Consider the following 461,373-nt stretch of genomic DNA (forward strand, 5'->3'; position numbering starts at 1 on the left):
GGCCTGGTGGATCCCCAGCAGTTCCACCTGGCAGAGGCCCTGGCAGCCTATGGCCACACCGTGGAGGAAATTCTCGCCTGTGCCCGGGATTTTTCAGATGTACTGTGTTATCTGGAAACCCATGTGGAGCAGGGCGGCGTGCTGGAACAACAGGGGATTCCTATTGGAGTGGTCAGCGGCATTGCCGGCATTGGCCGCTACCAGGTAACAGCCCTGGGCCAGAGCAACCACGGGGGCACCACCCCCATGCGCCTGCGCCGGGACGCCATGGTGGCCATGGCTATGCTGATTGTGTATGCCGATGCCCAGTGCCGGGAAATTGACCCCGCCCTGGTCTTCACCCCGGGAAAAGTGACGGTGTATCCGGGCGCGGCCAATGTGGTGCCGGGAAAAGTGGTGGCGTCCTTTGAAATGCGCCATGTGGAGAAAGCCAGGACCGATGAACTGCTGCGCCGCATTGAGGCAAAAGCCAAAGAGATTCCAGATGCTGACTTTACCATTGAAAAAGTCATCTACAAGAGCAGCGCCCACTGTGCTCCAGCCTTGCAGGACATGATCCGGCAGGCAGCGGCCGAGGCAGGCGCTGCAGCCATGACCCTGCCCAGCGGAGCCGGCCACGATGCGGATTCCCTGGACCACCGGGTGCCCATTGGGATGATTTTTGTGCCCAGCCATTTGGGCATCAGCCACAGCGGAGATGAATGGACGGAGCCCCAGGCTGTGGAGCAGGGCGGGGATATCCTGTATCGGACCCTGCTGAAGGTGGACGCAGCTGGTCTGGCGGAATAAAATCTTCATAATTTCTTGATATTTTGTGCCCCAGTTCTGCATATTCCTTTCGTATACTACAGGCAACAAATGGAGTGAAGCTGGCAGTGAATTTTGGAAGCTGCTGGCAGCGAAAGGAGAATGCATGATGGTAATGACAAATTATATGGATCTTTTGGCTATGCACCAGCCCTGGAATCTGATCCTCTTTATGGTGCTGCCGGTGGTGCTGGCAGAATCCCTGGTGGCCACAGAATTTTATGTGACCTACTACCGGAAGGAAGGGGCGGGGAACTGGAAAAAATGGAACCACCGGCTGGGCATTGCTGCCGGGGGCTATTTCCTCCTGGTTTTCCTCTACCTGATGACCAATGTGGTACCGGGACTCAGCTGGAAGGGCTGGACGGATGAACTGGCCATTTGGGCCTACCTGCTGGGGATTGTTCCCCTGGGGGCCATTGCCCTGATGGAACTGGGGATTATCGGCAAACACGCTACGGAACACCAGCGGACCATGCGGCATTTTGGCCTTCTGATTGGCTTTTTGGTGGTCAGCCACGTGGCCATGGTCTTTGGCATGGTGGACCCGACCCTGAGCGGCTGGCGGCCCGCAGGAGCGCCTATGCAAAAAGGCATGGACCACAGCGCCATGCCGGGCATGCAGCAGTCGGCAGTTCCCCAAAAAGGAAACCGGGTTTTGGCCGCTGCCTACAGCGCCCAGGGCAAAACCGCCTACGCTGCCCAGAACCTGGATAACAGCGGTGCCAATAACAACAATGGCAATTGGCAGGGTGGTCCCTGCTGGGGCTACAACCAGAACGGCCGGGGAAATGCCAATCCCGGAAACGGCCAAAACTGGACGCCTCCCTGCTGGGGCGGCAATGGCAATGCCAATCAGGACAACCGGAGCGTGACGGCTTCCGGCTACAACTTCTAATACGAAAAAGGGACTGTGAAAAAATGGCTTGCGAATTCAAACTAGTTCGCAAGCTATTTTTAACGTTCGTTATAGCCGTATCTGCACCTCAAAACTTCCTCAGTCAGCCCTACGTGCTGACAGCCCCTTCACGCTTGAAGGGGCCGGTCTTAGGCCCATACTGGTCATGTGCAAAACGGGTTTTGAGATAAAATTTAGGTACGTAAATACCTGCACCACCCTTCTTTGTCACTTGACCAGTAGAGGCCTGGTACGCTTCCTGCAAGCGTGTAGGAAGTGTCGCCGAAGGCGACGATAGAAGTTTCATTTTTTCACAGTCCCTTTTTGTACAGGGAGCCTGACGCTTTTTGGCAAAACAAGGTATAATAAAAAACAAAAGGAGGTGGCCGGATGGACACCTATACGGTACTTGCCGTGGATGATGATGCCAAGCTTCTGGAACTGGTGACCAATTATCTGCGGAAGGAAAATTTTGTGGTTGTTACGGCTAGAGACGGGGAGGCGGCCCTGCAGGTTTTCCGGGAAAAGCAGCCCCAGCTGGTGCTTTTGGACCTGATGCTGCCCAAATTGGATGGCCGGGATGTGTGCCGGCAGATCCGGCAGGAAAGCACGGTGCCTATTATTATGCTTACCGCCCGGGATGCGGAATTTGACCGGCTGATGGGCTTGGAACTGGGGGCTGACGACTATATCACCAAACCGTTCAGCCTCCGGGAACTGACGGCCCGGGTCCGGGCCCTGCTGCGGCGCACCTACGGCGCCTATGTGGAGAAAAAAGCCCAGGAGCCTGAGGTGCTGGAAGCCGGTGGGCTGAAACTGGACCTGAAGGAGCATCTGCTCTGGCGGCAAAAGGAGGGCAGCCCCCAGACAGCGCCGGAGTGGGAAGAAATCGAGCTGACGCCCATTGAATTCAGCCTGTTGGAGGTGTTTTTAAAGAATCCCCGGCAAGTCTTCAACCGGCTGCAGCTGCTGGAGAATACCCACGGCTTTGCCTTTGAAGGCTACGAGCGGACCATTGATGCCCACATCCGGAACCTGCGCCGGAAAATCGAGCCGGATACCCGGCATCCCCGGTATATCCTTACGGTGTACGGCATTGGCTATAAATTTGGAGGGGACTCCCATGCCTAAATTTCACAGCATTCGGGATAAGCTCATGGTCAGTACCTTTCTGCTGATCCTGCTCTGCGGCCTGGTGGTCATCTACCTGTGCGGCCGGCAGATGGAAGACCTGTTCCTGCGCTATTTGAGCATGCCCGGCACGATGCACGGCGGCACGATGCACGGCGGTATGATGCACGGCGGCATGATGGGCGGCGGTATGGGGATGATGGGCCCTTCGGAACTGGCCTTTATGGAATCCTACCACCAGTCCCTTTGGTGGGTGGGGCTGTTTTTTGCTTTTCTGGGCCTGGTGGTCAGCTATTTTCTGGCTGGCTCCATTACCAGGCCCCTGCGGCAGCTCTGCCAGGCTACGGAAAAAATCCGCCAGGGCAAGCTGAAGCAGGAAGTGCCGGTGACCACCTGTGATGAGGTGGGGCAGCTGACCACCCTGTTCAACAAAATGTCCGAGGAACTGGCGGAGAACGAACAAAACCGGCGGGAATTTTTGGCCAACATTGCCCATGAGCTGCGGACGCCTTTGGCCGTACTCCAGGGGCAGCTGGAAAGTCTGCTGGACGGCGTGGAACCGCCGGCCCCGGAAAAACTCTTTTCCATGGAGGAAGAAGTCATGCGGCTGACCCGGCTGGTGGCGGACCTCAGGGACTTGTCCCTGGCGGAGGTGCACCAGCTGGAGCTGCACAAAAAGCCGGTGGATCTCAACGGCCTGCTTCAGCGGGCTGCAGCCATGCTGACGCCCCTTTTGGAGGAAAAGCATCTCCAGTTCCAGGTGGACCTGGCAGAGCAGCTGCCCCTTTTGGAACTGGACCCGGACCGGCTGAACCAGGTGGTGTACAATCTGGTGGTGAACGCCATCCGTTATACGGACCCGGGAACGGTGATTACCCTGACCAGCCGGGTGCAAAACGGGCAGGTGCAGCTTTTGGTGGCGGACCAAGGACCGGGCATTGCTCCGGAAGACCTGCCCCATATTTTTGAGCATTTTTACCGGGGGGACAAATCCCGGAACCGGGGGACCGGAGGCAGCGGCATAGGCCTGTCCCTGGCCAAAAGTTTCGTGGAAAATCAGGGAGGCACCTTGACTGTAGCTAACACCCAGCCCAAAGGTGCTGTTTTTCAGGTGACTTTCCCTATAGAGAAGCAGAAAAAATAGGAGGCGCAGTATGGAACTAGAACAATTGCTTTTGGCCCGGCGGAGCGTCCGGCATTTTACAGCAGAACCGGTGGACCCTGCTGACCTGAAAAAAATTTTGGCGGCAGGGCTGTCGGTGCCCAGCAGCAAAAACCTCCACAGCAGCGAGCTGGTGGTGGTTACGGACCCGGAGCAGGTCCACGCCCTAGCGGACTGTAAGCCCCAGTTTGGCCAAATGCTCCGGGAAGCGGCCTGTGCGGTGGTGGTACTGGGCGCCACTTCTTCCCATGCCTGGGTGGAGGATGCCTCCCTGACCCTTTTGGCCATGCTGCTCCAGGCAACAGAGTTGGGCCTGGGCAGCTGCTGGGTTCAGGTGCGCCATATGCACGCAGCAGCCCTGGGAGCGGACGGGAAACCTCTCACGTCTTCGGATTACCTCAGAGAAAAACTGGGCATTCCGGAAGGGTATGAAGTGGAAGCCATTTTGGCCCTGGGCCATGCTGCCCATCCCCTGCGGCCCCATACGTTGCAGGAATTGGACTGGAAAAAGGTCCATCAGGAGCGGTTCTAAAGCAAAATCCCGTCCTTCCCAGTAAGGGAAAGACGGGATTTTTCAATTGGCGCTTTTAGAAGGTTCCCTGCATATAGGTTTCCCCCCAGTGGCAGATGGCCATAATCACCGGCCGCAGGGTTTCTCCCCGTTCCGTCAGGGAGTACTCGGTTTTGGGAGGAACCACCGGGTAGACTTCCCGGTGCAGCAGGCCGTCCGCCTCCAGTTCCCGGAGCTGCTGGGTCAGCATTTTGGCCGTAGCCTGGGGAATGTAGGCCTGGAGCTGGTGGAAACGGAGTACGGAATCCGTCATGATATGGTAAAGGATGATGGCCTTGTATTTGCCCCCAATTTGGCTAAGGGCAGCTTCCACTGGGCAGTGGAAGGGCTTTTCCTGGGGATCGTGTGGTTTCATAATGCCTCCTTGGTTTCTGAAAGGTAGCAAATACCTTTTTGGGCAGTATTTGCAGAATAAAAGACCTATGGTAATATTACCATAAGATGTCAATGGGTTCCCAGAGCGCCGGGAGAGGCTCTGGACCAGGGGAGGGGAAAGTTATGGAAAAAAACAGCGGGGGTTGGGGAAACTATTTGCTGCCCATTGTGGCCGCCTGTCTGCTTTACGCCCTGAGCGGCGGTATCCGGGCGGTGTATGGGATTATGATCCGTCCGCTGACGGTATTGTCCGGAATTTCTTATGCGGACGCAGCTTTTGCTTTTGGCATTGCCCAGCTGCTGTACGGGCTGACCCAGCCCCTGTGGGGCGCCCTGGCCCTGCGCCGGGGGAGCCGGCCGGTGCTTTTGGCAGGGGCGGTGCTGATGGCCGCCGGCTTATTTTTGACGCCGCTGGCCCGGAGCACCGGGGAGCTGACCCTGTATTTGGGGATTATCCTGGCTTCCGGGACGGGCGCCCTGTGCTTTGGCCTGATTATGGGCACCCTGTCGCCCCTTTTGGGACCCCAGCGGGCCTCCGCCGTGTCCGGCATCCTGAATGCCGCTTCCGGCATTGGCAGCGCCTTTTTGTCCCCGGCCCTTCAGGGCATGAATGCGGCCTGGGGAATTGGCACCAGCCTCAGGGTGCTGGGCGGGGCCCTGGCCTGTATGGTGCTGGTAATCCTGTGGCTGTGCAGCCTGAAGCAAGCGGGAAAGCCCAGCAGCCAGGCTGCTGAAGAAGCGTCCCAGGAGGCCATCGGCAGTGTTCTTCGCCGGGCCTGGGGCACCTGGGCCTATAAGGCCCTCCTGATTGGGTTCAGCACCTGCGGGTTCCATATGGTCATTATCCAGACCCACCTGGTGCCCCAAATGGAATCCCTGGGGGTGCCGGGCAGTACGGCAGCCATGCTGTACACCGGCTTTGGGCTCACCACCCTTCTGGGGTCCATTCTGTCCGGCTTTTTCTGCCTGCGCTTTCCCCAACCCCGGGTGTTGGGGACTTTGTACGGGCTCCGGGTGGTGACGGTGGTGCTGTTCATGTTCCTGCTGCCCCAAAATACCCTGTGCCTGGGTCTGTTCACCCTGCTTTTGGGTTTTACCGGAGATGCTACGGTGACCCCTACCTCGGAAATCATCAGCCGGCGGTTTGGCCCGGCTTCCATGGGTTTCCTTTTTGGGCTGACCTTTGTGTGTCACCAGATTGGGGGTTTTGTCAGTTCCTGGCTGGGGGGTATCCTGTTTACCCAGACCGGCAGCTACCAGACCATCTGGCTGGCGGATGCGGTGCTGTGCGCCATCGCTTCCCTGGCCAGCTATTCCATTTCCCGGAGGGTTCCTGCTTTAGAAAAATAAAACAGAAAGCCATGACGTTCCCTTTTGGGAGTGCCATGGCTTTTCTTACGTTTGGGGCAGGGCCTTGTCCGCTTTTTGGCCCGTTTGTTCCGGCCGGCCCTGGATGGCTTCCACCAGAAGGGGCACCAGGGAACGCAGGGGACTGTTTTCCTCATAGGCCAGGCCGATGGAACGATGGTTGTACCGGCTGCGGAAAGAGAAAAAGCGGACGTGGTTGGTTTTGGGGTTGTAGTTTTGGGCCAGAACCCCGGGCAGGAAGCCCACCCCGTAATTATGGTTTACCAGGGAATACACCGTATCCAGGTTTTCCGAGGAATAGACGGATTGGGGCATGAAGCCAAAGTGCCGGCAGATTTTCAGGGCAGCCTTGTGCATCTTGAGCCCTTCCTTGGGCAGCACAAAAGGAAAATGCTGGTAGGCCAACAGGTCGATTTTCCCGTCCTTCAGGGCGGTGGGAAGCAGGTCCAGGGCTTCCTTGTTTTCTTCGCTGAAGGCAAAGAGAATTTCTTCTTCTCCCAGGCTCACAAAGGAAACTTCCTTGTGGGTTACAGGAGCCGGGAAAATCCCAAAGTCCAGTTTGCCCTGGAGCATCTGGCTTTCCAGAAAATGGGATTCCCCGTCCACAATCTGGATGTGGTAGGCGGGCAGGCATTTCCGGATGCTTTGGAGGAAGGGGGTCAGGAACCACTTCCCGTAGAACTGGGATACGCCGATGCTGAGCTGCTTCTTTTCATCGTTGCACCAGTGGCGCATGGCCTGCTCCAGCCCCTGCATCTGCTTTAGGATTTCCTGGCCCTGCTGGATATAATACTGGCCGGCAGGGGTCAGTTCCACGTGGGTCCGGGTCCGGTAGAACAGGGCCACGTTCAGGCTTTTTTCCAGCCTTTTGATATATTGGCTCAGGGCCGGCTGGCTGATGAACAGCAGCTGGGCAGCCTGGGAAAAGCTTTTGGTTTTGGCCACGGCGGCCACGTACTCCAAATCACGGCTATCCATAGGTACCTCCTCTTTGGCTTATAACTTTGTATTATAGACTGATTATAATATAGTATTATACAACCCTTGGGGAAAATAGTAAAGTGTAGGCAAGAAAAGTGAGAATTGCGTGATAGTTTGCATAACGCAATGGGGGTAAAGGAGAGAGTATCATGGCTTTAAATTTGACGCAAAAATTATTGCAGGCCCATCTGGCCAAACCGGCGGAACTGGTGCCGGGTAATGAAATCGAACTGACGGTGGATCAGACCCTGACCCACGATATCAATGCGGTCATGTCCTACCTGGCCTTTGAGGCCCTGGACCTGGACCGGATCCGCACCAAGCTGTCCGTCAGCTACATTGACCACAATCTGCTGCAGATCGACAACAAGACCCCGGACGACCATATCTACCTGCAATCCATCGCCCAGCGTTACGGCCTGGTGCTGTCCAAGGCCGGCAACGGCATCTGCCATACCCTGCAATACAGCCGTTTTGGCAAGCCGGGAGCCATGCTCCTGGGAGGCGACAGCCATACGCCCAGCTGCGGCGCCCTGGGTATGCTGGCCATTGGGGTAGGGGGCATGGATATTGCTGTAGCCCTGGCAGGTTTCCCCTACGTGCTGAAAATGCCGAAAATCGTCAAGGTGAACCTGAAGGGTCATCTCCAACCCGGTTCTGCGGCCAAGGATATCATTCTGGAAATGCTGCGCCGCTGCACCGTGAAGGGCGGGGTTGGCAAAATTTATGAATACGTAGGAGAAGGGGCCAAAACCCTGTCCATTCCGGAACGGGTGACCATCACCAATATGGGGGCCGAACTGGGTGCTACCACTTCCGTCTTCCCGGCGGATGAACAGGTGCACCGCTTCCTGAAGGCCCAGGGCCGGGAACAGGATTACACCCCTTGGGAACCGGATGAAGGCTGTTCCTACGATGAAGAAATGGAAATCGACCTGGATACCCTGGAACCCCTGGTGGCTTGTCCCCATATGCCGGACAATGTGATGAAAGTGGCGGACGTGCCCAAGGTGCCGGTACAGCAGGTGTTCATCGGCAGCTGCACCAACGGTTCCTACAGCGACTTCAAGAAAGTGGCGCTGGTACTCAAGGACCACAAAATCTGCCCCACGGTGAGCCTGGTGCTGGGCATCAGCTCCCGGCAGATCTACCTGCGGCTGATGCAGGACGGCGTCCTGGCAGAGCTGCTCAATGCCGGCTGCCGGCTGACGGAACTGGCCTGCGGACCCTGCTGCGGCATCGGCATTGCGCCCCCCAGCAAAGGCATTGCAGTCCGGACCTCCAACCGGAACTTCAAGGGCCGGAGCAGCACGGCGGATGCCAGCCTGTACCTGGTAAGCCCTGAAGTGGCTGCAGCTACGGCCATTAAAGGGGAACTGGCCCTGCCCCAGGACGTGATGGACGATGTATCCGTACTGGCCCAGGTTCAGGAACCGGACAGCTATCCCATCAACGACAACCTGTTCCTGCTGCCGCCGGAAGATGGCAGCAAGGTGGAAATCGTCCGGGGCCCCAACATCAAACCCCTGCCGGTAGCCGAACCGCCGGAAGAAACCCTGGAAGCCAAGGTCAGCCTGAAAGCCCGGGACAATGTGTCCACCGACGATATTACCCCGGCCAGCGCCCAATTTTCTTCCATGCGGTCCAATATGCCGGCCATGGCCCAATATGCGTTCTGCCGCTACGACCCTGACTTTTCCAAACGGGCCCAGGCAGACGGCAAGAGCTTTATTGTAGGCGGGGAAAACTACGGCCAAGGTTCCTCCCGGGAACACGCCGCCATTACCCCCATGTACCTGGGCGTCAAAATGGTGATTGCCAAGAGCTTTGCCCGGATCCATAAGCAGAACCTGATCAACCATGGGGTTACCCCGGTGGTCTTTGTGGACCCGGCGGCCTACGACGGCATTGACCTGGACGACACCTTCCATATCGACAACCTGCGGGAGCAGATGAAACAGAAATTGATTACCGTAAAAAATATCACCAATGGCACCCAATTCCAGGTTCGTCTGGAAGTGTCCGACCAGGAAGTAGAAATCCTGCTGGCCGGCGGCAAACTGCGCTTCTACAAAGCCAAGCTCCACGGCCACGCCTAAGCTAAAGGGGAAGAAATCATGGAAAATAAAAAAGTAACTTACGCCTATATTGGCTGCCGCACTACGGAAAAGAGAAATGCCCGGGGTAAGGGCATCTCCTGTTATACCATTGACGAACGGGGAGTCTGGAAGCTTAAAAATATTACCAAAACCATGGATAACCCGTCCTATCTGGCCTTTGACCGGACGGAACAGTTCCTGTACACCGTCCACGGGGATTTTCACGAAGTCAGCGCTTTCCGCATTGAGGAAAACGGCAATCTGACCTTCCTCCAGACCCTGCACGGCATCGGCCAGAACCCGGTGCATCTGGTGCCCTCCCTGGACAACCGGTTCCTGTTTGTAGCCTCCCTCCAGGGCGGCTGCGTGGCTTCCCTGCCCCGGCGGGAAGACGGTACCCTGGGTGACCCGGTTTGGGTGGAACACCTGGAAGGCTGCGTGGAAGGGGGCGTTTCCCACGCCCACCAGTGCCTTCTGGACCATACGGGGAACTTCCTCTTGGTGCCCACCCAGGGCCGGAAAGTGGGCTACGAACGGGTTTGGGTGCTGAAGGTGGACCAGGCTACGGGAAAACTGTCCCGGGCCAGCTGGGTGGAAGCCCGGACCTACGCAGAACCCCGGCATATTGCCCTGACTGAGGACAACAAGCGGGCCTATCTGGTCAACGAAAAGGGCAACGCCGTTACCTTCTACGACTTTGACGATGCAGCCGGCGTCCTGACGCCTCGGCAGATCAAAACCACTCTGCCGGATACGTATACCGGCCAGGGCCAGGCCAGCGCTGTGCTGGTGTACCCGGAAGGCCCCTTTGTGTACGCCTCCAACCGGATCCACGAAAGCCTGGCTTCCTACCGGGTGGATGAAGCTACGGGCTATCTGCACCCTACGGGCTTTGTGTCTTGTCAGGGCCTGACGCCCCGCTTTATGACCTTCAGCCCGGATAACCGGCAGCTGGTGGTGGCCAATGAAGACAGCGATACGCTGAAATTCTTCGCCATCGACCCGGATACGGGACTATTGGACTATACCGGGGTTACCGTACCCACGGAAAGCCCCACCTGTGTCATTTTCTGTTCCCGGTAAGGAGGATGCAGCATGGATTTAGGTATCTTATCCCTGGTTTTGCTGGTAGTGGCCATTGTTATCGGTTTTTTCCGGAAGGTCAATGTGGGCCTGGTTTCTCTGACCCTGGCCATGCTTTTGGGGCGTTTTGCCGGCCTGAAGGACAGCGTGATCCTAAACGGCTTTAAGCCTAATCTGTTTATTACCCTGATGGGGGTTACCCTGCTGTTCAGCATCCTGAACAACAATGGCACCATCGAGCTGCTGGCCAAGAAGATTGTGGCCCTGGCCGGCAAGAACAATTTCCTGATTCCCATTGCCATTTTCCTGATTGGCTTTGGCCTGACCACCATTGGCCCGGGGTCCATTCCCATTCTGGCCATTATGCCGGCCTTTGCCATTCCCATTGCCAAGGTGCACGGGTACAACCCGCTGATGCTGGCCATGATTGGCTGCTTCGGCTGTTTTGGGGGCCGGATGTCCCCCATTACCCCGGAAGGTATCCTGACCTATGATTTTCTGACTGCGGGGGGCCTGGATGCGGCGGCTGCTGTACAGCCCATCTATACGGCCCAGACCATTACCGGCGTGATTATGGCCATTGCCGCCTTTGTGTACTACAAGGGCTATAAGACCAATCCGCCGGCAGAAGGGGAAGCTGCCCTGAAGGAAAGCTTTACCCCCGGCCAGTGGCTGTCCCTTTTGGGCCTGATTGTCATGGCGGTGCTGGTTATTGCCTTCAAGTTCAATGTGGGCCTTACCTGTTTTGCCATCAGCGGTTTCCTGCTGGTGTGCCATGTGGCCAACGAAAAGCAGTGCCTCCGGGCCATTCCCTGGGGCGTGCTGATTATGGTTTCCGGGGTTAGTGCCCTGATGAACATCGTTATCCTGACCGGCGGCATTACCACCCTGACCAAGGCCCTGTCCCAGCTGATGAATCCCCACATTGCCCCGGCTGTGATGGCGGCAACGGCGGGCATTATGAGCCTGTTTTCCTCCGGCCTGGGCGTGGTGTTCCCCACCCTTTTGCCTACGGTGGTGGGCATTGGCCAGACCGTTGGGGTAAACCCTCTGGAGCTGGCTTCCATGGTGGTTATTGGCGGTACCATTACCGGCATCAGCCCCATTTCTACCACCGGCGGCCTGATTATGGCCACCCTGATGGCGGAAGACAGCAGTGACAAGCGGGACGAAGAAATGAAGCTGTTTATGGAACTGACCTTCTGGGCCCTGGGCATCCTGGTGGTGCTGACGGTGGTATCCGGCATCGGTTTCTACAACCTGATTTTCTAACCTATAAGAAAAAAGGGGCTGTGAAATAATACTTACCCCCGAAAGAAAAAACGGCTTGCGAGCTCAAAAGAGTTCGCAAACCGTTTTTTTGTTCGTTATGCCGTATCCAAACCTCAAAACTTCCTCAGTCAGTCCTGCGGACTGACAGCCCCTCCACGCTTGGATGGGCCAGTCTTAGGCCTATACTGGTCGTGTGCTAAACGGATTTTGAGATGAAGTCACGGTATGTAAATACTAGTACTACCCCTTTTGTGTCACTTGACCAGTAGAGGTCTGGAATGCTTCCTTCAAGCGTGAAGGAAGTGGCGCCGCAGGCGACGATAGAAGTTTCATTATTTCACACCCCTTTTTTTGTGTTTTTAAAACTTAGGCAGGGCTCTCCAGCCGGTCCAGGAAAAGCTTTACCTGGGGGAGCAGGGCGTAGTCTTCCTGGTAGTACACGGTGGTGGTCCGGGTAAAGGGGGTACCGTCGTTAAACTGGAGGGGCATTTTCCAGAGCCCGTCTTCCCGGGACAGGCAGATCTCCGGCAGGATGGACCAGCCAATCCCCGCCGCAATCATGGCCAGGCAGGCGGAGATGTCGTTGACCTGGATGGAATAGGCGTCCTCCTGGATATGCTGTTCCGTTTTCCAGCGCTGGATCCGGGCGGTAAAGGGCTTGTCCGAGGTCCGGTGGATGTAGGGCAGGTGGGAGAAGTCCCTGCCCTCATTTTCCCTGCTGGTTACGGCGTAAACCTTTTCCCGGGTCAGCAGCCGGCTGGCCCCGGACCAGGCAAAGGTCCCCCGGAGCACGGCCAGGGACAATTGGCCGGCTTGCAGCTTTTGGAACAGCTCCAGGCTTTGGCCGGTGGTGACGGCAATCTGCACGTCCGGGTAGTAGGTCATGTACTGCTTGAGCAGGGGCGGCAGGGTGTACCGGGCAAAATTTACGGAGACCCCCACCTTCAGGTGCCCGGCAATATGGCCCTGGGCAAACTGGGACAGGCTTTTGATCCGCAGGAGGGAAGCGGAAAGTTTATCCATTTCCTGGGCAATGCTGTCGGCCGAGGCGGTGGGAATCAGCCCCTTCACCGTGCGGATAAAGAGGGGCGCCCCCAGTTCCTCCTCCAGCTTGTGCAGCCGTTTGGTTACGGCGGATTGGGTCATGTACAGGTCCTGGGCGGTTTTGGTGATGTTCTTGCTTTCCATCAGCTGCTGAAAAATCCGGATATCTCGTTCATCCATGGAAGCTGCCTCCTAAACATTCCAACTTAGAATATAAATTAAGGAAATTATATCATTTTTCATGATGGAAGAAAGCCCCTATAATGGGAATTGTAGAAAACGTGCTCGTAAGAACTGGATTTCAGGGGGGTATAAACGATGAATCAAGAACAAAGAAAGTTTCCCTGCGTATATATGCGGGGCGGTACCAGCAAGGCCGTATTTTTTCATAAGGAAGATCTGCCCCAGGAGGAACGGGAATGGCCGGAAATCTTTTTGAAGGTGATGGGTACGCCGGATGTGAAGCAGATTGACGGAATGGGCGGCACGGTGAGCTCCACTTCCAAGGTGGCCGTGATTGCTAAGTCCCAGCGCCCGGGCGTGGACGTGGATTACCACTTCTTCCAGGTGGATATTGTGATTCCCCGGGTGGACGATTCCGCCAACTGCGGGAATATTTCCTCGGCAGTAGGACCCTACGCCATTGATGAGGGCCTGGTGCCGGCTGTGGAACCCATTACTGTGGTCCGGGTGTACAACGAGAATACGAAAAAGGTCATCGAGGAACATGTCCGGGTCCAAAACGGCCATGCCTGCGTCAACGGGGATACGGTAATCCAAGGGGTGCCGGGCACCGGTTCCCGGGTGGACCTGTTTTTTGAAGATCCTGCCGGCGCCAAAACCGGCAAACTGTTCCCTACAGGGCAGAAAAAAGAAAGGCTGGACGTACCTGGCTACGGTTTCTGTGAAGTTACCCTGATTGACTGCTCCAACCCGGTAGTGTTCATCAAGGCCGAGGACCTGGGCATCAAAGGGACGGAACTGACGGAGCTCAACCAGAACAAGGACGTTATGGAACATATTGAGCGCATCCGGGGCCTGGCGGCAGTACGTATGGGCTTTATTACGGACTATATGAAAGCCCGCACCGAATCCACTTCTGCCCCCAAGGTAGCCATTATCAGTAGGCCCCAGGACTATAAGAACATGGACGGCCAGCTGGTGCCCAAGGAAACTATGGACCTGTGCGTCCGGGCCATTTCCGTGGGTATGCTCCACAAGGCCTATCCCATGACGGTGGCTGTAGCTACCGGTGCTGCGGCCAAGCTTCCCGGCACCATTGTGGCGGACTGCCTGGGAAATTTTGCAGGGTCCTGTATCCGGCTGGGGCACTCCAGCGGGGTTACGGAAGTAAACATGAAAATGGACGGAGAAAAGGTCCTCCAGGGCGGCGTAGTGAGAACGGCCCGCCGGATTATGGATGGCTGGGTTTATATCCGTTAACGCTGGAAAAATACGAGAAAAACCAAAGGAGAACATCATGATTCAATGTTTTGATAAAGCCTATTACGTAACGGACGGGGGCAAGGGCTATGTCCCGGCTGACCAGCATCCGGAATGGGATGCCCAGGCGGCCCATAAAAATACCATTACACATCAGATTATCAGTGCCCACAACACCAGCGGCAGTGAGGAAAACCTCCGCCTGCATTTTGACGCCATCGGCGTTTACGACAACACCTATGTGGGCATTATGCAGACCGCCTGTGCTTCCGGCTTGAAAAAATTTCCGGTGCCCACCGTTTTCACCAACTGCCACAACTGCCTGTGCGCCGTTGGCGGCACCATCAACTCGGACGTGCACAAATACGCCGAATCCATCTGCAAAAAATATGGCGGTATTTTCGTACCGCCCCATGAAGCCGTAATCCACCAGTATATGCGGGAAATGATTGTGAAAGGCGGCAGCATGGCCATTGTGTCCGACTCCCATACCCGTTACGGCACCCAGGGTTCCCTGTCCATTGGGGAAGGGGGCCCGGAAATTGCCAAAGCCATGCTGAATAGACCCTACGAACTGCGCTACCCCAAAGTGGTAGGGGTGTACCTGGACGGGGCGCCCAAGGCCTGGGTTGGCCCCATGGACGTAGCCCTGACCCTGATTGGGGCCGTGTTCAAAAACGGCTTTGTAAAAAATAAGGTGCTGGAATTTGTGGGCCCCGGGGTGGCTTCCCTGTCCATGGACTTCCGGAACGGCATCGATACCATGACCACGGAATCTGCCTGCCTGACCTCCGTCTGGGAAACCGATGACGTGGTCCGGGAAGATTTCAAGGTCCATGACCGGGAGCAGGACTACAAGAAACTGGCACCCCAGGACAAGGCCCTGTACGACAGCTTCATTTACCTGGACCTGTCCACGGTGGAACCCATGATTGCCATTCCCTACCATCCTTCCAATGCCTTCCCCTTGAAGGAAGTCATTGCCCAGCCGGAAAAATACATGAAAATGGTGGAAGAAAACGCCAAGTCCGTCTTTGAAAATACCCCGGATATCCACCCCGATATGGTGGGCAAAATCCAAAAGAACGGCCGGATCCTGGTGGACCAGGCAGCCATTGCCGGCTGCGCCGCAGGTTCCTTTGAAAATATCTTTGCGGTGGACCAGGTAGCCCGCTATACCCAAAAGGGCCTGGGCATGTTCCCCCTGAACATCTACCCGGCTTCCCAGCCCATTTTGACGGAACTGAACCGGACGGGTATTGCCAACGACCTAATGACCTACGGCGTGCGCCTGAAAACCGCTTTCTGCGGGCCCTGCTTTGGGGCTTCCGACTGCCCGGAAAACAACGCCTTTGTGCTGCGGCATTCTACCCGGAACTTCCCCAACCGGGAAGGCTCCAAGCCGAACATGGGGCAGGTGGCTTCTGCTGCCCTGATGGATTCCAAGTCCATTGCTGCTACGGTCTTTAACGGTGGGCAATTGACCTCTGCTGAAGAAATGAAAGACGCCTTTACTACGGGTACCCTGCCGGAATTCCACTTCAACAAGGCCATCTACGACCATGTGGTGTACAACGGCTTTGGCAAGGCCCAGCCGGAAACGGAAATCATCTACGGACCCTCCATCAAGGATTGGCCTAAGATGGAAGCCCTGACGGATAACCTGCTCCTGGAAGTGGCCTCGGTGATCCGGGACGAAGTGACCACCACGGACGAACTGATTCCCTCTGGGGAAACGGCTTCCTACCGGTCCAATCCCTATAAAATCTCCGAGTTCACCCTGCTGCGGAAGGATCCCAGCTATGTGGGCAAGGCCAAGGCCGTACAGCAGTACGAAAAGGCACGCCTCTCGGGAGATAAGGCCACTGCGGCAAAATTCTACGCCGTACTGGAAAAAGTGGGCGTACCGGTGGAACAGGAGCTGGACAGCCTGCTGAAGACCACTGGCATTGGCAGCGTGCTCTACGCCAAACGGCCTGGGGACGGTTCTGCCAGAGAATATGCAGCCTCCTGCCAGAAAGTCCTGGGAGGCCTGGCCAATATCTGCATCGAATATGCTACCAAACGGTACCGCAGCAACTGCGTGAACTGGGGTATGCTGCCCTTTACCAATCCGGACCAGGAAATCAACCTGACCCCCGGTGACGTGATCTGGCTGCCGGGCATCCGGAAAGTAGTGGCCGAAGGGGGAAATGCCCTTGACGCAACGGTGATTGCCCAGGACGGCAGCATCCGCCCCCTGCACCTGGACCTGAAGGACCTGACCGCCGGGGAACGGAAGACCCTTTTGGCAGGCTCCATGATTAACGTATTCAAAGAAGAAGCTGCCGGAAAGTGAGGCAGAATATGCAATATGCGCAAGCACCTTTAGGAAGGCTGGCCGCTTTTACGGCCGGCCTTTCTTGGGAAACTTTACCTCCAGAGGTTCAGGAAGCGGCAGCCTTTCGGGTGCTGGATCTGGTCAGCGTCAGTGTGGGCGCTTCTGGGGATCCGCTGGTGGAACAGATGAAGAAGGCCCTCCGGGAGCTGAATCCGGAGGTGCCCCAGCGGGGGGCTGCCCTGTTTGGAGAACCGGGGAGCCAGTGGAGTCCCGAAAATGCAGCCTTTTTGAACGCCATGCTGGCCCATACCCTGGAACTGGATGACGTGCATCCGGCTTCCAAAAATCATGCGTCCGCCTGCCTGATTCCCGCAGCCTGGAGCCTGGGGCAATTTTTGCAGGTGACCGGGCCCCAGCTGCTGACGGCGGTGGTGGCGGGCTACGAAACGGCCTTCCGCATTGGCATGGCTTTTGGGGTGGCAGCCCACCGGAAACGGGGCTGGCACGCGACGGCTACCTGCGGGATTTTTGGGGCAGCAGCGGCCTGTGCCCAGCTGCTCCGGCTGACCCCGGAACAGACGGCCAGCGCCCTGGGACTGGCCGGGTCCCAAAGCACCGGGGTTTGGGCCTTTTTGGGGGACGGCACCAATTCCAAGGTGCTGAATCCAGCCCATGCAGCGGCCTGCGGCCTGCGCAGCGCCTACCTGGCCAAATACGGTCTGACAGGGCCTGTCCACATCCTGGAAGCCCAGGACGGGGGCCTTTTGGGCGCCATGAGTGACGGCGGCCAGGTGGAAAAGGTTTGCGCCGGCTTGGGCGAGACCTGGGAAATCCTGCGTATGGACATGAAGCCCTATCCCTGCTGCCGGTCTGCCCACGGGGGCATTGACGGGGCCCTGCAGCTCCGTCAATGCCTGCTCACCGGCCGGGAACAGGGCCGGGACGCAGAAGCCCAGGCCGTTTTGGAACGGACGGAGTCCCTCACGGCGGCCACCTACAAAATTGGCTACCAGCAGTGCGCCGTCAGTGCAGGCTGCCTTCACCCCAAGACCCCGGGCGAAGCCAAGTTTTCCCTGCCCTATGCCCTTGCCCATAGCCTTTTGTACTGCCGGGTGGATGGCAGCAGCTTTACCCCGGAGGCGGTGCAGGATCCCCGGCTTCAGGCCCTGCTGCCCCGGATTACCGTCACGGAGGATCCGGAGCTTACCGCCGCCTATCCGGACCACTGGAGCTGCCGGACCACCCTGCGGCTGAAAAATGGCCAGGAAGTGACAGCCTGGGTGGAGGACCCTACCGGTTCCTACCGCCGGCCCCTTTCGCCCCAGGCTGCCCTGGACAAGGCAGAAAGCCTGCTGGCCCACAAGTATCCCCACGGGACCCGGGCCCTGGCCCAAAGCCTGCTGGACCTGGCCCAGGCCCAGCAGCTGCCCAGAATTTAGCGTAATCCTCCTTTTTTATACAAAACCAACAACCAACAACAAACCACAAAAAACAGCGAACCGCAGGAGAACGGTTCGCTGTTTTTTGTGTTAGTTTTAGGTTGGGGAAGCCGGGCTGCCCAGAACGTCCTGGATGACCTGATTCAGGGCCAAGGCTGCCCGGGAATGGTACCGGTCCGGGGACATGGCGGTGGCCAGCTCCATGGTAAAGCCGTCCTGCCCCAGGGACAGGAAAACAGCCGGCTGGAAATAGTGCCGGGAGCTGTAATAGGTAAAAGCCAGTCCCTGTCCAGAGGCTGCCAGGGAGGCAGCAAACATGGCGGACAGGTTTTCGTTGTAGGTTCTTGGCGTAAGCTTGGTGTTCTGGAAAATCCGCCGGGCTTCCCGGCCCAAAATGGTGTCGTAGCTGCTGAGCAGGAACTCAAACTGGGCCGCATCATGGATATCGATATAGCGGGGAATAGGGGATTTCCGGCCGGCGCTTTGGCCGGTTTTGGCCAGCTGGACCAGGGGATGCTGAGGGTGGGCAATCAGGCAGATTTCGTCTTCCATAAGGAATTGGGCCTTAATCCGGCTGTGCTTTTCCGGCATGGCCAGCAGTGCCACGTCAATCTCCCCGGTGAGCAGCATCTGCTCCAGGGCCAGGGAGTTCTGCTCCTCGATGCGCACGTGGATGTCCGGGTATTTGCTCCGGAATACCTTCAGTACCGGGGGCAGCAGGTAGGACCCCCGGAAGGAACTGATGCCCAGGATCACGTGGCCGCCCTTTAGGTTGGCAATATCCTGCATTTGGTCCTGGACCCGGTGGTAGGCTGCGGCCGACTGGTAGGCAAAGTCCAGCAGCAATTTCCCGGCTTCCGTAAGCCGTACCCCGCTGGCGGTACGAATGAACAGGGGGTAGCCCAGGTTGGCCTCATAGGAGCTGAGAAACTGGGACAGGCTGGACTGGGCCATGTACAGCCGGCCGGCGGCCTTGGAGATGCTTTTTTCTTCTGCAATGGCAATAAAATATTCCAAATCTCGTATTTCCATGGTGCTTCCTTTCTATACTACTATTTTCCGAGGATGTTTTGGCGAGAGAGCCCTGCGTCAATTGTATAGGCCTCTTATTTTTAGTTAATCCATCGGTTTTTCCGATATCAAGTATATCAAATTTTTGCATTCTTTCCCAATCGTTTTCATACTATTATGAACAAAGAACGAGAAATTCGGTAATTCAGAATTTTAGAAAAGGGGAGACAGAAATGAGCAGAGTATCCTTACAGGGCATTTGTGACATGCACGTCCACACCAATCCGGATCTGCGGCTGCGGGCCTACAACGATTTGCAGTTGGCGGACGCCGCCGTACGGGTGGGGGCCAGAGCCATTGTGATCAAATCCCATCTGGGCTTTACGGTAAACCGGGCGGCCATTGCCAACGCCTATGTAGAAAAGGTGTACGGCAAGAACACGGGCTTTACCATGTACGGCGGGGTGGTCATGAACAAGATCATCGGCGGGGTAAACCCGGAAGCCGTGGAAAAAGGCCTGAAACTGGGGGCCAAGGTGATTTGGCTGCCCACCCAGTCCGCCAAGCGCCATATGGAAAAGCTGGGGCAGGACCCTGCTTTGGGCATTGAGCTGGTCCGGGACGGCAAGGTGATTCCGGAACTGGAAACGGTGTTTGGCCTGGTCCGGGACTACAAGGCGGTGCTGGCCACGGCCCATGTATCCCCGGAAGAAGCCTTTGTGGTGGTGGAAGCTGCCCGGAAGGCCGGGGTGGAGAAAATCGTCATCACCCATCCGGAATGGTGGGTCTGCGACTACAGCCTGGAAGACCAGATCCGTTTGGTCAAGGATTACGATGTGATTTTGGAACGGTGCTACGCCCAAAATATGGGCAAGGGTAAAAAGTACCATTTGAACCTGAAAGAAAATGCGGAACTGATCCAAACCGTTGGCTATCAGCACGTGATGGTGGATACGGACGGGGGTCAGGTGGAAAACCCGGATTGGGAAACCGAAATCTACGAGTATATGCACTACCTTGTGGAATACGGGATTCCTGAAGAACAGATCTACTACATGACCAAGACCATCCCTTACCGCCTGCTGGGCATCACCGACGAACCGGTGGGAGCCGCCCAAGATTGATTTTCCCAAGCTTCAGGGAGCGGGGGCTTCTGAAGCAGACTAGCTGAAAAGGAGAAAAATCATCATGCTGAGTGCTTTTATTATCTTATCCATTGCTGTGGCCATTTACCTGGGGTACAAAACCCAGCTGAACACCGGTCTCTTTTGTATTGTCTTTGCCTATATCATTGGCTGTCTGGTTATGGGGCTGAAGCCGAAAAACGTCATCGCCTTCTGGCCCATCAGCACCATGTTCGTAATTCTGTCCGTATCCCTGTTTTATAACATTGCTGCCATTAATGGAACCCTGGAAAAAATGTCTGGGTCCCTGCTGTATGCCTGCCGGAAGTTCCCGGGAATGCTGCCGTTTGCCCTGTTTGCCGTAGCCGTTATCCTGTCCGTGATGGGCGCCACCTATTTCACGGTACTGGCTTTCCTGGCACCCATTACGCTGGTCATCTGCGATGAATCCCGGATGGACAAGCTGACCGGGGCTGTGGCCATCAACTGCGGCGCCCTGTGCGGCGGGGACTTTCCTACCTCCAACCTGGGGGTTATCTTCCGGGGCCTGGCGGATACGGCTTATGAAAACAGCCCGGGCCTGGTGGGTCCGGATTCCTTCAACCTGGAAATGCAGATTTTCCTGTTCTCCGTGGTCTTTTCCATTATCTTGATTGCCCTGTTCCGCTATGGCCTGAAAGCCAACCGGAATATCGGCCAAGGTGTGACATTTAAGAAGCCGGAACCCTTTACCGGCAAACAGAAATCCACCCTGACCTTAATGGTGGTCATGATGGTGGTGGTACTGATTTTCCCGCTGCTGAAGATTTTCCTGCCCACGGATCCTACCATCAAATACTTTGCCAACCTGGTTGACGTAGGTCTGGTGGCCATTATCTTTGCCGTCATCGGTCTCCTGATGGGCCTGGCTCCCCAGAAGGAAGCCATTGCCAAGATTCCCTGGAATACTATCATCATGATTGCCGGGGCAGGCATGCTCATTGCCGTTGCCGTACACGCAGGTACCATCAAGATGCTTAGCACCTGGGTGGGCAGCAATGTACCAAAACCGCTGATTCCCATTGCCTTCTCCATCATTGCCGCCATCATGAGCTTCTTCAGCTCCACCACGGGCGTGGTTACCCCGGCCCTGTTCCCGCTGATTCCGGAACTGGCCGATACGGCCAGCATTTCCGCACCGGTGCTGTTTGCCTGCACGGTGCTGGGGGCCCAGTCCAGTGCCATCAGCCCCTTTTCCTCCGGCGGTTCCCTGATTCTGGGTTCTGCTCCTAAGGAAGAAGAGCGGAATACCCTGTTCAGCCGGCTGCTGCTGGTGGCCGTGCCCGTCAGCATTGTAGTCTGCGCTGCCTACAACTTTGTGGTAGCCCTGATGCTGTAAGAATCGATTTTCCTGTAATTCCATAAAAAAACGGTATTTCTGTTGGATGCAGAAATACCGTTTTTTGTGTCTATTTTGTTTGGGGGCTTACTTGTCTTCCGCCAGGGGATAGGCCTGGGTAATAAAATCGATAAAGGCTTTCAGCCCGGAGAGTTTGGTGTAGTCCTTCCGGTAGTACAGCCAGGTTTCCCGGATCAGGGGATTGCCCTTGGAATCGGTGAGAATTTGGGCCTGGAGGCCCGGAGTATCCTGGCCGCAGCTTTGGGTCAGGAAGGTAAAGCCCAGGCCCTGCTGGACCATTTTCAGGCTGGTATCCATGGCATCGGTCTCGATGGTGGTCATCGGGGGCTGGGAAAAATGGGCGTACCACCAGTCGTCCAAAAGGTCCTGCATGGCTGGGTCCGTGGTGTAGTGGATGTAGGGGAAACTGGGCAGCTTTGTCAGGTCCAGGGGTCCCTTGCTGAAGGCACAGATGGGGTCCTGCCACAAAAAGCGTTTTTCTTCTTCCCAGTTCCGGTCCCCCCGGACGATGCACAGTTGGAATTTCCCTTCCCGAAAATCCCGGTACAGGTGCTGGCTGAAGCCGCTGCGCAGGTGAATTTCCACCTGGGGATAGACGGCCTTGAACTGGCTCAGCAGCTTGGGCATATGGTATTTGCTGAATACGTTGGAGCAGGCGATGGATATGGAGCCTGCCGGCCGGGACTGGAAGGAGGAAAGCTCCGCCCGGATGGCCTGGTAGTCCTTTTCCTGCTGGAGGCAGTAGGCGTAGAGCCGCTCGCCTTCCGGGGTGAAGGTAATGCCCCGGGGCTGGCGGAGCACCAGGGTGCAGTCAAATTCCTTTTCCAGGTTGCGCAGCCGGTGGCTCAGGGCCGGCTGGGAAATAAACAGGCGCTTGGCGGTATGGGTAATATTCTTTTCTTCATACAGTGTCTTGAACAGATCGATATCACTGCTGTTCATAGGAACATCTCCTTTGGCGAAAGGACAAACGGCAAGAAAAGTACAAATAGAAATAAATATATGTGATGGGAAGCGGAAAGAAAGATATATTTGTTCTATGATTATAAACAGGGTATCATAAAAGCAGTATAAAATGCAAGTCCCACAAAGGAGCGTGAAGCAAGTGGTACAGTTGATTTCGGAAGGCGTATATTGGCATGAAGGCAAGCTTTGGCAGGAAGGGGAAGCAGCCGCCCGGGGGTGGAAGCCCCAGGCTGCAGAAGGGCGGAAAAAGACCCTGGCCTATCAGGTACTGACCCAGCATAGTGACGGGCAGGACGGGGGGCTCCATATCCATTTTGATTCCCTGACTTCTCCGGACATTGGGTACATGGGCATTGTCCAAACGGCGGTAGCCAGCGGCCTGGACCATTTTCCCCTGCCTTATGTGATGACAAATTGTCATAATACTCTGGCGGCCGTAGGGGGCACGGTCAACGAGGACGACCATGTCTTTGGCCTGTCCGCTGCCAAAAAGTTTGGGGGCATCTACGTGCCGCCCCATATGGCGGTCATCCACCAATATATGCGGGAGCGCATGACGGGCGGCGGCCGGATGATTTTGGGCTCTGACAGCCACACCCGCTACGGAGCCTTTGGCACCATGGGCGTAGGGGAAGGGGGTCCGGAACTGGTAAAGCAGCTCCTGGGCCACACCTACGATATCCCGCTGCCCCAGGTGGTGGCCGTGTACCTAAAGGGAGCACCCCGGCACGGCATCGGTCCCCAGGACGTGGCCCTTGCCATTGAAAAAGCCGTTTACAAAAAAGGCTTTGTGAAAAACAAGGTACTGGAATTTGTGGGACCGGGGATTACCGGGCTTTCCATGGATTTTCGCAATGGCATCGACGTAATGACCACGGAAACCACCTGCCTGAGCACCATCTGGTGTACGGATGGGGTGGTGCGCCAGTACCTGACGGAGCATCAGCGGCCGGAAGCCTATAAGGAAATGAACCCTGGGGATATGGCCTATTACGATGGGGCCGTTGTGGTAGACCTGGGCCAGGTGGAGTCCATGATCGCCATGCCCTTCCATCCCAGCCATGTCTATACCCTCAAGGAATTAAACGCCGGAGGCCGGGAACTGCTCCAGGAAATTGAGCAGGAAGCCTTAAAGAGCCTGGAACGGAAGGATTTGTCCCTGCACCTGGCGGACCAGTACTACGACGGGAAAATGCACTGCGATACCGGGGTGATTGCCGGCTGCTCCGGCGGCCTGTATGAGAATATTATGGCGGCTGCCCGGATTCTCAAGGGCAAAAATATTGGACCGGAACGGTTTACCTTCTCCGTCTATCCCTCCAGCCAGCCTATTTACGTGGACCTGATGCGCAAGGGAGCCCTGCTGGATTTGATGGACGCAGGGACCATTGTCCGCTCCGCCTTCTGCGGACCCTGCTTTGGGGCCTGCGATACCCCCAACAACCACGGCTTCAGTATCCGGCACACCACCCGGAACTTCCCCACCCGGGAAGGCTCCAAGCCCGGCAGCGGCCAATTGGCTTCGGTGGCCCTCATGGACGCCCGGAGCATTGCGGCCACCGCTGCCCAGGGCGGCGCCCTGACCCCGGCTACGGAAGTGGAGTACGATGACCAGGTGCCGGCCTACCATTTTGATTCCCTGCCCTATGACCATAAGGTGGTGGACTGCTACCAAAAGGGCCAGCCGGAGGTTTCCCTGGTTTATGGCCCGGCCATTAAGCCCTGGCCGTCCATCCAGCCCCTGAACCAGAACCTGCTGGTGCAGGTGGCTGCCTACCTGGATGACCCGGTAACCTCTACGGACGATTTGATTCCCTCCGGCGGCGAAACGTCTTCCCACCGGTCGGACCCCTATGCCCTGGCGGAATTTGCCCTGAGCCAAAAAGCTCCGGAATATGTGGGCCGGGCCAAAGCCGTCCAGGCCCTGGAAAAGGCAAGACAAGCAGGCCAGCTGACCCCGGAACTGACGGCGGTGTATGCAGCCTTAAAGGAAACCCTGAAGCTGACAGAAAGTGTGGAAGCACTGGCCAAGGATACTTCCCTGGGCAGCGTCATCTACGCCAACAAGCCCGGGGACGGCTCTGCCCGGGAACAGGCGGCTTCCTGCCAGCGGGTGCTGGGGGGCGCTGCCAACCTGGCCCTGGAATACGCTACCAAGCGCTACCGGAGCAATGTGATGAACTGGGGGATGCTGCCCTTCCTTATGGACCCGGAGGAGAAGACCAAATTGGCCCTGGGAGCCTGGATCTACCTGCCCAAGGTCCGGGAAACCCTGCTGGGCGATACAGACGCCTATACCGCCTACGTGTTCCAGGACGGCAAGGCGGTGCCCCTTTCCCTGCACCTGGGGGACGTGGAACCGGCCCAGAAGCAGATCCTGGCAGCCGGCTGCCTGATCAACTACTACGCACAGCAAAGAAAATAATATAGCAGCAAAAAATTACCGAACACCGTCGGGTGTTCGGTAATTTTTTACCTTCTTGTTAGGGCGCATAAAAAAAGCCTGGCCAAAGGCAGAAACCTTTGGCCAGGCTTTTTTGCAGGGAGTTTTAGTAGGACAGGGGATAGAACAGGGCCACATACACCAGGGAAACAATGACACTGATAAAGGTCAGGGGCAGGCCCGGCTTTACGAAATCGATGAACCGGTAGCCCCCGGGTTCTACGGCCATGGAGTTGGCGGGCATGGCTACAGGGGTGGCAATGGCAATGGAAGCAGCGAACCGGACGGCCACCAGCATGGCTTTGGGGCCAATTCCCAGGGTGCTGGCAATAACCAGGGCGATGGGGGTGAACAGGATAATGGTGGCTGCGTTGGACATAAAGTTGGTAATGGGGGTAATGATCAGGAAAATGCAGAACAGGATGATCATGGGGCTGCTGATGCTGCCCAGGAAATTCAGGGTACCGTCGGCAATCATCTGGGCGGCGCCGGAATTCTTCATGGCAGCGGCCACAGGCACCATGGCGGCGTAAATGATGATGCCGCTGATGGGTACGGAACGGGAGGCCTCCTTCATGCTGATGCAGCGGAAGGCCACCACCAGAATGGCCCCAATCAGGCCGATAAAGTGCAGGGGAATACCTACTTCATCAGAGAAAATCATGCCCAGGAAAGCGCCTACCATCACGGCCAGGGCGAGAATCCGTTTCCAGGCGGGAACCTTGGAATAATCTACCGTCAGGGAGGCAGCAGAATAATCATCGTCCTGGTTTTGGGGTTCGTCCGGCAGCAGGTTATAGCCAATGGTGGCCATATAGAAAGCGGAAATCACTAAGAGCAGCAGGGACAGAGGGGCAAATTCGAAGAAGCCCATGGTTTGGCCAATGCCCAGGCCTTCCAGGGTTTCTTTCAGGAAGGGACCGGAGGTGGTGCCTACGATGGTGATGCCACCGCCAAAGCAGCAGCCTACGATAACCGGGTAAATCAATTTGGAACGCTTCATGCCGGTGGAATTGCTGACGCCTAAAATCAGGGCAATCAGCAGGGCGGCAGCACCGGTATTGGACAAAAAGCCGCTCATAATGCCGGAAAGCAGAACCGTGGCGAAAACCAACTGCCGTTCGCTTTTGGAAAAGCGGGTGAGTATATGACCGATTTTTTCTGCCCCGCCGGTTTTAAACACGGCTTCCCCAATAACGGCCATGGACGCAATGATCATGGTGGTGGGACTGGAAAAGGATTTCAGGGCGGTGTTGGCGTCAATGGCGCCAATGAGATAGAAGCCGACGGCAACGCTTATGGCCGTGGCGGCCAGGGGAATCAATTCCGTCATAAATAGGATAAAGGCAATCAGGATAATGCCAATAACCAATGTTGCAACGCTCAAACCAAACATAATGTTCTCCTCCGTGGCAGAAACTTCCTGGGGGTGCGCACCAGAATCCGGGGAAGCCGACTGCAATAATGTATTTCACTATGCCCATACAGTACATCAAATATTCTGAAAAAACCAATGGTATTAAGTTGTTGGAGAAATAACCTTTTGGTTAATGAATTTTTGGTTATTGATACAAGAACTATTTATCATTGGGCAAATCAAAACTCTGAAAATATAATAAACTCAATTCCAATTCAGCCGTCGGAGGTAAAAAAATGGATGAGTTAAAAAGAGTTTCTGAATTTGTAGCAGCTTTCTCTCTAGAAAAAGCAGATGAGAATGTAAAAGCAAGTGCCAAAAAGTGTATTTTAGATGTGGTGGGGCTGGCCATGGGGGCTTCTGATAACCCCATGTTCCAACAGATCAAAAAGGTGTATTTGCAGGCGGACAACCAACAGGCCTTGGTGCAGGAAGGCAGCAGCGCCCAGCTGGCATCCATTTGGGGCAGCCCGGAACGGACCAACCTGCGCACCGCCGTATTCTTTAACGCCATGCAGGGGCATACCCTGGAACTGGATGATGTGCATATCCGTTCCAAAACCCATATTGGCACAGTGGTAGTGCCTGCGGCCTGGGGCCTGGCAGAAGTGCTTCACAAGTCCGGGGATAAACTGCTGGAGGCAGTAATCTGCGGCTACGAGGTGATGAGCCGGATTGGCATGGGCTTTGGGGTTTCCAGCCACCGGAACAAGGGTTGGCATGTAACCAGCACGGCGGGCACCTTTGGGGCAGCTGCGGCCTGTGCCAAACTGTTGGACTTTACCCCGGAGCAGGTCCTGGCAGCCCTGGGCCTGGCAGGCACCCAATCCTGCGGCACCTGGGCATTCTTGTCGGACGGGGCCACCAATAAGGTACTGCATCCGGCCCGAGCAGCAGCCAGCGGCTTGGAGGCCTGCCTTTTGGTACTGGGCGGGATGCGCGGCTCCGCCCATATCCTGGATGCCAAGGATGGGGGCATTTTCCCCATGATGAGTGACGCCTATGACTATTCCCTGGTGGACAAGGATCTGGGCAAGGTATACGAAATTCTCCAGGTGGACAAGAAGCCCTACCCCTGCTGCCGGAGTACCCACTGCGTTATTGATGGGGTGCTGAACTTGCGCCGGCAGTACCAGCTCCAGGCAGAAGACGTGGTCTCCATTCAGGTGGGAACCTATCTGGTAGGGCTGAAGCAGTGCGGCCTGACGGATACCTGTAAGGTGCCCCAGCTGCCCACCCAGGCCAAATTTTCCACGCCCTATGTGGCAGCCTGTGCCCTGCTTCAGGGCCGTGTAGAGCTTCAGGATTTTGCCCCGGACCAGATTCTTCGGCCCCAGGTGCAGGCTTTGCTGCGGAAAGTAACCGTGGCGGAAGACCCGGAATTTACCGCCCGGTACCCGGAGCATTGGGGCTGCAAGGTCACCATCACCCTGCAAAACGGAACACAAGTGGAAACCGTGGTGAAGGATGCTTCCGGCAGCGTAGGTTCTCCTCTCACCGATGCCCAGCTTCAGGACAAAGTCCGGGCCTGCTGCCAAAAATACCAGGGCCCGTGGCTGGAACAGCTTATGGGAGACCTTTTGCAGTTGGAAACCTTGAGCAAGCTTCCCTCCCTGGTATATACTAAAGAGTAGGACCGCTTGCGGGGATTCTGAAGGGGCGGTCAGAAAGCAGGGATACACCATGACGGAAAACGACTTGACGAAAATTGTGACCATTGCCGAAGAAGGCAGTATGGCCAAAGCGGCCCAAAAATTGTTTATCACCCAGCCGGCCCTGAGCAAAAGCCTGGCCAAGGTGGAAGCAGAACTGGGGGAGGTCCTGTTTACCCGGAGCAGCAATGGGCTGATTCCTACGGAAGCGGGAAAATACCTGGTGACCAAGGCCTACCAGATTCTCAAGCTGTACGAGGATACCCGGGTGGAATTCTGCGAACTGAACCAGATGCAGAAGGGCCTGCTGAAACTGGGCTCTGCGGAACGGATTGGCGCCCTGCTGCTGCCCAATCTGCTGAAATCCTTCAGCGAGCGATATCCCAATATCAAAATCGACATTGTGGAAGAAAATAGCGTGCTGCTGGAGGAACAGGTGCTGATGGGGGCTTTGGATTTGGCCATTGTCTGCCTGCCTCTGCGCAATGAGAATCTCAGCTATAAGGTGTTCTACCGGGGACCGTTGTTCCTGGCCCTGCCTAAAAGCAGCCCGGCCAACCGGTTTGCCTATTACCAGGAAGGGGAAAAGATGCCCTATATCCACCTGGAGGACGTCCTGGACCAGGAATTTATCCTGACCAAGCCCTTCAAGAAAACCCGGGTGGCGGCGGACCGGATTCTGAAGCCCTTTGCCAAAGACGTGAAGATTTTTATGGAGTCGCAGAACATCGAAACGGTCATCCGGCTGGTGGCAGGGGGCATGGGGATTTCCCTGGTGCCTTCCATCTACACCAAAAGCTACGTGACCGGGGATAACATCAACTATTACCAAATTGAAGAAAAATATGAGCCCTATTGGGAATGGGCGGTCATCTACAACGGGGAGCTGGGGCATTTGACCCGGCCTTCCCGGGAACTGTACAAGCTGATCTGCCAGGAGGGGTGCACCTTCCCCAGCTATCTGGCCTAAAATAACGCAAAAAAACACCGGCTGCCAAGGCCGGTGTTTTTTGTTGACAAACTTGTTTTTGGAGGCTATCGTACAGATAGATAGGCATTTTGCAAAAATAGAGGGGGAAGCGTTATGGAATCCATTTCACTGGCCGCCTACGGGCTGCTAAAGGGCGGGTATGACCTCCATATTCATTCCCTGCCCTCCGCTTTGGATCGGCAACTGGACGATATCCAGGTGTTCAAGGAAGCGGACCGGGCGGAAATGGCCGGCATCTTGTTGAAGAACCACGGAGAGCCTACGGGCAGCCGGGCCTGGCTGCTGAACCGGTACCTGCCCCTGGCAAAGGTAAAGGCCTACGGGGCGGCGGTGCTGAACTGGTCCCTGGGGGGCCTCAATCCCCTGGCGGTGCAAACGGCTCTGGCCCTGGGGGCACGCATCATCTTTATGCCCACGGTGGATGCGGCCAATTTCCCCCTGCGCAATCTGCCCGGGGACGTACTGCCCCGGCCGGGCATCCGGATTACGGATCCTGACGGGAATCTGCGGCAGGAAGTTCGTGCCATTTTCCAGGTGGTGAAGGTTAAGGGGGCGCTTTTGGTCACCGGCCATATCAGCCCGGAAGAAGCCCTGCTCCTGTGCCGAGAAGGCAGAAAAGAAGGGGTAAGAATGGTCCTGACCCACCCGGAATGGGCCCATACCCGGATCCGGCCCCAGGACCAGGCCGAACTGGCCCAAAGCGGGGTCTACATTGAGAAATGCTGGTACAATGTGGCAGAAGGGGAATGCACTCCGGCGGAAATGGCGGAACATATCCGGCTCATAGGGCCGGAGCACTGCTTTTTGACCACGGACCGGGGGCAGAACGGCCGGGAAACCCCGGTGGAGGGGATGCTCCAATTTATCCAAAGTCTGCTGGATGAGGGGATTTCCCAAGCTGCCATCCGGACCATGGTGACCCAGGTGCCGGAGGAAATGCTGGGAATTGAATGAATGAACGGAAAAGGCCGCAGCCAGGGTATCTGGCTGCGGCCTTTTTGAGAGGTGCTGTACGCTATTTAGTTGTTGCCCTGGGGCGGGAAGTCGTTCCGATGCTGGCTCTGGGGGGCCGGCTGGTGCGCTCTGTTGTGGGCTCTTTGGGGTGCTCTTTTGGGCGGCTTCCGGTTTCTCCATTCCGGATGATCCTTCTGGTCATCCCAGTGGGACAGGGGTGCCGGGTGGGAATCCCCCAGCACCACCACAATCTGGCTGAGGGGCTCTTTGTGCTCTGCGGCCTGGGCCTTGGGGGTGCCTAGCAGGAGATTGTAGCCGCAGACCAGAAGGGCGGCCAGCAGGGGCACGGTCAGCTGTTTTTTCAGCCGCTGCCAGGCTGTTTTATAGGGGCTGGGGCAGGCCAGAGCGGCCGTACCTACAGCGTTTTTTTGCAGGATCTGTTTTTGCAAAGTCATGAGAAGGACCTCCCTTTTCTTGATGGTCTTAGTATAGGGCAGAAACATGAAAGAACTATGAAAATCCTGGGCAGAAAATAAGCAAATGGGCAAAGTGGGGAAGACGCAAAAAAGGAAGTGCCGGGGCACTTCCTTTTTTGTATTTTATTTCCGATACGTTCCTTCAGGAGCGGGAGTCTGGCGGTTTTGGAGTTCCGGGCGCTGTTTCTGCTCTTTTTGCTGCTGTTTTTGTTCCTTGGTAAATTTCTTTTGCTGCTTTTGGTCTTTTTTCAGCTGCTTCTTTTCTTGCTTTTGTTCCTTTTGCTGCTCTTTGGTGTTTTCTTTCCGGTCTTTTTGGGAGGTCTTGTCTTCTCTTTGTTCAGGCTTGTTCTTTTGGTCTTTCAGGGAAGCCTGGGACTGGAGGCCATTTTCTCCTCTCACCAGAATGTACTGGGAGCGGTTTCCTGCTTCCGGGGCAGCGGCGTGGGCCACATTGCCAGCAGCGGCACTGCTGAAGCCGCAGACCAGGGCAGCCGCTACCAAGAACCGACCGGCACTTTTCTTTATTTCTTTCCAGCTGCTGCTCTCCATTCGGCTGAGCAGGGCCGTTTCTGTATAGGATTTTTCACTTGCTTTTACTTGTGTCATAAAAATGACCTCCCTTGTTTTTCTGGCCCTATTCTACCTGCGGATTATGAAAAGAACATGAATGGAGCTTGACAACTTTGTGTTTTTTGCGTTAGTGCAGCAGGTCCAGCAGCGGGTTGGTCTTGTGGACCTGAGCCCGGATTACCTGGCCGTTTTGGGCGTTGACGATGAAGTGGTAATCCATGCCATCCTTTTCGCAGTCCGCCAGGTAGAACAGGGGCATTCCTTTGAAGGTCCCTTGGGGTCTTACGCCGCTGGGCATGCCCGGCTGAGGGGCTGCAGGAGCCTTTGCGGCAGGGGAAGCCGTCTGGTTTTGGGCTTGGGCGTCTGTGCTTTCAGGAAGCTGCTGCTGCTCAGTATTCGGCACCGGTGCCTGGGGTTGGGTGCCCGGCGCTTTTTCCGGGGCTTTGGGGCCTTGGGGTGCTTTCCCGGCGAAGGGCTGGCCTTCCTGGGGTCCCCGCTGGAATTTTTCTCCCTGCTGCTTTTCCTTCTGGTCCCGTTTGTCGTGCTTACTGTCCTTGGCTTGCTTCTTGTCTTTTTGGAAGCGGCCGTCCGGGTTGGGCAGCTTGTCTTCCAGCTGGACGCTTCGGAAGGTAACGGAAGAAGGATCCGTCCCCAGGGTGTTGGCAACGGCTTCTTTTACCTGATCCGTGCTGACCAAGGTGATATTCTTTTGGGCGGCCAGGCTTTGCAATAGGGTGGTCCGGGCTTCCCCTTCCTGGAGCCGGGCGTTGGCCCGTGCCTTATGGGCGGCGATTTTGCCTGCCCCGCACAGCACGGCCAGGGCCAGGACGCAGCCGGCACCTTTTTTCAGCCGGCGGGCAGTAAAGGTTTTTCTGCCCCAGGAAGCGGTTTTTTGCAGTACTTCTTTTGCTTGTTGTTCAGTTTTATTGGTGTCCATCATGGATTCCTCCCTTTGGGCAGTTCCTCAAGGGGTCTGCCTTTGTTGTATTGGCTACAGTGTAGGGCCGGAACATGAAAGGGAAATGAATGCCAATATTTTTTTAGAATTTCAGGGTAAACGTACTGCCCTTTCCCAGGGTACTGGTGACGCCGGCCTGGGCCTTTTGCAGTTTGGCGGCAGCTGCCACAAAGGACAGCCCCAGGCCCAGTCCCAGGTTCTGCTTCTTGTTCCGGGAGGGATCTGCCTGGTAGAGCCGGTTCCAGATCCGGGGCAGGTCTTCGGGGGGAATGCCCGGCCCGTCATCAGAAACGGCCAGCACCACCCGGCCCTTTTCCTGGCACAGGGAAACCTGGATGGTATGCTTGGCAAATTTCAGGGCGTTATCCAGGTAGTTGCCCAGAATCCGGGCAAGCAGCTGGTCGTTTCCGGTAACGGTAAGGTCCGGTTTTACCTGGAGCTTCCAGGCGAAGTTCTGGGCGGCCGGCAGCTTCTGGTAATCTTCCAGGGTTTCCGTGACCAGCTGGGACAGCTTGACCGGTCCCAGTACCAGGTCTTTCCGGCTGTCCAGCCGGGACAGCTCCAGCAGCTGGTTGATCAGGCGGCTCATGCGCCGGGACTGCTGAAAGATATGCTGAAATTCTTCCTTGGCCTCGGCCACGGTTTCCGTATAGTCCTTGCCGTATTCACTTTCAGCCATGATGACGGCCGTGGGGGTGCGCAGCTCATGGGAGACATCGGAAGTAAAATGCTTTTCCCGTTCCAGCTGTTCTTCCAGTTGGGCCAGCATCCAGTTGAAGGTATGGCCCATCTGGTGGATTTCGTCCTTGCCGTCCCCCAGGGGAATCCGCTGGGACAGGTCCCCGGTTTCCCCAATGGCCCGGGCTGCTTCACTGATGGCCTGGACGGGGGCAAAGCTGTGCCGGATAATCCGGTAGCCGCCCAGGGCAATGAGAAGGAGAAACAGGGGCAGGCTGATGAGCGCCGTAAGCAGGATTACCTGGTAGCGCCGGGCGTAGATTTCATCGGGAAGAATGCCCCGGATCCAGGGCAGGGGCTGTGGGGAGAGGACGGTTCCCGGCTGCCGGAGGGCAGGGCGGATGGGCTGATCCACGTAGTGGTAGCTTTGGCCGTCAATCACGATTTTCTGGGGCCCCCGGTTGAAACGGGGCGGCAGGGCGGGCATCCCTTCCGGTTCCATGCCGGAGAGCAGCTTTCCCTGGGGGTCCCGGAGGGACAGATAGACATTCTTGTCGTAGGGCCGGAAATGCTCCGGGTCCTGGGAGGCCTTATCCACGGCCTTGATCAGGTCCTTGCCGGCGTCCCGGCGCTCGTGGTCCTCGGCCATTTCCAGCACGGCCCCGGTAAAGACGGCCAGCACCAGTGCCAGAAATAGGGTGTACCACAGGGTTACCCGGATGGAAACCGGGAGCTTGGTGAAAAAATGCACCAGTTTATGCCAAAGTAAGGAAAGCCTATTCTTTAAGGACATAGCCGGTACCTCTCACGGTGTGGAGCAGCTTGGGCTCAAAATCCTTGTCGATTTTCTTCCGCAGGGTTTTGATGTACACGTCCACCATATTGGAGGCCCCTTCGTAGGAAAAATCCCAGGCGTGCTCCAGAATCTGCTCCCGGGACAGGACTGTGCCCTGGTTCCGCAGCAGGTAGTCCAAAATGGCAAATTCCTTGGGGGTCAGGCTGATTTCGGTGCCGCCCCGGGTGACCTGGTGGGTCCGGGTGTCCAGTACCAGATCCGCCAAAACCAGCTGGGGGCTGGCGGTCTGCTGGGGGTTGCTCCGGCGCAGCAGGGAACGGATCCGGGCCAGCAGTTCTTCAAACTCGAAGGGTTTTACCAGGTAGTCGTCCCCGCCGCAGTCCAGCCCGGACACCTTGTCCTGGAGACTGTCCCGGGCGGTAAGAAACAGCACCGGCACCTGACTGCCCCGGCTGCGCAGGGTTTTGACCAGGGTCAGCCCGTCCATTTCCGGCATCATGATGTCCACAATCAAAAGGTCATAGTCGGCGGCGTCCAGGTAGGCCAGGGCCTCCTTGCCGTTAAAGGCGGAGTCTACGGAGTAGGCTTCGATTTTCAGCCGTTTGGCGATTATTTTGTTCAGGGAAGGTTCGTCTTCCACAATGAGTATTTTCATGCTTTCCACCTCCGGATACTTCTTTCCTTATTGTACAGGATACTGCCAGAATGTGAAGCGAAAATGAAAACTTTAAGGTTAGCAAAGACTAATATGCCAAAAAATCTTAAAAAATCCCGTAAAGCCTGATATTAACTGGCTTTGCAGCAGAAATAGGGAAACAAAAAAACGACCTGCTGAAAAAAATATAAAATTTTTTCTAAAAGGGTATTGCCTAAATGCGGCTTGTATGCTAGAATCATTCCTGTAAGTAAAGACTAACCGCATTGTCTTTATTTTTTTCAGGTGAGGTTAGCGAAAACTAACCTCACCACTCCCCTTGTTTATTAGCCTTTAGTTTGACCGGCGGCGGGTTGTGTGCCCCTGCTGTGCCGGACAAGCTGCCAGGAGGCAGCTGGAAAGCAGATGCCCTTAGGGCACCAACACAATCTGCCTTCCTCGTGAGAACTGTGTACTGGCGAATGCTTATCATATGGAAACAGAACTCCTCCTGTTTCTCCCTAACCAATTGTTGTCAACCTTCAAACAAAAACAGCGGCAGAGAGCGCAACTCTGCCGCTGTTTTTGTATTTCCGGCTAACAGTTGCCGGTATAGACGTGGTGCAGGGATTTCCGGGCCAGTTCCGCCAGTTTCCTGACCTGTTCCGGGTCCGTGGCAGGAATGTTGCACTGCCAGCGGGGGAAGTACCGGGTCAGGTGGAGGGGAATTTCCGGAGAAAGGCTGGCCAGCCAGGCCACTTCCTGTTCCAGGACGTCTTCCTGGTCGTTTTTTCCCGGTATCAGCAGGGTGGTGATTTCCACGTGGCAGCCCAGGAGGTGGGCGGTGCGGATATTTTCCTTGACCACTTCCAGATCTCCGCCCAGCCAGGCGTAGTATTCTGGGGTAAAGCCCTTCAGGTCGATATTGGCTGCGTCAATCAGCGGCAGCAGGGCTTTCCAGGGACCGGGAGAAATATAGCCGTTAGTTACCAGGACCGTTTTCAGGTTCTTTTCTTTTAGCAATTTGGCACAGTCCCGGACGTATTCGTAGCCCACTAGGGGTTCGTTGTAGGTAAAGGCCACGCCAATATTGCCGGCCCGTTCCTGGTAGTCCAGGGCCATTTGGACCAGCTCTGCCGGGGACAGGGTCATTCGGGCGGCTTCTTCCCCGGCCTGGGAAATGGAGGCGTTCTGGCAGAAGGGGCAGCGCAGGTTGCAGCCAAAGGTGCCCACGGACAGGATTAAGGAACCAGGGTAGAACTGGGCCAGGGGTTTCTTTTCAATGGGATCCAGGGCAATGGACGTGAGCTTGCCGTAGCTTTTGGAAAGCAGGTGTCCATCCAGGTTGATCCGGGCCCGGCAGAAGCCGGTTACGTCCGGGGGCAGGGTGCAGCGCCGGGGGCACAGGGTACACAGGACGTTTCCAGGGTGGCGCTTCATAAATGTCTCACCACCTTGAAGCGCCAGAGCTTAATGGGCTCGCTGGCACCAATCTGTCCTTTTTGCCGGGCAATGGCTACCTGTTTTTCCGGGGTATCCACGCCGTCCAGATCCGGCAACAGCAGCCCTCGGCGTTCATCCAGGGCGCTGCCCACAATGACCCCGTAGGTGCTGGGGTCCAAATAGGACGTATCCGGGATGGGCTCTTTTTCCCCCAGGACGTCCACACTGTACTCCAGATCCGGCAGTTCCTCGGGCCGGACCGGGGTGAAACGGGGATCCCGGCTGGCGGCGGAAATGCCGTTGGAGAGGATTTCCCGGGCAATATTTTCCTGGACCGGGGAAATGGTGCCGATGCAGCCTCGGAGCTGATTGTCCTTGTGGAGGGTGACGAAGACCCCGGCCCGTTGGTTCAGCATTTCCGGAGGCAGTCCCTCCGGCAGGGAAGCCGGCTGGTGCTCCTTCACAAAGGTTTCTACGCTGCGCCGGGCCAGTTTCACGTAGGGGTCTTCCTGGGACTGGCGGAGCAGCCGGGCCGCCGCTTCTTCCTGGAGCAGCTGGGGTAGAAATTCCCGGCTTTTGTCCTTTCCCTGAGGGAAGAAGGAGGCTACCCCGTAGCCCACCCCAAAGGGACCCTCGTGGGACAGCAGCTGGCTTTTTACCGCCAGGCCGTCCAGGGCCCCGGCCATGATCCAGAAGGAACGGAGGCCGCATTCTGCTGCCCGCTCACAAAGGTGGTGGTCTAGGCTTAATAGGGTAAGGAAATCTCCCTTGCCCAGGGCTTCCGTACAGCTTTGGTCAAAAACGGGGCCTTCCTGGGCAAAGCCGTAGGGGCCTTCGGCCAAAAGCTTGTGGGACAGGTCGCCGCTGGCAATGTATACGGCCCGGCGGCCCAGGTGGTTGACGGCGGCTGCAATGGCCTGGCCCAGGGCATAGTGGGCCTTGGCTGGCAGACCGGACAGACCAATCCGGACAATTTTTACCTGGTCCAGGGAGCCGTGCTGGCGGTAAAAGTACAGGGGAATCAGGGTGCCGTGGTCCAGTTCCGCCTGACGGGCCCCCAGGGGTCCTGCGGGGACGCCCCGGGCTTCTGCCTGCCGGCCGATTTCCTTGGCAAGCTGCTGGTCATAGGTTACCTGCACCGTCACCTGCGGGGCCCGGAAGGCCGCAAAATTGCCGGAGCCTGTGGCGTCCGGGGTGATGTGGAAATAATCCAGGTAGAGCTCCGCATGGGGACTGGTGATAATCAGGGTGTCCGGCTGGAGCTGGGCAGCCTGGGCCATGACGGTTTCATAGGCATCAATGGTCTTTTGGATTTTCTTTTCTTCTCCCCGGCCCACTTCCGGCAGGATAATGGGCGGATGGGGTACTGCGAACGCAGCCAAGATGGGCATAAAAAACACCTCGCTTTACTGCCTCTATTGTACCATATGCCGGGGCAGAACGCAGAAACGGCCCGCCCAATTCTTGCGAAAGAACGGGCAGGCCGTAAACTAAAATTTGGAAAAGGTGCCGTAAGTCAAGGGCGGCAGGAAAAAATGCGGCAAGGGAGTGAAGCAGAGAGCAGCTCCTAACGAAAATGCCTTCAGCTGGCCTGATTTTGCCCTGTGAACCCTTAAAATAGCCAGGGGCTACACTGGGTAAGACTGCAATGCCCCGGGACTTGAGAAAGGCAATTTAGCGCTCCAAAAAGTGCTGGCCGCAAAAACGGCCTGCGCTATTTCTCAAAAGAGGAACAACACAGGCCGTACGCAAAGCGGTATCAGGAACGTTTGGTGAAAAGGGAAAACAGGTTTATGGGGCGCACGCTGCACAGGGGGTACTGGGGGTCCGCCTCCAGCGCCTTTGCCCGGGCGGCTTCCAAATCGTGGAACACATCCCATTTGGCGGCAATCTGGGCCTTTCCCGTAAGCCGGAGCAGGTAGGACGGATGGAAGGTGGCAATGCAGTCGATGCCTTGGGAGGTTCTAAAGAAGGTGCCCCTTTCCCGGGTAATTCTGGCCTGTGGTCCCTTAAAATAGCGCAGGGCTACACTGCCTAGGGCCACAATGACTCGGGGCTTGAGAAGGGAAATTTCGCGCTCTAGGAAACGTTTACCGCAGAAGCTGCCTTCTTCCGGGGTGGGGGTCCGGTTGCCTTTGGGCCGGCATTTGATGACGTTGGTGGTAAGCACGTGGTCCCGGGTGATTTTTACAGACCACAGGGCCTTGTCCAGCAGCTGGCCGCTGGGACCAATCAGGGGACAGCCGTACTCATCCTCCACGCCCCCAGGGCCTTCCCCTACCAGCAGCAGGGGGCTTTTCGGGTCGCCAAACCAGCCCACAGGGGCTTTGCAGTCCCCGCGCAGGGGGCAGGCGGAGCAGTCTTCCAGTTCATTTTCCAATTGGCGCCAGGCCGATTCTTCTTCCATGCTTTACGTTTCCTCCCTTACAGGTGCAGTTGTTTTTCCACCCGGTCCAGGAAAAAGCCGGCCAAAAAACCGGTAAAGAGACCGGTGGGAATGCCAATGGCAATCAGGACGGGCAGATAGGAAAACAGGGCCGTGGTCTGCATCAAGAGAACGGCCGCAAAAATCTGGCCGCAGTTGTGGCAAAAGGCCCCCAAAAGGCCCACCCCGACAGGGGAGAACCATTGTTTTTTTACGGCCAGGGCCATGCAGAGAAAGCTGAGTACGGCGCCTCCCAGCCCAATCATGAAGCCCGGGGTGAAAAGGCCGGTGAAAAGCAGCCCCGTTAAAAGCAGCCGGGTGGTGAGGAACAGGGCGCCTTTGGTGGTTCCGTACAGGTACAGCACAATCATGGTGACACTGTTGCCCAGGCCCAAATGGGCGCCGGGCAGGGGCAGCAGGTAGGCTACGCTGGTTTCCGCCAGGCGCAGGGCAATGGCGGCGGCCAAGAGGATACCCAGCTGGGTCAGGTCACGGGTGGTCAGTTTACCGGAGGATGGCGTCATGATCATTCTCCTTTGCAGCAGTGGTCAGGGTGACCAGTACCTTTTCCGGCACGCAGGCCACGGTCTGGCCGGATTGGGTGATTTTGCCCTGGTGGACGCAGACCTTGTCCGGGCAGGGGGACGAAATGACCCTTCCGCCGTCCTTGTCGTAGGCGATGACCATTTCACCGTCTTGGACCGGAACGATCAGTTTGGTTTCTGAAGTGACATTTTTCAGTTCGATCCGCTGGAGGACCTGCTGGTCCCGGCGCACCACCAAAACTTTATTCTGGGCGGAGGGATCCGCCCGAAACAGGAAGTAGCTGACTAGGCCGGCCAGGGCCAGCACCAAAATCAGCCAAAAATCATTTTTACGCATAACGTCTCCTTACTTTCCAGGGGTAAATATTTTGGCAAGGCCCGAGGATACATGAAGGGTACCTTCACTATCCACGTAGACCATTTCCAGTTCCGGATCCTTTTCTACCAGGTCCAGGGCCTGCTGCCAGGGCAGCCCAAAGAGCAGGGTGGAGTAGTAGTCCGCCCAGAAGGCGGAATGGGTAACCACCGTTACGGAGCGGCAGAAGCGGGAAGGCCAGCCGGTGCCCGGGTCCAGAATGTGGTGATAGCGGACCCCGTCCACTTCGTAGTAGCGCTGGTAGTCCCCGCTGGTGGCAATGGCTGTGCCGGCGGGCACCAGCAAGGTACCCAGCACCTTTTGGGCGTTCCGGGGATCCTGGATGCCGATTTTCCAAGGCTTTCCGTCGGGCTTATTGCCGATAATCTTGATGTTGCCCCCAGCGTTTACCAGGGCCGTTTGGATGCCTGGCTCCTTGGCCAGCTGGTTGGCGGTCTGCTCAACGGCGTAGCCTTTGGCTACCGCTCCCAGATCCAGCTGGGCACCATTTGCCAAAGTGATGGTACCGTTCTCCTGGGATACAGTATACTTGTCCGGACCGCATTTGGCCAGAGCCTGATGAATTTCTTCTGCGGTGGGCACGGTTTTGCTGTCCCGGTGCTGGTTCCAGACCTGGATGACGGGCCCCAGGGTTACGTCCAAAGGAGCGTTATGCAGAGGGGCAATCTGCTGGAGGATATCCAGCAGGTAGGGGGAAGCCTTTTGGGGTCCCTTGCCCGCTGCCTGGTTGATGGCGTACAGGTCCTGGGGCCCCTGGGCCGTGTAGGGGTCTGTTTCGTTGGCAATGGTTTGGAACAGGGTAAAGGCCCTGGCGGTAGCGTCCTGAAGCTGCGTTTTGCTGTCACCGGTGGTGGTAATGGTGACAATGGTATCCATCATAAACCGGGTATCCTCATGTTTTGCCGGTTGAAAAAAGCAGCCCGATAAAATCAGGCTGCTGAAAAACAAAGTTAACGCAAGAAGTTTTTTCATTTTCTGGCTTGGGCCTGAGCCTGAGCAGAAGGACAATTGGCGGCCATGGCGCAGCAGGCGCAGCCGGTAGGTTGTTCTTTGGCAGGGGCTTCAGGGGAGCCGGTAACCGGCGTAACGTAAACCAGGCACTTCCGGGGGCATTTTTCTACGCAGATGCCGCAGCCATCGCACTTGGTGTAGTCGATTACAGGAATGCTGCCGTTGACACCGTCTTCCATGGTGATGCAGTGCTGCGGGCAGTTCTTGGCGCACATGCCGCAGCTGATGCAGGATACCTTGCAGTCAGTCATGGCAGCTTTGCCTTTTTCACGATTGTTGCATTCCACCAGGACGTTCTTGGAAGCATCAATCATTTCAATCAGCAGCTGCGGGCAGGCTTTGGCGCAGGCTTCGCAGCCGACACATTTGTTGTAGTCGAATTCGGGCAGGCCGTTGGCACCGATTTTCAGGGCACCGAAGTTGCAGGCGTCCACGCAGGCGCCGTCTCCGAAGCAGCCGTAGTTGCATTGGCCGGGGCCGCCGGTCTGCTGGGCTCTCAGGTAGCAGTTGTGGACACCTTCGTAGTTGGAAATACGGGTCCGGTTGGCAGTGCAGCCGTTGCAGTGCAGGCGGGGAATGTAGCGGATGGCGTTCTCGTCATCGCCGGTGTCTTCCACACCCATCACAGCGCCGATGGCTTTTTTGCTGTCGGAGTTGGCTACAACGCATTTGTTGGCGTCAGCCTCTCCGGCTACAATGGCGTTGGCCAGGGCAGCGCAGCCTGCGTAGCCGCAGCCGCCGCAGTTGGCGCCGGGCAGCAGGTTGGTGACTTCGTTGATGCGCGGATCTTCTTCAACGGCAAACTTCTTGCCGGCAGTTGCCAGGACAAGACCGAAAATGCCGCCCAAGACCGCAACCAGAATTATAGCAGTTGTCATAATTGTTCAGCTCCTAACTTAATGGATGCCGCTCATTCCCATCATGGAAATGGACATACAGCTGGCAGTGATCAAAGCAATGGGCAGGCTCCGCAGGCATTTGGGCAGGGCATCTTCATCCAAACGTTCCCGAATGCAGGAGAACAGCAGGATGGCCATGGTGTAGCCCAGGGAGGTACCGATGGAGTTGGCTACGGAATCGATGAAGTCGTAGTTCTTCGTTACGTTGATCAAAGCAATACCCAGGATGGCGCAGTTGGTGGTGATCAGAGGCAGGTAGATACCCATGGCCTTGTGCAGGGCGGGCATAGCCTTTTTCATGAACATTTCAACCAGCTGTACCAGGGTGGCAATGGCCAGAATGAACACCAGGGTGTTCAGGTATTCCAGATGGTAGGGAACCAGCAGCAGGTAATAAATCCCGTAGGAAAGGATAGTGGCCAGCAGCATTACGAAGGATACGGCAGCACTCATACCTACAGAGTTGTTGAAGTTCTTGGATACCCCCAAGAAGGAGCACATGCCCAGGAACTGGGACAAAATGATGTTGGAAACGAAAATGGCACCAAAGATAATGCCGAATGTACTACCCATTATGAGCCACTCCTCTCTCTCTGAAGTAGTTTACAGCAGCAAAGACAAAGCCCATGGTCAGGAAGGCGCCGGCCGGCAGGATGAAGATCAGCACAGGCTGGTAAGCGGTTCCCAGCACCAGATGGCCAAACAGTTTGCCGGAACCGATCAGTTCACGGAAGGTGGCAATCAGGAACAGGGCGAAAGTGTAGCCAATGCCCATGCCGATGGCGTCCAGGGCGGAATCGATGATGCCGTGGTCGCAGGCAAAGGCTTCAGCACGGCCCAGTACGATGCAGTTTACTACGATCAGAGGAACGAATACGCCCAGGGATGCGTACAGGGCAGGTACATAAGCCTGCATCAGCATCTGCAGCAGGGTTACCAGGGAAGCGATAACGACGATGTAGCAGGGGATATGAATCTGATCAGGAATCAATTTCCGGATGGCGGAAATGATGATGTTGGAGAAAAACAAAACGAAGGTGAAGGCACAGCCCATACCGATGGCGTTGTCCAGGGAGTTACTGGTGGCCAGAGAAGGACAAACACCCAACAACTGGACGAACAAGGGGTTTTCCTTGATGATGCCTTTAGTCAGCTCATGCAGCATACGAATCAGTCCTTTCCGTTAGCATAATTTTTCATGTAGTGCTCCCGTGCTTCGTTGATCCCGGTGACTACCGCTCTGGAAGTGATGGTAGCTGCGGTGATGGCACGGATTTCATTGTCTTTGCTGGGAGTCTGTTTCGTAACAACCAGGGCGTCTTTCAGAGGTTTGCCCTTGAATTGCTGCTGCCATTCCGGTTCGGTGCTTCTGGCGCCCAGACCGGGGGTTTCGCTGTGGCTCAGGACTTTGATGCCGGTAATCTTGTTGTCCGGGGTGGAGAAGCCCACCATGAAGGTGACCTTGCCGCCGTACCCGGTGGGTTCTACGGTGTAGATGTAGCCGTTGACTTTGCCGTCCTTTTTGGACTGCTCAATATCGGCAATCAGGCCGCCAGGAGACTTTTCCTTGGTCAGGTCGCCCAGCTGGGGCAGAACGTCCCGATAGGCTGCTTTTACATCAGCTTCCTGTTTGGCAGCAATGATGCCCTTGGTAACTTCGTTGGCGCCCGCCACAAAGGCAACGGAAATGCCGCAGGTGAGAGCCAGGATTCCTGTAAATTTCACAAAGATGTTTTTCATTTCTTCAGGCCTCCTCCAAAGGATACGTTCCGGACGAAGCGGTCAATCATGGGAACTACCATGTTCATCATCAGGATGGAGTAGCAGACGCCTTCGGTGTAGCTGCCCCGCAGACGGATCAGGGAGGTCAGAAGCCCCAGGCCAATGGCGTAAATGATCCGGCCTTTTTTGGTGATAGGAGAAGTTACCCAGTCAGTGGCCATGAAGAAAGCACCGATCATCAGGCCGCCGGCAAACAGATGGTACAGGGGAAAAGCTGCAGGGTAGCCCATAACTGTGCCATAAATGCCGGTTACGATGGCTACGGTCAGCAGATAGAAAACGGGAATCCGCCAGTCAATCAGCTTCTTGTAGATCAGGTACAGGCCGCCCAGAACCAGGGCCGGTACACAGGTTTCACCCAGGGAACCGCCCACATTGCCGATGAACAGGTCGGACAGGGGAGGCAGCTGGGCTGCAGCAGCAGCGCCGCCAGCCTGCCAGATTTTTTCCGTGGCTCTCATGACAGCCAGGGGAGTGGCAGCGGTCATGGCATCAGCGGAAGCGGTAGCAGCGGTGGTAGCCATGGCTTTGGTGGCAGGAATGACCCAGGTGGTCATCTGCTGGGGGAAGGATGCCAAGAGGATGGCACGGCCGATATGGGCCGGGTTAAAGATGTTGCGGCCCAGACCGCCGAATACGGCTTTGCCTACAACAATGGCGAACATACCGCCCAGGACTGCCATGTAAGGCGGCAGGCTGGCGGGCAGGCACAGGGCCAACAAAAGACCGGTCAGGGCGGCGGAGCCGTCGCTGGTGGTGTTCTTCTTTCCCATCACCTTGTTGCTGAGCATTTCAAAAATGACGGCAGAAATCATGGTGCAGGCGATGACGATGACGGCATCCACGCGGAAATAATACACAGAAGCCAGTACGGCAGGCACCAGGGCCAGCATTACTTCCCTCATGGACTTGCTGATCGTCAGATCACAGTGCATATGGGGAGAAGAGGAAAGGAGAACCAAAGGCTTAGGTTCTTTAATAGGTTCCATAATCAATATCCAGTCCTTTCACGAGTTATTTATTTAATTTGTAGAAGGGGTTGTGGCCGCCGCTGCTGTTCCCTTTGATGAACTGCTTGCCCATACGGATGTATTGGACCAAAGGAATATAAGCGGGGCAGACGAAGGCACAGGAACCGCATTCGATGCAGGCGTGGCAGTAGAATTTTTCTGCTGCTTCCCAGTTCTGCCGTTTTACGGCTTGAACAATCTCGGTGGGTTCCAGCTTCATGGGGCATACATCGACGCAGCGGCCGCAATGTACGCAAGGACTGGGTTCAACATATTGGGCGAAAGGAGATTTGGAATTGAAGACCAGCACACCGGTGGACCCTTTGATAATGGGGTAATCCAGGGAGTTTACGGCAAAGCCCATCATCATACCGCCGGCTACGATCTTGCCGGGATCCCCTTCCAGGCCGCCGGCAGCTTTTACTGCATCGGTGAACAGGGTGCCCAGGCGCAGGATGTAGTTGCCCGGTTTCTTGACGCCGTCGCCGCTGACCGTAACCACTCTCTCGTACAGAGGAATGTTGTTTTTGATAGCCCGGCAGGCAGCTACTGCAGTGCCCACGTTATCCACGATAACGCCCACATCAGCAGGCAGACCCCGGTCAGGAACCGTACGGCCCGTGGTAGCGTAGATCAGATGCTTTTCAGAACCCTGGGGGTACTTTTCAGCGCAGACCTGAACCCGGATATTCGGTTCGGAAGCAACTTTCTTTTCCATCAGGGCAATGGCATCGGGTTTGTTGTCTTCAATGCCGATGATGCCTTGGGAGGCACCGGAAGCCATGAGGAAATACTTCAAACCTTGGATGATTTCATCGGAGCATTCCAGCAGGGTCCGATGGTCGGCCGTAATGAAGGGTTCGCATTCGATGCCGTTCAGGACGATGGTATCGATGGGACGGGCTCCTTCTTTGGGGGGAGCATACTTCACTGCGGTGGGGAACATGGCGCCGCCCATACCGGCGATGCCTTTATCACGCAGTACCTGACGGATCAGTTCCGGCGTGATCTCTTCTTCGCTGCGGGGTTTGATATCCTCGCAGAGGGTATCCTGCCCATCGTTTTTGATAACGATGCATTGGGCAAGCATCCCATGGACCATGTAGCGGCTTTCAATCTTGATGACGGTACCGCTGACGCTGGCATGGACATTTGTGCTTACAAAGCCTCCTGCTTCACCGATCACTTGTCCGATCGTGACTTTATCCCCTGGTTTAACCACCGGTTTTGCCGGAGCACCAATGTGCTGGGAAAGAGGAATGTACACCATGTCCGGGGCCGGGCATCTTTCGATGGCCAATTTGTCGGTCAAGGACTTGCTGGGGGGTACAGCGACACCACCCATGAAACTTGCTTCTTGTGCAGACATTCAGTTCACCTCTAACCTTTCATGTGTCAACTTCAACTAAAAATTATATATTGTCAAATGGCAAAAAACAAGGGGAGAGGAAAATGAGCTGAGAATGGGCAAAATAAAAACGAGGTTTTTATTTCTTTTCAAAAAGTTTACAAAAGATAATGTAAAAAACTGTAAAATAGTTTATAATAATTAACACGACAGGTGCAGTTGTGTATAATATGTGAATTTGTAGAATCTTATGAAAAAACTGTCTATATATAGGAAGAAAGAGTACTTACGGAGGCTGATGGGATGTTTGGTTTGTATTTTGATGATTATGAAACGCCGGTGTTCCGGCCCCCCAGTGAAGCGTTCAGCTTTATCCTGCGCGTAACCCGGGGCTGTGCCCACAATGCCTGTACGTTCTGCGCCATGTACAAGGAGGTGCAGTTCTGCGTCTGCAGCGATGAGGAGATTGCCAAGCAGATCGGCATGGCTGCCAAGTATGCCAAGGACCAGGTGAAGCGGATTTTCCTGGCGGACGGGGACGCTTTGGTGCTGCCCACCGCCAAGCTGATCAAAATTTTACATGTGCTGTATGAAACCTTCCCCAACCTGCAGCGGGTAACCTCCTATGCAGGGCCCCGGGACATCCTGCGCAAAAGCGACGAGGAAATGGCCCAGCTCCGGGAAGCGGGGCTCAAGATGCTGTATCTGGGCCTGGAAACCGGGGATACGGAGCTCCTCCGGCGGATCAAGAAGGGCGTTACGGCGGAAGAGGCCATTGCTGCCGGGCAAAAGGTCATCCGCAGCGGCATGAAGCTGTCCATGATGGTGATTGCAGGGCTGGGCGGCAAGGAGGGCAGTGAGCGGCACGCCATAGAAACAGGCAAAGCCATTTCGGCCATTGAGCCCAATATGCTCAGCGTACTGACCCTGCGGCTATATAAAGGAACTGAAATGCTGGAGCAGTTCCAGAACGGGGAATTTGAGCTGCTCTCCCCGGCGGGCCTGGCCCAGGAGGTGCACACCATGCTGGAGCACACCTTTATCAGTCCAGAGCGCCATACGCTGTTCCGCAGCAACCATATTTCCAATTACATTATGCTGAAGGGCACCCTGCCCCAGGATAAGGAGCGGCTGCTCCGGGAACTGGAAGAGTCCATGACGAAGCTTTCCAAATTGACGGATTGGGAAGTTTATACTAATATGGAGTATTAAGGTTGTATCATTTGAAATATAAGGAAAAGAGGCACCCATTATGAGACTGCATAAACTTCTTGCAGCATTGCTGCTTTCCATGCTGGTACTGCCCCTGCCTGCAGGTGCAGCTGCAAAAAAGGCCGCTCCCTTGACCGTAGGGGATAAGGGCTGGAAGGTCAAATCCGTTCAGATGAAACTCAATGCCATTGGGGTAAAGACGCCGGAAACCGGGAAATATACCAAGGACCTGGCAGAACAGGTACGGGATTTTCAGCGGAAAAACCGGCTGAAGGTCACCGGCCAGGTGGATGACAATACCTATTACCGGATTACCGAATCTGCCTTTGAGAAAGAGGGTATCCACGGGGTCAGCGGCCGGGACATTGTCCGTACCGCTTCCCGCTACAAGGGGGTTCCCTACAGCTTTGGGGGAACGACACCCCGGGCTTTTGACTGCTCCGGGTATGTCCAGTACGTCTTCCGGCAGCACAAGGCAGCGCTGCCCAGAACGGCGGATCTCCAGTATGAAAAGGGCATGTTTGTTACCCAGCGGCAGCTGCTGCCGGGGGACCTGGTTTTCTTTACCACCTATGAACCGGGGGCTTCCCATGTAGGCATTTATGCCGGCCAGGGAATGTTCTGGAGTGCCACGTCTTCCGGCGGGGTGCGTTTATGCAGTTTGCGTGAAAATTATTGGCGTACGCGGTATTATGGCGCCAAGCGAGTTCTGGTACCGGATTCCGGGCAGCGCTCGTACCGCTGATCAATCGGGGGGTTATGACTAGATGATTAGAGAAAGACGCAATAAAGATAAGCTGACCAGCTACTACAACAAATTTATCAACGAAGGGATTCTGGATCCCAACGTGCATCCCTGGGTGGCCGAATCCTGGCGCCGGTGCGAAGCCCGGAAACTGAACCATGAAACCATGCCGGTGGATGGGGTGCGCCTGTCTCCCAGCGAGCTGCAGCACCAGCTGGAGCTGCAGAAGGATGTAATCGAGTATGTGGACGGCTTGTTTGAACAGAACCAGCAATATTTCAACAGCCATAATCTGAGTATGCTGCTGGTGGATAAAGACGGCTACGTACTGAAAAACTACGCCATGCCTTTCTTCCAGAGAAGCATTGAAGATATCCAGGGCATGCGGGTGCTGGAGGAGGACGTGGGTACGTCCAGTATTTCTGTGGCCCGCAGCCATAATGCGCCGTTTTTGATGTTTGGGCCGGAAATGTGGATTCGGGAAAGCCATTCCGGGGACGCCTGCTCCACGCCTGTGATTGTAGCCGGGCAAAGCCGGTACATCATGGCCATTTTCTCCCTGGACCAGAACGACCTGCCCTACGATATTCTGCTGAGCCTTTTGATGACCATGCGGTATTCTTTGGAAAAATTCCTGGATATGCAGGAATTCTGGCAGGCTTGCGGGCTGATTTCGGAAGAAATCCCTGCTTCTGTATACTGGGTCAATAAGGACGGGTCCCTGCGTTTTGCCAACAGCAACGGGAGAAAGCGGCTGGAAGGGAAGGACCGCCTGGATCAGGTCTTCCTGAACTACGAGCATATTCCCATCCAGAAAGGTCTAGGGGGCAAGAGCACCATCCGCAAGGAAATTACCTGGATTACCCAGGACCGGACCTACGAAGATGTGACCAGCGTCCTGCCGGTGAAGCTTGCCGGCCGGGTGGAAAGTGTCATCATCATCTCCATGGCCATTGAAGATCTGAAAACCACCATTGCCCATGCTACCGGCTACAGCTCCCGCTACAGCCTGTACAGCATGGTGGGCAATTCCAACGAATTCCTGGCGCTGCAGCACAAGGCTGCCCGGGTTGCCCGGGGCGACAACAATCTGCTGCTCCAGGGGGAACCGGGTACGGGCAAACAGCGCCTGGCTCATGGTATTCATCAGGCCAGTCCCCGGGCGGCGGCACCGCTGATTACGGTACGGGGCCACGAAGGTCCGGAAAGCCAGCTGGAAGCCGAGTTCTTTGGCTCCGACGACGGGGCCGGCCATGTCAGCGCAGGCAGCCTGGAACTGGCCAACGGCGGCACGTTGTTCCTGGACGAGATTGAGAAATTCCCTGTCCGGCTGGAAGATGTGCTGGCCGATGCCCTGCGCAACGGGGTGCTGAACCGGGAAACCGGCACCCGCCGGAAATTCAATGTCCGGGTGATTGCCGCCTGCGATTCCAACCTGAAGCGGCTGACGGACAAGGGACTGTTTTCCAGAAGCCTGTACGAACTGGTGATTGGCACCGTCATCCGGGTTCCGCCCCTGCGGGAACGGGTGGAGGATGTGGAAGTTATTGCCAACCACATTCTGACGGAAATGGCTGCCCGGCACAATATGCCCAGCAAGACCCTCTCCAAGGAAGCCCTGCATATGCTTAACAGCTGTCAGTGGCCGGGGAATATCAAACAGCTCCAGGGCGTGATTGAGCAGGCTTTCTTCCATACGGCCGGCAGCGTCATTGAAGCGTCCCATATCAAGCTGCCGGGAGAACATCGGATTGAAAAGTCCTGGAAGCACGACAAGGATGCCTTTGTGGCAGCCTGGAAACAGGCCGGCGGCAATATCAGCAAGCTGGCTCTCATGCTGGATGTAAGCCGGGTAACGCTGTACCGGTATTTGAAGAAATATGATTTGGGGCCAAGCAAATAAGCCTGGGCCAAAACAATGACTCCTTTGGGAAAAATCCCGGAGAAATTGCATCAAGGGGTGGTGCATAGGTGCTGAAAACTTATCCATCACCCTGATTTTTTTTGTGGAGGTCGCAGAATGCGTTTACGAAAGAAACCTTGGATTGCCAGGGCCTTGGAAGACTATACGGGAAAAGAACTGCTGGAAGATCATTTGGAAGAATACCGGGGCAATTGGTCCAAGCTGCTGGGAGACCGGCCGGTCCATATGGAAATCGGCTGCGGCAAAGGAAAGTTCCTGGCAGAAATGAGTCAGCTGCATCCGGAAATCGGGTATTTGGGCATGGAAACCCAGCGGGACATCTGCTACCATGCCGTGAAGAAAATCCGGGAACTGGAGCTTCCCAACGAACGGATTCTCCGGGCCAATGCGGAGCACCTGCTGGATTGGTTTGCGCCGGGGGAAGTGGAGCAGCTGTATCTTAACTTCAGCGATCCCTGGCCCAAGGCCCGGCACGCCAAACGGCGGCTGACCTACCGGGGCTTTTTGGCCACCTACAAGACCATTCTGAAACCCGGGGGCCATCTCCGCTTCAAAACGGACAATGATGACCTGTTTGCCTTTTCCGTGGAAGAATTTCAGGCCTTTGGCCTGACCATCCTGGAACTGAGCCATGACCTGCACCATACGGATATTCTCAATGAGGCCCAGACCGAATATGAGGAAAAATTCAGCGGGAAAGGGAAAAACATCAATTTCTGTGAAGTGGTTTTCTAAAGGAGCAGGAGGGTTATGCAAAAACGGTTTTTGATTTGGGAAAATCCCAGGGACGCCATTGTTTCCCTGGTACTGTTTCTCATGCTGCTGGGCTGCGTCAATGTATTCAGTGCCAGCTTTGTGACAGCGGCCGATATGTTTGGCAACGGCTATCACTACCTGATCCGGTACGCTGCCTACGGGGCGGTGGGACTGGCCTTCATGTATTGGCTGGGCTGGAAAACCGACTATCATAATTTCTTTAACTACAATTCCCAGATCTATGCCATCTTTTTGGCCATTCTGATTGGGGTGGATGTTTTTGGGAAGACCACCAAGGGGGCCCAGCGCTGGGTCACTATGGGGTCCATTTCCTTCCAGCCTTCGGAATTTGTCAAGCTGGCGGTGATTATTATGGGAGCCGGCTATTTGGGCCATTTGATGGTCAAGGGGAAAAAGCCCCGTCTGATGGATTTGGGCAGCAACCTGGCTTTTTGGGCTACGGCGGTTTTGGCCGCTTTGGTGCTGCTGCAGCCGGATATGGGTACGGCGGCCATTATTATGGCCCTGATTACTGTTTTGTATATTGTGGCAGGGCTGGACCTGCGGGAAATCGGGATTTTGGGCGGCGCAGGACTGGTCGTATCCATTGCCGCCATTCTCCAGGCACCCTACCGGATGAACCGGGTGCGGCTCTGGATTGATCCCTATCTGGACCCCCAGGGCAACGGCTACCAGGCTGTACAGTCTTTTGTGGCCATTGGCAGCGGCCGGCTCATTGGCAGCCATTTTGGCATGGGCTTTGGCAAGTTCTTCTATCTGCCGGAAGCCCATACGGACTTTGCCTTTGCCATTTTCTGTCAGGAATGGGGCTTTTTGGGGGCACTGTTCCTGATTTTCAGCTTTATCCTGCTGGCGTTTGCCCTGTACCGGGTGGGCCAGCATACCCAGGACCGGGCCGGTTTTCTGCTGGTCACTGGGGTGAACTTCCTGGTGGTGGGCCAGGCCTTTGCCAATATGGCCATGGTCTGCGGCCTTTTGCCGGTTATTGGCGTTCCCCTGACCTTTATCAGCTACGGGGGCACCAGCCTGGTTGCCAGTCTGATGGGCATTGGTCTGGTGCTCAGTGTGTACCGGGCGGAAGTCCAGCGGGAGCGGGGAAAACTGGCTCCGGATATGCCCCGGAGTACCCAAAGACCCCGTTTTGGCACTCGGCCTGGGGCTAGGAGGTGGCGGCCATGAAGTTTCCTAAGATTCCCAAGCCTTCCCGCCGCAGTCAGCCGGAAGAGCGGAAAACCAGGTTCCCCATCCCTCCCCATAGGGAACGGGTGCTCCATCTGGATGCGGACAAGCAGAGCATCTTGAAGCAGGGCAAAACCCGGGCCGTGTGGATAGGCCGCCTGGTAGGCATTATGGTGGTATTGATTATCGTCCGGATTGGCTATCTGCAGCTGGTGGATGGGGCCCAAAATGCCCGGAACGCCATGGACCAGATTACCGGGGAACATACGGAAGTTACGCCCCGGGGCAGTATTGTGGACCGGAACGGGGAAGAGCTGGCGGTCAGCGTTATCAGCAAATCCCTGTACGTGAATCCCCAGGAAATGAAGGATGACCCGGCCCGGTGGCCGGCGGGAAAGATGCCCCAGCGGGATCCCCGCCGGGTGGCAGCGGACCAGCTGGCCCCTGTACTGGGACTCAATGCGGACGACCTGTACCAGGAGTTCTCCGATACCGATAAGCAGTTTATTTGGGTCAAACGGACCCTGGACCCCCATGTGACGGACAAGGTGGAAGCAATTCTCAAGGACCAGAAGCTGCCGGGTTTCCATTTCCAGGAAGAAAGCAAGCGCTTTTACACGAAAAACAAACTGGCAGCCCAGGTGCTGGGTTTTGTGGGCACCGATGATGTGGGCCTGGAGGGTATCGAAGCCTCCATGAACAAGGAGCTGAAAAGCGTGGATGAAAAGCGCAGCAGCTACTTTGACGCCCACGGCAACCGGGTGGCCCAGCAGGGTTCCCAGCTTCAGACCCAGGCCCGCCGGATGAATACGGTGGAGCTGACCATTGATGCCCAGATGCAGTTCATCTTGGAAAAAAGCCTGGACGAGGCCATTGCCAAAACCCATGCGGCCAGCGCTGCAGCCATTCTGATGGATCCCAATACCGGGGAAATCCTGGGTATGGCCAGCCGGCCCACCTTTGATCCCAACGTGTTCTACAAGGGCACCCAGCAAGAGTATATGAACCGGGGCGTGGGCATTGTGTACGAGCCCGGCTCTGTCTTTAAGCCCATTATCGGCTCTGCCGGTCTGATGGAAGGCATCATTACCCCCAATACGCCCTTTAACGACCAGGGTTCCATTGATGTAGGGGGCCGGCGGATCCGGAACTGGGACGGCAAGGGGATGGGGCACGTGACCTTTACGGACATCATCAAATTCTCCCTGAACACCGGCATGGCCGACCTGGGCCTGAAGCTGGGAGGCGAGAAGGAAACGGAATACGCCAAGCTCTTTGGCTTTGGTTCCGTAACCGGCAGTGATGTGCCCGGGGAAGAAGCGGGCATCCTGTACAATCCGGAAAACATGGTTCCCTCCGATGTGGCTACCATGGCCATCGGCCAGGGGATTGCGGTAACGCCCCTGCAGATGCTGCGGGGCATCTGCGCCATTGCCAACGGAGGTACGCTGCTGAAACCCTATATTGTGAAACGGGTCATTGCTCCCGACGGCAAGGTGCTGCGAGAGGGCAAGCGGGAAGTGGTACGCCAGGTAATTACCCCGGAAGTGGCTGAGGAAATGCGGGGCATGATGGAGAAAGTGGTTTCCGAAGGCGGCGGCAAGACGGCACAGATCAAGGGCTACAAGATTGCCGGCAAGACCGGTACTGCTGAAAAACTCTCCCCCAAGGGCGGCTACATTCCCGGGGTGTATATTGCTTCCTTCGTGGGCTTTGTGCCCAGTGACAAGCCCAAGTACGCCATGATCATCATGCTGGACTCTCCCAAGGGCGCCTTCTACGGCTCCCAGGTGTCCGCGCCTATTTTCCGGGATACCCTGCAGCAGATCCTGGTAGCCAAGGGCATTCAGCCCAGCGACTCCGAAGGTCTGCCTACGGTGGAATCCCTGATTTCCGGCGGCGGAGAGCAGAAGGAACTGGCCCCCCTGGTACCCCAGGAGGACGGCTCCGTGAAGCTCACCAATCTGGCGGGTTATTCCATGCGGGAAGTGGCTGCCGCCCTGGAAGGGGGCAATCTGTCCCTGATTCCCATTGGCAGCGGCACCAGCTGGAAGCAGGATCCGGCTCCGGGAACGGTACTTCAGCCGGGAAATACCGTAACAGTCTATTTTCACTAAAAGAATGATTTGTCACAAGGCCTGGCATGGTGTAAAATAGCTTTATCATGCCAGTACCGCCTTGGGGCGGTATTGCTGGAAGTTCCAGATTAAGGCAGCCTGCGCTGACGCTTGCCGTCAGGATAGGTCGCCGAACGGGGCTTTCCGGTCTTGCAGCAAAACAGAGGGCGTGTAACCAGTACACGCCCTCTTTCTATGGAATAAGGAGAAATTTGTATGAGTGAACCTATCATCATGGCCGGCCAGCCAGTGGCTGCCAAAATCCGCCGGGAACTCCAGGAAAAGTTCCAGGGCCGGAAGGTGACCCTGGCCACCTTTCTGGTGGGCAATGATGCGGCGGCCCAGGTTTATAAGCGCAGCCTGCTGAAAACCGCCGCCAGCCTGGGCATCCAAACCCGGGAGGTGGTGCTTCCCCAGGAAACCACCCAGGAAGAGGCCAACCGGGCCATGGACCAGCTGAGTGCGGACCCTTCCGTTACGGGAATCCTGCTGCTGGTTCCTCTGCCCCATCAGATTGACCGGATTGCCCTTTTGGCCCATATGGATCCGGATAAGGATATGGACTGCATCCATCCGCTGAACAGCGGCAATTTTTATGTGGGCACCAGTCCTTGGGCTCCTTGTACGCCCCGAGCCTGCATGGCCATTTTGGACTATTACCAGGTGCCCCTGGTAGGGAAAAATGTGGTTATGGTGGGCTACGGCAGTGTAGTGGGCCGGCCGCTTACCCTGATGCTTTTGGGAGAGCGGGCTACGGTAACCGTCTGCCGCTCCACTACCAAAAATCTGCCGGCCATTACCCGGCAGGCAGACGTGATTCTCTGCGCCGTGGGCAAACCCAACCTGATCACCGAAGACATGGTCAAGGACGGCGCTGTGATTGTGGACATCGGCATCAATTCCCTGGAGGGGAAACTGGTGGGAGATGTGCCGGAAGACGTAAAAAAGGCCAAGGCTTCCGCCTACACGCCGGTCCCCGGAGGGGTGGGCGTGGTCAGCAACCTGATGGTAATGGAAACCTTGACCCGCAATTTGTAAGTTTTTATTTTTGATCCTTGGCGGCCAGTTTGCCCAGGAATTTTTCCTTGTTGACCAGGAAGCGTTCGTGGGTGCCTTGGCCGATGGTGCCGTAATCATCGGAGACCGTAATCTTGAAGGTCAGCTTGCGGCCATCTACGCCCACCAGAACGGCTTTGGCGTTGACGGTTTTGCCTACCAGGGTAGCGGCATCGTGGGACAGGTTCACGCTGATGCCCACGCTGGTGGTAGCGTCGTCCAGGCAGGGATTGACGATTTCACAGGCGGCTTTTTCCATCAGGGCCAGCATGGCCGGGGTGGCATAAACATCCAGGGACCCGCTGCCCATGGCTTTAGCCGTGTTGGTGTGAAGAACGGTTTCGGAGGCTTCGCCTACAGAACCAATGCGAAATTCTTTCATACTCTCACTTCTTTCTGGAATTATTGTTGAACGAATTCATCTTACTCGCTTTCTGCCGGAAAGGCAAGGGCAGAAGGCAGACTGTTATATTTGCAATTGGAGGAGGACGCATGTTTTATTATCAGTTGATTGCCAGCCATCCTGCGGATCGGCCGGCTTTGCTTGACCAGGACCGGGTCATTACCTATGGTGAGCTGCGGGAGCAGGTGGACCGGTGGGCCGCCTTTTTACAGGAAGCCGGACTGAAAAAGGGGGAACGGGTGGGCCTGTTTTCCCGGAACTGTGCGGAATACGTAGCGGCCTATATGGCGGTAATCCGGGCTGGGGGCGTGATTGTTCCCATTAATTTCCAGCTGGTGCCCCGGGAAGTGGCCTACATGATCAAGGATGCGGAGATTCATCTGTTCCTGACCCAGGCCAAATTGGAACTGGACGGGCCGCTGGCAGAGCTGGGCTGCGCCCCGGTGCGGCAGCTGACCTTTGGGGAACTGGACGCTCCGGTAAGCGGCAGTTTGCAGGAGGTCCCCCGGACGGAGGACGACAACTGCACCATCATTTATACCTCCGGAACTACGGGCCGGCCCAAAGGGGCTATGCTCAGCCATAAGAATCTGGTAGCCAACGCCTGGGATTTCCAGGACGCCATCCATGCCCGGCCGGAAGATGTTATCCTCTGCCTGCTGCCCATGTACCACTGCTACGCCTGGAGCGTCTGCGTCAGCCTGAGCTTGCTTTTGGGGGCCCAGCTGGTGATCCAGGCCAACTACAATTTCAAGACTGCCATCCGGCTGGTACAGCGCCATGGGGTTACCCTGTTTACCGGGGTGCCTGCGGTGATGGAGCTGCTGCTGGAAGGGGCCGAGCCCTCCGAGCTTTCCACGGTACGGGAATTTATTTGCGGCGGAGCTTCCCTGGGCAAGGTATTGGGGCAGAAGTTTGCGGATAAGTTTGGCCATCCGGTGCTGGAAGGCTACGGCCTGTCCGAAGCGGCGCCTGTGGTGTCCGTAAACCGGCCGGGGAACGTGAAGTTTGGCTCCATTGGCCTGCCCCTGGTGGAAGAAGAAGTCCGCATCTTGAATCCCCAGGGCCGGGAAGTGCCCCAGGGCGAAGCCGGCGAAGTGGTGGTCCGGGGTCCCAACGTGATGCTGGGGTACCTGAACCGGCTGGAAGCCACCAAGGAAACCCTGGCGGGAGGCTGGCTCCACACAGGAGATGTGGGCTATGCCGATGAAGACGGGTTTATTTTCCTGGTGGACCGCCTAAAGGATATGATTATTTCTAGCGGGGAAAATGTCTACCCCCGGGAAGTGGAAGAAGCCATTACCCAATATCCCGGTATTCGGGAAGCCTCCGTGGTAGGCGTAGCCGACCGGCTTCGGGGCCAGGCCATTACGGCCTTTTTGGTGCTCCAGGAAGGGGCCCAGTGCAATCCCAAGGAGCTGCGCCGGTACCTGTTGGGGCGGATTGCCCCCTATAAGGTGCCCCGGGAATACTTTATCATCCAGGAATTGCCCAAAACCAGTTTGGGCAAAGTGCGGAAAAATATTCTGCGCCAGCAGGCAGAAGAAATTCTTCAGCAGCGGCGCATGTCCGGGAGGTCTTTATGAGAAAAATCCTGATTGGGCTCTGCATTCTGCTGACCTTTCTGCTGGGGGGCTGTGCCAAGGGTCATATTACCCTCCAGGTAACCCGGCTGGGAGCCGCAGATCTGACCTGCAAGCTGACGGCAGTGCCCATGCTGAAACCCACCGTGGATTCCTTCCAGGAGGATTTCCAAAAGGACGGCTATCATATTGAAACGGTCAAGGAAGGGGACTACAGCGGGTTCACGGCCCAAAAGCACTATAACCAGCTGAAGGACATCAAGGACTCCAAGGTACTGAAGACCTTTGACTTCAAGACCTGGGAAAACGCGGCCCAAACGGCGGTGGACCAAAATGGCCAAAAGCCCGACGCCCAAAAACAGGCTGGCAGCACGCCGGCTGCCCCGGCAGCCCCGGCACCGGACAAAGCGGAGAAAAAGCCCATTGTGACCTTGAAGGGCGGACTGCTGTTTGATACCATCAGCGTCCACACCGGCGTAAACATGGGCACCAATGAAAAACTGAAAAACAAGGACGCTCAGGCGGTACTGGAAAATGTCATGAAGCAGATTGACCTCCAGTTTACCCTGATTCTGCCCACCGGCGTGGACAGCACCAACGCACCCCAGGTCAGCGACGACAAACGGGTGCTTACCTGGAAGCTTCCTTTGGGGGAAGAAGTGCCCCTGGATGCTTCTGTTACCTACCTGAACCCGGTGAAGGCTGCGGGCTGGGTTATGGTGATTATTGTGTTAGGCGGCGTAGCCTTAGCCTACGTGCGGAAAATCCGCCGGCAGAAGGCCATGCGGGAATGGACGGCCCGGCAGGAAGCCAGCGCCAGGATCATCCCCCTGCCGGAAGATCAGGTTCAGACCTCCGCTCCTGACAAGAAGCTGGAACAGGAACTGAAGGCCAAGGCGGTGCCTGAAGAAGAAACCCCAGAGACGTCCCCAACGGAGGACAAGCCGGAGCATCCGGAGAAATCCTAAAGAAAATTTCCGTTTCCCTTTTGGGAAACGGTTTTTTCTCCAGGCTTTTTGACCAATCAGTCAATTTTTTGTACTTCAAGCAAGTTTTACTATTACACCAAGCTTGAATTTATGTTACAATAAAAATAGAGCTAGAATGGGAGGGAATTGTATGGCAGACGATTTTTTGAGACTGACCAAATTGAACATCTATGTTGGCGAGGATTTCTTTTACAAAGACAGACCCTTTTATAAAGCAATATTTGATATAGCCAATCAATACAAAATTGCCGGCTGTACTGTGTACCCGGGAACCCAGGGCTACGGCAGCCGCATCCGGGGCAAGGAACGGCGGCTGTTTATCAGTGTTTCCGAAGCCATCAACCTGCCGGTGATCATTACCATGATTGATACCAAGGAACAAATTGAACGGCTCTTCCCGTTCCTGAAGGAAAACCTGACCCATGGTGTGGCAACGGTGGAAGAAGTGGATATGCTGATGACGGACTTTGTGAAGAACGAATACGAAAAGTCCATTGCCAAGCGGCCGAATCCCGCTCCCCAAGGGTAATACAGAAAAACAAAAGAAATTCGCCGGGCATAGCCGTTTGGGGCTATGCCCTTTGTTGTGGCAGAAAGGAAGCATACCATGGGGAGAGTATTTTGCAAGATGAAATTTGACCGGGGTATGGGAATTGAGCTCCCTCACAGCTGGAATTTTGCCAATGCCCTGTACGGGTTTGGTGAAATGGGCGCGGAAGTAATTCCGTATCATTCCTTGGATGAGGTGTATGACCAGGTGGAACGGGAGGATATTGTCTTGGATTATATTGAGCAATGCCAGGAAATCTTCCAGAAATTTGGGATTCACCCTTATTTACCGGATTATCCAGAGCCGCTGCAGCCTTTTCTGGGAAGGAAAATCTGGTCCGATACCCTGAACCATATTGCCAGTGACGAGAAGCTGTGGCAGGCCGGGTACTTTGTAAAACCTGTGAAGGACAAAGCTTTTACCGGGAAAATTATCCAATCCCTGGCGGATTTGGAAGGCTGCGGACAGGAAAACGAAGACCTGGCGGTGCTGGTCAGTGAACCACTGGAACTGAAACAGGAGTGGCGTTGTTTTATCATCTATGACCAGTTGGTGGATGTGCGGCCCTATCAAATGGGCGAGGGCTATTTGTACCACTATGATCCGCAGCAGCTGCTGAAAATGCTGGCGGCTTTCCGTACCTGGCAAGATCGGCCGTGGGCTTGCAGCATGGATATTGGCGTAACTGGGGACGGGCGGACAGTCTTGGTGGAATGCAATGATGCCTATGCACTGGGCTGTTATGGCCTAAGGGCTCTGCCCTATGCCAAATTGATTTCCGCCCGGTGGAGCCAGCTTCTTGGTGTACCGGACGCCTATCACTTTACCTGCTGAAATAAAAAATAGGGGCTGTGAAAAAAATGAAACTTCCTCCGAGGCCCTTCAGGTCCCACATCCTTAGCGGTTCGCCGTGCTCCAGTCGTCACCTTTCAGGCTTGACTCCTGGACGGCTATCGCGTGGGCCTTATTGACCAAACAGCCACTTGCATAATTTGTCGGGCTGTTTGGATGCGGCCGCAAAGTGTTGTAGGGGCTGGCAGCCTGCAAGGCTGACAGAGGAAGTTTGTTAGGATACGGTTATAAAGAACAATAAAAACGACTTGCGAAGTCTTTTAAGCTCGCAAGCCGTTTTTTCTTTCAGGAGTATTATTTCACAGCCTCTTTTTTATCAGGCGTTTTGCGTTTCTTCCTGGGGACCCTCGGCGGGCAGGCGCACGGTAATGGTGGTGCCTTCGTTCAGCCGGCTGACCAGGCTGATTTGGCCCTGGTGCTGCTCCACAATGTGCTTGACGATGCTGAGTCCCAGGCCGCTGCCGCCGCTTTGCTTGGAACGGCTTTCTTCTACCCGGTAGAAGCGTTCAAAGACCCGCTCCTGAACGGCGTCGGGAATGCCGATGCCCGTATCCCGGACGGTAAGCTGGACCCAGGCTCCGTCCCGCTTCATAGAAACGTACACGTGGCCGCCGGGACGGTTGTATTTTACCCCGTTGTCAATCAGATTCATGGCCATTTCCCTTAGCAGGCTGCCGCTGCCCCGGACCTTGTCCTGGGTCAGCTGGCAGTGGACGGTCACCTGCTTTTCCTTGCAGAAGGGGTCCATAAAATCCACCACGGTCCGGATCAGGTCACCCAGGGGCACCGCTTCTTTCAGGGTACCGGCAGGGACTTCCTCAATCCGGGACAGGAAGATGATGCTGTTAATCATTTCCAGGAGCCTTTTGGCTTCCTGGCGGATCAGCTGGCCAAAGTGGGCAATGTCTTCTTTTTTCTGGTACATTCCCGCAGCCATCAGTTCTGCAAAGCCGCTGATGGAGGTCAGGGGAGTTTTCAGCTCATGGGTAACGTTGGCGGTAAAGTCCCGGCGCAGCTGCTCCCGTTCCCGGGCCTCCGTAATATCCCGGATAATCAGCAGCTGGGAGGCCCGCTCCCGGGGCGTCTCCAGGGGCCGCAGCAGCAGCCGGTACTGGTGGGCCTGGTGTTTCATCAGCCAGGTATGGGGTTCCCCGTCCTGGAGAATTTCCGGTTTGATGCGGGCGTCCTGGGGAAGCAGGGCCATGAGAAACTTGTCCGTCAGCTGTTCCCGGCCCGCAGTGGCCGAAGGGTTTCCGGCCAAAAGCAGCCGGCTGCCCCAGGCATTGACCCACTGGATCCGCAGCTGGTCGTCCAGCAGAAAGACGCCTTCTGTCAGATTATCGGTAATCAACCGCATGGTGTTGCGTTCTTCCTGAAGCTGGCGCATGCTTTGGTCCAGCTGGGCCCCCTGCTGGCGAATGGTGTTCAGGAAGGGCTTCAGTTCATCATAGGAATTTTGAAACAAGGTGTCAGGAAGCTGTTCCTGGCTGTTGCCAATCCGGGACAGGTACAGGGTGGCCTGGTCCAGGGGCTTGATTAAATCCTTGGTAAAATGGCGCACGGTAAACAGGCAAATGAGCATCAGTACGCCCAGGGCCAGCAGCCACCAGGGCAGCAGCAGCGCCAGGGGCCGGAACAGATCCTTTTGGGTCCAGGCTACCCGGAGCACACTGCCATCGGTAAGCCTTAGGGCGGAGTACAGGTTCAGCTGCCCCAGGGTGCTGGACTCCCGGGCATCGGTACCCCGGCCCTTTAGCAGGGCCCGGAGGATTTCCGGCCGTTCCTTGTGGTTATCCATGTCCGACGCATTTTTCATGGAATCGTACAGGACCCGGCCGTCTTCCGCCACCCAGGTAATCCGTAAATCCGGACTGGCTTTGCTGGTATGGTCCAGAAATTCCAGGGGGTTTTCCTGCCGGGTCAATTCCGAACCCAGCACGGAGGCTGTCTGTTCCAGGTAGTAGCCGGTTTCCTGCTTGGAGGTCTGCCAATAGGCAAAGGCGCAGACCAGGGCGGTAAGCAAGATGCAGACCACGCCTACCAGCAGCAGGTGAAGATAAATTCTTTTTTTCATGGGCAGTCAGGGCTCCTTTTCCGCTAAATTCGGTAGCCCACGCCCCGGACCGTTTGGATCACCTTGCCGGCGTCTCCTAATTTTTGCCGCAGGCTGCGGATGTGCATGTCGATGGTCCGGCTTTCCCCGGCGTAGGAGAAGGACCAGACGGCTTCCATAATCTGATCCCGGCTCAGGACAATGCCCGCATTGGCCATGAGATAGTGGAGCAGGTCAAATTCCTTAACCGTCAGGACGCAGGGCTGGCCCTTTACCAGTACCTGGTGCTTTTTCAGGTCCATGAGAATGTCCCCGCACACCAGGGTATCCTGGTCCTGGGGCAGGGAGCCGCCCCGGCGTAGAACAGCCTTGACTCGGCTGATCAGCTCCATAATTCCGAAGGGTTTGGTCATATAGTCGTCGGCGCCAGTATCCAGTCCTTTGACAATGTCGTATTCCCCGGTCCGGGCGGTGAGCATAATGACGGGCAGGGATTGGGTGGCTGGTTTTTCCCGAAGCTTTTTCAGGATTTCCAGGCCGCTTTCTTCCGGCAGCATAATGTCCAGCAGTACCAGATTGGGAATCTGTTTTTCCAGGGCTTTCCAAAAGGCAGCACCATCGGGAAAAGCCTGGGCTTCAAAGTTTTGGCTGGCCAGGGCATAGCGCACCAGCTCGCGGATATTTTCGTCATCTTCTACACAATAGATTAGGGCCATGGTTACCTCCTTTAGGGTGTTCCCTTCTATAGGCTTATTATACGATGAAGGGAAAGTTTGCAACAGGGCTGACAGGAGAAAGAATACTGTCTTTACACAAATATTACAAAAGTGCAAAAAATAAGCGAACAAATTTTCGTTAGCATCTTGAAATAAAACCATAGCCATATTATAATACAGAAAACGAACAAAAGTTCGAAAGGAAGGATAAACGATGAAAACGATATTTGGGCTGTTTTTGGCGGGATTATTCCTTTTGTCAGGTTTAATGGTGCTGGATTTGGACCGGGAGCCTGTGGTTTATCATAAAAAGCAGGTATTGGTCTACAGCGGGGATACCCTGTGGGGCATTGCCAGCCAGGCGGCGGGACCGGAAGAAGACGTCCGGGCGGTACTGGACCGGATTACCCAGGCCAATCACCTGGATCTGCACCAAGCCCTCCAGCCGGGGCAGGTACTGGTAGTTCCGGTACGGGCCGAAGCGGGAGAAAAGGGCCAGCTGGCCAGCCGGCCCTAAGGCAACCCGAGCCGGGGAAGCGGCACAGTTGAACTTTTATTCCTTTCATCCTGTCAAATATGATATACTAAAAGAAAAATCTCCTCCGGCGTTTATGGCAGCTGGAGCAGGGTAGGAGGGATATTCATGCTGGAAGATGCTGATAAAAAAGAACAGGATCAAAAAGTAGAAGAAACCGTAGAAGAGGCGGAAACCCGTCCCATGGATGAAACGGAAAGCCAGGAAGCAAGGGATGAGGCCCTGGAGCCGGTGGACATTCAGGCAGAGTCGGAACGGATTATCCGCTGGGGTGCAGCCCGGGCCAGCGTTATTGTGATGACGCCGTTTTTGGGATCCCTGGCCCTTATGGCCAACGAAGTGTATATGATTACCCGGCTCAGCGATTTGCGGGGGATTGAACTGGAAACGGGGGCCATTGCCGGCCTGATTGGTTCTCTGGGGGCTTCCTTTGTGGGACAGACCCTGTTCACCATTATTCCCTTCCCGCCCCTGCAGGTTCCCGCTGCCGTAGGCATCACCTACGCCGTGGGCAAGGCTGCCAACGCCTGGCTGGAAGCTGGCCGGCCTAAGGACCTGGCTGAATTCAAGGAAATGTTTGAAGAAGCCCGGAAAGAAGGGTCCCGCCGGTTCAAGGAATTTACGGAAAACCCCAACAAGAACATTCCCTTGGGAGATGAAACCAAGAAAGTTATGGAAAAGGCAGCGCCCCTGTTTGATACCGTGAAGGAAAAAGCGGACGCAGCAGCGGACAAGCTGGGAGAAGTGGCCGGCAATATGAACGGCATGGCAGAAAATATCACGGAAATGGCTGCTCCCTTTAAGGAAGCGGCAGAACGCTGGATTACGGCCCAGACCTGGGAACAGCTGCGCCGGGGTGAAGTGGTGGTGCCCTATACGGATTTGTCCGCGGGCCTGGCAGAAGCCATGAAGGACAGCGAATTTACCTTCAAGGACTGCTGCTACCATGGGGACAATCTGCTGGACATTACCGTGGAACACGAAAAGTACGGTACGGTAACGGCCCAGGTGGAAATTGAAGCCATGACCCTGAACAACACGGCCTCCTTTGCCCGGTTCCGAATCCACGACTTTGCGGTGGCCGACAACAAGCTGGGCGAACTGCTGGTACGGCTCCTGGGAACCCGGATCATCATGTCCCTGGTAAATGCCCTGTTCAACATGACCGTGGTGAACCGGGAAGACCTGATCTGCACCTTTAGCGGCCAGTCCCTGACTGTGGACTTTACGGAAGTGGTGAACAAGAGCAAGCTGGCCCAAACCAAGATCAAGAACTTCAACCTGTTCGACCTGGTACGTCTGACGGGCCTGGTACCGGAAGCCGATGGGCTGCACATCAAAACCCATTGGGGCCTGCAAAAATAATTGTATTGCCAATAAGATATCATGTATACAATTTTAGGAGGATGCTTGCATCCTCCTAATTTAATTTACAAAAACATGCGAATTCACTAACGATTAAATGTCAAATTGTGGATTTTTAGTGTCAAAAGGGTTATAATACAGTCGACAATACAATGCGAATTAAGGGAGTTCGCAGAAGGAGGTTTCACCATGATAAGCTTCTTTGTATGTTTGGCGATTTTGATTGCCGGATATTTCATTTATGGCGGCTATGTGGAAAGCTGTTTTCGGCCTCCCATTGACGACAGAAAGACTCCGGCCTATCGGCTGCAGGATGGTGTTGACTATGTTCCCATGGGCAATGGACGGGTGTTCCTGATCCAATTGCTGAATATCGCTGGCCTGGGCCCGATTTTCGGTGCTCTGGCAGGTGCTATGTGGGGCCCTGCAGTATTTCTGTGGATTACCTTCGGTACGGTTTTTGCCGGCGGTGTCCATGACTTTATTTCCGGCCTGTTGTCCGAACGGAACGACGGTGCCAGCATTTCCGAAATCGTAGGGAAATACCTGGGCGACATGATGAGAAGCGTAATGCGCGGTTTCTCTGTTGTGCTGCTGATTCTGGTGGGCGTTGCCTTCACCACGGGCCCTGCTGGTCTGCTGATGAAAATCACTCCCATGAGCTTCAATTTCTGGCTTGCTGTATTACTGCTCTATTATTTCTGTGCTACATTCCTTCCCATTGATAAAATCATCGGCAAGCTGTATCCTATTTTTGGCTTCTGCCTGATTTTCATGGCTTTGGGTGTTGGTACCATGCTGTTTGTGAAGGGTTATGCCATTCCGGAAATTACCCTGACCAATATGCACCCCAAAGGAACCCCCATTTGGCCCATCATGTTCATTACCGTAGCCTGCGGTGCCATTTCCGGTTTCCATTCCACCCAGTCCCCGCTGATGGCTCGCTGCATCAAGAGTGAACGGGATTGCCACAAGATTTTCTACGGCGCTATGGTTTGCGAAGGCATCATCGCCCTGGTATGGGCTGCTGCCGGCTGCTCCTTCTACCATGGTACTTCCGGCCTGTCCGCTGCTTTTGTTACCTACAAAGGCGCCGGCGGCGTTGTGTACGACATCTGCTCCGGCCTGATGGGACCTGTGGGTACCATCATTGCCATGATCGGCGTAATTGCCTGCCCTGTATCCTCTGCTGATACGGCATTCCGCAGTGCTCGTTACACCATCTGCGACTGGTTCAAGATTGACCAGCACACCATTGCCAGCCGTCTGAAACTCAGTATCCCCATTATCCTGGTAGGCGGGATCCTGACTCAGGTTAACGTAACCATCCTGTGGAGATATTTCTCCTGGACCAACCAAACCCTGGCCATGTTCGTTCTGTGGTCCGGCGGTATGTACCTGTATGCCAATAAAGGCAACTACTGGATTGCCATTATCCCGGCAACCTTCATGAGTGCCGTAAGCTGCACCTACATCCTGGTAGCCCAAGAAGGTCTGCAGCTGAGCACGACTGTTGCTTATCCTGCCGGCATTATCTTCGCTATCTTGGCCTTCTGCCTGTTCTGGAAACGCGCCAACAAGATTAAGAATGGCACCCTGGATCTGGCAGATAAACCTGTGGAAGGCTAAGGCTTTCTTAGAATTTAAGATTTATTCCCTTAAAGAGAACCCGGAAGCGGCCGCTTCCGGGTTTTCTTTAACCATTGGACAAATTTGGACTTTTGTCCAATGGGAGAGGAAGAAAAAACTGTACAAGAAAATATTGCAAATGATAATTATGCAAAAATAAAGGGTAAAAATACTAAATTCGTTACAGTTATCCGGCAAAAAGTGCATATAAAGCGTGAATATAAAATTTTTATTAATAATTATACATAAAGCAGTCTTTACTTGTATACAAAATGTGGTATACTAGGAAACATACTCGTGAACGCAGAAAAAAAGCGGGAGCAAAAAACTAGAACAAAAAAGGAACAGAGGGAGAAAATTCATGACAAATATGTACAATCCAGTTACGCCGGAACTGGTTCAGGCCCTGCAGGAAGTAGTGGGGGATAAATACGTAAAGACCGACGAAGAATATCTGCAGCAGTATCAGACGGATGAAGAGGGGAATCCCCATTTCTTCAAGAAGCCGGAAGTGGTAGTATTTCCTGGCTCCACGGAAGAGGTGGCTGCCATTGTGAAACTGGCCAACCAGTATAAGGTGCCCATTACGCCCCGGTCCGCCGGCAGCAACGTGGCCTGCGGGGCCATTCCCATTTACCATGGCATGGTGGTGGAACTGGAACGGATGAACCAGATCCTGACCCTGGATGCGGATAACCTGTACGCAGTGGTGCAAACCGGCGTCATTACCGGTCAGCTCCAGGCAGAAGCCAAGAAACATGGTCTCTTGTACGCTGGAGATCCTTCCAGCGCCGACAGCAGCCAGATTGGCGGCAACGTAGCCAACAATGCCGGGGGCAACAAGGCCGTCCGCTACGGCACCACCCGGAACCAGATCTACGCCCTGAAGGTAGTTACGCCCCTGGGGGATATTGTGGAAGTGGGCGCCCGGCTGAAGAAGTGCTCCACGGGGCTGTGCCTGGAGCAGCTGTTTGCCGGCAGCGAAGGGACCCTGGGCATCATTACGGAAATTACCGTAAAGCTTTGGCCCCTGCCTCCCTATAACTTCAATATGGTCTGCGTTTTTGATGACGATGCCAAAGCCTTTGCCCTGCCCAACAAGATCTTGAAGGCCGGCATTGAGCCTACCAGCCTGGAATTCATGGACAATGAAGCCCTGGTCATGACCTGCAAATATCTGGACAATATGGAAATGCCCCATGTAAATGAAGGCTGCAGCTACGTGATTGTCACCGTGGAAAGCTTTGACCAGGAAGAAAGCGACCGGAAAATGGAGCGCCTCTGTGAACTGGCTGAAGCAAACGGTTCCTTGGACGAATTTGAAGCAGATGACCGGATTTGGAAGGTCCGGAAGGAATTTGCCGAAGCCGCCCGGGACGTGGACAGAATGTTCCAGACCGAAGATTTCGTAGTGCCCCTGGACAAGATTGCGGAAATGACCGCCCAGATTCCGGAACTGCGGGAAAAATACAACCTGTACTGCGTGACCTGCGCCCATATCGGCGATGGGAATATCCACGTGCTGCCCCTGAACAAGGAAGGGCTGCCGCCGGAAGAATGGTTCAAGAAAATCAAGGCCTTTCATGCGGACCTGTTTCCCCGGGTATATGCCCTGGGCGGGAAGATGTCCGGCGAACACGGCATCGGCTACAAAAAACTGGAAGAATTTGCCCGCTGCACCCCGGAAGGGGAAGTGAAACTGATCAAGGCCATCAAGCACGCCCTGGATCCCAACAATATCATGAACCCGGGGAAACTGGTGGATATGAACGGCGATTTTATTGCCTGAAACCTGTAAAAAAAGACGCGTAAACTGCGGTTTACGTGTCTTTTTTTACGCTCTGGGGCCGGATGCCTTCCGCCTTGCTAAAAAATCCTGCAAGCAAGGGGGAATTGCTTTATAATAAAAGAGACTATCAGGTACGGAGGGGAAGAACCATGAAAAAATGGCTGGGACTACTGGTAATAGGACTGCTGGCAGGAGCGGGGCTTAGCGGAGTTGAAGTACGCCCCGCAGAAGCGGAAACGGCGCCCCGACTTCTGGCAGAAAACGCCCAACCCCAAATAGCCCAGCGGGCGGCTGGAGCTAAGGCAAAGCCGGACGCCCTGGCCGCGGGAAAGGGGAAAGGGGTCCCGGCGCAGCAACAGGCCCTGCCAAGCCCCAAGACTGCGGCGAAGGAGGCAGTCCTGTCTGCCGTAAAGGAGGCAGCGCTCCCGGAAAAGGGGGAAGACTACCGGGATCCCCGGAATGGGGTCAGCTTTACCCTGCCTCCTGGGTTTATCAGCCAGGGCACCTATGCCAAGAAAAATGGCAAGGGGGACCTTATGATGCGGGCCCTGGACGGGGACCGGATTTTTGTGTACACGGCCAATGGGGCCATGCTGTCCCAGGCTGGGAAAAAGGAAAACCAGCCCTTCCATACCCGGGATTCCATGCTGAAGCTGTCCCTGAAAACCTACCTCCAGGAAGCGGCAGAAAAAAAGCTGCCGGTGCTGGCAGCCAAGCTGGGAACCTTTGGCACCCAGCCAGGCTTCCATATTCGTCAGGAAGAAGAGGGCAAGCTGGCGGACCGGTACTTTTTTGCGGACCGCAAAAACCTGTATACCCTGAGCTTTCTCACTACGGCGGAGGAGAATCAGGCGCTCCAGCCGGCCATTGCCCAAATGCTGGATACCCTGAAGATTCCCACGCCCTATGAGCGGGTGACCATTCCGGGCAGCTCCCTGTCCTACGAAATCCCCTACGGGGGTGTGGATGAGCTGCAACTGAAGGAACCGGGAGACCCCCATATCCAAATGCAGATGCACGTAGATGATAAGCTGCTGACTGGGGTGATTTACCATCCCTTGCAGGAGGATTTGACCTACGCTGTGCTGCCGGAACGCTACGAGAATCTGGGAGAAGTGGACCGGAAAAACCTGTGCCGGGTGCTGACCCAGGGCCGGCAGGACCAGTGGGAAAGCCTGCACCCCGGGGTTCCGTTGGAAGAAAACACCACCTATTTTTCCCAAGCCGCAGGGCGAACCTGCCTGGTGGAAAAGACCCGGGGCGGCGGCGAAACCAGCCTGGGGTACCTGTTCCTGCTGGACGGAAAACTGCTGTCCCTGGACTACGTTGCCTTGGAAAATACCGATAATCAGGCCATCATCGACCACTCGGTCAACAGTTTACGCCTGGAGGGGGAGAGCGGCCGTCTGCAATAGGGCAATCAGGTCCTGCATGGCCTTGGTCAGGTACAGGGCCGGCCGGTGCGCCAGATACAGGGTACGGGTCAGGGACTGGGGTGCAAAATCGTAGAAATAGGCCGGTTGTTCCCGGTCCAGGGAAGGCAGGGCAATCCCTGGTACGAAAGTGAAACCCGCATTGTGGAGCACCAGTTTGTGGGCCAGCTCAATACTGTCTGTTTCTAAAATGACTTTGGGAGTAACCTGCCATTTTTCACAAAGTGCGTCGGCCATTTTCCGCATTCCCCGGCCGGGCTTTAGGAGAATCATGGGGGCGCCCTCCAAAAATCGCAAATCGCTGAGTACACCGGGTACGGTTCCCCGGTGTTTTTTGTTGGTCGGAAAGGAAGGGGGCGCTTCCAGGTAAATTTTGTCTGTAAGGATTTTGGTGTAGGCCAGTTCCGGCACATCGGTGAAATAGGTCAGGGCCAGTTCGATTTCTCCCCGCAGCAGGGCTGCGTCCAGCTTGCGGACCTGGGTTTCCGTCAGCAGCAGCTCCACCTTGGGGTATTTGGCCCGGAAGGTTTCCAAAATTTGGGGCAGCAGGTACTGGCCGGAAATGGCGGACAGCCCCAGGCGAATCTGGCCTTTTTGGGAATCCCGCATATCCTGGATTTCCCGGAGGGCTTCCTGGTGCCGTTCCAGCATGGCTTGGCAGCAGGTCAGGTACACCTGTCCGGCCTGGGTCAGGGTAACCCCGCTTTGCCGCCGGATGAACAGCTCTGCCCCGGCTTCTGTTTCCAGGTCCCGGATGACCCGGCTCAGGGCGGGCTGGGAAATGAACAGCTGCCGGGCGGCCGTGGTGATATTCCCTGTCTGGGCGGTTTTTACAAAGTACTCCAGCTGTTTTTCGTTAAACATGGTTCCTCCTTCATAGGGCTTTGTTTTGCAAGAAACATAACATAAATACTATGGTAATATGATTATAATGGAATTTTACATTATTGTATAGGGGCGGTATACTAAAACCAGAAAGCAAGAGAAACAGGAGGAAAGAGCATGGCACATGTAAAGATTTTGGTTCCCTACGGAGCTGTTGGTTTGAACTGTTCGGACGAGGCTTTTGCCAATGGCCTGGCTCTGCAGCCGGATATTATCTGCTGCGACGCCGGGTCCACGGATTCTGGCCCCTACTACCTGGGGACGGGCAAGGGCAAGTATATGACGGCGGCGGTAAAGCGGGATTTGCGCCGGATGGTAAAAGGAGCCCATGCCCTGGGTGTGCCCATGGCCATTGGGTCAGCCGGAACCTGCGGCAGCAACGCCGGGGTGGATGAAGCGGTCCGCCTGATCCAGGAAATCTGCCAGGAAGAAAATATCCATGGCAAGAAAATCGTGAAAATCTACACGGAACAGGAGCCGGCCAAAATGGCAGCCTATTACAAGGCGGGCAAGGTCCAGGCCCTGGCCGGGGCTCCGGAAATTACCGCGGAGACCTTTGGGGAATGCGACCACATTGTGGCGCTCTCTGGAGCCGAACCCTTCCAAAAAGCCCTGGAAATGGGGGCGGACATCATTGTCTGCGGCCGCTCCACGGATACGGCCATTATGGCGTTCTATCCGCTGCTGAAGGGCTGCCACGAAGCCAGCTGCTGGCACGCCGCCAAAATTGCGGAATGCGGCGGCCTGTGCACTTCGGCCGGGCTGCAGGGCTGCGCCTTCCTGGAACTGGATGACAAGGGCTTCACCGTCCGGGCCATTGCTCCTGGAGCCACGGTAACGCCCTACTCCGTTTCCGCCCATTTGCTGTATGAGAATGCGGATCCCATCCATCTTACGGAACCAGGAATCCAGATTGATGCTTCCCATACCACCTACACTGCTGTGGATGAAAAGACCGTGCGGGTGGAAGGCACGGTACTGACCCACAAGCCCTATACCATGAAACTGGAAGGCTCCGGCGCCGTGGGCTATCAGACCATTTCCCTGGTGGGTATCCGGGACCGGGAAATCCTGAAGGATCCCCTGCGCTTTGTGGAAGCCATCCGCCAGGAAGGTACCTCTAAGCTGACCTCCATGGGGGTGGCAGCAGCGTCCTACCACATTAACCTGAAACCCTATGGCTATAACGCCGTATCCGGCCAGCCGGTAAAGGAAGGCTATGTGCCGGAAGAAATTGGCCTTTTGCTGACGGTAACGGCGGATACCCAGGAACTTGCCACCCAGGTGGCCAAGGCCTTTAACCCGCTCCTGCTCCACTACAACCTGTTCCCGGAGCGGCAGATGCCTTCCTTTGGCTTTGCCTTCTCCCCGGCAGAAATAGAGCGGGGCAAGATTTACGAATTTAAGCTGTACCACACGGTTTCCCTGGAGGACCCGCTGGAATTGGTCACCTTCCAGGAAACTGAGGCATAAAGGAGGATTCTATGGCTACTCTTGGAGAAACAGTAAGATATTTAAGAAGCAAAAATGCCGGCCCTTTCTGGCTGACCGTGGATGCCTTCTGCTGCAGCAAGGAGGATACGGACCGGGTGGCAGATTGCTTTACCCGGAATCGGGAAACCATTGCCAAGATGTTTGCGGTAACCCCGGACCTAATCAAAATTTTTGCCCTGCCGGAGATTCAGGTGGTGAAATTGAGTTTTCCCCGCCGGCCGGTGGAAGGTTCCCGGGATGAACGGGATATGCACGGCGGCCAGCAGTATGTAAGCCTATTGGATTTGGAAGTCTAAACAACTAGTGATAAAAAACGGGAGTTTCTATAAAAACTTCCGTTTTTTTGTGCCTTCAAAAAGAATTTTCCCATTGGCGAGGAATTGCCGTATAATGGAAATATGATATGCAAGCAAGGTATCTGAAAAATATGCTACGGGAGGCGCTGGTATGGAGCAGGAACAACTGCAAAAGAATATTGAAACGGCGGCGGATTGGGTGAGCCAATCCCATAACATTGTGTTTTTTGGAGGCGCCGGAGTTTCCACGGAAAGCGGTATTCCGGATTTCCGCAGTGTGGATGGACTGTACAACCAGAAATATGCCTATCCTCCAGAAACCATTTTGAGCCATACTTTTTTTCAGGAACATACAGAGGAATTTTATCGGTTTTACCAGGATAAGATGCTGGCCCTGGAGGCCAAACCCAATGCAGCCCACCTGAAGCTGGCCCAGTGGGAGAAAAACGGGCGGCTCAAGGCTGTGATTACCCAAAATATCGATGGTCTGCACCAGGCAGCGGGCAGCCAAAATGTGCTGGAACTTCACGGCAGTGTCCACCGGAACTACTGTACCAAATGCGGCAAATTCTTTGATGCCCACTATATGAAGGCGGCCCAGGGAGTGCCTTACTGTGATGCCTGCGGCGGGCTAATCAAGCCGGATGTGGTGCTCTACGAGGAAGGACTGGATATGGACGTGCTGGAAAAGGCTGTGGCCTATATTGCCCAGGCAGACGTCCTGATTGTAGGCGGTACCTCGCTGGTGGTGTATCCGGCAGCTGGGCTGATCCGCTATTACAAGGGGCATAAGCTGATCCTGATCAACAAAGGCAGTACGTCCTACGACAGTACGGCCAACCTGATTATTCCCGCCAGCATTGGGAAAGTCCTGTCCGCACTGCCGGAATAGGTGATTTTTCCTAGGCTTTTGTGCTATAATGGGAGAAATGACGCAATTATTTTGGGGGTATAACTATGCTAGATTTGAAATTTGTTCGGGAAAATACGGACAAAGTACTTCAAGCCATCAAAAATCGTCAATCGAAGATGGACTTGGACGAATTCAAACAATTGGATCAAGAGCGCAGAGACCTGCTGCAGGAAGTAGAAGCTGACAAGAGCCAGCGGAATACGGTCAGCGCCCAGATCAGCCAAATGAAGAAAAACGGAGAAGATGCTACGGAGAAAATCCTGGCCATGCGCGCTTTGGGTGACAAAATCTCCGAAGGCGATAAAAAGCTGAAGGATGTGGAATCCCGTCTGCACGCCATTATGCTGACCATTCCCAATATGCCTGCAGCAGATGTTCCGGTAGGCAAGGACGATAGTGAAAACCCCGAAGTGCGGAAATGGGGCGAACTGCCGAAATACGATTTTGAACCGAAAAACCACTGGGAAATTGGCGAAAACCTGGGCATCCTGGATGCTGAACGGGCTGCCAAGGTTTCCGGTGCCCGGTTCTATTACTATATGGGTGCCGGTGCCCATCTGGAACGTGCGGTCTACAACTTCATGCTGGACCAGCATACCCAGAAGGACGGCTATACGGAAGTGATTCCTCCGTACATTGTCAGCGCCGCTACCATGACGGGTACGGGCCAACTGCCGAAATTCAAGGAAGATATGTACAAGGTGGAAAACCAGGATATGTACCTGATTCCTACCGCCGAAGTACCTTTGACCAACTACTACCGGGACGAAATCATTGATGGGTCCAAGCTTCCCATCTACGTAACGGCACTGACCCCCTGCTTCCGGGCTGAAGCCGGTTCTGCCGGCCGGGATACCCGGGGCCTGATTCGTCAGCACCAGTTCCACAAGGTAGAAATGGTGAAATATACCACTCCGGAAAGCAGCTATGACGAGCTGGAAAAACTCACCAATGATGCTGAGCGGATCCTCCAAGCCCTGAAACTGCCGTACCATGTGGTTTGCCTGTGCACCGGCGATCTGGGCTTCTCCGCTGCCAAGACCTACGATATTGAAGTTTGGTTCCCTGCCCAGGGCAAATACCGGGAAATCTCTTCCTGCTCCAACACGGAAGACTTCCAGGCCAGACGAGCCAATATCCGCTTCCGTCGGGACAGCAAGTCCAAACCGGAATACGTACATACCCTGAACGGCTCCGGGCTGGCAGTAGGCCGTACCGTAGCTGCCATTTTGGAAAACTACCAGCAGGCCGATGGTTCTGTGGTGGTGCCGGAAGTGCTGCGTCCGTACATGGGCTGCGACGTCATTAAGGGTATCTGAGCAAAAATTTTCTAATTGGATAAATATACAGCGTCTGCCTTCCGGGGCAGGCGCTGTTTTTTCTTCTAGGGGAGGTAGGACGCCCTCGGAGTTCTTCTTATGCGCTATTTCGAGGAATTTACGCATTTAAGGGTATTAAGTGACTTAAAAATGAACTATGCATATTTTTCGTGAAACTCCTTTAAAGTCCTCAAAACTCCTTTGTTTTCCTCAATTTTCCTCTTGTACTTTCCCTGATTTGCTGTATAATGATAACGAAATTTGCACAGGCCCTGCTGGGCCAAAGGGGGATGTTACATGAACGAACAAAGTTTTTTCCAATTGTCCCAAGAAGCCGTAACCAGTCTGGCAGAACGTTTTGAGACTCCGCTGCTGGTGCTTTCCCTGGACCAGGTGGAGAAAAACTATGATCTGCTGCAGGCTCATATTCCGCAGCTAAAAATTCATTATGCCATGAAAGCCAATCCGGATCTGCGGATCCTGGAATTGCTGATCAATAAAGGCTCCAGTTTTGACGTAGCTAGTGACGGGGAAATCCGCACCCTTTCCCAATTGGGCGTGGCCGGGGACCGGATGATCTACGCCAACCCCATTAAGATTGATGCCGGTTTTAAGGCCTGTGCCGATGCCGGTGTAACCCATATGACCTTTGACAGTGAATCGGAAATCCAAAAGATTGCCCAGCATTGCCCGGGAGCCACGGTTCTCCTGCGGCTGCGCATCGATAACCCCAAGGCCCATGTGGACCTGAACAAGAAATTTGGCGCACCCCTGGAAAAGGCGCTGGACCTGATGCTGAAGGCCCAGGCTGCGGGCCTGGATATGGCCGGGGTGGCCTTCCATGTGGGCAGCCAGACGGTGGTGGCGGATCCCTATCTGCTGGCCCTGGATATTACCAAAAAACTCATGCAGCAGGCCCGGGCCAAGGGTCTTACCATGCGCATTTTGGATATTGGCGGAGGTATGCCCATTCCGGAAACCGGCGTCCACTACAACCTGTCCGCTCTGCTGGACCAGATAGCAGCCCGGCTAAATGAAGACTTCTCCGACCTGGAAATCTGGGCCGAACCGGGCCGGTACCTGTGCGGTACGGCCATGAACCTGATTACCCGGGTTATCGGCGTCAATGAACGCAATGGCCAGACCTGGTATTTCCTGGACGACGGCATTTACGGCACGTTTTCCGGGGTAATCTTTGACCAATGGGATTTCAAACTGATCAGCTTCAAAAACAGCGGAAAAAAGATTCCGGCTACTTTTGCCGGCCCCAGCTGTGACTCCCTGGATATTATGTTCCGGGGAAAGCTGACGGAACCCCTGGAAGTGGGGGATCTGCTGCTGGTGCCGGTATGCGGGGCGTATACTTCTGCTTCCGCCACCACCTTCAATGGCTTTAAGAAAGCCCGGATTGTGGTCTGGGAAGAAGTCCAGGCGGAGCTGGGCCTGGAAAAAATGCAGCTGGCGGTATAAGCTTTCCCCTAGAGCCCTTTTTGCCGAAGTATCCGGCAGAAAGGGCTTTTTGTTTTCGGGTTTCTTTTGAGGCTTTGCCATTCTTGTGTTACAATAGTAGCATCTGTATCGGAGATCAATCATAACAGATAGAAATAAGGAGAGATGATTCATGAGTTCTACCAATTTGGAAATGGGTATTGTAGGGTTGCCCAACGTAGGAAAAAGTACACTATTCAATGCCATTACCAAGGCAGGTGCTGAAGCAGCCAACTACCCGTTCTGTACCATAGAGCCCAACGTAGGGGTGGTGGACGTACCGGATGCGCGCCTGAAGGTGCTCAGCGAGATGTTCCATTCCAAGAAGATTGTGCCTGCCGGCATGCGTTTTGTGGATATTGCCGGGCTGGTGAAAGGTGCATCCAAGGGAGAAGGCCTGGGCAACAAGTTCCTGTCCCACATCCGGCAGACGGACGCCATTGCTGAAGTGGTGCGCTGCTTTGAAGACGGAAACATTACCCACGTGGAAGGTTCCATTGACCCGGTCCGGGACGTGGAAATCATCAATACGGAGCTGTGCCTGGCGGACCTGGATTCCGTGGACAAGCAATTGGTGAAGGTTCAGAAGCTGATGAAATCCGGGGACAAGAAAGCCGCTGCCCGGGCAGAAGTGCTGAAAAAGATTTCTGCCGGCCTGGGCGACGCCGTGCCTGCCCGCCGGATGGAACTCACCGAGGACGAAAAGGACGCGGTAAAGGAACTGGATCTTTTGACCCTGAAGCCCATTCTGTACGTAGCCAATGTGTCCGAGGAAGAAGCGGCTGATGCTTCCGGCAATCCCTATGTGAAAGCCCTGGAAGATTATGCGGCCCAGGAACATGCCCAGGTTATCGTGATTTCTGCCAAGGTGGAAGAAGAAATTGCCGAACTGCCGGAAGCGGAAGCCAAGGAATACCTGGAAATGGAAGGGCTGACGGAAGCAGGTCTGGACCGGCTGATCAAAGCCGGCTTTAAGCTGCTGGGCTTACAGACTTTCCTTACCGCCGGGGAAATGGAATCCCGGGCCTGGACCATTGTCCAGGGCTCTACCGCTCCCCAGGCTGCTGGTAAGATTCATTCCGATTTTGAAAAAGGGTTTATTCGGGCGGAAATCGTCTCCTACGAGGATCTGGTTAAATGCGGTTCCAAACAGGCTGCCAAGGAAAAAGGCCTGGTACGGCTGGAAGGCAAGGACTACATCATGCAGGATGGGGACGTGGTGGAATTCCGCTTTAACGTATAAGGGAGATGACAACCATGCTGTATGATACCCATACCCATGCCGACTATTCCTGTGATGCAGAGATGACCCTGCCCCAGGCCATCGAACGGGCCAAGGCGTTAAATATCGGGCTCATTCTGACGGAGCACTGGGACCGGTATTACCCCACCAATCCGGAAATGTTCCTGTTCGATATTGACGATTATTTCCGGAAGAATACCCCCTACCGGACGGAACAGATTTTGCTGGGCATCGAAGTGGGCCTTCAGCCCCAGGCCATTGAGGAAGACCGGAAAATGACCGCCGCCCATCCCTTTGACGAGGTGGTGGGGTCCATGCACTGCTTTTTGGGGAAGGATATGTACGAACCTTCCACCTATGAGGGAATGACCAAGGAGCAGGCCGTCCGGGATTATCTGGAAGACTCCGTGCGCTGCCTAGAGCTGCACCCGGATTTTGATTCCTACGGCCATTTGGACTATATCTGCCGGTATATGCCCTACCCGGATCCCAATCTGTATTACAAGGACAATCCGGAGCTGTGGGATAAGGTTTTCACCCTGCTGATTGAGCAGGACAAGGCCCTGGAAATCAACACCCGGCGTCTGGGCAACCCCCAGGTGATTCCGCCCTTGCAGGAGCTGTACAACCGGTTTGCCCAGCTGGGGGGCCGCTACGCTACCTTGGGCAGCGATGCCCATTATCCGGAGCACGTAGGCCGGGATTTGGCGGTGGGCAAGGCCATTGCCGATGCGGCAGGTTTGCAGCTGGTATACTACAAAGAACGGAAACGGCAGCTTTGCCAAGAATAAAAGCAGCAGGGGCCTTCGGGTCCCTGTTTTTTTCTGCCATTTTTGGCTGCTGCCATACAATTGTCACGGCTCCTTGCTTGTTTTACGGGGCCTAGCCTGATATAATACACTAGTATCATCCTGTTTAAAAGGTGGGGAAGTGTATGGGCCGTATGCGGCTGGGAATTTTTGGCGGGACCTTTGACCCGATCCATAAGGGACATCTGGCAATTGCTGAAGCCATGCAGCAGCAGCTGAAGCTGGACCGAATCCTGTTTATCCCGGATTACCTGCCGCCCCACAAATTGCAGCAGCAGTGTTCCCCTTCGCCGGATCGCCTGGCCATGACCCTATTAGGGATTCAGGGGCATCCGCTTTTTACGGTTTCGGACCGGGAGCTGCGCCGGCGGGGCGTTTCCTATACGGTGGACACCCTGCACCAGCTGTACCGCCGTTACCATAGGTATTATGACCTGTACTTTCTCATTGGGGCGGATTCCGCCGAACAGCTGCCTACCTGGCACCGGATTCGGGAGGCCATGCGCTGCAGCATTTTTGCGGCAGCGGCCCGGCCTGGTTTTGCCCCTTACAAGGAAAAGGTGACGAGAGCGCTGGCCCGGCAGGGCCTTACCCGGCTTGTGTGGGTGGATACGCCGGAAATCGATATTTCTTCAACCCAGATCCGCCAGCGGGTCCGGGCAGGACAAGCCATTGGGGACCTGGTTCCCCAGGCAGTAGCCGATTACATCAGACAAAGAGAGCTCTACCAGGGGTAGGGGTCTCTGTCTTTCTTTATAAGGAAGTGAGGGCAATATGGAACTGGAAGAAATGAAGCGGCGGCTGGCAAAAGAGCTGCCGGAAAAACGGTTTAAACATAGTGTGGCAGTTTGTGAAACCGCCATCCGCCTGGCCCGGATTCACGGGGTGGACGAAAAGAAGGCCGCCATTGCCGGCCTGATCCATGACAGCGGGCGGCAGATTCCCACCCGGGATTTTATCGCCAAGGCTGAAGAACTGGGCATTGACCTGGACGAAATTGAACGCTGTCAGCCCATCCTGATCCATTCCAAACTGGGCAAATACTACGCCCAGCACGAATTTGGGGTAACGGATCCGGATATTTTGAATGCCATCCGGTACCATACCACAGGCGCTGCCCATATGAGCCCCCTGTGCATGGTCATCTACCTGGCGGATTTATTGGAGCCGGCCCGGGATTTCCCCAAAGTGGAGGAAATGCGGAAAATGGCCAAAAAGAGCTTGGAAACTACCATGCTGGCGGCCTACGCCAATACCATGGAATACCTGCTGGGTTCCCAGCTGCTGATTCACCCGGACTGCCTGGCCGGCTACAACGAACTGGCCATCCAGCTGAAAAAACCAAAGAATAACAGGAGTTGACTATGACAGAAGAGAACAATGCTGGCAAGCCGCATTACAAGAAGCGGCTGCGTAAAGGGCGATTGTTTTTTTGCCTTGTTCTGATTCTGGCCCTTTTTGGCAGCTGTTTTGCTGCCGGCATGAGAATCTACAACCGCTTTTTTCGGACCGATCCAGTGGCGGTGCAGACAGAAAAGGAAGACCACCTGTCCGAGGAAGCCTTTTCTGAACGCATCAACCTGCTGCTTTTGGGTACGGATGATGGGGACAGCGAAGACTTTGACAAGAATGCCCCCAAGCGGACGGATGCCATGCTGCTGGTGAGCTTTGACCCGGCGAGGAACCGGGTGTCCGTGCTGAGCCTGCCCCGGGATACCCGGGTGCATATTCCCGGCCACAGCGGCTATGATAAAATCAACGCCGCCTATGCCTACGGCGGGGTGAAGCTGGCCAAGCAGACGGTTTCCAACCTGCTCCAGGTGCCCATCGATTTTTATATGCAGGTGGACTGGCAGGGCTTTATCAAAGTGGTGGATATGCTGGGCGGTGTGGACCTGGACGTGGAAAAGAATATGAACTACGAGGATCCCTATGCGGACCTGGAAATCCACCTGAACAAGGGCTTCCAGCACCTGGACGGGAAAAAGGCCGGGGAGTATGTGCGGTTCCGGCATGACGAAATGGGCGATATTGGCCGGGTGGAGCGGCAGCAGAAGTTCCTGAAGGCCCTGTCCAAGCAGGCCTTTACCATGGGCAACATGATGAAGATGCCCATGCTGATTTCCACGGCTACCCGCTACGTCCATACGGATATGGATTTCCTCAGCATGGTGAAGGCAGCCAACTGTCTGAGAATGTTTGGCGAAAACGGGGTCCAGTCTGCCAGTCTGGAAGGCGATTTTGCCACCATTGGCGGGGTGAGCTATTGGGTGACTACCCGGAGCAAGATTGGGGCAACCCTGGATGAACTGAAAATCCCTCATAAGCGGATTACTGAAGATTAATGTGATGATGGATGCGAGAAGTGAAGTAAGGAGTGATTGTATGACAGAAAAAGAATTGGCCAACAAGATTGCGGCAGCTGCTGCAGACAAAAAAGCACAGGATATCCTGCTGCTGAACATGACCGGAATTTCCCCGGTAACGGATTATTTCATGATCTGTTCCGCTTCCAGCACCACCCAGGTGCGGGCCATTGCGGACAATATTGAGGACAAGCTGGCCGAACAGGGCCGCCTGCCCATGCATAAGGAAGGCTATGCCGAAGGCAGCTGGATTCTGCTGGATTACGGCGACTGCGTAGCCCATATTTTCCGGGAAGCAGAACGGAATTTCTACAACCTGGAACAGCTGTGGGCAGATGCTCCCAGCGAAAGTTATACGGAGACAGAAGCATGATGAACAAGAAAGAACCCGTAACGGTCAAGACCGTTGGCCGCTACCGGGTAGGTGATGTATGCGAAATGAAGGCCGTGCGGATTGGCGAAGCCGGCGCATTTCTGGATGCAGGCACCGGCAATACCTCCGACGATATCCTGCTGCATAAGCACCAGCAGACGGCTCCGGTTAAGGCCGGAGATGTGGTAAAGGTGTATTTGTACCTGGATACCAAGGGGAGAATGACCGCCAGCATGAAGCTTCCCAAAATGCGGGAAGGCCAGCTGGGGTACGTGAAGGTCCTGTCCGTAACCCGGAAGGGCGGCTTTGTGGACATTGGGGCTGAACGGGGCATTTTCCTGCCCTACAGCGAAATGCGGGGCCATGTGTCTCCGGGGCAGCTGGTGTGGGTAAAACTGTACCGGGACAAAAGCGGCCGGCAGGCCGTTACCATGCGGGTGGAAGACGACATGATTCGGGCTTCCGTGCCTGCCAAGGACGTAAAAGTTGGGGACCAGCTCACCGGGACGGTGTACAACATCCTGCCGGAAGGGTTCTTCCTGTTGACGGAACGGCGGTACCTGGCCTTCATCCACCGGGATGAGGTGCCGGGGGGGCGGCTGGACTTTGGCCAAAAGGTTACCGGCCGGGTTACCTTCGTCCGGGAGGACGGACGGGTGGACATGTCACTGCGGGAAGTTAAGGAAAAGGCCATGGTAACGGACAGTGAACGGATCCTGGCCCTTTTGGAAAAACGCCAGGGAACCATGCCTTACACGGACGATACGCCGCCGGAAATTATCCAGGCTGCCTTCTCTATTTCCAAAGCTGCCTTCAAGCGGGCTCTGGGCCGGCTGATGAAGGAAGGCAAGGTAAAGCAGGAGAATGGCTGGACCACGCTGATTCAGCCAGATTCTAAAAAATAGGCTTGACAAAAAACGAAAGTGCATTGTATAATAAGCAAGTCGTTGGGGGCATAGCTCAGCTGGGAGAGCGCTTGCATGGCATGCAAGAGGTCAGGAGTTCGATCCTCCTTGTCTCCACCAATGAAAAAATCAGGGTGCTGTGAATGATCACAGCACCTTTTTTGTACCAGAAAAAGTCCGGGGCATCCCGGCATCTGTAAGGAAAGAAGGGATACCATGTGGAAGCGTATTGCTCTTTTGGCAGCGGCTCTTTTGGTGATTGCCGGCAGCCTGGCCTTTGCCGCTGAACGGACTAGCCGCAAACCCGTTGTGGTGGTGTTGTACCAGAACCATGCGGAAACCGATTACAATAAGGCTATCGACAAGAAGTTTATGAAAAACTTCAAGGCGGCCCTGCCAGCATCTACCTACGTGTGGGTGGATGGGAAAAACGTGATGAAAAAGCTTCAGGAACAGGGCATCGACGATATCTACACCGCTGAGCGCAGCGACATTATCCGGGCCCTGGGCAATGAACCGGTGGATTACGTGCTTTACGCGGAAGCCCAGCCCTTCATTCGGAAGGAAAAAAGCTCCTGGTTCAGCCACGGTATTGAAATGACCACCCAGGTTCCCTTTAAGATTGTAGACGTGGCCGGGGACAAGTACCTGTACAGCGGCCGGCTGTCCATCAAGGCGGACAGCACCACCTTTATTGGCGGCATAGGCAACCGGGGTGTGGTCATGGAAGCGGTGGACAAGGCCAATCAAAGAATCAGTGAGATTATCGCCCAGCGCATGCCCAAAACGGTTACCTCCGGAGAAAAAAGCCGCAGCCGGGCAGCAGCCCGTCAGGCAGCCCTCCAGGAGATGCCCCTGGAAGTCGTAGAATAACAATATAAGAAAAAGAGAGAATTCCTAGTAAACATTAGGCAATTCTCTCTTTTCTTTTGGAGAATTATATAGTAAGATTATAGGAAATAGCAAGGCTGTTTGGCAGCCTAAGGGAGGCATTATGAAAATTTCAACTAAAGGGCGGTATGCCCTGCGCCTGATGATTGACCTGGCGCTCAACGGCACAGATTCGTATGTCCCTATCAAAAGTGTCTCACAGCGGCAGGAAATCTCAGAAAAATATCTGGAACAGATTATCACCCAACTGTCCCGGGCAAAATTGGTAAAAAGCGCCCGGGGGGCCCAAGGCGGCTACCGCCTGGTGCGGGAACCCAAGGACTATACGGCAGGAGAAATCATCCGGGCGGTGGAAGGTTCCCTGGCGCCGGTGGCTTGTCTGGAACCGGGCCACGAAATTTGCAGCCGGGCAGAGCAATGTGTTACCCTGGACCTGTGGAAAGAGATTCAGGATGCAGTGGACACCATTGTGGACCATACCACGTTGGCAGACCTGGTAGAAAAACAGAAGCAGAAATTGCAGAAAATGGCAGCAGCCCAAGGCTAATCCCTTGCGCTGCTGTTTTTTTCGTATTATAATAGGGCTCATGGGGCATTAGCTCAGCTGGGAGAGCGCAAGGTTCGCAATCTTGAGGCCAGGAGTTCGATCCTCCTATGCTCCACCAATTTGGGTGGCAAGATCCGTTTCCGAGGGAAGCGGATTTTTTTATTTGGCCTAAAGCTGCTTGGAACTTCCTGGGGAAATTTTTAAAAATGTTGTAAAAACAACGTACTTTCCCCCTGGAGTCTGTTAAGCTACAGTCAAAAGGGCAGGGCGGCAGCCTCCACGGGGAAGCGGTCCTGCTGACCAGGAAAGAAACAGGGGAGTGTTATTATGAAATTTAAAGTCAATGAAAATTGTATCGGCTGCGGTCTTTGTGAAGGAACCTGTCCCGCCGTTTTCCATATGACGGATGCAGGTGTGGCTGAGGCCATTCCGGATGCCGTACCGGCAGATCAGGAAGGGGCTGCCCAGGATGCCATGAACGGCTGTCCTGCTGGGGCCATTGAACAAGTGGACTAAGGGGAAACCCAACCGCATACCCGGGCAGAAAGCAGTTTTCCGCCCCAGGGGCTTGGAGCTTTGCGCTCCCGGCCCCTTTTTCTTGTGCTGGAGGGCGGCATTAGGTATAATAAGAGAAACCAAGGTTGGTTAGCAAATAAGAGGAGAAAAGACACATGCTTACATTGGACGAATTATATAAGGAAATGCTGAAGCGGGCCGCCGAAGGCAAGGATCCCAAAAAGGTGGACAACGGGGATCCCCGGATGATTGCCTGCCTGGCCCATCCTGAAAATACCCCGGTGGTTTGGCGGACCAAGCCCTGCCTGTGCCCTCCGGAGGAGCAGGACAAATGTACGGACCGCTGCACCTGGGGCGCTTTGGAAAAGGGCCCGGACGGCGTTCAGGTCAACGATGACAAATGCGTGGGCTGTGAAGCCTGTGTGGACGCCTGCAAGCTGGAAGCCCTGAAAACCAAAAAGGACATCATTCCGGTGGTGGAAGCCCTGAAAAAGGCTACGACCCCCATTTATGCCCTGGTGGCACCGGCTTTTTCCGGCCAGTTTGGTCCGGACGTTTCCCCGGGCAAGCTGCGCACGGCCTTAAAGATCCTGGGCTTTTCCGGGATGCTGGAAGTGGCGGTATTTGCGGATATCCTGACGCTGAAGGAAGCCTTGGAATTTGACAAGAAAATCAAAAGTGAGGACGACTTCCAGCTGACCAGCTGCTGCTGCCCTATGTGGATTGCCATGATCAAGCGGCTGTACCACCAGCTGCTGCCCAATGTGCCCGGTTCTGTTTCTCCCATGATTGCCGGGGGCCGGACCATTAAGGTGCTCCATCCCGATGCCATTACGGTATTTATTGGACCCTGCATGGCCAAAAAAGCGGAAATGAAGGAACCCGACCTGAAGGGCGCCATTGACTACGTGCTTACCTACGAGGAACTCCGGGATCTGTTCTCCACTACGGAACTGGATCTGGCCAGCCTGCCGGAAGAAGATGTACCCCATGCTTCCCGGGCGGGCATCTGCTATGCCTTTGCCGGCGGGGTGGCGGAAGCGGTATCCCGTACGGTCCATCAGCTGAACCCCAACCGGAAAATCCAGATCAAGACCCGCCGGGCCGACAGTGTGCCGGAATGCCGGGCCATGATTGACGATATCTTGAAGGGCAACCGGGAAGGAAACTTCTTTGAAGGTATGGGCTGCAAGGGCGGCTGCGTAGGCGGCCCCAAGGCTCTTATCAGCAAGGAAGAAGGCAAGGCCAATGTGGAAGCCTATGGGCGCCAGGCCATGGCCAAGACTCCCGGGGATAATCCCTACGTGATTGAGCTTTTGAAAAAATTGGGTTTCCCCACAGTAGAGGAATTCCTGACCAAGAGCGATTTGTTTGACCGGAAAATGGACTAAGCAAAAGCACCTGCTGGCGAAAGCCGGCAGGTGCTTTTTTGGGCTGCGTCCGTGGGGACTACCTGGTTTTATTTGTGGGCGGCCTGGACCGTCCGGACCAGGCCTTTCAGCCAGTCCTGGTGACCGATGTTCATGGTGTCGGGTTCGGAGTTGTGGAGCTCTTTGGCGGGTTCGCCTTTTTGGGATTCCTGGGTCAGGATCCGCACCCGGTTTTGGGGCAGGTCTTCAATAAGCCAGGCGTGGATTACATCCAGGCGATGGGCGGCATCCCCTTCAGCCCAGCCATGCCAGGCCAGACGGCCGGGCTGCCCCTCACTGGGAGCAGCGAATTCGACGATTTCCGCCTCAATGGGGAACCCGAAGGTCTTAAAGGAGAAGCGGGTATGGGGGGACAGGAGAGGGCCGGCTTCATTGTAAAAGTGGACGTCGGAAGCGTTTTTGTAGTAGCTGTTCCACAGACTGGTATCCAACAGGGTGGAGAAGACTTCCGCAGCGGTAAGATTTTGGACGATGACCTCGTTGGAAGCAAAGTTGTCCGTGGTGCCGGGCAGGTAGTCCTGGGGCCATTGAATTTCATGCAGCATAATAATTTCCTCCTTATAGGGCAGCCCAGGGGGCTGTAGGTTTTCTGGAAGTATCATAGCGCAAAACTTTATAAAAATGAAGAATGCACTTTTTTGTATGATAGTACCTAAAAAGATACTATAGAAAAAGGAATAATTGACAACAACTATTTTTTTATGCTACAATTTTAACAATTTGAAAGGAACCGAAAGAGTCTTTTCAAAGCAATTTTTAGGACCACCTTCCTGGAAGGTTAAGGCCATACGGACAGCCGGGTCCACTGCCGATTTTGGCGGCAACTGGTTTGCAGCCTTATTGATTGAGTTGAAAGCTCAAATTTTATAAGTTGGTTACTTCATAACCGCAATGCGTCTGTGCGCAGACTTGTGAAACGGTCAATAAGAGTAGTAAAAGTTGAATTGCTATATAGACTCTGATCTCCGTCCTGAAACCGATTGAATTTGCAGGGACTCTGTCTTTCGTAAATTTTTTGCTGCAGGAAATTCACGCAAGCTGCCAAGGGGGCAGCTTGCTTTTTTGTTTTGAGGAAATACCAGGGGAGGGAAAACATGTTGGAAAAAAAGACTAAGTTGGATCAGAATCGGGCGCCCATTTACGAAGCCCTGGAACGCTTTCGAAAAATGCGGGTGGTTCCCTTTGATGTACCTGGCCACAAGCGGGGCCGGGGCAATCCGGAACTGACGGAATTTCTGGGAGAAAAGTGTGTTGGGGTGGATGTAAACAGTATGAAGCCCTTGGACAACCTGTGTCATCCGGTTTCCGTCATCCGGGAAGCGGAAAAGCTGGCTGCCGATGCCTTCGGAGCAGCCCAGGCTTTCCTGATGGTGGGCGGTACCACCAGCGCGGTGCAGTCCATGATTCTCTCCACCTGTAAACGGGGGGATAAGATTATCCTGCCCCGAAATGTCCATAAAAGTATGCTGAACGCCCTGGTGCTGTGCGGGGCTATTCCGGTGTACGTAAATCCAGATGTGGATGTGCGGCTGGGCATCAGCCTGGGCATGAAGCGGGAAGCGGTGGCCAAGGCCATCCAGGAAAATCCCGATGCAGTGGCCGTGGTGGTGAACAACCCCACCTATTACGGCATTTGCAGCGACCTGAGAGCCATTGTGGATATGGCCCACAAGGCGGGGATGCTGTGCCTGGTGGATGAAGCCCACGGCACCCACTTTTATTTTGGCAGCGGCCTGCCGGTGTCCGGCATGGCAGCCGGGGCCGATATGGCAGCCATTTCCATGCACAAAAGCGGCGGCAGCCTGACCCAGTCCAGCTTCCTTTTGACCGGGCCCAAGGTGCATGCCGGCTATGTGCGGCAGATCATCAACCTGACCCAGACCACCTCCGGCAGTTACCTGCTTATGTCCAGCCTGGATATCAGCCGTCGCCGGCTGGCCCTGAAGGGCAAGGAAATCTTCCACAAGGTGGTGGATATGGCGGAATACGCCCGGCAGGAAATCAACCAGATTGGCGGCTACTATGCTTTTGGCCGGGAATTGATGAACGGCAATTCGGTTTTTGACTTTGACAGCACCAAGCTGAGCATCCATACCCTGGATATTGGCCTGGCAGGCATCGAAGTGTACGATATTCTCCGGGACGAGTACGATATCCAGATAGAGTTTGGGGATATCGGCAACATCCTGGCCTACCTGTCCATGGGGGACCGAATCCAGGAATTGGAACGGCTGGTCAGCGCCCTGGCGGAAATCCGCCGCCGCTACCAGAAGGATCCTAACGGCATGCTGAGCCAGGAATATGTGGAGCCGGTGGTGGTGATGAGCCCCCAGGAAGCGTTCTACGCCCCCAAGGAAAGCCTGCCTTTGGAAAAATGCGAAGGGCGGGTGTGCAGCGAATTTGTGATGTGCTATCCTCCGGGCATTCCTCTCTTGGCCCCTGGAGAAAAAATTACAGGAGAAATCCTGCGGCATATTGAGTACGCCAAAGAGAAGGGCTGCAGCATGACCGGGTCTGAAGATCCGGAGCTGAAGCACCTGAATGTACTGGCCTAAGCCAGAAGGAGCGCAATTATGGAAATGTGGTTTAGCGAATTTCATACCCCGGACGTGAAGCACAGCATCCGGGTCAACCGTCACCTGTTTTCCAAGCAGAGTGATTTTCAGCGAATCGATATTTTTGAAACCCCGGAATTTGGCCGGGTACTGACCCTGGACGGAAACGTGATGCTCACCGAACGGGACGAATTTATTTACGATGAAATGATTACCCACGTGCCCATGGCGGTGCACAAGGGCATCAAGGATATCATGGTCATCGGCGCCGGGGACGGGGGCGTGGTCCGGGAACTGACCCGCTACGACCGGGTGCAGAAGATTGACCTGGTGGAAATGGATCCCATGGTGGTGGAAGCCTGCCGGAACTACCTGCCGGGCAACGCCTGCCGGATGGATGACCGCCGGGTGCATATCTATTTTGAAAATGCCCTGAAATTCATCCGCCACTGCGAAAATTCCTACGACCTGATTATTGTGGATTCCACGGACCCCTTTGGCCCGTCGGAAGGGCTGTTTACCCGGGAATTTTACGGCAGCTGCTACAACGCCCTTCGGGAGGACGGCATTATGGTCAACCAGCAGGGCAGTCCCTTCTACAAGGAAGATGCCATTGCCATGCAGCGGAGCCACCAGCGGATTGTCAGCACCTTCCCCATCAGCAAGGTGTACCAGGCCCATATCCCCACCTATGCAGCCGGCTACTGGACCTTTGGCTTTGCCAGCAAGAAGTACCATCCCATCAATGACCTGGATGCCCCGGCCTGGGAAGCCCTGAACATGCACACCCGGTACTATACCACCCGGCTGCACGTAGGCGCATTTTGGCTGCCGGCCTTCCTGGAGGAAATGCTGCAGGAGGTGGAGAATAAAGATGCTGAAGACTAATGTAGAAACCTTCCTGGCCTGTGATACGCCCTATGAAGAAGCCAGAATCGTCCTGTTTGGGGCACCCTTTGACTCTACCACCAGCTTTCGGCCCGGCGCCCGCTTTGGTTCTGCGGCTATCCGCCACGAAAGCTTTGGGCTGGAAACCTACAGCCCCTACCAGGACGCGGACCTGGAAGACTGCAAGGTCTTTGACAGCGGGGACCTGGAATTATGCTTTGGCAGTTCCGAAGCGGCGCTGAAAGATATTGAGGACCGGACTCGGACCATTGTCCAGGACGGGAAACTGCCCTTTATGCTGGGCGGGGAACATCTGGTGACGTTAGGAGCTTTCCGGGCCGTACAGGAAAAGTATCCGGAGCTGCATATCATTCATTTTGATGCCCATACGGACCTGCGGGAGGATTATCTGGGGGCAAAACTCAGCCATGCCTGTGTAATCCGCCGCTGTTATGATATGATAGGAGATGGAAGAATCCATCAGTTTGCCATTCGCAGCGGGGAACGCTCCGAGTGGGTTTTTGCCAGGGAACATACGGACCTGCATCCTTTCAGCTTCGGCGGTTTGGAAAAACTGGTCCGGGAACTGGAACAAAGCCAGGTGCCGGTGTATTTCACCATCGACCTGGACTGCCTGGATCCTTCGGTGTTCTGGGGAACCGGTACGCCGGAAGCCGGCGGGGTCAGCTTTATGCAGCTGCTGAATGCCCTGCGGCTGGTAAGCCGGACCCGGGTAGTAGGCTGTGATGTCAACGAATTGGCACCCATGCTGGATGCCAGCGGGGCTTCCACGGCAGTGGCCTGCAAAGTGGTGCGGGAACTGCTGCTGGCCCTGGAAAAAAAGAATCTGAAATAAGCAGGTTAGGACGAAAGGAGCTTGAACTATGAGTAGAGTACTGGTAATTGGCTGCGGGGGTGTGGCTTCGGTAGCCATTCAAAAATGCTGCCAGCTGGATGAGGTATTTACGGAACTGTGCATTGCCAGCCGGACCAAGGCCAAATGCGATGCTCTGGCTGCCAAACTGGCAGGCAAAACCAAGACGAAAGTGACCACCGCCCAGGTAGATGCGGACGATGTACAGCAGGTGATTGACCTGATCAACAGCTACAAGCCGGAGCTGGTCATGAACATTGCCCTGCCCTATCAGGATCTGACCATTATGGATGCCTGCCTGGCCTGCGGCGTGAACTATATGGATACGGCCAACTATGAGCCGGAAAATACCGATGACCCCAAATGGCGGGCCATTTACGAAAAACGCTGCAAGGAAGAAGGCTTCTCCGCCTACTTCGACTACAGCTGGCAGTGGGCCTACAAGGAAAAATTTGCCAAGGCTGGCCTGACGGCGCTTTTGGGCTGCGGCTTTGACCCGGGGGTTACCCAGGCTTACTGTGCCTATGCCAAAAAACATGAATTCGATACCATCGATACCATCGATATCCTGGACTGCAACGGCGGCGACCACGGCTATGCCTTCGCCACCAACTTCAACCCGGAAGTAAACCTGCGGGAAGTTTCTGCTCCTGGCAGCTACTGGGAAAATGGCCACTGGGTGGAAATCCCGGCCATGAGCATCAAACGGGAATATAATTTTGACCAGGTAGGGGAAAAGGATATGTACCTGCTCCACCACGAGGAAATCGAAAGCCTGGCGGTAAACATTCCGGAAGTGAAGCGGATTCGCTTCTTTATGACCTTCGGCCAGAGCTATCTGGACCATATGCGCTGTCTGGAAGACGTGGGCATGCTGTCCACCACCCCGGTGGAATTTGAAGGCCACGAAATTGTCCCCATCAAATTCCTGAAAGCCCTGCTGCCGGATCCTGCCAGCCTGGGTCCCCGTACCCACGGCAAGACCAACATCGGCTGCATTTTCACCGGCAAGAAAGACGGCAAGGAAAAAACCTACTACATCTACAATGTCTGTGACCATCAGGAATGCTACAAAGAAGTGGGCAGCCAGGCCATCAGCTACACCACCGGTGTACCGGCTATGTGCGGCGCTCTCATGATGCTCACCGGCAAATGGATCAAACCGGGCGTGCATACGGTTGAAGAAATGGATCCGGATCCGTTCCTGGCAGCCCTGGACCAATACGGCCTGCCCAAACAGGAAAACCACAATCCGGTACTGGTAAAATAATGGAACCAAAGGAAAAAGAAAATCGGCCAGCTTTCGCCGGCCTAAGGGGAAACTCCCCAGAAAAAATGTTTGGGAATCTGATAACTCCCTGTTATATCCTGGACGAGGCAGCTCTCCGCCATAATGGGGAGATTTTGGCCGGCTTGGCCCAACGTACGGGGGTCCGGGTGCTGCTGGCCCAGAAAGCGTTCTCCGACTATGCCCTGTACCCGGTGCTGGCCCCGTACCTGGCCGGCACGGAAGCCAGCGGTCTTTACGAGGCCCGGCTGGGGGCGGAAGAAATGCCGGGCAAGGAAGTCCATGTATTTTGCGGCGCTTACCGGGAGGACCAGCTGGAAGAAATGCTTCGCTATGCGGACCATCTGGTGTTCAATTCTCCCCGGCAGCTGGCAGCCTTTGGCCCTCGGGCCAAAGCTGCCGGCAAAAGTGTAGGGCTGCGGATCAATCCGGAATGTTCTACCCAGGAGGGCCATGCCATTTATGATCCCTGCGCTCCCGGCAGCCGGCTGGGCACCACCCTGGAACAGTGGCAGAAGTGGATGACCCCGGACCTGGTGGACCTTTTGGACGGGCTCCATTTCCATACCCTGTGCGAACAGGATGCCGATGACCTGGAAAAGACCCTGCAAGCGGTAGATGAGAAATTTGGCTTTGTGCTGCCCCGGCTGAAGTGGCTGAATATGGGCGGGGGCCATCATATTACCCGGCCCGGCTACCATGTGGAGCAGCTGGAAAAATGCATCCGCTATGCCCAGGACAAGTGGCAGGTCCAAGTGTATCTGGAACCGGGGGAAGCCTGTGCCCTGAACGCCGGCTACCTGGCCACTCGGGTGTTGGACGTACTGGAAAACAGTGGCGTGAAGCTGGCTATTTTGGATTCCAGTGCCGCCTGCCATATGCCGGATGTACTGGAAATGCCCTACCAGCCGCCTTTGTACGGGGCCGGCAAGGCAGGGGAAAAAGCGGAAACCTGGCGGCTGGGCAGTGCAACCTGCCTGTCCGGAGATGTGGTGGGGGACTATAGCTTTGACGGGCCTTTGCAGGTAGGCGACCTGCTGCTTTTTGGGGATATGGCCATCTACACCACCTGCAAGAACAATACCTTTAACGGCATGCCCCTGCCGGATATCAACGTGCTCCGGGAAAACGGGAGCGTGGAGAATCTGAAGCATTTTGGCTACGCCGATTTTAAGATGAGATTGTAATATTTATTGTGAGAAGCACCGTGCTGCGGCAGGTGCTTCTTTTTTTGCCCCAATCCAGGCAGTCTGCGGGTCTTGAATTTTTCCGGACGCAATTTGTTCAGATTTTACAATTCTTTACAATTCCTTGTCTTTAGTTTTTACATTGTCCTGATATCTTATAGGCATACCGAAATTGTTTATAAGAGTGAAAACTAGATATTCAAGGGAGCGATGAAAAGATGAATTTGAAAAGCAAATGGAAAAAATTGGCAGTAACCGCAATGGCATTGGGTATTGTGATTGGTGCAATGGGCTGCGGCTCCAGCAACAATGCTGCTACCGACAGCAAACCGGCTGCCGTAAAGGGGAACATTACGGGTTCTGGTTCTTCCGCCCTGCTGCCTCTGGTAAAAGATGCTGCAGAAGCCTTCAAGAAAAAGAATCCGGACGTAAGCATCAGCTTGAACGCAGGTGGTTCCGGTATGGGCCTGAAACAGGTTTCTGAAGGTTCCGTAGATATGGGGAACTCCGATGTGCCGGCTAACACCAAACTGACCAAGGAACAAGCTGACAAACTGGAAGACCATAAGATCTGCGTCATGACGGTAGCTACCATCGTGAACAAGGACATTGCTGCTACGGTAAAGAGCTTGACCAATCAGCAGCTGGCCGACATCTTCACGGCTAAAGTAACCAACTGGAAAGAAGTAGGCGGCCCGGATGAACCCATTACCCTGGTAACCCGTCCTAAGACCAGCGGTACCCGCGCTCTGTTTGCCAAATACGCTATCAACGGTGCTGAAGAAGCTTCCAACAAATCCCTGGAAACCGATAACTCCGGTCTGCTGCTGCAAAGCGTAGCCCAGAACAAAGGCGCCATCGGCTATGTAGCCCTGCCTTACCTGACCAAGAATGATACGGTTGGCACCATCGCCATCAACAACGTAGCTCCTACCCTGGAAAACACCTACAGCGGCAAGTACAATGTATGGGGTTATGAACACGTTTACACCAACAAGAGCCCGAAAGCAGCAGTGAAAGCTTTCATCGACTACATGCTGTCTGCTGACTACGGCAAGAGAATCGAGGAACTGGGTTATGGAGTCAGCAGCAAGATGCAAGTTAAAGACACAGCTCATGAATAATGAAAAAGCAGTACAAAGCAACAACTTAATACAGGTGCACCGTCAGGAAAAGATCTCCCAGGCCTTCATTGTGGCCTGTGGGATCGGGGCGGCTCTCCTGCCTTTCCTGATGGCCGCTTTCCTTCTTGTGAAGGGAAGCGGTACCTTTTGGGAATTTCACCATAGCGTGTTTGAATTCCTGTTTTCTCCTGTTTGGAGTCCCAGCGACAGCATGGAAGGGGGCGGACAGGTAGGGGCGGCCATGTTTATTGCCGGCTCCCTGGTGACCTGCCTCCTGTCCCTGGTGTTTGCCCTGCCGGTGAGCCTGACGGCGGCCATCTATATGTCGGAAATGGCAACGCCTGCCCAACAGCGCTTCCTGCGCCCCATTGTGGAACTGTTTACCGGTATTCCTTCCGTTATCTACGGCTGGATCGGCCTTACCGTACTAGTACCCTTCCTGCGGCAGATTTTCCCCATGCCCTTTGGCTTTTCCGTACTGGCGGCTTCTCTGGTACTGGCCGTCATGATTTTCCCGGTAATCACCACCATGGCCGCAGATGCCATGCTGGCAGTGCCTAAAACCTGGCGGGACGCTTCCTATGGCTTGGGGGCTACCCGGTGGGAAACCATTCGGCAGGTAATTCTGCCGGCGGCCCACAGAGGCATTTTTACCGGTATTGTACTGGGTATGGCCCGGGCTTTGGGTGAAGCTCTGGCAGTGGCCATGGTAATCGGCCAGATGAAGCGTTTCCCCACCTCCCTGTTTATGCCGGCCAGCACTATGACCACGGTGATTGCCAACGACATGGGCGGGGCCATGGAGGGCGGCGAATACAGTGCAGCCCTGTGGGCGCTGGCACTGCTCTTGTTCCTGCTGTCCTTCCTGTTAATCTTTATGATCCATAATATGCGGCTGGGTTCCAGCCCGGCAAAGGAGGCCTAAGCATGAACGGTTTAGCACGCAAGAAAATGATGAACCGGATTATGAGCGGCATCTTTACGGCCGGTGCGGTGGGAGCCTCCCTGCTGCTGTTTGCCTTTATCCTGTTTGTGGTAGGCCAGGGCGTTTCCTTTGTAAACCTGCGGATTCTCCACAGCATTCAGGATATGTTCTTCAACACCCTGTACCTGGTATTCCTGGCCCTGGTTTTCAGTGCCCTCTGGGGGATTCCCGCCGGGGTTTACCTGTCAGAATACGCCCAGGAAGGCCGTTTGACCAACTGGGTAAGAATGGCGGTGGAAACCCTGTCTTCCCTGCCTTCCATTGTGGTCGGTTTGTTCGGCTACCTGGTTTTTATTGTGATGACCGGTTCCCAGTGGAACCTGATGGCGGGCGCCCTGTCCGTATCCATCTTGACCCTGCCCCTGATGACTTCCGTAACAGAGAACGCTTTGCGGGATCTGCCACCGGAATATACTCTGGGCAGCTTGGGTTTAGGGGCTTCCAAATGGCAGACCATTTGGAACGTGCTGCTGCCAGCCTGTCTGCCCCGGATTATGACCGGGCTGATTCTGGCTGCTGGCCGTGGCTTCGGGGAAGCAGCCGCCCTGATGTTTACCGCAGGGATGTCTACGGATATTGATTGGAGCAACTGGGACCTGGCTTCCAGTACCTGCCCCTTGAACCCCTTCCGTCCTGGGGAAACCCTGGCCCTCCATGTGTGGGTTATGAGAACGGAAGCTTTAAGCCCGGATGCGGCTCAGATTGCCGGGGTAACTTCCGCCATTCTGATGACTGCAGTTGTTGTATTTAATGTTCTGGCCCGGTATGTCAGCTGGCGCCTGGAAAAGAAGATGGAGGGTGTCACCAATGACTGATAACCAGAAGCCAGCAGCTTCTGCTGCTGACCTGATTTTTGATATCCAGCACCTGGATTTGTACTACGGCGCTCACCAGGCTCTGAAAGATATCAATATGCAAGTAAAGAAAAATGAGATTACGGCCCTGATTGGGCCTTCCGGCTGCGGCAAATCCACCCTGCTGAAAACCCTGAATCGGATGAACGACTGGGTTTCCGGCTGCCGGGTGGAAGGTACCATCTTGTTTGAAGGCAAGGATATCTTTAAGGAAGTGGATCCCCTGGCCCTGCGTTACCGGGTGGGTATGGTATTCCAGCAGCCTTCCCCGTTCCCCAAAAGCATTTTTGACAACGTGGCCTACGGGCCTCGGGTGCAGGGTATCAACAACAAAGCCCAGCTGGCGGAGATTGTGGAACGCAGCCTGCGGCAGGCTGCCATTTGGGATGAACTGAAGGACCGCCTGGACAAAAGTGCCCTGGGTCTGTCCGGCGGGCAGCAGCAGAGATTGTGCATTGCCCGTACTTTGGCAGCCCAGCCGTCCGTAATCTTAATGGACGAACCAACTTCTGCCCTGGATCCTATTTCCACCCAGAAAATCGAAGATTTGGCCTTGGAGTTGAAAAAAGACTATACGATCGTTATTGTGACGCATAATATGCAGCAAGCCAGTCGTATTTCTGACAAAACCGGTTTCTTCTTCTTGGGAGAACTGGTGGAATTCAACGACACGGAAACGCTATTTACGAATCCCAGCGAACCCAGAACAGAGTCCTATATTACGGGCCGGTTCGGCTGAGAAAGGGGTCATGATGAGAGACGCATACGTACGGTCTTTAAACGAAATTATGGAAAGTGTCCGGGTGCTGATCGATGCTTTGGAAGAAGCTTTGAACAATACCCGCCGTGCCCTGTTTACCCAGGATATTGACCTGGCCCGGCAGGTACGGGATGGGGACGGAAAATTTGATGATATGATCCGCACCATTATGCGGCATGATTTGACCATCCAGGTGCTGCAATCCCCGGTGGCCAATGATTGGCGGAATTTGGTGGGTACTTTCCGGGTACTCAGCGAATTGGAGCGGATTGCGGACCACTGCTCCGATATTGCTACCTATACGGTGCGCATTTTGGAACGGAATCCCAAGGTAAAGCCACCCGAAGGCTTTGCCGAAATGTACGCCGACATGCAGTCCCTGCTGGAGGAAAGTTTCCGCTGCTATCTCCAGGGAGACGATGAAAAAGCCCAGTATATTGGGGACCAGGATGATGTGGTGGATGCGGACTTTGAACGTCTGTTGCCTGTGATGATGGACCTGATCCGGGAAAATCCCGATCTGGTGGCCTCCTATGTGGACTACGTGCTGATCCTCAAGTACATGGAACGGACTGCGGACCATGGCACCAATATTGGCAACTGGGTCGTATACCAGAAACGGAACCTGTTAAAAGGGGACCGTCCGGATAAGGATTAAGGAATCAATAAGAAACCGAGTGGGCATGGGCTCACCCGGTTTTTTGTTATGTGGCAAAAGATATGGAAAGCCTGTGAATACGATAAATTTGGTCAAATTTGACACAAATTATACATACTCTTGATTTTAATATGACAAAGTTTTTGTATGCTATTCCCGTAGAAAAAATCAAACAGAACGCTTACGCCCTTCCCTGGAAGGGCGCTCAAGTTCAGGAGGTATGGTTTATGAAGAACAAATGGCTGCAGCGGGCGATTCTCACCGTGATTGCAGGGGGCTCTCTCATGGGCTTCCAAATGCCGGCAGATGCGGCGCAGATCCGGATTCTGCCTGTGGACACTGCCAAGTTTTGGGCAGGTGCCAAATTTGATTTTGATGTGGAAGTATCCCAAGCGGATCAGCTGAAGAATGTGGCAGTTACGGTCAATGGCCAGCCTGCAGACAAGTTCTTTGGCAAGTCCCTGGAAAAGAAGGACCTGGGCAACGGTGTCACCTCTTACCGGGCCAATCAGGTTTCTTTCCCCAAAACTGGTACCTATGCCATTAAGGTAACGGCACAGGACAGCCTGGGCAACAGTGTTTCCTCCGCCGGTTATACCGTGGTGAACGAAAAGGCTCCCAAACGGGCCAAAAACGTTATCCTGTTCGTGGGTGATGGTATGTCCCTGCAAGCGCGGGAAATCGCCAGAATCCTGTCCAAGGGCATGACCAACGGCAAGTACAATGACCTGCTGGCCATGGAAAAACTGGACCACAATGCCATTATTACCACCAGCGGCTATGACTCCCTGGTAACCGACAGCGCCAACTCCGCTTCCGCTTATGCCACCGGCCATAAATCCGTAGTCAACGCTATGGGCGTTTACGAAGATTCCACCAAGGATCCCTTTGATGATCCCAAGGTGGAAAATATCTCCGAAATCGTGAAACGGACCCGTGGAATGTCCGTGGGCATCATCACCCAGGCAGAATCCACCGATGCTACGCCGGCTGCCATGATTGGCCATACCCGCCGGCGTGCCAACCAGGACTTCCTGGCCAAGAGCTACCTGGACGCCTACCATCGTCCTGACGTCATCATGGGCGGCGGTTCTTCCCGTTACCTGCCCCAGTCCACCCCCGGCTCCAAACGGAAGGACCAGGACAACATTATTCAAGACTTTAAAGATTTGGGCTACACCTTTGCCGGTACTGCCACGGAGATGAAAAATGCTCCCAGCGACAAGCCCCTGCTGGGCCTGTACCATACCAGCACCATGAATGTGTACCTGGACCGGGAAATGTTGAAGGATCCTTCTGTACTGAAGGGCTTCACGGACCAGCCCAATCTGATGGATATGACCAAAAAGTCCCTGGACATCTTGTCCAAGAACCCCAACGGTTTCTTTGCCATGATTGAAGGGGCTTCCATCGATAAGCAGCTCCACGTCATGGATTGGCAGAGAGCCGCCTACGATACCATTGAATTCGATAAAGCCATCGAATATGCGGAAAAATGGAACAAGGAACACGGCAACGATACCCTGATTATCGTGCTGGCTGACCATGCCCATGGGGTTTCCATCAGCGGTACCTACCATGAACACGATGGCAAGAAGGGCACGGAAGCCGTTCGGGTATACCAGAACTCCGTATTCCCCACCTTCGAAGACAAGGATAAGGATGGGTTCCCGGATAATCCGGATCCGGATGTTACCTTGGCTGTGCAGTACGCCAACCATCCTGAATACTACTCCAACTACCACTTTATGAAGAAACCCACCCCGCCGGCCCTGTCCGTAACGGAAACCAAACAGGAACAAAGCACCATCGGCGACAAAGTGGAATTCCATCAAGTGACCACCAGCAGCTCCAAGGCCAACCCGGCCCGTATTCATCAGGGAGACCCTGTACAGCTGATGCCGGCCAATACGCCTAAGGACGATCCCCAGGAATGCCATAGTGCAGATGACATCCTGCTGAACGCCGGCGGCCCCGGTTCCGAATACTTCAAGGGTACCATGGATAATACCGAAGTATTCTTTGGCATGCTGCGCGCCCTGGGCATTGATGCCAACCAAACTAAAGTGGATTACAGCAAGGTGAAGAAATAAGATGAAGTGGCTGAGAAAAGGCCTGCTCTGCCTGTGTCTGGTATTCGCTTTTGCGGTGCCGGCACTGGCAGCAGACTTAGCTTTCGATGAATTGTACAGCGGCTATTCTTCGGAGGGCTTGGCTTTTTCAGAGAAAACCCGGTCCCTGGAGGGATCTACTGTGACCATGACAGGGTACATGGCACCGCCGCTGACCCCGACCATCCGTTTCTTTGTCCTGACCGCTGTTCCCATGTCGGTCTGTCCGTTCTGCTCCAGTGATGCAGATTGGCCCAACGACATTGTGGTGGTGAAATTGTCTTCACCGGTAACGGCACTTCCTTACGATGCCCCCATTACCGTAACGGGGACCTTGGAACTGGGCAGTGCAGTCGATGAAGAAACAGGGTTTGTGAGCCAGCTGAGAATCGATGCAGATTCAGTAAGCGAGGACTAAAAAACGGAGCTGCTGCAGCTTTTGCAGCAGCTCCGCTTTTTGTCCGGGTAAAAAGGAGAACAAATGATTGAAATCCAGAACCTAATTTGTGATTACAAGGACGGTGATGGGCAGGTGGTCCGGGGAGTGACCTTGCCCTCCTTCCAGCTGAGAACGGGGGAAGCCTGTGCGGTAACTGGTCCTTCGGGCAGCGGCAAATCTACGCTGTTTCATTGTTTGGCCGGTATTCTGACGCCAACCCAAGGGGAAATTACCATCGATGGGGTAAAACTGGGGCAGCTATCGGATCAGGAACGGGCCAAATGGCGGGCCCAAAATTTGGGGTATGTATTTCAGGAAGCAAAGCTCCTGCCTTTTCTCACCATTGAAGAAAACATCAAATTATCTGCTTCTCTGGCAGGAAGAAACGTGGACAGTCAGGAAGTGGAAAAACGTCTTTCCCAGGTAGGGCTTTCCGGGTATGGGAGCCGCAGACCGGAACAACTGAGCGGCGGGGAACGGCAGCGGGCTGCTTTTGTTCGGGCCATGATCCGCCGGCCCAAACTGCTTCTGGCCGATGAACCAACAGCCAGTCTGGATGCCGCCAACAGTCAGCGGCTGCTGGAACTGCTTTTGGTATACCAAAACGAGTCTGGCTGTATGCTGCTTTGTGCCAGCCATGACCAGACGGTGCAAAACCGGTTTCATAAGAAACTGGAGCTGCATAAGGAGGCGGTACGATGACCTGGAAATTGGCTTTTCTGTCTTTGTGGCGGCGGCCCCTGCGCTATGGGCTGCTGATTCTTTTAACCGCCGTAGCCTGTGCCCTTCCGGTTTTTGTCATCCAGCTGGCAGGGGGCCTATATGAAGGCCTGAACCGGGCTACAGCACCTTTTCCCATTTTGGTGGGGGCCAAAGGCTCCCCCTATCAGCTGGTATTCAATACGGTGTTTTTGAAGGACCGGCCCATCGGCAATATTCCCTACAGTGAAGTGGACCGGCTCCGGGAAAGCGGCAAGGCAGCCCAGGTGCTGCCCCTGGCTTTCGGGGACAGCTACCGGGGATTTCGGATTTGCGGGGTAGAGCAGGAGATGTTCTCCTACGCAGATCCAGGGTCCCGGACGCCTTGGCTGCAGCCCCAGGAAGGCCGGGTTTTTGCCGGCCCGGGCGAAGCCGTGCTGGGGGCGGAGACCGCCCGGCTTACGGGCCTGAAAATCGGGGATAGCTTCAACTCGGTACATGGCTTTGCCCTGAAGGGCCACGAGCATCACCATCCCTTTAAGGTGGTGGGCATCCTGAAAAAGGTGGGAGGGCCCTACGACAGTGTAATCCTGATTCCTCTTGGGGATGTGTGGGAAGAACATGAGCACCAGCACAACGGGGAAACGGCGGAAAGTGAACACGAAGAGCATGAAGAGCATGAAGAGCATGAAGTTCAAGCCGGGCACCAGAGCGAAGCCAAGGGGGATGTAACGGCCATTTTGGTGCGTCCGGTGGGCTACGGGCAGGCCCTTCAGCTGCTGAGCCAGTACCAGAACAGACGGCAGAGTCCTTCTCAAATGATTTTCCCAGCCCAGAACCTGGTAGCCCTGTACGCCATGGTGGGGCAGAGCCGCCACTTCTGGGTGGTCCTGTCCGGAGGTATGCTTTTGGCAGCGGTCCTGGTGACCCTTTTGGCCCTGTATTGGGACGGCACCTCCCGGATGGAGGAATGGGCCGTCTTCCAGGCCCTGGGTGCTCCCCTTACCCAGGTAATGAAGCTCCTTTTGGCGGAGCAGTTCCTGCTGCTTTGCGCAGGGGCCGGGGCCGGCTGGCTGCTGGGCTGGGGCGGAAGCCTTTTGGCCGGCTGGGCGGTGGATACCCAATCCGCCATCCAGATGACCCAGCTGCCGCTATGGCAGGGCGTTTTGGCGCCGGTGCTGCTGATTGCCGTCGGTACCCTGGGCGGGGTGATTCCCCTGTGGCTTTTGCGGAAACGGGATATTACCCCGTATTTGTAGGTGACTGAACAGTCGGACCATGTTATAATCATACACACCTTAGAGAAAGCAGGCGGAAAAATGACACTGCAGCAATTACGCTACATTGTGGCCATTGCGGAGGCAGGAACCTTCAGCGGGGCCGCCAAAAAACTATATATTACCCAGCCCAGTCTGACGAAGACCGTCCGGGAGCTGGAGCGGGAAATGAATATCCAGATTTTTGAACGGACCAACAAGGGGGTCCATTTGTCCCGGGAAGGGGAAATCTTCCTGGGGTATGCCCGGCAGGTGCTGGAGCAGGCCTCCCTTTTGGAATCCCGGTACAAGAAGCAGGTGGGGGGCAAGCAGGAATTTACCGTGTCCACCCAGCACTATTCTTTTGCCGTCAATGCGTTTGTGGACCTGATCAAGGAGTACGGGGGAGATACCTACGATTTTAGTCTCCAGGAAACCCAGACCTATACCATTATCGATGATGTGGCCCACCTGCGCAGCGAAATCGGGATTCTCTACTACAACGATTTCAACAAGGCTGTGCTGCAAAAAATTTTTAAGGCCAACGACCTGGTGTTCCAGGAATTGTTTGTGGCCCGCCCCCATGTGTTTCTGAATGCTTCCCATCCTTTGGCGGACCGCAAGTCAGTTACCATGGAGGAGCTGGCCCCCTACCCCTATTTATCCTATATCCAGGGGGAACACAATGCATTTTATTTCTCGGAAGAAATTTTCAGCACGGTCATCCGGTCCAAAAATATCCGGGTAACCGACCGGGCTACCCTGTTCAACCTGTTGATTGGGCTCAATGGCTATACCGTATGCAGCGGGGTCATCGACCAGGACCTGAACGGGAAAAGCATTATTGCCGTACCCCTGCGGGAGGAGGGCAATATGCACATTGGCCTTTTGACCCATAAGCAGAGCCGGCTCAGCCGGCTGGGCCGCTACTACGTGGAAGCCCTGGAACGGTATATTGCCGGGTACCAGGGCCGGCACTGACCCAGGCCGGCGGCAGTGCTGGAAAAACAAAAAAACAGCAAAAAACAGGAGCATACAGCTGTATGCTCCTGTTGAATCGTCGGGACAATATGCCTTTGTGTTATGGCCGCTTAGGGTTCTACGGAAGAATCCGCCGGCAGCAGGGACAGGTCGGAGGGAATGGCCTTGGGAGGCTGTTCCTCACCAGAGGCGGTGCCGTTTTCCTTGACCACTACGGTCAGCGGCAGGCCCATGGATTTGCGGAACCATTTGCTCAGGAAGGACAGCTGGTGCAGTTCCACTGACGGCGTTTGTTCTGCGGTAATGGTCAGGATGGCCGAACCGCTGACAATGGAGGTTTCAATCTCCGAAATAGCGCTGGTCTGGGTATAATCCAGACATTCTGCCAGGGCCAGCAGCAGGGCACCGGTGCTGAGACGCTTGATATCCACTTCTGGGATGTATTTCCGGTAGGGCTTGTTGCGCAGGTACCCCCGGTTGATACCGTGGTGCCAGGCGGCCATTATGGCGGTGTAGACCACATCCATATGGTCCAGACCAAAGAGCCGGCCGTTTTCAATCAGATAGCCGGTATGCCGGGTATGGTTGTAGTAGTTGATGGCAATGCCGATATCGTGGAGCAGGGCAGCCGTTTCCAAAAGGGGCTGCCATTTGGCAGGCTCCAGCTGGTGCAGGGACTGCCAGCCCGTAAACAGCTTGGTGGCAAACCGGGCTACCTGCCGGCAGTGGTCTTCGTCCTGGGCGTACAGGTGCAGCAGGTTTTCCCGGCTGGTTTCCAGAATGTCCGGATCTACCAGGGCCCGGTCCGTATTGTGGTGCAGGTATTCCGAGAACAGCCCTTCCCGCAGCCCGCAGCCGGAAATTACTAGCTTCCGGGCTTTGCTCCGGTCGGCCAGAGCTTTGATAATGGTGGAGCCGGCGATGATCACATCCGCCCGGTCACTGCTGAGGCCGGGAATTCGGCGCCGCATGGCCAGGGTGGTGTTGGGCAGGGTCTTGTACCATTCTTTGAAGTCCTGGATAGGGTACTGGTAATTGTGGAGCTTGGAGGAAAAATACTTCACCCGCTTTTGCTCAATCTTCCCTACGGAACGGGCCGTACCGCCCACGCCTACCAGCGGCAGGCCGCAGCCCGCCAGCCAGGGAGCTTTCTCCATCTGCTCGGCAATGGCCCGGCGCATTTTGTTCAGGGCGGCAGGATCCGCCGTATTGTTCAGCTTGAAGTTTTTGGTCAGGTTGACGCAGCCAATGGGCAGGCTGATGGAATCCACCAGTTTCCGGTCCTTCACCAAAATCACTTCTGTAGAAGCACCGCCCAAGTCAAAGACCAGGGCATCCTTCACAGGAATGGTGTTGATGACGCCCAAATAGCTGAGGAAGGCTTCGGTTTTCCCGGAAATGATTTCCAGGGAAATGCCGGAAGCTTCTGAAGCTGCCTTGGCCAGCTTCAGCCCGTTGGGGGCATTACGGATGGCAGCAGTGGCTACGGCAATGGTTTCATCTACATGAAAAACCCGGCACATGGAGGCAAAGTTCTTCAGGCAGGTAATGGTGGCGGAAAAGGCTTCTTCCGTCAGATAGCCATTCCGATCTGTTTTTAGTGCCAGCCGCAGCGGATCTTTCTGATTGTAGATCAGGTTGCTGGCCTGAAAGGTGTGGACTTCCATAATGACCAAACGCGCAGAGTTTGAGCCCACATCGATGATGGCAATTCGTTTCATAGGATCCCCCGGTTTCTGTAGAGTAAAAATGCTGTTTTTTTCTATAATTATTAGTGATAAACTAAAATAAGTATAACACGATTGCTGGCCCAGGTGGTAATAAAAACGGGGTATGGCCAGAGCAGAGGAGGACATATGACAAAAAAGAAACTGCGCTCTGCAGCGGTAATCCATTTGGGGTCTGAAAATATTACCATGCAGATTATTGAATATACAACATTAAACGATATCCGGGTAGTGGATGAGGTCCGGCACCGGGTACGGCTGGGGGAGGAGGCTTTCCAGACCCGGAAAATCTCTTTTGGCACTACCCGGCAGATTGTGGAGATTCTCCAGGGCTACCGGCAGCTGATGCGGGACTTTGGGGTGACGGACTATATCCTCCAGGCTACCACAGCGGTGCGGGAAGCCCAAAACCAGCAGTTCTTCCTGGATCAGGTCCAGATCAAGACGGGCTTCCAGATTGAAGTGGTGAATATGTCCCAGGAAATCTACACCAAACTGGCTTCCCTGGTGCGCACCATTGGGGTGGAGGACGAACAGAGCTTGCCCCGGGACGGCATTCTTTTAGCGGATATTTCTTCCGGCGGGCTGGGGCTGACCCTGCTGAAAAACCGGGAAATCCGCTTCCAGCAGAACCTCCATGTGGGGCTGGTGCGAATGAAGGAACAGTTTACCCGGAACGAGCGGTCCAGCAGTCATTTTGAGCGGGCCCTGAACGAATATATCCATGCCCGGCTGGTGGCCGTGGCAGAAGAACTGGCCAAGGAAGATATTGTGACCCTGGTGCTGACCGGTACGGAAAGCCAGTCCCTGTTCGATATGTTTGCCCAAGCGGCTGGGGGGCATGAAATCCCCTCCTTTACGGCCGAACAGGTGGAAGAATTTTACCAGCGGATCCACCGGCTCAGCGAAGCCCAATTGGACAAACTGTTTAAGCTGGACCGGGAAGAAGGGGAAACGGCCCTGCCGGCTACCGCCCTGTGCCGCCAGCTGATGCAGCTGTCCGGGGCCCGGCAGGTGATTATGCCCCAGGATCGGTTCATTGATGGCATGAAGATTCTCTATATTGCCCGGCAATTGCAGGATCCCTTCCTTCAGGCTATGGAAGAACTTCAGATGAGTCTGGTGCGCAGCATGGGCAGCCGCTTCTACTATGATGCACCCCACGCTGCCTGGGTGGAAAAACGGGCCAGCCAGCTGTTTGATGTACTGGCTCCGTCCCAGGGCCTGACCCAAGTGGACAAGGTGCTGCTGCAGACGGCAGCCTACCTGCACAATATCGGCAAGTACGTGTCCCTGCGCAACTACAATGTGTACAACTACAATTTGATCAGCACGGCGGATATTCTGGGCTTTAGTGAGGAGCAGTGCCGGATTGTAGCCCAGATTACCTACCTGTACACCTTGAACCGGCCGGAGCTCCAGGGCTCGGATATCCTGCCTCTGGCGCCCCAGATTACGCCCCAGGTAGCCAAACTGGCCGCCATTCTTCGGGCAGCGGATTCCCTGGACGTCAGTGGCAAACAGAAAATCAAAGACTGCACCATGTCCATCAAGGGGGATGAACTGAAGGTGACGGTAAAAAGCCGGGAAGATTTGGCGTTGGAAGAATGGACGTTCAGCCGGAGGGGCAGTTTCTTTGAGGAAGTCTTTGGACTGCACCTGGTGCTGGAGAAAGCGGGGAGTGGAAAATGATAACAGCTTTAAATAAACCGGAATACTATGTCAATCGGGAACTCAGCTGGCTGAAATTCAACCTGCGGGTACTGAAGGAGGCTGGGGTAAGAAATCTGCCCCTGCTGGAGCGGCTGCGCTTTGTGGCCATTTCTGCCTCCAACCTGGACGAATTCTTCATGGTCCGGGTGGCCGGGCTCATTGACCGGCTGGAAGCCGGGGACGAACGGCTGGATGCGGCTGGCCTCAGCGTTTCCGACCAGCTGCGGCAGATTTCCCTGGCGGCCCACAACGAAATGAAATTAAAGTACCGCTACTTTTTTGCCCTGCTCAATGAGCTGGAAAAGTACGCCGTCAAGTTCCGCCGGGTAAAGGATGTAACCCCGGCCCAGCGGGAAGAACTGGAACGGTATTACCAGGATATGGTGTTCCCGGTGCTGACCCCCATGGCGGTGGATGCGGCCCGGCCCTTTCCGTTCCTGGCCAACCGTTCCCTGAACCTGGCCATTGAACTGAAGAACAAGGACGGAGAACAGCGAATTGCCTTTATCCAGGTGCCTTCTGTATTGCCCCGTTTCATTTCCCTGGAAGAAGAAAATAATGCCCGGAGCTTTGTGTTCCTGGAAGATTTGATCATGGCCCACTGCCAGGACCTGTTCAAAGGCCTGACCATTGTGGATATGGTTCCCTTCCGGATTACCCGGGACTCGGACCTGGAAGTGGAAGAAGATGCCACCCAGGACCTGATGAAGGAAATCGAACGGTCCCTGCGGAAACGGAAAAGAGGGGCGGCCGTCCGGCTGGAAATCAACCCCACGGACAGCCAGTTCCTGCAAAAATTCCTGATGCAGAACCTGGAACTGGACCGGGACGATGTGTACGAAATCAAGGGCCCTCTGGACCTGACTTTCCTCAATAAGTTCATCGACCTGCCGGGGATGGAACAGTGGAAATTTTCCCCGTATACGGCCCAGCAGCCGGAAGAACTGCCGGATTATGAGGACCTGTTTGGCAAAATCCGGGAGCACGATATCCTGCTCCACCACCCCTATGAAAGCTTTGACCCCATTGTAAAACTCCTGGCCACGGCGGCAGAGGACCCGGCGGTCCTGGCCATCAAGGTAACCCTGTACCGGGTCAGCGGCAATTCGCCCCTGGTAGCGTCCCTGGCCCGGGCAGCAGAAAACGGCAAACAGGTTACGGCCCTGGTGGAACTGAAGGCCCGGTTTGACGAAGAAAACAACATTGTCTGGGCAAGACGCCTGGAGCAGGCCGGCTGCCACGTTATCTACGGACTCATGGGCCTGAAGACCCACTCCAAGATTATCCTGATTGTCCGGAAAGAAGCGGACGGCATCAAGCGGTATGTCCATCTGGGCACCGGCAACTACAACGACAAGACGGCCAAGCTGTACACGGACCTGGGCCTCTTGACCTCCAATGACCAATTCGGCCAGGACGCTTCCAGCTTCTTTAACGTCATCAGCGGCTATTCGGAGCCTCCGGCCATGAACAAGCTGGTGATGGCACCCCTGGGCCTGAGAGAAAAGATGAATGAACTGATTGAGCGGGAAATCGCAGTGGCCAAAAGAGGGGGAGAAGCCCACATTGTGGCCAAGATGAACTCCCTGATTGACCAGCCCATTATCCAGAAGTACTATGAGGCCTCTCAGGCCGGGGTGAAAATCGATCTGATTGTCCGGGGTATCTGCGGCCTGAGACCGGGGATTCCCGGAGTCAGCGAAAACATCACCGTCCGGTCCATTATTGGCCGGTTCCTGGAACACAGCCGGGTGTACTATTTTGCCAACGGCGGGGAAGAAGAACTGTACCTGTCCAGTGCGGATATGATGCCCCGGAACCTGAACGACCGGGTGGAACTGCTGTTCCCGGTGGAGCGGCGGGTCCATATTGACCGGATCAAGAGCTTCCTGGACCTGTGCCTCAGGGACAATGTAGGGGCCCATGTTATGCTCTCCAATGGCACCTACCGCCGGGCTTACCCCCACGGCAGACAGAAAATCAGCGTGCAGGCGGCCCTGATGAAGCGGGCCAAGGACAATGCCCCCAAAAAGGAAATGCCCATGGAACAGCGGCTGAAGCCCATGTACCATAAGGAAAATGTATAGCAGGAAACCTTCCAGGAGCTGCACCCCCGTTGGTGCAGCTCTCTTTTTGGGCCAGAAGCGCCTGGAGCGGCCGCCTGGGGCAGTACCTCTATTCTTTTGACCAAAAAATGTGATATAATGTCCCCATCATAGAAAGAGGTGCGAAACAAGCTATGGCAATTCAAAGCGTAACACTTAACTACGAAGGCCATTACGGCTATTTGGATTATAACGAAGAAACCAAGGAGATGACGGTCTTCATTCCCGACGCGGAAGAAGCGGCCCAGCGGGTCCGGGACTTCCTGGCGGAACCCAAGACCATGGAAGTTCCCACAGATGAATGTACCTACCATTTTGGACCGGTAACGGTGGATGCCAAAAACAGCTGGCAGGAATGTGAACAGGTGCTGACCCGTCTGTGGGTACATACAGGTGTTTTGGTGGAATGGAGCATGCCGCCCCGTATGACCAACGATTTATGAACTTATCCACAGAGTTATCCACTATAAGCACTGTGCCTGTGGAATCAGTGGATAACTTCTGGGGAAAATGTGGAAAAGTCCCTGGGCTCTTATTCACAGGCTGTGGATAAAGCCTGGGGAAAGTTTGTTTTCCCAGAGGGAAATTGACCTGCAAAAAGGGAAACAAACCTGAATGATTTTGGGAAAAAGCCCCGCTGTATGCGGCTTTTGGCCACTTTTCCTTTTGCCCTGTACGGGGCCGGAAAAAGGGCTGGCGGCGGGCGCCTTTATCCACAGCGGGGGTTTGGCACTGTGGATAAAGCTTGTGGATAACCCGGTGGAAACTTGGGGAAAACAGCAGATAAACAGTGAAAAACCGGGCTTGCCCGGGAATCAAATACCAGCAAGGAGGCTGTATTGTGGCAGATCGTTTTTATGAATTAAAGGTAGCAGGACTTACCCGGCGTCTTCCGGTAATCAACATTTCTTCTACCCTGGCTATTGCCGGCTTTGTGATTTTGGGAGACGTGGAAATGGTGGAAAAAACTGCGGAGGCCCTGGCCCAAAAGGTGCCGGCCGACGTGGATGTCCTGATGGCGGCAGAAACCAAAGGGATTCCCCTGGTCCATGCCATGGCCCGGATCCTGAAAATGGACCGGTATGTGGTGGCCCGGAAATCCATAAAAGCGTATATGGAACATCCTTTGGTGGTGGAAGATGAATCCATTACCACCCAGGGTAAGCAGATCCTCTGCCTCCAGGACGAAGATATTGATCTGGTCCGGGGCAAAAAGGTCCTGCTGGTAGATGACGTAATCAGCACCGGGGGCTCCATGAAAGCCCTGGAAGAGCTGGTGGACCATGCTGGCGGCAAAGTGGTGGGCAAGATAGCCATTTTGGCTGAAGGGGATTCCATTGGCCGGGAAGATATTACGGTGCTGGCCAACCTGCCATTGTTCCCTGCGGAATAAGGCCGGGCATTGATTTGTAAAGAAGCATACAACAGAGCAGTTCTTTTGGGAATTGCTCTGTTTTTTTTAACCTTTTCCTAGACGAACGGTGGGCTTTACTATAAAATAGTAGTATTATATCGTTCGGGAACAAGGGAGGAAAAGAAGTTGAAAATTGTTGATCTGCTGAAAAGTCCTAAGATTTGTGTATCCTGTGAGTTGTTTCCTCCAAAAAAAGGAAATGACCTGAAAAATGCTTTGAATATTGTTCATACTATTGCGGACCATGGCGTTGATTATATGAGTGTGACCTACGGCGCCGGTGGTTCTGCGGTGGGCAAGTCCGTGGCCCTGGTAGGAGAAATTGAACGCTGCGGGGTGCCGGCCCTGGCCCACCTTACCTGTGTGGGGGCTACCGAGGATCGGATTGAAGGGGTACTGGACAGCCTGAAGCAGGTCAACGTGGAAAACGTGCTGGCCCTGCGGGGGGACAAGCCCCAGGGTATGGACGCCATGCCGGAAGGGGCGTATGCCCACGCCAGTGACCTGGTACGGAAAATCAAAAGCTACGGGGATTTCTGCGTAGGCGGCACCACTTATCCGGAAGGCCATCCGGAAGCTGCCAGCCTGGATGAAGACCTGGAGCATACGAAAATCAAGGTAGAAGCAGGCTGTGATTTTCTGGTAACCCAGATGTTCTTTGAAAACAGTATGTTCTACAACTTCATGTATCGGCTGCTGGCCAAGGGCATCCAGGTGCCAGTGGTGGCGGGCATTATGCCGGTGACCAACGTAAAGCAGATTGAACGGATTTTTACTTTAAGCGGCACCCCGGTGCCGGCTTCCCTCCGGGCTATGGTGGAACGCTTTGCAGACCATCCGGAAGCCCTGAAACAGGCAGGGATGGCCTACGCCATCGGCCAAATTGTGGACCTGATTGCCAATGGGTTTACCAATATCCACATCTACACCATGAACAAGCCGGAAATCATCGGCGGCATCCGGGACAATTTGTCGGAAATCATCAAGTTATAAGAAGGAGAACCTATGGGGGAGTTACGGATCCGGTTTGATGAAAAGGAAGCCCTGCGCTACTTTGGCGCCCGGCCCGGGGACCAGCAGGCTCAGGCTACGGTGGACCGGGCGTTTTTGCAGCTGCGCAACGAGGTGCAGCCCCGCTCTGTGTGCCAGAAATGGAACTGCCAGGTAATCCAGGAAGCAGAAGGCCGGCCGGGACGGGTGGTCCTGGAAGGGGGCACCGAATTTATCAGCTCGGGGCTGGCCCGGCATCTGACGGGCTGCACGGCGCTTCTGCTGTTTGGGGCTACCCTGGGGCCTCGGGTGGATACGGGGCTGAGACGGATCAGTGTCCGCAGCATTGCCGAGGGGGCTGCAGCCCAGGCTGTGGCGGCGGCTCTGATTGAAACCTACTGTGACGACCAGGAAGTGGTTTGGAAAAGTAAGCTGCCCAGCAGCTATACCTACCGGAGCCGGTTTTCCCCGGGCTATGGGGATTGGGCCCTGGAGGAGCAGGAAAAAATTTTCCGGCTGCTCCACTGCGCTAAAACCATTGGCCTGACCCTTACCACCGGGGGCATTATGGCTCCCACCAAATCGGTTACGGCTGTCATTGGCATTGATGAAACAGGAAAGGAAAGCGGGGAAGAAACCGCTGCCTGCGGCAAAAAAAGCAAGTGCAGCAGCTGCAGCAACGTGACCTGTCCTTTCCGTCAGGAGGAACTATGAAATTTCAGGAAGCATTATATACGAAGCGTTTGTTTTTTGACGGAGCCATGGGTACCATGCTTCAGGAAGCTGGTCTTAAACCGGGGGAACTGCCGGAAACCTGGAACCTGCTTCACCCGGAAAAGGTCCAGGCCATTCACCGGGCCTACGTCCGGGCTGGGGTGGATATTCTAAAGACCAATACCTTTGGGGCCAACGCCCTGAAGTTTGGGCCGGAACACGGCACCCCCAACGTGGAAGAACTGGTCCGGGCGGGGGTGGAAAATGCCCGGGCTGCTTTTGCGGCGGAAGGCCGGGAAGGCTTTGTAGCCCTGGACCTGGGGCCTACGGGCAAGCTGCTCCAGCCCTTTGGGGACCTGCCCTTTGAGGAGGCGGTGGCCCTGTATGCCCAGCAGGTGAAAGCCGGAGCGGCTGCGGGAGCGGACCTGATCCTGATTGAAACCATGAGCGATGCCTACGAAGCCAAGGCGGCCATGCTGGCGGCCAAGGAAAATGCGGACCTGCCCTTTGTGTGTACCTTTACCTTTGACCAGGATGGGAAGCTCCTAAGCGGTGCCGACGTAACGGCGGCCCTGGCCACGGCGGAAGCCCTGGGGGCTGCGGCTGTGGGCTTTAACTGCGGCCTGGGTCCGGACCAGCTGATCCAGCTGGTGCCCCAGGCCCTGCAGGCCGTGGATATTCCGTTAGTTATGAATCCCAACGCCGGACTGCCGGTGGAGGAAAACGGCCACACGGTATTCCATATTGGGCCGGAGGATTATGCGCCGCTGATGGTGCCCGTGGCAGAGCTGGGAGTAGCTGTTTTGGGCGGCTGCTGCGGCACCACGCCCCAGCATATTGCCCAGCTGGTGGCAGCCTGCCGGGATCTACCCCTGCCCCCCAGGAGAAACAGCGCCCCCAGCGTCATTGCCGGCTATGGCAGTGCCGTGGGCTTTGACGGTATGCCCGTCATCATCGGGGAACGGATTAACCCTACCGGGAAACCCCGGCTGAAGGAAGCCCTGAAAAGCGGAAATATGGACTACGTATGCCAATTGGCCCTGGAACAGCTGGACAAGGGGGCCCAGGTCCTGGACGTGAACGTAGGGGTCCCCGGGGTCAACGAACCGGAACTGATTGAGCGGGTGATTGTGACCCTCCAGTCCATTACCTCCGTGCCCTTGCAGATTGATACCTCTAATATTGAGGCCATGGAACGGGGGCTGCGCATCTATAACGGCCGGCCGCTCCTCAACTCCGTAAACGGCAAGGCCGAGAATCTGGCAGAAGTGCTGCCGCTGGCGGCCAAATACGGGGCAGCTCTGGTGGGGCTGTGTCTGGACGAAAACGGCATTGCAGACTCTGCCGCAGGGCGCCTAAAGGTGGCGGACAAGATTGTCGGGGAGGCGGAAAAGGCCGGCCTCCGGCCCCGGGATATGCTTCTGGATCCTTTGGCCATGACTATCAGTACCGGCGGGGAAAATGCCCAGATTGCCCTGGCCGTAATCCGGAACCTGAAAAGCCGCCAGCTGAAAACGGTGATGGGGGTGTCCAACATTTCCTTTGGGCTGCCCAGCCGGGATGCGGTAAACAGTGCCTTCTTCTCTCTGGCTATGGAAGCCGGGCTCAGTGCCGGTATCATCAATCCCAACAGCGGTGCCATGATGCAGGCCTACTACGCCTACGGGGCTTTAAGCGGTTTGGACAGCGGCTGCAAGAAATATGTGGAATACTTTGCCGACCTGCCCCAGGTGACCCTGGCCTCCAAAAGCCAAAGCACCGGGAAGGCAGCAGCCGCCGGCAGTCAGGAGCTGGCCCTGGACGAAGCCATCATCAGGGGTCTGCCCAGTGTGGTGGAAAAGGACGTAAACCAGCTGTTGGCGGACGGCAAGACCGCCCTGTCCATTATCAACGAATGGATGATTCCTGCCCTGAATGTGGTGGGAGAGCAGTTCGAAAAGAAAAAGCTGTTCCTGCCTCAGCTGCTGGTCAGCGCAGATGCTGCCAAAGCCGGCTTTGAGATCTTAAAGCAGTCCCTGAAGACCGGGAACGCCAGCGAAGACGGGGAACCCATTGTGGTATGCACGGTAAAGGGGGACATCCACGATATCGGCAAGAATATTGTGAAGGTGCTTCTGGAAAACTATGGCTACCGGGTTATCGACCTGGGCAAGGACGTGCCGCCGGAAAAGGTGGTGGCGGCTGCCGTGGAAAATGGCGCCAAACTGGTGGGGCTTAGCGCCCTAATGACTACAACTGTCAGCTCCATGGCAGAAACCATCCGCCAGCTGCGGAAAGCCCTGCCTGGCTGCAAGGTGATGGTGGGCGGCGCCGTCATGACGGAAGAGTATGCCAAGAGCATCGGGGCCGACTTTTATGGGGCCAATGCGGTGGCCAGCGTCCACTATGCCAATGCCCTGTTTGGCAAAAAATAATAGTTGGATAGCTATAACATTCCGTGTTACTATAATACATATTTACAGCTTTTATGCATAAAAAATCTAACCAGAAAGAAGATGCAAAACAATGAAAAGACCTTTGATTGGTGTATCCGGCAGCCATATGGTGGATGACCATGGCACCTTTGCCGGGTACCATCGGGCCTACGTGAACGATGACTACATCCGGTCCGTAGTGGAAGCAGGCGGCGTGCCTGTAATCCTGCCCTTTACCCAGGACGCAGAAGCGGTGGCCGAAATGGTGGCCCGGGTGGACGGCGTACTTTTTAGCGGCGGCCAGGATGTGTACCCCCTAAACTACGGGGAAGAACCCTGCCGGCAGATTGGTCCGGTGTGGCCGGAACGGGACACCTTTGACCAACTGCTGTTTCAGGAAGCCCAAAAGCGGGGCATTCCCGTGGTGGGCATCTGCCGGGGCCTGCAAATTGTGAACGTGGCCCTGGGCGGCACCCTGTACCAGGACCTGAGCCTGGACAAGAATTCCTACGTAAAACATTCCCAGAACCAGGACCCGGCTACGGCTACCCACACCGTGGAAATTGCCGAAGGCAGCCGGCTAAGCCGTATCCTGGGAAAAACGGAGTGGGTCACCAATTCCCACCATCATCAGACCGTTCACGCGGTGGGCAAGGGCCTTACCGTAACGGCCCGGGCCAAGGACGGCACAGTGGAAGCGATGGAAGGCACGGAGTATCCCTACCTGATGCTGTACCAGTTCCATCCGGAAATGATGTCCATCAACAATGGGGATGCCAAGAAATTGTTTGCTGATTTTATTCATGCTGCAGAGGGGAACAACTAACATGGAAGACAAAAAAGTAAAATTCGGTCTGTCCAGCATTGTGCTGCTGGGCATCAACGGAATCATCGGCACCGGGATTTTCCTGCTGCCAAACCGGGCCTACGCCCTGATGGGGCCCGCCAGCTTGGGCATCCTGCTGTTTGACGCCTTTCTGGCTGGCTGCCTGGCCCTGTGCTTTGCAGAGGCTTCCGGCTTCTTTACCCGCAACGGCGGTCCGTATCTGTATGCCAAAGCCGCTTTCGGCGACTTCTGGGGCTACGAGGTGGGCGTTTTGAAACTGGTGGTCACCATCATTGCCTGGTCCACCATGGCCGTAGGCTTTGCCACTGCCTTGGGGGCTGCGTTCCCTGCGGTTTCCGGGAACTTTGCCAAAAATGCCATTGCAGCTATTCTGATTGGCGGCCTCAGCGCCCTGAACATTGCCGGCGTCAAGACTTCCAAAATTCTGAACGATATTATGACCATTTCCAAATTGGTGCCCTTAATTGCGTTTATTGCCATTGGTATTTTCTTCATCAACGGCGCCAATTTCACGCCTTTTGTCCCGGCTCACGTGGAAGAAGGGGCCTTTGCCAATGCGGCCATTACCCTGTTCTTTGCCTACACTGGTTTTGAAGCCATTGCTGTAGGGGCTGAAGACTTCAAAGATCCCAAAAAGAACCTGCCCCGGGCCATTATCCTGACCATGATTATCGTAACGGTTATCTATATGCTGGTACTGGGCATTTCTATCGGTATCCTGGGACCCAGCCTGGCCACGGATAAGGCTCCTATCCAGGACGCCTTTGGGAAAATCCTGGGACCTGTGGGTTCCTACTTTATCCTGATCGGGACCCTGCTGTCCATGGGCGGCATCAACATGGCGGAATCCTTCATCGCTCCCCGGGCCTGCACGGCCCTGGCTGAAGACGGCATGCTGCCGGAAGCCCTGAGCAAACGGACTCCCTGGGGTACCCCGTACGTAGCCAGTATCTTCATTGCGGTTTGCAGCATCCTGCTGGCCTGGAGCGGCAGTTTTACCACCCTGGCGGCCATTTCCGCCGTATCCCGTTTCACCCAGTACCTGCCTACGGCTTTGGCCGTTATCGTATTCCGGAAGAAATGGGCCGACCGGGAACGGAGCTATACCATTCCTGGGGGTATCTTGATTCCTGTAGTGGCCCTGGTGACCAGCCTGTGGATGCTTTCCAACGCCAAACCCATGCAGCTGGTTTGGGGTCTGGGCGGCTGCCTGGTAATCCTGCCCTACTACTTCGTCTATGCCAAAAAGAAGAAAATGGGCCTGATTCCGGAGCAAAAGGAAGAGTAAGACTTGCTCTTTTGGGAATTACCCGATACAATGTAAGAAAGTGGGTGTGTAAAACTCGTTTTTACACACCCTTGCTTTCGGTAAAACGGAAGGCTCTGCCCAGTTGGGCAGAGCCTTTTGATATGCTTATTTTTTTTGCAGGGAGGAAAAGTATGGGTTTGGTGAAAAAATTGCTGGCACCCCCTAAGGGGCACAAGCTGCTGTTTGACAACCAGAGCCTGCTGCACCTGTTCCTGCCGCTGGTCTTGGAGCAGCTCCTGGTGGTGCTGGCCGGTTTTACGGATTCCTTGATGGCAGCGGCCTTGGGGCAGGCCGCCGTATCCGGGATTTCTTTGATTGATAATATTATGCTGCTGCTGATTATGGTCTTTGTGGCCCTGGCTACCGGCGGCGCCGTCATTATGGGCCAATACCTGGGCCACCGGGAACCGGAGCGGGCCAAAGAGGCTGGGCGGCAGCTGGTATGGCTGGTGGGAGCCATTTCCCTGGGGCTCATGGCCCTGTTCTACGCCTGCCGGCCTCTGATCCTGTACAAGCTCTACGGCAGCAGTGACCCGGAGGTACTCTCCAGTGCGGACTCCTATCTCAAGGTTATCGGGCTGTCCATTCCCTTTGTGGCCCTGTTCCAGGCAGGCAGTTCTGTTTTCCGGACCGCCGGCAATACCAAGTTTCCCATGCTCATTGTGCTAGGTTCCGATATTTTCAACGTGTTTGGGAACTATACGGCTATTTATATACTGGGTTGGGGCGTGGCAGGGACGGCTTTGTCCACCGTAATCAGCCGAATCCTGTCGGTATTTGTGGTGCTGTACGGGGCCACCCACGCCAAGTTTTCCCTGACTTTGCCGCCGCTGCTCAAGGTGCGGCCCAATTGGGACCTGATTCGCCGGATGCTCCGGGTGGGCATTCCCTTCAGCGTGGAAAACGGGCTGTTCCAGCTGGGGAAAGTGGTGGTGGTCAGCATTGTCACCACCTTTGGCCTGAACGCCATTACGGCCAACGCCGTAGGCACCGTGTTTACCAACTTTCAGGTACTGCCGGGGATTGCCATGAACGCCGGCATGACCACTGTGGTGGCCCGCTGCCTGGGGGCCGGGGACGTTCCCCAAAGCAAGTACTTTACACGGAAGATAATTTGTCTTATTATGATGACAAACCTGGGCACCAGCCTTTTGAGCTTTGCGGCCTGGCCCCTGATTCTCTTTATCTACCAGTTCCCCAAGGAAACCATGGACCTGGTATGGGAAATCATGTTCTGGCACGGCACCCTGGAAACCCTGATCTGGCCCTTTGCCTTTACCCTTCCGGTAACCTTCCGGGCGGCAGGAGATGCCCGCTTTGCCATGGTGGTGGGCGTGGCCAGCATGATGCTCATGCGGGTGGGCGGCGCCTATGTGCTCTGCACCTACTGCGGCACCGGCATGTTCGGGGCGTGGATTTCCATGTTCCTGGACTGGGTGATCCGGGCCCTGATTTACGTGCCCCGTTATCTCAAAGGTACCTATTTGAAACATAAATTGATTTAAGTTTGCTGTTTACACGAAAGGAAAAGTATGACCGTTGCAAAGATTTTGAAGAAACCCAGCCTGGACCGGGCAGACCTTAGTGCCCTGATTGGCACCCTGGAACCCCAGGAGCGCCAGGCCCTGTACAATGCGGCCTATGCAGTGAAAGCCAAAGAAGTGGGCCGGGTGGCCTATTATCGGGGGCTTTTGGAGTTTTCCAACCAATGCATCAAAAATTGCCTGTACTGCGGCATCCGCCGGGACAACACCCAGGTGGAGCGGTTCACCACCAGCCGGGAGGATATCCTGGCCATGGCCAAATGGGCTTACGACAACCGGTACGGCTCTCTGACTCTCCAATCCGGAGAGCGGCAGGATGAGGAATTTACCAAAGAGGTGGAAGACCTGATTCATGCCATCAAGGACCTGTCCCACGGAGAACTGGGGCTGACCCTGTGCGTAGGGGAGCAGTCCCCGGAAACGTATCAGCGCTGGTTTGAGGCCGGCGCCCACCGGTACCTGCTGCGGATTGAAACCAGCAATCCCCGGCTGTACGCCACCCTGCATCCCCAGGACGGGCACCATGAGTGGAGCGTCCGGAAGCATTGCCTGGAAGTTCTCCGGGATATCGGCTATCAGGTGGGTACCGGGGTGATGATTGGTCTTCCCGGCCAAACCACCGACGATTTGGCGGACGATATTCTGTTCTTCCGGGATATGGACATTGATATGATTGGCATGGGGCCCTACGTGGTCCACCATGAAACTCCCTTGGGCAAGCAGGTTATGGCTGCCGGGGAAAACAGCAAGGAAGCCCAGCAGCGCCGGTTCCTTTGGGGCCTCAATATGATTGCGGCTACCCGGCTGCTGCTGCGGGATGTAAATATCGCCGCCACCACTGCCCTCCAGGCCCTCCATCCTTTGGGCCGGGAGCTGGGGCTCAAGGCCGGGGCCAATATCCTGATGCCCATTGTGACGGTGCCGGAATACCGGCCCCAATACCTGCTCTACGACAACAAACCCTGCGTGGAGGATTCTCCGGACCAGTGCCGGAACTGCCTCAGCGGCCGGGTGGCGTCCGTGGGAGACCGGGTAGGCTTCGGGGAATGGGGCGATTCTCCCCATTTTTACCATGAACATAAAGACAAAAGAGCTGCCGCGCTTTAGCGGGCAGCTCTTTTGCTATTTTAAGACGTTTTGGGGTTTAGAAGCAGACCTTGTTGGGGTTCAGGATCAGGTTGGGGTCAAAGACTTCCTTGATGCCCTGCATCAGGCGCATGGAAGTATCTCCCAGGGATTCCGCCAGGTATTGGACCTTGCCGAAACCAATGCCGTGTTCCCCGGAAATCTGGCCGCCCAGCTCGGTGCATTTGGCGTACAAGAGGTGCATGAATTGGTCAACCGCCGGCCGGAACTGTTCCAGGGGCATATCGTTGGCGCAGGTGTAGATGTGCAGGTTGCCGTCCCCGGCATGGCCGAACATCTTCACTTCAAAGGGGAAGTCCTTTTGGATTTCCTTGATGTACAGCACAAAATCCGGAATCTTGGAAATGGGAACTACCACGTCGCATTCGTCCAGCAGGCTGAACTGTTCTTCAATGCCTTCCAGGAAGGAAGAACGGGCTGCCCAGGTCTTTTCTAGGAACATGGGGGTGTCGGCTACCAGTACGTCCAGGGCACCGGCTTCCAGCATCATTTCAGCTCCCTGTTCCACCAGTTCGTCCAACTGGTCGTTGCTGGCGGCGTCCAGGGTAACCAGCAGGTAAGCACCCACTGCCTGGCCTTCCACTTCCTTGGGGAAAACGGATTTGCCCAGGTAGGCTTCGGAAGATTCCAGAATTTCCTTTTCAAAGAATTCCAGGGTCTGGGGATTCAGGGCGGACCGTTTGATGGCCGGTACGGCACCGATGCCGTCCGCCAGCTCAGCAAAAGGAACAATCAGGGTGGTGTGGGCCTTGGGCGGAGCAATCAGCTTCAGGGTCAGCTCCGTAATGATGCCCAGGGTGCCTTCGGAGCCCACCATCAGGTTCAGCAGGCTGTAGCCGGAAGACGTTTTGGAAACCGGGCTGCCCAGGTGCAGGATTTCCCCGGTGGGCAGAACCACCGTCATGGCTTGGACATAGTTCCGGGTGGTACCGTATTTTACGGCTCTCATGCCGCCGGCGTTGGTGGAAACGTTGCCGCCCAGGGTGGCAAACTTTTCGCCTGGATCCGGAGGATAGAATATACCGTGGGCCAGGGCGTCCTTGGACAGTTCATCCAGCAGTACCCCGGGCTGTACCCGTACGTTCATATTTTCTTCGTCGTAGCCCAGAATCTGCTTCATCCGGGTGGTGCACAGCACCAGGCCCTGCTGGACCGGCGTGCAGCCGCCTACCAGGCCGGTGCCGGCGCCCCGGACGGTAACCGGGATGTGGTTGGCGTTGCAGAGCTTCATGATGGCGGAAATTTCTTCCGTGCTCAGCACATCAATGGTGGCTTCGGGCATACCGATGCCGTAAATGGGCATATCATCATGGGCATAATCAGGATTGATGTCTTCTCCTACAATAACGCGGTTGCCGGAAATCTCACGCAGCTGCGCAAGAATCTCCGGAGTGATTGGTTGATATTGAATCATAACTGGAAACCTCCCCTTTGTTTAACACAGGTGAGTTTAGTATAATCAATTTCTATTTGATATACAAGTAATTGACAAAAAAATCAAAAGAATTCGCTAACTATTTTCTATAGGTCTATAACCGTTCGTTATAGACCACAGCGGCTGGCCGGGTTGGCCGGCCTGTGGTATAATGAAAAGGCAGCCTTACAGGATCTGCCGTAAATCAGCCAGGAACCTCCCCGGAGGTTCTTTCTTTTTTTGCTGTCCGTACAGTCCCGGCATTGTTCCAATAAGAAAATTCTATGGATTGTCTGTGACTAACCGGTCATGGTATGATAAGACAGTAAATGTGTGAAATTTTGCCAGGAAAGGACGTTGGTGAACGATATGCTAACCCAGAGAAAAAAGAGAAACCTGTGGCTGGGCCTGGCCCTTTTGGGCAGCTTGAGCCTGACCTGGGTGCCGGGCTCTGCTGCAGCCCAGCAGCCTGCGGCCGGAGAAAAGAGGCAGGCGGAAGCCGCCGTCAGTCCGGAAAGCCAGAAGCAGCCTGCTGCTGGACAAAAGGCTGGCAGTCAGGAAAAGACCGGGACAGAAGGGGATTCTGCCACTCAAAAAAGAACTATGCCCAGCAATGTTCCTGTAAAAACGGAACCTATCCGGAAAGTCCGGGAGGTAAACTTTGTCATCCAGCATGGGCAGCTGGTCAGTGAAGCCATTGGCGATGTGGACGGGGACGGCGTGGAAGAAGTGGTGGACCTGATGGGGGATCCGGTGGTGGACAAATCCAGCTACATGGGAAATATGTACGTGATTGTCCGGGACCTGGATTCCACCAAGGTGAAATATTATATCCGTCCCCAGGATCTGGGGGGCTACAATGCCTACCTGACCCTGTCGGACGTAACGGGTACCGGCTGGCCCGACGTCATTATTGCGGCTCCCAGCGGCGGTCCTGGGGAGACGGTGGAATACCGGATCCTGGACTTTAGCGGCACCAAGCCGGAAGAAGTGTTTACCGCAGCAGACAACCGGGGAGTGACCATGGTGGGCACCTATCTGCCGGATTATAAGGTGCGGCTCAGTTTTCCCAATCTGACCCAGGACGTGGAACTGGACCTGGCCTCCCAAAAGGATGCCTACCGGAGCCTGAACGTGTACGGGGCGGACGGCTCCCTGAAAAGCTCCGGCCTGCGGCCCCTGCTCCAGAATATCAGCCAGCTGAGCACCCTGGATGTGGACGGGGACGGGGTGGACGAACTGGTAACCCTCCAGAAGGTGATGGGCGTGGACAGCGACCAGCCCCTGGGCACTGTGCGCACGGTCTGGGGTTACCGGGCCGGGGTGTGGCAGCCCTGGAACGTCAGCTTCCGGGCGGAACTTTACGCCAAACCGGCCTACGAAAATACCGATAAGATTACCGGTACCGGCGGCTACGAAATCACAGATCTGAAGGTGGGCACGGACACTGGGGAGGTAGAATATCCCCATTTCCAGAAACTGGACGGCAAGATTGCCTGGCGCATCAACAATAAAATAGAAACCTTTGTCCGGGACCGGCTGCGGGAAGCGGTGTTCGGCACCCGGCTGAACCTGACCTACGAGGTGAAGTATACGGGCCGCAAATATGCCAGTGTCATGCTGCTGGGGCTGCTGTCCGACCGGGACCGGAGCCAGGTCATCAGCCGCAGCTTCAACTTCAACTTGACCACCGGAGAGGAAATTCCCTTAAAGGAACTGGTGCGGCCCTGGTACGGCTTCTGGAATATGGTGAAGAAGGAAGGCCAGGCCAAGGGCATTGCAATCACCGAGGATACGCTGACCGGCTACTATTACGATGGCAGCGTGTTGGGGCTCCTGGATGGGAACCGGAAAGAACTGGATATCCCCGAGGAAAAGGTGCTGCCTTTTCTGGCAAAAAATCGTATCGGAGAAGAATTTTTGACTAGCCAGTCAAATGAAGGATCCGTGAAAAAACTAGGGAAAATCAGTGAAAATAAGGAGAAAAACGGCAATTAACAGATTTGAATCTAGAAATTGCATAAGATATAATATACAAGGTTTTCTATAAGTATTCCATAGAATGCAATTTGCCGAAGAGGGCAGGATTTAGGAGGATTGTTCATGTTAGGAAAGAAAAAAGCGGTATCCGTGGGGATGGCGCTCCTGCTGTTATTGGGCGTCGCCGGCTGCGGCCAAAAGACAGCACCTATGGGTGGAGCCGTGGACGTAAAGTCCATGCAGGTCATCAAGCGGGATACTCCCATCAAGTATGAGTACACCGGCTTTGTGGAAGCAAAGAACGCGGTGGAAGTAAAATCCAAAGTTACCGGCACTATTGTGCAGAAACTGGTCAACGGCGGGGACGAAGTGCAGGCAGGACAGCTGCTGTACGTTATCGATCCCAGAACCTACCAAAACTCCGTGCTGAATGCCCAGGCCAACTTGGCCAACGCCCAGGCAACCCTAAGCAATGCGGAAAAGGATGCCTACCGGTACCAGACCTTGTACGAACAGGGCGCCGTTTCCAAGCAGACGGCTGACCAGTACAACACGGCGCTGGCCCAGGCCCAGGCCAATGTAAACGCCCAACAGGCCATCCTGGCATCTTCCCAGGTAGATGTCAGCGATACCCAGATTGTGGCTCCCTTCTCCGGCAAGATTGATACCAATCCGCTGGCGGAAGGTGCTTTCGTAACGGCCAGCTCTACGGTGCTCACCACCATTTCCAGCAGCAACCCCATGTGGGTGCGCTTCTCCGTTTCGGAAAGTGACTACCTGGATATGATGAAGGGCAACCTGAACAACGCAGGCAACCTGACGGATGTGACCCTGACCCTAAGTGACGGTACGGTCTATCCGGAAAAAGGCGTGGTCAGCCAGGTTGACCGGGGCGTCAGCGATACCACCGGTACCCTGACCCTGAAGGCTGAATTCAACAACCCCAACAACCTGCTGCTGCCGGGGATGTTCGCCAACATTTCCCTGGTGGGCTCCACCGTTCCCAACGCCATCCTGATTCCTCAGCGGGCCGTAACGGACGTAATGTACAAGCACTTTGTGTACGTCATCAACTCCGACAATACGGTAAGCATGAAGGAAGTGCAGCTGGGCGCACGGGTCGGCAAGCTGTGGCTGGTTAAGAGCGGCTTGGACGGTACCGAAAACATCGTAGTAGAAGGCATTCAGAAGCTGCAGCAGGGCGCCAAGGTAAATCCCACGCCTATGACGGAAGCTGACCTGGATACCACCGATACAGACAATTCAACTGCTGCAGGCAGTAAAGCATCCAACAGCAGCGCAAAATAAGGGGGAGGTAAAGGAAAGTGGCAAAATATTTTATTGATCACCCCGTATTCGCCTGCGTTATTTCCATTATCATCGCCCTGATCGGCATTATTTCGGCCTATAACCTGCCTATCGCCCAGTATCCCCAGATCTCCAACCCGCGTATCAGCGTAGTGGCCAACTACGTAGGCGCCAACGCGGAGGTTGTGGAACAGTCGGTAGCCCAGGCCATTGAAAAGAAGGTCAACGGCGTTGAAAACATGGTCGACATGCAGTCGGTCAGCGATAACCAGGGTAACTACACCCTGAACGTAAAGTTTGAATTGGGAACGGACCCGGATATGGACTCCGTTAAGGTGCAGAACCGTGTGGCCCAGGCCAATGCGTCCCTGCCCAGCGAAGTAACCACCTATGGTGTTACCACCAGAAAACAGTCCGCCCAGACCATCATGTATTTCTCTTTGACTTCCCCTAACGGGACCTATGACACCATGTTCTTGAAAACCTATGGTGCCACCCAGTTCGTGGATGCCTTAAAGAGAGTCAAGGGCGTTTCCGACGTCAGCGAGTACGGCCCGGAACTGTCCATGAGAATTTGGTTGGATCCTATGAAGATGGCGCAGCTGGGGGTAACCGCAGCGGATGTCCAGTCCGCCATCCAAAGTCAGAACATCCAGGCCCCGGCAGGTTCCATTGGTGCCCGGCCTACGGAAAAGGACCAGGAATTCCAGTATTCTGCCCGGGTTAAAGGCCGTCTGACCACCGCGGACGAATTCAAGAACATCGTTATCAAAAATAATAACGGCAACCTGCTCCGGGTAAAAGATGTAGCCCGGGTAGAGTTTGGTCCCCGTGACGACAGTGTCGTCAGTAAGATGGATGGCATGAACGCCATGTCCTATGCCATCAGCCTGAACACCGATGCCAACGCCCTGGAAACCGTGGCTGGCGTCAGAAAAGTGCTGGCCGAAGCCCAAAAGAGCTTCCCGCCGGATATGGAATTAAACATTGTGCAGGATAACACGGACTATGTACGTGAATCCCTGAAAGAAGTGGTTATCACCCTGGTAGAAACCCTGGTACTGGTAGTACTGATTACCTGGGTATTCCTGCAAAGCTGGCGGGCTACCCTGGTGCCCACCCTGGCCATCCCCGTATCCCTATTGGGTACCTTCGGTTCCTTCATCATCTTTGGTTTCAGTATCAATACCCTGACCCTATTTGCCTTGGTGCTGGCCATCGGTATCGTAGTAGATGATGCCATCGTAGTGGTGGAAGCTGTAGAACATAACGTGGATGCCCTGGGGATGAGCCCTAAGGAAGCCACCTACACCGCCATGCGGGACGTATCTGGGGCCATTGTGGCCACCGCCTTCGTGCTGCTGGCCGTATTCCTGCCGGTAGCCTTCCTGGGCGGCACCACCGGCGTACTGTACAAACAGTTCGCCCTGACCATTACCGTGGCGCTGACCATTTCCGCTGTGGTAGCCATGTCCCTGAGCCCGGCTGTGTGCGCCCTGGTGATCCGTCCCAAGAAGGAAACGGACAAGAACACCTTCCTGGGCAAGATGTTTGGCTACTTCAACCGGTGGCTGGAACGGACCACGGGCAAATACGTGAACAACGTAAAACGCCTGCTGCGCCATTTCCGGGTAGGCCTGTGTGCTCTGCTGGTGGTCTTCGTACTGATCGGTGCTTTCTTCAAACTGATTCCTTCCGGGTTCGTACCGGATGAAGACCAGAGCTTTACCCTGATGACGGCAACCCTGCCGGAAGCCGCCTCCACTGCCCGGACCATCAAGGCCACCAATGATTTGGCTGCCCAGGTACGGCAGATTCCCGGTGTAAAGCATGTCATGCAGATTGTGGGCTTTGATGCCCTGTCCATGGCCCGGAAGTCCAACGCCGCCATCATGCCCGTAAAACTGGAAGATATCCAGAACCGGACCACCGATGATCTGAGCGTTTACTCCATCATCAATAAACTGAACGGCGTAGGTGCCAAAACCCCTGCTGCCAACGTTATGGCCTTTAACGAAGCCGTACTGCCCGGCATGTCCAGTACAGGTAACCTGAGCCTGTACATTATGGACACCACCGGCCATGATACGGATGTAATGGCCAGCGATGTGCAGACCATCCTGGGCAAGCTGAACCAGCGCCCGGAAGTGTCCCATATGTACACCACGTTCACCAACAATACCCCGGCCCTGCAGTTTGAAGTAGACCGGGCCAAAGCAGAAAGCTTGAACGTACCGGTATCCAGCGTGTTTACCACCCTCCAGGCTTTCCTGGGCGGGGACGAAGTCAACGACTTTAACCTGCTGGGCCAGACCTGGAAGGTTGTTATCCAGGCAGAACCCCAATACAGAGGGGACACCAAGAGCTTTGCCAATCTGTACGTAGCCAGCAATTCCGGGAACCTGGTTCCCCTGAGCGCGTTGGTAAAATCCAAGGAAATGGTGGCCGCGCCTGCCATTACCCGGTATAACGGTGCCCGGGGTGCCAAGATCGCAGGTTCTCCTGCTTCCGGTTACTCCACCGGCCAATCCATGGCCGCTGTAGAAGAAGTGCTGAACAGCCAGCTGCCTTCCGGCTACACCTACGAATGGATCGACCAGAGCCGGGATGAAAAGTCCGCCGGCAACTCCTCCTTCATCATGTTCGGGATTTCCCTGGTATTCGTTTACCTGTGCCTGTCCGCCCTGTATGAAAGCTGGACCCTGCCGCTGGGCATCATCTTCGCCGTACCTTCCGCTGTAATGGGGGCCGTTGGCTTCCAGTACCTGCGGGGCCTGCAGAGCGATATCTACATGCAGATTGGGTTGATCGTGCTCATTGGTCTGTCGGCCAAGAACGCCATCCTGATTGTGGAATACGCCAAGATGAGAGTGGACAACGGCTGGGCCATTATGCCCGCCCTGATCGATACCGTACAGGTTCGTCTCCGTCCTATTCTGATGACCGCCTTCTCTACGGTTATTGGTGCTGTGCCTCTGGCCTACGCCAGCGGCGCAGGTGCAGGCAGCCGTACTTCCATTGGTACCGCCATTATCGGTGGTATGATGGCTTCTACGTTCCTGTCCCTGTTCCTGGTTCCTGTATTGTTCCTGACCATTGAAAAGGTCTTCCATCCCAAGACGCCGGTTGGCTCTGTGGATGATGAAATTCCCAGTGATCAGCTTTAAGTTATGAAAAATGCCTCTCCTGCCGGCTGGCAGGGGAGGCATTTTATTTTCCGCCTTTTGGTGGACAAAGCCCGGAAAGTCCAAGGAGAACGGAATGGGCTAACAGATGAAAAAAATATCCGAATGGTAATGTAATATTTAACAAATTCATTCAGAAATTCTTTGCAATTTTCGAATGAAACGTTTATAATAGGTACCATTCTGATTAGTGTAAGGGTGAGTGTACGTGAAAAGAACAAATGTAACACCAAATCTGCTCAAACAGGTGTGGCACCTGACCCGAAGCTATTGGCGCAGTGAGGAAAAGAAAAAAGCCTACCTGCTCCTGGCAGCCATTCTGCTGCTGACCCTGGGTGTGGTGTTTATGCTGGTGCTGCTGAACGAATGGAACAATGCCTTCTATACGGCCCTGCAAGACTATCAGACGGAAGAAATCTTCCATCAGCTGAAACGTTTTACCGTTTTGGCCTTTATTTACATTATTTTGGCCGTTTACGCCTATTATCTCCAGCAGGTACTGATTCTGCACTGGCGCCGGTGGCTGACGGGCCGGTACATTGATGCCTGGCTCCAAAATAAGACCTATTACCGGCTGCAAATGTTCGGGAAAGATATGGATAACCCGGACCAAAGAATCAGTGAGGACGTGAACCTGTTCGTCACCGATACCCTGGGCTTTTTCGTAGGCATCATCAAGGCGGTGTGCACGCTGCTGTCCTTCGTGGTGATTCTCTGGCAGCTGTCCGGACCCTTTTCCTTCCAGCTGCTGGGCCGGACCTGGCAGGTTCCCGGGTATATGGTTTGGGTGGCCGTGGCCTACGCTGTAGTAGGCACCTGGCTGACCCACCGGGTGGGGCACAAACTGGTAGCCCTGAATTTCCTCCAGCAGCGCCGGGAGGCAGATTTCCGTTTCAGCATGATGCGGATGCGGGAGAACGCTGAAAGCGTAGCTTTCTATCATGGGGAAGAACAGGAAGGCCGGGTCTTCAAAAACCGTTTTACCCTGCTGCTGGAAAACTTCTGGAAAATTGTTTTGAAGCAGAAGCAGCTGGTGTGGCTGAATTCCGGGTATTCCCAGATTGCCATCATCTTTCCCTTTGTGGTGGCCATTCCCCGCTTCCTGCGCCGGGAACTGACCCTGGGCGGGCTGATGCAGGTGGCTACGGCCTTTGGCCGGGTCCAGGATGCCCTGTCCTACTTTGTGGATATGTATACTTCCCTGGCCGCCTGGCAGGCCGTGGTAGAGCGGCTTACCAGTTTTGAGGCCCATATGGAGCTGGTGCAGGCGGCGGGCAGTGCTTCCCAGCTGGTCCAGGGAAGCTCCCCGGATGCAGCGCTCCATATCAAGGACCTGGAAGTGGACCTGCCCAATGGGCAGCCCATTCTCCAGGGGCTGAATCTGACCCTGGAGCCGGGGAAAAACCTTTTGATTCAGGGCCTCAGCGGCAGCGGGAAAAGCACCCTGCTGCGCTGTCTGGCCGGTCTCTGGCCCTTTGTGAAAGGGGAAACGGACTTGCCCCCGGGCAGTACTGTCATGTTCATTCCCCAGCGCCCCTATTTGCCGTTAGGCACCCTGCGGGATGCCATTCTGTATCCCGGCACCAGGGACCTGCCCGACGCCCACCTGCGTCAGGTACTGGCGGAGTGTCAAATTGGCTATTTGGCCAAGCACCTTTTGGAAGAAGGGGACTGGGCCCACGTCTTTTCCTTGGGCGAGCAGCAGCGGCTGGCTTTTGCCCGGATTTTGATCTACCAGCCGGCCTGGCTGTTTATGGATGAATCCACTTCGGCCCTGGATGAGGAAACCGAAGCCCGGATGTACCAATTGCTGGCAGAGAAGCTGCCGCATACCACCGTTATCAGTGTAGGACACAGAAGTTCCCTGCTTCAGTTCCACCAGCTGGTCCTGCATTTGGATAAAAATAAAAAAGAAGCAACGCTTCAGGCAGCGCCTGCTGCCCAAGACTGCCGCACGGCAGAATTTTGATGGGGGGAAACACCGATGAATATTGAAACCTTGAATGCCATTGATTCCTTTGTCTGGGGACCACCGCTTCTGGTGCTGCTGGTAGGTACCGGTATTTTCCTCAGCCTGCGCCTGCACTTTCTCCAGATTTTCCGTCTGCCCCGTTCCCTGAAACTGATTTTCTCTGCAGAAAACCAGGGCGAAGGGGACATCGACAGCTTTAAGGCCCTGTGCACGGCCCTGGCTGCCACCGTGGGCACCGGGAACATTGTAGGGGTAGCCACTGCCGTGAAAGCCGGCGGCCCCGGCGCTATTTTCTGGATGTGGATGGCCGCCTTCTTTGGCATGGCCACAAAGTACGCAGAAGGCTGCCTGGCGGTAAAATACCGTACCGTGGATGATAAGGGTATGATTTCCGGCGGGCCCATGTACTACATCGAAAATGGCCTGGGCAAGGCCTACAAGCCCCTGGCTGTGGCCTTTGCCTTCTTTGGGGTACTGGTGGCCTATTTTGGCATTGGTACCTTTGCCCAGGTAAATTCCATTGTGGAAATTACCCAGCTGAATGCCGGCATTCCTGTAGTGTGGACGGCCGTGATTCTGACCATTATCGTAGCCGGGGTTACCTTGGGCGGCCTTCAGAGCATTGCGGAAGCTGCTTCCAAAATTGTGCCGGCCATGGCTGTTATTTACTTGGCTTCTACCCTGGGTATTTTGGTAATCTTTGCGGACCGGATTCCTGCCGCCATTGTGGAAATCTTGACCGATGCCTTTACGCCTACCGCGGCTGTCGGCGGCTTTTTGGGCGCCAGCGTGCTTTTGGCCATGCGCAGCGGCGTAGCCCGGGGCGTTTTCTCCAACGAATCCGGTTTGGGCTCCGCACCTATTGTGGCTGCCGCAGCCAAAACCAATTGGCCGGCAGAACAGGGTCTGGTTTCCATGACAGGTACCTTTATTGATACTATCATCATCTGCACTCTGACCGGTTTGGTGATTGTCATCAGCGGCCAATGGACAACCGACCTGAACGGGGCGGCCTTGACCAACGCAGCCTTTGCCCAGGCGTATCCCACCTTTGGGGGCTACCTGCTGATGGTGGGGCTGGTGCTCTTTGCCTTTACTACCATTTTAGGCTGGAACTATTATGGGGAACGCTGCATGGAATACCTGGTGGGGACCAAGGGTATTATGCCCTACCGCATCGGTTTTATCATCCTGGTAGCGGCCGGGGCCTTTGTAAAACTGGAAGCCATCTGGATTTTGGCCGACATTGTAAACGGCCTGATGGCCATTCCTAACCTGATTGCCCTGCTGGGGCTGTCCGGGGTGGTTGTGGCGGAAACCAAAAAGTACAACCAGCACGTCAAGGAACAAAAACAGAAAAAAGCTGCCTAAGGGCAGGGGCGTTCGCCCATAAAAAAACTCTGTGCAAAAGGGAAGAAACTTTTGCACAGAGTTTTTGTTTCAGCAGCTGGCAGCTAGACCAGTTGTTTGCGAAAATGCCAGTACAGATATAAGAGGGCTGCAGCGATTTCTACAGCCGGGCAAACCAGGCCGTACATCAAGGTGTAGCCAAAGGCGCCGGCAATGAGGCCCAGGGTGGCAGCAGCTATGCCCACGAGAATATCCAGGAACCAGAAGAAGGTGGCCGTGGCAGCGCCGGCTCGGGACAGGGGAGCGCTTTGGATGGCCAGGGTCTGGAAGGAAGGACTCAGGGCGCCAAAGCCCAGGCCCTGGACCACAGCGGCTGCGTACAGAGAGCTGGGAGTGGTAATTTGGCTGAACAGCACCAGCCCCAGGATAAAGGCCGCAAAGCCCGGCAGGATCAGGTAGACGGGCCCCAGGCTGTCAAATAGCCGGCCGATTACCGGGCGGCTTACCACAATGGACAGGGCAAATACGGCGAAAAACACCCCGGTTTGGCTGTCCATGGAAAGGCTGTGCAGGTATAGGGGAATGAAGGTAAGCACGCCGCCGTAGGCAAAGTACACCAGACCGCCCAAAAGGGCTGCAGGCAGGGATTTGATTTCCAAAAGACGCTCCAGCAGGGGACCTTCCGGCAGGTCCTGGGGCGCCGTAACGCTGGGGGCCAGGGGAACCAGAAAGGCCCCCAGCAGCATGGCTGCAGCTGCCAGGCTGAGAAACAGGAACAGGACGGAAATCCCCAGCAGCTGGTAGAGCAAAAGGCCGGCCAAGGGACCCACCACCATGGCCAGGTTGGTGGTGACGGCAAAATAACCCACCCCTTCGCCCCGGCGGGAAGGGGGAATCACCAGTACCGCAATGGCAGCTGCGGTAGTAGTGGTCAGGGAAAACAGTACCCCATGGAAGGCCCGGAGCACGAAAATTTCTTCCAGCCCTGCCAAAAAGTTGAAGGCCAGCATCACCAGGTTAAACAGTACCAGGGCCAAAAGCAGCAGCTGCCGCTTGTTCTTCTTGTCGATGAGATAGCCGGCAAAGGGGCGGAACAGGCTGGTACCAATCTGAAATGAGGTCATGGCCAGGCCTGCCTGGACATCGCTGCCGCCAAATTCGGCAATAATAAACAGGGGCAGGGTGGATACCAGGATATATTGGGTGAGAAACTGAAAGAAATTGATGCCGCCCATACAAAGAAAGGGCGCGGTCCATAATTTTTCCTTAGGCAAAGAAAACGACTCCTTCCGCTCGCAGTGATACTCACCATTGTACTCTGCCAGGAAAGCCTGTCAATTGGAAATAGGAGTTTCTTGGAGTGGAAATAAAAAGGAAAAGGAAAAATGGCCCTGAAGGGGAAAAAATCCCTGAAAATTTCCGCTAAAAAGTAAAAATCCTTGTATACAGTGCCCATACGGGAAATAAAGGAAAAATAACGGGGATATACAAAAGTTTTACGGGCCGAAAAATTGTCTTTAATTGGGGAAAATAGTATAATGGGGATGAACTTATTTTTGAGAGGAGCTTTATCTTATGAAAGCACGCGAAATTGCCAATGATATATTTGAAGTAGGCGTTCGGGATTGGACCCTGAAAGATTTCCATGGGTTTGCCACCCCTCGGGGCGTCACCTACAATTCCTTCCTGCTGCTGGACGAAAAAATCTGCCTGATTGACGGGGTAAAAGCTCGTTATGCTGGAGACCAGCTGACTTATATCAGTTCCGTAGTGGAGCCTTCCAAAATTGACTACATTGTGGTCAACCACGTGGAACCGGACCATTCCGGCAGTCTGCCGGCTTTGGCCGCTGCCTGCCCCAAGGCTGTTTTCCTGTGCACGGTACAGGCTTCCAACGAACTGAAGGAACATTACGGGAATGTTTTTGACGGACGGCTGCAGGTAGTAAAAACCGGCGAAAGCCTGAGCCTGGGCAAACGCTCTCTGGTATTCCATGCCATTCCCATGCTCCACTGGCCGGATTCCATGGTGACCTACTGCCCGGAAGAACAAATCCTGTTCTCCAGTGATGCTTTTGGCCAGCACTACTGCTGCACCAAGCTGTTTGACGATGAAACGGAAGTGGCTGATATGCTGTTTGAAGCCCAGAAGTACTTCGCCAATATTCTGATGCCCTATGCCAAACTGGTACCCAACGCAGTGAAATTCGTCCGCAGCCTGCCGCTGAAGATGATCTGCTCCTGCCACGGCTGCATTTGGCGCACCAATATCGATGACATTCTGACCAAGTACGAACAATGGGGCCGGGGAGAAGCCATCAACCGGGTCCTGGTGGTATACGATACCATGTGGGGCGGCACCGAGGCCATGGCACGGGCCATGCTCCGGGGTATTGAAAAGCAGGGTATGCGGGCCAAACTGTACCGCTACGAAAGCTCCCTGAAGGCTGATGTAATCAGCGACCTGCTGACCGCCAAGGGAATCCTGATTGGTTCTCCTACCCAAAACTCCGGCATGATGCCCACCATCGGCGATTTGCTGACCTACCTGAAGGGCCTGAAGCCCTCCGGCAAGCTGGCTGCCGCTTTTGGTACCTACGGCTGGGCCGGCGGTGCAGAAAAGGATATGGAAGCCCTCATCAAGGCTTCCGGTATGGAACTGCTGCCGGGCTATAACGTAAAATGGCGGCCGCTGCCGGAAGAACTGGAAAAGGCAGAAAAATACGGCTTTGACTTTGCCGAAACCGTTAGCCAGAAATTCCAGGAAAAATAAGAAGCGGACAATTGTGATAAAATAGCTGTGGGAAAAATGGTAAGAGGTTTTGGCTTCTTACCATTTCCTGCTATATAAAACCGGAGGGTGCATGCAGGATATTATTGTTGGAAGAAACGCTGTGCGGGAAGCGCTGCACAGCAGCCGTCCCTTGAATAAATTGTGGGTCCAGACGGGCCTTCACGGGGGCAGTTTGGGAGAGCTTTTGGCCTTGGCCCAGGAACGGAAGATTCCTGTGGAAATGGTAAGCAAGGAAGTCCTGGACCATATGGCGGAAGGCCTTCGGCACCAGGGCATTGCCGCCCAGGGTGCTCCCGTAGCCTTCCAGGACCTGGATCAGGTGCTGACCAAGGTGGAGCAGCGGGGAGAAACACCCCTTTTGCTGCTTTTGGATGAACTTCAGGATCCCCAAAATGTAGGGGCCCTTATCCGGACCGCCAATGCGGCAGGAGTCCACGGGGTGCTGCTGCCCCAACGGCGCAGCTGTCCCTTAAATGCCGTGGTGGCCAAAATCTCCGCCGGGGCAGTGGAACACGTACCGGTAATCCAAATCGGCAATATTGCCCAGACCATGAAAAAGCTGAAGAAGCAAGGGTTCTGGATTGCCGGAGCGGATATGGACGGGGAAAACCTCTATTTTGACGCCAACCTGACGGGACCCATGGTCCTGGTGGTGGGGGCGGAAGGCAAGGGCCTGGGACGCCTGGTCAAGGAAAATTGTGATTTTATTGTACGGATTCCCATGCTGGGAGAAGTGTTTTCCCTGAACGCTTCTGTGGCCGGGGGAATCCTGCTGTATGATATTGTGCGGCAGCGGCTATTGGCGGCACGCTGACGGACGGGGAATTGCTTTGCAGGGGGCAAAGGAGGGGAACTGTATGACGCAGCTGGACGAAAGCAAGAAAAAGTATGAGGCGCTCAGTGATGAACAATTGATTGAGCGGATCCAGAAACAGGATGATCGTCAGGCGCAGGATTACCTGCTGGCCAAGTACAAGGAGTTTGTGAAAATGAAGGCCAGCCGGTACTTTCTCATTGGGGCTGAGAAAGAGGACATGATCCAGGAGGGGATGATTGGCCTTTTCAAAGCCATTCGGGATTACCGGCCGGACAAGAAGGCGTCTTTTAAGGTATTTGCGGAGCTATGCGTGAATCGGCAGATTATTTCGGCCATCAAGAGTGCTACCCGGCAAAAGCATAAACCTTTAAATACGTATGTATCCCTGGACAAACCTATTTTTGACGACGGCAAGGAACGGACCATCATGGATATGCTGGGGGGCAGCCATGGAATTGAGCCGGAAAACCTGCTGGTGGATCAGGAAGAGTTTGCGGATATCGAAAAGAACGTGTCGGCCATGCTGAGTTCCCTGGAGTGGCAGGTACTGTGCAAGTACCTGGAAAGCAAATCCTACCAGGATATTTCTGCTGAGCTGAAGCGGAGCACCAAATCCATTGACAATGCGCTCCAGCGGGTGAAGCGGAAACTGGAAAAATACCTGAGTTCCCGGAACCACGAGCTGGACATCCGGACCCTGAACAAGGGCCTGCTGCTGATGGCAGCCAAGGAACATTTGGCCAACCAGGAGGAGCAGGAAAACCTGGAAGATATTGACAGGATTGATACACTTTGAAGCAGAATAGACAGAAAAAAGAGAAAATCAGTTTCACTTTGCAGGAAAATATTTTTTCCTGCCGAAAGGAAACAATATCCAGAAAATCTGCTCGGACATAGGAAAGGGAGGGCATACGCATGAATCAATTAGAAGAATTTGAACAACAGATTGCCGCCGTACGGGAAAAGGAAGAAAAGGTTTTGATTGTTACCGGCAAACCCGGCAGCGGCAAAAGCAAACTGATGCGGGAAGCTGCAGAAGCCAAGGGCTGGGACTATATTGACGCTCGCCTGCTGATTACGGAAGAATTTCTGAAATTGCTGCCGGCGGAAAGAAGAAGCAAGGCCCCGGAAATGCTCAAGGACCAGCTGACTGGGCATCATGGGGACGTGATTATGCTGGACCGGGTACAGACCTTCTTTGTGCCTGTTTTCAACATCGATCCCAAGAGCGTAATTGATGAACTGGGCAAAACCTATACTCTGGTCATTGCCTGGCCGGGTTATGTGAACAATGGCCTCTTGTGCTATGACAAATTCGATGGAACGGAATCCATCCGTTTGTCCGCCGCCAACTATACCATTTGGAATGTAGGGTGATAGCATGACAGAAGGGAAAACGGTAAGGGGCACTCTGGCTGTCCTGACAGGCGGCGGGGACTGCCCGGGCCTGAATGCCGTAATCCGAGCTGTAGTGAAGACCGCTATTTTCAACGGATATCAGATCTATGGTATTGCCAACGGCTTCCATGGTCTGATCAGCAATGACATGAAGCTGATGCAGCTGTCCGATGTATCCGGCATTTTGCCCCGGGGCGGCACGGTGCTGGGCACCACCAACCGGGATAATCCGTTCCACTATGCTTCCGGCGAAGCTGCCGACGGCAGCATCATCTACAAGGATATGCGGGAAGTGGTGGTAAAGAACCTGAAGGACCACGGCATTGAATGCCTGGTGGTTATCGGCGGGGACGGCAGTCTGAAAATTGCCTACGACCTCCATCGGCTGTGCGGGGTGAACGTGGTGGGTGTACCCAAGACCATTGATAACGACCTGCCCTGTACGGAACGGACCTTTGGCTTTGATACGGCTATGTCCATGGCCACGGAAGCTTTGGACCGGCTGCACACCACGGCAGAATCCCATCACCGGGTAATGGTGCTGGAAGTTATGGGGCGCTACGCAGGGTGGATTGCCCTGCACTCGGGGATTGCCGGCGGAGCCGATGTGATTTTGATTCCAGAAATTCCTTATGATATTGAAGCTGTTATCCGGAAAATCCGGCGGCGCCAGCAAAGCGGTAAGAAATTCAGCATCATTACGGTGGCTGAAGGGGCCAAGCCCATTGGCGGCGAGCTGACGGTTGCCCGGATTGTCAAGGACAGCTTTGAACCCATCCGCCTGGGCGGCGTGGGGGAGAAACTGGCAGAGGAAATTGAAGCCAAAACCGGAATTGAATCCCGCTGCACGGTGTTGGGGTATCTCCAGCGGGGCGGTTCACCTACAGCCTACGACCGGGTGCTTTCCACCCGCTATGGAGTGGCCGCAGTGGAAGCCTGTCTGGCAGGGGAATACAATGTGATGGTAGCCCTCCAGGCCAACCAGATTGTCCGGGTACCTATAGCTCAGGCTGCTTCGGAACCCCATCGGGTTCCCGTAGATTCGGATATTATCCGGGCCGGCCGCCATATTGGCATTTCCTTTGGGGACGAACAGCCCTGAGGTACAAAAAAACAAGAGAAGACCTGTTTTCCCAAGAAAGTCCTGGAAAAAATTGTGTCTTCTCTTTTTTTTTCTGTTTCAATGACATATAATGAACAAGCTGCGGAAAGCAGGAACCATATAAAGGGAGTGAAAGTAAGTGAGTGAAAATTTAATTGCGGTCATATTGGGTATTGTGGAAGGGCTGACAGAGTTTATTCCTGTTTCTTCCACCGGCCATATGATCATTGTGGGACACCTGATCGGCTTTCAGGGGAACCTGGCCAAGATATTTGACGTGGTGATTCAACTGGGAGCGATTCTGGCCGTGCTGGTGCTCTATAAAGAACGGTTCCGCCGTTTCTTCACCAAAGAAGGCTGGCAGCTGGGAACCGGGCTGACCGGGTACCATGTGGCAGCTGGCTGCGTGCCTACTATGGCTTTCGCTCTCCTGGTCCATTCTTTCATTAAGAAATACCTGTTTTCTCCGGCTACGGTAGCCATTGGCCTGGTGCTGGGCGCCCTGCTCATGATTTACGCTGAGCACAAGATCAAGGGCCATGAACAGGAATTGGTCCAGGACGTGGACCATATCAGCCTGAAGCAGGCCCTGTACATCGGCTTTTTCCAATTTCTGTCGCTGTGGCCGGGCTTTTCCCGGAGCGGCTCTACTATGGGCGGTGCCCTGCTGGTAGGGGTAAACAGGAAGGCCGGCGCGGATTTCACCTTCATCATGGCGCTGCCCATTATGGTAGCGGCCTGCCTATTCGAGCTGCTGAAGAATCTGTCCGGGCTGAGCCTGGGGGATTTGCAGGTCCTGGCCATTGGTTTTGTGGTGGCTTTTATTGTAGGCTATCTGTCCATTGTGTGGTTTATGAAATTTCTTCAGCGTTCCACATTGACAGCCTTCGGAATTTATCGTATTATATTGGCTGCGGTCACTGTCGCATACTTCTATTTCTAAGCTTGTGAAAAAACATTTCACTTTTTTTGAAAAAAGTGTTGACAAAATCCGCTGTGTTCTGTATAATTCATTTTGTTACGAACGCAAAGGCTGGCATAGCTCAAATGGTAGAGCAACTGACTTGTAATCAGTAGGTTGAGGGTTCAATTCCTTTTGCCAGCTCCACTAACTTCGTAACAGACAAATGTGGAGAGATTCCCGAGTGGTTAAAGGGAGCAGACTGTAAATCTGCCGCCTCTGGCTTCGAAGGTTCGAATCCTTCTCTCTCCACCAAATCGCGGGGTGGAGCAGTTGGTAGCTCGTCGGGCTCATAACCCGAAGGTCGTTGGTTCAAGTCCAGCCCCCGCAACCACATGCTGATGTAGCTCAGATGGCAGAGCGTATCCTTGGTAAGGATAAGGTCACCAGTTCGACTCTGGTCATCAGCTCCAATTATGGCGGCGTAGCTCAGTTGGCTAGAGCAGTCGGTTCATACCCGGCCTGTCCGCGGTTCAAATCCGTGCGCCGCTACCATTTTGTTCACTAAGCCCCGTAACAGGGGCTATTTTAAAATCACAAAAAAGTTGAGAAAGCGTTGGGAGGTATTCTAATGGCTAAAGAAAAATTCAACAGAACCAAACCCCATGTCAACATTGGTACCATTGGTCACGTTGACCATGGCAAGACTACGTTGACTGCGGCTATCACCAAGGTTTTGGCTGAACGTGGCGGCGCCCAATTCATGGACTACAACATGATCGATAAGGCTCCGGAAGAAAGAGAACGTGGTATTACCATTAATACCGCCCACGTTGAATACGAAACCGAAAAAAGACACTATGCACACGTTGACTGCCCGGGGCATGCTGACTATGTAAAGAACATGATCACTGGTGCTGCTCAGATGGACGGCGCAATTCTGGTTGTATCCGCTGCTGATGGTCCTATGCCTCAGACTCGTGAACACATCCTGCTTGCCCGCCAGGTTGGCGTTCCTGCTATCGTTGTGTTCCTGAACAAATCCGACCAAGTTGACGATCCTGAACTGATCGAACTGGTTGAAATGGAAGTTCGCGAACTGCTGAGCCAATACGGCTATCCTGGAGATGAAGTGCCCATCGTTGTTGGTTCCGCACTGAAAGCTCTGGAAGGCGACAAAGAACAAGAAGCAAACATCATGAAATTGATGGATGCTGTTGACGAATACATTCCGACTCCTGTCCATGACCTGGCTAAACCGTTCCTGATGCCCGTTGAAGACGTATTCACCATCACCGGCCGCGGCACCGTAGCTACTGGCCGTGTAGAACGTGGCGTAATCAAAGTTGGCGACACGGTTGAAATCGTTGGTCTGAGCGAAGAAAAGAAACAATCCGTTGCTACTGGTCTGGAAATGTTCCGTAAGACCATGGATCAGGCTGAAGCCGGCGACAACATCGGCTGCCTGCTGCGCGGTATTGACAGAAGCGAAATCGAAAGAGGTCAGGTTCTGGCTAAACCCGGTTCCATTCATCCTCATACCAAATTCAAAGGCCAAGTATACGTACTGACCAAAGAAGAAGGCGGCCGTCATACTCCGTTCTTCAACGGCTATCGTCCTCAGTTCTACTTCAGAACTACCGACGTTACTGGTGTGGCTCACCTGCCTGAAGGTACCGAAATGGTTATGCCTGGCGACAACGTTGTAATGGACGTTGAACTGATCACCCCGATCGCTATCGAACAAGGTCTGCGTTTCGCTATCCGCGAAGGCGGCCATACGGTAGGCGCTGGCGTTGTTACCGAAATCGAAGGTTAAGNGGTTATGCCTGGCGACAACGTTGTAATGGACGTTGAACTGATCACCCCGATCGCTATCGAACAAGGTCTGCGTTTCGCTATCCGCGAAGGCGGCCATACGGTAGGCGCTGGCGTTGTTACCGAAATCGAAGGTTAAGAAATATTTGCCAGAATGGCATCAAAATTGAGGCCGGTCCCTTATCGGCCTCAATTTTTTGTTGACATTCGGCCTTTTGTATGATAGTCTTTATAAGCGGCTTTTAGGATTTTTTTGACTTGAGTCTAGTGTAAAGTAAGCGAGGTGTTAAGGAATGGCAGCTGGAAACCGTGTAGGTATTACCCTGGCTTGCACTGAGTGCAAACAGCGTAACTATCAAACTACGAAGAATAAGAAAAACGATACTGAACGGATCGAAATCAACAAGTATTGCAAATTCTGCAAGAAGCATACGTTGCATAAAGAAACGAAATAAGGTGGAGAGATAATATGGCAGCATCTCAATTCACCCCGGATATCAAAAGCTCGTCAGGAGTGACGGGATTCCTCCGGGAAGTGAAGGTCGAAATGAAAAAAGTAGCCTGGCCGAACAAGCGGGAACTCATGGGCTATACCGTAACGGTAATCATGTCCAGCCTGTTTTCTGCATTGCTGATCTGGGCGATCGATGCTATTTTATCCGTACTGTTTCGTTTAGTGATGGGAGTGCAGTAAGCATGGAAGGTCAAAAGCACTGGTATGTCATTCATACTTATTCCGGTTACGAGAATAAGGTAAAGATGAATTTGGAAAGCAAAATCCATTCTTTGGGCATGGAGGAGCAGATCTTTCAGGTGCTGGTTCCTATGCAGAATGAAGTGGATGCTAAGGATGACAAGCAGAAGATCATGGCCCGCAAGGTATTTCCCGGCTATGTGCTGATTGAAATGATTGTGGACGATCGGACTTGGTATGCTGTGCGCAACACCCCTGGTGTAACTGGCTTCGTTGGCACCGGCACGAAACCCATTCCCTTATCCGACCGCGAAGTAGAACGCATCCTCGGAGCTCAACCCAAAGAGGAAGGCGGCAAGGCTGAAGAAGCTCCCGTCATCCGTATGGAGTGCCCTGTAGGTTTGAATGATACCGTCCGCATTAAGGCCCCTGGCTTTACCGATATGGTAGGGACGGTAGCGGAGATCAACGACGAACAGCAGAAGGTCAAAGTCATGATTGAAATGTTTGGTCGGGAAACTCCGATTGAAGTTAAATTCACCCAAGTGGAAGCTATTGATTAAGTAAGGAGGTGTGACATATGCCAAAGAAAGTTATTAAAATGGTTAAATTGCAGGTTCCTGCTGGTAAGGCAACTCCGGCACCTCCCGTAGGCCCGGCCCTCGGCCAAGCTGGTATCAACATTATGGCCTTCGTTAAAGACTTTAACGAACGTACTGCAAAACAAGCTGGTCTGATCATTCCTGTTGAGATCACTGTTTTTGAAGACCGTTCCTTTACTTTCATTACGAAGACCCCTCCCGCTGCAGTTCTGCTGAAAAAGGCCGCTGGTATTGAAAAAGCATCCGGCGAACCCAACAAGAACAAAGTAGCCGTTGTAAAACGGGACAAAATCCGGGAAATCGCAGAAACCAAAATGAAAGACCTAAACGCTGGCTCTGTTGAAGCTGCTATGCGCATGGTTGAAGGTACTGCCCGCAGCATGGGTATTACTGTAGAAGACTAAGCTCTTCAATTTACGTGGGAGGCAAAAGCCGTTTGACCACCAGGAGGAAAGTACATGAAAAAGTTTGGCAAGAAATATTCTGATGCCGCAAAGCTCATCGAAGCTGGCAAAGCATATTCCCCCAAGGAAGCAGTTGATCTGGTTAAACAGACTTCTGTAACCAAATTCGACAGCACCGTTGAGGTTTCCGTCCGTCTGGGCGTAGATCCCAAGTATGCTGACCAACAAGTGCGCGGCGCTCTGGTTCTGCCCCATGGTACTGGTAAATCCAAGACCGTGCTGGTATTCGCTAGAGGTGCTAAAGCACAAGAAGCTGAAGCTGCTGGCGCTGATTTCGTCGGTTCTGATGAACTGGTAGAAAAAATCAAAGGCGGCTGGACTGATTTCGACGTCTGCGTTGCTACCCCTGATATGATGGGTACCGTAGGCCGTTTGGGTAAGATTTTGGGCCCCAAGGGCTTGATGCCTAACCCGAAAGTCGGCACTGTTACCATGGATGTAACCCGTGCTGTCAACGAAATCAAAGCTGGTAAAATTGAGTACCGTACCGACAAAGCCGGTAACGTACAAGCTGCTATCGGTAAGGCTTCCTTCGATGCTGAAAAGCTGTTGGAAAACTACCTGACCTTAGTAACCACCCTGATCCGGGTAAAACCCTCCGGTGCCAAAGGACAATACATTAAGAGTGTAACCCTGTCCACCACCATGGGCCCTGGCGTACACGTGGATGTACTGAAGGCTGACAGCAACAAATAATCACATAGAAAATGACCATCGGACCAGAGACAGCAGGTGCTAACGCATAACGATCCTTATCCCCTGCCTAGGTCGGAGTGTTGATAAACATGACCTCCGGCTGACCCGCCGAGAGGTCTTTTCATTGATTATAACTTTTTACGCAAGGAGGTGTATATTGATGCATGATATTAGACCTGAGAAAGCTAGTAAAGTTGCAGAACTGAAAGAATTACTGGCTGGTTCTAAAGGTGTGGTTCTGGTTGACTACTGCGGCCTGTCCGTAGCTGAAGATACCGAACTGAGAAGCAAAATGCGTGAAGCCGGTATTAAATACATGGTTGCCAAGAATACGTTTGTACGTATTGCTGCGCAGGAAGCTGGTATTGAAGGCCTGGATGCTTATCTGGAACACAATACCGCTCTGGCCTTCGCCCCTGAAGACCCTGTTGCTCCTGCTAAAATCCTCAACGATTTCAGCAAGGATCATAAAGCTCTGGAACTGAAAGCCGGCATTTTGGACGGCGCCGTAATCGGCGTTGACGAAGTAAAGGCTCTGGCAGAACTGCCGTCCAGAGAAGAACTGCTGGCCAAACTGGTTGGCAGCATGCAGGCCCCTCTGTCCGGCCTGGTCAACGTTCTCCAAGGCACGATCCGCAATGCCGTATATGTCCTGGAGGCCGTACGTCAAAAGAAAGAGCAGGAAACTGCTTAATTCACTTGCAGGCTGAATCCGCAGCCTGACAACCATTTCATTTAAAAATTTTGGAGGTATTTACAATGGATAAAGATCAAATTCTGCAAGCCATCGAAAGCATGACTGTTCTGGAACTGGCTGACCTGGTAAAAGCTATGGAAGAAAAATTCGGCGTGAGCGCTGCTGCTCCCGTTGCTGTTGCTGCTGCTCCTGCTGCTGGCGCTGCTGCTGCTGAAAAGACCGAATTCAACGTTGTACTGACCGATGTTGGTGCTAGCAAGATCAACGTTATCAAAGTTGTTCGCGAACTGACCGGCCTGGGCCTGAAGGAAGCTAAAGCTGCTGTTGATGCTGCTCCTAACACCCTGAAAGAAAACGTTTCCAAAGCTGATGCTGAAGCCATGAAAGCTAAACTGGAAGAAGCTGGCGCTAAAGTAGAACTGAAATAATTTCTGCTCTTTGAAGAAGGATTGTCACCTCGGTGATGGTCCTTCTTTTTTTGTTTGGTTTGAGGGCAACATGTATAACTAAAAAGAATAGCAATTCCACAAATAAATGTGTATTTTTCCTTTACAGTACCTTGACAAAATCCCCCTTGCATAGTAGGATATATGCATACGCGAAAAGCAATGACCGGAATAAGTAAGTTTGGGCTAGCCCCACAGAGAGTCCTGCAAGGGTGAGAGCAGGGCGGTGCAAAACCAGGCCGAATGCCTCCGGGAGCTGAAAGGCCGAAAGTTCCAGTAGGCCTTTACGGGGTGGCAGCCGTTATACTGCGCTTGAGGCTGACCTTTGGGCCGGCAAAACAGAGTGGAACCACGGACCACCGTCTCTGCAGACGGGGGTTCTTTTTTTATACCCTGACGGGTTTGGTTCCTTCTGAATTTATCTTTTCAGGAGGTGCAGGAATTGAAAAAATGGCATTTGCTTCCCTGCTGCGGGGGAACCCGCTGCTGTAGACAGCAGGACATGCGGTCCTGCCTCCAGAAACTATTTGCTGCTGCAGAGGTGTCGGTACAATGATTGAATTCCAAGATGTCAGTAAGACATTCCACTTAAAAAATGTTGAAGTACAGGCTCTTTCCCATGTGAACCTTACGGTAGAGAAGGGGGATATTTTTGGCGTCATCGGTTTCAGCGGCGCTGGAAAATCTACTTTGCTCCGGATGGTCAACGCTTTGGAAACTCCCACGGAGGGTCATGTGGTGATCAACGGGCAGACCATTGATACCCTGAACCACCAGGACCTGCGTCTGGTGCGGAAGAATGTAGGGATGATTTTCCAGCAGTTCAACCTGCTGGGTTCCAAAACGGTGTACGAGAATGTGGCCATTCCCCTGCGGCTCAATAAGATTGAGAATGCTGCGGTGGACCAAATCGTCAAAACCCTGCTGAAATTTGTCAGCCTGGACGACAAGGCTCATGCTTATCCCGGGCAGCTGTCAGGCGGTCAGAAACAGCGGGTGGGCATTGCCCGGGCTCTGGCTACCAATCCGTCCATTCTGTTGTGCGATGAGGCCACCAGTGCCTTGGACCCGGAAACCACGGACCAGATTTTGGACCTGCTGCGAAAAATCAATAAGGAGCTGAAAATCACCATCTTGTTTGTGACCCACCAGATTCAGGTGATTCAGCAGCTGTGCAACAAGGTGGCGGTTATGGAACTGGGCAAGGTGGTGGAAAGCGGTTCCGTCCTGGACGTATTCAGCGATCCCCAGCAGCCCATGACCAAGAAGTTCGTTCGGACGGTTATTCCGGATACCATTCCCAAGAGCATTCAGGAAAAATTAAAGAAGGAAACCCGGCCCTACAAGCTGCTGAAACTGCGGTTTTTGGGAGACCAGGCTTCGGAAGGCACCATTTGGGAACTGAACCAGAAGTTCGGCTTGCAGACGGATATCGTGTTTGCCAATGTTTGTGAATTGCAGCAGACAGCCCTGGGACTATTTACCCTACAGGTGATTGATGAAGGGGATAAGCTCCAGAAGGCGGAAGCATATCTGACCCAGCAGGGGATTTTGTGGAAGGAGGTGTCCCTGTCATGATTGAACAATTGGGCGTACCGGCTTCCCGCTTGATCCTGGCGGCGGAGCAGACCTTGTACATGGTGTTTATTTCCCTGTTTATCGGCACCGTGATAGCCATGATTTTGGCAGTGACACTGGTGCTTACCAATCCCAACGGGATTCTCCATAACCGGGTGATTTCCGGGGTTTTGAATACCATTATCAATGTGATTCGGAGTATTCCTTTCATCATCCTGATGGTGTTCATTATGCCCCTTACCAAAGCCCTTATAGGGACCCGGATTGGGACCACGGCGGCCCTGGTGCCCCTGGTGATTTTCATCGCCCCCTATCTTACCCGGCTGTTTGAAAACTCCATTTTGGAGGTGGACCGGGGGATTGTGGAAGCAGCCCAGGCCATGGGAGCCAGCTATTTTGAGATTGTCTGGTACTTCCTATTGCCGGAAGCCAAGGGATCCCTGATCTTGTCGGTGACCACCGGCACCATCGGACTTATTGGTGCCACGGCCATGGCCGGTGCCATTGGGGCTGGCGGCGTAGGCGACCTGGCCTTGACCTACGGCTACGAAAGAATGAATACCCCGCTGATGCTGTTTACAGTGGTGGTCCTGATTATTTTTGTGCAGATTATCCAAACCATCGGCAATCATTTTGCCTATAAAACAAGAAATCATTAAAAGGGAATATGGAGGCGTTATCATGAAAAACTGGAAAAAGTGGCTGGTTGTGGCCTTGGCGGCAATTATGAGCACGGCGGTGCTGGCAGGCTGCGGAGACAGCAGCAAAGATACGGGCAGCAAGAAGGAACTCACCTACAGCAAATCCCAGGGACCCTATTCTGACCTGTTCGAAAAGGGCGTAAAACCCATTTTGGAAAAGAAGGGGTATAAGATTACCGGTAAGGATATGTCCGACCTGCTCCAGGCCGATATTGCCCTGAATGAAGGGGAAGTGGACTTTAACGTAGAGCAGCATATAGCCTATATGGATAACTTCAATAAGAAGCAGGGCGGCCATTTGGCAGCCATCACTCCTATTCCCACTGTTCCGGCTGGCATCTACGCCGGTTCTAAGACCAAGCTGGACCAAGTAGCCGACGGGGATACCATTGCGGTTCCCAACGATGCTTCCAATACGGCAAGAGCCTATGCGCTGCTGCAAAAAGCTGGGTGGATTAAACTGGATCCCAAAAAGGACCTGTCCACGGTAACCATGCAGGATATTGTGGAGAATCCCCACAATCTGAAATTCGTGGAAATGAAGTCCCTGAATATCCCGGCTGTACGGGGTGATTTCGACTACATCGTCATTACCGGTTCCATTGTGTACAACGCCAAGATTGACCCCTCCACGGCGCTTATGAAGGAAGATATCCTGCCCCATCTGCTACTGCAGCTGGTGGTAGCCGACAAGAACAAGAATGCCCAATGGGTAAAGGACATTGCGGATGCCTACCATTCCGAAGCCTTCAAGGAATACCTGAAGAAGAACAACAACGGCCTGTGGTATGATCCCGATACGAAAAAATAACCCATATGGAAAGACCCTGACGCTGCGGCTGCAGGGTCTTCTTTCTGAAAAGGAGTAAGCTATGAACGTAGAAGAACAAGTACAGCAGCTTCAGCAGGAACTGGTTACCCTGCGCCGGGATTTTCATACCCATCCGGAACAGTCCTGGCAGGAATTTGGCACCCAGGAAAAAATCCTGAACTACTTGGAAAAGCTGGGCATTCCTGCAGTAAAGGCGGCCAAAACCGGCGTTATTGGCACCATCAAAGGGAAAAAAGCTTCGGACAAGATTCTGGGCATCCGGGCAGATATTGATGCCCTGCCCATTACAGAACTGAACGAAACGTCCTACAAATCCCAAAACCCCGGCACCATGCACGCCTGCGGCCATGATACCCACATTACCATTCTTTTGGGTACGGCCAAAATTTTGGCCGGTCTGAAGGATGAATTGCCGGTTACCGTCCGGCTGATTTTCCAGCCGGCAGAAGAATACATTGCGGACAGCGGGGCGGCCCATATGAAAAATGAACCATTGGTCAAGGAATGTGACCGGATTATCGCCCTGCATATCTGGGGACTGATTCCTGTAGGGTATGCCTCCCTGCGGGTGGGACCGGTGATGAGTGCAGCGGATACCTTTGACATTTACGTAGAAGGGAAGGGGGGCCATGGGGCCCAGCCCCACCAGGCCATCGATCCCATTGTGGCGGCCTCGGAATTTGTGACCACCCTGCAAACCGTGGTCAGCCGGGAAATCAGTGCCTTAGAGCCGGCTGTACTCAGTGTTACTTCCTTTCAGGCGGGGACCACTTCCAATGTGATTCCGGCGGAGGCTCATCTACAGGGGACTGCCAGGACCTTTAATCCCCAGCTGCGGCAGGAATACCCGGGAATCCTGGAGCGGGTGGCCAGAGGCGTAGGCGAAGCCTCCCGGACCCAAATCCGGGTGGACTACCACTTTGGCACGCCGCCCATGATCAACGACAAGGCCTGTGTGGAAACGGGGCTGAAGGCCTGCCAAAAGGTTTTTGATCCGGCAAAGATTGTAGAATGGGACCTGCAAATGGGGGGCGAAGATTTCGCCAAGTATGAGGCACCCAAGTGCATCTTGCTGCTGGGGGGCGGCGTGCCCGACGAGAAGGAACGTCATGCCCAGCACAATCCCTACTTTGATGTAGATGAACGGGCTTTGGGCCTGGGGGTTCAGTACTTTGTGCAATATGTGCTGTGTTATGGCGCAGAAACCCAAAACAGTAAATAGAATCCCTTTTGTTTACAATTGTAGTAAAATCACGTAAAATATGAGTCAGAGCATCGGGCTCTGACTCATATTGTTTTTAGAAAGGATTACTCCATGCAGGCATATTTGGTTTTACTGGGTGTCCTGCTGCTGGGCTATTTTTCCCATAACAGCACGGTCACGTATTCTTCGGCTTTTCTTTTGGTGCTGAAACTGGTGCTGCCCCACGACAAACTGCTGTATTTCGGGGCGCATGGACTGAATTGGGGGGTTATCCTCCTGACGGCTGCCATGCTGGTGCCTCTGGCTACCGGTGCCATCGGCTACCACGAAATTGTGGACGTGGTTCGCTCCCCGGAAGGTATCGCTGCCATTGTTACCGGGATTATCGTAGCCCTTTTGGGCAAATGGGGTGTTGAAGTTATGACCCGGGATCCCCAGATGGTGGTTTCCATTCTGGTGGGGACCATTTTGGGGGTGATTTTCCTGAAGGGGGTACCTGTGGGCCCCATGATTGCCAGCGGGATTCTCTATGTATTTATGAAAGGGTTCCACGCCCTGTTCCATTAAGAAAGCAAAAAAGGATGTGCCGGGGCATATCCTTTTTTGCTTTCTTAATGGGGGATTTTATACCAGGGCAGCGCCTAGGGTTTTGCATTCACCAAGACCGGCATCATCGGGGGCCCCGTTGATGATCAGGGGGTCAGCCGCCAGCACGGCACCGGCCTTTACGCAGTCTTCCTTCCAGTAGTCCATCCACTCACCCGTGCCCCAGCCGTAGGAGCCGAACAGCACCAGTTTCTTGCCGGACAGGGCCGGTTTTACGTCGTCAAACATGGGCTGGAATTCGGATTCTTCCAGAACTTCTGCCCCCATGGCCGGACAGCCAAAGGCAATGGCATCAAAACCAGGAACCTGGGCAGCAGAGAATTCCGCAGCCGTAAAGACGGTTACTTCTGCGCCTTTTTCTTTGGCGCCCTCTGCTACAGCTTGGGCCATAGCTTCCGTATTGCCGGTTCCACTCCAAAATACAACAGCGATTTTACTCATAGGGTACATCCTTTCTGCCGGCGGTTCTGCCGGCTGTGGCGATAGTAGAAAAACGGCGGTGCCGTTTTTGACAGAAATCAGGCAACGGCCAGGCGGCTGAGAGGCGTTCCTGCACAGTAGCAGCGCCAATAGACCTGGGTGCATTTTCGGCATTTGGCAAAGTAGCAGGCAGCCTGCTCCCTATTGCCGTAGGCTTTCCAGCAGCCGGAACAAACGCCTTTCTCCCGGGGAGCGGCCATATACGCCTTCACGTCTTCTAAAGGATAGCCAAGCAGCAGGCCAATTTCATGGGGGAAGGAGCCCTTTCTGGACAGGCGCAGGGCCATGGCGTCCAGAATCTCCTCGCAAGAACCCGTATAGCCCTGGCGTTTTAGGAAGGAGCTGTTGGCCGGTTCCTTTAGAATCTGGTGAAGTTCCCACGGACGGAAGCCATAAAAGAGGGCTCCCCGGCTGGCAAGGTGATAGGACAGGATTTGGACCCGGATGCCTTTGGGCTCCAGGGCCTGGGTCACTGCAAATAGTGCGCGGGCAGGGTCTTGGCCGGGGGCAAAGACGTAGCGGAACAGGCTGGCGGGTTTTAGGCCAGCCAAAGTTGGGGCGCATTGCCGTACCAATTCTGTCTCTAAGGAAATTGTCATGGGAAGCCCTCCTTTAGTTAGTATTAACTAATTAAAACAGAAAATAAAAAAGTGAATTCCTGGATAAATTCACTCTAACAGTTAGTTAAAACTAACCAAATGCAGTATAGCAAAAAAATAAATTCCGTGCAAGCTTTTTTTTCAAAAATGGGGGAAAGGGGTTTCGGTTGTAAGAACAGGGGGTTTGTATTATAATTAGTTTATAATTAATTGTGCGAATAATTACCCCTCTGTTTGCGTGGGAGAATGAAGGAGGCATTTCCATGGGTTGGAAAGAAACCGTATTGGTGCTGGCTCTATTGACGGAACCGGCCCTTGGCCTGGCGGCAGGCAAGACAAATGGAAAAACAGCCCCTGCCCCGGAAAAAATGGCGGCCTGGACACAGCTGGCCAAGGGGAGCGGGGTTTATGATAAAACGGTACCTGAGGCGCAGCTGGACGCCCAGCAGCTGGCAGCCTGGTGGAAGGTGTTTCAGGATCCCCAGCTCAACAGGCTCATTGACCTGACGCTGCAAAACAACCGGGATTTAAAGGCCGGGGCTGCCCGGGTGGAAGAAGCCCGGGCCCAGCTGGGCATCAGCAAAGGAGAAAGCCTTCCCTGGCTGAATGCCGGCGGTGCCTATATCCGGGGAGAGGTGCCGGACAATGTGGGCAAGGTGGTAACGGATATGAGTCCCGTACCGGGAATGCTCCATGCGCCCAAGCTGAATAACCAGGCCGCAGGCCTGGGGATTGACGCGTCCTGGGAACTGGATTTCTTTGGCCGGATCAAGGCCGAGAAGCAGGCGGCAGCCCATGGACTGGCCGCCCAGCAGGGGGCCCTGTACAGTACCTGGGTAACCCTCAGTGCGGAAACGGCCTTGAATTATTTTTCCCTGCGGACCCTGCAGCAGGACCTGGTCCTGGTAGAAAAACGGGGACAGCTGCAGCAGCAGAAAGCGGATCTTTTGGATACCAATTTTCAGGCGGGACTGATTAGCGCCTACCCGGGTACGGCTATGCGCACCCAGGCACAGGCGACTTTGGCAGAAGTTCCCAGCCTGCGGCAGGCCATCAGCGAAACCCTGACCCGGCTGACGGTGCTTACGGGCTCAGAGCCAGGGGCTTTGGATGAGCTGGTCCAACCGGCGCCCCTGCCGGAGGTGAATCCGCTGCTGTACCATGCCATTCCCGCCAATTCCCTGCGGCAGCGGCCGGATATTTTTGCGGCGGAACAGCAGGTGGCGGCCCAGGTGGCCAAAACCAAGGAAGCCCGGGCGGCCTTAAAGCCCCGGTTTACGCTGGAAGGTTTCCTGGGGCTGGTGACCCTGGGAGGATCCAACCTGTTTTCTGCAGGTTCCCGGGGCTTTGCCCTGGCGCCTTCTATTACCCTGCCTCTCTTTCACGGGGGGCAATTGCGGCAGAATGTACGGCTGCAGGATGCACGGGTCAAGGAAGTTCAGGCCCAATACGAAAAGACGGTACTCCAGGCAGCCGGAGAAGTTCGGGATGCCATGACCCAGATTGTCCAGGAGAAGGAAAGAAAGGATCAGCTGACCGCAGGCAGGGAAAATGCCCAAAAGGCCCTTTCCCTGGCAGAAAGCCGCTATCAGGCAGGTCTTAGCGATTACCAAGCGGTGCTGGATAATGAGAGCACCCTTTTGGGGCTGGAACGGCAGGAAAATCGCAGCAAAGGCCAGGAACTGGCCAATCTGATCCACCTCTTTAAGGCCTTGGGTGGAGGCTGGGAACCGATGGACCAACAGGCAGCTGCGGCAGCGGGAGGAACAAAACATGATTAAGGAACTTTGGAATACATTGCGGACGGATAAGAAAAAAGCGGCTCTGGCGGCAGGGGTGGTGGTATTGGCCCTTTTGGGCGGCTTTGGGTATGAGCGGTATCAGGACCAGAAGGCGGCCCGCACCCTGACCCTTTACGGCAACGTAGACGTGCGGGAAGTGGCCCTGGCCTTCCGGCAAAGCGACCGGATTGCGGACGTATTGGTGGAAGAGGGGGACAAGGTGACCAAGGACCAGGTGCTGGCCCGGCTGGACACGGACGAACTGAAAATCAAGAAAAGCAAGCTTCAGGCCCAGGTAGCCGCCCAGCAGGCGGTGGTGGACAAGCTCCATAACGGTACCCGGGCAGAAGATCTGGCCGAAGCCAAGTCCAAGGCCGATGAGGCGGCGGCCCAGGCGGAGCAGGCCAAACAGGACCTGGACCGGGCCCAGACGGCCTACCGGAATTCCTTGGGGCTTTCCGTCAGCAAGCAGGATTTGGATGCAGCAAGGACCAAGGCGGATGTAGCGGCGGCCCAGGCCGAGGCAGCGTCCCAGTCCTATGCCAAGGCCCAGGCCGGGCCCCGGGAGGAAGATGTTGCTGCCGGGGAGGCCCAGCTGCGGGCCCTCCAGGAAGAGGTAAACCAGGTGAATTATCTGCTGGGGCAGGCAGAGCTTCGGGCGCCGTCAGACGGCGTTATCCGGTCCCGGCTTTTGGAACCGGGGGATATGGCCTCTCCCCAGAAGCCTGTCTTTAAGCTGTCCCTCAATGAGAAAAAATGGGTGCGGGTCTATGTCAGCGAACAGGACTTGGGCCGCATTTATGAAGGAATGGAAGCCAAGGTCTACACCGACAGCTTCCCCAATGACCCGGTAACGGGCCAGGTAGGGTACATTTCCTCCACTGCGGAGTTTACGCCTAAAACGGTAGAAACCTCGGACCTGCGTACTGCCCTGCTGTACGAGGTTCGGGTCTACGTAACGGATACCCGGAACCGGCTGCGGATGGGTATGCCGGTAACGGTCAAATTGGAAACGGAGACCCGCCATGGCTGATTGGGTGGTCCGGGCCCAGGGGTTGGAGAAATTATTTGACGATAAGCAGGGACGGACCCTGGCCCTGAATCAAGTGGATTTTCAGGCAGCAGCAGGCAAAATGACGGCTCTCATAGGGCCGGATGGGGCGGGGAAAACCACCACCCTGCGGCTGCTGTGCGGACTCTTGTCCCCTACAGGGGGCAAACTGGAAGTGCTGGGGTTAGATGCAGTGCAGCAAGCACCAGAAATTCAAACGAGAATCAATTATATGCCCCAAAAATTTGGCCTCTATGAAGATTTGACGGTCCAGGAAAACCTGGACTTGTATGCAGACCTTTTTGGCGTAGAGGGGGAAAAGCGGCGGCAGCGGTTTGCCAAGCTCCTTTCTATGACGGGACTGGAAGCTTTTACCGGACGGTTGGCCGGGAACTTGTCCGGGGGCATGAAACAGAAGCTGGGTCTTGCCTGCACCCTGGTACGTTCTCCGGAACTGCTGCTTTTGGATGAGCCTACGGTGGGGGTGGACCCCCTGTCCCGGCAGGAACTTTGGGTAATCATCAAACAGCTGGTCCAGGAAGAACACCTCAGTGTTATTGTATGTACGGCCTATATGAACGAGGCCGCCATGTGTGACGATGTGTATGTATTGAACCAGGGAAAAATCCTTTTTCAGGGTACCCCCGAGAGTCTTCAGAACGTAGCCCAGGGCCGGTGTTTTGAAGTGGTGCCGCCCCAGGGACTGCCCTGTCGGGTTATCCAGGGGGCTCTTTTGGACGATCCGGACGTGGTAGATGCCGTGCCCCAAAGCGGTCTGGTCCGGTATATTGCCCTGCGGCCGGAAAAGCTGCCGGCTACCCTTGGCAAGTGGCAACTGGCCGCCCAGCCCGCTGCGCCCCGGCTGGAGGATGGCTTTATGATTCTCCTGCATCGGGACGCCAAGCCGGAGGATAAGCAGTTGGAACTGACGCCCCTGGAGCCGGGAACCTACCAGCCCGTTTCTCCTGAGGTCAGCATCAAGGTGGAAAATCTGGTGAAGAAATTCGGAGATTTTACCGCCGTTTCCCATACTTCCTTCCAGGTGCATCGGGGGGAGGTATTTGGCCTTTTGGGCCCTAACGGCGCAGGGAAAACCACCACCTTCCGGATGCTCTGCGGCCTTTTGCCGGCTACGGAAGGGGTGCTCAGCGTGGCTGGGGAGAACCTGCGGACGGCCAGAACCCAGGCCAGGGCCAAAATAGGCTACGTGGCCCAGAAATTCTCCTTGTACAGCAAGCTGAGCGTCTTGGATAATCTACAGTTTTTCGGAGGAATTTACGGAATACCACCCAAAAAATTAAAGGAGCGCATCAAACTTATCTTGGAAGAATTCCGTTTGGAGGGAATGCAGGACAAAAATGCCGGGGACCTGCCCGGCGGCTATAAGCAGCGCCTTTCCATGGCCTGCGCCCTGCTCCAGGAGCCGGAAATCCTGTTCCTGGATGAGCCCACCAGCGGCATCGATCCCCTGGCCCGGCGGCTGTTCTGGCGGCAGATTACGGATTTGGCCATGAAGGGGACCACCATTATTGTTACCACCCATTTTATGGAAGAAGCGGAGTACTGTGACCGGATCATGATTCAGGACCGGGGCGAAATGCTGATTGTAGGCTCGGCAGAAGAAATCCGGCAGCAGCTCCACAAACCCCGGGGAAATATGGATGAGCTGTTTATCGATATTGTCCACCGGGCACGGGCAGCAAAGGGGGAGGAGAACCATGCAGGACACCATCAATGACCGGCTGCGCCGGATGCGGGCTCTGACCCATAAAGAATTTTTGGAAGTGGGCCGGGACAAGAGCAGTCTGATGATGGGAATTTTGCTGCCCATTATCCTGATTCTGGTCATCGGCTTTGGCATCAGCCTGGACGTAAAGAATGCGCCCATTGCGGTGGTGCTGGAGGATAATGCCCCGGAAGCCCGGCAGATGGTGAATTTTGTGGATGGGTCGGAATATTTTAAGCCGGTGTATATGACGGATATCTACCAGGCTGTCCAGGCTTTTGAAACCCGAAAGGTGGACGCCATTCTCCGGGTCCCTCCGGATTTCAGCCGGCAGCTGCACCAGAACAATGCCCGGCTCCAGCTGATTTTATATGGGGTGGATACCACTACTGCCATGACCCTGCAATCCTATGTGGAGGCAGGAGTCAGCCAGTGGACGGGGGAGTATCTGGCGGCTCAGGGGCTGGGCGGAGTTACCCTGGAAAGCCGGCTGTGGTTCAACGATGCCCATGCCAGTACCTGGGTTTTTGTGCCGGGGCTGATCCTGATGATTGTGACGCTGGTAGGGGTGCTGCTTACCGCCGGGGTAATGGCCCGGGAGTATGAGCGGGGCACCTTTGAATCCCTGTTTGTAACTCCGGTGCGGAAGGGAGAGCTGATTGTAGCCAAAATTATTCCGTATTTCTGCATTGCCATGCTGGGGGTATTGATCTGTCTGGTATTGTCCCGGTATTTATTCCAGGTGCCCCTGGTGGGCTCCCTGGCCCTGATTCTTTTGGTAACCATCTTGTATCTGTTGGCTGCCCTGGGGGCGGGAATCCTGATTTCCGTAGTGACCAAGGGGCAGTTCATGGCTACCCAGGTGGCCATGTTGGTAAGCTTTCTGCCCAGCATTATGGTGTCGGGCTTTCTGTTTGACCTGCGCAGCACTCCCCTGGTGGTACAGCTGTCCGGGGAAATCCTGCCCTTCAGCCATTACCTGACGGTATTGAAAACCCTGTTTTTGGCCGGAAATATCTGGCCGGTAATCTGGAAGCAGGGGGCCATCTTGGTGTTTTTTGCCATTCTGTTTACGGAACTGGCCTTCCATATCATCCGAAAGAAGGTGGAATGATGACGGGCTGGAAACTTTTCTGGTATCAGGTAAAGTGCATCTGCCGCAAGGAATTTCTGGCCATTATGAAGGACAAAGCCTTCCGGCGGATTTTGGTGATTCCGGTGATTTTTACGGGAATCCTTTTTGGCTACGCCGCCACCTTCAATGTAACCTATATTTCCTACGGGGTATTGGACCAGAGCCATTCGGAAGCCTCTGCCTCCCTTTTGGCAAGGCTGGACGGCACGGGCTTTTTCCACCGGGCAGCCACCCTCCAAAACGCTTCCCAGATTGCGGCTATTATGGATACGGAACAGGCCATGATGGTGCTGGCTATTCCCCAAGATTTTACCCAAAGGCTGGAGCGGGGAGAGAAGGCCAGGCTCCAGCTGATTACCGACGGCCGCAATACCATGACGGCCAGCCTGGCGTCCGCTTATACGGGCCGGGTGGTGGCCAGCTGGGCCAGCGCCCGGACGGGGCAGCCCCTGCCGGTTACCCTGGAACCCAGAACCTGGTTTAACCCCAACCAGTCCACCCGCTGGTACTTTGCACCGGGCATTATGGGGCTCATGAGCTTTGCCCAGGTTATTTTATTGTCCGGTATGTCCGTAGCCCGGGAACGGGAGGAGGGAACCTTTGAGCAGCTGCTGGTTACCCCGGCATCGCCTTTGGTACTGCTGATTGGCAAGGCATTTCCTCCTGTGGTGGTGGGTCTGATGCAGGCCACCATTCTGCTGCTGATTGACCTGTTTTGGTTCCGGGTGCCTTTTGCCGGCTCTTATCCTACCTTGTACCTGGTTCTGCTGGTGTATTTTCTCAGTTCCACCGGGATTGGCCTTAGTATTTCCTCGGTCTGCTCCAGTATGCAGCAGGTCCAGGTCTATACCTATGTGTACCTGATTCCCAATGCCTTACTGTCCGGGGTAGCTACTCCGGTGCGGAATATGCCCCAATTTCTCCAGCTGCTGACCTACGTGGATCCCCTGCGTTTTGCCCTGGATGCCATGCGGCGGATCTATTTTGAGGGGGCGGGGCTTTCCACTATTGCTTTTGATTTTGTGCCCATGGTGATTGTGGCCATTCTGACTTTGGCTTTGGCGGCCCACCTGTTTCGGGAGAATCTTAGCTAGGGTACCTGGGCGGAGTATGGTATAATCAAAAAGACAATGCCAAATGGAGGTGCAGCATGAACGAAGTATTGCGGAAACTGGTCAACGATTATATTGACCATAATATGGCGGATTATATCCAGTTGTTATACGATGTAACGTCCCTGCCGTCTCCCACCGGGGAGGAAGGGAAAAAAGCCCAATGGATTCTGGAACAGCTGAAAGCCCTGGGGGCAGAAGGTTCCTACATTGACGAAGCAGGAAATGTGGTGTATCCCTGCCATATTGACGGGGCAGAGAAGTTTCCCCTGTATACGGCCCACATGGATACGGTGTTCGCAGGGGTTACCCACATTGTGCCGGAAATCGCCGGCCATGTGATGAAGGCCCCTTCCTGCGGGGATAACAGCTCCGACGTGGCTGCCCTGCTGTTTCTCATCAAAATGATGCATACCATGAAGCTCCACACCCCGGCCATTTTTGCTTTTAATACTGGGGAAGAGGGACTGGGCAACCTGAAGGGCAGCCGCTATCTGACGGATACCTGGGGGGATCGGCTCACCTATTTCCTGGCAGTGGATGGGTTTAATGACCGGTTCGTCAACCTGGCGGTAGGATCCCGGCGTTATGCGGTTCATGTGGTGACCCCCGGAGGGCACAGCTTCGGGGCGTTTGGCAATGCCAACGCCATTGCAGAGGCGTCCGCCATCATCCAGGAATTTTACCAGCTGACGGTACCCAAGGACCCCAAGACCACCTACAATGTGGGCACCATTCAGGGCGGAACCACGGTAAATTCCATTGCAGAAGAAGTGGAATTCACGGTGGATATGCGTTCGGTTTCCCATACGGAACTGTTGAAGCTGGATGCGGCCTTCCAGGCCATCCTGGACCAGCATAGACGGGAAGACGTGCAGATTGAAACCCTGCTTTTGGGAGAACGGCCCTGCAGCGAGGGCGCTTTGGAGAACGAGATTTATGACCGGATTCAGGCTATTCGGAAGCGGGAGGGGCTGTCCACCCATTTTGACTGCGGCAGTACCGATGCCAACATTCCCCTGAGCCGGCACATTCCGGCCATGGCTTTTGGCATCAGCAAGGGTACTGGCCTCCATACGGTCCATGAGGAACTGGATATGACCAGCCTGGCGCCGGGTCTGAAGCAGCTGGCTGCCTTTATCTGGAAGCTGTAAGGCCGGAAAGCAGCTTAGAAAGCGTAATACTCAAAAATAAAGAAATTTATAAAACCACTCCATAGAAAAATGGGGTGGTTTTGTTTCAATGTTACAATTTCCTTTAGCATAAAAAGTTTTTTAGAATTTTTGTTGACAGCCCTGGACTCAGGGTGGTATCCTAAGGGCACAATTTCAAATGACTACTGAAACCATTGAAGTGGAGATAACGTCAGAGGATGTGCTTACAGAGAGTCCGGGGTGCTGGAAACCGGATAGCGGCAGACTGGCAAATGGACCACTGAGGGCGCGATGAAATCGAAAGAAAGTATCCCGCGACGCAGCACCTGCGTTATTGGTGAGGAATGTGTTGGCATTCTGCTGAGCGTACAATGTGAAAGCATTGTAATACGGGGTGGTACCGCAGGTTATAACACCTGTCCTTGTAGAAGGACAGGTGTTTTTTGTTACTTTACTTTGCGGCTTCACGGATATCCAGGCGGATTGACCAACGGGATATCCGTTTTTTCATGTGAGGAGGAGCATTATGAAACAACAAACTTTGGAAGAATTACAACATAGCGCAAAAAATTATCCGGCGGTGCCGGTGGTACGGGAAATCCTGGCAGATACCCTGACCCCTATTGGGCTGGTGAGCCTGCTGCGCAGGGACCGGAATCGGTACTTTCTGTTGGAGAGTCTGGAGAAGGAGGACCCTTCCGGCCGGTATTCCTTCATTGGCTGTGATCCCCGGCTGCGGCTGACTGCCAAGGCTGGAAAAGCCCAGCTGGAAGGGGAGAACGGGCAGGTGGAAACCCTTGCGGAGGATCCCCTGACGGCACTCCGCCGGCTGCTGAAGGAATACGCCATTCCTTCCCTGCCGGACCTGCCGCCCTTTACCGGAGGCCTGGTGGGATACTTCTCCTATGATTTTATCCAGTACTGTGAACCCAGTCTGCATTTCGATCCGAAAAAGGCCACACCCTTCCCAGATTTTGACCTGATGCTTTTTGACAAAATCATCGCCTTTGATAGTTTCAAACAAAAACTGTACTTAGCAGTAACCATTAAAACTGACCACCTGGCAGATAATTACCAGAAAGCACAGGTAGAATTGGACAAGCTGGAAGCCTTGACCCGGCAGCCGGTGGTACCGCCCCAGCTTGAGAAAGCGGTGCTGGGACCCATTACCAGCAACCAAAGCAAGGAAACCTACCGGCGCAATGTGGAAACCATCAAGGAACATATCCGCTGCGGCGATATTTTCCAGGCGGTATACTCCCAGCGGTTTTCCGCAGACTACGACCAGGATCTGTTTTCTATGTACCGGATTCTCCGGACCACCAATCCTTCCCAGTACATGGTGCTGCTCAGCACCGGGGAAGTGGAACTGGCGGGTTCTTCTCCGGAAACCCTGATTCAGGTCAAGGGCCGGACCATTACCTCCATGCCCATTGCCGGGACCCGGAAAAGGGGCCGTACGGAGGCTGAGGACAAGGCCCTGGAGCAGGACCTGCTTCAGGATCCCAAAGAGCTCAGCGAGCACAATATGCTGGTGGACCTGGCCCGGAATGATGTGGGCAAAACGGCGGAATTCGGTTCTGTCCAGGTGTCGGATTACCTGCTGGTGAAGAAGTTCTCCCATGTGATGCACCTTACCAGCAAGGTAACGGGAACCCTCCGGGCGGACAAGGATTGCGTGGACACCCTGTGTGCTGCCTTTCCGGCAGGTACCCTGTCCGGAGCGCCCAAGGTCAGGGCCTGTGAAATCATCGATGCATTGGAACCGGAGCGGCGGGGCCCCTACGGAGGCGGCATGGGGTACCTGGACTTTGCCGGGAACATGGATATCTGCATTACCATTCGCACAGCCCTGAAATACGGCGGCCGGGTGTACTTCCAAGCCGGCGGCGGTATTGTGGCGGATTCCCAGGTGGAAAATGAATTTGCCGAAACGGTGAACAAGTCGGCGGCCATTCGGGCAGCCCTGGAAGCAGCAGCGGAGGAATAAATCATGATTTTACTGATTGACAATTACGATAGTTTTACCTATAACCTGTACCAATTGGTGGGAACCTTGCAGCCGGACGTAAAAGTGGTGCGCAACGATGCCCTGACTGTGGCGGATATCCGCCAAATGGCCCCCACCCACCTGATTTTGTCCCCGGGTCCGGGGCGGCCGGAGGATGCCGGTATCTGCGAAGAGGCGCTGCGGGAGCTGAAAGGGGAACTGCCCATCCTGGGGGTCTGCCTGGGGCACCAAGCCTTGGGAGAAGTCTTCGGCGGCCGGGTGATTCGGGCACCCCAGCTGGTCCACGGCAAGCAGAGCCAGGTACACATTGCCAATGGTTCCGCCCTGTTCCAGGGGCTGGCACCTATTATTCCGGCAGCCCGGTACCATTCGCTCCTAGTGGAAAAAGCCACCCTGCCGGACGAACTCCTGGTAATTGCGGAAACGGACCAGGGAGAAATCATGGGGCTGAAGCATCGGGATTACAATTTGTATGGTTTGCAGTTCCATCCGGAATCCATTCTGACCCCGGACGGCAAGCAGATCATCCAGAATTTCTTACAGATTGAAGGAGGGAAATGACATGCTGGAAATACAGAATGCCCTGCTGAAAGCAGCAGATGGCTATGATTTGAGCCTTGAGGAGACCCGGGGCGTTATGGATACCATTATGAGCGGCCAGGCTACGGATGCCCAAATTGCCAGCTTCATTACCGCCATGCGGATGAAGGGGGAAACGGTGGAGGAAATTACCGCCTGTGCCCTGGTGCTTCGGGATAAATGCCAACGGCTGGAGCCCCAACAGGATGTGCTGGATATTGTTGGGACCGGCGGCGACCGGGCCAATACCTTCAACATCTCCACCACCAGCGCCTTTGTGATTGCCTCTGCCGGGGTGCCCGTAGCCAAGCATGGGAACCGCAGTGTGTCCAGCAAATGCGGTGCCGCAGATTGCCTGGAAGCCCTGGGCGCCCGGTTGGACGTGCCCCGACAGCGGAGCGAAGCAATTTTGCAGGAGCTGGGCTTCTGCTTCCTGTTTGCGCCCCTGTACCATTCTTCCATGAAATACGCCGGCCCGGTGCGCAAGCAGCTGGGGCTGCGGACCCTGTTCAACATCATTGGGCCCTTGACCAACCCGGCTGGTGCTACCATGCAGCTGCTGGGCGTTTACGACGAAAACCTGGTGGAACCTATGGCCAAGGTGCTGGCCAATCTGGGAGTGAAACGAGCCATGGTGGTCCATGGTCATGACGGCCTGGACGAGGCCACCCTGACTACTTCCTCCACCCTTTGTGAGCTCATTGACGGCCGCATGAACAGCTTCTTTCTGGATCCGGCCCAGTTGGGATTGAAACGCTGCCAAAAGGAAGACCTGGTGGGCGGCAGCCCAGCAGAAAATGCCCAGCTGACCCTGGATATTTTAAGCGGCCGGGACCGGGGTCCAAAACGGGATGCGGTGCTGTTAAACTCCGCCCTGTGCATTTACCTGGGCAAAGGGCAAAAGGTGCTCCGGGACTGCCTTGCGGAAGCGGCGGATATCATTGACAGCGGCAAGGCCCTGGCCAAGCTGCAGCGCTTTGTGGAGCTGACCCAGGCATGATTTTGGACCAGCTGGCACAGGCCGCCCGGCAGCGAGTGGCCGCAGAGCGCCAAAAAGAAAGCGAAGCAAAACTCCTGGCCAGGGCCGAAGCCCTGGGCCGGGAACGGGCCGGCTGCTTTTACCGGGCACTTACCCAGCCGGGCCTGCAGATCATTGCGGAAGTGAAAAAGGCTTCCCCTTCCAAGGGCTTGATTGCCCCAAACTTTCCCTACCTGGAAATTGCCCGGACCTACGAAAAAGCCGGTGCGGCAGCCATATCGGTGCTGACGGAACCGACCCGGTTTCTGGGCAGCGACCAGTACCTGAAAGAAATCCGGCAGGTGGTTCAGCTGCCCCTGCTGCGGAAAGATTTCACGGTGGATCCCTACCAGATCCTCCAGGCCAAATGCCTGGGAGCCGATGCAGTGCTGCTTATTGCGGCGCTGCTGGGGGAGGAGGAACTGCGGGAATTTCGCCAGCTGGCGGAGCACTTAGGGTTAGATGCCCTGGTGGAAGTCCACGATGCAAAAGAGCTGGAACGGGCCCTGGGGTCCGGCGCCCGGATTTTGGGCGTTAACAATAGGAACCTGAAGAATTTCACGGTAAATGTACGCAACAGCCTCCAGCTGCGGAAGCTGGCTCCCCGGGAACTGCCCTTTGTGGCGGAAAGCGGTATTACAGGAAGGGCTCAGACCAGGGAACTGGAACAGGCCGGGGTCAGCGCCGTCCTGGTAGGGGAGCTGCTGATGCGCAGCGGGAATCCAGGAAGGACCCTGAGGCAATTAAAAGGAGAACAAGATGACCCGGTGTAAGCTTTGCGGACTTCGTACCCTGGAAGCTATCCAAATGGTGAATGCCTGCCGGCCGGACTATGCAGGCTTTGTCTTTGCCCCGGGCCGCAGGCAGGTAACCTCAGAGCAGGCCCGCCAATTGCGGCAGGCCCTGGACCCCCAAATTCCGGCAGTGGGCGTCTTTGTACAGGAGCCCCTGGAAAGGGTTGCCGCCCTGGTGCAGCAAGGCATTATCCAAGGGGTGCAGCTTCACGGGGAGGAATCCCCGGACTACTGCCGGGCTCTGAGAAAGCGGGTACAGGTACCCATTATCAAGGTGCTGCGGGTAAAGGGCCCCGAAAGCCTGGCGCATGCAGATGCCTATCCCTGTGATTATTTTCTGCTGGATGCCTACAGTCCCGAAGGCTATGGCGGTCTGGGCAAGACCATTGCTCCGGGCCTGCTGGAAAAGCTTAGCCTGCCCCGGCCCTTTTTCCTGGCCGGAGGCCTTACCCCCGCCAATGTGGGAGAGGCCATTGCCCAATTCCACCCCTGGGGCGTGGATACCAGCAGCGGCGTAGAAATAGACGGAAAGAAAAATTTAGAAAAAATCCGGTCCTTTGTGGATGCGGTTAGAAAAGAGGAATTCAAATGAGTAAAGGAAGATACGGCCGGCACGGCGGCCAATACGTACCGGAAACCCTGATGAATGCAGTCCAGGAACTGGAACGGGCTTACGAACAATATAAGAACGACCCGGAATTTTTGGCAGAACTCCAAACCTTGTACCATGACTACGCCAATCGGCCCAGCCTGCTGTACAAGGCAGAGAAAATGAGCCAGGATCTGGGGGGCGCCACCATTTACCTGAAACGGGAAGATTTGAACCATACTGGGGCCCACAAAATCAACAATGTGCTGGGCCAGTGCCTTCTGGCTAAGAAAATGGGCAAAAAACGGATCATTGCAGAAACTGGGGCCGGCCAGCACGGGGTGGCAGCTGCTACGGTGGCTGCCCTGATGGGCATGGAATGTGTGGTATACATGGGCAAGGAAGATACTATCCGCCAGGCCCTGAATGTTTACCGAATGGAGCTTTTGGGCGCCAAGGTGGTGCCTGTAACTACGGGCACCGGCACCCTGAAGGATGCAGTCAGCGAGGCCATGCGGGAATGGAGCGCACGGGTAGAGGATACCTTCTACGTGCTGGGCTCTGTTATGGGCCCCCACCCTTACCCGGCCATGGTCCGGGATTTCCAAAAGGTCATCGGAGAAGAAGTAAAGGCCCAGATGCTGGAAAAGGAAGGCCGGCTGCCGGATATTCTTATGGCCTGTGTAGGCGGTGGCAGTAATGCCATGGGCCTGTTCTATGATTTCATTCCGGATACCCAGGTACAGCTTATCGGGGTGGAAGCGGCCGGCCGGGGCGTGAATACGGCAGAAACCGCCGCTACCATAGCCCGGGGCAAACCCGGTATCTTCCACGGCATGGAATCCTATTTTCTTCAGGACCAGGATGGGCAGATTGCCCCGGTGTACTCCATTTCTGCCGGCCTGGATTATCCGGGCATTGGACCGGAGCATGCGGACCTGTACGACAAGGGCCGGGCCCAGTACGTATCTATCACCGACGATGAAGCGGTGGAGGCTTTTGAGTACCTGTCCCGGACCGAGGGCATCATTCCGGCCATCGAAAGTGCCCACGCCGTTGCCTATGCCATGAAACTGGCACCCACCCTTCCCAAGGAAAAACTCCTGGTGGTGAACCTTTCCGGCCGGGGAGACAAGGATGTGGCTGCCATTGCCAGATATAAGGGGGTTGACCTTCATGAGTAGAATTACCGCTGCATTTGCCAAACAGAAAAAAGTATTTATTCCCTTTGTGACCGCAGGGGATCCGGATTTAGATACCACGGAACAATTGATTTACGCCATGGAAGAAGCGGGGGCCGGCATTATTGAGCTGGGCATTCCCTTTTCCGATCCTACGGCGGAAGGGCCGGTAATCCAGGAAGCGGATAACCGGGCCCTGGCCAGTGGGGTCAAAACCCGGGACCTTTTTGAACTGGTAGCCAAGGTCCGCAAGCACACCCAGATTCCCCTGGTTTTCCTGACCTACGCCAATCCGGTATTTACCTATGGAGCTGAGAAATTCTTCCAGGACTGCCGGGACTGCGGGGTGGACGGGGTAATCATTCCCGACGTGCCCTTTGAAGAACGGGAGACCTTTGGACCGGTAGCTGCCCAGTACGGGGTGGAATTGATTTCCCTGATTGCCCCCACCTCCCACCAGCGGGTGAAAGAAATTGCCCAAGCTGCCCAGGGGTACATCTACCTGGTTTCCTCTTTGGGGGTTACCGGGGTGCGCCAGGAAATTACCACCAATCTGGCGCCTATTGTAGAACAGATCCGGCAGGTGACGGACAAGCCGGTGGCCGTGGGCTTTGGCATCTCTACACCGGAGCAGGCCCGGGAATTGGCAGGCATCAGCGATGGAGCCATTGTGGGCAGTGCCATTGTGAAGCTGTGCGCCCAGTATGGGAAGGCTGCGGTGCCGCCTGTGCGGGAGTATGTGAAGCGTATGGTGGAAGCCCTGGAAAATGCCTAGGCTGGGCCCTGGAAGCTGGCGGCAGCCGGCCCCAGGGCCTTTTGCGCGCCTGGGCAATTGTGCGGGGGCTGAAAAATAGGGTATAATGGAACCAGAATTTATGCTTGGAGGAAGCTTCCATGTTCACAAGACTTACCCAATATAAAGGCCTGGCAGCCCTTCTTGCCGCCATTGTTTTGGCAGCGGCCGGCCTGATTTATGCCTTGACGCCCCCAGCGGTGAAAAAGGAGCAGGTTCCCATGTATCAGGGCAAACGGAATATTATGGTGCTGGGGGTGGATCGGCGGATCGATGATGTGGGTCGTTCCGATACCCTGTTTGTGGCCATGCTGGACACCCAGAAAAACCGGATTTCCCTGCTTTCCGTGCCCCGGGATACCCTGGTGAAAATTCCCGGTCATGGCTGGGACAAGGTCAACCATGCCTATGCCTTTGGCGGGCACGCCCTGAGCCAGAAAACCCTGGAAGGCTTTTTGGGTATTCCCATCAACAACTATCTTTTGGTGGATTTTCGGGGCTTTGTGGACCTGGTCAATGCCATTGGCGGAGTGGATATTGATGTGGAAAAGCCCATGCAGTACCAGGACCCCTACGATGACAACGGCGGGCTGGTGATTAACCTCCAGCCCGGCCGCCAGCATATGGATGGTACCACAGCTATCCAATACGTGCGTTACCGGGACGAGGAAGGGGATATTGGCCGGGTACGCCGGCAGCAGAAGTTTATGCAGGCCATTTTTGCCAAGCTGCGGGGCACCAATCTGGTGACCAAGGCTCCGGAAATTGCCCAAGCCCTGTACAAAAGTGTGGAAACGGATCTGTCCGCCGGGGATCTGCTGTCCCTCCTGGTAACCTTTACCAAGAACGTGTCGGGTACCTCCCGGCTGGAAACGGCCATGGTCCAGGGGAGTCCGGCCTACCTGGATGATATCAGCTACTGGATTCCCAATATGACAGCCCTGCGGCAGCAGCTGGCTCTGCTGTCCGGGGTCCAGGCCACGGAGACCTACCGCCAAAAGGCTCTTGCCGCCAAGCGGGAATATGACGAATTGCTGGGTACCAACAGCGCAGCTGCTGGGGCTGATGGGAAGCAGCAGCTGCCAATCAAGACGGAAGCCCTGAAACAGGCGGTGGAACGGACAAGGAAAATGGAACAGGAAAGCAAGGAAACCCCTGCGGTTTCCCCTAGTACGGAAAATGACAAGCCCCAGGAACCGGTGGGTATGCCGCCCCAGCCGGTACGGCAGCCCCTGCGGGTATCCATTGTCAATTGCAGCGAGAAGCCCCAGAATGGGGAACGGGCCGCTGAAGAGGTGCGCAGCGCCGGTTTTACGGTGGTGAGCACCAGTACGGGCAGCCCCGTGGACCACACCCAGGTGCTGATCAATGCGTCCAGCTCCCTGGCGGCCAGCCGGGCCCAGAGCCTGCCTTTTGCCTACCAGCTGCTGCGGGGCTCCGTCAGTCCGGCAACAGGGGATATGATCATCTATCTGGGCCGGGACTATGAGAAATAAGAGAATAAAAAGAAAAAACAGAAAACATATTGCACATTGTATACAAAGGTGGTATAATGCACTCGTAAGTTAAAGATGCCCCTCATTTGGCCCTTGTTCTACAAGGGCTTTTTTTTATGCCCAGGGGCGCAAGAAGGCAATTTGCCTATTATTCACCGGAGTTTTCATTGTCATTCCCCGTTGAATATGGTAAGGTATGATATTGTACAGCAGTTATGATTTGGAGGTACTAACCTGATGAAAAAAAAATACTGGATCTGTTTTTGGGCAGCGGCCATTTTTCTGCTTTTCTTTCTCAATGGCTCCCTGCCTTTAACGGACAGCGTTGAAGGAAATTATGCCCTGACGGCCAAGGAAATGGTGCTCAGCGGGGATTATCTTTCTCCTCAGATTTACGGCCGGTACTGGTTCGACAAACCGGTTTTTTCCTACTGGATGATTGCCCTGGGCTTTAAGATTTTCGGGTTCAGCGAGTTCGGCGCCCGGTTTTTCCCATCCCTGTTTGGCTTGGGAGGCCTAGGACTGACGGTTTGGGCCGGGAAAAAGCTGTATTCAGAAGAAACCGCCTTTATGAGCGGGCTGCTTCTGATGATGACTTTGGAATTCTTTACCATTTCCAAGTCCGTCCTTACCGATGGCATGCTGTTCCTGTTTTTGAACGGGGCGCTGGTGTTCTTCTACCTGGGCTACAGCACCAAGGAAAAAAGTTATTACTACGGCACCTACCTGCTCGCTGGGCTGGCAACCTTGACCAAAGGCCCCATCGGCTTTTTGATGCCGGGGCTGATTATTGTGCTGTTCCTGCTGTGGCGGCGAGATGCCAAATGCCTCCAGCGGGCCAAGCTGCCTTCTGGCATTTTGCTGTTTCTATTGGTAACCGCTCCCTGGTATGTGGCCATGATCCATTATCATCCAGATTTTCTGGCCAGTTTCATTGGTACCCATAACTTTTTGCGGGCCACTGTGTCGGAACATCCCCGGGATAATGTGATTTATTACTATACGGCAGTGAACCTTTTGAACGCCTATGCCTGGGTGGGCTTTGTGCCCGGCATGCTGTGGAACCTGCTGCGCAAACAGGGCCATTGGGTGAAGCCAGCCGCCAAGGAAGGCTTCCTGCTCATCTGGATGGTGACCATTTTTGTGTTCTTCCAATGCATGGCCACCAAGTACATTACCTATACCTATCCTTTGCTGCTGCCCCTGTGCCTGCTTACAGGTTCCTACATCGTGAAAAAGGGCAGAAGCCTGACCATGAAATGGATGCTCCTGGGCAACGTGTTGTTTTACGGAGCCCTGTCCGTGGCCGCCTATCAGCTGCCCAAGCTGGCTCCAGGCGTGGTGCCGGGCAGCCGGAACGTATTTTTCTTCATGCTGATCTACTGTGCCTGCATGGTGGTGCTGGGCGTTCATAAATACCGTGGCAAGAGCAATCAGGAAGTTTGGACCACGGTCATCATGCTGACCATCGTGTTCCACTGCTGCATTTTGGAACTGTTGGCTAAACCTCTGATGTATGATGTGAGCGGCAAGCCTTCCGCCCAATTTATCAGCCAATATGTGCCGGAAAATGTCCCCATCTACGTCCGGGGCGGCGGCTATCCTACCAGCGGCGTCTTCTACACTGGCCGGGAAATGGTCATGCTGGTTCCTGATGACGAAGCAGCGGATTTTGCCCCCAAAGAAGGCAGCTGGTCAGCCAAAAACATCATGCCCTGGACCACCTTCTCCCAGGTAAAGGACAAGTCCCAGGCTGTGGTGCTGGTGGATACCAAAACCAAGAAAATCAAGAATAAGGTAGAAGTGGATTGGCCCGGAGTTTGGAAAAAGGTGAAACTGCCGGGACAATGGATGGTTATGATTAAAGAAAAGTGAGGGTTGCAGAATGGAAGAAGCACAAATGAAAGCATATTTGGACCGGCAGCCGTTTATCCGGTTCCAGGTTTCCCAGGCAGAGCTTGCGGCGCCTCAGGGCACGGACCGGTATGGGGAGCTGCTGGCCTATGTGGGCAGCCAGGTGGAGTACGCCCGGAAGTTCTGCGGCAAATGGTCCCTGTCCTTCCAGGCAGACTGCGGCCCCTATCTGTGGGAAAATCCCCAGGCAGTGGCCTTTGTGCGGCAGTTGGGGGACACTTTCCCCTATCTGTTCTACCTGGCCGAAAAGGAAGGGGAAACCCTGAAGCTCTTGGTGATGCTGAATTGTATGTCGGATAAGCTGGAAGGGGATAATCTATCCCTGGACAAGGCTAAGTTCAATGTTTTCCTGAAGACCCAGCTAAAGGGCCTGCTGCTGATGAGTGAGCGGGCCGGGCTCAGTCCGGAAAATGCCCAAAGCCAAATCCAGTCCGTATACGAGTACTTTGGCCTTGCTGACTAAACAGTCAGATTCACATTTTTTTCAAGGATTCGCCCTTGCTTTGCCATAGTATTTCAGTATACTAATTCACGTAACAGGGATCACCCCTCCTTGTTACATCTTCCCCATCAAATCATCATAAACAACTTCCTTTCAGAAAAGACCTTCTGCCACCCCAGCAGAAGGTCTTTTCCCTATATAGAGAAAGCCCTGCAGCGTTGCTGCAGGGCTTTTGTGATAACCGTAATTAGGGGCCAGCCAGCCTTAAAAATGCTCCTTGGCATAGGTCAGGAAGGCATTGACGCTGTCATAGGCTGCGGTGTTCTTCCGCCAAATCATTTCAATATCGTAGAGCATGGGGGGATCCAGGGAAATGGGTACCAGGTCCGGTTCTTTTTCGGCAATTTCCCGGTACAGGAAACCATTGGCCATGCCGGATTTGATAATCTGAATCTTGGTATACAGCTGGTCCGTGGTCCACAGCAGCCGGGGGGTACAGCCTGCTTCCTGGTACTGCTGGAGAATCTGCTCCCGGAAATGGAAGCTTTCCTTGATTTCGACCAAGGGCTCCAGGGCCGTTTTCACTAACGGCAGCGTCTTTTCCTGGGCAAAGGGATGCCGGGGATTCACGCAGTAGACAATCTCGCTGCGGCGCAGGGGAATGCATTCCGGATTGTCCCCGTCCGGATCGGCTCCGTTGACGATAATCACATCCAGGCGTTCTTCCTGGAGGGCCCGGCGCAGGCTCAGGGAACTGCTGGAAGTGAGCTCAATCTGGATGTCCGGATATTCCTTGGAAAAGGACGCCAAAAGGGGAACGGACAGGGCTCCAATCATGGGCGGCAGACCCAGCCGGATGTCCGTAGATTTCTTCTTCAGCCGGTTCATATCCTCCCCAATCTGTTCTGCCTTGCGCAGCAGATCTTCCACTTCCAAGAGAAAGTAGGAGCCTTCCTTGGTGAGAATCAGATTCTTTCGGGAACGGTTGAACAGCATCAGGCCAAATTCATCTTCCAGTTCCCGGATGGATGCGGACACCGCGGGCTGGGAAATATGAAGCACTTCGGCAGCTTTGGTAATGCTGTGCTGTCGGCAGACTTCGCGGAAATATTGCAATTGGTGTAGTTTCATAATGCCTCCCTGGTTTGTACCGTTGGTCAATGGGGGCTCCAACGGACTTATTCCTTTTTATTATAATCCGTAGAGGCAAGAATCACAAATATTAATTCAATTCTGTCAAATTTTCTTAAAAGTCACTATAAAAAAAATAAATCTTACTCTCTTGGCCAAGTGATCTTTGCTTTTCCCTGTTGGGGAATCCAAGCCAGCAAAAACTCCCGAAAATGGCGAATTGCTTTGGTCGGCAGGGCGTTCCGCAGGGCTGCCAGGTAAATTTCCTGACCCTGTTCGGGAACCGAGAGGGTGCGAAGCACAATATCCGGGTGGGATTGCAGGCAGGCAATGTAATCATAAGATAAATTAATACCATTCCCTTTCAGAATCAGGTCTTGGACCACGGTGGAGTCCGTGGTTTCAGCCAGAATGTTCACCGTAAGCCCTGGAAGCAGCATATCCCGGTTCATATGCTCTCGGAAGCAGCGATAGGCCCGGCCTTTACTGATGAGGGGCAGCCCTGCCAAGTCCTGGAAAGTGATTTCCTTTTGGGCAGCCAGGGGATGGTCCCGGCGCAGTTGGATGCAGTACCGGGAAAAAAACAGGGGTTCTGCTGTAAACTGGGACGGATCCAAGGGACCGGTCACCAGAGCCAGGTCACAATCCTGGGTCAATAGGCCATTTAGGGCGGCTTCGTCCGTACACTCTACCAGGCTGGGGATGATGGCCGGATAGGCTTTTTTGAAGTCCAACAAGAAGTCAGCAGATAGATAGGCCAGCACGTGATCCAAGGCATAAACCGTAACCAGATTTTGTTTCTGGCCAGCCAGACTGTTCATGCCTTCAATATAGGCATATTCGTCCAGCAGCCTTCGGGCATGGGGCAGCAGGCCTGCTGCAAAGTCCGTGGGTTCCAGGCCCTGGGCTGTACGCAAAAATAAGGGCTGTCCCAATTCCTGCTCCAGCTGGCGCAGGGTTTTGCTGACGCCCTGCCGGCTGATATGGAGTTTGTCTGCCGCCTGCTGGATATTACAGGTTTGGTATACTTCCCAAAAATAGCGCAGTTGTTTTTGATTCATGGGAAAACCTCCCTTCTTGCTGATTGTACCGCATCTAAATGGTTGCGGCAAGCAGAGAAAATTCTGTTTTTTTTCGAGGGTGTTTCCACCTACAATAAAGACAGAAACGAAAAGGAGGAAATGCGCATGCTGAAAATTCAACAGATCAGAAACGCTGCCAATAAAATTCATTACGGGAAAGTGACCTTTTTGCTGGATCCCTGGCTGCAGCCTAAGGGGGAAATGGGAACCTTGGGCGAATTGCCAGGTCATCCGTTCTCTGTGCCTGATCCGGTGAAGGAACAGCTGCCCATGCCCATCTACAATCTGCCGGAACCAGTAGAGCAGATTCTCCAGGGTGTGGATGCCTATATTGTGACCCATGTACACCCCGATCATGTGGATGTAGCGGCTGATGGTACGGTAGGGAAAAGCCTGCATAAGGAAATTCCGGTGTTCGTTCAAAACCAAGAAGACCAGGAGATTTTCCGCCGGTCCGGTTTCCAAGATGTTCGGGTTTTGACGCCCGAGGGCAGCGAATTTCAAGGGGTTACCCTGACCAAGACCCCAGCCCGGCATGGGACGGTGGTTCCCTGCGGTAATTCCTGCGGGGTAGTATTCCAGGCACCTGGGGAAAAGACCCTATATGTGACCGGGGATACGGTTTGGTTTTCCGGCGTGCAGGAAACCCTGGCAAAATTCCAGCCCCAGGTGGTGACGGTAAATGCCTGTGCGGCTGAACTGGTGGAGTGTGGGCGCCTGATCATGAACGATGAAGATGTGGCCTGTGTCCGGGCAGCAGCTCCTAAGGCAAAAATTTTTGTAACCCATATGGACAATGTGGCCCATGCTTCCTTGACTCGGCACACCCTGCGGGGCCGTTTGGCTACTCGGGGCGTCAGCAATTATGTGATGCCGGAAGATGGGGAAATCGTAACTTTATAAGCTGTCCCAGTTAGCTCCTGTTTTTGGCTTAGCCAAAGCGGGAGCTTATTTATTTGACAAATTTTCCGGTTTTCCGTATAACGTAAGAGAACAGACTTTTGGCTTGGCAAGAAGCATCATGGGGCATCCCAAGGAGGCAGAAACATGGAATTTGTATGTACGGCCTGCGGCAAAAGAGAACCGATAACTACGTTGAAACCCTGCTGTGACTGCGGCGGGCTGTGGGAGCTGGAAGCAGAGCTGCCGGATTTTTCTCTGGAAGCCATTGACCGGGAACAGTGGAACCAGTTCCGGTACCATCAGTTCATGGCCCTGGAGGACGATACCTGGCGGAGCATTACCCTGGGAGAGGGGCTAAGCCCCATTGTACCCTTTAACCAGGACATTCTCCTGAAGATGGATTATTTCATGCCCACCCTGTCTTTTAAGGACCGGGGCGCAGCCGTTTTGGTGGCCCACTGCAAGGCTCTGGGAGTGGACCGGGTGGTTCAGGATTCCAGCGGCAACGCCGGCAATGCGGTGGCAGCCTATTGCGGCCGGGCCGGTATTGCCTGCGAGATTTTTGTCCCGGAAGGCACGTCTCCCAAGAAAATTACCATGATTCAGGCCCATGGGGCCAAGGTCAACGTGGTGCCCGGCTCCCGGGACCACTGCGCCCAGGTGTGCCGGGAAAAGGTGGCTCGGGAAGGGGTGTACTATGCCAACCATGTGTACAATCCCTTCTTCTACGAAGGCACCAAAACCTATATTTACGAAACCTATGAACAGCTGCACCGGATTCCGGAAAACCTGGTGGTGCCCGTGGGAAATGGCACCTTGTTTTTGGGGGTAATCCGGGGGCTGGAACATCTGCTGAAAAGCGGCTGCATTTCCCATATGCCCCAGATTATTGCCGTCCAAAGCGAAAACTGCGCCCCCCTGCTAAAGGCGGCGGAAACCGGCGCCCAGGAACCGGTCCAGCTGGTGCCGGAGCCTACCCTGGCTGAGGGCATTGCCATTGGCCAGCCCCGGCGGGGGAAGGAAATCCTCCAGGCTGCCCAAAAATACCACATCCGTTTTGTGGCCGCTCCGGAGGCGGGAATCCTGCCTGCCCGGGAGAAACTGGCCCGGCAGGGCATCTACTGCGAGCATACCACCGCAGCGAACCTGGCAGCCTACGAAGCCTACTGCAAGCAATACGGTCCTACGCCGGACTGCCTGATTACCATGTGTGGGGCAGGGCTGAAGTCCGACCACTAAAGCAAAGACAAAACCGCAGTATTTCTCTTTTTCAGGGGAAATACTGCGGTTCTTTTTAGGGTAGCGGAGGGTACACTTCCTGAGCTGTTTCCCTAAACCGCTCCAGCATGGACCATTGGTAGGCCTGGTCCTGCCAGACAAAATCCAGGGAACAGGTAAGGGCGGGGCCCAGGTCTATAAAAAACAATTGGTCCTGCTGGGCCGGGGTCAGGAAGCCACGGGCCAAATTGTCCGGGCAGAAGCAGCAGCCGGCCCCTTGGACGCAGAGCTCCAGCAGCAGTTCCATGTTGTGGGACTGGGTCTGGACCTTGGGGGTAAAACGCAGCTTGTTCAGGTAGGCCAGGGCCAGTGAGACGGCTATATCGTCCGGATAATTCAGCAAAAAAGGGCACTCTTTTACCAGCCGGGGATCCTGGGTCTGTTCAAGCTGGGTCAGCCGCTGTACCGCTTCCGCCCCATAGGTTTTGGCCAGCAGCGATTTGGGCAGAAGCAGCAGAACTTTTTCCTGGTAAAAGGGCCGTGCCGCAAGACCGGGGATACTTCCTGGCAGATGGGCGATAATCAGGTCTGTTTCTCCTTTTTGCAGTCTTTTCACCAAGGCTTCATTGGTATCTTCTGTAATCTCCAACGTCACGGCGGGATATTTTTTCTGGAAGGCCTGAAGAATGGGCGGCAGGAGAATCCGCCCCCGGGTATAGGCAATGCCCAGGCGCAGGCAGCCTTTTTCCTGGCCAGTCAGGTCCTGGAATTCCTTTTGGAGGGCTTCGTACGTTTCCTGAAGGGAACGGGCATACCCCAGAAACACACGCCCGCCATAGGTAAGCTCCAGGGGCACGTGCCGTACAAACAGGGGCGTCCCCAGTTCCTTTTCCAAGTACCCAAGCCGGCCGCTAAGGGTCTGCTGGGTTACGTGGAGCTTTTCCGCTGCCCGGGAGATACTCCGTTCCCGGTATATGATGAGAAAATCCTGAATATGGGTAAAGTTCATGACTGCCTCCTATAATACAGGTTATATCCTGTATTATATACGCAAAAATACAGTTAGGAAATGGTATGTTTTTCTGCTACAATAAATTTGCGAAGAAAGTAGGGAATGGCTATGGAACTGCTGCGGCTGGCCAATTTGCAGCTTACCCTGTTTCTGATGATTCTATTGGGGCTGGGGCTGAAACGCTGGGGCATTTTGGATGCTCCTGGCATCAAAAGCCTGACTGCCCTGTGCGTGGATGTGGTGATTCCCTTTAATATTCTGAAGTCCTGTTTGGCGCCCCTGGGAGATGATGTCCTGGCCACGGCGGGAAAAATCCTTTTGGCTGGGTTTTTGATGCAGCTGCTGTATCTGGTACTGAACCAGTTCTTGTACAACCGCTTTGCCCTCCAGCGGAAAAAGGTGCTTCAGTACTGCACCATTGTGTCCAATGGGGGCTTTTTGGGAAATCCGGTAGCAGAAGGGGTTTATGGCCCCCTGGGCCTGCTGTACGCCTCTGTGTACCTGATTCCCATGCGGATCATCATGTGGTCCGTGGGTACGTCCTACTTTATCGCCGGTCAGCACACGGACCGGAAGCAGGTGCTGAAAAAAGTCCTGACCCATCCCTGTCTGGTGGCTATTTACCTGGGCATGCTTCTCATGGTGACTGGCTGGCAGCTGCCAGGCTTTCTCCAGCTTACGGTGGGCTATATTGGAAACTGCAACGCCGCCCTGACCATGTTTATTATTGGGACCATTCTGGCCGATGTGCCTTTGAAGTCCATTTTTAACCGGGACAGCTTCCTGTTCAGCTTTCTGCGGCTGGGGGTGCTGCCCGCCCTGTCCTGGCTGATTTGCAGGGTTGCAGGCCTGGATGCCCTGGGTACCGGGGTGGGCGTCATGATGACCGGGATGCCGGCTGGGGCCACAGCAGCTATCTTCGCTGCCCAGTACCACAGCGATGCTCCCTTTGCCACCCAGGTGGTGATTTTGTCCACCCTGCTTTCCATGGTGACCATTCCTCTTTGGTGTTATCTCATCGGGTAATTAGTACGCGCCAATGCCATGAGCGGAAGCTTTTCCCCAAGAGAAACATACAGTGCCGCACGCCAGGTTTTGCCTCCTGGGGTGCGGCCCTTTTGTCTAAAGGAATTTGGCATAAAAGGGCGAATAGTATCATAAACGGCTGCTGGCGGGAGCGCCTAGGTGCTTTCGGGAAAGGAGAATAAAATGGCTCTGTATGCCTTGGGAGATCTGCATTTGGCCTTTCAGGTGAAAGGGAAATCCATGGATTCTTTGGGACCGGTCTGGAAGCACCATGAAGAAAAAATTGCCCGGAACTGCCGGGAATTGGTTAAACCGGAGGATACCCTGGTGCTGACCGGGGATCATTCCTGGGGGCGCAAGCTGAACCAGTGCACCAAGGACCTGGCCTTTATTGAAGCCCTGCCCGGCCGGAAAATTCTGCTGCGGGGCAACCACGATATGTTCTGGGACACGGCCAAAACCGGAAAGCTCAATGCCCTGTTCCAGGGCCGGCTTTCCTTCCTCCAAAACAATTTTTATGCCTACGGGGATTATGCCCTGGTAGGGACCAAGGGGTTTACCTTTGAAGGACCCTTCTATTTGGACCGGTACGGCCGGATTATGGGCTGGGACCAGGAAAAGGCGGCGCACGCAGAAAAACTGGTGGTCCGGGAAGCCCGGCGGTTGGAAATCTCTTTTGCGGCGGCCAAAAAGGCCGGGTATCACAAGTTCATTATGTTCCTTCATTATCCGCCCACCAATATTCTTCAGCAGGACAGCATCTTCACCCAGCTGGCCGAGGAGAATGGGGTGGAGCAGGTGGTGTATTCCCACTGCCACGGGAAGGAACAGTTCCACGACAGCCATTTGGGGGACTACCATGGCATCCAGTACCATTTGGTATCCGGGGACTATTTGGATTTTCGCCCGATCAAGCTTTTGGACTGACCGGAGAAAAAAATGAAAAAAAGTTGTAAAAAGTACTTGCATTTTTTTCAGGAAAACTCTATACTATAACAGTACTACCGATGAGGTAGATTTACTCCGGGATGGTGTAATGGTAGCACAGGAGATTCTGGATCTTCTAGTCTGGGTTCGAGCCCTAGTCCCGGAGCCATTTTTTTATCTGGCGCCATGGTCAAGAGGCTAAGACGTCGCCCTCTCAAGGCGAAATCACGAGTTCAATTCTCGTTGGCGCTACCACGAAAGCACGTGGAATTCCCGCAATTGAGAACTTCACTTATAGTTATATAGATTGACGCTGTGGAATCGGTTTCCAAGGCGTCTTTTTTTGTATCTGAAAGGAGGCCAGCCGTGCACCAGAAACGGAAGAAAGGCTTACTATTGCTGCTGCTTATGCTTCTGGCAGCCTGTCTGTTTTCGCTTTTTGCAGGCTTGGTAGGGGTATCTCCGGTCCATTTCTTTTTGGGGAAGCTGACCCCTCTGGAAGAAAATGTGTTATGGAACCTGCGGCTTCCCCGGCTGCTTTTGGGCTTGGGGGCAGGCAGCGCCCTGGCCGTGTCCGGAGCGGTGCTCCAGGGCATTTTCGGCAATCCCCTGGCGGACCCCGGCCTGCTGGGGGTGTCTGGAGGCGGCGCCCTGGGGGCGGTGGCGGTACTCCTTTTGGGACTGCCCCAAAAACAGTATCTGTTTCTCCCGCTGGGGGCGTTTTTGGGAGCCCTTTTGGCTTCCGGTACCGTGGGGGCTCTGGGCCGGCGGGGCGGCAGCGGCCAAAGTGTCCGGCTGCTGCTGGCTGGGGCGGCAGTGAGCCTGTTTTGCGGGGCCCTTACGGCGGGCCTGCTTTCCTTTGCGCCTGAACCGGTGCTTCGCCAGTATTTTTTCTGGACCCTGGGGGGCCTTTCTTCCGGCACCTGGCAGCAGGTCCACTGGATTTTGCCGCCTCTTTTTGCCGTACTGCTTCTGCTGTGCCTGTGGGGCCGGCAGCTAAACGTCCTTAGCCTGGGGGAGGAACAAGCCCTGGCTGTGGGCATGGATGCCGGCCGGTGGCGCAATGGTCTTTTGGCCGTGGTTTCCCTGCTGCTGGGGCTGGCCGTATGCGCCGGGGGCAATATCGGTTTTATCGGGCTTATGGTGCCCCATATCCTGCGGCTGCAGCTGGGGCCCGACCACCGTTTCCTCCTGCCCCTAAGCGCCCTGGGCGGGGCCGGGCTGCTTACTTTCTGTGACAGTCTGGGCCGGCTTGTGGTACCGGGGACGGAAGTGCGGGTAGGGGTGATTACGTCCCTTTTGGGCGCTCCCTATTTTCTCTTTTTGTTAAGGAAACACTTGTGAAATGGTATAATATAAAGGTTAAGGAGAGTGAGTTTTATGCGTAAAAGTTTTGGAGCAAAACCGTTAAGCTATCCGCTGCCGGTATACATCATCGGCACCTATGATGAAAAGGGCACGCCTGACGCCATGAATGCGGCCTGGGGCGGTATCAGCAATGACCAGGAGATTTCCTTCTGCCTGGCCCGGACCCATAAGACGGTAGCCAATCTGAAGGCTACAGGCGCCTTCACGGTAAGTATTGCCGTGGAAGCCCAGCTCAAGGCCTGCGATCATGTAGGCGTGGTTTCTGGCAATAAGGTGCCGGACAAGGTGGCCCAAGCTGGCTTGACGCCGGTAAAATCCACCCTGGTGAACGCACCCTTGTTCCAGGAACTGCCCATGGCCCTGGAATGCAAGGTCCTGTCCTACGATGAGGAAAGCGAACGGCTGGTAGGGGAAATTGTCAACGTCAGCGCTGACGAAAGCGTCCTGACGGATGGGGTGATTGACCCGGCCAAGCTGCGGCCGTTGGTTTACGATCCGGCCAACCACACCTATCTGGTAGCCTGGGAAACGGTGGGCAAAGCCTTCCAGAAACCGGAACTGACGGCGGTGAAAAAATAATTCATGAAATACCTGATTGCTTCGGATATTCATGGCTCCGCCTATTACTGTGCCCGGCTGCTCCAGGACTTTGCCCGGGAGCAGGCGGACCGGCTGGTGCTCCTGGGAGATATCCTGTACCACGGCCCTCGGAATGACCTGCCCAGGGAATATGCTCCCAAGCGGGTCATTGATTTGTTAAATGGCATCCGGCAGCATATTTTCTGCGTCCGGGGCAATTGCGACGCGGAAGTGGACCAGCTGGTGCTGCACTTTCCCATCTTGGCAGACTATGCCCTTTTGGAAGCCGGTGGCCGTCTGATTTTTGCTACCCACGGCCACCACTATAACCTGGAACATTTGCCGCCCCTGCAGCCCGGGGACGTGCTGCTCCATGGCCATACCCATGTACCGGCCTGGGTACCTTTTGGCCAGAACAACCTGTACCTGAATCCTGGGTCCGTGTCCCTGCCCAAGGGCGGCAGCACCCAGGGGTACCTGCTTCTGGACGGCAGCACTGCCATCTGGAAAGAACTGGGCGGCCAAACGCTGCACCAGCTGACCCTGTGAAACCTACCTGACAGACCTAAAGTCTGCCAGGTATTTTTTTGCTGTTTTTGGGACAGGTACAAAGAAATCTTGCGGTATTTTTGGCGGGTACTGCTTGAATATGACGCATGATGGTGATATAGTATACACTATATTAAAGATAAACAACGCAATAGCGTGGGGTAAAGGAGTAGAAAATGGACAAATCTAAAGAATATCTGTTGTGGTTTGAGCAGCTCGAAAGAAAAGACGTGGACATTGTCGGCGGCAAATCTTCTTCTTTGGGGGAAATGACTTCCAAAACGGATGTACCCGTTCCCTATGGGTTCGCAACTACGGCTTATGCCTACCGCTATTTTATGAAATCCACTGGGCTGGATGAAAAGATCCGCACCCTGCTGGCTGGGCTCACCGATGTGGAAAACAGCGACCAGCTGAGCCGTATCTGCGGCCAGGTCCGGGCAGCCATTATGGAACAGGAAATGCCCCAGGATTTACAGGAAGCCATCCGCAAGGCCTATCAGGAACTGGCGGACAAAATGGGGGAACAGGATCCCTACGTAGCCGTGCGTTCCAGTGCGACCGCAGAAGACCTGCCTGACGCCAGCTTTGCCGGCCAGCAGGATACCTACCTGAACATCCAGGGTGCCGACCGGGTGACTGCCAAGGTAAAGGAATGCTACGCTTCCTGCTTTACGGACCGGGCTGTGTACTACCGGGAAAAACAGGGCTTTGACCATCTGTCCCTGGCACTGTCCGCAGTTATCCAAATGATGGTCTTCTCCAAGGCTGCTGGCGTAATGTTTACGGTAAATGTGGCCAACGGGGACGACAAGAATATCATGATTGAAGGGGCCTATGGCCTGGGCGAATACGTAGTGGGCGGTACCGTTACCCCCGACAGCTACATTGTGTCCAAAGCTGATATGAAAATCCTGTCCGCTACGGTCAATGAACAGGACGTAATGCTGATCCGCAAAAAGGGTGGGGACTGTGAAGAAGTGCCGGTGCCGGAAGCGGACCGGAAGAAGCAGACCCTGACCAACAGCCAGATTTTGGAACTGGCCGGGTACGCCAAGAAAATCGAAGCCCATTACGGCTGCTATATGGATATGGAATGGGGCATTGACGAACGGGACGGCAAGATCTGGATTCTCCAAGCTCGCCCGGAAACGGTCTGGTCCCGGAGAAACAAACAAAAGAAGGTGGAAGCCGTGCAGGAAGAAAACGCTGGGGAAAACGCCAAGGTTCTGGTCAAAGGCCTGCCCTCCAGCCCGGGTATGGGCTACGGCAAGGTCCATGTGATTGCGGACCCCAAGGATATTGATGAATTCAAGGACGGGGAAATCCTGGTAACGGAAATGACCGCGCCTGACTGGGTACCGGCCATGAAAAAGGCCCAGGCCATTGTGACCGACAGCGGCGGCATGACCTGCCACGCTTCCATTGTCAGCCGGGAACTGGGGATTCCCTGTATTGTAGGTACCAAGAGCCGGGGCCAGGCCGCCACGGAAGTGCTGAAAACCGGGGAAGAAGTTACGGTGGACGCTTCCAACGGGGTGGTCTTTGCCGGCAACCTGCAAGTGAAGAAGGCAGCGGCTACTACGGCTGCGGTACAGCCCCAGGTGGTGGCCCAGGAAACCTTCCCGGTAACGGGTACCAAAATCTATATGAACCTGGGTGATCCGGCTTTGGCCGAAAAATACGCTTCCCTGCCCTGCGACGGTATTGGCCTCATGCGGGAAGAATTCATTTGGACCACCTACATTCATGAACATCCCTTATATTTAATCAAAACTGGTCATCCGGAAAAAGTGGTGGAATCCTTGGCTGAAGGCTTCCGGAAGGTCTGCGCTGCCATGGCTCCCCGGCCGGTTACCCTGCGCTTCAGCGACTTTAAGTCCAGCGAATACCGGGATCTGAAAGGCGGCGAAGAATTTGAACCCCATGAATCCAGTGCCTTGCTGGGCTGGAGAGGTGCTTCCCGTTACTATGATCCCAAGTACACCGCCGCCTTCCGGCTGGAAATTGCTGCCGTACGGAAGGTCCGGGAAGAATATGGCCTGAAGAACCTGAACGTAATGATTCCTTTCTGCCGCACCGTGGACGAAGCCCGAAAAGTGGTGGAAATCATGGCCGAAGAAGGGCTGCACAGAGGGCCGGACTTTAAGGTTTGGCTGATGGCAGAAATCCCTGCCAACATTATCCTGGCTGACCAATTCAACCGGTTTGTGGACGGCTACTCCATCGGTTCCAACGACCTGACCATGCTGACCTTGGGCTGCGACCGTGACAATGATGCCATTGCCCATCTGTTTGACGAACGGAACCTGGCAGTAAAACGGGCTGTCCGTCACCTGATTGAAGTGGCCCACAAGGACGGCAAGACCGTTTCCATCTGCGGCCAGGCTCCCAGCGTATATCCGGAATTTGCCGAATTCCTGGTACAATGCGGCATTGACAGTATGTCCGTGAACCCGGATACGGTGAAGTTCACCAAGAAAATGGTGGCCCAGGTGGAACAGCGCTTGATTCTGGACCAGTTGACGGGACGGGGCCGGAACCGCCACGAGGAAGAACTGGCCTGGTAACAACGACTATACAGCGGACGGAAGCTGAGACCTTTCCGTCAAAGCGGAACAGGGGCAAAAGCATTTGCGGCGGCCCCTGCTTTGCTTTATAATAGAAAGCCAGACGGCAGGGCCGGAAAAAGGAGATGAGCCCCCATGCCTCTTAGTGAGCGGCAAAAGAAGATAGCAGAAATCGTACGACAAACTGGACCGGTGGCAGGGGAAACCATTGCCCGGGAACTGGGCCTGAGCAGGGCTGCCCTGCGGTCCGATCTGGCCATTTTGACCATGAGCGGCATTTTGGATGCCCGGCCCCGGGTGGGGTATTTCTATACGGGAAAGAACACCCTGGGTATGCTTCAGGAGGAACTGTCCTCCATTACCGTGGAGGATATCAAGTCGGTGCCCATTGTTATCGGCAGCGACAAAAGCGCTTACGATGCGGTGCTGACCATGTTTCTGGAAGACGTGGGCACGGTGTTTGTGGTGGAGCCTCCGGACGGGCTGCTTTACGGGGTGGTTTCCCGGAAGGATTTGCTGAAGGCAGCCCTGAATGCAGGCTCCGACCTAAGCCATATGCCCATTGCCATGGTCATGACCCCGCTGAGCAAAATGATTTGTGCCGATCCGGAAGAACCGGCGGCCCAGGCGGCCCGGCGGCTTATGGACCACGAAATCGACTGTTTGCCGGTAGTTCGGAAAGTGGAAGAGGACCCCAAGCGGCTGCAGTTGATTGGCCGGGTCAGCAAAACAAATTTTACCCGTCTGCTGGTAGAACTGGCAGAGGGGAAGGGAGGCAACTATCATAGCTAAGGCACCGATTATCTACGCAATTTCTGACTCCATTGGAGAAACGTCGGAATCGGTGGTGCGCGCCACCACCAGCCAATTTGTGCAGGAAAAGTTTGACATCATCCGGGTTCCTTACGTCAAGAGCACGGAACAGATTGAGAAAATCCTGGCGGAAGCCAAGGAACAGAATGCCATTGTATGCTATACCATGGTTTCTCCGGAAATGCGGGAAGCCATTGCCCAAAAAGCTATGGAGCTGGATGTGGAAGTGGTGGATATCCTGGGGCCGGTGCTGAAGGCCATTGAAAAGACCTCCGGCCTCCTGCCCAAGAACCAGCCGGGGCTGATTCACGCTTTGGACCACGAGTATTTCAAACGGGTGGCCGCTGTGGAATTTGCCATCAAGTACGATGATGGGAAAAATCCCTGGGGCTTGGCCAAGGCTGACCTGGTTATTATCGGGGTATCCCGGACGTCCAAGACGCCGCTTTCCATGTACCTGGCCAACAAGCAGCTGAAGGTAGCCAACGTGCCCCTGGTGCCGGAGATTCCGCCGCCGGAGGAACTGTTCAAGGTGCCCTCCAATCGGATTATCGGGCTTCTGATTGATCCCCATAAGCTCAACGAAATCCGCATAGCACGGCTCAAGGCCATGGGGCTAACGGACGGAGCCAATTATGCCGACCTGCGCCGGATCCAGGAAGAACTGGACTACGCCCGGGCCATTATGCAGCGGCTCCACTGCATGGTAATCAATGTGTCCAACCGGGCTATTGAAGAAACGGCCAGCCTGATTTTGGAATATCTGCGGAAGCGGTTTGGCTACGACTATTAAGCCAACGAAAAGTGAAAATGTCAGAAAAAAGGGTTTCCTTGTAAAAAGAAGGAAATCCTTTTTTTTTGTCGAATACATATATTATCGTGGAAAAAAGGATGAACACTGCATGGATGACATGAAAGAGAAATACGCCAATTTCAAAGAGCAGGTACGGCAGGCAGCGGATTTGGTATCCATTGTTTCTGAAACCGTCAATTTGAAGCGCAAGGGCAGCCGCTATTGGGGCTGCTGTCCTTTTCATGGGGAGAAAACACCGTCCTTTACCGTGGACCCGGCCAAGGGGCTGTTTCACTGCTTTGGCTGCGGAGCAGGCGGGGACGTATTTTCTTTTGTGATGAAGCGGGACCATGTGGAGTTTCCCGAGGCATTGAAATTACTGGCCCAGAAGTATGGGATTCCCATTCCGGAGCGGGCCAAGACGGCCCGGGAAATTGCCCGGGAGCAGGAAACCAAGGAAGTGCTGAGCGCCAACACCCTGGCGGCCAAGTTCTTCCATTCCTGTCTGATCAATACCCAATATGGCAAGCAGGGCCTGGCCTATCTGGCCGGCCGGGGCATTGGGGATGCCATAATTGCCTCCTTTGAACTGGGCATGGCACCGCCTGACTTCTCCACCCTCCATGAGGCTTTGGAGCAGCGGGGCGTAAAGGAAGCTGTGCTGCTGAAGGCGGGCCTGGTGGTGGCAAGAAGCCACAGTTCCGGCGTCTACGACAAGTTCCGGGAGAGAATCATGATTCCCATCAAGGACCCCCGGGGTCATGTAGTGGGCTTTACCGGACGGATTCTTAATGCAGAAGCCTCGCCGGCCAAATATATGAATACTGGGGAAACGGCCTGGTTCCATAAGGGAAGGCTGCTGTTTGGCCTGGACCGGGCGGCGTCTCCCATTCGGCAGCGGCAGCAGGCGCTGGTGGTGGAAGGCCATATGGATGCCATCAGCCTGCACGCAGCCGGCATTGACTGGGCGGTGGCCTCCATGGGGACGGCCTTTACCCAGCAGCAGGCCGAACTGTTAAAGCGGCTTACCCCTGAAGTGGTGTTCTGTTTCGACAGTGACCGGGCTGGCCGGGAAGCGGCCCTTCGGGCCATTCCCCTGGCTCTCCAGGCAGGCCTAAAATGCCGGGTGATGCACGTAACCGACGGAAAGGACCCGGATGAATTTATCCGGAAGGAAGGCCGGGACGCCTTTGCAAAGCTCATTGAAAATGCCCAAACCGGCATGGATTATCAGGTGGAAGCCACCCTGGCCCAGTGCGACCTGGAAACCCTGGGGGGTAAGGCAGAAGCGGTGTCCAAGGTGCTGCCCTTTTTCCGGCTGTGCCGCAGCGAGGTGGAGGCGGGAGAACGGATCCGGCTCCTTGCCCGGCGCCTGACCATTGACGAAGGGCTGATCCAAAGCGAGTACCGGAAACTGACCCATCAGGAGGGACAGCGGAAATACAATCCGGAGTGGCTGCTGCAGCAAAAGGTCAAGGTCACCAGCCCTACGGAGCAGGCGGAACGCCATGTGCTCCGGGCTCTGCTGAGCGGGGTGCTGCCCCAGCCCGGGCAGGAAGGGATTGTGCATACCGAGGCCTTTACCACCCCGGGCCGTCAGGAAATCTTTCTTTTGTGGCTGAAAAGCTGCCAGGAGGGAACCTACCGGGATCCCCGGGACCTGTTTGCCGGTTTGTCGGAAGACGGCAGTGCCGAACTGACCCGGATTCTCAGCCTGAACCTGCCGGAAGCCAGTCTGCCCTCCATTTTGCGGGATTGCCTGAACCGGCTGCAGATTGCGGCCTTGGAAAAGGAATATGAAAAACATAGCCAACTAGCGGAAAAGTATGAAAAAGAGCGCAATGAAAAATTTTTGCAGGAATTGGCAGAATGCCGGCGAATAAAATTGGAAGTAGAGAACTTGACAAAATTGGCCCAACACCAATAATATAGTTTTTCTGAATAGCAGGAAAGGAGGGAACGCCCCGATGACCGAGAAAAAGAAAGTCGAAATGGACCCGCAGGTGTTGGCTGCAAAGGCAGCAGAAAACAAAACAGCGGACGACAATACCCCGGAAACGGGTAAAGCCAAGGCCGTTCCGAAAAAGAAAAGGGCGGCAAAAACCACGGGAAAGGCGGAATCAAGTACGAAAGTGAAAAGCAAGAGCGGTAAGAAAGAAAAAGCAAAGACCGTGGCCGAATACATAGCTGAGTTTGAAGCACTGGCCCACAAGAACGCAGGCGTTCTCACCTATAAAGAGATTCAAGACCGGCTGCAGAATGTGGACAGCGTATCCGTGGACGAAATGGATGCCATCTACTCCAAATTGGCCGAGAAGAACATTGAAGTGGTGGATGATGGCTCCGAAGAAGAAGAACCGCCCACCATTGACGAAGATGAACTGAAAGTGGACGAAGCCGAACTGAGCAACCTGTCGGTGCCGGAAGGCGTCATTGTAGATGACCCGGTTCGGATGTACCTAAAAGAAATCGGCCGGGTGCCTCTGCTGGCTGGTGACGATGAAGTCAAACTGGCCAAGAGAGCCGATAAGGGCAATCAGGCCAAAGCTATTTTGAAAGGCGACAAGCCCGACGGAGAATTCCCGCCGGTGAACAAACGTCTGGCCCCTGCCAAACTGCTTGCAGAAGCCAATGAGCTGATTACCAAGGAAGGTGCCTGGTGTGACAACCGGGCTATCAACCTGGTGTACAAGAAAATCCAGATGATTACCGGTGATTCCCATGTGCTGGAGATGGACCAATACCAAGCCCTGACCAGTGCTTTCACCATGGACGAGAAAAAGCGTCTGCACCGGCTGCTGCTGGAAAACAAGTACAAGATTGCCCATGTAACCCGGAATGCTCCGGATCCTTCTGCAGATGAAGCCGAGGAAAGCTGCCTGGGCACCATCCAAGAAATCCTTACGGTGGTGGAAGATAAGCTGTCCAAGGCCAAGGAAGAAGATACGGAACTCCAGGCCCAGTTGGATAAGACCAAAAAGCGTTTTACCCAAATGCTGCACCGGATGGAATACTGCGGCGAAAACGCCAAAAACTGCCTGTCTGAAGCCAACCTGCGGCTGGTAGTCAGCATTGCCAAACGGTATGTAGGCCGTGGTATGCTGTTTTTGGACCTGATTCAGGAAGGCAACCTGGGGTTAATCAAGGCCGTAGAAAAATTCGACTATAACAAGGGCTTTAAATTCAGTACGTACGCAACCTGGTGGATTCGCCAGGCCATTACCCGGGCCATTGCCGACCAGGCGCGGACCATCCGGATTCCTGTCCACATGGTAGAAACCATCAACAAGCTGGTACGGGTATCCCGCCAGCTGCTGCAGGAACTGGGCCGGGAACCGACCCCAGAAGAAATTGCCAAGGAAATGGATGTGCCTGTGGAACGGGTGCGGGAAATCCAAAAGATTGCCCAGGAACCGGTTTCCCTGGAAACTCCTATTGGCGAAGAAGAAGATTCCCATTTGGGTGACTTTATCGAAGACCAGGAAGCTCCCTCCCCGGCGGATGCGGCGTCCTATACCCTGCTGCAGGAACAGCTGCAAAAGGTGCTGCAGGAGCATTTGAGCCCCAGAGAGCGCCGGGTACTGGAACTGCGCTTTGGCCTTTTGGACGGCCGGACCCGGACCCTGGAAGAGGTAGGACAGTACTTTGGGGTTACCCGTGAGCGCATCCGGCAGATTGAAGCCAAGGCCCTGCGTAAGCTGAGAAGTCCCAAACGGAGCAAGCCTCTGAAGGAATTCCTGGAATAGGCTTTATTGACAGCCTCCAGGTCCTGTTATATAATCTTCACGATTGGGCCTATAGCTCAGCGGTAGAGCCCCCGGCTCATAACCGGTTGGTCCAAGGTTCGAATCCTTGTGGGCCCACCAACCTAATCCTTTACGAACCCTCTTGCCAGGGATCGGCTTTGCGCCGGTACCGGGCAGGGGGTTCGTTTTGTATTTCCGGCAGTTTATCAGTCGTTGTGCCAAGGTTCCAGCGTGACGGAAGGCGGGAAATCGTGTACAATACAACAGGGAACTGGAAAGCCAGCTGCCCAAAGGAGGTTACTGTGTTTAGTGTATTTTTTCACCTGCTGCAGCAGGATGTGAAACTGTTTTTGTTCTTTCCAATTTTGTGCGCGGTGTTCCGTGCCCTGTTTATCCGGGCGTACCAACCCTACAAAAGTCTGGCCGGAAAGGGACCGGTGCTTTGGCACTGCTTCCGCTACGGTTTTTGGTGGGGAATGGATTTTAACGCCTATGTTTTTCTAATTCCCCTGGTGCTGCTGTCCCTGCCCGGCGCCTTTTTCCCGGCCTACGCGGCCTGGGGGGACAGCCTGCGGCTATTAGGGGGCCTAATCTACAGTCTGGTGCTGTACCTGGCCTTTACAGGAAAGATGCTGTTCTATAAGCATTTCCACGACATCTACAACCAGACGCTGAAGCTGGGCGCCAAAGCGGAAAAACATAACCTGGTGGATATTTTTTTCCATCAGGACCATGGCTTGCAGCTTCTCCTGCTGCTTTTGCCCTATCTGGCTCTGTGCGGCCTGTGCATTACCGGGCTGCTGCACCTGCCCAGCCTGCCCTATCCGGAAATCCCAAATCCAGTACTCCGGTACGGCTTTAATACCCTGGTGTTCCTGGGCTGCATTGCCGCCTTTTACTGGTTCCGCTACGGGGGCACTTTTTGGCACGATGACAAGCCCGAGTGGGATACCATTCCCAGTGTGGTAAAAAAAGACATCTTTTTTGCCAAGGCTACGGTGGACGACCTGGTGGCACTGGAGCAGGTCCTGAAGCACAAGCTGAACCCCGCCTACGAGCATACGGACGAGGAAGACCTGTCTTCCCTGGAACCCTTTGTGACCACCCAAAAGCCCCTAAGGGAGCTGCCGGAACCGGCTTATGGCTTTCCCCGGACGGCCCAGGGACCCCGGATTACCAAGCCCACCCATATATTCCTGTTTGTAGGGGAAACCTATTTGCAGCAGCTGTTTGATCCCCAGTTTGCCTGCCTGAATCTGGTCAGCGGCGGCCGGCAGCTGATGGATAATCCCCATACGGCGGCCCTGACCAGCGCCCTGTCCGCCGGCATTATTTCCCGGCCTTCTATCGTGAGCCTGATGAGCGGCATTTTTGATGCAGGCCTGGAACTGAACGAAAAGGAAAGCTTCTGGCAAAATGACCTGCCCACGGCCCTGCCCCGACAGCTAAAAAAGCTGGGCTACCATTCCACCTATTGGTATGGGGGCAACGTGACCTACGGCAATTTCAACCGGTTTGCCCCGGCCTGCGGCTTTGACCAGGTGATGACGGCTACGGACTTCTGCGGTCCGGAGGCTCCCAAAACCTGGGTGGGGGTGTACGACAATGTATTCCTGGAAAAGGCGGCGGAATTAATCCTCCAGCAGGAAGAAACCAGCGGCCCTTACCAGTTCCATTTCCTCTATACCACCAGCTATCACGGGCCCTTTAAGATTCCGCTGGCCAAATACGGCTATGATCCGGAACAGGTGATGCCGGACGCCCCGGAAGATATTCGGAAAAACAAGGAAATCCAAAAGAACCTGGGTACCTTCTGGTTCTCCGACCAGGCAGTGGGCAAGTTCATCCGCACCATGCAGGAAGCGTACCCGGACTGCCTGTTTATCCTGACCGGGGACCATTCCATCGATATGAGCCCGGTGCTCAGCAAAACCTCCCTGATGGGCCGGGACTGCAATCTCCGGGAGCGGCACAGTCCGGTGCTGCTGTTTAACCATCGGGAGCTCAACGCCCACAGTTTGGCAGATAATACCATCGGGGGACATATGAACATTGCTCCCACCATTTTTGAACTGATTGCCCCCAAGGGCTTTACCTATTATTCGCTCTGCCCGTCCCTTCTGGAACCGGTGGACCACGTGGTATCTCCCTACCACTGGCTGCGCAGGGACGCTTTTGGCAGTTATTCCCACCATTTTTATCAGCCTCTGGGGCCGGGCCTTGATCCCAGCGCCCTGGAAGAAGGGGAGCCGCCCTATACCAAGGAGCGGGCAGCCTATATGAACTTGACCGGTTATCTGGTACGGCATCCGGAAGTGTTCCGGAGCTAAAGAAGGAGATTTTGTCATGGGAACATTGACCGCAGTGATACTCACCTGCAACGAAGCAAAAAATATCCGGGGCGTCATCCGCTCGGCCAAACTGGTGGCGGACCAGGTACTGATTGTGGACTCCGGCAGCAGCGATGAAACCGTGGCGCTGGCGGAAAAACTGGGGGCCCAGGTAATTTATCGGGCCTGGGACCAGGACTTTGCGGCCCAGCGGAATTTTGCCCTGACAGGGGTAAGCTGCGACTGGGTGCTGTATCTGGATGCCGATGAACGGCTTACGGCAGCAGCTGTGGAAAAAATCAAGGCCATTAAGGCAGGGCCGCTGGACCACCAGTATTCCCTGGAGCGAATCAACATTGCCTTTGGCCACGAATTTCATCGGGGCGCCTTTGGCCCCGACCGGGTTACCCGGCTGTTTCCTGCCGGACAGGTCCGGTGGGAACACAAGGTGCATGAGCGGCCGGTGTGTCCCCTGCCGCTGACGGCGCTGACGGAAAGCCTGCGGCATTTTACCTACGATTCCTTCCAGCAGTGGTGGGATAAGGCTGGACACTACACCACCATTTGGGCCCGGGACGCTTTTGAGCAGGGCCGCCGGGCCACCGCTGCCCAGGCCGCCCGCCATGCCCTGGGAGGGATGTTCAAGGTATACCTGCTGGAAGGGGGCATCCTGGAAGGCAGCATGGGCTTTATCGCCACCCTCCAGCACGGCATCTATACGGCCATGAAATACATGAAGCTGGTGGAGCGGGGGAGCCTGAAGAAAAAGGAGAAGTCTTGACAACTGCCCCGGGATTTGTTATAGTTGCCACGTAACGCGCAATGAAGGGGATGGCATCCCAGAGCGCCCGTTTTACAAGAGAGGCTGCGCAGTGCAGCAAGCAGGGTGGAACCGCGGAAGTGTACTCCCGTCCCTGTAATGTAGATAATCCTGTCTATATTACAGAGACGGGAGTTTTTGTATAGGAGGAGAAAACATGAATTTTCAAACCATCATTTTGACGCTCCAGGCCTACTGGGGCAAGCAGAAATGCATTATGGCCCAGCCCTATGATATTGAAAAGGGCGCCGGCACCATGAACCCTTCGACTTTTTTACGGGTACTGGGACCTGAACCTTGGAACGTTTGCTACGTAGAACCGTCCCGCCGCCCGGCTGACGGCCGCTACGGGGACAACCCCAACCGGCTGTTCCAGCACCATCAGTTCCAGGTCATTATGAAACCCTCCCCGTCCAATATCCAGGAACTGTACCTGGAAAGCCTGCGGGAACTGGGCATTCACCCGGAAGAACACGATATCCGCTTTGTAGAAGACAACTGGGAATCTCCTACCCTGGGTGCCTGGGGCATGGGCTGGGAAGTATGGCTGGACGGCATGGAAATCACCCAATTCACCTACTTCCAGCAAGTGGGCAGCCTGGACATCAAACCGGTGGCTGTAGAAATCACGTACGGCCTGGAACGGCTGGCCATGTACATCCAGGGCGTGGAAAACGTCTACGACATCAACTGGGTGGATAATGTAACCTATGGAGATGTGTTCCACACCAACGAAGTGGAACAGTCCCGCTACAGTTTCGAACTGGCCGATATCGACCTGCTGTTTGACCTGTTCGACAAGTACGAAAAGGAAGCCAAACGGATTATCCTTACCGGCAACATCCGTCCGGCCTACGACTACGTGCTGAAATGCTCCCACACCTTCAACCTTCTGGATTCCCGGGGCGCCATCAGCGTCAGTGAACGGACCAACTACATTTCCCGGGTACGGGCCCTGGCCAGACTGTGTGCTGCGGCTTATGTGGAACAACGGGCAAATCTGGGATTCCCCCTGCTGAAAAGAGGTAAAAAATAATGGCGAACTTGTTATATGAAATCGGAACGGAAGAAATGCCGGCCCAATACATGCCCGGCATTCTGAAAGAATACGGCGAATTGGCCGGCAAAAAACTCCAGGAAGCCCGGATTCCCTTTGGCTCCCTGAAAGTCTACGGTACTCCCCGGCGCATGGCCTTCCTGGCCAGCGAAGTGGCAGACCAGCAGCAGGATATGACCACGGAAAGCAAGGGCCCGGCCCTGAAGATTGCTTTTGACGCAGAGGGCAAACCCACCCGGGCCGCCCAGGGCTTTGCCCGGGGCCAGGGCGTGGACGTGGCGGACCTGGTGCAGCGGGACGGCTACGTATATGCCGTGAAACATTTGGCCGGCCAAAAGACCGTGGATCTGCTGCCCGGCATTTTGGACGATATTCTGCATTCTCTGAACTTCCCCAAAACCATGCGTTGGGCTGACTACGACTTTGGCTTTGTCCGTCCCTTCCGCTGGCTGTGCGCCCTTCTGGACGACCAGGTAATCCCGGTGGAAGCCAACGATGTAAAAAGCGGGAACCAGGTGCGGGGCCATCGTTTTCTCAGCAACCATTTGATTACCATTCCTACGGCTTCCGCCTATGAAAAGACCCTGGAAGACAATTTCATTATTGTGGATCCGGACAAGAGACGGGCTATGATCAAAAAGCAGATTGAGGAGCTGGCTGCCAAGGAAGGCGGCAAAGCAGCGATTTCTCCGGACCTGCTGGAAGAAGTGCTCTACCTGGTGGAATACCCCACGGCGCTGTGCGGCCATATTGACGACCGTTATCTGAAGCTGCCCAAGGAAGCCATCATCACCCCCATGCGGGATCATCAGAGATACTTCCCCATGTTTGATGCGGCCGGCAAGCTGATGCCCAAATTCATCACCGTCCGCAACGGCGGCGCTGAACATCTGGATATTGTAACCCACGGCAACGAACGGGTGCTGCGGGCTCGGCTGGACGATGCGGTCTTCTTCTTTGAAGGGGACAGAAAGAAAACTCTGGAACAGCACCGGGCTTCCCTGCATACGGTGGCCTTCCAGCATGGTTTGGGTAATATGTACGACAAGACCGAACGGCTGCGCAAACTGTGCGCTGCCCTGCTTCAAACCACCAATCTGCCCGCTGACGGCGCTGCCCTGGACCGGGCCGCTGCCCTGTGCAAGGCCGACCTGGTTACCGGCATGGTAACCGAGTTTACGGAACTCCAAGGTACCATGGGCCGGGAATATGCCCTGTTAGATGGGGAAGGCCAAGCTGTGGCCCAAGCCATTGGGGAACAATATATGCCCCGGTTTGCCGGCGATGAACTGCCCCAAAGCAACGAAGGCCGCATTCTGGCCATTGCCGATAAATTGGACAACATTATGGCTACCTTCAGCCGGGGCATGGCGCCCACCGGCTCCCAGGATCCCTATGCCCTGCGGCGTCAGGCTCTGGGTATCCTGAACATCCTTTCCGACGGCAATGTACACTTCCCCCTGGGTAAGATTTTGGAAGTTACTCTGAAGAACCTGCCGGTGGAAGTGGAAAATCTGGCCAAACTCATCGACAGCGTAAAAGACTTCTTTGCCCAAAGAGCCAAGAATATGCTGTTAGACAAGGGCCTGCGCTACGATGTGGTAGATGCAGTGCTGGCAGTGCCGGTCGGCGATGATCTGGCCAATGTATTTGTGCAGGCTGACGACCTGACTGCTTACCTGGAAATGCCCCAGGCTGCGGACAGCATCCAGGCTTTTACCCGGGTAGAAAATATCAGCAAGAACCACGAAGTGGAAAATGGGGTGGATGCTGCCCTGTTCCAGGATCCTGCGGAAAAAGCCCTGTGGGAAGTGCTGCAAAAAGTGGAAGTGACTACGGTGCCCCTGGAAGCGGCCTGTGCCTTTAAGAAGGTACTGGAAGCCAACGATGTGCTGGCGGCTCCGGTGAATGCCTTCTTTGATGCAGTAATGGTTATGGACAAGGACGAAGCGGTGAAAAACAACCGTCTGGCCCTGATGCAGGAAGTAAAGCGTCAGGTAAACCAAACGGCGGACCTGAGCCAGCTGATCATGAAATAAAAAACGGCGGAGCCCAGCTCCGCCTATAGGAAAAGGGACTGTGCCGCGGCACAGTCCCTTTTCCTATTCTTCCTTGTACAATACGTCTTCGTATTCTTTTTTGCGTTTGAAAACCCCGGCTGCATAGGAGCATTGGGGAATGATTTTGGCCTGCTGCTGCCGGGCCATTTCTGCCACGCTGTAGACCAGCTGGCCGGCGATGCCCTGGCCGCCGTAATTGGGATCCACGATGGTATGGTCCAGGGTCCAGACCTTTCCTTCCGGTACAAAGGTACAGGTGCCAATCACCTTGTCCCCGTCGTAGGCTGCGGCCCGTTTATGGGTGAGTTCCTGAATGATTTCAATAGCTGCCATAGTATCTTCCTCCTTGTGCTGACAGTAGTTCATAGCTCTAGTATAGTACAGAATGGCAAAAAAAGCGGGCATTTTTTCGCTGTCCGCTTTTTCAAGAGAAAAGTAATTCAATTTGTTACAGTTTTGCCAGGACTTGGGCCAGATCATCCCGCAGATCTTCCCAGTCTTCCAGGCCTACGGAGAAACGCAGCAGGGTATGGGTAATGCCCTTTTCTTCCGCTTCTTCCGGGGTCAGGTCCGCATGGGTCTGGGTAATGGGATAGGTAATCAGGCTTTCTGCGCCTCCCAGGCTTTCTGCAAACTGGATCAGTTTTACGCTTTCCAGAACCGTTTTGGCGGCTTCTGCGGTTTTTACGTAGAAGGAAATCATGCCGCCGAAGCCAGAAGCCTGCTTTTTCTGGATTGCATAGCCCGGATGGTCCGGCAGGCCGGGGTACAGCACCTTGACAATCTGGGGCTGCTCCTGCAGCCACTTGGCCAGGTGCTGGGCATTGTTTTCGTGCTGCTTCATGCGCAGGGGCAGGGTGCGCAGGCTGCGGAGCATCAGCCAGGCGTCAAACACGCTGAGCATGGCGCCGGTGGTCTTGTAGATCAGGCGCAGCCGGGCAGCAATTTCCGGGTCCTTGCTGATAACGAAGCCGGCCAGGATGTCGTTGTGGCCAGCCAGATATTTGGTGCCGCTGTGGAGCACAATATCGGCGCCCAGTTCCAGGGGACGCTGGAAGTAGGGGGTCAGGAACGTATTGTCTACAATCACCAGAAGGTTGTGGGCCGCTGCCAGTTCGTGAAGGGCTTTAAGGTCCGTAATTTCCATGGTGGGATTGGTGGGGGTTTCCAGGTAAATGGCTTTGGTAGCCGGGGTAATGGCTGCTTCCACCGCTTTCAGATCGCTGGTGTGGACGGCGGAGAAGGAAAGGCCCAGGGGTTCGTACACGGAACGGAACATCCGGAAGGAACCGCCGTACAGGTCAAAGCCGGTGATGATGTGGTCCCCGGTTCCAAACAGGCGCATTACGGCGTCAATGGCGGCCATGCCGGTGGAAAAGCACAGGGCATCCACGCCGCCTTCCAGGGTAGTCATTACTTTTTCCAGGCGTTCGTGGGTGGGGTTGGATTCCCGGGTGTAGGCATAGCCCGTGGACTTGCCCAGTCCCGGATGGGCAAAGGTAGAAGTACAGTAGATGGCCGGGGATACGGCTCCCAGTGCATCGTTGGGGCCGTCCCCGTGGATACAGGCAGTGTTAAATTTCATGGCAGTTTCCTCCTTAGAATTCACCTGGGGTGAAGACAATACATAGTTAATTAATATACTTTTAACGATGCCTATACATTACTGTTTTCCTGTAGGTTTGTCAAGGTGGAACGGACCCTTATAGAATGGGGCTGGCAGGGGTAAAGTGGTTTTCTAATCCCGGCGGCTGTGATATAATCTTTGGGTACAAATGATTTTAAAAGATTTCGATAGGCGGTGAAGAAATGAGCGTAACAGTAAGTGATGTAAAGCATATCGCAAATCTGTCCCGGCTGAATGTACCGGCGGACGAAATGGACAAGTTTGTAGAGCAGTTTAACCAAATCTTGAATTATGCTGAAATCTTAAAGAAAGTGGATACCGAAGGAATTGAACCTTCTCCCTACGTACTCCCCATCAGCAATGTGCTGCGGGAAGACGTGCCCCAGCACGGCGTAAGTCATGAAGAGGCAATGGAGAATGCTCCGGAAGAATACGAGGGCGGTTTTAAGGTTCCTCGGGTCATCGAATAAGAGGAGGCAGAACAGTGGCTTTATATAACGAAACAGCACACGAGCTTCATGAGAAGCTGGTGAAAAAAGAAATCAGCTCCGTTGAGCTGACCAAAGCCGTTTATGACCGGATTGACGCAGTGGAAGATCAGGTCAAGGCTTACCTGACTTTGGATAAGGAAAACGCCCTGGCACAGGCTGCCAAGGTGGATGCCAAAATTGCAGCGGGAGAAACCCTTCGGCCTTTGGCTGGGGTGCCCGGCGCCATCAAAGACAATATCAGCACCAAAGGCCTGCGCACCACCTGCGCTTCCAAGATGCTGGAAAACTTTATTCCTGTTTACGATGCCCATGTCATCGAAAAACTGAGACAGGACGAAACCATTTTCCTGGGCAAGACCAACATGGACGAATTTGCCATGGGCTCTACCACGGAAACTTCCCATTTCCAAATTACCCACAATCCCTGGGATCTGTCCCGGGTACCGGGCGGTTCTTCCGGCGGCAGCGCTGCTGCCATTGCAGCCGGCGAAGCCATTTGGAGCCTGGGCAGTGATACCGGCGGTTCCATCCGTCAGCCCGCTTCCTTCAACGGCTGCGTAGGGATTAAACCCACCTATGGCCGGGTTTCCCGTTATGGCTGTGTAGCTTTTGCTTCTTCCCTGGACCAGATTGGACCCATTACCCGGGACGTCACCGACGCTGCCCTGGTACTGAACACCATCTGCGGGGTAGATGCCCACGATTCCACCTCCTACAACGCCCCGGTGCCTGATTTCACCAAGGCTCTGCGGCAGGATGTAAAGGGTCTGACCATTGGTCTGCCCAAGGAATATTTCGGTCAGGGCACGGATCCCAAGGTTGCTGAACAGATCCGCCTGGCTGCCAAGAAATACGAAGAACTGGGTGCCAAGGTCATTGAAGTGTCCCTGCCCCATACGGAATATGCCGTAATTACCTATTACATCATTGCTCCGGCTGAAGCTTCCGCCAACCTGGGCCGTTACGACGGCGTACGGTATGGTTTCCGGGATGCCCAAGCGGAATCCGCTCCGGAAATGATGCGCAAGAGCCGTACCGAAGGCTTCGGCCAGGAAGTACGCCGCCGCATTATGCTGGGCACCTACGTACTCAGCTCCGGTTACTATGATGCCTACTACAACAAGGCCATGCAGGTACGGACCCTGATCCGCCGGGACTTTGACGAAGCCTTCAAGCAATGCGATGTACTGATGACTCCCACTTCCCCTGTGGTTGCTTATCCTCTGGATGGGAAAATGGATCCCCTGACGGTCTACATGCTGGACGTAACCACCATCCCGGTGAATATGGCCGGCCTGCCCGGTATTTCCATTCCCTGCGGCTTTGTGGATGGGATGCCGGTAGGTGCGCAGCTGATCGGCAAGGCCCTGGATGAGGAAACCCTGCTGCGGGCTGCTTACACCTTTGAACAGGCTACGGATTTCCATAAATCTGTGGCGTCCCTGGGAGGTAAGAAATAATGACAGAATATATTACCGTAATCGGTTTGGAAGTCCATGCAGAACTGAAAACCAAAACCAAGGCTTTCTGCTCCTGCTCTACGGAATTCGGCGGCGCCCCCAACACCCATGTGTGCCCGGTTTGCCTGGGCATGCCCGGTGCCCTGCCCGTAATCAATAAACAAATGGTGGAATTTGCCCTGCGTTTTGGCCTGGCCGTGAACTGCGACATCCAACACTACAGCAAATTCGACAGAAAGAACTACTTCTATCCGGATTTGGCCAAAGCCTACCAGATTTCCCAATTCTATCAGCCCATCTGCCTGAACGGCCATGTGGACATCAACGTGGATGGGGAAACCAAACGCATTGGCATTACCCGGATCCATATGGAAGAAGATGCCGGCAAACTGGTGCACTCCGGTGCCTCCATCAGCACTTCCGATTTCTCCGCCGTGGACTACAACCGTGCCGGCGTACCCCTGATTGAAATCGTATCCGAACCGGATATGCGCAGTGCCGCTGAAGCCCGGGCCTATATGGAAAAACTGCGTTCCTATTTGCAGTACACCGAAGTCTGCGATGGGAAAATGCAGGAAGGCAGCATGCGCTGCGATGCCAACATTTCCATTATGCCTGTAGGCGCCAAGAAATTCGGCACCCGTGCAGAAATCAAGAACCTGAACTCCTTCAAAGCCCTGGAAAGAGCCATTGAATACGAAGTAGAACGCCAGAAGGAAATCCTGGAAGACGGCGGCCATGTGGTACAGGAAACCCGTACCTGGGACGATGCCCAAGGCATGACCTTCTCCATGCGTTCCAAGGAAGAAGCCCACGATTACCGCTACTTCCCGGAACCGGACCTGGCTCCCATCATCATTGATGATGCCTGGATCGAACGGGCCAGAAAAGCCCTGCCGGAACTGCCGGATGCCCGGAAGGAACGGCTGATCAAGGAAAAAGGTTTGCAGGAATACGATGCAGAACTGTTGGTAGCCGACAAGAAAATGGCCGAGTACTTCGATGCTGCCATTGAAGGCGTGGAAGACGTAAAAGGTGTAGCCAACTGGATGCTGGGTGACGTTTCCGCCTACCTGAATGCCAACAACTGCACCATCAGCGAGTTCCCCATTTCTGCCAAGCATTTGGGCGAAATGGTCAACCTGATCAAAAAAGGCGTTCTGTCCAGCAAGCTGGCCAAGAAGGTCTTTGCAGAAATGCTCAAGAGTGATAAAGCTCCTTCCGTACTGGTGAAGGAACTGGGCCTGGAACAAGTCAGCGATGCTGGTGCCATCCAAGCCATGGTGGATGAAGTGATTGCAGCCAACCCGCAGTCCGTTGCCGACTTCAAGGCCGGCAAGGATAAGGCCATTGGCTTCCTGGTAGGCCAGATCATGAAGAAATCCCGTGGGAAAGCCAACCCGGGCATGGTCAACCAGCTGATCATCAAAACCATCAAAGGGGAATAAGAAAAACTGACCTGGCTTGCCAGGCAGTGCGGAAAGTCTGAAGTCTAAGCCTGTAGGGATACTTTGCTTAGAATTTGCCGCAGGGCGGTGCCTAGGTGCCGCCGGCGGGGAATATAAGCGAAGGGATGCCTGCGGGCTGGACTTCGGACTTTTTTTGTGGAAAATTTTGGCGTCAGGCGCTTGGGGTGGGCAGGGCAGTTCACAAACTATTCGCTTTTGGCATAGAAGTAAATGATAGATAGGTATTTTACATTTTTGAACAAACAAGGTAGTATGATGACAAGAAAGAACCAAAACCTGCAAACCCTATGGCAGTTATTGCCATTGCTTGTCCGGCTGCTTGGCCGCAGAAAGGAGTGCTGAATATGCTGCACCAACGGGCCCCCAGACCCTTACTGGGAAAAGTATTGATGATGTTTTTGCTGCCCGCCCTGCTGCTGGGGACGTTTACCGCCCAGCGGCTGAAAAGCAGCCCGGCTGCGGCCCTTTCCTCAGAGGAAGAACCGGTTCAGCAGGAACTGGGCATGATCCAATGGCCTCAGAACCTGAACGCGGTCCGCTACGAAGTGGAAATTTTCCCGGCGGACAAAACTTCCCCGGATCCCCAAAAGCCGGCACCCCAGGCGGTGTACCGGAATGAGCAGGTGTTTACCAGCAACCTGCTTTTGCCGGAGCAGCAATTTGCCCAGGAGCGGAAGCAGAACATTCCCCTTTTGTGGCGGGTCCGGGCCTTTGACCTGGACGGCAACCCCATTACCCCCTACTCTCAGCCCCAAAGCCTGACCCAGAGCTGGCGGAAGGTGGACCGGGATGCTCCTCTGCCCCGGCCCAGTGCCACCAAGGGCAATGCTACGGTGCTGCTGTACCCGGTATATGCCTATACGGGCAACCCGGGGGCAGAAAAATACGAAGTGGAAGTGACGGACCGGTATCCGGAAAATCCCGAGGGCTACCTGACTTCCCGCTACCGGGTCTATGCAGAAGAAACGGTGCTGACGGACCTGTATGATGCAGAGCCCCGGATTGGGGAATTCTACTGGCGGGTCCGGGGCATGGATAAGAACGGCCGGCCGGTAGGGATTTGGAGTGAACCCCAGAAGATTACCAACAACCCGGATAAGAAATGGGTGGCGGGAATTTACGGGGACAGCATTTCCCACGGGGGCGGGCACCTGTCCTTTAGTCCCGTGGACTACGCCTACAGCTATGGGCACTATCTGAATTTCCCGGTAATCAACCTGTCCCAAAGCGGGGATACCAGTGAAATGATGGTGGACCGGTTTGATCAGGACGTGACGCCCTTTCATATCCAGTATCTGCTGATTATGGGCGGCAGCAACAGCCTTCGGGCTGGGGTGCCCGCAGAAGACGTGATTGCAGACCTGAAAACCCTGCAGCAGAAGGCCCGGGAACGGGGAATTATGCCCATCCTGCTGACCCTTCCGCCCATCAATCCGGCCAACATTCAAAAGGCTTTTGATGAACCTACGGACGAAAACTGGCAGGCTGCCTTTGCTGAAGTAAACCGGTTTATCCGTACCCAGCCCCATATTGATGTGGCGGCGCCCTTTGAGGCAATGGGGGACGAGCTTCCCACCAATTTGGCCCTGGACGGCATCCATGGGGACTGGAACATGAAAAAAATCATGGGCCGGGTCATCAACCAGCATATCGGAGAATTCAAACCGTTATCATGAGCTAAGGGGGAAAGGAAGAATGTTTATGCAGAAAAAACGGTGTTTGGCCGGACTGGCAGGACTGCTTTGCTGCCTTTCTTTGGCGGCCTGCGGGTCAGTGGCGTCTACAGGAACGGGCAGCAGCACGGCCCAGGAAACCAAAACGGCGGCTACGGAGAAAACGGCTTCCGCCAGCGCATCACAGAAGACGATGCCAATTAGGCTAACCGTAAATGGAAAGCAGGTGAAAGCCCATTTCAATGACTCAGCTCCTGCCCAGGAACTTTTGGGACAGCTGCCCAAAACGGTTACCCTGAATCCGTCGGACAACGATTTTTGTGGGGATACCCTGGACCTGTCCTATAAAGCCAGCGATGTGCAAAGCGGATATAAAAACGGGGACCTGGCTTACTGGCCGCCGGCCAAGAACTTTGTCATATTCGTAAAGGACGAGGAAAAATCTGCGTCCATTGGCAATCTGGTAATTTTGGGCCATGTGGATGAACCCCAAGCCGTCCTGAACGCCTTGCAGGGAACCTTAAAAGTTGAAATAGCCAAAGCCCAGTGAGCTGGGCACAGCGGAGACTGCTTCCCAGGGAGCAGTCTCTCTTGCGTACCTGAAACTTTCCGCAGACAGGAGGAATTACTATGGAACTGCGCCTGTTACAATATTTCCTGATGGTGGCTCAGGAAGAAAATATCACCAAAGCAGCGGAACTGCTGCACCTGACCCAGCCCACCCTGTCCCGGCAGCTGGCCCAACTGGAAAAAGAACTGGGAGAGAAATTGTTTGTCCGGGGACGCCATTTTCATTTAACCGAAACCGGGGTAATCCTGCGTCATCAGGCCCTGGAAATCGTGTCCATGATGGACAAGCTGGAAAATGATATACATCACCATGGGGAAGTTGCCGGCAATATCCGCATCGGCTGCGGAGGCCTGAAATGTGTCCAGTTTTTGATGCGGTGCATGACGGAGTTCCAGCAGGAATATCCGGAGGTGACCTTTGACCTCCAAAACAGCAATGCGGTGGACATTAAGGAACAGCTGGAGCATGGCACCCTGGATTTGGGCGTCATGATGGAGCCGGTGGATACTTCTTCCTTTGATTACATCCGCATGAAGGATGTGGATTATTGGGGACTGCTGATGGCGGCGGACTGCCCTTTGGCCCAGAAGGAATACATTACGGAAAAGGACTTGAAGGATCTGCCCATTATTGTCAGCAACCGGCAGATTCTCCGGGGGGAGCTCCAGCATTGGCTGAAGGGAAGGCTGAACATCAGGGCTACCTACAATATCATTACCAATGTGGCCAATGTAGTCAGGGAGGGCTATCTGAAGGCCCTGACCATTGATGGGGTGGTATCCCTGTATGATCCCCAAAAGGTGGTGTTCCGCCGGTTGGAACCGGTCCTTCCGGCTACTTCTGTGCTGGCCTGGAAGCGGTTCACCCCGGAGCTTCATGCGGTAGAAAAATTTTTGGAGTTCTTCCGGAAAAAGCACGATGCATATACGCCCCAAGACTAATGGCAGCGCTGGCTTTCCAGCGCTTTTTTTGCATCGTTAGAATGCCTTTCAGGCATTGGATGCAAGCTGAAATAGGTATTTTACATTCTAATGGGAAAAAGGTAGAGTAGAAGCAGAAAGCAAACATAACTGATAGGGAGGAACGCATATGAAAGGAAAATGGATGCTGGTTACCGGTGTATTGCTGGTGGTGGGAATGCTGGCAGGAGGCTGCGGCAGTGCCCAGTCGTCCCAAGGCGGGCAAAGCCAGCCGGCCGCCCAGCCGGGAAAAACAGCGGCAGCCCAGGAAAATACGGCAAAAGGTCCGGTGGACCTGAAACACGCCAAACTGAAAATTACGGTAGGGGATCAGGTGCTGTGGGCTACGGTGGAAGACAATGCCACCATGCGCGCCCTGGCCCAGAAACTGCCGCTGACCCTGGATATGCAAAATCTGTACGGCCGGGAAATGTGCTATCGGTTTGGCGCCGGTACTTTCCCTACAGAAAAGACCCGGTCCGACCGCTACGCTGTAGGGGATCTGGTGTACTGGGCTCCCCGGGGAAGCTTTGTGATTCTCTACAAGCAGAATGGGGAAGAATTTGAACGGCAGCAATTGGGCCATATTGACCAGGGCGTAGAGCTTTTTGACGGGGCCGGGGACAAGAAGGTTACCTTTGAGCTGCAGCAGTAGACTGGAGGCAGGACGCTATGCAAAAAAGAAACTGGAAGGGCCTGTGGGCCCTGATACTGGGACTGGTACTGCTTTTCGCTGCAGGCTGCGGGGAGAGTTCTTCTGCCAGCCAGCCGGCTGCCCAGGCAGCCAAGGCTGTAAATCAACAGAGTGCCGGCAGCCATATCCTCATCGCTTATTATTCCCATACGGGAACTACCCGGGCAGCTGCAGAGAAAATTCATCAGCTGGTGGGCGGGGACCTGGTAGAATTGCAGCCGGAGAAACCCTATCCGGCCGACCATCAGGAGCATCTGCAAATGGTCATCAAGGAAATTGAAAGCAATGCCCGGCCCAAGCTGAAAACCAAAATCGACCATATGGAACAGTACGATACCGTATTTGTGGGCTATCCCATCTGGGATTATCAGGCACCGTTGATGATGAACACCTTTTTGGAATCCTACGACCTTTCCGGGAAAAAAGTGGTGCCCTTTTGTACCAGCGGCGGCTATCCCATTGAAAAAAGTGTGGGCATCCTAGAGGCTTCGGCCAAAGGAGCCCAAGTGACAGAGGGCCTGCGCTACAGCGGCAGTGAGCAGGAATTGCGGGATTGGCTGGCCAAGGTTGGCGTTCCCCTCAAAAAATAAAAACAGTGCCGGAGACAGCGCAAAAATTGGCAGGAGGGAATTTACCCTCCTGCTTTTTTTGCGAAATTGTCTGGGAAAATCGGGATTTACAACGGGCTTGAGAAGGCGTACTCTATGGCTGTAAAGGTTTCTTTCAGCAGGAGGGGAACAACATGGAAAGAAAATGGGGCGGCGCTTTACTAGGAGCGCTGCTGGCGCTGAGCCTTATGGCAGCAGGCTGTGCCGGTGAAAAAACGGCCAAGGCGGACCAGAAACAGACGGGCATCAAACAGGCTGCCCGGGTGCAGCAGAAGAATTGGCCGGGCGGCGTAATTAATCTCAGCCGGGCCCGGGTGCGGATTACCCTGGGGGACAAGGTGCTGTGGGCCTCGGTGGAGGATAATGCCACCACCCATGCCCTGGTAGGGGAACTGCCCATCACCCTGGCCTTAAAGGACCTGGACGGGCAGACGGCGGTGTACTACCAGGATGTGGACCAGTTTCCCACGGACAATCTCCAGATGGGAGGCTACAAGGCGGGGGATATCGTCTTCTGGCCGGAAAAGGACCGGTTTGTGCTGTTCTACAAAAGCGGCGGACCCCAGTTTACCGGGCAGGTACTGGGTCACGTAGAAGGCGATTTGCAGCTTTTGGCAGGAAATCAGCTGGCCACCTTTGATCTGTTTCTGCAATAGGTACCAAAGGCGCTGCAACGGGAGAAGTCTGCGTTGACTTTTCCCGTTTTTTGTTGTATAGTATAAAAAATAGTGTGAAACTCGCACTACCGCCCGGAGGGGTTCCTGAAACTCCGGAAGGAGTACCGTATTCGGCGAGTCTTGGATGAGGGAGGTGCAAACATGTACGCAATTATTCGTACCGGCGGCAAACAATACCGCGTCAGTGAAGGTGATGTGCTGAACATCGAAAAACTGAACGTTGAAGAAGGCCAGGAAGTCGTTTTTGACGATGTTCTGACTGTAGTCAACGACGGCGATGTAAAGGTAGGCAATCCTACTGTTGCAGGCGCTAAAGTAACTGCTAAAGTTGCTAAACAAGGCAAAGCTGATAAGATTTTTGTTTTCAAATACAGAGCAAAATCCAACTATCGCAAACGCCAGGGTCATCGTCAACCGTATACTCAGGTTGAGATCACTTCTATCGAAGCATAAGTCATGATTCAAGTAGATATTTACTACAACGATCAGGACAAAATCAGCGGGTACCGGGTTTCTGGACATGCCGATTCTAATCCGGAAGGGTTCGATCAGGTATGTGCGCTGGTATCCCTGGATACGCAGCTTCCCGTACTGGGCATGGAGCGTGTGCTCCGCCATAAAGTGCAGTGCGCTGTCGATGAGGCAGACGGAACGCTGGAAGTAAGACTGGAGGATGCTCCCAATGAGCAAACGGAAGTCCTGCTAAAGACCATGGTCTGCGGGCTTCAAGAGCTGAAACGGTATTATCCCCAGTATCTGACTACTGAAGAACACAGGAGGTGAGCAAAGTGTTCGAATTGATTCTTCAATTACACGCCCATAAAAAAGGTTCTGGTTCCACCCACAACGGCCGTGACTCCAACGCACAGCGTCTGGGTACGAAAGCTCATGATGGTCAGCTGGTAACTGCTGGTTCCATCATCGTTCGTCAACGTGGGACCCGTTTCCATATGGGTCAAAACGTAGGCATGGGTAAAGATTACACCATCTATGCAAAAGTTGCCGGCAAGGTTGCTTTTGAAAGAAGCGGTAAAGATCGTCGCTTGATCAGCGTTTACCCGGTTGAAGCCGAAGCATAAAATAAGAGAGGGGCTGCTGCAGAAAGCTTTTTGCAGTGGCTCCCTTTTTGTCATGCTGCAGAAGCAGGGGAAAGGGAAGGATTATGGAAGCCAAAGAACGGGAACAGGTACGCGCCTATGTGGGCGCAGGCTTGCAGAGCCTATGGCAGGATAATACGGAAGATGCCCAGGGCAATGTAATGTGGGCCCAGCTGGCCCTTCAGGATCTGACCCAAGCCAAGCTCCTTCTGCCAGCCCAAGAGCTGGCGGCGCTGGACAAAACCCTTGAGAAATTGGGCAGGACCCCCAAACTGGCGGCCAATGCCCAGGACTCCCTTTTGGATCTGGAAGGCGTCCGTTGTTATGATTGCGGCAGGTTTTTGATTTTTTATCGGTACAATGCCGGTTATGACCTGGTGGCGATTGTGCGTCTGGCCTGGGACCAGCCTGCCTGGCAGGAACTGGTGCGGGACGGCCGGGAAAAAACTGAACCCCAAAAGTCTTAAAAACCAGAAAAAAGGTATTGTATTACCGTGAAATACGTAGTATAATAATTGTCCATGAAGTTTTTATAGCAGGATGAATAGGTTCCGCGAGTGCTCAGTGGTTGGACATCGCGTTCCCGCTCAAGTGAGGAGAGGAGCACGACATGATGACTGAGAAAACGTACACGATACAAGGCTGATCAATCTCTCTAATTGACCGCCTTGTTATTTTTTTTGTTTAGAAAGACCTGCCCAGAGAAAAGGAGTGAGAACCCACATGTTTAAGCCGGTTCATAATGGCGACCGTTTGCGGTACAGTTATGCCAAGATCAAAGAAGTATTGAAAATGCCTCATTTGATCGACTTACAGAGAAAATCTTATGAGTGGTTCATAAGAGAAGGTTTATATGATGTTTTCCAGGATGTTTCTCCTATTAAGGATTTTACCGACAACCTGGAACTGAGCTTTGAGAATTTCACCATCGGCGATCCCAAATACGATGTGGAAACCTGCAAGGAAAAGGACGCAACCTATGCCGCTCCTTTGAATGTAGATGTCCGCCTGCTGTACAAGGATACCGGGGAAATCAAGGAATCCACCGTATTCATGGGTGACTTCCCCCTGATGACCGATACCGGTACCTTCGTGATCAACGGCGCAGAACGGGTTATCGTCAGCCAGCTGGTGCGTTCTCCTGGCGTTTACTACGCCAAGGACATGGACCCCATGGGCAAGTTCCTGTACGGCACCACCGTTATTCCTAACCGGGGCGCCTGGATTGAATACGAAACCGACCTGAACGAAATCATCTACGCCCGTGTGGACCGGACCCGTAAGCTGCCGGCTACGGCTCTTTTGCGGGTGATGGGCCTGCCCACCAACGATGATATTATTGCCACTTTCGGCGAACATCCGTACCTGGTTGCTACCCTGGCCAAGGACAGCACCAAGAACGAAGACGATGCACTGCTGGAAATCTACCGGAAACTGCGTCCCGGCGAACCTGCCAACCTGGAAAACGCCGAACAGCTGATCCGGAATATTTTCTCCGACAACCGCCGCTATGACCTGGCCAATGTAGGCCGTTACAAGGTCAACAAGAAACTGGGCTGGCGTCAGCGCCTTTTGGGCAAGGAATTGACTTCTCCCCTGGCCTTCGAAAACCCCGATGGCACCCAGGGCGAAGTGGTTCTGCCAGCTGGCACCGTGATTGGCGACGAAGAAATCAACACCATTGAAGAAAGCGGTCTGTTCAAGGATGCCGGCTATGCCGAGGTCTGGGTAAAATTCCAGGAACATCCGGAACGCATGATTGTTACGAAAGATATTGACGCTTCTGTTCGGACCATTACCCCGGCGGACGTAATTGCTTCCTTTGGCTACCTGCTGAACGTGATCGACGGTATGGAAGGCAAGGACGATATCGACCATTTGGGCAACCGGCGTGTACGCTGCGTAGGCGAACTGCTGCAAAACCAATTCCGTATCGGCCTGTCCCGTATGGAACGGGTAATCCGGGAACGGATGACCCTCCAGGATGCCGACGTGATTACGCCCCAGGCCCTGATCAATATCCGCCCGGTGGTTGCTGCGGTAAAAGAATTCTTTGGCAGCAGCCAGTTGTCCCAGTTCATGGACCAGAACAACCCTCTGGCCGAACTGACCCACAAACGCCGTCTGTCCGCTTTGGGACCTGGCGGTCTGTCCAGAGAAAGAGCTGGCTACGAAGTCCGCGACGTCCATCCTTCCCACTATGGCCGTATGTGTCCTATTGAAACCCCTGAAGGTCCTAACATCGGCCTGATCGGTTCTTTGGCTACCTATGGTGTGGTGAACAAGTACGGTTTCATTGAAACCCCGTACCGCAAGGTGGACAAGAAAAACAAGAAGGTTACCAACGAAATCGTTTACCTGACTGCTGATGAAGAAGATAACTACGTTATTGCCCAGGCCAACGAACCGTTGAATGATGACAACTCCTTTGTCAACGAGCACGTTATTGCCCGTGATAAGAACGATGTGCTGTCCATTTCCCCCAGCCGGGTTGACTTCATGGACGTTTCTCCTAAACAGGTAATGTCCATTGCTGCTGCCCTGATTCCTTTCCTGGAAAACGATGACGCCAACCGGGCCCTGATGGGTGCCAACATGCAGCGTCAGGCTGTGCCCCTGCTGAACCCCAAAGCTCCTGTAGTGGGTACCGGCATGGAATACAAGGTGGCTGTGGACTCCGGGGTCTGCATCCTGGCCAAGCACGCCGGCACGGTAAAATACGTCAGCGGCGACAAGATCCTGGTTACCCGGGACGACAACGGCGGCATTGACGAATACAACGTGCTGAAATTCAAACGTTCCAACCAGAGCACCTGCGTCAACCAAAGACCCATTGTCTACAAGGGCGACAAGGTGGAAGAAGGCCAGGTACTGGCCGATGGTCCTGCTACGGATCACGGTGAACTGGCCCTGGGCCGCAACGCCATTGCTGCGTACATGCCCTGGGAAGGCTACAACTACGAAGATGCTGTACTGCTTTCCGAAGACCTGGTAAAAGACGACGTATTTACGTCCATTCACATTGAAGAATACAACTGTGATGCCCGTGATACCAAACTGGGACCTGAAGAAATCACCCGGGATATTCCCAACGTTTCTGAAGAAGCCCTGAAGGATCTGGACGAAGACGGTATCATCCGGATTGGTGCAGAAGTTCGCCCTGGCGACATTCTGGTAGGTAAGGTAACTCCTAAGGGAGAAACCGAACTGAGCGCTGAAGAGCGCCTGATCCGTGCCATCTTTGCCGAAAAGGCCCGGGAAGTCCGGGATAACTCCCTGCGGGTTCCCCACGGCGAATCCGGTATCATTGTCAGCGTCAAGGTATTCACCCGTGAAAACGGCGATGAACTGCCTCCTGGCGTAAACAAGCAGGTACGGGTACATATCGTACAAAAACGGAAAATCAGTGAAGGCGATAAGATGGCCGGCCGTCACGGCAACAAGGGTGTTGTTTCCCGGATTATGCCCCGTGAAGATATGCCCTTCCTGCCCAACGGCGAACCGGTACAAATCGTACTGAACCCCCTGGGCGTACCTTCCCGTATGAACATCGGTCAGATTTTGGAAGCCCATCTGGGCTGGGCCGCCTGCTCTTTGGGCAGAAGAATCGAAGAAAAGGATCCCAACCTGGAAGCAGAGCTGCGGGAAGCCGGCTATGACTATGACCAATTTGGCATGCCCCAAACGGTGGACCATGCGGTACAGGTAGCTGTTCCTGTGTTCGATAGTGCCCACGATGAAGAAATGGGCAAGACCCTGAAGCTGGCCGGTGTAGACCCCAGCGGCAAGACCACCCTGTATGACGGCCGTACCGGCGAACCCTTTGATAACCCGGTTACCGTAGGCTGCATCTACTACCTGAAGCTTCACCATTTGGTTGCCGATAAGATCCATGCCCGTTCTACCGGCCCGTACTCCCTGGTTACCCAGCAGCCTCTGGGTGGTAAGGCACAGTTCGGCGGACAGCGCTTTGGTGAAATGGAAGTTTGGGCGCTGGAAGCTTACGGCGCTGCCTATACCCTGCAGGAAATCCTGACCGTTAAGTCCGATGACGTGGTAGGCCGTGTGAAAGCCTATGAAGCCATCGTTAAGGGCGAAAATATTCCTGAACCCGGCGTGCCTGAATCCTTCAAGGTATTGGTGAAGGAAATGCAGAGCATCGGCCTGGATATCCAAGTGCTGGATGAAGATGATGAAGAAATCGATTTGGATGACGAAGATGAAGATATCGGAATGGGCGATATTGCCAGAGAACTGGACATGGATATGGCCAGCAAGACTCCCAGTACCGCAGCCAATATCGGCACCGAAGCTCCTGCCAGCGAGGATGACCTGAGCCCGGATGAAGATCAGCCGGAAACCAGTGATTTTGATGTGATTGCCGATATCGGGAATATGAGCCTGGATGATTCCCAAGATGACGGCAACGATTCTGATGAAGAGTAGAAAGGAGTGAGTGCTCTTGTTAGACGTAAATAAATTTCATTCTATGCGTATCGGCTTGGCCTCTCCCGAAAAGATCAGATCTTGGTCCCACGGGGAAGTAACCAAACCGGAAACGATCAACTATAGAACCCTGAAACCGGAACGGGATGGTTTGTTCTGCGAACGGATTTTTGGACCTACCAAGGATTGGGAATGCCATTGCGGCAAGTACAAACGCATCCGTTATAAAGGGGTCGTCTGCGACAAATGCGGTGTAGAAGTTACTCGCTCCAAGGTCCGCCGCGATCGGATGGGCTCCATTGAACTGGCTGCTCCCGTATCCCATATCTGGTATTTCAAGGGAATTCCCTGCCGGATGGGCGCTATCCTGGACATTGGCCAAAGAGCCCTGGAAAAAGTCCTGTACTTTGCCAGCTACATTGTCCTGGATCCGGGCGATACCAACCTGACCAAAAAACAACTGCTGACCGAAGCAGAATACCAGGATAAACTCAGTGAATACGGCCCTACCTTCCGGGTGGGCATGGGCGCAGAAGCCATTAAGGAACTGCTCCATGAAATCAACGTAGAAGAACTGACTAAGGAACTGCGGGCTGCCCTGAAAACGGAAACCAGCCTGCAAAAGAGAAGAAATATTGTCCGTCGGCTGGATGTATGCGAAGCTTTCCTGAAAAGCGGCAACAAACCCGAATGGATGATTATGGATGTAATTCCGGTTATTCCTCCTGACCTGCGTCCTATGGTTCAGCTGGACGGCGGCCGTTTTGCCACCTCCGACCTGAACGACCTGTACCGCCGGGTCATCAACCGGAACAACCGTCTGAAACGGCTGCAGGAATTGCAGGCTCCTGACATCATTGTCCGGAACGAAAAACGGATGCTGCAGGAAGCTGTAGATGCCCTGATCGATAACGGCCGCCGCGGCCGTGCCGTAACGGGCCCTGGCACCCGTCCTCTGAAATCTCTGTCCGACATGCTGAAAGGCAAGCAGGGCCGTTTCCGTCAGAACCTGCTGGGTAAACGTGTTGACTATTCCGGCCGTAGCGTAATCGTAGTAGGCCCGGAAATGAAGATGCACCAATGCGGTCTGCCGAAAGAAATGGCTTTGGAACTGTTCAAGCCCTTCGTAATGAAGCGCCTGGTTGAAAACGGTTCTGCCACCAACATCAAGAGTGCCAAGAGAATGGTGGAACGGGCTACCAACGTGGTTTGGGACGTTCTGGAAGACGTTATCAAAGAACATCCTGTACTGCTGAACCGTGCCCCGACCCTGCATAGACTGGGTATCCAGGCTTTCGAACCCATCTTGTCCGAAGGCCGCGCCATCAAACTGCATCCGTTGGTATGTACCCCGTACAACGCCGACTTCGACGGTGACCAGATGGCTGTCCATCTGCCGCTGTCCGCAGAAGCCCAGGCTGAAGCCCGGGTACTGATGATGAGTGTCAACAACATCTTGGCTCCTACCAACGGAAAACCAATTACCGTTCCTACCCAGGATATGGTTTTGGGTGCCTATTACCTGACCATTTTCAAGGATGGCGCCAAGGGTGAAGGCCGCCGCTTCATCAGCTTTGACGAAGCTCGTCTGGCCTACTTCCATAAAGTCATTGATCTGCAGGCCCGGATCAAAGTCCGCGTGCCCAATGCAGAAATTTTCCCGGAAGCTTCCGACCAGGGCGAAAGCCTGGTAACCACTTCTGTGGGCAATATCATTTACAACTGCGAACTGCCGCTGGAAATGCGCTATTACTCCAAACAGGAAGATGGTACCTGGCTGCTGGGTAAATTGATTGATAAGAAAGAACTGGGCCGCCTGGTGGCTAAAGCCCATAAGCTGTACGGCAACTTCGGGACTGCCCGGGTGCTGGATATTGTCAAGAAACTGGGTTACGACAACGCTTGTAAATCCGGCTTGTCCATTGCTGCTTCCGATATTCAGATCCCGAAAGAAAAGGCTTCCATCCTGGCCGCTGCCGAAAAACAGGTTGATAAGGTGGAAACCCTCTTTAACCGCGGCTTGATGAGCCCGGATGAACGGTACCGCAAAGTTATCGCCCTGTGGGATAAGGCAACGGAAGATGTAGCCAACGCCCTGATGAAAAACACCATGGACGCCTTCAACCCGGTGTACATGATGGCCAACTCCGGTGCTCGTGGTAACATCCAGCAGATTCGTCAGCTGGCTGGTATGCGTGGTCTGATGGCTGACCCTTCCGGCCGGATCATCGACCGTCCTATCAAATCCAACTTCCGTGAAGGCCTGACCATTTTGGAATACTTCATCTCCACCCACGGTGCCCGTAAAGGTTTGGCCGATACGGCTCTGCGTACCGCCGACTCTGGTTACCTGACCCGTCGTCTGGTAGACGTGGCCCAGGACGTTATCGTCCGGGAAGATGACTGCGACGTTACCGGCATGAATCTGGTACGGGAACGCGCCCGCTTCTGCAAGGCCGTTCTGGGTTCCAGCCAGCACAAGCTGAAGGAATACGCCGTAGGCCGTACCCTGGCTTCCAGCGTGCTTAGCCCTGTGGATGGCTCCATTCTGGCAGAGGCCGATACGGTGGTAACGGAAGACGTCTTTGACCGTCTCCTGGCTGCCCGGATTTTGGAAATCAGCCTGTATCCCCAGGATGAAGACAGCAACGAAGAACCTGAAACTCTGCAGATCAACGTCAGCGAGGAAAAGGTGCAAGCTGCTTTCCGGGAACATATGACCCACCATTTCCTGAACAAGGAAGTGGAAGAAGATATCGAAACCGAGTCTGGGCTGGTACTGGCCCATGCTGGGGACAAGTTCACTGCCGATACCATTGAAGCCATCCTGGCTGACGGTACCGTCAAGGAACTGAAAATCCGCAACAACGAAGTGGATGGCGTGTACGTAGAAGCCATTACCTCCGGTAAGAATAAGAGCACGGTACTGGAATCCCTGCGGGATCGTCTGGTTGGCCGTGTCCTGGCCGAAGAAATCGTGGATACGGAAGGCAAAGTCCTGTACCATGTCAACGACTACATTACCGAAGATATGGCCGACGTAATTGCCGACCTGCGTGAAAAACACGGCGACGGCCGGGTGAAGATCCGTTCCGTACTGACCTGTAAATCCCACTATGGCGTATGCCGGGCCTGCTACGGCCGTAACCTGGCTACTGCCAGAAAGGTGGAAGTGGGCGAAGCCGTTGGTACCATTGCCGCCCAGGCAATCGGTGAACCTGGTACGCAGCTGACCATGAGAACGTTCCACACCGGCGGTGTTGCTGGTGCTGACGATATTACCCAGGGTCTTCCTCGTGTCGAAGAATTGTTCGAAGCCAGAAAACCGAAACATCCTGGTATCCTGTCCGAATCCGCCGGTGTGGTGGACATTCAGGAAAAGGACGATGGCCGTTTCATCATCATCCAAAAGGAAGATGGCACGGAAGATACCTACCATATTCCTTATGGCGCCAAGATTCATGTGGCCGAAGGCGATACCGTCGAGGTGGGTGACCGCCTGACCGAAGGCTCCCTGAACCCCCACGATATCCTGCGTATTTCCGGTCCTGCCGCTACCCGTCACTACCTGGTACAACAGGTACTGGGCGTGTACAAGTCCCAGGGCGTAGAAATCAACGATAAGCACGTGGAAGTAATGGTTCGTCAGATGATGCGGAAATACCGCATTGATGATGCCGGTGACACCAACATGCTGCCGGGCTCCATTGTGGACATTGCCCAATTCGAGGATGAAAACGATCAGGTCCTGGCTGAAGGCAAGGAACCGGCCAAGGCACATCCCATCCTGCTGGGTATCACCAAAGCCTCCCTGGCTACGGACTCCTTCCTGTCCGCTGCCTCCTTCCAGGAAACCACCAGAAACCTGACCGATGCTGCCATCAAAGGCAAGGTTGATCCGCTGCTGGGCCTGAAAGAAAACGTCATCATCGGTAAGCTGATTCCTGCCGGAACCGGTATGCCGAAATATCGGAACATCGAACTGAAGCTCCATCGTCCTGCCGAAGCACAGGAAGAGGCTGCCCAGTCCGTTGAAACTGAAGAATAAGAAGCACTTAGAGCAAGGGGCTGTGAAAAAATGGCTTGCGAATTCAAACTAGTTCGCAAGCCATTTTTATTGTTCGTTATAGCCGTATCTGTGTCTCAAAACTTCCTCAGTCAGCCCTACGTGCTGACAGCCCCTTCACGCTTGAATGGGCCGGTCTTAGACCTATACTAGTCATGTGCAAAACGGGTTTTGAGATAAAATTTAGGTATGTAAATACCTGCACCACCCTTGTCTGTCACTTGACCAGTAGAGGTCTGGAACGCTTCCTGCAAGCGTGTAGGAAGTGTCGCCAAAGGCGACGATAGAAGTCTTATTTTTTCACATCCCCTTGCTTTTTTATTAAATCATGCAATTTTCGTATGGCCATTCATGTGAAATAAATATTTTACATGAATGGCCTATTCCGATATAGTAAAAGGAGAAAATCCAGTTGTTTTTTGTCAGGCTGGAGGTTTTGAAAGGAGCATAAAGATGAAAACAGGGAAACGTTTACAAAAATGGGCAGCCGCACTGGCTGCGTCTTTTCTGCTGCTGTCCACTGGGGCCGCTTATGCGGCGGCGGCCCAGAATGCACCTGCCGCCAAGCCGGCAGGGAAGGTGACTGCCGGCCGGGATCAACTGGGGAGTATCGCCCCGGAATTTGCTCATTTGAACGATGATGTGCTTTTTGGGGAAGTTTGGGCCCGGGAAAAGGAGCTGTCTCCCAAACTGAGAAGCATTGTGACGGTTACGGCGGTCATGTCCAGCGGGGTCCTGGACAGTTCCCTAAAGCACCACATTGCTAAAGCCAAGGAAAATGGTGTGACCCAGGAAGAAATGGCCGAAATCCTGACCCAGGCAGCTTTTTATGCAGGCTGGCCCAAGGCGTGGGCGGCATTCCGCTACATGAAGGAAATTTATGGAAGCCCCGCCCAGACGGGCAAATAAAGGAAAAGCTCCGGATACAAATTCCGGAGCTTTTTTCATAACGTTAGTTTTTCCCTGGCTGGGTAAGAAGACGGTGGATAAAGGTGCAGGTGTCTTCCAGGTCCTTTACCCGCAGTTCTTCTTCCGTGGTATGGACTTTGCTCATACCGGTGCTGAGGATGAGGGGGGTGAAGCCGTGGAGGGCCAGCACGTTGGCATCGCTGCCTCCGCCGGTGGCCTGGATAGCGGGGGTAAAGCCCAGCTCCTGGTAGACGGCGCCCACCTCCCGTACAAAGGGATTCTGGGCCGGTACCTGGAAGACCGTATAGTTGGTTACCAGTTCCCAGTCCAGGACCGCTCCTGCGGCGTCACAGGCTTCCTGGAGGCATTGTTTCAGGTGTGCTGCCTGCCGGTTCAGTTTTTCCAGGCTGCGGCTGCGGACTTCCCCCTGGAGCAGGACCAGGTCCGGCACCACATTGTTGGGGCCCACACAGGTGAAGGTTCCCAGGTTGCAGGTGGTTTCTTCGTCAATGCGCAGCAGGTTCATGGCGGCCACACCTTTGGCTGCTGCCTGGATGGCGCTGATGCCCTTTTCCGGAGCCAGCCCTGCATGGGCTTTGCGGCCGTGGACCAGGGCCTTGAATTTCAGCTGCCCAGGCCCCTGAGTCACCAGCGTGCCCTGGGGACCGCCCAGATCGAAAATCAGGGCGTTTTTGCTTTGAAACCAGGTATAGTCCAAATGTTTTGTGCCCTGCATACCGGTTTCTTCTCCAATGGTAAACAGCACTTCCACTGTCCGGTGGGGACGCTGTTCCTCCACCAGGGAGCGGAGGGCTTCCACAATGGCCGCCACCCCAGACTTGTCGTCGCCGCCCAGGACGGTGGTTCCGTCCGAGGTAATCAGGCCATTGTTAACCTGGGGCCTGATGCCGCAGCCCGGGGGCATGGTATCCATATGGGCCACCAGCAGTACGGGGCTGCCGGGAAGGGTACCGGGCAGTCTTCCATAGACGTTAAAGCCGTCTCCGGTACCGCTGTCCCTGCCAGCTGTATCCCGCCGGACCTCCAGGCCCAGCTCCCGCAGGGTTTTCAGCAGCAGCTCCCCCATAGGGGCCTCGCTGCCGGATACAGAATCCACCTGGACATAGGTGAGAAAGGTTTCCAATAAACGTTTTTGGTTGGGCATGGGTTTCACTCCTCTACTTTGCACAGGGGCTCCAGGGCCTTTTGGATTGCCTCCAGTTCCTGGGCCGTATGGGGATGCAGCTGATGTTTTTTCAGCCAGTCCTTGAAGGTTTTCAGGGTTTGGGCGTAGGGCAGGGCCGCATCATCCAGGGTAATCTCCGGTTCTGCATAATTATCCGAGAAAAGCACAAAATAATGCAGAGTTAGATTTTCTATTTTATTCTTTTTTAGCAGATTCTCAATCTCAATTGCGTCTTTTTGCAGGAATGGAAGGGGATTCGCTATTTCCTGCGACATAGAATTATCAGAAATTTTCCATTGTTCGGCATGGTACGAACCTTGTATAAAGTATCCGGTATACACGTTTTTAAGGATAACCAAATCCTGATTTAAAAGTACTAACAGGTCGCAGCCCTGGAGTAAAGGCGATGCCGGCCGTAAAATGCGGGCTTTTCCATGACTTTGTTTTTGCACGGCTTCGGTAATCCGCTTCAAGGAACCGGCGGGGGTCCTGGCCTTCTTCATGCGGCGCAAAACGTAGAAAAGCAGAGCAATTCCGCTTGCCAGCATCAAAAAGAACAGTAAATATTCCTTTAATGAATGGAGCTTCCAGAAGGCAAAATTGGGGAACAAATTGATAACGACACTTTCCATAGGCGATTCTCCTTTGGGAATTTTTTTGCAGAAGTAGAGGGAAAAGTTGAACTTGTAATTATTATAACATAGAAATTCATGAAAATAATAACAAGATAAAAGACTGGACAAGGCTTTTCCAAACATGCTATTATAAAGACAATCCGAACTTCTTGTGAAGAAATGTTCGAGGTTTTGACTAATTCACAGCAGCTGGGCTGCTGTGCTTAGTATACAAAACTAAAAGGAGGGTGCATCGCATGGAAGCAAAACAAGCATCCAAGCAAAACTGGGTGGATCGGTTTCTGAATACCATTGAAACCGTGTGCAACAAATTGCCTCCGCCCGCAATTCTGTTCGTGGTCTTATTCTTAATCGCTGCTGTAATTGGTACCGTAATGACCGCAACCAATTTCAGCCTGGTGAACCCGGCAACTGGGAAAGCCGTGGTATCCCAAAACCTATTTTCTAAGGACGGGGTAACCTGGCTGCTGAACAACCTGGTCAAGAACTTCACCGGCTTTGCCCCCATGGGTCTGGTAATCACCATGACTCTGGCCATCGGGTTCTGTGAAGAATCCGGCCTGTTGGTGACCATGCTGAGACGGTCCCTGAAAAATGTGCCGCCCTCCATTGTTCCCTATTTGATTGCTTTCCTGGGTACGGTGGGCAACATCGCTTCCGATACGGCCATGATCGTCATTCCGCCTTTGGCCGCCATTGTGTACATCGGCGTGAAAAAGCACCCGGTGGTAGGCATGATCGTTGGCTACGCCGGTGCCCAGGCTGGTTTTACCGCCAACCTGATGGTGGCAGGCACTGACTCCCTGCTGCAAGGCTTGACCAACCAGGCCATTGATGCCTTTTTGGGTACGCCCGGCGCCTTTGCCGTAGACGTAACCTGTAACTGGTATTTCATGTTCGTTTCCACCTTCCTGTGCTCTTTGGTGATTGGTGCAGTTTCTGTAAAAATCATCGAACCGCGCTTTGGCAAGTACGAAGGGGCGGAAACGGAAGCAGAGGCTGTTGAAGTAACCCCCACGGAAGTCAAGGCCCTGCATCATTCTGCGCTGGCCGTTATTATCTACGTGGTTATTCTGGCTGTAGGCTTCTTTACGGGCATCTTGTCCAAGGACGGTCATACCCTGGTAGGTTCTCTGCTGCTGAAGGGCCTGATTCCTATTCTGTTCTTCCTGTTCAGCATTGCCGGCATTGTGTTTGGTATGAGCACCGGGAAATTCAATTCCATTAAAAGCATCAACGGTGCCATGGTAAAACAAATGAGCGGTATGGGCGCCTATGTGGTGTTCTGCTTCTTCTGCGGCCAGTTCCAAGGGCTGTTCAACTGGACCCAATTGGGTACCTTGATGGCCATCAGCGGCGCTGACTTCCTGAAGGGCGTTGGTTTTACCGGTATCCCCATGTGCATTGCCTTTATCCTGATTACCGCCGGCGTAAACATTTTCGTTTCCTCCGGTTCTGCCAAGTGGGCTATTTTCGCCCCGATTTTCGTTCCCATGTTCATGCTGCTGGGCTACCATCCTGGTTTCGCCCAACTGCTGTACCGGCTGGGGGACTCCCCGGGCAACTGCTTCACGCCTATGAGCCCGTATATCTGGATGATCCTCAGCGTGGCCCAGGAAAAATACATGCCCAATCTTGCCATTGGTACCCTGATCTCCAACATGATCCCCATTGCGATTGTGCTGCAGATTGCCTGGATCCTTTTCCTGATTGGTTGGCTGGCGCTGGGCCTGCCCATTGGACCTGGTGTAGGAACTATGCTTCCTCCTGGAATCCTGTAAGAACCTGAAGTGGTGTGCGAATCTGCACACCACTTTTTTTGTGTCATTGACGGGGTGCGGTCAACAAAGTTATAATCTTAATTTATGGAGGATTTTATGGAACCGATACTTGAAACGAGAAATTTGACCCATACCTATATCGATGGCCAAAACCAGGAAATGACGGCTCTAAAGGGCATCAACCTGTCCATTGCCCCCGGTGAATTTGTGGCCATTATTGGCACCAACGGCAGCGGCAAGTCCACCCTGGCCCGGCATTTCAACGGCCTTTTGCTGCCCACGGAAGGCCAGTGCCTGGTAGCGGGAATGGATACGTCCCTGGAAGAGAACCTGTGGCCGGTGCGCCAGCAGGTGGGCATGGTCCTCCAAAACCCGGACAACCAGATTGTGGCTGCCATCGTGGAAGAAGATGTGGCCTTTGGCCTGGAAAACATCGGGGTGCCCGGACCGGAAATCCGGCCTCGGGTCCAGCAGGCCCTGGAAGTGGTGGGCATGACTGAGTATGCCAAGCATGCACCTCACCGGCTGTCCGGCGGCCAGAAACAGCGGGTGGCCATTGCCGGGGTGCTGGCCCTGGAGCCCCGCTGCATTGTTTTTGACGAACCCACCGCCATGCTGGACCCCAAAGGCCGGCAGGAGATTGTCAGCACGGTGCTGCGGCTGAACAAGGAAAAACACATTACCATTGTGTACATTACCCACAAAATGGAGGAAGCCATCCTGGCGGACCGGATCATCGCCATGGACCAGGGAACAATCGCCCTGGAAGGCACCCCCAAAGAGGTATTCACCCAGGTGGACCGGATTCGTGCCCTGGGCCTGGAATGCCCTCTGGCCGCTGAGGTGGCCAATGTCCTGAACAAACAGGGGCACAAATTGCCTCCCATTCTGACCCATAAGGAGTTGTGTGAAGCATTATGTCCATCCAAGTAGATCATATCTCCTATACCTATATGGCCCACACCAGTCTGGAGCAGAAAGCCCTGGATGATGTGAGCTTTACCCTGGAAAAAGGGGAATTTGTAGCGCTTATCGGCCACACGGGCAGCGGCAAGTCCACCCTGGCTGAGCATCTGAATGGGCTGCTCCATCCTTCTTCCGGCCGGGTGCTGGTAGATGGGGTGGACCTGGCCGGCAAAGGTGCCCAGGTAAAAACCGCCAGGGGCAAGGTGGGTATGGTATTCCAATATCCGGAACACCAGCTCTTTGCGGAAACTATTTATGAAGACGTGGCTTTTGGGCCTCGGAATCAGGGAAAGACCCCGGAAGAAGTGGAAGAAGCTGTCCGAAGCGCCCTGGAATTTGTGGATTTGGACTACGATACCTTTGCCCAACGGTCTCCTTTCCAATTGTCCGGCGGACAGATGCGCCGGGTGGCCATTGCCGGGGTAGTGGCCATGGAACCGGATTACCTGATTATGGACGAGCCCAGTGCGGGTTTGGACCCGGTCAGCCGGGACAATGTGTTCCACCAGCTGCTGCAAATTTTCCATAAGCGGAAAATGGGGGTGCTGCTCATTACCCATAGTATGGAAGAAGCGGCCCAGTATGCGGACCGGCTTCTGGTAATGCAGGGCGGGAAGGTCCATTTGGACGGCCCGGCCCGGGAATTGTTTGCCAAGGAGCGCCAAAAGCTCCAGGAGCTGTCCGTGGATATTCCGGAGAGCCTGAAACTGGCTGATGAGCTGGCACAGGCTGGGCTGCCCCTGCACGGTACGCCTCTTACCCAGGACGAACTGGTGGCAGCTATTATGCGGGCAAAGGGGTGGAAACATGCTGACTGATATTACGCTGGGCCAATACTATCCCGGCAATTCCTGCATTCATCGTTTGGACCCCAGGACCAAAATCCTGTCCGTCCTGTTTTATATGGTCATGGTGTTTATGGCCGATTCGCCGTTGTCCTACGGACTGCTGATTGCCCTGATTTTTTTGGGCACCCTGCTGGCCAAGCTGCCGGCAGGTCTGCTGCTGCGGTCGCTGAAACCCCTGTGGGTCATTATTTTGCTGACCATGGGCATTCATTTTGTTACGGATCCCGGGAAGGTGCTGTGGAGCTGGAAATTCATTACCCTGACAGAAGAAGGCATCATTCTGGGAATCAAGATGTCCCTGAGACTGGTGCTGCTGCTTTTGATTTCTTCCTTGATGACCTTTACTACGTCACCCATTGTACTGACGGATGGAATAGAATCCCTGCTGCGGCCCTTTAAGAAAATCGGGGTGCCGGCCCACGAGCTGGCCATGATGATGACCATTGCCCTGCGCTTTATTCCTACCCTGCTGGAGGAAACGGACCGGATCATGAAGGCCCAGATGTCCCGGGGTGCGGACTTTTCTTCGGGGAATATCATGAAACGGGCCCGGAATATGCTGCCCATTTTGATTCCCCTGTTTATTTCTGCCTTCCGCCGGGCCGATGAACTGGCCCTGGCCATGGAAGCCCGGTGCTACCGGGGCGGGGAAGGTCGGACCCGGATGAATGAACTGGTTTATAAAAAAGGTGATGGCGCTGCGGCCCTGGTGATGCTGGGCCTATTTGCCCTGCTGGCCTTTTTGAAATGGGGGCCGCTTGCTGCATGAGAAGAACCATTAAGGCCCTGGTGGCCTACGACGGAACCAGTTACCAAGGGTTCCAGCGCCAGAAAAACGGGGTAGGTGTCCAGCAGGTGCTGGAACGGGCCCTGACCCGGGTACTGGGCGAACCGATTTTGATCAAGGCGGCAGGCCGGACCGATGCCGGAGTCCACGGGCTGGGACAGGTGATTTCCTTTTCTACGGAAAGTCCCATTCCCCCGGAAAACTACCGGCGGGCTTTGGAGCCAGTCCTGCCCCCGGATATTGTCATCCGCACCGCGGAAGTGGCACCGGAGAATTTTCATGCCCGCTACGATGCTATTGAAAAAACGTACCAATACAAGGTACTTTATGCGCCTCTGCCGGATCCCTGTCAGCGGAACTATACCTGGGAAATCCGGGAGCCCCTGGAGGTAGAAGCCATGAACCAGGCAGCCCAGCTGCTTTTGGGCACCCACGACTTTTCTTCCTTCAAAAACCAAGGGAGCCAGGATCGGTCCCCGGTTCGGACCCTGAAGGAAGCTCATTGGGTGCAGGACGGGGACCTGTATGTGTTTACCATTACCGGGGACGGTTTCCTGTACCGGATGGTGCGCAATATTGTGGGCTGTCTGGTGCGGGTGGGCACCGGCAAATGGACGGTAGAAGATTTTGCGGCGGTACTGGCCGCTAAGGACCGGAAGCAAGCGGGGATGGCTGCTCCGGCCCAAGGACTTTATTTAATGCATGTGAAATATTAAAACGAAAAATTGGAAGGGGCTTTTGCAATGAAAAAAATGATGGGGAAAACCCTTAGCGTAACGGTACCACTGACCCTTTTGACTCTGGGCAGTGGACTGGCCCTGGCGGCCGATGCGGCCCAGGAACCGGTACAGGAGATTGTCATTACTGCCAACCGGCTGAAAAATACCAAGGCGGATACCCCTGCCAATGTAACGGTGATTACGGCCCAGCAGATCAAGGAGCGGGGCTACGAAAATGTGGCGGAAGCCCTGGAGGATGTATCCGGTGCCCGGGTCATGCAGGGTGGTATTGGCGCCGGTGAGCGCCACGTGATGCTCAACGGAGATGAGCGGGTGCTGGTGCTGGTGGATGGCCGCCGGGTAAATAATAGTATGGGGTCTATGGTGAAGGCTACGCTTGACCTGAATACCCTGCCGCCCATGGGCGCCATTGAGAAGATTGAAGTGGTGAAAGGCGGCGCCTCCACCCTGTACGGGGCGGACGCCGTAGGCGGCGTAATCAATATTATCACGAAAAATACGGAAGAAACTACGGGAACCCTGCGGGCAGGCTATGGCTCCTGGGGCAATCAGGACCTGGGGGTAACCGTCAGCGGCCGGCAGGACAAAACCGGAATTCTGGTCAGTGCCCAGCTGGAAAAGGCTTCCTACACAAAGTATAAGGATCATAATGGGGACACCAAGCGGTGGCCCGGCAGAAGTGACTATACCCAGGACGCCCTGTCCCTGAAGGTGACCCAGGATTTTGATGCCAACAGCGGCCTGACCCTGAACTATGACTATTCCAATCTGGAGGGCAATAACCCCTACCAGGTGAACTATTACAGCCCTTCCCAGATTGACAAGAAAACCAACAATGTGGGCCTGCGCTACGACTGGAACCGGAACCTGGACAACAAAGGCTATGTGCAGCTGTACCGGAACTATTATTCCTACTACAACCTGGGGGGCATGGACGAAACCGATTGGGCGGTGGAGGCCCAGCAGAACCTGAAACTGGCGGAGAACAATACGCTGATTGCGGGTCTGGAATACCGGCATGCCCAAGCTGAAAATATAGCCAGCTATACGGGAACCCAGGGGTATAACAACAAGGCTCTCTTTGTCCAGGACCAGTGGCAGTTCCTGCCTTCCTGGCAGTTAAACGCCGGGGTCCGCTATGATGACCATAGCCACAGCGGGAACCGGACCACGGGCAGTGTTTCCGTGAACAAGAAATTCTCCCAGGACAGCAATCTGTACGTATCCTGGAACCAGGTATTTCGGACGCCCACCATCGATGACCTGTATTATTATTCTGACCTGTCCCTGTGGGGGTGGGGCAAATATGTAGGCAAGGACAACCTGAAGGCGGAAACCGGCAATGTGTGGAATATTGGCTACAACTTTAAGGCCACGCCCAAAACTGATGTGAGCATTAATGCTTTCTATAGCCTGCTAAACAATGCTATTGAGTGGCGCGAAGTGAAGGTTAATGAGTACCGCACGGATTCCTACGCGGAGAATATCCAAAAAGAAAAGAAACGCGGCCTGGAACTGTCCGCTGTGCACCATTTGAATAAGCATTGGGATTTGGAAGGGTCTTATACTTATGTAAAAGTGGAAGATAATCGTGCTGATGCAGGCTACACCCGGGACAACAACTATGCCCCCAACTACTACCAGTTTGGGGTCCGGTTCCATGACCTGCGGTGGAACCTGTCCCTTAGGGGCCGGGCAGCCACCGGTCTCAGCCGGAAAAACTACGGGGAAGACCGGTACCTGACCATGGATTTCAATGCCCGGTACAAGTTTAACCAAAACTGGACCGGCTACGCCACAGTTTACAATTTGACCAACGCAGCCTATGCTGAGCAGGGCGGCGTAGTCGGAGGGCAGGATAGCTATCCCATGCCCGGACGCCGGATTATGGTTGGCGCGGAATATTCGTTCTAAAGAGGAAGGGGAGGCTGAGCGCTGCACAGCCTCTTTTTCTGTATCTGAAGCCTAAGAAGGAGGAACCCCATGAAAAGCCTGCGCTTTCTATTGCTGCTGGGTGTGCTGCTGGTGCTTTTTGGCTGTGGCCCAACGGCAAAACCCCAGCTAAAAAGCGGCTATACGGTAGTAGATGTCCGGGGAAAAACTGTCACTTTGCCCCAGGAGCCTCGGCGGATTGTGACCGATTCCCTCCATTTGGATGAAACCCTGCTGACCCTGGTGCCGGCAGAGCGTTTGGCGGCTGCCTATTATCTGGACGGGGAACCGGGGGTCTCCTTTATCAGTGAAGAAACCAAAGGCGTCACCCCCCGGCTGCGGGATTATACCCCGGAAGCTGTGGCTGGCGTCCAGCCGGATTTGTTTTTGGCTTCCACCTGGTCCGATCCGGGGCTGATTGCCAAGGTGGAGGAACTGGGGATTCCTGTGGTGGTGTGCTATGGCCCGTCTACGCTTGGACAAGTGGAAGACAATGTACGGCTGATGGCCAAAGCCCTCCGGCAGGAAGAGACCGGAGAAAAGGTGGTCCGGCAGCTGGAAGCGCAGCTGACAGAAATCGACCGGGTGGTGGCCCAGGAGCCCCAGCCCCGGCCGGTGGGGTTTCTGGTTTCGCTGATGAGCCGTTACGGCGGCACCGGGTCCCTTTACGACCAATTGACCAAGCGGGCGGGCTTTCGCAATGGCTTGGCTGAAGCCGGCCTGAAAAACGGAGATACCCTGACGCCTGAAGCAGTGCTCCGGGCGGACCCGGACTTTTTCCTGGTGGCCCAGCCCTATCCGGAGGAACAGCAGGATTATGCGGCTATCCGGCAGCAGTTTTTTGCCAATCCGGCCTACCAGGAGCTGCGGGGCCTGAAGCATCTGGTGGCGCTGCCGGACCGGTACGTCTATGACGCTTCTCCCCAGCTGGTGTATGGCATCAAGGCCATGGCCAACGCAGCTTTTGGCCGGAAATTGTTTGTTTGGGACAAAGAGCCGCTGCTCAAGGGGTACTGATATGACACTGGAATTAATTGGGGCCCGATTGGGCTATAGAGAAAAAGAGGTTTTGGACCAGGTGGACTTTTCCCTGGCCCAAGGAGAGTGTGTAGGGCTCATTGGCCCTAACGGTGCCGGGAAAAGCACCTTGCTGAAAAGCCTGGCGGGAATCCTGCCCCTTGGGCGGGGAACGGCTCAGGTGGACGGAAGGGAACTTAGGCAGCTCAGCCGGCAGCAGCTTGCCCGGAAAATTGCCTACCTGCCCCAGGACGGGCAGCTTGCTTTTGGGTATACGGCGGAGGACGTGGTGCTGACTGGCTGCTATCCCTATCTTTCCTGGCTGGCCCAGGAAGGGGAAGCGGAGCGGCAGCAGGCCCGGCGCTGTCTGGCCCTTATGGGAGCGGAAGAACTGACGGCGCAGCCGGTGGACCAATTGTCCGGAGGCCAACGCCAGCGGGTGCTATTGGCCCGGACCCTGCTCCAGCAGGCGCCCTATTGGGTGCTGGATGAGCCCCTGGGGGAACTGGACCTGGCGGCGGGGGAACAGCTGCTGCAGCTTTGCCGCCAGCTGGTGGAAAAAGGCCTGGGAATTCTGCTTTCCCTGCACGACCTGACCCTGGCTGCGGCTTATTGTGATCGGCTGGTGCTGGTGGGGCGGGGAAAAATTCTGGCCCAGGGCACTCCGGAACAGGTGCTGACAGAAACGCTGCTGAGTGAGGCTTATGGCCTTTCCTGCCAGGTGGTGCGGGGCCCTGGAGGGCTGCGGATTCAGCCCCGGCCCAATCCCCAACAGGAAAAACGGCAGCAGGAGTTATTGCAGGACATTTTGAAAAATCGATTTACGGAGGCAGATTAGTGATGGAATGGCTGAAAACAGGTTGGAGTTATTTTTTGCGGGGAGGTTTGGTAATGTGGCCCCTGCTGCTTTGTTCTGTGATTTCCCTGGCCCTTACCCTGGAACGGTGGAAGTATTTTCATAAGGAGGATTCAGGCCGGGTTTTTCCCCAGCAATTCTGCGCTCTGCTGCGGGAAAGCCGCTGGCAGGAGGCTTGGCAGCTGACAGAGAATACTCCGGGAGAAATGGCGGCTTTGGGACGGAAACTTCTTTCCGCTCCTCCCCAGGTCCGGACCAAGGAGAGCTATATTGTAGGGGAAAGCCGGCAGCTGCTGCAGCATTTTGAAAAAGGCCTGACCTATCTCCAGGTGATTGTGACCCTGGCGCCTATTTTGGGCCTTTTGGGAACCATCACCGGGATGATGGCTTCTTTTGATGCCCTGGGTACCCGCTGGGAAAATCCTTTGGCGGTTACCGCCGGGGTGGGGGAAGCCCTGATTACCACCATCTTTGGCCTGCTGATTGCCATTGTGACCATTTGCTGTCATACGTATTTTGCCCAGCGGGTAAAAACCCTGGCAGGGGAGCTGGAACAGGTGGATAATACCTTTATGGAAAATGCGGACAGCCTGCCGCAGCAAGGGGGCTGGCACCAATGATCCATTTCGGTTCTTCTTCCTCGGAAAAGGAATCCAATATCCAGATTTCCCCTATGATTGATATGGTGTTTCTGCTGCTGGTCTTCTTCATTGTGTGTACCATGTACATGACCCAGCAGTACGGGGTACCCGTGGAATTGCCCAAGGCCCAAGGGGTACTCCAGCAGGAAGCACCCTTGGAAGTAACCCTTACCCGGGACGGAGGCCTTTATTTCCAGGGGCAGCCGGTAACGGTGGAACAGCTAAAGGCTGAGGCCCAGACTGCGGTGCAGCAGGGCAAGGGTCAGGTGGTGAACCTGCGGGCCGACCAGGAGGTAAGCTACGGCCGGGTCATGGGTGTTATGGGAGAACTGAAAACCTGCGGCATCAAGGATTTTGCCCTGACGGTGCAGCTGGAGGGAAGTCATGGCTAAGGGAAAATGGCCCGGGTATCTGGGCTGGTCCCTGCTGGTGCATGGTTTGCTCGTCTTTGCAGCAGGCGGGCTGCTGTACCAGCTGCGGCCAGCGCCCCAGCCCCCCAGCATTCACGTAACCCTTCAGGAAGTGGGGGGCAATACGGCAGGCGGCGCAGCCGGGGTGTCTGGCAACGCTGCCGGTACTGGGGAAAATACGGAACAGGTACTGCAGCAGCTGCTGCAGACCCCTACCGGCCCTTCAGCAGAAGGAGGCGAGCCGGGGAAAAGAGTACTTACTACGGGGGAGAGCAGTGCAGGGTTTTCTGCTCCCAGCGCTGCGGGCAGCGGGACTGGCACAGCAAGCCCTGCTGGCTCCGGCACGGGCACTGGCGCTAATGGCGGTGGAGAAGGCGGCGGAGAAGGCTCTGGCTCCGGGGCTGGGAACGGGGCTGGAAGCGGCAGTGCGGACCTTAGCCGGGGACCCGTCCTGTCCTCTTACCATAAGGTGTACCCAGCCTCTGCCCGGAGTGCCGGCGAAGAAGGCAGCGTTCTGGTAGGGGTAACGGTAAGCCCTTCGGGCGGCGTAACGGAAGCCTGGTTGGAGGAAAGCTCCGGCTACGACCGGCTGGACCGGGCGGCTCTCCAGTCGGTCCGGCAGGGGCAGTTCCAGCCGGCCCTGGACCGGACTGGACAGCCCATAACCAGCACCGCCCGAATTCGGGTACGGTACAGCCTGGAGGAGTGATTTTCTTGCAGAGGCCGAAAAGGCTTTGTATAATACAAGGAGAGAATAAGTCGTGGCAAGTGTCTAGACAGGAAAGGATGAGGCAGTATGGGAAAGAAGCAGGCAGGCTTGCTGCTGACGGGATTTATGGCCCTGGCGTTGGTACTGTCCGGACCAGGAATGAGTCAGGCGGCAGAAAATGATTGGGCCAAAACCGCCCATTTGACCCTGGAGCAGCCGCTGGAAGGGGAATTTCCAGGGCAGGTCATGGTTGCCCAGCAGGGGCTGGTGATCCGCAGCCAGCTGATTCAGGAAAATGGCCTGAATCTCAGCTATCCCCAGGTGTACCTGGCAGAGAATCCGGAGGCATCCCGGAAAATTTCCCGGTACCTGAAAAAGGTAGCGGAAAAGTCCCGGAAGGATTACGAAAAAGCCAACGTTCATTCGGAAAAGCTGACCTCCTATATCCACTACCGGCTGTGCCATTACGGCGAGGGGTATTTGTCTGTGCGGGAATACGGTATGGATTATTTTGAACGGGCAGCCCACCCCTTGAGTTGGGAACGGGGCTACACCTTTTCTCTCAAGACCGGGGAGCTGGTGAAATGGCAGGACCTTGTGCCCAAGCACCAGAAAGCCCTGTTTACTCTGGAAAAAATCAACGAAAAGCTGTGGGCAACGCCCTATGGCACAGGCCATTACTTCTATCCGGAATTTAAGGGCTTGGAAAAATTGCCGGAAAATTACTATCTGGACCCGGACGGCAGTATCCACTTTTTGTTCCAGCCCTACGAAATCGCACCGTATGCGGTGGGCATCATCGATCTGTCCATGCAAAACGGTATTTGAGCAAAAAAAGCAGGCAAAACCCTATGGCTTTGCCTGCTTTTACCCTATAGGAGGAATTCCCATGCAAGATCTGAAAATCGGAGATTTTGCGGACCTGTACCAGGTTTCCAAGGACACGGTCCGCTATTACGTGAAAATGGGTCTATTGCGGCCCCAGGTGGTGGGAACCCAGATGCATTTTGGCGAGAAAGATAAGCTGGATATGGGAACTATCCTGCGGCTGAAAAATATGCAGTTAAGCATTACGGAAATCCGCAGCCTGCTGTACCTGAAACGGATGTCCAACTTTATCGAGCCAGCCACCCTGAACCGATGCATTGAACTATTGGAAAATAAGGCCAAGGAGCTGCGGCAGCAGCGGGAAAATCTGGACGCCAGCCTGGAACTGCTCCAGCAGGAAATCCGGCAGCTGGAAGAACGGAAAAAGGTTGCCCATACGGCTGCCAGCGGGGTGCCGCTGGAGGCCATTGCCCTGCTGCGCTGCCCCCACTGCGGCAAAAGCTTTACCATTGAAGGTGGGGAAATCAGCCGGTCTTTCCTGATGAAAGGGCAGCTGCGCTGTGACTGCGGCTGCCAGATGGAGATTCGCAACGGCATCCTGCTGACGGGGAACCTTTATACAGGAAACCACGATACCCCGGACCTGGAGCGGAAACTGTACCATGAGACCGGGCTCCAGTTCAGTATCTGTGCGCCTCGCTGCCCGGAATTTATGCTGCAGGAGCTGAACAAGAGGGACTTGCACGGGAAAGTGATTTTTGAAGGGAACATCAACGGCTACTTTTTTATCTATAATTTTTTGGACAATCTGCCCCAGGACTGTCTGTACATCATTGCGGACAAGTACCCGGAAGTGCTGGCAGACTATAAATCCCTGATGGAGACCCTGGCTCCTGATCTAAAGGTTTTGTATATTGCGGATGCCGGTGAGCACCTGCCACTGGCCAGGGAGTCCCTTGATCTGGTGGTGGCCCTTTTTGGAGAGCTGGAATACAGCTTTTACCATAAGCAGTGCCAGCTTCAGAACCTGAAGGAACAGCTGAAGCCCGGAGCAGAGCTGATTGGGGCGTACCAAAGCCTGCCTTGGGGCAGCCAAAGCCGGAAAAACCTGATGCGTAAGTACCCCGAGGGCAGCAGCCGGATGTGCAGTATGAAAGCCCTGGAGGAAGAGTATCGGCAGAATGGGTACAGCCTGAAGACCAAGCTGCTGGGGACGGTGCTGGAGACCACCAAACATCACATGTATACCGAACATGTGGATGGGGAACCCTTGGAAATGTATGGATATGTGGGGAAAAAATTGTAAGCGAAAAATATTTTTGAAAAAGATGGAGTTAACTCCATCTTTTTTTTATGAGGCAAAATCCCTGGGGCGAACGAAACGGAGAATTATACAAAAAAATAAAAATGACTTTTTTAAAGCGAGTTTGGTGAAATAAAGTCTGAAAGAATAGGAACCAAGAATGCTGTATGGTTAATACAGTATACATTATGGTTAATACAAGAAACAAATGGCTAAAAATAGAACAGATTGCATACAATAAGAAAACGTTCGGAGGACAGAACGTAAAGTTTCTTCTTGACGTGGTGTGGACTATAGGTCTTACTATGGGGGCAACAAACGAAAGGACGGCATTGCTGCCAGGAAATGCGAGGAGGAATCATTATGTTTATTCTAGAAGGTATGCAGGCTTTTGCAAATTGGCTCTGGGGCATCCCCATGCTGCTGTGGGTGGTAGGCGGCGGTTTCATCATGTCCATCCGGCTGGGCTTTCCCCAATTTACCCGGTTGGGCTTTATCCTGAAAAACACCATTGGGAAATCCTTTGGGGAAAAGGGTGAAGACGGCAAGTTCTCCGGCTGGCAGGCAGTTACCGGGGCCCTGGCTTCTACCTTGGGGGCCGGCAACATCATCGGTACGGCCATGGCGGTAGCCTTTGGCGGCCCTGGGGGCGTGTTCTGGCTGTGGCTGTCCGGGTTCTTCTGCTGCGTCATCAAATTCTGTGAAACCACCATGGCCATGAAGTATCGCCGGATGGGGGACAACGGGGTATGGGAAGGCGGTCCCCAGATCTACTTGACCAAGGGTACCGGCTGGAAGTGGATCAGCCCGGTGTATGCCGTACTCTGCATCTTCTGCCTGTTTTTGGCCGCTTCGGCCCAGATCGGTTCTGGGGTGGATAACCTGGTGGGGATTGGTACGCCCCGGCTGGCTACCACGGTGGTGCTGACCCTGTTGGTGGGCCTGGTAGTTATCGGCGGCATGAAGAGCCTGCTGTCCGTAACGGAAAAACTGGTTCCTTTTATGAGTGTGATGTACATGGCAGGCTGCCTGGTGGTGATTGCCATGAACGTGGGCAATCTGCCCGGTGCTTTGGCAGCTGTTTTTGCGGATGCCTTTACCGGTCATGCTGCCGTTGGCGGGTTCGTGGGTGCTACGGTAACCCAAAGCATCCGGTGGGGGATTGCCCGGGGCTGCTACTCCAATGACGCCGGTACCGGCGTAACCACCATTGTTCATGCGGTAGCCGATGTGAATCACCCCATTCAGCAAAGCATGTGGGCCGTATTTGAAGTATTTTTTGATACCATTATCGTATGTTCCATGACCTGCCTGGTGGTGCTCACCAGCGGCGTTTGGACCCTGAAACTGGATCCGGCCATTATGACGGCTACGGCCTTTGAGCAAAGCCTGGGCAGCTTTGGCGGCCTTTTGGTTACGATAGCAGTAGTGCTGTTTACCTTTACCACCGCCTGCGCCCAGATTGAATTTACCGAAGCCCAGTTCATTGCCTTGGTGGGTGAAAAGGCCCGGGGCGTAGCCCGCTGGATTATGCTGGTATTGATCCTGGGCGGCGGCATGGTTGGGATTTCCAAACTGATTACCTATGTAGACTTCTTTGCTGGCGTGTATGTGCTGGTCAATATGCTGGGGGTATACTGGTGCAACGGCCAGATTGTGGAGCTGTTCAAGGAATATTTCTCCAATCCCCAAAGATGGGAAACGGAAAAATGGGCTCCCTGGGTCAAAATGGAAAAAGAATATGCTGCCCGTAAAGGCTTGAACAAATAATTTGTATGGCAGAAAGGATGACTACGATGACAACTTTGAAACCAGTAATCGGTGTAACGTGCAACTATGATCCCCAGGATGGCCTGGGCCTGCAATCCGGCGTAGGTATTGCCGGCCAGGATTGGCTGTATCTGGCAGGGGACTACGTCTATGCGGTAGAAAAGGCTGGGGGCATCCCCGTGCTGCTGCCTCGGCTGAAAGCTATGCAGGAGTTGGATCCTTTGCTGGCCAAATTAGACGGGGTTTTGGTCACCGGCGGCCATGATGTGGATCCCAAAAATTACGGAACCCGGATGATTGGCCAATGCGGCCGGATTATTCCGGAGCGGGATAAAATGGATTTATACATTACCCGCTATGCCTTAGCCAATAAAAAACCGTTTTTAGGAATTTGCCGGGGAATCCAAATCCTGACCACCGCTTTGGGCGGAACCCTGTACCAGGATCTGGAAAGCGAAGGCGGTTACCTGAAGCATTTTATGGGGAATAGTCCCAGAGAATATTCTGTGCATAAAAATCTTGTAGAAAAAGACAGCCTGCTCTATACTATCCTCTGTAACGACTCTGTGGAGGTAAACAGTTACCATCACCAAGCGGTAAAAAATCCTGGAACCAAGCTGAAGGTAACGGCTCGTTCCGAGGACGGGGTCATTGAGGCGGTGGAGCTGAAGGATGCTGAGGTATTTACCCTGGGCGTACAATGGCATCCAGAGATGATGTTTACTACACAAGAGCAGCAGAACATTTTTAAGGCATTTGTAACTGCTGCAGCAAATCAGTAAGGCTTCCCAGGGGCAGCAAATTTAGCGGGAAACTGGGTGAATTTGATGGGGTTGGACAAGCTTTTATTCATGATTATCGGCATTGGTATTGTGCTGGGCGGAATTGACCATCTGCGCGGCAACAAATTGGGGCTGGGGCAGAAGTTTGTAGATGGGCTCAATGCCATGGGCCCTCTGGCTCTGGGGATGGCAGGGATGATTTGTTTGGCCCCTGTGATTTCCAGCAATATTAAGCCTTTGGCCGCGCTGGTGTATAATTCCACAGGGGTGGACCCGGCACTGTTTGGAGGCTTGCTTTCCAGTGATATGGGCGGTTATCCTTTGGCTATGGAACTGGCCAAGGATCCCTCTATGGCTCTGTATGCCGGCCTGAATATCGGTACTACCCTGGGCTGTACCCTGGTATTTCTGATTCCTTTGGGCCTGAGCATTATCAGTGACAACGACTTGGATTCTTTTGCCAAAGGAATTATGCTGGGCATTATTCCCATGCCCATTGGGGCTGTGGCAGGAGGTCTGGCTGCAGGGTTTCCCCTGGGCAGCATCTTGTACAATACGGTGCCGGTGCTGCTGCTGTCCCTACTGCTGGCAGTGGGCCTGCTGCTGAGACCTCGGTTGATTATTGCCGGCTGCTTGGCGCTGGGCAAACTGGTTTCCCTGCTGGGAACGCTGGGGCTTGTGGCAGCTGGCTTTACCCAGGTAACGGGCATTACCATTATCGCCGGTATGGAGAAAGTGGACGTGGCTATGAAAATCGTAGACGTCATTGCCGTGTTCCTTATGGGTGCTCTGCCCATTATGTCCCTGGTAACCAAAGCAGTGGAAAAACGCATGGACAAGAAGGGCGGCAAGGCCGTAAACAAGGACGATGTATTTGGCTTTGGGGTAACGCTGGTAAATCCGCTGCCTACCTTCATGATGCTGCCCAAAATGACGGAAGCCGGGAAAGTCAAAAATATTGCCTTCATGGTATCAGCATCCTGCACCTTTGGGGACTATCTGGGCTTTACCGCTGGGGTGGAGCCGGGTATGACCATTCCCGTTATTGCCGGTAAACTGGTGGGTGCGCTGTTGGCGCTATGGGTGGCCAACAGGTATACGGCCAAAGAAAATAAAAAAAGCTAAAAGCTGTAATAGTTGTTACATATGCAACTGATACAAGTAAAAGCTCGTTGAATTGTTCGATTTAGTACGAACGATTCAACGAGCTTTTGTAATTCTTACGTAAAGTAACGTAAAGTTTAAGAAAGTAATGAAAAGAGAACTGCGAGAATGTAAAAAACGCGTAAAAACCAAATTTAAACTGTTATTAACCGTAATTTTCCATTTTGCCATTCTGCCAGGGGTATGGTATTATAACTAAGCTTCCTCTTGAGAAGCAAGCAACACTTGGAAATATCAAAACGCTGTTTTTCAAAAGAAAAACAAAAAAGTTGTTGACAAAAACTTCTAAGTTTGCTAGAATAAACAAGCTGTCGCTGAGACAGCAAGACGAACTTTGAAAACTGAATATTGATTGACAGATGTGCGGGTCAAGTCACCTTTACGGTGATGAGATCGAGTCACTTCGAGACAACGAAGTAAAAAAATCAAAGCTAGTATTTTCAAGAGCCAAGCGGCTTTTCAAAATAATTCTATTTTGGAGAGTTTGATCCTGGCTCAGGACGAACGCTGGCGGCGTGCTTAACACATGCAAGTCGAACGGAGAATTTATTTCGGTAAATTCTTAGTGGCGAACGGGTGAGTAACGCGTAGGCAACCTGCCCTCCAGTTGGGGACAACATTCCGAAAGGAATGCTAATACCGAATGTGATCCCTTTTCCGCATGGAGAAGGGATGAAAGATGGCCTCTATTTATAAGCTATCGCTGGAAGATGGGCCTGCGTCTGATTAGCTAGTTGGTGGGGTAACGGCTCACCAAGGCGATGATCAGTAGCCGGTCTGAGAGGATGAACGGCCACATTGGGACTGAGACACGGCCCAAACTCCTACGGGAGGCAGCAGTGGGGAATCTTCCGCAATGGACGAAAGTCTGACGGAGCAACGCCGCGTGAGTGATGAAGGTCTTCGGATTGTAAAACTCTGTTGTCAGGGACGAATGTGCGAACGTTGAATAAGCGTTTGTATTGACGGTACCTGACGAGGAAGCCACGGCTAACTACGTGCCAGCAGCCGCGGTAATACGTAGGTGGCAAGCGTTGTCCGGAATTATTGGGCGTAAAGAGCATGTAGGCGGGCTTTTAAGTCCGACGTGAAAATGCGGGGCTTAACCCCGTATGGCGTTGGATACTGGAAGTCTTGAGTGCAGGAGAGGAAAGGGGAATTCCCAGTGTAGCGGTGAAATGCGTAGATATTGGGAGGAACACCAGTGGCGAAGGCGCCTTTCTGGACTGTGTCTGACGCTGAGATGCGAAAGCCAGGGTAGCAAACGGGATTAGATACCCCGGTAGTCCTGGCCGTAAACGATGGGTACTAGGTGTAGGAGGTATCGACCCCTTCTGTGCCGGAGTTAACGCAATAAGTACCCCGCCTGGGGACTACGATCGCAAGATTGAAACTCAAAGGAATTGACGGGGGCCCGCACAAGCGGTGGAGTATGTGGTTTAATTCGACGCAACGCGAAGAACCTTACCAAGGCTTGACATTGAGTGAAAGACCTAGAGATAGGTCCCCTTCTTCGGAAGCACGAAAACAGGTGGTGCATGGCTGTCGTCAGCTCGTGTCGTGAGATGTTGGGTTAAGTCCCGCAACGAGCGCAACCCTTATCCTATGTTACCAGCACGTAATGGTGGGGACTCATAGGAGACTGCCAGGGATAACCTGGAGGAAGGCGGGGATGACGTCAAGTCATCATGCCCCTTATGTCTTGGGCTACACACGTACTACAATGGTCGGCAACAAAGGGCAGCAAAGCCGCGAGGCAGAGCAAATCCCATAAACCCGACCCCAGTTCGGATCGCAGGCTGCAACCCGCCTGCGTGAAGTTGGAATCGCTAGTAATCGCAGGTCAGCATACTGCGGTGAATACGTTCCCGGGCCTTGTACACACCGCCCGTCACACCACGAAAGTTGGTAACACCCGAAGCCGGTGAGATAACCGTAAGGAGTCAGCTGTCTAAGGTGGGGCCGATGATTGGGGTGAAGTCGTAACAAGGTAGCCGTTCGAGAACGAGCGGCTGGATCACCTCCTTTCTATGGAGAACCGTTGGGTACTACGGTACATCAACTATTCTCGTCGACGCACATCTGTCAATATCAATATTCTGTTTTGAGGGTTCTGCCCTCAAGATGGTAAGGAAATGGGCCCATAGCTCAGCTGGTTAGAGCGCACGCCTGATAAGCGTGAGGTCAGTGGTTCGAGTCCACTTGGGCCCACCATATTTTCCTAAAGGAATGTATGCTGGGGGCGTAGCTCAGCTGGGAGAGCACCTGCCTTGCAAGCAGGGGGTCAGGAGTTCGATTCTCCTCGTCTCCACCAATTACTTACTATCGTATGAACCTTGAAAACTTCATAGAAGAGACAAAAAACAGTTTTGATGAAAATCAAAATTAAATCTACTATGTATTGTGATGAATATGTAGTAGATACCTCTAATCTAAATGCGAATTTAGAGACGAGTAACGAGAAAACTAGGAACACGTAAGTGTGACTTAGTAGAACTAGTTGTTTTCGTCAAGAATCGATTTTATTCAAGGAACGAGGAGCGTTTTGCCGCAGATAATACTACAAGGTATATCGAGGACAAAACACGACAAGTGACGCAGAAGAAAACGATTATCGGCGAAAACAGAAAGACTCCAACAAGATTCGGGATAGTTCGCGAAGCGAGGAAGCAAATTTCCGGAGATAATACTAAAGTATATCGAGGAAAATTTGCGACGAGCGACAAAGAAATGGCCGAATATTGCTAGGAGATAAGTCAAGCTACTAAGGGCATACGGCGGATGCCTAGGCACTAAGAGCCGATGAAGGACGCGGTAAGCTGCGAAAAGCTACGGGGAACCGCAAGCAGGTTTTGATCCGTAGATATCCGAATGGGGAAACCCACCAGCCGTAATGGGCTGGTATCCTTAGGGAAGGGAACCCGGTGAACTGAAACATCTAAGTAGCCGGAGGAAGAGAAATCAAACGAGATGCCCACAGTAGCGGCGAGCGAAGAGGGCAGAGCCTAAACCGGGAAGCTTCGGCTTTCCGGGGTTACGGACTCACACAATTCAAGTTCATCCTAGCCGAATTACCTGGAAAGGTAAGCCACAGAGCATAAAAGCTGCGTAGGTTAAAGGACGAGCGAGAAGGTGAGTATCCAGAGTACCACGAAGCACGAGGAATTTTGTGGGAAGTCGGGGGGACCACCCTCCAAGGCTAAACACTACTTAGTGACCGATAGCGCATAGTACCGTGAGGGAAAGGTGAAAAGAACCGCGGGAGCGGAGTGAAAGAGAACCTGAAACCGTATGTCTACAAGCAGTCGGAGCGCAAGCGACGGCGTGCCTATTGAAGAATGAGCCAACGAGTTGCGGGCACTAGCGAGGTTAAGCAGGAAATGCGGAGCCGTAGGGAAACCGAGTCTGAAAAGGGCGATGAGTTAGTGTTCGCAGACCCGAAACTGTAGTGATCTACCCATGATCAGGTTGAAGCACAGGTAAAATTGTGTGGAGGACCGAACCGGTGAGTGTTGAAAAACTTTCGGATGAATCGTGGGTAGCGGTGAAATTCCAATCGAACGCAGAGATAGCTGGTTCTCCTCGAAATAGCTTTAGGGCTAGCCTCAAGCAGTAAGCATAGGCGGTAGAGCACTGATCGGGATAGGGACTGTAATGGTTACCGAACCCTGTCAAACTACGAATGGTTATGCTGCAGAGCTTGGGAGTCAGACTACGAGAGATAAGTCCCGTTGTCAAAAGGGAAACAGCCCAGACCATCAGCTAAGGTCCCCAATGCCATACTAAGTGGAAAAGGATGTGGGGTCTCATAAACAACCAGGATGTTGGCTCAGAAGCAGCCACCATTTAAAGAGTGCGTAATAGCTCACTGGTCGAGAGGCCCTGCGCCGAAGATTCCCGGGGCTAAAGTATGGAACCGAAGCTATGGATGCAAGCTTAGGCTTGCGTGGTAGAGGAGCGTTCCCATCGGGTTGAAGTCGTACTGTAAGGTACGGTGGACTGGTGGGAAGTGAGAATGTTGGCATGAGTAGCGAAAAGAAAGGTGAGAATCCTTTCCACCGAAAGCATAAGGATTCCTGAGCAACGATCGTCGTCTCAGGGTAAGTCGGGACCTAATCCGAGGCAAAGAGCGTAGGAGATGGACAACTGGTTGATATTCCAGTACCGGCAGCAATCGTTTGAACAATGGAGTGACGCAGGAAGGCAGGTCCGCACGAGATTGGTAGTTCGTGTGCAAGCATGCAGGCTGGTGTACAGGCAAATCCGTACACTGAGGCTGAGGTGTGACGCGGAGGGAACTTGTTCCCGAAGGGATTGAGCCTACGCTGCCGAGAAAAGCTTCTAGTGAGAAAGCTGCCGCCCGTACCGTAAACCGACACAGGTATGCGGGGAGAGAATCCTAAGGTGCGCGGGAGAACCCTCGTTAAGGAACTCGGCAAAATGTACCCGTAACTTCGGGATAAGGGTAGCCATCGTGGTGAAAGGACTTGCTCCTGGAGCCTAGGATGGTCGCAGAGAAGAGGCCCAAGCGACTGTTAACCAGAAACACAGGTGCCTGCGAAAGAGAAATCTGATGTATAGGTGCTGACACCTGCCCAGTGCTGGAAGGTTAAAGAAGGATGTCCGGGTTCGACCCAAAGCATTCGACTGAAGCCCCAGTGAACGGCGGCCGTAACTATAACGGTCCTAAGGTAGCGAAATTCCTTGTCGGGTAAGTTCCGACCCGCACGAAAGGTGTAACGATTTGGGCACTGTCTCAACGAGGGACCCGGTGAAATTGAAATACCTGTGAAGATGCAGGTTACCCGCGACTGGACAGAAAGACCCCATGGAGCTTTACTGTAACCTAATATTGGGTTCTGATATTTGATGCACAGGATAGGTGGGAGGCAGAGATGGTAGTCCTTTGGGATTACCGGAGCCGCCGTTGGGATACCACCCTTCAACTATCGGGATTCTAACCGAGCGAGTAACGATCGCCGGGACATTGTTAGGCGGGCAGTTTGACTGGGGCGGTCGCCTCCTAAAGAGTAACGGAGGCGCCCAAAGGTTCCCTCAGCGCGGACGGAAACCGCGCGCGGAGTGTAAAGGCAGAAGGGAGCTTGACTGCGAGCCAAACACGGCGAGCAGGTACGAAAGTAGGGCTTAGTGATCCGGTGGCATCCAAGTGGAAGGGCCATCGCTCAACGGATAAAAGCTACCCTGGGGATAACAGGCTAATCTCTCCCAAGAGTCCATATCGACGGGGAGGTTTGGCACCTCGATGTCGGCTCATCACATCCTGGGGCTGAAGTCGGTCCCAAGGGCTGGGCTGTTCGCCCATTAAAGTGGTACGTGAGCTGGGTTCAGAACGTCGTGAGACAGTTCGGTCCCTATCCATCGCGGGCGTAAGAGATTTGAAGGGGGCTGCTCCTAGTACGAGAGGACCGGAGTGGACAGACCGCTGGTGTACCAATTATCCTGCCAAGGGTATAGTTGGGTAGCTACGTCTGGAACGGATAAACGCTGAAAGCATCTAAGCGTGAAGCCATCCTTAAGATGAGATCTCTCACGGAGTAATCCGGTAAGACACCTTGAAGAACACAAGGTTGATAGGCAGGATGTGTAAGCACAGCAATGTGTTCAGCTGACCTGTACTAATATGTCGAGGGCTTGACTTAAACCGTAAGTCCAAGAAGTAAAAAACGTCTCTTCATGAAGTTTTGAAGGCTCATGCCTTCAATTGAAAATCCGGTGGTTATGGCTGAAGGGATCCACCTGTTCCCATGCCGAACACAGTAGTTAAGCCTTCATACGCCGAAAGTACTCGACTGGAAACGGTCCGGGAGGATAGGAAGCTGCCGGTTAAGGTAAGAACCCCTGAGTGAGAAATCACTCAGGGGTTTTTCTTTTGTCTTTTGCAAAAATCCCCCATTTTCGTTATAATACAATTACCATCAAACAAGAGAAAGGGGAAGTGAAAAATGGGGTATAAGTTTATGACCATTCTTCTCTTTTGTTTTTCCCTTTTGCCGTCGGCCTATTTGCGGTACTATCCTTTTCGGATTCTGGCCTCCAGGTCTGTGCGCCGATTTTTGCTCTGCGGCCATTTGATTATTTTCTTGTTGGAATTTGTACTGATTTCCGTTCTCTATAGTCAGGGGGTCCTGGTTTCCCGGACTCATACCTATCAGCAGTTGTATTTTATCAGCTACCTGCCCCATGTGCTGCTGCTGGTTTTCACCATCCGACCTTACTGGTTTCGGCATATCTTTGTTTTGGGGCTTCAGTCCATTTATATGCTGTTCATCCATACAGTGTCCATGGAGATCTATAAGTTGGGCTGGCCTGCCAAATGGGAAGCCCATGAGATGCTGGAATATTTTGGCCTCTATCTGTTTCTGTTCCTTTTGGGAATGCCCTTGATGCAGCGGCTGCTGGGACGGCTTTTCACCCGGAAACAGCTGCGGGTGCGGCCGGCCTATTGGTACTATTTGGGACCGGTGCCGCTGCTGCTGTGCTATTACCTGACCAATATGGATTACTACGATCTGCCCACAGAGGCTGTCACGCTTGTTTCCATCTATGTGTATACGCTTCTGAGCCGGGGCATTCTTCTTTTGGTGGCGGTGTGCCTGGTGGCGGCTGTCCGGAGTGGTATCCGGCACGCAGATCAGCTGCGGAGGCAGAAGGAAAAGAATGTGGTTCTCCAGGATCAGCTGGAGCAGCTCAATCTTTATGCGGCACTGCTCCAGAAGGAACAGCAAAAAATGGCTATTTTGCGCCATGATAGCCGGCACCAGCTGCGGCTTCTGGCCCAGCTGACAGAACAGGGCTATTTCGCGGAAGCAGAAAAACAACTGAAACAGCTGCAGAAAGAGGTAGAAGAACCATGAGCTCTTTTTTCGCTACCCTGGGTATTACTACATTCTTCCTTATACTGGTTCAGCCTTTTGCTTTACTCCATTTTTTGCCCTTCCGGCAATTTCTGCCCGCTCAGCAGCAAAAGCTGCTTTGGCGGGGTTGGTGGGGGCTGGTGCTCTTGGAAGCGGCAGGCTTTACCCTGCTGCAGCAGCAGGGTATTTTTGAAGATTCCCAGACCAGTTATTGGGTCCTCCGGGACTGCTCCTGGCTTCCTCAGGTTTTGCTGTGTCTGGGGTTTACCAGCCGCTTTTGGATTGGCCAGCTGTATGTGTTTGCCTTCCGGATCCTGTTTTCCGGTATTCTGTTTACCCTAAGCCAGGGACTTAGCCAGGAATTTTTTCCCCTTTTGGCAACTTCCCAGCGAGCAGGGCAGCAGACCCTCTTGTACGGTTTTCTGTCCCTATTGGCCTTTCCCTTTTTGCTGCGGTTCTTTACCCAGGTGTTCAGCCATTTTTCCCAGGCTGCTACCCGGCGGTACTGGCGGTATATTACCCTGATTCCGGTGCTGCTGGCCGTGGAAAGCCTGTACGTGAGTCTGTACGACTTTGTGCTGCCGGGGGTCTTTGATTTGCTGCTGCCCCGGTTCTTCCTGCTGGTGATTGCGGTGCTTCTCCTGGCGTCCATCCGCACTAGCCAGGAGGAGGTCTATCAGGGCATCCAAATCTTTGAAAAGAATCACCAGCTGCAGCAGCAGTTTACTTCCACGGAAAATTACATTCGGTTGGCCCAGGAATCCCGGCAGCGCATGGAGGCTCTCTACCAGGAAAAACGGGAGCTTTTGGCCTATTTGCTGGAGCGGGTCCAGCAAAAGGACCGGGATGGGGTTCTGCACTGCATCGATAAACTGGGAGAACGCTTCAATACCACCAAACTGCCCCAGTATTGCCAGAATCCCGTAATCAATGCAGCGCTGACGGTATATTTTGCCAAAGCCCGGGAATGGGGAATCCCGGTAACCATTGCAGCGGACCTGCCTCCAGGACTGGAATGCAGTGTGGATCTGTCCATTGTCCTGTCCAACCTGGTAGAGAATGCCCTTTTGGCCAGCCAGAAGCAGCCAAGGGAAAAGCGGAACATTACGGTACTGGCCCTGCACCAGGCTGGGGTGCTGAACATTTTGGTGAAGAATCTGTTCGATGCACCTGTGGAATTGGACGAAAACGGTCTGCCGGTGACCCATGTGAAGGGCCATGGGATTGGCATGAAATCCTTGGTTCGGTTCCGGGACAAGTACGGGGCCAGCATCCTGTGCCAACAGAAAGATGGCTGGTTTCAGACCTACCTGCAAGTAGCTGCCCAAACCCAAACAGGGGGTGAAGACGGTTAAAGGTCAAACATAAACTGGAAATACTGTTCCTGAAAATCCCGATATTTGCGTTTCCCCAGGGGAATCTGGTGGCCCTGGATTTCCACATATTCAGCCTTGATCAAGTGGATGGCGGCCAGGTTTACCAGGTAACCCTTGGTGGGGGAAAGAAACTGTCCCGGGGCGATTTTATCCAGGTCGGCCTTCATTTCCTGGCCGGACTTCCGGGTTTCCAGGGTACTGCCGTCGGCCAGATAGACTTCCATAACGTGGCCATGGTTTTCCAGAAAAAGAATTTGGGCGATTTCTTCTACCCGGATTCCTCCGCCTACCAGCCGAAAGATGATTTTGGCGCTGCTGCGCTGCCGGATATAGCTTACGGCCCGGTCCAGGGCTTTGTTGAATTGGGCCTGGGTAAAGGGTTTCAGCAGATAATCCGTGGCCTTTACGGCAAAAGCGTCTACGGCAAATTCGTCGCTGGTGGTCAGGAAGATGATTTCCGCCTGGCTGTGTTTTTCCCGGAGGGCACGGGCCACCTCGGTGCCCAGAATGCCCGGCATGCACACATCCAGCAGGACGATATCGAACGGGCACCCCTGGCTGATGGCATCGATAAAGGCGAAGCCATCGGTATAGGTCCGGTATTCCACGGTTTCTTTTTTGTTTTGGAAGTAGATTTCCGCAGCGGCCTGAATCATTTGTACTTGATCCGGCAAATCGTCGCAGATAGCAATGTGCAGCATCCTGCACCTCTCCTTTCCGTAACCTGTTAGCTTGTTAATTCTATTATACACAAATACAAACGCTTTCTGAGAAAACCGTCCTAAACAGGCGGTTTTTTTTCACGAAATGCACCTGGGAAATAGGCAAGCGCAAATTTTTGCTGGTCATGCCAAAAAAGCGCCCTTTCTTGCCAATTGTAAATTTTCCTGTAAAGACTTTGGTATAGTGTAGTTAATAGGAAGGATACAATAGCCCAAACTGTGGGAGAAGAAAAGAGGGAAATTGTATGAACAGGATCTATCAGGTCATTTGGAATCGGGCACGGGGAATGTATATGGTGGTGTCCGAACTGGCTAAAAGCCGGTCCAAGGGCAGCGGGGCCGGGGGTAAACGGAGCAAACTGTTCCAGCCCGCAGCGGTTCTGGCTGTACTGCTGACCTTTGGCGTAGGAGGAAACGCCTGGGCAGCCGTCACTATAGGGACAACAGATCCAGGAGTCTCGGCCACCGTGTATACCACCGATGAAGTGTACACCAAGATTGAAGTGAATGCAGAACTGGAGAAAAAAGCAGATCTTAATACGGACGGGAAAGTTGCTGCTGCTGTCAAAGCGGACACTGCGGATATCGCTACCAATGCCACTAACGATGGCAATGGAAAAAATATTGCAGATACCTATGCTACCCAGGAAAGTGTAAATGCGGCATTGGAAAAAAAGGCAGATGTTAATGAGGACGGGAAAGTTGACGCTGCTGTCAAAGCGGATACCGCCACTACGGCAACCAATGCCACCAATGCCACCAACGATGGAGAGGGAAACAACATTGCAGCTACCTATGCCACCAAGACGGCACTGGCGGGTAAGCAGGACAAGATTGCAGATTCTCTGACGATTGATGGTGCTACTGGGTCAACCATTATCAATAACAATACTATAAAAGTTCAAGATGATGTTAACACCTGGCATTCCACTACCATCACCAGTAGTTCCATTGATTTTGGCAGCGGCGCTACTACCATTAGTGAAGACTTTATTGGAACGACCAGCCTCTCTGCCAGTAAACTCACAATGGATACGGAATCGAATCCATCGATTACACTATACTATCAGAGAGGAAACTATACTACTACCATTGATGCAACGCAAATAAAAACTTCTACCCTCACCGGCACCTCCGGGGTTAATGACGGCAGCCTTAAAGCCGGCACTTACGTTGCGACCACAAGTACCGTAGGCCAGAACCTGAATGCCCTGGATACCGCAGTGGGGAACGAGAAAACCGCCCGCATCGCTGCTGATACTGCCCTGGCCGGTGCCGTAAATGGCGGGATGGTCATTGGCAGTGACAATGTCCTAATGAAAAACAGCACTGCTGTCAATGCAGAAACTGGCGCAGTGACCAATAGCCAAACGGCAGTGGATACCCTGATTATCAACCAAGGAAAGGATAACCAGGTGACCATTGATGAACACGGCATCAAGGTGGGTACGAACAGCTCCCTGATGGATGACGACGGTATTTATACCGGCGGCGATTCCTACAACGACGCCAAAGCAGCCCTTAAAGCCACCGGGGAAATCAAAGGGGCGGACGGCAAATTCACGGTAGATGCCGAGGGCAGCCTGACCGCAGTTTCTGGTACCATCGGTACAGTGAATGTAGCAACTGACGGTACGGTGACCGGTGTCAAAGACCTTACGGCCAGCGGCACCCTAACCAGCGGAGACACCAATTCCAGCAACTATACGACCATTAGCGCGGGCAGTACCCACTCCGAAAATGAGAAGATTGATAGCGGCACGCTTTATACCAGCGAAGCCACTTTTGATGAAAAGGGCAGCACCGTAAAGGTGAAAGATGACATAGCCAAAGGCTCCAGTACGTTGACCGCGGGACAACTGGAAAATGTCGTCAGCAGCAACGATGAGAAGACGAAATCCACCTTCCGGCAAACCACGGGTCAGATTTTGGCGGAGGTGACAGCTGGCACCAATACAACCAGCAGTACCCAGACCGCGCAGGATATTACCAATCAGGCAGCCACTGGTACCATCACCAATAACGCCAAGAACCTGGTGAATACAGCTGCCGATGGCATTACGCATACGGCTGGTACGAGCATCCTGGACGTGGTAGGGAATACGACGGTGACTACGACTACAGAGGGTACGACTTTTGAAAACACAGGTCACAGCACGGCTTTGGAAGGCGGTTCGCTTACGAAGACGACGATTTCCGGGAATACCCTCCAAACGGGCAAAGCAACCATGGACTATGCGGAGGTCATGAAAGACCTGGGGGTCCGGGGCAGTGCCGCCATCGACCAGAACCTGACAGTAAAAGGTGCTTCGGACTTGCAAGGCAGCGTTACGGTAGGCAAAGAGCTGGAGGTGAAAGGCAATACCAAGCTGGACGGTACCTTGGAAGTGGCCCAAGCAGCTTCCTTCAAGGATATCGTCACGCTGGAAAAAGACCTGAAGGTGGGCGGCAATGCTTCCATAGCCGGCGAAGTATCGGCCAGTTCCTATAAGATTGGGGACAAGACCTACATTGACAAGAACGGCATCAACGCCAATGACCAGAAAATCACCAATGTGGCACCGGGAGAACTGGCCCCGGACAGCAAGGATGCGGTAAACGGCAGCCAGCTGTATAGCACTAACCAGCGAGTGGACAGGCTGGACAGCCGGGTGGACAAGGTGGGGGCCAGCGCAGCGGCCCTGGCTAACCTCCATCCCCTGGATTTCGATGAAGACTCCAAAGTCAGCGTGGCCGCCGCGGTAGGGAACTATGGCAGCGCAGCCGCCGGTGCCCTGGGCGTATTCTACCGGCCTACTGACCGGGTAATGCTTAATGTCTCTTCCAGTTTTGGCAATGGCGAAAACCTGGTAGGCGGCGGGGTAACCTTTAAACTGGGCCGGAGCAGCAAACGGCTGGAGCAGGCTGAAAATACCAATGCCGCTTTGGCGAAACAGGTGAATGAACTCCAGGCACGGCTGGACGCTCTCTTGGGGGCACTGAATCCCCATATGAGCAGGGAATTTCCGGATGTGCCGGCCAACCATTGGGCTTATGAGGCGGTCAGTAAACTGGCCGAGAAAGGTATCCTCAAAGGGGAGGCAGACGGCAAATATCATGGTGACCGGACCCTGACCCGCTACGAAATGGCGGAAATCATCTATAACGCCCTGAGCAAAGGGGCCAAGGCCGAAGTCAAACTGGTGCAGGAATTCCGGCCGGAACTCCAGGCCCTGGCGGCTAAGAGACAGGCGTAACCCACTAGCTGAAGTAAATAAAACCTGAATACCCTTGCAAATTCACCCTGGCAATCCAGCCAGGGTGAATTTGTGTTACGCAGCGGCAGAAGGCCTGTAAGCTTGTCTTCAGCTATTTTTACTGGACCTGCAAAGCATAGGACGAAACAGAAAAATAGGTTTCTTTGGTTGACAGGTTTGCTGACACTAACTATAATTTAAAAGCGAATGCAAATTATTTGCAAGTAAGGAGCTGAAAGACTTGAAAAAATGGATTGTTTTGTTATTGCTGTTTTTTTGTTTTTGGGGCAGTGCAGAAGCGGCAGGGCACATTGTGGGTGTATCTTATGGAGTCAACCAGAAAGGGCAGCTAAGGGTTGTGATTGAATCGGATGAGCCGCTTCCTTACAAGACAAAAATCTTGGAAGGAGAGGCCCATATTTTTATTAATGGCATACTGGAACCCTCAATCGCTCCCATCTACCAGCCGCGTGAATCCACTCACGTAAGGACGGTCCGTTTGCAAAAGACGCCAAAAGGGACGTTAATTCATATCCATACGGATGAAAACCCAACCCGGGCGGATTTTAAGATATTTGCTTTGAAGGCCGATGCGGAAACAAAACGGCCGCCGCGCATTGTAATCGACGTGGCGCCTGTATTCGAGCGAGAATACAGGGTAGGGGGCGGACTCAAAGGGAAACGGATTACGCTAGACCCTGGTCATGGGGGTTCCGATCCTGGGACCCATGGCCTTGAAAGCGGGCTCAAGGAAAAGGAAGTAACCCTGCCTCTTGCCCTTCGGGTAAAGAAGCTCCTTGAACAGAAGGGAGCAACGGTCTATTTAACGCGATATAGTGACCGCGATGTTTTTGGACCTACGGCTACGGATCAGCAGGAACTCCAGGCCCGCGTTGATGTGGCCGAAAAGACCCGTTCTGACCTGTTTCTCAGTATTCATTGCAATGCGAGTACGAATCGCAGTGTTGGAGGCTATTCCACGTATTATACGCCCAAGACACCCTATGATAAGAACTTTGCCTATGACCTACAGACTGAGTTAATGAAAACGGCTGCTGTGACGGATCGAGGCATCTTTGCTTCCCGGCTGTACGTCAATCGCAAATCTTCAATGCCCAGTGCTTTGGTGGAATGCCTGTTTATGACGAATAAAAGGGAGGAACAGCTGCTGCTCTCCGAGCATTTCCTGGATAAAATTGCAGAGGCTATTGCGCGGGGAATTGAAAAATTTGAGGAGGCTGGAGTGTAGGCAATTGGCGGAGAAAATATGCTGGCCCGCTAAAGAACGGACTCCATTGCTTTTTATGATTACTTTTTCCTATCATGGATAATTCTCAATAGGTATTTGTTATTTTCCCTTACCCTGACTATAATTGTTGTAGGAAAAACATACTTGTTTTCCGGGTATTTAGTTTGACTTTTTTTGGGAGGGGTTATTATGTGGAAAAAATTGATGGCCGTTCTGGTCTGTTGTTTGGCCCTTGTGGTGGGCGCCTGCGGAGAAACGGCTTCTACGGCAGCACCGGCTGGCGGCAATAAGGCGGCAGCTGCAGCGGACAGCAGTGCCGCAGCTGAGGGCAAAACCTTGGTAGTCTATTTCTCCAATACGGGAAATACCAAAAAGGTGGCGGAAGCTCTTGCCCAGGAAACCGGCGGCACCCTGTATGCTATCGAAGCGGCCCAGCCGTATACGGCGGCCGATTTGGACTATAACAACAACGATAGCCGGAGCGTAAAGGAACATAAGGATCCGTCCATCCGTCCTGCCATTAAAGGGGATGTGGCTGACTGGGGTTCTTATAAGACCGTTTATATTGGCTATCCCATCTGGTGGGGACAGGCTCCCAATATTCTCTACACCTTTGTAGAAAACCATAATTTCGACGGCAAGAAAGTGATTCCTTTTGCTACTTCCTACAGCAGCTCTTTTGGCAGCAGCGGCTCCAACCTGGCCAAAGCAGCAAAAACCGGCAATTGGCAGGAAGGCAAACGCTTTGCCGGCGGCGCTGGTGCAGCTGAAGTAAAGGATTGGCTGAAAAAATAAGCTTTGTCTAAGGGCACCCACGGCAGTGAGTGTCCTTTCTTTCTGCCCGGCTGCCAGCAAAAGGGGCTTCTTTTTTTCCCAGGTTTCGGTATAATAAAGAGTAATATTCTTACCAAAGAAACCCAATTTACAATCAGGAGGATTATGGATATGCACAATAAATGGCTCCGCAGATTTTTGAAGCTGCTGCTTTTTTTGGTCTGCCTGGCAGGTTTGGGCGCTGCCTTTTGGCAGTTAGCCCCCAGCTACGCCAAGGCCCCTGTGCTCCAAGCTCTGCGCTGGGGCCAGGAGAAAGCCATCCACTACGATTTGATTTCCGGTTCGGAGGTGACCAATATCCGGCAGGTAATGACTGCGGATCCTTCCACCAGCCGGACCATTATGTGGCAGTCTTCCTTTGCCCAGGAAAACCCCGTGGTGGAATACCGGGTAAAGGGCCAAAATGACTCCCAGACGGTTTCTGCAGCAGAGGAGAAGTTCACCGATGGGGGCAAGGAAACCTACATCCATACGGCGTATTTGACCAAGCTGAAGCCGGGAACGGACTACGAATACCGGATCCGCTATGCCAAGAAGGCAGGAAACTGGCTGGCACTTCATACGTTTAAGGGCAATGATTTTAAGGCGCTGGTATTCCCGGACTCCCAGTCCAGCGATTACAGTGTCTGGAAGGAAACGGCTATGCCCGCCTGGGAACGGAACCAGGATGCCCAGTTCTTCATCAACATGGGGGACCTGGTGGACAATGGGGAGGATGCTTCCCAGTGGAATGCCTGGTTTGACGTGGTGGAACCCATGGCGGAAAAGATTCCGGTGGCGCCTCTTATGGGCAACCACGAAACCTATAACCTGGACTGGAAGGTTCGCCGGCCGGAAGCCTATATGAAACTGTTCTCCCTGCCGGCCAATGGGTACAAGGCCTATCCCAACCGGTTTTATTCCTTCAATGTGGGAGATGTGCACTTTGTGGTGCTGGATACCCAAACCCAGGAAATGGCCGATTTTGAGCCCAGTCTTTTGGCGGATGAAATGGCCTGGTTCAAGGCAGATATGGCCAAAAACCAGAAAAAGTGGAATGTGGTGCTGATGCATAAGGATCCCCTGCAATACGCCTTTAATCCGGAAACCCGGCCCGGCGCCGACCGGAAAGAGGGCTTTTCGGAAGAAGGCCGGCAGTGGATGCCCCTGTTTGACCAGTACCATATTGACCTGGTACTGTCCGCCCATCTGCACACCTACCGGAACCGGGGCATTATCCAGAACTTCCAGCGGGCGCCCCAGGGGCCGTTATACATTATTACCGGCGTGGCCGGCAATGTGCGGTATCCTTCCCTGTGGGCCCGGCATAGCCTGGATGTGATGGTGGCACCGCAGCCGGAGACGGATAACTATCTGGTGCTGGAGAAGCAGGACAATATGCTGCGGATTCGCTGCTACCTGCCCAATGGCACGCTGCTTGATACGGCAACGGTGGTCAAGTAAAACTGAACAAAGTATACAAAATTATGAAAACTTGTCACGAAAATGTGACAAGTTTTTCTTTACAGAATGGACAGAATGCAGTAAAATACTACTATTATTGAGAATTCTGCTCCCTGTGGGGCAGAAGGCAGAAGGAGGTTGTTGCCTTGAAGCTATCATTCACAAAGATGCATGGCTGTGGAAACGACTATGTGTATGTGAATTGTATGGAAAAGATGCTGCCGCAGCCGGGGAAAATTTCGGAGCTGGTGAGCCATCGCCGTTTTGGGGTTGGTTCCGATGGTCTGATCTGCATTTGCCCGTCTGAGAAGGCGGATTTCCGTATGCGTATGTTCAATGCCGATGCCTCAGAAGGCAAGATGTGCGGCAATGGCAGCCGCTGTGTGGCCAAATTTGTTTATGACAAGGGTTTGACCAAAAAGGATACCATTACCCTGGAAACCCTGGCCGGGATCAAAACCATCCATATGACGGTCCAGAACGGCAAGGTGACGGAGGCCGAAGTGGCCATGGGCAAGGCCGAAACAAGAACGCAGCTGATTCCTATGCAATGGGACGCAGAGACCTGCATCAACCAAGGGGTGACTTTCACCCGGCCGGATGGCAGTACCTTCCAGGTACAGGGAACGGCGGTATCCATGGGCAATCCCCATTTTGTCCTGTTTGTGGACGAGGTGGAAACGGCTCCGGTGGAAGAAGTGGGCCGCATCATTGAAACCTCTCCGGTCTTTCCGGAACAGGTCAATGTGGAGTTTGTCCAGGTAATCGATGCCAACCACGTGAAATTCCGGGTTTGGGAGCGGGGCAGCGGGGAAACCTGGGCCTGCGGAACCGGCGCCTGCGCAGTAGGCTATACGGTGCTTACCCTGGGCAAAGCCGGCAAACCAGGAGAATTCGTCAAGGTGGAAGCCAAAGGCGGTATGCTCCAGGTGAAGGTCCAGCCCGATGGGGAGATTATCCTGAAGGGACCGGCCACCACTGTTTTTGAGGGAGAAATGGAACTTCCCGATAACTTGGATTGACTTTACCCCATTGCTAATTTAAAATAAACATATAAGAGCGCTCAGCACATAAAGGAGATTACTATGGCTTTAGTAAATGGCAATTATGCAAAATTAAAGGACAGCTATTTGTTTTCTGATATTGCAGCACGGGTAGCTGCTTTCACCAAAGCCCATCCCGAAAAGAAATTGATTAAAATGGGCATTGGCGATGTTACCCTGCCGCTGGCTCCTGTAGTTGTGGATGCGATGACCAAGGCTGTCCAGGAAATGGGCAAGAAAGAAACCTTCCGGGGTTATGGCCCTGAACAAGGTTACGATTTCCTGCATGAAGCCATTGTTGCCTACTACGCTCGTCATGGAGTGGAACTGGACAGCAAGGAAATTTTCATCAGCGATGGTGCCAAAAGCGACTGCGGCAATATGACCGACCTGTTTGACGACAGCAACGTAATCCTGGTTCCGGATCCGGTTTATCCCGTTTATGTGGATACCAACCTGATGCGCGGCCGCAAGATTTTGTACATGAACGGCACTCCGGAGAACGGCTTCCTGCCCATGCCGGACTTTGATGTAAAAGCCGATATTGTATACCTGTGTTCTCCCAACAACCCCACCGGTGCCGTTTACACCCGGGACCAGCTGGCAGTTTGGGTAGAATACGCCAAGAAGTATGATGCCATTCTGCTGTACGATGCAGCTTACGAAGCGTTTATTACGGATGAGAACATCCCCCGCTCTATTTACGAGGTTCCCGGCGCCAAGGATTATGCCATTGAAATCTGCTCCTTCTCCAAGACGGCAGGCTTTACCGGCACCCGCTGCGGCTACACCGTAGTTCCCCTGGGCCTGAAACGGAAATCTCCGGAAGGCAAGGAAATGAGCCTGAACAAAATGTGGCTGCGCCGGCAGACCACCAAGTTCAATGGGGTCAACTACATTGTACAACGGGGTGCAGAAGCTGCCATGTCTCCGGAAGGGGAAAAGGAATGCGGCGAAATGCTGGCTTACTACCGTGAAAATGCCCGCATGATCATGGAAACCTTTGACAAGAAAGGCTACAAGTATTTCGGCGGCAAGTATTCTCCTTACGTTTGGATGCAATGTCCCAACCATATGGGCAGCTGGGAATATTTTGACCACCTGCTCAATGACCTGGCCATTGTAGGCACTCCCGGCGCTGGTTTCGGCACCATGGGGGAAGGTTACCTGCGTCTCAGCGCTTTCGGTACCCATGAGGGCACCAAGGAAGCCATGGAACGGATTGAGAAAGACAGCATTTAAAATTGTTTTTTACCAACCAGAGTCAATTCTTAAAAACAGGAAAGGGTGTTTGCGTATGAAGAAATTAGCATTAGCATTGACCGCCGTTTTGTCCATGGGTTTGGCAAGTATGGGTTTTGCCAGCCCCGCCAGTGACCTGTTGAATCAGGAAGAAAAGACCGTTACCCAAGTAGTGAACCTGCTGCAGGGCCAAGGCGAACTGGCTGATGTATCCAAGAACTTTACCCCAGAATTGCAAAAGAACTTTAACGATAAGGCTCTCAGCAATATGCAAAAGGGCGTTACCGACCAACTGGGCAAAGTCAGCGATGCTACCCTGGTACGGCTGGACAAGTTCCCGGATGCAGACCGTCTGATCTACTTGGGCAAAGCAAGAAAATCCCCGAATGTGCAATTGACTTTCCTCTTTGTGACCAAAGACAAGAAAGCTTTGCTCCAGGGCGTTAACGTGACTCCGGTAGAAATCAAAACGGAAAATACCCAGGATAAGGCAGCTGCTGCCAAATAAGTTTCTTGGGAAATTATCCAAAAGGCTTGCAACAAAAAATTCCTGACCCTACGGGGCCAGGAATTTTTTTGTCTGTGGTATTTAGTTTTTCAGATACTTGGTGAAGAATTGGGTGAGTTTGCCCCAGGGAATCAGGTCCACCTTATCGTACAGGTCCACATGGCCGGCGCCCTTTACGTAGTACATACAGTTCCTTGGGTTCTGCTGCCCGGCGGTAGGCGTCTTCGCTGAATTCCTTGGAATGGGCCTGGTCGCCGGTAATAAACAGCATGGGCCGGGGAGAGATGGTCTCGATATCTTCAAAGGGATAGAAGTTCATAAACTTTACGTTGCTGACCAGGGTCGGATGGGTGGTATGTTCCGGATTTTCTCCCGGCGTAGTGTAGGAGCCCCGGGTGGTGCGGTAGAAATCATAGAATTCCTTTTGGATGGGGTTGGTGCTGCTGTCAATGGCGTGGGTGGTGCCGCTGGTATATTTTACGGGAGCTCCGTCAGCTTCTGCCCAGCGTTCCTGGGCGGCCTGTTCCAGAATGGCCTTGCGCTGTTCCACGGTCTGGGATTTGTTCAGGCCCCAGCGGTTGGCGTTGCCCATATTGTACATGCTTACGGTGGCTACGGCCTTCATCCGGGGATCAAGCTTGGCGGCGCTGATGACGAAACTGCCGCTGCCGCAGATGCCCAGAACCCCGATCTTATCCCGGTTGACAAAATTCTGCTTGCCCAGGTAATCCACGGCGGCACTGAAATCTTCGGCGTAGACATCGGGGTTTACGCTGTTCCGGGGTTGGCCTTCGCTTTCGCCCCAGTAGGACAGGTCAATGGCCAGGGTTACAAAGCCCTTTTCCGCCAGCTTTTGGGCGTACAGGTCGGAGCTTTGCTCCTTTACGGCGCCCATGGGATGGCCCACAATAATGGCCGGAAGTTTTTCTGCCTTTTTCAGGTCTTTGGGTACAAACAGGCTGCCGGCTACCTTCATATCATACAGGTTCTTAAAAGAAACCGTCTGTTTGGTCACCTGGCTGCTCTTGTAAAAGTTGTCAGGATGGCCGGCGGTATCGGTGGGAGCCGGGGTAGTGGCCGGCAGGGGAGCGAAGAAATCAGCTGCCTGGGCTTTTCCCGTATAGCCTACTGCTGAAAAGACGCTGCTGCACAGCAGCAGGGATACCATTATTTTTTTTGCTTTGGACATCATAATACATTTCCTCCTTTTTGCAGTACAGAAATTGGGGTACCGGATTGGCTGGTACGCCAGAAAATAAACAGGGCACTGACAGCAGCAAAGAAAACGCCGCCGCTTAAAACGAAACTGGTTCCATAGCGGTCAATCAGCTGGCCGCAGAGCAGGCTGGCAGCCATGGTGCCCAAATTGGCGGCTGTCAGGAACAGTCCGTTGGCAAAGGCCGCAGCTTCCGGGGCCGCAGTGGTCAGCCAGTACTGGTTCATGTTGGCATTGATGCCGCCCAGAATTCCCCAAAGAAGAATTACCAGAGCGGTAAAGCTGGCGGAAGTGCCGGCCAAGCTCAGCAGCCCATACAGGGCGGCCAGCACAAAGGGAAAGGCTTGGACCGAAGAGCGGGGAAAGCGGATCAGGAGGCCGCCGGAAATATAGCTGCCCACCACATTGGCCAGCCCATAGAGCAGCAGCAGCAGACTGACGTTTTGGGGGTTCAGGCCGGTGACCCGGTCCAGATAATCTGCCAGGTAGCTGAAGACACCGAAGACGGCTCCGTTCATAAATACCACGGCCAAAATGGCCTGCCAAACTACGGGCTTTTTCAGTACGGCCAGCTGGCTGCCATAGCTCAGAACCTGATGCACAGGCAGGGAGGGCACCCAAAGCAGGGTTGCCAGGAAGGCCAGGGCTGTTACTGCTGCGAAAAACAGCAGGGACGCTTCTAAAGAAAATTGGGCGGCCAGAAAGTTGCTGACGGGAACGCCTACCACCATGCCGGCGGCGGTGCCAATCATTACCTTGCCCACGGCTTTGGGGCCCTCACCAGCGGGTGCCTCCTGGGCGGCTGCGGCAAAGGCCAGGGAGCAGTACACCGGATGAAAGAAGGCGGGAATGATCCGGGCGGCCAAAAGTACGGCAAAACTGTCGGTAAAAGCAGAAAGCAGGTTGCATACGGCGAAAAGCCCCAGCACAAAAAGCATGACGGTTTTCCGGTTGAAGCGGGAAAACAGCAGGGGCATAACGGGCCCGGCCCCGGCAACTACCAGGGCGAACAAGCTGACCAAAAGGCCTGCCTGGGAGATGGGAACGGAAAAGCGTTCAGCCACAGCGGGCAGAATGCCAATGACTCCCATTTCCGTATTCAAGATGCCGAATACGCCTATGGCTAAAATAAAGAGAAATAAACGCAGGTTTTTCATAGACTCTCCTTTCTGCAAACAGTATAAACTAGGAAAAGATGAATAACAAATACCTATATACTTTTATAAATTATGCTTTAAGAGCATAAAAATAAAGAAAGCCGCTTCAGGCCCAAATTGGGCTTTAGAAGCGGTATTCTTTTGATAGGAGCAGTTAGATGTAAAAACGGGAAAAGCCCCTGAGAATGGAAAAGAACCCGGCAGAAGGTGTGTTCTGTCGGGTTCTTGCTCTTGTTGCTTATTTGACGGTCTTCAGCTCCGTCCAGTAATGGTCGTACATGGTAATGGCATCTCCAATATCGTGGAGCCATTCTCCTTTGGAGAAGTTGTCCGCTGCGGTTTGCAGCATGGGATCCTCCAGGAATTCCTTGGAGTGGAATTCCCGGGCTTTCACGTTGGGGTCGTTGTAGCCGATGTATTCGTAGTTCTGGGCGCTGACCTTGGGGTCATACAGGAAGTTGATGAATTTCTCCGCCAGTTCCTTGTGTTTGGCCCCTTTGGGAATGGCCAGGGCATCGGCCCAGACAGTGGTGCCTTCCTTGGGAATCACAAAGCCCAGGTTGGGGTTGTCCAGATGGCTGAAGTAGGCATCGCCGGACCACATGGTTCCAATCCAGCCTTCTTCGGCAATGAATTTCTGCTTCAGGCTGTCCGTATCATAGGCCAGTACCCCGGGGGCCAGGGCTTTCAAGTCCTCGAAAGACTTTTTCACCTGTTCCGGATCCGTGGAATTGTAGGAATAGCCGTTTTTCTTCAGCCCCATGCCCAGTACTTCCCGGCTGTCGTTCAGAAGAATGACACGGCCTTTGTACTTGGGGTCCCACAGGTCATTCCAGGAGGTGGGCGGGGTCTTGATGTACTTCTTGTTGTACACAATGCCCGTCATGCCCCAGGTATAGACCACGGAATATTCCTGGTTGGGGTCAAATTCCGGGTGCTGCAGCTCGGGGGTCAGGTTTTGGATGTTGGGCATGGCTGCCTTATCCAGCTTTTCCAGCATACCCAGCTTGATCATGGTGGAAACCATGTAGTCCGAGGGCTGGATCAGGTCATACTGGGCGCCGCCGGCCTGGAGTTTGGCCAGCAGTTCTTCGTTGTTGGAGAACACGTCGTAGTTGACCTTGCAGTTATATTCCTTTTCAAATTCCTTGATCAGGGCGGGATCGTAGATATCCGCCCAGCTGTACAGGTTCAGCACTTCCTTATCGCTGTCCTTGTCACTGCCGCAGCCGGTACTGAAAAGGGCGGTGAGAAGGGTCAGACAGACCAAAAAGAAAATCTTAATTTTTTTCATGGCTCAGTCCTTTCTGGAAGAATGATACCCCTGCTTTTGCAGCAGTTGGGAAACAACCACCAGGGAAATGGTGATCAGCATCATGCAGGTGGAAAGGGCGTTGATCTGAGGCGAAATTCCCCGTTTTACCATGGCGTAAATGTACAGGGGAAGGGTGGTGGAGTTGGGCCCGGCCACAAAGAAGCTGATGACAAAGTCATCAATGGACAGGGTAAAGGCCATCAGGGCTCCTGCCACAATGCCCGGAAGGATCATGGGGAAGGTCACATACCGGAAAGCCTGCCAGGGAGTGGCGTACAGATCGCTGGCCGCTTCTTCCAGGTCCTGCCGGCAGCCTTCCAGCCGGGCTCCTACGGTGATAATCACGAAGGACAGGCAGAAGGTAATGTGGGCAATGGTCAGGGTGATTTTGCCCAAAGGAATGCCGGCCTGGGAGAACAGCACCAAAAGGGACAGGCCCATAACGATTTCCGGAATCAGGATGGGCAGGTACAGCAGGCTGTTCATGGCAGCCTTGTACTTGTACTGGTACCGGTGAAGGGCCAGGGCGGCCATGGTACCCATAATGGTGGTAACTACCGTAGTAATGGAAGCAATAATCAAGCTGTTGCCCAGGGCGGACAGCACTTGGTCATCGTGGAGCAGGGAAATGTACCATTTCAGGGTAAAGCCCGTCCACACAGCGTTGATTCGGGATTCATTGAAGGAATACAGGGACAAAATCACCAGGGGCAGGTACAGAAACGCCAAAACCCCCAGGGAATAGGCAACCAAAGTAGCACTACGCCAGCTTTTCTGCATGGTGATGGCCTCCCTTCTGGGCCTGGAGGGCCTTATAGTAAAGCACAATGAGCAGCAGGGCCAAAATGGCCAAGATAATGGACAAGCTGGAGCCGAAAGGCCAATCCCGGGCGGCCAGGAACTGGTCCTGGATGACGTTGCCGATCAGGGCGCTTTTGGCGCCGCCCATTACATCGGGCACTACAAACATGCCCAGGGAAGAAATGAATACCAGGATGGAGCCGGCGGCTACCCCCGGCATGGTCAGGGGCAGGGTTACTTTACGGAAAGCTGTAAAGGGTTTGGCGCCCAGGTCACTGGCAGCTTCCAGAAGCCGTTTGTCCATCTGTTCCAGGGAAACGTAGATGGGAAGAATCATAAACGGCAGCAGGGCGTAGACCATGCCCAGCATCACTGCATAATCGTTGTACAAAAGAATCATGGGTACTTCAATGACGCCCAAATGGAGCAGGAAGGTGTTCACCAGGCCTTGGGCCCGGAGAATAATTACCCAGGCGTAGGACCGGATTAGGAAGTTGATCCAGAAAGGAATCATCACCAGGATAATCCCCATCTGCTGCCACCGCTTGGGCATGATCATGGCAATGGTGTAGGCAATGGGATAGCCCAGGGCAAAGGTAAACAGCGTGGTCACCACTGCGGTAAACAGGGTGGAAGCGAAAATTTGAATGTAAAGAGGCTCAAAAAAACGCACGTAGTTGTTCAGGGTCCAATGAAAAATCACCTGTCCGTAGGTGGAACGGGAGGCAAAGGATACTGCAACCACAATCAAAAGGGGCAGCGCAAAAAAGATTGTCAGCCACCCCATGGAAGGCAATACCAGCCATTTTCCCCGCTTCATTTCGTCACCCGAACGCTGTCCTTGGCGTTCCACCGGATTCCTACCCGATCATCCGGTTCCCAGCGCTTGTGGTCATCATAGTATTGATAGGCAGTGACCAACTCATTGGAATTGTCCAGACGGATGAACACCTTGTCAAAGGTGCCGCAGAACAGGATTTCCACCACGGTGCCGTAATAGAAGGAACCGGGTTTGTCCGGGTCTTCGTCTTCTTCCTTGGTAACGATGACGAATTCCGGCCGCACGGAAATCAGATGGTCCTCATCTCCCTCAATGTCAAAGAAGTTGTTTTCGCCAATAAAGCTGGCGGCAAACTTGCTTTTGGGAGCCTGGTAAATCCGGGTGGGGGGATCGTCCTGCTCAATCCGCCCGCCGTTGACGATAATAACACGGTCGCTCATGGTCAGGGCTTCTTCCTGATCATGGGTTACATAGATGAAAGTGATGCCCAGGCCGCGTTGGAGATTTTTCAAATCCAGCTGCATTTTTTTCCGCAGCTTATAGTCCAGGGCGCCCAGGGGTTCGTCCAAAAGCAGTACCTTGGGGTTGTTCACCAGAGCCCGGGCGATGGCCACCCGCTGCTGCTGGCCGCCGCTCATCTGCTGGGGCTTTCGGTAGCGAAGGTTCTCCAATTGGGTCAGGTACAGCACCTGGTCGATGCGTTCCTGCTGTTCTTCCTTGGGGACCTTCTTCATCATCAGGCCAAAGCGGATGTTGTCCTCCACGGTCATGTGGGGGAACAGGGCGTAATGCTGGAAGACCATATTGACATTGCGTTTATAGGGTGCCAGTTTTGTTACATCTTCGTCATCCAGATAAATATGACCGGTACTGGGAGTTTCCAGTCCGGCAATCATACGCAGAATGGTAGTTTTACCACAGCCGGACGGTCCCAGCAGGGTAACGAATTCTCCGTCGTATATGGTCAAATCCAGCGGCGGAATAATCACGTTGTTCTCAAATTCCTTGGTGATACCCACCAGGCGAATCATTTCTTTCATCTCTCAGTTGTCACGACCTTTCTTATTTTAAACAATACGCACATTATAGCATGTTTGCCCCTGCGATAACAGAAAAGAAAGGCAAGAAAAACCCATTTTTTTGTAAAATTTTCCCGGATTTTGCTACCTTTGAAACGATATTCGAAAAACGGTTCATGTTACGGAAAAGATTGCAGGAATTTCATAGGAGGCTAACGAATATGTTTCTATGAAATACAGTTTAGATATGAAGCAGAAAGCAGCCAAAATGGGAAAGCCGGATTTTAGGTCCGGGAGAGGAGGTACAGCATGACTACGGTGACAGCATCGGAGATTGCCCTTCCGCGGGATTTGATCCAGTTTGTGTTTGAAGCTGCCTATATCCAGCGCTGGAATGACCACATTCGTCCCCAGGGCTTTACAGAGCTTGACAAGCAGGCCCACAAGATGATGATTGCCTATATTCTGGCCCGGTACGAGGAGCAGGATCATCACGCCCAATTGGATTGGCAGGTGCTGATTGAGGGAGGTATTTTTGAATTCCTCCACCGGATTGTTTTGACGGACATCAAGCCCCCGGTTTTTCACGAATTGATGCGCAAAAGTGGTCCCCGTCTGAATGGGTGGGTCTATAAGGAACTGGCCAGGAGGGTTCCCTCGTTGGCAGGGTCTGCCTTTATGGACCGGCTGCAGGCGTACCTGGATGGCAATGACCATCCCCTGGAAAAGCAGCTGCTCCGGGCAGCCCATTATTTGGCCACGGAATGGGAATTCCGGATTATCTATCATATGAATCAGGGAATCTTTGGGGTGGAGGAAATCAAAACCGCCATTGCCGACGAAATTGAGGAACACACCAATTTGGCCGGGGTACAGAAGATTGCCATGAACGGGAAAACCCGGAAATTTGTGGACCTGATTGGGAAGCTTCGCTTCCAGAAACGCTGGTCCCAGTCCCCTCGGATGCCGGAAACCTCCGTTATGGGGCATGTGCTGGTGGTTGCCATTATGGGGTACTTCTGTGCCCAGTATATGGGAGCCTGCCCTGCCCGGGTGGTCAACGATTTTCTGGCCGGTCTTTGGCATGACCTGCCGGAGGTGCTGACCCGGGATATCATTTCGCCCATCAAACGTTCCATTGAAGGCCTGGATGAACTGATCAAGGAAATTGAGCAGCGGCAGATGGAAGAAATCCTGCTGCCCCTTTTGCCGGCAGCGTGGCATAAGGATATCCTCAACTTCACGGTCAATGAGTTCCGGAACCGGATTTGGGACGGGGGAGAAATGATTCTCCTGTCGGGGGATATCCCTGCCCAGTATAATGCAGACCGCTATAGCCCGGTGGATGGGGAAGTGCTCAAGGGCTGTGACCATCTGGCTGCCTTTATGGAGGCCTGGCTCAGCGTCCAATGCGGCATTTCTTCCGTTCATCTGACCCGTGTCATTGACGAATTGCCCCGTCAGTATAAAGGTAAAATTGTAGGGGGAATCCCGTTTGGCCGCATCTATCAACAGTTTATGGAGGATGACCCGGCTTCTGGAAAAGGCTGGATTGTTCAATGAATACAAAATTGTATACAAAATACATAAAAATAAACTGTTATTTCTGAATCATGCTATAATGTGCATGTAAGGGTTCACTAGATAATATTTTAGGAGGCGTTACAAATGAGTTTATTTGAAATGGCAAAGATCCCGATGGAAGAAGCTAGCAAGCTGATCAACTTGGATCCCAACGCTGAGGCTGTTATTTCTCAACCTGAACGTACTCTGGAAGTTAGCATCCCTGTAAAGATGGATGATGGCACTGTGAAGGTATTCACTGGCTACCGTTCTCAGAACAGCACCATCCTGGGACCTGCTAAAGGCGGCGTTCGGTACCATCAGAACGTGTCCATGGATGAAGTTAAAACTCTGGGTTTCTGGATGACCACCAAATGCGCAATTGCTGGTCTGCCTTATGGCGGCGGCAAAGGCGGCATTATCGTTGATCCTTCCAAGCTGTCCAAAGGGGAATTGGAACGCTTGACTCGTGGCTGGATCGACAAGATTGCTCCGGTAATCGGCGAAAAGAAAGATATCCCTGCTCCTGATGTTAACACCAATGCCCAAATCATGGCTTGGATGTGCGATGAATTCTCCAAGATCAGCGGCTCCTACGAACCGGGCTTTATCACTGGTAAAGCAGTTTGCATGGGCGGCTCCCTGGGCAGAACTTCCGCTACCGGCCGCGGCGTAATCACTGCAGCTCTGGAAGCTCTGAAAGTAGCTGGCAAGGATCCTAAGAAATCCACCCTGGCTATCCAAGGTTTCGGTAATGTAGGCAGCTGGACCGCTAAATGCGCTCATGATGCCGGCCTGAAGATTGTTGCTTTGAGCGACATCAGCGGCGGCCTGTATGACGAAAATGGCCTGGATCCCTACAAACTGGAAGAATACGCTAAGACCAATGGCGGCGTAATCAAAGGCTATCCTGGTGCAAAAGCCATCACCAACGAAGAAGTTCTGGAACAAAAAGTTACCGTTCTGATTCCGGCTGCTCTGGAACTGCAGATCACCGGCAAGAATGCTGACAAGATCCAAGCTGAAATCATCGTTGAAGCTGCTAACGGCCCGACCGATGCAGATGCTGATAAGATTCTGCAAAAGAGAGGCATCCCCGTTGTTCCTGATGTTCTGGCCAACGGCGGCGGCGTAACTGTTTCTTACTTCGAATGGGTACAAAACCTGTACAGATACTTCTGGACTGAAGAAGAAGTAGTTGAAAGACAGGAAAAAATGATGGTTAAAGCCTTCAAGAACGTTTACGATGCTGCTAAGAAGTACAACACCACCATGCGTGTTGGCGCTTACATCGTAGCCCTGAATGCTTTGGCTGAACCCATGAAGCTGAGAGGCATTATCTAAGCGAACCCTACAATCGGCTCACTGTACTGGGAAAGTACACAAAGCTCCAGGCAAGCAATTGCCTGGAGCTTTTCGTCTGTCTGGATAGGAAGGTCCGTATTTGCCTAGCCGTTTTCCAGCGGCTGGGGCAGCGGGAGCTTGTTCCAGAAGAACGAAGACGGGTATTGCAGCTTAAATAAGGCTTGCAATTTGCCGGGGAACATCGTATAATGTATACAAAATTATTCGACAACTTCATCTGATCCTTATTGGCATGGAAATGGTTTCCCCTGTTTCTGTCCGTCCGTAAGGCCTGAATGCATACCAAAAGGTATGGCAGTCAGGCCTTTTTTATTTGCCCAAAGGGCGGGGCTACAGGGTATTGCAGACTTGGGAGGGAAAATCATGAACAAAAATCAACCCATTGGTGTTATCGATTCCGGCGTAGGCGGCTTGACCGTCCTGAAATGGCTGAAGGCCAAAATGCCCCACGAAGACTTTATTTTTATTGGGGATACGGCCCGGACGCCTTACGGCAACCGGTCCCGGGAAGAAATTACTCGCTTTGTAGGGGATATGACGGCGTATTTAAATGAATGCCGGATCAAACAGTTGGTGGTAGCCTGCAACACCATTACGGTGCTGGGTACGGATACCATTCGGGGGGATTATGATTTCACGGTGATTGGCATGGATAAGGGCGGCCAATTGGTCCCTTCCCTGACCAAGAATAAACGGGTGGGCTTTTTTGCCACGGATTTTACCGTGTCCACCGGTGCCCATAAAAAGGCCATTCAGGCAGTGGATCCAAGCATTCAGGTGTTTGGCCAGGGTTGCCCCAAGTTTGTACCCTTGATTGAAGGGGAACGTTTTGGCAGCCCGGAGCTGAAGGCGGCCATCAAGGAATATGCCGATAAACTGCGGCAGCACCAGGTGGATACGGTGCTGCTGTCCTGCACCCATTATCCTTTTGTCCGGCAGGAAATTGAAGAGGAGTTTGGACCGTCAGTGACGGTTGTGGACCCGGCCGAGCAGACCACCCTGAACGCCATAGCGGACCTGGAAGCCCGGGGACTTGCCAAAACTGCCGGCGAAGGCAGTGTGGACATCTGCTTTACAGCGGACCTGGAGCGGGGACGCCGGCTGGCAGCCCGGATGCTGGATCCCAAGGACTGCCGTTTCCACCTCATTGACCTGAAAGCGGAACCAAGCATAAGCGCAGCAGTCTGAACCAAAAAATCCCTTCTCTCGCAGAACCCGTGAGAGAAGGGATTTTTCTTGTCAGATCAACGCTTTTTTCCAGGTGCCCTGGTGCCAGCGCCAGAAGAACACCAGTCCCCGGGTACATTCGTCCAGGGCCATGGCCAGCCAAATGCCGGCCAGTCCCCACAGCAGGTGGACGCCGAAGAACCAGCCGCCCAGTACGGAAAAGGACCACATGAAGATGATGCCGATGGTAATGGGGGCCTTTACGTCCCCGGCAGCATTCAGGGCCATAACCATGCACATATTCACGGCCCGGCCAATTTCCAGGAAGATGTCGATGAAAAGAATCACCTTCCCCAAGGCGTGGACTTCTGGATCATTGGTAAAGACGGAGAAAATCAGGTCGCTGTGGAAGTAGACCAAAATCGCCAGGGAGCCAGAAAGCAGCATGGAAACGAAGATGGTGAATTTTACCCGCTGGTCCACTTCCCGGTTGTTGTCCGCCCCTTTAAAGTAGCTGACCAGAATTTGGGTGGCCATAGCCAGGGATTGGGAGTACAGGTAGCTGATCATGGCAATGATGTAGGCATATACCTTGGTAGTGATTACCGCAATGCCAAACAGATTCACAAAGGTCATCAGGGTCGTCTGGGACAACTGGTAGGAGAAGGTTTCTCCTGCCGAGGGAATTCCCAGATACAGGAGCTTGGACAGTTCCTTTTTGGGGAAAGGCCGCAAATGGGAAAGGGACAGGCGGATGGGGGTCTTTTTCCGGCACAGGTACAGCACCAGCACAAGGCCCAGGGTTTTGGCCGTATTGGTGGAAATGCATACTCCCAGGACGCCCAGGGAAGGAATGGGGCCCAACCCGTGAATCAGCACCATATTGCCGCAGATGTTCAGGATGTTCATGACGGCGGAGCAGAGCATAGTTTCCCGCAGCAGGGAAAAGCCCCGGAGAAAAGAGATAAAGGCGGTGTAGGCGCTTTGGATAATGATAAAAAGCCCAATCCAGCGCAGATACAGGGTGGCATCCGGGTAAATTTCCAGGGGTACCCCCAAAAGCTGCAGGAAAAAGCGGGGAAACAGGAAAAGAATCAGGCTGATTAGGGTGCCCAGCGTCAGGTTCAGGGCCAGGGATACGGAGCAGACCCGGCTGGCCTGGCTCAGATTGCCGGCACCTCGGTAGTGGGCAATCAAAATGGTGGCCGCCTGGGAGAGCACGGATAGGGTCAAAATAATCATATTGATGATCATGTTGTCGTTGCCTACCGCTGCTACAGCATCCTGGGAATAGTGGCTCAGCATGAATTGGTCCATGTTGGGCACCAGCATCTGCAGACCGATTTCAATGAAAATAGGCAGGGACATGGCAAACACGGTCCATTTACTTTTGTATTCCTGTGGTGTTGTCATACTAGCCTCCAAAAAATAACTTCCTTGTTATCCTAGCACAGGGGGGAAAGAGTAACAAGGTTTCCAAAAAAGTTACGAATAGTGCCTTATTTCTGATAGAAATTTGCAGGAAACGGCGCATTCTTCCCGAAAATGTTTTAGTATAGACAGTTTGTTTCGGCTGCTTCCTCTGGCGGGTACCAGAGCCCAGGGCAGGAAACAGAAGGGAAGTGAAAGCCAGCATGGAAAATAGGGAAAGACGCGAAAAGATTCTTGGTTTGCTGCAGCAGGCGGAGAATCCGTTGACCGGTACGGACCTGGCCAGGGAATGTAAGGTCAGCCGTCAAATTATTGTAGGAGACATTGCCCTCCTGCGGGCTGGAGGAGTTTCGGTAATTTCTACCCCCAGGGGCTACCAGCTGACCACGCCTCAGCCGGCCGGAGTGCAGGAATCCTTTTTGTGCTGCCATGGCAAGGAGCAGGTGGCTGCAGAGCTGAATGCCATTGTGGACAATGGAGGAATTGTCCACAACGTGATGATTGAACATGAGGTCTACGGCTATATGGAGGCCCAGTTAAATCTCCATTCCCGCCGGGATGTGGCTCTGTACATCAAACGGATGGAAGAAACCAAGGCACCGCTCTTGGCCAGTCTGTCAGGAGGCGTACATTCCCATCTGGTGGAAACCGCCACGCAAGAAGAAATGGAAGCCGTGCACCAGGCTTTGCAGGAATTGGGCGTGCTGTATAATCCCAAATAAAATGCTCCCCAGGGGCGCATAAAAAAATTGCTGCCTTTGGGGGCAGCAATTTTTGTTGGGCAGGGAACCTGGGGGTTGAACAGCAGTTTCTAAAAATCATACAAAACCATATAAACATGATTATTTTGTACAAAATTCGAACAATATAATTGCATTTTGTAATATAATAGTATTAATAATTTACAGAATGGAGGTGATGCTGTGATTGTCTCTAAAACCTTTACGCTTGAAACACGACTCAATCAAAATGATAATGCTGATCTAATTAAATACGTCAAGGAGTATAATGCTCTCTATGGCAGAATGTTACGCTTTGCGTGGCATCGTTATAACAATGGCGGCAAGTTCTCTGTAAAGAAAAGCCAGTTCAATACGCTTTTACAAATACAATTTGGAGTAAACAAGCGTTTTGCTAATTCAGTTATCTCTGAAGTCGAGGGTTTATATCGAGCCTTATATCAATTGAAATGGCATGAGTATAATCAGTTGAATAGCAAAATTGCGAAACTCTACAGCGAGCGGAAGAAACTTTGTGAAAAAGTATTTGCCTTGAAAGAAAAAGCTCGAAACAATCAGTTGTCACCTTCTGCTTTGAGATATTATCGCAGGCAAAAAGAGAAAATCTTTTACACGGGTCAAAAGATTAACCGCCTCAAACAAAAGCAGGCTAACCTGCTGAAAGAGCTTCAGAGCAAAGATTTGCATCTCTGCTTTGGCTCAAAGAAGCTGTTTTATGCACAGCATAATCTTGAAAACAATAATCTGACAAGTCATAAGGTCTGGCTGGAACATTTCCGTGAGCAGAGAGATAATCGTTCCTTGTATATCGGAGCGAAGGATGAATTTCGCTGTAATCAGATACTGCAACTAACACCAATGGTACACTCGGGTAAAGGTAATCGTTTCGTTATTCAGCTGCGTAAGAACACAAAAGCTCGGGAGTACGTTTATGGAGCTTGTATTTTTAAGTATATGAGCAGCTTGCTAGCAAAAACCATTGTACAGAAAAGCCATGGCGTTAGCTATCGTATCGTATTCCGTGGCAGCAAGTGTTATCTGCAAGCTATGGTAACGTTCGATATAGATACCGACAGCTACAGGACCCGAAAAACGTATGGAACGATTGGCTTGGATTACAATGATGGCTTTATCGAACTTGCCGAGACCAATGAAACGGGAAATCTTGTCGGGCTAAAACACTATGATTTGCATTATCATGGTATGGGAAATAGAGCAAAGTCCGAAATTCGAGAGGTAACCTCTAAGATTGTAAACTACGCAATATCTGTCGGGAAAGACATTGTTATTGAGGATTTAGACTTTAAAGGATCTAAGGCAGAAATCACCAAAGCAAAGTCAGACCAGGGCAAGGCGTACAATAAAATGATTCACGCCTTTGACTATTCGAGATATAAGGAAACTTTCGAAAATTGTTGTTTTAGACGAAATGTTAATTTGATTCAAGTCAATCCTGCGTATACGAGCAAGATTGCAAAGCAAAAGTATTGTGACAAAAAGAAACTCGTTATTCACCAAGGAGCAAGTTATGTTATTGCTCGTAGAGGTCAGGGCTTCGCAGATGAATATATAAGCAAAAAGAAGTCCTCATAAACAAAAACTTCCGTTAAGAAAGAACTGCTTCCAAGAGATTGCAGTCCTTGTACTTAACGGAAACTATAAAATAGACAACAACAGTTATATTTTGTTGTGCCACTTAGCAATAAGAGAAACAGAATTGAGCTGTTGGTAAATATGAGTGTGCCGTAACACTCGAAATCATTGGGAATTTGTCTTACCCTGTTTTGTATGATTTTATTTTACGGTTAGGCGCTTTTTTCTGTTTTGGTTTCCTGTTGGGCTTCCTGTTCCAGTTTCTCAATGGCCAAAGGGGCGTTCTTTACTTCGTCCGGAATGACGACTTCTTTTCCCTGGTCGTAGAACAGCTGGATATCCAGGCTGGAGGTGGAGCTGTCAATCAGGCTCTGAATCATTTCCTTTTTCCGGTCATCCAGGTTCTTTTCCTTGGACACGGTTTCCAGAACGCTTTGGCCCAGGGAGTGGACCAGGGGCGTAAAGTTAAAGGAAATCCGGTTGTAGCGGGTCTTTTCCTTATCGATGGACACGTTGTAGCTGAAGTCCTTCATACTGGCCAGGGCCTTGCGCATTTGTTCGTGCTGTTTTTTCAAGGTCTTGGCCCAAAGGCTGTCGGAATTGTCACCAAAAAGCCGCTCGTTGTCCAGGGTAATCTTGATCAGCTGTTCCATTTCCGAATCCTGGAGTACTTGGACGGAACGCACCATTTTTTCAAAATCGGGCAGCATTTCTTCCTGTTTTTTGGCTTTTTGCAGGGTTTTCTGATCCAGTACTTGGACGGTTTTGGTCCAGCCTTTGCCGCTGTTGAAGTATTGGGTCACCTGCTTATCATCTTTGGACGCATAGAAAGAAAAAGGAATCTTTTTGCTGCCTACCCCGGCCAGGGGAACCACTTCTGCCGTGCCCTTGCCTTCCAGGATGTATTGGGGTTCGGCGGCTTTTTTGTCAGCCTGTTCCTGCTGCTGGACCATCCGGCCGTTTAGGGTCATGGTCCCCATCCCCAGCGGAGAAAAGATATTGCTGTGGATCTGGTATTGGATATATTTTTCCTGGTTGGTGTTTTTCTGGGCTTGGACCACTTCTTTTAACGCTGCCTGGTCCACTTTGGCGGCCTGGGCCGGAACCAGGGGAGAGAACAGGAAGCAGAGGGCTGCGGCCAGTCCTAAAACGCGTACGTTCTTAAAAAATGTCATAATAATCCTCCTTTGGCATATCTGACAATTACAGCATATAAGGATAGAATTACACATTGGAAGCAAAAAGTCAAATCCAGTTGCCCTAAATGGCAAATAAACTGAGAAAAGAATGGAAATATGGTATAATGAAACAAACGCTAAGAGAAATTTATTCTTAATTAATAGAACCCCATCTATAGATGGGAGGGAGGCTGATTTTTATGAAAATGCCCGTAATTTTTTCCGGTCACGGCAGTCCCATGGTGGCCCTGGAACATAATGCCATTACCCAGGAAATGAACCGGGTGGGGCAGGACGTATTGGCCAACTTTGGCAAGCCCAAGGCCATCCTGGCCATTTCTGCCCACTGGTTCACGCCAGGCACGTATATCCAGACGGCGGCGGAGCCCGACCAGATTTACGATATGTACGGTTTCCCCGATGCTCTGTACCAGGTAAAATACCCGGTGAAAGGCTATTTGCCCCTGTCCCAGGCCGTGGAGCAGCTTTTGGGAGAGAAAGTTTCCGTAAATGATGACTGGGGCATTGATCATGGCACCTGGGTGGTGCTGAAACATATGTTTTCCCAGGCGGATATTCCCGTGGTTCAGCTGTCCGTGGCCCAGGGCAGTACGAAAGAGGCCTATGCCCTAGGGCAAAAGCTGGCACCTCTTAGGGAACAGGGCTATTTGCTTTTTGCCAGCGGCAACGTGGTCCACAACCTGAGACGGGTGGAATGGGATAATCCCGGCGGCTCTCCTATGGCCCTGCGGTTTTCCCAGTACATTGCGGAGGCGGTGCTGAGCCGCCAGGACGAAAAGGTGCTCCACTATAAGCAGGCCCAGGACGCCGCCTATGCAGTACCCACCCTGGACCATTTTATGCCCCTGGTATACGCTTTGGGCGCTTCCCAGGGAGAGAAACCTCAGCTGTACAACCATTTGTGCAATATGGGGTCCATGGATATGACCGGCTATACCTTTGGTCTGGAAAAACCGGAAGCCTAGAAACCCAGCAAAATGGTGTGCTATAATAAAGCTGATTGCAGCAGGACCTGCGGTTTTCCCTGGGTCCTGCGTTTTCCTAAAGGAGGCTAATCCTATGAATAATGAAGTGTTGGAATCCATCCAGCTGCGCCGCAGCATCCGCAGCTATCGTCCAGATCCGGTACCCAAGGAGCTTTTGGAAGCGGTCATCAAGGCAGGCCTGTATGCTCCCAGCGGCAAAGGGTCTCAGGAAACCATCATCCTGGCCATTACCAATCCTGCTATGGTGAAACGGCTGTCCAAACTCAACTGCGAAATCGGCGGCTGGAAGCCGGATTTTGATCCTTTCTACGGGGCTCCGGCGGTTTTGGTGGTCCTGGCCAAGAAAGACCGTCCTACCCGGGTTTACGATGGCTCCCTGGTGATGGGAAACCTGATGCTGGCCGCCCATTCCGTAGGCTTGGGCAGCTGCTGGATCCACCGGGCCAAGGAAGAATTTGAACGGCCGGAAGGCAAGGCTCTGCTAAAATCCCTGGGCGTAGAAGGGGAATACGAAGGCATTGGCCATTGCATTTTGGGCTATGTGGACGGGGATATTCCTGTTGCCGCCCAGCGCAAGGAAAAACGGGTCTATATTTTGTCCTGATAAAAAAGCTCTGCACGTCCGGAAATTGCGGACGGCAGGGCTTTTTTCTTGGTTCAGGCTTTGGGCAGGAATACCACCGAGGGCGCAAGCTTCTGGTAATGGCTTTCCAGCATGGCCTTGTGGGACAGGAAACGGGCATCGTCAAAATACTTGGCCTTTTGGGGGCAGTACACCACGCAGGCCTGGCATTTGATGCAGATGCCGGGAACTTCATCAGTATTTTCCGGATTGATGGAGCCCATGGGGCAGACCTTGGCACAGATGCCGCAGTGGTCGCATTTTGCGCTGTCCGTCAGGGGTTTGGCTTTAAGGAATTTGGCGGGCTGTCCGTCTTCGCCCAGGGGAATGTAGTAGGGCGCTACGGGCTTTTCGTCCCCCAGGGTTACGGGCTTTAGGGGTTTGCCGCTTTTTAGGACTTCGGCGGCAGCCTGGGCAAGGGCTGCAAAAGCTTCCTTGTCCTGGGCGGTGGGGTGCTCTCCGCCAATTTGGGCAAAGGCATGGGGAGCAGCAAAAGCACCGGCTCCCAGCACCACAAAGCCATGGTCCTGGAGCTCATTGCGCAGTTCCGTCAGGGAACTGTCGTAGTTCCGGTTGCCGTAGGTTACCAGGGCAAGGGCCGGCGTACCCTTGCCTTCAAACAGGGTTTCAACAAAGGGCAGGGCTTTGTTGGGTACCCGTCCGGCGTAGGTAGGTGTACCAAAAACCACCAGGGTATCAGGGCCGTATTGGCGTTTTTCTTTTTGGCCAGCCGGCAGGGTAAAATCCTCGTGGTTAACGGGCAAGCCCAGCTTTTCGCCCAGGGTTTTGCCCAGCTGCTCCACCAGGGTCCGGGTTTGGCCGGTGGGACTGAAAACAACCGTTGTAATCTGTGTAAGCAAAATTATTCCTCCCCTAATCTAAAAACGACCTGAATTTTCACTCTTTTTGTATCATACCGCATTAACGGCCAATTGGCCATACTCTTTTTTTCTAGAGTGTTTGCACCGGGTAGCGGAATTTACTATAATAAAAGAGATTCGTACCTGACTTGGAGAGGGCGTGGAAAGAATGAGTGAGCTTGTGATTCGCGATGCAGCCTTAACGGATGCACCTGCTTTATGGAGCATTTATAAACCCTATGTGGAAAAAACGGTGATTACCTTTGAGACGGAAGTTCCCACGGTGGAAGAATTTGGCCGCCGGATCCAAAAGGTCCAGGAGCGGTATCCTTACCTGGTGGCTCTTTTGGAGGGACGCCCGGTGGGGTACGCCTATGGTCACCCGTTTGTGGGCCGGGCTGCCTACGATTGGGCGGCGGAACTGAGCATCTACGTAGCTGAAAACCTGCGCCATGCCGGAGTGGGGGGACAACTGTACGCAGCTCTGACAGACGCCCTGAAAAAGATGGGGGTGCTGAACCTGTACGCCTGTATTGGGGTACCGGACCAGGAAGACGAGTACCTGAACTTCAACAGTGCCCAATTCCACGCTCACCTGGGTTTTAAGGAAATCGGAACGTTTCATGCCTGCGGCTACAAATTTAACCGCTGGTACAACATGATTTGGATGGGAAAGACCATTGGGGAACATCTGGCCAAGCAGCCGCCGATTATTCCCTATCCCCAGCTGAGAAAAGGGTAAGGGAAACCAGGGCCTGGGAGTGGGGCCGGAAAGGAAGTCAGCAGCCATGGAACAAGAAGTGGTTTTGATTACCGGAGCCAGCAGCGGCATCGGCCGGGAAACGGCCATATTGCTGGCCAAGACCGGACATATTGTTTATGGGGCGGGACGGCGGATTGATAAGCTGGAAAGCCTGTCCGCCTTTGGGGTGATTCCCCTGTACATGGATATTACCAAGGAATACACCTGCGAAAATGCCATCAAGCGGATTTGGCAGGAACAGGGTTCCCTGGATATTCTCATCAACAATGCCGGCTACGGCTCCTACGGGGCCATTGAAGACGTGCCTCTAAGTGAGGCCCGGCAGCAGCTGGAAGTAAATGTGTTTGGGGCCATGCGGCTGGTCCAATACGTGCTGCCCATTTTCCGCCACCAGCATCGGGGCAGGATTGTTATGATTTCTTCCATTGCCGGCCGGGTGACGGGACCCTTTGGGGGCTGGTACCATGCCAGCAAGTATGCCCTGGAAGCCCTTACGGACGCCCTGCGCATGGAAACCAGCGGCACGGGCATCAAGGTGGTGCTGGTGGAGCCGGGCCTGGTAAAAACCGATTGGGGGCATATTGCGGCGGACCACCTGGAGTCTGTTTCCCAGGGAGGCCCCTATGCCCGGCTGGCAGCCCACGTGGCGGCGGGGATGCACAAGCTGTACAAAAGCCGCTGGTGCAGTCCTCCCGCGGAAGTAGCCAAGGTGGTCTTTCTGGCCGCCAACGCAGCCCAGCCCCAAAGCCGGTATCTGGCTGGCCGGGGTGCTTATCTGATTTTGTTCCTCCACGCTATTTTGCCCACCTCGCTGTTTGACGCCCTGGCCCGCCGGGTCATGAAAAAACTGTAAGAAGGTGAACCTATGGATGTAATTCGCTTGGGCAATCTGCAGCTTTCCCTGTTTCTCATGATCCTGATTGGCCTGGTGCTGATGAAACGGGGCATTATTGACGAAAGCGGCAAGCGCTGCCTGACGGATTTGTGCGTGAATGTGATTATTCCCTGCAACATCATCAAGTCCTGTTTGTTCCCCTTCAAGGGCAACCTGTTTGTAACCTGCGGCACCATTTTGCTGTGCGGGGCACTGCTGCAGCTTGCCTTTATGGTGCTGAACCAGTTCCTGTTCAACCGTTATCCGCCAGCCCGGAAAAAGGTGCTGCAATACGGCACCCTGGTGTCCAACAGCGGCTTTTTGGGCTACCCGGTGGCGGAAGGGGTGTACGGGACCCTGGGGCTGTTCTACGCCTCGGTCTTTCTCATTCCGCTGCGTATGGTCATGTGGTCCGTGGGGACTTCCTATTTCATGCAGCAGCCGAATCTGAGCCGCAGTGCCACGCTGAAAAAGGTGCTGACCCACCCCTGCCTGGTGGCCGTGTACCTTGGCATTGCCATTATGGTGACCCAGGTGAAGCTTCCGGGCTTTTTCACTATGACAGTGACCTACATCGGGAACTGCAATGCGGCCATTACCATGTTTCTTATTGGCACCATTTTGGCAGATGTGCCTTTCCGGACCATCTTTAACCGGGACAGCTTTCTCTACAGCCTGCTGCGGCTGCTGCTTTTGCCCGCCCTGGCGCTGGGTATCAGCCGGCTGCTGCACCTGGATCCTGTGGCCACGGGGATTGCCGTGCTGATGACCGGTATGCCGGCGGGGGCTACCACGGCTATTTTTGCCGCCCGCTACAGCAGTGATGCGCCCTTTGCTACCCAGCTGACCATTCTGTCCACCCTGCTGTCCATGCTGACCATCTTCTTCTGGTGCTACATTCTGCCTCAGCCTTAAAAAAACGGATGCCGTAAGGGCATCCGTCAAAATACTTCTTGGTCGATTCCTGTGGGAATCGGCTTTTTTTTTAGGGGCTATTCCACCCGCTGGACAAACTGCTGGACCGCCCGGGTGTACGCTTCCGGGTCCTCCGGCATTTCCATGGCGTGGGCTACCCCCTGGAACAGGACCAGCTGTTTATCTTTGCTGGTGCACTGGTCCGCCAGCTTCTGGGCAATGTCCGGGGGAATCAGGGTATCCGCGCTACCGTGGAGAAACAGTACCGGAGTGTCCATGTGGGCCACCTGGGAAAGGGGATCCAGGTCGGACATCCATTTGTGGGTATGGTAGTAAAGGGCCAGCTGGAAGAAGGGGTTCAGGGCGTCCATGCCCAGCACGTAATGGTCATCTTCCGTGTACTTGTATAGTTTTTCCTTGCCCAACTCCAACAGGTTTCCGTAGGAACTGTCGGCCACATAAAATTTCATTTCATGGCCCTGGGGACTGGCGGCGTAAAGCAGGGACATCCCGGCCCCCAGGGAAATGCCGTGGAAACCAATCTGTACCTGGGGGTCCCGGCTGCGCAGGAAGGCCACCCAGCCGTCCATATCCTCAATATCGTGGACACCCCAATCCGTATGGGTGCCATCACTTTCCCCATGGCCTCTCAGGTCCGGCATCAGCACGTTGTAGCCCAGGTTACGGTAAATGGAGGCGTAGCCCAGGCACATGGTCCGGTTCTGGAACAGGCCGTGGAGCAAGATGACTGCCCGGTGGCTCTGGGGATCGTTTTCTATATAGGTGCCCCGGAGCTTGGTGCCGTCCTTGGAGGTAATGACCACCTGCTCCCAGCCGTAGCGGGCTTCGGCCCGGTGGACCTGGTCCAGGTCATCCCGGTGGTTTTCCATCCCCAGAATCTTGTCCCAGGGGGCGCTAAAAAGCTGGTTATAGGCCGTATTTCCGGCGTACAGCCCGGCTCCCAAAAGGAGCAGCAGGCAAAGATAGATTACATAACGGATAAAATCCCAAATAAAACGCATGGCGCTGCCATCCCTGAATATACCGATACGATTTTGCCATGTGCACGGACTTTTTTTACCACTCTGCCGCAGTTATTTGACCATCCTTCCGGAAGTATTTGCCACCCTGCTCAATAACTCTCATACTGAAGATAGCACACGGTTCTCGTGTGACTTTAGTATAAGGGGGTCCTCATATGACGGATTACCGAAAGATTCTTATGCTGCGAAGCAAGGGGTGCACTCAACGCGGGATAGCTTTAACCAAAGTTGCTTCTCGCCCAACCATCAGTGCAGTCTACAAGGCTGCAGACCAACAAGGCATTAGCTGGCCGCTGGATTCCAGCATCACTAATGCTGAATTGGAAACAATATTATTCCCAAGAAAGAGCATGACCAAAGTTTTTTATGTTGAACCAGACTATCCCTACATCCATCGGGAACTAGCAAAATCTGGTGTAACGATGACGCTTCTATGGGAAGAATATTGCAGACAGTGCTACGAGACTGGCAAAACGCCTTATATGAGTACACAATTTGCAGAGAAATACCGAAAATGGGCTCGGGTAACCAAAGCTACCATGCGTATTCAGCATAAACCTGGCGATGCCATGCAGGTCGACTGGGCTGGGGATACTCTTCCCGTATATGACCCGGTAACCGGCAGTACAAGCCCAGCGTATCTCTTTATTGCCACCTTGCCGTGCAGTTATTATACCTATGCAGAAGCCTGCGACGATATGAAAACTGAGAACTGGCTGAACTGCCATATCCACGCCTTCAAGTTTTATGGTGGTGTTCCTCGGCTTCTAATTCCTGACAATTGCAAAACTGCAACCACGTCTAATACTAAGTATGAAACAATCCTAAACCACAGTTACCAGGAATTGGCTGAACATTATGGTACGGCAATTGTACCAGCCCGTGTGCGCAGGCCTAAGGATAAAAGCTCCGCAGAAGCTTCTGTGCGTTTTGCTGAAACCTGGATTCTTGCTGCCTTACGTTCAAGGAAATTCTTTTCCCTTCATGAAATGAATGAGGCTATTGCGGAAAAACTTAAAGAAATGAACGACCGCCCCTTTAAGCAGATGGCAGGCTCCCGCTACAGTGCCTATATGGAAGAAGAAAAGCAATATATGCTTCCTCTGCCACCTACAGATTTTGAGGCTGCTGTTTGGTCGGTAGCCAAAGTTCCCAATGATTATCTTATTTCAGATGGCAAGAACAAATATTCAGTCCCTTACAACTTGATTGGCGAAAAGGTAGACATTCGGGTGACAAAGACTACTGTAGAAGTATTCTTCCACGGCAGCCGTGTTGCCAGCCACCGTCGTTTGCGGACCGTCCAGAGAGATCCGCTGGTAAACCTAGAGCACATGCCCCTTGCACACCAAAGGTACCTGACCTACAATACGGATGATTTCACTCGTTGGGCAACGACTGTTGGTCCCATGACAGAAAAGACTGTGCAGTATTTCCTTACCAGCGGAAAGGCCCCAGAACAGGGCTACAAAGCCTGCTCCAGCCTTAGGAAATTGGAAGAACGTTACGGGAAAGTACGGCTTGAAAACGCTTGTGGACGTATTTTCGCCTACAAGGCCACTCCGTCCGTCCGTAACGTCAGCAGCATTTTAAAAAATGACCAAGATAAACCTGTTAAAAACGCTCCGCAGAAAAAGCCAGCCGCAGCAAACAACTACGGAATTACACGCGGTGCCTCGTATTTCAGTAAGGATAGAGGTGGCCGCCAATGATAGACCAGGAAACCGTAGAGATGCTTAGGAAGATGAGAATGACCGCTATGGCGGATGAATTATCCCACCAATTACAAGACTCAACCTTTAATGAGCTTGGCTTTGAGGAACGATTAGGACTGATGGTGACTGCCGAATGGAACCGACGCCAAACGAATACAGTACAGCGACTCATTAAGAATGCAAATTTTTCTGCCCCAGCTGCCGCAGTAGAAGAAATTGAGTACTACGAAGATAGAAAGTTGGATAAAGCACAGATTTTACGCCTATCCAGCTGCAAATTTGTAGACGAGGGACACCATATTATTCTGGAAGGAGCTTCTGGCAATGGTAAAACCTACATTGCCTGTGCTCTTGGTAACGCTGCCTGCCGACGATTCAAGAAAGTACGATATATTCGTATGCCAGAATTGCTGGATGAGTTGAATATTGCCCGAAGCGGCGGTGAATTAAAGAAATGCCTGTCCAATTACAAAAAGGTTGATTTGCTCATTTTGGATGAATGGCTTATACGCCCCCTAACACCGCAGGAAAGTTATGATCTATTAGAAATTGTAGAAACTCGTTGCCAACGTTCTATGATTTTCTGCACCCAGTACAGCACAGATGGCTGGTATACCAGGATTGATTCGAACCCCGAATCTGCAAGCCCTGTGTCTGATGCTATTATGGACCGCATTATCCATAACTCATACGTAATTATGGTTGAAGGCCGTATCTCAATGAGAGAACGGTATGGCCTGAAAGCAACTCAAAGCTAAAGCTTATCTATACTTTAAAGAAAACTAAATAACCAGCTCTGCCGGCTCAACCATCCGGCAGAGCTTTTGGCTGAATCTCTTAATGGCCTACTAGTGCGGTGGGGTGGTAAAAGAATTCCGAGAAGGTGGTAAAAAAAGTCCGTGCAGACGGTAAACTTACACCGATTTATGCAATCANGCCGGCTCAACCATCCGGCAGAGCTTTTGGCTGAATCTCTTAATGGCCTACTAGTGCGGTGGGGTGGTAAAAGAATTCCGAGAAGGTGGTAAAAAAAGTCCGTGCAGACGGTAAACTTACACCGATTTATGCAATCCCCACTTTCACTAAACCTCTATGAATAACAATCATAGAAACTTTTCGTTAGGAATGCAACGAGAAAATTTGACGAAACCGTGAAAAATTATGAAATCCCTCTCTGGGGGATAGGAAATTTATTATAAAACCATTATTATGTAAAAAGGAGAAAAAAGTCAACTCTTGTAATTTTATAGTTTAGGGCTATGATAACAATGGGAGAATTTATTTTTTAGAAAGGAGGTTTGCGCCATGCTTTTCAAGGAACGGACCAAAAGTCTGTTTGCAGATGCGCTGACCCGACTGTTGGAAAACAAAAGCCTAGACAAGATACGGGTGTTGGATATGGCTAAAGAATGCGGCGCAACGCCTCAAACGTTTTACTATCATTTTCATGATAAGTACGAACTGTTAGCCTGGATGTTTTTACGGGACTTCATGGGCTTTATGGGGCTCTCCCGCATTACACTGTCTGCCCAGCGCCTCACGGCGATGATGCAGGAATTGGAAGAGAAACGCGGCTTTTACCAAAAAGCGCTGCCGGAGGAATTGATTCCCCAGGTGTATCCCTATGTGGCTGCTTTTATGGAACAGGTGACAGAAAAAGCGCTGACCCAGCAAAAAGGAGCAGAAGCTTCGCTGGAGGAACGCTTGGACATCCGCTACCATATTTATGGCACCATTGGGTTATTGGCCGATTGGATCCATGGGCGGATTCCTCTGTCCGCAGCTGAACTGCAGCAGGTTTTTACGGCCCATACGCCGGCAGAGCTGCAGGCTGCATTGGACAACACGGTTTATTTTCCCGGGGATCTTGCGTTAAACAAAAGTAAAAATAAGAAGGAAATCGAAGGGAAACGGGGAAATAAATAGTAGAGCATGTTGTGCGTAAGTTATGTACAAGAGTACATAGACAACCAAGGGTTTAGCCGCTTCCTATGAGGCCAAGCGGAAAATCCGAAGCTCCTTTGCATGGATTTATAGCCAAACGAGGAGGGTTATTATGGAATTTACGAAAACAGTTCTCACGAAGATTGTCCAGGAAACCAGTGATACCTATAGCTTTATCATGGACGTGCCCGCAGGTTTTACCTGGAAGGCCGGCCAGCATGTAGCCTGGCAGATTCCTGGTTTTCAGCTGGATCCGGAAGACCGGAATACCCGTGTCTTCACCATTGCTTCTGCTCCGGAAGATGGGTATCTGATGTTTACCACCCGGATTGCAGAACCCCATACCAGCCTGAAAGAAGTGCTGCTGCACCAGATCAAACCGGGGGCAGAAATTGGTGTTGCCAAACCCATGGGCAAATTTGCCCTGGATACAGAGCACTACAAGGAAACCCTGATTTTGGCCGGGGGCATTGGGGTAACGCCCATTCGTTCCCTGCTGCGGCACTATATGGAACAGCCGGTAAACGGGCACAAGATTACCCTTTTGTATTCCGATGACCGGGGCGAATTTGCCTACGGGGATTTCTGGAAGGAATTGGAAAAACGGGTACCGGGGCTGGACCTGAAATTGATCTCTGTGCGGGATGAATTTACTGACGGCACCGATGCCTATGCCAAAGCTCAGGGCAATGCTGCAGAGTACCTGGTAGCCGGGTCTCCGGGCATGAACAAAGCCTTTACGGAACGCCTGGAAAAACTGGGCGTAGCTGCAGAAAATATCAAGACCGATGTGTTCATGGGCTACAAAGACTAACACCATGTGCTGTGCGTATGAAACTGCATAATTGATAGGTATTATACATATGCCAAAACCTGAACTACAATAGAGATGCCAAAGGCATCTCTATTTGTTTATGCCTAGGGGATGCTGAGAAATACAAGTTTGTGGGGGAGTGAGCAGGGTGAACAAACAAATGCAAAAAATTGCCGGACTGGTGCTTACGGTTTTGGTGGTGGGAGGCCTGGCCTGGGGGATTCGGGCTTACCAGCAGAAGCCGGCGGAAACCTCTGGCAGCGGGGCAGCGCCCAGTACCCAGGCACAGGACGGACTGGTGCTGATTCCCCAGGGAACGTTTACCATGGGCAGCCCGGACAGTGAACGCCAGCGGGAAAAGGACGAAACCGCCCATGAGGTTTCCGTAAGTGCCTTTTATTTGTCCCCTACGGAAGTGACCCAGGAGCAGTACCAGCAGGTCATGGGGGAGAATCCCAGCCATTTTCAGGGCCAACAGCTTCCTGTGGAGAACGTGACCTGGTATCAGGCCGTGGAGTTCTGCAACAAGCTGAGCAGCCAGAAAGGCCTGACGCCGGCCTATCAGGTAAACGGAAATACGGTAACCTGGGACCGGAGTGCGGATGGGTACCGGCTGCCTACGGAAGCGGAATGGGAATATGCCGCCCGGGCAGGAACCCATTCCATCTACTATTTTGGGAATCAGATTAACAGTGATCAAGCCAATTTTGAAGGGGACTATCCCTACCTAATCGAAGAAAACTACGTGGTGCAAAGGGACCCCAAGGTGGTGCCTTCCGCCAACCGGGGCAAAACTATTCCGGTGGATCAGTTGCCGGCCAATGCATTTGGTCTGCACAATATGCTGGGCAACGTATCCGAATGGGTTTTTGATTACTATGGACCCTATGGGACTTCGCCGCAAAAGGACCCGGCAGGGGCGGAAAAAGGGTCGCTTCGGGTTAACCGGGGCGGGGGCTACAACGATTTTGGCAAGCACCTGCGGGCAGCCTACCGCTCGGCCACGAATCCCCTTGACCATGACCAGAACCTGGGCTTTCGCATCTGCCGCAACGCCCAGCCGGGAAAAGGCCTGGTAAAAACCACGGCCAGTCTGCAGCCGGCTATGCCCGCCCAGCCCCGGGTGCTGATTGCCTATTTCTCCTATTCGGGCAATACCCGGAAGGCGGCCCAGCTGCTGCAGGAAAAGACTGGGGCGGACCTGTATGCCATTACCATGGCCCAGCCCTATACAGGAGATATCTACGAGGCTTCCCAAAAGGATCTGATGCAGAACGTGCACCCGGCTTTGGCAGGGGCCATGCCGGATCTGTCCCGCTACGATGTGATTCTCTTGGGCTATCCCACCTGGTGGGCCACCATGCCCATGCCGGTGTTTACCTTCCTGGAAAGCGGGGACTTTAGCGGTAAGCTGCTGTTTTCCTTCAGCTCCCACGGGGGTAACCGGTTTGGGGACAGTGTGTCCGACCTGGCCAAGGAGATTCCCCAGACTTATGTGGGACGGCCCTTTGAATTCCATTATTCCGGGGGCAGCAGCCTGTCCCAGGAACTGTCTGCCTGGCTGGCCCAGTGCGGCCTAAAGGAGAAGTGAAACGATGCGAAAGTTGAAAATTACCGTGGATATCCTGATGCTGGGGCTGTTTCTGTACCTGCTCAGCTACCACCCGGGAATGGGCCTTTTGGCCCACGGCATCTGCGGTATGGGCTTTTTTACCCTGGTCCTGCTGCACAACTGGCTAAATCGGAGCTTTTATAAGGTGCTTTTTAAGGGAAAATACCCTTTTCGGAGAAAAGTGCTGGTAACGGCGGATGTATTGCTGCTGTTGGCAACTCTGGTGCTGGCCCTGAGTTCTTATATGCTGGCAGGCATGGTTTTCCCCCTTGCCATTTTCCCCTTTGCCCCGGAATGGGGACGGGTCCATGGGGTGGCGGCCTACTGGGCGTTTTTGCTGATCGCTTTCCATTTGGGTCTGCATCTCCAGGGAGTATTGGGCAAGCTGGAACGGCGCTGGCACGATACGGCCTTTGAATATGCCGGGTACTTTTTGGAGTTTCTAGTACTGCTGCTGGGGCTGTATTGCTTTTTTGACAGTGGAATCTGGGCTCGGCTGGGTCTTCCCCTGGGCCGGGGACCGCACCCGGCTTTAGGGGCCTTTTATGGGGAAATGGCGGCCATCCTATTGGGGATGACCGTCCTGACCCACGGGTTCCTGGTGCTCACAGACCGCTAAAAGAAAATCCCCCGAGGAGAAGTGCTCTTCGGGGGATTTTTTTGTGCTATTGGGACATGCTTTTGAGAAAATGGCCGGTTTTGGAATTGGTGCAGGAAAGCAGCTGTTCCGGGGTGCCCTGGAACAGGATTTCTCCGCCCCTGGTGCCTCCTTCCGGGCCCATATCGATGACCCAGTCCGCCTGGGCAATCAGTTCCAGCCGGTGGTCCACAATCACCACGGTGTTGTGGTTGTCCACCAGCTTGCGCAAAAGGGCGTACAGGGTTTCTACGTCCCGGTTGTGCAGCCCGGTGGTGGGCTCGTCCAGAATATAGATATTGCCCTTTTTCTGGAGTTCGCTGGCCAACTTTACCCGTTGGACCTCGCCGCCTGACAGGGTGCTGGTGGGCTGACCCAGGGTCAGGTAGCCCAGGCCCACGTCCAAAAGGCTTTGCAGGGAGGTGCGGATCTTTTTGTCCTGGAAAAAGTCCATGGCCTGTTCAATGGTCAGGTCCATGATATTTTCAATGTTCCGGCCCTGGAACTGGTAGCTGAGCGCGGTGGGGTTGAACCGGTGCCCGCCGCATTCCTCGCAGACCTCTTCCACCGCATCGGCAAAGGCCATATCGTAGGTGATTTTCCCTTTGCCGTGGCAGACCGGGCAGGCTCCTTTGGAATTGGAGCTGAACCAGCTGGCCGGCACGTTGTTTTCCTTGGCGAACAGCTTGCGGATCTGGTCCATGATGCCGGTGTAGGTGGCCGGGGTGGACCGGATGGAGGTGCCAATGGGTTTCTGGTCGATGACAATGGCCTCTGGATAGCGGCTGGCAAATTCTCCGCAGACCAGGGAGGTTTTTCCAGAGCCGGCTACCCCGGTTACCGCCGTGAAAACGCCTTGGGGGATTTTCACGGTCAGGTTCTTCAGGTTGTGGAGGGTGGCATTTTCTACCAGAAAGGCTTCGCTCCAGGGTTTGGGCTGGCGGTTAATTTGGATTTTATGGAAAATGGCCTGGCCGGTCAGGGTTCCGGCCTGCTTCAGGCCGGCCACATCGCCCTGGTAGACAATCTGGCCCCCGTGGGAACCGGCCAGGGGGCCCAGTTCGATGACCTGATCTGCCAGTTCAATCATCTGCCGGTGGTGCTCCACAATCAGCACGTTGTTGTGCTGGTCCCGCAGCTGGAGCAGCAGGTGGCCAATGCGCTGGGCATCTGCGGGATGGAGGCCGGCAGTGGGCTCATCTAGGATATAGGTAATGTTGTTGAGGCTGTTGCCCAGGTGACGCACCAGCTTCAGCCGCTGGCGCTCTCCGCCGGACAGGGTGTCCGTGGGCCGGCCCAGGGAAAGATAGCCAATGCCCAGGTTCACCATGCGTTCCAGGGTATAGGAAAGCTGCCGGGCCAGGGAAATGCCCATGGGGCTTTGGATGGCTTCCAACAAAGGCAGCAGTTCGCTGACGGAAAGGTTCTGGTAGTCCACAATATTGTAGCCGTTGATTTTGGAGGCCAGAGCCTTGGCGTTGAGCCCGGTGCCGTGACAGCTGGTGCAGGGGCCTTTGTGGACGTGGGTCATAATTTCGTCCTGAAGGCTCTTTTTTAGTTTGCTGATGTCCCGGTTCAGGTACAGCCGGCGGAAACGGGGGAGTACCCCTTCGTAGTCCACATAGTCCACCCGGCCGGTCTTGTTGGAGCGAATCTCGATTTCCGTTTTTTCCGGGGTACCGTTCCGGAGTATTTCCCATTCTTCCGGGGAGAAGTCCCGGAGTTTTTTGTCCGGATCCAGGTACTGGTTGGTTACATACAGGTCCGCCTGCCAGCCTGCAGCAAATTGGCTGAAGCAGATGGCGCCCTCCCGCAGGGTCTTGTTCTCGTCAAACAGGCTGTCCTCGTCCAGGGTCAGCCGTTCTCCCAGGCCGGTGCAGTCCGGGCACATCCCCAGGGGATGGTTGAAGGAGTAGGCCATGGAGCCCCCGGCACTGGGGACCCCAATGCGGGAAAACAGCAGCCGGAGCAGGGGCGCAGCGTCCACGGCGGTTCCCACGTTGGAACGGCTGCTGCTGCCCAGGGTCCGCTGGTCCACCACTACGGCCGGGGTCAGGTTTTCGATAAAGTCCACCTTGGGCCGTTCATAATGGGGCATCCGGTTCCGCAGGAACAGGGGGTAGGAGGCCTGCCATTCCCGGCTGCTTTCCACCGCAATGGTGTCGAAGGCCAGGGAACTTTTGCCGGAGCCGGAAACGCCGGTAAAGACCACAATCTTGTCCTTGGGAATATCCACATCAATATTTTTCAGGTTATTTTCAGAAGCTCCGCGGATGCGGATCACATCTTCCTGGTTTGGCATATACAATCTTCCTTTCAGCAGTTATTCCAATGCTATTTTAGCATAGCAAAAGAAAGTTCCCAGGAATTGACCCGGAATCCTGCATCCTTTGCCGCAGCTCATTTCTTAGAAAAAAGGGGGTGTGAAATAATACCCCCGTAAGCAAAAACGGCTTGCGAGCTCAAAAGAGTTCGCAAGCCGTTTTTGTTATTCTTTATAACCGTATCCTAATAAACTTCCTCAGTCAGTCCTGCGGACTGACTGCCCACACGCTTTGCGCTCATATCCAATTCTCAAGGCTGTATGCCGCAGAGAATTGGTTAATATGAGCCATGTGATAGCGGCCTGCAAAGTGAACCTGGAAGGTGAAGCTGAGCAGCATGCCGCGAACCACTCAGGGGCCAGTCTTAGGCCTATACGAGTCATGTGCAAAACGGGTATAGCAAAGGAGCATAGTTTGTAAATACCTGCACTACCCTAGTCTATTGCTTGACCAGTAGCGGCATAGAAGGCTTCCTGAGTGGTTCGCCGTGCTCCGTTCTCCTTCACCCTGCGGGTTCGGCTCACGGACGGCTATCACATAGGTCGCATATTCCAAATGTCATCGGGAAACTGATTGACATTTGGATGCGACCGTAAAGCGTGAAGGAAGTGTCGCCGTAAGGCGACGATAGAAGTTTCCTTATTTCACACCCCCAGATTTTTTAGGAATTTTCACTGCGGCTGAACAGGGCCACGCTTTCCACATGGCAGGTGTGGGGGAACACGTCCACGGGCTGGACTTTGCGCAGCACAAAGCCGTGGTCCCGGAGAATGGCGGCATCTCGGGCCAGAGAGGCCGGATTGCAGGATACGTACACCACCCGTTTGGGGCGCACCTGGGCGATGGCGTCCAGAACACGCTTTTCGCAGCCGGCCCGGGGCGGATCCAGCACCACCACATCGGGGCGGCTGCCGTGACGCACCAGGTCAGGCAGTTCCTTGGCGGCATCGGCGCAGATGAACTCCGTATTGGTTACGTGGTTGTGTTTGGCGTTTTCGTGGGCGTCGTGGATGGCGGCGGGCACAATTTCAATGCCCAGGGCCCGGCGGGCCTTTTGGGCCAAAAACAGGGTAATGGTTCCTGTGCCGCAGTAGGCATCGATGACGTTTTCCTTGCCGGTCAGAGCGGCGTACTGGAGGGCGGTTTCGTACAGCAGTTCCGCCTGCTCTGTGTTTACCTGGAAGAAGGAATGGGGAGAAATGGCAAAGGTGAATTTGCCCAGTTGGTCATGGATGAAGCCGGGGCCCCAGATGACCTTGTTTTTCTGGCCCATGATTACGTTGGTATGCCGGGTATTGATGTTCTGGACCAGAGTGGTGAAACCGGGAATCTGGGCCCTCAGCAGCTGGGCCAGTTCCTTCAGGTGGGGCACCACAGATTCGTTGGTGATGAGCACCGCCATCACTTCCCCGGTTTTTACCCCGGTGCGGCCCATAATGTGACGGACCAGGCCCTTCCGGCTGTCCTCTTCCAGCGCGGCAATATGGTATTGGGTCATCCACTCCCGGGTAATCTGGGCGATTTTGTTGTTGGTTTCCTGCTGAATCAGGCAGTCTTTCACATCGATGACCTGATGGGTTCCAGCGGCAAAGCAGCCAATCCGCAGCTGGTGGTTTTTGCTTTGTGCGACGGGCACCTGCATCTTGTTCCGGTAATGCCAGGGGTGAAGGGCTCCCAGGGTGTCCAGGACCTGCACCTTGTGGAAATGGCCAATCCGTTCCAGGGCATCTACCACGGTCTGCCGTTTATTGGCCAGCTGGGCCGGGTAGGACAGATGCTGGAGCTGGCAGCCCCCGCATTGCTTGTACACCGGGCAGGGCGGTTTTTCCCGGTCCGGGGAGGGTACCAGTACCTTTACCAGCTTGGCCTGGCCGTAGCTCTTTTTTACCAGGGTAACCTGGGCCTGCACCCGTTCCCCCGGCAGGGCACCGGGAATAAAGAAGGTGAAGCCGCTGACTTTGCCCACTCCTTCGCCGGAGCTGCCCAGGCCGTTAATGGTGCATTCGATATTTTCTTTGGGTTTAAATTGCATATGTGTATGTTCCATAGTCCTTCTATTATACCTGTGCGGCCCCTGGGACGCAACCGCAGGGCCGGGGAATTATTGGCAGCAGCCGGAATTCCCCTTCAGTGCATGAAAAAACGGGAAAAAGAAAGAAAAGAAGAATGATTATCAGGAATTGACAGATACCCTGTGGAATTGGTATGATAAAAACAGCAAGGACGCTGCCGGCTGTCGCAGCGCCCGTTTTTTCAAATCAGGGCGGCAGCTGAAAGAGTTCTTAGGAGGCGGTTATTGGATGGCAAAAGCATAGAGGAGGAACTACCATGGAAACGGATTTTCTTTTGTTGGTCTGCATTGGTCTGGGGGGTGCCCTGGGCTCCGTGTGCAGGTATTTGGCCGCAGCGGCGCTGAAGGGCGTTTGGGGCCACCATTTCCCCTGGGAAATGATTTTCGTCAATACCTTGGGCTGCGTGCTCATTGGCTTTTTCGCTTCGTATTTGTATGTCAAACTGCCCCATCCCCGTTGGGCGGCGTTTTTCTACTGGGGTTTTATCGGGGGCTTTACCGCGTTTTCTTCCTTCATTAAGGAGGGCATGCATTTCTTTTTGCATGGGGATCATGTGAGCGGATTTTTATATTTACTGCTGCAGAATACACTGGGGCTGCTGGCGGCTGGCCTGGCCTTTTGGGCCGGACGTTCGCTGCTCTGATGCTTGGATATAGGGGGACTGCCAAGGGCGGTCCCTTTCTCACTTATAGGGAAATCTAGAAAGAAGGCAAAAAATGAATCGATTTTTTCTCACCGTATTGGTGCTGGGCCTGGGCGGCTCGGCAGCGGTATGGAGTATGTACCGGACCGGGCTGTCCTTCCTCCGGCCCTGGTGGACGGCGCTGATTTTTCTCGTAATGCCGCTGCTTTTTGTGTTTAGCAATGTGTACCTGAATCTGCTGCCCCGGAGCATTACCCGGTTTCTGGCCTGGCTCAGCGGCCTGTGGGCGGGCTTTTGGTACTATTCCATCCTGACCCTTTTGGTATTTTTGCTGGTTTGGCTGGTGGGCTGGGTTGGCCATTTTCCCAAGGCAGCGCCTATGGCAGCCCGGCTGCTGTTTGCCCTGAACCTGGTGGTTGTAGTGGTTGGCTGCTGGCGGGCCACCCATCCGGTGGTCCGGGAGGAAACCTACCATACGGATTTGGCCCTTTCCGCACCCTACAAGGTGGTCTTTGTGTCCGACCTGCATTACGGCGGTTTGTTTGGCCGGGCTGATGCAGACCGTATGGTGCAGCGGATCAATAGCCTAAAACCCGACCTGGTGCTCCTGGGTGGGGATATGGTGGACGGGAATCTACTGCTTGTGCAAAAGGAAGGCACCCTGGATGCCCTGAAAAATCTCCAAAGCCGGGATGGGGTATACGCCGTGTACGGCAATCACGACCGGCGGATGGGTACGGGTCCCCTGGAACGGAAAATGCTGGAGCAGGACGGCATTCATTTCCTGGTGGATGAAAACCAGGAGGTAAATCCCCAACTGTCCCTGACCGGCCTGGACGATTACCTGTTTGGGGACAGACGGGTGCAGTTTGCTCCGGCTCCCGGCAAGTTCAATATTTTTCTGGAGCATGAGCCCCGGCATATTGAGGAAGCGGCCAAGGCGGGGTACAACCTGTATTTTGCCGGCCATACCCATGCAGGCCAGCTGTTCCCCAATCGCCTGATTACGAAAAAAATGTACTTCCTGGATTACGGCAGCCAAAAGGTGGACCAGCTGCTGGCCACCGTTTCCAGCGGCTACGGCCTGTGGGGCATTCCGGTACGGACGGGCCCCATGCCGGAAATCGTAGTGGTGAATATCGAAAAATAGAGAAAACAAAGCTCCCTTCCAAGGTGCGCCAAACACCTGGGAAGGGAGCTTTGTTTTTCTGTTACAGCAGGCCAAAGGCCTTGAAAAAATCCTGGTAGGCTGCGGCCTTCTTCTCCAGCTTCAGGGGGTAGGCCCGGGAAGTGGAGGGAAGGCGGGACAGGGTGTAGTGCCGGCCGCCCAAGGTAATGGGTACGCTGGCTCCCGATTTGGGCAGGGCCGGGGGATTTTCGCACTGGGCCAGCACTAGTTCCGTGGCTTTTTCCCCGGTGGTGGCCAGGGCCTGGCACTGGGGCAGCTGGTGCAGCATAGCCTTTAGGTCCGCCGGTTCTACTACCTGGAGAAATTTGTCGCTGGCGTTGCCCTTTTCCCGGATGGCCCGGAGCACGGTGGGGCCCAGGGCGATGCCCAGCCGGGACAGTTCCTGCTGGATTTTTTGGGGGTCAAAGGCCTTTGCTTCCCCTTTGCGGAAATAATCCGGGTTCTGGAAGAAAATCAGTCCCATAATCCGCCACATATCGTTTTGGAAGTTGGGATAATAGAAGTCCATGGCCCGCTTGCCGGCAGCCGGGGGAAAGGTGCCCAGCACCAGTACCCGGGCCTGGGGCGGCAGAAAGGGCGGAAAGGGATGGGTTTCGATGACAGGTTCTGTGGGTATTTTGGTCATGGCCGCCACCTACTCCGCATCCTTTAACAGATGGAATTCTTCCTTATGGTAATCCAGGATGCCTTCCTTTTTCATTTTGCTGAGCTCGCTGCTTAACGCGCTTCGGTCCACGCTGAGATAATCCGCCATCTGCTGTCGGTTAAAGGGCACGGTGATCCTGTCTTTTTTCTGCTTGGCGGCCAAGAAGGATAGGTAGGCAATGACCCGTCCCCGGATGGACTTGGACGAGGTGTGGAGAATCCGCCGGGACAGGGCCAGGTTTTTCCGGGCCAAGATGTGCAGCAGGTTTTCGATAATCTGGGTGTGCTGGGGGCAGCTGTGGGAGCAGGTGCGCATGACCTTGCTCAGGTCCATCATCAGCACGGTGGTGTCTTCCTCTGCCAGCACGTTGATCAAAAGCGGCTCGTTTTCCACGCAGGCGTAGGCTTCCGCAAACAAGGAGCCGGGTTCCGCCTGGCCGAGAAGGGTCCGGTTGCCCCAGACATCGTCGGTTTCGATAATCACCCGGCCGGTAAGCACCATGCTGACGGTGTGGACAATATCTCCGGCGTAGTGGATATAGGTGCCTTTTTTATAGGAACGTTCTACCCCGCCCAGGCAGTTCATCCGGCAAAGGATTTCCTGGGGCGGAACGTTTTTGAACAGGGCGGTTTTGCTTAGAAATGCAGTATCCATAGCTCCTCCTTTTCGTTGTTTTAACAACGTTTCTTTTCTCCAGTATACAACGGCTCCGGAAAGAAAGCAAGGCGGGTAAACCACTTGACGGGAAAACCATTCTGTGGTAAATTGTAAGCAATTTCATATGACATGAGCGATGAAAAGAAGAGTACCTTCGGCGCTGCGGCACAGAGAGCTTCTGTTTTGGTGAGAGGAAGAGCGGGCAAAGAGGAGAACATGGCCTTGGAGCTGATGGCTGAAGTGCAGTAAGCCGTCTGGGTGTGCCCATTACAGCACTGGAGTATCCGACCAAGTCACGTACTCGAGAGGCTTGGCCTGGCCAAGCGAAGCTGGGTGGTACCACGATGCTTTCGTCCCTGCAGGGGGCGGAGGCTTTTTTTATTGCAGAAAAGGAGTGGAAATTATGCCAATTAAAATTGCGAGTCATCTGTCGGCAAAAGCCAAACTGGAAGAGGAAGAAATTGTTACCATAGATAGCGATCGGGCTGCAACCCAGGATATCCGTCCTTTGCGTATTCTGATTCTCAACCTGATGCCCTTAAAGAAACCTACGGAATTACAGCTGCTGCGCCTTTTGGGTAATTCCCCCCTGCAGCTGGAAGTGGACTTCTGCCGGCCGGTAAGCCGGGTGGGCACCCATACGGACAATTCCTACCTGGAAAGCTGCTACCTGGAATTTAACGATATCAAGGACAAATACTACGATGGCTTCATTGTCACCGGGGCTCCTGTAGAAAAGCTGGAGTTTGAGGAAGTGGAATACTGGCCGGAAGTGGTGGAGTATTTTGAATGGGCCCGGGACCATGCCTACTCCGTGCTCCATTACTGTTGGGGCGCACAGGCCGGCCTGTACTATTACTATGGGGTTGCCAAACGGATGCTGCCCCAGAAAATCTGCGGCATTTATCCTTACGGCCTGACGGTGCGCAACCATCCGCTGCTCCGGGGCTTTGACGACCGGTACTTTATTCCCCAATCCCGGTACACCTCCGTGGATGACCAGGCGGTAGATGCTTCTGACAAACTGGATGTGCTCAGCCGCAGCGTGGAAAACGGCATCAATATCTGCTGCAGCCACGATATGCGCCATATTTTCGTTATGGGGCATTTTGAATACGAACGGAATTCCCTCCAGGATGAATACATCAGGGATAAGAATAAGGGCCTGAATCCTGCCCTGCCGGCCTTCTATTATCCGGACAACGACAGTAGCCAGCAACCCTGCTTCAAGTGGTGCAGCTATGCCCACCTGTTCTACCTGAACTGGCTGAACCGGGTGTACCAGGATACGCCCTATGATTTGACCAAACTTACCCGGAAAGAGTAAGAGGCCCTTGGAGAAGAAAGGACATTCCATGGAAGCACTAGCCGCAAAGGAAGATCTGTACTATATGGACCTGGCTCTGGAAGAAGCCCGGCAGGCGGCCCGGGAGGGGGAAATCCCCGTAGGGGCGGTGCTGGTTGTGGACGGGGCGGTCATTGCCCGGGACCACAACAGACGGGAACAGCTGCCCGATGCCACGGCCCATGCAGAGCTGCGGGTAATCCAGGCGGCTTGCAGCAAGCTGGGCCGCTGGCGGCTGCCGGACGCCGTGCTGTACGTGACCCTGGAACCCTGTCCCATGTGCGCCGGAGCCATCTGGAACGCCAGAATCGGCCGGGTGGTGTACGGGGCCTACGATAGTGCAGCGGGCTGCTGCGGCTCCCAGTTTAATTTTCCTGGGCAGCCTTCCCTCAGCGTAGGCACCCAGGTTACCGCCGGCGTCCGGGAAGAGGAGTGCCTTCAGGTACTCCAGGAGTTTTTCCGGGCCCGGCGGTCCGAATAGGGGTGCAGTAATTCAAGAATTTTAGATTTGTTTTCTTTCTAACAATTGTGTTATAATGAGAACTCACGGATGGGTGTCCGAGTGGTCGAAGGTGCTTGACTCGAAATCAAGTATACCGCAAGGTATCGTGGGTTCGAATCCCACCCCATCCGCCAATATTTGTTACGTAAGACCGGAAATTCTTTTTTCCTGCAAGCCAGGCTGTCTGCGGCTGTTTGGCTTTTGCAGGGAAGGGAGAGTTTCCGGTTTTTGGCATTTTGGGGGGAATTGTGCGCACAAGCTGCGCACAATGGACAAAAGGCCCTGCCAGAACAGCACACTTTTTGACGGAAGCCGGAGATGGAAAAAACTTGAACCTGCCCAAAGACTTTGCTATGATAAAGGATAACAGTGCGGGGACGTGTTTTGTATGCAAGCACCTGCCCGCTGGATTCTGGCTGGTCCACGGCAGATTCCGTGACCGCCAATTTTAGGAGAACGGTGGCGTCCAAATGAGAGTAAGAAATGTCTGGGCGGAAGTGGATTTATCCGCAATTGCCCATAACGTGCAGGTGACCCGGAAGGTATTGAAACCGGGAACAAAAATCTGTGCAGTGGTCAAGGCCGATGCCTATGGCCACGGAGCTGTGCCTGTTGCTACGGCAGCATTGGCCGCCGGCGTCAATTACCTGGCGGTTTCCATGACCCAGGAAGCCGTGGAACTGCGGGAAGCGGGGATTATGGCCCCCATCCTGATTCTGGGCACCATGACCCCGGAACACGAAAAAGCCATTGTGGATTATCAGATTACCCAAACGGTGTACGACCTGACAACGGCCCAGGCCCTTTCGGCCATGGCCTTGCAGGAAAATAAGACGGTGAAGGTCCATTTGGCCGTGGATACGGGGATGAACCGGATTGGCTGCCGTCCATCGGAAGCGGCGGATTTGGCCGAAGCCATCAGCCATCTGCCCCATGTGGAGCTGGAAGGCCTGTTCTCCCATTTTGCCACTGCTGATGAAACCAACAAGGATTACGCCCAGCATCAGGTTGCCTTGTTTAACCAGGCCGTGGAAAGCATCAAGGCTCGGGGCATTGAGATTCCCCTGATCCATTTGGATAACAGCGCCGGCATTACGGAAATGCCCGGCACGGAATTCAATATGGTGCGGCAGGGCATTACCCTTTACGGCTGGTGGCCTTCCAAGGAAGTGAAGCAGTGCCTGGACATTCGGCCGGTGATGAGCCTCAAGGCCGAAGTGGTCTTTGTAAAGCAGGTTCCCGCCGGGGAAAAGGTCAGCTACGGCTGCACCTACGAAACCAAGGAACCTACCCTGATTGCCACCCTGCCCCTGGGCTATGCGGACGGGGTTTCCCGGAAGCTGTCCAATAAGGGCTATGTGAGCATCCGGGGGTATAAGGCACCCATTATTGGACGGATCTGCATGGATCAGTTCATGGTGGATGTAACCCACGTGCCCAATGTGCACGCAGGGGATGAAGCCGTGATCTTTGGGGATGGCGCCATTTCCCTGGATCAGGTAGCGGATTGGTGTGGGACCATCGGGTATGAGGTGCTATGCTTACTGAGCACCCGGATTCCCCGGAAATATACGTACCACTATACCATCCGCCATTATGTGAACAACCATTTCTGAGAAGTGGCTGGCGTAGGAAAGCAGGAAGGCGCAGGACAGTAAGCAGAAAGGCAGCAAAGCAGCATGGAAAACTACAATCCAATTACCCAAGAAGTGCTTGAAAAATTAAACGCCCTGGTGGGCGAAAAGTATGTATGGACGGATCCGGACCATCTGGAGCAGTATAAAACCGATGAGGAAACGGATCCCCGGCTGTTCCGGACCCCTGAAGCGGTGGTGGCTCCGGAAACTACGGAGCAGGTGGCAGCCATTATGAAGCTGGCCAACCAGTACGGTTTCCCGGTTACGCCCCGGAGCGGGGGCACCAGTGTTTCCGACGGAGCCATTGCCGTGTGCGGCGGGCTGGTACTGCTGCTGGAACGGCTGGACAAGATTGAAAAAGTGGACGCGGACGGGATGTACCTGATTGCCCAGGCCGGGGTTCCCACGGTGAAGGTCCAGGAAGCAGCCCGGGCCGTAGGCCTGTTCTACGCAGGAGATCCCTGCAGCGCCGACAGCTGCCTGATTGGGGGCAACCTGGCCACCAATGCCGGGGGCGACAAGGCCGTACGCTACGGCACCACCCGGAACCAGGTCCACGCCATCGAAGTGGTGCTGCCCAACGGCGAAATCGCCAACCTGGGCACCCGGAGCAAGAAAAACAGCACCGGCTACTGCCTGGACCAGCTGGTGATCGGCAGCGAAGGCACCCTGGGCATCATTACCAAGGCAACCCTGAAGCTATTGCCCCTGGCACCGTATAAGGCGGACGTACTGGCGGTATTTACCGACCAGGAAAAGGCTGTCAGCCTGGTACCCATTTTACTGAAGGCAGGCCTAAATCCCACCAGCGTGGAATTTATGGACAATGGTTTCGTAAGGTCTGCCAGCGATTATTCCAAAATCCGGCTGGCCCATTACGAGGACGGCTCCTATGTGATTCTTACCCTGGAAACCTTTGATGAGGACGAACTGGAAAAGAAGCTGGAAAAGCTGGATGAACTGTGCCGGGAAAACGGCGCCGACGATGTGATGATTGCCGACGACCGGGTTTGGACGGTGCGGAAGAATTGTTTGGAAAGCGTCCGGGTACTGAGCAAGGTAATGACCAGCGACGATTTTGTGGTGCCCCTGGACAAGATTGCCCAGACCATCAACGAACTGTCCAAGGTAGCGGAATCCTATCCCTTCCAGGTATTTACCCTGGCCCATGCCGGGGACGGGAATCTGCATTTCTCCATTCTGAAGGGGAATATGACAGATGAAGCCTGGGAAAAGGCCCTTCATGATTTCCATGCAGAAGCCTATCCCTATATTTACGCCATGGGCGGCAAACTCAGCGGCGAACACGGCATCGGCGCCAAGAAGGTGAAGCAGCTGGCTTCCCTGGCAGATCCTGGGGAATTGTACATGATGCAGACCATCAAAAAAGCCCTGGATCCCAAGGATGTTTTGAATCCGGGCAAGGTGCTGGCCCAATACTAAGAAATAAAAAACGCTTTCTCGCAGGTTTGGCGGGAAAGCGTTTTTGATTAACTCAGGCTGAAGTGGGGGAGCGGCAACAAAAAAAGCCTGCAAACCGAAGTTCACAGGCTCTTTTTATTTTCCCGGCGGGCTGCAGCAACAGGCACCCCTGCGGCACATGAAGGGATCTGCTTATTGCTGCTTCCTTCCGGACCTGACAAGGTTCACAGGACTCCATTGCGCAGGACCCGCCGCTGCAGTCCGCCGGAAAAATAAAAGCCGCTTGACGCGGCTGACAGACAAAATGGCGGAGAGTGAGGGATTCGAACCCTCGATACGGTTTCCCGTATACACGCTTTCCAGGCGTGCTCCTTCAACCGCTCGGACAACTCTCCAGGTTGAATTGCTTAGATAAAGCTATTCAATTGTTTGCAGTAGTCTTGAAGACAACCACGAGGTACAGTATAACCAATTTGCGCTCACTTGTCAACATTTTAGTTGAATTTTTTTAGGGAAAAAAGGTATAATAGCTAAAGCACATTGTTCAGATAGAACAGAAAGGATGGAAAGTATGGCATACGTTGCTCTGTATCGCACCTGGCGGCCGCAGACCTTCGAGGATCTGGTGGGGCAGGCGCATATCAAAACGGCCCTTTCCAACGCCCTGGAATCGGGAAGAATTTCCCATGCGTATCTGTTTACAGGGCCCAGAGGGTCAGGGAAGACCAGTACGGCCCGGATTTTGGCCAAGGCCCTGAACTGTGAGCACGGCCCCACAGCCCACCCCTGCAACGAATGCACCCTGTGCCGGGAAATTACCGAAGGCACAGCCCCCGATGTCATTGAAATCGACGGGGCCTCCAACCGGGGCATTGAAGAAATGAAAAAGCTCCGGGATCAGGTGTTTTTTGCCCCGGCAGCCTGCCGTTATAAAGTCTATATCATCGACGAAGTCCATATGATTACCACCGATGCCTTCAATGCGCTGCTGAAGACCTTGGAGGAACCGCCGGAGCACGTGGTGTTCATATTGGCCACCACGGAGCCCCAGAAGATTCCGGCCACCATCCTGTCCCGGTGCCAGCGGTACGATTTTCACCGGGTAACGGTGCCAGAGATTGCCGAGCATCTGGAAAAGGTGGCGGAAGGCAGCCATATTCAGGCGGAAAAGGAAGCCCTGCGGCTGATTGCCATCCAGGCGGATGGGGGCATGCGGGACGCACTCAGTCTTTTGGACCAGTGCAGCGTCATGGCCAGTCCCATTACGGCCGAAGCGGTGCGCCAGATGATTGGCTCCGCCGGCCGGGAAAAAATCCGGCTTCTGACCGAGCAGATCGGCAAACAGGATTTGGCCGGCGCTTTGGCTACCCTGAACGCTCTTTTGGAGCAGGGCAAGGAGCTAGAGCAGATTTTGGCGGAGCTGATGGAATATTTCCGGGCTCTCCTGCTGTATCAGGTGGACCCGGCCTATCAGGATATTTACGTAACCGATGAGGAAACGGAACTGGCCCGGCTGGCCCCCTTGTTCAGCCGGCCCCAGCTGATGGCCAGCGAAGAAAAGCTGCACCAGGCAGCGGCCGAATGCAAGCGGTCCCTGCGCAAGAAAATCGTGGGGGAGCTTTGCCTGTATGACCTGTGTAAGCACCAGGGGTCGTCAGAAGCGGCTTTGGAAGCCCGGATCCGCAGCCTGGAAGAACAGGTGGCGGCCCTGACCGCCGGCGGCTTTACGGCTCCGGCAGCGGCACCCTTAGGCGGCAGTGCGCTTCCGGCAGCCCCGGCTTTTGCTTCGCCGGCAGCGCCGGCCTTTACGCCTAAAACTGCCAGTGTACCTGACGCACCGGCGGTGCCAGCCTGGACGCCGGAACCGGCCGTTTTCCCCAAGGCAGAGCCCAAGCCCCCGGCAGCTCCGGTGGTGCCTAGTGCGCCAGTGGTTCCTACGGCTGCGCCAGCAGCTGCTGCCGCAAATGTCACACCTCTGTCACGAGAAGGGGTTGCACAAGGGGAAGAACTATGGCAGACTGTGATACAGGGGCTAAAGCAGCGCCGGAAACGGGCGTTTTTGGTATACGCCAAAATGGCCCAGGTGGGCTCTTTTGCCAACCAGGTGCTGACTTTGGTAGTGGATTCGGAAAGCCTGAAAGAGCGCTTTGAAACCCCGGATCTGCACAATCTAATGACGGATATTTTAAAGGAGCGCACGGGACAGCCCATTGGGCTAGCCGTGGTGCTCCAGGCTGGAGGTTTGCCTCCGGAACCGGCCCGCTGGGCGGCGCCCCAAACGCCTCCCCAGCCCGCAGCTCCGGTTGCGCCCAAGGCCGCTCCCCAGGCAGCCCCGGAGCCTGCGCCTCAGGCAGCAGCTCCGGCCCCGGCCGTAAATGAGCAGCCAGCCGCCAAGGAAAAGCCGGCGGAACCGGAGGAATTGCCTCCGGGCGTAAAAAAGGCGCTTTCGGTATTTGGCGGTAAGGTATATAAAGAAGAACCATAACACAATTTCAGGAGGAATGAACCAATGTTTAAAGGCGGAATGGGTATGAACAACATGCAGGGCATGCTGAAGAAAGTACAAAAAATGCAGAGCGAAATGAGCAAGCTCCAGGAAGAGCTGAAGGAGCGCACCGTAGAAGCCACTTCCGGCGGTGAAGCCGTAAAGGTCGTGGTCAACGGCAACAAGAACCTGGTAAGCCTGACCCTGTCCCCGGACGCAGTGGATCCGGAAGACGTAGAAATGCTCCAGGACCTGATTGTGACGGCTGTCAACGAAGCCATGAAAATGGTGGACGACATGACCGAAAAGGAATTGGGCAAGGTTACCGGCGGCATGAAACTGCCCGGCATGTTTTAAGGCAAAATCATGCGAATGGTAAAACCCATGGCCCGGCTGTACGAACAGCTGCGGAAGCTGCCGGGCATCGGGTCCAAGTCCGCCCTGCGGCTGTCCTACCATGTGCTGGACATGAAGCAGGAGGATGTAGAGGCTCTGGCCCAGGCCCTTTTGGATGCGAAGAAGCACGTCCATCTGTGCCGGCAGTGCTTTGATTTGTGCGAAGGGGACCTGTGCGAAATCTGCCAGGACGCCAAGCGGGACCAAAGCCTGGTGTGCGTGGTGGAACAGCCCCAGGATGTAGCTGCCATGGAACGGACCCGGGGCTACCAGGGCCTGTATCACGTGCTCCACGGAGTCCTGTCCCCCCTGGATGGTATTGGGCCGGACCGGCTGAAAATCCGGGAACTGCTCCGCCGTCTCCAGGACGGAAAAATCAAGGAAGTGATCCTGGCCACCAATTCCGATGTGGAAGGGGAAGCAACGGCCAATTATTTGGCCGGATTGATCCGTCCCACCGGGGTGAAGGTCAGCCGGATTGCTCATGGTCTGCCGGTAGGCGGGGACCTGGAATATGCGGACGAACTGACCCTGTATAAAGCGCTGGAAAACCGGCGTGAGTTATGAAAGGTGAAATACCATGGAAGTTTGGGCTGTAGGCGCTGCGGCGCTGGTTGTGCTCTTTATTGTCATCAATATGTTTTCCCTGTCCCTGAAGCTTTTGTGGAACGGCTTCTGCGGCATGGTGCTGTTGTGGATTTTCAATATGGTAGGCTCCCTGGTGGGCGTAACGCTGCATATTGATGTGGTTTCCGCCCTGGTAGCCGGTTTCTTCGGCGTCCCCGGGGTTGTCCTGCTGCTGCTGTACCAGCTGGCGGGGCACTGAGCCTATGGAACTGCATAAATCGGATAACGAAAAAGTCCGGATTTTGTGCTACCTGATGATCGGCGGCACTGCGGCCCTGTTTGAATGGGCGCTGGTTTACCTGTTTAGTCAGGTCTGGGGCTGGAATTATCTTCTGGCCACAGCCCTGGCCTATTTCTGTTCCACAGTCTGCCACTACCTGGCCACCAATATCTGGGTTTTTACCAGTGGTGTCCGGTACAGCAAATCCAAAGAGTTTTCCCTGGTGCTGCTGGTTTCCACCATGGGATTGGTACTGAATGTGCTGCTGATGCGAATTTTCGTTGGAGCCCTGGGCTACAGCGTAATGCCGTCCAAAATTGCAGCCTCTGCCCTTGTGACAGTTTGGAACTATTGTTCCAGGAAAAAATGGATTTACTAAAGGAGTAAGTTTGCCATGCTTCGTCAAATCGTAGACATCGATGCATTTCACAAGGTGCTGCTGGTGCACAATTATAGTGCCGGAAAACAGACCTTTTTCAGCGGCATCCACAAAAACGTGGATAAGATGGCCAAGCAGCTGCTGCAGCTGTACGGACCGGATCGGTTCGAATACGTCCAGGTCTCTACTTTTGCCGCCACCCAGGAAGTGGGCCGGCGGATCTGCGAAGAAAAGGTGGAGTGGGTGATTGTGGCCGGCGGGGACGGGACCCTGCGGGCTTTGGTGGAAGTTTGTGTGGATGCGGATTACTGGCCCTATGTCAGTATCTATCCGGCAGGCACTGTGAACCTGGTGGCCAAAGAGCTCCAGCAGCGCACCGACGTGAACAACTGGATGTTCCAGGTTTCCAAGGGCTTTACCACCCCGGTCTGCCTGGGCCGGGCCAACGACAGGATTTTCCTGACCGTGGCCGGGATTGGGGTGGACTCCCTGGTGGTGGATAAGGTGACCCCCAAGGAAAAGAAATATCTGTCTACGCTGGCCTATGTGCGCCAGAGCGGCAAGGTGGTGGGCAGCGAAATGCTCCTTCATAACTGGAAGTACCGCTTCCAGGTAATGATTGATGATGATGGGGTTTGGCACGAGGCCAGCTCCGCCATTGTTACCAAAAGCCGCTACTATGCCGGCCGGTTCTCCCTGGTGAATGGGGGCTCCCTGTCCAATCCTGTGCTCCACGTGTGCCTGTTTACCAAGGACCGGTGCGTGGATTTCCTGCGCTATACGGCCCTGATTGCAGCCGATATGCTGAGCCTGGACAAAAGCGTGGAAATCTACCCGGCGTCCCGGGTAGAAATTCGCTGCAACGTGAAGCAGTTTGCCGCAGAGCTGGACGGAGACGCGGTGGTCACGTCGCCGTTGTCCATTTCGCTGCTTCCCAAAGCACTCCAATTTATTTCGTAAGGAGCGGCTACTGTGAAAAAAATATCTCTTGGGGGACTGATCGTACTCCTTTTTTTGGCAATTGAATTCGTCTACAACTGGACCCTGGTCCAGGACATTCGCCCCTTTCCCTGGGCAGAATGCTGGTACCATGCCCTGAATGGCTTCCTCCGGGACCTGCTGCTTATGGGGGTGGCCCTGTTCCTGTACCGGGAGCGGCGGAGAATCAAGGACAGAACCCTCCGGTATTTTCCGGTGGTAGTGGTGGGCATTCTGTATCTGCTGGATGCGGTGTTTATGGTCACCTACCTGGAAATGGATACGGGCTTTATGACCGTCCTTTCCGTAATTACCGGGCTGTTCAACAATATTGTCCTGGTACTGCTGTGCGCCATGCTGTACCACCACTGGCCCAACCGCCCTATGAAGGCCCTGTATTTCCTGGCGTACTATTTCACCTGCATCATTATGCTGGGGGACGCCATTTACTTCTGGAATACCTCCATGCACGTGGAAAGCGTGCTGTTTGAGAACCTGAACTGGTATGCGGCCAAGGGCATTCTGGAAACCACAGCACCCTGGCAGCTGGCCGTAATCGCAGTGGTGCTGCTGGCCTTTATTCCCCTTTTCCGGGTGGTGCATCCCAAACGGAAAAAGCCCAACCTGCCCTGGTCCCTGCTGTGCCTGGTGATGTTTGCCATGGGCCTGAATGTGGCCTATGCGCTTTTGGCGGAAGGCACCTACAAGGCCATTGACAGCGTCAGCGGCCTGGATATCGAGGTGGACCTGGAAAAGACCCGGAAACCTACCCGCAACAGCATTGCTTATCCCATTAACGTGAACTTTGTGGGCAAGGCCCTGTTCAAGACGGATAAGGTGGTCAAGGAGCCCTGGAAGTATACGGAACGGACCTTGACGGACCAGGATAAGGAAGCCCTGTCCAAGCTGGGCATCTATCCCAAACCGGAAGCGGTGCCCCGGCAGCAGCCGGCCTACGACCGGGTGGTGCTGCTGATTTTGGAATCCGTGCACCGGGACTACATTCATTACTACAATTCCAATATTCCGGCGGAAACCACTCCATACCTGGACTCCCTGCTGAAACGGTATCCCAAGGTGGACCATTACTACTCCTCGGCGGTGCCTACCACCCAGGGCCTGAATGCCACCTTCCGCTCCCAGCTGATCTACGATGGGGACCTGCCGGGAGAAAACCAGCCGTCCCTGTACCGCTCTATGCAGGGGGCGGGCTACACCGGCTATTTCCTCAGCGCCTCCAGCCGGTACTACAACAATGAGTACCGGGAGTATCCGGCCCAATTTGGCATGGAACATTACCTGGCCAAGGAAGACATTGCCGGTATGGGCTACAAGGGTGCTAGCGGCTGGGGCTTTCACAATGATGTGATGTACGATGCCGCCCTGCGGATCTTGAATGAGCACAAAAACGACAAGCTGCTGCTGGTCTGCAAGACCCTGGATATGCATCAGCCCTATCCCTATTACGGCTACAGCTATGCAGAAATGCCGGAATCCGTACGGGATCAGGGAACGGCCACGGTCTGCGGCATGTACTGGGTGGACAAGACCTTGCAGCACTTCTTTGCGGAAGCAGATGCGGAAGGACTGATGGATGACCGGACCCTGTTTATCGTTACGGCGGACCACAACCCCCATTCCGGGGGTGAATACAAGACCCTGGTGGATAATCCCCAGGATAAGCAGAGTGTAGCTCCCATTCCCTTGCTCTTTATCTCCAAAAATTTGGCGCCGCTCTTCCAGCTGGACGAAACCATGTATGCCAGCCAGGAAGATTTGGCACCTACCCTGCTGACCCTGGAAGGCCAGCAGGTGCCCAAGGAATTCATGGGCCGGGATCTGCTGACGACCGCAGCTCATCCCTATGGTTTGGGATACTTTGGAGGCAAGGCCTACTACTATGCAGCCGATGATTACATCATTGCCACCTTGGACGAGGAGCATCCGGATACGGAAGCCAAAGATGCCCTTGCCAACTACATTATGTACAACTACATCAATCGGCATATTGAATTTCAACCTAAATAAAAGGGCAGCAGGCCCCGCCGTTGGCGGCCCGCAGGCTGGGGGATACGTCCCCGGGAGGGTGTGCAGGCTGCGCACCCTCTTTCTTGTACCTGGCAGGTTCCAGACGGAGGCTGTTGCCCTTTCTGCTTATTTTTACCAAGGAGGTGTTTGCGTGGAAAACAGCAGCAGGGAAGGAACCTTTACTTCCCGGTTACGGCGCATCATGAGCGTTATGGTGCCCATCCTGATTACCCAGATGGCCATCCAGGGGCTCAGTTTGTTTGACACGGTCATGAGCGGTCACGCGGGCACCAATGAACTGGCCGGCGTGGCCATTGGCGCCAATATCTGGATGCCCCTGTTTACCGGTTTAAACGGCATCCAGCAGGCCCTGACCCCCATTGTGGCCAACTACCGGGGGGCCGGGGAGAACAAAAGCATTGCCGGAGCTGTGTTCAGTGGGCTGGTGCTGTCCTGCCTCCTGACGGTGCTGGTCATTACCGCGGGGATTCTCTTTTTGCCGTCCATTTTGGGCACCATGAACCTGACCCCGGAAGTATACCGGGTGGCCTACCGCTACCTGGGTTTTTCCGCTTTCAGCGTTCTGCCCCTTTTTGCCTCCAATATGCTCCGCTGTTTTGTAGACAGCATGGGCTATACCCAGGTGACCATGCGGCTGTTTCTTTTGACGGTGCCCATCAACGCCGCCATGAACTATATCTTTATCTTTGGCAAGCTGGGAGCCCCGGCCCTGGGCGGACCCGGCGCCGGGGTGGGGACCTCCATTTCCTGCTGGATCCTGCTTTTATGCTTTGTGGTGGTGTTAAAACGCCTGAAAGTGTTTGCCGGCTACCGGATTTTTGATCCTTCCGGTTTTTCCTTTGCCCATTTGCGGGAACACCTCCGGGTGGGACTTCCCATGGGCGTGGGAATCTTCCTGGAAACCAGTATTTTCGGGGTGGAATGTTTGTTTGTGGCCCGCTTTGGCACCATCGCTGTAGCTGCCAACCAAGCCGCTATGAGCTTTTGCAGTATGCTGTACATGATTCCTTTGAGCTTTTCCCTGGCGCTCACCATTTTGGTGGGGGCGTATGTGGGGGCGGCGGACTTTCGGCTAGCCAAAAAGTACGCCTCCACGGGCCGGCTGGCCAATCTGATGACCGGAGCCTTTTTCGCCGCTGTGCTGCTTTTGGGCCGGGACTGGATTGCGGCCCTGTACACCACGGATCCCAGCCTCATTGGACCCATCAAGCATTTCCTGATTTTTGCGGTAGCCTTCCAGTTCTGTGACAGTACCGCCGCCCCCATTCAGGGGGTACTCCGGGGCTACAAGGACGTAAAGGCCACCTTCTATTCGGCTCTGGCGGCCTACTGGCTGATTTCCCTGCCGGCGGGGCTGTTTTTGGACCACGGGGTGCACCTGGGTCCGGACGGCTACTGGCTGGGGCTGATTACGGGCATCTTTTTCTCCGCCCTGTTTCTGACCTTGCGGCTCCGGTATATTGAGCGCAAGTTCAGTGGGCCGGCGCTGGAGTAGGGAGCGTGTTCCAAAGCACGGCTGTCCTATGGTATACTAGAAAACATACTAGAGAACGGACGGGCCGGGGCGGAAACCCTGCGCCCGGCTGGCAGAGAAAGGGAGAGCTATCGTGGGATTATTTGATGCGTTAAAGGGTGCCGGTAAGGACGAAGCCATGCGGCCCAGCCCGGTACGGGAATTTCTGGGAGAAGAATTGTATGCGGTGGACTGCCGGGGCGCCAATTTGTATGTGCACCAAAATGCCGTGGTCATCGACAAGACCGGCGGCGGACTGTGGAACCTGGGGGACAACAATTTCAAGGTGATTCCCTTCCGGTCCATTGTGGCTATCCAGGCCAAGCTGGAATCCACAGTGCTAAGCGGCTATATCGAGTTTGAGACAGCCAACAGCCCCTTAAGTGTGGGCAGCGACAACGCAGAACGCTCCAGTGAAAACAGCGTCATCCTCAGCGGCAGTAAGGAAAGGTATGCCCAAGCCAAAGAGGCCTTGCAGTATATTTTTAGTCATATTTGTTAGTCCTAGCGGATGCGCCGGAAAAGGCGTTTCGGAGCATAAAAAAATCGGAAGCCTGGGAGCTTCCGATTTTTTTATGCCTGTTTTTAGCTGTGGGCTTCCGAGACCTGCAGCGTTTTTTCTTTCCGGGGCCAGTTTACGTAGAGCATTCCCGCCAGAATGCAGGCTGCTCCGATAAAGCCGTTGGTACCAAAGGTTTCCTGGAACACCAGGGTGCCCAGAATGGAGGCGGACAGGGGAGTGATGGCGCAGAACATACCGGCTTCGTCGCTGGGTACGTACTGCTGGGCCACTGGCTGGAAGGTAAAGCCAAAGCAGCTGCACATCAGAATCAGCACGGTCAGGCTCAGCAGGGTGGGGGTGTGGGTGGGAAGGGCTACTACACCCTGGAAGGCGGCAGCCCCCAGGCTGAGCAGACCCATCATGCCCATTTGTAGGATGCCCAGGGAGAAGGCATCGCTGTGTTCCACGGTAATCCCCGTGGCCACAATGTAGGCCCCGTAAAACAGCCCGGAACCAATGGCGAACAGGTCCCCTGCGGCAAAGCTCAGGGAGGCGCCGCCCAGGGTCAGGAAGCCTACGCCGGTAAGGATGGCCAGAACTCCAATGACGATGTGCCGGTCCGGCAGCCGCCGGTAGATGATGGCGTTCAGGATGGGGACAAAGGCCAGGGCCGTATTTTCCAAAAAGGCCACCATGTGCACGGCGGAAGTCCGCAGGCTCATCATTTCACAGCCCATAACAAAGAACAGGGTCAGTCCCAGAAGAAAGCTTTTGGGCAGCAGCTGAGAATCCGCTTTCAGTTCCCGGTACAGGTGACGGCAGAAGATCAGGGACAGGATCAGACAGGAAATGGTAAAGCGAATGCCCAGCACCATGAAGGGGGCCAGTTCCTGTAAGGAGATTTTGGAAAAAATAAAGGCACAGCTCCGGGTCAGGATAACAAAAGCCAGCAAAATTTTCGCAGCTCGGGTACTCATGGAACATTCCTTCTTTTCCTTAAATTTTCTCTATTATAAATCCAAAAAGGTATTGTGTAAAACGCAACTTATACAATATAATTGTGTGGAATCCGCATAATGAGCTGCTTCCTAAAGGGAGATGGAATCATGGAAACCAATAAATATAAAGCCCTGCTGAAGGCGGTGGAACTGGGCAGCATTACGGCAGCCGCCCAGGAGCTGGGCTATTCCCCTTCCGGGCTGACCCGGCTATTGGACGGGCTGGAAAAAGATCTGGGATTTCCCGTACTGACCCGGGGGCCCCAGGGGGTGGGCTTTACCCACGAAGGGGAGGAGCTGCTGCCGGTGTTTCGGGAGCTGTTGCATTGGCAGGGCCGGTTAAATGAGTACTGCGCTGCCATCCGGGGGCTGGAGCAGGGGGAATTGTTTGTAGGCAGCTACTACAGCATTGCTGCCCGCTGGCTGCCCACCATCCTCCAAAAATTCCAGCGGGATTATCCGGGCATCCGGATCCACGTCCAGGAGGCTGGCAACAGCCGGCTTTTGGAAGGCTTGCAGGAGCGGCGGCTGAGCTGCGTTTTGTTCAGCCGGCCCCAGAATTACAGTGGGGAATGGCTGCCTCTCTACAGCGACCGCTATGTGGCCTGGATTCCCGAAAGCTTTCCCCAGGCCCGGCAGGCAGCCATTTCCCCTGAGGAGATTGCCCAGCTGCCCTTTATTGAACCCTTTCCCCACCAGGGAACCACCATCGAGGCTTTTTTCAAGAAGTACCATATCCAGCCGGATGTGCGATTTACCACCAGCGATATGTACACCTGCTGGTGCCTGGTGGAAGCGGGGCTGGGCGTTTCCATGGACAATGAGCTCAGCTCTTCCCGCTGGCAGGGCAGGGTCAAGGTGCTGCCCTTTACCACCGGGGAAAAATTGGAACTGGGCATTGCCCTGCCTTCCTACCGGGATGCGTCCCCAGCCCTTAAAAAATTCATTGAGTATGTCCAGAATTTTGTGGCTGAGGTCAAGGCAAAAGAAAGAACCGCCGGCAAAGTCCAGCAAAAATAGGCAAAAAAATTCCGCCGGGGTATCGGCGGAAGGAAAAACGCTTACATCGAAAAATGGAACACAATGCCCACCACGGCAGAAGCTGCCAGGAACGCAATGGGGTGGACGCTTTTAAAGCGCCGGGTCAGGTACACAAGAATCAGGGCTACCAAAAGGGCCCGGCCGTTAAACAGGGCCATAACGTTTCCTGTGCCCCAGGCTTCCGGATGGAACAGGGTGACCTTGGCTACCAGGAAACCTGCCGCGGCAATCAGGCCCGCAGAAGCTGCCCGAAGCCCGTACATGACGGCCTTCACGTATTTGCTGTCGCCAAATTTTTTCAGAAACTGGAAAATAATCAGGATGACAATGACGGACGGGGTAATAAGCCCCAAAGTAGCAATCAAGGCACCCTGGAAACCGGCAATGTGGTAGCCCACATAGGTAGCGGTGTTGACGCCGATGGGGCCGGGGGTGGATTCGGATACGGCAATCATATTCAGCAGATCCGTTTCCGTAAACCAGCCGGTGGTGGAGGCCAGTTTGGTCAGAAAGGGAATGGTGGCCATGCCGCCCCCAATGGCAAATAGGCCAATTTTGGCAAATTCATAGAACAGTCGAAGCAGCAGCATCAGAGTTCACCTCTCACTTTCTTGGCAGCCAAGCCCACAATCCCGGCCAGGACTACCAGATAAGCTGGGGAAATATCCACGAACAGGTTCACCAGCATAATGACCAGAAATAGCCCAACGGTGAGTTTGTCCACCAGGGCGCTTTTGGCCAGCTTGAAGACGGCATTGAAAATCAGGACACAGACGCAGATCCGGATGCCGGCAAAGGCATCTTTTACAATCAACAGGTCTGCAAAGTTGGACAGGAATGCGGCAATGGCCGTAATGATGATCACCGAGGGAGTGGCAACCCCCAGGGTAGCCACAATGCCGCCGATGGGTCCTCTGCGCTTATCCCCAATGAAAGTTGCCGTGTTCACGGCAATGACCCCGGGAGTGCACTGGCCTACGGCAAAGTAGTCTGCCAGCTCTGCTTCCGTGGCCCAGTGGTATTTTTCCACCACTTCCGCCTGGAGAATGGGCAGCATGGCATACCCGCCGCCAAAGGTTACCGCCCCAATACGGGCAAAAACAAGAAATAATTGGATAAGTTCAGACATCATGCACCTCCGTTAACTTCCTTCAGTGTAACACCCAGGAAAGAAGCTGTAAATATAGAAACAGGTACAGCTGCGGACTGACAAAATATTTTCGCAAAAAATCACAAATTTGTCCGGGGAATCTCCGGGAAAAAATTGTAGATTTGTTCAAACTGTACTATAATGAACCTGTATAAGCTGAAGAAATTTGTAGGCGGTGTTCCGCAGAAAGGCTGCTTTGTGAAAACATATTTATTGGCGTTGACCATTTCGTTGATTTTAAGCTGGCTGCTTACTCCTTTTGTAAAGAAACTGGCATTCCGCGTAGGGGCGGTGGACCGTCCCAATGCCCGTAAGGTGCACCACCGGATTATGCCGAGAATGGGCGGCCTGGCCATTTTTATCGGCTTTATGGCGGCGGCGCTGACCTGTATGGAACTCACCCGGGACGTGGTGGGCATCCTGCTGGGCGGCACGGTGATTGCTCTTGTGGGCATCTTGGATGATATGTTCCAGCTGGCCGCCAAAGTTAAGCTCCTGGGGCAGATTGTGGCAGCTCTGGTACCGGTATTTTTCGGGGTCCGGATTGAATGGCTGAACAATCCTTGGGGTGGTTATTTTTATTTGAACTACTTATCCATACCGTTTACGGTATTTTGGATTGTCAGCTTCACCAATGTGGTGAACCTGATTGATGGCCTGGACGGTCTGGCAGCCGGCGTTTCCGCCATTGCCTCCGTTACGGTAATCATGGTTGCCCTGCAGCAGGGAATGTATCCGGTGGCTGTTCTTACGGCGGCCCTGGCCGGCGGCATCATCGGCTTTATCCGGTACAATTTCAACCCGGCCACCATTTTCATGGGGGATACCGGGAGCCTGTTTTTGGGCTATATGCTGGCGGCCATTTCCATTTTTGGTGCGGTAAAGAGCGCGGCTACGGTTGCCCTTCTGGTACCGGCCATTGCTTTGGGCCTGCCCATTATGGACACGGCCTTTGCCATTGTCCGCCGCTACAAAAATGGCCATCCCATTTTCAGCCCGGACAAGGGTCATATCCACCATCGCCTGCTGGCCATGGGCTTTAGCCAGCGGCAGGCTGTAATCTTTATGTATTTGATCAGCGCCGGCCTGTGCCTGACGGCTGTGCTGCTGACGGAAATGGAAGGGATGTATGCCGTGGGCCTGCTGGTATTCCTGCTGGCAGTGATTTTCATCGGCGCAAAGAAAATAGGTATCTTACAGGATAGATCTTGATATAAGGGGCGCGAGTGTTATGAACAAATTGAAAGTCATGATGATTTTCGGTACACGGCCGGAAGCTATTAAAATGTGTCCGCTGGTACTGGAAATGAAGAAGTATCCGGATTATTTGGAACCCATTGTAGCCGTTACGGCCCAGCATCGGGAAATGCTGGATCAGGTGCTGCAGCTGTTCCAGATCAAGCCGGACTATGATCTGAATATCATGACGGCCGGACAGACTTTGTACGACGTAACGGACAAAGCCCTGATGGGCCTGAAGGCTGTGCTGGAAGAAGCCAAACCGGACCTGGTACTGGTCCATGGGGATACCACCACCACCTTTGTGGGGGCGCTGGCTTCCTTCTATAAGCAGATTCCCGTGGGCCACGTGGAAGCGGGCCTGCGCACCGGCGACAAATATTCTCCTTTCCCGGAGGAAATGAACCGGAAGCTCACCGGCGCCATTGCCGACTACCACTTTGCTCCTACGGAAACCGCCAAGAGCAACCTGTTAAAGGAAAACATCAGCCCGGAAGGCATCTACGTTACCGGCAACACGGTTATTGATGCCTTAAAGACCACGGTGCGTCCTGGCTTTGATTTCCATAATCCTAAACTGGAGGAGGCCATCCGCAGCGACCATAAGCTGATTCTGATGACCACCCACCGCCGGGAGAACCTGGGTGCTCCCATGCGCCATGTGTACACGGCCCTGAAGGAAGTACTGAAGGACCACCCGGAAGCGGAAGCCATTTTCCCCATGCATAAGAATCCCAAGGTGCGGGAAGTGGCCGAACAGGTCCTGGGCAAAATGGACCGGGTACACCTGATTGAGCCCATGGACTATGAACCCTTTGTAAACCTGATGGCCGAGGTGGACATTGTTCTCACCGATTCCGGCGGCATTCAGGAAGAAGCCCCGGCACTGGGCAAACCTGTGCTGGTGCTACGCAATACCACTGAACGGCCGGAAGCCGTTACAGCCGGTACCGTAAAACTCATCGGCACCGGGAAGGAAGATGTATATGCGGCTACCAGCCGCCTGTTGGGAGATCCCAAATACTACAAACAAATGTCTGAAGCAGTCAATCCCTATGGGGACGGCAAAGCCTCCCAGCGGATTGTTTCCTTCCTGCTTCACACCCATGGATATCCGGTGGAACTGATGCCGGAGTTTACCACGGAGAAAAAATAAGCTGGTGAAGGATGGTCACGAAACAATTGGGTACTTTTGAACCCCAGGGCATTAGCCCTGCCGCTCAAAAAAATCTGAATTTACAGTTGAGACAGATTATGATCCGCCAGGGCCTGCTGGCTCTAGTGGCAATCCTGGCGGGTGCTTTGGTCTGGCACACCATAGCCGGTGCCCTGTGGGGCGCTCTGGCCGGCTTGGGAGACAGCGGTCTGGTCCTTTGGGGCATTGCCCGGGGTATGCGGAAAACGCCGGAGCGGGCTGCCGCGTATATGCGGCGTATGATGTTTACCCGCCTGGCTTATCTGCTGTTCCTGACGCTGCTGTCCCTGAAGCTCCAGGGTCAAACGGCGCTGGTGCTGCTGGGCTTTGTCTTTTTCAACGTTACCCTGTTGGTTCACATGGCCGTCTGCCATATAGAAATCTACAAAACAAAAAGGAAGTGATTGCGGTATGGGAATTGCAGAAGCTGCAAGTTCGGGAGTCATCGAGTACGGGACTACCGAAGTGCTGCCCGGCATTACACTGAACATGCAGACGCTCTACATGTCCTGGCTTACCATGTTTATTGTGGCAGCAATTGTTTTTGCAGCCACGCGGCGGGTACAAATGATACCCTATGGGATTCAGAACCTGGTAGAGATGTTTATTGAATGGCTGGATAAATTGATGGATGCCAACCTGGGAATCGAGGGACGACGGATTTCAACCCCGTTTGTGATTACCTTGTTCCTGTACATCTTTATTGGCAACGAATTGGGCATGATGCCTTCCATTTTTGTGCATCTGACCTCTCCCACCAACGATATCAACGTGGCTTTGGGCTTGTCTCTGACAGTTGCCGTGGCAACGTATATTATTGGTATCATCCAGCAGGGGCCGAAGTATTTCAAGCATTTGGTTTCCCCCTTTGCCTTGATGCTTCCCCTGAATTTGATCGAGGAATTGTCCAAACCGCTGACCATGGCCCTTCGTTTGTTTGGCAACATTCTTGCCGGTGAAATTTTGCTGGTAGTGCTTTACAAGCTGGTTCCCTGGGTTGTGCCCAACCTGTGGATTGGGTTCAGCTTGATCATCGGGTTCCTGCAGGCTTTCATCTTCACCATGCTGACGGTGATTGCCCTGGCGCCTATCTTTAAACAAGTGCATCACGAAAAAGAAAAATAAAAATTTTGCTGGAAAGGGTGTATAAACATGATTGACAACAACACGCTTATTATCGTAGCTTCCATTCTGGGAGCAGCTTTGATTGGGGTAGGTGCTTCCCTGGCAGCTAGCCGCGGGGACTCTACGGTAGCTTCCAAGGCTTTGGAATGCATGGCTCGTCAGCCGGAACAGGCCGGCAGCTTCCAGGTAAACATGCTGATTGGTATCGGCCTGGTTGAATCCATTCCTATCATTGCTTCCGTTATTGCCATTGTGCTGATTTTTGCCAATCCTTTTGTCCATTAATGGGCCGTTTTGAACCCCATAGGGAGAAAGGAAGTGTCGGTAAAGAATGGTAAGTATTAACTATACATTGATTGCGCAGATTGTGAACTTCATCATCCTCCTGTGGATTTTGGCCAAGTTTGCCTACAAACCGCTGCTGAAAACCATGGATGACCGCCGGACCAAAATCGTCAAGGATATGGACTCGGCAGAACAATCCCGGCAGCAGGCAGAACAACTGAAGGAAACCTATGCCAACCAGCTGAAGGAAGCCAAACAGCAGGCCAACGCCATTGTGGCCCAGGCCAATACCATGGCCCAGCAGCTCCATGACGAAGCCCTGGCAGCTGCCCAGAAGGAGCGGGAAGAACTCCTGGCTACCGGCCGGGAAACCGTGGAACTGGAAAAGAAAAAGGCCCTTCTGGATGTGCGGGAACAGATTATTGCGCTGAGCACGGAAATTGCCGGCCGGGTACTGGAGCAGAAACTGAATTCTGCCGAAGACCAGGCTCTCATCGCCAAAGTAACCGATGAGACAATGGCAGAGCAAAAGAAATAACAAAAGTCCCTGTAAAAAGGAACTGTGGAGGCAGTAAAACCTATGAACAGTGAAAATAAGGCAGCTCTGTGGAAACAGATCCTGGATCGCGTGACCCTCACTGACGATGACAAGGCTCTGTTTGAGAGGCAATCCATCCTGCCGCTCACAGTCAGTACGGCACAGCCTTTGTCGGCTGAGGAAGTGAAGCTGCTCCAAAGCCTGCTGGCCGAGAAGTTTGGCAAGCCGGTGATTTTGGACAGCCAAAAGGTGGATCCCAAGCTGGTAGGTGGTGTGCTGGTGCAGTATGGCGACCATATTTTTGACGCCAGCATGAAGCGGCAGCTGGAAAAGATGGACAACATCATGAAGGCCATCCACCTGAGCAACCAGGATTTGGATGCGTCCCAAAGCATAACGGATTCCCTGGCCAAAGGGGTCCAAGAGTATCAAGATAAGGTTGACCTGGAAGAAATTGGCGTGGTCGAAAAGGTGGGCGACGGTATTTGTACCGCCAGCGGCCTGGGCGGCGCCATGAGCGGCGAATTGGTAGCCCTCCGGGACGGCGTTTACGGCATGGTCCAGAACCTGCGGGAAAAAGAAGTAGGTATCGTGCTTTTGGGCGGCGCCGATAAGATTAAAGAAGGCGACATTGTGCGCCGGACCGGCGAAGTTATGGAAATCCCTGTGGGTTCCGAAATGCTGGGCCGGATCATTGACCCGCTGGGCCAGCCCCTGGACGGCAAGGGTGCCATCAAAACCACCGCGTTCCATGCCATTGAATCTCCCGCTCCGGGCATTGCCGCCCGGCAGCCTGTAGACGTACCGCTGCAGACCGGCCTCAAGGCCGTGGATGCCCTGGTACCTATTGGCCGGGGGCAGAGAGAACTGATTATCGGGGACAGAGGTACCGGCAAGACGGCCATCGCCATCGATACCATCCTGAACCAGAAGGATCAGAACGTTATCTGCATTTATGTGGCCATTGGCCAGAAAGCATCTTCTGTGGCCCGGCTGGCCCATACCTTTGAAAAGTACGGGGCTGCCGGCTACACCCTGATTGTGGCGGCTACCGCTGCTGATACGGCACCTATGCAGTATCTGGCACCCTATGCCGGTGCCGCAGTAGGGGAATATTTCATGGACCAGGGCAAGGATGTGCTGATTGTCTATGATGACCTGAGCAAGCACGCAGTGGCCTACCGTGCCATGAGTCTGCTGCTGCGCCGTCCCCCCGGACGTGAAGCCTACCCTGGCGATGTATTCTACCTGCACTCCCGGCTTTTGGAACGGGCCTGCCGGAGAAATGCCCGCCACGGCGGCGGCTCCATGACGGCTCTGCCCATTATTGAGACCCAGGCCGGGGACGTCAGCGGATATATTCCCACCAACGTAATTTCCATTACCGACGGCCAGATTTATCTGGAAACCGACCTGTTCAACTCCGGTGTCCGTCCGGCTATCAACGCCGGCCTGTCCGTATCCCGGGTAGGCGGCGCAGCCCAGACCAAAGCCATGAAATCCGTGGCCGGTACCCTGCGGCTGGCTCTGGCCCAGTATCGGGAACTGGCCGCTTTTGCCCAGTTCGGTTCCGATTTGGACAAAGCCACCAAGGCCCAGTTGGACAGAGGCGCCCGGGTAACGGAAATGCTCAAGCAGGGCCAGTACCATCCCATGAGCATGGCCCAGCAGGTTATTTCCCTGTATGCCGTAAACAACGGCTTCCTGGACGAAGTGCCTCTGGAAGATGTGACCCGGTATGAACATGAAATGCTGACCTATATGGAAAGCCATTGCGCCATTATCCTGACCCGGCTGACCAAGGAACAGAAAATGGCCGATGACCTGAAGCAGCAGCTGGAAGAAGCCCTGGACGAATTCGGCAAGCTGTTTGCACCTTCCAATCCGGACGCTGTACCCAGCGCTGCTGCCCCTGAAAGAGGGTGAGCCCAGTGGCAAACACCAGCGGCATTAGAGCCCATATGAAAACCGTGGGCAGTATCAGCAAGATTACCGGCGCCATGCAGATGGTGGCGTCGGCCCGGATGCACCAGGCCCAGCAGCGGGCCAATGCCAGCCTGCCGTACGCAGATAAGCTGCGCGGCCTGCTGCAGCTGGCCCTTAGTGACCCGTCCGTGATGGCGCACCTGGACTATTCCCAGAACCCGCTTTTGGAAAAACGTCCGGTGTACAAAACGGCCTACATCATTATGGGGTCCGACAAGGGCCTGGCCGGTCCATTTAACAACAACATCGTCAAGTTTACCGGCGTAGAGCTCCGGGGCAAGGAAGATTCCCCCCTGCTTACCGTGGGCAAGCAGATGCAGATTGGCCTGAACCATTGGGGCTACAGCATCGCCAAAAGCTGGAACGGTTTCTCCGAAAAGCCCACCTTTGAGGCGGCGGAAGAAATCGCCGACTACGCGGAGGCCATGTTTACCCATGGGGAAGTGGATGAGGTGAACATCATCTACACCTACTTCAAATCCGCCATGGTGCAGCTGCCCCGGACCATTCCTCTCCTGCCCCTGCAGCCCAAGGCTGGGGACAAGGCAGAAGAGGATGCCGTAAAAGTATGGGATACCCAGGACCAGAGCGATTTTACCACCCTGCTCTTTGAGCCGGAACCGGCACAAATGCTGTCCTACCTGGCCCATTACTATATGCGCAGCCAGATCTTTACGGCACTGATCCAAAGCTCCGCCTGTGAGCTGGCCGCCCGGATGACGGCCATGACCACCGCAACGGACAACGCAGAAACCCTGTTGGGCAAGCTGCAGGTCTACTACCAGAAGGTCAGACAGGCCAGCATTACCACCGAAATCAACGAAATTGTCGGTGGTGCAGAAGCTTTGAAATAAGGGAGGCACCATCGTGTCTGAAAAAAATAAGAATGCAATTGACGCGGCAGTGGCCAAACTTTCCGCCAAGACCAGAGGTCATGTGGGGAAAGTGGTCCAGGTCATGGGTCCTGTAGTGGATATCCGTTTCCCGGACAAGGAACTGCCTGCCATCTATAATGCCATCACCATTGATGCCCAGGCGTCTAAAGACGTCCATGTCAAGCTCACCGCAGAAGTGGTGCAGCATATTGGCAACGATGTGGTCCGTGCCGTAGCCATGAGCTCTACCGACGGCCTGACCCGGAACATGGATGCCCTGGATACCGGCAAGCCCATTACCGTTCCTGTAGGCAAGGGCTGCCTGGGCCGGGTTTTCAACGTGCTGGGGGAAACCGTGGACGACGATCCCACCCCGGTGGACGCTGCCGACTACTGGCCCATTCACCGGCCGGCTCCCAGTCTGGCTGACCAGGCTACAGAAACGAAAATCATGGAAACCGGCATCAAGGTCGTGGACCTGATTGCCCCCTATTCCCTGGGCGGCAAGATTGGTCTGTTCGGCGGCGCCGGCGTAGGCAAGACCGTGCTGATTATGGAACTGATCCATAACATCGCCACTAACCACGGGGGTTTTTCCGTGTTCTCCGGCGTAGGGGAACGTACCCGGGAAGGCAACGACCTGTGGGGCGAAATGAAGGAATCCGGGGTTATCGACAAGACGGCCCTGGTGTACGGCCAGATGAACGAACCCCCGGGAGCCCGTATGAGAGTAGGGCTGACGGGACTGACCATGGCCGAATATTTCCGGGATGTAGGCGGCCAGGATGTGCTGCTGTTCATCGACAATATTTTCCGGTTTATCCAGGCCGGTTCTGAAGTATCCGCCCTGCTGGGACGTATGCCTTCTGCTGTAGGCTATCAGCCCACCCTGGCCAACGAAATCGGCGGCCTGGAAGAGCGGATTACCTCCACCCGCACCGGTTCCATTACCTCCGTGCAGGCCGTTTACGTACCTGCCGATGACCTGACGGACCCGGCGCCGGCAGCAACCTTTGCCCACTTGGATGCAACTACGGTACTGTCCCGTGAAATCGTGGAATTGGGCATTTACCCGGCCGTGGATCCTTTGGCTTCCACCAGCCGGATTTTGGACCCCCTGGTGATTGGCCAGGAGCACTACCAGGTAGCCCGGGGCGTGCAGAAAATCCTCCAGCGCTACAAGGAGCTCCAGGATATCATCGCCATTCTGGGTATGGAAGAACTGAACGAGGCTGATAAGCTCACCGTGTCCCGGGCCAGAAAGGTCCAGCGGTTCCTGAGCCAGCCCTTCTTCGTGGCAGAACAGTTTACCGGCCAGCCCGGCAAGTACGTTTCCTTACAGGATACCATCAAAGGTTTTAAGGAAATCCTGGAAGGCAAGCATGACGACCTGCCGGAAAGCGCTTTCTACATGGTAGGCAGCATTGACGAGGCTGTGGCCAAGGGCAAGAAAATGAAGGGCGAATGATATGGCCAAGTTAATGAAATTGGAAGTCCTGACTCCGGATAAATTATTGGTCCGTAGAGAGGATATTTCCTATGTGTTGTTGAATACAGTCAACGGCGGCATCGGCGTTTTGGCCAACCATGGTCCGCTGATTGCCGTTTTGGGAGAGGGGACGCTGAAACTCCAGGACGCCCACAGCCAGGTGATCCTGGTGTACGTGGAAGGTGGTTTCGCCGAGGTCAAGGATAACGTGGTTACCATCCTGACGCCTCGGGCCCAGTATGCGGAAAACATCGATGTGGCCCATTATCAGGCGGTCCAGGCAGAAGCCCAGGCCCGTTTGGACCACCCGGATGCCCTGACCGATATTGAACAGACGGAAAAAATCTTGCGGCGGGCTGAGGCCCGGCTGAAGACGGCTTCTCTCATTGGCAAAGTGAAGCCCTATCCCATTAGCGAGTAACACAGATGTAAGCTCATTTGCAGACGGATGCGGCAGGCAGGAGAGGGGGAGCCGCCATGGACTTCATCAGTAAAATGGCTGCCAGTAAAATGGGGCAGCTGCGGTTGGAATTGGTTGAACTCAATGAAAGATTGGCTGCAGCCAGTACGGACGAGCAGAAAAAGAAACTACGCAAGACCATTCAGGAAAAAGAAGTGTATTACAATATTTTGGCTGACCGCCTGCGGATGCATACATCACGTTTTTAAAACGGGAGCTGTGGAACAAAAGGCTTTTCCTTTTGTCCACGGCTCTTGTTTTTTTAGGGTGTTCCTGCCATTTGTTTCCGCAAACAGGTACAGGTATGGTATAATATTTTAGTTACAAAATTAGCGAGCGAAAAGTGGCCAGCAGTACCGTAGACATTCGAGGTGGGAGGTGCCGTACGGATTGCACAATTTTATCATTTTATTGATTACTGTCCTGCTCACGTGGTTTGTTTATGTGGATAGCCACAGACTGCCCATGAAGCACCGGAACTTTTGGATTATCGGCACCTTTTTAATGGCGCCGTTGGTATTTTTGGTGTATTTGATCCGCCGGGCACAGGTGAAGCATCATCAGGCCCTGTCCAAGCGGCAGCAGCGGGAAGCTGCGGCCCGGGAACGGTCCCGGCAGAGAAAGCAGCGGGCGGACCAGGCCCGGGCTTTGTGGAAGGAAAGACACCGTCAGCAGCTGGAAGCGCATCCTGAACTGGAAGCCCAGCGGAAGGCGGAGACTTATAAAGAACAGCATGAAATGCGATTACGCCTGGATGAACAATTGAGCACGCAGCAAGCGCGGCATGCCAAACAGATGGGCCTCAATAGCAAGTGATTTCAAGTAAGAGATGTAAGAAAGGTGTGGAACAAGGCGTGGAGAAATTGGTTGTAAGAGGTGGGCATCGTTTAGAGGGAACGGTGCGGGTCAGCGGGGCAAAAAATGCCGTGCTGCCGATTATTGCGGCATCAGTTTTGGGTACGGAAGGAAGTACCATTTTGGAAGTGCCGGAACTGGAAGACGTAGCCACCATTTGTAAAGTATTGGAATGTCTGGGTATGAAGGTTACCCATCCCCAGCCTCATGCACTAAAGATTGACAGCCGGACGATTACCAGCTGGGAAGCTCCCTATGAACTGGTAAGCACCATGCGGGCCTCCTTCCTGGTGATGGGTTCCCTGCTGGCCCGGGTAGGCCGGGCAAAGATTTCCCAGCCCGGGGGCTGTGCCATTGGCACCCGTCCCATTGACATCCATCTGAAGGGCTTTGAAGCCCTAGGTGCAAAAATTGAGCAGGGCCATGGCTATATTGAAGCTACGGCGCCCAACGGTCTGGTGGGCACCACCATTTATCTGGATTTTCCCAGCGTAGGCGCTACGGAAAACCTGATGATGGCGGCTTCCATGGCCAAAGGCACCACCATCATTGAAAACGCTGCCCAGGAACCGGAAATCGTGGACCTGGCCAACTACATCAATGTGATGGGGGGTAAGGTCCGGGGAGCCGGTACCACTGCCATCCGCATTGACGGGGTGGAAAGCATGAAGGGCGGGGAACACACGGTAATTCCCGACCGGATTGAAGCAGGTACCTTTATGGTGGCCGGCGCCATGACCCAAGGGGATATCAAGGTAGAAAATGTTCTGTGTGAACATCTGAAGCCCCTGATTGCCAAACTCCGGGAAGCAGGAGCCATTGTAGAAGAAGGCATCAACGATGTCCATGTGGTGGGCCCTAAGGAATTGCAGCCCATCACCATCAAAACCCTGCCCTATCCGGGCTTTCCTACGGATATGCAGGCTCAGGTAATGGCCATGATGTGCATTGCCAAGGGCCAGAGCTCCGTTCTGGAAACAGTATTTGAAAATCGCTTCATGCACGTAGATGAACTGCTGCGCATGGGTGCCAATATCAAAACCAGCGGCGGCCGGGCTGCCCTGGTAGAAGGCGTTCCCAAGCTGTATGGCTGCCAGGTGCGGGCTACCGACCTGCGGGCCGGGGCTGCCATGGTGCTGGCCGGACTGGTGGCCGATGGAGTCACCGAAGTGACGGATATCCATCACATTGACCGGGGCTACGAAAACCTGGTAGAAAAGCTGACCAAGCTGGGAGCCGATATCAAGCGGACAAAGTAAGGTGGAAGTATGAGAAAACGGATGGAGAGAAGTTTCTTTTCCCGTCTTTTGCATCAGACAGACGTGGGGATTGATCTGGGGACCTACCATATCCGGGTATACATGAAAAACCGGGGCATTGTCCTAAGGGAACCCTCCGTGGTTGCCTTTGATGACAGGCAGGGAAAAGCCGTGGCCATTGGGGCCAAGGCAGCCGCTATGGCTGACAAGGACTCTCCCCATATCCGGGTAATCCGGCCCTTGGTAAACGGGGTCATTGCCGAGTTTGACGGGGCCCAGGCTCTTTTGGAGGCGGCCCTGACCCGGGTGGTGGGACGGAATTTGTTCTTCAAGCCCCGGGTAATGCTGTGCGTGCCTACGGACGCCACCGGCGTGGAACGCCGGGCGGTCACGGAGGCTGCCATGCAGGCCGGTGCGTCCAAGGCCTATCTGCTGGAGGAGCCGTTAGCGGCGGCTCTGGGGGCGGGCCTTGCGGTACAGAAACCCCTGGGCTGCCTGGTGGTGACCCTTGGGGCGGAAACCACGGAAGCTGCGGTGCTCAGTATGGGGCAGCTGGTCAGCTCCGCTTCCCTGCGGCTGGGAGGGCAGGCCTTTAACCAAAGCCTGTCCCGATATATGAAAAACCACCTGAATATCCAGGTGGAGGATGCTTTGACGGAAGAAATCAAATTGGAAATTGGCACGGTGAATCCGGCTGCGGCCCGGGGCAATCTCATTGTCAAAGGCCGGGACATGATTACCGGCCTTCCCACCAGCCTGCGGCTGGACTCCCGGGATACGGCCCGGGGCATGCAGGAAGCCCTGGAAATGGTGCTGTCCTGTATCCATCGGGCGCTGGAAAAAATCCCGCCAGAACTGGCGGCGGATGTTCTGGCCCAGGGTATGGTCCTTACCGGCGGAGGCGCCCAGCTGGACGGCCTGGCACAGGTGCTGGGCGAGCAGCTGCGGATGCCCGTCCGGGTGACAGAACGGCCGGAGGACTGTGTGGCCATTGGAACAGGCCGGGCTTTGGACGAAGGACTTACCTTTCAGGAATAATGAAAACAATTTTGGGGTGCTGCTGCGGCAGCACCTTTTGTCTTAGGAGGCATACAAGTGAAGAAACGGTACACCAAATGGATGGGGCGGCTGCTTTTGGCCGGCCTTCTGCTGGGTGCGCCCTTGGGCGCCCAGGCAGCGGATATTGAGGCCATGCGGGGCGGGGTTACCCCCAAGCGGGCCCGAATCGTGCTGAGCCTGGACAAAACGGTAAAATACACGGCCCGCACCTCGGGCCGGCAGCTGATTATAGATTTCAAGGGGGATACAGAGCGGACCCAGATGGTACGGCTCCGGGATCCCCGGGTGAAACGGGCCACGCTTTCCCCCAAGGGAAAGGATAGCCAGCTGGTCATTGAGTTCCGGCAGCCGGTACCGGAGTATAAGATTTTTGCTTTAGGACGGCCCAAACGACTGGTGATTGATTTTCCCCGGGCTCCCGGGGACGAGAACCCTGCTGCGGCCAACTGGTCCAGCTCTTCCCAGTGGCTGGGCAAGGGCCTGACCTACAAGCAGAGCACCGTAAATCTGGGAGCGGGGAATGTGCGTACCTATGTACTGACCATGACGCCTAACAGCGAATTTAAGCTGGACTTTATTCCGGGCTACGGAAAAACCATCCAAAAGGGTACCCTGTCCATGATTGCCCGCCGTTCCGGGGCAGTAAGCCTGGTGAACGCCTCCTATTTTGACAGTGATATCTGGGTGGTGGGAAACCTGAAAATCCAGAACAAATGGTTGGCTTCGGAAACTACGCCTAGAACGGGTCTGGTGATTGACGCCAAGGGACAGCCTTCCATTGAAACGGGACTGGCCTACCAGGGTGTGGTGAAGGACCAGGAAGGGAACAGTATGCCCATCAGTGCGGTGAACCGGATGCGGCTGTCCAATGAACTGATTTTGTTTAACGATGGCTACGATACGGCCACGGATACCAATTCCTACGGTACCGAGGTGCAGCTCAACGGCAACAGCCGGGTAACGGCCATCAGCTCCCGGGGGGATATGCCGCTTACTGCCGGCTACAGCGTCCTGTCCGGAAACGGCCAGGGGGCCCGGTTCCTTAACGGTCTGCGCCGAGGGGAGCAGCTTACCGTAACCCAAAGCCTGGGGAACGCCCGGGCAGATGAAGCCCCTTCGGTGGGCTCTGCAGGGCCGCTTTTGGTGTGGGACGGGCTGGTGGAAGTAACCGCTGCCCAGGAGGAGATTGCCCCCGATATTGCCCAAGGACGGGCGCCCCGGACGGGCGTGGGCATCAAAAAGGACGGCACGGTGCTGGTAGTGGTGGCGGACGGCCGTTCCGACGTCAGCGCCGGCATGAGCCTGACGGAATTTGCCCGCTATTTTGTGAGCCTGGGGGCCGACCGGGCCATGAATTTTGACGGCGGCGGCTCCAGTGAAATGGTGGTCAATGGCAAGGTGATGAATGATCCTTCCGATGGGGAAGAACGGCCGGTTCGGGTGGCGTTGGGCTTCTTCCGGAAGTGACACTTCTTGCATAAGAATGGCCATTCGGTATATAATACTGGTACACTATAGAGAAACGAGGTGCTGATCATGTTGAATAAATTCATGAAAAGCAAGAAGATATGGGCGGCAGCCTTGATGATCGCCCTCCTGGCCTTTGGCATTGCCCAGGCCGCCGGCGGACGGCCCCAGAAAAGCAGCCTGTCCGGTCAGGTGGTGAGTACGGTGAACGTAGGCGCCCAGGTAACGGAAGGGGCGGTACTGGTTACCGTAAAGACTTTGGCAGGGACGGCACCCGCCGCCAGAGCCAATTGCAGCGGAAAGGTTGTTTCGGTAAGTGTAGCCCCCGGCGGACAAGTTTCGGCGGACCAAGTGGTTGCTGAAATCGAACCGTAAGACTTAGCGAAAAAGACCGACGCTTCGGCGCCGGTCTTTACCTGTATGGAGGGCATATGCACGTTTTGAACTGGAAGCGCATCTTGATTCTGACCCTGACAGGGTTTTTTGCTTTGGCGTCCCTGGTGTGGGCTGCCATTCCTACCATTGCGGTGGAAGAATTGAAACCCGGCATGACGGGCTACGGCAAAACCGTCATTGAAGGTGCCAAAATCGAAACCTTCGATGTGGAGGTGCTGGGGGTCACCGGTACGGAAACCGGCGGCTATAATATCCTGATCAAGGCCTCCGGGCCCCTGCTGCAAAAAAGCGGCGGCATTGCCCAGGGCATGAGCGGCAGTCCGGTGTACATCAACGGACGGCTGGCGGGCGCTGTGGCCTACGGCCAGGCCTTTTCCGACCCCAATTATTGTTTTCTTACCCCCATTGACGAAATGCTCCAGCTGTTTGCCCAGCCGGACCCCCGGCCTTCTGTGTTCCAGTCCGGCCAGCCCAGCCTGGCCAAGGGCACGCCGCTTATGGTCAGCGGCTTTACCACGGACGGGGTCAGCTACCTGAACGAACGGCTGAAGCCTTTTGGGCTGACTTCCTACGCCGTGCCTGCGGGAAATGCGGACCTGGACCAGGTAAAACTGGAGCCGGGCAGTTCCGTGGGGGTCTCCCTGGTACGGGGGGATATGGTGATCGGCGCCATCGGCACGGTAACCTGGACCGACGATGAGGGCCGGGTACTGGCCTTTGGGCACCCCTTCCTGCAGCATGGGGCTTCCGACTATTTTATGACCAATGCCTGGATTTTTGCTTCCGTGCCCAATATCCAGAGTGCCTTTAAGGTGGGCACCCTGGGCAAGACCCTGGGCCGGATCAGCCAGGACCGGTTGGTGGGTGTAGCGGGCCTAGAGGGGCAGAACGCCAACATCATTCCCATGTATGTTTCCGTAACCGACAAGGACCGGGGCGTGCACAAAAGCACCAATGTCCAGCTGGTAACCGATGAGGATCTGGTGCCCTCCCTGGTGGACGGGGTTACCTACAATACGGTGAGCCTGGCCAAGGACAGAAAGGGCGGCGGCACCTCCCGAATCCGCTTTACCATTACGGCCCAGGACGACCAGGACAATCCCATCCAGCTGCGCCGGGAAAATATGTTCTACAGTGCTTCCGATATTGGCAAGCTGACGGATTCCGAGCTGAACATCGCCACCGATATGCTGATGAACAACCGGTTCAACAAGGTGACCATCCAAGATGTCAACGTGGATGTGGAAACCACGGCCAGCTGCGAAGTGGCAGAGCTGGTAGGCGCTTCCATCCCTATGAAGCCAGTGGCTCCCGGAGACGTACTGCCTATTTCCGTAACCTTTAAACCCTACCGGGCAGAAGAAATTACTCGGACCATCAACTTCAAGGTGCCGGATAAGCAGCCCAGCGGGCCCATGACCCTGATTGTCCGCAGCGGCAATGCCACCAGCTGGGTGACCCGGGCCATTTCCAGCCAGCAGAAGAAAAATAACAATGACGGAGATCAGCTGGTGACCGAGGATAATCCCATGACCCAGCAGCCTCAGCGGAAACTGAAGGACTTTATTGATGAATTCAATACCATGGATGCCAACAACGAAGTAATTGTGGACCTGATGCCCAGCTATGGCCCTTCCAGCCGGAAGAACCAGCAGCAGGAAATGGGGCTGACCAGTTCCTCCCTCAGCGGCATTCTGCGGGGCAGCAAGTACAAGCAGAAATTCCCCATGGACTTTATCATCAGTGGGGAAGCCACTATTACGGCCCGGGTAAAGGGCAAATAACAAAACCGCAGCGGCGGATATTTCCTGTCCCTGGATGGGAGAATCCGCCCTGTTTTTGGCCAAGAACTGACTGTACAGTCAGCTCTTGAAGGGGGAAAATCCCTGCTGTGGTGCGGCTGAGAAGCCGTACAGAAAAAAACTTGTTTCTGTTTTCCTTTTTTGCCCTGAATGGGTTATAATATTCTGTATATCAATTGACAAGCTGTAACAGTGTTAAGGAGAATTTTATGGGGATACAACAACTTTGCCGCTGGGTGGGCCGGAAAATGCTGGATCTGTGTGCCCGCACCGGCCGCGTAGTGAATTTGTTTCTGGAGACCTGCGCCCTGGTGCGCCAGGCGGACCCCAAGGAAGTGGTGCGCCAAATGGGCAAACTGGGGGCGGACTCCCTGCCCATTGTGGGGATGACCATTTTGTGTACGGGCATGGTCATGTCGGTTCAGACAGCCAAGGAATTTGTCCGCTTTGGGGCGGCTGACTCCGTAGGCGGCATTGTGGCCATTGCCATGGGCCGGGAACTGGCCCCCATCCTGACCGGGGTGGTAGTGGCTGGCCGGATCGGCGCTGCCATTGCCGCTGAAATCGGCACCATGAAGGTGACCGAGCAGATTGATGCCCTGCGGGTGATGGCCGTAAGTCCGGTCCAGTATCTGGTGGCCCCCCGTTTTATTGCCATTATCCTGATGATGCCCATCCTGGTGGTCTATTCCAACCTGGTAGGGGATTTCGGGGGCTGGTTTGTGGCAGAAAATTATGCGGACATCAGCACCCAGATGTTCCTGGATTCCATCCAGGGCTTCATTGAGCCCTGGGATATTATCGGCGGGCTGATCAAGAGCACCTTTTTTGGTGCCATCATTGCCATCATCGGCTGCCACAAGGGCCTGACGGCCAAGCAGGGCGCCGAAGGCGTAGGGCTTGCTACCACGGCTTCCGTGGTGCTGTCCATTATCCTGATTTTTATCTGCAATTATTTCCTGTCCGTGATTTTGTACGTAAACGGAGGCTGACATGGAACAACCCATCATAGAATTTCAACAAGTGGATATGGCCTTTGGGCCTAAGGTGGTGCTGGACAAAGTCAGCTTTTCCGTGAAAAAGGGCGAAACCCTGGCGGTGATCGGCCCCAGCGGCACCGGCAAAAGTACGGTGCTGAAGCTGCTGATTGGCCTTTTGAAACCCCAGGGGGGGCACGTGGTAATCCAGGGCAAGAACGTGGAAAACTACGACGAGAAGCAGTGGAATGCCCTGCGCCAGCATATGGGCATGGTCTTCCAGTATTCGGCCCTGTTCGACTTTTTGGACGTCAGCGAAAACGTAGCCTTTGGCCTGCGGCAGCACACCAAGCTGAAGGAAGACGCCATTCAGCAGCGGGTCAGTGCCCTTTTGGCCGCAGTGGGTCTTAGCGGCAACGAACATGTGTACCCGGCAGCCCTGTCCGGGGGGATGCAGAAGCGGGTGGGGCTGGCCAGGGCGCTGGCCCTGCAGCCGGATATCATTCTCTATGATGAGCCAACAGCGGGACTGGACCCCATTATGGCCACCAACATCAGCCAGTTGATTTTGGAAGCCAAAAAGCGGCTGGGGATTACCTCCCTTTTGGTTACCCACGACATGGCTTCCGCCTTCTTGTGTGCGGACCGGGTGCTGATGCTCAGCGAAGGCCACATTGTATTTTCCGGTACGGTGTCCGAGGCCAAGCGGACCCAGCAGCCGCTAGTGCGGGCATTTATCCGCAGCGATATTTATGAAGATACCGGTGAAGGGAGCAAATGATGAAAACAGATGAGGTAAAAGTCGGAGCCGTCACCCTGGGCGGCCTGGTGATCCTGGCGCTGATGCTGACCTTTTTGGGAGTATTCAGCTTTGCCGGCAAAACGTATAAACTGAATGTAATTTTTGACGATGTGAATGGCCTGAAGGCAGGCAACGAAGTCCGGTTCGCCGGGGTGCCCGTGGGCAAGGTGGAAGACATTGTGGTGGACGGCTCCAAGGTCAAGGTGGTCATGAAGCTGGACGAGAAGCAGAAAATCCCCCGCAATTCCCAGTTCAGCATCGGCATGGACGGGGTTATGGGCACCAAATTTGTAACCATTGCACCCCCGCAAATCGCTACCGGGCTGAGCTTTAAGGCGGGCGAAACCATTACCGGCCAGCAGTCCAGCGGTATCAGCAAGATGATGGATACCTCCGGCAAGGTACTGGATAAGCTGGAAGTGGTGGTGGATGCCTTCAGCAACGTGTTTGGGGACAAGGACGTGCAGAAATCCATGCGCCAGGGCTTTGTCCAGACCGGGGAAGTGGCCAAGAACCTGAACGACTTCACCCGTTCCCTGGCTGAAATGTCCCAGCAGAACCAGGGAGATATCCACACCATGGTTACCCAGATGCGGGATATGTCCGTGCATATGAACAGCATTATGACCCAGGCGGATGCCAATGGGGCCACCGGCCAAAACGTGGCCGTTATGGCCGCCAATATGGCCGATGCCAGCCGGAAAATCAAACAGACGGCAGAATCCTTGAACAGTGTGGTTTCCGACCCGGAGATGAAGAAAGAGCTCCAGGAAACGGTCCATCACGCCAAGGCCACCTCGGAAAAGGCGGATAAGATTCTGGGCATGGTTTCCGATGCCCAGCTCCAGGCCGATGTCCTGTACGGGGACAAAAAAGGTAAATGGCGCACGGATATGGGCGCCAAACTGCCCCTCAACAAGGATGACTTTGTCTACCTGGGAGTTTCCGATATCGGGGACCGGGACCGCTTGGATTTCCATTACAATAAACGGCTGAACAAATTTATGCTGGGCCGGGCCGGAGTTATAGAAGGGGACTTTGGTGTGGGCATGGATTGGAACCTGAGCCCCAAATTTAAATTGTTCACAGATTTTTACGATTTTGACGATGCCAAACTGAAAGTCGGCGCAGAATGGGCCTTCAGCCCCAATTTATCCCTCTTGGGCGAGAGTCTGGATGTGCTGGACAACGGTTCTGAGACCGCTTATGTGGGCCTTCGGGCACATTTCTAAGCAGATTCTCAATTGACTTTAAAAATCTTACTGTTTATAATAAATAAGGCTGACTAAGTAGTCAGGAAAAACAGGAGGGCATAAACGTGAAGCACTTGCATACAAAGAAATTATTACTGAGTGTGGCTATTATGAGCGCGCTTACTCTACATACTGCGGGCGCAGCGGCTCCGGAGACCGTCAATCTGGATCTGGGCAAAACCGTGCGCATGGCACTGGAAAACAATTCCGATGTGAAGATTTCCGCTGCCGAACTGGATGCGGCCAAGGCCCAGAAGGACCAGGCAGAAGGGGCTCGCTGGGGCACTGTTTCCTTTAACCATTACAGCGGCCGGGGCGGTCAATACCAGACCACTACCGGGCGGCCTCATTTCGCCAATTCCCATACCAACGAAGTGAGCATTTCCGTGCCTATTTATTCCGGTGGTTCCCTGGAAGGCGCCATTGACCAGTCCAAGGAAAACCTGAAATACTACCAATACGGCATGGACAGTTCCTACCAGACCACCCGCTACAACGCATCGAAGGACTACTACGATGTACTCCAGGCCGCCAATACGGTAACCCTGGACAAGGAAACCGTGGACCGGCTCAGCGAGCATTTGAAGAACACCCAGGCCCAATACGCTGTAGGCGTGGTGGCCAAGGCTGACGTACTCCGTTCCCAGGTGGAACTGGTGGACGCCCAGCAGACCCTGACCCAATCCCAGAACAGCTATGAAGTGGCGGTTTCCACCTTGAACAACGAAATTGGCCTGCCCACAGCTACCCGGCTGAACCTGAGCCAGGGCCTGGAATACAAACCCAATGACTATAACCTGGACAACTGCGTAACCTACGCCATGGCCAACCGTCCGGAAATCCACCAGGCAGAAGCTTCCGTGAAAATGGCAGAAGCTGCCGAAAAGATTGCCAACGCTGGCAACCTGCCGAAACTGACCCTGGGGGCTTCCAACGAATGGAGCGATGATAATTTCCCCGGCAGCCACAAGAACAACTGGGCCGTAGGCGCTACGGTGAGCATGAACATCTGGGACTACGGCGTAACCGCCGCCAAGGTACGGGAAGCCAAGGCCAACATCATCAAGGCCCAGGAAAGCTACCGGCAGATTACCGATAATGTGCGCCTGGCCGTACGGACCAGCTACCTGAGCATGCGGGAAGCCGAAAAACGGATCAAGACCACGGAAGTGGCCGTTGCCCAGGCAGAAGAAGATTACCGTATTGCCCAGCTGCGGTACCAGGCCGGTGTGGGGACCAACACGGACGTAATGGATGCTTCCGTTTCCCTGACCACCGCCAAAAACAACTATATCCAGGCTTTGTATGACTACAACACCAATACGGCTCTCCTGGAGCAGTCCATGGGTGTTCCTGTCGAAAACCAATAATCACTTCTGCGCTCTGGACCCTGCGGTCCCAGTGCTGCCGCAGTGGTTTCAGCCTGACTAACGGAATAATATACCACCTGCATGAGCCACAAATTTGTGGACTTTTGCAGGTGGTGTTTTTATTTTCTGGCGGAGTCTGTTATACTTATAGGGTAAACAATGTCTGATTTTTCAGGAGGATGCAGATGCGGGCCAAGAAAACAAAATGGCTGCTCGTCTGTGCTGTGATCCTGCTTGGCGTATATCTGTTTCTGTGGAAACTGATCCTTCCCGCAGGACTGAACCGGGCAATCCCGTTTGTGGAGCAGACTGCTGCCGAATATATCAACGGACAATTGCAAATGAGCACGGTGGAAGTCAGTCCGGACCTGGCCTTTACCGTTAAAGATGTGGAACTGCGTACCACCCAGGGGGACCTGGTGGCCCAGATTCCGGCTCTGAAGCTGGAGCTGAATCCCTTTAAGCTGCTGGGAGGCAGCGGGGCCGTGGGAACCATTACCCATATTACCCTGGAACGGCCCCGGCTGCTCCTGGTCCAAAACGACCAGGAAGAATGGAACGTGGCAGGCTTATTAAAGCCCAGCCAGTCTTCCAGTACGGACTTTAAGGGCAAGGTAGCCATCCGGGATGGGGAACTTTCCGTGCAGATGCCCTATGGACAGTGGACCATGGGCGTGGAGGGCGAAGTGGACCCGGCCCGGAATCCGGTGTTTGGTATTCAGATGGCCCTTACCAAGGAGGACCAGACCATCCAGGTCACCGGCACCATCGATACGGACCGGCACGGCCAGATTACCATGGAAACAGGTCTGCTGCGGCTGGATGATTTCCGCAGCCTGGCGGCTCACCTGCTGCCCCTTACCGGGCTGAAAGGCCAGGTAACGGATACGTCCATTACCTGGACGGGCACTGAGGACGGCAATCATTTGTCCGGGAAGAGTACCCTGGGACAGGTGCAGGCTACCTATACCTATAACGATATCCCCCTGGACCTGACGGCCAGCGGCGATGTAGCTTTTGAAGACCTGAAGCTGACAGCCTCCGACCTGGATGCCACGGTAAACGGCCAGAAAGCCCATCTCCAGGGTTCTGTGGACCTGTCGGATATGGATAATCCCAAGGCCCAGCGCCTGACCGTGCAGGTAAGGCAATTGGATCTGTCCGCCCTGCCGGTGGAAGTGCCGGCCCAGGGCCTTGTAAATGCGGAGATTACCCTGAACGGGGACAAGGATAACCTGCTGGGAGACGGGGTGCTTACCAGTGACGCCCTGACCGTACAGGGCTATACCCTGACCCAGCTCCGGTTGCCCCTGTCCATTCAGGGCCAGAGAATAGAAGTAAACGGTGCGTCCGCAGAAGTGGGCGGCGGCAGGGCGGTGATTCATGCGTCCTACGACTGGAAGGAGCAGAGCGGCATTGGTTCCTTTGAAGCCCAGCAGATTGACCTCAGCAGTTTTGTGCCCCGGGCTGGAAGCCTGGGCCTGAACGGTACCCTGTACGCCCAGGGCAGCTACAACGACGGCACCCTGAAGCTGGAGACCGTAAGCAGTGACCTGGCCCTCCAGTGGAACGAGCTTTCCCTGAACCAGCTGGCGGTGGATGCCCTGATTACCGGCAGCGATGTTGCGGTAACCCGGCTGTCCGGCTATACGGCTGAAGGGGGCGCCCTGGCAGGTACCGGTTCCTATATAGGCGAGGCTCTGAAAGCGGATTTGTACCTTACGGATATTCCTATTACCCCGCTGCTGCGGCTGGCGGGCCAGGAAGGCAGCGGCAAGCTGTCCACCCACCTGACGGCTTCCGGCACTGCGGCCAACCCCTCGGTATTTGGCGCCTTCTCTTTGAAGGACGCAGAACTTATGGGCCTGAAAATCCAGGAAGTCCATGGGGCCCTGAACTGGGCGGACCAGAAATTGTCCTTCCATAAGGTGGAAGCTCTCATGGACCAGGGTACCCATGTGCTGGACGGTTCCCTGGACCTGAAACCGGAAGATCCGGTAGTGGATGCCACCTTGACTACCACCGGCATTCGGCTGGAACCCCTGGCGGCCCTGGCCAAAGCGCCCATTGCCATTACCGGCAACCTGACCAATACCATTACCGTCCAGGGACCCTTGTCCAACCCCAAATTCCACGGCCATGTCCATGCCTACGACGGGTCTGTGAACAAGTTCCTGGTGGATGAAGTGGACGGGGACTATACCTACGACGGCGTGGTCCTGAACTTGCAGAACTTTAAGCTCCAGGCGCTGTCCTGTACTGCTGCCTTTGCAGGGACCGTGACTCGGGACGGGGTGCTGAATCTGGGCCTGGATGCCCGGAACCTCAATCTCCTGCGGCTGCCCTGGTTTAAGGACGAGGTGAGCCTGTCAGGCCTGGTGAACTTCAGCGGCAGCATTACCGGCCGCTACACCAATCCCCAGTTCCAGGGGGTTCTCACCTCTAACTCGGTTTTCATCAATAACGTGGAATTTACCGGCCTTGCCCTGTCCTTCCAAAGCCAGGGCGGCCATGTGAATTCCCTGCAAGGTACCTTCCAGCAAAAGACCGGCGGGGACTATTCCCTGAAGGCCTATTTCGATTTTGACCAGCGGCTGATCCAGTGGACGGCAGATGTGGAGCGGGGCAATGTGCGGAGCCTGCTGCAAATGGGCGGCCTGAATCTGGACATTGACGGCTACCTGTCCGGCCGGATTGAACTGAATCCCAAAGGCCGGGGTACCGGCATGACCATCAAGGGCAAGGTGGAAGACGGCAAGGTCCGGGGCGTACCCTTTAGCGCTGCGGACTTTGATATCTACACCCTCCACGGCAACTGGCAGATTCGCAAGCTTCAGGCCACAGAAGCCCAGGGCGGCATTCTGGCGGCCCAGGGCAATGTGGACCTGCGCAAGAAGACCGTTGACCTGGAACTGGCCACCAACGCCGCCAGCGCCAAATTGTTAACGGTGGCCTTTGCCAATAATCCCCCGGACGTTACCGGCAAAATGAACATCGCCGCCCAGGTAAAGGGCCCGCTGGATAACCCCAAGGGCAACTTCTCCCTGGAACTGGACGGAGGCAGCGTCAACGGCGTGGCCTTTGACAGCCTGTACGGCATGGTTACCCTCCGGGACCAGATGTTCAGCCTGGAACAGTTCCTGATTCAGCGGGATGTGTACAAGGTCAGTGCCTACGGTACCTTCCCCATGGACCTTTTGCGGGCCCCGAAGGACCGGAAGAACCCCCATGCCCAGATGAATCTGGATGTCCATTTGGATAACGGCAACCTGGCCATCCTGCCCACCCTGACCAAATACGTGGATTGGGCGGAAGGCCCTACCAGCGGCAACGTGGCCATTACCGGCACCTTGGAAAACTATGCGGTAAATGGCTCCATCGATATGGATAATGGCACGGTGAAGCTGAAACGCATCAACAGCACCCTGGACAATATGAAATTCCATGCCCAGTTTGCCGGCAACACCATTACCCTGAAGGAATTTTCTACCACCGTGGGCAAGAACGGCAGCATTACCGCGTCCGGCTCCTACCAGCTCCACGATACCTCCGGCAAGCCCTATCAGCTGACGGCTGTGGTCAAGGACGTAGAGCCCGACTCCTCCCTGATTCGGGGGAAAATCAACGGGAACCTGACCGTGGAGCAAAAGAACGCCATGCCCTTTGTGACCGCGGACTTCAAGCTGGAGGAAATCTACCTGGGCATCAGCTCCATTCCGGACCTGTCCGGCGGCGGCTCCAACCTGGGCCTGGATGTGACCGTGGATCTGGGGGACGACCTGCACCTGTACAACGCTTCCTTCTTTGATATCCATGCCAGAGGCAAGATCCACGCCACCGGCACCACGGAAAATCCCTATATGAATGGCAGCAGCATCACGGTGAACAAGGGCAGCACCCTGAAATACCTGGGAACGCCCTTTAGAATCGGCTTTGGGCAGTTGACCTGGCCCATGCCCGGCACCTTTATCCCGGTATTGGATCTCACTGCCTTTACCCGGCTTGGCCAGTACAACATCTTGGCCAAGGCCAGCGGCCCCCTGAGCCTGGATGACCTGCAAATTCATCTGTCCAGTGACCCGCCCCAGAACGAGGATACCCTGAAGCGTTTCCTGACCCTGAAGACGGATAACGCGGACCTGACCAACGCAGATGTCCAGAGCCTGGTAGATGCGGGCTTGCAGCTCACCTATCTGGCCGACGTGGAAGACGCCATTAAGGACGCTTTGGGCCTGGATGAACTGCGGATTTACAGCGGCAACCTTCAGACCGGCATCGGCTTCAGCCTGGATGCCCAGCGGGCCAATGAAACCAACCTCCAGGACCGCCGGGAGTACAACGTGCTGGTAAGCAAGTACTTCGGTAACAAACTGAAGGTGGGCTACACCACCCGGTTTGACGGGGAAGAATACAATACCTTTGCGGAATACTACATTGCCAAGAAGGTAAACCTGAGCTTCTCGGTGAACCAGGATCAGGAACATTGGTATGGCGTACAGTACCATACCCGGTTCTAAAGCCCGGTGTCACACTCAAAAAAAGAAAAATTTACAAAATAGTCCCGGAGAAAACAGCGAGTTCTGTTCTCCGGGACTGGAAATATCTACCGATAAAATGTATAATTAACTGGATATGTAACCTGGGCGTATGGTAGCTATAGATTGCCAAGCACCTATTTAGGGGGTAAGTTATGAAGAATCATGTTAACTGGCGGCAGTTGTCCATTGCAGTTCTGGCTTCACTGGCACTGACCACACCAGCATATGCTGCACAGGAGTCCCATGGCTCCGTCATCGATCTGACCGGCCATAAGACCGTAACCAAAACTGACCAGGAAGTGGGAAAAATTGAAATCGGCACGGCCGAGGAAACTCAGTCCCAACAGCCGGACGCTGGGCAGCAGGCACAGAATTCGCAATCCCAAACGGGCACAACCGATACCCAAAAGGCTGCGGACGAAGATGCACCCCGTTACCGGGAAGTACGCCGCAATGGCGTAACCTACATTGAAAAAGTAGGCAAGGAAAAACTGGAAAAGGAACGGCAGCAGCAGGAAGCGGACCAGGAGCAGGAACAGGCCCGGGCCACCCAGCAAAAGGAAATTGAGGAAGCCCAGAACAAGCAGCTTCCCGGCCGCAGCATCCTGCAGCAGTCCGTATTGTCCGACTACGACATCAACAGCCAGGAAAGCCGCTATGATGCCCTGGCCAAAGCCTCCGACCCGTACGTGGGCCAAACGGTGACCAAGGTAACCTTTACTGGCAACACCCACGAGGACGCTTCCAAGCTCACCGATGTGCTGAAAATGCCCGCCGGCACCAAGTTTACCAAGGAAGCCCTCCAGGACGATGTCCGGGCCATTTACGAAACCGGCTGGTTCTATGATGTGAAGCCGGTGTTCACCAAAGTGCCGGAAGGGGTACAGATTGCGTACCAGGTCCAGGAAAATCCTGTGCTTCAGGACCTGGAAATTGAAGGCAATACAAAAATCTCCACGGGAGATATCAAAAAGGCTCTGAACCTGCCCATCGGCCAGGTATTAAACTCCCGGGACGTAAGTATTGGCGCCCGGAAGGTGGAAAGCCTCTACAGCGAACAGGGCTACATTCTGGCCAAGGTCAGCGATGTGCGGATGCTGGATAACGGCACTCTGATTGTGCAGGTCAGCGAAGGCGTTATTGAAGACTACCGGGTGAAGGGCAACACCAAGACCAAGGATTACGTCATCATCCGGGAAATGCGCATGAAGAAGGGTGAACCCTTCAATGCCAAACTGGCGCGCCGGAGCATGCAGAAGATCTACAACCTGGGCTACTTTGAAGACGTGAACATCCGCCTGAACCCGGGCCAGATGCCCAACACCGTATCCGTGGAAATCTCTGTGGTGGAGACCAGCACCGGTACCTTCGGCATCGGCGCCGGCTACAGTGATGCCGACGGCTTCCTGGGCATGGTCAGCATCGGCGACAAGAACTTCCTGGGCATCGGCGACAGCGTCAACGCCCGTTGGGAATTCGGCGGCGACTCCGAAACCAAGTCCAACTTCGAAGTTTCCTACGTGAAACCCTGGATCGACGACAAGGAAACCACCGCTGGCCTGACGTTCTACAACATGACCAACGAATACATCGATTACAACCGGGACGGCAACGAAATCGCCCGTTACTACAAGAAACGCATTGGCGAAGAATTGTTCTTCAGCCGGGTAACCGATAACGAATTCATCACCAACATGATCACCCTGAAAAACCGGGACGACAAGTACAAGGGCCCGGTGGATGGGTATGACAACCACCAGTACTTCGAAGGCATCGATGATGGCGTAAGCCAGGGCGAATCCGTAGCTGAAGCCAGAAGAAAACGGAACTTCGGCAGCACCCGGAGCATTACCCTGTCCCGGATTCTGGATACCCGTGACAACATCTACGATCCCAGAGAAGGCAAGCGTACGTCCTACTCTGTGGAAGTGGCCAACTTCGGCGGAGACTTCAACTTTGAGAAGTACCAGGCCGACTACCGCTACTACTACCGGATGGGCAAGGATTACGTCTGGGCCCTGAACCTGGGCGCCGGCTACGCCAACGGGGATATGCCCCTGTCCCAGCGCTTTGCGGTGGGCGGCAGCGATATCCTGCGCGGCTACAAGGATGACCAGTTCAAGGGCAACAGCATGCTGAAGGGCTCCCTGGAATTCCGGTATCCCATCATCAAGAAGGTACAGGGCGTGTTCTTCACGGATACGGCGTATGCCTGGAGCAAGGATTACGATGAAACTGATTTCGACCTGAGCGATATGAAGCACTCCATTGGTTTGGGCCTGCGGATCAACTCCCCGTTAGGACCCATCAAACTGGACTACGGCTATCGTTTGGATGGAGATAATAGAGGCGGCCGCTTCCACTTCAGCTTTGGCGGTACGTTCTAACAAATTTGCAGCAATAAGGAAGCAGGGATAGGAAAATGATGGAATTGGCCAATAAGAAAACCGTGAAATTGATTTCACTGGTAATTGCAGCCATTATGGTTGTCGGTGTATTTGTCCTGGCCGTACAGGGTCACCTGGGCGGGGACACGGGCACCTTGAACTCCGCCATTGGCAAGATCAACTACAACCAGGTGATGTCCGCCGTACCCGGCATTGATGATGCCCAGCGGCAGATGCAGCAGGCAATGCAGGACAGCCAAAAGGAGTTTCAGGAAAAGAGTAAGGATATGAGTGATGCCGACAAGCAGAAACTCCAGCAGGAAACCCAGGAAAAGCTCCAAGCCAAGGAGAAGGAACTGGTAGAACCTCTGAAAAAGAAAGCGGATGATGCCATCCTGGCTGTAGGCAAGACCAAAGGCCTGACCGTCATCGTCAACGAAGGCGCAGTGGTGTACGGCGGCGTAGATGTTACCGCCGATGTACAGGCTGAGCTGAAAAAGGGTAAATAATCCCACCCCGAAGATAGGAGGAATGTCTCATGCGCCGGCTGATCGGTCTATTGCTGACAGGGCTTCTGCTTTTGGGCGGCTGTGGCTTTTCCCAGGCAAAACTGCCCTGGGAGCAGGAAAAACCCCGCTTTGCGGTGGTGGACTGGGATAAACTGGTCCAGCAGCATCCCAAGTACAAAGAATGGAAGCATCAGCAGGAAACGCTGGAGACAGCCAAATGGCTGCGGCAGCGGCAGATGGAAAATGGCCGCCAGCAGCTGGAACTCCTGGGGAAAATGAAGAACATCAAGAATCTGGGAGCCGACCAGTTCAAGCGGGCCCAGATTTCTGCCAAAATGGCGGAAAAGCAGTCCCAGGAAAACGACCTGCTCCGAAAAAAGCGGGAAGCCCTGGAGACGGAGGCAGAAGCCCAGGTAAAGCAGGACCGGGAGGCTGTGGAAGAAAAATACCGCATTCCCCTGTTCAACCTGCGACTGAAGCTGGGCAGCATCAAGATGACCGAGGAAGCCCAGAAGGCGGTCCTCCAGGAACAGGATGAACTGCTGGCCAAACGCCAGAAGGATCTGGACGAAGTGAATGCCAAGAAGGAAGCCTGGCTGCAGCAGAAGCTGGGGGCGGACATTGCCGCTTCCCAGGCCCGGCTTCAGGCTTACGCCAAAGAGCTGGCGGACCAGGTAATCCAGGAACAAACCGGTTTCAAACTGGGACCCAAGGGCCTTGCGGCCTCTCCTGGGAAAGAGCAGCTGGACAAGCTGCTGGCCTCCATGGACAAACAGATCCAAAAGCAGGAAAGCGATGAACAGGCACTCAAGGACGATATCGACAGCGACATCCTCAGCGCCATCAAGAAAATCAACCTGACCCGGAAATACACGCTGATTTTCCGGAACCCTCGGGCCAATATCAGCGCCGATGATATTACCGACCAGGTCAGCAGTGAAGTACAAAAAATAGTTCAGTAAGAGGGATGGAAAAATATGAAAAAAATCTTTGTTCTGTGTATGCTCGTTATGGCACTCTTTTCTTTCGGCTGCGGCCGGAACGCCCAATTTGGCGTGGTGGATATGAACAAGGTCCAGCAGGAAAGCCAGGTATTCAAGGATGCAACGGCTGATCTCCAGTCCAAAGGCAAAGCCATGGAAGATGAGCTGAACCAGGAAACCGCCGGCAAGAGCCAGGAAGAAGTCCAGAAGATTGTTCAAGACAAGAGCGCCAAGATGCAGGCTCTTCAGGCAGATGCCCAGAACAAGGTTAAGAGCAGCTTTGACGCCGCTGCTGCAACGGTTGCCAAAGAAAAGAACCTGAGCGCCATTCTGGTTAAGGAAGCCGTGCCTCAGGGCGGGGTGGACGTTACCGACGACATCATCAAAGCCATGAAATAATGCTTTTGTAAGGGCGGACCTGGGTTCGCCCTTTTTCCCGTACCATCACAAAACGAAAGGAAATTGATATGGAAAAAACTTTACAGGAATTGGCTGACGCACTGGAGGGGAAAATTCTGCAGGGAGACCCGCAGCTGGTGATTCAGGGAGTCAATGGGCTGGAAGAAGCCCAGGCCAACCAGATTTCTTTCGCTGTTCCGCCGTATTTGGAAGTAGCAGGCAAATCCCATGCAGGGGCCATTATGATCCCCGCAGGAGCCCAATTTGAAGGTTCTCAGGCCATTATCGCCGTGGAGAATCCCCGGGCCTGCTTTGCCCGGCTGCTGGCCCTGTTCCGGCCCCCTGAAGAAGTGAAGGGCGGCATCAGCCAATACGCCTTCATCCATCCTTCTGCCCGGGTGGGCAAGAATGTGGCCGTACTGCCCTTTGCCTACGTGGCTGAGGATGCGGAAATCGGCGACAACACGGTCATCTACCCCCATGTATACGTAGGGCGGCACGTGAAAATCGGCAGTGACTGCACCCTGTATTCCAACGTTACCGTCCGGGAAAACTGCGTGCTGGGGAATCGGGTAATCCTTCAGGCAGGTGCTGTTATCGGCGGGGACGGCTTCGGCTACATTACCGCTGACGGCAAGCACACCAAGGTCCTCCAAACCGGCAACGTAGTGGTAGGAGACGACGTGGAAATCGGCTGCAACACCTGTATTGACCGGGCTACCGTGGACAGCACGGTCATTGGCAAGGGAACCAAAATCGACAACCTGGTCCATGTGGGCCACAACGATATTATCGGTGAAAACTGTATCCTGGTAGCCCATGTGGGGATTTCCGGCAGCGTCACCGTAGGCAACAACACCACCTTCGGGGGGCAGGCCGCTACCGCCGGCCATTTGAAGATTGGCAGCAACTGCACCTTTGCCGGCCGCACCGGGATTATTTCCGATGTGCCTGACAACGTGATTTGGGCAGGCTTCCCGGCCCAGCCCCACGTGGAATGGCTGCGGGAACAGGCCCAGGTCCGGAAGCTGGGCGACCTGATGAAAAAGGTCCGCCGGCTGGAAAAGACCGTGAAGGAACTGGAAAAGAAATAACGGAAACTGTGATAGGAGGCAAGCATCATGAAAAAACAATTTTGGCTGACCCTTTGTCTGGGGCTGGCGCTTTTGCCCGCTAGTGCCCAGGCCAAAACCCTGACGGATGGTACTTCCGGGATCATCAACGCCCCCAGCGGGTATGTTCGGCTGCCCGGCCATGTATCCGCCGGTTTGGATTGGACCAAGGATGCCAAGACCGTCCGGGGCAACGTAGCCCTGCCTTTAGGCTTGGAAGTGGCTGGCAGCCACGTAAACCCCAAGCACGGGGATACATACAACACCGTCAGCGCCAAGTGGCAGGTTCTCCGGGAAACTCCGGTAACCCCCGCTATCGCCATTGGCGTCCAGGATATCAGCGACCAGAAGGACCGCCGGGGCTATATTGCTGCCAGCAAGGCCCTGCCTGCGGACTTTAAGATTCACGCCGGCATCGGCACGGACCAGTATAAACATGGTTTCGCAGCCCTGGAAAAAGACGTGCACCTTTTGGGCTACAACGTGACCCTGATGGGAGAATACGACGGCAGCCACTTCAACTACGGTGCCGCCGTGCCCGTAACCCGGTTCTTGCAGGCGGAAGTGGGCGTGCGCACCCATCACCTGTACGGGGGCGTCAACCTGACGTTCTAATTATCGTTTGAATGAGGAGGGACCTGGATGGCTGCCTATAAACTCATGCAGTTTATCAGCTGGCTGGTCTGTCACCAGCCCCACTGCCTGAACCGGGCGCTGGCCTGGCTTTTGGGGCACCTGGGCTGGTATGTGGTGCCCAAATGGCGCCGCTATATGGCAAAGGAAAATATCAAGGACTGCCTGGGGGTGGGGGACGCAGAGGCGGAAGCCATCGCCAAGGAAAGCGTTACCCGCTTTGGCCGGATGCTGATTGAGGTGCTGCGGTACCCGCTGCTGACCAAGGACAACTTCCGGAATATTGTCCATTTTGAAGGCCTGGAAAATCTGGAAAAGGCCTATGCGGAAAACAAGGGCATCTGCATAGCTACGGCCCACTATGGAAACTGGGAAATGCTGGGGGCTTCCATGGCCCTTTTGGGTTATCCCATCCTGTCCATTACCCGCAAGCAGAACAACGGGGCCATGGACCGGTTCATCAACGACTACCGGCGCATGGTGGGACAGCACGTGACCTATAACCATGGGGGCAACAGTATGCTGGCCATTGGCCGCTACCTGAAGGAGAAACACCTGGTGGGTATTTTGTACGACCAGGATTCGGCCCACACCGGGGAGCATCTGCTGTTTTTTGGGAAACCTTCCCGGGTTCCCGACGGCGCTGCCCACCTGTCCCGAATCTTTGGGGCGCCCATTGTGCCCCTGTTTATGCATAACAACCCGGACGGGACGCTGACAGCGCGGATATATCCGGCGCTGCATACTCCCAAGACCGCTGACCGGGATGCAGATGTTAGTGGTATAATGAAAGAATTGATGGTCATCGCCGAGCGGGAAATCAAACTGGACCCAGCCATGTGGTTCTGGGTTCATGACCGCTGGAAGGATGGCCGGAAGCGGTACGAAAAATATATGAAAGGCGTGTGATGGATGACCGTGGAAAAACAACATACCCTGAAGCAGGCGGTATCCTGCGACGGCATTGGGCTCCACTCTGGAAAAATGGTGGTGATGACCCTCTTGCCGGCACCGGCGGATACGGGCATTGTCTTTATTCGGACGGATATGGAAGGACGGCCCCAAGTCCATGCTGTGGCTTCTAATATTACGGCAACCACCCGGGCCACTACCCTCAGTGAGAATGGCGCCAGCGTAACCACCATTGAACACGTGATGGCTGCTTTTGCCATTTTGAAGGTGGACAACTGCTACGTGGAAATGTCTTCTGCCGAGCCCCCTGTAGGCGACGGCTCTGCCCAGTCCTTTATCGATCAGATTCAGTCCGTGGGCCTGGCGGAGCAGGCTGCAGAACGTCAGGTGTACCATGTGAACCGGTCCTTTTCCTACTACGATGGGGACCGTTCCATTGTGATCCTGCCCTACGAAGGTTACCGGGTTACCTTTACTTCCATCAATCCCCATCCCCTGCTGGGGACCCAGGTGTTTGACGTGGAAGACAAAGGGGACAACCTGCTTAAAGAAATTGCCTCAGCCCGTACAGTGGCTTTTGAGGACGAAATTGCCCAGCTGCAAAAAATGGGCCTGGGCCTGGGCGGCAACCTGGACAACGTGGTGGTATTCGGCAAGGACAAGATCCTGTCCGTACCCCGTTTTCCGGATGAACTGATCCGCCACAAGATTCTGGATGTCATCGGTGACCTGTATTTGCTGGGCCCCATTCATGCCCATATCATCTGCATGAAATCCGGTCATGCCTTGAATGACCATATTTCCCGGCAGATTGATGAATACAGACGCGTCCATGAGCATCACCATGAATACCACCACGAAGCCCCCGAGGCTTCCGGTATGAATACAAGCGAGAACGCGGTAAGGAGCAAGGACATGATTACATTAGATATTCAGGAAATCCAAAAAATTCTGCCTCATCGGTATCCCATGCTGCTGGTCGACCGGATCATTGAGCTGGAACCCATGAAGAGAGCCGTTGGCATCAAAAACATCACCATGAATGAACCCCAATTTATCGGGCACTTCCCTGGCAACCCCATTATGCCCGGGGTGCTGCTCATCGAAGCCATGGCCCAGGTAGGCGGCGTAACCCTGCTGTATCCTGAAGAAAACCGGGGCAAGATTGCCGTCTTTGGCAAAATTGATAAAGTGCGTTTCCGCCGTCCCATTAAACCCGGGGACCAGCTGGTAACCACGGCCATCATTACGAAAATCAAAGGAAATATGGGTATCGCCCACTGCGAAGGAACGGTGGACGGCGAGCCGGCGTGCGAAGGGGACTTCTTCTTTGCCCTGGCCGAGAATAAACAATAAAGGTGGAGTGAAAAAATGACAGCAGATTCTACAATGATACATGAGACCGCCATCATTGCACCGGGTGCTGAGATTGGCCCCAATGTCAAAATCGGCCCGTACTCTGTAATTGGGGAACATGTCAAGATTGGCGAAGGTACGGTGATTCATCCCCATGTGGTTGTTACCGGACGGACGATCGTTGGCAAGAATTGCGAATTCTTCCAGGGCGCCAGTGTCGGTGAAGTGCCCCAGGACCTGAAGTACAAGGGTGAAGACACCACCACCATCATTGGTGACCATGTAACCATCCGCGAATGCGCCACCGTCCATCGGGCTGTAGGCGAAGGCAACGAAACCCGCATCGGCAACAACGTACTGATGATGGCCTATACCCATGTGGCCCATAACTGCATTGTGGGCAACAACGTGATCATGAGCAACGTAGCAACTCTGGCCGGCCACGTAATCGTGGAAGACCGGGCAGTTATCGGCGGGCTCACTGCCGTGCACCAGTTCACCAAAATCGGCCGCAACGCCATGTGCGGCGGTATGAGCCGGATTTCCCAGGACGTGCCTCCCTTTGTGATTGTAGCCGGCAACCCCGCTTACGTAGCAGGGCTCAACAGCGTAGGTATTTCCCGGGCTGGGATTTCCCTGGAAGTCCGGAAAGAACTGAAAAAAGCCTATAAGATTCTCTACAAGAGAGGCCTGTCCCTGCCGGAAGCCATTGAAACCATGGAACAGGAACTGAACAGCTACGAAGAAGTGGAACATTTCATGCGCTTCCTGCGCACGGTAGAAAGAGGCATTTGCCGTTCTTCTTCCCGGGGTCTGCGGGAGTAAAAAGGCATGGATAAAATCTTAGGCGTACTGGCCGGTGTAGGCCACCTGCCGGTGGATGTGGTCCGGGGCGCCAAAAAGGAAGGGTACCGGACCGTGGTGATTGCCCTGGTGCCCGGCACCCATGAAGACCTGCCCAAAGAAGCAGATGCGTTCTACGCCATCAACATCGGCAAGGTAGGGAAAATCTTTAAGACCCTCCAGCAGGAAAAGGTGGCCCAGGTCACCATGATCGGCAAGGTCACCAAGGAAATCCTCTACTCCGGGGGCGTCCTGGTGCCCGACTGGCAGGCGGTGAAACTGCTGATGTCCCTGCCGGACCGCCACGACGATACCATCATGAATGCCCTGGTAAAGAAGCTGGAAGACCTGAACATCCACGTTATGGACCAGACCCTGTTTCTCCAGGACCTGATGCCCAAGGCCGGTGTGCTCAGTAAACGCAAACCCACCCAGGAAGAATGGGCGGACATGGAATACGGCTTTGACATGGCTAAGAAAATCGGCGGCCTGGACATTGGCCAAACCGTAGTGGTAAAGAACAAAGCCATTTTGGCCGTGGAAGCCATTGAAGGCACCGATGCCTGCATCCTCCGGGGCGGCAAGCTGGGCAAAAAGGCCATTGTGGCCAAAACCGCCAAGCCGGCCCAGGATAACCGGTTCGATATGCCGGGGGTGGGCGTGCGGACCATTGAATCCATGATTGAATCCGGCTGTGCCGGGATTGTCATGGAAGCAGGCCGGACCCTTTTGGTAGAACGGGAAAAAGCCCTGAAACTGGCAGACGACCACAACATTACCGTGGTAGCCAAATAAAGCATTGCATAAAACAGAAGGGTCATGGCTGCGGCCATGGCTCTTTTTTGCTTAATTTGGAACAGAAATTCGACTGTCTTTCTAGGATATTCTGTGGTACAATAGCCCTAATCTAATATACCATGGGAGGGTATGCTGTGAAGGAACTTGAAACCATCTGTAAAATTGCTTTGATTCAGGCCACCCCGGTGATGTTTGACAAAACCGCAGGCCTCAAAAAGGCCCTTCAGCTCATTGATACCTGTGCCGCCAAGGGGGCCAAGCTCATTGTCTTTCCGGAACTTTTTATCCCGGGCTATCCCTTTGGGCTGACCTTTGGCTTCCGGGTAGGCAGCCGCAGCGAAAAGGGCCGGGAAGACTGGAAAACCTACTACGACAATTCCCTGCTGTCTGACGGACCGGAAATGCAGGAAATTATCGACCGGGCGAAAAAATATGGGGTGTACCTGAGCCTAGGCTATTCGGAAAAGGACGCCGTAACCGGTACCCTGTACAATTCCAATTTGATGATTGCTCCGGATGGCCAGGCCCTGAACCACCGGAAAATCAAACCCACCGGCAGCGAGCGGGTGGTGTGGGGGGACGGAAACCAGGATTACTTCCCCGTTATGGAAACTCCCTGGGGCCCCATGGGGAATTTGATCTGCTGGGAAAGCTACATGCCCTTGGCCCGGGTGGCCCTGTACCAGCAGGGCATCAGCCTGTACATTTCCCCCAATACCAACGACAACCCGGAATGGCAGGATACCATCCGGCACATTGCCCTTGAAGGCCGTTGCTACTTTATCAATGCGGACATGGTCTTTGGCCGGAAGGATTACCCCCAAACGGTCAGCGGGGAAGCGGAAATTGCGGCTCTGCCGGACCTGGTGTGCCGGGGCGGCAGCTGCATCATTGACCCCTACGGCCACCCGGTAACGGAAGTCCTGTGGGACAAGGAAGGCATTTTGTACGCCGATTTGGATATGCAGCAGGTACCTGCCAGCCGGATGGAATTTGACCCCTGCGGTCACTATTCCCGGCCGGATCTGCTCCAATTGACCGTGAAAAAAGGATAAATCGCAGAAACAAAAGGACGCCCGTCCTCTTACCTTGGCCAAAGCTGGCTGGGGCAGGAGGGCAGGCGTCCTTTTTAGGGAGTTCGCCTAAGGCTTATTTCAGAAGAGCCACAATCAGGGGTCCCATCACCGTCAGGAGAATGTTCCCAGCGGCATAGGCCGGTGTGTAGCTTAACGCAAAGACACTGGAGTTGGTTTCTTCCACCAGGCCGTTTAAGCCGGCCGTAATGGTACCAGCCCCGGTTAAGGAGCCGCAGATATCTACGGGGTCCATATGAAGCACGTATTTGCCGAAGAACACGCTGATAAAATGGGGCACAAGGGAAATTACCGCGCCTACAAGCAGCACGGACACGCCCATGGATTTCAGGGCTGACAGGAAGTCCGCCCCGGCGGACAGGCCCACAATGGCGATGAAAAGGTTCAGGCCCACGCTCTTCAGGAACCACCGGGTAGCTGCCGGCAGCAGCCCCTTATTCTGGTGCTTGCTCTGGTACCAGCCAAAGAACAGGCCGGCAAACAGGGCACCGCCGCCGGAACCCAGGGTAATGGGAACCCTGGCAATATTAATGGAAATGGCCCCAATCAAAAGCCCCACCACAATACCCAGGGACAGGAAGCTGACATCTGTATCGTCCCCGGTATCCTTGGCGTAGCCCAGCTGCTTCTGGACCTGGGCCACCATCTTGGGCGGGCCCGCCAGCACCAGCTGGTCGCCTACCGCAAAGGGAGTGCCCTCCGGCAGGGGAGAACCGTTCCGGGTGGCGGAAACGGTGTAGATGCCCAGTACCGTCAGGTTCTTCAGTACCTCCTGGGAGAAGCCCTGGGTAAGGAAAATGGTCTTTTTAACCAGGGGCAGGGACAGGCTTTGGGCGTCCAGGATTTCCTGGGCCCCGGATTTCTCCACGTCCACCATGGAGGCCAGGGAACCCATAAAGGTCACCCGGTCGCCGCTTTGCAGCACCGTGTCCCCTTTGGGGGGAACTTCCTGGCCGCCGCGGATGAGCTTTTCCACGGTCAGGGTGTTGTTATGATGGGCTTCCAGGTCTGCCACGGTCTTGCCCACAAAGTTGGTCTTGTCGTCCACCACAAAAGCCCGGGCCTTGATCAGGCTGACGGTCTGGTCGCCGGCGCTGGCTTCCTTATAATGGATGGCTTCAATTTTCTGTTTGGTGGCTTCTTTCAGGTTGACCCCGCACAGGGCCGGCACAATATTCCGGATGAAGATGATGACTCCGGCGGTGCCAAACACGTAGGTCAGGGCGTAGGCCACGGCCATGTTGCTTTGGGCCTGGGCCAGCTGGGTGCCGGACAGCACTTCCTTCAGGGAAGAATCCGCAGTGCCCAGGACCGCCGACTGGGTCAGGGCTCCGGCGATGATGCCGGCAGCTTCCCCAGCCTCAATGTGCAGCATAGAGCAGACAATATAGGCTGTGGCAAAGGCCACCACCGCAAAGAATACGGAGAAGATGATAATCTTCACCCCGGAACTTTTCAGGCTGTTGAAGAAGGAAGGCCCCACCTCGTAGCCAATGGAGAAAATGAACAGGCTGAAGAAGATGGTCTTCACCAGGCCGGAAATCTCAAACCGGCCGTAGGAGGCCAGGGCCAGGCTGATTAACAGGCCGGCCAGCAGGGTGCCTACCGTGGCGCCCACGTTAAAGGAGCCGATTTTGATTTTCCCCACCCAATAGCCGATGGCCAGGCAGAGGAAAATCACAATGGCGGCGTTGCCTAGCAGGTAATGTCCCACATCTCCCGGGAGTACCGCAGCTGCGTGCCGGGTAAACTCCAGGGCCTCCTGGGACCAGAAAGTCAATGTCATAGTAACCGCTTCCTTTCCAGGCAGAACTTATTTCTGCTTGAGATATTCCTTGTGGTATTCCTCCAGCAGGTCCAGAATCCGGCGGCCAATCTTGGCGTAGGCTTCATCAGGCAGGTTGGCCTGGGATACCCGCAGGGTGCCGGAGGGCGCATCAAAGCCCAAGCCTTCCATGAGGACTACCCCTTCTTCTTCGGACAGCCGCATCAGGAAGTCGATCTGTTCGTAGTTCTTTTCCAGATATTCCCGGAAGGGCTTGTCGTATTTCAGTTCGGCAATCCGGTAAATATCCAAAATGGTGTAGTACTTGGCGTTGGTGGGAGTGTCATCTTCCGGCACGCCCAGGGTCTTGTACAGGGTATGGTAGCGGTTTGCCACCAGCTTGTCCGCTTCCGTAAAGTACGGGTCCGGGTCCTTGGCCAGCAGGTGGGTCAGGGCGAACAGCCCCATTTGGATCTGCTGGGGCGTGCTGAGCCCGCTGGTGTGGTACAGGCCGATGGAACGGCTGTCTGCGTTGATCCGGTCCAGCATGGCCATTTTCCGGGGCTCCAGGGTGACAATGGAGTAGTCGGAATCCAGGGTTTTCTTGGTGTCCTCCGGCAGTTTGGCCAACAGGTCATCGTACACGTTTACGTCATGGGCAGCAATGAGCCCCAGCCGCCAGCCGGTGCAGCCAAACAGTTTGGAGAAGGAGTATACCAGGAGGGTATTGTAGGGAGCCACCCCGTAGACGGAGGTAAAGTCCTTGACGAAGGTGCCGTACACGTCGTCGGTGATGACAATCAAATCCTTCCGCTGGTCCGTAATGGTCTTGAACCGTTCCAGGGATTCCTTGCCCAAGGCGTGGGAGCCCGGGTTGGAAGGGTTCACCAGGAAGAAGGCCTTGATGGACGGATCCAGCAGCTTGTTCATTTCCTCATCGGGGATTTCCCACAGATTGTCTTCCGTGGAGGTCACATTGATTTCCGCCAGCTCAAAATTGGTCAGCCGGGGAATCTGGATATAGGGGGTGAAGATGGGCATGTTGATGGCAATCTTGTCCCCTTCCTTTAAGAGTCCGTTATGCTTTAAGGAATCGAAGATATAGACAATGGCTGCCGTGCCGCCTTCCACCGGGAATACCTTGGTGTGCTGGGCAAGGCCCGTGCCCGGGTACAGGGCTTTTTCCAAATAGGCGTTCAGTACCTTTTCCGTATTTACCAGGCAGCGGCTGGGCACCGGGTAGTTGTTGCCCACAGCCCCGTTGGCAAATTCCAGGATTACTTCCTGCCGGTCCAGTTTCAGGGTATCCGCCATATAATCCACGGAAGCCTTGATGAAGTTGTTGACGTCATCGTCTTCCCGGAAAAATTCCTGGAACCGGGTGATAATGCCGTCCCCTTCAATATAGCCGGCCAGATTCCCGTTGTGGATGGTCCGTTCCGATTCCACTACGCCAAATTCCACCCATTTGCTAAAGGCGAGGCGTCCCAAGGCATTGATCCAGTTGGGGTTGCCCCGGCCTGCGTTCAAAAACGTCTTATGCTTTTCGTTGCCCTGTGCCAATTTCAGCATTTTGCTGCTGACTTCAAAAGCGCCTAAAGTTTCCATTTCCCGTTCGTATGCCTTGGTAATCATGTGCATCGACCTCCCATAATGATATTGTATTGATAACATCATCTTACACCTGGAAAGTTGTAAAAACAATAATAACTATTGATTTGTTCACAGAAAAAATTGACTTTACGAAGGATAAAATGTGCGAGAAATGAAGAATTATGTGAAGATAAAAAAACTATATATAAGCTAAAGTACAATAGTGATGAATATATCCCGATTTTTCCCGAAATAAGCGGGATTCAGCATTATTAAAAGTGATGATGTCTTGACAGCAAACGTGCCTTAAGACGATTTGGGGAAAGAAAACAATTATTCTGGGAGGGGAAAAATTCTTCAGAATTAACGCAGCGAAAATTTTTCGGCTGCCGGAAAAGAAGGGGACGGTTACCCTGGCAATGGATTTTGCCCCCCAAGGGCACGAACTCCCCAGGCACCCCTGTTGTACCTATGAAAAAAACGCAGGAAATCCGACCATTTGGCCCAATTTTGATATTTTATGGAAATATTTGGAATGGGTCGCCCGGATGTGCTAAAATATAATGTACACTTATGTTCGAAACGAGAGAGGAGAAAACAGGGTGACGCGAATCTTCATATCAGCCGGAGAAGCCTCCGGAGATCTTCACGCGGCGGCACTGACCCGGGCCATCCTGGCCCAGGACCCCACGGCCCAGGTATTTGGCATGGGCGGGGCTGCGCTGCGGGAAGCCGGCGGCGAAGTGCTGTTTGACTATAAGGATTACAGTGTAATGGGGTTTGTAGAAGTACTGAAGCAGCTGCCCCGGCTTTTCGCACTGAAAAATGCCTTCAAAAAAGCCATGGAAGAACGGAAGCCGGACGTGTTCGTAACGGTGGATTACCCGGACTTCAATATGCGGGTGGCCAAGGTGGCCAAAAGCCTGGGTATTCCCGTATTTTCCTACATTCCCCCGTCGGCCTGGGCCTGGCGCCGCAGCCGGGCCAAAATGGTGGCTGGGTTAGCCACCCGGGTGGCCTGCATCTATCCTTTTGCCTATGATGTGTATAAGGCAGCCGGAGCCCCGGTGGAGTTCGTAGGAAATCCCCTGGTGGATATTGTAAAACCGGTGCTGACCCCGGAAGAACGGAACCGGAAAATCGGCAAGCGGGAAGGGCACCCGGTGGTGCTGCTGCTTCCGGGCTCCCGGGTAAAGGAAATTACCGGGGTGCTTCCGGTGATGCTGAAGGCACTGCCGCTGATCCAAAAGGCCAGGCCGGAGGTGGACTTCATCCTCCAGAAAGCCCCGTCCATTGATACGGAGTTGCTGGAGAGTATCCTCAGGACTTCCCCCGTGCCTGTCCGGCTGGTGGAGGGGGACGGCTACGACGTGATGAAAGCGTCGGATGCCGCCCTTGCCACCAGCGGTACCGTGACCCTGGAATGTGCCCTGTGCGGTCTGCCCAGCGTCATCTGCTACCGGGCCAGTGCCCTGAGCATAGCCATTGCCCGGCACCTGGTTTATGTGAAATACATCGGCCTGCCCAACATCCTGGCAGGCAAGGAAATCCTGCCGGAACTGATCCAAGAAAAACTGACACCGGAAAACATGGCTTCCTCCGTACTGGCGTTTCTTGACCCAGTGGAAGGAAAGACCGTACGCGGGGAGCTGGCCCAAGCCGTTTCCAAGCTGGGCCGGCCAGGTGCCGTAGCGCGCACCGCCGCCTTGATATTACAGACAGCTAAGGAGAACTCATGAACCTGTACTTTCGTATTATCCAATTTATCAGACCCTACATCCCCCGGCTGATTGCCGCGGGCTTCTGTACCATTATGACGGCAGCGGCCAACCTGTACGTGCCCTGGATTGTCCGGGACGTTATCGATAAGGTCTTCTCTGACAAGAACAGCGGCCTATTGAACCTGATTGCCGTGGGCATTATCGTCATTTTCTTTGCCAGAGGGATATTCTATTACGGCCAGAGCTACCTGATGAACTACGTAGGCGAAAGCATCGTCATCGACGTGCGCAGCAAGGTGTTCCGCAAGCTCATGGAACTGGATACCCGCTTCTATGACCGGAACAAACTGGGCACCATCATGAGCTACGTCACCAACGACGTGCAGGCCCTTCAGGCAGCTATGGTGGACAACAGCATCGAAATCATCACCGAAACCAGCGTGCTCATCGGCTCCATCTGTGCCATGGTGTACCTGGACTGGAAGCTGACGGTCTTTACCTTCTGCACCTTCCCGGTGGTACTGTTCTTTATGGACTTCTTCGGCAAGAAAATCCGTCAGTCCGGCCGCCGGATCCAGCAGGCCACGGCGGATATCACCAGTGTGCTTCAGGAAACCCTGTCCTCCACCCGGGTGGTCAAATCCTTCGTCCGGGAACCCTACGAAATTGAGCGGTTTGACCGGCAGAATCGGGTAAACTTCTATGCCAACATGAAAAGCGCCAAGCTCATGGGCACCCTGTCCCCTGTCATCGAATTCATTGCCGCCCTGGGCGTAACGGCCATCATCTGGTTTGGCGGGCGCAGCGTAATCAACGACGAGATTTCCGCTGGTTCCCTGATTGCTTTCCTGGTGTACGCCATCAACATTTCCAACCCCATCAAGCGGATTGCCCGGGTACTGGGCAATATCCAGCGGGCCCTGGCTGCTGCGGAACGTGTTTTCGGCGTCTTGGACCTGGAAGAAAAAATTCCGGAAAAGCCCGACGCCATTGCCCTGCCTCCGGTAAAGGGCTATGTGGAATTTAAGGATGTATCCTTTGAATACAATCCCGGTGAACCCATCCTGAAACATTTGAACTTTAACGTGGAACCCGGTCAGGCAGTGGCCCTGGTAGGCCCCTCCGGCGCCGGCAAATCCACCATCGCCAACCTGGTGCCCCGGTTCTACGATGTGACCGGCGGCAGCATCAGCATTGACGGCCACGATATCCGGGATGTTACCGTTGCTTCCCTCCGGGAGCAGGTAGGTATTGTGCCCCAGGAAACCAACCTGTTCAACGATACCGTCTACAACAACATCCTCTACGGACGGCTGGATGCCACCCGGGAAGAAGTCATTGCCGCTGCCAAAGCAGCCAATGCGGATGAATTCATCGTCCAGCTGCCCCAGGGCTACGAAACCCATTTGGGCGACCGGGGCGTGAACATTTCCGGCGGTCAGCGCCAGCGCATTTCCATTGCCCGGGCCATCTTGAAGAATCCCCGGATTTTGATTTTGGACGAAGCCACCTCCGCCCTGGATACGGAAAGCGAACGGGTGGTACAGGAAGCCCTGGACCGGCTGATGGTCGGCAGAACTTCCTTCGTTATTGCCCACCGGCTGTCCACCATCCAAAACGCCAGCAAGATTCTGGTACTGGATAAGGGCGTCATTGTGGAAGAAGGCACCCACAGCCAGCTGATGGCTCTCCATGGCCTGTATGCCCACCTCCACGATATTCAATTCAAAGAAAAAAAGGTAGTGAAAAAAGGCGCAGCCCAACAATCCCATGAAACGGACGAGGACGCAGAAGACTAACGAAAACGAGGTCAGAGGATGTATTATTTGTATAATTTCTTGGCGACAGTATTATTTATCATCGTAATCCTGCCGTACTTTACCTGGCGGTATTTCCGGGAAAAAGGGTTTCCCCGCCGCTTCCGGCAAAGCATCGGCCTGATTCGGGATGACGAGATTGCCGCCGTAGCCCATAAAAACTGTATCTGGATCCACGGGGCTTCCGTGGGCGAAATCGTAGCTACCAGCCCGCTGGTGAAGGAAATCCGCAAGGCCATGCCCGACGCCAAGATTCTGGTGTCCGCCGTGACCACCGGGGGCTACAACATGGCCCACCAGATCATTCCGGAAGCTGATGCCATCATCTACTTCCCCCTGGATCTGCCCTTTGTGTCCGAATCCTTTGTAAAACGCATTATGCCCCGGATTTTCATGCCGGTGGAAACGGAACTGTGGCCCAACTTCCTGCGGGCCGTGAAGCTCCGCCGGATTCCGGTGATGATGGTCAACGGCCGGATTTCCGACAAGTCCGTCAAAAGCTACCGGTACCTGTTTGGCATCTTGGCCGACATGATGGGCAGCGTTACCCGTTTCTGTATGCAGTCTTCCATTGACGCCGAGTACATTGAGCATCTGGGCGCCGAAAAGCGCCGAATCTTTGTTACCGGCAACACCAAGTTCGACCAGACCTATGCAGAAGTGACGCCGGAAGATCTGGCTCAGTATAAGGAAGAACTGGGACTGGGCAGCGATTATCCGGTAATTGTAGCCGGCAGCACCCATCCCACCGAAGAAGAAACCCTCTTTAAGAGCTTTCTGGATATCCAAAAGAAATTCCCCCACGCTCGGCTGATTGTGGCGCCCCGGAAACCTGGCCGCATCCATGAGATTGCCCAGCTGGCCCAAAAGTACGGCCTGAAGCTGGGACTCCGTTCCAAGCTGAAGGAACTGCCAGCCGGCAGCCGTCCCGTCTACGATGTGGTGCTCATTGACACCATCGGGGAACTGGGCCGGATCTACGCCGTAGGGGATGCCGTATTTGTCGGCGGCAGCCTGATCCAGCACGGGGGCCACAACGTTTTGGAACCCGCTGCCCATGCCAAACCCATCATTGTAGGGCCCAGCATGTCCAACTTCAAGGATTCCTTTGCCCTGCTCAGCAAGGTAGGGGCCTGCGTCCAGATTAACAACGGGGAAGAAATGACCCAAATGTTCCTGAAAATCTTTAAGGACGATGCCCTGCGCAAGAAGATGGGGGATGCCTCCCTCCAGGTCATCCGGGAAAACCGCGGCGCTGCCGTGCGGACCATTGCCTACCTGAAGGAGCTGCTGAGCCTGACCGCCACCGAAAGCATGGTGAACAACCACTACAAAATCAATACCCGCAACATCAACGATGAAATCAGTCCCCGGATGCGTCCCGGCGACGCCGTAACCCAGTACCTGATTCACCTGTCCCATGGTGAGGACAGCAGTATCCTGGACTGGTGCGTGCTGGCCTTCCTCCGGGTTCTGTCCGTTTTATACGAAGCCGGCGTACGACTGAAGCTGGGGCTCTATAGCCTGGGCGCCCTGCCCAAGACCCATTTGGACTGCTGCGTGATTTCCATCGGCAACATTACCGTAGGCGGCACCGGCAAGACCCCTACCGCCCAAAAAGTGGCCCTGATGATCCAGCAGATGGGCTACCGGGTGGTAATCCTGAACCGGGGCTACCGTTCCCACTGGGAAGAAAAAATCGGCGTGGTTTCGGATGGCAAGAAGATTTACATGACCGCCTACGAAGCCGGCGACGAAGCCTTCCTGATGGCCAAGCAGCTGCCCGGCATTCCCGTGGTCATCGGCAAGGAACGGTCCATTACCGGCCAATTTGCCGTGGAGAAGTTCCGGGCCGAGGTCATCATCCTGGATGACGGCTACCAGCATTGGCAGCTGTACCGGGACCTGGACGTGGTGCTAGTGGATACCCTGAACATGTTTGGCAACGGCAGCATACTGCCCCGGGGCACTCTGCGGGAACCCCTGGCCAATCTCAGCCGGGCCGGACTGTTCCTGCTTACCAAATGCGACCAGAGTTCCCCCATTTCCCGGGCCACCCTGTGCGATACCCTGCACAAATACGCCCCCAAGGCGCCCATTGTGGAAAGCATCCACAAACCCTGCGACTATATTGAAATCGCAGATTGGTACAAAAACGATATGAGCAAGGCCCTGCCTCTGGAAGCCCTGCGGGGACAGCACGTCATGGTATTTTCCGCCATCGGCAACCCGTCCTCCTTTGAGCAGACCATGACCGGCGAAGGCCTGAACATTGTAGAAGCCATCCGTTACCCCGACCATCACGACTATGGCATGGTGGAAATGCAGTACATCATGGACAAGGCTATCAGCCGGGGCGTCAAGGCACTGATTACCACCGGCAAAGATGCCGTTAAAATTCCTACGGAGTTTATCTACCTCCATCGGGATGTACCTCTGTATATTCTGGATATGGAAATTCAAATTACCAGCGGTGAGGAAGCTTTTGTAGATACCATCAAAGCCGCCATCAAAAAGGAGAAACAAGTAAAATGAAAGTTTTATGTGTAATCCCAGCTCGTTTCGGTTCCACCCGTCTTCCCGGCAAGCCCCTGGCTATGCTGGCTGGCAAGACCGTGATTCAAAGAGTGTATGAGCAGGTTGCCCTGGCCCGGATTCCGGATCAGGTGGTGGTAGCTACCGATGACCAGCGCATTGCCGACGCGGTAGAACAATTTGGCGGCACGGCCGTCATGACCTCCCAGGACCATCCCAGCGGCACCGACCGGCTGGCCGAAGTAGCCCTGAGCTACGAAGACGTGGACGTGATTGTCAACGTCCAGGGAGACGAACCCATGATTCCGCCCCAGGTCATCGATGACCTGGCCCAGGCCTTTGCGGACAACGACGGCCTGGAAATGGCCACCATCAAGACAGAAATGCAGCCCGAGGATTTCCAGAATCCCAACGCCGTCAAAGTCGTTACCGACGAGAACGGCTATGCCCTGTATTTCTCCCGGAGTCTGATTCCCTATCCCCGGCATGACCTGCCGGAAGTCAAGGTGTACAAGCACGTAGGCATTTACGCCTACCGCCGGGATTTCCTGCTGAAGTTTGCTGCCCTTTTGCCCACGCCCCTGGAACGGGTGGAAGGCCTGGAGCAGCTGCGGGCCCTGGAAAACGGCGTAAAGATTAAGGTGCTGACCTCTGATTTCCAAGGGGTGGGCATTGATACGCCGGAAGACCTGCATAAGGCCAACGAAATTTTCACCCAGCTGGAAGCCGAAAAGGCCAAGGCTGCGGAAGAAGCCGCCAAGGCGGAAGAAGGAAAGGAGTAACCCATCCATGGAAAGCGTAACGATTGGATCCTATAAAGTCGGCCAGGGTCAGCCCCTGCTGATTATGGCCGGCCCCTGCGTGCTGGAAGGCTACGAACGGAGCCTGGCCATCGGCAAACGGGCCAAGGCCATTTGCGAAAAACTGGGCCTGCCCTATGTATTCAAGGCCTCCTACGATAAAGCCAACCGGTCCAGCCTGAATTCCTTCCGGGGACCCGGTATTGAGGAGGGCCTGAAAATCCTGGCCCAAATCAAGAAAGACCTGAACGTACCGGTTATCAGTGACGTTCACGAAACCTGGCAGGTGGAAAAAGCTGCCGAAGTGCTGGACATCATCCAGATTCCGGCCTTCCTGTGCCGGCAGACGGACCTTTTGGTAGAAGCCGCTCGCAGCGGCCGGGTAGTCAACGTGAAAAAGGGCCAGTTCCTGGCTCCTTGGGATATGCAGAACGTGGTCAATAAGATTACGGGCAGCGGCTGCCAGCAGCTGATGCTGACGGAACGGGGCGTCAGCTTCGGCTACAACACCCTGGTAACGGATATGCGGTCCCTGCCCATCATGCGGGAAATGGGCTATCCGGTAATTATGGACGTGACCCACAGCGTGCAGATTCCTGGCGGCAAGGGCACTTCTTCCGGCGGCCAAAGCAAGTTTGCTCCCCATATGGCCCGGGCAGCGGCTGCCGTCGGCGTGGACGGCTTGTTCCTGGAAGTCCACGACAACCCGGCAGAAGCCCTGTCCGACGGACCCAACATGATTGCCCTGGATGACCTGGAACAGGTTCTTCAGGACGCCAAAACCATTGACCAGATTGGACGCAGGGAGTGAGTAAAATGCTGGAGAAAGCCAAAGAAACGTTGAAAATCGAAGCCGCTTCCATTCTGGAGCTGCTGCCCCGGGTGGATGAACATTTTCAGGCTGCCCTGGAAATGATTCTTCACTGCAAGGGCCGGATTATTGTGACCGGCATGGGCAAATCCGGCATCATCGGCCGCAAGATTGCGGCTACCCTGGCCAGCACCGGCACCCCTGCCTTCTACCTGCACCCGGCGGAAGGCATCCACGGGGACCTGGGCATGGTCACCCAAAACGATGTGATCCTGGCCCTGTCCAACAGCGGGGAAACCGGGGAAGTGCTGAATATCCTTCCGTCCCTGCGGCGGATTGGGGCGCACATCATCTCCATGGTGGGCAACCCTGATTCCACCCTGGCCAAGAACTCCGATATTGTGCTGAACGTAGGCGTGCAGAAGGAAGCCTGCCCCCTGGGGCTGGCTCCCACCAGCAGCACTACCGCAGCCCTGGCCTTTGGGGACGCCCTGGCCATGGAACTCCTGAGCGCCCGGCATTTTACCCCCAACCAGTTTGCCATCTTCCATCCCGGCGGCAGTCTGGGCCGGAAGCTGCTGCTGACGGTGGCCGACATTATGCATAAGGAACAGGAAAATCCCATGGTGCCTGCGGACATGAGCGTCAAAGATGCCTTGTTTGTGATTACCGACAAGGGCGTGGGCGCCGTTTCCGTAGTGGACGACCAGCATCACCTGCTGGGCCTTGTGACCGATGGGGATATCCGCCGGGGTCTGGCCCGGAGTCTGGATTTCCTGAACCGGCCCGTAGCCGAGATGATGACCGCCCATCCTACCACCATTGCCCCCAACAAGCTGGCGGCAGAAGCCCTGCACATTATGGAAGCCAACAAACCCCGGCCCATTACGGTGCTGCCGGTGGTGGATGAGGAGCACCGGGTGGTAGGTCTGGTGCATATTACCGACTTGGTACATCAAGGAGTGGTATAAATGATTACAGAAGAGGAATTGGCCAAGATTCGTCTTTTGGCCCTGGATGTGGACGGGGTTCTCACCGATGGCAGCATTATCATTGGCCAGAAGGGGGAACTGAGCAAGCACTTTGACGCCCGGGACGGCCTGGGCATCAGCCTGGCCCTGCGCCACGGCATCTACGTGGCACTGATTACCGGCCGCCACAGCGAAATCGTCCTGCACCGGGCCATGGAACTGGGCATCGGTTCCGTCTACGAAAATGTGGTGTACAAAGGGCAGGTGCTGGAACAGGCCGCCCAAGAACTGAACGTGAATATGGATGAAACCGCCTTTATGGGGGATGATTTGAACGACTTGCCGGCCTTCAGCCGGGCCGCCGTTACCTTCGCGCCTGCCGACGCCGCCCTGGAAGTCCGGGAACGGGCCAAGTACGTGACCACCCAGCCCGGGGGTCATGGCGCCGTCCGGGAAGTGATTGAACGGATCCTCAAGGCCAAGGGCCTGTGGAAGCAGATCGTGGACAGCTATGAAGTCAAAGGACAGGGAGATAAACAGTAATGCTTTATGCTGTATTAAAAGGAATGAGTCAGTTCCTTTCCGTTCTGCCCTACAAATTCGTAGTGCGGCTGGGAAGGAATTGTGGTAAACTATATTGGTATATCGCCAAAAAACAGCGCCTCAGGGCAGAAGCCACCATTCAGGAACGGATGGGTGTTTCAGCCCGGGACGCCCATGCTATTATCCACCGCCTGTTTTTGAACCTGGGCATGACCGCCATGGAGATTCTCTACATGCCGGCCCTGAACAAGGAAAACATCCGGGGACTGGTCTCCTTTGACCGGCCCGGCGTCCTGTGGGAAGCCCTGGCCAAAAAGCACGGGGTGGTGATGCTGGCCTGCCATATGGACAATTGGGAATGGCTGGGCGCTGCCCTGGCCCTGAACGGCTTTCCTTTAAGCGCCGTGGAAAAACCCCAGCCCAATCCGGTGTACAGCGATTTTATGAATGAACTGCGCCGAGGCGTGGGCCAGGAGATTTTTGCCCGGGGAACCAACGAGATTCTGGGCTGTGCCCGGGCCATGAAAAAGGGCCGGATGCTGGGGCTCATTGCCGACCAGGACGGGGGCTACAACGGGATTTTCGTGCCCTTCTTTGGGAAGATGGCCTCTACCCCAGAAGGCCCTGCATACTTTGCCCGGAAGTTCAAGGCTCCGGTGGTGCCGATTTTCATCGTGCGCAAACCCAGCGGCTATGGCCACCAGGTAATTGTGAAAGACCCCATTTATTACGAAGACACCGGCAATCGGGAAAAGGATGATTACCGGATTACCTTACAGATGACCCAGGAAGTAGAAAAAATCATCTGGCAGTATCCGGACAACTGGATCTGGTTCCAGCACCGCTGGAATACTCCCTGGCAGGGTTAGGAAAGGAAGCCGCCATGCGCGAACACAAACGTACCATACTCATCATCCTAGGAGCCGTACTGCTTATGGGCGGCGTGATTGCCTGGCTGCTGAGCAGCAAGCCCACCACTGGCAAACAGCAAGCGGCCCCTCCGGAAACCCTCCAGGAGGTCAACGGCTCCACCATCACCGAAAACAAGGATGGCAAGAAAGTCTGGGAACTGACGGTGGAATCCATGAGCTACAACAAGACCACCCAGGTGGACAGCATGAAGGGCATCAAAGGCACGTTCTACGATAAGGACGGCAAGACCATGACCGTCACCGCTGACGAAGGGGAAGTCCGGCTGGATACGAAAAATGTTGTTCTGACCAAGAACCCCAAAGGGTCCACCTCCGACGGCGGCACCGTAACTGCGGACAAGATTACCTGGGTGAACCAGGACCAGACCGTGGTGGCAGAAGGCAATGCCCGCTTGACCAAGGGTGATACCGTTGCCACCGGGGAAAAGGCCACCTTCGATGTGCCCATGAACCATGCCACCCTGGAAAAGAATGCCAACGTACAGAAGGGGGAATTCTGATGCTGAAAATAAAGAAAACGGCTCTTTTGGGCGTACTGGCAGGCCTTCTGTCCGTAAGCACCGCCTGTTTTGCAGCTTCGTCCGTAGCCGGCGACCAGGTCCAGTACGATTTCCGTACCGGCCAGGCCATAGCCAGCGGCAATGTGAAGCTGCGTAATGACGACGGTACCGCCACCGCCCAGGAAGCAGACTACAATACGAAAACCGGCGAAGGCAAACTGACGGGCTCGGTGGTTGCCGACCAAAAGGATGCCCATCTGACCAGCTCCACGCTGATTATTGAGCGCCAGGGCCATTACCTGTCCGCCATTGGCAACGCCGTACTGAAAAAAGAAGACAAGACCCTGCGGGCCAACCAGGTAAACTACGATTCCGACGCCCAATTTGCGGAAACCGTGGGACCCTGGGCCCAGCTGACCATGGATGACGGCTCCAGCCTGGATTCGTCTACCATGCGCTACAATATGCAGACCGGCATTGCCAACGCAGAAGGCAATGTGCGGCTGATCAGCCCTCCCCGGGAACTGACTGCCCGGGCGGACCGTGCCGTGTACAACACCAAGGCAGATGACGGCACCATCCAATTGTTCGGCCATGCTACGGCCACCCAAAAGGATGATACGGTCAGCGGGGATACCCTGACCATCAAAGGCGCCGGCGGCAAGATTGCCATGGGCGAGGGCAACGTGAAGATGGTTGTCATGCCCCAAAACAGCCAGCCGGCTGCTCCGGCTCCGGAACCGTTGTTCTCCATTGCCGGAGATACCCCGGAACCCCAGAAAATCTATAAATACTTCAATTGGCCCGGATCCCCTATGGAAGTAGGGAGTATGGACACTGATTTGGCATAAAGGGAGTAAAGAGTGAAGATACGCGCAGCAAATTTGATAAAAGAATACGGCGGCCGCCGGGTTGTCAACGATGTCAGCCTGGAAGTGGAGCAGGGGAGCATTGTGGGCCTGTTGGGTCCCAATGGTGCCGGGAAAACCACCACCTTCTATATGATTGTGGGCCTGGAGCATCCTGACACCGGCCATGTGTACCTGGACGACCAGGACGTGACCCACCTGCCCATGTACAAACGGGCCCTGGAAGGCATCGGCTATCTGCCCCAGGAAGCTTCTATTTTCCGGAAGCTCACCGTGGAGCAGAACCTGCTGGCCATTTTGGAGCAGGTGGAGCCCTCCCAGGAAAAACGCCAGGCCAAAATGGAATCCCTGATTGAGGAATTCCGCATTGGCCATATCCGGAAAAGTCTGGGCAGTGCCCTGTCCGGCGGCGAGCGGCGGCGGGTGGAAATTGCCCGGGCCCTGGCTACGGATCCGGCTTTTATTTTGCTGGACGAACCCTTTGCCGGCATCGACCCCCTGGCGGTGGCAGACATTCAGGTGATGGTAGCCCATTTGGCCCAGCGGGGCATCGGCGTACTGATTACCGACCATAACGTGCGGGAAACCCTGAGCATCGTCAACAAGGCGTACATTTTAAGCGAAGGCCAGATTCTGGTTTCCGGTACCAGCCAAGAGGTAGCAGAAAACCCCATTGCCCGGGAACATTATCTGGGCGAGAATTTCAGGATGTGAGGCAAGGCCTATGCGGATATTAGACAAGTACATTTTAAAACAGATGCTGCAGCCCTTTTTCTTCGGGGTTGCTGCTTTTTCCACCATTTTCGTGGCCAGTTCCTTCCTGTTTCGGGTAACCCAGTACATTACCCAGTACGGAGCCTCCTACGGCTCCCTGTTTAGGCTGTTTCTGTGCCTGATGCCGGAAGTCATCAACTACACCTTCCCCATGTCCATGCTGCTGGCTTCCCTGCTGACCATGGGTCAGCTGTCCGGCAACAGTGAAATTACGGCTATGCGCAGCGGCGGCCTCAGCTTCCGCCGGATTGCCGCCCCCATCCTGGCAGCCGGCTTCATTGTCAGCCTGTTTTCCGTGGTGTGGGCCGAAAAGGTGGTTCCGCCCTCCAAGACGGAATACGAACGGATTGTCAACCAGGAAATCAAGCGGGACACCAAGCCCCGGACCCAGGACCACGTGCTGATTAAGCAGGTGTCCAAGGGCCAGCTGGTGCGCCTGACCTATGCCCGGACCTTTGACGAAAAGGCCGGCATGATGAAGGACATCACCATTGAGGATTGGGACAACGGCAACGTGGTCCGGATCCAAAAGACCCCGGCAGCCAAATGGACCGATGGCGCTTGGATTATGGAAAACGGTACGGTGACCGACCTGACCGGCAAAGACGGCGTCACCCGCACCATGAATTTTGACAAGCAGGTGCTGCCCATTACCGAAACTCCCAAGACCATCACTTTGGACCAAAAGGACCCGGATGAAATGACCATTGGGGAACTGAAGATGTACATCGGCATTCTCCAGCGCCAGTACATGCCCACCAGCAAGTACGCTATGGAAATGTACAGCCGGTTTACCGTGCCTCTGGCCAGCTTCTTCTTTGCCCTGATTGGGGTGCCCCTGGGCATGCAGTCCCAGCGTACCGGCGCTTCCATGGGCCTGGGCTTTTCCGTAGTGATTATTTTCGTCTACTATTCCATCATGACCTTTATGACCGGCCTGGGTCAGGGAGGCGTGATTCCGCCACTGTTGGCGGCCATCGTACCCAACCTGCTCTGCGGGGTCTGCGGGTGCTGGATGATCTGGAAGAAAGACAATTTGTGAAAAAACAGCTTTGCTATGGGGCTGTGAAAAAATGGCTTGTGAACCAATTTGCGTTCGCAAGCCATTTTTTACGTTCGTTTGTGCACTAATATAGCCCATACTGGTCATGTGCAAAACGGGTATAGCAAAAGAAATTAGAGTTCGTAGAGGATTGCAATCTCCCTTTTTATCACATAACCAGTGGTGGATAGGAATGCTTTCTTCAAGCGTGAAGGAAGTGTCGCCGTGAGGCGACGATAGAAGTTTCGTTATTTCACATTCCCCGGGGGCATTTTTTTCACACCTTTTCCTGGGGACGGTTTATGATATAATAATTATCGAATGCATAAAAACAGAAAGGGGAGGGAGCAGTATGCTGGGCATCACGTTGATCCTGGTGCTTGCCCTGATGGGCGGACTCATTGCCTATTTGGGAGATAAACTGGGGAGTAAAATCGGCAAAAAAAGACTGCGGTTATTCGGTCTGCGCCCTCACGATACCTCGGTGGTCATGACCATCGCCAGCGGTATTTTGGTTGCCGCCCTGACCATGACCGTACTGACCATCAGTTCCAAGGAGGTGCGCACGGCGCTCTTTGGCATGAAACAAATCCGGGCGGAACTGGCCAGCCTGACCGCCAGCCGGGATAAGGCCAACGCCGAGCTGTCGGCCCAAAGCGCCCAAATCAAGGAATTGGATACGAAGATTGCGGAAGCCACCGCAGCAGCGGACGAGGCCCGCCGGCAAAAGGCCCAGGCAGAGGCCCAGATGGCCCAGGCCCAGCAGGACCTGAGTGAGATGCAGGAGCAGTACAATGAGGCCAGTGAGCGGCTGAAAACCGCAGAGCAGCAGGTGGCCCAGGCAGAAGCAGCCCGGGATCAGCTCCAGCAGGATGTGAAGGACCTGGAAGACGCCACCAAACGGCTGCGGCAGGGTCTGGTAGCCATCCGGGAAGGCAACGTGGCCTTCCGGTCCGGGGAAATTCTGTACTCCGGGGTCCTCAAGGGCGGAGACGGCCCAGAAGCCACAAAATTGGCTTTAGAGAAGTTTTTAGGGGAGGCCAATACCCAAGTGGCAGGCCGCATTGGAGTCCAGCCAGAAACCCAGGTTATCTGGCTCAGCCGGGAGGCCGTGGACAGCGCCGCCAGTACTCTTTCCCAGCATAAGGGAAATATGTACGTGCGCCTTTGTGCTGCCGGCAATATTCTTTCCGGCGAAATGGTGGTTAGCCGGCTGGAAATGGTAGGGGACAAAGTGGTGTACCCGGAAGGGACCCTGATTCTCACCCAGGCCATTACCGTAAAGCCCTACAGCAGTGAAGCGGATCTGGCCCTGATGGCCTTCCTGAAGGATGTGAACCGCACGGCTCAGGCTGACGGCGTGATTCCCAACCCCATTACCGGGGACGTAGGCGCCATTACCAGCACGGAACTGTCAGAAGCCAGCGAGAAGATTTCCCGTTTGGGCGGCCGGGTTTCCATTACGGCCAAAGCCCGCCAGGATATTACGGTGGCAGGTCCGGTTCTCTTGGATCTGGATGTAAAAAGTATAGGAGCAGACCAATAATGAGTGAAAAAAAAGCATATTTAGGCATTGACCCTGGTCGGGATAAGACCGGGGCCGCCCTGGTTTTAGAAGACGGCACCCTGGTGCGGCAGGCAATCCTGCCCACCCAGGGCTTTTTTGACGCTTTGGAGGACTTTCTGGCAGGAATCCAGCCCGCCGCCTGCATCATGGGCAACGGCACCACCTCAGAGGCTATGCGCCAGCAGGTAAAAGCCCATTTTCCCCAGCTGCCCCTGGTGGTGATTGATGAATATAATTCAACCCAGGAAGCCAAGGAGCTGTACAAGGAACTGCACCCGGCCAAGGGGCTGGGGAGGCTGGTGCCCCGGGCTCTTAGAAGTACGCCGTCCGCAATAGACGGACTGGCAGCGGCGGTGTTGGTGAAACGGTATCTTTGTGGCAAAACCGTGTCAAGTTCATGAAATATTGACCAAATAGTCACAAATTGACTGATGAGTATTTACACGAAGCTAGATACAATGTGACTTTTTTGTGGAAAAACACCTATTTTTTTGACTTATTTTCTTCCGCGTGCTACACTAAAACCGTGAAGAAATTCACCATTGGTCCTCCTGGGGAGCAGCGGCTGGATGCTTTGCAATGTACACGTAGAGGAAACAAGGATACTCGCCACGTAGGGATTGCGGAGAAACCGGAAGCCTAACCTTTGGGATGGATACATTTACACAAAGGGAGATTTTAATCATGAAAAAAACGTTAGTTTTTGCAATGGCTATGGCTCTGGGCGTAAGCGCTACTGCTTTCGCAGCCAACCCGTTCTCCGATGTTCCCGCAGGCCACTGGGCTTACGGCGCAGTTGCCAAACTGGCTGCTGCTGGTATTGTGGACGGCTATCCTGATGGCACCTTCAAAGGTGAACGCACCATGACCCGTTATGAAATGGCGCAAATCGTAGCCAAGGCTCTGGCTAAGGGCGCTATCGGCGCTGATGACAGACTGGTTAGCGAATTCGCTGACGAACTGGACAACCTGGGCGTTCGCGTAGCTAAACTGGAAAAGAACGCAGACATGGTAAAGATTACCGGTAACGTTCGTCTGAGCAACGTTCACACCACTGGTGATATTGAAGACGCTAAAGGCGACGCTACTAAACTGCGTACCCGTCTGTTCTTCACTGGCGAAGTAAACGACAACTGGCATTACGTTTCCATGCTGGAAAACAACCAAACTTTCGATGGTCAGAATGAATCCGGCGATGATGACACCGATTTCCAACGCGCTTACCTGACCGGTAACCTGGGTGTGGTAAACATCACTGCTGGCCGTTTCGGCGGTTACTATGGCGATGGCAACATCTATGATACTCGTCAAGATGCCATCAACGCCAACGTAAAGATGGGCCAAGCTTACCTGGGCGCTACTTGGGGCAAAATGGCTAACCAATCCGCTTACTCCTGGGCTACTAAAGCTTCCAAAGCTGACACCTTCGTTAATGCTACCCTGGGCGGCAACATTGGCAAACTGAACCTGGAAGCCCAATACCTGAAGGTTGATGATGTTGCAACCGATTGGATGAAAGGCGATGACACCATCTGGACCGCTGGTGCTACCTATGATACCGGCGACTTCAAACTGGGCGCTATGTACCTGAAAGGCGACAACGATTACGTTGATGACCAAAACGGTGATGATGACGGCTACGTTGTAACCCTGGGCTACAAAGGCGCTAAAGCTTCCAAAGCTGGTTCTTGGGGCCTGTACGGCAAGTACTACGATCAGGGCGGCGCTACCTACATCGCTCACACCATGAACGGTGCATACGATGCATTTGATGCTAACGGTTTCAAAGGCTACATGGTCGGCGGCAACTTGGCCCTGGCTAAGAACATGGTAGCATCCGTTGAATGGTATGACCTGAAGGGCAAAGGCGGCGACCTGGATGGCCAACACGCTCGTACCCTGTGGTCTCAAATGGTTGTAACGTTCTAAGTAAGTTTACAAAAAGTTTTCAAAGACGATTCCCTTGGGGGAATCGTCTTTTTTTGTGCGCTTTGCCTAGGCAGAATGCGGGTTTGTGATTTATTTAACATTGTTAATAACTTTTCTCATATTTGCGATTACTCATATTAGTGGTTGCACGGTGCAAAATAGTTGTGTTAAAATAGGCACGTGACAAAATGTTGTCACAAAACCAAATACGATTCCTAGTGGCAGCGGACCATGGATAGACCAGAGGAAACAAGGATACTCGCGGTACAGATCGGTGGAAAGCTTCCAGGACGGAATCCTCTCTGATTTCCTAAGGAGGAATTCACATGAAAAAGTCTCTGGTTTTTGCAATGGCAATGGCTTTGGGCGTAAGCGCCACCGCTTTTGCTGCTAACCCCTTCTCCGATGTACCCGCTGGCTCTTGGGCCTACGGCGCTGTAGCCAAACTGGCTGCTGCTGGTATTGTGGACGGCTATCCTGATGGCACCTTCAAAGGTGAACGCACCATGACCCGTTATGAAATGGCTCAAATCGTAGCCAAAGCTCTGGCTAAAGGCGCTATCGGCGCTGATGACAGACTGGTTAGCGAATTTGCTGACGAACTGGACAACCTGGGCGTTCGCGTTGCTAAACTGGAAAAGAACGCTGACATGGTAAAGATTACCGGTAACGTTCGTATCCACAACGTTCATAACTCCGGCGACATCAAAGCCGCTGACGCTTCCAAAGTTCGTACTCGTCTGTTCTTCACCGGCGAAGTAAACGACAACTGGCATTATGTTTCCATGCTGGAAAACAACCAAACCTTCGATGGCCAAAACGAATCCGGTGATGATGACACCGATTTCCAACGCGCTTACCTGACCGGTAACATCGGCGTTGTAAACCTGACCGGCGGCCGTTTCCAAGGCTACTACGGCGATGGCAACATCTATGATACTCGGCAAGATGCTATCAATGCCAACGTAAAGATGGGTCAAGCTTACCTGGGCGCTACCTATGGTAAAATGGCTAACCAATCCGCTTACAGCTGGTCTACTAAAACTTCCAAAGCTGATACTTTCGTTCAAGCTACCTTGGGCGGCAACATCGGCAAACTGAACCTGGAAGCCCAATACCTGAAAGCCAATGACATTGTAACGGACTGGATGACTGGCGATGACACCATCTGGACTGCTGCTGCTACCTATGACACCGGCGACTTCAAACTGGGTGCTATGTACCTGAAAGGCGATAACGACTCCGTTGACGATGCTAAAAATGGCGATGATGACGGCTACGTTGTAACCCTGGGCTACAAAGGCGCTAAAGCTTCCAAAGCTGGTTCTTGGGGTCTGTACGGCAAGTACTATGATCAGGGCGGCGCTACCTACATCAACCACACCATGAACGGTGCATACGATAAATTCAATGCTGCTGGTTTCAAAGGCTACATGGTTGGCGGCAACCTGGCTCTGGCCAAGAACATGGTAGCTTCCGTTGAATGGTATGACCTGAAAGGCAAAGGCGGCGACCTGGATGGCCAACACGCTCGTACCCTGTGGTCTCAAATGGTTGTTACGTTCTAATTCCTTTAGAACTGTTAAGAAGACGATTTCCTCGGAAATCGTCTTCTTTTTTTACCTTGTTTTATCTCAAACGAATACTTTTAAAAGCCAGTGTCTGTAAAGCCTTGCTTTGTACCAACTGCTACAGTGTGGATAAATATACAAGGAAATGCATGAAAAACCTGTACAATACCGCCCAGGCTGTGTATACTGGAAGACAGTTATTTTCCTAACTCAATTTGTCTGAAAGGGGAATGTGCAATGGTAGAGAAAGAACGGGTGCTTACCCTCCTTCGGGAGCTGATGGCCATAGAAAGTGAAACGGGCACGGCAAAAGAAGCTGAGGCAGAACAATATCTGGCAGAGATAATTGGCAAAATGGAGCATGGCGTCCAGCTCCATACCTTTCCGGTACCGGAGGATGCCCAGGGCCGGGCGGTAATCTGCGGCTTGCTGCCGGGGAAAAAGCCGGATACGGTGATTTTTCTGAACCACCATGATGTGGTCAGTACGGAAATCTATGGCCCCCTGCGACCCCTGGCCTGTACGCCGAATCAGCTGCTCCAGGGTCTTTTGTCAACGGAAACGGATCCTGCCGTCCTGGCGGACCTCCAAAGTGGAAAGTGGCTGCCCGGCCGGGGCTCCGCCGATATGAAGGGCGGGGCAGCGGCCCAGCTGGCTGTGCTGGAAGCCTATGCCAAGCAGGGCGGGGGAGACGTTGGCCTTCTCTTTGTGTCCCTCCCCGATGAGGAAGCCTATTCCGCAGGGATGCGTGCGGCACTGCCGGCTCTCCGGCAGCTTCAGCAGCAATTTGGCCTGAAATACCGGGCGGCCATCAACTGCGAACCCGATGAAAAGGAAGCTGGTAAACTGGTGGCTTTTACCGGGTCCGTGGGCAAGCTGCTGCCGGTAGTGCTGGTCCAGGGCAAGTCCGTTCATGTGGGCTCCTACCGCCAGGGGGTGAACCCCTTGGGGGTGATGGCCCGGATCATTGCCGCTACCGAAGGAAACCCGGCCCTGGCCGATACCTGGGAAGGGGAAAGCACGCCGCCCCCTGCCTGGGTGTACCTGAGAGACCGGAAGGAAGTGTACGACGTGTCCACGCCCCAAAGGGTGATGGCCTGTGCCAATTTCCTGACGTATACCAAGACTCCGGAAGACCTGCTGGCCCTTTTAACGGAAACTGCACAGCAGGCTGCCCAGGAAGCCCTGGCCCAGGTGAACAACGGCCTTTCCATGGAAGTGCTCACCAGTGCCCAGCTGCTGGAACGGGCCCAAAACTTGCCGGGCTTTTCTGCCTTTTACGAAAAGCTGCTGGCGGACAGTTTTGCCAAGCTGCAGCAGGGAAAGTCCAGCTATGCCCAGGAAACCATTGCTGTTTTGGAAGCCGTTTTGGACTTTACGGGCTTTACCCAGCCCCTGGTGCTGCTCAGTTTTGCTCCTCCCTATTACCCGGCGGCCAACAGCAAGACCGTGGCCAAGGAGGACTTTGCCGGACTTTGTAAAACCCTCACCCAGCTGACGCCCCTGCGCTTTGACCCTTACTTTAATGGGGTGTCCGATTGCAGCTACTGCTGCGTAGATCCTACACTGGACGGGAAGGTCCTGGCAAAGAATATGCCCCTGTGGGGGAAGGCCTATTCCTTTGACTTTCCAGCCATTGCCCAGCTGCAGATTCCCTTTTTGCTGCTGGGGCCCTGGGGTGTGGATCTCCACCAGCGCACCGAGCGGGTGAATGTGGAAAGCGTTTCTGTTACCCTGCCCCAGCTGCTGGAGAGGGTTTTGGCCTATATGGCAGAGACGGCTGAATAAAAGGCAGTAAAACGTAAAACTCCTGCAATAAAAAGATTCATATCTTGCATAAGTCACTTTAAAACGCACATAGGTGTTAGTAAAACATACCTATGTGCGCTATTCATGTACAAAATTATAGAAATTATGCAGAAATAAATTTAATGTGAAAATTATTGTCATAATATGCTACAATACAGTTAGGACATGATTTTGTCACATTTATAGAACAGCTTCTGCTGCCAGGAGTGCGTATCAGGAAACTTGAAGGGGGAATGGGTCATGAAGAAGCAAAGCGTTCTTGCTATGGTTTTGGCATTGGGCATCAGTTCCAATGCCTATGCAGTGAACCCATTTTCCGATGTGCCTAAAGGTTCCTGGGCCTATGGCGCTGTAGCAAAATTGGCGGCTGGCCTGGAGAGCAGAGAATCGACTGGCACCTTCCCGGGAAAGTATCCTGAGACCCGTTACGAAATGGCCCAAATCGTGGCAAAAGCATTGGCCCAAGGAACCATCGGTGCAGATAACAGGCTGGTCCGGGAATTTGCCCAGGAACTGGACCTGCTGGGCGCCCGGATGCCCCTGCCGGAACGGCCTGCTGGAAGCGGCAAAACTACCAGCAGCCTCAGGGAAGGTGCTTTGCGCCCCAACGTGGAGCAGGGCAAATTGGACGGGGAAACGGCCCCGCAGCTCCGGCCCTGGTTTTTAGGGACAGAGAACGCCAAAGTGCAGTTTGGTCAAACCTACCTGGCGGCCTTCGGCAGCAGGGCGGGGCAGCCGGTCTCTGGCTGGACCGCCCAAACAGAAGGCAAAACAGCCACAGAGGACGGCTTCACCGGCGCTGCCTTGGGCGGCACCCTTGGCAGCCTGAGCCTGGAGGCCCAGTACCTGAAAGCTTCGCCCCAGACTGCCCCCTGGGTTCCAGAAGAAGATACCCTTTGGACAGCAGGCGCCGCCTATCACTTTGGGCCTGTGAGCGTGGGCGGAATGTATCTGAAAGGCGGCAGCGATTCCGCAGCTGAACCTGGCGCTAGTGACGAGGGCTACGTCATCAACCTGCGCTACAAAGGCGCAGAGGCGGCCAAAACCGGCAGTTGGGGCCTTTTCGGCAATTACTACGACCAGGGCGGCACTGCCTATCTTTCCCGTACCCTGAATGGAGCCTACAGCGCCTTTGAGCCCCAGGGCTTTACCGGCTATATGGTGGGCGGCAATTTGACCCTGGCCAAGAATATGGTGGCCCAGGTGGAATATTATGATCTCCAAGGGAAGGGCAACGGCCAGGAAGGCCAGCATGCCCGGACCCTGTGGTCGCAAATGGTGGTCACTTTCTAAATAGGTAAAAGGAGCTATCGTTCGGAATAGCTCCTTTTTGTTATGCAGAAAAGTAATTTAAAAAACAAAAACAATTAATAAAAAGCATAAAGTGGATGAACTGTAGCTTTTTATACAATTTTTAGAGGTTACTTCGCCTAAAAGTACCGCAAAATCAAAAAAATAGCTAAAAAATTGTCCGGAAATTTCTTTTTGTGATAGAATTGAAAAAGACAAATTTCTGTCAAACTTTGGCTTTGCAGCTGCCGGACCGAACAGAGGAAACAAGGCGACTCGCGGGAGGAAGGGCAATGCAGGCCAAACCATTCAAGGAGGAATTCCCATGAAAAAATCCCTGGTATTTGCCATGGCCATGGCTCTGGGCGTAAGCGCCACTGCCTTTGCGGCCAACCCCTTCTCCGATGTGCCCGCAGGCTCCTGGGCCTACGGCGCTGTAGCCAAACTGGCTGCTGCTGGTATTGTTGACGGCTACCCTGATGGCACCTTCAAAGGTGAACGCACCATGACCCGTTATGAAATGGCCCAAATCGTGGCCAAGGCCCTGGCCAAAGGCGCTATCGGCGCTGATGACAGACTGGTCAGCGAATTCGCTGACGAACTGGACAATCTGGGCGTGCGCGTAGCCAAACTGGAACGCAATGCGGACAATGTGAAGATTACCGGTAACGTTCGTCTGAGCAACGTTCATACCACTGGTGATTACGGTAAATCCGATGCCACCAAACTGCGTACCCGTCTGTTCTTCACCGGCGATGTAAATGACAACTGGAACTACGTTGCTATGATTGAAAACAACCAAGTATTTGATGGTCAAAACGAATCCGGCAATGATGACACCGATTTCCAACGGGCTTATCTCACCGGCAACATCGGTGTAGTCAACGTAACTGCCGGCCGTTACGACACCTACTACAGCGACGGCAACGTGTACGATGACCGGGTAGATGCAGTAAACGCCAAAGTGAAATTTGGCCAAACCTACCTGGCTGCTACCTACGGCAAAATGGGCAACGCTTCCACCTATTCCTGGTCCACTGACGGCACCAGACAGGGCGTAGGCGACAAATTCGTCCAAGCTACTCTGGGCGGGGACATCGGCAAATTGAACCTGGAAGCTGCCTACCTGAAAGCCGACGACATCAACACCACCTGGATGACCGGTGATGACAAGATCTGGACGGCTGCAGCCAACTATAACTTTGGGGATGCCAGCCTGGGTGCTATGTACCTGAAGGGCGACAATGACTCCGTGGATAAGGCCAACGGCGATGATGACGGCTACGTCATCAGCCTGAACTACAAAGGCGCAGAAGCTGCCAAACCCGGCACCTGGGGCCTGTTTGCCAAATACTACGACCAAGGCGGCGCAACCTACATTGCCCACACCATGGATGGCGCTTACGATGTCTTCGATGCCAACGGCTTCAAAGGCTATCAAGTAGGCGGCAACCTGACCCTGGCCAAGAACATGGTAGCCCAAGTGGAATACTATGATCTGAAGAGCAAAGGCGGCACCTATGACGGACAACACGCCCGCACCCTGTGGTCTCAAATGGTAGTAACCTTCTAAGCAGCACTTCTCAGCTGCTAAGCTGAAACAAAAGACGAAGAACGGGAATCCTTCCGAAAAGGAGGAAACCGGTTCTTCGTCTTTTTTGTGTGAGAGGCAGGACCAAGAAATTTAACATGCTGGTAACATGCTTTTTGCATTGGAAAAGAGCCGGTAAGTCTGGGAAAGCCGCATGAAAGCAGGGAAATTTAACATGCCGGTAACATGCTTTTTTGCGTTGGAACAGAATCAGTAAGTCTGGAGAAGCCGCATGAAAGCTGGATAATCTAACATGCTGGTAATTTGCTTTTCCCTACAATACAAAAGCCGTCAGCGATTTTGCTGGCGGCTTTGTGTTACCCTGTCCTTATAACTCCTTAATTACCTGGCACAGTTTGTCCGTGTCTTCCTGGGTGGTGGCCCAGCTGGTGCAGAAGCGGATGATGGAGTGGGACCCATCATATTTTTCGCCGAAGTTGTACACGGCGTATTGGCCCAGTTTTTCCATTTTCCCATTGTCAATGATGAAGAAAATCTGGTTGGTGGGGGAATCAAAGACTAGTTCATACCCAGCGTCCACCAGAGCTTTCTTGATTTGCCGGGCATAGGTGATGGCGCTTTCCCCAATATGCAGGTACAGGTCGTCCTTCAGCAGCTCGTCAAATTGGATGCCCAGTACCCGGCCCTTGGCCAGGAGTGCACCGTCCTGCTTGATGATGGTGAAGAAATGGGGAATCAGGTCCGGATTGGGGAGGACAATGGCTTCGCCCAGCAGGGCGCCGCATTTGGTGCCGCCAATGTAGAATACGTCGCACAGTCGGCCCAGGTCTGCCAGGGTCACGTCATTTTCCGGGCAGGCCAAGGCGTAGGCCAGACGGGCTCCGTCCACAAACAGGGGAATGTGGTGTTCCCGGCATACCTGGCTGATGGCCTCTAATTCTTCCAGGGAGTACAGCACGCCAAATTCGTTGGGGTGGGACAGGTAGACCATCCCCGGCATCACCATATGGTACCGGTTGCCGTCCTGCTCGTAGTCCGCCAGGCACAGGGCAACTCCGGCGGCGGAAATTTTCCCTTCTTCAGAGGGAATGGCCAGGACTTTGTGGCCGCCTGCCTCAATGGCACCGGCTTCGTGTACGCTGACGTGGCCGCTGTCAGCAGAAATGACGCCCTGGTAGGGCCGGAGTACAGCACCAATTACGGCTGCATTGGCCTGGGTGCCGCCGCTGACAAAATGGATGGCTGCGCTAGGGGTGCCGCAGGCCTTCCGGATTCGCTCCCGGGCAGACTCACAGATTGCGTCCGTGCCGTAGCCCGGGGTTTTCAGCAAATTGGTATCCAGCAGCCGCTGCAGGATGGCCGGATGGGCCCCTTCCTGGTAATCGCTGGCAAAATACAGTTTTTGGTTTTCCATATTATCTCCTCGTTTCTTGACAGGCTTAGGGTCAAATTAATTTTATTGTACTCCAGGCAGGGAGCGGGAGCAAGCCGGAAAACAGCTCCAGGAAAGGCTTCTGGTATACCGTTGGTTTACATTTCCCTTTTCAGGCTGTAGAATGGGAAAGAATAGGGGAGTCTGTTTGAATCTGCCGAAGGGGGAACTGCCATGAACTTGCTCCAACTCCAATACTTTGTGGAAGTCTGCCGGGAAGGAAACTTCACCCGGGCAGCTGTCAATATTCACGTCACCCAGCCCACCCTGACCAAAGCCATCAAGGAACTGGAAAAGGAATTTCAGGTATCCCTGCTGTACCGGGGCAAAGGGGGCGTCATGCCCACCCCGCCGGGGCAGGATCTCCTGCGCATGGCCAAACCGGTGCTCCAGGACGTGGACCATATCCAGCGGGTCATGGAAAGCTATGGCTCCAGCCAGCAGGTGCTGCGGCTGGGAACCACCTTTATGACCAACGCTTCCTGCTTTCCTGATTTTTACCAAAGCCTCCACGCCCGCTTTCCGGAAATCGACGTGGAAGTCACCTCCGAACTGGTGCCCAGCCTGCTGCAAAAGCTGGAAGACCGGCAAATCAACCTGCTGCTGGTGCCCTATACCCCGGAGAATAACCACTTCCCGTACTTTCTCTGGTGCCGCCGGCGCTTCCTGTTTGTGGTGCCGGAAAACCATCCCCTGGCCCAGCGGAAAACCGTGGGCTTTCGGGACATTTGCCATGAACCGCTGATTTCCTACTTTGGGGACCAATTCCTGATGCGCCAGGGCCTGCCGGAAAAACTCCAGAGGGCTGGCGGAGAGCTGAAGATTGTCCACCGCTGCAACCAGATTCAGGTCATGCAGCAGCTGATCCAAAAAGGCATGGGCTGCGGCTTTATGATGGAAGACTCCTTTACCCAGGGCGGCGGGGTAGTGGGTATCCCTATGGAAGACGAATTCACCGTGGACGTGTACGCCATGTGGAACAAGGACTTCGAAAAGATTTTCCTGTTCAAGGACGTGGTTCAATACCTGAAACAACAGGCCGAGAAAAACCTGGCCCAATAGCCATAAAAAATAACCGGACGCTTCCTGTGGGGAGAGTCCGGTATTTTTGATAAAATCATGTATAGATATAAGATATAATTGATGGACGGAATACCACAGCGGGTGGTTTCCTGCAATCTGCACTATTGCAAAATAATCATATTGACAAATATCGATTTGATACCTACAATGTATTTATCATATTGATAATAATCGATGGGACGCTGCCGCAGCCCATTGGGAAAAGAGGTATTACGATGAATGCAATAGATGCAGCGCTGGTGTGCAAAGCCTTGGGTGACAGTCATCGGATGCAGATTGTCCAGCTTTTGACTCAGGGGGAATTGTGCGCCTGCAATTTGTTGGAACATTTTCAGATTGCCCAGCCCACCTTGTCCCACCATATGAAGGTGCTGACGGAATGTGCCTTGGTCCAAAGCCGGAAAGAGTGGAAGAACACCTATTATTCCCTGAACTGCGATACCCTGCTGGCCTTTCGCAGTTTTATTGACTCTCTCCAATGTGGGGAGGCCTGTTATCGCAGGGCGGAACCCTGTCAGGAGGTGCAGCCATGACCCAGGCAAAACCCGGTATTTCTTCTTTCCAAAGTCATCTCAGCTGGTGGGTGCTGGGCTGTATGGTGATTGGCGTAGTCCTAGGCACCGCGGTCCCGGCGCTGCCGGAGGCTTTGGGCAAGCTTCAGCTGGCGGGCATTTCCCTGCCCATTGCAGTGCTGATTTGGGTCATGATTTATCCCATGATGATAAAAGTGGATTTTAACAGCATCCGGGCTATCGGCGAGAATCCCAGAGGTCTTTTTGTGACCTGGGTGGTGAACTGGCTGATTAAACCCTTTACCATGTACGGCTTTAGCTGCCTGTTCCTTTATGGGCTGTTTCGCATCTGGATTGCCCCGGATCTGGCTACCCAATATTTAGCGGGAATGGTGCTTCTGGGAGCCGCTCCCTGTACGGCCATGGTCTTTGTCTGGAGCACCCTGACCCACGGAAATCCGGCCTACACCGTGGTGCAGGTTGCCACCAATGACCTGATTATCCTGGTGGCCTTTGTGCCTATTGTTTCCTTTCTGTTGGGCGTTTCCCAGGTATTTGTGCCGTACAGTACCCTGTTTGTGAGCATCTTCCTTTTTGTGGTGATTCCCCTGGTTTTTGGCGTGGCCACCCGGGCCTATGTTACCCGCCGTTACGGGCAGCAGTATCTGGAAGAAACGTTTCTGCCCAAATTTGACGGCATTACCACCCTGGGCCTTTTGCTGACGCTGGTGCTGATTTTCAGCTCCCAGGCTGGGGTGATTTTGGCAAACCCCGTCCATATTGTACTTCTAGCAGTTCCTTTGGTGGTGCAGACCCTGTTTATCTTCGGGCTGGCCTATGCCCTCTGTTGGTTTTTGCGGCTTCCTTTTGCTATTGCTGCTCCCGCCGGTATGATTGGAGCCTCCAACTTTTTTGAACTGGCAGTGGCAGTGGCGGTGGCTCTCTTTGGCACCACCAGTCCGGCTGCTTTGGCTACTACCGTAGGTGTACTGACAGAAGTGCCTGTCATGCTGCTTTTGGTGCGTTTTGCCAATGCTACGAAAGGGTGGTTCTCCCATGACTAAGCCAGTGATTGCCTTTGTATGTGTCCATAATGCCTGCCGCAGCCAGTTGGCGGAAGCCCTGGCAAGGAAACTGGCGGGGGACGTATGGACCAGCTGCTCGGCAGGAACCCAGCCCGCCAAAGAAATCGATCCGGAAGCCTGCCACCTTTTGGCCAAGCTGTACCAGATTGATATGAAGGCCCAAGGCCAGTATTGCAAAACCTTGGACCAGCTGCCGCCCCTGGATGGGGTGGTGACCATGGGCTGCGGCGTCCAGTGCCCAGCCCTGCCGGCCCGCTGGCGTGAAGACTGGGGTTTGGAAGACCCCACCGGCAAAGGAGAGGAAGCCTATCGCCAGACCCTGGAACGCCTAATAGAGAAAATCCAAGCTTTGAAAGTGCGGCTGGAAGCGGAAAAGCAAAAAGAATTGAACGGCAAAGCCTAACAGAAAAGCTTATAGCAACAAATCCCCCGGTGCGCATCGCAGCAGGGGATTCTTTAGTTTGGAGGACAGCTTCTCTCCAGTTTATAAGCTGGTTACTACCGGGTTGTTCAGATAATCGTACACCCGCCGTACTTCCTTGACGTTCCGGGTGTCTAGCATTTGGGGCCGGCCCAGGTCCAGGCTGGCAATCTGCTGCATTTCTGCGTCCGTCAGGGCAAAGTCCCAGATGGCCAGGTTCTGCTCCATCCGTTCCTTATGGACGGATTTGGGGATAATCACCACGCCCCGCTGTACGTTCCAGCGCAGGATGACCTGGGCAGTAGTTTTGCCGTGGGCCTCGGCAATGGCGGAGAGCACCGGGTTGGTGAACATACCGTTCATGCCTTCGGCAAAGGGCGCCCAGGCCTCCGGCTGCACGCCGTATTCCTTGAGCAGGGCCAGTTCGTCAGCCCGCTGGTAGAAGGGATGCAGTTCCAGCTGGTTCACCGCCGGCACAATATCCGTATTGAAGCACAGGTCCACCAGCCGGTCGGGCAGGAAGTTGCAGACGCCGATGGCCCGGATTCGTCCGGCCTGATAGAGCTCCGTCATGGCCCGCCAGGACCCGTAGTAATCCGCCAGGGGCATATGGATCAGGTACAGGTCCAGGTAATCCGTCCCCAGTTTCTTACAGGACCGGTCAAAGGCTTCCTTGGTCTTTTCGTAGCCCATTTCCTGCATATAGGCCTTGGTGGTCAGGAAAAGTTCCTGCCTGGGAACGCCGCTTTCCTTGATGGCGGCGCCCACCGCTTCCTCATTCTGGTAGCTGCTGGCTGTGTCCAGCAGCCGGTAGCCCAAGTTTAGGGCGTCCTTCACCGCCTGCTTGCACTGTTCCAGGTCCGTGACCTGGAACACCCCAAAGCCTTCCTGGGGCATTTTTACACCATTATTTAGCGTTACAAAAGGGATAGTCATAAAAGCATAGCTCCTTTCCTTGCAAACCTGCAATTGCTTGCTGATTATACCTTAACACTAAAGTCCAGTTGAAGGTCAAGAGCTGGAAGAAAGTGAAATTATGAATTCCAATTGGCTAAAAACCATGCGTTTTTTGTTATGCCAGATTCCAGGCAGCGGCAGGCTTTCCGCCGTCATTTGTCCTGGCTGGCCTTTGCCGCTATAATAAAAGCAGTGACCGTCCAGCAGACGGCCCGGGGTCAGCACCCCTAAACGCAATAAACCTGGTGCGGCCCAGCTATTCTCTGCGAGGTGATTTTCTTGTCTTCCTCTCCTAAAATGATTCAGGTCCGGGGCGCCCGGGTCCATAATCTGAAAAATATCAATGTGGATATTCCTTTACACAAAATTGTGGGTATTGCCGGGGTGTCCGGTTCGGGGAAATCCTCCCTGGCACTGGGCATCCTCTATGCCGAAGGCTCTCGACGGTACCTGGAGTCCCTGTCCACCTATACCCGGCGGCGAATGACCCAGGCCCAGCGGGCAGATGTGGACGAGGTGCGCTACGTGCCGGCCGCCCTGGCCCTCCACCAGCGGCCTGGGGTGCCGGGTATCCGCAGTACCTTTGGCACCCTCAGTGAGCTGTCCAACAGCCTGCGGCTGATGTTCTCCCGGCTGGCCAGCCACCGCTGCCCCAACGGCCATTATGTGCCGCCCTCCCTGGCGGTAGCCGCCATGCAGGAAATTACCTGCCCGGAGTGCGGCGCCAAATTCTACGGGCCAGGGGCCGAAGATCTGGCCTTTAACAGCCGGGGCGCCTGTCCCACCTGCGGCGGTACGGGCATCGTGCGGACGGTGAACCAGGCCTCCCTGGTGCCCGACGAGAACCTGACCATCGACCAGGGGGCCGTGGTGGTGTGGGGGACCCTGATGTGGTCCCTGATGAAGGAGGTGTGCCGGGAAATGGGGGTGCGTACGGACGTGCCCTTTAAGGACCTGACGCCAAAAGAAAAATGGGTCGTTTACCACGGCCCGGCGGAGAAAAAGCACATTCTCTACATCAACCCCAAAACTCAGCAGAGCACCGAGCTGGATTTTACCTATTACAACGCCAACTATACCGTGGAAAATGCCCTGGCCAAGGTCAAGGATGAAAAGGGCATGAAGCGGCTGGAGCGGTTCCTGAAGGAAGGGGTCTGCCCGGACTGCCACGGCTCCCGGATGTCGGAAGCTACCCGGGCGCCCCGGCTCCGGGGGATTGGCCTGGACCAGGCTTCCCAAATGACCCTGGACGACCTGGTGGTCTGGGTCCGGGGAGTGCCCGCTTCCCTGCCGGAAGAAATGCGCCCCATGGCCCAAAGCATCTGCGAAGCCTTTTTGGACACGGCCAAACGGCTGAGGGACCTGGGGCTGGGGTACCTGTCCCTGGACCGGGCTTCCGGCACCCTGTCCACCGGGGAGCGGCAGCGGGTCCAATTGGCCCGGGCCGTGCGGAACCGGACCACCGGGGTACTGTACGTGCTGGACGAGCCCTCCATTGGGCTCCATCCCTATAACCTCCAGGGGCTCACGGCGGTGCTGGACGACCTGGTGGCGGACGGTAACTCGGTGGTGCTGGTGGACCACGATACCCAGGTTCTTTGCCACAGCCAGTATCTGCTGGAAATGGGACCGGGGGCCGGGGCTGACGGCGGAAAGCTGGTAGCCCAGGGCACAGTGGCGGAGCTGGAGCAGAATCCCCAGTCCCTGATTGGCCCCTACCTGCAAAAGGAGGAAAAGCCCCACCTGCTGCCCCCGGGACTGCCCCAAAAAGAACTGTTTGCCAAGGGAACCCTGCACCTGGCAACGGACCAGCTTCACACGGTGCAGCCCCTGGACGTCAAGCTGCCGCTAGGGCGCCTCACGGTGGTCACCGGGGTTTCCGGCTCCGGGAAGACCACCCTGGTACTGGAGAGCCTGATTCCTGCCCTGAAGGCTGCGATAGAAGGCACGCCCCTTCCGGCCCACGTGAAAAGCGTGGAAGCCCCGGGCATCTCCCAGGTGAAGCTCATCGATGCCACCCCCATCGGCATCAACGTCCGCTCCACCGTGGCCACCTACGCCGGGATTCACGACGAGCTGCGGAAGGTGTACGCCCGCACCGAGGACGCCAAAGCCCTGGGGTACAAGGCCGGGGACTTTTCCTATAATACCGGCAAACTCCGCTGCCCTACCTGCGACGGCACCGGGCAAATCTCCCTGGACGTGCAGTTTCTGCCGGACGTGGACATTCCCTGTCCGGACTGCCGGGGCTCCCGCTACAGCAAGGAGGCACACGCCATCCATCGGAAGGCCAAGGACGGGCATAGCTACAGTCTGCCGGAGCTGATGAATATGAGCGTGGACCAGGCCCTCCTTGCCTGCAAGGGACTCAGCCTGCTCCAGCGCCGGCTTCAGGTGCTCCACGACCTGGGCCTGGGGTATTTGACCCTGGGCGAAGAAACTCCCGGTCTTTCCGGAGGCGAAGCCCAGCGGCTGAAACTGGCCAGCGAAATGGGCAGGGGCCAGGGGGATACGGTCTTTGTGTTTGACGAGCCCACCATAGGCCTCCACCCCAAGGACGTGGAAACCCTGCTGGGGGTATTCCATCAGCTCCTTGACCTGGGAGCCACGGTGCTGGTCATCGAGCACGACCTGGACGTGATTCGTGCCGCAGACTACCTGGTGGATATGGGGCCCGGCGGCGGCAAGGCTGGCGGCCGGATTGTGGCCCAGGGCACGCCCCAGGAAATCCGCAGCTGCCTGGACAGCGTAACGGGACGCTTTATCTGAACGCAAAAAAAGATGTTTCTCTGCACCCGCAGAAAAACATCTTTTTTTTATCAAGCTCAGGCCAAGCCTTTTTCCCTGACCAGCTGCAAAAAGTTGTGCAGGACTCTGGCGGTAATGCCCCAGATCATCTTGTCCTTCCAGGGATAGAAGTACACTGTGTAGTCAAACTGGGGCTTCCAGCCCGGCTTGACCGGTGCCACCAGGCCCTCTGGGAAATCGTCTTCCCGGTGGGTACCAATCTGGATGGTGCCCGTTTCCGGGGTCATGGCCAGCAGGTCCTTCAGGGGAACGGCAAATACCTCGCCCACCTCCTCAGGGTCCACGGTCAGCTCCTGGCCTTCCTGGAGAATCCCTGCAAAGGGGAAAATCAGGGGACCCATGGGGCCGTAGAAATAGGGCAGGGGGCCCAGCACCTGGACGGAGGAACGGGGAATCCCCAGTTCTTCTTCCGTTTCCCGGAGCGCCGTATAGAGCAGGGTGGGGTCGCTGTCCTCCCGGTGGCCGCCAGGAAAGCAGATATCCCCGGGCTGCCAGGTCATGGTGGAAGCCCGCACCTCAAAAAGAATCTCCCAGCCCTCCTGCCCCCAGCGCAGGGGAAGAAGCACGGCGGATTCCCAAATCTTCAGGGTCCGGTCTGCTTTCAGGCCCTGGTCCGTCCAAAGGGCTGCCAGCTGCTGCCGCCCCGTTGTTTCGTTTGTCATAGTGATGTATCCTCCCGGGGAAATCCCCGCTGTTATGCCTTGCTATTTTGTCCCGCCCAAAGGCAGGAAGCACTTCTTTCTAGTGTACAATATTTCACGGCTGGCGGCAATATCCCCCTGGGCAGCTTCCTTTATGGTTATGATTTTCTAACTTATAGCCGCTACGCTTACCCCTTCCCAACTTTCTTGACAATGGCCCGGGCTGGCCTTAGACTAGTAACTAAGTAGAAGAATATCGCCAGCACTTGTGGGGCCAGCCGTTCCTCAGGTGTTCTTTTTTTACTGAAATTTAGATTCCAGGTGGTTATTATGAGTAATCCTACCCAAAGCAGCAGCGATGTTGCCATGCACGTTTCCTATGTGAGCATTGTCATCAACCTGATGCTCAGCACCTTTAAATTCCTGGCCGGGATTTTTGGCCATTCCGCCGCCATGATTTCCGATGCCATCCACTCCGCTTCCGATGTGTTCAGTACCATCATCGTGATTTTCGGGGTGGTGCTGTCCAGCCGGGCCTCCGATGAGGACCACCAGTACGGCCACGAAAAGCAGGAGTACATTGCCACCCTGTTCCTGGCCTTTATCCTGCTGTTCACCGGCCTGGGCATTGGCTACGAAGGCGTGACCACCATTATCCATAAAACCTATGTGAACCGGGAAGCCCCGGCCTTTATTGCCCTGGCCGCTGCCGTGATTTCCATTGTCACCAAGGAAGCCATGTTCTGGTACACCAAGCACGCCGCAGACGAAATCCACTCCGGTGCCCTGATGGCCGATGCCTGGCACCACCGCAGCGACGCCCTGTCCTCCATTGGTTCCTTTATCGGTATCTTTGGGGCCCGGATGGGGTATCCCATTATGGATCCCCTGGCCTCCATTGTCATTTGCCTGATGATTATCTACGCGTCTGTGGGCATATTCCACGATGCCTCCGACAAGCTGGTGGACCACGCCTGCAACGAAGAAACCATTCAGGATATGCGCAACCATGTCATGGACCAGCCCGGAGTCCGGGGCATTGACTCCATCAGAACCCGCCTTTTCGGCGCCAAATTCTACGTGGACATTGATATTACCGCCGACGGGAACCTGAGCCTGTTCAAGGCCCACCATATTGCCGACGAGGTCCACGATACCATCGAGCAAAACTTCCCGGAAGTCAAGCACTGCATGGTCCATGTATCCCCCGACCCCCATATCCCCTGCAAGGAAGATATCTGGGACCACCGGCCGGACGATAAATAGGAAGGCACAAGCAAACAGCCGTTCCCCACTCCTAGGAGAGTGGAGGACGGCTGTTTTTTTGCAGTTTAGGGCTGGGCTGCCGGTTCCTCCCCCTGGGGCAAAGCTGCGGGGGCAGAGGAGGCTGGCTGGTGTCCTGCCCGGGCTTCCTGTTCGGCCGGCCCATAAATGCTGGGGGAATGGCCGGGCTCTGTGATATAAGGCGTCAGCAGCATACAGACTTCTGTCTTACTTTTGCTCCGGGAGCGGAACTTGAAGAATTCGCCTAAAAGCGGCAGCTTGGACAACAGGGGCACGCTTTCCAGCCGCCGCTGCTCCTGCTCGCTGATGAGACCGCCAATCACCAGGGTTTCCTTTTCCCGCATACGCACGTGGGTGTCTGCGGTGCGGCTGGTAATCCGGTAGTTCTTCAGCTTGGAAATCAGGGTGGGGGTGCTGACTTCCGTATGGACCTGGGCGGTAATCAGCCCGTCCTGGCTGAGAATGGGGGTGTAGGACAGCCGGATGCCGGCGTCCACGTATTCCGTTGTGGTACTGGTGGTGGAATTGGTAACCTTTTCCGTGACGACGGGAATATGGTCGCCGATGAAGATGCTGGCTTCCTTGCCCGGCAGGGTAATAATCCGGGGCGTGGCCAGAATTTTGGCCTTCCCCTCCTGGCACAGGGCGGACAGCACAGCCTGGAACTGGGTGGAATAGCCGTGGCCCAGGTGGATGCGCCCGGCGTAGGTTTTCTGGCTGCCGCTGTCCTCCGTTTGGTCGGTACTTTTCGTGGGCAGGGGACCCCAGTTCCATTGCAGCCCCAGCTCCCGGGAAGCGTCTTCGTCCAGGGAGAGAATCCGGGCTTCCAGGGTAATCTGCCGGGTGGGGCGGTCCAGGGTTTCCAAAGCCTTGGCCAGCTGCCGGTCCTGGGCCGGGTCGCCGCCAAATAGCAGGGTGTTGGTGACGCTGTCGTAGGATAGGGGGCCAGTAAACAGGGGCCGTAGGGTTTCCGCCGTTTCCTTTGCTGGAATGTATTCCAAAGGGTGCAGGGACAGGCTGCCAAAGCGCTGCTTGAACCGCTCTGGAGTGGACACCAGATAGAACTTTCCCTCCCGGCGGCAGCTAAGGCCACTGCTTTGGGTAATCAGGTCCAAAGCTTCCTCAAAGGGCAGCTCGTGAAGCTCCAGGGAAACCGTCTGCCGCAGCTCCGGGTCTGTGATGATGCTTTGTCCGGACAGGGAGGCCAGGGTTTGGAGCACGTCTCGCACCGGTGCCCGGTCCACGGACAGGGAAATGGGCGGAGCGGCCAGCACCAGGCGTGGAAGCAGCAGAAAGCAAAGTGCCAAAAACAGGGCCTTCATGGCAGCACCTCCCCAAGGGCCACTTCCCCCTGGGTGGTGGTTAGGGAGCGGGAGCCGATGGCGGTAATCCTGCTGCCATTGGGAAGGGTATCCCCTTCCTGGGTGCGGAGTACCCCCTGGGCTGTGGACCACAGGGCCTGGTGCTTGCCCTGGCAGGACAGGAGCCCCAAAAGCCGGGGCCGGAGGCTGCTGGCTGGGGCGCGGCCGCAGTGCCGCTGCTGGGAATTGAAATTGCACCTGTTTTGGGGGCAGCGGTTTTGGGCACCGTCGGAGAAACGGTTACTGGATGGTTTAAGGGCCGGAACGGGTCCCGCTGGGGGGACACTCGGTTCTTTTGTACTTGTAAGGTGGAGGCTGGGAGTTGGGGCTTTGTCTGCTGGGTTTTCACTTTGGGTACCGGGGGCACGTCCGGATAGGGCAGGGGACGGCTGTATAGGTACAGGGAAAGTGCCGTGCAGCCCAGCAGCAAGGGAAATACCAGGTGGACAGGTCGGAGTTGGGGCAGGGAATAGGTGGAAAGAAAAGCGGTGAGCATAAGCGGTCCTCCTTGGAAAAAATGTGGCCTTCTCCCGATTATTATAAAAGAAAACCCGTTTATTTCAATAACTTTGAAACGAACGGGTTATTTGGCATAATAAAAGGGAAATCAAGCTTTAGGAGGACGCAATGGGACTATCAATTTCCACTTCACAAAGCCACTTTATTCTATTGTCTACGCACGCGCTGCCGGAAGAAACGGGCGGGGCAGCTTCCCCGGCCATTGCCCTGGCAGAAACCCTGCTGAATCAGGGCCTGGGCCTGGGGGCCAGCGATATCCATTTGGAACCGGGCAAGGACGGACTTCAGGTCCGCTGCCGGATTGACGGGGTGCTCCAATTTCTTACCCTGGTGCCCAAACATCTCCAGGAACCGCTGTTGTCCCGGTTTAAGATTATGGCGGGACTGGATATTGGGGAAAAACGCCTGCCCCAGGATGGCCGGTTCCAGGGAGAATGGGAAGGCCGCCTGGTGGATATCCGTGTTTCCTCCCTGCCTACGCTCTACGGGGAGACACTGGTGCTCCGGCTGCTGGACCGGCAGCGGGTACGGCTGGAATTGGGCGCCCTGGGCTTTCCCCAGCACAATCTGGCCCAGTTGCGCCAGGCCGTACTGCAGCCCCATGGGCTGATTCTGGTTACCGGGCCTACGGGCAGCGGCAAATCCACTACGCTGTACGCTCTCCTCAGCACCCTGGACCGCCAGGGGAAAAATATCATTACCGTGGAAGACCCGGTGGAGTACCAGCTGGACGGCATCAGCCAGGTGGCGGTGAACCGGAAGGTGGGCCTAGATTTTGCCCGCTCTTTGCGCACCATTCTGCGCCAGGATCCGGACATTATCATGTTGGGGGAAATCCGGGACCGGGAAACGGCCGCCATGAGCATCCAAGCGGCCCTGACCGGACATTTGGTGTTCAGCACTCTGCACACCAATACGGCAGCAGGAGCGGTGACCCGGCTGCTGGATATGGGGGTGGAGCCCTATCTGTTGGCGGCTGCTTTGCAGGCAGCTGCTGCCCAGCAGCTGGTGCGGGTGCTCTGTCCCCATTGCAAAAAACAACTGCCCCAGGCAGCTGGCTGGGAGCGCAGCTATCTGGGGGTCTCGGAACAGGTGCCTCTCTATACGGCGGCGGGCTGTCCCCATTGCCGGCATACGGGCTACCAGGGGCGGCTGGCTCTCCAGGAAGTCCTGCTGCTGGATGAAGGTCTGCGCCGGCAAATCCTTCAGGGGGCCGGGGAACAGCAGCTGGAACAGGCGGCCTGCGCCGCCGGTATGACCACCCTGTGGGAGGATGGCCGGCAGAAGGTGCTCCAGGGAATCACCTCCCCGGAGGAGCTGCTCCGGGTGTTGGGACCCCGGCCGGGCTTAGCTGCTGGCCAGGGCCTTTAGCTCGGAACAGATGGCCCGGTGCTCGTCAGAGAAAATGCTGTTGCGCACCCAGATAAAGTCAAAATCGTGTTCCATGGAAAAATCCTGCAAATGGAGCTGGTGGCAGCTGCCCTGGGCCAGCTCCTTTTCTACGGCAATCCGGTACAGGAAGGTGATGCCGCAGTCCTGGCACATCAGCCCAATAATGGTATGCATATTGCCCACCTGGATATAGTGGGCGAAATCGGTGATGGTCAGGTCTTGCAGGGCCAGGTTCCGCTCCAGGATGTTCCGGGTACCGGAGCCGGGCTCCCGGACAATCAGCCGTTCGCAGAGCAGATCCCGCAGCCGCCGGGGTTCCCGGGCAAACTGGTGGGAGGCGGCGCACACTGGCACAAAGGCTTCCGTACTGTAGGGCATATGGTCAAATTGGTTGGCGGGATAGTATCCCTCCACCAGGGCAAAGTCCAGCTGGCCCTGTTCCAGCAGCTCCAGCAGTTCCTTGGTGTTGCCAAAAACCACTTTGATATTTTTTTCCGGGTGGCGCTTGCAGTAGGCGGCCAGGGGCTGGGTCACGGCGTATTCTCCAATGGTCATGGTGACCCCGAAAAACAGCTGCTGGGAGGGGGCCTCCGCTGTCTGCATCCGGCGGCGCACCTCGGCCTCATCGTTGCGCATGACGGAAACTGCCGACCGCAGGACCTTTCCGGCCGGGGTCAGGCGCAGCCGGCGGCCGTCGTGGATAAACAGGGGCATTCCGTACTGTTTTTCCAAAAACCGGATATGCTGGGATACAGCGGGCTGGGTCAGGTTCAGCTGCTCGGCGGCCCGGGTAAAATTCATGGTCTGGCAAACACATAAAAACGTTTCTAACCGTGGTTCCATAAGCGCCTCCATAACAATAATTTATAGGCTCATTATAAAACATAATTTTTTATTTCGGAAGACCTCTGCTATAATAATGAGCGAACTTTCAAAAAACTACTTGGGGCGCCGGGAAGCCGGGGCCTGGAACGGGGGAGAAACATGGGTCAAACAAAAACAAAAGGAATCCTGGTCTGCCTGGCCATTGCCATTCCAGCCTGGATCTGCGGGAAGCTGTTTCCGGTAATCGGGGGTGCTGTCATTGCCATCTTGCTGGGTATGGTGATTACCATGCTCTGGACGGACAAGGGCAATGCGGAACCGGGCATCAAATGGACGTCCAAAATCATTTTGCAGGCGGCCGTAGTGCTGCTGGGCTTTGGCATGGACCTGAACGTGGTGGCTGCCACCGGCAAGCAGTCCCTGCCCATTATCGTCTGCACCATTTCCACTTCGCTGATTTTGTCCTACCTGCTGCACAAGGCCATGAACATTCCTACCAAGATTTCTACCCTGATTGGGGTGGGGTCTTCCATCTGCGGGGGTTCCGCCATTGCTGCTACGGCGCCGGTGGTCCATGCGGACGATGAAGAAGTGGCCCAGGCGATTTCTGTTATTTTCTTCTTTAATGTACTGGCCGCCATTCTGTTCCCCATGCTGGGGGCTGCATTGGGCTTTAGTACGGTCAGCGGGGAAGGGTTCGGGATCTTTGCCGGCACCGCTGTCAACGATACCTCCTCGGTAACCGCTGCCGCTGCTACCTGGGACAGCATGTGGAACCTGGGGAACGCCACCCTGGATAAGGCTGTGACGGTAAAGCTTACCCGGACCCTGGCCATTATTCCCATTACGGTGGCCCTGTCCCTGTATTATGCCAAAAAGGAAGAAGACCTGGAAGCCAAGGAAGGGAAGAAGAAACTGAGCATTTCCTCCCTGGTTCCCAAGTTTATCATCTACTTTGTGCTGGCTTCCATTGTGACCACCATTGCCCTGCATATGGGGGTGGGCCACGAGGTCTTTGGGCCGTTAAAGACACTGAGCAAATTCATGATTGTCATGGCCATGGCCGCCATTGGGCTAAACAGTAACATCGTCAAGCTGGTGAAAACCGGGGGCAAGCCCATCTTGCTGGGGGGCTGCTGCTGGATCGGCATTACCGTGGTCAGCCTCTTGCTGCAGCATATGATGCATTTGTGGTAAGGAATAGGAGAAAATAAAAAGGGGTTGGGAAATAATAAAACTTCCATCGTCGCCTGCGGCGACACTTCCCGAGCGGTTCGCAGCACTCCAGTCAGTTTCGCCCACAGGGCTCACTTCCTGGACGGCTATCGCATGGGCCTTATTAACCAAACAGCCTCTTACAGAATTTGTTGGGCTGTTTGGATGCGGCCGCAATGCTTGCAGGAAGCGTTCCAGACCTCTACTGGTCAAGTGACAGCGAAGGGTAGTGTCTAGTATTTACATACTGTGATTTCTTCTCAAAACTTGTTTAGCACACGACCAGTATGGGTCTAAGACTAGCCCGGCAAAGCGTTGCGCTCACATCCAAGAGCATGTCAGTTTATCAAAATGCTCTTGGCTAATGTGAGCCATGTGATAGCAGCCCAAGAAGCAAGCCCGCGGGGCGCGGCTGATTGGAGTGCCGCGAACCACTAAGGGGCCGTCAGTCCGCAGGACTGACTGAGGAAGTTTATTAGGATACATTAGGATATGTCTATAACGAACAAAAAATGGCTTGCGAACTAGGTTGAGTTCGCAAGCCATTTTTATTGTTCGTTTTGCAGTGCGCAAAATCGTTTTTAATACCACCGGGTCATGGGCAGGTCGTTGTTGGTGCCCTTGGTGAACAGCAGCTGATGTACGTCGATGTAGCCAATGTAGAAGGCTGCGGCGCAGCCGCACAGATACAGTTCCCACATCCGGACGAAGTCTTCGCCCCGGTGGGCAGCAATCTTTGCCTTTACCTTCTGGAAGTTGGCATTCCAGCATTGCAGGGTCTTGGCGTAGTGCCGCCGCAGGCTTTCGGCGTCCAGCAGCTGGAAGGGGCCTTTGTCCCCCAGTTCGATGATTTCGTAGATGGTGGGCAGGGTGCCCCCCGGGAAAATGTATTTTCGCATCCAGGGGTTGCTGTTGATCTGGTCCCGGCCGTTGATAAAGTGCAGCAGGAACAGGCCGCCTTCCTTCAGCACCTGGTCCACCACGGTCATGTACTGTTCGTAGTGGGAGCGGCCTACGTGTTCCAGCATGCCTACGCTGACCACCCGGTCGAAGGTAAGGCCCTTTTTGGGCAGGTCCCGGTAATCCAGGAGCTCAATGCGTACCTGGCCTTCCAGGCCCAATTCCTTGATCCGTTTTTGCCCCATGGCCCACTGTTCCTTGCTCAGGGTGCAGCCATAGCCTCTGACCCCGTAGAGCTTGGCTGCTTCCAAAAGCAGATAGCCCCAGCCGCAGCCAATATCCAGTAGGCTCATGCCCTTTTCCAGATGCAGTTTTTCCAGGATGTAGTGGACCTTGTTTTTCTGGGCCTGTTCCAGGGTGTCGTCCGGGTTCTTGAAATAGGCACAGGAATAGCTCAGGGTAGGATCCAGCCACTGTTCGTAGAACTCATTGCCCAGGTCATAATGGGAGCAGACTTCTTCCCGCTGGGTGGATTTGTCTTCGGAAGGGTAGAGCAGGTGGTTCACTGCTTTCCGGTCCAGGGAGAACCGGTCCATCTGCTCCAGGAGGCATTTCAGCACGGTGAACAGATCCCCGTCCACTTCAATATCCCCCCGCATATAGGCTTCGCCCAGGGCCATGGTGGTGGAAGTCACTAGTTCCTTTTTTGGTACATCTTTGTGGATGATGATCCGGAACAGGGGCTTGCCGGTGCCGATGGTGTAGGTCTTGCCCTTCAGGTCCAGCTCGAAACAGTATTTGTCAAAGCGCTGGAGATAATAGGCCATAAAATCATCCATCAAATGCATGTTCACAGCAATCGCCTTCATTTCTATAGATTTGAAGTCCTTTTGCGTCCGGCAGGCCACTTCCAGCCAGCAGATTCCGCAAAGCAAAAAGCCCATTCCTCAAGAGAAATGGGCAGCATTCCGGAGCACGAACAAGATGCAGTATGGGAAATTTTAGAGTTAGAATTTGGGCTTCTGGGGGTTTGTAAAAGAAAACCGGCAGAACAACCCAAGTGAGGAAGTGCTGCAGGTGTAAAAGGATTTCTAAAGAATATTATAGCACGGTACATAAAATTTTCAACAGCCCGCAGGGACGAAATAAGTCCCACAACGGGACGGGAGCTTTTTTGCAGGAACTTTCTGACGCAGCGGGATTTTTATGGTATAGTAGAGAAGACAAAAATGTCCGCTGAAGGAGGACGGTTATGGGACTCATCTGGAATGCCTTTGAACTGGCAGGAACCATATCTTTTGCCCTATCCGGCGCCATTGTGGGCCTGGTTAAGGATATGGATGTATTTGGCATTGTGGTGCTGGCGGTACTGACCGCAGTGGGCGGCGGTATGATCCGGGATGTACTGGCAGGGCAGACCCCGCCGCTGACCCTGATCAGCCCGGCCAATCTGTTTCTGTCCATTGCCATTGCCCTGGCGGCTTCCTACTATTTCTCTTGGTTCCGGATCCGGGGCCGGCGGAAACGGGTACTGAATTTCTTTTACGCCCTGGCGGATACCGTGGGCTTGGCTTCCTTTACGGTAACGGGAACCATGATGGGTCTGGCCCAGGGGGAACCCCATTCCTATGTGTATCCAGTGCTTTTGGGGCTGGTTACCGCCGTAGGGGGTGGGGTGCTCCGGGACCTGATGGCCCAGCGGGTGCCGGTGGTGCTGGTGGCAGATGTGTACGCCACGGCCTCCATTGCCGGCAGCCTGCTCCAGTGCCTGGTGTGGCACTTGGGCTATACCGAGCTGGCCCCCTGGGTAGATGCGGTGAGCATTATCCTGCTCCGGCTGTTGGCCATGAACTACAAATGGCAGCTGATGCACCCCATTGAGCGGCGGAAACGGATTCGGTAGGGAAGTTTCATTATTTCACACCTCTTTTTATAAGGTAAATAAAAAACAGCCTCTGTCCCAGAGTTTTCTGGGGCAGGGGCTGTTTTCTTCTGTTTGTCAGCGCATATTGATGAACTGTACGTCGATGCCGAAATCCTGGCTCTTGACCAATTGGATGACGGCTTGCAGGTCGTCCTTTTTGGGACCGGAAACCCGGACCTGTTCGTCCTGCTGCTGGGTGGTGACTTTAATCTTGGAAGCTTTGATGGCCGCGATGATTTTCTTGGCCGTTTCCTTGTCGATGCCTTGCTTCAGTTTGATGGTTTGGCGCACGGTGCCTTTGGCGGCGGGTTCAATTTTGCCCGGCTCCAGGGCACGCAGGGACAGGTCCCGTTTGGCCATACGCTGGCGCAGAATGTCCAGAATGGCGCCCAGCTTGTACTCGTCTTCGGCAGCCAGTTTCAGGTCGCCGTCAGAGAGTTCAATGCTGGCTTCGGAACCCCGAAAGTCGTAGCGCTGGGAGATTTCCTTGCGGGTTTGGTTCAGGGCATTGTCCAATTCCTGCATATCCAGTTGGGAAACAATGTCGAAAGAGCTGTTTTTGGCCATGAGATGGTCCTCCTTTTTACTTGACCCGGATATCCACTTCAAACATACGGTTCCAGGGAAATTCAACGGTGTAGCGGGTGCCCCGCAGAGTGGGTTCATCGTCCACGTATTGCAGGAACAGGCGGTTGGTGTCGGAAAGAATCCGGTTGTAATACTTGCCCAAGTCGTACTTGAGCTTGAAATCGTGCTGGTCAATGCCCAGGGAAATCCGGTAGCGGATGTTGGCCTGGTAGATCCAGTCGTCCAGCAGCCGGGTCTTCAGCAGCCGCAGCCGCTGTTCCGGCTTCATCAGGCTGCCCAGCATGCCCTGGCTGATGGCGTAGCCTACGGCGTTGTCCGCCGTGTTCCAGCCGTTGTAGGCGGTCAGGTCCAGCAGCGCCTTCTGGTTGGTGAGGGCCAGCATAAAGCCGTTGTCTGCGCCGTTGCTGTAGGAAATGTCTGCTACGGAAACGGGTTTGCGCTTTTCCAGCTGGGCAATTTCCTTGGCAAAGGTCTTGTTGGCCTGGTTGCTGTAGGGGGCGTTGTCATCGCTGGTGGAATCCCGGCAGACGCCGTCGTCGGGGGTGTTTACTGCCAGCACTAGGTCGGCCTTTTTCTCGTGGACCGTTTCCCGGCCGCCGGCAGCAATAATCTGGTTGTGGACGGACTGGGCTGCGCTTTCGTCGGAGTATTGGGGCACGGTGGCGCCGCCCACTCCGGGGGCAAAGACCGGGTAGACCCAGGGCTTGTCCCCCCGGGCTTCATTGATGGCTCGGGTGACCAGGAGCAGTCCCAATTGGTCCACCCCGGGAAGAATCTGGAACTGTTTGTCGCTCATGCCGCTGCCCACGTAGGCCAGGTGCCGGGCTTCCATATGGGTTGCCGACAGGGGGGAGTCATCGTCCTTGCCCAGGGCAAAGTAGTGGAAGACGCCGTTCTGGTCCAGGCGGATTAACCGCTTGTTGGTCTGGAAGTTCATCAGCCGGCGGGTATTCCAGTCCTGCCAGATGCTGTTGGGAATCTGGGCCAAAAGGGTCTGCTGTTCGGCGATTTCCTTGCCGGACAGGCCTTCCAGGTCGGCCTTGTCCTGGAGCTGGGACAGTCGGAAAATGGTGGGCCCAAAATGCTGGTAGTAATCCGGCTCCACCTTGCCGATGCTCTGCTGGGGCGTGCGCATAATGGTGCTGAAGGCATAAATCTTCAGCCCAGGGTTGTCCTTTTTCAGCCGTTCCAGCCGGGTTACCTTGTTCTTCAGGTACTTCTCCAGATGGTCATGGGTGCGGGATGCCACCAGACCGCCGTAGTTCAGGCTGTCCGTGGCAATGACCGCGGCTTCTGCATGGGGTGCTTCTTGTTCTAGCCAGGTCCAAAGTTTTTCGTTGTCCCCTTGACTGGACTGATCGGACAGGTATTTTACAGGAGGAGTCGTTACAGGATAACCGGCCGCTTTGGCCGTGTCAACGGTATATTCCAAACACACCGGACGGTTGTCCAGGGGAATATACAAGATTTTGGGAGAGGCTGCTGCCTGACGGTGAAGCAGGGTCAGGGCCAGGAGTCCGCTTCCCAAGAGAATTTGGAAAAAACGTTTCATGGAGTCCTCCTTTTTTGCATACCAGTTATTATACACTATCCTGAACCAGGAAATAAAGACTTTGGAGGTTTGTGATATAATAAAGTATTGCAATATATAAGGAGAATCATTATGGAATTTCAGATAAAGGCACCCTTCGCTCCGGCAGGCGACCAGCCGGAAGCCATCGAAGAACTGGCCGAAGGGGTCAAGGAAGGTCTGCATACCCAGGTCCTCCTGGGAGCTACGGGTACGGGCAAAACCTACACCATTGCCCAGGTGATCCAGAAGGTCCAGAAACCCACCCTGGTCATCGCCCACAACAAAACGCTGGCAGCCCAGCTGTGCAGCGAGTTCAAGGAATTCTTTCCCAATAACGCCGTGGAATACTTCGTATCCTATTACGATTTTTACCAGCCGGAAGCTTACCTGCCGGCCACGGACACGTATATTGAAAAGGATTCTTCCATTAATGATGAAATCGATAAGCTGCGCCACTCGGCTACCTCCGCCCTGTTTGAACGCCGGGACGTGATTGTGGTGGCCTCCGTCTCCTGCATCTACGGCTTGGGCGCGCCCAAGGACTACTACGACAGCGTACTGTCCCTCAGGGTAGGGCAGACCGTGGACCGGGACGCCATCCTGGAAAAGCTGGTGAAAATCCGCTATACCCGCAACGACCTGGTGCTGGAGCGGGGCAACTTCCGGGTCCGGGGGGACGTGATTGAAGTAATCCCCTCCAGCTACGGGGAAAAAGGTATCCGCATTGAGCTGTTTGGGGACGAAGTGGACAGCATTATGGAAATCGATGTGCTCACCGGCGCCGTGCTGGACAAGCGGTCCCACGTGGCCATTTTCCCGGCCAGCCACTATGTGACCAGCGACGAAAATATGGAACGGGCCAGGAAGGATATCCGCAAGGAATTGAACGACCGCCTGGCCGTGCTCAAGGACCAGGGAAAGCTCCTGGAGGCAGAACGCCTGGAGCAGCGCACCAACTACGACCTGGAAATGATGGAAGAACTGGGCTATTGCAGCGGCATCGAAAACTATTCCCGGCATCTGACGGGCCGGGCTCCCGGGGAACCGCCCTTTACCCTGGTGAACTATTTCCCGGAGGACTTTCTCACGGTGGTGGACGAAAGCCACGTGACCCTGCCCCAGCTCCGGGCCATGTACGCCGGGGACCGGGCCCGGAAGGAGCAGCTGGTGAAGTACGGCTTCCGGCTGCCCTCCGCCCTGGACAACCGGCCCCTGACCTTTGACGAGTTCCAGGCCCAGAGGGGACAGATTATCTACGTATCCGCTACCCCGGCAGCCTACGAAATGGAAACCACCGACAAGGTGGTGGAACAGATTATCCGGCCTACGGGCCTTTTGGACCCGAAAATTGAGGTACGCCCCATTGCCGGCCAGATTGACGACCTGCTCAGCGAAATCCATAAGGTTTCGGCCCAGGGAGAACGGGTGCTGGTCACCACCCTGACCAAAAAGATGGCGGAAGACCTGACGGAATACCTGGCTTCTTCCGGGGTCCGGGTCCGTTACCTCCATTCGGATATTGTGACCATCGAACGGGCGGAAATCATCCACGACCTGCGGGCCGGGAAGTTTGACGTCCTGGTGGGCATCAACCTGCTCCGGGAAGGGCTGGATATGCCGGAAGTATCCCTGGTGGCCATTTTGGACGCCGACAAGGAAGGCTTCCTGCGCAGCGATACGGCCATGATCCAGACCATTGGCCGGGCGGCCAGAAATGCACACGGCCGGGTTATTATGTACGCCGACAATATAACCGGCTCCATGGAGCGAGCCATTGAGGAAACCAACCGCCGGCGGGCCAAGCAGGAAGCGTACAATGAGGCCCACGGCATTGTGCCCAAGACCATTCAGAAAAAAGTGGTGGACCTGATCAAGCTCACCAAGATTGCCGAAGACGACACCAGCGCCGAAAACTATGGGAAGGGCGGCCTGAGCAAGGCCAGCACCAAAGCCCTGGAGAAACAGGCGAAAGACCTAGAAAAGAAGATGAAAGCAGCGGCCAAGCAGCTGGACTTCGAGCTGGCAGCCGAACTGCGGGATCAGCTGATTTTGCTGAAAGGAGAAATTTCCAAGCGTCATGAACGATGATTATATTGTGATCCAGGGTGCCCGGCAGCACAACCTGAAAAACATTTCCTTAAAAATTCCCCGAAACAAGCTGGTGGTCATCACCGGCCTGTCCGGCAGCGGCAAGTCCTCCCTGGCCTTTGATACCATTTATGCCGAAGGCCAGCGCCGCTACGTGGAGTCCTTGTCCGCCTATGCCCGGCAGTTCCTGGGCCAGATGGACAAACCCGATGTGGACTATATTGGCGGCCTGAGTCCCGCCATTTCCATTGACCAGAAGACCACCAGCCGGAATCCCCGGTCCACGGTGGGTACGGTGACGGAAATCTACGACTACCTGCGGCTGCTGTTTGCCCGGATTGGGATTCCCCATTGCCCCAACTGCGGTAAGGTCATTGAGCGCCAATCCCCCCAGCAGATTGCGGACAAGGTACTGGAACTGCCGGAAGGCACCAAGTTCATGATTATGGCTCCGGTCATCTGGGGCCGTAAGGGCGAGCACAAAAACGTCCTGGAATCCGTCCGCCGGGCGGGCTATGTCCGGGTCAAGGTGGACGGGGAAATCCGGACCCTGGACGAAGACATTGTCCTGGACAAGAAAAAGAAACATTATATCTCCGTGGTGGTGGACCGGCTGGTGGCCCGTCCGGGACTGGGCAGCCGGCTTACCGACTCCCTGGAAACGGCTCTGAAACTGGGGGAGGGCACCGTGGCCATTGACCTGATGGACGGTACCAGCCAGGTGTACAGCGAAAAGTTTGCCTGTGCCGACTGCGGCATCAGCCTGCCGGAAATCGAGCCCCGGTTGTTTTCCTTCAACGCCCCCTACGGGGCCTGCCCGGACTGCATGGGCCTGGGCCAGCATATGGAATTTGACCTGGACCTGGTGATTCCGGACAAGACCAAACCCTTTGACCAGGGGGCCATTGCTGCTGTCAGCTCCAACGTCAAATCCTATTTCCTGTGCCAGCTGGCTTCCGTGCTGAAAAGCCGGGGCTATTCCCTGGCCAATTGTTGGAAGGACCTGCCTAAAGGGTTCCAAAAGGAGCTTTTGGAAGGGATTCCTGACGAAACCTTTACTTTTGAATATGAAAACCTCATGGGCGAAACCCACGAGCACAATACGCCCTTTGAAGGGATTATTCCCCTTTTGAAGCGCCGGCTGAAAGAAGCCATGAGCGAAAGCCAGCGGCTGGACTACGAGTCCTTTATGACCGCCATTGAATGCTCCACCTGTCACGGGGCCCGGCTGCGGCCGGAAGTCCTGGGCATTACCGTAGGGGATAAGAACATCCAGCAGGTGTGCGAGATGCCCGTCCGGGAAAGCCTGGAGTTTTTCAATACCCTGAAGCTGTCCGACCGGGACGCTTTTATTGCCGCCCAGATTCTCAAAGAAATCCGGGCCCGGCTGTCCTTCCTGAACAATGTGGGCCTGGACTACCTGACCCTGTCCCGGGCTGCGGCCACCCTGTCCGGCGGCGAAGCCCAGCGCATCCGTTTGGCCACCCAGATTGGCTCGGGACTGGTGGGAGTGCTGTACATTTTGGACGAGCCCAGCATCGGCCTGCACCAACGGGACAACGACAAGCTCCTGGCAACCCTGAAGAACCTGCGGGATATGGGCAATACCCTGATTGTGGTGGAACACGATGAGGATACCATGTACGCCGCCGACCAGATTATCGACATCGGGCCCGGCGCCGGGGAAAACGGGGGCTACGTCGTGGCCCAGGGCACGGCGGAAGAAATCTGCCAGGTGCCCGATTCCGTTACCGGCCAGTACCTCAGCGGCCGGAAGAAGATTGAAGTGCCCAAAGTGCGCCGCAAAGGAACGGGAAAAAAGATTACCATCAAGGGGGCCCGGGCCAACAACTTGAAGAACATCGACGTGTCCATTCCCCTGGGCACCCTGACGGTGGTCACCGGGGTCAGCGGCAGCGGCAAGTCCACCCTGGTAAACGACATTCTCTACAAGGCCCTGGCCAAGGAGCTCATGGGCGCCCGGGAGCGTCCCCTGGCCCACGACAAGATTCTGGGGCTCAAGAACATCGACAAGGTCATCAACATCGACCAGAGCCCCATTGGCCGGACGCCCCGGTCCAATCCGGCTACCTATACCGGGACCTTTGACCTGATTCGGACCCTGTTCAGCACCACCAACGATGCCAAGCTCCGGGGCTACAAACCCGGCCGCTTCAGCTTCAACGTCAAGGGCGGCCGTTGCGAGGCCTGCCACGGGGACGGGTTGCTGAAAATCGAAATGAACTTCCTGCCGGACGTGTACGTGCCCTGCGAGGTCTGCCACGGCACCCGCTACAACCGGGAAACCCTGGAAGTACACTATAAAGGAAAGAACATCGCCGACGTGCTGAACATGACCGTTACCGAGGCCTGCCAGTACTTCAGCAACCAGCAGCGGATCCTGCGCAAGCTCCAGGTCCTGGAAGACGTGGGCCTGGGCTACATCCGGCTGGGGCAGGCGGCTACCACCCTGTCTGGGGGCGAAGCCCAGCGGGTGAAACTGGCCACGGAACTGGCCAAGGTGAACACCGGCAAGACCCTGTACATTTTGGACGAACCCACCACCGGCCTGCACATGGCCGACGTGCACAAGCTGCTGGAAGTGCTCCAGCGCCTGGTAGATGCGGGCAGTACCGTGGTGGTCATCGAGCACAACCTGGACGTGATCAAGTCCGCGGACTATCTCATCGACCTGGGTCCCGAAGGGGGCGACCGGGGCGGCACCGTAGTGGCCACCGGCACGCCTGAAGAACTGGCCCAGATTCCGGAATCCTATACCGGACAGTATGTAAAGAAGGTTTTAGTATGAATCAGGCCATCGCCGATACCCTGGCCGTCTTGCCGGAGGCCCCAGGGGTCTACATTATGCACGACAGTACCGGCAAGGTGATTTACGTAGGAAAGGCCGTTATCCTGAAAAACCGGGTGCGCAGCTATTTCCGGAAGTCCACCCAGAGCTCTCCCAAGGTCCGGGCCATCAATGCCCACGTGGCTTCTATTGAAACCATTGTTACGGCCAGCGAAATGGAAGCCCTGATTCTGGAATGCAACCTGATCAAGAAATACCGGCCCCGGTACAATATTGACCTGAAGGACGACAAGACGTATCCCTACCTGAAAATTACCGTGGAGGAAGCGTACCCCCGGATGGTGCTGACCCGGCGGGTGCTCCAGGACGGGGCCAAGTACTACGGGCCTTTTGCGGACGCCGGCGCCCTGCGGGACACCATGAAGCTGATTCGCACCATGTTCCCCCTGCGCCATTGCCGGAACATGAATGTGAAGCGGCCCTGCCTCCAATACCATCTCCATCGCTGCCTGGCGCCCTGTACCGGCAAGGTGCCCCTTACGGAGTACCGGAAACTGGTGGACCAGGTACTGCTGCTGATGGACGGGAAGGTGGGGGAACTGAAAAAGGACCTGACGGAAAAAATGCTCCAGGCTTCCGAGGCTATGGAGTACGAAAAGGCCGCCCACTACCGGGATTCCCTCCAGAGCCTGGAACGGCTGGAAGAAAAGCAGAAGGCCACCACCGAAGGCGGGGACCGGGACGTGATTGGCCTGGCTTCCGACGAAACCGGGGTCTGCGTTCAGGTGTTCTTTGTCCGGGGCGGCAAGATTTTGGGCCGGGACAGCTTTTTCCTGGACCAGGAAGTGGGGGAGCCCGGAGGGGATATTCTGTCGGACTTTATGAAGCAGTACTACACCAAGCAGCACCAGCCGCCTAAGGAAGTCCTGGTGAGCCAGGAGCTGACGGACAGCGACCGGGTGCTGCTAGGCCAGTATCTCAGCACCCTGGCGGAAAAGACCGTGAACCTGTTGGTGCCCCAGCGGGGCTTAAAGCACGATCTGGTGCTCATGGCCGTAAACAACGCCAAAAAGAACCTGGAAGAACGGCTGCGCCGGGGCCACGCGTCCTTAAAGACAGACCTGGATGCCGCCGAAGAACTGCAAAAGGCCCTGGGCCTGTCCCAGCCCCTGGAGCGCATGGACTGCTTCGATATTTCCCACAACCAGGGCCGGGAAACCGTGGCCTCCATGGTGGTGTTTCGCAATGGCAGCCCCAGCAAAAAGGACTACCGCCGGTACAAACTCCGGTCCACAGAAGGCAAGCCCGACGACTTCAAATCCATGCAGGAAGTGGTGTACCGCCGCTACAAGGACCTGGAAGATCTACCTAGCCTGATCATCATCGATGGGGGCAAGGGCCAGCTGAGCTCCGCCCTGGAAGTAATCCGGGGCCTGGGGATTTCGGACGTGCCCGTCATTGGCCTGGCCAAGCGGGAAGAAGAGATCTTTAAGGAAGGGGAGCATACCAGCATCCTCTTGGACAAGATGTCCCCGTCCCTGCACCTGATCCAGCACATCCGGGATGAGGCCCACCGGTTTGCCATTACCTACCACCGGAAGCGCCTGGGGAAACGGAACCTGGTTTCCGTGCTAGACCACCTGGAAGGCATCGGCCCCAAACGCCGGGAGGCCCTGTGGAAACGGTTCGGCACCCTGGACGCCATGAAGCAGGCTTCCCTGGAGGATCTTGCTGCGGTGGAGGGCATGAACAAAAGCGCTGCGGAGAAGGTGTACGCCTTCTTGCAGGGAACCCTGTCGGAGAAGCAGGACCTGGTGCAGTAATACATAAAGTAGTACATATAAGCATATATTATTTATCGATAATTTTTATTAAAATTTGCCGAAACCTATTGTAACTCCTCCGGTACTTTGGTATAATCACAGTAAATCAAGAAAGTAATTACAGACTAGGGGGAATATAGAATGAAAAAATACGTTTGTGGCGTTTGCGGTTATGTATACGACGAAGCTGCTGGTGATCCTGAACACGATATCGCTCCGGGCACCAAATTCGAAGACCTGCCGGATGATTGGGTTTGCCCCATCTGCGGTGTAGGCAAGGATCAATTCGCCGAAGAATAAGAGAAATGAACAGTCCTGCCCGGCGGCAGGACTCTTTTTTTGTGTCTGCCAAGGAGGAAAGTGTATGAAACTGAAAATGATTGCCCTGGATTTAGACGATACCCTGTTAAATCCAGAGAAGAATATTGCCCCGTCCGACGCCCAAGCGGTCCGGAACGCCATTGCTGCCGGGTACTATGTCACCCTGGCCACCGGCCGGATGTACCGTTCCGCCCTGCCCTACGCCAACGAACTGGGCATCATCAACCCCTTGGTGGTGTATAACGGTGCCCTGCTCCGGGACCCCCTGAGCCATAAGGACCTGGGAGCCTGGCCCCTGCCCCGGGAAATTGCCCAGCCGGTCATCGACGACTGCCTCAGCCGGGGCATCTACATCCAGGCCTACGTCAACGATACCCTGTGGACCAAGGCGGACTGCGAGGAAGTCCAGTACTATTCCAAATTTGCCCGGGTGCCCTATGAAGTGAAAGGGGAGGAAATCCACCATTTGCCGGAGGATCCCCACAAGCTGCTGATTGTAGCCCGGGAGCCCGGCCAGACGGACCTTTTGCGGCAGGAACTGACGGAAAAGTACGCCGGTAAAATCAAGATTGTCAGCTCCTCCAAGGGCTTTTTGGAAATTACCGCCCCGGCTACCAACAAATGGAATGCCCTGCGGACCCTGGCCCAGAAGGAAGGCATCAAGGACCAGGAAATCCTCTGCATCGGGGATTCTGACAACGACCTGGAAATGATCAAGCACTGCGGAATCGGCTGCGCCATGGGCAATGCCTCTGACGCCGTGCGGGAAGCGGCCACCGTCATCACCGGGCCCAATACCCGGCAGGGAGTCAGCTGGATTATCCGGGCCGTAATGACCAAACAGCTGGACGTACCGGAAGAATAAAGAAAACTTCATGCCTTCCAGGCATAGGAGATTTGCTTTTGCGTAAATTTTTTTGCAGGAACGGATAGTACATAGTATAATTAAAAACACGATTTGCAATGCTGCAAGGGGGTAGATGGAAGATGGCGAGAACGCTGCTGATTACCGGAATGTCCGGCGCGGGGAAGACGCAGGTCATGCGTACGCTGGAGGATCTGGGCTATTTTTGCGTAGATAATCTTCCCCCCACGTTTATTCCGAAATTCATTGAGCTTTGCCGCAAGAAGGACGACAATACCAAACTGGCTTTGGTGGTGGACATCCGGGGCGGCAAATTCTTCAATGCCTTTCATGAGGTGCTGGACCAGCTGACCCAGAAAGGGGTCTCCTATGAACTGGTGTTTCTGGACGCTGAGGACAGCACCCTGATCCGCCGCTACAAGGAAACCCGGCGCCGCCACCCGCTGGCCGGCCGCAAGGGTCTCAGCGCGGATATCCAAAAAGAGCGGGAAATCCTCAGCCAGGTACGGCAGAGGGCAACCACCATTATCGACACCACCAAAACCACCACCAAACAGCTCCGCCAGGAGATTATCCAAAAGTTTGGCACGGAAGGCGAACTGCCGCCCATGAACATTGTGGTCCAGTCCTTTGGCTTCAAGTACGGCCTGCCCCTGGACTGCGACATGGTCTTTGACGTGCGCTTCCTGCCCAACCCCTTCTACCTGCCGGAACTGAAGGAGTTGTGCGGCAACGACCAGCCTGTGGTGGACTATATCAATGACAAACCGGTGACCCAGGAATTTTTGACCAAGCTGTTTGACCTGGTGAAATTCCTGCTGCCCCAGTATACCCAGGAGGGCAAAAGCCAGCTGATGATCGGCGTTGGCTGCACCGGGGGCCGGCACCGGTCCGTCTTTGTGGCCAACCGGCTGTGCCAGTTCATTGAACAGTGCGGGTATGGTGCCCAGGTGATGCATCGGGACCTGATCAAGAAATAGGAGAGATGCCTATGAAATGGATAAAGTGGTTATACCCGGGCCTCAACCTGAAACGCTGGCTGTTTGTTTTTGCTCTGGGCGTTATCATGGCCTGTGTAGGAGTCACTTTAATCTTCAATTACCAATTTGTGGGACTTATTGAGGCTCTGGTTTTCAACTTCATCAATTATGTGGGCGGGGAATACTACCAGTCCACCATGACGGCAATCGGCGCCTTCAACGTGGCCGCCGGGATCCTCCTGATGTTCTACGGAGCGGCCCGGGTCATCAAGACCGTAATCAATGCCGTTATGCCCGGGGAGAAGGAATCCCTCCGGGAACTGATTTTTACCCAGCAGAAACTTCATAAAGGGCCTTCCGTGGTAGTGATTGGCGGCGGCACCGGACTTTCCGTGCTGCTCCGGGGCATCAAGCTGATTACCAACAACTGTACGGCGGTGGTAACCACGGCCGATGACGGCGGTTCGTCCGGCCGGCTGCGCAAGGAAATGGGCATTATCCCTCCCGGGGATATGCGCAACTGCCTGGTGGCCCTGGCCGATACGGAACCCTTGATGGAGAAAGTCATGCAGTACCGCTTCCACGACAGTTCTTCCCTGAGCGGGCACAACCTGGGGAACCTGTTCATTGCCGCCATGAGCGACGTGGAAGGGGGCAATATGGAAGAGGGGCTGGCTGCCACCTGCGAAATCCTCAAGGTGCGGGGCCACGTCTGGCCCAGTACCGCCGAGAACATCCAGCTGAAAGCCCAGATGGACGACGGCAGCACGGTCATTGGGGAATCGGCCATTACCGCCTCTCCCCATAAGATTGTGAAGCTGATGACCGAGCCGGAAAACCCCAAGGCCTCCCAGCGGGCGGTGGACGCCATTATGCACGCCGACGCCATTATCCTGGGACCGGGCAGCCTGTACACCAGTGTGCTGGCCAGCCTGATTGTTCCCGGCATCAAGGAAGCCGTGATCCACTCCAAGGCAGTGAAGATTTACGTGTGCAACGTCATGACCCAGCCCGGGGAAACCGATGGCTACGGCGCCTACGAGCACGTCCAGGCCCTGATTCGCCACATGGGTACCCAGTGCCTGGATTACGTGGTGGTCAACGAGCAGAAAGCCTCCCCGGACCAGATTGCCAAGTACGGGAAGGAAGGCTCCGAGCCGGTGACCCCGGATGTGGAGAAAATCGAAAAGCTGGGCATCGACTGCGTGCCGGCCAAGCTGCTAAACGACAGCGACCTGGTGCGGCATAACCCCCAGAAACTGGCCAAGACTATCATCGGCCTGATCTACCGGCTGCAGCTGTTTGGCCGGGGCATTCGTTTCTTTGATTACTTCTTTGCCCGGCAGACCATGCAGGAACTGCGGAAACACGCCAAAAAGGAGTCTTAGTCATGTCCTTTTCCACTGATGTGAAAAACGAAGTAGCCCGGCTGGAAGGGGAAGAAAAAAGCTGTGAGCAGGCTGAACTGTTTGGCCTGTTGCGGATCAGCGGTTCCATTTCCCTGAGCGGCCGTAAGGTGGGCATCCATTTCACCACGGAAAATGCCGCCCTGGCCCGCCGGACCCTGCGGCTGCTGAAAAACAACTTTTCCGTCCAGACGGAAGTCATCGTAACCCGGTCCCGGCGCCTGAAAAAGAACAACCGGTACCAGATTCACGTGCTTCCCTCGGACGAAGCCCGGGCGGCCCTCAGCCACCTGCGGCTGCTCTCCCCGCCGGAAGAGGCGGAAAAAGTCCTGCTGAAAAAGGAGGACTGCAAGAAAGCTTTCCTCCGGGGAGTCTTCCTGGCCGGCGGTTCGGTGAACAAACCCATTGCCGACTACCATCTGGAGCTGCTCAGCGACAATTTGGACCTGTGCCAGTTCATCCAGAAAATCATGAAAGGTTTCGGTCTTCCCGCCAAGGTGGTGGACCGGAAAAACAGCTACATTGTGTACCTGAAGGAAGGAAATTCCATTGCCAATTTCCTGTCCCTGATCGGGGCCCACAACGCCTACCTGGAATTTGAAAATGTGCGGGTCCTGAAGGATATGCGCAACAAGGTCAACCGGGTGGTCAATTGTGAGACCGCCAACCTGAACAAGGTGGTAAAAGCCTCCGTGCGCCAGATTACGGCCATTCACACCATTGATGAGACCATCGGTCTGTCCGCCCTGCCTGATTTGCTGCAGGAAGCGGCCCGGCTGCGGCTGGAACATCAAGACCTGTCCGTAGGGGAGCTGGCAGCACTTACCGAAGAAAATATCGGAAAATCCGGATTAAACCATCGTTTTAAGAAAATCGAAAAAATAGCGGAAGAACTGAGGGAAGGGAAATGCTGAAAAAGGTAATCATATTCTTAATCGTACTGGCCCTGTTGATTTTGGGAGGCATGAAATTCTTTGAGGCGGACTACGCCCGTTTCTGTGACGAGACCGTGCCTATTTTCGCCTATCATCGGGTGGAATATAAGGATGACGTGTACACTATGCCTCCAGAGCAATTCGACCAGCAGATGCAGTATTTGAAGGAGCAGGGCTACCAGACCATCAAATTGGAAGACTACGTGCAGGGCCGCCGGGAAGGGAAAGTGTTCCACAAGACCTGCGTGGTGATTTTTGATGATGGCTATCTGGACAACCTGACCTATGCAGCCCCCATTATGCAGAAGTACGGCTTCGTGGGCAATATGTTCATGGCAGTCAAGTTTGAAGGCTGGCCGGGCTACCTGGACTGGCATACCCAGCACGACCTGCTGCGCTATGGCTGGGCTGAAGGCTCCCATACCTTTGATCATGAACCCCTGACCAAAATGTCTCCGGAAGAAGTGGACTACGAACTGGAACGTTCCATGAAATACGTCCGGGGCATCTATAATCCTGCCATCGGCATTGCCTTCTCCTATCCCAACGGCGCCTGCAACGACCGGATTGCTGCCCAGGTGGAAAAGGCCGGCTACATTGCCGGGGTGGCTGGGACGGTGGGCGTCAATACCAATAAGGTGCCCCTGATGCAGCTGCGCCGGGTAAACGTATTCCAAAACAAGCCGGAGGATATCGGCTGCTTTATCTACGAACTCCATAAGGCCCAGCTCATCAGCTACATTGCCCAAACGGGCATCGATCCTGGCTGGCTCCTTGCTTGGTACCACCGGATTCGCGGCTAGGTCTTGCGTTCTTGGCCAAAACAATATAAAATAAATAGAAAATCTTAGAATAGGGGATGAAACTATGTTGAAAAGAATTAAGACTGTCAATAAAGAGATGCTGAAAAAGACTCTGAGAACTGGCGGTTGCGGTGAATGCCCTGCTTCCTGCCAATCTGCCTGCAAGACTTCCTGCACGGTAGGCAATCAGGTCTGCGAAAAAGCCTAAGCGGTAATGCCATTGTGGAAGCTCCTCGCTTTGCGCGGGGAGCTGTTTTTCTTATAAGAAGGGCGGAACTATTTTGTTGATTCATAGAATGCATTTAGACGATAACTACGTAGTGCTGGACGTGAACAGCGGTGCCGTGCATATCATTGATAAGATGATCTACGACCTGCTGGGCTTTTATGACGGCACCAACGCAGAAGCCACCAAGGAACAGTTTAAGGGCGTATACCCGGAAGCCGACGTGGCGGAAGCACTGGACGAATTACAGGAACTCCAGGCCGCTGGCCTTTTGTTCTCTCCGGAATTCCCCGTACCGGATACCTTCCGGGAAGAACCGGTACTGAAATCCCTGTGCCTCCATGTGGCCCATGACTGCAACCTGCGCTGCCGGTACTGCTTTGCCGACACCGGGGACTTTGGCGGTCACCGTGCCCTGATGAGCAACGAAGTGGCTGACAAGGCCGTGGAATTTGCCATCAAAGGTAGCAAGCAGCGCCACAACCTGGAACTGGATCTGTTTGGCGGGGAACCGATGATGAACTACCCGGTGGTGCAGCACATTGTGGAATACGTGCGCAAAAGAGAAAAAGAAACCGGCAAGAACATCAAATTGACCCTGACCACCAACGGCACCCTGCTTACCGATGAGAACGTGAAGTTCCTGAACGATAACCATGTGATGCTGGTGCTGAGTCTGGACGGCACCCAGAAGACCCACGACTATATGCGGCCGTACCCGGGCCACAAAGGCTCCTACGAAATGGCCGTCAAGGGCTTCAAGAAGGTCATCGATTCCCGGAAGGGCAAGAACTACTACCTGCGGGGCACCTATACCCATTTCAACCCCCATTTCACCGAAGACGTGCTGAGCATGCTGGAAGTGGGCTCTGAAATCTCCATGGAACCCGTAGTGGGCACCGATGAACCCTATGTGCTCACCGAAGAAGACTGGCCGATTCTGGATAAGGAATATGAGAAGCTGGCCCGGGCTTACCTGGCCAAGAAACGCGCTGGTGAACCTTTTGACTTCTTCCATTTCAACGTAGCCCTGGACAACGGCCCCTGCGTAGCCAAACGTCTGGCAGGCTGCGGCGCCGGCCACGAATACTTTGCCATTACCCCGGAAGGGGATATCTATCCCTGCCACCAGTTTGTAGGCCGGGAGCAGTATAAGATGGGCACCCTGGACACCGGTATCCAGAAAAAGGATATGGTCCAGTACTTCCGTCATATGCACGTCATGAAGAAGGAAGAATGCTCCCAGTGCTGGGCCCGGTTCTTCTGCAGCGGCGGCTGCCATGCCAATGCGGATCTGGCCAACGGAACCATTGAAAAAACCTATGAATACGGCTGCCGGATCCAGAAGAAGCGCCTGGAAATGGCCATTATCTTGCAGGCACTCCTGACCGAAGACGTTCAGGAAGGGCTGGAAGATCACCGTCCTCATATCGACAACTTCAAATACCAAGTAGAAAAATAAAAAAAGTTGCAAAAAGCACTTGCTAAATACCGGAAAATCTGGTATTATCTTATCTCGTCAACGGCGTTGGATTTTTCTTGAACGTTCGGCTGGAAAGCCGAAACAAAAGAAAATGAAAAAAAGAGTTGACGAGATAAGAAAAAAGTGCTATTATAACAAAGTCGTCGGTGAGTAAGAATGCTGACAACGCAGTACCTTGAAAACTGAATATTGATTGACAGATGTGCGGGTCAAGTCACCTTTACGGTGATGAGATCGAGTCACTTCGAGACAACGAAGTAAAAAAATCAAAGCTAGTATTTTCAAGAGCCAAGCGGCTTTTCAAAATAATTCTATTTTGGAGAGTTTGATCCTGGCTCAGGACGAACGCTGGCGGCGTGCTTAACACATGCAAGTCGAACGGAGAATTTATTTCGGTAAATTCTTAGTGGCGAACGGGTGAGTAACGCGTAGGCAACCTGCCCTCCAGTTGGGGACAACATTCCGAAAGGAATGCTAATACCGAATGTGATCCCTTTTCCGCATGGAGAAGGGATGAAAGATGGCCTCTATTTATAAGCTATCGCTGGAAGATGGGCCTGCGTCTGATTAGCTAGTTGGTGGGGTAACGGCTCACCAAGGCGATGATCAGTAGCCGGTCTGAGAGGATGAACGGCCACATTGGGACTGAGACACGGCCCAAACTCCTACGGGAGGCAGCAGTGGGGAATCTTCCGCAATGGACGAAAGTCTGACGGAGCAACGCCGCGTGAGTGATGAAGGTCTTCGGATTGTAAAACTCTGTTGTCAGGGACGAATGTGCGAACGTTGAATAAGCGTTTGTATTGACGGTACCTGACGAGGAAGCCACGGCTAACTACGTGCCAGCAGCCGCGGTAATACGTAGGTGGCAAGCGTTGTCCGGAATTATTGGGCGTAAAGAGCATGTAGGCGGGCTTTTAAGTCCGACGTGAAAATGCGGGGCTTAACCCCGTATGGCGTTGGATACTGGAAGTCTTGAGTGCAGGAGAGGAAAGGGGAATTCCCAGTGTAGCGGTGAAATGCGTAGATATTGGGAGGAACACCAGTGGCGAAGGCGCCTTTCTGGACTGTGTCTGACGCTGAGATGCGAAAGCCAGGGTAGCAAACGGGATTAGATACCCCGGTAGTCCTGGCCGTAAACGATGGGTACTAGGTGTAGGCGGTATCGACCCCTTCAGTGCGGGGGTTACCGCAACAAGGACCCCGCCTGGGGACTACGATCGCAAGATTGAAACTCAAAGGAATTGACGGGGGCCCGCACAAGCGGTGGAGTATGTGGTTTAATTCGACGCAACGCGAAGAACCTTACCAAGGCTTGACATTGAGTGAAAGACCTAGAGATAGGTCCCTCTCTTCGGAGACACGAAAACAGGTGGTGCATGGCTGTCGTCAGCTCGTGTCGTGAGATGTTGGGTTAAGTCCCGCAACGAGCGCAACCCTTATCCTATGTTACCAGCGCGTAATGGCGGGGGCTCATAGGAGACTGCCAGGGGTAACCTGGAGGAAGGCGGGGGTGACGTCAAGTCATCATGCCCCCTATGTCTTGGGCTACACACGTACTACAATGGTCGGCAACAAAGGGCAGCAAAGCCGCGAGGCAGAGCAAATCCCATAAACCCGACCCCAGTTCGGATCGCAGGCTGCAACCCGCCTGCGTGAAGTTGGAATCGCTAGTAATCGCAGGTCAGCATACTGCGGTGAATACGTTCCCGGGCCTTGTACACACCGCCCGTCACACCACGAAAGTTGGTAACACCCGAAGCCGGTGAGATAACCGTAAGGAGTCAGCTGTCTAAGGTGGGGCCGATGATTGGGGTGAAGTCGTAACAAGGTAGCCGTTCGAGAACGAGCGGCTGGATCACCTCCTTTCTATGGAGAACCGTTGGGTACTACGGTACATCAACTATTCTCGTCGACGCACATCTGTCAATATCAATATTCTGTTTTGAGGGTTCTGCCCTCAAGATGGTAAGGAAATGGGCCCATAGCTCAGCTGGTTAGAGCGCACGCCTGATAAGCGTGAGGTCAGTGGTTCGAGTCCACTTGGGCCCACCATATTTTCCTAAAGGAATGTATGCTGGGGGCGTAGCTCAGCTGGGAGAGCACCTGCCTTGCAAGCAGGGGGTCAGGAGTTCGATTCTCCTCGTCTCCACCAATTACTTACTATCGTATGAACCTTGAAAACTTCATAGAAGAGACAAAAACAGTTTTGATGAAAATCAAAATTAAATCTACTACGTATTGTGATGAATATGTAGTAGAAACCTCTAATCTAAATGCGAATTTAGAAGACGAGTAACGAGAAAACTAGGAACGTAAATGTTCCTTAGTAGAACTAGCAGTTTTCACTGAAAAGTGGAAACGAAAGCTCCAGCAAGATTCGAGGCAGTTCGCGAAGCGAGGAAGCAAATTTCCGGAGATAATACACTTAGTATATCGAGGAAAATTTGTGACGAGCGACAAAGAAATGACCGAATATTGCTAGGAGATAAGTCAAGCTACTAAGGGCATACGGCGGATGCCTAGGCACTAAGAGCCGATGAAGGACGCGGTAAGCTGCGAAAAGCTACGGGGAACCGCAAGCAGGTTTTGATCCGTAGATGTCCGAATGGGGAAACCCACCAGCCGTAATGGGCTGGTATCCTTAGGGAAGGGAACCCGGTGAACTGAAACATCTAAGTAGCCGGAGGAAGAGAAATCAAACGAGATGCCCACAGTAGCGGCGAGCGAAGAGGGCAGAGCCTAAACCGGGAAGCTTCGGCTTTCCGGGGTTACGGACTCACATAATTCAAGTTCATCCTAGCCGAATTACCTGGAAAGGTAAGCCACAGAGCATAAAAGCTGCGTAGGTTAAAGGACGAGCGAGAAGGTGAGTATCCAGAGTACCACGAAGCACGAGGAATTTTGTGGGAAGTCGGGGGGACCACCCTCCAAGGCTAAACACTACTTAGTGACCGATAGCGCATAGTACCGTGAGGGAAAGGTGAAAAGAACCGCGGGAGCGGAGTGAAAGAGAACCTGAAACCGTATGTCTACAAGCAGTCGGAGCGCAAGCGACGGCGTGCCTATTGAAGAATGAGCCAACGAGTTGCGGGCACTAGCGAGGTTAAGCAGGAAATGCGGAGCCGTAGGGAAACCGAGTCTGAAAAGGGCGATGAGTTAGTGTTCGCAGACCCGAAACTGTAGTGATCTACCCATGATCAGGTTGAAGCACAGGTAAAATTGTGTGGAGGACCGAACCGGTGAGTGTTGAAAAACTTTCGGATGAATCGTGGGTAGCGGTGAAATTCCAATCGAACGCAGAGATAGCTGGTTCTCCTCGAAATAGCTTTAGGGCTAGCCTCAAGCAGTAAGCATAGGCGGTAGAGCACTGATCGGGATAGGGACTGTAATGGTTACCGAACCCTGTCAAACTACGAATGGTTATGCTGCAGAGCTTGGGAGTCAGACTACGAGAGATAAGTCCCGTTGTCAAAAGGGAAACAGCCCAGACCATCAGCTAAGGTCCCCAATGCCATACTAAGTGGAAAAGGATGTGGGGTCTCATAAACAACCAGGATGTTGGCTCAGAAGCAGCCACCATTTAAAGAGTGCGTAATAGCTCACTGGTCGAGAGGCCCTGCGCCGAAGATTCCCGGGGCTAAAGTATGGAACCGAAGCTATGGATGCAAGCTTAGGCTTGCGTGGTAGAGGAGCGTTCCCATCGGGTTGAAGTCGTACTGTAAGGTACGGTGGACTGGTGGGAAGTGAGAATGTTGGCATGAGTAGCGAAAAGAAAGGTGAGAATCCTTTCCACCGAAAGCATAAGGATTCCTGAGCAACGATCGTCGTCTCAGGGTAAGTCGGGACCTAATCCGAGGCAAAGAGCGTAGGAGATGGACAACTGGTTGATATTCCAGTACCGGCAGCAATCGTTTGAACAATGGAGTGACGCAGGAAGGCAGGTCCGCACGAGATTGGTAGTTCGTGTGCAAGCATGCAGGCTGGTGTACAGGCAAATCCGTACACTGAGGCTGAGGTGTGACGCGGAGGGAACTTGTTCCCGAAGGGATTGAGCCTACGCTGCCGAGAAAAGCTTCTAGTGAGAAAGCTGCCGCCCGTACCGTAAACCGACACAGGTATGCGGGGAGAGAATCCTAAGGTGCGCGGGAGAACCCTCGTTAAGGAACTCGGCAAAATGTACCCGTAACTTCGGGATAAGGGTAGCCATCGTGGTGAAAGGACTTGCTCCTGGAGCCTAGGATGGTCGCAGAGAAGAGGCCCAAGCGACTGTTAACCAGAAACACAGGTGCCTGCGAAAGAGAAATCTGATGTATAGGTGCTGACACCTGCCCAGTGCTGGAAGGTTAAAGAAGGATGTCCGGGTTCGACCCAAAGCATTCGACTGAAGCCCCAGTGAACGGCGGCCGTAACTATAACGGTCCTAAGGTAGCGAAATTCCTTGTCGGGTAAGTTCCGACCCGCACGAAAGGTGTAACGATTTGGGCACTGTCTCAACGAGGGACCCGGTGAAATTGAAATACCTGTGAAGATGCAGGTTACCCGCGACTGGACAGAAAGACCCCATGGAGCTTTACTGTAACCTAATATTGGGTTCTGATATTTGATGCACAGGATAGGTGGGAGGCAGAGATGGTAGTCCTTTGGGATTACCGGAGCCGCCGTTGGGATACCACCCTTCAACTATCGGGATTCTAACCGAGCGAGTAACGATCGCCGGGACATTGTTAGGCGGGCAGTTTGACTGGGGCGGTCGCCTCCTAAAGAGTAACGGAGGCGCCCAAAGGTTCCCTCAGCGCGGACGGAAACCGCGCGCGGAGTGTAAAGGCAGAAGGGAGCTTGACTGCGAGCCAAACACGGCGAGCAGGTACGAAAGTAGGGCTTAGTGATCCGGTGGCATCCAAGTGGAAGGGCCATCGCTCAACGGATAAAAGCTACCCTGGGGATAACAGGCTAATCTCTCCCAAGAGTCCATATCGACGGGGAGGTTTGGCACCTCGATGTCGGCTCATCACATCCTGGGGCTGAAGTCGGTCCCAAGGGCTGGGCTGTTCGCCCATTAAAGTGGTACGTGAGCTGGGTTCAGAACGTCGTGAGACAGTTCGGTCCCTATCCATCGCGGGCGTAAGAGATTTGAAGGGGGCTGCTCCTAGTACGAGAGGACCGGAGTGGACAGACCGCTGGTGTACCAATTATCCTGCCAAGGGTATAGTTGGGTAGCTACGTCTGGAACGGATAAACGCTGAAAGCATCTAAGCGTGAAGCCATCCTTAAGATGAGATCTCTCACGGAGTAATCCGGTAAGACACCTTGAAGAACACAAGGTTGATAGGCAGGATGTGTAAGCACAGCAATGTGTTCAGCTGACCTGTACTAATATGTCGAGGGCTTGACTTAAACCGCAAGTCCAAGAAGTAAAAAACGTCTCTTCATGAAGTTTTGAAGGCTCATGCCTTCAATTGAAAATCCGGTGGTTATGGCTGAAGGGATCCACCTGTTCCCATGCCGAACACAGTAGTTAAGCCTTCATACGCCGAAAGTACTCGACTGGAAACGGTCCGGGAGGATAGGAAGCTGCCGGTTAGGCAAGACCCGAGTGATGATTCACTCGGGTCTTTTCTTATGTGAAAAACAATAACCCAGACCTTCCCGGGGAGAGCCCGGGGATGGGGCTGGGTTGTCGATTATCTGGGGGCGGCGGTTAAACGTACTGCCCGTGATTAACTGGAGGTGCGGGCCAGTGGGATGCTGCGGGTGTGAAATAATGAACTTCTATCGTCGCCTTGCGGCGCCACTTCCTACACGTTTGCAGGAAGCGTTCTATGCCGCTGCTGGTCAAGTTCTAGATGGGGTTGGATGTGGAAATTTATTGACCTACCATTATCCTTTTCTCAGAACCCCGTTTAGCACATGACCAGTATAGGCCTCAGACCGGCCCCTGCAAGCGTGCAGGGGCTGTCAGCCCATAGGCTGGCTGAGGAAGTTTTGTAACTCTATCAGTTTTTTCGGCCACCGGTCGCTGCCTTCTCCGCCCACTTGTCTTCTCCGTTTCAGCTGTGGAACAGCTGAAACGGGGAAGATGCGCCTAGCATATGGATTCCAAAGGCGCAGATGGGGCTATTATCTCACAAGTTTTACTGCATTTCAACTTCTTAGAATCGGACTCATAAAACCCACTTTTTCTAACCGACTTCCTTTTCTTTACTGGTTCATCTTAGCAGTGGGAAGAAATCCAATTTTTTTTTTTGAAAATTCCCCTTTTTTCCGGCCTGAAGGGAAAAATATATACTTTCGTATAATTGGAAAACGTTTATTTTCTTGCTATGATTAGTACACCAAGGGAACCTAATAGTGTTAGTATATTTTTCTTAGTTTTCTCCACATCTTTGCTGTGCTGCCCAGGGATTGCCTGGACAGCAGGGTTCCTTTTGTACGCTGATGGTTTTCTCTTTTAGGGAGTTAACCTATAGATTCTCCCACTTCTTGGAAGGCAGGTACGGTTCCTCATCCCGTTTGGAACTGCACCTGCTTTCCTACTTCTTGGGCTGTTGTATGTGATTTTCTACCATTTGCGGTCCGGAAGCCGGTAAATTCGTATAATCGCCTGCTTTACAAGCAAGGAAAGAGGATATGACCCATGACTACACCCATTACCTATCGTTTGAAGCATATTGGCATTAACTGTGCCAACGAAGCGGAAGCCCGTAAGTTGGTACCGCTCTTGTGCTGCCTATTCAATCTGCATAAGGGCTCTGAAAATGCTTCCCGTATCTTTGTGGGCAGCGTTTTTGAAGTGTTCAAGGAGCCGGGACGGGGCGCTCATGGCCACATTGCCCTTCAGACAGAGGACGTGGAGGCTGCTATGGCGGATTTGGCGGACAAAGGGGTGACCTTTGACCAGGACAGCATTCGGCGGCGGGCAGATGGAAAGATCAGTGTGGTGTACCTGGAAGGGGAAATCGGCGGTTTTTCTTTCCATTTGACGGAATAACTTTTGTGCAGGACGGCTGTTTGGGAAAATCATTTTTTGCTTCCGATGTATTCTATGGTATCCCTGGCCTCCATAGGGTATAATACAAACATACTTTCTAAAGCGGTTTATATACGAGGAGGAGTTTCTATGAGTAAAACGATTTCCTATCGCCTGAAACACGTGGGCATCAACTGTGAGAATGCGGAAGAAGCCAATCAGTTGGTGAAGGTGCTGTGCGCGCTGTTCAATATGGAAAAGGGTGCGGATAATGACCTGCGGGTATTTGTAGGCAATGCTTTCGAAGTGATGAAATATCCCAAATGGGGGACCAAGGGTCATATTGGTCTCTCTACTGATGATGTGGAAGCTGCTATGGCGGATTTGTCTGCCAAGGGCATTGAATTCTACGAAGAAGGCATGCGCCGGGATGAGAACGGGAAAATCAACTTTGTTTATTTGAAACAAGATTTTGCCGGTTTTGCCATCCATATTTGCAATTAAGTCAATTTGCAACGGTTTCTCTCCGGGGAAACCGTTTTTGCCGTCTATAAGGAGTGGGAATGGTATGGATTTGATTATGGAACGCAGAAGTGTGAGAAGTTACAGTGCTAAACCTGTTTCTGCAGAAGCGGTAACGGCTTTGCTCCGGGCTGCTATGGCCGCGCCGTCTGCCTGCAATCAGCAGCCCTGGCGCTTTACGGTGGTGCGCAGGCAGGACCTGAAAGAGCGCTTGGCCGCAGCCAGCCCTTTTGCCGGGTTTGCGGCCCAGGCTCCGGTTATTCTGGTGCCGGCTTTTCGCAAGGATTGCCAGCTGCCGGAGTATGCTCCCGTTGATACCAGCGCTGCCGTGGAGAATCTGCTGCTGGCCGCGGTGCAGCAGGGGCTAGGCGCTGTTTGGCTGGGGGTGTACCCCCGCCCGGAGCGGATGGCAGCAGTGGCTAAAATCCTCCAGCTGCCGCCGGAAGAAGCTCCTTTTGCCATGGTGGCCGTGGGCTATCCCAAGGAGCAGCCCCAGCCGGTGCATCCGTTCCATGCGGATTGGATCAGAGAATTGAAATAGTCCTATAGAAGGCGCTTTCCCCTGGCGGGAAGGCGTCTTTGCTGCGTTTTCCGGGGGTTATTGCAGGCCCGGGGCGTCAGGACTGGAAAAAGACCATTGCAAAAATTGTGTGAATTTTTCTTTGTTTCTATTTCTGCCGAATTATTGTATACTATTACACGCAATGAGAATGGCCGATTCTCATCAACGTACAAAAAAGGAGCGTGTTTTACGTGACTGGATTACCTCTTATTTTCGCATTTGTTATTGCTATTATCGTTATGATCGCAGCCATTGCAAAATTCAAGATCCATCCGTTCCTGGCAATCCTGGGCATTTCCGTTATCTTCGGCCTGGTAGGCGGAATTCCCTTGGTAAAGACAGGTAAGGTTCTGGGTATCGCTGATGTGGTCAGCGCCGGGTTCGCCGGTACGTTCACCAGCATCGGTATTGTTATCATCATGGGTGCATTGGTAGGTTCCCTGCTGGAAAAGACCGGCGCAGCCCTGAAGATGGCCGATTGCGTGGTCAAGCTGGTGGGTAAGAACAATACCTCCCTGGCCGTGCTGATTATGGGCTGGATTGTTTCCATCCCCGTATTCTGCGACAGCGGGTTCGTTATCCTGAACCCCATCCGCCGGGCTCTGGTACGCCGTACCCATGCTTCCGGCGTAGGTACCGCCGTGGCCATGTCCATGGGCCTGTACATTTCCCACTGCTTCATTCCTCCTACTCCGGGCCCCATTGCCGCAGCCAACACCATTTATGACGGCATGAACATGGAACCCAACCTGATGCTGATCATCATCATGGGCGTCTGCGCTTCCATTCTGCCGATGATTGCTGCCTATTGCTACTCCAACTATATTGGCAAGCGGGTAAAAACCAAGGAAGAACGGGAAATGACCGAAGAAGGCGGCGCCGATGCGGAACAAAGCTACGAAGAACTGATTAAGAGCTATGGCCAGCTGCCCAGCGCTTTCATGAGCTTCGCCCCCATTGTAGTGCCCATTCTCCTGATGGGTATTTCTTCCGCCATGGCTATGGCAGGCAGCAAACCTGCTATCGTTACCTTCCTGGGTACGCCCATCATCGCCATCAGCGTAGGCGTTATCCTGGGCATTATCCTGCTGTTCCAAAGTACTGTAGAAAACAAGAAACAGGCTTTCTATGACATTACCAACGAAACCTTGCAGGTGGTTGGTCCCATCCTGTTCATCACCGCTGCCGGCGGCGTACTGGGTAAGGTCATTGCTTCCACCGACATGGTGAACTTTATTAAACAGAATTCCACCACCCTGGCCAGCCTGGGCATTTTCTTCCCCTTCATTCTGTCCGCCATCCTGAAGACGGCACAGGGCTCCTCCACGGTAGCTCTGACCACTACCGCCGGCATTATGGCTCCGCTGATGGGAACCCTGGGCCTGGCAACTCCCACCCTGGCTGCCATTACGGTAATTGCCATCGGCGCTGGTGCCATGACCGTATCCCACGCCAACGACTCCTACTTCTGGGTTGTTACCAACTTTGGCGACATGGAAGTGGAAGACGGCTACCGGGCACAAACCATGGGCACCCTGGTGACCGGTATTGCTGCCATGATCAACGTATACATCATTTACCTGATTATGCGCTGAGGCAGCACCCAAATCGTTTCAGGCAAGGCTGTGACTATTCACGGCCTTGTTTTTTTGTGCCGGAAAGCAGGAGAAAAACGAAGATTTCTTTTCTTAGGCAAAAGTGCTATAAAATTTACAAAAAAAATTCCCCCAACTGGAGTAGGATATCTTGTAAGTGAAGGACAAATCGATTATAATAGGAAATGCAATGAGGTGAATATTTTTCGGTTACAGTAGAAAGTCACCTCCAAAGCCGATTGGTTCGTTTGCCTTCCGTACCAGCCAAAGGTTAGGGGCTGGCCGTCTAGGCGGGCAGAACGTTTTATAGGAAAGTGGTATAAATTCAGAAACACAGAGCATTGAAGGGCCTGTGGGTAGGAGAGATTAAAATGAGTGAACTATTGCGCGTGGAAGGATTGAAGGTGGCTGTTGAAGGAAAAGAAATCCTGAAAGGCCTGGATTTGGTCATCAATACCGGCGAAACCCATGTCATTATGGGCTCCAACGGCGCCGGCAAATCAACGTTATTCAATACTGTCATGGGCAACCCCAAATATGTGGTTACCGATGGTCATATCTATTTTGAAGGCAAGGAAATTACCCATGAACCGGTAAACGAAAGAGCCAAGGCTGGCATTTTCATGGCTTTCCAGGCTCCTATCTCCGTACAGGGGATTTCCGTAGAAAACTTTATCCGTAATGCCAAAAGCACCATCAGCGGTGAAAAGCAGCGGATCATGCCCTTTAGAAAGAAGCTGCACAAGGAAATGGACGAACTGGCCATGGACCGTTCCTACGCGGAACGCTATGTGAACGATGGCTTCTCCGGCGGCGAACGGAAAAAGAACGAAATTCTGCAAATGTGCATGCTGGAACCCAAACTGACCATGCTGGACGAAATCGACTCCGGCCTGGACGTGGACGCTGTCCGGATTGTATCCAAGGCAGTGAACCAGTACCACAATGAAACCAACTCCCTGCTGATCATCACCCACCATAGCGAAATCCTGCAAAAACTCCACCCGGATGTGGTGCACGTGCTGATCAACGGCCGCATCGTCAAGACCGGTGACGCTTCCCTGATTCAGGAAATCGAAGCCAACGGCTATGACGCTTATAAGAAATAATGGGCGGTGAAAACTATGACTGAAGAAAAGAAGGCCGAGGAAGCCAAGTTGGATCAGGAAAAAGTGATCAACTCCTTGGACGACCTGGGCAATATGTATAACTTTAGAAATGATTTTGATTACTCCTACCGCACCGATGCTGGCCTGACCCCCGACATCGTCCGGGAGATTTCTGAGAAGAAACAGGAACCCAAGTGGATGCTGGACTTCCGGCTGAAATCCCTGGAAATCTACAACCAGATTCCGTACCCCATCTGGGGACCGGATATCAGCGGCCTGGACATGAGCAACATCATTACCTACGTACGGCCCAATACCCAGATGAAAGCCAGCTGGAACGATGTGCCGGACGAAATCAAAGATACCTTTGACCGGCTGGGTATTCCCGAAGCAGAAAAGACCTCTCTGGCAGGGGTTGGCGCCCAGTACGACTCCGAAGTGGTGTACCACAGCATCCAGGATGAACTGGTAAAGCAAGGCGTGGTCTACACCGACTTTGATACGGCACTGAAACAGTACGAAGATATTGTACGGGCCCATTTCATGAAGCTGATTCCTCCTACGGACCACAAGTTTGCAGCTCTGCACGGGGCTGTTTGGTCCGGCGGTTCCTTTGTGTACGTACCGGCCGGGGTGGACGTGTCCATCCCCCTGCAGAGCTACTTCCGTCTGAACGCTCCTGGGGCCGGCCAGTTCGAACATACCATGATTATTGTGGAAAAGGGCGCCAAGGTGCACTTCATCGAAGGCTGCTCCGCTCCTAAGTACAACGTGGCCAACCTCCACGCCGGTGCAGTGGAACTGTTCGTAGGCGACGACGCCACCCTGACCTATTCCACCATTGAGAACTGGTCCAAGAATATGTACAACATGAACACCAAGCGCTGCATCGTGGGCAAGAACGGCACCATCAACTGGGTCACCGGTTCCTTTGGTTCCCATACCTCCTGCCTGTACCCCATGAGCATCCTCAACGGGGAAGGGGCCCACTGCGAATTTACCGGTGTAACCTTTGCCGGCAAGGGGCAGTACCTGGATACCGGGTCCAAGGTGGTCCACAATGCACCCCATACCACCAGCAACATCAACTCCAAGTCCATTTCCAAGGACGGCGGGGTTTGTATCTACCGGGGCTCTGTGGTCATCAACGAGAAGGCCGAAGGCTCCAAGTCCAACGTCAGCTGTGAATCCCTGATGTTGGATGAAATTTCCCAATCCGATACCATTCCGGCCATCGTCATCAAAAACGATAACGTGGATCTGGGCCATGAAGCCAAGATCGGCCGTATTTCCGATGAAGCCATCTTCTACCTGATGAGCCGCGGCCTCAGCGAAGATGAAGCCAGAGCCATGCTGGTACGGGGCTTCGTAGAACCTGTATCCAAGGCCCTGCCGCTGGAATACGCTGTGGAAATGAACAACTTGATCAATCTGGAACTCAAGGGTTCCATGTAAGGGAGGGGAGACCATGCAAAAAGAATATTTCAACGAACTCCCTCGTCCCACATTCCGCTGGATGAAGGTGAACCACCTGGAACTGGACGCTGAACCGGCTGCAGCCTTAAAGCCGGTGGAACTGTCCACCCGCCAGGAAGGTAAGGCAGAAGTAAAAGCGTACGCCGGAAACCAATTGCCGGACCTGGGAGATTACCAAGGTTCCAGCAAGGAGTCCCTGGCTGAAGCACTGGCAGGGGGCAATGTGAACTGCTCCATTACCGTTCCTGCTGGTGAAAAAGTTTCCGTTTGGCTCCATTATGAAGTGACGGAAGAAAATCCCCGGCTGGTAGGCCAGCTGAAAATCGACGCCCAAAAGGGCAGCGAACTGCACGTCTTCGAATTGTTTGACGGCGATGCTGAAGGCGGCTACGTGAACCTGCTGCAATACATTGAGGCAGAAGAAGATGCCAAGGTGACCATCAGCAAGGTGCAGATCCATGGGGAAGGGGTGCGGCATATTGACCAGCGCCTGAGCCAGGAAAGCACCCGGGCCAAAGTGAAATTCGTCAGCTCCGAAGTGGGCGGCAAGCAGAACCTGATCTACGTGCGCAGCAACCTGGACTATGATGAAGCCGATTTTACCAGTGCTTCCATGTACCTGGGCAGCGACGACCAGCTGTTTGACTACTCCTACTGGGTACCCACCAAGGGCTGCAAGACCAATACGGACATTCTGACCACCGGTGCCCTGATGGGGACTTCCAAGAAGTACTTCCGGGGAACCATCGACTTCCTCCGGGGCGGCAAAAAGGCTGTGGGCAACGAATCCGATGTCTGCCTGCTGCTGAACAAGGGCGTGCACTCCATTTCCGTGCCGCTGCTGCTGTGCAAGGAAGACGATGTGGTTGGCAACCATGCTTCCAGCTCCGGCCAATTGGATAAGGACATGCTGTTCTATCTCATGAGCCGCGGCTTTAACGAAGCCGGTGCCCAATTGATTATCGTAGAATCCAACATCCGGCCGGTTATCGACCAGCTGGGCGATGAAGATCTGGAAAACAAGGCGCTCCAGGCTGTACGGACCAAAATGCAGTTCTGCCACCAGAAAGGAAATTGCAATGATAAATGTACGCAAAGATTTCCCAATCTTGACTAAAATGCATAATGGCCATCAGCTTGTCTATCTGGACAATGCTGCTACCACCCAAAAACCCTATCAGGTGATCCACGCCATGGTGGACCTGCTGGAGCATCACAACGGCAATCCCCACCGGGGCGCCCACGTGCTGAGCATTGAAGCCTCCGAGCTGTACGATAACGCCCGGGAAGCGGTGCGCCGCTTTATCAATGCCAAATCCAGCCGGGAAGTGATCTTCGTTCGGAACTCTACCGAGGCCCTGAACCTGGTGGCTCGGAGCTACGGGGAAACCCACCTGAAGGCAGGGGACAAGATTGTACTCCCCATTTCCGAACACCATTCCAACCTGGTGCCCTGGCAGAGAGTCTGCCGGGTAACCGGCGCCAAGCTGGAATATATGTACCTGGACGACGAGGGCCATTTCACTGACGAAGATCTGGCCAAGATTGACGACAAGACCAAAATCGTGGCCTTTGCCGCCGTCAGCAACGTTCTCGGCATGAAGCGCCCCATTGAAAAGGTCATTCAAAAGGCCCACAGCGTAGGTGCTGTGGTAGTTCTGGACGGTGCCCAGGCTGCACCCCATATGAAATCCGACGTGCAGAAATGGGACTGCGACTTCTACGTCTTCTCCGGCCACAAGATGCTGGGCTCTGCCGGCACCGGCGTGCTGTACGGGAAAGAAGCGCTGCTGAACGATATGGAACCCTTCCTCAGCGGCGGCGACATGATTGAATACGTGCAGGAACAGACCACCACCTTCAACGAACTGCCCTTCAAATTTGAAGCCGGCACGGAAAATGTGGAAGGGGCTGTTGCCCTCCATGCAGCCATTGACTACCTGGAAGACATCGGCTTTGACGCCATTGAACAGCACGAATACGAACTGACCAAGCACTGCCTGGAAGGCATGAAAAAGCTGCCCTTCATCCATCTGATCGGCAGCAGCAATCCGGAAGAAAAGGTAGGGGTCATTGCCTTTACCATCGATGGCGTCCATCCCCACGATGCAGCCACCATTCTGGACAGCTACGGCATTGCCATTCGCAGCGGCCACCACTGTGCACAGCCCCTGGGGGCACATCTGCACTGTGAAGCGTCCAACCGGGTCAGCTTCTACATTTACAATACCATTGAAGAAGTAGATTACTTCCTGTCCAAACTGCCGCTGGTGCGCAAGCAGATGGGCTTCAAGGACTGAGTAGGTGAAACTATGGATAACGAATTGGATATGAATCAGTTGTATTCCGATATTATCTTGGAACACAACCAAAACCAAAGCAATAAGCATGAACTGAATCCCCATACCCTGCAAGAACATGGGCATAACCCCAGCTGCGGCGATGACATTACCCTCCAGGCCGACATTGAAAACGGCATTGTGAAGAACGCCGCCTACACGGGCCATGGCTGTGCCATCAGCCAGGCTTCTGCCGACATGATGATCGACCTGATCAAAGGCAAAAGCGTCAAGGAAGCCCTGCGCCTGATTGACCTGTTCCTGGCCATGATCAAGCGGGAAGAAACCGATGACGACAAGCTGGAGGATTTGGAAGATGCCATTTCTTTGAAGAACATCTCCAATATGCCTGCCAGGGTAAAATGCGCTGTTCTGGCCTGGCATACCCTGAAAGATGCCCTGGAAGAAGGCAAATAAGCGTTTCCAAGCAGTATTGCAGCGCCGCTGCTCCATCTGTACGAGATGGGGCAGGGGTGCTTTTTTTGTAACTGATGAAAAAAATTCACCAGTTTGCCATAAAAGGGTTGCAATTACACACGAGTTCATATATACTAATGAATTGCCAAAAGTAGTTAGTATAGGCTAATCTAAAAAAGCGCAGAAAAGTCCCGCAGAGGAAACAAGGAAACTCTTGCCCAAGGACCTTTTGCTGCGTCCTAAGGAGGAAGCAAGTATGAACAAACAACTGGTAATGGCTCTGGCCATGGCTCTGGGAGTCAGCGCAACGGCTTTTGCCGCCAATCCTTTTTCTGATCTTCCCGCAGGCCATTGGGCTTACGGAGCTGTAGCCAAACTGGCGGCAGCCGGTATTGTGGATGGCTATCCCGACGGCAGCTTCAAGGGCGACCGCACCATGACCCGGTATGAAATGGCCCAGATTGTGGCCAAGGCTCTGGCCAAAGGCGCTATTGGCGCTGACGACAGACTGGTCAGCGAGTTTGCTGATGAACTGGATAATTTGGGAGTTAGAGTCGCTAAACTGGAAAAGAATGCTGATATGGTTCAGATTACTGGGGAAGCCCAAATCAGCTATGCCAACAACAGCGGCGCTGTTTTCAAAGGCGATGACAGCGGTAACTCCGAATCCGACCTGCGTACCCGTATCTGGCTTACCGGCGAAGTCAACGACAACTGGCATTATGTTTCCATGTTGGAAAATCATCAATACTTCGGTGGCAAAAACGAATCCGGGGATGATGACACCGATTTCCAAAGAGCTTTCCTGGAAGGCCGTTTGGGCGGTTTGCAGGTAAAAGCCGGCCGCTACGATGAATTCCTGGCTGACGGCAATATCTACGATTCCCAAGTGGATGGCGTAAGAGCCACCTACAACTTCGGCAAAGCCTACGTAACCGGCGCTTACGGCAAAATGGCCAGCGCCAGCGATTATAGCTGGACCAAGCTGAACGGAGATGAAAACCTGGAAGAAGGCGCCGGCAAATTTGCCTTTGGCGAACTGGGTGGCGATTGGGGCAACCTGCACCTGGTCGGCAGCTATCTGAAAGCCAAGGACGTGCACTCCATGGGCATGGACGGCACCGACGACGAAATCTGGACCGTCGGCGCTGATTACACCGCTGGCAAGGTCAACTTCGGCGGTATGTACCTGAAGGGCAATAACGACGATATTGACAAGGCAAACGCTGATGATGACGGCTTTGTAGCCCACATCACCTACGGCGGGGCAGAAAGCGATACCCCGGGCAGCTGGGGCCTGCTGGCAACCTACTACGACCAGGCAGCTCCTACGGTTATCGCCCATACCATGGACGGCGCTTGGGACGCTTTCCCCACCTACGGATTCAAAGGCTGGAAAGTGGGCGGTAATGTGACCCTGGCCAAGAACCTTGTAGCCGAAGTGGACTACTACGACCTGAAAGGCAAAGGCGGGGACGAAAACGGCAAACACGCCCGCACCCTGTGGTCCCAAATGGTGGTTACCTTCTAATTTTAGGCAGCTTGAACAGCCTGCCGCAACGCGAGACAATTTCTTCGGGAATTGTCTCGTTTTTTATATTTTCTCCTGGGTTTTTCCAACAATTAAAAAGGTTGTAACATATTTCTTGTTTGTTACAAAAGAACTTGCTAAAATAGAAATATAGTAAAGCAATCATTATTCAGTTGGAAAGGGGTGGATTTGTATGGGACTTACAACAAAGATTTTGGCGGGCCTGATTTTGGGCGTGGCGGCTGGCCTGGGACTGGGGCAGAGTGGACTGCCCTTTGCCACCACCTGGATTGCGCCTTTGGGCGCCATCTTTATGAACATGATCAAGATGATCATTGTGCCCCTGGTATTCTCCTCTCTGGTGCTGGGCGTGGCCGGGCTGGGGGACATCAAGAAAATTGGCCGGATTGGGGCCAAGACGGTGATCATGTACCTGGGTACCACGGCCTTTGCCATCTGCCTGGGCATTATGCTGGGGATTATTTTCCAGCCTGGGGCCGGGCTCAGCCTGCCGGGAGAAGGGGTGAAAGCGGCTGCCAAACAGGCACCGCCCCTGATGAAGGTCATCATCGATATTTTTCCCACCAACCCCATTGATGCCATGCTGAAGGCCAATATGCTGCAAATTATCGTCCTGTCGGTATTTACCGGCATCGGCATCGTTTCCGTAGGGGAGCGGGCGGACACCCTTTTAAAGACCCTGGACGGCATTACGGAAGTCTGCTACAAGATTGTCCACTACATCATGCAGCTGGCTCCTATTGGTGTTTTCGGGCTGATCTGCCCGGTGGTGGCGGCCAACGGACCGGACGTGCTGCTGCCTTTGGCCAAGGTGATTGTGGCGGTGTACCTGGGCTGCGCCCTGCACGCAGCAGTGGTGTACGGGGGCCTGATCAAGCTCCTGACCAAACTGCCCCTGGGTACCTTCTTTAGAACCATTCTGCCGGCCCAGCTGGTGGCCTTTACGGGCTGCTCCTCCAACGGGACCCTGCCTGTCAGTATGCAGTGCGCCGAGAATCTGGGAGTAAATCCGGAAATCTCCAGTTTCGTACTGCCGCTGGGGGCTACCATCAACATGGACGGCACGGCCATCTACCAGGGGGTCTGCGCCCTGTTTGTGGCCCAGATCTACGGGGTGGAGCTGACCACCGCCCAGTACGTGACCATTATCATCACCGGGACCTTGGCGTCCATTGGGACGGCAGGGGTGCCCGGGGCCGGCTACATTATGCTGACCATGATCCTGACGGCCATTGGGCTGCCCCTGGAAGGCAGTGCCCTGATTGCCGGTATCGACCGGATTCTGGATATGCCCCGGACTACGGTGAACATTACCGGCGACATTATGGTTTCCTGCTGCGTAGATGCCAGCGAACGGAAACGGGAGCTGGGAGATTTCTAAGGAAAGCCTGGCTTTTGGAAATAGAGCAGAACGAATGCGGGACGGCGCAGGCTGCCCCGCATTTTTTGCGCCGCTTTGCTTTCTGTTTATTTGCCAGGAGGGCGGGGGAGTGGGTATAATAAAAAGGATTGTAAAAGGAGGTTTTATTCATGCATTTTTCCCAACTGCTTTCCCGGGCGGCTGTTTTCACCGGCGCCCTTTGTATTTCTGCCCAGGTGGCCCTGGCGGCTTCCATGCCCGGCACCCCGGCAGCCCTGTGTACCCCTGCGGCCTGGACCACCCAAAGCGGCAATACGGTGCTAGCTTCCCCGGCCCGGATCAAGGCCCTGAACCAGCAAATGGAGAAAACCATTTTTGGTGATACCATTACCGGCCTGGGGGATACCATCTCCGGCAGCCAGCTGACCCAATACGTGAACGCCCTGGGCATGGAAGACGACCTGTACGTCCAGGGAGCTCCTCTTGGCAGCGCTGCGGCCAGCAAGCTGAAAAGCGATGCCAAAGCCAATATCCGCCCCAGCAACAAGGTGCGGTATGGGGTGCTGGTGGACCGGGTGGACCTGAAAACGTTCCCCACCCTGAGTCGGGCTTTTTCCGACCCTTCCGACCGGCATTTTGACAGCTGGCAGGAAACGGCGGTGGACCCTGCTACGCCGGTGCGCATCTACCACACCAATCCCCAGGGCAACTTTGTTTTTGTCCGGACCCCCCACTACCGGGGCTGGGTGCCCACCAACAAGGTGGCAGTTACGGACGCCAAAACCTGGCAGACCTACGCCCAGCCGGCGGCTCCTGCCGTGGTAACGGGACGGCTGCTGAGCCTGACGGCGGGGAGCAAGCCCCAGCTGTACCAAATGGGGGCTGTGATTCCCACCCAGGGCGGCAAATTGCTGCTGCCCACCCGGGACGCCAAAGGCTATCTCCAGATTGACCCGGTAAAGGCGTCCTACGGCCCCAATCTCCATCAGGGGTATCTGCCCTATACGGCCAACAATATTGTGACCATGGCCTTTAAACATCTGGGGGCTCCCTACGGCTGGGGCGGCATGGAAAACAGCGTGGACTGCTCCTCCCTGGCCCAGGACGTGTACCGGACCGTGGGCATTGAACTGCCCCGGAATGGGGACGAACAGGCCAGAGCCCTGGGCGGCAGAAATCTCCGGGGGCTGAGCCACGACCAGAAAATGGCCGTCATCGGCAGCGCAGCGCCGGGTTCCATTTTGTTTACCCCCTACCACGTAATGCTGGTGCTGGGGAATTATCAGGGAACGCCCTACATGATCCATTCCCTGGCTTCCTACGGCCAGCCCACCGCCAGCGGGGTGGTGAAAAACCGGGTGATGCAGGTGGTGGTCAGCCAGGTGGACCTGTTGGGCGGCAGCGGCAATCCGCTGGTGAACCAGATGACGGAAATGGCTACCGTCCGGTAAAAGCAATAGAAAAAACGAGGGCAGTTCCTGGGGGAGCTGCCCTTTTTTCCTGTCCAAAACAATGTCACCAATACGCCACTGGAAATTTCACCCAGGAATATCGTATAATATAAGAATACATTGCAAGTTTTTGAAAGGAAAGCTTATGGGGAAATACATCATTCAAAAGCCGGTCACCAGCGAACTGGTGGTGGAAAAATCCCGGTTTTTCTGCCATTTGCAGCGGGTGGAAACCGAGGAGGAAGCCCAGGCCTTTGTGAAACAAATGAAAAAGCAATACTGGGACGCTTCCCATAACTGTTCTGCCTATATTGTAGGCCAGGACGGCCGGGTGGAACGGTCCAGCGATGATGGAGAGCCCAGCGGTACCGCCGGTTCGCCCATGCTGGAGGTGCTGCGGCGCCGGGAGCTGTACGATGTGGCGGCGGTGGTGACCCGGTATTTCGGGGGCATCAAGCTGGGAGCCGGGGGACTGACCCGCACCTACGGGAAGGCCGTGGTCCAGGCGGTGGACGAAGCCGGACTGGCCCAAAGGATTCCCATGGGAGATTATGTGTTTGACTGGTCCATGGAAGATGCCGGGCGGGTGCTGAACCAGCTGTACCGGCAGACCCTGTTTGCGGTGGGCCAAGTGGAATATGACAGCAGCGTGCACATTCATGTGACCCTGCCGGAAGACCAAAAACTGGAAGCCGAAGCCTGGCTGACGGAAAATCTCAGCCGGGAAGTGGAACTGACCCAGGCAGGCAGCTTTTTTGCAGAGCAGCCGGTGGATCTGGACCAGAAGCCAGCCGAGTAGAAGTGTGAAATGGAAGGATAATTATGACACGGAGAAAAATAGGAAAACCAATCAGTTTCAAGAAAACCTGTGCAGTACTGCTGAGCTGTGCCGTGCTGGGCTTTACGACCCCTATTTGGGCCGCGTCCCTGCCGGTAAAAACCATTACCCGGACGGAGAAACAGGTAACGGTGGAATGCCCGGAGGTTTCCGGGGGCAGCAGTGCCGCCGATGAAAAAATCAACAGCGCCCTGAGCAGCCAGGTAGCGTCCTACGTCAGCGAGGCCTCTACCCTGGGCGGGGGCAAGGTGCATTACGATGTGCACAAATCCGACCCGGATCTGATCAGCCTGACGGTGGTCATGACCCCCAACATGGGCGTGGAAGAAACCCAGGGTATGACCTTTGACCGGAAAACCGGGGCCCAGCGGCAGCTCAGCTATTACTACAACCAGCAGCAGCTGGCCAACCGTTCCGAAAACAGCCTCCAGTACCTGTACGACGTGGACCCGGCCAAGCAGAAGACCCTGCCGGATACGTACTATGTGGACCAGGATGGGAGCATTATCGGGGTCTACCATGCCGGTTCCGTGCTGGATAAGAACGAAGGGGAAATCGAAGTGAACCTGTCGGCAGCCCTGCCGGATAATCCTGCGGGCACTCCGTCGGTGACGGCTCCGGTTACCGCAGCTGCCGCCACGGAAAAGACCGTGGAAAAGACGGCCAGCCAGGCTGCGGCTGAAACGGCGGCAACCAAGAAAGCGGCTGAAGAAAAGGCCGCAGCCGAAAAGGCAGCGGCAGAGAAAGCCGCTAAGGAAGCTGCCAAGAAGGCCGCAGCAGAAAAAGCAGCTGCGGAAAAGGCTGCCAAAGAAGCGGCGGCCAAGAAAACGGCTGCGGAAAAAGCTGCAGCAGAAAAGAAAGCGGCCGCCAAGACTACGGTGGCTGCGGCTAAGACCACTGCCAAGGAAACGGCCAAGACCGCTGCCGGTGCAGCCAGAACGGCAGTAAAGGCCGCACCGGCCCTGGATGAAGTGAAACCAGCTCCGGCTGCCCAGACCCCGGCGCCTGCGGCTAAGCCCGCAGCTCAGCCCGCAGCTCCTGCTCCGGCACCGGCTCCTGCGGCTCCGGCTGAACCTGCTTTCCAGGCACCGGTACTTACCGGCAACCAGGGCTACGTCACCGGCACCGATGTACGGTTCCGGGAGGGCGCCAGCCTGGACGCCAACGTACTGGGCTACTTCACCAAGGGTGAAGTGGTGTACATCAAGGGCAAAGCCCAGGGCAGCGGCCTAACCTGGTACCAGGTGGCCCGGGGCGACGGCACCAATGGCTACATTGCTTCTGAATACTGCCAGCCTGCGGAAGGGGCCCAGATTCCGGAGGTTTCTGCCGGAAATACGGGCTCTGCTGCCAGCTCCAGCGCTTCCACCAAGGCCGTGATTACCGGTACCGACGTGCGGATCCGGGGCGGCGCCAGCACTTCTGCAGACATCTTGGGCTACTATACCAAGGGCGAAGAAGTCACCATTATGGAAGTGGGCGACGGAGACGGTATGAAGTGGTACAAGGTGAAACGCTCTGACGGCTCTATTGGCTGGGTAGCGGCCCAGTACTGTCAACAAAACTAGCCAAAGCGGGCTGGCTGTGTTACAATCAGACTATATAGTCTAGCCATAAACCAAAGAGAGGTGACGAGACCACCATGAATAAAGTTGGAAGAATTTTGGCAGCCCTGTGCTGTGCCCTGGGTCTCACGTTCCCCATGGAACGGGTGGACGCAGCGGCTCCTGGAACCATTATTGGCACGGAAGTCCGGATGCGCAGCGGCGCAGGTACCAACACGGATATTCTGGGCTATTTTGAAGACGGCGAAGCGGTGACCGTACTGCAAAGTGATGTACGGGGCGGCCGGAAATGGTACCAGGTTACCCGGAAAAACGGCGTTACCGGCTGGGTTGCCGGGGAATACTGCCGGGTTGCGGATACCGGAACCGTACCTTCTGCCACCTTTGCTGCCGACCGGAAAGGCCGGATTACCGGCACAGAAGTGCGGATGAGAGGGGACCCCAGTGAAAACGGGGACGTCCTGGATTATTTCGAAAAGGATGAAGTGGTCATCATCCTGGATGCCCAGGAAGGCGGCGGCATCAACTGGACCAAGGTCAGACGGGACAACGGCGAAATCGGCTGGGTGGCCTCTGACTATTGCGAAGAAATCTAGCCAAGCACCTTTTGTTATGCTAAAATAAGAGAAATCACAACTAGGAGGTTCCATCACATGAAAAAATTGTGGCAAGTTTTGGCTGCCGTATGCTTCGGTTTTGTACTGTCCTTACCGGTAGGCAAAGCGGATGCGGCAACATTTACCTTTACTCCGGCTAAACCCGCTGCGGAAAATACCGCACAAACGGCGGACAAAGGCCAGGCAGCAGAAGATACCACCCCCAAGGTTCAATCCCTGAAATTGGCCGTGGTACCCTTGATGATCGGTGAAGATGTAGAAGACAACCAGGGCATGAAACCCATTGTATTCAGCAACGAATTGGCCAAACTGTTCCAGTATCCTGCCTACGACATGGTAGACAGCGATGTGGTACGGAAAGTCGCCCTGCAGCAGCAGGACAACCTGTTCACCAAAGCCGGCCTTCAGGCCGTAGCTGAAGCCAGCGGTGCCGATGTGGTTATCGTCATGGCCGTGGACAAATTTGACGTAACGGAACAGTCCTTCCGCCGGGAACCGGTAACGGACCTGGATTTCGAAGGCCGTTTTGCTACCCTGAACAACAAGACAGGCAAGTTCAAGGATGACCATTGGTCCTACACCCAGGAAATGGAATCCGGCGCCATCAGCCCGCGTTCTGATTGGCCTCACAAGGAATTCGGCAAACTGTGCCGGAGAGAACTGAAAAAGGCCTTGAAAAACAACTAAGCGCAGCAAGGGGGCGGTCAGCAATGGCCGCCCTTTTTTACTGAAAGAAAGGTGTTTTAATGGATTGGAATGAACTAAAAACTGTGGGCCATGCCTGCTACAACTGTGTTCACCTGAAAGAGCGGAAGCGCTACTGGGTTTTCCTGCTACGCTGCCTGGGGCACAGCGGAGAAATTACCGCGCTCCAGCACTTCTTCCATAGTGACCCGGTGCGGGAAAAAGTCTTTGCCGGCATGCCCTGTCTGCTGGAACAGGCAACCCGGGCCTTTTTCTATAAGGGGGCCACGTTTACGGAACGGGCGGCGCTCATCCGCCACCATATCCTGGCCCTCCAGCAAATCGGCAAACCGGAACTGTTGACCAAAATCTACACCGACCACGGGAAAATTACCCTGTGGCAGGATACCTTCCAGGAGGAACCCCTGACCCTGGACCTGCTGTTCCACCCAGGCCAGCGGAAGGAAGGCTGCCTGTCCCTGGTGCTCCATTGGGGCGGGGTGGATTTCTACCAGATTATGTTCTGGCTGGGACCGGACCCGGCTGGGGGCAAAACCTGCGCCTTTGTAGGGGCCCTTCAGGGCACCAGCCTGGGCAACGATGCGGTCAAGGCCATGACCAAGAAGTACTTTGGCTACCGGACCAAGAACCTGATTTTCTATGGGCTGCGGACCCTGGCCAAGCTGTGGCACTGCCAGGAAATCTACGCCGTGACCAACCAGGGCTACTACGCCATGAACCACGTGCGCATGGACCGGAAGCTGAAAACCAACTTTGGGGACTTCTGGGCAGAGTGCGGCGGCAGCCCCAGCGGCGATCGCCGGTTCTACCGGATTCCCCTGGAGGAAGTGCGCCGGGATCTGTCGGAGCTGAAGCCCTCCAAGCGGGCCAACCACCGGCGGCGTTATGAAATGCTGGACGCCATGGAAGTGACGATGGCGGAGCAGCTAAAGCCCTGGCTGGCGCCCCAGACTATCGAAAAGCTCTGATTTATGGTAAAATAAAGTGTATTGCAGAAGTACTATTACCCCACGGAGGTGTCTGGATTGAAAAAAGTAATCAGTCTTGTTGTAACGGCACTCCTTTGCCTGACCTGCCTGGCCCCGGCTATGGCCGCAGATCTTGAGACCGCGAACACCGTCTCGGGCAAACTGGAGCAAGTGGAAACCTTTATGGACGGAGCGGAACAAACCGGCTCTTTGGTTTCCCGTGTGGATAAATTGGAAAAGGAACTGTACGGTCAGGAAACCAGCGGTTCCGTCATGAGCCGGGTGGACCGGCTGTACAACCGGGTGGAAGGGGACCCCAACAATGGGCAGCTTTCCCTGGCCGCCGTACTGAACGTCATTGAATGGCAGTTCTCTGACCGGATGGGCACGGAAGGTGCCATCAACCGGATTGGCAATCTGGAAACCAGTATTTTTGGCACCCAGTACCCCCAGGATACGGTGCTTAGCCGGGTAGCCCGCCTGACCAAGGCCGCTTTCCCCTCTGGAAGCCTGACTTCCAGCCCTGTGGTACTGCCCAAGGATTCCCTGATTAAAGTGAAATTCATGAGCGACATCAGCAGCAAAACGGCCCAGGCCGGCGATGCTGTGGACTTTGTGGTGGACGACAACGTGTACGTGGGCGAAGCCCTGGTATTGCCCAAAGGCGCCAAAGGTGTGGGCAAAATCCAAAAAGTGGTGCAGCCCCGGATTTTTGGCCGGGATGCCCGGATTGACCTGGACTTCTCCCATGTGGTAGCCGTTAACGGGGAAGCCGTTCCCGTTACGGTCGGTGATCTGGCCAAACAGCAGGCCAAAACCGCAGCCGGTGCAGCCGGTGCTTCTATTGGAGGCATGGTCCTCTTTGGACCGGTGGGCATTGTAGGCGGCGCTTTTGTGAAGGGTTCCTCCGTGACCATTCCTGCGGGTTCCAATACCTACGTCCAGGTAGAACAGGACACCACCATTAATGGCGTGATTTTGGCCGGCAATACGGCCAGTGGCCAGCAGCTGACCACCGCTGCGGAAAATCCGGAAGCTACCAGCACCCTGGTAAAACCGGGTACGGCTGCCCAGCCGGCTGCTAAGGCAGAAGCCCAAACGGAACCGGCTGCTGAACCAGCCGCTGAACCAGCCGCAGAACCGGCTGCAGAACCCGCTGCTGAAACCCAGCCTGCTGCTACGGCCCCGGCTGCCAGCACCACTACTGCGGCAACAGCCCAGACTCCGGCTCAAACTCCGGCTCCTAGCCAGGATGCTTCCCTGGATGAACCCATGGAAGATGTTCAAATCGGTTCCGTAAATACCAGCGGCACCGGCGACAAGGCCGACGCTGAAACGGAAGCCGCTTTGGCTGCTGCCCGGAAGCAGGAAGCTGCCAGCCAAACCGGCACTGACACGGACGACGGCAGTGCCTATACCCCGGCAACCCTGTAAGGCACTTTGTACAAGGCATTTGGTAAAGGTCTTTCTCTTTCCATAAAGTAGGAAAGAGAAAGACCTTTTTGTGTTATAATATAAGGGAATATGACTTTTTTCCGGTCCGGGGAGGACTGGGAAAAGTGGGCATAAAGCAGTACAGAAATCTACAATCCGGCGGAGGTACCTAACTTATGAAGAAAAAGGCATTGGCCTTAGGCATTACAATGGCATTGGCACTGCCCGGTATGGCATCGGCAGCCATTATGGATTATGGCTACGACGGGGGCAAGCTCAGTTCCAAGGACGGCCCCGGCTACCAGCCCCAGCAGACCATCGATGACGTTCAGGCAAGCGCCGCAGTGCAGGAACGTTCCCGCCGCCTGCAGGATCAGCCGGATGCCCAGACGGAAAAAGTAACCCTGGCAGGCCAGGAAACCGTAACGGAGCAAAAGGAACGGGAAGAACGGGGCGAAAAGGTGGCCAGCGAATCCACCCTGCCCATTACCATCTACGGGGATCAGGTGACCTACAACTCCGAAAGCGGGGATTTTAAGGCCACCGGCAACGTGCGCCTGTATCAGGGCAACCAGAAACTGTATACCACGGAAGCCACCGGCAACTCCAAAACCGGGGATGTGTACCTCTTGACCGGGGGCCGCATTGTGAACTCCAGCGGGGGCAGCACCAGCGTCACCAACGGCAAATGGGGCCACTACAACTTCCTGGACAAAACCGGTACCATCAAGGATATTTCCGGCACCAACGGCAAGGATATCTACCGGGCCAACATCGGGGAAGTGTACCCGGACCGGGTGGAACTTACCGATGGCGGGGAAACCACCCGCTGCCCGGCAGTCAAGCACCCGCCCTGCGTAGATGTAAAGGCCGAAAAGGTCATCATCTACCCCAAGGACAAGATTATTGCCTATAACGTAAAGGTGTATATCAAAGGCGTCCATGTGTATTCCCGGGACCGCTGGATCAACCGCTTTGGCGATGATGACCAGGGCCAGAGCCTGATTCCCCATATCGGCTACACCAAGGACCATGGCACGGAAATCCGCTACAATTTCAACGTTCCCCTCAGCGACAAGAACGTGGCCACCGCTGAACTGAAGTACTACTCCAAGATTGGCTGGCGGCCCCTGTACTACGACGTTCAGGACGAACGGAACTTCTACGTGCGCATCCAGGACGGCCATACGGAAGACTCGGACAACAACTGGATCCGAAAGAAACGGGACGTCTTGATTGGCTACAAGAGCCATAAATTCAACGACAAATGGCCGCTGAACTATTCCGCCTACTATAGCCATGGCCTGTGGAAGGACAACTGGAAGGAAAGCTGGCATACGGAATACGGGGTGTTCCTGACCCACGATCCCATCTACCTGACCCATGAAGCTAATCCCCTGTCCCTGAACCTGGGCATGGGCCACAAGTGGGTCAAAGAAAGCATCAACGACGAAACCAAAAAGACCATGCTGTATTCTGCCACCCTAGGCAAGAGCTTTAGCGGCGGCTGGAACACCTGGCTGGGCTACTACTATCAGAAGGAACACAGCTCCGTCTTCGCCTACAACGACCCGGATATGGCCAAGGAACTCCAGTGGGGCATCATCAAGCAGTTGGGGCCCAACGACCGGCTGACCTGGCTGCTCCGCTACGATGAAGGCAAGAGCCAGATTTACGAATACATCTACCGGTGGAGCCACGATTTCTGCTGCTTCCGGCTGGAACTGGAATACCGGGATAAGAAATACAATAATGACAATGAATGGAGTGTGAAATATGACCTCTTCCGTTGGTAATGCACAAGAACTGATCAGTGCCCGCTTCCTGGAACATGAGAAACTGGTCCATAAGGTCATGGGCAGCAAGCGCCTGCTCCGGAACCTGGAAGACGCAGCCGGGATGGTTTCTATGGCCCTGGCTGCCGGCGGCAAAGTGATGTTCTGCGGCAACGGCGGTTCGGCTGCGGATGCCCAGCATTGGGCTGCGGAAATTGTGGGCCGCTTCCAAAAGGAACGGCCGGGGATGGCCGCCCTGGCGCTCACTACGGATACGTCCATTTTGACGGCGGTGGGCAACGATTACGGCTACGACAAGATTTTTTCCCGGCAGGTAGAAGGCCTGGGCCGGGAAGGGGACGTGCTGGTGGGAATTTCCACCTCCGGCAACAGCAAGAATGTGCTGGAGGCCATTGCCAAGGCCCGGGAAAAGCACATGAAGGTCATTGGCTTTACCTGCAAGGACGGGGGCAAGATGGCGGAGCTCTGCGACGTGCTCCTGAATGTGCCTGCGGAAAACACCGCCCGGGGCCAGGAAATCCATGAAATCATGGGCCATATTCTCTGTGAGCTGGTGGAAAGTTATGCGTAATACCCAAAGCACCCAATTTTTGACTGAAGATATCCAGAAACTGAAAATCGCCGTTTTGGGCGATGTGATGCTGGACCAATATATTTATGGAGAAGTGAAGCGCATTTCCCCGGAAGCGCCCGTGCCCGTGAACCGGGTGCGGAAAATGGAAGCCGTTTTGGGGGGCGCCGGCAACGTGGCCGCCAACCTGGCGGGCCTGGGGGTCCAGGTCTATATGGCCGGGGTCACCGGCGCCGACAGCCACCGGAAAGAGCTGGAGAAGAAGCTGGCTCAGGCGGGCATCGACTACGGCGGGCTTTTGCCCATGCCGGAACGGAAAACTATTACCAAACTGCGGATCATCGGAGCCCGGCAGCAGATGCTGCGGCTGGACTTTGAGGAGCCCGGAGACCTGGTGCCGGAAGAGGAGCGGCTGCTGCTGGAATGGCTGACCCAGAAGCTCCAGGAAGGCCTGAACGGGGTGATTCTCTCCGACTACGCCAAGGGCGTGTGCTCCGACCATTTCTGCCGCCAGGTCATCGATACGGCCCATGTGTTCCAGGTGCCCGTGCTGGTGGACCCCAAAGGCTCCGACTGGCATAAGTACACCGGCTGCGACTTCATTACCCCCAACGTAAAGGAAATGTGCGAAGCTGCCGGGGAAGTGGTGCCCAACGAAACAGAACCCCTGGTCCGGCTGGCCGCCAAGGCCCGGGACCAGTTCCAAATCAGCAATGTGGTGGTGACCCGCTCGGAAAAGGGCGTGTCCCTGATCAATAAAAACGAAGTGATTACCGAAGCCGCTACGGCCCGGGACGTGTTTGATGTGTCTGGGGCCGGGGATACGGTGGCGGCGGTGCTGCTGGCTGCAGCGGCGGGTAAGCTGCCTCTGGCAGAAGCCCTGAACCTGTCCAACAAGGCAGCCGGCATTGTGGTATCCAAGGTGGGCACCTATCCGGTGCACCGGGAAGAGCTGCTGAAGGAAGTCCTTGCCTGTGAAGAACGGGAAGGCCAGGATTACCGGCCGTTAAGCTGGGACGAAATCGAAAGCCTGGCCCGGACCTGGAAGACCGCCGGGGAAACCGTGGTCTTTACCAACGGGTGCTTTGATATCCTCCATGCAGGTCATGTCCAGTACCTGGAGCAGGCCGCTCAGCTGGGCCGTCACCTGATTGTAGGGGTGAACACCGACGACTCGGTGAAGCGGCTCAAGGGAGAAACCCGGCCTCTCAACAAGGAAAATGACCGGGCTCGGCTTCTGGCAGCCCTTGCCTGCGTGGATGCCGTAGTATTTTTCAGCGAAGATACGCCTACCAACTTGATTGCCCGGATTCGGCCGGACATTCTGGTCAAAGGCGGCGACTATACACCGGAACAGGTGGCCGGGCGGGAATACGCCGGCCAGGTCCGGATCCTTCCCTTTAAGGAAGGCTATTCCACCACGGGGGTAATTGCCAAGATTGCCGCCCTGGTGAAGGAGGGTAAAATATGATTATTGTGACCGGCGGTGCCGGCTTTATCGGCAGCAACATTGTAAAAGGCTTGAACGACCTGGGCCGGGACGACATCTTGGTGGTGGACAACCTGACCAACATGGTGAAGTTCAAGAACATCCAGGGCCTGAAGGTCATGGATTATCTGGACAAAATCGATTTCCTGCAAAAAATCAAAGCAGGGGAATTCAACCATACGCCCATTGACGTGATTTTCCATGAAGGGGCCTGCTCCGATACCATGGAATATAACGGCAAATACATGATGGAAAACAACTTTGAGTACACCAAGACCCTGATGCACTTTGCCCTGGACCGGAAAATCCAGTTCCTGTACGCTTCTTCCGCTTCCACCTACGGCAGCGGCAAAAACGGGTTCCGGGAGGAACCGGCCTGCGAAGAAGCCCTGAACGTGTATGCCTTCTCCAAGCTGTTCTTCGACAACTATGCCCGTCGCTACTTTGACAAGGCGGACAGCCAGATTGCCGGCTTCCGTTATTTCAACGTGTACGGACCTCAGGAAAACCACAAGGGCAAGATGGCTTCCCTGGTACGCCAAATGTTCCTGGAATGGAAGCAGGACCACAAGGTGAAGCTGTTTGGCAGCTACGACGGCTACGGCCCCGGTGAGCAGACCCGGGACTTTGTGTACGTAAAAGACGTGGTGAAGGTGCTATTCTATTTCTGGCAGCATCCGGAACTGAAGGGCGTGTACAACCTGGGTACGGGCCATGCCCATACCTTTAACGATATGGCCCATGCCGTACTGGAATTCTTCGGCAGCGGCGAGCTGGAATACATTCCGTTCCCCGAAGGCCTGAAGGGCAAATACCAGAGCTACACCCAGGCCGACGACACCCGCCTTTTGGCGGCCGGCTACGATGGCGGCTTTACGGACTTCAACACTGCCGTAAAGGAATACTGCCAGCTGCTGGAAGAATCGGATGGGTATTATAAGGCATGAGTACGGAACTGGAAAAAGCAGTGTTCTTTGACCGGGACGGAGTCCTGGACGTGGACAAGGGCTATATCTACCGGCCGGAAGAGCTGGAATGGGTGGAGGGGGCACGGGAAGCCGTGGCCTTGCTCCGCAGCCTGGGGTACGCCATCTACGTGGTGACCAACCAAAGCGGCATTGCCCGGGGCTTTTATACCAAGGAGCAGATGGACCAGTTCCATGCCCATATGAACGCGGAACTGGCCAAGGCCGGTGGGAAAATCGACGGCTTCTACCACTGTCCCCATCATCCCACCAAAGGGGTGATTCCGGAGCTGACCGTGGCCTGCGGCTGTAGGAAGCCCGAACCGGGTATGCTGCTCCAGGCCATGGAAGAGCATCCCATTGACCGGCACGCCTCCTTTTTGATCGGGGACAAGGCCTCCGATGTGGAAGCGGCCCTGGCGGCGGGAGTGCCCGGCTACCGGTTTACCGGGAAAAATCTGCTGACCTTTGTCCGGCTGGTGCTGCGCAGACAGAAGGTGCACTGTGACTGTTAAAGACTATAAAAATATTTTGATCATCAAAATGAGCTCCCTGGGGGACGTAATCCATGCCCTGCCCTTTGCGGCGGCCCTGCGGTCTGCGTACCCCGAGGCCAAGATTACCTGGCTGGTCCACCCCCAGTTCGGAGCCTTTATCCCAGAACCGCCTGTCATTGACGAGATTCTCTACTTTGACAAGGCGGCTTTTGGCCGTATGAGCTGGCACGCCAAATGGCAGTGCCTGAAGGAAACCCGGGCCATGCTCCAGGCCAGGCATTTTGACCTGGTGATTGACCTTCAGGGCCTGTTTAAAAGCGCCGTGATGGCATACCTGACCGGGGCCCCGGAAAAAATCGGCTACTGCGAAATGCGCGAAGGCAGCGGCCTGGTGTCCCGGGCCATTACCGGGCCCCATGCCCACGACCACGTGATTGAGCGGTACCTGGACGTAGCCCGGTACCTGGGAGCCAAGGTGGACCAGGTCCGCTATCCCATGCCGGAACTCAAGGAAGAATGCCTGCTGATGCGGAACCGGCTGATCCGGGCCGGTGTCCGGGCGGAAACCCAGCTGCCCTATGTGGTGCTGGTGCCTGGTGCCCGCTGGGTCACCAAACGCTGGCCGGCGGAATCCTACGGGAAGCTGGCCCAGCTGTTTATGGACCACGGCTATTGGGTGGTGCTGGCCGGCGGCCAGGGAGATGCAGCCCTGGGAGAACGGATCCAGGAAGAAACCCGCTATAACCCCAAGGTCATCAATCTGATTGGCAGTACGGGCCTTCGGGAGCTGGGAGCCCTGATCAAGGGCGCCCTGTTCTACATGAGCGGGGATACGGGGCCTCTGCACATTGCTGCCGCCTACGGAAAAAAACTGGTGGCAGTCTACGGACCTACCCGGCCGGACCGGACGGGCCCCTATGGGGACCCGGACGCCACAGTGCTGGTCAGCCCGGTTTCCTGTGCCGGCTGCCTGAAAAAGCAGTGCAATCATTGGGAATGCATGGCGGCCGTTACGCCGGAGCAGGTGTATGCCCTGTTTGAAGACAAGCTGAAGGGAGGAGACCATGGAACTCGCCAATAAAAAAATTATCGTGACCTTCCTGATGCACCTGGGAGACCTGGTGCTGACCACGCCCTTCCTCCATGCCCTGCGGCAGGCCGCTCCCGGAGCGGAAATCACCTACCTGGTGGACCAGAAGCTGCGGGAAGTGGTGGACCATAACCCCAATATCGACCAGGTCTGGACCATCGACAAAAAAGGGAAGGACGACCATTTGTCCGCCCTGTGGGCCATGAGCAGAAAAATCTCGGCCGCCCACTTCGATATCCTGATCAACCTGCACCCCAACGAGCGGTGCTCCTTTATTGATGCCATGGCGTCGGTGCCGGTGAAGGTGGGGGCCTCCCACTTTTTGTTCCGGCCCTTCTTTCACCCCTATCTGAAGCTGAACCGGACCCTCCACGCCGCAGATATGTATCTGGACGTGCTGACCCGGCTGGGGGTGAAACCCCTGGTCCATAACGGCCTGGAAGTCTTCCCCGGTCCGGAGCAGCAGGCCAGGGCGGCAGAGTTTTGGGACCAGCAGGACCTGAAGCCGAAAGAAAAGGTAGTGGGCTTTAACATCGGCAGCGCCGTGGTCACCAAACGCTGGGCACCGGAACGGTTTGCCCAGGTGGCGGATACCCTGGCCCAGGAAGGGTACCGGACGGTATTCTTCGGCGGCCCCATGGACGAAACCATGGTCCAGGAAGCCATTTCCTTTATGCACAGCCGCCCCATGGTGGCGACGGGGAAATTCTCCCTGGGAGCCCTGGCCGCAGCCATGAGCCGGTGCAGCCTGATCATCACCAACGACAGCGGCCCCATGCACGTGGCCATCAGCCAAAAGGTGCCCATTGTGGCCATGTACGGCCCCAGCCACCCGGAACTGTACGGCCCCTATACGGATAAGGCCACCATCGTCCGGGCCATCCCGCCCTGCGACGGGTGCCGGAACGGCATGAAACACCACTGCGACGATATGCGCTGTATGCGGGATTTGACCGTGCAGCAGGTGCTCCAGGCGGCCCATCACTGGCTGGACGAAAAAAAATAGGGAAAAAACCAAAAAAGTTGAAAAAAGTACTTGCAAAATCCTTTGAAATCGTGTAAGATATCAAAGTAATCGGTTGAGACAACCGGTTGCAGGACGTGGTCCGCTAGCTCAGCTGGTAGAGCACCTGACTCTTAATCAGGGTGTCCAGAGTTCGATCCTCTGGCGGATCACCACTTTTTTTTGGCCGGATGGTCAAGCGGTTAAGACACCGCCCTTTCACGGCGGTATCGGGGGTTCGATTCCCCCTCCGGTCACCATCACGGGCGATTAGCTCAGCTGGGAGAGCGTCTGCCTTACAAGCAGAATGTCGGCAGTTCGATCCTGTCATCGCCCACCACAAAAGAAGACGATATACGCGCAACGCTGTATCGTCTTTTTTATTTACCTAAAAAAGTATTTAATAAATTTACAAGAAATATCCTAAGGACATGGAAATTTTCCATGTCCTTTTTGACGTTCTGGTGTGCCCTTAAAAGGCGTTTGAACGGTCGCAGCTGGACCCTAAGTAAATTTGTACTAACGGAGGTAAAAGAAGCCGCTAGAAGGAAATGTGGGGCTGCTGCAGCACTCCTTTCTGGCGGCTGTATAGAGACAGAAAGATTTAGGATTCTGGTGCTGAGAGGCTAATGGACAAAAAAGGGGCAGAGTCATTTTCAATCTATACCGTTTGAAGCTAAGCAAATCCCAGCAGCTGAAACATTAAGTAAAAATGCAGGAAAACTGATGGGGAAATAGTATATGCTTTATGATAAGATAATAATATTAATAAATCACTTGGCTGCTAGTGTAAATAAGCACCTGTGGATTAGATTCTGCAAAGTGAAGAAAAGATTGCTTTTATAAGGGGAATACAACACCCCATCAAACCAACAAAATGCATCTAGCTAGGACCAATGTAGAAGTACTGAGCTGATTTGTATTGCAAAACTTGGATCACCCTGACGTAATAGACAAAATTTTGGTTTTCTTTTAATGTTAAGCAGATGTAATTTAAGAGGGAGTATTTTTCTACATAGTCTATGCTACAATAGATTTAAACTTAGAACTGGAAAGAACAAAGAAAATCTACATGTAATCCTTAGGGTTTGTATCGGCTAGATGGCTATATTTCTGCCAACCTGGCACAAAAATCTACCGGTTTTTCGGAAGCCGACTTAAAGCTGCTTTGGGACGCTTTGGTCAATTTGTTTGAAAATGACCATTCTGCTGCCAGAGGCAATATGGCTGTGCAGAAATTGTATGTATTCAAGCATGATTCTGTGATGGGTAATGTACAAGCCTATAAACTGTTTAACTGTGTGCAGGTAGAAAAGAAGGATGCCCAGAAAGTTGCACGCGCGTTTGAAGATTATGCTGTAATAGTAGATACCGCAGCTTGGCCGGCAGGGGTACACTGTACGGAAATGGTTGAGCAAGAAAAAGTAAAAGCATAAATCGACACATCACCATACGTGATAAAATGGCATATAATAAAAATAGATATCTCTTATTGTCAGGAATTCGGCACTTTGCATTTTGCAGGCGACAATGGGCACTTATCCATATTGGAATTAAGGCTGGATATAATCCAGTTGGAAAATTAATCCGGTTATGCGAACCAAAAGCTCCCATAAGTTTTAATAATGATTTTGCGTGCTCCAAAGGACTTGCTTTATGAGATTCGCAAAATTGTAGGTTGAATCCCGCAGGGATTCAGTGTTTTTTTGTTTGACAGTCGCTCCCCGCAAGGGGAGCGTGGATTGAAATTCCAATGCCTTTAAACAAAGGGAAAAATCAACGCGTCGCTCCCCGCAAGGGGAGCGTGGATTGAAATCCGTCGCCTGGGCGAAATCGTAGAACGCTACGCGTCGCTCCCCGCAAGGGGAGCGTGGATTGAAATTATTTGGCAAAGGTGGGTGGTTAAAATGCACGAAGTCGCTCCCCGCAAGGGGAGCGTGGATTGAAATATAATGCTCTACAGGAAAGAGGTTATAAATGTATGTCGCTCCCCGCAAGGGGAGCGTGGATTGAAATAATGTCCATAAAGCAACACCAGCACCAACCAATAAGTCGCTCCCCGCAAGGGGAGCGTGGATTGAAATTGTTGAGGATGCAAAGACTGCCAGAGGACAGAAGGTCGCTCCCCGCAAGGGGAGCGTGGATTGAAATCTTACGAGTGCTGGTATGACCATTGAATCTTACACGTCGCTCCCCGCAAGGGGAGCGTGGATTGAAATCTCATATAATAGACCATAATCAGGGTCTAGCCACTTGTCGCTCCCCGCAAGGGGAGCGTGGATTGAAATCTGTACCTGAGAGGTATCCTTTTGACTCTCCGCTTGTCGCTCCCCGCAAGGGGAGCGTGGATTGAAATTTCCATTGGGCATCTTCAGCCTACCCTGATGCCGTCGCTCCCCGCAAGGGGAGCGTGGATTGAAATTTTCATAATTATTGAATCTTTTTGCAGTCCTTAGTCGCTCCCCGCAAGGGGAGCGTGGATTGAAATATGTGAAACTCTAATTGCTAAAAGGTCTATGGAGTCGCTCCCCGCAAGGGGAGCGTGGATTGAAATCTGCAGGTACTGTGATAACAACAACAGCAAAGGCAGTCGCTCCCCGCAAGGGGAGCGTGGATTGAAATCGTCACAGCTGGGTCAATGGGACCATAAGTGCTGTCGCTCCCCGCAAGGGGAGCGTGGATTGAAATAACATCCCGCCCAGCCAGTTGAACAACGGCTTGGTCGCTCCCCGCAAGGGGAGCGTGGATTGAAATCTCTTGACCTGGCAAAAGGAACGCTAGCGAATGGTCGCTCCCCGCAAGGGGAGCGTGGATTGAAATTAATAATTCCCATTTGTCGACGACTTCGCAAGGGTCGCTCCCCGCAAGGGGAGCGTGGATTGAAATAGGGATTGTCTTTCGTGCCCACTTAAAGCCATTCGTCGCTCCCCGCAAGGGGAGCGTGGATTGAAATATGGGCCATTGAGCCTACTAGTAGGGAAATGGAAGTCGCTCCCCGCAAGGGGAGCGTGGATTGAAATGATGACCATTAGATGCCACTAAGGACTCATGAAGTCGCTCCCCGCAAGGGGAGCGTGGATTGAAATACCATTGTATCTAAGGTACTGCGCAATGATATTGCGTCGCTCCCCGCAAGGGGAGCGTGGATTGAAATAACAAGACGTGGGAACTGACCAACAAGGTAGAAGTCGCTCCCCGCAAGGGGAGCGTGGATTGAAATACGAAGGGAAACGTTGTCCCGTCTGCACCCGGAAGTCGCTCCCCGCAAGGGGAGCGTGGATTGAAATTGGATAAGCTGGATGTGCATGGTAAGGAAGTAGGTCGCTCCCCGCAAGGGGAGCGTGGATTGAAATCAGGAAAATGTCGCTACAGTCCGTTTGGCACTCAGTCGCTCCCCGCAAGGGGAGCGTGGATTGAAATGAAAGATACCGTCCTTACAAGATACCGGTTACAGGCCGTCGCTCCCCGCAAGGGGAGCGTGGATTGAAATGCCAGGGGTGAGCATAGCTTTCAGCAGGGCTTCGTCGCTCCCCGCAAGGGGAGCGTGGATTGAAATGCCATCTCTCTACCCTCCATTCTCGGCCTTTCGGTCGCTCCCCGCAAGGGGAGCGTGGATTGAAATAGTGAATACATACCATAGAGGAAATGAGTATAAAAGTCGCTCCCCGCAAGGGGAGCGTGGATTGAAATAGTTTGAAAAGAAGGGTGAAGATGGTGCTACTGGTGTCGCTCCCCGCAAGGGGAGCGTGGATTGAAATTTGCTCTTGCTCTTCAGGTAATTCTGCTGTACAGTCGCTCCCCGCAAGGGGAGCGTGGATTGAAATACAAGAGGCGTTGATGACAAAACCGCTAGCAAGGTCGCTCCCCGCAAGGGGAGCGTGGATTGAAATCGGAAGCCTCCTTTCGCGCATTACCACAATACGCGGGTCGCTCCCCGCAAGGGGAGCGTGGATTGAAATTCTGGCACTCGCACTTACTAACCATGTAGCAAATGTCGCTCCCCGCAAGGGGAGCGTGGATTGAAATGGTGACGACGAAGGGGTTAGAACAGTTGGTTGGGTCGCTCCCCGCAAGGGGAGCGTGGATTGAAATACCGCAAAGAATGGACAGAAGGAAGCGGACTTTATCGTCGCTCCCCGCAAGGGGAGCGTGGATTGAAATACCCTGGTGAACAGCACTGCAAGCTATGCGCTTGGTCGCTCCCCGCAAGGGGAGCGTGGATTGAAATACAGGGATCTTGTCGCCTTCAGTCGTCCAGGTGTCGCTCCCCGCAAGGGGAGCGTGGATTGAAATACCCTGGTGAACAGCACTGCAAGCTATGCGCTTGGTCGCTCCCCGCAAGGGGAGCGTGGATTGAAATACAGGGATCTTGTCGCCTTCAGTCGTCCAGGTGTCGCTCCCCGCAAGGGGAGCGTGGATTGAAATACCCTGGTGAACAGCACTGCAAGCTATGCGCTTGGTCGCTCCCCGCAAGGGGAGCGTGGATTGAAATACAGGGATCTTGTCGCCTTCAGTCGTCCAGGTGTCGCTCCCCGCAAGGGGAGCGTGGATTGAAATATCGGTCCAGAGTACGGTCGGAGAGTCGAAAAGTAGTCGCTCCCCGCAAGGGGAGCGTGGATTGAAATATCCAGGGCATCCGTTAGCTGGTTGTATTTCAGAGTCGCTCCCCGCAAGGGGAGCGTGGATTGAAATTCGGAACGCTCTTACCCAGCGGAGTGATTTCCCGGGTCGCTCCCCGCAAGGGGAGCGTGGATTGAAATAGCAGGTCGAACACCTTGCGGATTGTGGCCTGCTGTCGCTCCCCGCAAGGGGAGCGTGGATTGAAATCAGATCACATTGCCTTTGTAATTAATATAGGCAAGTCGCTCCCCGCAAGGGGAGCGTGGATTGAAATGACCGTTGTTTCCACTTCCCATCCTGTTTGAAGCGTCGCTCCCCGCAAGGGGAGCGTGGATTGAAATCTACAGGGCCGAGATCCCGGCACTGGTCAAGGCGTCGCTCCCCGCAAGGGGAGCGTGGATTGAAATTCTAAAAATTAGTGATAGTGCATTGATAAGAGCGTCGCTCCCCGCAAGGGGAGCGTGGATTGAAATAGTACCTCTATAGCCATCTTCATATCTTCTTCCACGTCGCTCCCCGCAAGGGGAGCGTGGATTGAAATTAACTCCCAGCACGTATATGGGAAGGCCGCTGAGTCGCTCCCCGCAAGGGGAGCGTGGATTGAAATTTCGATGAGCTTGTTTCGTTCAGCTCCGATCCCGAGTCGCTCCCCGCAAGGGGAGCGTGGATTGAAATTAAAGATAGAGCTGATGCTAATGCTATCTTTATGTCGCTCCCCGCAAGGGGAGCGTGGATTGAAATTTACAAGAAAGACTTAGGGGGCCTTGATAACTGGGTCGCTCCCCGCAAGGGGAGCGTGGATTGAAATTAGGAGCCATTTCAATTTCATCAAGGACACCAGTGTCGCTCCCCGCAAGGGGAGCGTGGATTGAAATAGGCTGTCCTCCGGTATCCAGTACATCTGGTGGGTCGCTCCCCGCAAGGGGAGCGTGGATTGAAATAAAATGAGCTGGCGGCTGAAAGGGCAAAGAACCAGGTCGCTCCCCGCAAGGGGAGCGTGGATTGAAATACTGCATCGATTACGATGGAAACAACCATTCCTTGTCGCTCCCCGCAAGGGGAGCGTGGATTGAAATCACGACGGCAAAGGTTATGCAGACATTGTGTTTGAGTCGCTCCCCGCAAGGGGAGCGTGGATTGAAATACGAAAGCCGCCTTTTCCACCGACCGGCTGGGGTCGCTCCCCGCAAGGGGAGCGTGGATTGAAATGTTCTTCGTTCACCAAAAATCACCTCTTTACAGGCGTCGCTCCCCGCAAGGGGAGCGTGGATTGAAATAAGAAAGCGTATAAATACACTATCGGTCTGGATGTCGCTCCCCGCAAGGGGAGCGTGGATTGAAATATTTAGATCGCCCCTTCCATCTGGTTGATGCCGTGTCGCTCCCCGCAAGGGGAGCGTGGATTGAAATCACCAGCTGGTGAAGGCTTTGACAGCCTGAGCGGTCGCTCCCCGCAAGGGGAGCGTGGATTGAAATCGGGAGAAATGTCCCCCATGAAAACCTACCTCCAGTCGCTCCCCGCAAGGGGAGCGTGGATTGAAATGTCCTCAGTAGGATTGTCAGGAAGAGTCATTGGGGGTCGCTCCCCGCAAGGGGAGCGTGGATTGAAATCTGAGCTCTTCTTGGTCTTCCTCAAGCTGCTCAGTCGCTCCCCGCAAGGGGAGCGTGGATTGAAATTAACCAATATTTGCAGGAATTGCGATCCATCCTGGTCGCTCCCCGCAAGGGGAGCGTGGATTGAAATGTCAGCTCTCTTGGCAAGTCCGCCTCCGGCATGGTCGCTCCCCGCAAGGGGAGCGTGGATTGAAATCGGAAGGGTATCATGCTGATGTCAGAATGAGAAGGTCGCTCCCCGCAAGGGGAGCGTGGATTGAAATCGAGAATCAAGGACTTAGAGGATTACAACAACGAGTCGCTCCCCGCAAGGGGAGCGTGGATTGAAATCCGTGGTTGTTGGGACTGTTGTTGGCATCCCGAAGTCGCTCCCCGCAAGGGGAGCGTGGATTGAAATGCAGATGGTTTGTGGATGGTGGCGTGTTAATCGTGTCGCTCCCCGCAAGGGGAGCGTGGATTGAAATTCAGAAGCTTATGGTCGCCTGCAAGTACCCCAATGTCGCTCCCCGCAAGGGGAGCGTGGATTGAAATCTTTGCCGCACATATGTGGCAGAGGACTGCTTGAGTCGCTCCCCGCAAGGGGAGCGTGGATTGAAATTCGATGCCTCTATAGGTATGGTGTTCTCTCATGGTCGCTCCCCGCAAGGGGAGCGTGGATTGAAATATCTCACCACATCCATTTTAAAACTGGAGGAATTGGTCGCTCCCCGCAAGGGGAGCGTGGATTGAAATAAGATTTCCTTTACGGACAAGGCAACCGTGGAGGTCGCTCCCCGCAAGGGGAGCGTGGATTGAAATCGCTGGATGACGACCGGGTCTATCTGTGGAGCAGTCGCTCCCCGCAAGGGGAGCGTGGATTGAAATACGGCGTGTTAGACGGTTGACTGCCTATAGGCTCGTCGCTCCCCGCAAGGGGAGCGTGGATTGAAATTGGAAACGGAAAACCCCGCTGATGCACGTTCTATGTCGCTCCCCGCAAGGGGAGCGTGGATTGAAATATCTGTATATTTTTTGGTTACATATGGTTGCCTGTCGCTCCCCGCAAGGGGAGCGTGGATTGAAATCCAAAGACATATCACCAGCATATGCTCCGACTGGTCGCTCCCCGCAAGGGGAGCGTGGATTGAAATGGCGATGTACATAGCGGATATATCGCCCGGCGTGGGTCGCTCCCCGCAAGGGGAGCGTGGATTGAAATTGTGGCACCAATCGTACCAGCATCGACGAACCAAGTCGCTCCCCGCAAGGGGAGCGTGGATTGAAATACCGCTCACGAGCATAAAGAGACACAACGGACCGGTCGCTCCCCGCAAGGGGAGCGTGGATTGAAATCGCGGGCGGCTGCATGATAAGCGGCGTATCCGTGGTCGCTCCCCGCAAGGGGAGCGTGGATTGAAATTTATTGACGAGGAAAGGTACGATTGCCACCACGGTCGCTCCCCGCAAGGGGAGCGTGGATTGAAATATCCAGATAATCAAAGCCGCTCTGGTTGGTGAGGTCGCTCCCCGCAAGGGGAGCGTGGATTGAAATTACACCAAGGAGCGAGCGGTCAAGCTGGCCGAGGGTCGCTCCCCGCAAGGGGAGCGTGGATTGAAATGCCTAAATCGCTGACATTCTTCCCCGCTTTGGAGTCGCTCCCCGCAAGGGGAGCGTGGATTGAAATCGGAAGGAATGGGCGTTCCCGGATATATTTATAGTCGCTCCCCGCAAGGGGAGCGTGGATTGAAATCCGACTACCTCAGCCGTCTTGTTCCAGGCCACAAGTCGCTCCCCGCAAGGGGAGCGTGGATTGAAATACGAAAGTATGCCATTGCATAGCCGCTTACCGCCCGTCGCTCCCCGCAAGGGGAGCGTGGATTGAAATTTATTGACGAGGAAAGGTACGATTGCCACCACGGTCGCTCCCCGCAAGGGGAGCGTGGATTGAAATATCCAGATAATCAAAGCCGCTCTGGTTGGTGAGGTCGCTCCCCGCAAGGGGAGCGTGGATTGAAATTACACCAAGGAGCGAGCGGTCAAGCTGGCCGAGGGTCGCTCCCCGCAAGGGGAGCGTGGATTGAAATGCCTAAATCGCTGACATTCTTCCCCGCTTTGGAGTCGCTCCCCGCAAGGGGAGCGTGGATTGAAATCGGAAGGAATGGGCGTTCCCGGATATATTTATAGTCGCTCCCCGCAAGGGGAGCGTGGATTGAAATCCGACTACCTCAGCCGTCTTGTTCCAGGCCACAAGTCGCTCCCCGCAAGGGGAGCGTGGATTGAAATACGAAAGTATGCCATTGCATAGCCGCTTACCGCCCGTCGCTCCCCGCAAGGGGAGCGTGGATTGAAATTTGTTGACGAGGAAAGGTACGATTGCCACCACGGTCGCTCCCCGCAAGGGGAGCGTGGATTGAAATATCCAGATAATCAAAGCCGCTCTGGTTGGTGAGGTCGCTCCCCGCAAGGGGAGCGTGGATTGAAATTACACCAAGGAGCGAGCGGTCAAGCTGGCCGAGGGTCGCTCCCCGCAAGGGGAGCGTGGATTGAAATGCCTAAATCGCTGACATTCTTCCCCGCTTTGGAGTCGCTCCCCGCAAGGGGAGCGTGGATTGAAATTAGTCTTACAGGGCTTAAAGCCTTGCACCCCATGGTCGCTCCCCGCAAGGGGAGCGTGGATTGAAATTGGTACATCCGCAGGAATGTATCCCGTACCCGTGGTCGCTCCCCGCAAGGGGAGCGTGGATTGAAATATTCCATTTCTCCCTTCATCTTCATCTGAGTTAGGTCGCTCCCCGCAAGGGGAGCGTGGATTGAAATCCATAGAATACGTTGGATCTGCTTCGAAAGTTCCGTCGCTCCCCGCAAGGGGAGCGTGGATTGAAATTCTACTATCTGGAAACAAGAAATGGACAAGAATGTCGCTCCCCGCAAGGGGAGCGTGGATTGAAATTTTGATCAGGTAGATGCGCTGCTGGATAGCATTGCGTCGCTCCCCGCAAGGGGAGCGTGGATTGAAATTACTGATGTCAAGTAAATCCTCTCCTTTCTGCTTCGTCGCTCCCCGCAAGGGGAGCGTGGATTGAAATACCCAATATGTAGATATGTTACAGCGTGTGGACCTGGTCGCTCCCCGCAAGGGGAGCGTGGATTGAAATAGTAAAAAGGTCTTAGCGAACGTATGACGCCACGGTCGCTCCCCGCAAGGGGAGCGTGGATTGAAATTAGAGATTTGGTGATTATTCCTAAGGGAACTAGGGTCGCTCCCCGCAAGGGGAGCGTGGATTGAAATGGTAATGACCCTGGCGTATGGTTCCAAACAATATGTCGCTCCCCGCAAGGGGAGCGTGGATTGAAATAGGGCTGGGACCTCGAATTTCCCGGCGCGAATAGTCGCTCCCCGCAAGGGGAGCGTGGATTGAAATCGCTCCCGTGTTGGTGCTGGTGGCAAGGAATCCCGTGTCGCTCCCCGCAAGGGGAGCGTGGATTGAAATTCATGAAGCTAATCGACGTCATCATAGACGACGAGTCGCTCCCCGCAAGGGGAGCGTGGATTGAAATAAAGTTATAATCAGGCATGGAGCCACTATCTCCCGTCGCTCCCCGCAAGGGGAGCGTGGATTGAAATTCGTGACAGCGTTAGGACTCACAATGTAAAGAAGTCGCTCCCCGCAAGGGGAGCGTGGATTGAAATCAGGGCTTCCAGTGCCTGCTTACAGGCCTCTGCGTCGCTCCCCGCAAGGGGAGCGTGGATTGAAATGTATTGACAAAGAACACGTACTCACCCATGGGGCGTCGCTCCCCGCAAGGGGAGCGTGGATTGAAATGTACTTACCGACGTTATGAGCTGCTGAAAAACCGTCGCTCCCCGCAAGGGGAGCGTGGATTGAAATCGCCAGGGCCGCCGCCTGGACCATCTTGATGCGGTCGCTCCCCGCAAGGGGAGCGTGGATTGAAATCCTGAGCCGCTTGGCCCATCTGACCAACTTATGCGTCGCTCCCCGCAAGGGGAGCGTGGATTGAAATTAGTGATGCTCTTTACAACAAAAGGCTTTGCCCGTCGCTCCCCGCAAGGGGAGCGTGGATTGAAATCAGGTGGCCACAGCCGTGGCCCCGAAGTCGACGGTCGCTCCCCGCAAGGGGAGCGTGGATTGAAATATCAGCGCAGTGCTTGCCGTCTGGATGTCGCCTCCGGGTCGCTCCCCGCAAGGGGAGCGTGGATTGAAATCAGCTGCCGTGCGCCTGGTCGTCCAGGACCACGAGTCGCTCCCCGCAAGGGGAGCGTGGATTGAAATTTTAATGGAGACCGTGGGTGTGGGTTTAATCCATGTCGCTCCCCGCAAGGGGAGCGTGGATTGAAATATCATGCCATCTTTTATTGCAGATCTTATATGCTGTCGCTCCCCGCAAGGGGAGCGTGGATTGAAATTCCACGGTAATCTGAATCAATGGTCCCAACTCCCGTCGCTCCCCGCAAGGGGAGCGTGGATTGAAATAAGCTCGATGCCATAGTCATCAAAGTATGCAAGAGTCGCTCCCCGCAAGGGGAGCGTGGATTGAAATTTCCGACATGAAGGATACACGAAAGCGATTTCCGTCGCTCCCCGCAAGGGGAGCGTGGATTGAAATCCGATTATCAAGGGTGGGAGGAACAAACAATGGCGTCGCTCCCCGCAAGGGGAGCGTGGATTGAAATAATGTAAGCCTAACATTTGCGTCCGGTTTATCCAGTCGCTCCCCGCAAGGGGAGCGTGGATTGAAATAATGTATTCGCCGCAGACATCGGCAAAGAGCTTTGTCGCTCCCCGCAAGGGGAGCGTGGATTGAAATGGCACACTTTTGCAACCTTACTGCTGCAAAGAACGTCGCTCCCCGTAAGGGGAGCGTGGATTGAAATAGCAACGGAAATTCTTAATAATTTGCTTGCTAATGTCGCTCCCCGCAAGGGGAGCGTGGATTGAAATTACGTTGCCCATGAGGACGACGCGGAACACCGGGTCGCTCCCCGCAAGGGGAGCGTGGATTGAAATTGGTAGCACGTGCCCAATTCAGCAGCTACGACTGTCGCTCCCCGCAAGGGGAGCGTGGATTGAAATACGGGCTGGAAAGGCGCGTCTACTGGCCTAGCATGGTCGCTCCCCGCAAGGGGAGCGTGGATTGAAATAGGAAGTCCATTGACATAGTGGGTCACCCAGTAGTGTCGCTCCCCGCAAGGGGAGCGTGGATTGAAATGAGGTAAGCTGGAGCCATATGCCTGAGAGCGAGGTCGCTCCCCGCAAGGGGAGCGTGGATTGAAATCGGGGTACCTACCACGGCGCAATTTAAGGACCCTGTCGCTCCCCACAAGGGGAGCGTGGATTGAAATCTGTAGCACTTTTCCTGCTGCATGCTTCCTGCTGGTCGCTCCCCACAAGGGGAGCGTGGATTGAAATCTCCCCGTGGTCAGAAAAGTAGACCAGACCCTGAGTCGCTCCCCGTAAGGGGAGCGTGGATTGAAATCTCCCCGTGGTCAGAAAAGTAGACCAGACCCTGAGTCGCTCCCCGTAAGGGGAGCGTGGATTGAAATATGTAATAGACAAAGTCTTGAATCAGCAGGAGGGGTCGCTCCCCGTAAAGGGAGCGTGGATTACAATGGGCCCAGGAATTCGGACCAGGCCTGAAAATTTTAAATGTATATGCTATAGTATAGGTAACAAGAACGGAGGCCGCTGCCATGGAAAGCCATAACTATTCTGCTGAATTTAAGGCCAAAATCGTCTTATCAATCCTTCAGGGTGACAAGGATTTTGCTGTTATTTGTTCCGAAAATCATCTGGATTCGGAGCTGGTTCGGAAATGGAAGCAGGCTTTTCTGCAAAATGCGCATCGTGCTTTTGAGGCAGATTCTGGGCGTAAGGACGTTCAAAGAAAGAAGAAGGAGCTGAAGCAAAAGAGTGACCAGCTGACGCTTGAGCGGGACTTCCTTCAGGACTGTTTTCGCAAGGCGGGAGAAGTCGTTCCCAAAATTCCCCAAAAGGATGCCAAGGACTGACGGTCTGGCTATCTGGCGGCCAAGCGAACTGTCTAGGGTAAAGTGTGCTGGCCTTCCTGTAGCGGCTGGCATGCGGGGGTCCATTGTACCTTGTACGAATTTTGGGGCATAAAAAATACTGGATGTTCTTTAGCATCCAGTATTTTTTATGCCCCAAGCTGCAAACGGTCACTTCTCCTCCAGCAACTGGTTCTTCCGTTCCAACAGTTGGAGCTGCTCCCGGAGTTCTGCTATTTGGCGGTTCCGGCGGTGCAGTTCCTGGTGGAACCGTTCTTCCCGGGAAGCTTGCTCCTCCTGCTCTTCATGCACTCTTTGCAGGGTCTTCTCCAGTTTTTCCCGGTCCTGCAGCAGCTGCTGGCGCATTTGCCCAAGCTGCTTTTCTTCCAGGGTTTCCTCTGCAGCTGCGGTTTGTGCAGTGGTTTCTTCCGGCTTCGGTTCAGCTGCTGGCTTTTCCGGCTCAGCAGCTTCTACCGCCAGTACGGCGCCCCGGTCTAGTATCAGCTCCACCGTGGCTTCCGTCTTGTCCCCAATCTTGTCGTACAGCCGGCCGCCGCTCCAGCAATTTCCCAGAATGGTGCCCACGCTGTTGGCCACATAGCCGATTTTGCCCAGGGGCTCCAGCTCGCACCGGATGGCTTCTTTGTCGTACTTGTTGTCCGGCTCCTTGATCAGCTGGACCTTCATGTGCCGCTTGAGAAACTCGTTTCCAAAGTAGTGGTTAAAGCCCGTCAGGGTACAATATAACTTGGTCATAGGTCCTTCCTCCTTTAGCCTTCTCTTCTATACTTCTCTTCCTTTCTACTTTCAGTATAGCAGGAAGGGTGGGGGGAAAAACTCCCAGAAGAGCGGTTTTGGAAAAAAAGTGGGTGCGGTCAGCGGCCCTGAAGTGAAGTGGTGCCGGGAATCCCCGCTCAGTCAGCCACTAACGTGTCTGCCAGCTCCCCCCTAAAGGTAGGAGCCTTTAAAAGGTCGTGCGGTCTGCAAACCTGAAGTGAAGTGGTGCGGGGTATCCCCGAGCGGTTCGCCGTATTCCAAGCAGCTGCCGTATGGGCCTTATGGACCAAACCTTCATGGGAAAACTTGTGGGATGTTTGGATGCGGCTATAATGAACAAAAAAATGGCATGCGAACCCAAACAAGTTCGCACGCCATTTTTTCACAGCCCTGCTTGCAGAAGCCTCTAGCTTTCTGCTTCCACTGCATGATCAAAGAAAATCTGTTCTTCGGGAATGACCCCTTGAAGCAGGACGTTGGCCCGTCCCACATAGGCAAAGCCCATTTTGGTGTACAGGGCAGCCGCCGGCTTGTTGCCCGCCCAGGTATCCAGACGGACCGCCTTGCAGCCCTGTTGGGCCGCAAGGGCGAGGGCAAACTGGACGAACTGCTTTCCATACCCGTGCCCTGCCCGGCTGGGCGGAATGCATAGGGTGTGGATCACCAGCACTTCCTCCGGAGCCGCAGGAATATGCCAAGGCGCAGGTCCATATTCTGCCGGCTGGAGCTGGTTTAGAATCACGCTGCCGCAGATCTCCCCGTCCTCCTCCAGAACGTACAGCGTACCAGCCTGCCAGGCCTTCTCTGCCGTTTCCCGGGTGGGGTACAGGTCCAGCACCCAGTTGGAATTGGTACCATTTTCTTTTTCATAGGTCAGCAGCTCCCGGTAGTTCGCAGCTGCCGCCGGAACATCCTTTTCCAGGGCTTTACGAATCATAGCTTTGCCCTCCTTTTGCATCATTTTTTCCAGTATAGCGGAGGAAGGAAAGCCCCGCAAGCTTTTTTACAGGACTGCTGGAATGGCGATTCGAGCAATCTTGATAAATTCTTCCATGGCCTTGGTCATAATGGCTTCTTTGGGAAAGTAGACACTGATGTATTGCTCAGTATGGGGAACTTCCAGGGGAAAGAAGCAGCAGTGCTGGGGCGGCTCCATGGTGCGGACCATCAGATTGCTGACGATGGCGGCCCCTAGGCCTGAAGCGGCCAGCCGGTAGGCAGTGGAAGCCTGGTCCAGTTCCAGTACCACAGAGGGTTGAAAACCTGCTTCCAGAAAAAGGGTATCTGCCCGCTGCCGGCTGTTGTTGCCGGGCCGCAGTAGCACAAAGGGAGTTTGCTGGAAGTTAGTTAAGAAGACTGGCGGCAGCAGGTGATTTTCCAGTTGCTGCACGGGATAACGGGAAAGTTCTTCCCGGGTACGGGCCTGTTGACGGATTTCCGGACAGGTACAGTATTTTTCAGGCACGACCAGTACCGTAAACTCATGACAGATGACAAACTTGCGATATTGTTTTTCTGGCAGATGCTTATTGGAAAACAATAGATCAATCTCTCCCCGGTCCAACTTTTTTAGCAGTTCTTGGGTGGTACTTTCATGCATATCTACCAGTACCTTGGGGTACGCTTCCCGGAAGGGCGAAAGGGCCAGGGGCAGCAGGTAGGTGGAATGAAAATTGCCGGCGCCTACTGACAAGTGTCCCTGTTTTAGATGATTGATTTCGTAGATATCATTTTCCAGGCGATTTTGGATGCGCCTCATTTCTTCCACCGCAGCAATATACTTTTTGCCAAATTCGGTGAGTCCAATGGGCGAGACGGAACGGTTAAAAATCGGCGCACCGATTCTCTCCTCGGCTTTTTTGATGGTCAGGCTGAGGGAGGATTGGGAAATAAAAAGCTTTTCTGCAGCCCGGCTGAAATTCCGTTCCTGGTAGACGGTGTAGATATAATTAGCGTTGCGAAACATGGCAGCCCCTCCTTGTGTATTTCATTTATGCAGTTGTCTTTATTATACTATTGATTCTAATCAATGGAATCTATATTTTAATTTATATTGGAATTAACTGCTCCTCGTTCTTATAATGAAAGCAGAGAATATGATACAAATTGATTTAGTTAAGGGAGGCTTTTGTTATGTTATCACCACAGGAAATGAGGAAATTGATTCCTTTTATGGACACGGTCCATTATTTGGACAATGCATCTGTCGTACCTTCTTCCACCCGGGTTTGGGCGGCAATGGAAGAATATGGGCAAAAATACCCTTTGAATTACGGAGTTGGAGAATTTCCTGCCTCTGTGGAAGCAGCGGCTAAGGTGAACGAAGCCAGAGCCAAATTGGCCAAATTCATTAATGCCAAGGCCCCCGAAGAAATCTGCTTTACCAAAAACACCACGGAAGCCATCAATATGGTAGCCTATGGCGGACCCTGGGAAGCAGGGGACGAAATTATCTTGACTACAGTGGAGCATCAATCCAACATCATGCCCTGGCTGCGCCTGGTTCAGGATCGGGGCGTTGTAGTCAAATTCGCCCAGGCGACTAAAGAAGGCTTCGTAAAGCCAGACGCCATCCGGGCCCTGGTAACGCCAAAAACCAAGTTGATTAACGTAACTTATGTGTCAAATATTTTTGGCACTATTACCCCTGTAGAAGAAATTGGTGCGATTGCTCGGGAAGCGGGCGCTTTTTACATGGTGGATTCAGCCCAGGCTGGCGGCCGGCTGACCATGGATGTACAGAAATCCGGCTGTGATTTCATGTCCATCTGCGGCAGAAAGAGTATGATGGGGCCGCAGGGCACCGGAGCTCTTTATATCAAAAAGGAATTGACCCCTATGCTGAAGCCGTTGGATATTGGCAGCCGGGCCGGACGCTTGGTAGATGAAAAGACCATGGTACTCAATGAAGCTCCCTATAAATTTGAGGCCGGGGTACTGAATACGGCTGGGATGATTGGCCTGGGCGTGGCAGTGGATACCCTTGCAGAAATTGGCACGGACAATATCCAAAAACGCATTGCTGAATTGACCCAGTACATGATTGATGGGCTGTTGGCGATTCCCGAAGTGGAGCTGTACGGAACCCATGATGCCCAAAAGCTGGCAGGGGTAATTTCTTGGAATGTACGGGGCCACAGCTGCTCGGAAATTGCGTCCCGGCTGGGTAAAGAAGCCAATGTGTGTGTAGCCTCCGGCGCACAGGGAGCGCTTTTGGCCATTCGGCCTTTGGGTGTTAATGGCGTTGTGAGAAGTTCTGTTCATTATTTTACCAGCAAGGAAGATATTGATGCTTTGCTGGCCGGCTTAAAAAAGATTCTTGCTTAGGAGGGAATTGCCATGCTGAATCAAGCGCTGATTGCTAAAGAATACGGCTTTTTGGGAGATGTAGCCTATTTGGATATTTCCCTGACGTCCATGCCGCCGATGCGGGTACGGGAAGCCTGGAAAAAATTCATTGAAGGCTACGTGATTCCTTACGGAACCAATGCAGGGACCTATTTCCCCGATATTTTGGTACGGGCCCGGAAAGAAATGGCTCAGCTGATGCAGGTGGAGCCTTCTGAGATTGCTTTTACCCATGGGACCGGCGATGGAATGACCAAACTGGCCAATTCCTTCCCCTTTGCCAAAGAAGATAATGTGGTCATTACGGAAGAAGAACACGCTTCCAATGCTATCCCTTGGTTGGGTATTGAACAAAAGGGTGTAGAAATCCGTTTTGCCAAAAGTGAAAATGGGGTAGTTCCCATTGCCAATATTGTGGCTATGATGGATGAACATACCAAAATTGTTTCCACTGCTTCTACCTATTTTTGCAGCGGGTATGCCATTGACCTGAAAACTTTGGGAGAGGAATGCCACAAGCGGGGAATTATTCTGGCCATAGACGCGATCCAGTCCATGGGCCGGCTTACCATGCGGCCTCGGCAGTGGCATATCAGCTACGTGGCCGGCGGCGCCCATAAAGGTTGCTTAGGCACCAAAGGAGGGGGCTATGTCTACTGCGCCAAGGAATTAAGCCAAATCCTGAAGCCGTATACGGGATCGCTGCAGAGCTTGACCAACGGCGGCCGTCCGTTCCCCCTGCGGCATTATGACCAAATCCAGTGGCAGCCCGATGCCAGCCGGCTGGAAGGCGGTATGTATTCCTTTGGTATTATTGAAAGTCTGGCCAATGGGGTCAGCCTGATCAATGAGCTGGGAATCGAAAATGTAGATGCCCATATTCATGCGATGGAAAATTATCTGCGGGGAAAGCTTGCAGATTTGCCGCTGAAGGTTCTGGATATTCCAGAGAAGAATCGGTCTGGGCTGCTGTTCATCTGGTATCCTGAAGGCGCAGATCCTAAGGCCGTTGAACAAGTGCTGCTGGACCATAAAGTGCGTGCTACCGTACGTCAGGGCTACATTCGCATGGGACTGCATTTCTATAATACCCAGGAGCAGATGGATCGGGTTTCCCAGGCACTGCATGAAATTGCCAAGTTATCCTAAGGAGCCAAAATGAACAAAAATATGGCAGAGGAATTCTTTTGTGCCTATTGCGGAGTCAGAAATTGTGCGAAAAAATTAGGCCAGGAAGGGGACTATCCTTCTTCCTGCCCCAGCCTGCGGCCGGAGCTGGAAGGGTATTTAGAAGAATATAAGGATCCGGAAACTTTAAAACTGGCCCAGGCAGCAGCCATTTCCAGTATGGACCATACGGAGAGCCGGGTGCAGCAAACGGTACGCTTTGCCCGGAATTGCGGTTTTACCAAACTGGGAATTGCCTTTTGCATTTCGCTGGCAGATACTGCCGGTATTTTGGCCCGGTATCTGCGGGAACAAGGCTTTACGGTAGAAAGTGTAATCTGCAAGGTGGGACATTATGACCGAAAGTGCATAGGAGTGGAAGATACCCGGGAAAAACCCATGTGCAATCCCATAGCCCAGGCAGAATACCTGAATGGGGTTGGCACAGAGCTGAATCTCATAGTGGGGCTCTGCGTAGGACATGATGCCCTGTTCAGCCATTATTCCCACAGTCCGGTAGTAACCCTGATTGCCAAAGACCATGCTTTTCATAACGCCCCTGAGCTGTTTTTGCAGCAGTGGGCCCAAAAGGAAAAGGCTGCGCACAGGAAGAAATCCTGAAAATTTTGCTGATGCTGAGTGTGGGGCAAGCAATAGACAGCTAAACTTTATAAACAAAAAAGGGGCTGTGAAATAATGAAACTTCTATCGTCGCCTGCGGCGCCACTTCCTACACGCTTTACGGTCGCATCCAAATGTCAATCAGTTTCCCGAGGACATTTGGAATATGCGACCTATGTGATAGCCGTCCGTGAGCCGAACCCGGAGGGTGAGGGAGAACGGAGCACGGCGAACCACTCAGGAAGCATTCTAGGGCGCTACTTGTCAAGTGACAGAGAAAGTTAGTAATAGTATTTGCATACTATGATTTCATCTCAAAACCCATTTTGCATATGACTGGTATAGGACTAAGACTGGCCCATCCAAGCGTGGAGGGGCTGTCAGTCCGTAGGACTGACTGAGGAAGTTTATTAGATACAGTTATAAAGAACAAAAAACGGCTTGCGAACTTTTTTGAGCTCACAAGCCATTTTTTCCTTTCGGGGATATTATTTCACACCCTCTTTTTGTTCTTACAAGCCTTTATCCCGTTGGTATTGTTCTTGGGCCAGGGTCAGGAATTGCTCCATGGCAGGGGTTACGTAGGCACCGCTTCGGTAGTAGACCATGCCCTTGCGGCTGGAGAGGGTACTTTTTAATTTGTACAGGCACAGCTCTTTTTGAAAATTCTGATGCTCCAGCAGCAGGTCGCTGCAGATGGTTGCTCCCACCCCCAATTGGGCAAAATTCAGGCAGATGGAGGAGGATTCCGTTTCCATGGTAATGATTGGGTTCACCCGGACTTCCTGAAACAGCTGGTTAGCACAGGTGCGGATGTAGTTGTTCTTGTTGGCCAGGATAAACGGTACCTGGGAGAATTTTTCCAGGGAAAGGGCTTTCACTGCGGGTAAAGCAATCTGGCGCAGGGAATCGGGGGTCAGCTGGTATTCCTGGTATTTGGCATTAATGGGGTCCTGGGCCGGTACGGCCAGAATCAGGTGCTCTTCATAGGCTGGCACCCCCACGTAAGCTTGGGCATCCATGGGCTTGGTGGAAACCATCAGGTCGCTTTCGTAGGCATCTACCATTTGCTTCCCATATAAGGTATTGCTGTTTAGAAGGCGGACTTGAATCCGGGGAAATTTTGCCTTAAACGCCGCTATCAATAGGGAAACCCGGTACTGGATGCTGAGGCTGAATGCACAGATGGTCAGTTCCCCGTACTGGAGGGTGTTGAGCCCATAGGCCAAATTGCGCAGACGGTTTTCCAGGTCCGTGACTACCCGGGCGCTTTTCAGATATTCTGCTCCAAACGGAGTCAAGGTAAGGAGTGTGGTTTTTCGGTTAAAAAGGGGCGCCCCCAATTCCTTTTCCAACCGCTTGATCATGGCACTGAGTGCAGGCTGAGAAACATGGAGCTTTTCTGCGGCCTTGCCAAAGCTGCGTTCTTTGTAGATACACTCCACATAATCTTTGTGACGAAACATTTTTTCTGCCTCCTAAGTGGCGAAAACCCTTGATTTGCGTACATTATAACATAAATGTTATCGGTTATGCATTACATATGTATTGGATTATATTACCAAAAAGATATTAAATTGAATTAACAGAAAACAAAGCTTGAAGGAGGCAGCGGATATGGAAGAATGGGAACCTAGACGGGTTAATTGGCTGGAAATCGACTTAGATGCTTTGGAACAAAATTTCAAGAATTATAAGGCCATGGTGGGACCGGATATCAAAATCATGCCGGCCATTAAGGTAAACGCCTATGGGCACGGCATCATTGCCTGTGCCAAGGTGCTGGAAGAAGCCGGGGCTGATTATCTGGGCGTGGGTACGGTGGAAGAAGGTATTTTGCTCCGGGAGCAGGGGGTGAAAATGCCCATTTTGATTTTCGCCAGCAACCTGCTGGAGGAAACCGCCCCTTTATATGTGGAGCATCGGCTGATTCCTACAGTACTGTCCTTGGAAGGAGCCAAGGCCGTAGCCCAGGCCGCAGGCCAAAAGAAGCAGGATATCTTCATCGGCATGGATACCGGCCGGGGCCGGCTGGGCGTCAATGCGGAAAAATTCCCAGAACTGTTTCGCAGCATCCAGCAGCTGCCCCAGCTGCACGTAGAAGGGGTCTACAGTCATATGGCCAAGGTAGGCTGGCCTGACGCAGATAACCAGTATGCCCTGTGGCAGCGGGATCGCTTCCAAAAGGCTATGGATGCCATCGGTAAGGCTGCTGAGGCCATTCCCTTCCGGCAGCTGGCCAATACCCCGGCAGGCATTGCCCTGCCAGAACTGCGGTTTACAGGGGTTTGTCCTGGGCGGGCCATGTGGGGCTATTCGCCTTTGGAAAAACGGCCGGGACATCCGGAGTTTACCGCTCCCTTGAAGGCTTGGAAAAGCCGGCTGATTCATGTAAACGAGGTGTGGGGCGGCAAGTTCGGACCCAATTTCAGTGCCGTGCAGTTGACAGCTCCCAAGCGCATTGGGATTATGGCAGGGGGCATTGGAGATGGCTTCCAGGCGCCTCTTTCCCAGGGCTATGTGCTGTTAAATGGGAGAAAATGCCCGGTGGCCAGCAGCCTGTCCCTGGAACATACCATTTTGGATTTGACAGACTTTCCTGAGGCCAAACCGGGGGACGAAATTGTTATCCTGGGCCGGCAGGGAGAAGAAGAAATTACCCTGGAACAGCACATGAAAGACTGGAACCTCAATATTCCTAAGGTCTGGGTCACCATTTCCCGCCATATTGACCGGCAGTACTACCGGCATGGGAAGCTGTGGGCGGTAGGCCGGGAAAATAAGCTCATTTACGTACAAGGAGACCCTAAATGACAGCGTTAAACCAAGAACAGCGCAAAATTCCCTGCGTTTATATGCGGGGTGGCACGTCCAAGGCGGTATTTTTCCGCAGGGAGGACCTGCCCCAGGACGAAAGCACCTGGGATGAAATCTTCCTGAAAGTTATGGGCACGCCAGATGTGAAACAGATCGACGGCATGGGCGGTACGGTATCTTCCACTTCCAAAATTGCCGTAATCAGCCCTTCCAAGCGGCCCGCGGCTGACGTGGATTTTACCTTTTTCCAGGTGGATATCGACCAGCCCAAGGTGGCCCACAATGTAAGCTGCGGCAACATTGGCTCAGCGGTGGGGCCCTATGCAGTAGACGAGGGCCTGGTGCCTGCCGTGGAACCCATTACCATCGTCCGCATCTACAATACCAATACCCAAAAGTATCTGGAAGAACGGGTGCGGGTCAAGAATGGCCATGCCTGTATGTATGGAGACACGGAAATTCAGGGCGTGCCGGGAACGGGCTCCCGGGTGGACGAAATTTTCCTGGACCCAGCAGGGGCCTGTACGGGAAAACTGTTTCCCACCGGTCAGACCAAAGATGTAATTGCAGTGCCCGGCTGCGGCCAAGTTCCGGTCAGCATCGTGGATAGCGGCACTTTGGTGGTTTTTGTTCGGGCCAGGGATTTGGGACTTACCGGCAGTGAACAGCAGGAACTCAACAGCAATACAGGCGTTATGAACCAATTGGAGCGCATCCGGGGAGAAGCGGCAGTCCGCTTAGGTCTGGTCAGCCGTTGGGAGGACGCTCGTAAGGAAACCCCGGCGGCACCGGATATCGGCATTTTAAGCGAGGCGCAGGCTTATATTTCCTTGGACGGCAAAGCGGTGGCCAAAGACGAGATGGACCTGTGCGTGCGGGCCATTTCCCTGGGCAAGATTCATAAGGCCTATCCCATTACCGTCACAGTGGCCACGGCAACGGCGCTGATGCTGCCCGGGACCCTGGCCAGCGAACTGGTAGCCGTGCCCAAACCGGAAAAAATCCGGCTGGGTCACGCTTCTGGGGTGATGGAAGTCAGCGCCCAAAGTGATGGCAAGACAATCCAGCGGGTCGGGGTAATTCGCACAGCCCGCCGGATTATGGACGGCAATATCTATATTCGGGAAGAGTAGAGGAGAGCATCATGGAAAAGAAAAAGAAAATGAATGACATTACCAAAATTGTCATCGCAATGCTGCTGGGCTCCGTTGTGGGGATTATTGTAGGCAAGCCCGCAGCTGCCATCGGTTTTGTCTGGGATATTTGGCTAAATCTGATGAAAATGTTCCTGGTTCCCATTGTGGTCTGTATGCTGGTTAAGGGCATCAGCAGCATGGACAGCCCGGAAATGCTGGGGCGCTTGGGACTGCGGTTTCTGGTATTTTACTTATTTACAACGGTTTGCGCTTCCGTAATTGGTATCGGCGTAACCAAATTCCTGAATCTGGGCAACGGCGTTCATTATGAAGCCATGGCTGCTTCGGTGAAAATCAACGAACTGCCCGGGTTGGACAAATTCTTTACGGATATGTTCTCCACCAATATTTTCAAGTCCTTCACTAGCGGGGATATGATGCAGGTCCTGATTATTTCCTGCTTCATTGGGGTGGCCATTGTGCTGCTGCCGCCGGAAAAACGGGACCCCATCCGCAGCTGGTTCTGCTCCATGGCGGATTTGATGACGTCCCTGATTACCATCGCCTTGAAACTGGCTCCCATTGGGGTGTTCTGCCTGATGGCTGCTGCCCTGGGCAAATATGGTTCCGGTCTTTTGGTCACCATTTCCCAGATTTTGGGAGCCTTCTATGCGGCCTGCTTTATCCATCTGATTTTGATCTACTGCCTGCTGCTGTTTGCCTTTACGGGTATTTCTCCCATTACTTTTTTGCGCAAAGCCTTTCCTACCTTTGCTACCGCTGCCAGCACCTGCTCCAGCAATGCGGTAATTCCCGTCAGCCTGGACGTGTGCACAAAGAATTTCAATGTAGCAGAGCCGGTGGCTTCCCTGGGGATTCCTTTGGGGGCAACGGTGAACAAGGATGGGGTAGGTATCCTGTGCGGCGTAGTGCTGCTGTTTAGTGCCAATGCCATGGGGATTCCCCTGTCCACCAGCCAGATTGTGAACCTGGTATTTGTGACCGCTTTGGTTACCAGTGCTGGTTCCGGTGTTCCTGGCGGCGGCCTGATGAACCTGATGATTGTAGCCACGGCCATTGGTATGCCCCTGGATCTGGTTGTCATGGTAGGCGGTTTCTACCGGTTCTTTGATATGGGAACCACCTCCATGAACTGCCTGGGCGACGTTTCTGCTACGGTACTTATTGACCGGGTGGAAAAGAGACACGAAAAGGCCATGGCAGCCAAAATGGCTAGAGAAGAAGCTTAACTAACAACCCTTAACAATAAACCAACAACCCTGAAAAAGGCTTAGCTGACGGAATGACGGGCTAAGCCTTTTCCGGGCAGTATCCCAAGGAGGAGAAATCATGAAAATTGTAAAAGCCCCGCATCCTTCCAGCGGCCATTATTCCGCCGCCATCATTTCCAACGGCATGATCTATGTTTCCGGCCAAAGCTCGGTGGACCCCTTTACCCATCAGGTGCCGGAAGGCGGCATGGGTCCGGAAATGAAAATGAGCCTGGAGCGTATCGAACATATTTTGCAGGAAGCAGGAGCCGACCGCAGCCACATTGTCATGTGCCGGGTTTTCATTACCGACATGAGCAAATGGGACGAAGCCAATGCAGCCTATGCCGAATTTTTTGGTGAACACAAGCCCGCCCGGGCCATCTACGAAGTGCGGCGTACCCATCATATGGCCCAGATTGAAGTGGAAGCCATTGCAGAGGTCTGAGGATGACTGAAAACGAGAAAAGGCAAGCGCCCCTGGCGCAGTTGGCTGCCTTTACCGCAGCGCTGACCTGGGAGCAGCTGCCTCAAAACGTGCAGCAGGCCGTGGTGTACCGGGTTTTGGACCTGGTCAGCGTCAGTGTGGGGGCCAGCGGGGACCCTTTGGTGGAACACCTGAAAGAGGCTGTGGAAATGCTTTCTGGGGGCCCCCCTGCCCAGGGGGTGCATCTATGGGGTGAACCGGAAGGACGTACCTGGTCAGTAGAGTCTGCGTCATTGCTGAATGCCATGCTGGCCCACACCCTTGAACTGGACGACGTACACCCGGCGTCCAAATGCCATGGTTCCGCCTGTTTGATTCCGGCTGCCTGGAGCTTGGGCGAACGGCTGCAAAGCTCGGGAAAGGAGCTTTTGACTGCGGTGGTGGCAGGTTATGAGACTGCTTTTCGGATTGGCCGGGCCTTTGGCGTCACGGAACACCGGAAAAGGGGCTGGCACGCCACTTCGACCTGCGGGGTATTTGGCGCAGCCGCGGCTTGTGCCCACCTGCTTCAGTTGAACCCGGAGCAGACCGCAAATGCTCTGGGACTTGCTGGTTCCCAGGCTACCGGAGTATGGGCTTTTTTGGGTGATGGAACCAATTCCAAAGTGCTGAACCCGGGACAGGCGGCCGCAGCTGGCCTGCGCAGCGCCCTTTTTGCCCGGGCTGGGATGACAGGTCCTGTCCATATCTTGGAGGCCCAGGATGGAGGGCTGCTCAAGGCCATGAGCGATGGAGGTTGCTTGGAACAGGTGGCGGCAAACCTGGGGGAAACCTGGGAAATTCTGCACATGGATATGAAACCCTATCCCTGCTGCCGGTCGGCCCACAGCAGTATTGATGCGGCTAAGCTCCTGCGCCGGGAAATCCTACAGGCCCTAAACCTGCCGGAAACGGTGTCTCCCAAGGTGCTGAGCCAAAAGCTCCGGGATCTGCAAGTAGGGATTTACCAAATCGGGTATGCTCAATGCGCTTACAGCGAGGGCTGCCTTCGGCCGCAAACTCCGCTGGAAGCCCGGTTTTCCCTGCCGTATACGGTGGCCTGTGCCTTATTGTATGGAAGGGTGGACCAAAGCCTGTTTACGCAAAGAGAAATCAGAATGCCTTTGGTGCAGCAGCTTATGACCAAAATCCAGGTAAAAGAGGATCCGGAGCTGACAGCGGCTTATCCTGCCCATTGGAGCGCTTGGGTGCAGGTAACCCTGGAAGCTGGTAGGACCTTTCGCCAGTTGGTCCAGGACCCGGCAGGCTCCTTCCAGCATCCGCTTTCCCAAGAAGACGCCCTGGCCAAAGCTTCCGGCCTGTTGGCAGTCCGGTATGGGGCGCAGGCGCAGGTGTTGGCGGAGAAACTTCTTGCCCTGCCCAAGCTGGAGCGGCTGCCTTTGTTGTAGATATACAGCCAAACAAAATATAGACGCAAAAGACCGTGCCCTCGCCAAAGCAGGGACACGGTCTTTAAAAATATAAGGACGCAGGCTTAATGCCTGCGTCCTTTGGCTGTCAGCGGGGGAGGAGGCCCCGTCTGACGGGAGGGTGAATGAATTTATTCTTTGCCGTTGATGGAGTTTACCAGGGCACTTACCAGGTCGTCCATGGAACGGTTTTGGCCAGCGGTCATGCTGGAGTTGATGGTTACGCCATCTTGCAGCACGGTCATGGCTTTCATCTGGTTTTCCAGGAAGTCCTGCATCAAGCCGCCTACAGTACAAGCCCAGGAACCGTTTTCGATGATGCCCACGATCCGTTTTTGTACGTTCAGGGCCTTCATGTCTTCCAGGAAGTTCAGCATCTTGGGATAAATACCCAGGTTGTAGGTTACGGAAGCCAGTACAATGTGGCTGTATTTGAAGGCGTCGGAAATCAGGTAGGAAACATTGGTCTTGGACACATCGTACATGGCAATGTTTGTCATGCCCTTTTCAGCCAGTTTGGCGGCCAAAATGGAAGCGGTGCTTTCAGTGTTGCCGTACATGGAAGCATAGACCAGCAGAACGCCTTTTTCTTCGGGTTCATAGGAAGCCCAATGTACGTATTTGTCCAGGATGTAGCCCAGGTTGCTTCTCCACACCGGACCATGCAGCGGGGCAATCATCTTGATGTCCAGCTTCAGGGCCTTGGCTTTGCCCAAGAGGTCCAGTACATGAGGGCCGTACTTGCCAACAATGTTGGTGTAGTAGCGGCGGGCATCGTCCAGCCAGTCACGGTCGAAGTTCACTTCGTCGTTGAAAATCCGGCCGCCCAGGGCCCCGAAGGAACCGAAGGCATCGGCGGAGAACAGGACGCCGTCTTTGGTATCGAAGGATACCATAACTTCCGGCCAGTGGACCATAGGAGCTTCTACGAAGGCAATGGTATGTTTGCCGAAGGTACGGGTATCGCCTTCCTTGACGATATCTTGTTTTTCAACCTTGTAGCCAAATTGGTGCAGCAGGGTAAAGGCTTGCTCGGTGCTGACGACTACGGTTTCCGGGTGACGCAGCAGCACTTCCTGGAGGGAAGCGGCATGGTCGGGTTCCACGTGGTTGACAACCATGAAGTCCAAAGGACGGCCCTTTAGCACGCCTTCAATGTTGTCCAGGAACTGACGGCATACGGACCAGTCAGCCGTATCGAACAGGACGGTTTTTTCGTCCAGCAGCAGATAAGAGTTGTAGGAGACGCCCCGGGGAATGGGATGGATGTTTTCAAACAATTCCAGCCGGCGATCATCTGCACCTACCCAATATAAGTCATTCGTTAATTTTCTAACACATTCCATATTGATTCTCCTTCACAGGTGTGGGGAGGAGAGGCCCCTCCTCCTCAGACACGTCTAGTTGATCGTTAAGGGCTGACACGCCTTATTTTACCGGCACGAACTTGTCTTTTTCGGAGTTGCACAGCGGGCATACCCAATCTTCCGGCAGATCTGCAAACTTGGTGCCCGGTTTGATATCGGCATCAGGATCGCCCAGATCCGGATCATATTCGTAGCCGCAGCCGTTGCAGACATAATGCCCTTCCGGAACTTCTTTGATAATCAGAGGTCTCTTCATCTTAACCATAGGAGGAGCGGGTTTCTTGGGTTGACCATTGTCCAGAGCCTTGGCCAGCAGCGGCAGGATCACATTCACGTCGCCTACAATACCATAGTCGCAGTTCTTGAAGATAGGAGCACCGGCGTTGGTGTTGATGGCTACGATGGTGGTGGCATTCTTGATGCCTTTCAGATGCTGTACGGCACCGGAAATACCGCAGGCAATGTACAGGTTGCCGTTGAACTTCTGGCCGGACATGCCCACATACCGTTCAATAGGAACATATTGCAGGGTTTCTGCTACAGGCCGGGAGGACCCTACGGCAGCACCGGCAGCTTTGGCCAGGTCATAAATCAGTTTCATGTTTTCTTTGGAGCCAATGCCTTTACCAGCGCTGACTACCCGTTCTGCATCCACAATGGGGGTGTCCATGGGAATGCCCACGGTGAAGTCGTAGCCGTCGCCCTTCAGGGCTTCTACCAAAGCATTGACCTGTTCTTCAGGAGTACCATCCTTGAAGATTTGTTTCTTGCGGGCACCGGTAATGGTGTTGTTGGCCTTGGTGGTGCCGGCGTGTTTGGTGTTGGACATACGGTCCGTAATGTAGGAGGCAATAACCACTCTTTGAATTTCGTTGGTGCCTTCGTAAATTTGGGTAATCTTGGAATCTCTGTAGAAGCGTTCCACGTCCATGCCCTTCAGGTAGCCAGTGCCGCCGAAGATTTGCAGGGCTTCCGTGGTCACTTGTTCAGCCACATCAGAAGCGTACATCTTGGCCATGGCAGCTTCCATGCCGTAGGATTCGTGGTTGGTCTTCAGTTCAGCAGCGCTGTAAACCAGGAAACGGGCAGCCCGGATCTTGGTGGCCATGTCAGCCAGCTTGAAGGATACGCCTTCCTGTTGGCAAATAGGAGCGCCGAATTGGATTCTTTCTTTGGAGTAGTTCAAAGCAGCTTCGTAAGCGCCCTGGGCAATACCCAAAGCCTGGGCAGCAATGCCGATACGGCCGCCGTCCAGGGTAGCCATGGCAATGTTGAAGCCTTTGCCCTGACGGCCCAGCAGGTTTTCTTTCGGCAGTTTCACATTGTTGAAGATCAGTTCTGCCGTAGCGGAGGAACGAATCCCCAGTTTGTCATAGTGATCGCCGAAGGTGAAACCGGGCATGCCTTTTTCTACGATGAAGGCGCTGATGCCCTTGGTGCCTTTGCCAGGTTCCGTTACGGCAAATACTACATAGGTATCTGCTTTGCCGGCGTTGGTGATGAAAATCTTGTTGCCGTTCAAAATCCAGTTCTGGCCATCGAATACGGCAGTGGTTTCGGTTTCACCAGCATCGGACCCGGCATTGGGTTCGGTCAGGCCGAAAGCAGCCAGTTTCTTGCCGGATGCCAGCGGGGTCAAATATTTTTTCTTTTGTTCTTCCGTGCCATAGGCGAAGATGGGGTAGGAACCCAGGGAAACGTGAGCGGACAGGATTACGCCGGCACCGCCGTCGACTCTGGCCAATTCTTCAACAGCAATGGCGTAGTCAATGTAATCCAGGCCCATGCCGCCGTATTCTTTCGGATAAGGAATACCCAGCCAGCCCAGTTTGCCCATTTCGGCAACTTCTTCGTCAGGGAATTTGTTTTCCTTGTCCAGCATGAAGGCAATGGGTTTAATCTTTGCCTCAGCAAAACCACGTACTTGGGCACGAAATTCTTCATGGTCGTTCGTTGTGGTGAATAACATCTCTGTAACCTCCTCTGTAGTGGAAACATCCTCCGTCCCTGCCAACCTTGCGGTTTGGTATGAACTCAACCTAGTAATCGAAAATTAAAACTTATTAATAATTATTCTACGCTTTAATAGTACACTTGCTGAATACATTTGTCAACGGCTATAATCAGAAAATTGTCCACAAATCAGGCGGCAATTTTGCTGTTGGTAAAGTATCCCCCAAGGGACTCCTAAAACGCAGGAAACAATGGAGTGAACCTCTGCAGCAGCCTGCTACCACACGGTTTTTTCGTTAACCTCCGCAAACAGTGGCTCAAAACGGTGCTGGTCTTTTTTCAGGCAGACCAGGTAATAATCCACATGGCACTCTGGATCGGCGATGGGGATATTGATCTGCCCGGGGAGCTTTTCGCCTCGGTTCAAATAGTAGCTGGAACTGAAGCTGGGGTAGCCGGAATTACGGGCCAGCTCCTGAAAGGCTTCCCGCTGGACCTGCAGCAGGTAATGGGTGTGGGGCGTCTTATCCTTGGTCATGGCAGCCCAGAAACCAATTTGGTACAGGAGCAGGATGTTCAGGCCATCCAGATCCTTCAAATGGATTTCCGGCGAAAAGGCCAGGGGATGCCCCGGCGGAAGCGACAGGAACAAATCTTCGTGACCGCACTTCTTGGCAAGGAAAGCACCGCTGTCCGGCGAAGCCTTGTGGGTTACTACCAATTGGTACGTATGGTCCGACAACCGTTTAAGAAAATCCCGGTCATCCTTCATATCCGCTGACAGGCGCATACCTCCGAACAGGCTGTTGATCAAGGGCGTCAGCACCATTTGTGGCACCGGAGCGCCATAACCAATATTTATAGTCCGCAGGCTTCGGTCATACAGCTGCACCCGATGGGTAAATTCCTCGTTGGCACGAAGAAGCTCACGGGCGTACAGTAAGGCATATTGGCCGGTTTCGTTAAGCTGCAGCTGGTTCTTGCGGCGGATAAACAAGGCTACACCCAGTTCCTGTTCCAGCTTCTTCATGGAGCGGGACAGTGCCGGCTGGGACGTATGCAGCTTCTCTGCCGCAGCTGATAAGGTTCCGCAATCGGCAAAGGCTAGGAATTGTTCCAATAGAAAACTCTCAAGCATATAGTCCTCCTTTCCCCCTTGATAGTGATACTATTCAGCGATGATATAGTGGAATCCTTTTTTTGACATTTTATTTTTTTTAGTTTTTCTTTTAAAATAAGAAAAGTGAGAAGAATGTTACAGTTGTTTACTAAAATATAACATGTATTTGTTTTTCTGATGGATTTTAGAGGAATTTTCAGAAGAACCGGGAAAGGAGAAATTGCTATGGAATATACGGAATTGTCCAATGGGGTCAAGGTGCCCCTTTTGGGCCTGGGGACCTTTATGGTGGCCCCGGAAGTTACCGCCCAGGCCGTGTACACCGCCTTAAAGAACGGGTACCGGCTGATTGATACGGCCAACGCCTATTTGAACGAAAAAGCAGTGGGGGAGGGGCTCCAAAGAGCCTATGCGGAAGGTATCTGCCGCCGGGAGGACGTGTTTCTTTCCACCAAATTGTGGCCCACTGTGTACAATAGCCCCACTGCGGTAGAGGATACCCTGAAACGGCTGGGCACCACCTATGTGGACCTGCTGTTCATCCATCAGCCCGCCGGGGATTTTCTTGCCGGCTACCGGCAGCTGGAGCGGGCGTACCAGGAAGGGAAGGCCCGGAGCCTGGGCATTTCCAATTTCCACGGGGAGAAGCTGACGCGCCTGTTGGAGGCGGCTGCGGTGAAGCCCCAGGTGGTGCAGTTAGAGACCCATCCCTATAGAATCCGCCAGGACGTGCTGGACGTATTGGCGCCCCTGGGTACCAAACTCATGGGCTGGTATCCCCTGGGCCACGGGGACCCGGAGCTTTTGCAGGAACCGGTCATCACGGCCATTGCCGACCGGGTGCACAAAAGCGCTGCCCAGGTCATTCTCCGCTGGGCGGTCCAAAAGGGCTTCATCACCATTCCCGGGTCCAAGAATCCCGACCACATCCGGGACAATTTCGCCCTTTTCGATTTTGCCCTGACCCCGGAGGAACTGGAAGCTATGGCTGCCCTGAACGGGAAAAAGAGCTATTACGAGCCGGACAATGCCACGGAAGAAAAATATGCGCAGATGCACCTGCCGTTTGAACGCTGAAAGGAGCGAGAAACATGGAATTTGTTACGTTAAATAATGGAGTCAAAATGCCGAAACTGGGGTATGGCGTGTACCAGACCCCGCCGGAAATTACCCAAAAGGCTGTGGAAGAAGCCCTGGGCGCCGGGTACCAATTGATCGATACCGCAGCCGCCTATAGCAACGAGGAGCAGGTGGGCGCCGCCTTAAAGCACAGCGGCAAAAAGCGGGAAGACCTGTTCATCACCACCAAACTGTGGGTACAGGACCATGGGTACGACAACACCCTGAAAGCCTTTGACACCTCCCTGAAGAAACTGGGCCTGGACTATTTGGACCTGTACCTGATCCATAAGCCCTATGGGGACTACTATGGGGCCTGGAGAGCCATGGAACGGCTGTACCAGGAAGGCCGCATCCGGGCCATCGGCGTGACCAGTTTCTGGAACGAACGGCTGGCTGACCTGTTCAACTGCAATGCCGTAAAGCCCCAGGTGAACCAGATTGAAACCAACGTGTGGGACCAGAAATGGGCCGAGCATGACTTTATGGCGGCCAATGGCATCCAGCATGAAGCCTGGGCACCCTTTGCCGAAGGCAACAACCAGGTCTTTGCCAATCCCGTATTGAAAGCCATCGGGGCCAAATACGGCAAGACCACCGGCCAGGTCATGCTGCGCTGGCTGCTCCAGCGGGATATTGTGGTGATTCCCAAATCCGTGCATCTGGAACGGATGCAGGAGAACCTCCAGGTCTTCGACTTTGCCCTGAGCGATGAAGACATGGCCCAGATTAAAGCCCTGGATACCGGCAAGAGCACCATCTACGACGAAATGGATCCCAAGAATGCTCTGTACATTGGGAAGGTCACCATCCACGACTGATGGAAAGGGCAGCAAAAAGAAAGGGTACCTGCGGCACGAGAGCCGCAGGTACCCTTTCTTGGTAACTTGTGAAGATATTTGGACGTGATCGCAACGCTTTGCTGGAAGCGTCCGCAGCCCCCTACTGGTCAAGTAAAATCTAATGTATAGTGCAGATAAGAAGATGACCAGCAATTGTTATGAATGCCTTCCCCGCCTTGGTGTGCTCCCCGTCAAGTAGACAGTTCCTAATAATATAAACCTCTACGCCGCCATTTGGTAGCTATTATGTTTTTGCATAGGGGTCAAACGGCCCAAATTCCGCTGCAAACGGCCACTGTTGTAATACTCCATGTAGTTATTAATCATCGTTACCAAAGCTTTACGGCTGTCGAAGTCACGAGTATAGTACCGTTCTCTTTTCAGCATGCCCCAGAAGCCTTCCATCGGGCCATTATCAATGCATTTTCCTATCCGTGACATACTCTGCGTCATACCAGCATCTAGAATCATCTTGCGGAAATCCCTGCAGGTGTATTGGAATCCCCGGTCAGAGTGAAACAGGGGATGCGCGCCAGGGTTTTTCAACAATGCCTTATTGAAGGTATTGAATACCAAATTTTTATCGTTCCGGTTGCTTATCACATAGGAAACAATTCGTCTGTCATACAGGTCAATAATCGCGCTCAGATATACCTTATGCACAACTACCCCCTCATAGTAGTGAAATTCTGAGACGTCAGTACACCATTTCTGGTTAGGGGCATCGGCTTTAAATTCCCTATTCAAGATATTTTCTGCAATGTATGCAGGATCTATTGCACGCTGGGTGCAGCCCTTAGGGGCATATTTAATCGTAGACTTTATATTTATCACTCGACAAAGATGAAGAACGCGACCGTCACCAATTGCTATTGGTTTCGTGTCAGGATAGATCTTCTTATTTGGGGCTCGTAAGTCATCAGCTATTCGTCTGTACCCTTTAGCTGGGTCAGCCTTGTATATCTCTTCTATTCTTTTAGCAATTTCCTTGTCGTCAATTTCGCGTGCTGAAGGCTCTCTATGAAGCCATTTGTAGTAGCCGGCCCGGGACACTTTTCCCAATTTGCACAGGCCAAGAATAGGGTAATTCTTTTCAGCGTGCAGTTCTTTAATGGCTTCATAAATGGCTCCATATCTTATTTGTGTGAATCCCGCCTCCTTTCCACAATATCGAGTTTTTTTAGGAAATCAATCTCCATATCCTTGGCTTTGAGTTTTGCATTAGCCAGTTTGAGTTCAGCTTTCATACACTCATATTCTGTAGGGGCTTCTTCAGGGACTTCTACTGGCTTCCTGTGTCCGCGCCCATCTATGAGTCCTTCGGTATTGTACTTATTATATTTTAAGACGTAATTTCTGACTTG

At 54.4% G+C, this 461,373-nt stretch carries 390 protein-coding genes, 19 tRNA genes, 6 rRNA genes, 1 other RNA gene, 5 pseudogenes, 1 CRISPR repeat array and 3 other annotated features (2 of these 425 cut by a window edge); of the genes and pseudogenes, 341 read left to right on the forward strand and 80 right to left on the reverse strand.

The features are described from left to right. The 5 genes from C7E10_RS07475 to C7E10_RS07495 all read left to right on the forward strand — a co-directional run. On the forward strand, positions 1 to 789 hold the 3' portion of the coding sequence (locus tag C7E10_RS07475) for a Zn-dependent hydrolase (protein WP_105326704.1). Its footprint begins 408 nt before the window's first position; only the last 789 of its 1,197 coding nucleotides appear in the window; its start codon lies off the left edge, out of view; the stop codon is at positions 787 to 789. A 124-nt stretch (positions 790 to 913) separates the two neighbouring features. Then, positions 914 to 1,705: a DUF6803 family protein gene (locus tag C7E10_RS12215; RefSeq protein WP_200820213.1), complete on the forward strand. Its 792-nt coding sequence runs from the start codon at positions 914 to 916 to the stop codon at positions 1,703 to 1,705. Positions 1,706 to 2,095: 390 nt separating this feature from the next. Beyond that, entirely contained in the window at positions 2,096 to 2,836 is a 741-nt protein-coding gene (locus C7E10_RS07485; protein WP_105326705.1) for a response regulator, read from the forward strand. Next, entirely contained in the window at positions 2,829 to 3,980 is a 1,152-nt protein-coding gene (locus C7E10_RS07490; RefSeq protein WP_105326706.1) for a sensor histidine kinase, read from the forward strand. Before C7E10_RS07485 ends, C7E10_RS07490 begins: the two co-directional genes overlap by 8 nt. A 10-nt stretch (positions 3,981 to 3,990) precedes the next feature. Further along, entirely contained in the window at positions 3,991 to 4,530 is a 540-nt protein-coding gene (locus C7E10_RS07495) for a nitroreductase family protein (protein WP_105326707.1), read from the forward strand. A 55-nt stretch (positions 4,531 to 4,585) separates the two neighbouring features. Here the strand turns inward: C7E10_RS07495 and C7E10_RS07500 are convergent, their stop codons facing one another. Continuing rightward, positions 4,586 to 4,924: a winged helix-turn-helix transcriptional regulator gene (locus C7E10_RS07500; RefSeq protein ID WP_105326708.1), complete on the reverse strand. Its 339-nt coding sequence runs from the start codon at positions 4,922 to 4,924 to the stop codon at positions 4,586 to 4,588. A gap of 143 nt (positions 4,925 to 5,067) precedes the next feature. Between C7E10_RS07500 and C7E10_RS07505 the strand changes: the two genes are divergently transcribed. After that, a complete protein-coding gene (locus C7E10_RS07505; RefSeq protein ID WP_158572288.1) occupies positions 5,068 to 6,294 on the forward strand; it encodes an MFS transporter in 1,227 nt (408 codons plus the stop codon). Between the two features lie 45 nt (positions 6,295 to 6,339). Here the strand turns inward: C7E10_RS07505 and C7E10_RS07510 are convergent, their stop codons facing one another. Next, positions 6,340 to 7,290 (reverse strand): LysR family transcriptional regulator, encoded by a 951-nt coding sequence (locus C7E10_RS07510; protein ID WP_105326710.1) that lies wholly within the window; start codon positions 7,288 to 7,290, stop codon positions 6,340 to 6,342. 152 nt (positions 7,291 to 7,442) lie between these two features. On the opposite strand from C7E10_RS07510, the gene C7E10_RS07515 reads away from it, so the two are divergent. The 3 genes from C7E10_RS07515 to C7E10_RS07525 are packed head-to-tail and all read left to right on the forward strand — an operon-like array spanning position 7,443 to position 11,747. Then, on the forward strand, positions 7,443 to 9,392 hold the full coding sequence (locus tag C7E10_RS07515; protein ID WP_105326711.1) for an aconitate hydratase: 1,950 nt from the start codon (positions 7,443 to 7,445) through the stop codon (positions 9,390 to 9,392). Positions 9,393 to 9,410: 18 nt separating this feature from the next. Next, positions 9,411 to 10,475 carry a lactonase family protein gene (locus tag C7E10_RS07520; RefSeq protein ID WP_105326712.1) on the forward strand — a complete coding sequence of 355 codons (1,065 nt, stop codon included), beginning with the start codon at positions 9,411 to 9,413 and terminating at the stop codon, positions 10,473 to 10,475. Positions 10,476 to 10,487: 12 nt separating this feature from the next. Next, positions 10,488 to 11,747 (forward strand): SLC13 family permease, encoded by a 1,260-nt coding sequence (locus C7E10_RS07525; protein ID WP_105326713.1) that lies wholly within the window; start codon positions 10,488 to 10,490, stop codon positions 11,745 to 11,747. 366 nt (positions 11,748 to 12,113) lie between these two features. On the opposite strand, the gene C7E10_RS07530 is transcribed toward C7E10_RS07525, so the two are convergent. Next, positions 12,114 to 12,971 (reverse strand): LysR family transcriptional regulator, encoded by an 858-nt coding sequence (locus C7E10_RS07530; RefSeq protein ID WP_105326714.1) that lies wholly within the window; start codon positions 12,969 to 12,971, stop codon positions 12,114 to 12,116. A 138-nt stretch (positions 12,972 to 13,109) separates the two neighbouring features. On the opposite strand from C7E10_RS07530, the gene C7E10_RS07535 reads away from it, so the two are divergent. Genes C7E10_RS07535 through C7E10_RS07545 form a run of 3 tightly spaced genes read left to right on the forward strand, consistent with a single transcriptional unit; the run spans position 13,110 to position 17,993 of the window. Continuing rightward, complete coding sequence (locus C7E10_RS07535; RefSeq protein WP_105326715.1) at positions 13,110 to 14,234, forward strand: 2-methylaconitate cis-trans isomerase PrpF family protein; 1,125 nt, start codon at positions 13,110 to 13,112, stop codon at positions 14,232 to 14,234. Positions 14,235 to 14,271: 37 nt separating this feature from the next. Beyond that, complete coding sequence (locus tag C7E10_RS07540; protein ID WP_105326716.1) at positions 14,272 to 16,572, forward strand: hydratase; 2,301 nt, start codon at positions 14,272 to 14,274, stop codon at positions 16,570 to 16,572. A gap of 8 nt (positions 16,573 to 16,580) precedes the next feature. Next, on the forward strand, positions 16,581 to 17,993 hold the full coding sequence (locus C7E10_RS07545; RefSeq protein ID WP_105326717.1) for an MmgE/PrpD family protein: 1,413 nt from the start codon (positions 16,581 to 16,583) through the stop codon (positions 17,991 to 17,993). A 96-nt stretch (positions 17,994 to 18,089) separates the two neighbouring features. Here C7E10_RS07545 and C7E10_RS07550 read toward each other — a convergent pair whose 3' ends face one another. After that, the gene (locus C7E10_RS07550) at positions 18,090 to 19,025 is read right to left on the reverse strand and encodes a LysR family transcriptional regulator (RefSeq protein WP_105326718.1); all 936 of its coding nucleotides are present in this window, start codon (positions 19,023 to 19,025) and stop codon (positions 18,090 to 18,092) included. Positions 19,026 to 19,237: 212 nt separating this feature from the next. On the opposite strand from C7E10_RS07550, the gene C7E10_RS07555 reads away from it, so the two are divergent. Both C7E10_RS07555 and C7E10_RS07560 read left to right on the forward strand, forming a co-directional pair. Continuing rightward, entirely contained in the window at positions 19,238 to 20,128 is an 891-nt protein-coding gene (locus C7E10_RS07555; RefSeq protein WP_105326719.1) for a DUF6282 family protein, read from the forward strand. A 64-nt stretch (positions 20,129 to 20,192) separates the two neighbouring features. Next, positions 20,193 to 21,506, forward strand: a complete 1,314-nt coding sequence (locus C7E10_RS07560) for an SLC13 family permease (protein ID WP_105326720.1) — start codon at positions 20,193 to 20,195, stop codon at positions 21,504 to 21,506. 87 nt (positions 21,507 to 21,593) lie between these two features. Here the strand turns inward: C7E10_RS07560 and C7E10_RS07565 are convergent, their stop codons facing one another. Next, the gene (locus C7E10_RS07565) at positions 21,594 to 22,469 is read right to left on the reverse strand and encodes a LysR family transcriptional regulator (protein WP_105326721.1); all 876 of its coding nucleotides are present in this window, start codon (positions 22,467 to 22,469) and stop codon (positions 21,594 to 21,596) included. A 163-nt stretch (positions 22,470 to 22,632) separates the two neighbouring features. Between C7E10_RS07565 and C7E10_RS07570 the strand changes: the two genes are divergently transcribed. Then, a complete protein-coding gene (locus C7E10_RS07570) occupies positions 22,633 to 24,918 on the forward strand; it encodes a hydratase (RefSeq protein WP_105326722.1) in 2,286 nt (761 codons plus the stop codon). Between the two features lie 124 nt (positions 24,919 to 25,042). Here C7E10_RS07570 and C7E10_RS07575 read toward each other — a convergent pair whose 3' ends face one another. Beyond that, positions 25,043 to 26,323: an SLC13 family permease gene (locus C7E10_RS07575; RefSeq protein WP_160101855.1), complete on the reverse strand. Its 1,281-nt coding sequence runs from the start codon at positions 26,321 to 26,323 to the stop codon at positions 25,043 to 25,045. A gap of 266 nt (positions 26,324 to 26,589) precedes the next feature. Between C7E10_RS07575 and C7E10_RS07580 the strand changes: the two genes are divergently transcribed. The 3 genes from C7E10_RS07580 to C7E10_RS07590 all read left to right on the forward strand — a co-directional run bounded on the left by C7E10_RS07580 (position 26,590) and on the right by C7E10_RS07590 (position 29,950). After that, positions 26,590 to 27,987: an MmgE/PrpD family protein gene (locus C7E10_RS07580; protein WP_105326724.1), complete on the forward strand. Its 1,398-nt coding sequence runs from the start codon at positions 26,590 to 26,592 to the stop codon at positions 27,985 to 27,987. A 49-nt stretch (positions 27,988 to 28,036) separates the two neighbouring features. Continuing rightward, positions 28,037 to 28,975, forward strand: a complete 939-nt coding sequence (locus tag C7E10_RS07585) for a LysR family transcriptional regulator (protein WP_105326725.1) — start codon at positions 28,037 to 28,039, stop codon at positions 28,973 to 28,975. Between the two features lie 114 nt (positions 28,976 to 29,089). Then, positions 29,090 to 29,950, forward strand: a complete 861-nt coding sequence (locus C7E10_RS07590; protein ID WP_105326726.1) for a DUF6282 family protein — start codon at positions 29,090 to 29,092, stop codon at positions 29,948 to 29,950. Positions 29,951 to 30,015: 65 nt separating this feature from the next. Here C7E10_RS07590 and C7E10_RS07595 read toward each other — a convergent pair whose 3' ends face one another. From C7E10_RS07595 to rsxC, 17 genes are all read right to left on the reverse strand, one after another. Beyond that, the gene (locus C7E10_RS07595; protein WP_105326727.1) at positions 30,016 to 30,405 is read right to left on the reverse strand and encodes a hypothetical protein; all 390 of its coding nucleotides are present in this window, start codon (positions 30,403 to 30,405) and stop codon (positions 30,016 to 30,018) included. A gap of 144 nt (positions 30,406 to 30,549) precedes the next feature. Next, positions 30,550 to 31,032 carry a hypothetical protein gene (locus C7E10_RS11970; protein WP_118286649.1) on the reverse strand — a complete coding sequence of 161 codons (483 nt, stop codon included), beginning with the start codon at positions 31,030 to 31,032 and terminating at the stop codon, positions 30,550 to 30,552. 91 nt (positions 31,033 to 31,123) lie between these two features. Then, positions 31,124 to 31,936 (reverse strand): hypothetical protein, encoded by an 813-nt coding sequence (locus C7E10_RS07605; protein WP_146109053.1) that lies wholly within the window; start codon positions 31,934 to 31,936, stop codon positions 31,124 to 31,126. Between the two features lie 100 nt (positions 31,937 to 32,036). Further along, on the reverse strand, positions 32,037 to 33,425 hold the full coding sequence (locus C7E10_RS07610; protein ID WP_231085757.1) for a sensor histidine kinase: 1,389 nt from the start codon (positions 33,423 to 33,425) through the stop codon (positions 32,037 to 32,039). Further along, on the reverse strand, positions 33,409 to 34,083 hold the full coding sequence (locus tag C7E10_RS07615) for a response regulator transcription factor (RefSeq protein ID WP_105326730.1): 675 nt from the start codon (positions 34,081 to 34,083) through the stop codon (positions 33,409 to 33,411). Before C7E10_RS07615 ends, C7E10_RS07610 begins: the two co-directional genes overlap by 17 nt. A 576-nt stretch (positions 34,084 to 34,659) precedes the next feature. Then, entirely contained in the window at positions 34,660 to 35,502 is an 843-nt protein-coding gene (gene amrS, locus C7E10_RS07620; protein ID WP_105326731.1) for an AmmeMemoRadiSam system radical SAM enzyme, read from the reverse strand. After that, complete coding sequence (amrA, locus tag C7E10_RS07625) at positions 35,499 to 36,896, reverse strand: AmmeMemoRadiSam system protein A (RefSeq protein WP_105326732.1); 1,398 nt, start codon at positions 36,894 to 36,896, stop codon at positions 35,499 to 35,501. The genes amrS and amrA overlap by 4 nt, the downstream gene beginning before the upstream one ends. 368 nt (positions 36,897 to 37,264) lie before the next feature. Next, the gene (locus C7E10_RS07630) at positions 37,265 to 37,912 is read right to left on the reverse strand and encodes a uracil-DNA glycosylase (protein WP_105326733.1); all 648 of its coding nucleotides are present in this window, start codon (positions 37,910 to 37,912) and stop codon (positions 37,265 to 37,267) included. Between the two features lie 17 nt (positions 37,913 to 37,929). Next, positions 37,930 to 38,454 (reverse strand): Gx transporter family protein, encoded by a 525-nt coding sequence (locus tag C7E10_RS07635; RefSeq protein ID WP_105326734.1) that lies wholly within the window; start codon positions 38,452 to 38,454, stop codon positions 37,930 to 37,932. Then, a complete protein-coding gene (locus C7E10_RS07640; protein ID WP_105326735.1) occupies positions 38,435 to 38,812 on the reverse strand; it encodes a NusG domain II-containing protein in 378 nt (125 codons plus the stop codon). Before C7E10_RS07640 ends, C7E10_RS07635 begins: the two co-directional genes overlap by 20 nt. Positions 38,813 to 38,821: 9 nt before the next feature. After that, positions 38,822 to 39,730: an FAD:protein FMN transferase gene (locus tag C7E10_RS07645; RefSeq protein WP_231085761.1), complete on the reverse strand. Its 909-nt coding sequence runs from the start codon at positions 39,728 to 39,730 to the stop codon at positions 38,822 to 38,824. Between the two features lie 89 nt (positions 39,731 to 39,819). Continuing rightward, complete coding sequence (locus C7E10_RS07650) at positions 39,820 to 40,740, reverse strand: RnfABCDGE type electron transport complex subunit B (RefSeq protein WP_105326737.1); 921 nt, start codon at positions 40,738 to 40,740, stop codon at positions 39,820 to 39,822. Between the two features lie 18 nt (positions 40,741 to 40,758). Continuing rightward, entirely contained in the window at positions 40,759 to 41,334 is a 576-nt protein-coding gene (locus C7E10_RS07655) for an electron transport complex protein RnfA (protein WP_105326738.1), read from the reverse strand. Further along, the gene (locus C7E10_RS07660) at positions 41,327 to 41,926 is read right to left on the reverse strand and encodes an RnfABCDGE type electron transport complex subunit E (protein WP_105326739.1); all 600 of its coding nucleotides are present in this window, start codon (positions 41,924 to 41,926) and stop codon (positions 41,327 to 41,329) included. Before C7E10_RS07660 ends, C7E10_RS07655 begins: the two co-directional genes overlap by 8 nt. A 5-nt stretch (positions 41,927 to 41,931) precedes the next feature. Next, on the reverse strand, positions 41,932 to 42,501 hold the full coding sequence (locus tag C7E10_RS07665; protein ID WP_105326740.1) for an RnfABCDGE type electron transport complex subunit G: 570 nt from the start codon (positions 42,499 to 42,501) through the stop codon (positions 41,932 to 41,934). Next, a complete protein-coding gene (locus C7E10_RS07670; protein ID WP_105326741.1) occupies positions 42,498 to 43,532 on the reverse strand; it encodes an RnfABCDGE type electron transport complex subunit D in 1,035 nt (344 codons plus the stop codon). The genes C7E10_RS07665 and C7E10_RS07670 overlap by 4 nt, the downstream gene beginning before the upstream one ends. Before the next feature lie 25 nt (positions 43,533 to 43,557). Next, on the reverse strand, positions 43,558 to 44,922 hold the full coding sequence (rsxC, locus tag C7E10_RS07675) for an electron transport complex subunit RsxC (RefSeq protein WP_199614401.1): 1,365 nt from the start codon (positions 44,920 to 44,922) through the stop codon (positions 43,558 to 43,560). 282 nt (positions 44,923 to 45,204) lie between these two features. Here rsxC and C7E10_RS07680 point away from each other — a divergent pair, with 282 nt between their 5' ends. The 7 genes from C7E10_RS07680 (at position 45,205) to C7E10_RS07710 (ending at position 53,893) form a co-directional block, all read left to right on the forward strand. Further along, positions 45,205 to 46,113 carry a radical SAM protein gene (locus C7E10_RS07680; RefSeq protein ID WP_199614403.1) on the forward strand — a complete coding sequence of 303 codons (909 nt, stop codon included), beginning with the start codon at positions 45,205 to 45,207 and terminating at the stop codon, positions 46,111 to 46,113. A gap of 40 nt (positions 46,114 to 46,153) precedes the next feature. Further along, on the forward strand, positions 46,154 to 46,858 hold the full coding sequence (locus C7E10_RS07685) for a C40 family peptidase (RefSeq protein WP_231085765.1): 705 nt from the start codon (positions 46,154 to 46,156) through the stop codon (positions 46,856 to 46,858). 22 nt (positions 46,859 to 46,880) lie between these two features. Then, positions 46,881 to 48,761, forward strand: coding sequence for a sigma-54-dependent Fis family transcriptional regulator (locus C7E10_RS07690; RefSeq protein ID WP_105326743.1), 1,881 nt, complete (start codon positions 46,881 to 46,883; stop codon positions 48,759 to 48,761). Positions 48,762 to 48,878: 117 nt separating this feature from the next. Beyond that, positions 48,879 to 49,517, forward strand: a complete 639-nt coding sequence (gene trmB / locus C7E10_RS07695) for a tRNA (guanosine(46)-N7)-methyltransferase TrmB (protein WP_105326744.1) — start codon at positions 48,879 to 48,881, stop codon at positions 49,515 to 49,517. A gap of 15 nt (positions 49,518 to 49,532) precedes the next feature. After that, positions 49,533 to 50,738: an FtsW/RodA/SpoVE family cell cycle protein gene (locus C7E10_RS07700; RefSeq protein ID WP_105326745.1), complete on the forward strand. Its 1,206-nt coding sequence runs from the start codon at positions 49,533 to 49,535 to the stop codon at positions 50,736 to 50,738. Then, a complete protein-coding gene (locus C7E10_RS07705) occupies positions 50,735 to 52,855 on the forward strand; it encodes a penicillin-binding transpeptidase domain-containing protein (protein WP_105326746.1) in 2,121 nt (706 codons plus the stop codon). Before C7E10_RS07700 ends, C7E10_RS07705 begins: the two co-directional genes overlap by 4 nt. 216 nt (positions 52,856 to 53,071) lie before the next feature. Next, a complete protein-coding gene (locus tag C7E10_RS07710) occupies positions 53,072 to 53,893 on the forward strand; it encodes a bifunctional 5,10-methylenetetrahydrofolate dehydrogenase/5,10-methenyltetrahydrofolate cyclohydrolase (protein ID WP_105326747.1) in 822 nt (273 codons plus the stop codon). A 4-nt stretch (positions 53,894 to 53,897) separates the two neighbouring features. Here C7E10_RS07710 and C7E10_RS07715 read toward each other — a convergent pair whose 3' ends face one another. Beyond that, complete coding sequence (locus C7E10_RS07715) at positions 53,898 to 54,293, reverse strand: thioesterase family protein (RefSeq protein ID WP_105326748.1); 396 nt, start codon at positions 54,291 to 54,293, stop codon at positions 53,898 to 53,900. Between the two features lie 110 nt (positions 54,294 to 54,403). Here C7E10_RS07715 and C7E10_RS07720 point away from each other — a divergent pair, with 110 nt between their 5' ends. The 4 genes from C7E10_RS07720 to C7E10_RS07735 all read left to right on the forward strand — a co-directional run bounded on the left by C7E10_RS07720 (position 54,404) and on the right by C7E10_RS07735 (position 58,270). Then, positions 54,404 to 55,900 carry a class I adenylate-forming enzyme family protein gene (locus C7E10_RS07720; protein ID WP_105326749.1) on the forward strand — a complete coding sequence of 499 codons (1,497 nt, stop codon included), beginning with the start codon at positions 54,404 to 54,406 and terminating at the stop codon, positions 55,898 to 55,900. After that, positions 55,897 to 56,865: a hypothetical protein gene (locus C7E10_RS07725; RefSeq protein WP_199614405.1), complete on the forward strand. Its 969-nt coding sequence runs from the start codon at positions 55,897 to 55,899 to the stop codon at positions 56,863 to 56,865. The genes C7E10_RS07720 and C7E10_RS07725 overlap by 4 nt, the downstream gene beginning before the upstream one ends. A gap of 151 nt (positions 56,866 to 57,016) precedes the next feature. Further along, complete coding sequence (locus C7E10_RS07730) at positions 57,017 to 57,415, forward strand: DUF190 domain-containing protein (RefSeq protein WP_105326750.1); 399 nt, start codon at positions 57,017 to 57,019, stop codon at positions 57,413 to 57,415. A 78-nt stretch (positions 57,416 to 57,493) separates the two neighbouring features. Next, positions 57,494 to 58,270, forward strand: a complete 777-nt coding sequence (locus C7E10_RS07735; protein WP_105326751.1) for an ATP-grasp domain-containing protein — start codon at positions 57,494 to 57,496, stop codon at positions 58,268 to 58,270. Positions 58,271 to 58,604: 334 nt separating this feature from the next. Here C7E10_RS07735 and C7E10_RS07740 read toward each other — a convergent pair whose 3' ends face one another. Both C7E10_RS07740 and C7E10_RS07745 read right to left on the reverse strand, forming a co-directional pair. Then, entirely contained in the window at positions 58,605 to 60,362 is a 1,758-nt protein-coding gene (locus C7E10_RS07740; RefSeq protein ID WP_105326752.1) for a sensor histidine kinase, read from the reverse strand. 23 nt (positions 60,363 to 60,385) lie between these two features. Continuing rightward, positions 60,386 to 61,057, reverse strand: a complete 672-nt coding sequence (locus C7E10_RS07745; protein ID WP_105326753.1) for a response regulator transcription factor — start codon at positions 61,055 to 61,057, stop codon at positions 60,386 to 60,388. A gap of 214 nt (positions 61,058 to 61,271) precedes the next feature. On the opposite strand from C7E10_RS07745, the gene C7E10_RS07750 reads away from it, so the two are divergent. The 6 genes from C7E10_RS07750 to C7E10_RS07775 all read left to right on the forward strand — a co-directional run bounded on the left by C7E10_RS07750 (position 61,272) and on the right by C7E10_RS07775 (position 67,790). After that, entirely contained in the window at positions 61,272 to 61,574 is a 303-nt protein-coding gene (locus tag C7E10_RS07750; RefSeq protein ID WP_199614407.1) for a LysM peptidoglycan-binding domain-containing protein, read from the forward strand. A gap of 126 nt (positions 61,575 to 61,700) precedes the next feature. Further along, positions 61,701 to 62,957 carry a hypothetical protein gene (locus C7E10_RS07755; protein ID WP_105326754.1) on the forward strand — a complete coding sequence of 419 codons (1,257 nt, stop codon included), beginning with the start codon at positions 61,701 to 61,703 and terminating at the stop codon, positions 62,955 to 62,957. 189 nt (positions 62,958 to 63,146) lie between these two features. After that, entirely contained in the window at positions 63,147 to 64,586 is a 1,440-nt protein-coding gene (locus tag C7E10_RS07760; RefSeq protein ID WP_105326755.1) for a carbon starvation CstA family protein, read from the forward strand. Positions 64,587 to 64,685: 99 nt separating this feature from the next. Further along, on the forward strand, positions 64,686 to 64,835 hold the full coding sequence (locus C7E10_RS12315; RefSeq protein WP_231085773.1) for a hypothetical protein: 150 nt from the start codon (positions 64,686 to 64,688) through the stop codon (positions 64,833 to 64,835). 112 nt (positions 64,836 to 64,947) lie between these two features. Continuing rightward, the gene (locus tag C7E10_RS07770; protein ID WP_105326757.1) at positions 64,948 to 66,375 is read left to right on the forward strand and encodes an FAD-binding oxidoreductase; all 1,428 of its coding nucleotides are present in this window, start codon (positions 64,948 to 64,950) and stop codon (positions 66,373 to 66,375) included. A 149-nt stretch (positions 66,376 to 66,524) separates the two neighbouring features. Beyond that, entirely contained in the window at positions 66,525 to 67,790 is a 1,266-nt protein-coding gene (locus C7E10_RS07775; RefSeq protein WP_105326758.1) for a hypothetical protein, read from the forward strand. Here C7E10_RS07775 and C7E10_RS07780 read toward each other — a convergent pair. Beyond that, positions 67,755 to 68,672 carry a LysR substrate-binding domain-containing protein gene (locus tag C7E10_RS07780; protein ID WP_105326759.1) on the reverse strand — a complete coding sequence of 306 codons (918 nt, stop codon included), beginning with the start codon at positions 68,670 to 68,672 and terminating at the stop codon, positions 67,755 to 67,757. The genes C7E10_RS07775 and C7E10_RS07780 overlap by 36 nt on opposite strands. A gap of 138 nt (positions 68,673 to 68,810) precedes the next feature. Here C7E10_RS07780 and C7E10_RS07785 point away from each other — a divergent pair, with 138 nt between their 5' ends. The 18 genes from C7E10_RS07785 to C7E10_RS07870 all read left to right on the forward strand — a co-directional run bounded on the left by C7E10_RS07785 (position 68,811) and on the right by C7E10_RS07870 (position 83,244). Further along, complete coding sequence (locus C7E10_RS07785; protein ID WP_105326760.1) at positions 68,811 to 70,166, forward strand: acyclic terpene utilization AtuA family protein; 1,356 nt, start codon at positions 68,811 to 68,813, stop codon at positions 70,164 to 70,166. 11 nt (positions 70,167 to 70,177) lie between these two features. Beyond that, the gene (locus C7E10_RS07790) at positions 70,178 to 70,483 is read left to right on the forward strand and encodes a DUF4387 family protein (RefSeq protein ID WP_105326761.1); all 306 of its coding nucleotides are present in this window, start codon (positions 70,178 to 70,180) and stop codon (positions 70,481 to 70,483) included. 151 nt (positions 70,484 to 70,634) lie between these two features. Beyond that, entirely contained in the window at positions 70,635 to 71,375 is a 741-nt protein-coding gene (locus C7E10_RS07795) for an NAD-dependent protein deacylase (protein WP_105326762.1), read from the forward strand. 65 nt (positions 71,376 to 71,440) lie between these two features. Next, on the forward strand, positions 71,441 to 72,715 hold the full coding sequence (gene serS, locus C7E10_RS07800) for a serine--tRNA ligase (protein WP_105326763.1): 1,275 nt from the start codon (positions 71,441 to 71,443) through the stop codon (positions 72,713 to 72,715). Positions 72,716 to 73,012: 297 nt separating this feature from the next. Further along, on the forward strand, positions 73,013 to 74,185 hold the full coding sequence (locus C7E10_RS07805; RefSeq protein ID WP_105326764.1) for a type III PLP-dependent enzyme: 1,173 nt from the start codon (positions 73,013 to 73,015) through the stop codon (positions 74,183 to 74,185). Positions 74,186 to 74,336: 151 nt separating this feature from the next. Further along, complete coding sequence (gene ychF / locus C7E10_RS07810) at positions 74,337 to 75,446, forward strand: redox-regulated ATPase YchF (RefSeq protein WP_105326765.1); 1,110 nt, start codon at positions 74,337 to 74,339, stop codon at positions 75,444 to 75,446. Positions 75,447 to 75,460: 14 nt separating this feature from the next. Continuing rightward, positions 75,461 to 76,237, forward strand: a complete 777-nt coding sequence (locus C7E10_RS07815) for a histidinol-phosphatase HisJ family protein (RefSeq protein ID WP_105326766.1) — start codon at positions 75,461 to 75,463, stop codon at positions 76,235 to 76,237. Between the two features lie 143 nt (positions 76,238 to 76,380). Further along, positions 76,381 to 76,992, forward strand: coding sequence for a nicotinate-nucleotide adenylyltransferase (nadD, locus tag C7E10_RS07820; protein ID WP_105326767.1), 612 nt, complete (start codon positions 76,381 to 76,383; stop codon positions 76,990 to 76,992). 37 nt (positions 76,993 to 77,029) lie between these two features. Further along, complete coding sequence (gene yqeK / locus C7E10_RS07825) at positions 77,030 to 77,617, forward strand: bis(5'-nucleosyl)-tetraphosphatase (symmetrical) YqeK (RefSeq protein ID WP_105326768.1); 588 nt, start codon at positions 77,030 to 77,032, stop codon at positions 77,615 to 77,617. A gap of 2 nt (positions 77,618 to 77,619) precedes the next feature. Then, positions 77,620 to 78,600, forward strand: coding sequence for an LCP family protein (locus tag C7E10_RS07830; protein WP_105326769.1), 981 nt, complete (start codon positions 77,620 to 77,622; stop codon positions 78,598 to 78,600). A 40-nt stretch (positions 78,601 to 78,640) separates the two neighbouring features. Then, complete coding sequence (gene rsfS / locus C7E10_RS07835; protein WP_105326770.1) at positions 78,641 to 78,994, forward strand: ribosome silencing factor; 354 nt, start codon at positions 78,641 to 78,643, stop codon at positions 78,992 to 78,994. Beyond that, positions 78,991 to 79,899 (forward strand): CvfB family protein, encoded by a 909-nt coding sequence (locus C7E10_RS07840; RefSeq protein WP_105326771.1) that lies wholly within the window; start codon positions 78,991 to 78,993, stop codon positions 79,897 to 79,899. The genes rsfS and C7E10_RS07840 overlap by 4 nt, the downstream gene beginning before the upstream one ends. Before the next feature lie 44 nt (positions 79,900 to 79,943). Further along, positions 79,944 to 80,019 (forward strand) — tRNA-Ala (locus tag C7E10_RS07845). Positions 80,020 to 80,115: 96 nt separating this feature from the next. Next, complete coding sequence (locus C7E10_RS07850; RefSeq protein ID WP_105326772.1) at positions 80,116 to 80,772, forward strand: hypothetical protein; 657 nt, start codon at positions 80,116 to 80,118, stop codon at positions 80,770 to 80,772. A 121-nt stretch (positions 80,773 to 80,893) separates the two neighbouring features. Beyond that, positions 80,894 to 81,337 (forward strand): RrF2 family transcriptional regulator, encoded by a 444-nt coding sequence (locus C7E10_RS07855; RefSeq protein WP_105326773.1) that lies wholly within the window; start codon positions 80,894 to 80,896, stop codon positions 81,335 to 81,337. Between the two features lie 42 nt (positions 81,338 to 81,379). Then, a tRNA-Ala gene (locus C7E10_RS07860) sits at positions 81,380 to 81,455 on the forward strand. Positions 81,456 to 81,664: 209 nt separating this feature from the next. After that, the gene (locus C7E10_RS07865; protein WP_105326774.1) at positions 81,665 to 81,853 is read left to right on the forward strand and encodes a ferredoxin; all 189 of its coding nucleotides are present in this window, start codon (positions 81,665 to 81,667) and stop codon (positions 81,851 to 81,853) included. A 155-nt stretch (positions 81,854 to 82,008) separates the two neighbouring features. After that, positions 82,009 to 83,244, forward strand: a complete 1,236-nt coding sequence (locus tag C7E10_RS07870; protein WP_105326775.1) for a [Fe-Fe] hydrogenase large subunit C-terminal domain-containing protein — start codon at positions 82,009 to 82,011, stop codon at positions 83,242 to 83,244. Positions 83,245 to 83,312: 68 nt separating this feature from the next. Here the strand turns inward: C7E10_RS07870 and C7E10_RS07875 are convergent, their stop codons facing one another. Further along, positions 83,313 to 83,828 (reverse strand): SRPBCC family protein, encoded by a 516-nt coding sequence (locus C7E10_RS07875; protein ID WP_105326776.1) that lies wholly within the window; start codon positions 83,826 to 83,828, stop codon positions 83,313 to 83,315. Positions 83,829 to 84,377: 549 nt separating this feature from the next. Between C7E10_RS07875 and C7E10_RS07880 the strand changes: the two genes are divergently transcribed. From C7E10_RS07880 to C7E10_RS07950, 15 genes are all read left to right on the forward strand, one after another. Beyond that, a complete protein-coding gene (locus C7E10_RS07880) occupies positions 84,378 to 85,838 on the forward strand; it encodes an aminotransferase class I/II-fold pyridoxal phosphate-dependent enzyme (RefSeq protein WP_105326777.1) in 1,461 nt (486 codons plus the stop codon). An 18-nt stretch (positions 85,839 to 85,856) separates the two neighbouring features. Beyond that, complete coding sequence (speE, locus tag C7E10_RS07885) at positions 85,857 to 86,726, forward strand: polyamine aminopropyltransferase (protein WP_105326778.1); 870 nt, start codon at positions 85,857 to 85,859, stop codon at positions 86,724 to 86,726. Beyond that, complete coding sequence (speB, locus tag C7E10_RS07890) at positions 86,713 to 87,582, forward strand: agmatinase (protein WP_105326779.1); 870 nt, start codon at positions 86,713 to 86,715, stop codon at positions 87,580 to 87,582. The genes speE and speB overlap by 14 nt, the downstream gene beginning before the upstream one ends. 28 nt (positions 87,583 to 87,610) lie before the next feature. Continuing rightward, positions 87,611 to 88,870: a saccharopine dehydrogenase family protein gene (locus C7E10_RS07895; RefSeq protein ID WP_105326780.1), complete on the forward strand. Its 1,260-nt coding sequence runs from the start codon at positions 87,611 to 87,613 to the stop codon at positions 88,868 to 88,870. Then, positions 88,870 to 90,075 carry a carboxynorspermidine decarboxylase gene (gene nspC, locus C7E10_RS07900; protein WP_105326781.1) on the forward strand — a complete coding sequence of 402 codons (1,206 nt, stop codon included), beginning with the start codon at positions 88,870 to 88,872 and terminating at the stop codon, positions 90,073 to 90,075. Before C7E10_RS07895 ends, nspC begins: the two co-directional genes overlap by 1 nt. Before the next feature lie 218 nt (positions 90,076 to 90,293). Further along, positions 90,294 to 91,199 (forward strand): phosphate ABC transporter substrate-binding protein, encoded by a 906-nt coding sequence (locus C7E10_RS07905; protein ID WP_105326782.1) that lies wholly within the window; start codon positions 90,294 to 90,296, stop codon positions 91,197 to 91,199. After that, the gene (gene pstC / locus C7E10_RS07910; protein ID WP_105326783.1) at positions 91,192 to 92,124 is read left to right on the forward strand and encodes a phosphate ABC transporter permease subunit PstC; all 933 of its coding nucleotides are present in this window, start codon (positions 91,192 to 91,194) and stop codon (positions 92,122 to 92,124) included. The genes C7E10_RS07905 and pstC overlap by 8 nt, the downstream gene beginning before the upstream one ends. Before the next feature lie 2 nt (positions 92,125 to 92,126). After that, complete coding sequence (gene pstA / locus C7E10_RS07915; protein WP_105326784.1) at positions 92,127 to 92,999, forward strand: phosphate ABC transporter permease PstA; 873 nt, start codon at positions 92,127 to 92,129, stop codon at positions 92,997 to 92,999. Further along, positions 92,992 to 93,777 carry a phosphate ABC transporter ATP-binding protein PstB gene (pstB, locus tag C7E10_RS07920; protein WP_105326785.1) on the forward strand — a complete coding sequence of 262 codons (786 nt, stop codon included), beginning with the start codon at positions 92,992 to 92,994 and terminating at the stop codon, positions 93,775 to 93,777. The genes pstA and pstB overlap by 8 nt, the downstream gene beginning before the upstream one ends. Before the next feature lie 10 nt (positions 93,778 to 93,787). Next, positions 93,788 to 94,456 (forward strand): phosphate signaling complex protein PhoU, encoded by a 669-nt coding sequence (phoU, locus tag C7E10_RS07925; RefSeq protein WP_231085779.1) that lies wholly within the window; start codon positions 93,788 to 93,790, stop codon positions 94,454 to 94,456. A 227-nt stretch (positions 94,457 to 94,683) separates the two neighbouring features. Beyond that, on the forward strand, positions 94,684 to 96,549 hold the full coding sequence (locus C7E10_RS07930; RefSeq protein WP_199614409.1) for an alkaline phosphatase: 1,866 nt from the start codon (positions 94,684 to 94,686) through the stop codon (positions 96,547 to 96,549). Between the two features lies 1 nt (position 96,550). Further along, positions 96,551 to 96,985 (forward strand): hypothetical protein, encoded by a 435-nt coding sequence (locus C7E10_RS07935; RefSeq protein WP_105326787.1) that lies wholly within the window; start codon positions 96,551 to 96,553, stop codon positions 96,983 to 96,985. A 63-nt stretch (positions 96,986 to 97,048) separates the two neighbouring features. Continuing rightward, on the forward strand, positions 97,049 to 97,708 hold the full coding sequence (locus C7E10_RS07940; RefSeq protein ID WP_105326788.1) for an ABC transporter ATP-binding protein: 660 nt from the start codon (positions 97,049 to 97,051) through the stop codon (positions 97,706 to 97,708). Then, the gene (locus tag C7E10_RS07945; protein ID WP_105326789.1) at positions 97,705 to 98,964 is read left to right on the forward strand and encodes an ABC transporter permease; all 1,260 of its coding nucleotides are present in this window, start codon (positions 97,705 to 97,707) and stop codon (positions 98,962 to 98,964) included. Before C7E10_RS07940 ends, C7E10_RS07945 begins: the two co-directional genes overlap by 4 nt. 60 nt (positions 98,965 to 99,024) lie before the next feature. Beyond that, positions 99,025 to 99,942 carry a LysR family transcriptional regulator gene (locus C7E10_RS07950; protein WP_105326790.1) on the forward strand — a complete coding sequence of 306 codons (918 nt, stop codon included), beginning with the start codon at positions 99,025 to 99,027 and terminating at the stop codon, positions 99,940 to 99,942. A gap of 110 nt (positions 99,943 to 100,052) precedes the next feature. On the opposite strand, the gene C7E10_RS07955 is transcribed toward C7E10_RS07950, so the two are convergent. Next, positions 100,053 to 101,663 carry a Ppx/GppA phosphatase family protein gene (locus C7E10_RS07955; protein WP_105326791.1) on the reverse strand — a complete coding sequence of 537 codons (1,611 nt, stop codon included), beginning with the start codon at positions 101,661 to 101,663 and terminating at the stop codon, positions 100,053 to 100,055. Positions 101,664 to 101,798: 135 nt separating this feature from the next. On the opposite strand from C7E10_RS07955, the gene C7E10_RS07960 reads away from it, so the two are divergent. The 11 genes from C7E10_RS07960 (at position 101,799) to hydE (ending at position 115,826) form a co-directional block, all read left to right on the forward strand. Continuing rightward, the gene (locus C7E10_RS07960) at positions 101,799 to 103,361 is read left to right on the forward strand and encodes a Ppx/GppA phosphatase family protein (protein WP_105326792.1); all 1,563 of its coding nucleotides are present in this window, start codon (positions 101,799 to 101,801) and stop codon (positions 103,359 to 103,361) included. Further along, the gene (locus C7E10_RS07965; RefSeq protein ID WP_105326793.1) at positions 103,358 to 105,469 is read left to right on the forward strand and encodes an RNA degradosome polyphosphate kinase; all 2,112 of its coding nucleotides are present in this window, start codon (positions 103,358 to 103,360) and stop codon (positions 105,467 to 105,469) included. Before C7E10_RS07960 ends, C7E10_RS07965 begins: the two co-directional genes overlap by 4 nt. Positions 105,470 to 105,621: 152 nt before the next feature. After that, the gene (locus C7E10_RS07970) at positions 105,622 to 105,930 is read left to right on the forward strand and encodes a hypothetical protein (RefSeq protein WP_105326794.1); all 309 of its coding nucleotides are present in this window, start codon (positions 105,622 to 105,624) and stop codon (positions 105,928 to 105,930) included. A gap of 398 nt (positions 105,931 to 106,328) precedes the next feature. Beyond that, complete coding sequence (locus C7E10_RS07975; protein WP_105327417.1) at positions 106,329 to 106,880, forward strand: phosphoribosyltransferase family protein; 552 nt, start codon at positions 106,329 to 106,331, stop codon at positions 106,878 to 106,880. Between the two features lie 147 nt (positions 106,881 to 107,027). Then, positions 107,028 to 107,894 (forward strand): methylenetetrahydrofolate reductase, encoded by an 867-nt coding sequence (locus C7E10_RS07980; RefSeq protein ID WP_105326795.1) that lies wholly within the window; start codon positions 107,028 to 107,030, stop codon positions 107,892 to 107,894. 12 nt (positions 107,895 to 107,906) lie between these two features. Beyond that, positions 107,907 to 108,605, forward strand: a complete 699-nt coding sequence (locus C7E10_RS07985; RefSeq protein WP_105326796.1) for a vitamin B12 dependent-methionine synthase activation domain-containing protein — start codon at positions 107,907 to 107,909, stop codon at positions 108,603 to 108,605. Continuing rightward, positions 108,602 to 111,019: a homocysteine S-methyltransferase family protein gene (locus C7E10_RS07990; RefSeq protein WP_105326797.1), complete on the forward strand. Its 2,418-nt coding sequence runs from the start codon at positions 108,602 to 108,604 to the stop codon at positions 111,017 to 111,019. The genes C7E10_RS07985 and C7E10_RS07990 overlap by 4 nt, the downstream gene beginning before the upstream one ends. A 91-nt stretch (positions 111,020 to 111,110) precedes the next feature. Next, a complete protein-coding gene (locus C7E10_RS07995; protein ID WP_105326798.1) occupies positions 111,111 to 111,845 on the forward strand; it encodes a gamma-glutamyl-gamma-aminobutyrate hydrolase family protein in 735 nt (244 codons plus the stop codon). A gap of 1 nt (position 111,846) precedes the next feature. Then, positions 111,847 to 113,154 carry an APC family permease gene (locus tag C7E10_RS08000; protein WP_105326799.1) on the forward strand — a complete coding sequence of 436 codons (1,308 nt, stop codon included), beginning with the start codon at positions 111,847 to 111,849 and terminating at the stop codon, positions 113,152 to 113,154. Positions 113,155 to 113,306: 152 nt separating this feature from the next. After that, the gene (locus C7E10_RS08005; RefSeq protein WP_105326800.1) at positions 113,307 to 114,680 is read left to right on the forward strand and encodes an MATE family efflux transporter; all 1,374 of its coding nucleotides are present in this window, start codon (positions 113,307 to 113,309) and stop codon (positions 114,678 to 114,680) included. 27 nt (positions 114,681 to 114,707) lie between these two features. After that, a complete protein-coding gene (hydE, locus tag C7E10_RS08010) occupies positions 114,708 to 115,826 on the forward strand; it encodes a [FeFe] hydrogenase H-cluster radical SAM maturase HydE (RefSeq protein WP_105326801.1) in 1,119 nt (372 codons plus the stop codon). Between the two features lie 37 nt (positions 115,827 to 115,863). Here the strand turns inward: hydE and C7E10_RS08015 are convergent, their stop codons facing one another. After that, positions 115,864 to 117,279 (reverse strand): D-lactate dehydrogenase, encoded by a 1,416-nt coding sequence (locus tag C7E10_RS08015; RefSeq protein ID WP_105326802.1) that lies wholly within the window; start codon positions 117,277 to 117,279, stop codon positions 115,864 to 115,866. A gap of 369 nt (positions 117,280 to 117,648) precedes the next feature. Here C7E10_RS08015 and C7E10_RS08020 point away from each other — a divergent pair, with 369 nt between their 5' ends. From C7E10_RS08020 to C7E10_RS08040, 5 genes are all read left to right on the forward strand, one after another. Next, positions 117,649 to 119,277 (forward strand): YybI family spore inner coat protein, encoded by a 1,629-nt coding sequence (locus C7E10_RS08020; protein WP_370450894.1) that lies wholly within the window; start codon positions 117,649 to 117,651, stop codon positions 119,275 to 119,277. Between the two features lie 105 nt (positions 119,278 to 119,382). Continuing rightward, the gene (locus tag C7E10_RS08025; RefSeq protein ID WP_105326804.1) at positions 119,383 to 120,567 is read left to right on the forward strand and encodes an efflux RND transporter periplasmic adaptor subunit; all 1,185 of its coding nucleotides are present in this window, start codon (positions 119,383 to 119,385) and stop codon (positions 120,565 to 120,567) included. A 17-nt stretch (positions 120,568 to 120,584) separates the two neighbouring features. Beyond that, positions 120,585 to 123,734 (forward strand): efflux RND transporter permease subunit, encoded by a 3,150-nt coding sequence (locus C7E10_RS08030; protein ID WP_105326805.1) that lies wholly within the window; start codon positions 120,585 to 120,587, stop codon positions 123,732 to 123,734. Positions 123,735 to 123,960: 226 nt separating this feature from the next. Further along, positions 123,961 to 125,721, forward strand: a complete 1,761-nt coding sequence (locus tag C7E10_RS08035) for an ABC transporter ATP-binding protein/permease (RefSeq protein WP_105326806.1) — start codon at positions 123,961 to 123,963, stop codon at positions 125,719 to 125,721. Positions 125,722 to 125,736: 15 nt separating this feature from the next. Next, positions 125,737 to 127,095, forward strand: coding sequence for an alanine/glycine:cation symporter family protein (locus C7E10_RS08040; protein WP_105326807.1), 1,359 nt, complete (start codon positions 125,737 to 125,739; stop codon positions 127,093 to 127,095). Positions 127,096 to 127,178: 83 nt separating this feature from the next. On the opposite strand, the gene C7E10_RS08045 is transcribed toward C7E10_RS08040, so the two are convergent. Next, entirely contained in the window at positions 127,179 to 128,348 is a 1,170-nt protein-coding gene (locus tag C7E10_RS08045; protein ID WP_199614411.1) for an MFS transporter, read from the reverse strand. 301 nt (positions 128,349 to 128,649) lie between these two features. Here C7E10_RS08045 and C7E10_RS08050 point away from each other — a divergent pair, with 301 nt between their 5' ends. The 24 genes and pseudogenes from C7E10_RS08050 (at position 128,650) to C7E10_RS08175 (ending at position 144,384) form a co-directional block, all read left to right on the forward strand. Next, the gene (locus C7E10_RS08050; RefSeq protein ID WP_105326809.1) at positions 128,650 to 129,846 is read left to right on the forward strand and encodes an FprA family A-type flavoprotein; all 1,197 of its coding nucleotides are present in this window, start codon (positions 128,650 to 128,652) and stop codon (positions 129,844 to 129,846) included. Between the two features lie 91 nt (positions 129,847 to 129,937). Then, positions 129,938 to 130,681, forward strand: a complete 744-nt coding sequence (gene rlmB / locus C7E10_RS08055) for a 23S rRNA (guanosine(2251)-2'-O)-methyltransferase RlmB (protein WP_105326810.1) — start codon at positions 129,938 to 129,940, stop codon at positions 130,679 to 130,681. 43 nt (positions 130,682 to 130,724) lie between these two features. Beyond that, a complete protein-coding gene (gene sigH / locus C7E10_RS08060) occupies positions 130,725 to 131,480 on the forward strand; it encodes an RNA polymerase sporulation sigma factor SigH (RefSeq protein ID WP_105326811.1) in 756 nt (251 codons plus the stop codon). A gap of 119 nt (positions 131,481 to 131,599) precedes the next feature. Continuing rightward, positions 131,600 to 132,061, forward strand: coding sequence for a BREX-3 system P-loop-containing protein BrxF (gene brxF, locus C7E10_RS08065; RefSeq protein ID WP_105326812.1), 462 nt, complete (start codon positions 131,600 to 131,602; stop codon positions 132,059 to 132,061). Between the two features lie 4 nt (positions 132,062 to 132,065). Continuing rightward, complete coding sequence (locus tag C7E10_RS08070; RefSeq protein ID WP_105326813.1) at positions 132,066 to 133,184, forward strand: 6-phosphofructokinase; 1,119 nt, start codon at positions 132,066 to 132,068, stop codon at positions 133,182 to 133,184. Positions 133,185 to 133,323: 139 nt separating this feature from the next. Then, positions 133,324 to 134,127, forward strand: a complete 804-nt coding sequence (locus C7E10_RS08075) for an undecaprenyl-diphosphate phosphatase (protein ID WP_105326814.1) — start codon at positions 133,324 to 133,326, stop codon at positions 134,125 to 134,127. Positions 134,128 to 134,216: 89 nt separating this feature from the next. Further along, positions 134,217 to 134,292 (forward strand) — tRNA-Thr (locus tag C7E10_RS08080). Positions 134,293 to 134,315: 23 nt separating this feature from the next. Then, positions 134,316 to 134,400, forward strand: a tRNA-Tyr gene (locus C7E10_RS08085). A gap of 3 nt (positions 134,401 to 134,403) precedes the next feature. Next, positions 134,404 to 134,479 (forward strand) — tRNA-Met (locus C7E10_RS08090). 3 nt (positions 134,480 to 134,482) lie between these two features. Continuing rightward, positions 134,483 to 134,558 (forward strand) — tRNA-Thr (locus C7E10_RS08095). A 5-nt stretch (positions 134,559 to 134,563) separates the two neighbouring features. Further along, a tRNA-Met gene (locus C7E10_RS08100) sits at positions 134,564 to 134,640 on the forward strand. A 76-nt stretch (positions 134,641 to 134,716) separates the two neighbouring features. Next, a pseudogene (gene tuf / locus C7E10_RS08105) lies at positions 134,717 to 136,042 on the forward strand (elongation factor Tu). A 154-nt stretch (positions 136,043 to 136,196) separates the two neighbouring features. Continuing rightward, a complete protein-coding gene (gene rpmG, locus C7E10_RS08115; protein ID WP_105326816.1) occupies positions 136,197 to 136,358 on the forward strand; it encodes a 50S ribosomal protein L33 in 162 nt (53 codons plus the stop codon). 14 nt (positions 136,359 to 136,372) lie between these two features. Continuing rightward, positions 136,373 to 136,597 (forward strand): preprotein translocase subunit SecE, encoded by a 225-nt coding sequence (secE, locus tag C7E10_RS08120; RefSeq protein ID WP_105326817.1) that lies wholly within the window; start codon positions 136,373 to 136,375, stop codon positions 136,595 to 136,597. Between the two features lie 2 nt (positions 136,598 to 136,599). Further along, positions 136,600 to 137,160 carry a transcription termination/antitermination protein NusG gene (gene nusG, locus C7E10_RS08125; RefSeq protein ID WP_105326818.1) on the forward strand — a complete coding sequence of 187 codons (561 nt, stop codon included), beginning with the start codon at positions 136,600 to 136,602 and terminating at the stop codon, positions 137,158 to 137,160. A gap of 17 nt (positions 137,161 to 137,177) precedes the next feature. Next, positions 137,178 to 137,603, forward strand: coding sequence for a 50S ribosomal protein L11 (rplK, locus tag C7E10_RS08130; RefSeq protein ID WP_105326819.1), 426 nt, complete (start codon positions 137,178 to 137,180; stop codon positions 137,601 to 137,603). Positions 137,604 to 137,657: 54 nt separating this feature from the next. After that, positions 137,658 to 138,359, forward strand: a complete 702-nt coding sequence (rplA, locus tag C7E10_RS08135; RefSeq protein WP_105326820.1) for a 50S ribosomal protein L1 — start codon at positions 137,658 to 137,660, stop codon at positions 138,357 to 138,359. A 5-nt stretch (positions 138,360 to 138,364) separates the two neighbouring features. Next, positions 138,365 to 138,491: a sequence feature (ribosomal protein L10 leader region), on the forward strand. A 28-nt stretch (positions 138,492 to 138,519) separates the two neighbouring features. Then, positions 138,520 to 139,053 (forward strand): 50S ribosomal protein L10, encoded by a 534-nt coding sequence (gene rplJ, locus C7E10_RS08140; RefSeq protein WP_105326821.1) that lies wholly within the window; start codon positions 138,520 to 138,522, stop codon positions 139,051 to 139,053. Between the two features lie 65 nt (positions 139,054 to 139,118). Next, a complete protein-coding gene (gene rplL, locus C7E10_RS08145) occupies positions 139,119 to 139,484 on the forward strand; it encodes a 50S ribosomal protein L7/L12 (protein ID WP_105326822.1) in 366 nt (121 codons plus the stop codon). A gap of 171 nt (positions 139,485 to 139,655) precedes the next feature. Beyond that, positions 139,656 to 139,872 (forward strand) — a binding site (T-box leader). Positions 139,873 to 140,054: 182 nt separating this feature from the next. Next, on the forward strand, positions 140,055 to 141,080 hold the full coding sequence (locus C7E10_RS08155; protein ID WP_105326824.1) for a methionine ABC transporter ATP-binding protein: 1,026 nt from the start codon (positions 140,055 to 140,057) through the stop codon (positions 141,078 to 141,080). Beyond that, entirely contained in the window at positions 141,077 to 141,739 is a 663-nt protein-coding gene (locus tag C7E10_RS08160; protein ID WP_105326825.1) for a methionine ABC transporter permease, read from the forward strand. Before C7E10_RS08155 ends, C7E10_RS08160 begins: the two co-directional genes overlap by 4 nt. Positions 141,740 to 141,761: 22 nt before the next feature. Next, positions 141,762 to 142,592, forward strand: coding sequence for a MetQ/NlpA family ABC transporter substrate-binding protein (locus tag C7E10_RS08165; RefSeq protein ID WP_105326826.1), 831 nt, complete (start codon positions 141,762 to 141,764; stop codon positions 142,590 to 142,592). 61 nt (positions 142,593 to 142,653) lie between these two features. Continuing rightward, positions 142,654 to 143,835 (forward strand): M20 metallopeptidase family protein, encoded by a 1,182-nt coding sequence (locus C7E10_RS08170; RefSeq protein ID WP_105326827.1) that lies wholly within the window; start codon positions 142,654 to 142,656, stop codon positions 143,833 to 143,835. Between the two features lie 93 nt (positions 143,836 to 143,928). Beyond that, positions 143,929 to 144,384 (forward strand): DUF441 domain-containing protein, encoded by a 456-nt coding sequence (locus C7E10_RS08175; protein WP_105326828.1) that lies wholly within the window; start codon positions 143,929 to 143,931, stop codon positions 144,382 to 144,384. A gap of 57 nt (positions 144,385 to 144,441) precedes the next feature. Here the strand turns inward: C7E10_RS08175 and C7E10_RS08180 are convergent, their stop codons facing one another. Both C7E10_RS08180 and C7E10_RS08185 read right to left on the reverse strand, forming a co-directional pair. After that, positions 144,442 to 144,864, reverse strand: coding sequence for a flavodoxin (locus C7E10_RS08180; RefSeq protein ID WP_105326829.1), 423 nt, complete (start codon positions 144,862 to 144,864; stop codon positions 144,442 to 144,444). A gap of 77 nt (positions 144,865 to 144,941) precedes the next feature. Further along, a complete protein-coding gene (locus C7E10_RS08185) occupies positions 144,942 to 145,502 on the reverse strand; it encodes a DUF3793 family protein (protein ID WP_105326830.1) in 561 nt (186 codons plus the stop codon). 263 nt (positions 145,503 to 145,765) lie between these two features. Between C7E10_RS08185 and C7E10_RS08190 the strand changes: the two genes are divergently transcribed. The 16 genes from C7E10_RS08190 to C7E10_RS08265 all read left to right on the forward strand — a co-directional run bounded on the left by C7E10_RS08190 (position 145,766) and on the right by C7E10_RS08265 (position 164,299). Then, on the forward strand, positions 145,766 to 147,283 hold the full coding sequence (locus tag C7E10_RS08190) for an efflux transporter outer membrane subunit (RefSeq protein WP_105326831.1): 1,518 nt from the start codon (positions 145,766 to 145,768) through the stop codon (positions 147,281 to 147,283). Beyond that, on the forward strand, positions 147,276 to 148,316 hold the full coding sequence (locus tag C7E10_RS08195) for an HlyD family secretion protein (protein ID WP_105326832.1): 1,041 nt from the start codon (positions 147,276 to 147,278) through the stop codon (positions 148,314 to 148,316). Before C7E10_RS08190 ends, C7E10_RS08195 begins: the two co-directional genes overlap by 8 nt. Continuing rightward, positions 148,309 to 150,072: an ATP-binding cassette domain-containing protein gene (locus C7E10_RS08200; RefSeq protein ID WP_105326833.1), complete on the forward strand. Its 1,764-nt coding sequence runs from the start codon at positions 148,309 to 148,311 to the stop codon at positions 150,070 to 150,072. The genes C7E10_RS08195 and C7E10_RS08200 overlap by 8 nt, the downstream gene beginning before the upstream one ends. Beyond that, positions 150,053 to 151,174 (forward strand): ABC transporter permease, encoded by a 1,122-nt coding sequence (locus C7E10_RS08205; protein WP_231086619.1) that lies wholly within the window; start codon positions 150,053 to 150,055, stop codon positions 151,172 to 151,174. Before C7E10_RS08200 ends, C7E10_RS08205 begins: the two co-directional genes overlap by 20 nt. Then, positions 151,174 to 152,289 carry an ABC transporter permease gene (locus tag C7E10_RS08210; RefSeq protein ID WP_199614647.1) on the forward strand — a complete coding sequence of 372 codons (1,116 nt, stop codon included), beginning with the start codon at positions 151,174 to 151,176 and terminating at the stop codon, positions 152,287 to 152,289. Before C7E10_RS08205 ends, C7E10_RS08210 begins: the two co-directional genes overlap by 1 nt. Positions 152,290 to 152,345: 56 nt before the next feature. Then, positions 152,346 to 153,461: a M20/M25/M40 family metallo-hydrolase gene (locus tag C7E10_RS08215; protein WP_105326835.1), complete on the forward strand. Its 1,116-nt coding sequence runs from the start codon at positions 152,346 to 152,348 to the stop codon at positions 153,459 to 153,461. A gap of 526 nt (positions 153,462 to 153,987) precedes the next feature. Then, positions 153,988 to 155,451: an anthranilate synthase component I gene (gene trpE / locus C7E10_RS08220; RefSeq protein ID WP_105326836.1), complete on the forward strand. Its 1,464-nt coding sequence runs from the start codon at positions 153,988 to 153,990 to the stop codon at positions 155,449 to 155,451. A gap of 3 nt (positions 155,452 to 155,454) precedes the next feature. Further along, entirely contained in the window at positions 155,455 to 156,033 is a 579-nt protein-coding gene (locus C7E10_RS08225) for an anthranilate synthase component II (protein ID WP_105326837.1), read from the forward strand. Position 156,034: 1 nt separating this feature from the next. Then, a complete protein-coding gene (gene trpD, locus C7E10_RS08230) occupies positions 156,035 to 157,051 on the forward strand; it encodes an anthranilate phosphoribosyltransferase (RefSeq protein WP_105326838.1) in 1,017 nt (338 codons plus the stop codon). After that, on the forward strand, positions 157,048 to 157,842 hold the full coding sequence (gene trpC, locus C7E10_RS08235; protein ID WP_105326839.1) for an indole-3-glycerol phosphate synthase TrpC: 795 nt from the start codon (positions 157,048 to 157,050) through the stop codon (positions 157,840 to 157,842). Before trpD ends, trpC begins: the two co-directional genes overlap by 4 nt. Beyond that, a complete protein-coding gene (locus tag C7E10_RS08240) occupies positions 157,829 to 158,455 on the forward strand; it encodes a phosphoribosylanthranilate isomerase (protein WP_105326840.1) in 627 nt (208 codons plus the stop codon). The genes trpC and C7E10_RS08240 overlap by 14 nt, the downstream gene beginning before the upstream one ends. Then, complete coding sequence (trpB, locus tag C7E10_RS08245; protein WP_105326841.1) at positions 158,452 to 159,636, forward strand: tryptophan synthase subunit beta; 1,185 nt, start codon at positions 158,452 to 158,454, stop codon at positions 159,634 to 159,636. Before C7E10_RS08240 ends, trpB begins: the two co-directional genes overlap by 4 nt. Beyond that, on the forward strand, positions 159,629 to 160,408 hold the full coding sequence (gene trpA / locus C7E10_RS08250) for a tryptophan synthase subunit alpha (protein ID WP_105326842.1): 780 nt from the start codon (positions 159,629 to 159,631) through the stop codon (positions 160,406 to 160,408). Before trpB ends, trpA begins: the two co-directional genes overlap by 8 nt. A gap of 119 nt (positions 160,409 to 160,527) precedes the next feature. After that, positions 160,528 to 161,922 carry an LCP family protein gene (locus C7E10_RS08255; protein WP_105326843.1) on the forward strand — a complete coding sequence of 465 codons (1,395 nt, stop codon included), beginning with the start codon at positions 160,528 to 160,530 and terminating at the stop codon, positions 161,920 to 161,922. A gap of 237 nt (positions 161,923 to 162,159) precedes the next feature. Beyond that, entirely contained in the window at positions 162,160 to 163,797 is a 1,638-nt protein-coding gene (locus C7E10_RS08260) for an ArnT family glycosyltransferase (protein WP_105326844.1), read from the forward strand. 25 nt (positions 163,798 to 163,822) lie between these two features. Further along, positions 163,823 to 164,299: a hypothetical protein gene (locus tag C7E10_RS08265; RefSeq protein ID WP_231086314.1), complete on the forward strand. Its 477-nt coding sequence runs from the start codon at positions 163,823 to 163,825 to the stop codon at positions 164,297 to 164,299. 243 nt (positions 164,300 to 164,542) lie between these two features. Here C7E10_RS08265 and C7E10_RS08270 read toward each other — a convergent pair whose 3' ends face one another. Together C7E10_RS08270 and C7E10_RS08275 are read right to left on the reverse strand one after the other, a co-directional pair. Then, positions 164,543 to 165,409, reverse strand: a complete 867-nt coding sequence (locus tag C7E10_RS08270) for a LysR family transcriptional regulator (protein WP_105326846.1) — start codon at positions 165,407 to 165,409, stop codon at positions 164,543 to 164,545. A gap of 143 nt (positions 165,410 to 165,552) precedes the next feature. Next, the gene (locus tag C7E10_RS08275; protein WP_199614645.1) at positions 165,553 to 166,470 is read right to left on the reverse strand and encodes a LysR family transcriptional regulator; all 918 of its coding nucleotides are present in this window, start codon (positions 166,468 to 166,470) and stop codon (positions 165,553 to 165,555) included. 126 nt (positions 166,471 to 166,596) lie between these two features. Between C7E10_RS08275 and C7E10_RS08280 the strand changes: the two genes are divergently transcribed. Both C7E10_RS08280 and C7E10_RS08285 read left to right on the forward strand, forming a co-directional pair. Continuing rightward, positions 166,597 to 167,394 (forward strand): MBL fold metallo-hydrolase, encoded by a 798-nt coding sequence (locus tag C7E10_RS08280; protein WP_231086317.1) that lies wholly within the window; start codon positions 166,597 to 166,599, stop codon positions 167,392 to 167,394. Between the two features lie 144 nt (positions 167,395 to 167,538). Then, a complete protein-coding gene (locus C7E10_RS08285) occupies positions 167,539 to 168,633 on the forward strand; it encodes a threonine synthase (protein ID WP_105326847.1) in 1,095 nt (364 codons plus the stop codon). A 55-nt stretch (positions 168,634 to 168,688) separates the two neighbouring features. Here C7E10_RS08285 and C7E10_RS08290 read toward each other — a convergent pair whose 3' ends face one another. Beyond that, on the reverse strand, positions 168,689 to 169,621 hold the full coding sequence (locus C7E10_RS08290; protein ID WP_105326848.1) for a LysR family transcriptional regulator: 933 nt from the start codon (positions 169,619 to 169,621) through the stop codon (positions 168,689 to 168,691). A 105-nt stretch (positions 169,622 to 169,726) separates the two neighbouring features. Here C7E10_RS08290 and C7E10_RS08295 point away from each other — a divergent pair, with 105 nt between their 5' ends. The 18 genes and pseudogenes from C7E10_RS08295 to glyS all read left to right on the forward strand — a co-directional run bounded on the left by C7E10_RS08295 (position 169,727) and on the right by glyS (position 188,241). Further along, complete coding sequence (locus C7E10_RS08295) at positions 169,727 to 170,650, forward strand: AEC family transporter (protein ID WP_231086325.1); 924 nt, start codon at positions 169,727 to 169,729, stop codon at positions 170,648 to 170,650. 183 nt (positions 170,651 to 170,833) lie between these two features. Then, positions 170,834 to 171,577: a metallophosphoesterase gene (locus C7E10_RS08300; RefSeq protein WP_105326849.1), complete on the forward strand. Its 744-nt coding sequence runs from the start codon at positions 170,834 to 170,836 to the stop codon at positions 171,575 to 171,577. Between the two features lie 95 nt (positions 171,578 to 171,672). Then, positions 171,673 to 171,746, forward strand: a tRNA-Gln gene (locus tag C7E10_RS08305). 11 nt (positions 171,747 to 171,757) lie between these two features. Next, positions 171,758 to 171,832 (forward strand) — tRNA-Glu (locus C7E10_RS08310). Positions 171,833 to 171,943: 111 nt separating this feature from the next. Then, positions 171,944 to 172,921, forward strand: a complete 978-nt coding sequence (locus C7E10_RS08315; RefSeq protein ID WP_231086327.1) for a FecCD family ABC transporter permease — start codon at positions 171,944 to 171,946, stop codon at positions 172,919 to 172,921. Between the two features lie 36 nt (positions 172,922 to 172,957). Beyond that, complete coding sequence (locus tag C7E10_RS08320) at positions 172,958 to 173,524, forward strand: flavin reductase family protein (protein WP_105326850.1); 567 nt, start codon at positions 172,958 to 172,960, stop codon at positions 173,522 to 173,524. Between the two features lie 3 nt (positions 173,525 to 173,527). After that, the gene (yfcE, locus tag C7E10_RS08325; protein WP_105326851.1) at positions 173,528 to 174,073 is read left to right on the forward strand and encodes a phosphodiesterase; all 546 of its coding nucleotides are present in this window, start codon (positions 173,528 to 173,530) and stop codon (positions 174,071 to 174,073) included. A 176-nt stretch (positions 174,074 to 174,249) separates the two neighbouring features. Beyond that, complete coding sequence (ppsA, locus tag C7E10_RS08330; RefSeq protein WP_105326852.1) at positions 174,250 to 176,643, forward strand: phosphoenolpyruvate synthase; 2,394 nt, start codon at positions 174,250 to 174,252, stop codon at positions 176,641 to 176,643. Positions 176,644 to 176,778: 135 nt separating this feature from the next. Continuing rightward, a complete protein-coding gene (ccpN, locus tag C7E10_RS08335; RefSeq protein ID WP_105326853.1) occupies positions 176,779 to 177,435 on the forward strand; it encodes a transcriptional regulator CcpN in 657 nt (218 codons plus the stop codon). Beyond that, complete coding sequence (locus tag C7E10_RS08340) at positions 177,428 to 178,249, forward strand: pyruvate, water dikinase regulatory protein (RefSeq protein ID WP_199614651.1); 822 nt, start codon at positions 177,428 to 177,430, stop codon at positions 178,247 to 178,249. The genes ccpN and C7E10_RS08340 overlap by 8 nt, the downstream gene beginning before the upstream one ends. Before the next feature lie 109 nt (positions 178,250 to 178,358). Further along, entirely contained in the window at positions 178,359 to 180,176 is a 1,818-nt protein-coding gene (dnaG, locus tag C7E10_RS08345) for a DNA primase (protein WP_105326855.1), read from the forward strand. A gap of 64 nt (positions 180,177 to 180,240) precedes the next feature. Then, positions 180,241 to 180,744: pseudogene (locus C7E10_RS12525) on the forward strand (RNA polymerase sigma factor region1.1 domain-containing protein); the annotation flags it as partial. 495 nt (positions 180,745 to 181,239) lie between these two features. Beyond that, positions 181,240 to 181,995: pseudogene (gene rpoD, locus C7E10_RS12530) on the forward strand (RNA polymerase sigma factor RpoD); the annotation flags it as partial. Positions 181,996 to 182,040: 45 nt separating this feature from the next. Continuing rightward, positions 182,041 to 182,115: transfer RNA gene (locus C7E10_RS08355), tRNA-Ile, on the forward strand. 182 nt (positions 182,116 to 182,297) lie between these two features. Further along, entirely contained in the window at positions 182,298 to 184,325 is a 2,028-nt protein-coding gene (locus tag C7E10_RS08360) for an LTA synthase family protein (protein WP_105326857.1), read from the forward strand. A 16-nt stretch (positions 184,326 to 184,341) separates the two neighbouring features. Beyond that, a complete protein-coding gene (locus C7E10_RS08365; protein WP_105326858.1) occupies positions 184,342 to 185,106 on the forward strand; it encodes a glycosyltransferase family 2 protein in 765 nt (254 codons plus the stop codon). 196 nt (positions 185,107 to 185,302) lie between these two features. Continuing rightward, positions 185,303 to 186,181: a glycine--tRNA ligase subunit alpha gene (gene glyQ, locus C7E10_RS08370; protein WP_105326859.1), complete on the forward strand. Its 879-nt coding sequence runs from the start codon at positions 185,303 to 185,305 to the stop codon at positions 186,179 to 186,181. After that, the gene (gene glyS, locus C7E10_RS08375) at positions 186,181 to 188,241 is read left to right on the forward strand and encodes a glycine--tRNA ligase subunit beta (protein WP_105326860.1); all 2,061 of its coding nucleotides are present in this window, start codon (positions 186,181 to 186,183) and stop codon (positions 188,239 to 188,241) included. The genes glyQ and glyS overlap by 1 nt, the downstream gene beginning before the upstream one ends. Positions 188,242 to 188,304: 63 nt before the next feature. Here glyS and C7E10_RS08380 read toward each other — a convergent pair whose 3' ends face one another. Next, positions 188,305 to 188,595 (reverse strand): GNAT family N-acetyltransferase, encoded by a 291-nt coding sequence (locus tag C7E10_RS08380; protein ID WP_105327423.1) that lies wholly within the window; start codon positions 188,593 to 188,595, stop codon positions 188,305 to 188,307. A 115-nt stretch (positions 188,596 to 188,710) separates the two neighbouring features. Then, positions 188,711 to 189,847 (reverse strand): trans-sulfuration enzyme family protein, encoded by a 1,137-nt coding sequence (locus C7E10_RS08385; protein WP_105326861.1) that lies wholly within the window; start codon positions 189,845 to 189,847, stop codon positions 188,711 to 188,713. A 224-nt stretch (positions 189,848 to 190,071) separates the two neighbouring features. Here C7E10_RS08385 and gatC point away from each other — a divergent pair, with 224 nt between their 5' ends. From gatC to C7E10_RS08465, 16 genes are all read left to right on the forward strand, one after another. Continuing rightward, complete coding sequence (gene gatC / locus C7E10_RS08390) at positions 190,072 to 190,359, forward strand: Asp-tRNA(Asn)/Glu-tRNA(Gln) amidotransferase subunit GatC (protein ID WP_105326862.1); 288 nt, start codon at positions 190,072 to 190,074, stop codon at positions 190,357 to 190,359. 14 nt (positions 190,360 to 190,373) lie between these two features. Further along, entirely contained in the window at positions 190,374 to 191,840 is a 1,467-nt protein-coding gene (gatA, locus tag C7E10_RS08395) for an Asp-tRNA(Asn)/Glu-tRNA(Gln) amidotransferase subunit GatA (RefSeq protein WP_105326863.1), read from the forward strand. Next, the gene (gene gatB / locus C7E10_RS08400; protein WP_105326864.1) at positions 191,840 to 193,288 is read left to right on the forward strand and encodes an Asp-tRNA(Asn)/Glu-tRNA(Gln) amidotransferase subunit GatB; all 1,449 of its coding nucleotides are present in this window, start codon (positions 191,840 to 191,842) and stop codon (positions 193,286 to 193,288) included. The genes gatA and gatB overlap by 1 nt, the downstream gene beginning before the upstream one ends. A gap of 365 nt (positions 193,289 to 193,653) precedes the next feature. After that, complete coding sequence (locus C7E10_RS08405; RefSeq protein ID WP_231086331.1) at positions 193,654 to 194,985, forward strand: SGNH/GDSL hydrolase family protein; 1,332 nt, start codon at positions 193,654 to 193,656, stop codon at positions 194,983 to 194,985. Between the two features lie 25 nt (positions 194,986 to 195,010). Then, positions 195,011 to 195,532: a cyclophilin-like fold protein gene (locus C7E10_RS08410; RefSeq protein WP_158572334.1), complete on the forward strand. Its 522-nt coding sequence runs from the start codon at positions 195,011 to 195,013 to the stop codon at positions 195,530 to 195,532. Between the two features lie 80 nt (positions 195,533 to 195,612). Then, a complete protein-coding gene (locus C7E10_RS08415) occupies positions 195,613 to 196,494 on the forward strand; it encodes a LysR family transcriptional regulator (protein ID WP_105326866.1) in 882 nt (293 codons plus the stop codon). 148 nt (positions 196,495 to 196,642) lie between these two features. Next, entirely contained in the window at positions 196,643 to 197,167 is a 525-nt protein-coding gene (locus C7E10_RS08420; protein ID WP_199614643.1) for a cyclophilin-like fold protein, read from the forward strand. A gap of 17 nt (positions 197,168 to 197,184) precedes the next feature. After that, positions 197,185 to 197,796, forward strand: coding sequence for a flavodoxin (locus C7E10_RS08425; protein ID WP_105326867.1), 612 nt, complete (start codon positions 197,185 to 197,187; stop codon positions 197,794 to 197,796). Between the two features lie 152 nt (positions 197,797 to 197,948). After that, positions 197,949 to 198,470, forward strand: coding sequence for a cyclophilin-like fold protein (locus C7E10_RS08430; RefSeq protein ID WP_105326868.1), 522 nt, complete (start codon positions 197,949 to 197,951; stop codon positions 198,468 to 198,470). A gap of 162 nt (positions 198,471 to 198,632) precedes the next feature. Next, positions 198,633 to 198,944: a 50S ribosomal protein L21 gene (gene rplU / locus C7E10_RS08435; protein WP_105326869.1), complete on the forward strand. Its 312-nt coding sequence runs from the start codon at positions 198,633 to 198,635 to the stop codon at positions 198,942 to 198,944. A gap of 3 nt (positions 198,945 to 198,947) precedes the next feature. Then, positions 198,948 to 199,274: a ribosomal-processing cysteine protease Prp gene (locus C7E10_RS08440; protein ID WP_105326870.1), complete on the forward strand. Its 327-nt coding sequence runs from the start codon at positions 198,948 to 198,950 to the stop codon at positions 199,272 to 199,274. A gap of 5 nt (positions 199,275 to 199,279) precedes the next feature. Continuing rightward, on the forward strand, positions 199,280 to 199,570 hold the full coding sequence (rpmA, locus tag C7E10_RS08445) for a 50S ribosomal protein L27 (RefSeq protein WP_105326871.1): 291 nt from the start codon (positions 199,280 to 199,282) through the stop codon (positions 199,568 to 199,570). An 83-nt stretch (positions 199,571 to 199,653) separates the two neighbouring features. After that, positions 199,654 to 200,055 carry a type II toxin-antitoxin system RelE/ParE family toxin gene (locus C7E10_RS08450; RefSeq protein ID WP_105326872.1) on the forward strand — a complete coding sequence of 134 codons (402 nt, stop codon included), beginning with the start codon at positions 199,654 to 199,656 and terminating at the stop codon, positions 200,053 to 200,055. Positions 200,056 to 200,311: 256 nt separating this feature from the next. Continuing rightward, on the forward strand, positions 200,312 to 204,034 hold the full coding sequence (rpoB, locus tag C7E10_RS08455; protein ID WP_105326873.1) for a DNA-directed RNA polymerase subunit beta: 3,723 nt from the start codon (positions 200,312 to 200,314) through the stop codon (positions 204,032 to 204,034). A 16-nt stretch (positions 204,035 to 204,050) separates the two neighbouring features. Further along, on the forward strand, positions 204,051 to 208,082 hold the full coding sequence (gene rpoC, locus C7E10_RS08460; RefSeq protein ID WP_231086333.1) for a DNA-directed RNA polymerase subunit beta': 4,032 nt from the start codon (positions 204,051 to 204,053) through the stop codon (positions 208,080 to 208,082). A 597-nt stretch (positions 208,083 to 208,679) separates the two neighbouring features. Beyond that, positions 208,680 to 209,009, forward strand: coding sequence for a carboxymuconolactone decarboxylase family protein (locus C7E10_RS08465; protein ID WP_353937273.1), 330 nt, complete (start codon positions 208,680 to 208,682; stop codon positions 209,007 to 209,009). Positions 209,010 to 209,052: 43 nt separating this feature from the next. Here the strand turns inward: C7E10_RS08465 and C7E10_RS08470 are convergent, their stop codons facing one another. Both C7E10_RS08470 and C7E10_RS08475 read right to left on the reverse strand, forming a co-directional pair. Then, on the reverse strand, positions 209,053 to 210,174 hold the full coding sequence (locus tag C7E10_RS08470; RefSeq protein ID WP_105326875.1) for a M20/M25/M40 family metallo-hydrolase: 1,122 nt from the start codon (positions 210,172 to 210,174) through the stop codon (positions 209,053 to 209,055). A gap of 5 nt (positions 210,175 to 210,179) precedes the next feature. Then, positions 210,180 to 210,953: a hypothetical protein gene (locus C7E10_RS08475; RefSeq protein ID WP_146109054.1), complete on the reverse strand. Its 774-nt coding sequence runs from the start codon at positions 210,951 to 210,953 to the stop codon at positions 210,180 to 210,182. A gap of 113 nt (positions 210,954 to 211,066) precedes the next feature. Between C7E10_RS08475 and C7E10_RS08480 the strand changes: the two genes are divergently transcribed. The 23 genes from C7E10_RS08480 to C7E10_RS08590 all read left to right on the forward strand — a co-directional run bounded on the left by C7E10_RS08480 (position 211,067) and on the right by C7E10_RS08590 (position 235,594). After that, positions 211,067 to 212,611, forward strand: a complete 1,545-nt coding sequence (locus tag C7E10_RS08480; protein WP_105326877.1) for an AbgT family transporter — start codon at positions 211,067 to 211,069, stop codon at positions 212,609 to 212,611. 96 nt (positions 212,612 to 212,707) lie between these two features. Then, on the forward strand, positions 212,708 to 213,544 hold the full coding sequence (locus C7E10_RS08485; protein WP_105326878.1) for an energy-coupling factor transporter ATPase: 837 nt from the start codon (positions 212,708 to 212,710) through the stop codon (positions 213,542 to 213,544). Next, the gene (locus C7E10_RS08490; RefSeq protein ID WP_105326879.1) at positions 213,529 to 214,395 is read left to right on the forward strand and encodes an energy-coupling factor transporter ATPase; all 867 of its coding nucleotides are present in this window, start codon (positions 213,529 to 213,531) and stop codon (positions 214,393 to 214,395) included. Before C7E10_RS08485 ends, C7E10_RS08490 begins: the two co-directional genes overlap by 16 nt. Continuing rightward, positions 214,385 to 215,194: an energy-coupling factor transporter transmembrane component T family protein gene (locus C7E10_RS08495; protein WP_105326880.1), complete on the forward strand. Its 810-nt coding sequence runs from the start codon at positions 214,385 to 214,387 to the stop codon at positions 215,192 to 215,194. The genes C7E10_RS08490 and C7E10_RS08495 overlap by 11 nt, the downstream gene beginning before the upstream one ends. Beyond that, positions 215,191 to 215,928 carry a tRNA pseudouridine(38-40) synthase TruA gene (gene truA / locus C7E10_RS08500; RefSeq protein WP_105326881.1) on the forward strand — a complete coding sequence of 246 codons (738 nt, stop codon included), beginning with the start codon at positions 215,191 to 215,193 and terminating at the stop codon, positions 215,926 to 215,928. The genes C7E10_RS08495 and truA overlap by 4 nt, the downstream gene beginning before the upstream one ends. A gap of 27 nt (positions 215,929 to 215,955) precedes the next feature. Then, complete coding sequence (locus tag C7E10_RS08505) at positions 215,956 to 217,866, forward strand: TonB-dependent receptor plug domain-containing protein (RefSeq protein ID WP_105326882.1); 1,911 nt, start codon at positions 215,956 to 215,958, stop codon at positions 217,864 to 217,866. 69 nt (positions 217,867 to 217,935) lie between these two features. Beyond that, complete coding sequence (locus tag C7E10_RS08510) at positions 217,936 to 218,901, forward strand: ABC transporter substrate-binding protein (protein ID WP_231086335.1); 966 nt, start codon at positions 217,936 to 217,938, stop codon at positions 218,899 to 218,901. Between the two features lies 1 nt (position 218,902). Continuing rightward, complete coding sequence (locus C7E10_RS08515) at positions 218,903 to 219,739, forward strand: ABC transporter ATP-binding protein (RefSeq protein ID WP_158572333.1); 837 nt, start codon at positions 218,903 to 218,905, stop codon at positions 219,737 to 219,739. 53 nt (positions 219,740 to 219,792) lie between these two features. Continuing rightward, entirely contained in the window at positions 219,793 to 220,377 is a 585-nt protein-coding gene (locus tag C7E10_RS08520) for a MotA/TolQ/ExbB proton channel family protein (protein ID WP_231086337.1), read from the forward strand. After that, entirely contained in the window at positions 220,374 to 220,790 is a 417-nt protein-coding gene (locus C7E10_RS08525; RefSeq protein ID WP_105326885.1) for an ExbD/TolR family protein, read from the forward strand. The genes C7E10_RS08520 and C7E10_RS08525 overlap by 4 nt, the downstream gene beginning before the upstream one ends. Continuing rightward, the gene (locus tag C7E10_RS08530) at positions 220,783 to 221,517 is read left to right on the forward strand and encodes an energy transducer TonB (RefSeq protein ID WP_105326886.1); all 735 of its coding nucleotides are present in this window, start codon (positions 220,783 to 220,785) and stop codon (positions 221,515 to 221,517) included. Before C7E10_RS08525 ends, C7E10_RS08530 begins: the two co-directional genes overlap by 8 nt. 87 nt (positions 221,518 to 221,604) lie before the next feature. Beyond that, a complete protein-coding gene (locus C7E10_RS08535) occupies positions 221,605 to 222,345 on the forward strand; it encodes an RsiV family protein (RefSeq protein ID WP_105326887.1) in 741 nt (246 codons plus the stop codon). Between the two features lie 61 nt (positions 222,346 to 222,406). Continuing rightward, positions 222,407 to 223,651 carry a MerR family transcriptional regulator gene (locus C7E10_RS08540; RefSeq protein WP_158572332.1) on the forward strand — a complete coding sequence of 415 codons (1,245 nt, stop codon included), beginning with the start codon at positions 222,407 to 222,409 and terminating at the stop codon, positions 223,649 to 223,651. A 360-nt stretch (positions 223,652 to 224,011) separates the two neighbouring features. Beyond that, on the forward strand, positions 224,012 to 225,418 hold the full coding sequence (locus C7E10_RS08545; RefSeq protein ID WP_231086339.1) for an alanine/glycine:cation symporter family protein: 1,407 nt from the start codon (positions 224,012 to 224,014) through the stop codon (positions 225,416 to 225,418). Between the two features lie 26 nt (positions 225,419 to 225,444). Next, positions 225,445 to 226,200 carry a gamma-glutamyl-gamma-aminobutyrate hydrolase family protein gene (locus C7E10_RS08550; RefSeq protein WP_105326889.1) on the forward strand — a complete coding sequence of 252 codons (756 nt, stop codon included), beginning with the start codon at positions 225,445 to 225,447 and terminating at the stop codon, positions 226,198 to 226,200. A gap of 45 nt (positions 226,201 to 226,245) precedes the next feature. Further along, positions 226,246 to 227,325 carry an ethanolamine utilization protein EutH gene (eutH, locus tag C7E10_RS08555; protein WP_105326890.1) on the forward strand — a complete coding sequence of 360 codons (1,080 nt, stop codon included), beginning with the start codon at positions 226,246 to 226,248 and terminating at the stop codon, positions 227,323 to 227,325. A 511-nt stretch (positions 227,326 to 227,836) separates the two neighbouring features. Further along, positions 227,837 to 229,392, forward strand: a 16S ribosomal RNA gene (locus C7E10_RS08560). 109 nt (positions 229,393 to 229,501) lie between these two features. After that, positions 229,502 to 229,578: transfer RNA gene (locus C7E10_RS08565), tRNA-Ile, on the forward strand. Between the two features lie 24 nt (positions 229,579 to 229,602). Then, positions 229,603 to 229,678 (forward strand) — tRNA-Ala (locus C7E10_RS08570). A 440-nt stretch (positions 229,679 to 230,118) separates the two neighbouring features. Further along, a 23S ribosomal RNA gene (locus tag C7E10_RS08575) occupies positions 230,119 to 233,024 on the forward strand. 69 nt (positions 233,025 to 233,093) lie between these two features. Then, positions 233,094 to 233,210, forward strand: a 5S ribosomal RNA gene (gene rrf / locus C7E10_RS08580). Together the 16S, 23S and 5S rRNA genes with 2 tRNA genes alongside form the textbook arrangement of a ribosomal RNA operon. Positions 233,211 to 233,327: 117 nt before the next feature. Then, positions 233,328 to 234,239 carry a hypothetical protein gene (locus tag C7E10_RS08585; protein WP_105326891.1) on the forward strand — a complete coding sequence of 304 codons (912 nt, stop codon included), beginning with the start codon at positions 233,328 to 233,330 and terminating at the stop codon, positions 234,237 to 234,239. Beyond that, on the forward strand, positions 234,236 to 235,594 hold the full coding sequence (locus C7E10_RS08590) for a GHKL domain-containing protein (protein WP_105326892.1): 1,359 nt from the start codon (positions 234,236 to 234,238) through the stop codon (positions 235,592 to 235,594). Before C7E10_RS08585 ends, C7E10_RS08590 begins: the two co-directional genes overlap by 4 nt. On the opposite strand, the gene C7E10_RS08595 is transcribed toward C7E10_RS08590, so the two are convergent. Continuing rightward, positions 235,591 to 236,316, reverse strand: a complete 726-nt coding sequence (locus C7E10_RS08595; RefSeq protein WP_105326893.1) for a LytR/AlgR family response regulator transcription factor — start codon at positions 236,314 to 236,316, stop codon at positions 235,591 to 235,593. The two genes, C7E10_RS08590 and C7E10_RS08595, sit on opposite strands and share 4 nt — an antisense overlap. A gap of 266 nt (positions 236,317 to 236,582) precedes the next feature. On the opposite strand from C7E10_RS08595, the gene C7E10_RS08600 reads away from it, so the two are divergent. The 7 genes from C7E10_RS08600 to C7E10_RS08630 all read left to right on the forward strand — a co-directional run bounded on the left by C7E10_RS08600 (position 236,583) and on the right by C7E10_RS08630 (position 245,892). After that, on the forward strand, positions 236,583 to 239,573 hold the full coding sequence (locus tag C7E10_RS08600; RefSeq protein WP_105326894.1) for an ESPR-type extended signal peptide-containing protein: 2,991 nt from the start codon (positions 236,583 to 236,585) through the stop codon (positions 239,571 to 239,573). Between the two features lie 241 nt (positions 239,574 to 239,814). Beyond that, positions 239,815 to 240,822, forward strand: coding sequence for an N-acetylmuramoyl-L-alanine amidase family protein (locus C7E10_RS08605; protein WP_105326895.1), 1,008 nt, complete (start codon positions 239,815 to 239,817; stop codon positions 240,820 to 240,822). 189 nt (positions 240,823 to 241,011) lie between these two features. Further along, positions 241,012 to 241,617, forward strand: a complete 606-nt coding sequence (locus C7E10_RS08610; RefSeq protein WP_105326896.1) for a flavodoxin — start codon at positions 241,012 to 241,014, stop codon at positions 241,615 to 241,617. Between the two features lie 150 nt (positions 241,618 to 241,767). Then, complete coding sequence (locus C7E10_RS08615; RefSeq protein WP_199614808.1) at positions 241,768 to 243,099, forward strand: purple acid phosphatase family protein; 1,332 nt, start codon at positions 241,768 to 241,770, stop codon at positions 243,097 to 243,099. Positions 243,100 to 243,245: 146 nt separating this feature from the next. After that, positions 243,246 to 244,121 carry a diaminopimelate epimerase gene (dapF, locus tag C7E10_RS08620; protein WP_105326898.1) on the forward strand — a complete coding sequence of 292 codons (876 nt, stop codon included), beginning with the start codon at positions 243,246 to 243,248 and terminating at the stop codon, positions 244,119 to 244,121. A 63-nt stretch (positions 244,122 to 244,184) separates the two neighbouring features. Then, on the forward strand, positions 244,185 to 245,384 hold the full coding sequence (locus C7E10_RS08625) for an LL-diaminopimelate aminotransferase (RefSeq protein ID WP_105326899.1): 1,200 nt from the start codon (positions 244,185 to 244,187) through the stop codon (positions 245,382 to 245,384). A gap of 55 nt (positions 245,385 to 245,439) precedes the next feature. Then, complete coding sequence (locus C7E10_RS08630; protein ID WP_146109056.1) at positions 245,440 to 245,892, forward strand: hypothetical protein; 453 nt, start codon at positions 245,440 to 245,442, stop codon at positions 245,890 to 245,892. An 81-nt stretch (positions 245,893 to 245,973) separates the two neighbouring features. On the opposite strand, the pseudogene C7E10_RS08635 reads toward C7E10_RS08630, so the two are convergent. From C7E10_RS08635 to C7E10_RS08660, 6 genes and pseudogenes are all read right to left on the reverse strand, one after another. After that, positions 245,974 to 247,060: pseudogene (locus C7E10_RS08635) on the reverse strand (alpha/beta hydrolase). Positions 247,061 to 247,080: 20 nt separating this feature from the next. Further along, positions 247,081 to 248,265: an MFS transporter gene (locus tag C7E10_RS08640; protein ID WP_105326901.1), complete on the reverse strand. Its 1,185-nt coding sequence runs from the start codon at positions 248,263 to 248,265 to the stop codon at positions 247,081 to 247,083. A gap of 238 nt (positions 248,266 to 248,503) precedes the next feature. Next, complete coding sequence (locus C7E10_RS08645; protein ID WP_105326902.1) at positions 248,504 to 249,559, reverse strand: ABC transporter substrate-binding protein; 1,056 nt, start codon at positions 249,557 to 249,559, stop codon at positions 248,504 to 248,506. Positions 249,560 to 249,562: 3 nt separating this feature from the next. Further along, a complete protein-coding gene (locus tag C7E10_RS08650; RefSeq protein WP_105326903.1) occupies positions 249,563 to 250,360 on the reverse strand; it encodes an ABC transporter permease in 798 nt (265 codons plus the stop codon). Continuing rightward, positions 250,341 to 251,201 (reverse strand): ABC transporter permease, encoded by an 861-nt coding sequence (locus C7E10_RS08655; protein ID WP_105326904.1) that lies wholly within the window; start codon positions 251,199 to 251,201, stop codon positions 250,341 to 250,343. The genes C7E10_RS08650 and C7E10_RS08655 overlap by 20 nt, the downstream gene beginning before the upstream one ends. Next, on the reverse strand, positions 251,198 to 252,202 hold the full coding sequence (locus C7E10_RS08660; protein ID WP_105326905.1) for an ABC transporter ATP-binding protein: 1,005 nt from the start codon (positions 252,200 to 252,202) through the stop codon (positions 251,198 to 251,200). Before C7E10_RS08660 ends, C7E10_RS08655 begins: the two co-directional genes overlap by 4 nt. A 288-nt stretch (positions 252,203 to 252,490) precedes the next feature. On the opposite strand from C7E10_RS08660, the gene C7E10_RS08665 reads away from it, so the two are divergent. From C7E10_RS08665 to murI, 3 genes are all read left to right on the forward strand, one after another. Continuing rightward, complete coding sequence (locus C7E10_RS08665; protein WP_234997691.1) at positions 252,491 to 253,744, forward strand: HD domain-containing protein; 1,254 nt, start codon at positions 252,491 to 252,493, stop codon at positions 253,742 to 253,744. A 105-nt stretch (positions 253,745 to 253,849) separates the two neighbouring features. Further along, positions 253,850 to 255,088 (forward strand): Glu/Leu/Phe/Val family dehydrogenase, encoded by a 1,239-nt coding sequence (locus tag C7E10_RS08670; protein WP_105326906.1) that lies wholly within the window; start codon positions 253,850 to 253,852, stop codon positions 255,086 to 255,088. A gap of 384 nt (positions 255,089 to 255,472) precedes the next feature. Further along, positions 255,473 to 256,297 carry a glutamate racemase gene (gene murI / locus C7E10_RS08675; RefSeq protein WP_105326907.1) on the forward strand — a complete coding sequence of 275 codons (825 nt, stop codon included), beginning with the start codon at positions 255,473 to 255,475 and terminating at the stop codon, positions 256,295 to 256,297. Between the two features lie 51 nt (positions 256,298 to 256,348). Here the strand turns inward: murI and C7E10_RS08680 are convergent, their stop codons facing one another. After that, complete coding sequence (locus tag C7E10_RS08680; RefSeq protein WP_105326908.1) at positions 256,349 to 257,689, reverse strand: MATE family efflux transporter; 1,341 nt, start codon at positions 257,687 to 257,689, stop codon at positions 256,349 to 256,351. 221 nt (positions 257,690 to 257,910) lie between these two features. Here C7E10_RS08680 and C7E10_RS08685 point away from each other — a divergent pair, with 221 nt between their 5' ends. Both C7E10_RS08685 and C7E10_RS08690 read left to right on the forward strand, forming a co-directional pair. After that, positions 257,911 to 258,429, forward strand: coding sequence for a transcription repressor NadR (locus tag C7E10_RS08685; RefSeq protein ID WP_105327430.1), 519 nt, complete (start codon positions 257,911 to 257,913; stop codon positions 258,427 to 258,429). 201 nt (positions 258,430 to 258,630) lie between these two features. After that, positions 258,631 to 260,040 carry an IS200/IS605 family accessory protein TnpB-related protein gene (locus C7E10_RS08690; RefSeq protein WP_105326909.1) on the forward strand — a complete coding sequence of 470 codons (1,410 nt, stop codon included), beginning with the start codon at positions 258,631 to 258,633 and terminating at the stop codon, positions 260,038 to 260,040. A 212-nt stretch (positions 260,041 to 260,252) separates the two neighbouring features. Here C7E10_RS08690 and C7E10_RS08695 read toward each other — a convergent pair whose 3' ends face one another. Further along, positions 260,253 to 261,215 carry a hypothetical protein gene (locus tag C7E10_RS08695; RefSeq protein WP_105326910.1) on the reverse strand — a complete coding sequence of 321 codons (963 nt, stop codon included), beginning with the start codon at positions 261,213 to 261,215 and terminating at the stop codon, positions 260,253 to 260,255. A gap of 203 nt (positions 261,216 to 261,418) precedes the next feature. Here C7E10_RS08695 and C7E10_RS08700 point away from each other — a divergent pair, with 203 nt between their 5' ends. Both C7E10_RS08700 and C7E10_RS08705 read left to right on the forward strand, forming a co-directional pair. After that, a complete protein-coding gene (locus C7E10_RS08700) occupies positions 261,419 to 262,204 on the forward strand; it encodes a dioxygenase family protein (protein ID WP_105326911.1) in 786 nt (261 codons plus the stop codon). Between the two features lie 94 nt (positions 262,205 to 262,298). Continuing rightward, positions 262,299 to 262,829, forward strand: coding sequence for a nitroreductase (locus C7E10_RS08705; protein ID WP_105326912.1), 531 nt, complete (start codon positions 262,299 to 262,301; stop codon positions 262,827 to 262,829). Positions 262,830 to 262,882: 53 nt separating this feature from the next. Here C7E10_RS08705 and C7E10_RS08710 read toward each other — a convergent pair whose 3' ends face one another. Then, the gene (locus tag C7E10_RS08710; protein WP_105326913.1) at positions 262,883 to 263,707 is read right to left on the reverse strand and encodes an EFR1 family ferrodoxin; all 825 of its coding nucleotides are present in this window, start codon (positions 263,705 to 263,707) and stop codon (positions 262,883 to 262,885) included. Between the two features lie 169 nt (positions 263,708 to 263,876). On the opposite strand from C7E10_RS08710, the gene C7E10_RS08715 reads away from it, so the two are divergent. The 3 genes from C7E10_RS08715 to C7E10_RS08725 are packed head-to-tail and all read left to right on the forward strand — an operon-like array spanning position 263,877 to position 266,259. Beyond that, positions 263,877 to 264,449, forward strand: coding sequence for a GNAT family N-acetyltransferase (locus C7E10_RS08715; RefSeq protein WP_105326914.1), 573 nt, complete (start codon positions 263,877 to 263,879; stop codon positions 264,447 to 264,449). Positions 264,450 to 264,495: 46 nt separating this feature from the next. Beyond that, positions 264,496 to 265,323, forward strand: a complete 828-nt coding sequence (locus tag C7E10_RS08720) for an oxidoreductase (protein ID WP_105326915.1) — start codon at positions 264,496 to 264,498, stop codon at positions 265,321 to 265,323. Positions 265,324 to 265,335: 12 nt separating this feature from the next. Then, on the forward strand, positions 265,336 to 266,259 hold the full coding sequence (locus tag C7E10_RS08725; protein ID WP_105326916.1) for an AEC family transporter: 924 nt from the start codon (positions 265,336 to 265,338) through the stop codon (positions 266,257 to 266,259). A 77-nt stretch (positions 266,260 to 266,336) separates the two neighbouring features. Here C7E10_RS08725 and C7E10_RS08730 read toward each other — a convergent pair whose 3' ends face one another. Next, the gene (locus tag C7E10_RS08730; RefSeq protein ID WP_105326917.1) at positions 266,337 to 267,281 is read right to left on the reverse strand and encodes an alpha/beta hydrolase; all 945 of its coding nucleotides are present in this window, start codon (positions 267,279 to 267,281) and stop codon (positions 266,337 to 266,339) included. A 176-nt stretch (positions 267,282 to 267,457) separates the two neighbouring features. On the opposite strand from C7E10_RS08730, the gene istA reads away from it, so the two are divergent. The 6 genes from istA (at position 267,458) to C7E10_RS08760 (ending at position 274,006) form a co-directional block, all read left to right on the forward strand. Further along, positions 267,458 to 269,014 (forward strand): IS21 family transposase, encoded by a 1,557-nt coding sequence (gene istA, locus C7E10_RS08735; protein WP_105326918.1) that lies wholly within the window; start codon positions 267,458 to 267,460, stop codon positions 269,012 to 269,014. Beyond that, on the forward strand, positions 269,011 to 269,775 hold the full coding sequence (locus C7E10_RS08740; RefSeq protein ID WP_105326919.1) for an ATP-binding protein: 765 nt from the start codon (positions 269,011 to 269,013) through the stop codon (positions 269,773 to 269,775). Before istA ends, C7E10_RS08740 begins: the two co-directional genes overlap by 4 nt. Before the next feature lie 547 nt (positions 269,776 to 270,322). After that, positions 270,323 to 270,943: a TetR family transcriptional regulator gene (locus C7E10_RS08745; protein WP_105326920.1), complete on the forward strand. Its 621-nt coding sequence runs from the start codon at positions 270,323 to 270,325 to the stop codon at positions 270,941 to 270,943. A gap of 130 nt (positions 270,944 to 271,073) precedes the next feature. After that, on the forward strand, positions 271,074 to 271,775 hold the full coding sequence (locus C7E10_RS08750) for a ferredoxin--NADP reductase (protein ID WP_105326921.1): 702 nt from the start codon (positions 271,074 to 271,076) through the stop codon (positions 271,773 to 271,775). 148 nt (positions 271,776 to 271,923) lie between these two features. Further along, on the forward strand, positions 271,924 to 273,366 hold the full coding sequence (locus C7E10_RS08755) for a flavodoxin (protein WP_199614578.1): 1,443 nt from the start codon (positions 271,924 to 271,926) through the stop codon (positions 273,364 to 273,366). Positions 273,367 to 273,370: 4 nt separating this feature from the next. After that, entirely contained in the window at positions 273,371 to 274,006 is a 636-nt protein-coding gene (locus tag C7E10_RS08760) for a DUF4405 domain-containing protein (protein ID WP_105326923.1), read from the forward strand. Positions 274,007 to 274,052: 46 nt separating this feature from the next. Here C7E10_RS08760 and C7E10_RS08765 read toward each other — a convergent pair whose 3' ends face one another. Then, positions 274,053 to 276,326 (reverse strand): ATP-binding cassette domain-containing protein, encoded by a 2,274-nt coding sequence (locus C7E10_RS08765; RefSeq protein ID WP_105326924.1) that lies wholly within the window; start codon positions 276,324 to 276,326, stop codon positions 274,053 to 274,055. A 683-nt stretch (positions 276,327 to 277,009) separates the two neighbouring features. Then, the gene (gene rlmD / locus C7E10_RS08770) at positions 277,010 to 278,395 is read right to left on the reverse strand and encodes a 23S rRNA (uracil(1939)-C(5))-methyltransferase RlmD (protein WP_105326925.1); all 1,386 of its coding nucleotides are present in this window, start codon (positions 278,393 to 278,395) and stop codon (positions 277,010 to 277,012) included. A gap of 281 nt (positions 278,396 to 278,676) precedes the next feature. Here rlmD and C7E10_RS08775 point away from each other — a divergent pair, with 281 nt between their 5' ends. Next, entirely contained in the window at positions 278,677 to 279,063 is a 387-nt protein-coding gene (locus C7E10_RS08775) for a fluoride efflux transporter FluC (protein WP_105326926.1), read from the forward strand. A 73-nt stretch (positions 279,064 to 279,136) separates the two neighbouring features. Beyond that, the gene (locus C7E10_RS08780) at positions 279,137 to 280,213 is read left to right on the forward strand and encodes a metallophosphoesterase (protein WP_105326927.1); all 1,077 of its coding nucleotides are present in this window, start codon (positions 279,137 to 279,139) and stop codon (positions 280,211 to 280,213) included. A gap of 61 nt (positions 280,214 to 280,274) precedes the next feature. On the opposite strand, the gene C7E10_RS08785 is transcribed toward C7E10_RS08780, so the two are convergent. After that, positions 280,275 to 280,877, reverse strand: coding sequence for a DNA glycosylase (locus tag C7E10_RS08785; protein WP_105327431.1), 603 nt, complete (start codon positions 280,875 to 280,877; stop codon positions 280,275 to 280,277). Positions 280,878 to 280,886: 9 nt separating this feature from the next. Continuing rightward, positions 280,887 to 281,552 (reverse strand): Crp/Fnr family transcriptional regulator, encoded by a 666-nt coding sequence (locus C7E10_RS08790; RefSeq protein ID WP_105326928.1) that lies wholly within the window; start codon positions 281,550 to 281,552, stop codon positions 280,887 to 280,889. Positions 281,553 to 281,682: 130 nt separating this feature from the next. After that, positions 281,683 to 281,916, forward strand: a binding site (T-box leader). A gap of 42 nt (positions 281,917 to 281,958) precedes the next feature. Between C7E10_RS08790 and C7E10_RS08795 the strand changes: the two genes are divergently transcribed. From C7E10_RS08795 to C7E10_RS08815, 5 genes are all read left to right on the forward strand, one after another. After that, entirely contained in the window at positions 281,959 to 282,882 is a 924-nt protein-coding gene (locus C7E10_RS08795; RefSeq protein ID WP_105326929.1) for a homoserine O-succinyltransferase, read from the forward strand. Positions 282,883 to 282,910: 28 nt separating this feature from the next. Beyond that, positions 282,911 to 283,381: a nucleoside deaminase gene (locus C7E10_RS08800; protein WP_105326930.1), complete on the forward strand. Its 471-nt coding sequence runs from the start codon at positions 282,911 to 282,913 to the stop codon at positions 283,379 to 283,381. 67 nt (positions 283,382 to 283,448) lie between these two features. Further along, a tRNA-Ser gene (locus tag C7E10_RS08805) sits at positions 283,449 to 283,536 on the forward strand. Positions 283,537 to 283,872: 336 nt separating this feature from the next. Beyond that, a complete protein-coding gene (gene alr / locus C7E10_RS08810; protein ID WP_105326931.1) occupies positions 283,873 to 285,018 on the forward strand; it encodes an alanine racemase in 1,146 nt (381 codons plus the stop codon). Between the two features lie 63 nt (positions 285,019 to 285,081). Beyond that, the gene (locus C7E10_RS08815; protein ID WP_105326932.1) at positions 285,082 to 286,482 is read left to right on the forward strand and encodes an FAD-binding oxidoreductase; all 1,401 of its coding nucleotides are present in this window, start codon (positions 285,082 to 285,084) and stop codon (positions 286,480 to 286,482) included. A gap of 133 nt (positions 286,483 to 286,615) precedes the next feature. On the opposite strand, the gene ffs is transcribed toward C7E10_RS08815, so the two are convergent. After that, an RNA gene (gene ffs, locus C7E10_RS08820) (signal recognition particle sRNA small type) lies at positions 286,616 to 286,715 on the reverse strand. 51 nt (positions 286,716 to 286,766) lie between these two features. Then, positions 286,767 to 286,856 (reverse strand) — tRNA-Ser (locus C7E10_RS08825). 176 nt (positions 286,857 to 287,032) lie between these two features. Here C7E10_RS08825 and dnaX point away from each other — a divergent pair. The 9 genes from dnaX (at position 287,033) to C7E10_RS08870 (ending at position 295,610) form a co-directional block, all read left to right on the forward strand. Beyond that, positions 287,033 to 288,946, forward strand: coding sequence for a DNA polymerase III subunit gamma/tau (gene dnaX / locus C7E10_RS08830; protein WP_105326933.1), 1,914 nt, complete (start codon positions 287,033 to 287,035; stop codon positions 288,944 to 288,946). A 24-nt stretch (positions 288,947 to 288,970) separates the two neighbouring features. Next, positions 288,971 to 289,303: a YbaB/EbfC family nucleoid-associated protein gene (locus C7E10_RS08835; protein WP_105326934.1), complete on the forward strand. Its 333-nt coding sequence runs from the start codon at positions 288,971 to 288,973 to the stop codon at positions 289,301 to 289,303. A gap of 9 nt (positions 289,304 to 289,312) precedes the next feature. Then, a complete protein-coding gene (gene recR / locus C7E10_RS08840) occupies positions 289,313 to 289,909 on the forward strand; it encodes a recombination mediator RecR (RefSeq protein WP_105326935.1) in 597 nt (198 codons plus the stop codon). A gap of 13 nt (positions 289,910 to 289,922) precedes the next feature. Then, on the forward strand, positions 289,923 to 290,168 hold the full coding sequence (locus C7E10_RS08845) for a pro-sigmaK processing inhibitor BofA family protein (RefSeq protein WP_105326936.1): 246 nt from the start codon (positions 289,923 to 289,925) through the stop codon (positions 290,166 to 290,168). 4 nt (positions 290,169 to 290,172) lie between these two features. Further along, on the forward strand, positions 290,173 to 290,568 hold the full coding sequence (locus C7E10_RS08850; RefSeq protein WP_105326937.1) for a GtrA family protein: 396 nt from the start codon (positions 290,173 to 290,175) through the stop codon (positions 290,566 to 290,568). Positions 290,569 to 290,583: 15 nt separating this feature from the next. Continuing rightward, entirely contained in the window at positions 290,584 to 291,528 is a 945-nt protein-coding gene (locus C7E10_RS08855; RefSeq protein WP_105326938.1) for a diacylglycerol/lipid kinase family protein, read from the forward strand. A 12-nt stretch (positions 291,529 to 291,540) separates the two neighbouring features. After that, positions 291,541 to 293,574 carry an LTA synthase family protein gene (locus tag C7E10_RS08860; RefSeq protein ID WP_105326939.1) on the forward strand — a complete coding sequence of 678 codons (2,034 nt, stop codon included), beginning with the start codon at positions 291,541 to 291,543 and terminating at the stop codon, positions 293,572 to 293,574. 151 nt (positions 293,575 to 293,725) lie between these two features. After that, entirely contained in the window at positions 293,726 to 295,090 is a 1,365-nt protein-coding gene (locus C7E10_RS08865) for an MATE family efflux transporter (RefSeq protein WP_231086084.1), read from the forward strand. 112 nt (positions 295,091 to 295,202) lie between these two features. After that, positions 295,203 to 295,610, forward strand: a complete 408-nt coding sequence (locus C7E10_RS08870) for a hypothetical protein (protein WP_231086083.1) — start codon at positions 295,203 to 295,205, stop codon at positions 295,608 to 295,610. An 83-nt stretch (positions 295,611 to 295,693) separates the two neighbouring features. On the opposite strand, the gene C7E10_RS08875 is transcribed toward C7E10_RS08870, so the two are convergent. Further along, positions 295,694 to 296,587, reverse strand: coding sequence for a DMT family transporter (locus C7E10_RS08875; RefSeq protein WP_105326940.1), 894 nt, complete (start codon positions 296,585 to 296,587; stop codon positions 295,694 to 295,696). Positions 296,588 to 296,716: 129 nt separating this feature from the next. Here C7E10_RS08875 and C7E10_RS08880 point away from each other — a divergent pair, with 129 nt between their 5' ends. Beyond that, a complete protein-coding gene (locus C7E10_RS08880) occupies positions 296,717 to 297,628 on the forward strand; it encodes a LysR family transcriptional regulator (protein WP_158572324.1) in 912 nt (303 codons plus the stop codon). Positions 297,629 to 297,669: 41 nt separating this feature from the next. Here the strand turns inward: C7E10_RS08880 and C7E10_RS08885 are convergent, their stop codons facing one another. Continuing rightward, the gene (locus C7E10_RS08885) at positions 297,670 to 298,239 is read right to left on the reverse strand and encodes a chromate transporter (RefSeq protein ID WP_231086082.1); all 570 of its coding nucleotides are present in this window, start codon (positions 298,237 to 298,239) and stop codon (positions 297,670 to 297,672) included. Continuing rightward, entirely contained in the window at positions 298,239 to 298,778 is a 540-nt protein-coding gene (locus C7E10_RS08890) for a chromate transporter (protein ID WP_105327434.1), read from the reverse strand. Before C7E10_RS08890 ends, C7E10_RS08885 begins: the two co-directional genes overlap by 1 nt. A 219-nt stretch (positions 298,779 to 298,997) precedes the next feature. On the opposite strand from C7E10_RS08890, the gene C7E10_RS08895 reads away from it, so the two are divergent. The 33 genes from C7E10_RS08895 (at position 298,998) to C7E10_RS09055 (ending at position 334,756) form a co-directional block, all read left to right on the forward strand. Beyond that, a complete protein-coding gene (locus tag C7E10_RS08895) occupies positions 298,998 to 300,011 on the forward strand; it encodes a glycosyltransferase family 4 protein (RefSeq protein ID WP_105327435.1) in 1,014 nt (337 codons plus the stop codon). Positions 300,012 to 300,030: 19 nt separating this feature from the next. Continuing rightward, entirely contained in the window at positions 300,031 to 301,194 is a 1,164-nt protein-coding gene (gene wecB / locus C7E10_RS08900; RefSeq protein ID WP_105326943.1) for a non-hydrolyzing UDP-N-acetylglucosamine 2-epimerase, read from the forward strand. A gap of 11 nt (positions 301,195 to 301,205) precedes the next feature. Next, positions 301,206 to 301,637 carry a hypothetical protein gene (locus tag C7E10_RS08905; protein WP_146109057.1) on the forward strand — a complete coding sequence of 144 codons (432 nt, stop codon included), beginning with the start codon at positions 301,206 to 301,208 and terminating at the stop codon, positions 301,635 to 301,637. A 7-nt stretch (positions 301,638 to 301,644) separates the two neighbouring features. Beyond that, positions 301,645 to 302,358 (forward strand): F0F1 ATP synthase subunit A, encoded by a 714-nt coding sequence (atpB, locus tag C7E10_RS08910; RefSeq protein ID WP_105326945.1) that lies wholly within the window; start codon positions 301,645 to 301,647, stop codon positions 302,356 to 302,358. A 27-nt stretch (positions 302,359 to 302,385) separates the two neighbouring features. Then, positions 302,386 to 302,643 carry an ATP synthase F0 subunit C gene (gene atpE, locus C7E10_RS08915; RefSeq protein ID WP_105326946.1) on the forward strand — a complete coding sequence of 86 codons (258 nt, stop codon included), beginning with the start codon at positions 302,386 to 302,388 and terminating at the stop codon, positions 302,641 to 302,643. 46 nt (positions 302,644 to 302,689) lie between these two features. Then, positions 302,690 to 303,181, forward strand: coding sequence for a F0F1 ATP synthase subunit B (gene atpF, locus C7E10_RS08920; protein ID WP_105326947.1), 492 nt, complete (start codon positions 302,690 to 302,692; stop codon positions 303,179 to 303,181). A gap of 42 nt (positions 303,182 to 303,223) precedes the next feature. Continuing rightward, on the forward strand, positions 303,224 to 305,107 hold the full coding sequence (gene atpA, locus C7E10_RS08925; protein WP_105326948.1) for a F0F1 ATP synthase subunit alpha: 1,884 nt from the start codon (positions 303,224 to 303,226) through the stop codon (positions 305,105 to 305,107). Between the two features lie 5 nt (positions 305,108 to 305,112). After that, positions 305,113 to 306,021, forward strand: a complete 909-nt coding sequence (gene atpG / locus C7E10_RS08930; RefSeq protein WP_105326949.1) for an ATP synthase F1 subunit gamma — start codon at positions 305,113 to 305,115, stop codon at positions 306,019 to 306,021. A gap of 49 nt (positions 306,022 to 306,070) precedes the next feature. After that, positions 306,071 to 307,510 (forward strand): F0F1 ATP synthase subunit beta, encoded by a 1,440-nt coding sequence (atpD, locus tag C7E10_RS08935; protein ID WP_255419938.1) that lies wholly within the window; start codon positions 306,071 to 306,073, stop codon positions 307,508 to 307,510. Position 307,511: 1 nt separating this feature from the next. Next, positions 307,512 to 307,952, forward strand: a complete 441-nt coding sequence (atpC, locus tag C7E10_RS08940; RefSeq protein ID WP_105326951.1) for an ATP synthase F1 subunit epsilon — start codon at positions 307,512 to 307,514, stop codon at positions 307,950 to 307,952. A gap of 56 nt (positions 307,953 to 308,008) precedes the next feature. Further along, positions 308,009 to 308,200 (forward strand): hypothetical protein, encoded by a 192-nt coding sequence (locus tag C7E10_RS08945; RefSeq protein WP_105326952.1) that lies wholly within the window; start codon positions 308,009 to 308,011, stop codon positions 308,198 to 308,200. A gap of 235 nt (positions 308,201 to 308,435) precedes the next feature. Further along, positions 308,436 to 308,807: a hypothetical protein gene (locus C7E10_RS08950; protein WP_146109058.1), complete on the forward strand. Its 372-nt coding sequence runs from the start codon at positions 308,436 to 308,438 to the stop codon at positions 308,805 to 308,807. A gap of 38 nt (positions 308,808 to 308,845) precedes the next feature. Further along, a complete protein-coding gene (gene murA, locus C7E10_RS08955) occupies positions 308,846 to 310,105 on the forward strand; it encodes a UDP-N-acetylglucosamine 1-carboxyvinyltransferase (protein WP_105327436.1) in 1,260 nt (419 codons plus the stop codon). Between the two features lie 9 nt (positions 310,106 to 310,114). Continuing rightward, entirely contained in the window at positions 310,115 to 311,143 is a 1,029-nt protein-coding gene (gene mreB / locus C7E10_RS08960; RefSeq protein ID WP_105326954.1) for a rod shape-determining protein, read from the forward strand. A gap of 57 nt (positions 311,144 to 311,200) precedes the next feature. Further along, positions 311,201 to 312,631 (forward strand): phosphodiester glycosidase family protein, encoded by a 1,431-nt coding sequence (locus C7E10_RS08965; protein WP_231086079.1) that lies wholly within the window; start codon positions 311,201 to 311,203, stop codon positions 312,629 to 312,631. A 69-nt stretch (positions 312,632 to 312,700) separates the two neighbouring features. Continuing rightward, positions 312,701 to 313,006, forward strand: coding sequence for a hypothetical protein (locus C7E10_RS08970; RefSeq protein ID WP_105326955.1), 306 nt, complete (start codon positions 312,701 to 312,703; stop codon positions 313,004 to 313,006). A gap of 56 nt (positions 313,007 to 313,062) precedes the next feature. Then, positions 313,063 to 314,811 (forward strand): SpoIVB peptidase S55 domain-containing protein, encoded by a 1,749-nt coding sequence (locus C7E10_RS08975; RefSeq protein ID WP_105326956.1) that lies wholly within the window; start codon positions 313,063 to 313,065, stop codon positions 314,809 to 314,811. A gap of 227 nt (positions 314,812 to 315,038) precedes the next feature. Then, on the forward strand, positions 315,039 to 315,821 hold the full coding sequence (locus C7E10_RS08980; protein WP_105326957.1) for an MlaE family ABC transporter permease: 783 nt from the start codon (positions 315,039 to 315,041) through the stop codon (positions 315,819 to 315,821). Position 315,822: 1 nt separating this feature from the next. Beyond that, positions 315,823 to 316,587 (forward strand): ABC transporter ATP-binding protein, encoded by a 765-nt coding sequence (locus C7E10_RS08985; RefSeq protein ID WP_105326958.1) that lies wholly within the window; start codon positions 315,823 to 315,825, stop codon positions 316,585 to 316,587. Continuing rightward, on the forward strand, positions 316,584 to 317,840 hold the full coding sequence (locus C7E10_RS08990) for an MlaD family protein (RefSeq protein ID WP_231086074.1): 1,257 nt from the start codon (positions 316,584 to 316,586) through the stop codon (positions 317,838 to 317,840). Before C7E10_RS08985 ends, C7E10_RS08990 begins: the two co-directional genes overlap by 4 nt. An 86-nt stretch (positions 317,841 to 317,926) precedes the next feature. Continuing rightward, positions 317,927 to 319,231, forward strand: a complete 1,305-nt coding sequence (locus C7E10_RS08995; RefSeq protein WP_231086073.1) for a TolC family protein — start codon at positions 317,927 to 317,929, stop codon at positions 319,229 to 319,231. Positions 319,232 to 319,416: 185 nt separating this feature from the next. Then, a complete protein-coding gene (locus tag C7E10_RS09000; protein ID WP_105326960.1) occupies positions 319,417 to 323,748 on the forward strand; it encodes a translocation/assembly module TamB domain-containing protein in 4,332 nt (1,443 codons plus the stop codon). A gap of 173 nt (positions 323,749 to 323,921) precedes the next feature. After that, positions 323,922 to 326,156, forward strand: coding sequence for a BamA/OMP85 family outer membrane protein (locus C7E10_RS09005; RefSeq protein WP_105326961.1), 2,235 nt, complete (start codon positions 323,922 to 323,924; stop codon positions 326,154 to 326,156). 35 nt (positions 326,157 to 326,191) lie between these two features. Further along, positions 326,192 to 326,665 (forward strand): OmpH/Skp family outer membrane protein, encoded by a 474-nt coding sequence (locus tag C7E10_RS09010; protein WP_105326962.1) that lies wholly within the window; start codon positions 326,192 to 326,194, stop codon positions 326,663 to 326,665. 29 nt (positions 326,666 to 326,694) lie between these two features. Beyond that, a complete protein-coding gene (locus C7E10_RS09015) occupies positions 326,695 to 327,627 on the forward strand; it encodes an outer membrane chaperone Skp (protein WP_105326963.1) in 933 nt (310 codons plus the stop codon). A 15-nt stretch (positions 327,628 to 327,642) separates the two neighbouring features. Next, positions 327,643 to 328,047, forward strand: coding sequence for an OmpH/Skp family outer membrane protein (locus C7E10_RS09020; RefSeq protein WP_105326964.1), 405 nt, complete (start codon positions 327,643 to 327,645; stop codon positions 328,045 to 328,047). A gap of 68 nt (positions 328,048 to 328,115) precedes the next feature. Then, the gene (lpxD, locus tag C7E10_RS09025; RefSeq protein WP_105326965.1) at positions 328,116 to 329,141 is read left to right on the forward strand and encodes a UDP-3-O-(3-hydroxymyristoyl)glucosamine N-acyltransferase; all 1,026 of its coding nucleotides are present in this window, start codon (positions 328,116 to 328,118) and stop codon (positions 329,139 to 329,141) included. 27 nt (positions 329,142 to 329,168) lie between these two features. After that, positions 329,169 to 329,774 (forward strand): YjbH domain-containing protein, encoded by a 606-nt coding sequence (locus C7E10_RS09030; protein WP_105326966.1) that lies wholly within the window; start codon positions 329,169 to 329,171, stop codon positions 329,772 to 329,774. Between the two features lie 27 nt (positions 329,775 to 329,801). Beyond that, positions 329,802 to 330,701 carry a lysophospholipid acyltransferase family protein gene (locus tag C7E10_RS09035; protein WP_105326967.1) on the forward strand — a complete coding sequence of 300 codons (900 nt, stop codon included), beginning with the start codon at positions 329,802 to 329,804 and terminating at the stop codon, positions 330,699 to 330,701. 3 nt (positions 330,702 to 330,704) lie between these two features. Beyond that, positions 330,705 to 332,060, forward strand: a complete 1,356-nt coding sequence (gene lpxC / locus C7E10_RS12330; protein WP_160101860.1) for a UDP-3-O-acyl-N-acetylglucosamine deacetylase — start codon at positions 330,705 to 330,707, stop codon at positions 332,058 to 332,060. Positions 332,061 to 332,075: 15 nt separating this feature from the next. Next, positions 332,076 to 332,885, forward strand: coding sequence for an acyl-ACP--UDP-N-acetylglucosamine O-acyltransferase (gene lpxA / locus C7E10_RS09045; protein ID WP_105326968.1), 810 nt, complete (start codon positions 332,076 to 332,078; stop codon positions 332,883 to 332,885). Positions 332,886 to 332,891: 6 nt separating this feature from the next. Beyond that, the gene (locus tag C7E10_RS09050; protein ID WP_105326969.1) at positions 332,892 to 333,698 is read left to right on the forward strand and encodes an LpxI family protein; all 807 of its coding nucleotides are present in this window, start codon (positions 332,892 to 332,894) and stop codon (positions 333,696 to 333,698) included. Positions 333,699 to 333,835: 137 nt separating this feature from the next. Next, entirely contained in the window at positions 333,836 to 334,756 is a 921-nt protein-coding gene (locus C7E10_RS09055) for a carbon-nitrogen hydrolase family protein (protein WP_105326970.1), read from the forward strand. A gap of 94 nt (positions 334,757 to 334,850) precedes the next feature. Here C7E10_RS09055 and aspT read toward each other — a convergent pair whose 3' ends face one another. Then, a complete protein-coding gene (gene aspT / locus C7E10_RS09060) occupies positions 334,851 to 336,581 on the reverse strand; it encodes an aspartate-alanine antiporter (RefSeq protein ID WP_105326971.1) in 1,731 nt (576 codons plus the stop codon). A gap of 27 nt (positions 336,582 to 336,608) precedes the next feature. Next, positions 336,609 to 338,195, reverse strand: coding sequence for a bifunctional aspartate transaminase/aspartate 4-decarboxylase (locus C7E10_RS09065; protein WP_105326972.1), 1,587 nt, complete (start codon positions 338,193 to 338,195; stop codon positions 336,609 to 336,611). Between the two features lie 560 nt (positions 338,196 to 338,755). Between C7E10_RS09065 and lpxB the strand changes: the two genes are divergently transcribed. From lpxB to C7E10_RS09160, 19 genes are all read left to right on the forward strand, one after another. After that, positions 338,756 to 339,892 carry a lipid-A-disaccharide synthase gene (gene lpxB, locus C7E10_RS09070; protein WP_234997692.1) on the forward strand — a complete coding sequence of 379 codons (1,137 nt, stop codon included), beginning with the start codon at positions 338,756 to 338,758 and terminating at the stop codon, positions 339,890 to 339,892. Then, positions 339,889 to 341,673, forward strand: coding sequence for an ABC transporter ATP-binding protein (locus tag C7E10_RS09075; protein WP_105326974.1), 1,785 nt, complete (start codon positions 339,889 to 339,891; stop codon positions 341,671 to 341,673). The genes lpxB and C7E10_RS09075 overlap by 4 nt, the downstream gene beginning before the upstream one ends. Positions 341,674 to 341,691: 18 nt before the next feature. Next, positions 341,692 to 344,226 (forward strand): tetraacyldisaccharide 4'-kinase, encoded by a 2,535-nt coding sequence (gene lpxK / locus C7E10_RS09080; protein WP_105326975.1) that lies wholly within the window; start codon positions 341,692 to 341,694, stop codon positions 344,224 to 344,226. Beyond that, the gene (kdsB, locus tag C7E10_RS09085; protein WP_105326976.1) at positions 344,223 to 345,008 is read left to right on the forward strand and encodes a 3-deoxy-manno-octulosonate cytidylyltransferase; all 786 of its coding nucleotides are present in this window, start codon (positions 344,223 to 344,225) and stop codon (positions 345,006 to 345,008) included. Before lpxK ends, kdsB begins: the two co-directional genes overlap by 4 nt. 7 nt (positions 345,009 to 345,015) lie before the next feature. Beyond that, entirely contained in the window at positions 345,016 to 345,837 is an 822-nt protein-coding gene (kdsA, locus tag C7E10_RS09090) for a 3-deoxy-8-phosphooctulonate synthase (protein ID WP_105326977.1), read from the forward strand. A gap of 5 nt (positions 345,838 to 345,842) precedes the next feature. Next, positions 345,843 to 346,808 (forward strand): KpsF/GutQ family sugar-phosphate isomerase, encoded by a 966-nt coding sequence (locus C7E10_RS09095; RefSeq protein ID WP_105326978.1) that lies wholly within the window; start codon positions 345,843 to 345,845, stop codon positions 346,806 to 346,808. Further along, a complete protein-coding gene (locus C7E10_RS09100; protein WP_105326979.1) occupies positions 346,809 to 347,351 on the forward strand; it encodes a KdsC family phosphatase in 543 nt (180 codons plus the stop codon). Beyond that, positions 347,351 to 348,220: a lysophospholipid acyltransferase family protein gene (locus C7E10_RS09105; RefSeq protein ID WP_105326980.1), complete on the forward strand. Its 870-nt coding sequence runs from the start codon at positions 347,351 to 347,353 to the stop codon at positions 348,218 to 348,220. Before C7E10_RS09100 ends, C7E10_RS09105 begins: the two co-directional genes overlap by 1 nt. A gap of 14 nt (positions 348,221 to 348,234) precedes the next feature. Then, entirely contained in the window at positions 348,235 to 348,783 is a 549-nt protein-coding gene (lptC, locus tag C7E10_RS09110; RefSeq protein WP_105326981.1) for an LPS export ABC transporter periplasmic protein LptC, read from the forward strand. Further along, positions 348,783 to 349,634 carry an LptA/OstA family protein gene (locus tag C7E10_RS09115; protein WP_199614582.1) on the forward strand — a complete coding sequence of 284 codons (852 nt, stop codon included), beginning with the start codon at positions 348,783 to 348,785 and terminating at the stop codon, positions 349,632 to 349,634. Before lptC ends, C7E10_RS09115 begins: the two co-directional genes overlap by 1 nt. A 12-nt stretch (positions 349,635 to 349,646) precedes the next feature. Next, the gene (lptB, locus tag C7E10_RS09120; RefSeq protein ID WP_105326982.1) at positions 349,647 to 350,366 is read left to right on the forward strand and encodes an LPS export ABC transporter ATP-binding protein; all 720 of its coding nucleotides are present in this window, start codon (positions 349,647 to 349,649) and stop codon (positions 350,364 to 350,366) included. Positions 350,367 to 350,376: 10 nt separating this feature from the next. Continuing rightward, positions 350,377 to 351,468, forward strand: coding sequence for an LptF/LptG family permease (locus tag C7E10_RS09125; protein WP_105326983.1), 1,092 nt, complete (start codon positions 350,377 to 350,379; stop codon positions 351,466 to 351,468). Positions 351,469 to 351,820: 352 nt separating this feature from the next. Next, positions 351,821 to 353,014, forward strand: a complete 1,194-nt coding sequence (locus C7E10_RS09130) for a DUF3084 domain-containing protein (protein ID WP_105326984.1) — start codon at positions 351,821 to 351,823, stop codon at positions 353,012 to 353,014. Beyond that, positions 353,014 to 353,436 (forward strand): RuvC family protein, encoded by a 423-nt coding sequence (locus C7E10_RS09135; protein ID WP_105326985.1) that lies wholly within the window; start codon positions 353,014 to 353,016, stop codon positions 353,434 to 353,436. Before C7E10_RS09130 ends, C7E10_RS09135 begins: the two co-directional genes overlap by 1 nt. A 283-nt stretch (positions 353,437 to 353,719) precedes the next feature. After that, on the forward strand, positions 353,720 to 354,964 hold the full coding sequence (locus C7E10_RS09140) for an S-layer homology domain-containing protein (protein WP_105326986.1): 1,245 nt from the start codon (positions 353,720 to 353,722) through the stop codon (positions 354,962 to 354,964). A gap of 326 nt (positions 354,965 to 355,290) precedes the next feature. After that, positions 355,291 to 356,532 carry an S-layer homology domain-containing protein gene (locus C7E10_RS09145; protein ID WP_105326987.1) on the forward strand — a complete coding sequence of 414 codons (1,242 nt, stop codon included), beginning with the start codon at positions 355,291 to 355,293 and terminating at the stop codon, positions 356,530 to 356,532. Between the two features lie 240 nt (positions 356,533 to 356,772). Next, on the forward strand, positions 356,773 to 358,323 hold the full coding sequence (locus C7E10_RS09150) for a M20/M25/M40 family metallo-hydrolase (RefSeq protein ID WP_105326988.1): 1,551 nt from the start codon (positions 356,773 to 356,775) through the stop codon (positions 358,321 to 358,323). A gap of 261 nt (positions 358,324 to 358,584) precedes the next feature. Then, positions 358,585 to 359,637, forward strand: a complete 1,053-nt coding sequence (locus C7E10_RS09155; RefSeq protein ID WP_105326989.1) for a porin family protein — start codon at positions 358,585 to 358,587, stop codon at positions 359,635 to 359,637. A gap of 322 nt (positions 359,638 to 359,959) precedes the next feature. After that, positions 359,960 to 361,207, forward strand: a complete 1,248-nt coding sequence (locus tag C7E10_RS09160) for an S-layer homology domain-containing protein (RefSeq protein WP_105326990.1) — start codon at positions 359,960 to 359,962, stop codon at positions 361,205 to 361,207. Between the two features lie 346 nt (positions 361,208 to 361,553). On the opposite strand, the gene C7E10_RS09165 is transcribed toward C7E10_RS09160, so the two are convergent. Next, positions 361,554 to 362,600 (reverse strand): threonine aldolase family protein, encoded by a 1,047-nt coding sequence (locus C7E10_RS09165; protein WP_105326991.1) that lies wholly within the window; start codon positions 362,598 to 362,600, stop codon positions 361,554 to 361,556. A 192-nt stretch (positions 362,601 to 362,792) separates the two neighbouring features. Between C7E10_RS09165 and C7E10_RS09170 the strand changes: the two genes are divergently transcribed. The 4 genes from C7E10_RS09170 (at position 362,793) to C7E10_RS09185 (ending at position 365,701) form a co-directional block, all read left to right on the forward strand. Then, positions 362,793 to 363,680, forward strand: a complete 888-nt coding sequence (locus C7E10_RS09170; protein WP_105326992.1) for a LysR family transcriptional regulator — start codon at positions 362,793 to 362,795, stop codon at positions 363,678 to 363,680. 236 nt (positions 363,681 to 363,916) lie between these two features. Next, entirely contained in the window at positions 363,917 to 364,234 is a 318-nt protein-coding gene (locus tag C7E10_RS09175; RefSeq protein ID WP_105326993.1) for an ArsR/SmtB family transcription factor, read from the forward strand. Beyond that, complete coding sequence (gene arsB, locus C7E10_RS09180) at positions 364,231 to 365,277, forward strand: ACR3 family arsenite efflux transporter (RefSeq protein WP_105326994.1); 1,047 nt, start codon at positions 364,231 to 364,233, stop codon at positions 365,275 to 365,277. Before C7E10_RS09175 ends, arsB begins: the two co-directional genes overlap by 4 nt. Further along, on the forward strand, positions 365,270 to 365,701 hold the full coding sequence (locus tag C7E10_RS09185; RefSeq protein ID WP_105326995.1) for an arsenate reductase/protein-tyrosine-phosphatase family protein: 432 nt from the start codon (positions 365,270 to 365,272) through the stop codon (positions 365,699 to 365,701). The genes arsB and C7E10_RS09185 overlap by 8 nt, the downstream gene beginning before the upstream one ends. Positions 365,702 to 365,782: 81 nt before the next feature. Here C7E10_RS09185 and C7E10_RS09190 read toward each other — a convergent pair whose 3' ends face one another. Then, positions 365,783 to 366,649 (reverse strand): aldo/keto reductase, encoded by an 867-nt coding sequence (locus C7E10_RS09190; protein WP_105327440.1) that lies wholly within the window; start codon positions 366,647 to 366,649, stop codon positions 365,783 to 365,785. A 324-nt stretch (positions 366,650 to 366,973) separates the two neighbouring features. Here C7E10_RS09190 and C7E10_RS09195 point away from each other — a divergent pair, with 324 nt between their 5' ends. Then, positions 366,974 to 369,445, forward strand: coding sequence for an excinuclease ABC subunit UvrA (locus C7E10_RS09195; protein WP_105326996.1), 2,472 nt, complete (start codon positions 366,974 to 366,976; stop codon positions 369,443 to 369,445). 56 nt (positions 369,446 to 369,501) lie between these two features. Here the strand turns inward: C7E10_RS09195 and C7E10_RS09200 are convergent, their stop codons facing one another. Beyond that, positions 369,502 to 370,146, reverse strand: coding sequence for an NUDIX hydrolase (locus C7E10_RS09200; protein ID WP_105326997.1), 645 nt, complete (start codon positions 370,144 to 370,146; stop codon positions 369,502 to 369,504). A gap of 309 nt (positions 370,147 to 370,455) precedes the next feature. Between C7E10_RS09200 and C7E10_RS09205 the strand changes: the two genes are divergently transcribed. Continuing rightward, positions 370,456 to 371,391 (forward strand): cation diffusion facilitator family transporter, encoded by a 936-nt coding sequence (locus tag C7E10_RS09205; protein ID WP_105326998.1) that lies wholly within the window; start codon positions 370,456 to 370,458, stop codon positions 371,389 to 371,391. 65 nt (positions 371,392 to 371,456) lie between these two features. On the opposite strand, the gene C7E10_RS09210 is transcribed toward C7E10_RS09205, so the two are convergent. Next, complete coding sequence (locus C7E10_RS09210) at positions 371,457 to 372,731, reverse strand: secretin GspD/PilQ domain-containing protein (protein ID WP_105326999.1); 1,275 nt, start codon at positions 372,729 to 372,731, stop codon at positions 371,457 to 371,459. Continuing rightward, complete coding sequence (locus C7E10_RS12065; protein WP_160101863.1) at positions 372,728 to 372,901, reverse strand: hypothetical protein; 174 nt, start codon at positions 372,899 to 372,901, stop codon at positions 372,728 to 372,730. The genes C7E10_RS09210 and C7E10_RS12065 overlap by 4 nt, the downstream gene beginning before the upstream one ends. Before the next feature lie 496 nt (positions 372,902 to 373,397). Between C7E10_RS12065 and C7E10_RS09215 the strand changes: the two genes are divergently transcribed. Beyond that, positions 373,398 to 374,660 carry a GspE/PulE family protein gene (locus C7E10_RS09215; protein WP_105327000.1) on the forward strand — a complete coding sequence of 421 codons (1,263 nt, stop codon included), beginning with the start codon at positions 373,398 to 373,400 and terminating at the stop codon, positions 374,658 to 374,660. Here the strand turns inward: C7E10_RS09215 and C7E10_RS09220 are convergent. Continuing rightward, the gene (locus tag C7E10_RS09220) at positions 374,637 to 375,524 is read right to left on the reverse strand and encodes a LysR family transcriptional regulator (RefSeq protein ID WP_105327001.1); all 888 of its coding nucleotides are present in this window, start codon (positions 375,522 to 375,524) and stop codon (positions 374,637 to 374,639) included. The genes C7E10_RS09215 and C7E10_RS09220 overlap by 24 nt on opposite strands. 141 nt (positions 375,525 to 375,665) lie before the next feature. On the opposite strand from C7E10_RS09220, the gene C7E10_RS09225 reads away from it, so the two are divergent. Continuing rightward, positions 375,666 to 376,703: a YeiH family protein gene (locus C7E10_RS09225; protein WP_105327002.1), complete on the forward strand. Its 1,038-nt coding sequence runs from the start codon at positions 375,666 to 375,668 to the stop codon at positions 376,701 to 376,703. Positions 376,704 to 377,302: 599 nt separating this feature from the next. On the opposite strand, the gene C7E10_RS09230 is transcribed toward C7E10_RS09225, so the two are convergent. Further along, on the reverse strand, positions 377,303 to 378,469 hold the full coding sequence (locus C7E10_RS09230; protein ID WP_105327441.1) for an SAM-dependent methyltransferase: 1,167 nt from the start codon (positions 378,467 to 378,469) through the stop codon (positions 377,303 to 377,305). A 404-nt stretch (positions 378,470 to 378,873) separates the two neighbouring features. Between C7E10_RS09230 and C7E10_RS09235 the strand changes: the two genes are divergently transcribed. After that, positions 378,874 to 379,524: a trimeric intracellular cation channel family protein gene (locus C7E10_RS09235; RefSeq protein ID WP_105327003.1), complete on the forward strand. Its 651-nt coding sequence runs from the start codon at positions 378,874 to 378,876 to the stop codon at positions 379,522 to 379,524. A gap of 96 nt (positions 379,525 to 379,620) precedes the next feature. Here C7E10_RS09235 and C7E10_RS09240 read toward each other — a convergent pair whose 3' ends face one another. Then, positions 379,621 to 380,112, reverse strand: a complete 492-nt coding sequence (locus C7E10_RS09240) for a YajQ family cyclic di-GMP-binding protein (protein ID WP_105327004.1) — start codon at positions 380,110 to 380,112, stop codon at positions 379,621 to 379,623. Between the two features lie 16 nt (positions 380,113 to 380,128). After that, a complete protein-coding gene (locus C7E10_RS09245) occupies positions 380,129 to 381,685 on the reverse strand; it encodes a DUF4127 family protein (RefSeq protein ID WP_105327005.1) in 1,557 nt (518 codons plus the stop codon). Positions 381,686 to 381,796: 111 nt separating this feature from the next. On the opposite strand from C7E10_RS09245, the gene uvrB reads away from it, so the two are divergent. From uvrB to C7E10_RS09480, 47 genes and pseudogenes are all read left to right on the forward strand, one after another. Beyond that, positions 381,797 to 383,794 (forward strand): excinuclease ABC subunit UvrB, encoded by a 1,998-nt coding sequence (gene uvrB / locus C7E10_RS09250; RefSeq protein WP_105327006.1) that lies wholly within the window; start codon positions 381,797 to 381,799, stop codon positions 383,792 to 383,794. Further along, the gene (gene uvrA, locus C7E10_RS09255) at positions 383,784 to 386,603 is read left to right on the forward strand and encodes an excinuclease ABC subunit UvrA (RefSeq protein ID WP_105327007.1); all 2,820 of its coding nucleotides are present in this window, start codon (positions 383,784 to 383,786) and stop codon (positions 386,601 to 386,603) included. Before uvrB ends, uvrA begins: the two co-directional genes overlap by 11 nt. Continuing rightward, positions 386,600 to 388,426 carry an excinuclease ABC subunit UvrC gene (gene uvrC / locus C7E10_RS09260; RefSeq protein ID WP_105327008.1) on the forward strand — a complete coding sequence of 609 codons (1,827 nt, stop codon included), beginning with the start codon at positions 386,600 to 386,602 and terminating at the stop codon, positions 388,424 to 388,426. The genes uvrA and uvrC overlap by 4 nt, the downstream gene beginning before the upstream one ends. Positions 388,427 to 388,567: 141 nt before the next feature. After that, positions 388,568 to 388,726: a rubredoxin gene (gene rd, locus C7E10_RS09265; protein WP_105327009.1), complete on the forward strand. Its 159-nt coding sequence runs from the start codon at positions 388,568 to 388,570 to the stop codon at positions 388,724 to 388,726. 64 nt (positions 388,727 to 388,790) lie between these two features. After that, the gene (locus C7E10_RS09270; RefSeq protein ID WP_105327010.1) at positions 388,791 to 389,612 is read left to right on the forward strand and encodes a Cof-type HAD-IIB family hydrolase; all 822 of its coding nucleotides are present in this window, start codon (positions 388,791 to 388,793) and stop codon (positions 389,610 to 389,612) included. 122 nt (positions 389,613 to 389,734) lie between these two features. Further along, the gene (gene rapZ, locus C7E10_RS09275) at positions 389,735 to 390,592 is read left to right on the forward strand and encodes an RNase adapter RapZ (protein WP_105327011.1); all 858 of its coding nucleotides are present in this window, start codon (positions 389,735 to 389,737) and stop codon (positions 390,590 to 390,592) included. Between the two features lie 11 nt (positions 390,593 to 390,603). Beyond that, positions 390,604 to 391,980 (forward strand): gluconeogenesis factor YvcK family protein, encoded by a 1,377-nt coding sequence (locus C7E10_RS09280; protein ID WP_105327012.1) that lies wholly within the window; start codon positions 390,604 to 390,606, stop codon positions 391,978 to 391,980. A 2-nt stretch (positions 391,981 to 391,982) separates the two neighbouring features. Beyond that, positions 391,983 to 392,912, forward strand: coding sequence for a DNA-binding protein WhiA (gene whiA, locus C7E10_RS09285; RefSeq protein ID WP_105327013.1), 930 nt, complete (start codon positions 391,983 to 391,985; stop codon positions 392,910 to 392,912). Then, positions 392,906 to 393,736, forward strand: coding sequence for a polysaccharide deacetylase family protein (locus C7E10_RS09290; protein ID WP_105327014.1), 831 nt, complete (start codon positions 392,906 to 392,908; stop codon positions 393,734 to 393,736). The genes whiA and C7E10_RS09290 overlap by 7 nt, the downstream gene beginning before the upstream one ends. A gap of 64 nt (positions 393,737 to 393,800) precedes the next feature. After that, positions 393,801 to 393,944, forward strand: a complete 144-nt coding sequence (scfA, locus tag C7E10_RS09295) for a six-cysteine ranthipeptide SCIFF (RefSeq protein ID WP_199614592.1) — start codon at positions 393,801 to 393,803, stop codon at positions 393,942 to 393,944. 73 nt (positions 393,945 to 394,017) lie between these two features. Further along, entirely contained in the window at positions 394,018 to 395,424 is a 1,407-nt protein-coding gene (scfB, locus tag C7E10_RS09300; protein ID WP_105327015.1) for a thioether cross-link-forming SCIFF peptide maturase, read from the forward strand. 334 nt (positions 395,425 to 395,758) lie between these two features. Next, positions 395,759 to 397,314, forward strand: a 16S ribosomal RNA gene (locus C7E10_RS09305). Positions 397,315 to 397,423: 109 nt separating this feature from the next. Then, a tRNA-Ile gene (locus C7E10_RS09310) sits at positions 397,424 to 397,500 on the forward strand. A gap of 24 nt (positions 397,501 to 397,524) precedes the next feature. After that, positions 397,525 to 397,600 (forward strand) — tRNA-Ala (locus tag C7E10_RS09315). Positions 397,601 to 397,936: 336 nt separating this feature from the next. Then, positions 397,937 to 400,842, forward strand: a 23S ribosomal RNA gene (locus C7E10_RS09320). Between the two features lie 69 nt (positions 400,843 to 400,911). Further along, a 5S ribosomal RNA gene (gene rrf / locus C7E10_RS09325) occupies positions 400,912 to 401,028 on the forward strand. A gap of 1,054 nt (positions 401,029 to 402,082) precedes the next feature. Beyond that, positions 402,083 to 402,436: a VOC family protein gene (locus C7E10_RS09330; RefSeq protein WP_105327016.1), complete on the forward strand. Its 354-nt coding sequence runs from the start codon at positions 402,083 to 402,085 to the stop codon at positions 402,434 to 402,436. Between the two features lie 129 nt (positions 402,437 to 402,565). Further along, positions 402,566 to 402,919 (forward strand): VOC family protein, encoded by a 354-nt coding sequence (locus C7E10_RS09335; protein ID WP_105327017.1) that lies wholly within the window; start codon positions 402,566 to 402,568, stop codon positions 402,917 to 402,919. 64 nt (positions 402,920 to 402,983) lie between these two features. Then, complete coding sequence (locus tag C7E10_RS09340) at positions 402,984 to 403,478, forward strand: nitroreductase family protein (RefSeq protein WP_105327018.1); 495 nt, start codon at positions 402,984 to 402,986, stop codon at positions 403,476 to 403,478. 212 nt (positions 403,479 to 403,690) lie between these two features. Continuing rightward, positions 403,691 to 405,094, forward strand: a complete 1,404-nt coding sequence (locus C7E10_RS09345; RefSeq protein ID WP_199614677.1) for a GntP family permease — start codon at positions 403,691 to 403,693, stop codon at positions 405,092 to 405,094. 371 nt (positions 405,095 to 405,465) lie between these two features. Continuing rightward, positions 405,466 to 406,203: a Fe-S cluster assembly ATPase SufC gene (sufC, locus tag C7E10_RS09350; protein ID WP_105327019.1), complete on the forward strand. Its 738-nt coding sequence runs from the start codon at positions 405,466 to 405,468 to the stop codon at positions 406,201 to 406,203. Positions 406,204 to 406,218: 15 nt separating this feature from the next. Next, positions 406,219 to 407,658: a Fe-S cluster assembly protein SufB gene (gene sufB / locus C7E10_RS09355; protein ID WP_105327020.1), complete on the forward strand. Its 1,440-nt coding sequence runs from the start codon at positions 406,219 to 406,221 to the stop codon at positions 407,656 to 407,658. 13 nt (positions 407,659 to 407,671) lie between these two features. Further along, complete coding sequence (locus tag C7E10_RS09360) at positions 407,672 to 408,796, forward strand: SufB/SufD family protein (RefSeq protein ID WP_105327021.1); 1,125 nt, start codon at positions 407,672 to 407,674, stop codon at positions 408,794 to 408,796. Next, complete coding sequence (locus C7E10_RS09365) at positions 408,759 to 409,979, forward strand: aminotransferase class V-fold PLP-dependent enzyme (protein ID WP_105327022.1); 1,221 nt, start codon at positions 408,759 to 408,761, stop codon at positions 409,977 to 409,979. The genes C7E10_RS09360 and C7E10_RS09365 overlap by 38 nt, the downstream gene beginning before the upstream one ends. A gap of 12 nt (positions 409,980 to 409,991) precedes the next feature. Beyond that, positions 409,992 to 410,435, forward strand: a complete 444-nt coding sequence (gene sufU / locus C7E10_RS09370; protein WP_105327023.1) for a Fe-S cluster assembly sulfur transfer protein SufU — start codon at positions 409,992 to 409,994, stop codon at positions 410,433 to 410,435. A 256-nt stretch (positions 410,436 to 410,691) separates the two neighbouring features. Then, complete coding sequence (locus C7E10_RS09375; protein WP_105327024.1) at positions 410,692 to 411,966, forward strand: S-layer homology domain-containing protein; 1,275 nt, start codon at positions 410,692 to 410,694, stop codon at positions 411,964 to 411,966. A 193-nt stretch (positions 411,967 to 412,159) separates the two neighbouring features. Further along, on the forward strand, positions 412,160 to 413,368 hold the full coding sequence (locus C7E10_RS09380) for a dicarboxylate/amino acid:cation symporter (protein WP_105327025.1): 1,209 nt from the start codon (positions 412,160 to 412,162) through the stop codon (positions 413,366 to 413,368). Between the two features lie 149 nt (positions 413,369 to 413,517). Next, complete coding sequence (locus tag C7E10_RS09385) at positions 413,518 to 414,798, forward strand: C40 family peptidase (protein ID WP_105327026.1); 1,281 nt, start codon at positions 413,518 to 413,520, stop codon at positions 414,796 to 414,798. 145 nt (positions 414,799 to 414,943) lie between these two features. After that, on the forward strand, positions 414,944 to 415,597 hold the full coding sequence (locus C7E10_RS09390) for a YigZ family protein (protein WP_105327027.1): 654 nt from the start codon (positions 414,944 to 414,946) through the stop codon (positions 415,595 to 415,597). A 23-nt stretch (positions 415,598 to 415,620) separates the two neighbouring features. After that, positions 415,621 to 417,204, forward strand: coding sequence for an SH3 domain-containing protein (locus C7E10_RS09395; protein WP_105327028.1), 1,584 nt, complete (start codon positions 415,621 to 415,623; stop codon positions 417,202 to 417,204). 74 nt (positions 417,205 to 417,278) lie between these two features. Next, positions 417,279 to 417,797, forward strand: coding sequence for an SH3 domain-containing protein (locus tag C7E10_RS09400; RefSeq protein ID WP_105327029.1), 519 nt, complete (start codon positions 417,279 to 417,281; stop codon positions 417,795 to 417,797). A 57-nt stretch (positions 417,798 to 417,854) separates the two neighbouring features. After that, positions 417,855 to 418,505: a hypothetical protein gene (locus tag C7E10_RS09405; RefSeq protein ID WP_105327030.1), complete on the forward strand. Its 651-nt coding sequence runs from the start codon at positions 417,855 to 417,857 to the stop codon at positions 418,503 to 418,505. A gap of 59 nt (positions 418,506 to 418,564) precedes the next feature. Further along, the gene (locus tag C7E10_RS09410; RefSeq protein ID WP_105327031.1) at positions 418,565 to 419,491 is read left to right on the forward strand and encodes a VirK/YbjX family protein; all 927 of its coding nucleotides are present in this window, start codon (positions 418,565 to 418,567) and stop codon (positions 419,489 to 419,491) included. A gap of 48 nt (positions 419,492 to 419,539) precedes the next feature. Beyond that, positions 419,540 to 420,925: a hypothetical protein gene (locus C7E10_RS09415; RefSeq protein ID WP_231086396.1), complete on the forward strand. Its 1,386-nt coding sequence runs from the start codon at positions 419,540 to 419,542 to the stop codon at positions 420,923 to 420,925. A 176-nt stretch (positions 420,926 to 421,101) separates the two neighbouring features. Then, the gene (locus C7E10_RS09420; protein ID WP_105327033.1) at positions 421,102 to 422,721 is read left to right on the forward strand and encodes an LPS-assembly protein LptD; all 1,620 of its coding nucleotides are present in this window, start codon (positions 421,102 to 421,104) and stop codon (positions 422,719 to 422,721) included. After that, the gene (gene gmhA / locus C7E10_RS09425) at positions 422,702 to 423,292 is read left to right on the forward strand and encodes a D-sedoheptulose 7-phosphate isomerase (RefSeq protein ID WP_105327034.1); all 591 of its coding nucleotides are present in this window, start codon (positions 422,702 to 422,704) and stop codon (positions 423,290 to 423,292) included. Before C7E10_RS09420 ends, gmhA begins: the two co-directional genes overlap by 20 nt. Continuing rightward, positions 423,285 to 424,763 carry a D-glycero-beta-D-manno-heptose-7-phosphate kinase gene (rfaE1, locus tag C7E10_RS09430; protein ID WP_105327035.1) on the forward strand — a complete coding sequence of 493 codons (1,479 nt, stop codon included), beginning with the start codon at positions 423,285 to 423,287 and terminating at the stop codon, positions 424,761 to 424,763. Before gmhA ends, rfaE1 begins: the two co-directional genes overlap by 8 nt. After that, entirely contained in the window at positions 424,760 to 425,728 is a 969-nt protein-coding gene (gene rfaD, locus C7E10_RS09435) for an ADP-glyceromanno-heptose 6-epimerase (protein ID WP_105327036.1), read from the forward strand. The genes rfaE1 and rfaD overlap by 4 nt, the downstream gene beginning before the upstream one ends. Beyond that, positions 425,725 to 426,261, forward strand: a complete 537-nt coding sequence (locus tag C7E10_RS09440; protein ID WP_105327037.1) for a D-glycero-alpha-D-manno-heptose-1,7-bisphosphate 7-phosphatase — start codon at positions 425,725 to 425,727, stop codon at positions 426,259 to 426,261. Before rfaD ends, C7E10_RS09440 begins: the two co-directional genes overlap by 4 nt. After that, complete coding sequence (waaF, locus tag C7E10_RS09445; RefSeq protein ID WP_231086394.1) at positions 426,251 to 427,324, forward strand: lipopolysaccharide heptosyltransferase II; 1,074 nt, start codon at positions 426,251 to 426,253, stop codon at positions 427,322 to 427,324. The genes C7E10_RS09440 and waaF overlap by 11 nt, the downstream gene beginning before the upstream one ends. Next, positions 427,308 to 428,339: a glycosyltransferase family 9 protein gene (locus C7E10_RS09450; protein WP_105327038.1), complete on the forward strand. Its 1,032-nt coding sequence runs from the start codon at positions 427,308 to 427,310 to the stop codon at positions 428,337 to 428,339. The genes waaF and C7E10_RS09450 overlap by 17 nt, the downstream gene beginning before the upstream one ends. A gap of 97 nt (positions 428,340 to 428,436) precedes the next feature. After that, positions 428,437 to 428,512 (forward strand) — tRNA-Lys (locus C7E10_RS09455). 9 nt (positions 428,513 to 428,521) lie between these two features. Then, a tRNA-Glu gene (locus C7E10_RS09460) sits at positions 428,522 to 428,596 on the forward strand. A 4-nt stretch (positions 428,597 to 428,600) separates the two neighbouring features. Next, positions 428,601 to 428,676, forward strand: a tRNA-Val gene (locus C7E10_RS09465). 748 nt (positions 428,677 to 429,424) lie between these two features. Continuing rightward, entirely contained in the window at positions 429,425 to 429,772 is a 348-nt protein-coding gene (locus C7E10_RS09470) for a type I CRISPR-associated protein Cas7 (protein WP_105327039.1), read from the forward strand. A gap of 26 nt (positions 429,773 to 429,798) precedes the next feature. After that, a pseudogene (locus C7E10_RS12535) lies at positions 429,799 to 429,885 on the forward strand (CRISPR-associated protein Cas4); the annotation flags it as partial. A 167-nt stretch (positions 429,886 to 430,052) separates the two neighbouring features. Beyond that, positions 430,053 to 440,180: direct repeats of the CRISPR family, unit length 33 nt; unit sequence GTCGCTCCCCGCAAGGGGAGCGTGGATTGAAAT. An 80-nt stretch (positions 440,181 to 440,260) separates the two neighbouring features. After that, positions 440,261 to 440,578 carry a transposase gene (locus C7E10_RS09480; RefSeq protein ID WP_105327040.1) on the forward strand — a complete coding sequence of 106 codons (318 nt, stop codon included), beginning with the start codon at positions 440,261 to 440,263 and terminating at the stop codon, positions 440,576 to 440,578. 168 nt (positions 440,579 to 440,746) lie between these two features. On the opposite strand, the gene C7E10_RS11975 is transcribed toward C7E10_RS09480, so the two are convergent. The 3 genes from C7E10_RS11975 to C7E10_RS09495 form a co-directional block, all read right to left on the reverse strand. Then, positions 440,747 to 441,331, reverse strand: a complete 585-nt coding sequence (locus tag C7E10_RS11975) for an HIRAN domain-containing protein (protein WP_118287029.1) — start codon at positions 441,329 to 441,331, stop codon at positions 440,747 to 440,749. Between the two features lie 427 nt (positions 441,332 to 441,758). Beyond that, entirely contained in the window at positions 441,759 to 442,289 is a 531-nt protein-coding gene (locus C7E10_RS09490) for a GNAT family N-acetyltransferase (protein ID WP_105327041.1), read from the reverse strand. A 66-nt stretch (positions 442,290 to 442,355) separates the two neighbouring features. Further along, on the reverse strand, positions 442,356 to 443,318 hold the full coding sequence (locus tag C7E10_RS09495) for a LysR family transcriptional regulator (protein ID WP_105327042.1): 963 nt from the start codon (positions 443,316 to 443,318) through the stop codon (positions 442,356 to 442,358). A gap of 167 nt (positions 443,319 to 443,485) precedes the next feature. On the opposite strand from C7E10_RS09495, the gene C7E10_RS09500 reads away from it, so the two are divergent. Genes C7E10_RS09500 through C7E10_RS09510 form a run of 3 tightly spaced genes read left to right on the forward strand, consistent with a single transcriptional unit; the run spans position 443,486 to position 446,488 of the window. Continuing rightward, a complete protein-coding gene (locus C7E10_RS09500; protein WP_105327043.1) occupies positions 443,486 to 444,679 on the forward strand; it encodes an aminotransferase class V-fold PLP-dependent enzyme in 1,194 nt (397 codons plus the stop codon). 12 nt (positions 444,680 to 444,691) lie between these two features. Then, positions 444,692 to 445,849, forward strand: coding sequence for an aminotransferase class V-fold PLP-dependent enzyme (locus tag C7E10_RS09505; RefSeq protein ID WP_105327044.1), 1,158 nt, complete (start codon positions 444,692 to 444,694; stop codon positions 445,847 to 445,849). A gap of 9 nt (positions 445,850 to 445,858) precedes the next feature. Further along, positions 445,859 to 446,488, forward strand: a complete 630-nt coding sequence (locus C7E10_RS09510; RefSeq protein ID WP_105327045.1) for a DUF1847 domain-containing protein — start codon at positions 445,859 to 445,861, stop codon at positions 446,486 to 446,488. A gap of 512 nt (positions 446,489 to 447,000) precedes the next feature. On the opposite strand, the gene C7E10_RS09515 is transcribed toward C7E10_RS09510, so the two are convergent. Next, the gene (locus C7E10_RS09515; protein ID WP_105327046.1) at positions 447,001 to 447,954 is read right to left on the reverse strand and encodes a LysR family transcriptional regulator; all 954 of its coding nucleotides are present in this window, start codon (positions 447,952 to 447,954) and stop codon (positions 447,001 to 447,003) included. 151 nt (positions 447,955 to 448,105) lie between these two features. On the opposite strand from C7E10_RS09515, the gene alr (C7E10_RS09520) reads away from it, so the two are divergent. From alr (C7E10_RS09520) to C7E10_RS09540, 5 genes are all read left to right on the forward strand, one after another. Further along, positions 448,106 to 449,302 (forward strand): alanine racemase, encoded by a 1,197-nt coding sequence (gene alr, locus C7E10_RS09520; protein WP_105327047.1) that lies wholly within the window; start codon positions 448,106 to 448,108, stop codon positions 449,300 to 449,302. Next, entirely contained in the window at positions 449,299 to 450,438 is a 1,140-nt protein-coding gene (locus C7E10_RS09525) for a 2-methylaconitate cis-trans isomerase PrpF family protein (protein ID WP_105327048.1), read from the forward strand. The genes alr (C7E10_RS09520) and C7E10_RS09525 overlap by 4 nt, the downstream gene beginning before the upstream one ends. An 11-nt stretch (positions 450,439 to 450,449) precedes the next feature. After that, complete coding sequence (locus tag C7E10_RS09530; protein WP_105327049.1) at positions 450,450 to 451,691, forward strand: dicarboxylate/amino acid:cation symporter; 1,242 nt, start codon at positions 450,450 to 450,452, stop codon at positions 451,689 to 451,691. 100 nt (positions 451,692 to 451,791) lie between these two features. Further along, positions 451,792 to 452,160, forward strand: coding sequence for a RidA family protein (locus C7E10_RS09535; protein ID WP_105327050.1), 369 nt, complete (start codon positions 451,792 to 451,794; stop codon positions 452,158 to 452,160). Positions 452,161 to 452,162: 2 nt separating this feature from the next. Then, positions 452,163 to 453,587 carry an MmgE/PrpD family protein gene (locus C7E10_RS09540; protein WP_105327051.1) on the forward strand — a complete coding sequence of 475 codons (1,425 nt, stop codon included), beginning with the start codon at positions 452,163 to 452,165 and terminating at the stop codon, positions 453,585 to 453,587. Positions 453,588 to 453,739: 152 nt separating this feature from the next. Here the strand turns inward: C7E10_RS09540 and C7E10_RS09545 are convergent, their stop codons facing one another. The 3 genes from C7E10_RS09545 to C7E10_RS09555 form a co-directional block, all read right to left on the reverse strand. Continuing rightward, positions 453,740 to 454,954 (reverse strand): FprA family A-type flavoprotein, encoded by a 1,215-nt coding sequence (locus C7E10_RS09545; RefSeq protein WP_105327052.1) that lies wholly within the window; start codon positions 454,952 to 454,954, stop codon positions 453,740 to 453,742. 82 nt (positions 454,955 to 455,036) lie between these two features. Continuing rightward, on the reverse strand, positions 455,037 to 456,944 hold the full coding sequence (locus C7E10_RS12345; protein WP_105327053.1) for an acyl-CoA dehydrogenase family protein: 1,908 nt from the start codon (positions 456,942 to 456,944) through the stop codon (positions 455,037 to 455,039). 261 nt (positions 456,945 to 457,205) lie between these two features. After that, complete coding sequence (locus C7E10_RS09555; protein ID WP_105327054.1) at positions 457,206 to 458,066, reverse strand: LysR family transcriptional regulator; 861 nt, start codon at positions 458,064 to 458,066, stop codon at positions 457,206 to 457,208. A 207-nt stretch (positions 458,067 to 458,273) separates the two neighbouring features. On the opposite strand from C7E10_RS09555, the gene C7E10_RS09560 reads away from it, so the two are divergent. Both C7E10_RS09560 and C7E10_RS09565 read left to right on the forward strand, forming a co-directional pair. Then, positions 458,274 to 459,125 carry an aldo/keto reductase gene (locus C7E10_RS09560; protein WP_105327055.1) on the forward strand — a complete coding sequence of 284 codons (852 nt, stop codon included), beginning with the start codon at positions 458,274 to 458,276 and terminating at the stop codon, positions 459,123 to 459,125. Positions 459,126 to 459,139: 14 nt separating this feature from the next. Continuing rightward, entirely contained in the window at positions 459,140 to 459,988 is an 849-nt protein-coding gene (locus tag C7E10_RS09565; protein WP_105327056.1) for an aldo/keto reductase, read from the forward strand. Between the two features lie 243 nt (positions 459,989 to 460,231). Here the strand turns inward: C7E10_RS09565 and C7E10_RS09570 are convergent, their stop codons facing one another. Both C7E10_RS09570 and C7E10_RS09575 read right to left on the reverse strand, forming a co-directional pair. After that, positions 460,232 to 461,149, reverse strand: coding sequence for an IS3 family transposase (locus C7E10_RS09570; RefSeq protein WP_105325363.1), 918 nt, complete (start codon positions 461,147 to 461,149; stop codon positions 460,232 to 460,234). Further along, positions 461,146 to 461,373: the end of a helix-turn-helix domain-containing protein gene (locus C7E10_RS09575; protein ID WP_105327057.1), read on the reverse strand. 699 nt of this gene lie beyond the right edge of the window; 228 of the gene's 927 nt are visible here — the last part of the coding sequence; the start codon falls outside the window, past its right edge; it ends in the stop codon at positions 461,146 to 461,148. Before C7E10_RS09575 ends, C7E10_RS09570 begins: the two co-directional genes overlap by 4 nt.

This window comes from Acidaminococcus hominis (genome assembly GCF_900291475.1).
Taxonomy (GTDB): domain Bacteria; phylum Bacillota; class Negativicutes; order Acidaminococcales; family Acidaminococcaceae; genus Acidaminococcus; species Acidaminococcus hominis.

Coding starts and splice junctions, on each gene's coding strand:
- C7E10_RS07560 (WP_105326720.1), top strand. CDS start 20,193: ATGCTGAGTGCTTTTATTATCTTATCCATTGCTGTGGCCATTTACCTG.
- uvrB (WP_105327006.1), top strand. CDS start 381,797: ATGGAATTTCAGATAAAGGCACCCTTCGCTCCGGCAGGCGACCAGCCG.
- C7E10_RS09270 (WP_105327010.1), top strand. CDS start 388,791: ATGAAACTGAAAATGATTGCCCTGGATTTAGACGATACCCTGTTAAAT.
- C7E10_RS07665 (WP_105326740.1), bottom strand. CDS start 42,501: ATGAAAAACATCTTTGTGAAATTTACAGGAATCCTGGCTCTCACCTGC.
- C7E10_RS09000 (WP_105326960.1), top strand. CDS start 319,417: ATGCGGGCCAAGAAAACAAAATGGCTGCTCGTCTGTGCTGTGATCCTG.
- C7E10_RS07935 (WP_105326787.1), top strand. CDS start 96,551: ATGAAGTGGCTGAGAAAAGGCCTGCTCTGCCTGTGTCTGGTATTCGCT.
- C7E10_RS08855 (WP_105326938.1), top strand. CDS start 290,584: ATGCTTCGTCAAATCGTAGACATCGATGCATTTCACAAGGTGCTGCTG.
- alr (WP_105326931.1), top strand. CDS start 283,873: ATGAGAGTAAGAAATGTCTGGGCGGAAGTGGATTTATCCGCAATTGCC.
- C7E10_RS09145 (WP_105326987.1), top strand. CDS start 355,291: ATGAAAAAGTCTCTGGTTTTTGCAATGGCAATGGCTTTGGGCGTAAGC.
- C7E10_RS08680 (WP_105326908.1), bottom strand. CDS start 257,689: ATGACAACACCACAGGAATACAAAAGTAAATGGACCGTGTTTGCCATG.
- trpC (WP_105326839.1), top strand. CDS start 157,048: ATGATTTTGGACCAGCTGGCACAGGCCGCCCGGCAGCGAGTGGCCGCA.
- C7E10_RS09450 (WP_105327038.1), top strand. CDS start 427,308: ATGGAACTCGCCAATAAAAAAATTATCGTGACCTTCCTGATGCACCTG.
- brxF (WP_105326812.1), top strand. CDS start 131,600: ATGAATCAATTAGAAGAATTTGAACAACAGATTGCCGCCGTACGGGAA.
- C7E10_RS12215 (WP_200820213.1), top strand. CDS start 914: ATGATGGTAATGACAAATTATATGGATCTTTTGGCTATGCACCAGCCC.
- murI (WP_105326907.1), top strand. CDS start 255,473: ATGAACAAAAATCAACCCATTGGTGTTATCGATTCCGGCGTAGGCGGC.
- C7E10_RS07515 (WP_105326711.1), top strand. CDS start 7,443: ATGGCTTTAAATTTGACGCAAAAATTATTGCAGGCCCATCTGGCCAAA.
- C7E10_RS08645 (WP_105326902.1), bottom strand. CDS start 249,559: ATGAAAAAAATTAAGATTTTCTTTTTGGTCTGTCTGACCCTTCTCACC.
- serS (WP_105326763.1), top strand. CDS start 71,441: ATGCTAGATTTGAAATTTGTTCGGGAAAATACGGACAAAGTACTTCAA.
- C7E10_RS08655 (WP_105326904.1), bottom strand. CDS start 251,201: ATGAAGCGGGGAAAATGGCTGGTATTGCCTTCCATGGGGTGGCTGACA.
- C7E10_RS08800 (WP_105326930.1), top strand. CDS start 282,911: ATGGAAGCACTAGCCGCAAAGGAAGATCTGTACTATATGGACCTGGCT.
- C7E10_RS08215 (WP_105326835.1), top strand. CDS start 152,346: ATGAACGAAGTATTGCGGAAACTGGTCAACGATTATATTGACCATAAT.
- C7E10_RS08285 (WP_105326847.1), top strand. CDS start 167,539: ATGGAATTTGTATGTACGGCCTGCGGCAAAAGAGAACCGATAACTACG.
- C7E10_RS08025 (WP_105326804.1), top strand. CDS start 119,383: ATGTTAGGAAAGAAAAAAGCGGTATCCGTGGGGATGGCGCTCCTGCTG.
- C7E10_RS08405 (WP_231086331.1), top strand. CDS start 193,654: ATGCTGCACCAACGGGCCCCCAGACCCTTACTGGGAAAAGTATTGATG.
- secE (WP_105326817.1), top strand. CDS start 136,373: ATGGCAGCATCTCAATTCACCCCGGATATCAAAAGCTCGTCAGGAGTG.
- C7E10_RS08260 (WP_105326844.1), top strand. CDS start 162,160: ATGAAAAAAAAATACTGGATCTGTTTTTGGGCAGCGGCCATTTTTCTG.
- C7E10_RS07970 (WP_105326794.1), top strand. CDS start 105,622: ATGGCAATTCAAAGCGTAACACTTAACTACGAAGGCCATTACGGCTAT.
- C7E10_RS09150 (WP_105326988.1), top strand. CDS start 356,773: ATGGTAGAGAAAGAACGGGTGCTTACCCTCCTTCGGGAGCTGATGGCC.
- C7E10_RS07585 (WP_105326725.1), top strand. CDS start 28,037: ATGACGGAAAACGACTTGACGAAAATTGTGACCATTGCCGAAGAAGGC.
- C7E10_RS08885 (WP_231086082.1), bottom strand. CDS start 298,239: ATGCTGCTGCTTCGACTGTTCTATGAATTTGCCAAAATTGGCCTATTT.
- C7E10_RS08765 (WP_105326924.1), bottom strand. CDS start 276,326: ATGCCAAACCAGGAAGATGTGATCCGCATCCGCGGAGCTTCTGAAAAT.
- C7E10_RS08585 (WP_105326891.1), top strand. CDS start 233,328: ATGGGGTATAAGTTTATGACCATTCTTCTCTTTTGTTTTTCCCTTTTG.
- C7E10_RS07520 (WP_105326712.1), top strand. CDS start 9,411: ATGGAAAATAAAAAAGTAACTTACGCCTATATTGGCTGCCGCACTACG.
- atpC (WP_105326951.1), top strand. CDS start 307,512: ATGGCCAAGTTAATGAAATTGGAAGTCCTGACTCCGGATAAATTATTG.
- nspC (WP_105326781.1), top strand. CDS start 88,870: ATGGAACCAAAGGAAAAAGAAAATCGGCCAGCTTTCGCCGGCCTAAGG.
- C7E10_RS08835 (WP_105326934.1), top strand. CDS start 288,971: ATGTTTAAAGGCGGAATGGGTATGAACAACATGCAGGGCATGCTGAAG.
- C7E10_RS08775 (WP_105326926.1), top strand. CDS start 278,677: ATGGAAACGGATTTTCTTTTGTTGGTCTGCATTGGTCTGGGGGGTGCC.
- C7E10_RS08970 (WP_105326955.1), top strand. CDS start 312,701: ATGTTGAATAAATTCATGAAAAGCAAGAAGATATGGGCGGCAGCCTTG.
- C7E10_RS07525 (WP_105326713.1), top strand. CDS start 10,488: ATGGATTTAGGTATCTTATCCCTGGTTTTGCTGGTAGTGGCCATTGTT.
- C7E10_RS08700 (WP_105326911.1), top strand. CDS start 261,419: ATGAAAATGCCCGTAATTTTTTCCGGTCACGGCAGTCCCATGGTGGCC.
- C7E10_RS08190 (WP_105326831.1), top strand. CDS start 145,766: ATGGGTTGGAAAGAAACCGTATTGGTGCTGGCTCTATTGACGGAACCG.
- C7E10_RS07640 (WP_105326735.1), bottom strand. CDS start 38,812: ATGCGTAAAAATGATTTTTGGCTGATTTTGGTGCTGGCCCTGGCCGGC.
- C7E10_RS08705 (WP_105326912.1), top strand. CDS start 262,299: ATGAATAATGAAGTGTTGGAATCCATCCAGCTGCGCCGCAGCATCCGC.
- C7E10_RS07655 (WP_105326738.1), bottom strand. CDS start 41,334: ATGGGTAGTACATTCGGCATTATCTTTGGTGCCATTTTCGTTTCCAAC.
- phoU (WP_231085779.1), top strand. CDS start 93,788: ATGATGAGAGACGCATACGTACGGTCTTTAAACGAAATTATGGAAAGT.
- C7E10_RS09280 (WP_105327012.1), top strand. CDS start 390,604: ATGAAATGGATAAAGTGGTTATACCCGGGCCTCAACCTGAAACGCTGG.
- C7E10_RS07505 (WP_158572288.1), top strand. CDS start 5,068: ATGGAAAAAAACAGCGGGGGTTGGGGAAACTATTTGCTGCCCATTGTG.
- C7E10_RS07590 (WP_105326726.1), top strand. CDS start 29,090: ATGGAATCCATTTCACTGGCCGCCTACGGGCTGCTAAAGGGCGGGTAT.
- C7E10_RS07490 (WP_105326706.1), top strand. CDS start 2,829: ATGCCTAAATTTCACAGCATTCGGGATAAGCTCATGGTCAGTACCTTT.
- C7E10_RS07950 (WP_105326790.1), top strand. CDS start 99,025: ATGACACTGCAGCAATTACGCTACATTGTGGCCATTGCGGAGGCAGGA.
- C7E10_RS09095 (WP_105326978.1), top strand. CDS start 345,843: ATGCTGGAGAAAGCCAAAGAAACGTTGAAAATCGAAGCCGCTTCCATT.
- rsxC (WP_199614401.1), bottom strand. CDS start 44,922: ATGTCTGCACAAGAAGCAAGTTTCATGGGTGGTGTCGCTGTACCCCCC.
- C7E10_RS08200 (WP_105326833.1), top strand. CDS start 148,309: ATGGCTGATTGGGTGGTCCGGGCCCAGGGGTTGGAGAAATTATTTGAC.
- C7E10_RS09035 (WP_105326967.1), top strand. CDS start 329,802: ATGGCTGCCTATAAACTCATGCAGTTTATCAGCTGGCTGGTCTGTCAC.
- C7E10_RS07680 (WP_199614403.1), top strand. CDS start 45,205: ATGTTTGGTTTGTATTTTGATGATTATGAAACGCCGGTGTTCCGGCCC.
- gmhA (WP_105327034.1), top strand. CDS start 422,702: ATGACCTCTTCCGTTGGTAATGCACAAGAACTGATCAGTGCCCGCTTC.
- C7E10_RS08275 (WP_199614645.1), bottom strand. CDS start 166,470: ATGAATCAAAAACAACTGCGCTATTTTTGGGAAGTATACCAAACCTGT.
- C7E10_RS07990 (WP_105326797.1), top strand. CDS start 108,602: ATGAAATTTCAGGAAGCATTATATACGAAGCGTTTGTTTTTTGACGGA.
- C7E10_RS07540 (WP_105326716.1), top strand. CDS start 14,272: ATGATTCAATGTTTTGATAAAGCCTATTACGTAACGGACGGGGGCAAG.
- C7E10_RS08295 (WP_231086325.1), top strand. CDS start 169,727: ATGGCTATGGAACTGCTGCGGCTGGCCAATTTGCAGCTTACCCTGTTT.
- C7E10_RS07940 (WP_105326788.1), top strand. CDS start 97,049: ATGATTGAAATCCAGAACCTAATTTGTGATTACAAGGACGGTGATGGG.
- C7E10_RS08280 (WP_231086317.1), top strand. CDS start 166,597: ATGCTGAAAATTCAACAGATCAGAAACGCTGCCAATAAAATTCATTAC.
- rfaD (WP_105327036.1), top strand. CDS start 424,760: ATGATTATTGTGACCGGCGGTGCCGGCTTTATCGGCAGCAACATTGTA.
- C7E10_RS07945 (WP_105326789.1), top strand. CDS start 97,705: ATGACCTGGAAATTGGCTTTTCTGTCTTTGTGGCGGCGGCCCCTGCGC.
- C7E10_RS07580 (WP_105326724.1), top strand. CDS start 26,590: ATGGATGAGTTAAAAAGAGTTTCTGAATTTGTAGCAGCTTTCTCTCTA.
- C7E10_RS08450 (WP_105326872.1), top strand. CDS start 199,654: ATGGAAGCCAAAGAACGGGAACAGGTACGCGCCTATGTGGGCGCAGGC.
- C7E10_RS07755 (WP_105326754.1), top strand. CDS start 61,701: ATGCTGGAAGATGCTGATAAAAAAGAACAGGATCAAAAAGTAGAAGAA.
- C7E10_RS09115 (WP_199614582.1), top strand. CDS start 348,783: ATGCTGAAAATAAAGAAAACGGCTCTTTTGGGCGTACTGGCAGGCCTT.
- aspT (WP_105326971.1), bottom strand. CDS start 336,581: ATGACATTGACTTTCTGGTCCCAGGAGGCCCTGGAGTTTACCCGGCAC.
- C7E10_RS07955 (WP_105326791.1), bottom strand. CDS start 101,663: ATGAAACGAATTGCCATCATCGATGTGGGCTCAAACTCTGCGCGTTTG.
- C7E10_RS09075 (WP_105326974.1), top strand. CDS start 339,889: ATGAACCTGTACTTTCGTATTATCCAATTTATCAGACCCTACATCCCC.
- C7E10_RS08205 (WP_231086619.1), top strand. CDS start 150,053: ATGCAGGACACCATCAATGACCGGCTGCGCCGGATGCGGGCTCTGACC.
- C7E10_RS09215 (WP_105327000.1), top strand. CDS start 373,398: ATGGGACTATCAATTTCCACTTCACAAAGCCACTTTATTCTATTGTCT.
- kdsA (WP_105326977.1), top strand. CDS start 345,016: ATGGAAAGCGTAACGATTGGATCCTATAAAGTCGGCCAGGGTCAGCCC.
- C7E10_RS09205 (WP_105326998.1), top strand. CDS start 370,456: ATGAGTAATCCTACCCAAAGCAGCAGCGATGTTGCCATGCACGTTTCC.
- C7E10_RS07745 (WP_105326753.1), bottom strand. CDS start 61,057: ATGGCCCTAATCTATTGTGTAGAAGATGACGAAAATATCCGCGAGCTG.
- C7E10_RS07690 (WP_105326743.1), top strand. CDS start 46,881: ATGATTAGAGAAAGACGCAATAAAGATAAGCTGACCAGCTACTACAAC.
- uvrA (WP_105327007.1), top strand. CDS start 383,784: ATGAACGATGATTATATTGTGATCCAGGGTGCCCGGCAGCACAACCTG.
- C7E10_RS08255 (WP_105326843.1), top strand. CDS start 160,528: ATGTTCACAAGACTTACCCAATATAAAGGCCTGGCAGCCCTTCTTGCC.
- C7E10_RS07565 (WP_105326721.1), bottom strand. CDS start 22,469: ATGAACAGCAGTGATATCGATCTGTTCAAGACACTGTATGAAGAAAAG.
- C7E10_RS09155 (WP_105326989.1), top strand. CDS start 358,585: ATGAAGAAGCAAAGCGTTCTTGCTATGGTTTTGGCATTGGGCATCAGT.
- C7E10_RS07875 (WP_105326776.1), bottom strand. CDS start 83,828: ATGCTGCATGAAATTCAATGGCCCCAGGACTACCTGCCCGGCACCACG.
- mreB (WP_105326954.1), top strand. CDS start 310,115: ATGAGAAAACGGATGGAGAGAAGTTTCTTTTCCCGTCTTTTGCATCAG.
- C7E10_RS12345 (WP_105327053.1), bottom strand. CDS start 456,944: ATGTTATTCACCACAACGAACGACCATGAAGAATTTCGTGCCCAAGTA.
- gatC (WP_105326862.1), top strand. CDS start 190,072: ATGAGCGTAACAGTAAGTGATGTAAAGCATATCGCAAATCTGTCCCGG.
- arsB (WP_105326994.1), top strand. CDS start 364,231: ATGACCCAGGCAAAACCCGGTATTTCTTCTTTCCAAAGTCATCTCAGC.
- C7E10_RS08225 (WP_105326837.1), top strand. CDS start 155,455: ATGATTTTACTGATTGACAATTACGATAGTTTTACCTATAACCTGTAC.
- C7E10_RS08750 (WP_105326921.1), top strand. CDS start 271,074: ATGGAATTTACGAAAACAGTTCTCACGAAGATTGTCCAGGAAACCAGT.
- recR (WP_105326935.1), top strand. CDS start 289,313: ATGCGAATGGTAAAACCCATGGCCCGGCTGTACGAACAGCTGCGGAAG.
- C7E10_RS08780 (WP_105326927.1), top strand. CDS start 279,137: ATGAATCGATTTTTTCTCACCGTATTGGTGCTGGGCCTGGGCGGCTCG.
- C7E10_RS07670 (WP_105326741.1), bottom strand. CDS start 43,532: ATGGAACCTATTAAAGAACCTAAGCCTTTGGTTCTCCTTTCCTCTTCT.
- C7E10_RS08165 (WP_105326826.1), top strand. CDS start 141,762: ATGAAAAACTGGAAAAAGTGGCTGGTTGTGGCCTTGGCGGCAATTATG.
- C7E10_RS09500 (WP_105327043.1), top strand. CDS start 443,486: ATGTTATCACCACAGGAAATGAGGAAATTGATTCCTTTTATGGACACG.
- C7E10_RS08160 (WP_105326825.1), top strand. CDS start 141,077: ATGATTGAACAATTGGGCGTACCGGCTTCCCGCTTGATCCTGGCGGCG.
- C7E10_RS07545 (WP_105326717.1), top strand. CDS start 16,581: ATGCAATATGCGCAAGCACCTTTAGGAAGGCTGGCCGCTTTTACGGCC.
- amrS (WP_105326731.1), bottom strand. CDS start 35,502: ATGAAGCGCCACCCTGGAAACGTCCTGTGTACCCTGTGCCCCCGGCGC.
- C7E10_RS08660 (WP_105326905.1), bottom strand. CDS start 252,202: ATGAAAGAAATGATTCGCCTGGTGGGTATCACCAAGGAATTTGAGAAC.
- C7E10_RS09495 (WP_105327042.1), bottom strand. CDS start 443,318: ATGTTTCGCAACGCTAATTATATCTACACCGTCTACCAGGAACGGAAT.
- C7E10_RS09105 (WP_105326980.1), top strand. CDS start 347,351: ATGCTTTATGCTGTATTAAAAGGAATGAGTCAGTTCCTTTCCGTTCTG.
- C7E10_RS09050 (WP_105326969.1), top strand. CDS start 332,892: ATGGATAAAATCTTAGGCGTACTGGCCGGTGTAGGCCACCTGCCGGTG.
- C7E10_RS09185 (WP_105326995.1), top strand. CDS start 365,270: ATGACTAAGCCAGTGATTGCCTTTGTATGTGTCCATAATGCCTGCCGC.
- pstC (WP_105326783.1), top strand. CDS start 91,192: ATGAATAATGAAAAAGCAGTACAAAGCAACAACTTAATACAGGTGCAC.
- C7E10_RS07660 (WP_105326739.1), bottom strand. CDS start 41,926: ATGCTGCATGAGCTGACTAAAGGCATCATCAAGGAAAACCCCTTGTTC.
- C7E10_RS08945 (WP_105326952.1), top strand. CDS start 308,009: ATGGACTTCATCAGTAAAATGGCTGCCAGTAAAATGGGGCAGCTGCGG.
- C7E10_RS07805 (WP_105326764.1), top strand. CDS start 73,013: ATGAACGAACAAAGTTTTTTCCAATTGTCCCAAGAAGCCGTAACCAGT.
- C7E10_RS08540 (WP_158572332.1), top strand. CDS start 222,407: ATGCAAGATCTGAAAATCGGAGATTTTGCGGACCTGTACCAGGTTTCC.
- C7E10_RS09140 (WP_105326986.1), top strand. CDS start 353,720: ATGAAAAAAACGTTAGTTTTTGCAATGGCTATGGCTCTGGGCGTAAGC.
- C7E10_RS08175 (WP_105326828.1), top strand. CDS start 143,929: ATGCAGGCATATTTGGTTTTACTGGGTGTCCTGCTGCTGGGCTATTTT.
- C7E10_RS07865 (WP_105326774.1), top strand. CDS start 81,665: ATGAAATTTAAAGTCAATGAAAATTGTATCGGCTGCGGTCTTTGTGAA.
- C7E10_RS08685 (WP_105327430.1), top strand. CDS start 257,911: ATGGAAAATAGGGAAAGACGCGAAAAGATTCTTGGTTTGCTGCAGCAG.
- C7E10_RS09125 (WP_105326983.1), top strand. CDS start 350,377: ATGCGGATATTAGACAAGTACATTTTAAAACAGATGCTGCAGCCCTTT.
- C7E10_RS09565 (WP_105327056.1), top strand. CDS start 459,140: ATGGAATTTGTTACGTTAAATAATGGAGTCAAAATGCCGAAACTGGGG.
- C7E10_RS07740 (WP_105326752.1), bottom strand. CDS start 60,362: ATGAAAAAAAGAATTTATCTTCACCTGCTGCTGGTAGGCGTGGTCTGC.
- C7E10_RS07485 (WP_105326705.1), top strand. CDS start 2,096: ATGGACACCTATACGGTACTTGCCGTGGATGATGATGCCAAGCTTCTG.
- atpE (WP_105326946.1), top strand. CDS start 302,386: ATGATTGACAACAACACGCTTATTATCGTAGCTTCCATTCTGGGAGCA.
- amrA (WP_105326732.1), bottom strand. CDS start 36,896: ATGCCCATCTTGGCTGCGTTCGCAGTACCCCATCCGCCCATTATCCTG.
- C7E10_RS09200 (WP_105326997.1), bottom strand. CDS start 370,146: ATGACAAACGAAACAACGGGGCGGCAGCAGCTGGCAGCCCTTTGGACG.
- C7E10_RS08610 (WP_105326896.1), top strand. CDS start 241,012: ATGTGGAAAAAATTGATGGCCGTTCTGGTCTGTTGTTTGGCCCTTGTG.
- C7E10_RS07905 (WP_105326782.1), top strand. CDS start 90,294: ATGAATTTGAAAAGCAAATGGAAAAAATTGGCAGTAACCGCAATGGCA.
- C7E10_RS08545 (WP_231086339.1), top strand. CDS start 224,012: ATGTTTATTCTAGAAGGTATGCAGGCTTTTGCAAATTGGCTCTGGGGC.
- C7E10_RS08420 (WP_199614643.1), top strand. CDS start 196,643: ATGAAAGGAAAATGGATGCTGGTTACCGGTGTATTGCTGGTGGTGGGA.
- C7E10_RS08985 (WP_105326958.1), top strand. CDS start 315,823: ATGGAACAACCCATCATAGAATTTCAACAAGTGGATATGGCCTTTGGG.
- C7E10_RS09375 (WP_105327024.1), top strand. CDS start 410,692: ATGAACAAACAACTGGTAATGGCTCTGGCCATGGCTCTGGGAGTCAGC.
- lpxK (WP_105326975.1), top strand. CDS start 341,692: ATGTATTATTTGTATAATTTCTTGGCGACAGTATTATTTATCATCGTA.
- C7E10_RS07815 (WP_105326766.1), top strand. CDS start 75,461: ATGCTGTATGATACCCATACCCATGCCGACTATTCCTGTGATGCAGAG.
- rlmD (WP_105326925.1), bottom strand. CDS start 278,395: ATGGAACATACACATATGCAATTTAAACCCAAAGAAAATATCGAATGC.
- C7E10_RS08490 (WP_105326879.1), top strand. CDS start 213,529: ATGTCCATCCAAGTAGATCATATCTCCTATACCTATATGGCCCACACC.
- C7E10_RS07595 (WP_105326727.1), bottom strand. CDS start 30,405: ATGACTTTGCAAAAACAGATCCTGCAAAAAAACGCTGTAGGTACGGCC.
- C7E10_RS08530 (WP_105326886.1), top strand. CDS start 220,783: ATGGCTAAGGGAAAATGGCCCGGGTATCTGGGCTGGTCCCTGCTGGTG.
- uvrC (WP_105327008.1), top strand. CDS start 386,600: ATGAATCAGGCCATCGCCGATACCCTGGCCGTCTTGCCGGAGGCCCCA.
- C7E10_RS07720 (WP_105326749.1), top strand. CDS start 54,404: ATGTTTTATTATCAGTTGATTGCCAGCCATCCTGCGGATCGGCCGGCT.
- atpA (WP_105326948.1), top strand. CDS start 303,224: ATGAACAGTGAAAATAAGGCAGCTCTGTGGAAACAGATCCTGGATCGC.
- C7E10_RS09510 (WP_105327045.1), top strand. CDS start 445,859: ATGAACAAAAATATGGCAGAGGAATTCTTTTGTGCCTATTGCGGAGTC.
- C7E10_RS09490 (WP_105327041.1), bottom strand. CDS start 442,289: ATGATTCGTAAAGCCCTGGAAAAGGATGTTCCGGCGGCAGCTGCGAAC.
- C7E10_RS08365 (WP_105326858.1), top strand. CDS start 184,342: ATGGGAACATTGACCGCAGTGATACTCACCTGCAACGAAGCAAAAAAT.
- C7E10_RS08745 (WP_105326920.1), top strand. CDS start 270,323: ATGCTTTTCAAGGAACGGACCAAAAGTCTGTTTGCAGATGCGCTGACC.
- C7E10_RS09210 (WP_105326999.1), bottom strand. CDS start 372,731: ATGAAGGCCCTGTTTTTGGCACTTTGCTTTCTGCTGCTTCCACGCCTG.
- sigH (WP_105326811.1), top strand. CDS start 130,725: ATGACGCAGCTGGACGAAAGCAAGAAAAAGTATGAGGCGCTCAGTGAT.
- C7E10_RS07705 (WP_105326746.1), top strand. CDS start 50,735: ATGAAGTTTCCTAAGATTCCCAAGCCTTCCCGCCGCAGTCAGCCGGAA.
- ychF (WP_105326765.1), top strand. CDS start 74,337: ATGAGTTCTACCAATTTGGAAATGGGTATTGTAGGGTTGCCCAACGTA.
- C7E10_RS08905 (WP_146109057.1), top strand. CDS start 301,206: ATGGTCACGAAACAATTGGGTACTTTTGAACCCCAGGGCATTAGCCCT.
- rplJ (WP_105326821.1), top strand. CDS start 138,520: ATGCATGATATTAGACCTGAGAAAGCTAGTAAAGTTGCAGAACTGAAA.
- C7E10_RS07795 (WP_105326762.1), top strand. CDS start 70,635: ATGGAGCAGGAACAACTGCAAAAGAATATTGAAACGGCGGCGGATTGG.
- C7E10_RS09165 (WP_105326991.1), bottom strand. CDS start 362,600: ATGGAAAACCAAAAACTGTATTTTGCCAGCGATTACCAGGAAGGGGCC.
- C7E10_RS08040 (WP_105326807.1), top strand. CDS start 125,737: ATGAATATTGAAACCTTGAATGCCATTGATTCCTTTGTCTGGGGACCA.
- glyQ (WP_105326859.1), top strand. CDS start 185,303: ATGAATTTTCAAACCATCATTTTGACGCTCCAGGCCTACTGGGGCAAG.
- C7E10_RS07760 (WP_105326755.1), top strand. CDS start 63,147: ATGATAAGCTTCTTTGTATGTTTGGCGATTTTGATTGCCGGATATTTC.
- C7E10_RS07735 (WP_105326751.1), top strand. CDS start 57,494: ATGGGGAGAGTATTTTGCAAGATGAAATTTGACCGGGGTATGGGAATT.
- C7E10_RS09525 (WP_105327048.1), top strand. CDS start 449,299: ATGACAGCGTTAAACCAAGAACAGCGCAAAATTCCCTGCGTTTATATG.
- C7E10_RS09380 (WP_105327025.1), top strand. CDS start 412,160: ATGGGACTTACAACAAAGATTTTGGCGGGCCTGATTTTGGGCGTGGCG.
- C7E10_RS09555 (WP_105327054.1), bottom strand. CDS start 458,066: ATGCTTGAGAGTTTTCTATTGGAACAATTCCTAGCCTTTGCCGATTGC.
- C7E10_RS08320 (WP_105326850.1), top strand. CDS start 172,958: ATGCGTAAAAGTTTTGGAGCAAAACCGTTAAGCTATCCGCTGCCGGTA.
- C7E10_RS09175 (WP_105326993.1), top strand. CDS start 363,917: ATGAATGCAATAGATGCAGCGCTGGTGTGCAAAGCCTTGGGTGACAGT.
- C7E10_RS07555 (WP_105326719.1), top strand. CDS start 19,238: ATGAGCAGAGTATCCTTACAGGGCATTTGTGACATGCACGTCCACACC.
- C7E10_RS08180 (WP_105326829.1), bottom strand. CDS start 144,864: ATGAGTAAAATCGCTGTTGTATTTTGGAGTGGAACCGGCAATACGGAA.
- speB (WP_105326779.1), top strand. CDS start 86,713: ATGCTGAAGACTAATGTAGAAACCTTCCTGGCCTGTGATACGCCCTAT.
- C7E10_RS07965 (WP_105326793.1), top strand. CDS start 103,358: ATGATAACAGCTTTAAATAAACCGGAATACTATGTCAATCGGGAACTC.
- C7E10_RS08515 (WP_158572333.1), top strand. CDS start 218,903: ATGACACTGGAATTAATTGGGGCCCGATTGGGCTATAGAGAAAAAGAG.
- C7E10_RS08510 (WP_231086335.1), top strand. CDS start 217,936: ATGAAAAGCCTGCGCTTTCTATTGCTGCTGGGTGTGCTGCTGGTGCTT.
- C7E10_RS09240 (WP_105327004.1), bottom strand. CDS start 380,112: ATGGCCAAAAACAGCTCTTTCGACATTGTTTCCCAACTGGATATGCAG.
- C7E10_RS08070 (WP_105326813.1), top strand. CDS start 132,066: ATGACAGAAGGGAAAACGGTAAGGGGCACTCTGGCTGTCCTGACAGGC.
- C7E10_RS09015 (WP_105326963.1), top strand. CDS start 326,695: ATGCGCCGGCTGATCGGTCTATTGCTGACAGGGCTTCTGCTTTTGGGC.
- glyS (WP_105326860.1), top strand. CDS start 186,181: ATGGCGAACTTGTTATATGAAATCGGAACGGAAGAAATGCCGGCCCAA.
- C7E10_RS09515 (WP_105327046.1), bottom strand. CDS start 447,954: ATGTTTCGTCACAAAGATTATGTGGAGTGTATCTACAAAGAACGCAGC.
- rplL (WP_105326822.1), top strand. CDS start 139,119: ATGGATAAAGATCAAATTCTGCAAGCCATCGAAAGCATGACTGTTCTG.
- C7E10_RS07855 (WP_105326773.1), top strand. CDS start 80,894: ATGAAAATTTCAACTAAAGGGCGGTATGCCCTGCGCCTGATGATTGAC.
- C7E10_RS09360 (WP_105327021.1), top strand. CDS start 407,672: ATGCAAAAAGAATATTTCAACGAACTCCCTCGTCCCACATTCCGCTGG.
- C7E10_RS07535 (WP_105326715.1), top strand. CDS start 13,110: ATGAATCAAGAACAAAGAAAGTTTCCCTGCGTATATATGCGGGGCGGT.
- rplU (WP_105326869.1), top strand. CDS start 198,633: ATGTACGCAATTATTCGTACCGGCGGCAAACAATACCGCGTCAGTGAA.
- rlmB (WP_105326810.1), top strand. CDS start 129,938: ATGCAGGATATTATTGTTGGAAGAAACGCTGTGCGGGAAGCGCTGCAC.
- C7E10_RS09535 (WP_105327050.1), top strand. CDS start 451,792: ATGAAAATTGTAAAAGCCCCGCATCCTTCCAGCGGCCATTATTCCGCC.
- C7E10_RS11975 (WP_118287029.1), bottom strand. CDS start 441,331: ATGACCAAGTTATATTGTACCCTGACGGGCTTTAACCACTACTTTGGA.
- C7E10_RS07830 (WP_105326769.1), top strand. CDS start 77,620: ATGACAGAAGAGAACAATGCTGGCAAGCCGCATTACAAGAAGCGGCTG.
- C7E10_RS09400 (WP_105327029.1), top strand. CDS start 417,279: ATGAATAAAGTTGGAAGAATTTTGGCAGCCCTGTGCTGTGCCCTGGGT.
- C7E10_RS08815 (WP_105326932.1), top strand. CDS start 285,082: ATGGAAAACTACAATCCAATTACCCAAGAAGTGCTTGAAAAATTAAAC.
- trpD (WP_105326838.1), top strand. CDS start 156,035: ATGCTGGAAATACAGAATGCCCTGCTGAAAGCAGCAGATGGCTATGAT.
- C7E10_RS08520 (WP_231086337.1), top strand. CDS start 219,793: ATGTGGCCCCTGCTGCTTTGTTCTGTGATTTCCCTGGCCCTTACCCTG.
- C7E10_RS08725 (WP_105326916.1), top strand. CDS start 265,336: ATGGATGTAATTCGCTTGGGCAATCTGCAGCTTTCCCTGTTTCTCATG.
- dnaX (WP_105326933.1), top strand. CDS start 287,033: ATGGCATACGTTGCTCTGTATCGCACCTGGCGGCCGCAGACCTTCGAG.
- C7E10_RS09160 (WP_105326990.1), top strand. CDS start 359,960: ATGAAAAAATCCCTGGTATTTGCCATGGCCATGGCTCTGGGCGTAAGC.
- yfcE (WP_105326851.1), top strand. CDS start 173,528: ATGAAATACCTGATTGCTTCGGATATTCATGGCTCCGCCTATTACTGT.
- rplK (WP_105326819.1), top strand. CDS start 137,178: ATGCCAAAGAAAGTTATTAAAATGGTTAAATTGCAGGTTCCTGCTGGT.
- C7E10_RS09330 (WP_105327016.1), top strand. CDS start 402,083: ATGACTACACCCATTACCTATCGTTTGAAGCATATTGGCATTAACTGT.
- C7E10_RS08210 (WP_199614647.1), top strand. CDS start 151,174: ATGACGGGCTGGAAACTTTTCTGGTATCAGGTAAAGTGCATCTGCCGC.
- C7E10_RS08020 (WP_370450894.1), top strand. CDS start 117,649: ATGCTAACCCAGAGAAAAAAGAGAAACCTGTGGCTGGGCCTGGCCCTT.
- C7E10_RS08875 (WP_105326940.1), bottom strand. CDS start 296,587: ATGAGTACCCGAGCTGCGAAAATTTTGCTGGCTTTTGTTATCCTGACC.
- C7E10_RS07630 (WP_105326733.1), bottom strand. CDS start 37,912: ATGGAAGAAGAATCGGCCTGGCGCCAATTGGAAAATGAACTGGAAGAC.
- gatB (WP_105326864.1), top strand. CDS start 191,840: ATGACAGAATATATTACCGTAATCGGTTTGGAAGTCCATGCAGAACTG.
- C7E10_RS09290 (WP_105327014.1), top strand. CDS start 392,906: ATGCTGAAAAAGGTAATCATATTCTTAATCGTACTGGCCCTGTTGATT.
- C7E10_RS08290 (WP_105326848.1), bottom strand. CDS start 169,621: ATGAACTTTACCCATATTCAGGATTTTCTCATCATATACCGGGAACGG.
- C7E10_RS08640 (WP_105326901.1), bottom strand. CDS start 248,265: ATGAAAAACCTGCGTTTATTTCTCTTTATTTTAGCCATAGGCGTATTC.
- C7E10_RS11970 (WP_118286649.1), bottom strand. CDS start 31,032: ATGACACAAGTAAAAGCAAGTGAAAAATCCTATACAGAAACGGCCCTG.
- C7E10_RS09385 (WP_105327026.1), top strand. CDS start 413,518: ATGCATTTTTCCCAACTGCTTTCCCGGGCGGCTGTTTTCACCGGCGCC.
- rplA (WP_105326820.1), top strand. CDS start 137,658: ATGAAAAAGTTTGGCAAGAAATATTCTGATGCCGCAAAGCTCATCGAA.
- sufU (WP_105327023.1), top strand. CDS start 409,992: ATGGATAACGAATTGGATATGAATCAGTTGTATTCCGATATTATCTTG.
- C7E10_RS08050 (WP_105326809.1), top strand. CDS start 128,650: ATGAAAGCACGCGAAATTGCCAATGATATATTTGAAGTAGGCGTTCGG.
- nusG (WP_105326818.1), top strand. CDS start 136,600: ATGGAAGGTCAAAAGCACTGGTATGTCATTCATACTTATTCCGGTTAC.
- C7E10_RS08485 (WP_105326878.1), top strand. CDS start 212,708: ATGGAACCGATACTTGAAACGAGAAATTTGACCCATACCTATATCGAT.
- C7E10_RS07715 (WP_105326748.1), bottom strand. CDS start 54,293: ATGAAAGAATTTCGCATTGGTTCTGTAGGCGAAGCCTCCGAAACCGTT.
- ccpN (WP_105326853.1), top strand. CDS start 176,779: ATGCCTCTTAGTGAGCGGCAAAAGAAGATAGCAGAAATCGTACGACAA.
- C7E10_RS08270 (WP_105326846.1), bottom strand. CDS start 165,409: ATGAAACTACACCAATTGCAATATTTCCGCGAAGTCTGCCGACAGCAC.
- nadD (WP_105326767.1), top strand. CDS start 76,381: ATGGGCCGTATGCGGCTGGGAATTTTTGGCGGGACCTTTGACCCGATC.
- C7E10_RS08665 (WP_234997691.1), top strand. CDS start 252,491: ATGACTACGGTGACAGCATCGGAGATTGCCCTTCCGCGGGATTTGATC.
- C7E10_RS07840 (WP_105326771.1), top strand. CDS start 78,991: ATGATGAACAAGAAAGAACCCGTAACGGTCAAGACCGTTGGCCGCTAC.
- C7E10_RS07605 (WP_146109053.1), bottom strand. CDS start 31,936: ATGATGGACACCAATAAAACTGAACAACAAGCAAAAGAAGTACTGCAA.
- rd (WP_105327009.1), top strand. CDS start 388,568: ATGAAAAAATACGTTTGTGGCGTTTGCGGTTATGTATACGACGAAGCT.
- whiA (WP_105327013.1), top strand. CDS start 391,983: ATGTCCTTTTCCACTGATGTGAAAAACGAAGTAGCCCGGCTGGAAGGG.
- rpoB (WP_105326873.1), top strand. CDS start 200,312: ATGTTTAAGCCGGTTCATAATGGCGACCGTTTGCGGTACAGTTATGCC.
- C7E10_RS07985 (WP_105326796.1), top strand. CDS start 107,907: ATGGGGGAGTTACGGATCCGGTTTGATGAAAAGGAAGCCCTGCGCTAC.
- C7E10_RS08495 (WP_105326880.1), top strand. CDS start 214,385: ATGCTGACTGATATTACGCTGGGCCAATACTATCCCGGCAATTCCTGC.
- C7E10_RS07930 (WP_199614409.1), top strand. CDS start 94,684: ATGAAGAACAAATGGCTGCAGCGGGCGATTCTCACCGTGATTGCAGGG.
- ppsA (WP_105326852.1), top strand. CDS start 174,250: ATGGACAAATCTAAAGAATATCTGTTGTGGTTTGAGCAGCTCGAAAGA.
- lpxA (WP_105326968.1), top strand. CDS start 332,076: ATGACAGCAGATTCTACAATGATACATGAGACCGCCATCATTGCACCG.
- atpF (WP_105326947.1), top strand. CDS start 302,690: ATGGTAAGTATTAACTATACATTGATTGCGCAGATTGTGAACTTCATC.
- C7E10_RS08740 (WP_105326919.1), top strand. CDS start 269,011: ATGATAGACCAGGAAACCGTAGAGATGCTTAGGAAGATGAGAATGACC.
- C7E10_RS08730 (WP_105326917.1), bottom strand. CDS start 267,281: ATGCGTTTTATTTGGGATTTTATCCGTTATGTAATCTATCTTTGCCTG.
- C7E10_RS07650 (WP_105326737.1), bottom strand. CDS start 40,740: ATGACAACTGCTATAATTCTGGTTGCGGTCTTGGGCGGCATTTTCGGT.
- C7E10_RS08185 (WP_105326830.1), bottom strand. CDS start 145,502: ATGACAATTTCCTTAGAGACAGAATTGGTACGGCAATGCGCCCCAACT.
- C7E10_RS08795 (WP_105326929.1), top strand. CDS start 281,959: ATGCCAATTAAAATTGCGAGTCATCTGTCGGCAAAAGCCAAACTGGAA.
- C7E10_RS08790 (WP_105326928.1), bottom strand. CDS start 281,552: ATGGATACTGCATTTCTAAGCAAAACCGCCCTGTTCAAAAACGTTCCG.
- C7E10_RS08265 (WP_231086314.1), top strand. CDS start 163,823: ATGAAAGCATATTTGGACCGGCAGCCGTTTATCCGGTTCCAGGTTTCC.
- lpxC (WP_160101860.1), top strand. CDS start 330,705: ATGACCGTGGAAAAACAACATACCCTGAAGCAGGCGGTATCCTGCGAC.
- C7E10_RS08845 (WP_105326936.1), top strand. CDS start 289,923: ATGGAAGTTTGGGCTGTAGGCGCTGCGGCGCTGGTTGTGCTCTTTATT.
- scfA (WP_199614592.1), top strand. CDS start 393,801: ATGTTGAAAAGAATTAAGACTGTCAATAAAGAGATGCTGAAAAAGACT.
- speE (WP_105326778.1), top strand. CDS start 85,857: ATGGAAATGTGGTTTAGCGAATTTCATACCCCGGACGTGAAGCACAGC.
- C7E10_RS07500 (WP_105326708.1), bottom strand. CDS start 4,924: ATGAAACCACACGATCCCCAGGAAAAGCCCTTCCACTGCCCAGTGGAA.
- C7E10_RS09235 (WP_105327003.1), top strand. CDS start 378,874: ATGGGACTCATCTGGAATGCCTTTGAACTGGCAGGAACCATATCTTTT.
- C7E10_RS09195 (WP_105326996.1), top strand. CDS start 366,974: ATGATTCAGGTCCGGGGCGCCCGGGTCCATAATCTGAAAAATATCAAT.
- C7E10_RS08000 (WP_105326799.1), top strand. CDS start 111,847: ATGGAAGACAAAAAAGTAAAATTCGGTCTGTCCAGCATTGTGCTGCTG.
- C7E10_RS09005 (WP_105326961.1), top strand. CDS start 323,922: ATGAAGAATCATGTTAACTGGCGGCAGTTGTCCATTGCAGTTCTGGCT.
- C7E10_RS09020 (WP_105326964.1), top strand. CDS start 327,643: ATGAAAAAAATCTTTGTTCTGTGTATGCTCGTTATGGCACTCTTTTCT.
- C7E10_RS09480 (WP_105327040.1), top strand. CDS start 440,261: ATGGAAAGCCATAACTATTCTGCTGAATTTAAGGCCAAAATCGTCTTA.
- C7E10_RS08440 (WP_105326870.1), top strand. CDS start 198,948: ATGATTCAAGTAGATATTTACTACAACGATCAGGACAAAATCAGCGGG.
- pstB (WP_105326785.1), top strand. CDS start 92,992: ATGACTGATAACCAGAAGCCAGCAGCTTCTGCTGCTGACCTGATTTTT.
- C7E10_RS07850 (WP_105326772.1), top strand. CDS start 80,116: ATGTGGAAGCGTATTGCTCTTTTGGCAGCGGCTCTTTTGGTGATTGCC.
- pstA (WP_105326784.1), top strand. CDS start 92,127: ATGAACGGTTTAGCACGCAAGAAAATGATGAACCGGATTATGAGCGGC.
- C7E10_RS07685 (WP_231085765.1), top strand. CDS start 46,154: ATGAGACTGCATAAACTTCTTGCAGCATTGCTGCTTTCCATGCTGGTA.
- dnaG (WP_105326855.1), top strand. CDS start 178,359: ATGGATGACATGAAAGAGAAATACGCCAATTTCAAAGAGCAGGTACGG.
- C7E10_RS08170 (WP_105326827.1), top strand. CDS start 142,654: ATGAACGTAGAAGAACAAGTACAGCAGCTTCAGCAGGAACTGGTTACC.
- wecB (WP_105326943.1), top strand. CDS start 300,031: ATGAACAAATTGAAAGTCATGATGATTTTCGGTACACGGCCGGAAGCT.
- C7E10_RS08385 (WP_105326861.1), bottom strand. CDS start 189,847: ATGAAATTTAACACTGCCTGTATCCACGGGGACGGCCCCAACGATGCA.
- C7E10_RS07730 (WP_105326750.1), top strand. CDS start 57,017: ATGGCAGACGATTTTTTGAGACTGACCAAATTGAACATCTATGTTGGC.
- C7E10_RS08695 (WP_105326910.1), bottom strand. CDS start 261,215: ATGACATTTTTTAAGAACGTACGCGTTTTAGGACTGGCCGCAGCCCTC.
- C7E10_RS09030 (WP_105326966.1), top strand. CDS start 329,169: ATGAAAAAACAATTTTGGCTGACCCTTTGTCTGGGGCTGGCGCTTTTG.
- yqeK (WP_105326768.1), top strand. CDS start 77,030: ATGGAACTGGAAGAAATGAAGCGGCGGCTGGCAAAAGAGCTGCCGGAA.
- hydE (WP_105326801.1), top strand. CDS start 114,708: ATGACCGTTGCAAAGATTTTGAAGAAACCCAGCCTGGACCGGGCAGAC.
- C7E10_RS09245 (WP_105327005.1), bottom strand. CDS start 381,685: ATGAAACGTTTTTTCCAAATTCTCTTGGGAAGCGGACTCCTGGCCCTG.
- alr (WP_105327047.1), top strand. CDS start 448,106: ATGGAAGAATGGGAACCTAGACGGGTTAATTGGCTGGAAATCGACTTA.
- C7E10_RS09405 (WP_105327030.1), top strand. CDS start 417,855: ATGAAAAAATTGTGGCAAGTTTTGGCTGCCGTATGCTTCGGTTTTGTA.
- C7E10_RS08850 (WP_105326937.1), top strand. CDS start 290,173: ATGGAACTGCATAAATCGGATAACGAAAAAGTCCGGATTTTGTGCTAC.
- C7E10_RS09230 (WP_105327441.1), bottom strand. CDS start 378,469: ATGCATTTGATGGATGATTTTATGGCCTATTATCTCCAGCGCTTTGAC.
- C7E10_RS07700 (WP_105326745.1), top strand. CDS start 49,533: ATGCAAAAACGGTTTTTGATTTGGGAAAATCCCAGGGACGCCATTGTT.
- istA (WP_105326918.1), top strand. CDS start 267,458: ATGACGGATTACCGAAAGATTCTTATGCTGCGAAGCAAGGGGTGCACT.
- C7E10_RS09505 (WP_105327044.1), top strand. CDS start 444,692: ATGCTGAATCAAGCGCTGATTGCTAAAGAATACGGCTTTTTGGGAGAT.
- C7E10_RS07785 (WP_105326760.1), top strand. CDS start 68,811: ATGGCACATGTAAAGATTTTGGTTCCCTACGGAGCTGTTGGTTTGAAC.
- C7E10_RS08760 (WP_105326923.1), top strand. CDS start 273,371: ATGCGAAAGTTGAAAATTACCGTGGATATCCTGATGCTGGGGCTGTTT.
- C7E10_RS08550 (WP_105326889.1), top strand. CDS start 225,445: ATGACAACTTTGAAACCAGTAATCGGTGTAACGTGCAACTATGATCCC.
- C7E10_RS08595 (WP_105326893.1), bottom strand. CDS start 236,316: ATGCTGCACATTGCTATCTGCGACGATTTGCCGGATCAAGTACAAATG.
- C7E10_RS08425 (WP_105326867.1), top strand. CDS start 197,185: ATGCAAAAAAGAAACTGGAAGGGCCTGTGGGCCCTGATACTGGGACTG.
- C7E10_RS09440 (WP_105327037.1), top strand. CDS start 425,725: ATGAGTACGGAACTGGAAAAAGCAGTGTTCTTTGACCGGGACGGAGTC.
- C7E10_RS08975 (WP_105326956.1), top strand. CDS start 313,063: ATGCACGTTTTGAACTGGAAGCGCATCTTGATTCTGACCCTGACAGGG.
- rsfS (WP_105326770.1), top strand. CDS start 78,641: ATGACAGAAAAAGAATTGGCCAACAAGATTGCGGCAGCTGCTGCAGAC.
- C7E10_RS08600 (WP_105326894.1), top strand. CDS start 236,583: ATGAACAGGATCTATCAGGTCATTTGGAATCGGGCACGGGGAATGTAT.
- C7E10_RS08380 (WP_105327423.1), bottom strand. CDS start 188,595: ATGGCAGCTATTGAAATCATTCAGGAACTCACCCATAAACGGGCCGCA.
- C7E10_RS07615 (WP_105326730.1), bottom strand. CDS start 34,083: ATGAAAATACTCATTGTGGAAGACGAACCTTCCCTGAACAAAATAATC.
- C7E10_RS09390 (WP_105327027.1), top strand. CDS start 414,944: ATGGGGAAATACATCATTCAAAAGCCGGTCACCAGCGAACTGGTGGTG.
- trpE (WP_105326836.1), top strand. CDS start 153,988: ATGAAACAACAAACTTTGGAAGAATTACAACATAGCGCAAAAAATTAT.
- C7E10_RS08890 (WP_105327434.1), bottom strand. CDS start 298,778: ATGTCTGAACTTATCCAATTATTTCTTGTTTTTGCCCGTATTGGGGCG.
- C7E10_RS09335 (WP_105327017.1), top strand. CDS start 402,566: ATGAGTAAAACGATTTCCTATCGCCTGAAACACGTGGGCATCAACTGT.
- C7E10_RS08155 (WP_105326824.1), top strand. CDS start 140,055: ATGATTGAATTCCAAGATGTCAGTAAGACATTCCACTTAAAAAATGTT.
- C7E10_RS09395 (WP_105327028.1), top strand. CDS start 415,621: ATGACACGGAGAAAAATAGGAAAACCAATCAGTTTCAAGAAAACCTGT.
- C7E10_RS09530 (WP_105327049.1), top strand. CDS start 450,450: ATGGAAAAGAAAAAGAAAATGAATGACATTACCAAAATTGTCATCGCA.
- C7E10_RS07895 (WP_105326780.1), top strand. CDS start 87,611: ATGAGTAGAGTACTGGTAATTGGCTGCGGGGGTGTGGCTTCGGTAGCC.
- C7E10_RS09560 (WP_105327055.1), top strand. CDS start 458,274: ATGGAATATACGGAATTGTCCAATGGGGTCAAGGTGCCCCTTTTGGGC.
- C7E10_RS07635 (WP_105326734.1), bottom strand. CDS start 38,454: ATGACGCCATCCTCCGGTAAACTGACCACCCGTGACCTGACCCAGCTG.
- C7E10_RS08240 (WP_105326840.1), top strand. CDS start 157,829: ATGACCCGGTGTAAGCTTTGCGGACTTCGTACCCTGGAAGCTATCCAA.
- C7E10_RS08410 (WP_158572334.1), top strand. CDS start 195,011: ATGCAGAAAAAACGGTGTTTGGCCGGACTGGCAGGACTGCTTTGCTGC.
- C7E10_RS08990 (WP_231086074.1), top strand. CDS start 316,584: ATGATGAAAACAGATGAGGTAAAAGTCGGAGCCGTCACCCTGGGCGGC.
- C7E10_RS08670 (WP_105326906.1), top strand. CDS start 253,850: ATGAGTTTATTTGAAATGGCAAAGATCCCGATGGAAGAAGCTAGCAAG.
- C7E10_RS07710 (WP_105326747.1), top strand. CDS start 53,072: ATGAGTGAACCTATCATCATGGCCGGCCAGCCAGTGGCTGCCAAAATC.
- C7E10_RS07790 (WP_105326761.1), top strand. CDS start 70,178: ATGGCTACTCTTGGAGAAACAGTAAGATATTTAAGAAGCAAAAATGCC.
- trmB (WP_105326744.1), top strand. CDS start 48,879: ATGCGTTTACGAAAGAAACCTTGGATTGCCAGGGCCTTGGAAGACTAT.
- C7E10_RS08015 (WP_105326802.1), bottom strand. CDS start 117,279: ATGATTCAATATCAACCAATCACTCCGGAGATTCTTGCGCAGCTGCGT.
- C7E10_RS07960 (WP_105326792.1), top strand. CDS start 101,799: ATGACAAAAAAGAAACTGCGCTCTGCAGCGGTAATCCATTTGGGGTCT.
- C7E10_RS08415 (WP_105326866.1), top strand. CDS start 195,613: ATGGAACTGCGCCTGTTACAATATTTCCTGATGGTGGCTCAGGAAGAA.
- C7E10_RS09540 (WP_105327051.1), top strand. CDS start 452,163: ATGACTGAAAACGAGAAAAGGCAAGCGCCCCTGGCGCAGTTGGCTGCC.
- C7E10_RS07770 (WP_105326757.1), top strand. CDS start 64,948: ATGACAAATATGTACAATCCAGTTACGCCGGAACTGGTTCAGGCCCTG.
- C7E10_RS07870 (WP_105326775.1), top strand. CDS start 82,009: ATGCTTACATTGGACGAATTATATAAGGAAATGCTGAAGCGGGCCGCC.
- sufB (WP_105327020.1), top strand. CDS start 406,219: ATGACTGAAGAAAAGAAGGCCGAGGAAGCCAAGTTGGATCAGGAAAAA.
- C7E10_RS07530 (WP_105326714.1), bottom strand. CDS start 12,971: ATGGATGAACGAGATATCCGGATTTTTCAGCAGCTGATGGAAAGCAAG.
- C7E10_RS09545 (WP_105327052.1), bottom strand. CDS start 454,954: ATGGAATGTGTTAGAAAATTAACGAATGACTTATATTGGGTAGGTGCA.
- rapZ (WP_105327011.1), top strand. CDS start 389,735: ATGGCGAGAACGCTGCTGATTACCGGAATGTCCGGCGCGGGGAAGACG.
- C7E10_RS07880 (WP_105326777.1), top strand. CDS start 84,378: ATGTTGGAAAAAAAGACTAAGTTGGATCAGAATCGGGCGCCCATTTAC.
- C7E10_RS08525 (WP_105326885.1), top strand. CDS start 220,374: ATGATCCATTTCGGTTCTTCTTCCTCGGAAAAGGAATCCAATATCCAG.
- C7E10_RS08505 (WP_105326882.1), top strand. CDS start 215,956: ATGAAAAAAATGATGGGGAAAACCCTTAGCGTAACGGTACCACTGACC.
- eutH (WP_105326890.1), top strand. CDS start 226,246: ATGGGGTTGGACAAGCTTTTATTCATGATTATCGGCATTGGTATTGTG.
- C7E10_RS09365 (WP_105327022.1), top strand. CDS start 408,759: ATGATAAATGTACGCAAAGATTTCCCAATCTTGACTAAAATGCATAAT.
- trpB (WP_105326841.1), top strand. CDS start 158,452: ATGAGTAAAGGAAGATACGGCCGGCACGGCGGCCAATACGTACCGGAA.
- C7E10_RS09340 (WP_105327018.1), top strand. CDS start 402,984: ATGGATTTGATTATGGAACGCAGAAGTGTGAGAAGTTACAGTGCTAAA.
- rpmG (WP_105326816.1), top strand. CDS start 136,197: ATGGCAGCTGGAAACCGTGTAGGTATTACCCTGGCTTGCACTGAGTGC.
- sufC (WP_105327019.1), top strand. CDS start 405,466: ATGAGTGAACTATTGCGCGTGGAAGGATTGAAGGTGGCTGTTGAAGGA.
- C7E10_RS07780 (WP_105326759.1), bottom strand. CDS start 68,672: ATGTTTAACGAAAAACAGCTGGAGTACTTTGTAAAAACCGCCCAGACA.
- C7E10_RS08615 (WP_199614808.1), top strand. CDS start 241,768: ATGCACAATAAATGGCTCCGCAGATTTTTGAAGCTGCTGCTTTTTTTG.
- C7E10_RS08785 (WP_105327431.1), bottom strand. CDS start 280,877: ATGACCAAAATACCCACAGAACCTGTCATCGAAACCCATCCCTTTCCG.
- C7E10_RS08590 (WP_105326892.1), top strand. CDS start 234,236: ATGAGCTCTTTTTTCGCTACCCTGGGTATTACTACATTCTTCCTTATA.
- C7E10_RS07510 (WP_105326710.1), bottom strand. CDS start 7,290: ATGGATAGCCGTGATTTGGAGTACGTGGCCGCCGTGGCCAAAACCAAA.
- C7E10_RS09225 (WP_105327002.1), top strand. CDS start 375,666: ATGGGTCAAACAAAAACAAAAGGAATCCTGGTCTGCCTGGCCATTGCC.
- atpB (WP_105326945.1), top strand. CDS start 301,645: ATGGGAATTGCAGAAGCTGCAAGTTCGGGAGTCATCGAGTACGGGACT.
- C7E10_RS09420 (WP_105327033.1), top strand. CDS start 421,102: ATGAAGAAAAAGGCATTGGCCTTAGGCATTACAATGGCATTGGCACTG.
- C7E10_RS08625 (WP_105326899.1), top strand. CDS start 244,185: ATGGCTTTAGTAAATGGCAATTATGCAAAATTAAAGGACAGCTATTTG.
- C7E10_RS09170 (WP_105326992.1), top strand. CDS start 362,793: ATGAACTTGCTCCAACTCCAATACTTTGTGGAAGTCTGCCGGGAAGGA.
- C7E10_RS08630 (WP_146109056.1), top strand. CDS start 245,440: ATGAAGAAATTAGCATTAGCATTGACCGCCGTTTTGTCCATGGGTTTG.
- kdsB (WP_105326976.1), top strand. CDS start 344,223: ATGAAAGTTTTATGTGTAATCCCAGCTCGTTTCGGTTCCACCCGTCTT.
- C7E10_RS09100 (WP_105326979.1), top strand. CDS start 346,809: ATGATTACAGAAGAGGAATTGGCCAAGATTCGTCTTTTGGCCCTGGAT.
- C7E10_RS08430 (WP_105326868.1), top strand. CDS start 197,949: ATGGAAAGAAAATGGGGCGGCGCTTTACTAGGAGCGCTGCTGGCGCTG.
- C7E10_RS09065 (WP_105326972.1), bottom strand. CDS start 338,195: ATGATTACCAAGGCATACGAACGGGAAATGGAAACTTTAGGCGCTTTT.
- C7E10_RS08300 (WP_105326849.1), top strand. CDS start 170,834: ATGGCTCTGTATGCCTTGGGAGATCTGCATTTGGCCTTTCAGGTGAAA.
- C7E10_RS08720 (WP_105326915.1), top strand. CDS start 264,496: ATGGAACAAGAAGTGGTTTTGATTACCGGAGCCAGCAGCGGCATCGGC.
- C7E10_RS07495 (WP_105326707.1), top strand. CDS start 3,991: ATGGAACTAGAACAATTGCTTTTGGCCCGGCGGAGCGTCCGGCATTTT.
- lpxD (WP_105326965.1), top strand. CDS start 328,116: ATGGAAAAAACTTTACAGGAATTGGCTGACGCACTGGAGGGGAAAATT.
- trpA (WP_105326842.1), top strand. CDS start 159,629: ATGAGTAGAATTACCGCTGCATTTGCCAAACAGAAAAAAGTATTTATT.
- lptC (WP_105326981.1), top strand. CDS start 348,235: ATGCGCGAACACAAACGTACCATACTCATCATCCTAGGAGCCGTACTG.
- C7E10_RS07995 (WP_105326798.1), top strand. CDS start 111,111: ATGAAAAGACCTTTGATTGGTGTATCCGGCAGCCATATGGTGGATGAC.
- C7E10_RS09010 (WP_105326962.1), top strand. CDS start 326,192: ATGATGGAATTGGCCAATAAGAAAACCGTGAAATTGATTTCACTGGTA.
- C7E10_RS08195 (WP_105326832.1), top strand. CDS start 147,276: ATGATTAAGGAACTTTGGAATACATTGCGGACGGATAAGAAAAAAGCG.
- C7E10_RS07725 (WP_199614405.1), top strand. CDS start 55,897: ATGAGAAAAATCCTGATTGGGCTCTGCATTCTGCTGACCTTTCTGCTG.
- C7E10_RS08650 (WP_105326903.1), bottom strand. CDS start 250,360: ATGCAGAAAAGCTGGCGTAGTGCTACTTTGGTTGCCTATTCCCTGGGG.
- C7E10_RS09130 (WP_105326984.1), top strand. CDS start 351,821: ATGCTGGGCATCACGTTGATCCTGGTGCTTGCCCTGATGGGCGGACTC.
- rfaE1 (WP_105327035.1), top strand. CDS start 423,285: ATGCGTAATACCCAAAGCACCCAATTTTTGACTGAAGATATCCAGAAA.
- truA (WP_105326881.1), top strand. CDS start 215,191: ATGAGAAGAACCATTAAGGCCCTGGTGGCCTACGACGGAACCAGTTAC.
- C7E10_RS08535 (WP_105326887.1), top strand. CDS start 221,605: ATGGGAAAGAAGCAGGCAGGCTTGCTGCTGACGGGATTTATGGCCCTG.
- C7E10_RS08715 (WP_105326914.1), top strand. CDS start 263,877: ATGAGTGAGCTTGTGATTCGCGATGCAGCCTTAACGGATGCACCTGCT.
- C7E10_RS07610 (WP_231085757.1), bottom strand. CDS start 33,425: ATGTCCTTAAAGAATAGGCTTTCCTTACTTTGGCATAAACTGGTGCAT.
- C7E10_RS08880 (WP_158572324.1), top strand. CDS start 296,717: ATGGAAACCAATAAATATAAAGCCCTGCTGAAGGCGGTGGAACTGGGC.
- C7E10_RS09135 (WP_105326985.1), top strand. CDS start 353,014: ATGAGTGAAAAAAAAGCATATTTAGGCATTGACCCTGGTCGGGATAAG.
- C7E10_RS12315 (WP_231085773.1), top strand. CDS start 64,686: ATGGGAGAGGAAGAAAAAACTGTACAAGAAAATATTGCAAATGATAAT.
- C7E10_RS08470 (WP_105326875.1), bottom strand. CDS start 210,174: ATGCCCAACCAAAAACGTTTATTGGAAACCTTTCTCACCTATGTCCAG.
- C7E10_RS08480 (WP_105326877.1), top strand. CDS start 211,067: ATGGAAGCAAAACAAGCATCCAAGCAAAACTGGGTGGATCGGTTTCTG.
- C7E10_RS07775 (WP_105326758.1), top strand. CDS start 66,525: ATGAAAAAATGGCTGGGACTACTGGTAATAGGACTGCTGGCAGGAGCG.
- C7E10_RS07550 (WP_105326718.1), bottom strand. CDS start 19,025: ATGGAAATACGAGATTTGGAATATTTTATTGCCATTGCAGAAGAAAAA.
- C7E10_RS09220 (WP_105327001.1), bottom strand. CDS start 375,524: ATGGAACCACGGTTAGAAACGTTTTTATGTGTTTGCCAGACCATGAAT.
- C7E10_RS09410 (WP_105327031.1), top strand. CDS start 418,565: ATGGATTGGAATGAACTAAAAACTGTGGGCCATGCCTGCTACAACTGT.
- C7E10_RS08475 (WP_146109054.1), bottom strand. CDS start 210,953: ATGTTTGGAAAAGCCTTGTCCAGTCTTTTATCTTGTTATTATTTTCAT.
- C7E10_RS08005 (WP_105326800.1), top strand. CDS start 113,307: ATGGGTTTGGTGAAAAAATTGCTGGCACCCCCTAAGGGGCACAAGCTG.
- C7E10_RS07645 (WP_231085761.1), bottom strand. CDS start 39,730: ATGATGGATACCATTGTCACCATTACCACCACCGGTGACAGCAAAACG.
- C7E10_RS08980 (WP_105326957.1), top strand. CDS start 315,039: ATGGGGATACAACAACTTTGCCGCTGGGTGGGCCGGAAAATGCTGGAT.
- C7E10_RS07750 (WP_199614407.1), top strand. CDS start 61,272: ATGAAAACGATATTTGGGCTGTTTTTGGCGGGATTATTCCTTTTGTCA.